380 protein-coding genes, 3 tRNA genes and 2 pseudogenes (1 of these 385 only partly in view) are annotated in these 461,373 nt (G+C 34.6%); 183 read left to right on the top strand and 202 right to left on the bottom strand.

Annotated features, from left to right (window positions below):
* Nucleotides 1-121 precede the first annotated feature (121 nt).
* The 6 genes from ACM55K_RS03060 to ACM55K_RS03035 form a co-directional block, all read right to left on the bottom strand.
* Nucleotides 122-208: transfer RNA gene (locus ACM55K_RS03060), tRNA-Ser, on the bottom strand.
* A 56-nt stretch (nt 209-264) separates the two neighbouring features.
* On the bottom strand, nt 265-1,293 hold the full coding sequence (locus ACM55K_RS03055) for an asparaginase (RefSeq protein ID WP_416848771.1): 1,029 nt from the start codon (nt 1,291-1,293) through the stop codon (nt 265-267).
* Entirely contained in the window at nt 1,283-2,419 is a 1,137-nt protein-coding gene (locus ACM55K_RS03050; protein WP_416848770.1) for a 1-acyl-sn-glycerol-3-phosphate acyltransferase, read from the bottom strand. The genes ACM55K_RS03055 and ACM55K_RS03050 overlap by 11 nt, the downstream gene beginning before the upstream one ends.
* A gap of 65 nt (nt 2,420-2,484) precedes the next feature.
* Nucleotides 2,485-3,264 carry a TatD family hydrolase gene (locus ACM55K_RS03045; protein ID WP_416848769.1) on the bottom strand — a complete coding sequence of 260 codons (780 nt, stop codon included), beginning with the start codon at nt 3,262-3,264 and terminating at the stop codon, nt 2,485-2,487.
* Between the two features lie 150 nt (nt 3,265-3,414).
* Complete coding sequence (locus ACM55K_RS03040) at nt 3,415-4,140, bottom strand: tetratricopeptide repeat protein (protein ID WP_416848768.1); 726 nt, start codon at nt 4,138-4,140, stop codon at nt 3,415-3,417.
* A 2-nt stretch (nt 4,141-4,142) separates the two neighbouring features.
* Nucleotides 4,143-4,727 carry an RNA polymerase sigma factor gene (locus ACM55K_RS03035; RefSeq protein WP_416848767.1) on the bottom strand — a complete coding sequence of 195 codons (585 nt, stop codon included), beginning with the start codon at nt 4,725-4,727 and terminating at the stop codon, nt 4,143-4,145.
* 379 nt (nt 4,728-5,106) lie between these two features.
* Between ACM55K_RS03035 and ACM55K_RS03030 the strand changes: the two genes are divergently transcribed.
* From ACM55K_RS03030 to ACM55K_RS03005, 6 genes are all read left to right on the top strand, one after another.
* The gene (locus tag ACM55K_RS03030; RefSeq protein ID WP_416848766.1) at nt 5,107-6,087 is read left to right on the top strand and encodes a hypothetical protein; all 981 of its coding nucleotides are present in this window, start codon (nt 5,107-5,109) and stop codon (nt 6,085-6,087) included.
* Between the two features lie 210 nt (nt 6,088-6,297).
* Nucleotides 6,298-8,250: a PKD domain-containing protein gene (locus ACM55K_RS03025; RefSeq protein ID WP_416848765.1), complete on the top strand. Its 1,953-nt coding sequence runs from the start codon at nt 6,298-6,300 to the stop codon at nt 8,248-8,250.
* Between the two features lie 223 nt (nt 8,251-8,473).
* Nucleotides 8,474-8,890 (top strand): GxxExxY protein, encoded by a 417-nt coding sequence (locus ACM55K_RS03020; RefSeq protein WP_416848764.1) that lies wholly within the window; start codon nt 8,474-8,476, stop codon nt 8,888-8,890.
* Nucleotides 8,891-9,033: 143 nt separating this feature from the next.
* Nucleotides 9,034-11,685 carry a CHAT domain-containing protein gene (locus ACM55K_RS03015; protein ID WP_416848763.1) on the top strand — a complete coding sequence of 884 codons (2,652 nt, stop codon included), beginning with the start codon at nt 9,034-9,036 and terminating at the stop codon, nt 11,683-11,685.
* A 78-nt stretch (nt 11,686-11,763) separates the two neighbouring features.
* A complete protein-coding gene (locus ACM55K_RS03010; protein ID WP_416848762.1) occupies nt 11,764-12,201 on the top strand; it encodes a retropepsin-like aspartic protease in 438 nt (145 codons plus the stop codon).
* A gap of 27 nt (nt 12,202-12,228) precedes the next feature.
* Nucleotides 12,229-12,996: a hypothetical protein gene (locus ACM55K_RS03005; RefSeq protein ID WP_416848761.1), complete on the top strand. Its 768-nt coding sequence runs from the start codon at nt 12,229-12,231 to the stop codon at nt 12,994-12,996.
* 70 nt (nt 12,997-13,066) lie between these two features.
* Here the strand turns inward: ACM55K_RS03005 and odhB are convergent, their stop codons facing one another.
* Both odhB and ACM55K_RS02995 read right to left on the bottom strand, forming a co-directional pair.
* Nucleotides 13,067-14,293, bottom strand: a complete 1,227-nt coding sequence (odhB, locus tag ACM55K_RS03000) for a 2-oxoglutarate dehydrogenase complex dihydrolipoyllysine-residue succinyltransferase (protein ID WP_416848760.1) — start codon at nt 14,291-14,293, stop codon at nt 13,067-13,069.
* A gap of 199 nt (nt 14,294-14,492) precedes the next feature.
* A complete protein-coding gene (locus tag ACM55K_RS02995; RefSeq protein WP_416848759.1) occupies nt 14,493-17,276 on the bottom strand; it encodes a 2-oxoglutarate dehydrogenase E1 component in 2,784 nt (927 codons plus the stop codon).
* A gap of 117 nt (nt 17,277-17,393) precedes the next feature.
* Between ACM55K_RS02995 and ACM55K_RS02990 the strand changes: the two genes are divergently transcribed.
* Together ACM55K_RS02990 and ACM55K_RS02985 are read left to right on the top strand one after the other, a co-directional pair.
* Complete coding sequence (locus tag ACM55K_RS02990; RefSeq protein WP_416848758.1) at nt 17,394-17,936, top strand: hypothetical protein; 543 nt, start codon at nt 17,394-17,396, stop codon at nt 17,934-17,936.
* Nucleotides 17,937-17,945: 9 nt separating this feature from the next.
* Complete coding sequence (locus tag ACM55K_RS02985; protein WP_416848757.1) at nt 17,946-19,277, top strand: alkaline phosphatase D family protein; 1,332 nt, start codon at nt 17,946-17,948, stop codon at nt 19,275-19,277.
* Here ACM55K_RS02985 and ACM55K_RS02980 read toward each other — a convergent pair whose 3' ends face one another.
* Nucleotides 19,278-19,628, bottom strand: a complete 351-nt coding sequence (locus ACM55K_RS02980; RefSeq protein WP_416848756.1) for a hypothetical protein — start codon at nt 19,626-19,628, stop codon at nt 19,278-19,280.
* Nucleotides 19,629-19,705: 77 nt separating this feature from the next.
* Nucleotides 19,706-20,680 carry a polyprenyl synthetase family protein gene (locus ACM55K_RS02975; protein ID WP_416848755.1) on the bottom strand — a complete coding sequence of 325 codons (975 nt, stop codon included), beginning with the start codon at nt 20,678-20,680 and terminating at the stop codon, nt 19,706-19,708.
* 207 nt (nt 20,681-20,887) lie between these two features.
* Between ACM55K_RS02975 and ACM55K_RS02970 the strand changes: the two genes are divergently transcribed.
* From ACM55K_RS02970 to ACM55K_RS02945, 6 genes are all read left to right on the top strand, one after another.
* On the top strand, nt 20,888-21,409 hold the full coding sequence (locus tag ACM55K_RS02970) for a YceI family protein (protein ID WP_416848754.1): 522 nt from the start codon (nt 20,888-20,890) through the stop codon (nt 21,407-21,409).
* 140 nt (nt 21,410-21,549) lie between these two features.
* Nucleotides 21,550-22,146: a TetR/AcrR family transcriptional regulator gene (locus tag ACM55K_RS02965; RefSeq protein WP_416848753.1), complete on the top strand. Its 597-nt coding sequence runs from the start codon at nt 21,550-21,552 to the stop codon at nt 22,144-22,146.
* The gene (locus tag ACM55K_RS02960; RefSeq protein WP_416848752.1) at nt 22,146-23,489 is read left to right on the top strand and encodes a TolC family protein; all 1,344 of its coding nucleotides are present in this window, start codon (nt 22,146-22,148) and stop codon (nt 23,487-23,489) included. The genes ACM55K_RS02965 and ACM55K_RS02960 overlap by 1 nt, the downstream gene beginning before the upstream one ends.
* A gap of 4 nt (nt 23,490-23,493) precedes the next feature.
* The gene (locus ACM55K_RS02955; protein WP_416848751.1) at nt 23,494-24,555 is read left to right on the top strand and encodes an efflux RND transporter periplasmic adaptor subunit; all 1,062 of its coding nucleotides are present in this window, start codon (nt 23,494-23,496) and stop codon (nt 24,553-24,555) included.
* Between the two features lie 79 nt (nt 24,556-24,634).
* Nucleotides 24,635-27,808, top strand: a complete 3,174-nt coding sequence (locus ACM55K_RS02950) for an efflux RND transporter permease subunit (RefSeq protein WP_416848750.1) — start codon at nt 24,635-24,637, stop codon at nt 27,806-27,808.
* Between the two features lie 307 nt (nt 27,809-28,115).
* Nucleotides 28,116-28,592, top strand: coding sequence for a regulatory protein RecX (locus ACM55K_RS02945; RefSeq protein WP_416848749.1), 477 nt, complete (start codon nt 28,116-28,118; stop codon nt 28,590-28,592).
* 25 nt (nt 28,593-28,617) lie between these two features.
* Here the strand turns inward: ACM55K_RS02945 and ACM55K_RS02940 are convergent, their stop codons facing one another.
* From ACM55K_RS02940 to ACM55K_RS02920, 5 genes are all read right to left on the bottom strand, one after another.
* A complete protein-coding gene (locus ACM55K_RS02940; protein WP_416848748.1) occupies nt 28,618-29,772 on the bottom strand; it encodes a beta-ketoacyl synthase N-terminal-like domain-containing protein in 1,155 nt (384 codons plus the stop codon).
* A gap of 100 nt (nt 29,773-29,872) precedes the next feature.
* Complete coding sequence (bioA, locus tag ACM55K_RS02935; protein ID WP_416848747.1) at nt 29,873-31,144, bottom strand: adenosylmethionine--8-amino-7-oxononanoate transaminase; 1,272 nt, start codon at nt 31,142-31,144, stop codon at nt 29,873-29,875.
* An 86-nt stretch (nt 31,145-31,230) separates the two neighbouring features.
* A complete protein-coding gene (gene bioD / locus ACM55K_RS02930) occupies nt 31,231-31,848 on the bottom strand; it encodes a dethiobiotin synthase (protein WP_416848746.1) in 618 nt (205 codons plus the stop codon).
* Between the two features lie 60 nt (nt 31,849-31,908).
* Nucleotides 31,909-32,271, bottom strand: coding sequence for a GxxExxY protein (locus ACM55K_RS02925; protein WP_416848978.1), 363 nt, complete (start codon nt 32,269-32,271; stop codon nt 31,909-31,911).
* A 59-nt stretch (nt 32,272-32,330) separates the two neighbouring features.
* Nucleotides 32,331-33,479: an aminotransferase class I/II-fold pyridoxal phosphate-dependent enzyme gene (locus tag ACM55K_RS02920; RefSeq protein WP_416848745.1), complete on the bottom strand. Its 1,149-nt coding sequence runs from the start codon at nt 33,477-33,479 to the stop codon at nt 32,331-32,333.
* A 296-nt stretch (nt 33,480-33,775) separates the two neighbouring features.
* Between ACM55K_RS02920 and ACM55K_RS02915 the strand changes: the two genes are divergently transcribed.
* The 7 genes from ACM55K_RS02915 (at nt 33,776) to ACM55K_RS02885 (ending at nt 41,110) form a co-directional block, all read left to right on the top strand.
* The gene (locus tag ACM55K_RS02915; protein WP_416848744.1) at nt 33,776-34,315 is read left to right on the top strand and encodes a hypothetical protein; all 540 of its coding nucleotides are present in this window, start codon (nt 33,776-33,778) and stop codon (nt 34,313-34,315) included.
* 475 nt (nt 34,316-34,790) lie between these two features.
* The gene (locus tag ACM55K_RS02910; RefSeq protein WP_416848743.1) at nt 34,791-35,918 is read left to right on the top strand and encodes a hypothetical protein; all 1,128 of its coding nucleotides are present in this window, start codon (nt 34,791-34,793) and stop codon (nt 35,916-35,918) included.
* Between the two features lie 138 nt (nt 35,919-36,056).
* A complete protein-coding gene (locus tag ACM55K_RS02905; protein ID WP_416848742.1) occupies nt 36,057-37,262 on the top strand; it encodes a hypothetical protein in 1,206 nt (401 codons plus the stop codon).
* Nucleotides 37,263-37,351: 89 nt separating this feature from the next.
* Nucleotides 37,352-38,275 carry a hypothetical protein gene (locus tag ACM55K_RS02900; RefSeq protein ID WP_416848741.1) on the top strand — a complete coding sequence of 308 codons (924 nt, stop codon included), beginning with the start codon at nt 37,352-37,354 and terminating at the stop codon, nt 38,273-38,275.
* Nucleotides 38,265-39,821 carry a vanadium-dependent haloperoxidase gene (locus ACM55K_RS02895; RefSeq protein ID WP_416848740.1) on the top strand — a complete coding sequence of 519 codons (1,557 nt, stop codon included), beginning with the start codon at nt 38,265-38,267 and terminating at the stop codon, nt 39,819-39,821. The genes ACM55K_RS02900 and ACM55K_RS02895 overlap by 11 nt, the downstream gene beginning before the upstream one ends.
* Before the next feature lie 179 nt (nt 39,822-40,000).
* On the top strand, nt 40,001-40,468 hold the full coding sequence (locus tag ACM55K_RS02890; protein WP_416848739.1) for a DoxX family membrane protein: 468 nt from the start codon (nt 40,001-40,003) through the stop codon (nt 40,466-40,468).
* Nucleotides 40,469-40,567: 99 nt separating this feature from the next.
* On the top strand, nt 40,568-41,110 hold the full coding sequence (locus tag ACM55K_RS02885; protein ID WP_416848738.1) for a GNAT family N-acetyltransferase: 543 nt from the start codon (nt 40,568-40,570) through the stop codon (nt 41,108-41,110).
* 52 nt (nt 41,111-41,162) lie between these two features.
* On the opposite strand, the gene ACM55K_RS02880 is transcribed toward ACM55K_RS02885, so the two are convergent.
* The 7 genes from ACM55K_RS02880 to ACM55K_RS02850 all read right to left on the bottom strand — a co-directional run bounded on the left by ACM55K_RS02880 (nt 41,163) and on the right by ACM55K_RS02850 (nt 52,358).
* Nucleotides 41,163-41,444, bottom strand: a complete 282-nt coding sequence (locus ACM55K_RS02880) for a FoF1 ATP synthase subunit delta/epsilon (RefSeq protein ID WP_416848737.1) — start codon at nt 41,442-41,444, stop codon at nt 41,163-41,165.
* Nucleotides 41,445-41,517: 73 nt separating this feature from the next.
* Nucleotides 41,518-43,029, bottom strand: a complete 1,512-nt coding sequence (atpD, locus tag ACM55K_RS02875) for a F0F1 ATP synthase subunit beta (RefSeq protein ID WP_416848736.1) — start codon at nt 43,027-43,029, stop codon at nt 41,518-41,520.
* 258 nt (nt 43,030-43,287) lie between these two features.
* The gene (locus tag ACM55K_RS02870) at nt 43,288-44,853 is read right to left on the bottom strand and encodes a G-D-S-L family lipolytic protein (RefSeq protein WP_416848735.1); all 1,566 of its coding nucleotides are present in this window, start codon (nt 44,851-44,853) and stop codon (nt 43,288-43,290) included.
* A 28-nt stretch (nt 44,854-44,881) separates the two neighbouring features.
* Entirely contained in the window at nt 44,882-47,716 is a 2,835-nt protein-coding gene (locus ACM55K_RS02865) for a TonB-dependent receptor (RefSeq protein WP_416848734.1), read from the bottom strand.
* Nucleotides 47,717-48,076: 360 nt separating this feature from the next.
* Nucleotides 48,077-49,924: a glutamine--fructose-6-phosphate transaminase (isomerizing) gene (gene glmS / locus ACM55K_RS02860; RefSeq protein ID WP_416848733.1), complete on the bottom strand. Its 1,848-nt coding sequence runs from the start codon at nt 49,922-49,924 to the stop codon at nt 48,077-48,079.
* Between the two features lie 9 nt (nt 49,925-49,933).
* Entirely contained in the window at nt 49,934-51,529 is a 1,596-nt protein-coding gene (locus tag ACM55K_RS02855; RefSeq protein ID WP_416848732.1) for a DUF4270 domain-containing protein, read from the bottom strand.
* Nucleotides 51,530-51,551: 22 nt separating this feature from the next.
* Nucleotides 51,552-52,358 (bottom strand): glycogen/starch synthase, encoded by an 807-nt coding sequence (locus ACM55K_RS02850; RefSeq protein ID WP_416848731.1) that lies wholly within the window; start codon nt 52,356-52,358, stop codon nt 51,552-51,554.
* Between the two features lie 78 nt (nt 52,359-52,436).
* On the opposite strand from ACM55K_RS02850, the gene panC reads away from it, so the two are divergent.
* The 8 genes from panC (at nt 52,437) to ACM55K_RS02810 (ending at nt 61,382) form a co-directional block, all read left to right on the top strand.
* Nucleotides 52,437-53,315, top strand: coding sequence for a pantoate--beta-alanine ligase (panC, locus tag ACM55K_RS02845; RefSeq protein WP_416848730.1), 879 nt, complete (start codon nt 52,437-52,439; stop codon nt 53,313-53,315).
* A 14-nt stretch (nt 53,316-53,329) separates the two neighbouring features.
* Entirely contained in the window at nt 53,330-53,680 is a 351-nt protein-coding gene (gene panD / locus ACM55K_RS02840) for an aspartate 1-decarboxylase (RefSeq protein ID WP_035668843.1), read from the top strand.
* Nucleotides 53,681-53,806: 126 nt separating this feature from the next.
* Nucleotides 53,807-54,955 carry an alpha/beta hydrolase gene (locus ACM55K_RS02835; protein WP_416848729.1) on the top strand — a complete coding sequence of 383 codons (1,149 nt, stop codon included), beginning with the start codon at nt 53,807-53,809 and terminating at the stop codon, nt 54,953-54,955.
* The gene (gene radA / locus ACM55K_RS02830) at nt 54,955-56,316 is read left to right on the top strand and encodes a DNA repair protein RadA (protein WP_416848728.1); all 1,362 of its coding nucleotides are present in this window, start codon (nt 54,955-54,957) and stop codon (nt 56,314-56,316) included. The genes ACM55K_RS02835 and radA overlap by 1 nt, the downstream gene beginning before the upstream one ends.
* Nucleotides 56,317-56,363: 47 nt before the next feature.
* Nucleotides 56,364-58,007, top strand: a complete 1,644-nt coding sequence (locus tag ACM55K_RS02825) for a carboxylesterase/lipase family protein (RefSeq protein WP_416848727.1) — start codon at nt 56,364-56,366, stop codon at nt 58,005-58,007.
* A 269-nt stretch (nt 58,008-58,276) separates the two neighbouring features.
* Nucleotides 58,277-58,687, top strand: coding sequence for a hypothetical protein (locus ACM55K_RS02820; protein ID WP_416848726.1), 411 nt, complete (start codon nt 58,277-58,279; stop codon nt 58,685-58,687).
* Nucleotides 58,688-58,766: 79 nt separating this feature from the next.
* Nucleotides 58,767-59,177 (top strand): hypothetical protein, encoded by a 411-nt coding sequence (locus ACM55K_RS02815; RefSeq protein WP_416848725.1) that lies wholly within the window; start codon nt 58,767-58,769, stop codon nt 59,175-59,177.
* Between the two features lie 237 nt (nt 59,178-59,414).
* Nucleotides 59,415-61,382: a transglycosylase domain-containing protein gene (locus tag ACM55K_RS02810; RefSeq protein WP_416848724.1), complete on the top strand. Its 1,968-nt coding sequence runs from the start codon at nt 59,415-59,417 to the stop codon at nt 61,380-61,382.
* Nucleotides 61,383-61,469: 87 nt separating this feature from the next.
* Here ACM55K_RS02810 and ACM55K_RS02805 read toward each other — a convergent pair whose 3' ends face one another.
* From ACM55K_RS02805 to ACM55K_RS02795, 3 genes are all read right to left on the bottom strand, one after another.
* Entirely contained in the window at nt 61,470-62,507 is a 1,038-nt protein-coding gene (locus ACM55K_RS02805) for an NADP(H)-dependent aldo-keto reductase (protein ID WP_416848723.1), read from the bottom strand.
* Nucleotides 62,508-62,670: 163 nt separating this feature from the next.
* On the bottom strand, nt 62,671-63,612 hold the full coding sequence (locus ACM55K_RS02800) for an OmpA/MotB family protein (protein WP_416848722.1): 942 nt from the start codon (nt 63,610-63,612) through the stop codon (nt 62,671-62,673).
* A gap of 156 nt (nt 63,613-63,768) precedes the next feature.
* Nucleotides 63,769-64,530 carry an exodeoxyribonuclease III gene (locus ACM55K_RS02795; RefSeq protein ID WP_416848721.1) on the bottom strand — a complete coding sequence of 254 codons (762 nt, stop codon included), beginning with the start codon at nt 64,528-64,530 and terminating at the stop codon, nt 63,769-63,771.
* Between the two features lie 148 nt (nt 64,531-64,678).
* Here ACM55K_RS02795 and ACM55K_RS02790 point away from each other — a divergent pair, with 148 nt between their 5' ends.
* The gene (locus ACM55K_RS02790) at nt 64,679-66,481 is read left to right on the top strand and encodes a GNAT family N-acyltransferase (protein ID WP_416848720.1); all 1,803 of its coding nucleotides are present in this window, start codon (nt 64,679-64,681) and stop codon (nt 66,479-66,481) included.
* A 55-nt stretch (nt 66,482-66,536) separates the two neighbouring features.
* On the opposite strand, the gene ACM55K_RS02785 is transcribed toward ACM55K_RS02790, so the two are convergent.
* From ACM55K_RS02785 to ACM55K_RS02775, 3 genes and pseudogenes are all read right to left on the bottom strand, one after another.
* Nucleotides 66,537-66,818, bottom strand: a complete 282-nt coding sequence (locus ACM55K_RS02785; RefSeq protein WP_416848719.1) for a TM2 domain-containing protein — start codon at nt 66,816-66,818, stop codon at nt 66,537-66,539.
* Between the two features lie 47 nt (nt 66,819-66,865).
* Entirely contained in the window at nt 66,866-67,231 is a 366-nt protein-coding gene (locus tag ACM55K_RS02780; protein ID WP_416848977.1) for a VOC family protein, read from the bottom strand.
* Between the two features lie 45 nt (nt 67,232-67,276).
* Nucleotides 67,277-68,215: pseudogene (locus ACM55K_RS02775) on the bottom strand (2-hydroxyacid dehydrogenase); the annotation flags it as partial.
* A 117-nt stretch (nt 68,216-68,332) separates the two neighbouring features.
* Here ACM55K_RS02775 and nhaA point away from each other — a divergent pair.
* The gene (gene nhaA / locus ACM55K_RS02770; protein ID WP_416848718.1) at nt 68,333-69,484 is read left to right on the top strand and encodes a Na+/H+ antiporter NhaA; all 1,152 of its coding nucleotides are present in this window, start codon (nt 68,333-68,335) and stop codon (nt 69,482-69,484) included.
* Between the two features lie 195 nt (nt 69,485-69,679).
* Here nhaA and ACM55K_RS02765 read toward each other — a convergent pair whose 3' ends face one another.
* The 10 genes from ACM55K_RS02765 to ACM55K_RS02720 form a co-directional block, all read right to left on the bottom strand.
* Entirely contained in the window at nt 69,680-70,276 is a 597-nt protein-coding gene (locus ACM55K_RS02765; protein WP_416848717.1) for a hypothetical protein, read from the bottom strand.
* A gap of 61 nt (nt 70,277-70,337) precedes the next feature.
* On the bottom strand, nt 70,338-70,718 hold the full coding sequence (locus tag ACM55K_RS02760; RefSeq protein ID WP_416848716.1) for a Dabb family protein: 381 nt from the start codon (nt 70,716-70,718) through the stop codon (nt 70,338-70,340).
* Nucleotides 70,719-70,929: 211 nt separating this feature from the next.
* Nucleotides 70,930-71,706, bottom strand: coding sequence for a pyrroline-5-carboxylate reductase (gene proC, locus ACM55K_RS02755; RefSeq protein ID WP_416848715.1), 777 nt, complete (start codon nt 71,704-71,706; stop codon nt 70,930-70,932).
* A 209-nt stretch (nt 71,707-71,915) separates the two neighbouring features.
* On the bottom strand, nt 71,916-73,265 hold the full coding sequence (mgtE, locus tag ACM55K_RS02750) for a magnesium transporter (RefSeq protein WP_416848714.1): 1,350 nt from the start codon (nt 73,263-73,265) through the stop codon (nt 71,916-71,918).
* Nucleotides 73,255-74,034: a 16S rRNA (adenine(1518)-N(6)/adenine(1519)-N(6))-dimethyltransferase RsmA gene (gene rsmA / locus ACM55K_RS02745; RefSeq protein WP_416848713.1), complete on the bottom strand. Its 780-nt coding sequence runs from the start codon at nt 74,032-74,034 to the stop codon at nt 73,255-73,257. Before rsmA ends, mgtE begins: the two co-directional genes overlap by 11 nt.
* Before the next feature lie 148 nt (nt 74,035-74,182).
* Nucleotides 74,183-74,494 (bottom strand): DUF4286 family protein, encoded by a 312-nt coding sequence (locus tag ACM55K_RS02740; protein WP_416834912.1) that lies wholly within the window; start codon nt 74,492-74,494, stop codon nt 74,183-74,185.
* Nucleotides 74,495-74,554: 60 nt separating this feature from the next.
* The gene (locus ACM55K_RS02735; protein ID WP_416848712.1) at nt 74,555-76,333 is read right to left on the bottom strand and encodes a tetratricopeptide repeat protein; all 1,779 of its coding nucleotides are present in this window, start codon (nt 76,331-76,333) and stop codon (nt 74,555-74,557) included.
* A gap of 75 nt (nt 76,334-76,408) precedes the next feature.
* Entirely contained in the window at nt 76,409-77,680 is a 1,272-nt protein-coding gene (gene serS, locus ACM55K_RS02730; RefSeq protein WP_416848711.1) for a serine--tRNA ligase, read from the bottom strand.
* Between the two features lie 91 nt (nt 77,681-77,771).
* Nucleotides 77,772-78,311, bottom strand: coding sequence for a DMP19 family protein (locus tag ACM55K_RS02725; protein WP_416848710.1), 540 nt, complete (start codon nt 78,309-78,311; stop codon nt 77,772-77,774).
* Between the two features lie 69 nt (nt 78,312-78,380).
* The gene (locus tag ACM55K_RS02720) at nt 78,381-78,680 is read right to left on the bottom strand and encodes a hypothetical protein (protein WP_416848709.1); all 300 of its coding nucleotides are present in this window, start codon (nt 78,678-78,680) and stop codon (nt 78,381-78,383) included.
* 330 nt (nt 78,681-79,010) lie between these two features.
* On the opposite strand from ACM55K_RS02720, the gene metG reads away from it, so the two are divergent.
* From metG to ACM55K_RS02695, 5 genes are all read left to right on the top strand, one after another.
* Nucleotides 79,011-81,071: a methionine--tRNA ligase gene (metG, locus tag ACM55K_RS02715; RefSeq protein ID WP_416848708.1), complete on the top strand. Its 2,061-nt coding sequence runs from the start codon at nt 79,011-79,013 to the stop codon at nt 81,069-81,071.
* 80 nt (nt 81,072-81,151) lie between these two features.
* Entirely contained in the window at nt 81,152-81,838 is a 687-nt protein-coding gene (locus tag ACM55K_RS02710) for an HAD family hydrolase (RefSeq protein WP_416848707.1), read from the top strand.
* Between the two features lie 333 nt (nt 81,839-82,171).
* The gene (locus ACM55K_RS02705) at nt 82,172-83,428 is read left to right on the top strand and encodes an OmpA family protein (RefSeq protein WP_416848706.1); all 1,257 of its coding nucleotides are present in this window, start codon (nt 82,172-82,174) and stop codon (nt 83,426-83,428) included.
* A 405-nt stretch (nt 83,429-83,833) separates the two neighbouring features.
* Complete coding sequence (locus ACM55K_RS02700; protein ID WP_416848705.1) at nt 83,834-84,352, top strand: ferritin; 519 nt, start codon at nt 83,834-83,836, stop codon at nt 84,350-84,352.
* Nucleotides 84,353-84,407: 55 nt separating this feature from the next.
* Nucleotides 84,408-84,581, top strand: coding sequence for a hypothetical protein (locus ACM55K_RS02695; protein WP_416848704.1), 174 nt, complete (start codon nt 84,408-84,410; stop codon nt 84,579-84,581).
* A 77-nt stretch (nt 84,582-84,658) separates the two neighbouring features.
* On the opposite strand, the gene ACM55K_RS02690 is transcribed toward ACM55K_RS02695, so the two are convergent.
* Nucleotides 84,659-84,991 (bottom strand): single-stranded DNA-binding protein, encoded by a 333-nt coding sequence (locus ACM55K_RS02690; protein ID WP_131477309.1) that lies wholly within the window; start codon nt 84,989-84,991, stop codon nt 84,659-84,661.
* A gap of 185 nt (nt 84,992-85,176) precedes the next feature.
* Here ACM55K_RS02690 and ACM55K_RS02685 point away from each other — a divergent pair, with 185 nt between their 5' ends.
* The 12 genes from ACM55K_RS02685 to ACM55K_RS02630 all read left to right on the top strand — a co-directional run bounded on the left by ACM55K_RS02685 (nt 85,177) and on the right by ACM55K_RS02630 (nt 101,543).
* Nucleotides 85,177-86,706, top strand: a complete 1,530-nt coding sequence (locus tag ACM55K_RS02685; RefSeq protein ID WP_416848703.1) for a GNAT family N-acetyltransferase — start codon at nt 85,177-85,179, stop codon at nt 86,704-86,706.
* Nucleotides 86,703-87,053: a hypothetical protein gene (locus tag ACM55K_RS02680; protein ID WP_416848702.1), complete on the top strand. Its 351-nt coding sequence runs from the start codon at nt 86,703-86,705 to the stop codon at nt 87,051-87,053. Before ACM55K_RS02685 ends, ACM55K_RS02680 begins: the two co-directional genes overlap by 4 nt.
* A 103-nt stretch (nt 87,054-87,156) precedes the next feature.
* Nucleotides 87,157-89,472, top strand: coding sequence for a M28 family peptidase (locus ACM55K_RS02675; RefSeq protein WP_416848976.1), 2,316 nt, complete (start codon nt 87,157-87,159; stop codon nt 89,470-89,472).
* Between the two features lie 72 nt (nt 89,473-89,544).
* A complete protein-coding gene (locus tag ACM55K_RS02670) occupies nt 89,545-90,348 on the top strand; it encodes a Rossmann-fold NAD(P)-binding domain-containing protein (RefSeq protein ID WP_416848701.1) in 804 nt (267 codons plus the stop codon).
* Between the two features lies 1 nt (nt 90,349).
* Nucleotides 90,350-91,273 (top strand): DMT family transporter, encoded by a 924-nt coding sequence (locus ACM55K_RS02665; protein WP_416848700.1) that lies wholly within the window; start codon nt 90,350-90,352, stop codon nt 91,271-91,273.
* A 787-nt stretch (nt 91,274-92,060) separates the two neighbouring features.
* Nucleotides 92,061-94,379: a TonB-dependent receptor gene (locus ACM55K_RS02660; RefSeq protein WP_416848699.1), complete on the top strand. Its 2,319-nt coding sequence runs from the start codon at nt 92,061-92,063 to the stop codon at nt 94,377-94,379.
* A 137-nt stretch (nt 94,380-94,516) separates the two neighbouring features.
* Nucleotides 94,517-95,182: an SCO family protein gene (locus ACM55K_RS02655; RefSeq protein WP_416848698.1), complete on the top strand. Its 666-nt coding sequence runs from the start codon at nt 94,517-94,519 to the stop codon at nt 95,180-95,182.
* Between the two features lie 168 nt (nt 95,183-95,350).
* The gene (locus ACM55K_RS02650) at nt 95,351-95,593 is read left to right on the top strand and encodes a FeoA family protein (RefSeq protein WP_039108275.1); all 243 of its coding nucleotides are present in this window, start codon (nt 95,351-95,353) and stop codon (nt 95,591-95,593) included.
* The gene (gene feoB / locus ACM55K_RS02645; RefSeq protein ID WP_416848697.1) at nt 95,587-97,689 is read left to right on the top strand and encodes a ferrous iron transport protein B; all 2,103 of its coding nucleotides are present in this window, start codon (nt 95,587-95,589) and stop codon (nt 97,687-97,689) included. Before ACM55K_RS02650 ends, feoB begins: the two co-directional genes overlap by 7 nt.
* Nucleotides 97,690-97,693: 4 nt before the next feature.
* A complete protein-coding gene (locus ACM55K_RS02640) occupies nt 97,694-97,825 on the top strand; it encodes a FeoB-associated Cys-rich membrane protein (protein WP_416842136.1) in 132 nt (43 codons plus the stop codon).
* A gap of 604 nt (nt 97,826-98,429) precedes the next feature.
* Nucleotides 98,430-98,951, top strand: a complete 522-nt coding sequence (locus ACM55K_RS02635; protein ID WP_465245425.1) for a YfiR family protein — start codon at nt 98,430-98,432, stop codon at nt 98,949-98,951.
* 138 nt (nt 98,952-99,089) lie between these two features.
* Complete coding sequence (locus ACM55K_RS02630) at nt 99,090-101,543, top strand: PAS domain S-box protein (RefSeq protein WP_416848695.1); 2,454 nt, start codon at nt 99,090-99,092, stop codon at nt 101,541-101,543.
* 31 nt (nt 101,544-101,574) lie between these two features.
* Here the strand turns inward: ACM55K_RS02630 and ACM55K_RS02625 are convergent, their stop codons facing one another.
* From ACM55K_RS02625 to ACM55K_RS02605, 5 genes are all read right to left on the bottom strand, one after another.
* Nucleotides 101,575-101,991, bottom strand: coding sequence for a hypothetical protein (locus ACM55K_RS02625; RefSeq protein ID WP_416848694.1), 417 nt, complete (start codon nt 101,989-101,991; stop codon nt 101,575-101,577).
* 105 nt (nt 101,992-102,096) lie between these two features.
* Nucleotides 102,097-104,277, bottom strand: coding sequence for a TonB-dependent receptor plug domain-containing protein (locus tag ACM55K_RS02620; RefSeq protein WP_416848693.1), 2,181 nt, complete (start codon nt 104,275-104,277; stop codon nt 102,097-102,099).
* Between the two features lie 532 nt (nt 104,278-104,809).
* Nucleotides 104,810-105,466, bottom strand: a complete 657-nt coding sequence (locus ACM55K_RS02615) for a metal-dependent transcriptional regulator (RefSeq protein WP_416848692.1) — start codon at nt 105,464-105,466, stop codon at nt 104,810-104,812.
* Between the two features lie 25 nt (nt 105,467-105,491).
* On the bottom strand, nt 105,492-106,064 hold the full coding sequence (locus ACM55K_RS02610; RefSeq protein ID WP_416848691.1) for a GDSL-type esterase/lipase family protein: 573 nt from the start codon (nt 106,062-106,064) through the stop codon (nt 105,492-105,494).
* 100 nt (nt 106,065-106,164) lie between these two features.
* On the bottom strand, nt 106,165-108,036 hold the full coding sequence (locus ACM55K_RS02605) for an Nramp family divalent metal transporter (RefSeq protein ID WP_416848690.1): 1,872 nt from the start codon (nt 108,034-108,036) through the stop codon (nt 106,165-106,167).
* Nucleotides 108,037-108,142: 106 nt separating this feature from the next.
* Between ACM55K_RS02605 and ACM55K_RS02600 the strand changes: the two genes are divergently transcribed.
* From ACM55K_RS02600 to ACM55K_RS02585, 4 genes are all read left to right on the top strand, one after another.
* Nucleotides 108,143-110,404, top strand: a complete 2,262-nt coding sequence (locus ACM55K_RS02600; RefSeq protein ID WP_416848975.1) for a TonB-dependent receptor — start codon at nt 108,143-108,145, stop codon at nt 110,402-110,404.
* The gene (locus tag ACM55K_RS02595) at nt 110,405-110,872 is read left to right on the top strand and encodes a thioredoxin family protein (protein WP_416848689.1); all 468 of its coding nucleotides are present in this window, start codon (nt 110,405-110,407) and stop codon (nt 110,870-110,872) included.
* A gap of 35 nt (nt 110,873-110,907) precedes the next feature.
* Nucleotides 110,908-112,059: a lycopene cyclase family protein gene (locus ACM55K_RS02590; protein WP_416848688.1), complete on the top strand. Its 1,152-nt coding sequence runs from the start codon at nt 110,908-110,910 to the stop codon at nt 112,057-112,059.
* Nucleotides 112,060-112,168: 109 nt separating this feature from the next.
* Nucleotides 112,169-112,579 carry a BrxA/BrxB family bacilliredoxin gene (locus ACM55K_RS02585; RefSeq protein ID WP_035668910.1) on the top strand — a complete coding sequence of 137 codons (411 nt, stop codon included), beginning with the start codon at nt 112,169-112,171 and terminating at the stop codon, nt 112,577-112,579.
* An 80-nt stretch (nt 112,580-112,659) separates the two neighbouring features.
* Here the strand turns inward: ACM55K_RS02585 and ACM55K_RS02580 are convergent, their stop codons facing one another.
* From ACM55K_RS02580 to ACM55K_RS02555, 6 genes are all read right to left on the bottom strand, one after another.
* Nucleotides 112,660-115,200, bottom strand: a complete 2,541-nt coding sequence (locus tag ACM55K_RS02580) for a PAS domain-containing protein (RefSeq protein ID WP_416848687.1) — start codon at nt 115,198-115,200, stop codon at nt 112,660-112,662.
* Between the two features lie 275 nt (nt 115,201-115,475).
* Nucleotides 115,476-116,552 carry a formylglycine-generating enzyme family protein gene (locus tag ACM55K_RS02575; protein WP_416848686.1) on the bottom strand — a complete coding sequence of 359 codons (1,077 nt, stop codon included), beginning with the start codon at nt 116,550-116,552 and terminating at the stop codon, nt 115,476-115,478.
* A 330-nt stretch (nt 116,553-116,882) separates the two neighbouring features.
* The gene (locus ACM55K_RS02570; RefSeq protein WP_416848685.1) at nt 116,883-117,950 is read right to left on the bottom strand and encodes a sterol desaturase family protein; all 1,068 of its coding nucleotides are present in this window, start codon (nt 117,948-117,950) and stop codon (nt 116,883-116,885) included.
* 188 nt (nt 117,951-118,138) lie between these two features.
* Complete coding sequence (locus tag ACM55K_RS02565; RefSeq protein ID WP_416848684.1) at nt 118,139-120,064, bottom strand: arylsulfatase; 1,926 nt, start codon at nt 120,062-120,064, stop codon at nt 118,139-118,141.
* A 28-nt stretch (nt 120,065-120,092) separates the two neighbouring features.
* Nucleotides 120,093-121,565 carry a RagB/SusD family nutrient uptake outer membrane protein gene (locus tag ACM55K_RS02560; protein WP_416848683.1) on the bottom strand — a complete coding sequence of 491 codons (1,473 nt, stop codon included), beginning with the start codon at nt 121,563-121,565 and terminating at the stop codon, nt 120,093-120,095.
* Between the two features lie 13 nt (nt 121,566-121,578).
* A complete protein-coding gene (locus ACM55K_RS02555) occupies nt 121,579-124,698 on the bottom strand; it encodes a SusC/RagA family TonB-linked outer membrane protein (RefSeq protein ID WP_416848682.1) in 3,120 nt (1,039 codons plus the stop codon).
* A 930-nt stretch (nt 124,699-125,628) separates the two neighbouring features.
* Here ACM55K_RS02555 and trhO point away from each other — a divergent pair.
* The 7 genes from trhO to ACM55K_RS02520 all read left to right on the top strand — a co-directional run bounded on the left by trhO (nt 125,629) and on the right by ACM55K_RS02520 (nt 133,312).
* Complete coding sequence (gene trhO, locus ACM55K_RS02550; protein WP_416848681.1) at nt 125,629-126,996, top strand: oxygen-dependent tRNA uridine(34) hydroxylase TrhO; 1,368 nt, start codon at nt 125,629-125,631, stop codon at nt 126,994-126,996.
* A gap of 58 nt (nt 126,997-127,054) precedes the next feature.
* Entirely contained in the window at nt 127,055-127,516 is a 462-nt protein-coding gene (locus ACM55K_RS02545; RefSeq protein ID WP_416848680.1) for a nuclear transport factor 2 family protein, read from the top strand.
* A 231-nt stretch (nt 127,517-127,747) separates the two neighbouring features.
* The gene (locus ACM55K_RS02540; RefSeq protein WP_416848679.1) at nt 127,748-129,025 is read left to right on the top strand and encodes a PSP1 domain-containing protein; all 1,278 of its coding nucleotides are present in this window, start codon (nt 127,748-127,750) and stop codon (nt 129,023-129,025) included.
* Nucleotides 129,009-129,488 carry a gliding motility lipoprotein GldH gene (locus ACM55K_RS02535; protein WP_416848678.1) on the top strand — a complete coding sequence of 160 codons (480 nt, stop codon included), beginning with the start codon at nt 129,009-129,011 and terminating at the stop codon, nt 129,486-129,488. Before ACM55K_RS02540 ends, ACM55K_RS02535 begins: the two co-directional genes overlap by 17 nt.
* Nucleotides 129,489-129,497: 9 nt before the next feature.
* The gene (locus ACM55K_RS02530; protein ID WP_416848677.1) at nt 129,498-131,810 is read left to right on the top strand and encodes a penicillin-binding protein 1A; all 2,313 of its coding nucleotides are present in this window, start codon (nt 129,498-129,500) and stop codon (nt 131,808-131,810) included.
* A gap of 138 nt (nt 131,811-131,948) precedes the next feature.
* Nucleotides 131,949-132,650: a CoA transferase subunit A gene (locus ACM55K_RS02525; protein ID WP_416848676.1), complete on the top strand. Its 702-nt coding sequence runs from the start codon at nt 131,949-131,951 to the stop codon at nt 132,648-132,650.
* Nucleotides 132,651-132,652: 2 nt separating this feature from the next.
* The gene (locus ACM55K_RS02520; RefSeq protein WP_416848675.1) at nt 132,653-133,312 is read left to right on the top strand and encodes a CoA transferase subunit B; all 660 of its coding nucleotides are present in this window, start codon (nt 132,653-132,655) and stop codon (nt 133,310-133,312) included.
* 86 nt (nt 133,313-133,398) lie between these two features.
* Here ACM55K_RS02520 and ACM55K_RS02515 read toward each other — a convergent pair whose 3' ends face one another.
* The 11 genes from ACM55K_RS02515 to hemA form a co-directional block, all read right to left on the bottom strand.
* The gene (locus ACM55K_RS02515; protein WP_416848674.1) at nt 133,399-134,838 is read right to left on the bottom strand and encodes a nucleoside recognition domain-containing protein; all 1,440 of its coding nucleotides are present in this window, start codon (nt 134,836-134,838) and stop codon (nt 133,399-133,401) included.
* Between the two features lie 78 nt (nt 134,839-134,916).
* Nucleotides 134,917-135,630: a 3'-5' exonuclease gene (locus ACM55K_RS02510; RefSeq protein ID WP_416848673.1), complete on the bottom strand. Its 714-nt coding sequence runs from the start codon at nt 135,628-135,630 to the stop codon at nt 134,917-134,919.
* Between the two features lie 82 nt (nt 135,631-135,712).
* Nucleotides 135,713-136,183, bottom strand: a complete 471-nt coding sequence (locus ACM55K_RS02505; protein ID WP_416848672.1) for a methylated-DNA--[protein]-cysteine S-methyltransferase — start codon at nt 136,181-136,183, stop codon at nt 135,713-135,715.
* A gap of 219 nt (nt 136,184-136,402) precedes the next feature.
* Entirely contained in the window at nt 136,403-136,819 is a 417-nt protein-coding gene (locus ACM55K_RS02500; protein WP_416848671.1) for a c-type cytochrome, read from the bottom strand.
* 94 nt (nt 136,820-136,913) lie between these two features.
* Nucleotides 136,914-137,906: a porphobilinogen synthase gene (hemB, locus tag ACM55K_RS02495; protein WP_416848670.1), complete on the bottom strand. Its 993-nt coding sequence runs from the start codon at nt 137,904-137,906 to the stop codon at nt 136,914-136,916.
* A 66-nt stretch (nt 137,907-137,972) separates the two neighbouring features.
* Nucleotides 137,973-138,875, bottom strand: coding sequence for an oxygen-dependent coproporphyrinogen oxidase (gene hemF, locus ACM55K_RS02490; RefSeq protein ID WP_416848669.1), 903 nt, complete (start codon nt 138,873-138,875; stop codon nt 137,973-137,975).
* A complete protein-coding gene (locus ACM55K_RS02485; protein ID WP_416848668.1) occupies nt 138,875-139,255 on the bottom strand; it encodes a hypothetical protein in 381 nt (126 codons plus the stop codon). The genes hemF and ACM55K_RS02485 overlap by 1 nt, the downstream gene beginning before the upstream one ends.
* Nucleotides 139,256-139,397: 142 nt before the next feature.
* Entirely contained in the window at nt 139,398-140,423 is a 1,026-nt protein-coding gene (gene hemE / locus ACM55K_RS02480) for a uroporphyrinogen decarboxylase (protein ID WP_416848666.1), read from the bottom strand.
* Nucleotides 140,424-140,445: 22 nt separating this feature from the next.
* Complete coding sequence (locus ACM55K_RS02475) at nt 140,446-141,129, bottom strand: uroporphyrinogen-III synthase (protein WP_416848665.1); 684 nt, start codon at nt 141,127-141,129, stop codon at nt 140,446-140,448.
* Nucleotides 141,129-142,049 (bottom strand): hydroxymethylbilane synthase, encoded by a 921-nt coding sequence (gene hemC / locus ACM55K_RS02470; protein ID WP_416848974.1) that lies wholly within the window; start codon nt 142,047-142,049, stop codon nt 141,129-141,131. Before hemC ends, ACM55K_RS02475 begins: the two co-directional genes overlap by 1 nt.
* Nucleotides 142,046-143,302, bottom strand: coding sequence for a glutamyl-tRNA reductase (gene hemA / locus ACM55K_RS02465; protein ID WP_416848664.1), 1,257 nt, complete (start codon nt 143,300-143,302; stop codon nt 142,046-142,048). The genes hemC and hemA overlap by 4 nt, the downstream gene beginning before the upstream one ends.
* A 229-nt stretch (nt 143,303-143,531) precedes the next feature.
* Between hemA and ACM55K_RS02460 the strand changes: the two genes are divergently transcribed.
* The 8 genes from ACM55K_RS02460 (at nt 143,532) to ACM55K_RS02425 (ending at nt 151,511) form a co-directional block, all read left to right on the top strand.
* The gene (locus ACM55K_RS02460) at nt 143,532-144,407 is read left to right on the top strand and encodes a helix-turn-helix domain-containing protein (protein WP_039108306.1); all 876 of its coding nucleotides are present in this window, start codon (nt 143,532-143,534) and stop codon (nt 144,405-144,407) included.
* 99 nt (nt 144,408-144,506) lie between these two features.
* Complete coding sequence (gene hemH, locus ACM55K_RS02455) at nt 144,507-145,568, top strand: ferrochelatase (protein WP_416848663.1); 1,062 nt, start codon at nt 144,507-144,509, stop codon at nt 145,566-145,568.
* A 1-nt stretch (nt 145,569) separates the two neighbouring features.
* On the top strand, nt 145,570-146,925 hold the full coding sequence (locus tag ACM55K_RS02450; protein WP_416848973.1) for an MATE family efflux transporter: 1,356 nt from the start codon (nt 145,570-145,572) through the stop codon (nt 146,923-146,925).
* On the top strand, nt 146,912-147,457 hold the full coding sequence (locus ACM55K_RS02445) for a CopD family protein (protein ID WP_416848662.1): 546 nt from the start codon (nt 146,912-146,914) through the stop codon (nt 147,455-147,457). Before ACM55K_RS02450 ends, ACM55K_RS02445 begins: the two co-directional genes overlap by 14 nt.
* A gap of 2 nt (nt 147,458-147,459) precedes the next feature.
* Nucleotides 147,460-148,932 carry a sensor histidine kinase gene (locus ACM55K_RS02440; RefSeq protein WP_416848661.1) on the top strand — a complete coding sequence of 491 codons (1,473 nt, stop codon included), beginning with the start codon at nt 147,460-147,462 and terminating at the stop codon, nt 148,930-148,932.
* 10 nt (nt 148,933-148,942) lie between these two features.
* Complete coding sequence (locus tag ACM55K_RS02435) at nt 148,943-149,725, top strand: enoyl-CoA hydratase/isomerase family protein (RefSeq protein WP_416848660.1); 783 nt, start codon at nt 148,943-148,945, stop codon at nt 149,723-149,725.
* 191 nt (nt 149,726-149,916) lie between these two features.
* A complete protein-coding gene (locus ACM55K_RS02430; protein WP_416848659.1) occupies nt 149,917-151,035 on the top strand; it encodes an ATP-binding protein in 1,119 nt (372 codons plus the stop codon).
* A gap of 71 nt (nt 151,036-151,106) precedes the next feature.
* Nucleotides 151,107-151,511: a hypothetical protein gene (locus ACM55K_RS02425; protein WP_416848658.1), complete on the top strand. Its 405-nt coding sequence runs from the start codon at nt 151,107-151,109 to the stop codon at nt 151,509-151,511.
* Nucleotides 151,512-151,605: 94 nt separating this feature from the next.
* Here the strand turns inward: ACM55K_RS02425 and ACM55K_RS02420 are convergent, their stop codons facing one another.
* The 3 genes from ACM55K_RS02420 to ACM55K_RS02410 all read right to left on the bottom strand — a co-directional run bounded on the left by ACM55K_RS02420 (nt 151,606) and on the right by ACM55K_RS02410 (nt 154,070).
* A complete protein-coding gene (locus tag ACM55K_RS02420) occupies nt 151,606-152,259 on the bottom strand; it encodes an HD domain-containing protein (RefSeq protein WP_416848657.1) in 654 nt (217 codons plus the stop codon).
* A gap of 79 nt (nt 152,260-152,338) precedes the next feature.
* A complete protein-coding gene (locus tag ACM55K_RS02415; RefSeq protein WP_416848656.1) occupies nt 152,339-153,325 on the bottom strand; it encodes an acyl-ACP desaturase in 987 nt (328 codons plus the stop codon).
* Between the two features lie 10 nt (nt 153,326-153,335).
* Nucleotides 153,336-154,070, bottom strand: coding sequence for a lysophospholipid acyltransferase family protein (locus ACM55K_RS02410; RefSeq protein ID WP_416848655.1), 735 nt, complete (start codon nt 154,068-154,070; stop codon nt 153,336-153,338).
* Nucleotides 154,071-154,195: 125 nt separating this feature from the next.
* Here ACM55K_RS02410 and rnpA point away from each other — a divergent pair, with 125 nt between their 5' ends.
* The 3 genes from rnpA (at nt 154,196) to ACM55K_RS02395 (ending at nt 157,169) form a co-directional block, all read left to right on the top strand.
* Nucleotides 154,196-154,621, top strand: coding sequence for a ribonuclease P protein component (rnpA, locus tag ACM55K_RS02405; RefSeq protein ID WP_416848654.1), 426 nt, complete (start codon nt 154,196-154,198; stop codon nt 154,619-154,621).
* A gap of 104 nt (nt 154,622-154,725) precedes the next feature.
* Nucleotides 154,726-156,363, top strand: a complete 1,638-nt coding sequence (locus ACM55K_RS02400) for a S41 family peptidase (protein ID WP_416848653.1) — start codon at nt 154,726-154,728, stop codon at nt 156,361-156,363.
* Entirely contained in the window at nt 156,363-157,169 is an 807-nt protein-coding gene (locus ACM55K_RS02395; RefSeq protein ID WP_416848652.1) for an OmpA family protein, read from the top strand. The genes ACM55K_RS02400 and ACM55K_RS02395 overlap by 1 nt, the downstream gene beginning before the upstream one ends.
* Here ACM55K_RS02395 and ACM55K_RS02390 read toward each other — a convergent pair.
* A pseudogene (locus tag ACM55K_RS02390) lies at nt 157,170-157,439 on the bottom strand (GNAT family N-acetyltransferase); the annotation flags it as partial.
* 377 nt (nt 157,440-157,816) lie between these two features.
* Here ACM55K_RS02390 and ACM55K_RS02385 point away from each other — a divergent pair.
* Entirely contained in the window at nt 157,817-158,413 is a 597-nt protein-coding gene (locus ACM55K_RS02385) for a hypothetical protein (protein ID WP_416848651.1), read from the top strand.
* 2 nt (nt 158,414-158,415) lie between these two features.
* On the opposite strand, the gene ACM55K_RS02380 is transcribed toward ACM55K_RS02385, so the two are convergent.
* From ACM55K_RS02380 to ACM55K_RS02310, 15 genes are all read right to left on the bottom strand, one after another.
* On the bottom strand, nt 158,416-158,862 hold the full coding sequence (locus tag ACM55K_RS02380; RefSeq protein ID WP_416848650.1) for a GNAT family N-acetyltransferase: 447 nt from the start codon (nt 158,860-158,862) through the stop codon (nt 158,416-158,418).
* Nucleotides 158,863-158,885: 23 nt separating this feature from the next.
* On the bottom strand, nt 158,886-159,863 hold the full coding sequence (locus ACM55K_RS02375) for a DUF4837 family protein (RefSeq protein WP_416848649.1): 978 nt from the start codon (nt 159,861-159,863) through the stop codon (nt 158,886-158,888).
* A 77-nt stretch (nt 159,864-159,940) separates the two neighbouring features.
* A complete protein-coding gene (locus ACM55K_RS02370; protein WP_416848648.1) occupies nt 159,941-160,591 on the bottom strand; it encodes a 3-keto-disaccharide hydrolase in 651 nt (216 codons plus the stop codon).
* Between the two features lie 82 nt (nt 160,592-160,673).
* Complete coding sequence (locus ACM55K_RS02365; RefSeq protein ID WP_416848647.1) at nt 160,674-162,524, bottom strand: LysM peptidoglycan-binding domain-containing protein; 1,851 nt, start codon at nt 162,522-162,524, stop codon at nt 160,674-160,676.
* Nucleotides 162,525-162,820: 296 nt separating this feature from the next.
* Entirely contained in the window at nt 162,821-164,008 is a 1,188-nt protein-coding gene (locus ACM55K_RS02360; protein ID WP_416848646.1) for a phosphoglycerate kinase, read from the bottom strand.
* 179 nt (nt 164,009-164,187) lie between these two features.
* Nucleotides 164,188-164,874, bottom strand: a complete 687-nt coding sequence (locus tag ACM55K_RS02355; protein WP_416848644.1) for a pirin family protein — start codon at nt 164,872-164,874, stop codon at nt 164,188-164,190.
* A 91-nt stretch (nt 164,875-164,965) separates the two neighbouring features.
* Complete coding sequence (locus ACM55K_RS02350) at nt 164,966-165,697, bottom strand: dioxygenase family protein (protein WP_416848643.1); 732 nt, start codon at nt 165,695-165,697, stop codon at nt 164,966-164,968.
* A 145-nt stretch (nt 165,698-165,842) separates the two neighbouring features.
* On the bottom strand, nt 165,843-166,532 hold the full coding sequence (locus ACM55K_RS02345) for a LytR/AlgR family response regulator transcription factor (protein ID WP_416848641.1): 690 nt from the start codon (nt 166,530-166,532) through the stop codon (nt 165,843-165,845).
* Entirely contained in the window at nt 166,529-167,584 is a 1,056-nt protein-coding gene (locus tag ACM55K_RS02340; protein ID WP_416848640.1) for a sensor histidine kinase, read from the bottom strand. Before ACM55K_RS02340 ends, ACM55K_RS02345 begins: the two co-directional genes overlap by 4 nt.
* Before the next feature lie 156 nt (nt 167,585-167,740).
* Nucleotides 167,741-168,712: a PorP/SprF family type IX secretion system membrane protein gene (locus ACM55K_RS02335; RefSeq protein WP_416848639.1), complete on the bottom strand. Its 972-nt coding sequence runs from the start codon at nt 168,710-168,712 to the stop codon at nt 167,741-167,743.
* 46 nt (nt 168,713-168,758) lie between these two features.
* On the bottom strand, nt 168,759-185,855 hold the full coding sequence (locus tag ACM55K_RS02330; protein WP_416848638.1) for a T9SS type B sorting domain-containing protein: 17,097 nt from the start codon (nt 185,853-185,855) through the stop codon (nt 168,759-168,761).
* A 158-nt stretch (nt 185,856-186,013) separates the two neighbouring features.
* Nucleotides 186,014-188,755: a PorP/SprF family type IX secretion system membrane protein gene (locus tag ACM55K_RS02325; protein WP_416848637.1), complete on the bottom strand. Its 2,742-nt coding sequence runs from the start codon at nt 188,753-188,755 to the stop codon at nt 186,014-186,016.
* 1 nt (nt 188,756) lies between these two features.
* The gene (locus ACM55K_RS02320; RefSeq protein WP_416848636.1) at nt 188,757-190,208 is read right to left on the bottom strand and encodes a T9SS type B sorting domain-containing protein; all 1,452 of its coding nucleotides are present in this window, start codon (nt 190,206-190,208) and stop codon (nt 188,757-188,759) included.
* A 108-nt stretch (nt 190,209-190,316) separates the two neighbouring features.
* On the bottom strand, nt 190,317-191,606 hold the full coding sequence (locus tag ACM55K_RS02315) for a hypothetical protein (RefSeq protein ID WP_416848635.1): 1,290 nt from the start codon (nt 191,604-191,606) through the stop codon (nt 190,317-190,319).
* A 187-nt stretch (nt 191,607-191,793) separates the two neighbouring features.
* On the bottom strand, nt 191,794-192,237 hold the full coding sequence (locus tag ACM55K_RS02310; RefSeq protein ID WP_416848633.1) for a hypothetical protein: 444 nt from the start codon (nt 192,235-192,237) through the stop codon (nt 191,794-191,796).
* A 466-nt stretch (nt 192,238-192,703) separates the two neighbouring features.
* Here ACM55K_RS02310 and ACM55K_RS02305 point away from each other — a divergent pair, with 466 nt between their 5' ends.
* The 7 genes from ACM55K_RS02305 to ACM55K_RS02275 all read left to right on the top strand — a co-directional run bounded on the left by ACM55K_RS02305 (nt 192,704) and on the right by ACM55K_RS02275 (nt 198,544).
* Nucleotides 192,704-193,852 (top strand): DNA polymerase III subunit, encoded by a 1,149-nt coding sequence (locus ACM55K_RS02305; RefSeq protein ID WP_416848632.1) that lies wholly within the window; start codon nt 192,704-192,706, stop codon nt 193,850-193,852.
* 4 nt (nt 193,853-193,856) lie between these two features.
* A complete protein-coding gene (locus tag ACM55K_RS02300) occupies nt 193,857-194,240 on the top strand; it encodes a DoxX family membrane protein (protein ID WP_416848631.1) in 384 nt (127 codons plus the stop codon).
* A gap of 43 nt (nt 194,241-194,283) precedes the next feature.
* Entirely contained in the window at nt 194,284-194,793 is a 510-nt protein-coding gene (locus ACM55K_RS02295) for an acyl-CoA thioesterase (protein ID WP_416842182.1), read from the top strand.
* Nucleotides 194,794-194,997: 204 nt separating this feature from the next.
* Nucleotides 194,998-196,005 (top strand): recombinase RecA, encoded by a 1,008-nt coding sequence (recA, locus tag ACM55K_RS02290; RefSeq protein WP_035674074.1) that lies wholly within the window; start codon nt 194,998-195,000, stop codon nt 196,003-196,005.
* A 132-nt stretch (nt 196,006-196,137) separates the two neighbouring features.
* Complete coding sequence (locus tag ACM55K_RS02285) at nt 196,138-196,551, top strand: hypothetical protein (RefSeq protein WP_416848630.1); 414 nt, start codon at nt 196,138-196,140, stop codon at nt 196,549-196,551.
* A 17-nt stretch (nt 196,552-196,568) separates the two neighbouring features.
* A complete protein-coding gene (locus tag ACM55K_RS02280; RefSeq protein WP_416848629.1) occupies nt 196,569-197,111 on the top strand; it encodes an RNA polymerase sigma factor in 543 nt (180 codons plus the stop codon).
* Nucleotides 197,108-198,544 (top strand): hypothetical protein, encoded by a 1,437-nt coding sequence (locus tag ACM55K_RS02275; protein WP_416848628.1) that lies wholly within the window; start codon nt 197,108-197,110, stop codon nt 198,542-198,544. The genes ACM55K_RS02280 and ACM55K_RS02275 overlap by 4 nt, the downstream gene beginning before the upstream one ends.
* Here the strand turns inward: ACM55K_RS02275 and ACM55K_RS02270 are convergent.
* Complete coding sequence (locus tag ACM55K_RS02270) at nt 198,507-199,283, bottom strand: lysophospholipid acyltransferase family protein (RefSeq protein WP_416848627.1); 777 nt, start codon at nt 199,281-199,283, stop codon at nt 198,507-198,509. The genes ACM55K_RS02275 and ACM55K_RS02270 overlap by 38 nt on opposite strands.
* Nucleotides 199,284-199,421: 138 nt before the next feature.
* On the opposite strand from ACM55K_RS02270, the gene trpS reads away from it, so the two are divergent.
* The gene (trpS, locus tag ACM55K_RS02265; RefSeq protein WP_416848626.1) at nt 199,422-200,399 is read left to right on the top strand and encodes a tryptophan--tRNA ligase; all 978 of its coding nucleotides are present in this window, start codon (nt 199,422-199,424) and stop codon (nt 200,397-200,399) included.
* Nucleotides 200,400-200,496: 97 nt separating this feature from the next.
* On the opposite strand, the gene dprA is transcribed toward trpS, so the two are convergent.
* Complete coding sequence (gene dprA, locus ACM55K_RS02260; RefSeq protein WP_416848625.1) at nt 200,497-201,597, bottom strand: DNA-processing protein DprA; 1,101 nt, start codon at nt 201,595-201,597, stop codon at nt 200,497-200,499.
* Nucleotides 201,598-201,699: 102 nt separating this feature from the next.
* Between dprA and ACM55K_RS02255 the strand changes: the two genes are divergently transcribed.
* A complete protein-coding gene (locus ACM55K_RS02255) occupies nt 201,700-202,647 on the top strand; it encodes an HU domain-containing protein (protein ID WP_416848624.1) in 948 nt (315 codons plus the stop codon).
* Nucleotides 202,648-202,779: 132 nt separating this feature from the next.
* Here the strand turns inward: ACM55K_RS02255 and ACM55K_RS02250 are convergent, their stop codons facing one another.
* From ACM55K_RS02250 to ACM55K_RS02215, 8 genes are all read right to left on the bottom strand, one after another.
* Nucleotides 202,780-203,307 carry an energy transducer TonB gene (locus ACM55K_RS02250; RefSeq protein WP_416848623.1) on the bottom strand — a complete coding sequence of 176 codons (528 nt, stop codon included), beginning with the start codon at nt 203,305-203,307 and terminating at the stop codon, nt 202,780-202,782.
* A 93-nt stretch (nt 203,308-203,400) separates the two neighbouring features.
* Nucleotides 203,401-205,671: a helix-turn-helix domain-containing protein gene (locus ACM55K_RS02245; RefSeq protein WP_416848622.1), complete on the bottom strand. Its 2,271-nt coding sequence runs from the start codon at nt 205,669-205,671 to the stop codon at nt 203,401-203,403.
* 40 nt (nt 205,672-205,711) lie between these two features.
* The gene (locus ACM55K_RS02240) at nt 205,712-206,470 is read right to left on the bottom strand and encodes a COG4705 family protein (protein WP_416848621.1); all 759 of its coding nucleotides are present in this window, start codon (nt 206,468-206,470) and stop codon (nt 205,712-205,714) included.
* 132 nt (nt 206,471-206,602) lie between these two features.
* Nucleotides 206,603-207,163: an OmpH/Skp family outer membrane protein gene (locus tag ACM55K_RS02235; protein ID WP_416848620.1), complete on the bottom strand. Its 561-nt coding sequence runs from the start codon at nt 207,161-207,163 to the stop codon at nt 206,603-206,605.
* 289 nt (nt 207,164-207,452) lie between these two features.
* Nucleotides 207,453-208,301, bottom strand: coding sequence for a class I SAM-dependent methyltransferase (locus ACM55K_RS02230; RefSeq protein WP_416848619.1), 849 nt, complete (start codon nt 208,299-208,301; stop codon nt 207,453-207,455).
* 175 nt (nt 208,302-208,476) lie between these two features.
* Nucleotides 208,477-210,348, bottom strand: coding sequence for a tRNA uridine-5-carboxymethylaminomethyl(34) synthesis enzyme MnmG (mnmG, locus tag ACM55K_RS02225; protein WP_416848618.1), 1,872 nt, complete (start codon nt 210,346-210,348; stop codon nt 208,477-208,479).
* 155 nt (nt 210,349-210,503) lie between these two features.
* Nucleotides 210,504-210,923, bottom strand: coding sequence for an rRNA maturation RNase YbeY (ybeY, locus tag ACM55K_RS02220; RefSeq protein ID WP_416848617.1), 420 nt, complete (start codon nt 210,921-210,923; stop codon nt 210,504-210,506).
* Nucleotides 210,920-214,222, bottom strand: a complete 3,303-nt coding sequence (locus ACM55K_RS02215; protein ID WP_416848616.1) for a hypothetical protein — start codon at nt 214,220-214,222, stop codon at nt 210,920-210,922. The genes ybeY and ACM55K_RS02215 overlap by 4 nt, the downstream gene beginning before the upstream one ends.
* A gap of 154 nt (nt 214,223-214,376) precedes the next feature.
* Between ACM55K_RS02215 and gltX the strand changes: the two genes are divergently transcribed.
* Nucleotides 214,377-215,888, top strand: coding sequence for a glutamate--tRNA ligase (gene gltX, locus ACM55K_RS02210; RefSeq protein WP_416848615.1), 1,512 nt, complete (start codon nt 214,377-214,379; stop codon nt 215,886-215,888).
* Between the two features lie 97 nt (nt 215,889-215,985).
* Here gltX and ACM55K_RS02205 read toward each other — a convergent pair whose 3' ends face one another.
* Nucleotides 215,986-216,627: an outer membrane beta-barrel protein gene (locus ACM55K_RS02205; RefSeq protein ID WP_416848614.1), complete on the bottom strand. Its 642-nt coding sequence runs from the start codon at nt 216,625-216,627 to the stop codon at nt 215,986-215,988.
* 78 nt (nt 216,628-216,705) lie between these two features.
* On the opposite strand from ACM55K_RS02205, the gene ACM55K_RS02200 reads away from it, so the two are divergent.
* Nucleotides 216,706-217,692, top strand: a complete 987-nt coding sequence (locus ACM55K_RS02200; RefSeq protein WP_416848613.1) for an SPFH domain-containing protein — start codon at nt 216,706-216,708, stop codon at nt 217,690-217,692.
* Between the two features lie 30 nt (nt 217,693-217,722).
* Here the strand turns inward: ACM55K_RS02200 and ACM55K_RS02195 are convergent, their stop codons facing one another.
* The 4 genes from ACM55K_RS02195 to ACM55K_RS02180 all read right to left on the bottom strand — a co-directional run bounded on the left by ACM55K_RS02195 (nt 217,723) and on the right by ACM55K_RS02180 (nt 221,157).
* The gene (locus ACM55K_RS02195) at nt 217,723-218,019 is read right to left on the bottom strand and encodes a DUF6327 family protein (protein ID WP_416848612.1); all 297 of its coding nucleotides are present in this window, start codon (nt 218,017-218,019) and stop codon (nt 217,723-217,725) included.
* A 3-nt stretch (nt 218,020-218,022) separates the two neighbouring features.
* Nucleotides 218,023-218,373: a competence protein gene (locus ACM55K_RS02190; protein ID WP_416848611.1), complete on the bottom strand. Its 351-nt coding sequence runs from the start codon at nt 218,371-218,373 to the stop codon at nt 218,023-218,025.
* Between the two features lie 41 nt (nt 218,374-218,414).
* Complete coding sequence (locus ACM55K_RS02185) at nt 218,415-218,747, bottom strand: YtxH domain-containing protein (protein WP_416848609.1); 333 nt, start codon at nt 218,745-218,747, stop codon at nt 218,415-218,417.
* Nucleotides 218,748-219,054: 307 nt separating this feature from the next.
* Nucleotides 219,055-221,157 (bottom strand): glutamine--tRNA ligase/YqeY domain fusion protein, encoded by a 2,103-nt coding sequence (locus ACM55K_RS02180; protein ID WP_416848607.1) that lies wholly within the window; start codon nt 221,155-221,157, stop codon nt 219,055-219,057.
* Between the two features lie 106 nt (nt 221,158-221,263).
* Between ACM55K_RS02180 and folB the strand changes: the two genes are divergently transcribed.
* Together folB and ACM55K_RS02170 are read left to right on the top strand one after the other, a co-directional pair.
* Nucleotides 221,264-221,623: a dihydroneopterin aldolase gene (gene folB, locus ACM55K_RS02175; RefSeq protein ID WP_416848605.1), complete on the top strand. Its 360-nt coding sequence runs from the start codon at nt 221,264-221,266 to the stop codon at nt 221,621-221,623.
* Nucleotides 221,624-221,727: 104 nt separating this feature from the next.
* Nucleotides 221,728-221,798, top strand: a tRNA-Cys gene (locus ACM55K_RS02170).
* Between the two features lie 187 nt (nt 221,799-221,985).
* On the opposite strand, the gene ACM55K_RS02165 is transcribed toward ACM55K_RS02170, so the two are convergent.
* The 3 genes from ACM55K_RS02165 to rnr are packed head-to-tail and all read right to left on the bottom strand — an operon-like array spanning nt 221,986 to nt 225,565.
* Nucleotides 221,986-222,663: a LysE family translocator gene (locus ACM55K_RS02165; protein ID WP_416848604.1), complete on the bottom strand. Its 678-nt coding sequence runs from the start codon at nt 222,661-222,663 to the stop codon at nt 221,986-221,988.
* A 38-nt stretch (nt 222,664-222,701) separates the two neighbouring features.
* Nucleotides 222,702-223,367 (bottom strand): head GIN domain-containing protein, encoded by a 666-nt coding sequence (locus ACM55K_RS02160; protein WP_416848602.1) that lies wholly within the window; start codon nt 223,365-223,367, stop codon nt 222,702-222,704.
* 5 nt (nt 223,368-223,372) lie between these two features.
* Complete coding sequence (rnr, locus tag ACM55K_RS02155) at nt 223,373-225,565, bottom strand: ribonuclease R (RefSeq protein ID WP_416848601.1); 2,193 nt, start codon at nt 225,563-225,565, stop codon at nt 223,373-223,375.
* 119 nt (nt 225,566-225,684) lie between these two features.
* On the opposite strand from rnr, the gene ACM55K_RS02150 reads away from it, so the two are divergent.
* From ACM55K_RS02150 to ACM55K_RS02140, 3 genes are all read left to right on the top strand, one after another.
* A complete protein-coding gene (locus ACM55K_RS02150) occupies nt 225,685-225,918 on the top strand; it encodes a DUF2007 domain-containing protein (RefSeq protein WP_416848600.1) in 234 nt (77 codons plus the stop codon).
* Nucleotides 225,919-226,645: 727 nt separating this feature from the next.
* Entirely contained in the window at nt 226,646-227,074 is a 429-nt protein-coding gene (gene rpiB, locus ACM55K_RS02145) for a ribose 5-phosphate isomerase B (protein WP_416848599.1), read from the top strand.
* A gap of 130 nt (nt 227,075-227,204) precedes the next feature.
* Nucleotides 227,205-228,347 carry an ATP-binding protein gene (locus ACM55K_RS02140; protein WP_416848598.1) on the top strand — a complete coding sequence of 381 codons (1,143 nt, stop codon included), beginning with the start codon at nt 227,205-227,207 and terminating at the stop codon, nt 228,345-228,347.
* Here the strand turns inward: ACM55K_RS02140 and ACM55K_RS02135 are convergent.
* Nucleotides 228,326-228,622 carry a DUF1294 domain-containing protein gene (locus ACM55K_RS02135; RefSeq protein WP_416848597.1) on the bottom strand — a complete coding sequence of 99 codons (297 nt, stop codon included), beginning with the start codon at nt 228,620-228,622 and terminating at the stop codon, nt 228,326-228,328. The two genes, ACM55K_RS02140 and ACM55K_RS02135, sit on opposite strands and share 22 nt — an antisense overlap.
* 119 nt (nt 228,623-228,741) lie before the next feature.
* Here ACM55K_RS02135 and ACM55K_RS02130 point away from each other — a divergent pair, with 119 nt between their 5' ends.
* Complete coding sequence (locus ACM55K_RS02130) at nt 228,742-230,865, top strand: Tex family protein (RefSeq protein ID WP_416848595.1); 2,124 nt, start codon at nt 228,742-228,744, stop codon at nt 230,863-230,865.
* Nucleotides 230,866-230,905: 40 nt separating this feature from the next.
* Here ACM55K_RS02130 and tatA read toward each other — a convergent pair whose 3' ends face one another.
* Nucleotides 230,906-231,082 (bottom strand): twin-arginine translocase TatA/TatE family subunit, encoded by a 177-nt coding sequence (tatA, locus tag ACM55K_RS02125; protein ID WP_416842210.1) that lies wholly within the window; start codon nt 231,080-231,082, stop codon nt 230,906-230,908.
* Nucleotides 231,083-231,413: 331 nt separating this feature from the next.
* On the opposite strand from tatA, the gene ACM55K_RS02120 reads away from it, so the two are divergent.
* The 8 genes from ACM55K_RS02120 to ACM55K_RS02085 all read left to right on the top strand — a co-directional run bounded on the left by ACM55K_RS02120 (nt 231,414) and on the right by ACM55K_RS02085 (nt 240,894).
* Complete coding sequence (locus ACM55K_RS02120) at nt 231,414-231,809, top strand: peptidase (RefSeq protein WP_416848593.1); 396 nt, start codon at nt 231,414-231,416, stop codon at nt 231,807-231,809.
* A gap of 64 nt (nt 231,810-231,873) precedes the next feature.
* On the top strand, nt 231,874-233,361 hold the full coding sequence (locus ACM55K_RS02115; protein WP_416848592.1) for a GH3 family acyl-acid amido synthetase: 1,488 nt from the start codon (nt 231,874-231,876) through the stop codon (nt 233,359-233,361).
* A gap of 34 nt (nt 233,362-233,395) precedes the next feature.
* Entirely contained in the window at nt 233,396-235,075 is a 1,680-nt protein-coding gene (locus tag ACM55K_RS02110) for a DUF6909 family protein (RefSeq protein WP_416848591.1), read from the top strand.
* A gap of 9 nt (nt 235,076-235,084) precedes the next feature.
* Nucleotides 235,085-236,077, top strand: coding sequence for a hypothetical protein (locus tag ACM55K_RS02105; protein WP_416848590.1), 993 nt, complete (start codon nt 235,085-235,087; stop codon nt 236,075-236,077).
* 173 nt (nt 236,078-236,250) lie between these two features.
* On the top strand, nt 236,251-237,483 hold the full coding sequence (locus tag ACM55K_RS02100) for an MATE family efflux transporter (RefSeq protein ID WP_416848589.1): 1,233 nt from the start codon (nt 236,251-236,253) through the stop codon (nt 237,481-237,483).
* 16 nt (nt 237,484-237,499) lie between these two features.
* Nucleotides 237,500-238,519, top strand: coding sequence for a glycosyltransferase family 2 protein (locus ACM55K_RS02095; protein WP_416848587.1), 1,020 nt, complete (start codon nt 237,500-237,502; stop codon nt 238,517-238,519).
* 34 nt (nt 238,520-238,553) lie between these two features.
* The gene (locus ACM55K_RS02090; protein ID WP_416848586.1) at nt 238,554-239,618 is read left to right on the top strand and encodes a hypothetical protein; all 1,065 of its coding nucleotides are present in this window, start codon (nt 238,554-238,556) and stop codon (nt 239,616-239,618) included.
* Nucleotides 239,590-240,894, top strand: coding sequence for an O-antigen ligase family protein (locus ACM55K_RS02085; RefSeq protein WP_416848584.1), 1,305 nt, complete (start codon nt 239,590-239,592; stop codon nt 240,892-240,894). Before ACM55K_RS02090 ends, ACM55K_RS02085 begins: the two co-directional genes overlap by 29 nt.
* On the opposite strand, the gene ACM55K_RS02080 is transcribed toward ACM55K_RS02085, so the two are convergent.
* Nucleotides 240,863-241,939: a glycosyltransferase gene (locus ACM55K_RS02080; protein ID WP_416848583.1), complete on the bottom strand. Its 1,077-nt coding sequence runs from the start codon at nt 241,937-241,939 to the stop codon at nt 240,863-240,865. The genes ACM55K_RS02085 and ACM55K_RS02080 overlap by 32 nt on opposite strands.
* A gap of 186 nt (nt 241,940-242,125) precedes the next feature.
* Between ACM55K_RS02080 and ACM55K_RS02075 the strand changes: the two genes are divergently transcribed.
* Both ACM55K_RS02075 and ACM55K_RS02070 read left to right on the top strand, forming a co-directional pair.
* Complete coding sequence (locus ACM55K_RS02075) at nt 242,126-243,109, top strand: UDP-glucuronic acid decarboxylase family protein (RefSeq protein WP_416848582.1); 984 nt, start codon at nt 242,126-242,128, stop codon at nt 243,107-243,109.
* A gap of 53 nt (nt 243,110-243,162) precedes the next feature.
* Nucleotides 243,163-244,530 (top strand): undecaprenyl-phosphate glucose phosphotransferase, encoded by a 1,368-nt coding sequence (locus tag ACM55K_RS02070; protein ID WP_416848581.1) that lies wholly within the window; start codon nt 243,163-243,165, stop codon nt 244,528-244,530.
* On the opposite strand, the gene ACM55K_RS02065 is transcribed toward ACM55K_RS02070, so the two are convergent.
* The 5 genes from ACM55K_RS02065 to ACM55K_RS02045 are packed head-to-tail and all read right to left on the bottom strand — an operon-like array spanning nt 244,527 to nt 248,801.
* A complete protein-coding gene (locus ACM55K_RS02065) occupies nt 244,527-245,711 on the bottom strand; it encodes a glycosyltransferase family 4 protein (RefSeq protein ID WP_416848580.1) in 1,185 nt (394 codons plus the stop codon). The genes ACM55K_RS02070 and ACM55K_RS02065 overlap by 4 nt on opposite strands.
* The gene (gene wecB, locus ACM55K_RS02060) at nt 245,711-246,799 is read right to left on the bottom strand and encodes a non-hydrolyzing UDP-N-acetylglucosamine 2-epimerase (protein ID WP_416848579.1); all 1,089 of its coding nucleotides are present in this window, start codon (nt 246,797-246,799) and stop codon (nt 245,711-245,713) included. Before wecB ends, ACM55K_RS02065 begins: the two co-directional genes overlap by 1 nt.
* On the bottom strand, nt 246,796-248,118 hold the full coding sequence (locus ACM55K_RS02055; RefSeq protein ID WP_416848577.1) for a phenylacetate--CoA ligase family protein: 1,323 nt from the start codon (nt 248,116-248,118) through the stop codon (nt 246,796-246,798). Before ACM55K_RS02055 ends, wecB begins: the two co-directional genes overlap by 4 nt.
* Entirely contained in the window at nt 248,119-248,421 is a 303-nt protein-coding gene (locus ACM55K_RS02050) for a HigA family addiction module antitoxin (RefSeq protein ID WP_416848576.1), read from the bottom strand.
* Between the two features lie 11 nt (nt 248,422-248,432).
* Nucleotides 248,433-248,801 (bottom strand): type II toxin-antitoxin system RelE/ParE family toxin, encoded by a 369-nt coding sequence (locus tag ACM55K_RS02045; RefSeq protein WP_416848575.1) that lies wholly within the window; start codon nt 248,799-248,801, stop codon nt 248,433-248,435.
* Between the two features lie 96 nt (nt 248,802-248,897).
* Between ACM55K_RS02045 and purD the strand changes: the two genes are divergently transcribed.
* Entirely contained in the window at nt 248,898-250,172 is a 1,275-nt protein-coding gene (purD, locus tag ACM55K_RS02040) for a phosphoribosylamine--glycine ligase (RefSeq protein WP_416848573.1), read from the top strand.
* A 30-nt stretch (nt 250,173-250,202) separates the two neighbouring features.
* Here the strand turns inward: purD and ACM55K_RS02035 are convergent, their stop codons facing one another.
* Entirely contained in the window at nt 250,203-250,433 is a 231-nt protein-coding gene (locus ACM55K_RS02035) for a DUF6341 family protein (RefSeq protein ID WP_416848572.1), read from the bottom strand.
* A 145-nt stretch (nt 250,434-250,578) separates the two neighbouring features.
* Here ACM55K_RS02035 and ACM55K_RS02030 point away from each other — a divergent pair, with 145 nt between their 5' ends.
* The gene (locus ACM55K_RS02030) at nt 250,579-251,508 is read left to right on the top strand and encodes a DUF6427 family protein (protein WP_416848570.1); all 930 of its coding nucleotides are present in this window, start codon (nt 250,579-250,581) and stop codon (nt 251,506-251,508) included.
* Here ACM55K_RS02030 and upp read toward each other — a convergent pair.
* Nucleotides 251,503-252,156, bottom strand: coding sequence for a uracil phosphoribosyltransferase (gene upp, locus ACM55K_RS02025; protein ID WP_416848569.1), 654 nt, complete (start codon nt 252,154-252,156; stop codon nt 251,503-251,505). The two genes, ACM55K_RS02030 and upp, sit on opposite strands and share 6 nt — an antisense overlap.
* A gap of 86 nt (nt 252,157-252,242) precedes the next feature.
* Here upp and ACM55K_RS02020 point away from each other — a divergent pair, with 86 nt between their 5' ends.
* Both ACM55K_RS02020 and ACM55K_RS02015 read left to right on the top strand, forming a co-directional pair.
* Nucleotides 252,243-252,848 (top strand): DUF4254 domain-containing protein, encoded by a 606-nt coding sequence (locus tag ACM55K_RS02020; protein WP_416848568.1) that lies wholly within the window; start codon nt 252,243-252,245, stop codon nt 252,846-252,848.
* 43 nt (nt 252,849-252,891) lie between these two features.
* Nucleotides 252,892-253,905: a glycosyltransferase family 9 protein gene (locus ACM55K_RS02015; protein WP_416848567.1), complete on the top strand. Its 1,014-nt coding sequence runs from the start codon at nt 252,892-252,894 to the stop codon at nt 253,903-253,905.
* A 515-nt stretch (nt 253,906-254,420) separates the two neighbouring features.
* Here the strand turns inward: ACM55K_RS02015 and ACM55K_RS02010 are convergent.
* From ACM55K_RS02010 to ACM55K_RS02000, 3 genes are all read right to left on the bottom strand, one after another.
* On the bottom strand, nt 254,421-254,879 hold the full coding sequence (locus tag ACM55K_RS02010) for a protease complex subunit PrcB family protein (RefSeq protein ID WP_416848566.1): 459 nt from the start codon (nt 254,877-254,879) through the stop codon (nt 254,421-254,423).
* A gap of 138 nt (nt 254,880-255,017) precedes the next feature.
* The gene (locus ACM55K_RS02005; RefSeq protein WP_416848565.1) at nt 255,018-255,446 is read right to left on the bottom strand and encodes a hypothetical protein; all 429 of its coding nucleotides are present in this window, start codon (nt 255,444-255,446) and stop codon (nt 255,018-255,020) included.
* A 229-nt stretch (nt 255,447-255,675) separates the two neighbouring features.
* Nucleotides 255,676-256,728, bottom strand: coding sequence for a 2Fe-2S iron-sulfur cluster-binding protein (locus ACM55K_RS02000; RefSeq protein ID WP_416848564.1), 1,053 nt, complete (start codon nt 256,726-256,728; stop codon nt 255,676-255,678).
* A gap of 123 nt (nt 256,729-256,851) precedes the next feature.
* Here ACM55K_RS02000 and ACM55K_RS01995 point away from each other — a divergent pair, with 123 nt between their 5' ends.
* The 20 genes from ACM55K_RS01995 (at nt 256,852) to ACM55K_RS01900 (ending at nt 276,036) form a co-directional block, all read left to right on the top strand.
* Nucleotides 256,852-258,321 carry a DUF5687 family protein gene (locus ACM55K_RS01995; protein ID WP_416848563.1) on the top strand — a complete coding sequence of 490 codons (1,470 nt, stop codon included), beginning with the start codon at nt 256,852-256,854 and terminating at the stop codon, nt 258,319-258,321.
* Between the two features lie 61 nt (nt 258,322-258,382).
* Nucleotides 258,383-259,078 carry an ABC transporter ATP-binding protein gene (locus ACM55K_RS01990; RefSeq protein ID WP_416848562.1) on the top strand — a complete coding sequence of 232 codons (696 nt, stop codon included), beginning with the start codon at nt 258,383-258,385 and terminating at the stop codon, nt 259,076-259,078.
* Between the two features lie 271 nt (nt 259,079-259,349).
* Nucleotides 259,350-261,977 (top strand): type IX secretion system periplasmic lipoprotein PorW/SprE, encoded by a 2,628-nt coding sequence (gene porW / locus ACM55K_RS01985; protein WP_416848561.1) that lies wholly within the window; start codon nt 259,350-259,352, stop codon nt 261,975-261,977.
* Nucleotides 261,978-261,979: 2 nt separating this feature from the next.
* The gene (locus tag ACM55K_RS01980) at nt 261,980-262,387 is read left to right on the top strand and encodes a bactofilin family protein (protein ID WP_416848560.1); all 408 of its coding nucleotides are present in this window, start codon (nt 261,980-261,982) and stop codon (nt 262,385-262,387) included.
* Complete coding sequence (locus ACM55K_RS01975; protein ID WP_416848559.1) at nt 262,356-262,583, top strand: AtpZ/AtpI family protein; 228 nt, start codon at nt 262,356-262,358, stop codon at nt 262,581-262,583. The genes ACM55K_RS01980 and ACM55K_RS01975 overlap by 32 nt, the downstream gene beginning before the upstream one ends.
* 103 nt (nt 262,584-262,686) lie before the next feature.
* Nucleotides 262,687-263,079 (top strand): hypothetical protein, encoded by a 393-nt coding sequence (locus ACM55K_RS01970; RefSeq protein ID WP_416848558.1) that lies wholly within the window; start codon nt 262,687-262,689, stop codon nt 263,077-263,079.
* Nucleotides 263,080-263,199: 120 nt separating this feature from the next.
* The gene (gene atpB / locus ACM55K_RS01965; RefSeq protein ID WP_416848557.1) at nt 263,200-264,333 is read left to right on the top strand and encodes a F0F1 ATP synthase subunit A; all 1,134 of its coding nucleotides are present in this window, start codon (nt 263,200-263,202) and stop codon (nt 264,331-264,333) included.
* Nucleotides 264,334-264,447: 114 nt separating this feature from the next.
* On the top strand, nt 264,448-264,639 hold the full coding sequence (atpE, locus tag ACM55K_RS01960) for an ATP synthase F0 subunit C (RefSeq protein WP_007136870.1): 192 nt from the start codon (nt 264,448-264,450) through the stop codon (nt 264,637-264,639).
* 84 nt (nt 264,640-264,723) lie between these two features.
* A complete protein-coding gene (locus ACM55K_RS01955) occupies nt 264,724-265,224 on the top strand; it encodes a F0F1 ATP synthase subunit B (RefSeq protein WP_416842239.1) in 501 nt (166 codons plus the stop codon).
* Between the two features lie 5 nt (nt 265,225-265,229).
* Nucleotides 265,230-265,763: an ATP synthase F1 subunit delta gene (atpH, locus tag ACM55K_RS01950; RefSeq protein ID WP_416848556.1), complete on the top strand. Its 534-nt coding sequence runs from the start codon at nt 265,230-265,232 to the stop codon at nt 265,761-265,763.
* Nucleotides 265,764-265,801: 38 nt separating this feature from the next.
* A complete protein-coding gene (atpA, locus tag ACM55K_RS01945) occupies nt 265,802-267,379 on the top strand; it encodes a F0F1 ATP synthase subunit alpha (protein WP_416848555.1) in 1,578 nt (525 codons plus the stop codon).
* A gap of 82 nt (nt 267,380-267,461) precedes the next feature.
* On the top strand, nt 267,462-268,322 hold the full coding sequence (gene atpG / locus ACM55K_RS01940; protein ID WP_416848554.1) for an ATP synthase F1 subunit gamma: 861 nt from the start codon (nt 267,462-267,464) through the stop codon (nt 268,320-268,322).
* A gap of 90 nt (nt 268,323-268,412) precedes the next feature.
* Complete coding sequence (locus ACM55K_RS01935) at nt 268,413-268,856, top strand: GNAT family N-acetyltransferase (protein WP_416848553.1); 444 nt, start codon at nt 268,413-268,415, stop codon at nt 268,854-268,856.
* A 74-nt stretch (nt 268,857-268,930) separates the two neighbouring features.
* Complete coding sequence (locus ACM55K_RS01930; protein ID WP_416848552.1) at nt 268,931-269,359, top strand: hypothetical protein; 429 nt, start codon at nt 268,931-268,933, stop codon at nt 269,357-269,359.
* A gap of 38 nt (nt 269,360-269,397) precedes the next feature.
* Entirely contained in the window at nt 269,398-270,864 is a 1,467-nt protein-coding gene (locus ACM55K_RS01925; RefSeq protein WP_416848551.1) for a lipopolysaccharide biosynthesis protein, read from the top strand.
* 165 nt (nt 270,865-271,029) lie between these two features.
* Nucleotides 271,030-271,464 carry a dUTP diphosphatase gene (dut, locus tag ACM55K_RS01920; protein WP_416848550.1) on the top strand — a complete coding sequence of 145 codons (435 nt, stop codon included), beginning with the start codon at nt 271,030-271,032 and terminating at the stop codon, nt 271,462-271,464.
* Between the two features lie 67 nt (nt 271,465-271,531).
* Nucleotides 271,532-272,542, top strand: coding sequence for a sugar phosphate nucleotidyltransferase (locus ACM55K_RS01915; protein ID WP_416848549.1), 1,011 nt, complete (start codon nt 271,532-271,534; stop codon nt 272,540-272,542).
* A 36-nt stretch (nt 272,543-272,578) separates the two neighbouring features.
* Complete coding sequence (locus tag ACM55K_RS01910) at nt 272,579-273,928, top strand: tetratricopeptide repeat protein (RefSeq protein WP_416848548.1); 1,350 nt, start codon at nt 272,579-272,581, stop codon at nt 273,926-273,928.
* On the top strand, nt 273,928-274,701 hold the full coding sequence (lolB1, locus tag ACM55K_RS01905; protein ID WP_416848547.1) for a lipoprotein insertase outer membrane protein LolB1: 774 nt from the start codon (nt 273,928-273,930) through the stop codon (nt 274,699-274,701). Before ACM55K_RS01910 ends, lolB1 begins: the two co-directional genes overlap by 1 nt.
* Nucleotides 274,702-274,725: 24 nt before the next feature.
* Nucleotides 274,726-276,036: a murein hydrolase activator EnvC family protein gene (locus ACM55K_RS01900; RefSeq protein WP_416848546.1), complete on the top strand. Its 1,311-nt coding sequence runs from the start codon at nt 274,726-274,728 to the stop codon at nt 276,034-276,036.
* A gap of 120 nt (nt 276,037-276,156) precedes the next feature.
* Here ACM55K_RS01900 and ACM55K_RS01895 read toward each other — a convergent pair whose 3' ends face one another.
* The 5 genes from ACM55K_RS01895 to ACM55K_RS01875 all read right to left on the bottom strand — a co-directional run bounded on the left by ACM55K_RS01895 (nt 276,157) and on the right by ACM55K_RS01875 (nt 281,942).
* On the bottom strand, nt 276,157-277,152 hold the full coding sequence (locus ACM55K_RS01895) for a transglutaminase family protein (protein WP_416848545.1): 996 nt from the start codon (nt 277,150-277,152) through the stop codon (nt 276,157-276,159).
* Between the two features lie 6 nt (nt 277,153-277,158).
* Nucleotides 277,159-278,112 (bottom strand): alpha-E domain-containing protein, encoded by a 954-nt coding sequence (locus tag ACM55K_RS01890; protein ID WP_416848544.1) that lies wholly within the window; start codon nt 278,110-278,112, stop codon nt 277,159-277,161.
* Between the two features lie 44 nt (nt 278,113-278,156).
* Nucleotides 278,157-279,593: a circularly permuted type 2 ATP-grasp protein gene (locus ACM55K_RS01885; RefSeq protein WP_416848543.1), complete on the bottom strand. Its 1,437-nt coding sequence runs from the start codon at nt 279,591-279,593 to the stop codon at nt 278,157-278,159.
* A gap of 465 nt (nt 279,594-280,058) precedes the next feature.
* Nucleotides 280,059-280,901, bottom strand: a complete 843-nt coding sequence (locus ACM55K_RS01880; RefSeq protein WP_416848541.1) for a polysaccharide deacetylase family protein — start codon at nt 280,899-280,901, stop codon at nt 280,059-280,061.
* 15 nt (nt 280,902-280,916) lie between these two features.
* Nucleotides 280,917-281,942, bottom strand: coding sequence for a hypothetical protein (locus ACM55K_RS01875; protein WP_416848540.1), 1,026 nt, complete (start codon nt 281,940-281,942; stop codon nt 280,917-280,919).
* A 337-nt stretch (nt 281,943-282,279) separates the two neighbouring features.
* On the opposite strand from ACM55K_RS01875, the gene ACM55K_RS01870 reads away from it, so the two are divergent.
* The gene (locus ACM55K_RS01870) at nt 282,280-284,922 is read left to right on the top strand and encodes an MGH1-like glycoside hydrolase domain-containing protein (RefSeq protein WP_416848539.1); all 2,643 of its coding nucleotides are present in this window, start codon (nt 282,280-282,282) and stop codon (nt 284,920-284,922) included.
* Between the two features lie 123 nt (nt 284,923-285,045).
* On the opposite strand, the gene ACM55K_RS01865 is transcribed toward ACM55K_RS01870, so the two are convergent.
* The 12 genes from ACM55K_RS01865 to ACM55K_RS01810 form a co-directional block, all read right to left on the bottom strand.
* The gene (locus tag ACM55K_RS01865; protein ID WP_416848538.1) at nt 285,046-285,495 is read right to left on the bottom strand and encodes a c-type cytochrome; all 450 of its coding nucleotides are present in this window, start codon (nt 285,493-285,495) and stop codon (nt 285,046-285,048) included.
* A gap of 3 nt (nt 285,496-285,498) precedes the next feature.
* Nucleotides 285,499-286,623, bottom strand: coding sequence for a PQQ-dependent sugar dehydrogenase (locus ACM55K_RS01860; protein WP_416848537.1), 1,125 nt, complete (start codon nt 286,621-286,623; stop codon nt 285,499-285,501).
* 176 nt (nt 286,624-286,799) lie between these two features.
* Entirely contained in the window at nt 286,800-287,990 is a 1,191-nt protein-coding gene (gene uxuA, locus ACM55K_RS01855) for a mannonate dehydratase (protein WP_416848536.1), read from the bottom strand.
* A gap of 32 nt (nt 287,991-288,022) precedes the next feature.
* Nucleotides 288,023-288,835: an SDR family oxidoreductase gene (locus ACM55K_RS01850; RefSeq protein ID WP_416848535.1), complete on the bottom strand. Its 813-nt coding sequence runs from the start codon at nt 288,833-288,835 to the stop codon at nt 288,023-288,025.
* Nucleotides 288,836-288,850: 15 nt separating this feature from the next.
* Nucleotides 288,851-289,687: an amidohydrolase family protein gene (locus ACM55K_RS01845; RefSeq protein ID WP_416848533.1), complete on the bottom strand. Its 837-nt coding sequence runs from the start codon at nt 289,685-289,687 to the stop codon at nt 288,851-288,853.
* 10 nt (nt 289,688-289,697) lie between these two features.
* Nucleotides 289,698-290,495, bottom strand: a complete 798-nt coding sequence (locus ACM55K_RS01840; protein ID WP_416848532.1) for an SDR family oxidoreductase — start codon at nt 290,493-290,495, stop codon at nt 289,698-289,700.
* Between the two features lie 19 nt (nt 290,496-290,514).
* Complete coding sequence (locus ACM55K_RS01835; RefSeq protein ID WP_416848531.1) at nt 290,515-291,528, bottom strand: zinc-binding alcohol dehydrogenase family protein; 1,014 nt, start codon at nt 291,526-291,528, stop codon at nt 290,515-290,517.
* 18 nt (nt 291,529-291,546) lie between these two features.
* Entirely contained in the window at nt 291,547-292,401 is an 855-nt protein-coding gene (locus tag ACM55K_RS01830) for a fumarylacetoacetate hydrolase family protein (protein ID WP_416848530.1), read from the bottom strand.
* Between the two features lie 50 nt (nt 292,402-292,451).
* Nucleotides 292,452-293,216: an SDR family NAD(P)-dependent oxidoreductase gene (locus tag ACM55K_RS01825; RefSeq protein ID WP_416848529.1), complete on the bottom strand. Its 765-nt coding sequence runs from the start codon at nt 293,214-293,216 to the stop codon at nt 292,452-292,454.
* Nucleotides 293,217-294,027: 811 nt separating this feature from the next.
* Nucleotides 294,028-294,813: a hypothetical protein gene (locus ACM55K_RS01820; protein ID WP_416848528.1), complete on the bottom strand. Its 786-nt coding sequence runs from the start codon at nt 294,811-294,813 to the stop codon at nt 294,028-294,030.
* Nucleotides 294,814-294,854: 41 nt separating this feature from the next.
* Entirely contained in the window at nt 294,855-294,974 is a 120-nt protein-coding gene (gene tnpB / locus ACM55K_RS01815) for an IS66 family insertion sequence element accessory protein TnpB (protein ID WP_416848972.1), read from the bottom strand.
* Nucleotides 294,974-297,304 (bottom strand): glycoside hydrolase family 3 protein, encoded by a 2,331-nt coding sequence (locus ACM55K_RS01810; RefSeq protein ID WP_416848527.1) that lies wholly within the window; start codon nt 297,302-297,304, stop codon nt 294,974-294,976. The genes tnpB and ACM55K_RS01810 overlap by 1 nt, the downstream gene beginning before the upstream one ends.
* A gap of 378 nt (nt 297,305-297,682) precedes the next feature.
* Here ACM55K_RS01810 and ACM55K_RS01805 point away from each other — a divergent pair, with 378 nt between their 5' ends.
* Both ACM55K_RS01805 and ACM55K_RS01800 read left to right on the top strand, forming a co-directional pair.
* Nucleotides 297,683-299,332: a DUF6377 domain-containing protein gene (locus ACM55K_RS01805; protein WP_416848526.1), complete on the top strand. Its 1,650-nt coding sequence runs from the start codon at nt 297,683-297,685 to the stop codon at nt 299,330-299,332.
* 271 nt (nt 299,333-299,603) lie between these two features.
* Complete coding sequence (locus ACM55K_RS01800; RefSeq protein WP_416848524.1) at nt 299,604-301,376, top strand: glycoside hydrolase family 13 protein; 1,773 nt, start codon at nt 299,604-299,606, stop codon at nt 301,374-301,376.
* Between the two features lie 184 nt (nt 301,377-301,560).
* Here ACM55K_RS01800 and ACM55K_RS01795 read toward each other — a convergent pair whose 3' ends face one another.
* The 5 genes from ACM55K_RS01795 to ACM55K_RS01775 form a co-directional block, all read right to left on the bottom strand.
* Complete coding sequence (locus tag ACM55K_RS01795; RefSeq protein ID WP_416848523.1) at nt 301,561-302,292, bottom strand: superoxide dismutase; 732 nt, start codon at nt 302,290-302,292, stop codon at nt 301,561-301,563.
* The gene (locus ACM55K_RS01790; RefSeq protein ID WP_416848521.1) at nt 302,289-303,503 is read right to left on the bottom strand and encodes a chromate transporter; all 1,215 of its coding nucleotides are present in this window, start codon (nt 303,501-303,503) and stop codon (nt 302,289-302,291) included. The genes ACM55K_RS01795 and ACM55K_RS01790 overlap by 4 nt, the downstream gene beginning before the upstream one ends.
* A gap of 25 nt (nt 303,504-303,528) precedes the next feature.
* Nucleotides 303,529-304,029 (bottom strand): hypothetical protein, encoded by a 501-nt coding sequence (locus ACM55K_RS01785; protein WP_416848519.1) that lies wholly within the window; start codon nt 304,027-304,029, stop codon nt 303,529-303,531.
* A gap of 55 nt (nt 304,030-304,084) precedes the next feature.
* Nucleotides 304,085-305,038 (bottom strand): chromate resistance protein ChrB domain-containing protein, encoded by a 954-nt coding sequence (locus tag ACM55K_RS01780; protein ID WP_416848517.1) that lies wholly within the window; start codon nt 305,036-305,038, stop codon nt 304,085-304,087.
* Nucleotides 305,039-305,124: 86 nt separating this feature from the next.
* Nucleotides 305,125-305,514: a Dabb family protein gene (locus tag ACM55K_RS01775; RefSeq protein ID WP_416848516.1), complete on the bottom strand. Its 390-nt coding sequence runs from the start codon at nt 305,512-305,514 to the stop codon at nt 305,125-305,127.
* Nucleotides 305,515-305,873: 359 nt separating this feature from the next.
* Here ACM55K_RS01775 and ACM55K_RS01770 point away from each other — a divergent pair, with 359 nt between their 5' ends.
* Both ACM55K_RS01770 and ACM55K_RS01765 read left to right on the top strand, forming a co-directional pair.
* Nucleotides 305,874-306,437 carry a Crp/Fnr family transcriptional regulator gene (locus ACM55K_RS01770; RefSeq protein WP_416848514.1) on the top strand — a complete coding sequence of 188 codons (564 nt, stop codon included), beginning with the start codon at nt 305,874-305,876 and terminating at the stop codon, nt 306,435-306,437.
* 95 nt (nt 306,438-306,532) lie between these two features.
* A complete protein-coding gene (locus ACM55K_RS01765) occupies nt 306,533-307,600 on the top strand; it encodes an SDR family oxidoreductase (protein ID WP_416848512.1) in 1,068 nt (355 codons plus the stop codon).
* 103 nt (nt 307,601-307,703) lie between these two features.
* Here the strand turns inward: ACM55K_RS01765 and ACM55K_RS01760 are convergent, their stop codons facing one another.
* The 6 genes from ACM55K_RS01760 to ACM55K_RS01735 all read right to left on the bottom strand — a co-directional run bounded on the left by ACM55K_RS01760 (nt 307,704) and on the right by ACM55K_RS01735 (nt 314,582).
* Nucleotides 307,704-310,190: a TonB-dependent receptor gene (locus ACM55K_RS01760; RefSeq protein ID WP_416848510.1), complete on the bottom strand. Its 2,487-nt coding sequence runs from the start codon at nt 310,188-310,190 to the stop codon at nt 307,704-307,706.
* Nucleotides 310,191-310,339: 149 nt separating this feature from the next.
* The gene (locus ACM55K_RS01755; protein WP_416848509.1) at nt 310,340-311,092 is read right to left on the bottom strand and encodes a LytR/AlgR family response regulator transcription factor; all 753 of its coding nucleotides are present in this window, start codon (nt 311,090-311,092) and stop codon (nt 310,340-310,342) included.
* Nucleotides 311,089-312,147: a sensor histidine kinase gene (locus ACM55K_RS01750; protein WP_416848508.1), complete on the bottom strand. Its 1,059-nt coding sequence runs from the start codon at nt 312,145-312,147 to the stop codon at nt 311,089-311,091. The genes ACM55K_RS01755 and ACM55K_RS01750 overlap by 4 nt, the downstream gene beginning before the upstream one ends.
* A 330-nt stretch (nt 312,148-312,477) precedes the next feature.
* Complete coding sequence (locus ACM55K_RS01745) at nt 312,478-313,173, bottom strand: hypothetical protein (protein WP_416848506.1); 696 nt, start codon at nt 313,171-313,173, stop codon at nt 312,478-312,480.
* A gap of 11 nt (nt 313,174-313,184) precedes the next feature.
* A complete protein-coding gene (locus ACM55K_RS01740) occupies nt 313,185-314,048 on the bottom strand; it encodes an alpha/beta fold hydrolase (protein WP_416848504.1) in 864 nt (287 codons plus the stop codon).
* Between the two features lie 12 nt (nt 314,049-314,060).
* On the bottom strand, nt 314,061-314,582 hold the full coding sequence (locus ACM55K_RS01735; RefSeq protein WP_416848503.1) for a DinB family protein: 522 nt from the start codon (nt 314,580-314,582) through the stop codon (nt 314,061-314,063).
* Between the two features lie 99 nt (nt 314,583-314,681).
* On the opposite strand from ACM55K_RS01735, the gene ACM55K_RS01730 reads away from it, so the two are divergent.
* Nucleotides 314,682-315,026, top strand: coding sequence for a winged helix-turn-helix transcriptional regulator (locus ACM55K_RS01730; protein WP_416848502.1), 345 nt, complete (start codon nt 314,682-314,684; stop codon nt 315,024-315,026).
* A gap of 148 nt (nt 315,027-315,174) precedes the next feature.
* Here the strand turns inward: ACM55K_RS01730 and ACM55K_RS01725 are convergent, their stop codons facing one another.
* The 4 genes from ACM55K_RS01725 to ACM55K_RS01710 all read right to left on the bottom strand — a co-directional run bounded on the left by ACM55K_RS01725 (nt 315,175) and on the right by ACM55K_RS01710 (nt 318,840).
* Complete coding sequence (locus tag ACM55K_RS01725) at nt 315,175-316,128, bottom strand: sugar phosphate isomerase/epimerase family protein (protein WP_416848501.1); 954 nt, start codon at nt 316,126-316,128, stop codon at nt 315,175-315,177.
* A 378-nt stretch (nt 316,129-316,506) separates the two neighbouring features.
* Nucleotides 316,507-317,103, bottom strand: coding sequence for a zinc-binding dehydrogenase (locus tag ACM55K_RS01720; protein ID WP_416848500.1), 597 nt, complete (start codon nt 317,101-317,103; stop codon nt 316,507-316,509).
* Nucleotides 317,104-317,121: 18 nt separating this feature from the next.
* Nucleotides 317,122-317,517, bottom strand: a complete 396-nt coding sequence (locus ACM55K_RS01715; protein ID WP_416848499.1) for an alcohol dehydrogenase catalytic domain-containing protein — start codon at nt 317,515-317,517, stop codon at nt 317,122-317,124.
* 6 nt (nt 317,518-317,523) lie between these two features.
* Complete coding sequence (locus ACM55K_RS01710) at nt 317,524-318,840, bottom strand: MFS transporter (RefSeq protein ID WP_416848498.1); 1,317 nt, start codon at nt 318,838-318,840, stop codon at nt 317,524-317,526.
* A gap of 993 nt (nt 318,841-319,833) precedes the next feature.
* Here ACM55K_RS01710 and ACM55K_RS01705 point away from each other — a divergent pair.
* A complete protein-coding gene (locus ACM55K_RS01705) occupies nt 319,834-320,214 on the top strand; it encodes a Rossmann-fold NAD(P)-binding domain-containing protein (protein ID WP_416848497.1) in 381 nt (126 codons plus the stop codon).
* 287 nt (nt 320,215-320,501) lie between these two features.
* On the opposite strand, the gene ACM55K_RS01700 is transcribed toward ACM55K_RS01705, so the two are convergent.
* The 8 genes from ACM55K_RS01700 to rseP form a co-directional block, all read right to left on the bottom strand.
* Nucleotides 320,502-320,726, bottom strand: a complete 225-nt coding sequence (locus tag ACM55K_RS01700; RefSeq protein ID WP_416848496.1) for a hypothetical protein — start codon at nt 320,724-320,726, stop codon at nt 320,502-320,504.
* Between the two features lie 125 nt (nt 320,727-320,851).
* Nucleotides 320,852-321,241 (bottom strand): hypothetical protein, encoded by a 390-nt coding sequence (locus ACM55K_RS01695; protein ID WP_416848495.1) that lies wholly within the window; start codon nt 321,239-321,241, stop codon nt 320,852-320,854.
* A 2-nt stretch (nt 321,242-321,243) separates the two neighbouring features.
* Nucleotides 321,244-322,158 (bottom strand): hypothetical protein, encoded by a 915-nt coding sequence (locus ACM55K_RS01690; protein WP_416848494.1) that lies wholly within the window; start codon nt 322,156-322,158, stop codon nt 321,244-321,246.
* Nucleotides 322,159-322,234: 76 nt separating this feature from the next.
* On the bottom strand, nt 322,235-330,832 hold the full coding sequence (locus ACM55K_RS01685) for a LamG-like jellyroll fold domain-containing protein (protein ID WP_416848493.1): 8,598 nt from the start codon (nt 330,830-330,832) through the stop codon (nt 322,235-322,237).
* Nucleotides 330,833-330,843: 11 nt separating this feature from the next.
* The gene (locus tag ACM55K_RS01680; RefSeq protein WP_416848492.1) at nt 330,844-331,695 is read right to left on the bottom strand and encodes a tail fiber protein; all 852 of its coding nucleotides are present in this window, start codon (nt 331,693-331,695) and stop codon (nt 330,844-330,846) included.
* Nucleotides 331,696-332,168: 473 nt separating this feature from the next.
* The gene (locus ACM55K_RS01675; RefSeq protein WP_416848491.1) at nt 332,169-332,366 is read right to left on the bottom strand and encodes an Arm DNA-binding domain-containing protein; all 198 of its coding nucleotides are present in this window, start codon (nt 332,364-332,366) and stop codon (nt 332,169-332,171) included.
* A gap of 231 nt (nt 332,367-332,597) precedes the next feature.
* A tRNA-Asn gene (locus tag ACM55K_RS01670) sits at nt 332,598-332,671 on the bottom strand.
* Nucleotides 332,672-332,809: 138 nt separating this feature from the next.
* A complete protein-coding gene (gene rseP, locus ACM55K_RS01665) occupies nt 332,810-334,153 on the bottom strand; it encodes an RIP metalloprotease RseP (protein ID WP_416848490.1) in 1,344 nt (447 codons plus the stop codon).
* Between the two features lie 197 nt (nt 334,154-334,350).
* On the opposite strand from rseP, the gene ACM55K_RS01660 reads away from it, so the two are divergent.
* The 6 genes from ACM55K_RS01660 to ACM55K_RS01635 all read left to right on the top strand — a co-directional run bounded on the left by ACM55K_RS01660 (nt 334,351) and on the right by ACM55K_RS01635 (nt 343,545).
* A complete protein-coding gene (locus tag ACM55K_RS01660; RefSeq protein WP_416848489.1) occupies nt 334,351-335,421 on the top strand; it encodes an NADH:flavin oxidoreductase/NADH oxidase in 1,071 nt (356 codons plus the stop codon).
* Nucleotides 335,422-335,651: 230 nt separating this feature from the next.
* Nucleotides 335,652-336,692, top strand: a complete 1,041-nt coding sequence (locus ACM55K_RS01655) for a Gfo/Idh/MocA family oxidoreductase (RefSeq protein WP_416848488.1) — start codon at nt 335,652-335,654, stop codon at nt 336,690-336,692.
* Between the two features lie 245 nt (nt 336,693-336,937).
* Nucleotides 336,938-338,152 (top strand): MFS transporter, encoded by a 1,215-nt coding sequence (locus ACM55K_RS01650; RefSeq protein ID WP_416848487.1) that lies wholly within the window; start codon nt 336,938-336,940, stop codon nt 338,150-338,152.
* A 497-nt stretch (nt 338,153-338,649) separates the two neighbouring features.
* Nucleotides 338,650-341,487, top strand: a complete 2,838-nt coding sequence (locus tag ACM55K_RS01645; protein WP_416848486.1) for a carboxypeptidase-like regulatory domain-containing protein — start codon at nt 338,650-338,652, stop codon at nt 341,485-341,487.
* Nucleotides 341,488-341,649: 162 nt separating this feature from the next.
* Nucleotides 341,650-343,002 (top strand): DUF5689 domain-containing protein, encoded by a 1,353-nt coding sequence (locus tag ACM55K_RS01640; protein WP_416848485.1) that lies wholly within the window; start codon nt 341,650-341,652, stop codon nt 343,000-343,002.
* An 81-nt stretch (nt 343,003-343,083) separates the two neighbouring features.
* Nucleotides 343,084-343,545, top strand: a complete 462-nt coding sequence (locus ACM55K_RS01635; protein ID WP_416848484.1) for an FKBP-type peptidyl-prolyl cis-trans isomerase — start codon at nt 343,084-343,086, stop codon at nt 343,543-343,545.
* Nucleotides 343,546-343,650: 105 nt separating this feature from the next.
* On the opposite strand, the gene ACM55K_RS01630 is transcribed toward ACM55K_RS01635, so the two are convergent.
* Nucleotides 343,651-345,768: a glycoside hydrolase family 97 protein gene (locus tag ACM55K_RS01630; protein ID WP_416848483.1), complete on the bottom strand. Its 2,118-nt coding sequence runs from the start codon at nt 345,766-345,768 to the stop codon at nt 343,651-343,653.
* Nucleotides 345,769-346,092: 324 nt separating this feature from the next.
* Nucleotides 346,093-347,739 carry a DUF6377 domain-containing protein gene (locus ACM55K_RS01625; protein WP_416848482.1) on the bottom strand — a complete coding sequence of 549 codons (1,647 nt, stop codon included), beginning with the start codon at nt 347,737-347,739 and terminating at the stop codon, nt 346,093-346,095.
* Between the two features lie 265 nt (nt 347,740-348,004).
* On the opposite strand from ACM55K_RS01625, the gene hflX reads away from it, so the two are divergent.
* Nucleotides 348,005-349,252, top strand: a complete 1,248-nt coding sequence (gene hflX, locus ACM55K_RS01620; protein ID WP_416848480.1) for a GTPase HflX — start codon at nt 348,005-348,007, stop codon at nt 349,250-349,252.
* Nucleotides 349,253-349,660: 408 nt separating this feature from the next.
* Nucleotides 349,661-350,257, top strand: coding sequence for a hypothetical protein (locus ACM55K_RS01615; RefSeq protein ID WP_416848479.1), 597 nt, complete (start codon nt 349,661-349,663; stop codon nt 350,255-350,257).
* Between the two features lie 262 nt (nt 350,258-350,519).
* Here ACM55K_RS01615 and ACM55K_RS01610 read toward each other — a convergent pair whose 3' ends face one another.
* From ACM55K_RS01610 to ACM55K_RS01580, 7 genes are all read right to left on the bottom strand, one after another.
* Nucleotides 350,520-351,056, bottom strand: a complete 537-nt coding sequence (locus ACM55K_RS01610; RefSeq protein WP_416848478.1) for a nuclear transport factor 2 family protein — start codon at nt 351,054-351,056, stop codon at nt 350,520-350,522.
* A gap of 171 nt (nt 351,057-351,227) precedes the next feature.
* Complete coding sequence (locus ACM55K_RS01605; protein ID WP_416848477.1) at nt 351,228-352,073, bottom strand: DUF3078 domain-containing protein; 846 nt, start codon at nt 352,071-352,073, stop codon at nt 351,228-351,230.
* 50 nt (nt 352,074-352,123) lie between these two features.
* Complete coding sequence (locus tag ACM55K_RS01600; protein ID WP_416848476.1) at nt 352,124-352,636, bottom strand: DUF2480 family protein; 513 nt, start codon at nt 352,634-352,636, stop codon at nt 352,124-352,126.
* A 67-nt stretch (nt 352,637-352,703) separates the two neighbouring features.
* The gene (locus tag ACM55K_RS01595) at nt 352,704-353,030 is read right to left on the bottom strand and encodes an SUF system Fe-S cluster assembly protein (protein ID WP_035669120.1); all 327 of its coding nucleotides are present in this window, start codon (nt 353,028-353,030) and stop codon (nt 352,704-352,706) included.
* A gap of 6 nt (nt 353,031-353,036) precedes the next feature.
* The gene (locus ACM55K_RS01590; RefSeq protein WP_416848474.1) at nt 353,037-353,456 is read right to left on the bottom strand and encodes a SufE family protein; all 420 of its coding nucleotides are present in this window, start codon (nt 353,454-353,456) and stop codon (nt 353,037-353,039) included.
* Nucleotides 353,457-353,479: 23 nt separating this feature from the next.
* Nucleotides 353,480-353,914 (bottom strand): hypothetical protein, encoded by a 435-nt coding sequence (locus ACM55K_RS01585; protein ID WP_416848473.1) that lies wholly within the window; start codon nt 353,912-353,914, stop codon nt 353,480-353,482.
* 12 nt (nt 353,915-353,926) lie between these two features.
* The gene (locus tag ACM55K_RS01580) at nt 353,927-355,141 is read right to left on the bottom strand and encodes an aminotransferase class V-fold PLP-dependent enzyme (protein WP_416848472.1); all 1,215 of its coding nucleotides are present in this window, start codon (nt 355,139-355,141) and stop codon (nt 353,927-353,929) included.
* Nucleotides 355,142-355,393: 252 nt separating this feature from the next.
* Between ACM55K_RS01580 and ACM55K_RS01575 the strand changes: the two genes are divergently transcribed.
* Complete coding sequence (locus tag ACM55K_RS01575) at nt 355,394-356,740, top strand: serine hydrolase domain-containing protein (protein WP_416848471.1); 1,347 nt, start codon at nt 355,394-355,396, stop codon at nt 356,738-356,740.
* A gap of 64 nt (nt 356,741-356,804) precedes the next feature.
* Here the strand turns inward: ACM55K_RS01575 and sufD are convergent, their stop codons facing one another.
* The 4 genes from sufD to ACM55K_RS01555 all read right to left on the bottom strand — a co-directional run bounded on the left by sufD (nt 356,805) and on the right by ACM55K_RS01555 (nt 360,775).
* On the bottom strand, nt 356,805-358,121 hold the full coding sequence (sufD, locus tag ACM55K_RS01570; protein ID WP_416848470.1) for a Fe-S cluster assembly protein SufD: 1,317 nt from the start codon (nt 358,119-358,121) through the stop codon (nt 356,805-356,807).
* Between the two features lie 72 nt (nt 358,122-358,193).
* Nucleotides 358,194-358,946, bottom strand: a complete 753-nt coding sequence (gene sufC, locus ACM55K_RS01565) for a Fe-S cluster assembly ATPase SufC (RefSeq protein WP_416848469.1) — start codon at nt 358,944-358,946, stop codon at nt 358,194-358,196.
* A 32-nt stretch (nt 358,947-358,978) separates the two neighbouring features.
* Nucleotides 358,979-360,427 carry a Fe-S cluster assembly protein SufB gene (sufB, locus tag ACM55K_RS01560; protein ID WP_416848468.1) on the bottom strand — a complete coding sequence of 483 codons (1,449 nt, stop codon included), beginning with the start codon at nt 360,425-360,427 and terminating at the stop codon, nt 358,979-358,981.
* Nucleotides 360,428-360,445: 18 nt separating this feature from the next.
* Complete coding sequence (locus ACM55K_RS01555; RefSeq protein WP_416848467.1) at nt 360,446-360,775, bottom strand: HesB/IscA family protein; 330 nt, start codon at nt 360,773-360,775, stop codon at nt 360,446-360,448.
* A 167-nt stretch (nt 360,776-360,942) separates the two neighbouring features.
* Here ACM55K_RS01555 and ACM55K_RS01550 point away from each other — a divergent pair, with 167 nt between their 5' ends.
* The 4 genes from ACM55K_RS01550 (at nt 360,943) to ACM55K_RS01535 (ending at nt 367,235) form a co-directional block, all read left to right on the top strand.
* Nucleotides 360,943-361,803, top strand: a complete 861-nt coding sequence (locus tag ACM55K_RS01550; RefSeq protein ID WP_416848466.1) for an MBL fold metallo-hydrolase — start codon at nt 360,943-360,945, stop codon at nt 361,801-361,803.
* Nucleotides 361,804-361,875: 72 nt separating this feature from the next.
* Nucleotides 361,876-363,504, top strand: coding sequence for a S8 family peptidase (locus ACM55K_RS01545; RefSeq protein ID WP_416848464.1), 1,629 nt, complete (start codon nt 361,876-361,878; stop codon nt 363,502-363,504).
* 183 nt (nt 363,505-363,687) lie between these two features.
* Entirely contained in the window at nt 363,688-365,298 is a 1,611-nt protein-coding gene (locus ACM55K_RS01540; protein ID WP_416848463.1) for a S8 family peptidase, read from the top strand.
* A 62-nt stretch (nt 365,299-365,360) separates the two neighbouring features.
* Complete coding sequence (locus ACM55K_RS01535) at nt 365,361-367,235, top strand: M1 family metallopeptidase (protein WP_416848971.1); 1,875 nt, start codon at nt 365,361-365,363, stop codon at nt 367,233-367,235.
* A 68-nt stretch (nt 367,236-367,303) separates the two neighbouring features.
* Here the strand turns inward: ACM55K_RS01535 and ACM55K_RS01530 are convergent, their stop codons facing one another.
* The gene (locus ACM55K_RS01530) at nt 367,304-368,251 is read right to left on the bottom strand and encodes an L-threonine 3-dehydrogenase (protein ID WP_416848462.1); all 948 of its coding nucleotides are present in this window, start codon (nt 368,249-368,251) and stop codon (nt 367,304-367,306) included.
* A 310-nt stretch (nt 368,252-368,561) separates the two neighbouring features.
* Here ACM55K_RS01530 and ACM55K_RS01525 point away from each other — a divergent pair, with 310 nt between their 5' ends.
* From ACM55K_RS01525 to ACM55K_RS01510, 4 genes are all read left to right on the top strand, one after another.
* The gene (locus tag ACM55K_RS01525; protein WP_416848461.1) at nt 368,562-369,164 is read left to right on the top strand and encodes a hypothetical protein; all 603 of its coding nucleotides are present in this window, start codon (nt 368,562-368,564) and stop codon (nt 369,162-369,164) included.
* Complete coding sequence (mfd, locus tag ACM55K_RS01520; protein WP_416848460.1) at nt 369,157-372,522, top strand: transcription-repair coupling factor; 3,366 nt, start codon at nt 369,157-369,159, stop codon at nt 372,520-372,522. The genes ACM55K_RS01525 and mfd overlap by 8 nt, the downstream gene beginning before the upstream one ends.
* Nucleotides 372,523-372,604: 82 nt before the next feature.
* Nucleotides 372,605-373,534 carry a helix-turn-helix domain-containing protein gene (locus tag ACM55K_RS01515; protein WP_416848459.1) on the top strand — a complete coding sequence of 310 codons (930 nt, stop codon included), beginning with the start codon at nt 372,605-372,607 and terminating at the stop codon, nt 373,532-373,534.
* 269 nt (nt 373,535-373,803) lie between these two features.
* Nucleotides 373,804-374,571 (top strand): SDR family NAD(P)-dependent oxidoreductase, encoded by a 768-nt coding sequence (locus ACM55K_RS01510; protein ID WP_416848458.1) that lies wholly within the window; start codon nt 373,804-373,806, stop codon nt 374,569-374,571.
* A gap of 280 nt (nt 374,572-374,851) precedes the next feature.
* On the opposite strand, the gene ACM55K_RS01505 is transcribed toward ACM55K_RS01510, so the two are convergent.
* From ACM55K_RS01505 to ACM55K_RS01450, 12 genes are all read right to left on the bottom strand, one after another.
* Nucleotides 374,852-375,739 carry a PorP/SprF family type IX secretion system membrane protein gene (locus tag ACM55K_RS01505; RefSeq protein ID WP_416848457.1) on the bottom strand — a complete coding sequence of 296 codons (888 nt, stop codon included), beginning with the start codon at nt 375,737-375,739 and terminating at the stop codon, nt 374,852-374,854.
* Nucleotides 375,740-375,759: 20 nt separating this feature from the next.
* A complete protein-coding gene (locus tag ACM55K_RS01500) occupies nt 375,760-378,519 on the bottom strand; it encodes a T9SS type B sorting domain-containing protein (protein ID WP_416848456.1) in 2,760 nt (919 codons plus the stop codon).
* Between the two features lie 107 nt (nt 378,520-378,626).
* Entirely contained in the window at nt 378,627-380,786 is a 2,160-nt protein-coding gene (locus ACM55K_RS01495) for a glycoside hydrolase family 97 protein (RefSeq protein ID WP_416848455.1), read from the bottom strand.
* A gap of 343 nt (nt 380,787-381,129) precedes the next feature.
* Nucleotides 381,130-382,512 carry an alpha-amylase family glycosyl hydrolase gene (locus ACM55K_RS01490; protein ID WP_416848454.1) on the bottom strand — a complete coding sequence of 461 codons (1,383 nt, stop codon included), beginning with the start codon at nt 382,510-382,512 and terminating at the stop codon, nt 381,130-381,132.
* Nucleotides 382,513-382,642: 130 nt separating this feature from the next.
* Nucleotides 382,643-383,719 (bottom strand): SusE domain-containing protein, encoded by a 1,077-nt coding sequence (locus ACM55K_RS01485; protein WP_416848453.1) that lies wholly within the window; start codon nt 383,717-383,719, stop codon nt 382,643-382,645.
* A gap of 13 nt (nt 383,720-383,732) precedes the next feature.
* Nucleotides 383,733-385,226 (bottom strand): RagB/SusD family nutrient uptake outer membrane protein, encoded by a 1,494-nt coding sequence (locus ACM55K_RS01480; protein WP_416848452.1) that lies wholly within the window; start codon nt 385,224-385,226, stop codon nt 383,733-383,735.
* A 10-nt stretch (nt 385,227-385,236) separates the two neighbouring features.
* Nucleotides 385,237-388,500 carry a TonB-dependent receptor gene (locus ACM55K_RS01475; RefSeq protein ID WP_416848451.1) on the bottom strand — a complete coding sequence of 1,088 codons (3,264 nt, stop codon included), beginning with the start codon at nt 388,498-388,500 and terminating at the stop codon, nt 385,237-385,239.
* Nucleotides 388,501-388,629: 129 nt separating this feature from the next.
* Nucleotides 388,630-389,799, bottom strand: a complete 1,170-nt coding sequence (locus ACM55K_RS01470; protein WP_416848450.1) for a FecR family protein — start codon at nt 389,797-389,799, stop codon at nt 388,630-388,632.
* Between the two features lie 238 nt (nt 389,800-390,037).
* Nucleotides 390,038-390,601 carry an RNA polymerase sigma factor gene (locus tag ACM55K_RS01465; protein WP_416848449.1) on the bottom strand — a complete coding sequence of 188 codons (564 nt, stop codon included), beginning with the start codon at nt 390,599-390,601 and terminating at the stop codon, nt 390,038-390,040.
* Nucleotides 390,602-390,879: 278 nt separating this feature from the next.
* A complete protein-coding gene (locus tag ACM55K_RS01460) occupies nt 390,880-391,536 on the bottom strand; it encodes an aspartate kinase (protein WP_035669162.1) in 657 nt (218 codons plus the stop codon).
* Nucleotides 391,537-391,643: 107 nt separating this feature from the next.
* Nucleotides 391,644-392,003 carry a YraN family protein gene (locus tag ACM55K_RS01455; RefSeq protein WP_416848448.1) on the bottom strand — a complete coding sequence of 120 codons (360 nt, stop codon included), beginning with the start codon at nt 392,001-392,003 and terminating at the stop codon, nt 391,644-391,646.
* A gap of 68 nt (nt 392,004-392,071) precedes the next feature.
* Nucleotides 392,072-392,968 carry a S66 peptidase family protein gene (locus tag ACM55K_RS01450; protein ID WP_416848447.1) on the bottom strand — a complete coding sequence of 299 codons (897 nt, stop codon included), beginning with the start codon at nt 392,966-392,968 and terminating at the stop codon, nt 392,072-392,074.
* Nucleotides 392,969-393,180: 212 nt separating this feature from the next.
* On the opposite strand from ACM55K_RS01450, the gene ACM55K_RS01445 reads away from it, so the two are divergent.
* The 3 genes from ACM55K_RS01445 (at nt 393,181) to amaB (ending at nt 396,756) form a co-directional block, all read left to right on the top strand.
* Nucleotides 393,181-394,314, top strand: coding sequence for an endonuclease/exonuclease/phosphatase family protein (locus tag ACM55K_RS01445; RefSeq protein ID WP_416848446.1), 1,134 nt, complete (start codon nt 393,181-393,183; stop codon nt 394,312-394,314).
* Between the two features lie 39 nt (nt 394,315-394,353).
* Entirely contained in the window at nt 394,354-394,893 is a 540-nt protein-coding gene (locus tag ACM55K_RS01440; RefSeq protein ID WP_416848445.1) for a 3-hydroxyanthranilate 3,4-dioxygenase, read from the top strand.
* 315 nt (nt 394,894-395,208) lie between these two features.
* Nucleotides 395,209-396,756: an L-piperidine-6-carboxylate dehydrogenase gene (gene amaB, locus ACM55K_RS01435; RefSeq protein WP_416848444.1), complete on the top strand. Its 1,548-nt coding sequence runs from the start codon at nt 395,209-395,211 to the stop codon at nt 396,754-396,756.
* Between the two features lie 129 nt (nt 396,757-396,885).
* Here amaB and ACM55K_RS01430 read toward each other — a convergent pair whose 3' ends face one another.
* The 5 genes from ACM55K_RS01430 to ACM55K_RS01410 form a co-directional block, all read right to left on the bottom strand.
* Nucleotides 396,886-397,380 carry a DUF6646 family protein gene (locus tag ACM55K_RS01430; RefSeq protein WP_416848443.1) on the bottom strand — a complete coding sequence of 165 codons (495 nt, stop codon included), beginning with the start codon at nt 397,378-397,380 and terminating at the stop codon, nt 396,886-396,888.
* 44 nt (nt 397,381-397,424) lie between these two features.
* Nucleotides 397,425-398,150 carry a metallophosphoesterase family protein gene (locus ACM55K_RS01425; protein WP_416848442.1) on the bottom strand — a complete coding sequence of 242 codons (726 nt, stop codon included), beginning with the start codon at nt 398,148-398,150 and terminating at the stop codon, nt 397,425-397,427.
* A 532-nt stretch (nt 398,151-398,682) separates the two neighbouring features.
* Nucleotides 398,683-399,822 carry an ATP-binding protein gene (locus ACM55K_RS01420; RefSeq protein WP_416848441.1) on the bottom strand — a complete coding sequence of 380 codons (1,140 nt, stop codon included), beginning with the start codon at nt 399,820-399,822 and terminating at the stop codon, nt 398,683-398,685.
* A 72-nt stretch (nt 399,823-399,894) separates the two neighbouring features.
* Complete coding sequence (locus ACM55K_RS01415; protein WP_416848970.1) at nt 399,895-400,656, bottom strand: SDR family NAD(P)-dependent oxidoreductase; 762 nt, start codon at nt 400,654-400,656, stop codon at nt 399,895-399,897.
* 57 nt (nt 400,657-400,713) lie between these two features.
* The gene (locus ACM55K_RS01410; RefSeq protein ID WP_416848440.1) at nt 400,714-401,586 is read right to left on the bottom strand and encodes an aldo/keto reductase; all 873 of its coding nucleotides are present in this window, start codon (nt 401,584-401,586) and stop codon (nt 400,714-400,716) included.
* A gap of 212 nt (nt 401,587-401,798) precedes the next feature.
* On the opposite strand from ACM55K_RS01410, the gene ACM55K_RS01405 reads away from it, so the two are divergent.
* The 8 genes from ACM55K_RS01405 to ACM55K_RS01370 all read left to right on the top strand — a co-directional run bounded on the left by ACM55K_RS01405 (nt 401,799) and on the right by ACM55K_RS01370 (nt 411,060).
* Entirely contained in the window at nt 401,799-402,803 is a 1,005-nt protein-coding gene (locus ACM55K_RS01405) for an AAA family ATPase (protein WP_416842314.1), read from the top strand.
* 81 nt (nt 402,804-402,884) lie between these two features.
* Nucleotides 402,885-403,748: a DUF58 domain-containing protein gene (locus ACM55K_RS01400; protein WP_416842315.1), complete on the top strand. Its 864-nt coding sequence runs from the start codon at nt 402,885-402,887 to the stop codon at nt 403,746-403,748.
* Nucleotides 403,749-403,863: 115 nt separating this feature from the next.
* The gene (locus tag ACM55K_RS01395; protein WP_416848439.1) at nt 403,864-405,495 is read left to right on the top strand and encodes a hypothetical protein; all 1,632 of its coding nucleotides are present in this window, start codon (nt 403,864-403,866) and stop codon (nt 405,493-405,495) included.
* Nucleotides 405,495-406,496: a vWA domain-containing protein gene (locus ACM55K_RS01390; protein WP_416848438.1), complete on the top strand. Its 1,002-nt coding sequence runs from the start codon at nt 405,495-405,497 to the stop codon at nt 406,494-406,496. The genes ACM55K_RS01395 and ACM55K_RS01390 overlap by 1 nt, the downstream gene beginning before the upstream one ends.
* A 46-nt stretch (nt 406,497-406,542) precedes the next feature.
* Nucleotides 406,543-407,574 (top strand): VWA domain-containing protein, encoded by a 1,032-nt coding sequence (locus ACM55K_RS01385; protein ID WP_416848437.1) that lies wholly within the window; start codon nt 406,543-406,545, stop codon nt 407,572-407,574.
* Between the two features lie 83 nt (nt 407,575-407,657).
* A complete protein-coding gene (locus ACM55K_RS01380; protein ID WP_416848436.1) occupies nt 407,658-408,410 on the top strand; it encodes a tetratricopeptide repeat protein in 753 nt (250 codons plus the stop codon).
* 20 nt (nt 408,411-408,430) lie between these two features.
* Nucleotides 408,431-410,188 (top strand): BatD family protein, encoded by a 1,758-nt coding sequence (locus ACM55K_RS01375; RefSeq protein ID WP_416848435.1) that lies wholly within the window; start codon nt 408,431-408,433, stop codon nt 410,186-410,188.
* 128 nt (nt 410,189-410,316) lie between these two features.
* Nucleotides 410,317-411,060 (top strand): tetratricopeptide repeat protein, encoded by a 744-nt coding sequence (locus ACM55K_RS01370; RefSeq protein WP_416848434.1) that lies wholly within the window; start codon nt 410,317-410,319, stop codon nt 411,058-411,060.
* Between the two features lie 68 nt (nt 411,061-411,128).
* Here the strand turns inward: ACM55K_RS01370 and ACM55K_RS01365 are convergent, their stop codons facing one another.
* Nucleotides 411,129-411,635, bottom strand: coding sequence for a CvpA family protein (locus tag ACM55K_RS01365; protein WP_416848433.1), 507 nt, complete (start codon nt 411,633-411,635; stop codon nt 411,129-411,131).
* A 143-nt stretch (nt 411,636-411,778) separates the two neighbouring features.
* Between ACM55K_RS01365 and ACM55K_RS01360 the strand changes: the two genes are divergently transcribed.
* The 3 genes from ACM55K_RS01360 (at nt 411,779) to ACM55K_RS01350 (ending at nt 413,833) form a co-directional block, all read left to right on the top strand.
* Nucleotides 411,779-412,135, top strand: coding sequence for a hypothetical protein (locus ACM55K_RS01360; RefSeq protein ID WP_291248106.1), 357 nt, complete (start codon nt 411,779-411,781; stop codon nt 412,133-412,135).
* Nucleotides 412,136-412,320: 185 nt separating this feature from the next.
* A complete protein-coding gene (pheS, locus tag ACM55K_RS01355; RefSeq protein WP_416846048.1) occupies nt 412,321-413,340 on the top strand; it encodes a phenylalanine--tRNA ligase subunit alpha in 1,020 nt (339 codons plus the stop codon).
* Between the two features lie 85 nt (nt 413,341-413,425).
* Nucleotides 413,426-413,833, top strand: coding sequence for a hypothetical protein (locus ACM55K_RS01350; protein ID WP_416848432.1), 408 nt, complete (start codon nt 413,426-413,428; stop codon nt 413,831-413,833).
* 4 nt (nt 413,834-413,837) lie between these two features.
* Here the strand turns inward: ACM55K_RS01350 and ACM55K_RS01345 are convergent, their stop codons facing one another.
* From ACM55K_RS01345 to ACM55K_RS01330, 4 genes are all read right to left on the bottom strand, one after another.
* The gene (locus tag ACM55K_RS01345) at nt 413,838-414,053 is read right to left on the bottom strand and encodes a hypothetical protein (protein WP_416848431.1); all 216 of its coding nucleotides are present in this window, start codon (nt 414,051-414,053) and stop codon (nt 413,838-413,840) included.
* 45 nt (nt 414,054-414,098) lie between these two features.
* Entirely contained in the window at nt 414,099-415,094 is a 996-nt protein-coding gene (locus tag ACM55K_RS01340) for an NAD(P)H-dependent glycerol-3-phosphate dehydrogenase (RefSeq protein ID WP_416848430.1), read from the bottom strand.
* Nucleotides 415,095-415,411: 317 nt separating this feature from the next.
* Nucleotides 415,412-416,575, bottom strand: a complete 1,164-nt coding sequence (locus ACM55K_RS01335; RefSeq protein ID WP_416848429.1) for an iron-containing alcohol dehydrogenase — start codon at nt 416,573-416,575, stop codon at nt 415,412-415,414.
* A gap of 2 nt (nt 416,576-416,577) precedes the next feature.
* Entirely contained in the window at nt 416,578-417,348 is a 771-nt protein-coding gene (locus ACM55K_RS01330) for a type 1 glutamine amidotransferase domain-containing protein (protein ID WP_416848428.1), read from the bottom strand.
* 86 nt (nt 417,349-417,434) lie between these two features.
* Here ACM55K_RS01330 and ACM55K_RS01325 point away from each other — a divergent pair, with 86 nt between their 5' ends.
* Nucleotides 417,435-418,331, top strand: coding sequence for a LysR family transcriptional regulator (locus ACM55K_RS01325; RefSeq protein WP_416848427.1), 897 nt, complete (start codon nt 417,435-417,437; stop codon nt 418,329-418,331).
* Between the two features lie 125 nt (nt 418,332-418,456).
* Here the strand turns inward: ACM55K_RS01325 and nadD are convergent, their stop codons facing one another.
* The 4 genes from nadD to ACM55K_RS01305 form a co-directional block, all read right to left on the bottom strand.
* On the bottom strand, nt 418,457-419,038 hold the full coding sequence (gene nadD / locus ACM55K_RS01320; protein WP_416848426.1) for a nicotinate (nicotinamide) nucleotide adenylyltransferase: 582 nt from the start codon (nt 419,036-419,038) through the stop codon (nt 418,457-418,459).
* Nucleotides 419,039-419,122: 84 nt separating this feature from the next.
* The gene (gene gmk, locus ACM55K_RS01315; RefSeq protein ID WP_416848425.1) at nt 419,123-419,698 is read right to left on the bottom strand and encodes a guanylate kinase; all 576 of its coding nucleotides are present in this window, start codon (nt 419,696-419,698) and stop codon (nt 419,123-419,125) included.
* Nucleotides 419,699-419,782: 84 nt separating this feature from the next.
* Entirely contained in the window at nt 419,783-420,643 is an 861-nt protein-coding gene (locus ACM55K_RS01310; RefSeq protein WP_416848424.1) for a YicC/YloC family endoribonuclease, read from the bottom strand.
* Nucleotides 420,644-420,741: 98 nt separating this feature from the next.
* Complete coding sequence (locus tag ACM55K_RS01305) at nt 420,742-421,092, bottom strand: arsenate reductase family protein (RefSeq protein WP_416848423.1); 351 nt, start codon at nt 421,090-421,092, stop codon at nt 420,742-420,744.
* 76 nt (nt 421,093-421,168) lie between these two features.
* Here ACM55K_RS01305 and ACM55K_RS01300 point away from each other — a divergent pair, with 76 nt between their 5' ends.
* Nucleotides 421,169-421,624, top strand: coding sequence for a DinB family protein (locus tag ACM55K_RS01300; protein WP_416848422.1), 456 nt, complete (start codon nt 421,169-421,171; stop codon nt 421,622-421,624).
* Between the two features lie 88 nt (nt 421,625-421,712).
* Here ACM55K_RS01300 and ACM55K_RS01295 read toward each other — a convergent pair whose 3' ends face one another.
* On the bottom strand, nt 421,713-422,456 hold the full coding sequence (locus ACM55K_RS01295; protein ID WP_416848421.1) for a DUF3298 and DUF4163 domain-containing protein: 744 nt from the start codon (nt 422,454-422,456) through the stop codon (nt 421,713-421,715).
* Between the two features lie 187 nt (nt 422,457-422,643).
* Here ACM55K_RS01295 and ACM55K_RS01290 point away from each other — a divergent pair, with 187 nt between their 5' ends.
* The gene (locus ACM55K_RS01290; protein ID WP_416848420.1) at nt 422,644-423,789 is read left to right on the top strand and encodes a cystathionine gamma-synthase; all 1,146 of its coding nucleotides are present in this window, start codon (nt 422,644-422,646) and stop codon (nt 423,787-423,789) included.
* A 76-nt stretch (nt 423,790-423,865) separates the two neighbouring features.
* On the opposite strand, the gene ACM55K_RS01285 is transcribed toward ACM55K_RS01290, so the two are convergent.
* Nucleotides 423,866-424,669 carry a THC0290_0291 family protein gene (locus ACM55K_RS01285; protein ID WP_416848419.1) on the bottom strand — a complete coding sequence of 268 codons (804 nt, stop codon included), beginning with the start codon at nt 424,667-424,669 and terminating at the stop codon, nt 423,866-423,868.
* A 321-nt stretch (nt 424,670-424,990) separates the two neighbouring features.
* Between ACM55K_RS01285 and gdhA the strand changes: the two genes are divergently transcribed.
* The 6 genes from gdhA (at nt 424,991) to ACM55K_RS01255 (ending at nt 434,231) form a co-directional block, all read left to right on the top strand.
* The gene (gene gdhA / locus ACM55K_RS01280) at nt 424,991-426,334 is read left to right on the top strand and encodes an NADP-specific glutamate dehydrogenase (protein WP_416848418.1); all 1,344 of its coding nucleotides are present in this window, start codon (nt 424,991-424,993) and stop codon (nt 426,332-426,334) included.
* A gap of 125 nt (nt 426,335-426,459) precedes the next feature.
* Nucleotides 426,460-428,748 carry a type IX secretion system anionic LPS delivery protein PorZ gene (gene porZ / locus ACM55K_RS01275; RefSeq protein WP_416848417.1) on the top strand — a complete coding sequence of 763 codons (2,289 nt, stop codon included), beginning with the start codon at nt 426,460-426,462 and terminating at the stop codon, nt 428,746-428,748.
* A gap of 54 nt (nt 428,749-428,802) precedes the next feature.
* A complete protein-coding gene (gene recO / locus ACM55K_RS01270; RefSeq protein WP_416848416.1) occupies nt 428,803-429,516 on the top strand; it encodes a DNA repair protein RecO in 714 nt (237 codons plus the stop codon).
* 176 nt (nt 429,517-429,692) lie between these two features.
* Nucleotides 429,693-433,151: an isoleucine--tRNA ligase gene (ileS, locus tag ACM55K_RS01265; protein WP_416848415.1), complete on the top strand. Its 3,459-nt coding sequence runs from the start codon at nt 429,693-429,695 to the stop codon at nt 433,149-433,151.
* A gap of 8 nt (nt 433,152-433,159) precedes the next feature.
* Nucleotides 433,160-433,540 (top strand): TraR/DksA family transcriptional regulator, encoded by a 381-nt coding sequence (locus ACM55K_RS01260; RefSeq protein WP_416848414.1) that lies wholly within the window; start codon nt 433,160-433,162, stop codon nt 433,538-433,540.
* A gap of 85 nt (nt 433,541-433,625) precedes the next feature.
* Entirely contained in the window at nt 433,626-434,231 is a 606-nt protein-coding gene (locus ACM55K_RS01255) for a lipoprotein signal peptidase (protein WP_416848413.1), read from the top strand.
* Between the two features lie 70 nt (nt 434,232-434,301).
* On the opposite strand, the gene ACM55K_RS01250 is transcribed toward ACM55K_RS01255, so the two are convergent.
* Genes ACM55K_RS01250 through ACM55K_RS01240 form a run of 3 tightly spaced genes read right to left on the bottom strand, consistent with a single transcriptional unit; the run spans nt 434,302 to nt 436,083 of the window.
* Nucleotides 434,302-434,502, bottom strand: coding sequence for a hypothetical protein (locus ACM55K_RS01250; protein ID WP_416848412.1), 201 nt, complete (start codon nt 434,500-434,502; stop codon nt 434,302-434,304).
* A gap of 41 nt (nt 434,503-434,543) precedes the next feature.
* On the bottom strand, nt 434,544-435,110 hold the full coding sequence (locus tag ACM55K_RS01245) for a 5-formyltetrahydrofolate cyclo-ligase (RefSeq protein ID WP_416848411.1): 567 nt from the start codon (nt 435,108-435,110) through the stop codon (nt 434,544-434,546).
* Nucleotides 435,100-436,083, bottom strand: a complete 984-nt coding sequence (locus ACM55K_RS01240; RefSeq protein WP_416848410.1) for a succinylglutamate desuccinylase/aspartoacylase family protein — start codon at nt 436,081-436,083, stop codon at nt 435,100-435,102. The genes ACM55K_RS01245 and ACM55K_RS01240 overlap by 11 nt, the downstream gene beginning before the upstream one ends.
* 127 nt (nt 436,084-436,210) lie before the next feature.
* On the opposite strand from ACM55K_RS01240, the gene uvrC reads away from it, so the two are divergent.
* From uvrC to ACM55K_RS01185, 11 genes are all read left to right on the top strand, one after another.
* Complete coding sequence (gene uvrC / locus ACM55K_RS01235) at nt 436,211-438,010, top strand: excinuclease ABC subunit UvrC (RefSeq protein WP_416848409.1); 1,800 nt, start codon at nt 436,211-436,213, stop codon at nt 438,008-438,010.
* A 37-nt stretch (nt 438,011-438,047) separates the two neighbouring features.
* A complete protein-coding gene (locus tag ACM55K_RS01230) occupies nt 438,048-440,243 on the top strand; it encodes a patatin-like phospholipase family protein (RefSeq protein ID WP_416848408.1) in 2,196 nt (731 codons plus the stop codon).
* A gap of 184 nt (nt 440,244-440,427) precedes the next feature.
* Nucleotides 440,428-441,585 carry a homogentisate 1,2-dioxygenase gene (locus tag ACM55K_RS01225; protein WP_416848407.1) on the top strand — a complete coding sequence of 386 codons (1,158 nt, stop codon included), beginning with the start codon at nt 440,428-440,430 and terminating at the stop codon, nt 441,583-441,585.
* A 215-nt stretch (nt 441,586-441,800) separates the two neighbouring features.
* Nucleotides 441,801-442,961 (top strand): 4-hydroxyphenylpyruvate dioxygenase, encoded by a 1,161-nt coding sequence (gene hppD / locus ACM55K_RS01220; RefSeq protein ID WP_416848406.1) that lies wholly within the window; start codon nt 441,801-441,803, stop codon nt 442,959-442,961.
* A gap of 291 nt (nt 442,962-443,252) precedes the next feature.
* The gene (locus tag ACM55K_RS01215; RefSeq protein WP_416848405.1) at nt 443,253-444,035 is read left to right on the top strand and encodes a DUF3108 domain-containing protein; all 783 of its coding nucleotides are present in this window, start codon (nt 443,253-443,255) and stop codon (nt 444,033-444,035) included.
* Nucleotides 444,025-444,954 carry a tryptophan 2,3-dioxygenase family protein gene (locus ACM55K_RS01210; protein WP_416848404.1) on the top strand — a complete coding sequence of 310 codons (930 nt, stop codon included), beginning with the start codon at nt 444,025-444,027 and terminating at the stop codon, nt 444,952-444,954. The genes ACM55K_RS01215 and ACM55K_RS01210 overlap by 11 nt, the downstream gene beginning before the upstream one ends.
* A gap of 27 nt (nt 444,955-444,981) precedes the next feature.
* On the top strand, nt 444,982-446,202 hold the full coding sequence (locus ACM55K_RS01205) for a M23 family metallopeptidase (protein ID WP_416848403.1): 1,221 nt from the start codon (nt 444,982-444,984) through the stop codon (nt 446,200-446,202).
* 165 nt (nt 446,203-446,367) lie between these two features.
* Nucleotides 446,368-448,011: a glucose-6-phosphate isomerase gene (gene pgi, locus ACM55K_RS01200; protein ID WP_416848402.1), complete on the top strand. Its 1,644-nt coding sequence runs from the start codon at nt 446,368-446,370 to the stop codon at nt 448,009-448,011.
* Between the two features lie 369 nt (nt 448,012-448,380).
* The gene (locus ACM55K_RS01195; RefSeq protein WP_416848401.1) at nt 448,381-451,695 is read left to right on the top strand and encodes a TonB-dependent receptor; all 3,315 of its coding nucleotides are present in this window, start codon (nt 448,381-448,383) and stop codon (nt 451,693-451,695) included.
* A 97-nt stretch (nt 451,696-451,792) separates the two neighbouring features.
* Complete coding sequence (locus ACM55K_RS01190; protein WP_416848400.1) at nt 451,793-452,215, top strand: hypothetical protein; 423 nt, start codon at nt 451,793-451,795, stop codon at nt 452,213-452,215.
* Nucleotides 452,216-452,296: 81 nt separating this feature from the next.
* Entirely contained in the window at nt 452,297-452,779 is a 483-nt protein-coding gene (locus ACM55K_RS01185; RefSeq protein WP_416848399.1) for a septal ring lytic transglycosylase RlpA family protein, read from the top strand.
* A 1-nt stretch (nt 452,780) separates the two neighbouring features.
* Here the strand turns inward: ACM55K_RS01185 and ACM55K_RS01180 are convergent, their stop codons facing one another.
* Nucleotides 452,781-453,248: a CYTH domain-containing protein gene (locus tag ACM55K_RS01180; protein ID WP_416848398.1), complete on the bottom strand. Its 468-nt coding sequence runs from the start codon at nt 453,246-453,248 to the stop codon at nt 452,781-452,783.
* Nucleotides 453,249-453,666: 418 nt separating this feature from the next.
* Here ACM55K_RS01180 and ACM55K_RS01175 point away from each other — a divergent pair, with 418 nt between their 5' ends.
* From ACM55K_RS01175 to ACM55K_RS01165, 3 genes are all read left to right on the top strand, one after another.
* Nucleotides 453,667-455,748, top strand: coding sequence for a recombinase (locus ACM55K_RS01175; protein ID WP_416848397.1), 2,082 nt, complete (start codon nt 453,667-453,669; stop codon nt 455,746-455,748).
* Between the two features lie 59 nt (nt 455,749-455,807).
* A complete protein-coding gene (gene dinB / locus ACM55K_RS01170; RefSeq protein WP_416848396.1) occupies nt 455,808-456,890 on the top strand; it encodes a DNA polymerase IV in 1,083 nt (360 codons plus the stop codon).
* 95 nt (nt 456,891-456,985) lie between these two features.
* Nucleotides 456,986-457,501: a PAS domain-containing protein gene (locus tag ACM55K_RS01165; RefSeq protein WP_416848395.1), complete on the top strand. Its 516-nt coding sequence runs from the start codon at nt 456,986-456,988 to the stop codon at nt 457,499-457,501.
* Between the two features lie 62 nt (nt 457,502-457,563).
* Here ACM55K_RS01165 and ACM55K_RS01160 read toward each other — a convergent pair whose 3' ends face one another.
* The 5 genes from ACM55K_RS01160 to fabF all read right to left on the bottom strand — a co-directional run.
* On the bottom strand, nt 457,564-458,334 hold the full coding sequence (locus tag ACM55K_RS01160; RefSeq protein WP_416848394.1) for a Bax inhibitor-1/YccA family protein: 771 nt from the start codon (nt 458,332-458,334) through the stop codon (nt 457,564-457,566).
* 180 nt (nt 458,335-458,514) lie between these two features.
* Nucleotides 458,515-459,945, bottom strand: a complete 1,431-nt coding sequence (gene pyk / locus ACM55K_RS01155; RefSeq protein ID WP_416848393.1) for a pyruvate kinase — start codon at nt 459,943-459,945, stop codon at nt 458,515-458,517.
* A gap of 5 nt (nt 459,946-459,950) precedes the next feature.
* Nucleotides 459,951-460,439: an IPExxxVDY family protein gene (locus ACM55K_RS01150; RefSeq protein ID WP_416848392.1), complete on the bottom strand. Its 489-nt coding sequence runs from the start codon at nt 460,437-460,439 to the stop codon at nt 459,951-459,953.
* A gap of 113 nt (nt 460,440-460,552) precedes the next feature.
* The gene (locus ACM55K_RS01145) at nt 460,553-461,293 is read right to left on the bottom strand and encodes a ribonuclease III family protein (RefSeq protein ID WP_416848391.1); all 741 of its coding nucleotides are present in this window, start codon (nt 461,291-461,293) and stop codon (nt 460,553-460,555) included.
* A gap of 5 nt (nt 461,294-461,298) precedes the next feature.
* On the bottom strand, nt 461,299-461,373 hold the 3' portion of the coding sequence (gene fabF, locus ACM55K_RS01140; RefSeq protein WP_416848390.1) for a beta-ketoacyl-ACP synthase II. 1,179 nt of this gene lie beyond the right edge of the window; only the last 75 of its 1,254 coding nucleotides appear in the window; the start codon falls outside the window, past its right edge; it ends in the stop codon at nt 461,299-461,301.

Raw genomic sequence — 461,373 nt, 5'->3', positions numbered from 1 at the left:
AACGAAATTGATGCTCGGCATTTCACGCCTGATCTTTTTTTGTTTTATAGCGTGAAAAACAAAAAGTTTGTCACGCTATAAAACAAAAAATGCTTCCCTTTCAGGAAGCATTAATTTTTTGCAGAGAGGATGGGATTCGAACCCACGATGCAGTTACCCACATACTAGCTTTCCAGGCTAGCTCCTTCAACCACTCGGACACCTCTCTATTTTGGTTTGCAAAGAACACAAAAAAAACTGACTTAGAAAAGTAAAATCTGAATATTATACCATTTCTCCCCGTAAAGCCGTTTCAAAGATAGTTTTGAAGTCTTTTGGAGCTATTTTTTGGCTTAATAAATACATTAATTTTGTGATTGCCGCTTCGGTAGTGATGTCTTTACCTGAAATCACTCCTATTTTTTTCATTCCTGTACTAGTTTCATAATGCCCCATGCTAACACTTCCTCCAGAACATTGCGTAACATTGATGATGTACAATCCTTTTTCAATCGATTTTCTTAAAAGTGCTATAAACCATTCTTCGGTAGTAGCATTTCCGGCTCCGTAGGTTTCTAATACAATTCCCTTAAGATTTTGAATATTAAAAATGGCCGACAGAACGGTTTCGTTTATTCCAGGAAACATTTTTATGATGACCACATTATTATCTAAAGTTTTATGAACCTTTAATTTTCTGACCCTTGGTATCGGTAAAAATAATTCGGGATTCATATTTAAATGCACCCCAGATTCTACCAAAGAAGGGTAATTTGGGGAGGTAAATGCTTTGAAATTTTCTGCATTTATTTTTGTCGTTCTGTTACCACGGTATAATTTGTATTCAAAATAAAGACAAACTTCTCTTATAACCGATTTTCCATTTTCACGTAAAGAAGCAATTTGGATAGCCGTAATCAAATTCTCTTTAGCATCCGTACGCAAATCTCCAATAGGTAATTGTGATCCGGTAAAAATGACTGGTTTTGATAAGCTTTCGAGCATAAAACTCAATGCTGATGCCGAATACGACATGGTATCCGAACCATGGAGCACCACAAATCCATCAAATTCAGCATAATTTTCTTCGATGATCGAAGCAATTTTAGCCCACTCTTGGGGATTCATATTGGAGGAATCAATGGGGTTTTCGAAAGAAATCGTTTCGATCTCACAATCCAATTGTTTCAATTCCGGGATTCTCTGTAATAATTTACTAAAATTGAAGGCCTTGAGCGCACCTGTTTCAAAATCTTTCCTCATACCAATGGTTCCACCAGTATAAATTAGAAGTATTTTGGCTTTAGATAACATTATGGTATTTTAATTTATTCACAACCGGATTGGCATACATCGCTAAAAACCCTTCCAGTGCAATAGGATTATCATGATCAATACGCATTTCTAATCTACGCTCAAAAAGTGATTTCTCGTTTTCAGTATATAAATGTGAATAGGTATTCGTTTTATTTACAATATCATAAGCAATGAAATTCGTTGGCCACAATTTGTAGTTACTCAATACCGCATCATCAATAACTTGTGCTAATGCTACTATTTGCTTATTGCAATTATCATTTTCAGCAACAATTGCGTCTGTTTCAGTGTCTAAAACTTTCCCTATGTGAATATGAATTCTTTTCTTCTGTCCCAAAGCGCCACTAAGAATTGTCATGAAATCTTCATTTTTTTCTTTAATGTAAACTTCATTATTGGCTTCGGCCATTAATTGAGGCATTTTCAACGCATCCGTTGGATCATATTCATAGGAAATGGAAACCGGTACGATTTTGATTTTTTTGAAATAATCCATCAAATTCTTTTCATCCGATGCCATTCCCAACATTTTCAAAACACCTGGATTAGTGGCATCATTGCCATCTTTTGTTCTTCCTTCTCGTTGTGCAATCCAAACTGAACGGTTTTCATGAAGTAACAAATGACCTATATATTCGGACAACAGCTTTGAACTCTGTAACATTTCCCTTGGCGTTAAGCCCCGTTGTACCAGAAAATTACGATTCAATTTTGCTAATGTCTTTAGAAAAGATTTCTTCACTAAATTATCTCCTATTGCGGATGCTGTCATCACTAATCCATGCTCAAATAAAGCCGAATTCAATAATGTGGTATCCAAAAGAATATCGCGATGATTCGAAATAAACAAATAAGAGGTATTGGGTTCTAAATTTTCGAACCCTGAGGTGGTTAGCCCTTCCGAACTTTTTTCTAATACTTTCTGAACGGAGTGGTAAATAAAATTACATTGAAAATCACGAATAGAATGCGTTTTTCTGAGCTGTTCTTTCCAAACCTCGTCAGCAACATCTGGAAAAGAAAAATTCATTAATGCCTTCATCATCGGATGATGAATCACATCTTGTAGAGCCTCGTTTATTTCGGAGTCATAAAATGGCCGAATAGCGTCAAATTTCTGCATCGTTAGTTTTCTATGTTTGTCTGGGCAAAAGAACAAAAAAAAAGTTAAAATAAAGTAAATTTGTTTTAAATCCCAAAAATTGCTTTAGAATTCGCTGTTGTAATTGTCGCAATTTCATTTGGCGTCAGACCATAAATTTCAGACAACTTATTTACAACATTTACCAGATAGCTACTTTCGTTCCTTTTTCCTCTATGAGGAATGGGAGCTAAATAAGGGGAATCCGTTTCTAAAACGATGTGTTTCAAATCTATTTGATTCAGAAATTGATCGATTTTTCCGTTTTTGAAAGTAACCACTCCGCCAATTCCAAGTTTCATATTATACGAAATCGCTTGTAATGCTTGCTCATAAGTCCCCGAAAAACAATGAAAAATCCCAAACAAATTCTCAGATTTTTCTTCCTCCAGAATTTCGAATATTTCATCAAAAGCTTCGCGACAATGAATCACGATGGGTAATTTATAGTGTTTTGCTAGTTGGATTTGTCTTTTAAAAGCAATTTGTTGCTGTGGCAAATGCGTTTTATCCCAATACAAATCAATTCCAATTTCGCCAATCGCATAGAATTTTCTTTTGGCTAATTCGTTTTCTACATGTTGTAATTCCTCCAGATAATTATCTTTTACATAAGTAGGATGCAAACCCATCATTAAGAACACATTATCAGGATAATTTCTTTCTAAATCATACATAGATTCCGTACAAGTAGAATCGATTGCAGGAATGAAAAAACGGGAAACTCCAGCATCAATGGCTCTTTGAATCATTTCGCCGCGGTCTTGATCAAATTCCTCAGAATATAAATGCGTGTGTGTATCGGTTATTATTGTTGTTGTTTCCAAGTGTAAAGTTTAAGGTTACAAAGTTCCGAAGTTTTTTAAAATTTAACCCCAAAAGTTACAAAAGAAAAAAAGATACTCCAGAAAATTCTTTTGTATCTTTTTGTTGTACTAATAAAAGGGCCTATTTTGTGACTTTTGTATTAAAAAAACCTAATCCAATTCCTTTAATAATTCCTGAACTTGGTCATAATCCTCGTAATCTAAAGGAATCGTCAACAAGATTTCCTTACATGCTTTATAGTCTTTCTGTTTTAATTTAGACAAGGCAAGACTCCAAATCGCTTTATTTTTATAGATGGAAGTTCCTGCTTTCAGTTCATTAAAAACAGCTTCGGCTTCTTGAATTTTGTTTGTTTCCAATAATGAAATTCCATAAAAATATTGAATTTCGGGAGTTTTTTTCTCTTTTAGAACCGCTTCAAAAAACGGAATAGCGGCTGCATAATTTTTGGCATTGAAAGTCGTTTCTGCTTGTTTCAAATTAACATCAATAGTGCCTCTTTCAGTGAAATAAGCATTCTCCTGTTGGTTGAAATCTTCAAAATTTGGATTTGGATTAAAAAGAAACAACCCAAACAAAATAGCAACTGATGCAGCGACTAAATATATCCAAGGTTTGAATGCAATCACTTTTGCTTTCGGCTTAGAATCTTTAAAATGCGCATTAGAAATAGATTCTAAATTTTCTTTGAAAGCATCAAACTCATCGGCGTTGCCAAATTTATTTTCCAAGTGAAGATTCAATTCCTTGAAAGTGTCAAATGCTGAAGCCAGTTCCGGATCTTCAGCCAATTCATTCTCGAACTTTACTTTATCCTCAGCAGACAATTCGTCTTGAAGATATTGGTCGAATACTATATAACGTTCCTCGTTCATGGCTAAGTGATTTTTAAAGATTTAAAGCGACTCGTTTCTTGAATCCACTGGGTCAATTGCCCCGTACACAACGATTTTTTCTTGCGGACATACCCGTAAGTCACATTGAGTTTCTCCGCCACTTCTTCCATTGATTTGATAGTAAAACTCAATTTTAATAACTCTTGGCATTTGTTGCCCAGTTTTTGAAACATAGCATCAAAAAGCTGTTGTTTTTCCTCGAATGCTTCGGTTTCTGTAACCATATCGGCTGTGGGTTCATTATTAGATGTAAAATCTTCATCAATTGTTACCCCTTTATTCGATGCTTTTTTCAATTCATTCAACCATTTCCTTTTACACAATAAAAAAAAGTAGGCATCAAACGGGCAGGTGAGTTGCAATTTATTGGCTTTAGCCTGATTAAAAAGCAAAATCATAATTTCCTGAACCACATCTTGGGCCTGATCTTCATCACCGGAATTATTCCTTATATAAGAAACTACTTTGGGAACAAACTTCTTATAAATAGATTGAATGATTGCCGAATTATTATTGGCAAGTCCGTCTATATACATTTGGTCTGCATGAATCGCATTGTTAGCCATAAAAAAACATTTTATGGCTAATGTAAAAAAGAATCTGAAATAAATTCAAATTAAAGGGGTAACAATTATAAAATCAACTTGATATAGCTATGTAAACGTTCTTTAAACAACTTGAAATTATCCAGACTCTAAAAAAATTAAAATTAAGGGGTAACAAAATAACAAGAGAGTTGATATAAAGATGTAAACGTTCTTTAAACAACTTGAAATTATCCAACCTCTGAAAAAATTTAAGGGGTAACAAAATAACAAGAGGGTTGATATAAGAATGAAGCCATCAGAATCTGAAATAAATTCAGATTAAAGGGGTAACAAATACAAAACAAAAAGTATCTATTAAAAAAGACAATTAGAAAAAACAATTTAAAAATTAGAAATCATGAAAACAAATTTTAAAAACATCGGATTATTATTCTTAGCAACAATTTCATTAGTAAGCTGTAACAATGATGGCGACGACACCACTATTTCACCGGCATCGGCAGCAGAGTTTGCAGCTGTCAAAAAAGCGGCTTTAGACGGACAAACACAAAAATTCACGATGACAGCGGCAACAGGCGTAATCACGTTAACATCAGCCAAAGGCGTTAAAATAAAAATAAACGGTGATTGTTTGACCAAAGCAGGAAATCCAGTAACAGGAGCTGTAGATATTGAGTTTGTAGAGCTTTTTGACAAAGGTAAAATGTTAGTGACTAACAAACCTACTATGGGAATAATGGGCGATGGAAATAGAAATTTATTGATTTCTGGCGGTGAATTCTTTATCAAAGCAACCCAAGGTGGAGTTGAACTGGCAACCACATGCAACATCAGCCTTATGGTTCCGGCAAGTTTAACTGACGGTATAGATACAGCAATGACATTTTGGACGGGAATTATAGATGCTAATGGAGACTTGGCCTGGAAAGATGCCAGAGATGCAGCTGGAACAAACGGAGGAAAAGGTGGCGTACAAGCAGAAGGAAACAACTATTATGTTTCTTTTGGGAACTTTGGATGGACCAATGTAGATAAATTTTACAGCGACCCAAGACCAAGAACCACAATCCTTGCCGATGCCCCTGACGGTTATGACAACACTAATAGCGCGATTTATTTATCTTACGACGGCGAAGGACAAAATGCACTTGCAAAATTAGACACCTATACTGCAGCCGGATTATTCAGCGAACATTACGGTCAAATTCCAATAGGATTAGCCTGTCACGTGATTTTCGCAACCGAAGACAACGGACAATGGAGATACGCCATCAAAGCCGTTACCGTTCAGGCAAACGACGTGTACACTTTCACTTTAGCTGAAACTACACTAGGTACTGAAGCCCAATTAGTAGCCGCAATCAATGCTATTCAGTAGCTTACAAAATAAATTTAATAAAAAAGTGGTGATTTGCTCATCACTTTTTTTTACATTTAAAAATATTTTTGAATTTATCCTGATGCTTTCCAGGAGCTAATCCTGCTGTACACTGTATCTTTCTTGTCCAGAACTTGTTTCTGGATCCTGAATTAAATTCAGGACAAAGAAAGGATGCCGTTCCCATCAGGGCTAAAAACCATCCCGATTATGAGACAACTATTATTCATCCTCTTATTTATAACCTCTTTTCCCTTTTATTCCCAAAAAAAAGTAAAAGACACCATCACCCGAAGAGCGAATATTGGCTACAATCAAAAAGGAAATCTAGTCACTTTCAAACCAGAAACACCACCACTTATCCCAATCGCAGGCGCACCAAAACCCAGTTATTCCTACTTATGGGAGCTAGGTGACGGTCATTACAGCAAACAAGTCGAACCTAAACACGTTTACAAAACCAAAGGAACCTACACCGCCCGACTTACCGTCACCAATAATTACGATAACGGAAAACCACCGGCAACAAGACCAAAAAAAGTAGCGATAAACGAAGTTTCTGACGAAGTTTACAATGACATAGCTTCCCTAGAAGACCAAAACGGATTCTCTATTCAAAAAAATTGCGATCCCATTCCGGAACAGGAAATGGTTGTTATTTTAAGTTACCAAAACATGGCAAACTATGTGAGCAGTGGCAAATTGTATCTTTTCTACAATGAAAAACAATTCAAAAACAACAACTTCGAATTGGTTGATTTTAGAACGCATGCCGGCGAACGCGAAATCAAGGAAAACACCATTGTATCGATAAATGATTTGGACGATTCCAATTCGTATTTGGTCTCCAATGAAACTTTGGCTCCAGCCAAAAAATACAAAACCACCACCACCGAAGAGGATTTGGACGCCACGCTTTTAGAAGCCCATAAAACATACAAAAACGTTTCCATTCTGGAATTTGACGACAGCAATCCAGCTGAAACCCGAAATGTTTTTTACACCTTCAAAACTACTCCAGAAATGATTAAAGATACCAGCGCAACTGTAACCATGCGCGGTATATTCGTTCCCAATCGAAGTTTCAAAAATCACAAAATAAAAAATCTGGAGATGGAAATCGTCACTTCACACGACCCTAACAAAATGGGTTCTAACGGAAGTTTCCTGAATTACAGATTGGTAAGATTCAAAAGAGTAAACTTCAAAACCCGCTTCCAGAATAATGGCGAAGGTCCGGCAAGAATGATTCGGCTGGAAACTGATATTCCGGAAATGTTCGACAAGAAAACATTTCAAATTGAAGATATGTACCCCAAATGTCCTATTTGTCCTAAAGGCGAAGTACCCACAACGAGTTGTTTAGACACAATTATCAAACAAAATCAAATATTCTTCACCTTCAAAAACATTTATTTACCCGGAAGCAACCAAAAAAATGTAAAAGAAATTGACAGTACCAAAGGCTTTGTAAAATATTCCATGAAATTCAACAAAGACTTTCACAAGATAAAAACTAAAAGCAGAACCGCGATAATTTTCGACAAAAACGAACCTATTATTACCAATTATGCCACTACCCGATTCTTACCCGGGATCTCCATTGGCGCCAAAGCCGGTTATAATTTATATCCCGATTTAGAAAATTCCAAAAGCTATTTTGTTGGCGCAACCATTTCGCCTTTCAAATCCTATCGGTATTATTGGCAGGCTGAATTCGTAAACAGTATTCATTCCTTTGACAGTTCAATTGCTGTAGAGGAAACAATCACCACAACTGCTAATGGTGTTCGACAACTGCAACGCACCACAAAAGCTACCAGCAACCAAAATGTTAATTGGGAAATCCCGGTATTGGTTCGATACAATATCAACAATTACATTGGTGTTGGAGCCGGTTTGCAAGCGAACATCAATATTTCGGAGAAACAGGAGCAAAAGAAAAAAACAGAAACTTTTGAAGGTCCTACAGATAAAATATTACTCAGCGCCAGCAAAGAATCCAATTCGGTTTCCGATTCTTTTACCAATTTAAAAACAGGTTTGCTTTTTGATTTAACGATTGGTGCAGCCCGGATTGGTCCAAGTTTAGGAGCCCGGTACGTGATGAATTTCAAGGAGAATTTCAATTATTTTCAGTTTTATGGGATATGGAAGTTTTAGTTTAAACACAAAAGTCACAAAAGAAAAAATGATGTAAATAACGAAAACATTCAGTTTTATGGGATTTAGAAGTTTTAATTTAAACACAAAAGCCATAAAAGAAAAGCAAAAGTTACAAAAGAAAAAATGATGCAAATAACGAAAACAATCAGTTTTATGGTATTTTAAATTTTAGTTTAAACACAAAAGTCATAAAAGAAAATCAAAAGTCGCAAAAGAAAAAATGATGCAAATAACGAAAACGTATTTAAAGGATTTGACATACCAGATAAATGGAGCTGCAATAGAAGTCCACAAAGAATTAGGCCCTGGATTGTTAGAAAGTGTTTATCATAAATGCATAAAAACAGAATTAACATTAAGAGGAATTTCATTCAAATCAGAATTGAAAGTGAGAATAAACTTCAAAGGAAATGAACTTGAAACTGACTACAGATGTGATTTATTAGTAGAAGATTGTATTGTAGTAGAATTAAAAGCACAAGATAATCTCCCCCCAATTCATCAAGCACAAATATTAACGTACATGAAACTCTTAAAAAAACCAAAAGGAATACTCTATAATTTTCATTGCATTAACTTATACAACGAAGGACAAAAGACATTCGTAAATGAATACTTTAGTGCTCTAGAAGATTAAAATAAATTTTCCCTTTTGTGGCAAAAAAATTTAACACAAAAGACACAAAAACTTGTATCAGTTTTATTTGCATTTTAGTAACTCACAAAACTTTTGCGCCTTTTACTTTTCTTTTATGACTTTTGTGTTTAAAACCCTTTTTGATGGCAAAACCTATTTTCTTCTTTTTAATCTTTACGACTCTGACTATATTCGGACAGAAAGCACACACCCAAGAAGATAAAATTTACCATACAATTGATGTTTTTGTAGCAAATCCATCTGCTGAAAACTTACAAAAACTCAGCAAAAACGAAAAGGAATTTTACAAAAATCCAAAACTAAAATCCAAAAATGAACTACTTGCCCTAGTTGTATTAAATTGCAATATCGCTTTCTATCAGAACCAATTTGGCAAAACCAATCAAGCGATTTCAAGCTACGAAAAAGCATGGCAACTTTATCAAAAGAACAAACTTAAGGATTATGACATTATCGAATATTGTCTGAAACCATTGGGGAATTTATACACGATTTCAGGTGATTATGACAATGCCGAAAACACCATCAAACAGTATTATTTCATTGCAGAAAAAGAAAAAAATACTCCCGAAGCTTCGGGACAAAAAATAGCCGCAATTCTCAATTTATCGAACGTGTACCAAAGTTCCGGTAAGAGTTTATTGGCCATAGAATTATTAGAAAAAACCATTAATACTGAAAAACTATCAAACGTCCAAAAAGGAATTTTACTCAATAATTTGGGAGCCAATTATATCATTAGCAATCACGCGACTGTTATAAATCCAGATGTTAATCGAAAAGCTCAAAACGCATTCGAAATGTCTAAAAAATTATTAGAAAAAGAAAAAAATCAATCTGAAACACTGTCTAATGTTTACCGAAATTTAGCGTCGATTTACAGCCAGCAACAAGACTTTGGACGTGCCAATTCCTATTTTGAAAAGGCAAGAAAGCTTTTTTTAGAAACCAGCAACAAAGAACCCAGAAAAATAGCAAAACTCGATTACGAAAATGCTTTACTGCTATTTGAACAGAAAAAATACACCAACGCAAGTGTCTTAATTTCGAATGTTTTCAAAAATTTAATTCCGAATTATTCCAATAAAAAAAATATTCTGCCCAACCAAAGCTCCCTTTATTCCGAAACCGTTTTACTGGACGCCTTAGATTTACAAGCCGCTATTTTTCAAAAACAAAATCAACCCAAAAAAGCATTGGAAGCCTATGCGCTTTCGTTCCATATCGAAGATTTATTTGCCCAACTTTTAGTTTATGAAAACTCTAAAATTATCAACCAAACCCGAGTTAGAAACCGTACCGAAAAATGCATCGCCATTTATGATTTACTTTATCAAAAGGAGAAAAAAAGCAACTATATAGAAAGCGCTTTCCAATTAGCCGAAAAAACAAAATCAGGCGTTTTAAAAAGTTATCTTGCCCAAAGCAAAACGGCCACGAAGGAAGAAAAACTGCATTTGGAACAACTTCAAAACTGGAATACTGAAATCATAAAAGAACAGCAAAAAGGATCTTTAGCCAATATTTCAAAAATAAACGAAGTCATCAAAAAGCAAAATGAAACAATGCTTTCGCTTAAAAAAATACGTTCCAAAAATCCGGAATTTATTCCTGAAAATTTAAATCTAACCACTTTATTTTCGAAGCTGGAAAAAGACAAAGCCATTATGGTTTATTATTTCTCGGGGTTTGAAAAGATGTATTATTTTACTTTGGAAAACCGACGAATCAAATTAAACTCTTTTAGTAATACTGCACATTCCATTGTTAAAATATGGCAATTCTTAGACTATTTTACTGATGCCAATACCATTACAAATGATATAAAAGGCTACAATCTTCATGGTAAAATTGTTTTTGATTTGCTGAAACTACCCAAAAACACAACCAACAAAAATCTCATTATTGTTCCTGATGGTATATTGAATTTTCTTCCGTTTGAGGCTTTGATAACTAAAGAAATTGCGACGAGTAATTTTGCCAAAATGCATTATTTACTGAATGATTTCAAGATTTCCTATAACAATTCTGCTGTTTTTTATTTGAATGAAAAACCACTTTCGGGTGAAAAAAAAGACGTTTTGGGAATTTTTCCTGTGTTTGAAAATACTGATTACGCTTTGGCTTTTTCGAAAGATGAAATGCAATCCATAAAAAAGAATTTTGAAGGGCAGTTTTTTGAAAACGCAACCGCAACATTCAATAATTTCAAAACGAATGCCCCTAATTATTCCATTTTACATTTATCCACACATTCAAGTGCAGGTGATACTGAAACGCCGGCCAGCATCAAATTTTACGATCAGGAAATTTTATATTCGGAATTGTACAACTTAAAAATTAGTCCTGATTTGGTCGTGCTGAGCGCCTGTGAAACCGGAATTGGAAAACTCTACAAATCCGAAGGGGCCATGAGTATTGCCAGAGGTTTTCAGTTTGCCGGAGCACAAAATTTGTTGTTCTCGTTATGGAAAGTAAATGATTTTACCACATCCGTTTTTATGGATTATTTTTATAAAAACATAAAAAATCACGAATCTTATTTTGAGGCTAACACCAATGCAAAACTTAGTTTTTTAAATGATGCAACTATTCCAAACGCCAAAAAATCACCTTATTACTGGAGCGCTTTTGTTTATTACGGCGGAATTGAAACTCAAAAAAACAATAGTCACTTAATCTATTTATTGGGGTTTTTGGGTTGTATCGCATTATTTTTCCTGTTTAAAAAATTATTTTCCAAAGTAAAAAAGAAGATTAGCAAAGTTCCTTAAACAACGAATCCTTCGTGTATCTTTGTAAAGACCCTTTGCCCTAACATAAAACCAGATACTGAAATAAATTCAGCATAAATGAAAAACCTCCACGATATTCTTAAGAAAGAAAACTATAAAAAAGTAAAATTTAAGATTACCAAAACACAGCATTTATTAATAAAAGCAAAGATTAACGGCGTACTTGGTAACTTTATTCTTGACACCGGCGCTTCAAATAGTTGTGTAGGATTTGAGAGTATTGATTTGTTTTTATTGGAAGCCAAAAAATCTAAAACGAAAGCGTCTGGTGCGGGAGCAAACGGAATGTTCACGCAAATTGCTTTTAAAAATCAACTGCAACTGGGCAACTGGAAAGATGTAGCGTTTGATCTCGTAATTTTCGATTTATCCCATGTGAATGAAGCGCTCCTACAACACAAATCAAAACCTGTACATGGAATCATAGGTGCCGATGTTTTAATGAAAGGAAAAGCGATCGTGGACTATTTTAATTATTGCTTATATTTACAATAATAACCGTCATTTAAACCTCAAAGAAACATGAAAAATATTTTCAAAAAACTATTGATATTTATGGCACTACTTTTATTTTCTTGTTCTCCCGATAACTTAACAAACGAAAATGAAACAATAACCAATTCAGATTCCAACAATCCCGGTATTTTGAAAACCAGCACTTCAAAAATTTCAAATACTGGCACTTCAAAAATTTGGAACTTCGATAATTTAACGGAATGGGAAGATGCTACCCAAGTTGGCAATCCAAATTACTGGATTGAAAATGGAAATTTGCGCATTTTTGCAAATCCCAATACTTGGGAAAGATCAAAAGTAAAAACGATTTCAAGTTTTGCTGCAGGAACATACCGTTGGACTGTTTTTGTACCCGAAATGGGTGTTGGCGACATGGCAAGCATTGGAGCTTTTTTATACAATAACGACACACACGAACTTGATTTTGAGATTGGCTACGGAAAGCAAGCTATCCGAGATCAATTAGCAGCAGAACCGGACGATCTTATCGTATATATGACCTCACAGGGCTATCCATTCCAATCTGTTCAAAAGAAGATCAAAAGAGGGCAATGGTATAATCTTACGTTACAATTAACACTAACCTCAAACGGGCGTTATACTGTAAGTTGGAAAATCAATGATGCAATTATGGCAACTGTTCAACTTAGTTATGGCAAAACCACCAAATTTAAGATCTATTGCAGTGTCGAGAACTTACAATTTATAGGCGACCAGATTCCACAGAGCCAAAACTATGCTCTTTTTGATGCGGTGGAATTTAAAGGAATTTAAAAAAAAATCCCGTTTAGCAAAACTAAACGGGATAGATATTCTTCATCGTCAGAACGACAAAGTATAGGTATTACAATTCTAATGCTTTTTTAGGATTGTTATCCAACAATAATTCTAATGGATTTTCTAAAGCTTCTTTTACTGCTACCAAGAACCCAACAGACTCACGTCCATCAATAATTCTGTGGTCATAAGATAAAGCTACGTACATCATTGGGTGAATTTCCACTTTTCCGTTTACGGCAATAGGACGCTCTATAATGTTGTGCATTCCAAGGATTCCAGATTGTGGAGGATTGATAATTGGCGTACTCAACATACTTCCAAAAACACCACCGTTAGTAATCGTGAACGTTCCACCAGTCATATCATCAACTGTGATTTGCCCGTCACGCGCTTTTAATGCTAATCTTTTAATATCAGCTTCAACTCCACGAAAAGTTAAGTTTTCAGCATTACGAACTACAGGAACCATTAATCCTTTTGGTCCTGAAACCGCAATTGAAATGTCGCAAAAATCGAAAGCAATCTTATGATCACCATCCATCATTGAATTTACATCTGGGAATAATTTTAATGCTCTAGTTACTGCTTTTGTAAAGAAAGACATATATCCTAAACCAATTCCACCATGTTTTGCTTTGAAGGCATCTTTGTATTCATTACGAATCAAGTTGATAGGCGTCATGTTTACTTCATTGAAAGTAGTCAACATTGCTGTTTCGTTTTTAGCAGCAACTAATCTCTCCGCTACTTTTCTACGTAACATAGATAATTTAGTACGCTCTGTTCCACGAGATCCACCTGTAGGTGTTCCCATAGATGGCACTGCATTTACTGCATCATCTTTAGTGATTCTTCCGGCTTTTCCAGTTCCTGTTACTGAAGCTGGTGCTATGTTTTTTTCGTCTAATATTTTTCTTGCTGCTGGAGATGGAGTTCCTGAAGCGTAAGTTGCTGCTGGAGCTGCCGCTACCGGAGCCGCTTTTGGTGCTTCTGCTTTAACTTCAGCTTTTGGAGCTTCTACTGCAACTGCTGGCGCATCACCTGCTGGTTTTGCAGCGCTAGTGTCAATTAAACAAACTACTGCTCCTACTGCTACAGCATCGCCTTCTTCTGCTTTTAATGTAATGATTCCGCTTGCTTCTGCAGGCAATTCTAATGTTGCTTTATCAGAATCAACCTCAGCAATTGCTTGGTCTTTCTCTACATAGTCTCCGTCTTTTACCAACCAAGTTGCAATTTCAACTTCTTTTATAGATTCCCCTGGTGATGGGACTTTCATTTCTAAAATCATGTTCTATTATTTTAAATTATGAATTTTAAATTTTAAATTGTTCTAAAAACAACCTATGCTTATTATATGTACCATTTTAGCCCTGATGGAAGCGGCATCCTTTTTCTTTTTTCTTTAAAAAGAAAAAGATATAGCGCACAGCAGGTTCTTGGCTCCTAAAAATACTTATTTAGTGAGATTGCTTCGTTCCTCGCAATGACTATCTAAATAAATTTTTATCGAATACCATTCGTATTGCATCGGCCTGACGACGTTTTGCTCTTGTGTAACTTCCTGCTGCCGGTGCTGCATAAGCTTTTAACGAAGCCAATCTCCATTTTACTAAATCGAAATTCATCAACATATAGCTGTAAGCTCCCATGTTTTTAGGCTCTTCTTGTGCCCAAACATAATCATCAGCGTTTGGATATTTAGCGATAATGGCTTTTAATTGTTCTACCGGTAATGGGAATAATTGTTCGATTCTAACTACAGCAACATCGTTACGACCGTTATTTTCTCTTTCGGCAGTAATGTCATAATAGAATTTACCCGTACAGAAAACTAATGTTTTCACATCCGCTTTATTTACTGTTACATCATCAAAGGTCTCTTGGAAACTACCATTTGCAAATTCTTCAACAGAAGAAACTACTCTTGGGTCACGCAATAAACTTTTTGGAGTAAATACAATAAGTGGTTTACGGAAAGTCGTTTTCATTTGTCTTCTCAACAAGTGAAAAAAGTTGGCTGGCGTTGTACAATCAGCAACATACATGTTTTGTCTGGCACACAATTGTAAATAACGTTCCATTCTTGCAGATGAATGCTCTGCTCCTTGTCCTTCATATCCGTGAGGCAATAATAAAACAATACCGTTCTGATTGTTCCATTTATCCTCTCCACAAGATATGTATTGGTCAATCATAATTTGGGCTCCATTACTGAAATCTCCAAACTGTGCTTCCCATATTGTAAGTGTATTTGGGTTTGCTAAAGCATAGCCATAATCAAAACCTAAAACACCATATTCAGATAAAAGGGAATTGAAAATATTGAACTTTCCTTTTTTACCTTCTAAATTATCTATCAAAAGCACTTCTTCTTCTGAATCTTCGACTTTTACAACGGCATGACGATGGGAGAAAGTACCTCTTTCAACATCCTGTCCAGAAATACGAACGTCGTATCCTTCTTGTAATAATGTTCCATAAGCTAAATGTTCGGCCATAGCCCAATCCAACTTATTGGTATCGAAAAACATTGTTTTTCTATCGTTAATAAGTTTTTGGATTTTGCTGATAAACTTTTTATCCGAAGGCAAATTACAAATAGCATTTGCAACTTGTGTAAGTCCTTCTTTAGAATAAGAAGTATCTACATTTTCGAGCATTTGTGTATCTGTTACTTGTTCAAATCCTTTCCATTCATTTTTCATAAATGGAGTAATGATTGTCAAATCTTTTTTACGGGATGCCTCAAGATTTACTTCAAGATTAGATTTGTATTCTTTTTCTAATCCGTTCACATAAGTAGCATCAATAATTCCTTCTGACAATAGCTTTTCAGCATAAATATCTCTAGGATTTTGATGTTTTGCAATGATTTTATACAAAACTGGCTGAGTGAAACGAGGTTCGTCACCTTCATTATGTCCGTATTTTCTATATCCTAATAAATCGATGAATACATCACGACCAAATTGCATTCTGAAATCCAAAGCAAATGACATCGCATGTACTACCGCTTCAGCATCATCTGCATTTACGTGTAATACCGGTGAAAGGGTTACTTTGGCAACATCTGTACAATAGGTTGATGAACGAGCATCCAGATAATTAGTTGTAAAACCTACCTGATTGTTGATTACAATGTGAATTGTACCACCCGTTTTATATCCGTCTAATTGTGCCATTTGCACTATTTCATAAAGAATTCCCTGACCAGCAATTGCGGCATCCCCGTGAACGGCGATTGGCAATACTTTAGAGAAATCATTAGGAAAATATTTATCTTGTTTTGCTCTTGTAATTCCTTCAATTACTGCACCTACTGTTTCAAGGTGAGAAGGATTTGGAGCTAAATTAATATTTATCTTTTTTCCTGTACGGGTAACTTTGTCAGCTGTAAGACCTAAATGGTATTTTACATCTCCATCAAAATATTCCTGATCGTAATCTTTACCATCAAATTCACCAAAAATGTCTTGGGTAGATTTGCCAAAAATATTAGCCAATACATTCAAACGACCTCTATGAGCCATTCCCATTACAAATTGTTCCACTCCTTTTTCGGCTGCTTTTTCAATCAAAGCATCCAAAGCTGGAATTACTGATTCCCCTCCTTCAAGTGAAAATCGTTTTTGACCAACATATTTTGTATGTAAGAAATTCTCAAAAGAAACTGCTTCATTTAATTTATCAAGAATGGATTTCTTTTCATCAGCAGAAAAATTAGGCTGATTGTCATTTATCCCAAGTTTATTCTGAATCCAGTCCACCACTTCTGGTTTACGAATATACATATACTCGACCCCAATGTGCTGACAATAAATTGCCTCAAGGTGCATTATAATTTCTTGAAGCGTACAAGGCTGAATACCGATAACCTTTGCCGCATCAAAAACAGTATTTAAATCTGCTGCCGAAAGCGAAAAGTTTACGATGTCCAGTGTAGGCAAAGTAGCTCTTCTTTCTCTTACGGGATTTGTTTTTGTAAACAAATGTCCACGAGAACGATATCCGTCAATCAATTTTAGTACGTTAAATTCTTTTTGAAGTTTTTCCGATACATTTGAACTCTCAATATTCCCAGCAGCAACATTTGCTATATAGGTTACTGGAGTTTCTGGATTCTCATCATTATAAGTAGTCATCCCAAAGTCGAAACCTTGAAAAAAACTTCTCCAGCTTGGCTCTACGCTATCTGGATTTACTAAGTATTGATCGTATAATTGTGCGAAAAATTCGGTGTGTGCTGCGTTTAAAAATGAAAACCTATCCATAATGCTAGTGAATATACTTTTTGTTAAATAGTTTGACAAAAGTACGATAATCAATTCTATCTAAATCGATTTTTTACGTACTTTTACGTAAAAATTTGTTAAAAAAACCCTTAAAACATGAAAAAAACTCATCAATTAGCCATTTTAAGAACTTTTTTGATTTCGATAACCTTATTCTCTTCCCATTTTTTATTAGCACAACAACAAACGATTGATCCCCAATCGCAAAGTGATTTTTGGAAGAAAGTTCAATTTGGAGGAGGTATCGGATTGGGTTTTGGCTCTGAATATACTAATATTTCACTGGCTCCTAGTGCTATTTACAACTTCAATGAATATGTAGCTTTGGGTCTTGGCGCCCAATATACTTATGCAAAACAAAAAAATTATTACGCCTCCCATTTATATGGCGGGAGTATTGTAGCACTCTTTAATCCTATTAACGAGATTCAACTTTCGGCAGAATTAGAACAATTAAGAGTCAATGTAGATTTAGATGGTTCCAATAGCAATTCACAAGATTACTGGAACACCGGTTTGTTTCTTGGTGCTGGATATAGAACTGGGAATGTAACTATTGGTGCTCGCTACAATGTATTAAATGACAATAAGAATGTTTATGGTAACGCCTTCATGCCTTTTGTAAGGGTTTATTTTTAATTTAACATCATGAAAAAGACACTACAATTATTCTGCATTCTATTTATAAGTACTTGTTTTGCGCAAAATAATATTTTACAATCTGGCCCTATGGTAGGTTATTGTGAAATGAAAGAAGCCGTTATTTGGTTACAAACCAATAAAGACGCTACGGTCAAAGTAGCGTATTTCTCAACTGATAATCCGTCTAAAATATTGTATTCAGAGAATTATACTTCTTCAAAAGATGCTGGGTATACCTACCATATTATTTTAGACCAATTACAACCTGACAAAAAATACACGTACAACATTTTTATAAACAATAAAAAAATTGAATTGCCATATGAAACTTCGTTTTCGTCAAAAAAATTATGGCAATGGCGAGAAGATGCACCTGATTTCAAAGTAGCATTTGGCAGCTGTATGTATATCAATGAAACTGAATTTGACAGACCCGGAAAACCGTATGGAAGCGGATATTCTATTTTTGAAAGTATTGCTAAAAAAAATCCGGACATTATGATTTGGGGCGGAGACAACTCCTATTTAAGAGAAGCAGATTGGGATAGCAAAACCGGAATTTACCATAGAAACACACACTCAAGATCTATCAAGGAGATTCAGCCCTTGTTGGCAAAAACTCAAAATTTTGCAATTTGGGATGATCATGATTTTGGTCCGGATGACAGCGACCGTAGTTTTTATAACAAACACATCACTCAAAAAGCATTTAAAGATTTTTGGGGTAATAAAAGCTATGGAATAAGTCCAAATCAAAATGAAGGTATTTTTTCTACTTTTAATTGGGGTGATGCGCAGTTTTTCCTAATTGACGACCGCTTTTTCAGATCTCCGGACAATAGAATTACTGGCGATAAAACTATGATAGGAACTACACAATTTGAATGGCTTATTGATGCTTTAAGTTCATCAGATGCCAGTTTTAAAATAATAGTAATTGGCGGACAGGTAATTAACGCTGTTCCTGACACAGAGAATTATGGCCGCTTTCCTGAAGAAAAAGAAAAACTACTAAAGGAGATTACAGACAATAAAATAAAAGGAGTCTTCTTTCTAACTGGCGACAGGCATTTTGCCGAAATGTCAATGCTTCCTCGTGAAAATACTTATCCCATTTATGACTGGACCGTTTCGCCATTGACAGCTGGGATTGTTTCTAAAAAAGTGTTAGATGAAAATAATAAATATAAAGTTAGTGGGAGTGCATTTGTACAGAATAATTTTGGGACAATCTCTTTTTTGGGTTCGAAAGAAAACCGACAAATGAAACTTACTTTATTTGATGCAAACGGAAATGAGTTATGGAATAAAATAATCTTAAAAAAAGAATTACAGTAACTAATACTTATTCCTAAACCATACTTTTTGCCATTCTCTTTTTAGAATTAGAAAAGCAACTTCTTCGGCAAGAATTACTAAATCTGAACCATCTAGCTTTTTTATTTGCTCTTCAGAAACATCAATTATATAAAGTAGATTAAGATATTCAGCAAATTTATATTGAATTAGTCTGTAGATTTTTTCATGTAATTGTATCTTCAATTCATTGGGAGAAATACTCAACGGAAAATCAATTCCTTCGTTTGCAAGATTGAAATCCTTATTTATCTGTTCAATTAATTTCAAATATAAATTTTCTCCTTCCGCTTCGGTAAGTAGTAAATCAGTATTTTTTGGAGCTATAAACATTTGATTTCAGATTATTGATTAACGATTTTAGATTACAGTTATAAAGGAACAAATTCAATTGTAACAACAACTAAAGACTACACTGCTCTTCCCATTAAATTTTCACCAAAAGTTCTTAGCATTGCTTTTTTATCAGCACTGATATTCATTTTATCCAATGTTTGAAAAGCTTTAAATGTAAAATCCTGAATGGCATCTTGCGTTGCTTTTGAAGCACCAGAACTATTAAAAATTTCTTTTACTGCTTTAATTTTATCTGAATTATCTTCTGGTTGAACAGAAAACAAATCCATCAATTGTTGTTGCTGTTCTTTTTCTGAAAAAGCAACGGCTTTTAGATATAAATACGTTTTTTTATTTTCAATAATATCACCGCCCACTTGTTTTCCAAAGGTTTCCGGATCTCCAAAAGCATCCAGATAGTCATCCTGCAATTGAAAAGCCAACCCTAAATTCAGTCCGAAATCATATATTAGATTTGCGTTTTCCTTTGAGGCTTTAGCAATAATAGCACCCATTTTCATTGCTGCAGCAACTAAAACGGCTGTTTTATATTCAATCATTTTAAGATATTCCGGAATGGTGACATCATCTCTAACTTCAAAATCTACATCCCATTGTTGTCCTTCGCAAACTTCAAGAGCAGTTTTACTGAACAATTTAGCCAGTTTACGAAATATTTTAGGTGGGTATTTCTCAAAATATTGATACGCCAAGATCAACATCGCATCACCAGATAAAATTCCGGTATTTATATTCCATTTCTCATGTACCGTTTGCTTCCCTCTTCGCAAAGGAGCATCATCCATAATATCATCGTGAACCAACGAAAAATTATGAAAAACCTCAACAGCCAAAGCAGCTGGCAACGCTTTTTTATAATCTGCATCAAAAACTTCAGCGCTCATAAGTGTAAGTACCGGACGCATTCTTTTTCCTCCAAGATCTAAAATATAATGTATGGGTTCATACAAATTTTTGGGTTCCTTGGCTTCATATTGCGACTGCAAATATTCCGAAATAAACTCCTGATACTGATAAATGGTATGCATAAATTAATTTTTGGCTAATTTACAGTATTCACACTTTATTCCAAACTACGTTTCTTAATGAAATGTTAAATAATCGAAAATACATTGGAAACTATTTTGGTATTCAAAGTTTCCTATCTACATTTGCATCGAAATTTAACATTTCAAATAAAGTCATTTCAAACCATTATGAAATGAAAATAAAACCTAAATAAAACCCAACCCATTATGACAACAACCTGGACAATTGATTCAACTCAATCGGATGTTCTAATTAAAATAAGACATTCCATAATCGCCTATTTAGCCGGAACCATAAACAAATTCAAAGGACATATAGACATTCAGGATGATGAAATTGAAGACGCTTCAGTTGAATTTTCCTTAGTTGTAAACAACACTGATACTAAACTGGAACAAATTGATTCTCACCTAAAATTAAATGATTTTTTTGATATAAATGAGTATCCAATTATAAGCTTTAAGTCTACTTCTTTTCAAAAAGTGAACAAGAATATTAATTTTTTGAAAGGAAATTTAACAATCAAAAATATCACAAAAGTTGTTGAGCTAGACGCAGAATTTATTGGAATCAATGCTTATAATGGCGATCAAAAAGCGGCATTTGAGATAACGGGAGCTATTAATCGTAAAGATTTTGGATTAACATCAAATGCATTTACTCAAACTGGCGGAATAACAACTGGGCAAGACATCAAACTTATTGCAAATTTAGAATTCACAGTTTAAGTCGTTTTATGTAAAAGTAAAATAATTACAAAATAATTGGAAACTATTTTGGTGTTTTAAGTTTCCTTATTACATTTGCATTCGAAATTTAACATATTTCTACAAATTAAATAAACCGTAACAGGCTAAGAATAAACAAAATGAAAGAGAAAATTATATCAAAAGCAAGCGACATGTTTTTAAAACTAGGTTTTAAAAGCATTACCATGGATGATATTGCAGGGGAAATGTGTATTTCTAAAAAGACAATCTATAAATATTTTTGTAACAAAGAAATACTTATTGAAGAAAGCACCGCTACAATCCACAAAGAAGTACATCAGATTATTGACCGCATCATAAGCAAAAATTACAATGCAATTGAGGAAAATTTCGAGATACGAAAAATGTTCAAGGAAATGTTTAAATCATCTGCTACCTCTCCCATATACCAACTAAAAAAGCACTACCCAGAGATCTATGATAGGGTAATGTCACGAGAAATTAACGAATGTAATGCCGCTTTCGAACAAAATATTAGAAAAGGAATCCAACAAGGTTTGTATCGGGAAAACATAAATGTGGAAAGTTACATCCAATTTTATTACTTGTTAGTATTCAACATAAAAGCAAACACAAGCTCCGAAAATGAAGGTCAAAAAATAGAACTTGAAATTTTAGAATACCATACCCGAGCGATGGCAACGCAAAAAGGGATCATTGAACTTGAAAAACATTTACTAAACTATACCATATAATGAAGAAAATAATTTTAATAACATTCTTAATTTTTGCTATATCGGCAAAATCACAAGACGTCAAATCGTTAACCTTAAAGGATGCGATTACCTATGCTTTAGAAAATAAAGCAGATGCTAAAAAAGCCAAACTGAAAGTAGAAAATAGCGAATATCAAATTCAAGAAGTTCGTTCCAGAGCTTTACCTGAAATTTCTGCAAACGGAGGATTGACTTATAACCCTATTTTGCAAACTACTTTCCTTGACGGAGGATCTTTTGGTGGTGAACCAGGATCTACGGTTAAACTTAATTTTGGACAAAAATGGAATTCAACAGCGGGTCTTTCTTTGACACAAACTCTTTTTGACCAATCTGTTTTTACAGGTTTGAAAGCCGCAAGATCAACCAGAGAATTCTATCAGATAAATGATCAATTAACAGAAGAACAAGTAATTGAGAGAGTGGCGAATAATTATTACCAAGTATACGTTCAACGTCAAAGATTAAATGTTCTGGACAGCAATTATGTTAACACCAATAAAGTGAAAACCATAATTAAGGGACAATTTGACAATGGTTTGGCCAAAAAAATTGACTTAGATAGAATTTTGGTAAAAATTTCAAACATCAATACACAACGTCAACAAATTTTAAATGCAGTTCAATTGCAGGAAAACGCTTTGAAGTTTTATATTGGGATGCCAATTGAAACTAAAATCAGTATTCCACAGTCTGAATTTCAAGTTACACCTCAAGCGTTATCTGAAGTTCCAAATACAGAAAATAGAACGGAATATTTGCTTTTGAAGAAACAAGAACAATTATTAATGTTCCAAAAGAAAGCGGATGAAGCGGCATACTACCCTACACTTTCCCTTTCGGCAGGCTATAATTATATTGGTCAAGGTCCACAAATGCCTTGGGGAGCAAAACCAGCTGACGGTGTTTACTGGTCTGATTACTCTTCTATTGGTTTGAACTTAAAAGTTCCTATTTTTAAAGGCTTTTCAACTAGAGCAAAAGTAAGACAAGCAGATGTTAATTTAAGATCCTTGAAGGAAGACATAAAAGACACCAAATTAAGTCTTGATTTAGCGTATGAAAACGCAAACATTCAAATTAACAACAGCATCATTACTATAAGCAACCAAAAGGAAAATGCACAATTAGCACAAGACGTTCTAAACAACACCAGAAATAATTACATACAAGGATTGGCTTCTTTAACTGATTTATTGGATGCAGAAAATTCATTGACAGAGGCACAAAACAATTACACTTCTGCAATATTAGATTACAAACTAGCAGAAATTCAATTAATCAAATCAAAAGGAGAATTAAAAACATTACTAAACAACTAAGAACATGAAAAAAAATATAATAACCGGAATAATCATTTTAGGCGCAATAGCAATCATAGCAGTAGTTTTAACAAACAACAAAAAAGAAAACGAAGCAAAAACAGCTCTTGTAGCTGAAAAAAACGCAAGTGTTTCCGTTAAAGTTGGAACGGTAAAAACAGAAGAAGTTTCACTTGATTTTTCGGCCAATGGAAATTTTGAGCCACTTCAAGAATTGAGTTTTTCAGCAGAGAAACCAGGAAGAGTGGTACGTGTTTTAGTAGATGAAGGATCAACAGTACATATCGGTCAAACCCTGGCAATTGTAAGAAGCGAACAAATTTCTTCGGACTTAGAAACAGCTCAGGCTTCTTATCAAAATGCATTAAGTGATTACAATCGCTTTGAAAATGCATTCAAAACAGGCGGAGTTACAAAACAACAGTTAGATCAGGCAAAATTAGGGTTAGTAACTGCAAAATCAAGATTACAGCAAGCTAAAGTTAATATTGGCGACACTAATATCAAATCTACCATTAACGGTATTGTAAATAAAAAATACATTGAGCCAGGATCCGTTCTTGGTGCTGCAACGCAAATGTTTGACATTGTAAATGTTACCAGATTAAAATTAAAAGTTACGGTTAATGAAAATCAAGTAGCCGGTTTAAAATTAGGAAACAATGTGAATGTCAAAGCAAGTGTTTACCCTGATGCTACTTTTTCAGGTAAAATTACTTTTATCGCCCCAAAAGCAGATTCCCGTTTAAACTTTCCTATAGAAATAGAAATTGCTAATAATTCCTCTAATGATTTGAAAGCAGGGATGTATGGAACTGCTGAATTTGCTTCAAGCCAACAAAAACAATCGTTGATGATTGTTCCTAGAAATGCATTTGTAGGAAGTGTAAGCAGCAACCAAGTATTTGTAGCAGAAAACGGAGTTGCTAAACTAAAAACGGTAACTGCCGGAAGAATTTTTGGCGACAAAGTAGAAATTTTAAACGGCCTTTCTGATGGTGAAACTGTAATTGTTACAGGTCAAATCAACCTTCAAGACGGATATAAAGTGGATATTATTAAATAATTTGTTAATGGTAATGGCCAATTATAACTGATTGACCTTAAAAACTAGATGAACCATTAATAATCAACAATAAAAATATATGAAATTAGCAGAAATATCCATAAAGCGTCCCTCATTAGTAATTGTATTGTTTACAATTCTAATTCTAGGAGGATTATTCAGTTACACTCAATTGGGCTACGAATTAATTCCTAAATTCGAAACCAATGTAATTACCATTGCGACTGTGTATCCTGGAGCTTCACCAAGTGAAGTCGAAAACACAGTGACTAAAAAAATTGAAGATGCCGTTGCTTCTTTAGAAAATATCAAAAAATTAGACTCTAAATCATACGAAAGTTTATCAACAGTTTCTATCACTTTAACCTCTGATGCTGATGTTGATATTTCCATGAATGATGCGCAACGCAAAATAAATGCTATTATCAGTGATTTACCGGATGATGCCAAAACACCGTCTTTGAGTAAATTCTCCTTAAGTGATTTACCAATTATGACCATTGGTGCCAATGGAAAAATGGATGAAGCCGCTTTCTATGATTTAATTGATAAAAAAATAGCACCTGTTTTATCTCGTGTAGCCGGTGTAGCTCAAGTAAGTATTATCGGGGGACAAGAACGTGAAATTCAAGTCAATCTTGATGCCGTAAAAATGCAGGGATATGGACTTTCTGTTCCACAAGTGCAACAAAACATTTTGAGTTCTAATCTTGATTTCCCTACAGGAAATATTCAAACTCGTGAACAAAAAATCTTAATTCGTTTAGCCGGAAAATACAAAAACGTTGAAGAATTAAAAAACCTAATCGTTTCATCAAACAATGGAATTCAAGTTCGCTTGGGTGATATTGCCGATGTTCAAGATACACAAAAAATTGCTGAAAAAGTCGCTCGTATTGATCAAAAAAGCGCCATTATTTTACAAATCGTAAAACAATCTGATGCCAATGCTGTTGCAGTAAGTGAAGAATTATTGAAAACAGTTAGCAAACTGGAAAGTGACTACAAAGTCAATCAACTGAAACTAGAAGTAGCAAAAGACAGTACCGTTTTCACATTAGAAGCTGCTGATTCTGTAGTACACGATTTATTGATTGCCGTATTTTTGGTAGCTTTCGTAATGTTGTTTTTCTTGCATAGTATTAGAAACTCCTTGATTGTAATGGTTTCTATACCTGCTTCATTGATTTCAACATTTATTGGAATTTACTTGCTAGGGTACACACTAAATTTAATGAGTTTATTAGGATTATCACTTGTTGTTGGTATTTTGGTGGATGATGCCATTGTGGTATTGGAGAATATTTACCGACACATGGAAATGGGTAAAAACCGAGTACGTGCGTCCTACGATGGAACTGCCGAAATTGGAGGAACCGTAACTTCAATTACCCTGGTAATTGTTGTCGTATTTTTACCAATTGCAATGAGTTCTGGTATGGTTTCAAACATTATTACACAATTTTGTGTCACTGTAATTATCTCAACCTTACTCTCACTTTTAGCTTCGTTTACCATTATCCCTTGGTTGTCTTCCCGTTATGGAAAATTAGAACACATTGAAGGTAAAAATCTTTTTGGCAGAATTATTCTTGGGTTCGAAAGCTATTTAACTCGTTTTATCAACTGGATTTCTGGCTTGTTAACGTGGTCTTTAGACCATTACAAGACTACTTTAGCGATTGTATTATTGTTGTTTTTTAGTTCCATAGCACTTATTCCTGCAGGATTTATTGGTGGAGAGTTTTTTGCAGCATCAGATAGTGGTGAATTTTTAGTTCAAATAGAAATGCCAAAAGATGCGTCATTAGAACAAACCAACTTTATGACTCAAAAAGCAGAAGCCTTTTTGAAAACGCAAGAATATGTAAAAAGTCAAATCACAACCGTTGGGCAAACCAGTGAAGGTTTAGGAGCATCACAAGCCACCGCTTACAAATCAGAGATTGACGTGAAAATGGTTGATAAAAAAGACCGTTCTGATGAAGCCTCTGTATATTCTGCCAAAATAAAACGGAAGTTAGAAAAAGTATTGGTTGGAGCAAAAGTAAAAACTGCTCCGGTTGGTATTTTAGGAACTGCCGAAGATGCTACATTAGGATTAATTGTAACAGGTTCTTCACTAGAAAGCGCTATGGCTTTTGCAAAACAGGCAGAAGCTGAATTGTATAAAATCCCAGGAGCAACAGAAATTAAATTATCTGTAGAAGATGGAAATCCAGAAATTAATGTCAAAGTAGACAGAGATAAAATGGCAGCACTTGGATTGAGTCTTCAAACTGTTGGTATGACTATGCAAACGGCCTACAGCGGAAATACAGATGGAAAATTTAGAGCTGGAGAATATGAATATGATATCAATATCAAATACAACAGTTTTGACAGAAAAAGCATTAGTGATGTGAGCAACTTGATTTTTATAAATGAAAGAGGCGAACAAATTAAATTATCACAATTTGCGACTGTAAAAGAAGGTTCTGGACCAAGTCAATTGGAACGTAGAGATAAGACAGCATCGGTTACTGTAAAAGGACAAAACATTGGTGTACCAGCCGGAACTATTGTTAATCAATGGCAAGAAAAATTAGACAAACTGAAAAAACCAACCGGTGTAAATTACATTTGGGGTGGAGATCAGGAAAATCAATCCGAAGGTTTTGGAACATTAGGAATTGCATTATTAGCGGCTATTATATTAGTTTACCTTGTAATGGTTGGATTATATGATAGTTTTGCACATCCATTTGTAGTATTGTTTGCTATTCCGCTTTCGTTTATTGGAGCCTTATTAGCTTTGGCATTGACGAACAAAACATTGAATATATTTACCATTCTTGGTATGATTATGCTAATTGGTTTGGTTTGTAAAAATGCGATTATGCTAGTCGATTATACCAATCAAAGAAGGGCTGCGGGAGAATCGATAAGAAATGCATTAATTCAAGCGAATCATGCGAGACTTCGTCCAATTTTGATGACGACTATTGCTATGGTATTTGGTATGTTCCCAATTGCATTAGCATCTGGAGCTGGAGCTGAATGGAAAAATGGTTTGGCTTGGGTAATTATCGGAGGATTAATTTCCTCGTTATTCTTAACCTTGATTGTCGTTCCTGTAATTTATGAAATTATGGAGAAATTAATTTCCAAATTTAGTAAAGGAGAAAAAACAGATTATGAAGCTGAAATGGTTGCCGATTATGTCCATACTGAATTAAGTGAAGATGGATTTAATCCAAAACATACCTTGTAATACTAAATCAAAAATGTCCTCGCCCTAAAAAGCGATACCCATTTATCAGATAAAATTAATTAAACCGTTGCAGGAATGTTCTTGCAACGGTTTTTTGTTTCAATACCGTTTTGGAATTTTATCCTTTAGATCTAATCCTTTTAGAAGCAACTAATAAAAAGTATCATTTAGGAATTATGAGAAAATTAAATGTTTTTTCATGTTTCGGATTGTCTATAATTAAAGTCTTATTTTTGTACGAATTAATAGCGCTGTTTTTTATTTAACAGCAATCTTTATTTCACAGAGTCAATAAATAAGAGAACCAATGAATGACGTTTTTTCCATAAAAGAAGCCATACATAAGATAGAACATTTTTGCGCCTATCAAGAACGTTGTCATCAAGAAGTGGTGCAAAAATTGAGAAGCATGAAGATGGATTCCGAAGAAATCGATACCATTATGGTTCATCTCATCAGTGATAATTTTCTCAACGAAGAACGTTTTGCCTGTAGTTTTGCCAGAGGAAAACACCGCATTAAACATTGGGGAAAAATTAGAATTGTAAACGAATTAAAGTCAAAAAAAATAACACAAACGCTTATCAATAGTGCATTAAAGGAAATCTCTCCTGAGGAATATGCAACAACTTTTCACACGTTAGCAGAAAGACATTGGGAATCCATACGAGAAACTAATTTGATAAAAAAACGTAAAAAATTCTGTGATTATATGTTACGCAGAGGATTTGAAAGCAATTTAGTCTTTGAAAAAGTCAAAGAGCTGGAGAATTTAAAAGAGTAATAAAAAATACCGATGCAATCCTAAATTAGAAACTCAAAAGTACGCTTACCGCATTTCCACCAAAACCAACTGCATTAATTAATACTTTTCTAATCGGTTTTGTCTGTAATTGTGCTTCCGCAAAAGGGACTCCGATGAACCTATTATGTTGCATCATCATAATGGCCAATTCCATGCTGAGTATTCCTGAAGCGCCAAAAGTGTGTCCAATTTTCCATTTATTAGTAGTCAATAAAGGAAGTGTTTCACCAAAGACTTTCTCAATGGCTTTATATTCCGTCAAATCACCTTTTATCGTTCCTGGTGCGTGCATCACAATCACATCAACTTCCGATAAATTCGTGTTTTGCAAAGCCATTTTCATTGATTTCTGGAAACAAGTCGCTTCAGCTGAAATGGAAATATTATGTTCCAAAATTTCTGTTGCATAGCCAATACCTTCGATATAAGCCAATGCATTTTCTTTCTTACCAATTTCGAGACAACAAACTCCGGCACCTTCGCCAAGAATCATCGTGCTTTGTTTTTTTTCTAAATCAAGAGCACGATTGGGATACGTCTCTTTACTATTCGAATAAATTTTCAGCGCCCGCATTTGGGCAATCGTAAAATCTGTTAAAGGCGCTTCGCTTCCTCCAACCAAAAATTTATCAGCCATTCCGGATCGCAGCCAAGCCACACCATTAAGTAAAGCATGTAAAGCCGTAGAACACGTAATGGAATGTGAAATTTCCGGACCTGAACTTTGCAAATCATGGCTCACCCACGAGGAAATATTCCCCAAAGTTGTAGTAGGAGAAGCAAGTGTATGGGCTTTTCCTGTTTCTAAATATTCTTGATAGTGTTTTTCGAATAAATCTGTTGCACCGCGCGAAGAACCAATGTTGATTCCGAAAATATCATTTTGAGTCCAACCCGCATTTAGCATCGCTTTTCTGGAAGCCGCCATCGCATACAAAACCGATTTATCTAACGATTTGTATTTAGTATCTGATTCTCGTAATTCGGAAATAACTTGTTCTGAATCAACATCTAAAGCTGCTACGTAAGTTTTTTTATTGTCTAAATCATGTTCCGTAAAACAATGATTTTCATTCAGATAATTTTCCCAAATCACTTCTGGTGTATTTCCTAAAGGTGAAATGGAAGCAATGGCAGTTATAGAGATTGTTTGAGACAAAATAGTGTTGTTATTTAAGTGCAAAGGTCGCAAAGTTTTTGCAAAGTTCACGAGGGTTTGAAAATTTATACATTCAAAATACCGCTTTATTGTTATAAATTCAAGCTATTTCTAAAGCCTTTTCTACCACTTGATATACTTTTTCCAATTGCTCATCGGTGATAATATAAGGTGGCAAAATATAAACTATGTTGCCTACAGGACGCAGGATTATTCCATTTTCGATAAAGAAATCATAGAGTTTGTTGCGCAAGGTTCCATAATAACTGGCAGCACTTTCGGTTTTTATTTCTAAAGCAAAAATGACTCCGAGCACACGAGTTGTGGTTACTTTAGGATGGTTTTTTATATGTTCCTGAAAGTCTAAATGTCTTTGATTTACTCGAATAATATTAGCTTGCATTTCATTGGTTTGTAACAATTCAAAACTTGCCAAAGCCGCCGCACAGCCCGTAGGATTTGCCGTGAAAGTATGGCCGTGAAACAACGCTTTATTAATATCATCATCATAAAAAGCCTCGAAAATAGCTGTAGTAAAAGTAGTAATCGCCATAGGAATAGTACCGCCGGTCAACGCTTTTGACAAACACATCATGTCTGGTTTTTCTACCTGATAATCCGTTGCAAAAGTTTTTCCTGTTTTTCCAAAACCCGTCATCACTTCATCGGCAATGGTGAGCACTCTATTTTCCTGACAAATACGCATTAATTGATCTAATGACTCCGGCTCATACATCACCATTCCTGCCGCTCCTTGAACGAGTGGTTCATAAATAAAACCAGCGCACTTATTATCTTTTATCACTTCATTCAGCATATCGTAACTTTGCTGTTCTTGTCCTTTCACAGGAACTGGAATCCGAACTACGTCAATGAACATCCCTTGAAAGGCCTGCGTATAAAATGAAATTCCGCTTGCCGCCATTGCCGCAAAGGTGTCGCCATGAAAAGCGTTTTCGAAAGCAATTATTGTAGTTCTCTTTTCCTCTTTGTTGAAAAAATATTGCAAAGCTACCTTAATCGCAACTTCAACCGCCGTAGAACCATTATCGGAAAAGAATATTTTTTGCTGGTTTTTGGGTAAAATTTCCATCAACTTCTCAGCAACCAAAATAGCTGGCTCATGGGTAAATCCACCAAAAAGTACGTGTTCTAATGTCGTAAGTTGTTTGTAAATCGCATCGGCAATGAATTTATTCGAATGTCCATAAGGATTCACCCACCAGGAAGCGATTGCGTCAATATATTCTTTTTCATTTTCGTCCCAAAGCAAAGCGCCTTCGCCTTTTTTAATGGCAATGGGCAACGCTGCGGTTTTGTGTTGTGTATAAGGATGCCAAAGATATTGGCGGTCTCTTTCTGTTAAATTCATTTTATTTTAGATAAAAGAAGTAAGAGACAAGATAAAAAGATTTCATATAATAGAATATTCTTTCTTCTCATTTCTTTATTCTTAATTTATAATTCCAATAACTTTTCTCTAAATAAATCAGCATATTCTTTTATTACATTTTGGTCAAAATAAGGTTCTTGCTCAATTCTTCCAATGCATTTTAGACCAGTTTTATTCAAAACTATTGTTTCCGTAGCTTTGTTTTCTTCACCATTAAAAATAATTCCGGCAATATAGATTTTTCGGCTTTGCAACGCTTCAATCGTGAGCAAGGTATGATTGATACTTCCCAAATAATGTCTGGAAACAACAATCACTTTATAATCGGGTTGAATCAAATCGATAACAGAATCGGTCTCATTTAATGGAACAAAAATACCTCCAGCTCCTTCAATTACTAAATGATTAACTGTCTTAGGCTCGGTGATATTTTCCAAATCAATAATAATTCCGTCTAATTCTGCTGCGAGATGCGGACTTGCCGGCGTGTTCAAAGCATAACTATTAGGATGAACTACGGTCTTTTTATTGGACAAAAATGATTTTATTTTATGACTGTCCGAATTTTCTAAATCGCCAGCTTGGATAGGTTTCCAATAATCGGCTTCTAGTGATTCCGTTATAATGGCTGATGCAATGGTCTTACCGACATCGGTAGATATTCCTGTGATGAATAGTTTCATATAAATAGCACACGGATGACACAGATTTAACTGATTGTCACGGATTTTTAAAAATTTATTTTAGTTTTTTCTGTCGTTGGTGTAAATAGACCTTTTGAATTCTGGAGTTGTTCCAAAGTTCAATAATAATCCAATTTCTACCTCAGTTGCCTTTAGATAATTTAAAAGTTGGGCTTTATGCTCATCCATCAAACATTCACAGGCTTTAAGCTCAAGAATGATAGAATCTTCAATCAATAAGTCCGCAAAATAGTCGCCCACTAATTGACTTTTATAATATACTTTAATTTGTTTCTGCGCTTCTACTTTATAACCTTGGGATTTCAACTCAAAATACATAGCATTTTGATATACTTTTTCAAGAAATCCATATCCAAGTTCATTATAAACTTCAAAATAGTATCGCTCAAATTTCCATGCAATAAATTACCCATCGTATATATTTTAATTAAAATCAGTGATAATCCGCTAAATCCGCGTCATCAGTGTCCCATAAAAACAAAAGTACTCAACAATCGCATTACTTCGGAGATTTCTTCTTTTGAATTAAAGCTGTGCAAACAAAATCGCAATCGTTCCTGCCCTTCGGGAACCGTTGGCGAAAGTATCGCTTTGACATCAAACCCTTTTTCTTGTAGCTTTAGGGCTATGGATTTAACATTTTCATTTCCCGAAATAATCGCTGATTGTATGGCTGATTTGCTTCGAACAAACAATTGTTTTAAGCCTAATAAATTTTTCTCTTGATTGAAATGAATAATGTTTGCTCTAAGCAGTTCTATATTTTGTTTTTCTTTGTCTAAATAGTGGTAGCCCATTAAAATCGTGGCAACCGAATGGGGTGAAAGTCCCGTAGTGTAAATAAAACTTCGGGAAAAATTTACTAAATAATCCCTCAATTCTGGAGCACCTAAAATCGCGGCACCATGACATCCCAATCCTTTTCCGAAAGTTATAATCCGGGCGAAGACCTGATCTTGTAAGTTTAAATCTTGAACCAATCCTTCTCCCTTCTCCCCAAAAACGCCCAAAGCATGCGCTTCATCAACAACTAAATAACAATTGTGTTTTTCGGACACTTGTACTAATTCTTCAAGGTTTGGCGTATCACCATCCATTGAAAAAACAGATTCGGTAACAATATAAATTACCGAGTTTTGATTTCGAAGAATTAATCGTTCCAAATCCTCAAAATCATTATGATTAAATTTATACCCTTTGGCATTCGATAATTGAATTCCATCCCGAATGGAAGCGTGACACAATTCGTCGTATAAAATCAAGTCGCCTTTTTGCGGAAGCGAACTAAAAAATCCAACATTAGCATCATAACCTGAATTAAAAATTAACGCCGATTCCGATTTATGAAACTGCGCAATATATGTTTCGGTTTCCGGATATAGTTTATGATTTCCGGATAATAATCTGGAACCAGTAGCTCCATTTTTAATCTCATTAGTTTCAATTAAATACTGGTGCGTTTCCTGAAAAATAGTTTCTGATTTGGACAATCCAAGATAATCATTGGAAGCAAAATCAATTCCTTTAATGGGTAAAGGCAATTGTCGCAAAGCATTGTTTTGCTTTCGGCTTTCCAATTTAGCGGATAGATTTTGTGGAAATTTTCTCATACGCTACAAAAATAAGCATCTTTTTTGGTTTATATATTTTGTATCATTTTAGTTTAATACCTTTTTAAAATTAAGTTGTTTTTAAGATAATGGTTCGGCTTTCAAATTGCATTACATTATTCATAAAAACTAAATTCTTTAAAAATTAACAACTGAAAAATAATAGTCGAAATAAAATTGATAAAAATTTACGAAAACGGTTTCGATTCAATACTTTGTTAAAATTATGTTAATATTGTCTTAAAATTCACTTCAAAGATATTTCATTATAAAATAGTTTTCTACTTTCGGCCATTATGAAACGAATTGCATCACTTTTCTTATTAGTAACATTGTTTTACAATGTTCTGGGATACTATCTGATGTTTGCTTATCAACAAGAGCAAGCATGGGTGACTAGTATGGAAAAAGCACCTAGTTCAGAGATGCATGTAATACAATTGAATGCTACTTTATATTCTTTCATTGAAGACACTGATTTTGAATATGTAAATGAAGATGTTGTTATTAACAATAAAAGTTACCACATTTTCAAGAAAAGAATTCAAAACAACATCCTAAGCCTTTATTATCTTCGTAATTCACACCAAGATGCAATAGGCAAAGACTTAAAAGACATTGTTGACAATCAATTATTTAACGGATCTTCTTCCAAAGATACTCCTGTAAAAAAACTGATGAAATCTTTTCTACAAGATTATATCCCAAACAATACTGTTGCAGTTGATTTTTTTACAAAAACAGCTACAGCTTCGATTAAACCTATCATTACGCCAAGCATGGCATTAGATTCTGGATACATTTCCTTATCGTATTCCCCACCAGACATCGCATAATTCTTTCTACTATTTTAGTGAAATCATTCACTATCATCTGGCATTTGTTAAGTCAAGATAATTCATGATTACTTTAGCCAAGACTGTACAATTATTACAATTTTATTTAAAATTAAGCCCATTACAAATACAAAATAGTCTTTTGTGTTATCTGAAGTCACTTTTTTAAAAGGATTCAAAGGCGTATTTTACATTTAAATTCTGTTTTATTTTGTACAACTAGCGTTCAGAATCATGACTTAAATTCATTTACAATTCAAAAATGGATTTCTAAAGGAGTTATTTATTTAAAATAAACACTTACTCCATTTTGCTTTGTAAATCAAATGAAATTTTTTGGACGAAAGCCAAAAGTGAATCTTTTTTACAACAAGAATACTATCAACTAACTTATTTTTTTAACACTAAACCTCTTTACAGAAAGAGGCTGTTACTAGCTTATTTTATATCATTAACTATTCAAAAAAACCAAACCTTGAAAAATTTATCCATTTTACAATCTGCTTTTATTTTTATCTTATTCCTTACAATTGCTTTTAATACCCAAAAAATTGCTGCACAAGGCTGTGTGGCTATTAAAGGTAATGCTACTACATGCATGGCTATTCATCCAGATAGCACCAATGTTTCCGGATGGCAATTTGCCGCCAGTGGTCGCTATTTTAGATCATTTAGACACTTTTCCGGAACGGAAGAAAACAAACAAAGGTTAATACAAAAAACAGAAGTCATAAATTACACCTCAATTTTTGATCTTTCACTGACTAGAATACTAAACAATCGCTGGTCAGTTATGGTTGACCTTCCCGTTTCGAATAATGTTCGTTCTTCATTGTATGAACATGGATTAGTAAACGGTACTTACGTTAAAAAGGAAAGACATTCAACACGTTCTTTTGGCTTAGGAGACATTAGGTTTGCTGCTTATAGATGGATGTTAGATCCAGTAAAAAGCACAAAAGGAAATATTCAACTAGGATTGGGACTTAAATTACCAACTGGTGATTATGACTACAAAGATTATTGGTATAATGTAGGTCCAGGTGGAACAAAAGAATTGCGTACTGTAGATCAATCCATACAATTAGGGGATGGAGGTACAGGAATTACTTTTGAATTAAACACATTTTATAATTTCTTAAAGAACTTTGGGGCTTATGGTAATTTTTATTATCTAAGTAATCCTAGAGAACAAAATGGTGTAAGAACATATAGAGAAACAATATCCCCAAATTTAGCAAATGAAGCTATTATGAGTGTTCCCGATCAATACATGTTTAGAGCCGGGTTTAATTATTCTTTCAATTATATAAAAGGCTTATCATTAGCAGCAGGTGCACGATTAGAAGGCATCCCTGTTTATGACCTTATTGGTGGTAGTGGTGATTTCCGTCGTCCTGGGTATATCTGGTCTGTAGAACCATCTGTAAACTACGATTATAAAAAAATCACCCTGTTTGCATCAGTACCCTTTGCTTTTGCTCGCAACCGTACACAAAGTGTTACCGATAAAGAAAATTCAGTTACCAGAGGAGTTCACGTTCAAGGTGACGCTGCATTTGCTGACTACACAATAAACATCGGTATATCAACTAGATTTTAAGTAATCAATTATTTGAGAAGTTAGTTGTATTCCACAACAATATTAATAACACAGTACGTTTTTGAATTATATCAAAAAGAACTAAATCATTTTAAATATTAAAATACCAAACTATTAACCATTCAAACAAACCAAACCTTGAAAAATTTATCTTTTTTACATTCCGCTTTTATTTTTATTTTATTCCTTACAATTGCTTTTAATACTCAAAACATGACTGCTCAAGGGTGTGTGGCTGTTCGCCAAATGGGAGGGCAAAATTTAAATTCTTCAAATTCTTACAATCTAGATAGTGGTGAATTTCAAGTAGGAGTAAATTATCGCTATTTTCACTCTTGGAGACACTTTGTTGGTAAAGAGGAACAACTACAACGTCAATTAACAGGTGGTGGATTTGATGCAAATGGAAAAGAACGTGGTAATGCAGTAAACATCTATTCTCATGCAGTCGATTTAAATATTTCTTATGGATTAACCGACCGTTTTCAGTTGAACGCAACATTACCTTATGTAAACAATGAGCGTTCTCAAATATTGAGACAAACAACTCCTGTAAAAAACACATACCGTTACAGTGTTTATGCTGATGGAATTGCTGATGCTCGTTTGAGTGTTAACTATTGGGTTGTTGATCCAAAAAAAGCAGAAAAAGGAAATATTATGGTAGGATTAGGTGTGAAATTAAACACCGGTAGTCATGACCGTAGAGACGATGCCCCACAAACTGACGGAACTACTAAAAGTGTTGTAATGGATCAAGCTATTCAACCGGGAGACGGAGGCGTAGGTTATTCAGTGGAACTTCAAGCATTTCGACAATTAACAGGACGTCTTTATGGTTTTGCAAATGGGTATTATTTGTTTAATCCAAGAGAATCAAATGGTACATTTAAATCAGCCCCAAAAGCAGGACTGGAAGGATATGAAATATACGCTAGTCCAGACCAATATTTTGGACGTGCAGGATTTATGGCTGCTGTTGACAAAAAAGAAAATCTCACCGTATCATTGGCCGGAAGATTTGAAGGAATTCCAGCTTACGATGCTTTTGGCGGTCAAGTAGCGTATCGTCGCCCAGGATATGTTATCGCAGTTGAATATGGCTTTTCCTATCGAATAGGGAAACATGGTTTCAGTCTTTACATCCCTTATAATGTCGTAAAAAATCGTATTCAAAGCGCTGCCGATATTGCTGATCAAAATTTGAAGAATTCAGTAATAACTGATCCAAGTAAATATGTACATGTTCAAGGAGATGCCGCATTTGCAGATTATTCTATTAACGTTGGTTATTCGTATCGTTTCAATTTAAATAAAAAAATGACAATGTCAATGAAGCATTAATTTTAGATTAATAACTGAAGCTAAAATGCTTTAGTTATTCTTTAGAAAAAGATTATATATGCTATTCATAAATTAAACTATTTTATTAAATGAAAAAATTTTACTTAAGTTGCTTATTACTAACACCTATCTTAATGAATGCCCAAACAGATATTGACGGCATCATGATGAGCAAAAATAATTTTTGTGTCGGAGCAATATATCAATACAGTAGCTGGGATCAATACTGGGAGGGATCTCTTAAAAGAGAGAATCTAAATCTTGGTACCGTATCGACAAAATCCATTGGACTTATGGGAAATTATGGTATCTCTGATAAATTGAATGCAATTTTTAGTGTGCCGTATATAGAAACCAATGCTTCTGCTGGAACTATGAAAGGTCAAAAGGGAATACAAGATCTTTCGCTTACGCTAAAATACATGCCTCTGGAAAAAACAGTTGGCCAATCAACCTATTCCATTTATGCTTTGGGAAGTTTTTCAACACCACTATCCGATTATCCTGCTGATTATTTGCCTTTAAGCCTTGGTTTAAAAAGCAAAACAGCTTCATTGCGATTAATGGGTGATTATCAGAGAGGAAACTTCTTTGCTACAATATCTGGTGCTTATGTAAAAAGAGCGAATATAACAATTGATAGAAATGCTTATCTCACTGACGAAATCCATTATACAAACGAAGTCGATATGCCGGATGCCATTTCAGTAAATTTTAGAGCAGGTTATCGTTCTAATAGATTGATTGCCGAATTTGTTATAGACAATTGGGTAACCCAATCAGGAGGATTTGATATTACAAAAAATAATATGCCTTTTCCAAGCAACACCATGAATGCGTTAAAATATGGTGTTAATTCTAAATATACGTTTAAAAAAATACCCGAATTATCTCTTGTAGGTGGTTATAACTATGTAGTAGAAGGAAGAAACGTTGGGAAATCTGACACCTTCTATGGAGGTCTATTTTATGTGATTAATTTTAAAAAAGAAAGCAAACAAGATGAAAAATAATATACAAAAAACAGCCTATACTACTCTTCTAGCTTTATTTCTTGCCTGTACCTATTCGTGTAGTGATGATATTACTGAAAAAAATGAACAATTTCATGCCTTAAACCCTACAAATACAGACAATTTAGCTGGAACTTGGAAAACTTTTTTATTGACGACTCCAAACGAATTCCCACTTGATGTACCTGTTGCCACAAATACGCCAGCATTCACAAGAGAAATCAATGAAATAAAAAGCTATCAAGTCAACATATCAGAAGATCAAAAAAGAATAATAAAATACTGGAGTGCTGGTGGCGTTTTACGCTGGAATGAAATCATGCGAACTTTAGTGGCAAGACATAACCGTCCCCCTTATCAAAATGAAGACGGAACCTATCCTGCACCTTCGGCTGCGAATCCATTTGCAAATCCGCAATTTCCATTTTCAAATCCACCTTATGCAGCTAGAGCTTATGCCTATGTAAGTGCAGCACAATATGATGCAATGGTCGCCACTTGGTATTATAAAAAATTATACAACAGGGCAGCTCCATTCACTGTCGATGCAACTTTACAAGTTTTAATTCCAAAAAGTGCTATGCCTTCCTATCCTTCAGAAGATGGTGTTTTATCAGGTGTCACAGTTGAATTATTAAAATTATTGTTCCCAACTGAAATCGCATACATTGACGGAAAAGCGGAAGAACAAAAACTATATCGTATTATTAGCGGTGCCAATGTTAGAAGTGACGTAGAAGCTGGTGTGATTTTAGGAAGAAAGATTGCAGCCAAATTTATTACAAAAGCTGGTGCTGATGGAGCTGGTGCTGCTATAGGAAACCAAGCGCTTTGGACTCAATTGGAGACACAAACAGCAGCTACTGGAGAAACGCCTTGGTTGTCGTTAGATTTACCTGCAAGACCTCCAATGTTACCCTTATTTGGCAAAGTAAAATCGTTCCTGATGACTCCTGAAATGGTTGTTGCCAACAGACCTGTACCTCCACCATCTACAAAATCAGAACAATTTGCAAAAGAATTAGCTGAAATAAAAAATTATGGTACTAATCCGTCTAGAAAAAACATGCAAATTGTTACTTTTTGGGCTGATGGTGTAGGAACTTATACACCACCTGGTCACTGGAATGCTATTGCATCAGAGTCATTTGTAGAACAAAATTATAGTGAAGTACGATGGGCAAGAAATATGGCATTATTAAATATTGCAATGATGGATGCCGCTATCAGTTGTTGGGATGCAAAGTATACTTATTTTAATCCAAGACCATCACAAGTAGATCCTTCCATAAAAACAATGACCGGAACTCCTAATTTCCCTTCCTACGTATCGGGCCATTCTACTTTTAGTGGTGCTGCGTGTGTAGTTTTATCTCATTTCATTCCCGCAAAAGCTCAAAGTTTCATAAATATGGCAAAAGAAGCATCTGATTCAAGAATGTTTGGTTGTATTCATTACAGAAGTGATTGCGAAAAAGGACTTGAATTAGGCGAAAAAGTAGGTGGATTTGCCGTTGCAAGAGCAATTATAGACGGTGGTGAATAATTTAAATAAATAAGTTGATACTTTGTTTTAATGGTTTGTTTTAATATTTCATTTTATCAACTACCGCCTAACAGACGTTGGAAATCTGTTAGGCTTTTTATTTTTCAACGTGGAACTTTAAAACACAACAATCTTTTCTGATCGAAAAACAAGAAATGCATGCAACTAAAAATTTCATTATGAAACCAACATTCAACCTCCTTTATTTTAGATTTAGTAAAAAAATGGAAAAACACAGTGTCAATATGATGCGAATTTCTCTGGCAATTGTTTATATCTGGTTTGGTGCTTTGAAAATTTTCGGTATGAGCCCTGCAGGGGACTTAGTAGAACAAACTGTTTATTGGTTTAAACCAGAAATATTTATTCCAATTCTTGGCATTTGCGAAGTAATTATAGGTCTAGGTTTGCTCATAAAACGATTCATTCCTTATACAATTGTATTGTTATTGATGCATATGGCAGTTACATTTTTCCCGATTTTTATACTAAAAACAGCCTGTTTTGACTCTTTCCCTTACTGTCCTACTCTAGTTGGCCAATACATAATTAAAAATCTTATCTTAATTTCTGGGGCCCTTGTAATTGCAGCAAAATACAATGAAAAGTATTATGCCGAAATGGATTTGAAACTAATTATAAAATAAAAATTAAAATCCGTTTTTACATAATCAAAAGATTATCTATTTTTATAATTACAGCTAAAACAAATCGTAATTAATAAACTTGCTAATCAAGAGAATTGGATGAAACCTATAATTTACAAAAGAGCGTCAACACTAGACGAACTAGAACAAATTAGAACACTACAATTACAAAACAGTTCTCAAAACATAAGTTCTGAAGAAAAACTTCAAGAAGGATTTGTTACCTTACAACATACCGTTGCTTTACTAGAACAAATGAATTCAGCCTGTGCACATATTATTGCAAAAGACAATGATATCGTAGTAGGTTTTGCATTGGTAATGCTTTCCCGTTTTAGAAACGAAATTAAGGTTCTTATCCCCCTATTTGAAAGAATTGACAGATTAGTTCCCAAGGATAAAACATTCGTTGTAATGGGTCAAATTTGCGTCGATAAAAGCTATAGAAAACAAGGAATATTTCGAGGGCTTTATCATTTTTACAGAGAGGAACTGCAACATGAATTTGATTACTTAATTACAGAAGTTGCCGCTATAAACCTTCGTTCCATGCAAACTCACGAAGCAGTTGGTTTTAAATCAATCGATAATTATGAAGAAGATGGTACAGTTTGGAATATCATGCTTTGGGATTGGACATAAAAAAAGCCTAACGGTTGCGTTAGGCTTTTACTTTTTTATAATCGAAATTACTTTAGTCCGCTAAAATAATAACTTTATTATCTTTCATTTCAATTGTTCCTGAAGTGATTGCTAGCGTATAATTTTGATCATCTAGCTTTATGAATTTACTTGCTAATTCTTTTGCGAAAGCAAAACTAGAAGCTGTAATTTTCACAACACCTTTTCCTAAAATAGAAACGATTGGCGCGTGATTATTCAAAATTTGAAAGCTTCCATCAACTCCTGGCAATGTAACCGAAGTCACTTCTGCTGAAAATAATTTTGCTTCTGGTGATACTATTTCTAATAACATAATTATGAGTTTTGAATTATGAGTTATGAGTTTTCAAAATTTGAAAGAACTCATAACTCATAACTTATAATTTTTAAGCTTCCGCCAACATTTTTTCTCCAGCTTCGATAGCTTCTTCAATAGTACCTTTAAGGTTAAAAGCTGATTCTGGCAAGTGATCTAATTCACCGTCAATAATCATATTAAATCCTTTAATAGTATCTTTAATATCAACTAAAACTCCTTTTAATCCTGTAAATTGCTCAGCAACGTGGAAAGGTTGAGATAAGAAACGTTGAACACGACGTGCTCTTGAAACGGCTAATTTATCCTCTTCTGATAATTCTTCCATACCAAGGATCGCGATGATATCTTGTAATTGTTTGTATTTTTGTAAAATTTCTTTTACCCTCTGAGCACAGTCATAATGCTCATCACCTAAAATTTGTGGTGTAAGGATTCTTGAAGTTGAATCCAATGGATCCACTGCAGGATAAATACCTAACTCCGCAATTTTACGAGATAGTACTGTTGTTGCATCTAAGTGAGCAAAAGTTGTAGCCGGAGCCGGGTCAGTTAAATCATCCGCAGGAACGTAAACCGCTTGTACAGATGTAATAGAACCTTTGTTTGTTGATGTAATACGCTCTTGCATCGCACCCATTTCAGTAGCCAATGTTGGTTGGTACCCTACCGCAGATGGCATACGACCTAAAAGTGCCGAAACCTCAGAACCTGCTTGTGTAAAACGGAAAATATTATCCACGAAGAACAATACATCTTTTCCTTGATCAGTTCCTGCCCCATCACGAAAATATTCCGCAATAGATAATCCAGAAAGTGCTACACGAGCACGAGCTCCTGGAGGCTCATTCATTTGACCGAAAACGAAAGTAGCTTTAGACTCTCTCATTCCTGGCATATCCACTTTAGATAAATCCCATCCTCCATTTTCCATAGAGTGCATGAATTCATCCCCGTATTTTATAATTCCTGACTCTAACATCTCACGAAGTAAGTCATTTCCTTCACGTGTTCTTTCCCCTACTCCTGCGAATACTGAAAGTCCACCGTGACCTTTTGCGATATTGTTAATCAACTCCTGAATCAATACTGTTTTACCAACACCTGCACCACCAAACAATCCAATTTTACCCCCTTTTGAGTAAGGCTCAATTAAATCGATTACTTTAATACCTGTGAATAAAACTTCAGAAGAAGTAGATAAATCTTCGAATCTTGGTGCTTGTCTGTGAATAGACATACCGTTTTCTCCAGTTTTTGGTAAATTACCTAAACCATCAATTGCATCTCCAATTACGTTGAATAAACGACCGTAAACATCGGCACCAATTGGCATTTGGATAGGATTCCCTGTTCCAACTACTTCATAACCTCTACTCAAACCATCTGTTGAGTCCATCGAAATGGTACGTACTGTGTTTTCACCAATGTGAGATTGTACTTCAAGTACTAATAAAGTACCATCTTTTTTTGTGATTTCTAACGAATCATAAATTTTTGGAAGTTCAACATCCTTACCGTTGAAAACTACATCAACTACTGGTCCAATGATCTGGGCAACTTTTCCTATTACTTTTGACATTACTTATGTATTTATTAAATAGCTATTTAGGTTTATGAAATAATCCCAATCGAAACTTATCGATTAGACACTTTTTTCAGTGCGCAAAGATAATTTTTTAAAATATAAAATCAATATTTTTTTTTATAAAAATCAGCATAATTTTACTGCTTTGTTTTTAATCGTGTTTTAAAACAAGTAAAAACCTATTATTTGGATAAAAACAAAAAACCACCGCGTCATAAAACGGGTGGTTTTTAAGGTTTGGTTAAAATATGATTATTTAATTATGGCTGGGTATACTATTGGATAAAGACTTAGATCAACTTGTTTTAATGTTGAAGAATATTTAGCGTTAATTGCAGCCGTAAATGCATTCGCAATTAAAGCATAACCTCTAGGACTTGGATGAACACCATCCAGTGAGAATGCTCCACCTGTTACATAAGCAGAAGTTAATGTAAAACTATTACTTACAATTCCTCCACTTGACAATTGAGTCATAATCACTTTTGTATCAACAAAAGCCAATCCTTTAGCATCAGCAATTGTTTTTATAGAGACATTATAAGCATCGGTAGCAACCTTTACTTCCGCAACTTCAGTTGGTACTAAAACATGTTTATCTTGTAATGGATAGGTAATTCCGAATTTATTTAAAGGAGATGGAGGCGCCATTCCAATACCAGAATCACTGGCAGTAGGAGCTACACCAATTGCAGATTGCGTTGGCAAAACAACTAAATCCGCAGCAGTAGCTTGTCGGGCTTGTCCAAAAACGCTTCCGTAAAAAGTTGCAGTAGCCTGACCCAAGCTTGGAGTAAAAGCTGCTTGTAATTGAGCAGACAAATTTACCAAAGACTCATCTTTAATCAACATTGGATTAGCAACCGTTGTAGAAAGAAGGTTAATTCTATCTCCCGCTCCAAACGCATTTAATGCTTGTTTTAACGGGCCATATAACTGAGCATTCAAAGCAGCAATCGTAGCTTGACCTACGGCTTCACTACCACCACCAAGAACTTTAGCAGTTAATGGATTGTAAGGAACGGTCGTAAAATAAGGAAGTGTATTTACATAAGGAAGATTTGCAACTACTCCTTTTGCGCCATTAGCAGTTAAATTAGTAACTAAGCTTGAATAAACACTTGCAAAAACAGTAGGATCTGTTATATCATTACCGCCATAAGTAGCCGGATTTAAATTCCCTGTTTGATTTACACCGACACCACCAGATGTTGCATAACTCAAAACATCATTACCACCAATCCATAAAGAAAAGAAAGTAGGCGCTTGAACTAAAGCATCCGCTAAAACCGTTGTTCCAGGTGCAGTGGCAAATCGCGCGAAATAAGGATTTGCAGCACCAGAAGCAACACCCGCAACATTTCCATATCCTGGCGCTACAAGATGATAACTTTTTGCCCCAGGAACCCCTAAATTATTAAAAGGTCCTGTAATTTTAGTAGTCACTTCGGTCGTAGGAGTCCCACTAACCGTCACAGGTGCTGTACCGTTAAAATATAAACGAACACCTGCTATTATATTTCCTCCTAACAACAATCCTCCAACATTATCAGATGTAAAAGGAGTTTTAAACTCACCCCCACCAGCTGTAGCAAATTGTTGCGATATTATAGTAACATAAGAACCTTCTTGCCCTTTTTTGAAAAGTGCGCCATCACTATATCCCGCAGCAAAAGAATCTCCTAATGCCACATATTTAGTAAAGTTAGCTGTCCCTGAAGTCACTGGCTCTTCAACAACAGTTGCAATGTCATCATCGTTATTACATGCTACAAAGCTTAAAGAAACCAATAGTAGCCATTTGAAATTTTTTATCATGGTTATGTTTTTTAAATTATTGACTCAATTACGGGTTGATTGTCCAAGAAGCAAAAAACTGCTGCCCAATTAATCCCGCACCTAATACTTGAGTATATTCTTTTCCACCAATGTTTGAAGCTCCTAATTTAAGAGTTGACTTGAGCTTTGGCATATTGTAATTAATTTGAGCATCAATAACAGTAGCGGCATCGATCATACCATCTACCATTGTAGATTGCCATAAATACTCACTATTCCATCTTCCGCTTATGTTAAATCCAAAATTATCAAATAACTTTTCGTTACCAAATGATGCTTTTACTCTATGTTTTGGTGTATTAAAACCTGCTTCAAAACTTGGATCTTTTTCTTGATCGAATTTAAATTCTGCATAATTATAATTCACACCAACTTCAAAATTTCTGTATACTTTTTTAGAAAGTCCAAGACCAAAACCAAGTGATTTGATTTCTATATCGGTATTCGTATACAATTGATACGCTCTGTAATTTCCATTTTGAAGCGCGTGCAAAGATTGAGCACCCGGATCTGTAGGCCCAGCTAAAGGATTTGGAGAATCTGCTGCTGCACCATAAAAGGGAGCTACAACATTTAAATTACCAATGAAATCATTATAGATATTATAATACCCATTAATATCTATAGATACATCTTTTATAAAAGAACGATATCCTATTTCAAATGCCTTAACCTGTTCCGGTTTTACATAATTTACATTTGTTTTTCTTAACAAAGCTGATCCAGCAATAGGATTACTACCCGCTAAAGCACTAAATGCATTTACAGACGAAGCTGTATATGAATTGTTATACGCATTCAAACCCGTCATAACAACTGAGGTTCCGCCAGCAAAAACTTGCCCAACTGCAGTAGAAACCGGCAAAGTTTCGCTGTATCTTGTTAAATTGTCTGGAGCTGAGCCAAGTAATATGGCACTTCCTACATTAAACCCAATATATTGATCTTGTGTTGATGGATTTCTGAACCCTGTTTGAAAAGAAGTTCTAAAATTATGTTTTTTACTTTCGCCACCAGAATATACTAGAGATACTCTAGGAGAAACACTGCCATCGAAATTTTTTGATTTATCATAACGAACAGACCCTGTAAATTTCAATCTATCATCTATAAATCTTTTTGTTAATTGCGTATAAGCACCGTATTCATTATAATTAATAGGACCATTTGCGTCCGTATAAATTCTACCATGAGAATTTAATTCGTAAAGTCTAAAAGATCCTCCAACTTGGATCTCAGCAAATTTTATAATGTCTTTAAAATTATAATTAGCATCCGAATGGTATATTTTGGAATTATCAACCAATTTTGAACCCGTAAGTACACTTGGCTCACTAATTACAGTATTAAAAGCAGCTTTAAATTCAGGAGTGCCCGGAATTAATCTTCCTGTATCAGCCGTATTTCTTGCTATTATATGTGCATTTTCAGACGTCATCCCTGCTAATGTAGATTGGATATAAGCTCCTGCATATTGCCCAAACCATGTTTTATCATCTTTCCATTTTCTATTGATATTGATTCCTGTAAAAAGCATATCATACGATTTCCCTCCATCTTCATTAGTAGTATAACCTCTTACGAAGAAGTTTTTTCCTTTTATTTCTAATTTATGCTGTTGCATAAAAAAATCATTCAGATAATATCTGTTAGCGCCCTGATAAACTGCGTTTCCAAAACCAAATTTACTTTGCCAAATAACTTCTAAATTTTCATTCCCTAATGGTCTATAGTGAAGTGAAAAATCAATTTTAGTATTACTTGCTTTGTTATCTGTTAAATCCACTTCATTGTATCCTGTTCTACTCACATTATAATTTGGAAGTAAATTCACAGCTGCTGCGGATATTAAACCTAAAGAGGCTAATGATTGCCCAACTCCTTTTATATTAGTAGTAACTTCATCACCATAAACATTAATACCATCATAATTGACATTGCTTCTATCTCTTCCCACAACAGTCTTATCATCATAATTTGTAGCATGCCAATCAGTACCGTGCATATAAGTGAAGTTCACTTTTCCAGCTAATTTTGAACTAAACGCATGCGCCATTCTTACTCCATAATCAACGAAATCATTTGACCCAGCAGCATCTTGCACTGTCTTTCCATACTTTGCATAGGCTGTGATTCCTTGACTTGTAAATGGACTTTTACTATTCATAAATAAAATACCATTGAAGGCGTTAGCTCCATACAAAGCAGATGATGCTCCCGGTAACAACTCTACGCTTTGAACATCAATTTCAGAAACACCAATCATATTTCCCAACACGAAATTTAATAATGGAGAAGAGTTATCCATTCCGTCAACCAATTGCATAAAACGGGTATTGGCAACAGTAGCAAAACCACGGGTATTTATTGATTTAAAAGACAAACTACTTGTATTCATTTGCACTTCTTTCAAGTTTTCTAAACCATCATAAAAAGTTGCAGATGCAGTCTTTTTAATATCCGCAACGCTCATTCTTTCAATTGTAACCGGAGATTCTAATACTCTTTCTGGGGTTCTTGAAGCTGAAACTACAATCTCATTCAATTTTGTTTCCTCATCAGCTAGTTTAACCGTTACTTTTTGACTATTGGAAGAAACCGTTACTTTTTGAGAACCATAACCTACACTTGTAACAGTAAGCACATAGGGTAGTTTTGCTGATGATTTTAAAGTAAATGTTCCATCGAAGTCGGTAATGCTACCAGCGGTTTCTCCAACAATTTTGACGTTGGCTCCAGGAATAGGTTGATTGTTACTGTCTGTAACAATGCCTGAAATTGAATTTTGAGCAAAAGTTAGGCTACAAAAAAACAATGACAAAAAAAGTAAATACACTCTCATTGGGTTATAATTTGTTGGTTTATAACGCCAAAGTACAAATATTTTTGATATTAATAAAAAACAGCCTTTAAAATTTAATAATTATCAATTATTTTGACTCATTTAAACTTATTCTACATTTTACGGATTCTGTATTTTGTAAAAAATTAAGTAAAAAAATCAAAATAACATTATGCATGCATATAATAAATACATTAATCTTAATAATTTTATTAATTATTAGCTATTTAATAAAAATGAATAGACCGAAAAAAAAAATTAATTTTTCAAGATATTTTTCAAATTAGTCAATACAAAACATAAAAAAACCTCGAAAGAAAAATTTTCCAAGGTTTTATATATAAAGTAAATAATATCTTACTATTCTACTGTAACTGATTTAGCTAAATTACGAGGTTGATCTACATTACATCCTCTCATCACGGCAATATGATAGGATAAAAGTTGTAAAGGAATCGTAGTGATTAGCGGAGACAATGCATCTGATGTTTCTGGAATTTCAATTACATAATCTGCCAATTCACGAACCTGAGTATCGCCTTTGGTTACTACTGCAATAATCTTTCCGCTTCTGGATTTAATTTCCTGAATATTACTTACAATTTTATCATAATGACCTTGCTTTGGCGCAATAACTACAACAGGCATATGTTCATCAATTAATGCAATCGGACCATGTTTCATTTCAGCTGCAGGATAACCCTCTGCGTGAATATAAGATATTTCCTTAAGCTTCAATGCCCCTTCAAGAGCTACCGGAAAGTTATAACCTCTTCCTAAATACAAACAGTTAGGAGCATCTTTAAACACAGCAGCAATTTCTTTTGCCCTGTCATTTGTTTCTAAAGCCTCCTTAACTTTTTCAGGAATGATTTCTAATTCTTGCAAATACCGGTGAAAATCTGTGTTCGACATTGTCCCTTTAGCTTTCGCCAAACGCAACGCAATCATTGTCAACACAGTGATTTGTGTAGTAAATGCTTTTGTGGAAGCAACTCCTATTTCAGGTCCCGCATGAGTATAAGCTCCTGCATTAGTTTCTCTAGAAATAGAAGAACCTACAACATTACAAACCCCAAACACAAAAGCACCCTGCTCTTTGGCTAATTTAATGGCAGCCATTGTATCAGCCGTTTCTCCTGATTGCGAAATTGCAATAACTATATCTTTACTATTTATTATAGGATTTCTATATCTAAATTCAGAAGCATATTCAACTTCTACCGGAATTCGAGCAAACTCTTCAAATATATATTCTGCCACTAAACCTGCGTGCCATGAGGTACCACAAGCTACTATTATTATTCTGTCAGCATTTAAAAATTTTTCTAAATTATCCTCAACACCTGACATTTGGATAATTCCTTCATTTGCATGAAGTCTTCCGCGATACGTATCCTTTATAACATCTGGCTGTTCGTAAATCTCTTTCAACATAAAGTGATCGTAACCTCCTTTTTCAATTTGCTCCAAGTTCATTTGAAGTTCTTGAATATAAGGATCGACTAAAGAATCATCTTTAATTTTTCTTACTTTCATTGGTTTATGCAACCTGATATTTGCCATCTCACCATCTTCTAAATAAATAGCATTAGATGTATATTCAATAAATGGAGAAGCATCAGAAGCGATAAAATATTCCCCTTCGCCTACACCAATTGCTAGCGGACTTCCTAAACGTGCCGCAACAATTTCATCAGGATTCTTTTTATCAAAAACAGCAATTGCATAAGCACCAACCACTTGATTCAAAGCAACCTGAACTGCTTTACCAATTTTAAAATTTTCTTTTTTCTGAACTTCTTCTATTAGATTTACAAGAACTTCAGTATCAGTGTCAGAATGAAAGACATAACCTCTTTTCATTAACTCCTTTTTCAATGGAGCATAATTTTCAATAATTCCATTGTGAATTATAGCCAAATCACCTGAATTAGATAGATGTGGATGAGAATTAACATCGTTTGGAACTCCATGTGTCGCCCAACGCGTATGCCCCATTCCTATAGTTCCATTTATTGAGATTTCTTTAGTAGCTCTCTCTTCTAAATCTACAACTTTACCTTTAGTTTTAGAAATTTTCAAGTTCTCGCCGTCATATAACATGACACCCGCACTATCATAACCTCTATATTCTAATCTTTTTAACCCTTTTATAACAATTGGGTAAGCTTCTCTATATCCAATATATCCAACAATTCCACACATAATTTTTACTTAATTAGGTTTTGTATAAAAAATTTCAAGTTTTAATCTTTTGTCCTCAGGAACTGTTGATTTTCCACCATAAAGGACTGTCCCTAATGGATTCATTACACTAGCTTTTGGAGCTTGAGAGATAAATGCATTTGGTGTTTTAATTTTATAAGAAGCAATAGTACTAATATCTTCTGTAACAACAATGCCTAACTTAACATTTGTTGAATCAGCATTTTTAATAAGATTACGGATTTGATTTGTAATTCTGATCTTATATGTTAATCCTCTTTTGGATGTTGCATCTGTATTTATATTACCATCAAAAACTAATTTTGATTTTTTAGCATCCGTACTTGTACTCCCATCATTATAATAATCTACAACAGGCCTATGATTTGTAAAATCATACAAATAAATCCTTCTTGGCTCATAGCTATTTGCCATTGTGCTTGCATCAATGTGAAAAACAAGATTCGCTTCATTAACCAACCAACCTTTACTTCTTATATTTTCAAGCTCACCGGCAGTACTAAAAAGATCTAGAATAGCAAGAGAACCTTCTCCGCCTTTTAGATATAATTTTTCATCCCCTGCCGAAGTATTTCCCGTATTTGGTAACGCATTATAAGCAAGCCCACTATTTGTAAAATTATTATTCAACAAACTCACGGAATTCCCGGTCATGTTAAGAACTATACTTTTTTTAACTCTTGTAGGCTCGCCACCAGCAGTTGCTGAAGCCAAATCTTCATTATAATTAATAGTAATTTTTCCAGCTTTAAAATTTAACATCGCTAAATTTCCGGCGCTACTTCCTGATTTTTCCATTTTAAAGTAAAGTCCTCTAAAATACTCTTTAAAAACATCATTTGTAGCTAATTTACCAGCTGCGACAGCGTCAATAATTCTAGTTTTAAAATAGCTTTTATTCAAATCCAATTGCATTCCTGGAGGTGTTCTTGTAGTTGTAACAACTTTTGTAATAGAGTCTGTTGTGGTTACAACATGTTCTATTGGGTCAAAGAAGAAATTATCATTCTGAGCGAGATTCGAATCCGTATTTAAACGACTTCCAACTTTTACATTTTCAAAATCAGCATTTTGATTTGTAAAATACTTTTGAGTTTGTTGAAATCCACCTACAGGATCTGTATCTCTCATATAATATCCAGACTCATACACACTTAGTTTCATTGGTGCCTTATCTGCTCCATAAATGGAATCTAAAGTGTAAACATGGCTACCGTCTGCGTTAGTAACTGTTTTATTGGCGTCATAGTAATAAGGAATGGTCAAAACCACACTTACTACATAAGGTCTGGTACTGACGGCAGTTAGAGGAGTTGACAAAACCAATTGTGTATTAAAATTAGCAGTAGTTTCACCAAAATTAGGGTTGTTGTAAATCCCTAATGGATTCACAGGAAGATCATTAGACTGAATAGGTCCAATTTTTTGATTGTGAGCTACTACACTTGATGTGTAGGTGCTTAGATCAAAGTGGTTGTCACCAATCAAATCTCCACCAATCCCATTATAATCTTTATCACATGAATACAAAAGAATAATGCTAGCCAAAACCAGCATTTTCTTGAAAAAAGAATTATTGTACATATTTAATAATAAAAGTTTAATTTTAAAGAACTTCGTTTTTATAGAAATTAGTATACGCTTCCGCGAATTTGTCTTTCGGGACGAAAGGTAAAAAAGGTTTACCCGAAGATTCTATAAATTTTGTTAAACTTGAAGATAGGTTTTCTGAAGCAATAATTACAGCATCCGAATGGATAACAGTTGCTTTTATAATATTTTCATAATCCGGAATTTCTAAATCCGCAATTGCCTCAGTAGGAATACCGTCAAATTTCACCTTATTAATCATTTCTACGTCTAAAGTCCCTTCAAAAGACTGACTATAAACTGAAGTAACAATCTTTGTTTCTGAGAATAAAGCTTCATTTTTATAAAAATGTTTCAGATAAATAGGCAACATCGCCGCCATCCATCCGTGAACATGAATAATGTCCGGAACCCAATTCAATTTTTTCACGGTTTCTACAACTCCTTTTGCAAAGAAAATAGCCCGCTCATCATTATCCGGATACATAACACCTTCTTCATCGGCAAATGTGGCTTTGCGTTTGAAATACTCGTCATTGTCAATAAAATAAACCTGAATTCTTTCTTTAGGAATTGAAGCCACTTTAATAATCAATGGCATATCTAAGTCATTTACTACCAAATTCATCCCTGAAAGTCTAATTACTTCGTGTAATTGATGTCTTCTTTCATTTATATTTCCATATCTTGGCATAAAAATTCTTATCTGTCCTCCCTGATCATTAATCATTTTCGGAACGTCATAAGACATTAAAGAAACCTCATTTTCAGCGAGATAAGGCACCACTTCAGATGATACATATAATATCCTCTTATCTTTCATATTGTAATTTACTTAATTTATTGGTAATAAAAACCACGCAAAATTACAAAATTTTATGCAGTTATTAACTAAAATATTATGTTTGCATTTAATTTTAATAATACCATCATGCATATTTTCTATGGAAAAGCAGCTTTGAGAGACTATTTGAAATCTATCAAAACTTCAGATTCCACCATTGGATTTGTCCCAACTATGGGCGCTTTACATGAAGGTCATTTGGCTTTAATGCAAAAATCGCTATTGGAAAATGAAAATACCGTAGTGAGTATTTTTGTAAATCCTACCCAATTTAACAATCCGGAAGATTTAGCAAAATACCCAAGGACTTTAGAAGAAGATGTGAAAAAACTTACTGCATTGAGTCCAAAAATCATCTTGTATGCGCCAACTGTCGAAGATATTTATGACGGACAACCCCTGTCTCAATCTTTTGATTTTGACGGATTAGAAAACCAAATGGAAGGAGAATTCAGACCCGGACATTTTAATGGTGTCGGGACTATTGTAAAACGTCTTTTTGAAATTGTGGAACCTACAAACGCCTATTTTGGCGAGAAAGATTTTCAACAATTGCAAATCGTCAAAAAAATGGTCGCTAAAGCCAACTTGAAAGTAAATGTAATTGGTTGTCCAATTTACAGGGAATCCAACCATCTTGCTATGAGTTCCCGAAACGAACGTTTATCAGCACATGAAAGAGAAGAAGCCGCAATAATCTATAAAACATTAACTATTGCGAAAGAAAAATTCAAAACAGAAAGTCCTGAATCGGTAACGGAATGGGTTAAAAAAGCTTTCGAGAACAACACTCTTTTCACATTAGAATATTTTGTAATTGCTGATGAAGAAACACTATTGCCCAGCGTAATAAAAGAACCAAATAAGAAATACCGCGCTTTTATAGCCGTTTTTGTCAACAATATTCGTTTGATTGACACCATTTCATTAAATTAATTTACTTTTGTAGCATGCAAATTCAAGTCGTAAAATCAAAAATACACCGAGTAAAAGTAACTGGAGCCGATTTAAATTATATCGGAAGCATTACTATTGACGAAGCTTTACTAGATGCTTCTAACATCATTGAAGGTGAAAAAGTCTCCATCGTAAACATCAACAATGGGGAACGCTTTGATACTTATGCTATCAAAGGCGAAAAAAATTCAGGCATCATTACATTAAATGGTCCAGCCGCCAGAAAAGTACAAAAAGATGATATAATCATCATTATATCCTATGCTACTTTAGAATTCGAAGAGGCTAAAACCTTCAAGCCTTGGATTATTTTTCCAAATGAGAATGACAATTCATTGACATAGATTTTTAGAATAAGATCAAATTATTTGCTTTTTTGAAGTGTCGTGTTTTTTACTATTTCTATTTTAATAAAAGTAGTATATTGCTACTCCATTTAGAATAAATTTAATTTCTAAAACACCCAAATCATGAAACAAGTAGTACTCTTTTTACTCTTTTCTATTTCATTATTTTCTCAAAAAGCAACCCAACAGTTCGATTCAAGGAAGCTAGGTGAAAGTCGGGAAATCACAATTGGATTGCCGCCCTCCTATGAAAAAAATCCAAATAAAAAATATCCAATCCTGATTTTATTGGATGGAGATTACCTCTTTGATCCATTTTACGGCGCTTTGAATTATGGCGCTTATTGGGATGATTTACCCGAAACTATAATCGTAGGCATCACTCAAAATAAAAAAGACGAGCGTACAGAAGACAGTAGTTATGACGCTACAAATGGCGTACCATCAGGAAAAGGGGCACAATTTTTTGAATTTATTGGCGGCGAATTACTTCCTTATCTCGAAAAAAAATACCGTACCGCACCCTTCCGAATTATTGCGGGACATGATACCACAGCAGGTTTTTTAAACTTTTTTCTGTACAAAGACGCACCATTATTTAACGCCTATATTTCTTTAAGTCCAGAACTTGCCCCTGGCATGGAAAACCATATTCCAGAAAAACTTTCAAACATAAAACAATCCATTTTTTATTATCAATCCACCGGAGATGGCGATGTAAAACAACTTCAGGAACCTATAAAAAAATTAGACGAGAACATGAAGTTGGTTACAAACCCTTTAGTCAATTATAAATTTGATAATTTCAAAGGAGCCTCACATTATTCACTCGTACTTTATTCGATTCCAAATGCTCTCTATCAATTTTTCGAATCCTACAAACCAATTTCATCAACTGAATATGCGGATAAAATCGCTATCCTTCCTACTGGCTATGTAGATTATTTGACAAATAAATACGATGTTATGTCAAAAAATTTAGGTTTAAAAATTCCTATTCGAATCAATGATTTCAAAGCGATTGAAGCGGCAATTCTAAAAAATAAAGCCTATCCCGAATTGGACAAACTCTCTGATATTGCCAATAAAAATTACCCGAAATCCATGCTTGCCAATTATGAATTGGGGCTTATGTATGAAAAAACAGGTGACACAAAAAAAGCCGCAAAATCATATCAAACAGCATCCCAATTAGAAGAAATTGGCAATTTAACCAAAGACATGATGTATCAAAAATATGATGACATGAAAAGTCTAACACCAAAAAAATAATGTCAAAAGTAAAAACTACTTTTTTTTGTCAGAACTGTGGAGCCCAATACGCCAAATGGCAGGGACAATGCAATTCCTGCAAAGAATGGAATACAATAGCGGAAGAAATCATTCAGAAACAAGAAAAAGTAGCTTGGAAAAGCGAACCAACTTCCAGCAATAAAGCACCAAAACCATTACGAATAAACGAAATTGATTCCACCCAGGAAATCCGCATGGATACTACTGACGGCGAACTCAATCGGGTACTTGGCGGTGGAATCGTTCCCGGTTCCCTAATCCTTTTAGGTGGTGAACCCGGCATAGGAAAAAGCACACTTTTACTTCAAATATCCTTAAAATTACCTTATAAAACCTTGTATGTTTCGGGCGAAGAAAGTCAGAAGCAAATAAAAATGCGTGCCGAAAGAATCACGCCAAGCGGCGACAATTGTTATATTCTTACCGAAACCAAAACCCAAAATATCTTCAAGCAAATTGAAGCCATACAACCTGAAATCGTGATTATCGATTCCATTCAAACGCTTCACACGGATTATATAGAATCGACACCAGGAAGTATTTCTCAAATACGGGAAACCACTGCCGAATTGATAAAATTTGCCAAAGAAACTAATATTCCCGTGATTCTTATTGGTCACATCACTAAAGACGGAAACATTGCCGGACCCAAAATTCTGGAACACATGGTGGACACTGTTTTGCAATTTGAAGGCGACAGAAATCACGTGTACCGCATTTTGCGTTCGCTAAAAAACCGTTTTGGCTCCACTGCCGAAATTGGTATTTATGAAATGTTGGGTAATGGTTTACGAGAAGTTTCAAATCCTTCGGAGATATTAATTTCACACAAAGACGAGGAATTATCCGGAACCGCAATTGCCTCGACATTGGAAGGAATGCGTCCTTTAATGATCGAAATTCAATCGTTAGTGAGCACCGCAGTTTACGGAACCCCACAACGTAGCACAACGGGGTATAATGCCAAAAGACTAAATATGATTCTTGCAGTTTTAGAAAAAAGAGCTGGTTTTAGGCTTGGCGCCAAAGATGTTTTCCTCAACGTAACCGGAGGAATTTCTGTAGATGACCCTGCGATAGACTTAGCCGTTGTTGCTGCCATTTTATCGTCGAATGAAGACATTCCTGTAAATAAAGATTTTTGTTTTGCCGGCGAAGTTGGACTTTCAGGAGAAATTCGTCCTGTAAACCGCGTAGACCAACGTATTCAGGAAGCCGAAAAATTAGGATTTTCGACCATTTTTGTTTCGAAATACAATAAAATTACCTTGAAAAATACTGGAATTAAAATTCGATTGGTAGCAAAGATTGAAGACATCGCAAGCGAATTGTTTGGGTAGAATTTTTATCTCTATAAAAAAATATTACACTATAAAACACATAAATTATGAATCTAAAAATAAAATGTATTGGATTGATGCTACTGGCAATTCCCTTCTTTTCCAAAGCGCAACACGCCGAAAACCAAAATGCTTTCCCTGTTCAGATAACTACTGCAAACGGAATTATAGAAGGTGAATTTGATGTAAAAACAAACATTCAAAGCTTCAAAGGAATTCCCTTTGCACAGCCACCAGTGGGTAATTTACGCTGGAAAGCCCCTCAAGCTCTAACGAATTGGCCAGGAGTAAAGCAAACCAAAAAATTTGGACCAAGAGCAATCCAGTCCTATATATTTGGCGATATGGGTTTTAGAAGCGACGGCACGAGCGAAGATTGCTTATATCTTAACGTTTGGTCTCCTGCTAAGTCTGCCAATGAAAAACTTCCTGTTTTAGTCTATTTCTACGGGGGTGGTTTTGCCGCTGGCGATGGCTCCGAAAATCGTTATGATGGCGAAAACATGGCCAAAAAAGGAATAGTAACCTTAACCGTAAACTATAGATTAGGGATTTGGGGATTTTTCTCCCACCCGGAACTAACCAAAGAATCTCCAAATCATGCATCAGGAAACTACGGATTATTAGATCAAAATGCCGCCTTGAAATGGGTGCAGGCCAATATTTCAAAATTTGGAGGTGATCCAAAACGAGTAACTATCGCAGGAGAATCAGCAGGTTCAATTGCCGTGAGCGCTCAAATGGCTTCTCCATTATCAAAAGGACTTATCGCAGGAGCTATAGGCGAAAGCGGTGGTTCCATTTTCCCTACATTATCTCCAGTTCCCTTGGCAGAAGGTGAGAAAACAGGTCTCGAATTTACCAAAAAAATTGGCGCTTCGTCCTTAAAAGACCTTCGCGCAATGTCCACTTTGGAGTTGTATCAAAAATCAGTCGGAACAAGTTTGGGTGTTTTTAAAACAACGATTGACGGTTATTTTTTACCAAAATCGTTACCGGAAATTTTTGAAGCCAAACAACAAGCTATGATTCCTTTACTATTAGGATGGAATTCGGAGGAAATGACTTATCGCGCTTTAACAATGGGAAAAGACTTAGACAATGAAAGTTATATCCAAAAAATAAAAGAATTATACGGCAACAAAGCGGATGAAGTATTGAAATTATATCCAGCAGGAACTCCTGAAGTAACGGAGCAATCTGCCACCGATTTGGCTGGAGACCGTTTTATTGCCTACAGTACTTGGAAATGGTTTGATTTGCATCGAAAAAACAGCACACAGCCTGTATATCGTTATTATTATGCTCATCCAAGACCCGAAATGCGTGACAATGAACTTGAAGCAGCTCTTGCAGGCGGTGTCATTAAAAAAGACAAAAACACTCCAAAAGCACCGAAACCAAAAGGGGCAGTTCACTCTGCAGAAATAGAATATGCGATGGGAAATTTAGCAACCAATACAAATTATGCTTGGACTGACGATGATTATAAAGTTTCGGATACAATGATGAACTTTTTTGCCAACTTCATTAAAACAGGAAATCCAAACGGTGATAAACTTCCTGTTTGGCCTATCGCAAAAAACGAAGAAAATCCAGAGATTATGGTTATTGATGTAAATTCAAAATCAAAAAAGGCAGAAAATGATGCCCGTTATCTGTTTTTAGAAAAAGAATATTCGAAAAAATAGGAATTTGTTATTTCCATAAAAGAGAGTGTACCATTATATGGCGCCCTCTTTTTTTTACACTCATAATCACAATTAGTAAGATTTGTATTAGCAAGAAAAAGCCATAATTATGTCTAGTTACTTCAAATAATTATTTTTATTTTATCTGAAAATCAAACGATTATATTCTATTAAATCAAAATAACACTCAATAAAAAAATTAAAATCTAGAATAAGAATCATTATTTTGTTGTAAATTTATGTGTTGTTTTTTATCTAAAGATTGAAAAATGAAACCATCGCACCAAACCATGATGCATCTCTATGAACACTTAGGAAAAGTGTTTTATTGTATTGCGGCCATAGATAAAACCATTCGTAAAGAAGAAATCGAACAACTCAAAGAAATTGTAAAGACAGAATGGCTTCCGTTTGAAAATTCTTTTAATGAGTTTGGGGACGACACAGCCTATGAAATCGAAATTGTTTTTGATTGGTTTATAGAAAGTAAATGGGGGTTTGAACAGGTTCTTCCTGACTTCAAAACTTTCAGAAAAGAACACAAAAATCTGTTCACACCGCAGGTTAATGCTCTGATACTAAATACTGCAAAAAGCATTGCGACTTCTTTTTCGGGGAAAAATAAATCGGAGCGCGTTTTTCTAAGTCAATTAAACACTATTCTGTCACAACAAGATTAAATCAATATTGAAACCGTATTATTCAATCAAATTTAAAGCTGTTTGAAAACAGGCGTTTTAACATAAAAAAAATAAAGACATGAAAAAGCAAACCGGCATCTGGATTGATACCTCAAAAGCAATTATTGTTACTCTTGATGGTGGAAAAGAAAAAATAATGGAAATTGAATCCGACATTGAAAATCGTATTCATCATAATGACGAAGGCAACAAAGGAACCTTCTCAGGAAGTCATCATGGAAGTAATGAAACTAAATTAGAGGAACGAAAAAAAAATCAAATGAATCATTTTTTAAAAGATGTTTTATCGCATGTCCACGGATCGGATGAACTTTTTGTTTTTGGTCCTGCTGAAACCAAAATAGAACTAGAAAAAAAAATAAAAGAGGATAAATCTATCAACAACAAACTAAAATCAGTAGAAACAACTGATAGCTTGACATCAAATCAAATTGTGGCTAAGGTGAAAGATTTCTATAATCACGCCTAAAATCCAATAGTGAGATTTTGTCAGCTTGGATATAAATCCTGATCAACAAATTAATTAAAAAACTACGATATCAAAAGTATTGTAGTTTTTTTATACCCTAAAAAAGACGAAATTTAATCGAAATTATAAAGAAAAACATAAAATTACTTCTGTTAGGAATATTTTTCCTTTTCTTTATAGATAAAGATCGCAAACCAATTTATCTTAGGTCTGCTTTCCCAATTTATCAAACTGTTTATGAGAACCGGAAAACAAAAAATAATTCTAGCCGCAAAAATACTTTGTGTATTATTTGTGGCTCTAATTGTCGCTTTTTATATATTTCGTGATGCGGTTTTACAGCAGACCATTGCGAAGGTTTCTAATGAAATGGAAATTGATTACAACAGCACTTTTTCAGTAAAAAAGGCTTCTTTTGAAGGAATCTCAGGTGTAAATCTTTCCGATGTAGTATTAGCGCCGAAAAATGCCGACACCCTTTTTAAAATACAAAAACTAAAAACAAGTGTCAATTTATGGCAATTAGTAGTAGGTGATCTTCAGCTTGGAACTTTAGAAATCAAGAATGGCTTTGTACAATTAGTGAAGAAGGGAAAAGTGAGGAATTTTGATGCTTTTCTAAAAAAAGACAAACAAACAGAAATAAGCAACGAAAAAAGAGATTATGCCCAATTTGCTTATAGAATCATCTCGAAAGCGCTGAATTTAGTTCCAACAGATATGGTTTTGGACAATCTTTCGTTTCGGCTGGATGACAACGGAAAAAAAGCGATGATTAATTTTCAAAAATTACGATTGGTCAATAAGCAGCTTGAAACTTCGATAAAAGTTCAAACCAATACCTTTACACAACGCTGGAAAATCAAAGGTTTTGCCGATCCAAGAAATAAAAAAGCCGATATTCGATTTGTAAATATTGACACTGGCGCCATTAAAGTTCCTTATTTTGACGAACGTTTCAATTTGAAATCGAGCTTTCAATCCATCCGACTGAATATTGAAAACATCGATAAAGATGGTGACGAACTTCGCATTGATGGTTTTATGGCTATTGCCAATTTAAAAGTAAATCATCCAAAAATTGCCAATAAAGATGTTGTCATCAAGAATGCTAAATTTGATTACCGATTCTTATTGGGTTCTGATTTCATTTCAATAGACAGTACTTCAACGGTTCAATTCAACAAAGTAAAATTTCATCCATACATAGCTTACGAAACCGAGGAAGATACCATTTACAAACTCAAAGTAGCGATCCCAAAAATGAAAGCGCAGGACTTTATCTCTTCGCTTCCTGATGGTTTATTCACCCATTTTCAAGGAATGGAAGCCGAAGGTAATTTTGACTACAACTTGAATTTCATCTTCAATAAAAACAAACCCAATCAACTGGTTTTTGACAGTAAATTGAATAAAGAAAATCTAAAAATTACAAAATATGGCGAAGCGAACCTTAATAAACTCAATGGAGAATTTACTTATCGGGCACTTATAAAAAATATATTGCAACGTCCTGTTTTAGTTGGCTCAGCGAATCCAAATTACACCCCTTTAGACCAAATATCCCCTTATTTAAGAAAATGCGTCTTAACAACCGAAGATCCTTCTTTCTTTTCGCATCATGGTTTTATCAGCGAAGCGTTCAAACAATCCATCGTAAAAAATATAAAAACCAAAAAATTTTCCCGTGGTGCCAGTACCATCAGCATGCAGTTGATAAAAAATGTATTTCTTACCCGAGAAAAAACAGTATCGCGCAAACTGGAAGAAATTTTACTGGTTTACATTCTGGAAAACAACAGAATCGTAAGCAAGGAACGCATGCTGGAAGTCTATTTTAATATCATCGAATGGGGGCCAAACGTATATGGAATTGGCGAAGCGAGTCGGTTTTATTTCCAGAAGAGTCCTTCAGAATTGAACTTAAATGAATGCCTTTATCTTGCCCGAATTATTCCAAGTCCAAGAAAATTCATGTACCAGTTTAATGACCAAGGGATGCTAAAAGATTTTGCCGTGAAACAAGAATCTTTTTTAACCAATATCATGTTTAGAAGAGGGCTTTTGAGTCCTGACGATACCATTTACAAAACACAGCCTATCTTAATTTCAGGGCCTGCAAAATCTTTTCTAAGAATAAAAGCTCAAGATACCACGCAAATAAAAATCGATTCTTTGGCAGTTGGCGAAGAATTTGATCTTTAATTCTAAAATTAAAAAAACAACCCTGTCAGAGTTTTGAACTCTGACAGGGTTTCTTGAAATATTTAAATTCACGTTTTTTTTAACGAATTACGGTGCCGGATCCGGAATTACCGCATGAATTTCATCAATGGCTTTTAAGATTTCATCAGAAAGTGAAATGTGAATTGTATCAATGTTTTCCTTTAATTGTTCCATTGTGGTGGCACCAATAATCGTGCTGGTTACAAACGGCTGTTGCTCTATGAATGCCAAAGACAATTGAGTCAAAGTCAGTCCATTTTTCTTAGCGATTTCTTGATACAATCGAGTAGCTTCATAACATTGCTCGCTGCTGTATCTTGAAAATTGTGGGAACAAATTGATTCTAGCGTTTGGAAGACTTTCCCCAGTTAGGAATTTACCGGACAAAACGCCAAAAGCCATTGGTGAATACGCCAATAATCCCACATTTTCTCGCATACAAATCTCAGCGGAACCCGCTTCAAAAAGTCTGTTGAGTAACGAATATGGATTTTGAATCGTTTTTATTTTTGGCAAATTATTGTATTTACTTTCTTCCAGAAAACGCATAATTCCCCATGGCGTTTCATTAGAAAGTCCAATGTGCTTGATTTTTCCTTCTTTGACAAAACCGTCTAAGGCTTCGAGAACATTGTGAATGTTGTCTTCCCAACCATCTTCTTGGACTTTGAAACCGCGTTGTCCAAAAAAATTGGTTTTGCGTTCTGGCCAATGCAATTGATACACATCAAGATAATCGGTTTGTAATCGCTGTAAACTTTGGTCTAATGCAAACTTGATACTTGCTGGCGAAAAATCATTTTTCTCGCGCATGTATGTGAAATTAGGATTTGGTCCCGCAATTTTTGAAGCCAAAACTACTTCTTCTCTTTTGCCTGACTTTTTGAACCAGGTTCCAAGGATTTTTTCTGTACTTCCATACGTTTCCTGACGCGCTGGAACAGAATACATCTCGGCGGTATCAAAAAAATTGATTCCTCTTTCAAGAGCGTAATCCATTTGCGCATGACCGTCAGCTTCTGTATTTTGTTGTCCAAAAGTCATGGTTCCAAGGCAAATTTTGCTGACTTTTATATCGGTATCCGGTAAAGTAGTGTATTTCATAATTAAGAAAATTGTATTTTAATTTTTCAAAACAAAGATAAAATTAGTTTATTGTTTTGGTTTTCAGTTAACAGAAATTTTGGAAACGTTTATACGTTTTGACACTAAAAAAGGTCCAAAGTAAAAACTATGAACCTTTGTATCTTTGAACCTTTGCTTCTATTTAATTGATATCATTCAACATTTTAGAAATCTCATCTAATCTTGGTGTCAAAATAATTTCGATTCTGCGGTTTTTTGCTTTTCCTTCAGCGGTTGAATTGCTTCCCAAAGGAGAAAATTCCCCTCTACCTGCAGCGGTTAAGTTTTCCTTATTGATTTTCTTGTTTTCACTCAAAATAGCAACTATGGCGGTAGCTCTTTTAGTCGATAAATCCCAGTTGTCTGCAATTGGTCCTGAAGCTGTGAAAGCATCGTCATCTGTATGTCCTTCAATAAGAACCGAAATTTCAGGGTTATCACCCAAAACTTTTCCTAACTCTACAACTGCCTTTTTACCTTCGGAACCTACGGCCCAGCTTCCAGAATTAAAAAGTAGTTTGTTTTCCATGGAAACATATACTTTCCCATTTTTTTGTTGAACGGTCAACCCTTTTCCTTCAAAGCTATTCAAGGCTTTAGACAATGTTTCTTTTAGTTTTTTCATGCTGGCTTCTTTGGCAGCAATCAAAGATTCCAACTCATCTAAACGCTGTGCGCTTTTGTTTAAACGATCTTGTTCTAATGCTAACGCTTTCCCTTTCTCATCTAATTGATCCAGCAAATCACGGTTTTTCTTCATGTTGTTTTGCAAAGCGTCACTGCTATTTTTTTCTAAAGCTGCATAGGAATCCTGCAACACTTTAAATTTATTTTGGGCAGCTGCATAATCGGCTTTTAATTTTTCCAGTTCCGATTTTGATTTGCTCAAATCAGATGTTAAACCAGTACGATCTAGTTCTAATTGATTTTTGGTCTTTAAAAGATCCTCATTCTCATCGGTTAATCTTCTATTTTCTTTTTTGGAATCGGTGTACTTGCTTTCTAAATCATTGTATATTTTCTTGGACACACATGAAGTTGAAAGTGCCAGAACTAATAATCCGATGGAAACTCTTTTAATCATTTTGTTTGTATTTATGTTGTTTCTATTGTTGTTTTGAAAGCAAAAACTCAAATTATATTCGAATGCCCTAGCCCCGATAAAAGTGAAAATCCTTGTTGTTTTTTCTTTAGAAACAACAAGATTGCAACGGATAGCGGGAAATAGCTCCTAAAAACGTTACTCAATTTCTACTAAAATTGGGCAATGATCGGAATGTACTGCATCCGGAAGGATAACGGCTCTTTTTAGTTTATGTTTCAGGGAATCGCTAACTAAATTGTAATCGATGCGCCAACCCTTGTTGTTTCCTCTTGCTCCGGCGCGGTAACTCCACCACGTATATTGATGCGGTTCGCTGTTGAAATGACGGAAACTATCCACAAATCCAGACTTCATGAATCCGTCGAGCCAGGTTCTTTCTTGTGGCAAAAATCCCGAAACGGTTTTGTTTCTGATGGGATCATGAATGTCGATTGCTTCGTGACAAATGTTGTAATCGCCACAGATAATCAGATTTGGCGTTTCTTTTTTGAGTTCGTCAATGTAAGTCTGAAAATCATCCATGAACATAAATTTATGGTCCAATCGCTCGATATTTGTTCCTGATGGCAAGTACAAACTCATTACGGAGAAACCATCAAAGTCGGCCCGAAGGTTTCTTCCTTCAAAATCCATGTGATGAATTCCGGTTCCATGAACCACATTATTAGGCTTGATTTTGGAAAGAATGGCCACTCCGCTGTAGCCTTTTTTAGTTGCTGAATAATAATATTGATAGGGATATCCTGCTTTTGTGATATCATCTACCGGAATTTGCTCTTCGGTTGCTTTAATTTCCTGAAGGCAAATAATATCAGGATTTGCGTGTTGCAGCCAGTCAATAAAACCTTTTGAAATAGCGGCTCTGATTCCGTTGACGTTGTATGAAATAATTCTCATTAAAGTATTTTTTGAATTTCTTTCGAAAAAATTATATTGTTTGTATGTAGTTTTCAAATGTAATAAAAAAGTATAAGTTTGATTCAGAAAAAGAGAGAAAATGGAGTTTTTTGCTATCTTTGTTTCTTGCTCAAAAAAACAAAAATACATGGGTTTAGTAACCGCCAAAGAAGTTGCCAAAGCGATAAATGTAGATAAGTACGGGGTTTTAGGTACTTTTTCCGGATGGATGCTTATGAAGGTGCTAAAAATCTCTACCTTAAACAAAGTATACGACAGAAATAAACATTTGAAAGATGTTGATTTCCTCAATGGAATATTGGATGATTTACAAATAAAATTCAAAATCCCGGAAGAGGATTTAAAACGTTTACCAAAAGAGGGTGCTTATATCACGATTTCAAATCATCCGTTGGGAGGAATTGACGGTGTTTTATTATTGAAATTAATGCTTGACAAGGAACCTAATTTCAAAATTATCGCCAATTTTCTTTTACATCGAATTGAGCCTCTCAAAAAATACATTATGCCAGTGAATCCTTTTGAAAATCATAAGGATACTAAATCAAGTGTAGTAGGAATAAAGGAAACGCTGCGTCATTTAAGTGATGGAAAACCCTTGGGAATGTTTCCTGCAGGGGAAGTTTCTACGTATAAAGACGGCAAATTAATGGTGGATAAACCTTGGGAAGAAGGGGCTATTAAAGTAATTAGAAAAGCACAAGTTCCTGTTGTACCTATTTATTTTCATGCTAAAAACAGTCGATTATTCTATCTTCTTTCTAAAATAAGCGGAACTTTTAGAACTGCAAAATTGCCTTCTGAAGTTTTTAGCCAAAAACACCGAGTGATAAAAGTGCGTATTGGCAAACCTATTTCTGTAAGTGAACAAAATGAACATACAACACTGGAGGAATATTCAGAGTTTTTGAGAAAGAAAACATACATGCTTGCAAATCCTTTCGAAAAAGAAAGTACTTTTTTGCCAACACCAACTTTAAAGATTCCTAAAAGTCCGAAGAAAATTGTTACTGCCGCCAGTCAGGACAAAATGATTAAGGAAGTGGATGCCTTGCGAAGTACTGATTGCCGACTTTTACAAAGTAAAAATTATGAAGTTTTCTTTGCTAAAGCATCTAAAATTCCAAATATTTTACATGAAATTGGGCGACTTCGAGAAATTACCTTTCGAGAAGTAGGTGAAGGAACAAATGAATCGATTGATTTAGACAAGCACGACCAATATTACCATCATCTATTTTTGTGGGATGCTGATGCCAATAAAATTGCAGGTGCTTACCGAATGGGATTGGGTTCAGAAATTTATCCCAAATACGGAATAAATGGTTTCTACCTAAACGACCTTTTTCGATTTGAACCTGAATTGCATGATATGATGCACAAATCCATAGAAATGGGTCGCGCTTTCATCATCAAAGAATACCAACAGAAACCAATGCCACTTTTCTTGCTATGGAAAGGAATTATGCACACCACGTTGCGTTATCCAGAGCATAAATTTTTACTGGGAGGCGTGAGTATCAGCAATCAATTTTCAGATTTTTCAAAATCACTGATGATCGAATTCATGAAGTCGAATTATTATGATCCCTATATTGCGCAATACATTCATCCCAAGAAAGCCTATAAAGTAAAACTAAAAGATGCCGACAAAGATTTCATTTTTAACGAAACCGAATCGGATTTGAATAAGTTTGATAAAATTATCGATGAACTGGAACCAGGAAGTTTGCGTTTACCCGTTTTGATTAAAAAATACATCAAACAAAATGCAAAAGTGGTTGCTTTTAATGTGGATCCGCTGTTTAACAATGCCGTTGACGGATTGATGTACATTCGAATTGCGGATATTCCAGAAAGCACCATGAAACCTGTAATGGAAGAATTTCAGGCTGAACTGGAAAGAAAACTGAGCGAAAAGGAAGATTGACTGCAGAATGCCGAATTATAAAAAAATCCCGAATTGATTCGGGATTTTTTATGCCTTAAAACCAGCCTTTCTTTCCTACTTGATAGGTCTGGTAAAACTCTTCATCTGATTTTGTTAAATATAAAATTCCTTCAATTATTCCCAATATACCCGTTACTGTTCCACAAGTACAAAGACTAATCACCAACCATATAATTCCTTCAGTAGTATACCCTAAAAGGAATTTATGAATCCCCAAAGGTCCTAAAAGAATAGCAAGAAGCCCTGCTGCAAGTTTTTTATTATCTTGTTGATTAGGTTGTGGATTATTCCATGCCTCTGGTTTTGAATTTTCCATAATTAATTGTTATAAGGTTGTTTTTCAGTGATTAAAAATATAAAAAATTATTGGAATACTTTATCCATTGGTTCCCAGAGTTCTATCTTATTTCCTTCGACGTCTAAAATCCAACCAAATTTTCCATACTCATAAGACTCCATATCACCCACAATTGTTACACCTTCCTCCGATAATTTTTTTAATAATTTTTCTAAATCATTCACTCTGAAGTTTTGCATGAATTGTTTTTCGCTTGGCGCAAAATAAGTAGTATCATCCGCAAATGGCGACCATTGGGTAGAACAATCATTCCCATCTTTATCTTTCCACCAAAAGGTAGAACCATAATCATCGGTTTTTAAACCTAAATATTTTCCGTACCAATCTACCAGTTCTTTTGGATTTTTTGATTTAAAGAAAAAACCGCCAATTCCCGTAACTCGTTTCTCTAGCTCCGCATCTTTGGCCTGACCAAAATACTTAGCTTTAATCTTATCTACAATCACTTGGGCTAACCTTTCATGGCTTTCGAATGTCCAACCGGCAATATGTGGACTAAGAATTACATTCTTCGCTTGTAACAAATATTGAAAAGCCTCTGGTGTATTTTTATCTTGAAAAAGGGTTTCGAATGACAATTTTTCATATTCCAAAACATCCAAACCAGCTCCGAGTATTTTCCCGGATTCCATCGCCGAAACTAAATCTGAAGTGATAATATTCTTGCCTCGAGAGGTATTTATAATCCAAAACGATTTCGCAAACCCATTGATAAAATCAGCATCAACCATTTTATCGGTTTCAGGTGTCCACGGAATATGCAAGCTTACCACATCCACTTTTTGTTGGAATTCTTCCAATGAAACTTGCTTGGCATTACTGTCCCCAACATTTTCCTGAATGTCATAGCACAGGACTTCCACATCAAAACCACGAAGTTTTTTGGCGAATGATTTTCCCATATTTCCGTAACCAATAATCCCCACCGTTTTTCCATCGAGTTCATGACCGCGATTACTTTCCCTGTTCCAATGACCGGATCGTATCTCTCTATCTGCCTCATTCAATTTATTAAAAAGAGACAAAATCATGCCCAATGTATGTTCGGCAACAGCATTTCTATTCCCTTCTGGAGCTGCGATAAGCGTAATGTTTTTTGACAGAGCGTATTCACAATCGATACTTTCTAATCCTGCTCCAACACGCGCTATAAATTGCAAACCGGTTGCCTTGTCTAGAAATGTTTTGTCAATCTTAAATCGACTTCGGATAACAATTCCCTGATAATCTTGAATTTTAGCTTCAATATCTTCTTTGGATGATGTGAAGTCACTGTGATTAATAAATCCGAAATTTTGCAATTGATCACAAAGCAAAGGATTATTACTATCGATATGAAGGATTTTAATGTCCATAAAAAAGGTTTCTAAGTTTAGTATCCCAAATTAACAAAAAAATAGTTCCCAAATGTGTAAATTAGCGTGCTTTCTATTTTAGGATAAATTAAAGCTATTTATAACAAAAAGTCAAAAATGAAATTAACAAAAACATTCAAGGCATTCTTTAAAAGTGAAAAAGCCGGAGGATTACTTTTGCTTTTCGTAACCATTTTTTCTCTTTGTCTTGCTAATTCCCCTTTTCAAACGGAATATATTGCTTTTTGGGAAACACAATTGGGTCACCATTCCATTACCCATTGGATTAATGATGGATTAATGACTATCTTTTTTCTATTAATAGGTTTAGAACTGGAACGCGAAATTTATCAGGGTGAATTGTCCAGTATCAGGAATGCCGCTATGCCTATTTTTGGTGCTTTAGGCGGAATGGTTGTTCCTGCCGGAATATTTTTAGCATTAAATTTTGGAACTATAACACAAAACGGAGCTGGAATTCCTATGGCTACTGACATTGCTTTTGCTATTGGTATTTTATCCTTATTAGGAAATCGTGTTCCTACATCGCTTAAGGTATTTCTAACTGCACTTGCGGTAATTGACGATTTAGGTGCTATAATTGTCATTGCCCTATTTTATACCGCAACAATTGCTTTTGTAAATTTATTTATAGCCTTAGGTATTTTAGGCAGTTTGTTTATCCTGAATCGAATGAAAGTTCATAGTTTATTTCCGTACTTAATTGGCGGTGTTGCCATGTGGTATTTCATGCTTAATTCGGGAGTACATGCTACTATAACTGGCGTTTTATTGGCTTTTGTAATTCCGTTTGGTGATGGAGGCAAAAAAACATCATCTTATAAAATTCAGCATTTTTTACACAAACCAGTAGCCTTTTTTATCTTGCCATTATTTGCCATTGCCAATACGTGTATCGCTATAGATTCCAATTGGCACGAAGGACTGAACCATCCTAACACGATAGGAATCATATTAGGACTTGTGATTGGAAAACCACTTGGGATTTGGCTTTTCTCTTTTTTAGGCGTAAGTCTGGGAATTTGTGTTTTACCCAAAGATTTACAATGGAAAACTATTATTGGCGCAGGAATACTGGGAGGAATTGGTTTCACCATGTCTATTTTTATAACATTGCTAGCCTTTAAAAATGATGGCGAGGAAGTAATTACTTATTCTAAAATTGCTATTCTGATTGCTTCATTTATTGCTGGAACGGTTGGATTCTTTTGGTTAAAACACACCTTGAAAACCCCGATTAAAAAATGAAGACAAACTAGTCATTTAATTGATTTATCCCATAAAAAAGGTGTTTAGCTTTAAAAACTAAACACCTTTTTATAGAAAATTTATGGTTATAATTAAGCTATTTTATAAGCTAAATCATTTAGCAGGCTGTATAAAAACAATTTTTATTTTTATACCAACAACTAAAAATATATATTTAATTGGTTTACTTTTTTACTAAAAAATGTAGCCAATTCCCACATGTAGATAAGGAATGTATTGATTTCTATTATAGGCTCCATCTACATTTTGAACATTCCCATTAACCGAATTCTCTTTCAAATACACCACACGATACCCAAATCCTACAGCGGTTTCATAGGTAAAATGATTCCCTATTTGACGTTTTAAACCCCAGGTAGGAACAATTGCTAAATCGGCTGTTTTAGTTACATTATTCGCTAAGTTTATTACAAACCAATCGGGATGATAACTTGTTTTAATGGAGAAATAATTGCCGCTATTATTGGCTATATTTTTACCTTTTGAATTCCTTTTTTCCAAATTGTAATAATATTTGGGTTCTAATGTTAGTACCGGTTGCAAAATAAAACCGGCTCCATCATAATGATCTCCAACCGTAAAATCTTTTTCAAGACCAATTTCGCTTCTTAATGCGATAGTATTTGATAATTTACTCTCATTATTGAACCAAATTCCTATATGTACTCCAAATCCGGCTTGTACTCCAAAAATTGATTTTTCAACGCTAAACCCTTGAGCATTAATGTTTAGATTGAATGCCAGAATTAGGAATGTTATTATTTTTTTCATTTAATAGATGCCATTGATTATTTAGTAGTTATTTATTTTGCGTTTTTAAAATAGATTTCCCTTACTTAGTCGCCCAATAATCAAACACCGTGACTTTCTCAGGAGCAGGATTTAACAATGCTACAAAAGCTTTGTGATCCGGATGAATGAGATAAGCATCTCTGTCACTTTCACTACCGAATGTAAGTATAAAACAATGTGTCAAACCATTGTTCAAGTTTTCAGGGCTGTTATTGGTTCCCCATTCAGATGATTTAATGGTTGGGATTTTATGCTTCAAATCATTCAAAGCTGTTACCACTTTAGTGATATAGGCGGCATCCGTTCCTTCTTTCCATCCAAACATCACTACATGACGAAGCACTTTTTTTTGTTTGCCTTGTTGGGCGTTTACGGTATAGGTTGAAAGTAAAATAAGGGTTATTAGCAATAGTTTTTTCATGGTAGTTTTTTTTGAAATATACGAATTATTTGAGTTGGATTTGCAGGGGAGGTTAACGCTGGCGTAAAATGTGCTATGAAAGAAGGATAGTAGTAAGCTAGCATGTAGCGCGGATCTCCCGACGGTTCGGGACGACGCCAATAAAAAAAAGGTCTTCTCAACAGTTACGCTGAGAAGACCTTTTTTTATTGGGGGCACGCCCAAATGCCGTTTATCCCTTGATTTGTTTCAAAGAAGTTTTGATTCCTCGTATCAATGACGAACTGAATCCGTGCATTTCCATTTCGTTCAATCCCGCAATCGTACAGCCTTGTGGCGTGGTTACACGGTCAATTAATTGTTCTGGATGTACTTGCTCTTCCATAATCATTTCGGCAGCTCCTTTTACGGTTTGGGCCGAAATAGCTAGTGCGGTTTGCCAGTCAAATCCTATTTCGATTCCGGCTTGCATCGATGCACGAATATAGCGCAACGCAAATGCTGTTCCGCTGGCCGCAAGAACGGTTGCTGCATCCATTAATTTTTCATCTATAATAGGAGCTGTTCCTAAATCTTGGAAAAGAGCCACCGTATTTTGCGCTTTCTCTTTGTTTTTTTCGTGAAACGCAATACAGGTTGCCGAAGCGCCAAATTGTGATGCGATATTTGGCATGATTCGTACGGCACTATTCCCATCGCCTATCTTATTTTGTAAATTTTCTATTGACAATCCACTCACTGCCGAAGCGATTACTTTATTTGAAATTACAGGAAGAATTTCGGCCAAAACGGTATCTACCTGATACGGTTTTATAGTAAGAATGATAATATCTGCATCTTGAATTTGATGTTTGTTATCTGTAGAAACGGTTACGCCCAGTTCCTCTAAATAAAGAATGCTCGCTGTATTTCTTCTGGTTACGGTGATTTGATTTCCTTCCGAAAATTTTGATAATCCTTTTGCGATGGCTACGCCTAAGTTTCCTCCGCCAATTATGTGTACTTTCATGCTGATTGTGGTTTTCCTCTCCCCGACCCTCTCCGAAGGAGAGGGAGCCGATATGGAAAGTATTAGATATAATTTTTTTGTCTTTTGTTTATATTCTTAATAACAAATTACTTTTATGAATTAAAATCCATGTTAATCTGTTTAATCTGTGTCATCCGTGTACCGTTTTCAATGGTTCATTTTACGTGACTTTCTTATGCCTATTTTAATTAAAATCCTAAAATGAGATTGGCAATTCCGAAGTAAATCATAATTCCAAAAACATCATTTGTAGTTGTAATAAAAGGCCCTGTTGCAATGGCTGGATCGATATTGTTTTTATGCAAGAAAAGTGGCACCAATGTTCCTAAAGTGGCAGCAAATAATATGACAACAACAATAGATATGGAAATCGCCATTCCCACCTGAAATTGTCCATACATAAACGTATGATACCCCAATACCAACAGTGCAATTATAGTCCCGGAAATCATGGCTACTGCAATTTCTTTACTGAAATAACTTCGGCTAAATTCTTTCAAAGTACCATTTGCCAAACCTTGTACAATAATTGCCGAAGCTTGGACCCCAATATTTCCTGCTGTTGCCGATAGCAAAGGCATAAAAATAATTAGTGTGTAAAATTTCTGGGAAGTAGCTTCATTGCCTTTAATGACATAAGACGCTATAAGTTCAATTAACATTCCCATCAATAACCAAGGCAAACGCGCTTTGGTATGCTCGTAAATGCTGTCATTCGTTTCAACGTCTTGGGTAATACCCGCAGCCAACTGGTAATCTTTGTCGGCTTCGTCCTTGATTACATCAATAATATCATCAATGGTGATTCGGCCTACAAGTCGCCCCAATTCATCAATAACAGGAATGGCTTCTAAATCGTATTTCTGCATGATTCTGGCCACCTCAACATCTTCGGTATCTACATTCACCGAATTCAATTTCCGAATATACACATCACTTATCGCCGTTCTGGTTGAAGTTGTCAATAAATCCTTAAGCGACAATCGTCCTTTTAATCGGTCCTCGTCATCCACCACATAAATAGAATGCACCCGAGAGATATCTTTAGCCTGAATTCGCATTTCTTTTACACAAGTCAGTACGTTCCAATTTTCATTGACCTTAACCAACTCTTTGTGCATAATTCCACCCGCTGTATCCTCATCATATCGCAATAAGTCAACAATATCCTTGGCATGCTCAACATCTATTAATTCCGAGATTACTTCTGCTTTTATGTCTTGCGAAAGTTCAGCAATAATATCGGCAGCATCATTCGTCTCTAATTCATCTAATTCTTCGGCAATCTCTTTTGGCGAAAGCCTGCTTAATATATTCTCCCGCAAATCATCTTCTAATTCAAGAAGAATCTCTGCCGTTTTTTCACTGTCTAATACTTTAAAAATGTAGGTTGCTTCGTCAAAATCAAGCTCGTCAAGAATCTCGGCAATATCAGCATGGTGCATGTCATTGAGTAAGGATTCTAATTCCTTATCATTTTTATTAACAATGTGTTGCTCTAATTCCTGGATTAGTGCTTTGCTGATTTTAAACTCCATCGGCTTCTATTTTTTGAGTGAGTTCTATGAACTGTTCTACATTTAATTGCTCTGGTCGAAGATCAAAAACTTTATCTTCTCTTAAACTATCGGACAAATTTAAGGTTTTTAAACTGTTTCGCAAGGTCTTTCTGCGTTGTTGAAAAGCCGTTTTAACAACAGTAAAAAATAATTTTTCGCCGCAAGGCAAGCTGTAATCTTTCTTTCTGCGCAAACGCAACACACCCGATTTTACTTTTGGTGGCGGAATAAAAACGTTTTCATCGACTGTAAATAGATATTCGGCATCATAAAAAGCCTGAACCAAAACCGACAGAATTCCATACGCTTTTGTTCCCTTTTTTTCGCAAATGCGTTGCGCCACTTCTTTTTGGAACATACCCGCAAATTCAGGAATCTGATTGCGGTATTCTAATGCGCGAAAGACAATTTGAGTCGAAATATTATACGGGAAATTCCCGATTATAGCGAATTGCTTTCCTTCGAAAATTTCGTTGATATTGTATTTCAGAAAATCTTTAGAAATAATCTTATCCTTCAATTTCGGATAATTTTCGTCTAAATACGTCACTGATTCGGTATCGATTTCTATCACATACGTATTGATTGGTTTGTCCAACAAATACTTTGTCAAAACTCCCATTCCCGGGCCTATTTCTAATACATCATCATATCCTTCTAAGTTCAACGTGTCAGCAATGTCTTTTGCAATACTTTCGTCTTTCAAGAAATGTTGTCCGAGGTGTTTTTTGGCTTTTACTTTTTCCATTTTGTTTGTTTTTTTGCCACGAAGGCACAAAGGCGCAAAGTGTTTTTATATATTTTTTAAAATTGGAGGTCGCAAATTGCGACCTCCAATTTTATTCTTCATTTCTCAACTGATCACTAAAAACCAATCACTGAATACTTTCTTTGTTCTAATGATCCGAAATCAACTCCAATTCCGTTCTAAAAGCAAGCATTTTGTCTCCAAACAATTTCACTCCTTCTTCGCGAAAGGCTGGTGCATCTTCCTGATAATATTTCTCCAAAGTTTCTTTGCTATCCGTGGTATATTGAACAGAATAAGTCACTCCACCCATTTCTTCTTCAATTAAAACCCGCACCATTCTTGCCGAGGAAAATTTCCCAGTAGCCAAAATTTCGGGAATGTGTTTGTGTTGCATCCAAATCATCCATTGATCATGAACGCTTTCATGTATATTTGTGGTAACGTTGTATATTATCATTTCTTACTGTTTAATCGTTGGTTTTTTAATCGGTTAACAATTAACCAATTAATCATTAAATTACATATTCGTATCCCCTCGCAATTGCCTGAATTTCTTTCTAGCTTCCACAAAATAGATACTGTCTTCGTGACTGAAAATTATCTTTTCGTATAATGGTTTTGCCTTTTCGGGCTGTTGTAACTTTTTGTTATAAATTTCTGCCGAAAAATATAAGGCTTCATCAATATAAATTCCGTCGCTGTGCTTGTCTATTATGTTTTGATATTGGCTTAAAGCCAAAGTAAAATCACCCAGTTTTTCGTGAATTTTACCCAAACGCAACAACGTCACCGCCTCTATTTCTTGCCCTTTATAATTTTTTAGAATCATTTGAAACTGCGTTACCGCTTCCTGATTTCTGTTTTGATATAGAAGGTAATCTCCTTTGGCAAACTGTTTCAAAGCTGTTTGTGTCGAATCGGCAACGGTATTGTCATTTATTAAAAGAAAATATTCCAAAGCATCATTGGCAATCAATTGTGTATTCGCCGATTTCAATTCCTTGAATTGCTTCAAAGCCCAAATAAAATCCGTTTTAAAATAACTCGTTTTAGCGGCTTTCAAACTCGCTTCATGCGCCACAATATCATTTTTTAAATCCAATTCAATTTGCGAATAATAGATTAAAGCCTGATTGAATTTCTCTTCATAAAGCAAAATATCCGCCAATTCCATTTTGGCCTGAGCCACTTCATAATCGTTCAACTGTAATTCGAGTGCTTTCTTGACTATTGCTTTTCCTTCCTCCGGTTTTTTCAAATTAAAAGCTACAAAATGCGCCTGAATCAGCTGCAAAGATAAGGTAAAAGGACTTATTTCAAATTGTTTCAACAAACCCTCTAATTCCGTATTTATGGCAGCATACTCTTTTTCTTGCGCTTTTTCTATTTTCATTTTAATCAAATAGGAATTCGCCTGAATCAACAGTTCTAAATCTTTTGTATTTTCCAAAACAAAACCCAGGATTTCTTTGGCCGCTTCCTGATTGTCTTCTTCAATAGCCAATTGTCCTAAATTCACAATATTAGAAAGGGATTCCGGATCGCGTTTGTAAATGGCTTTTTCCTGAATAAATGCTTTTTCGAACTCTTTTTGTTGGGTATAAAACCAACTCAAATAATGGTTCCAAAAAAGATCTTGGTTTTTTTGAGCTCTTATAATTAATGCTTTCCGAAGTATTTCGCTAAAATTGGCATCGCCTTCATCAACCATAAAACGAGACAGTTGATTTTGAATCTGTATCGAATTTTGGGGATTCGCATAGGCTTCATTCAGAAAGGTATTAATCATCATTTCCTGATTGCCTAATTGTCCATAAAGCAATCCTATTTGATAATTGAAATTAAAATTAGCCTCAGATTCTGTTGCAGTCTGATAGGATTTCAAGGCATATTCCAACAACACTTTTCTCTCAAAAGAATTGGAAATACCGTACACTTCATTTGGATTTTTTTTGATTCTGTCTAATGCCTGCTCGTAGTAAATTTTGGCTTTGGCATCATTTTTTTGCAACTGGTAATTGTATCCCAATTCGACCAGAAGATTCCCTTGTTTGTATTTGTCTAATCGGTCCAGTATCGCTTTTTCGGCAACAGAAAATTGCTGTAATTGTTGGTAACAGTCAATGGTTCTTAAAAAATACTGTGTATTTTGTGGTAGGTTTTCCAGTAACTCTTCATAACTGATTTTGGCTTTTTCAAAATCGCCTTTGTCATAATAGTACTGCGCCAATTGTTCGTTTTGGGCGAAAGCAAATAGCGAGAATGACAAAGTGATATAAAGAAAGAGCTTTTTCATTTCCAATATTTGGTTTTAGTCGCAGTCACAGTTTTCAGTCACAGCGTTGTACTGTGACTGATAACCGCAAACTAATTAATCTATAATATCAAACCCGCAATACGGACGTAAAACTTCTGGAATTACGATTCCTTCGGGAGTTTGGTAGTTTTCTAAAATCCCTGCCAGAACTCTTGGCAAAGCCAATGAACTTCCGTTTAAAGTGTGTGCCAATTGATTTTTTCCGTCTTTGTCTTTGAAGCGCAATTTCAAACGATTCGCTTGAAAAGTCTCAAAATTAGAAACTGAAGAGATTTCTAACCAACGATCTTGCGCCGTAGAAAACACTTCGAAATCATACGTCAAAGCTGAAGTGAAACCCATATCGCCGCCACAAAGACGCAATATTCTATAGGGTAATTTTAATTCCTGTAATATGTTTTTAACGTGTTCGACCATTCCGTCCAAAGCTTCGTATGATTTGTCTGGATGTTCCACACGTACAATTTCGACTTTGTCAAATTGATGCAAACGGTTTAATCCACGTACATGCGCACCATAAGAACCTGCTTCACGACGAAAACAAGGCGTGTAAGCCGTAGTTAATACAGGCAATTCATTTTCGTTTAAGATTACATCACGGAACAAATTTGTCACAGGAACCTCCGCTGTTGGAATTAAGTATAAATCATCGGTTTTATCATGGTACATTTGCCCTTCTTTATCCGGCAATTGTCCCGTTCCATAAGCAGATGCTTCATTTACCATATGTGGAACCTGAACTTCATTATAACCCGCTGCCGTATTTTTATCCAAGAAATAATTGATCAAAGCGCGTTGTAACTTCGCCCCTTTTCCTTTATAAACCGGAAATCCTGCTCCAGTGATTTTTACTCCAAGTTCAAAATCGATGATGTCGTATTTTTTTACCAATTCCCAATGCGGTTGAGCGCCTTCATGCAAAACTGGAATTTCGCCTTCTTCAAAAACGTTTAAGTTTTCTTCTGGTGTTTTACCAACAGGAACAATATCAGCAGGAAGATTGGGTAACGTATATAATTTCTCTAAAAGTTCTGCGGCAAGTGCATCAGCCGTTTCCGCTAAAGCTTTGCTTTTCTCCTTGTTTAAAACTGTTTTTTCTTTTAGAATTGCGGCTTTCGCTTTCTCTCCGCCTTTCATCAATTCGCCAATGTCTTTGGATAATTTATTAGATTCGGATAAAATTCCGTCTAACTCCACTTGCGTAGCGCGACGTTTTTCGTCCAGTTGTACCACTTCTTCAACAACACTTGTAGCATCGATGTTTCTCTTTGCCAAAGCCTTGATTACTTTTTCTTGATTCTCTCTAATAAATGCGATTTGTAACATAGTTGATTTTTTTAACGCTAACTTATATAATAATGGAAGCAAATTTAAGGAAATGTTTGATAGAAACAGGACAAAGTTTTGATGAAATTAGCTAAGCTCTTTTAATCTCGTGCCCTACAAATTCTTCTAAGGTTGCAAACATGTCGTCTACAGAAAGGACTTCGAAATCGGGGTGTGTTTTTAAAAAATCAGCATTCAACGTAATCAGGTTTTCTTCAATTTCGAAAAAAGTGTCGTTGTTAAGCAAATCTCGGATAGGATTTACACCTTCCAATTTCCCTTTTAGGAATTTATTCAACTTTACACTGCTCATTAATTTTACTTTTTTGGATTGTTGTTGGAACAATTCCAAATGCTTTTCGGCCCCAATTAATGCCAAACCTTCTTCAATCAATTCGTTTAGCTCTTTATCCCAACCCGAATTATATACAAATTGAGCAAAATTTCCTTCGGTATATTGCGAGGTATAATAATCTAAATAATAGCTCATTAAAGCATCTTCGTGAATTAAATCATCGTTTACGCCTTCCTCACGCATTAAGTTGATTACCGAAATATTAGAGTGAATTACATCTTGAAGGTTCTCACTATTAAAGGCTGTTTCTGAAATAATTATTCTACCGAATTCCATACTTTTTATGTTTAAATACTAAAGTGCAAATTTCAGTTAAATTATTACAAGAAAGAAATGCAATGTGATTTATATGCTATCCGATTCGTCATTACTCTTTTTCTGATTCATTTTTGTAACTAAAGCTTTCAAACGCAAAGCTTTTTCTTTTTTTTCTTCTTGAAGTTTAGCCTTTTTTCGATTTAACAATTTAGTGTGTAAAGCCTTATTTTTAGTATTTTTTTCAGGGCCTTTTGTCATAATATAGAAGCTTTTGTTAATTACGGTTACAAATATAAAAAAACTGATAGTAAAACGTGGAAAAAGGAATAACACAGTAAGAACTTGCATTTCGCTCAGACCTTCACGTTGTTCTTCATCATTTCCCAACACATTTGATTGTAAATATTGTCCGTACCTACGGCACTTTATTTACATCGTCAAATGCGGACGGATTAAAATCCATCCTTACAATATTTGCCGAGCCTACGGCTCTTATAGGTGCATAAAAGTTCCGTAGGAACGACACATATTAAATTATTGGCAAAAATTCATCGAAATCCCAAATGCCCTAGCCCCGATAGCAGTGAAAATCCTTTTTCTAAACGCTGTCAGGGTTCAAAACCCTGACAGCGTTTAGAAAAAGATTGCAACGGATAGCGGGAAATAGCTTCAAATAAAAATTCTATTGCTTATTTTTGCACTCAATAAAATTGAATCATGATACAGAATCCAAAAAGATATACCATTACAGCAGCATTGCCTTATACGAACGGGCCGATTCACATTGGCCATTTGGCGGGTGTTTACGTGCCTTCGGATATATATTCCAGATATTTAAGATTGCAAGGAAGAGACGTTTTGTTTGTTTGCGGAAGTGACGAGCACGGCGTGGCGATTTCGATGAAAGCAAAAAAAGAAGGCATTACGCCACAGGAAGTAATCGACAAATATGATGGAATCATCCGTAAATCGTTCTCTGATTTTGGAATTTCGTTTGATAATTATTCCAGAACTTCGGCTAAAATTCATCATGATACGGCTTCGGAATTTTTCAGAAAACTGTATGACAAAGGTGATTTTATCGAAGAAGTGACAGAACAATTGTATGATGCAAAAGCAGACCAATTCTTGGCAGACCGTTTTGTGGTGGGAACTTGTCCAAAATGTGGCAACGAAGAAGCCTATGGCGACCAATGTGAAAAATGCGGTTCGACGCTGAATGCTACGGATTTGATTAATCCAAAATCGACAATTACGGGAGAAACTCCAATTATGAAATCGACGAAACACTGGTTTTTGCCTTTGGATCGTTATGAAGATTTCTTGAAAGAATGGATTCTCGTGGGACATAAAAATGACTGGAAACCGAATGTTTACGGGCAAGTAAAATCATGGATTGATGGTGGATTAGAACCTCGCGCAGTAACTCGTGACTTGGATTGGGGAATTGACGTTCCGGTTGAAGGTGCCGAAGGAAAAAAATTATACGTGTGGTTTGATGCGCCGATTGGCTATATTTCATCTACGAAAGAATGGGCTTTACGCGAAGGAAAAGATTGGGAACCATACTGGAAAGATCAAGATACGAAGCTGGTACACTTTATTGGGAAAGACAATATTGTTTTCCACTGCATCATTTTTCCTGCGATGTTGAAAGCCGAAGGAAGTTATATTTTGCCGGACAATGTGCCTGCAAATGAGTTTTTGAATTTGGAAGGAAATAAACTTTCGACTTCTAAAAACTGGGCGGTTTGGTTGCACGAATATTTGGAAGAATTTCCGAATCAGCAAGATGTTTTGCGTTATGCCTTAACATCGAATGCACCGGAAACTAAAGATAATGATTTTACCTGGAAAGATTTTCAAGCGAGAAATAACAATGAATTAGTAGCGATTTACGGGAATTTCATTAATCGTGTCGTGGTTTTAACCAATAAATATTACAACGGAATTGTTCCGCAACCGAATGAACTTTCAGAAGTGGATGAAGCTACTTTAACCGAATTGAAAGCATATCCAGCGGTAATTTCAAGTTCTTTAGAGCGTTACAGATTTCGTGAAGCGTTGAGCGAATTGATGAATGTAGCTCGTTTAGGAAATAAATATTTGGCGGATGAAGAGCCTTGGAAAGTTATCAAAGACAATCCAGAACGCGTACAAACGCAAATGTATGTGGCGTTGCAAATTGCAGCTGCGTTGAGTTCACTTTGCGAACCTTTCCTACCATTTACAGCTAAAAAATTATCAGGAATTCTAAAAATAGAAAGTCCGTTGAACTGGAATACTATTGCTCAAAATTCTGATTTGATTCCGGCTGGACACCAAATTGGCGAAGCGGAATTACTTTTCGCCAAAATTGAAGACGAGGAAATCCAAAAACAAATCGACAAATTGGAAGCGACTAAAACCGCCAACAAAGCGGAAAATAAAGTTGCAGAACCTCAGAAAGAAGCCATTCAATTTGAGGATTTTTCCAAAATGGATATCCGTGTAGGAACGATTCTGGAAGCGGAGAAAATGCCGAAAGCCAACAAGCTTTTGATTTTGAAAGTAGATACTGGAATTGATGTTCGTACCATCGTTTCAGGAATTGCCGAGAGTTTCAAACCAGAAGATATTATTGGTAAAAAAGTAACTGTTTTAGTGAATTTGGCCCCAAGAAACCTTCGTGGCGTGGAAAGTCAAGGAATGATTTTGATGACAACAAATGCTGAAGGAAAATTGGTTTTTGTAAATCCAGACACGGATGGAGTTGCTAATGGAGAAACGATAAATTAAGAAAAATTAACCGGTAATTCGCTAATTAATATGTACTTATAATATATTAATTAGCGAATTTGTGGTAAAATCAAACAAATATGAGCTTAAAAGTAATTGCTTTCGACGCCGACGATACCTTATGGATCAACGAAACGTATTTTGATGAAACCGAGAAGAAATTCTGTGGTTTAATGGAAGATTATCTTTCACATCAAGGAATTTCACAAGAACTTTTCAAAGTGGAAATCGATAACCTTAAATTATACGGCTATGGAATAAAAGGCTATATTCTTTCGATGATTGAAGCGGCAATGTCTATATCAAACAGCACTATTCCTATAGAAATTATTGAAAAAATTATTCAATACGGAAAAGAATTACTTGAAAAACCAATTGTTTTATTGGATGGTGTGGAAGAAACTTTGGAAACTTTGCACGGTAAGTACAAATTGGTTGTTGCAACCAAAGGTGATTTATTAGACCAACGCCGAAAATTGCATAATTCCGGTTTAGGACATTATTTTCACCATATAGAGGTGATGTCAGACAAGCAAGAAATAGATTATTCTGATTTAATCAAACGATTGGAAATACAACCTTCCGAATTTTTTATGATTGGTAATTCTTTAAAATCGGATGTTTTGCCGGTTTTAGCTATTGGTGGGCATGCAGTACATATCCCGTTTCACACGACTTGGGCACACGAGAAAATTGACCATACAATAGAACATGAAAACTTCAGTGCTTTTGAAAAAATAACTGATGTTTTAAAGAGGTTAGAATAGTTAAATGTTTTTGAGAACAAATCACTAAACTAGGCTCGAATTAGGAAATTAGAGCGCGTGATAATAGGACATTAATAGTTTATTTTAAATCCTAAACTACGTACAAAATTGCCAAAATTAATTCAAAAATCAAGTGTTTTTCAAATTAACGGTTAATTTTTTTCAAAAACGAACGTTTTTTTGTTTCTTACAAAACACTGAAAACCAGAATCTTAACCAAGAACAAACTACTTATTTTTGTAAAATTAATATTAATTCTTACATAATTAACTGTTTAAATTTTTTAATTAAACTTTGTGATGTAATTTTGCATTAAATTAAAATTGAAACAATATGAAAAAAATCATACTTACTTTAGTATTTGCTTCTGCAATGACCACTATGAGTGCTCAAACAGAAACTGTAAAAAGCACAGAAGATGGCTTTAACAAATGGTCAGTTGAATTAGCTGGCGGTTTTAACAAACCACAAAGACCAATGACTCCTGGTTATTCAACTACATTAGTGAGCCCTTATGTTATTGATTTAGGTGTTCGTTACATGTTTAACAACAAATTCGGTTTAAAAGCTGATCTTGGTTTCAACAGTTTTGAAGGAAAAGACAATTCTAAGGACTTTAACATGAAGTACTACAGAGTAAACTTACAGGGTGTTGCTAACTTAGGAAGAATCATGAGTTTTGAAACTTGGACTAATACAATTGGTTTATTAGGTCATGCTGGTTTTGGTTTATCTCAAATGGAAAGTCAAAAGTCTTCTTTAAAAGACAGAATGGGTAATTTCATGGCAGGTGTAACTGGTCAAATCAAATTAACGGACAGAATTGCATTAACAGGAGATTTCACAACAATTCTTAATGCAAAACAAAATGTTGCTTTTGATGGCGCTAGTTCTTCAAGCACTAGAGGTTTTGGTGGAATTCTTTTTAACGGTACTGCAGGTATAACAGTTTACTTAGGTAAAAATGTGAAACATGCTGACTGGGTTCTTGATAACGAAGACAGATTCGTTGCTATCGAAAATAGACTTTCAACTATCGAAACAAAGATGACTGATGCTGACAATGATGGTGTAGCTGATTATTTAGACCAAGAGGCTAATACTCCTGCAGGTGCAATGGTTGACACTAAAGGTAGATCTATTGACAAGAACAACAATAACGTTCCTGATGAAACAGAAGCTTATATCTTGAAAAATTACGCTAGCAAAACTGGTGATTCTACAACTGTATATGATAACGAATTAATCAAAAGCTTAATCAACGGTGGTTATGTTGCTGTTTATTTTGATTTCGATAAATCTAAACCAACTAATGTTTCTACTGAAGGTATTGATTTTATCTTAACTTACTTGAGAAACAACCCTTCTGCTTCAGTTGACATTACTGGTCATGCTGACGAATTAGGAAGATCTGCATACAATGATAAATTATCTAATGCAAGAGCTGCTAATGTAAAAAACACTTTAGTGAAAGCTAAAGTTGATGCATCAAGATTGAATGTAATTGCCGCTGGTGAAGATACTTCAGTTGATAAAGCTTCAGAAAACGCAAGAAAATTAGTTAGAAGAGTTACTTTCATAGTAAAATAATCTACTTCTTTTTATATCAAAAAGCCCTAAAGGAAATCTTTAGGGCTTTTTTTATGTCTAAAATTTCGCTTTTAAAAATTTTAGAAAATGGGCAAAGGGCAGCATATTTATCTATTACTCTATACAAAAAACATTGGTGTAGTCAATACAATCTTCGCTATAGGATTTCTGATGACAAAATATATGTTTGTGATCCAATTAATGTTCCGAAATTATTGGTTTTGAAGATAGTCGCTTTGGATTTTATTTACAAAAATGATTATTTCAGAGACTGAAATCGATGTCCGTTTATGCACATCATGAACTAATGTAAGGTTTATATGTGGAGCAATTTGCAGATTATTTCAGGAAATTAGGAATCAATAAATTAAGTATTTTTTGTAACTTTACTAAAAACTCACTACCATGCTATCAAAAAACATAGAACTTGCGCTTAATCATCAGATCCGTATTGAAGCGGAATCATCTCAAACTTATCTTTCTATGGCTTCTTGGTCAGAAACCCATGGTTTGGAAGGAATTTCAAAATTTATGTATGCACAATCTGACGAAGAACGGGCGCACATGCTTAAATTGGTCCGGTATATAAATGAACGAGGTGGCCATGCAAGAGTAAGCGAATTAAAAGCTCCAAAAATTAGTTATGAAACATTCAAGGAAATGTTTGAAGAACTTTACAAACACGAAATTTTTGTTTCTGAATCCATTAACGAACTGGTGCACATTTCGTTTTCAGAAAAGGATTATGCCACACACAATTTTTTGCAATGGTATGTAGCCGAACAAATTGAAGAAGAAGCCCAGGCTAAGCTTATTTTAGACAAAATAAACCTAATTGGGGATGACAAAGGTGGTTTGTATTTGTTTGACAGAGATATTCAACAAATGGCTTTAAATAGTTCTACAACTAAAGCCTCTAAATAGCCAAACAATTTTTGGAATTTATAAATAATATAACTTGATTTTAATTCTTTGAAAATTGGGTAAAAAGAAAAAAAATAAAGAAAAGAAAAAGGATAAAAAAGAGTCCCATAAAAAAGATGTTCCTAAGGGTAAACTCAAGTCAAAATGTTGTGAAAATTATAAAAAAGGGGAAGACAAGCGTTGCAAACGTTGCCCTAGATTTGATTTAGGCAAAAAAAAAGAAGATTGATTTTACAAAACAAAAGACCATCGATGTTTATCGATGGTCTTTTGTTTTGTTTCCGTATTTTAAATGCTATTTAAACCCTATTTCCCTAAAAGAAGCACATCATTGACAACTACTTCCGTAATATAGCGTTTCTCACCATTTTTATCATCGTAACTTCTGTGGGTCAATTTACCTTCTATGGCAATTTCTTTTCCTTTGGTTACATATTTCTCAATGATTTCAGCGGTTTTTCCCCAAGCTACAAGTTTGTGCCATTGGGTTTCTTCTACTTTTTCTCCTTTGTCGTTTTTGTAGCTTTCGTTTGTAGCTATTGTAAAATTGGCTAGTTTTTTTCCTCCGTCAAATGTTTTGATTTCCGGATCATTCCCTACGTGTCCAATTAACTGTACTTTGTTTCTTAATGCATTCATGGCGTGTAAATTTAAATGTTAGTGTATATACGTTATTTGTTGAATCATTGTTTCAAATCAACATTGCAAAGATGCTGCGGGCTTCAAAAATTATTCGGTTACTAACTGTTTACTTTCGGTTGTAACTATTTGTAAACGTTTGTAAGTGGGAATATTTGATTATATTTGATAGAAATCAACTTCTTATGCAAGCGAAAATAAAAAAAGTAGAATTACGAAATCTAGAACTTGACGACTATAAGCAGTTAAAAAAATCTATGGTGGTATCTTATCCGGAGTTGGTGGATTCGTATTGGAAAGAACAAGATATTGAGAAATTACTGGATCTATTTTCTGAAGGACAATTAGTAATTTTAGCCGACGGAAAAGTGGTTGGCGCTGCACTATCATTAATTGTGGACGAGGTTTTAGTTGACAAAAATCCTAATTATGCTAAAATAACCGGAAATTTTACTTTCTCGACACACAACCCAAAAGGAGAAATATTGTATGGAATTGATGTATTCATTCATCCTGATTATAGAGGTTTGCGACTTGGCAGACGATTGTATGATGCCCGAAAAGAATTGTGTGAAAAATTAAACCTAAAGGCTATCGTTTTTGCCGGAAGGATTCCAAATTATAAAAAATACGCTGAAAAGCTGACTCCAAAAAAATATATCGAAAAAGTAAAACTAAAAGAATTGCATGATCCCGTGCTTTCCTTTCAGTTGAGTAATGATTTCCACGTAATGAGAATTATGAAAAACTATTTGGCGGGAGACACCGATTCCAAAGAATTTGCTGTGCTATTAGAATGGAACAATATTTATTACGATGAAAGCCCTCAATTAATAAACACCCAAAAAAGTATCATTAGACTTGGCTTAATTCAATGGCAAATGCGTCCGTTAATAAACATAGACGCCTTATTTGAACAGGCTGAATTTTTCATTGATGCCGTATCCGGTTATAAAAGTGATTTCGCCCTTTTTCCGGAGTTGTTTATTGCCCCTCTTATGGCAGATTACAATCATTTATCGGAACCTGATGCCATTAGAGAGCTTGCGAAATATGCAGACCCCATTCGCAAAAAATTTCAGGAATTTGCTATTTCTTATAATATTAATATCATTTCAGGAAGCATGCCTTATTTAGAAAATGGCACTTTGTACAATGTTGGGTTTCTTTGCAAAAGAGACGGAACTTCTGAAATGTATTATAAGATTCACATCACTCCAAATGAAGTGCTGCATTGGGGAATGAAAGGCGGCTCACAAATTAAAACTTTTGACACCGATTGCGGAAAAATAGGAATCATGATTTGTTATGATGTTGAGTTTCCAGAACTTTCCAGATTATTGGCCGATGAAGAAATGAATATTTTATTTGTACCATTTTTAACCGATACACAAAGTGGCTATATACGAGTAAAACACTGTGCGCAAGCCCGAGCAATAGAAAACGAATGTTATGTTGCCATTGCGGGATGTGTGGGGAATCTTCCAAAAGTGAACAATATGGATATTCAATATGCACAAACGGCGGTATTTACGCCTTCGGATTTTGCATTTCCCAGCACCGGAATAAAAGCGGAAACGACGCCTAATACCGAAATGACTTTGATTGTAGATGTCGATTTAAATTTACTTAAAGAGCTTCACGAACATGGAAGCGCCAGAATCTTAAAAGACCGTAGAACTGATTTATACGAAATAAAAAGAATCAATCCATGAATAAAACCTGTTTAGAATGTGGAGAAAAGATTGTAGGCCGGGAAGACAAAAAATTTTGCAGCGACGGTTGTCGTAACGCTTATAATAACAAGATAAATAAGGACAGCACAAATTTCATGCGCAATATCAACAATAAGTTGCGCAAGAATTACCGCATTCTATCCGAACTTAATGTTGAAGGAAAATCAAAAACCACTAGAGCGAAACTCCTAAGCAAAGGTTTTGATTTTGAATTTTTTACCAATATTTTACAAACCAAAACAGGAAATACCTACTATTTTCTGTACGACCAAGGCTACCTACCCTTGGACAATGATTTTTATATGTTAGTCAAAAAAGATATTTAATACCACAACCCCCAAATCTATCTAACCAATAATGAAAAAAGATTATTCCTCCATTTTTGCCAGTTTACTCATCCTAGTCATTCTAGGATTGATTTATTTTACGATGATGCCCCATTGGACTTCGGATGATGAAGGTCCACTTTCTGAATTTTCAACCAAAAGAGCTTTGGTTCAAGTGAAAGCCATTTCAAAACAACCCCATTACGTAGGCTCCCAAAATCATGAAGTCGTAGCCAAATATCTCCAAAAAGAACTCAACAAACTTGGATTAGAAACGGCTGTTCAAGAAGGTTATACGTTGAGTGATTGGGGAAATCTGGTAAAATCTAAAAATATATTGACCCGAATAAAAGGAACCAATAGTTCTAAAGCTTTACTGTTGCTTACACATTACGACAGTGCCCCGCATTCCTATTCTAAAGGGGCAAGTGATGCAGGTTCCGGTGTCGCGACAATATTGGAGAGTGTCCGTGCTTTTTTGTACAATAAAACACCACATAAAAATGACATTATCATTCTGTTTTCGGATGCGGAGGAATTGGGATTGAATGGCGCAGCACTTTTTGTAACCCAACATCAATGGGCAAAAGAAGTAGGTTTGGTACTGAATTTTGAAGCACGCGGTTCTTCAGGACCGAGTTATATGTTGATGGAAACCAACAAGGGAAATGCAGGATTGGTGAAAGAATTTGCTGCTGCAAAAGCGACTTTTCCGGTATCAAATTCCTTGATGTATAGCATTTATAAAATGCTGCCCAATGATACTGATTTGACCGTTTTCAGAGAACAAGGTAATATTCAAGGCTATAATTTCGCCTTTATTGATGACCATTTTAATTACCACACCGCTCAGGATGACGTCAATCATTTGAACAAAAACACCTTAGAACATCAAGGCACATACTTAATGCCTTTACTAAATTACTTTTCGAATGCTGATTTGATTAACACACAGGCCACTGATGACAATGTTTATTTTACTATTCCATATACTTTTATAAGTTATCCTTTCAGTTGGGTTTTACCAATGGTTGTAATCGCATTGGCGCTGTTTGTTTTACTGTTATTTTTAGGAAGAGCCAAACGCATTTTATCCCTCAGGGAAATAGGCAGAGGATTTATTCCGTTTTTAGCCTCCCTAATCGTTACCGGATTAATTACTTTTTTTGGATGGAAAGCATTGCTGAAAGTGTACCCGCAATACAACGATTTACTCAACGGATTTACCTACAATGGACATGCTTATATTGCTGCCTTTGTACTTTTGGCTCTTGCTATAAGTTTGGCATTCTACAGCCGCTTTTCGGCTAAAAAGGTAACGATGAATCATTATGTAGCACCATTATTTTTATGGATTATTATCAATGGAGGTCTCGCTTTTGCTTTACAAGGCGCAGGCTTTTTGATTATTCCGGTTTACTTTGGGCTATTTATATTTAGTGTTTTTATTGTTACCCAAAGATCTAATAAAACACTAAATCTTGTTTGCAGCATTCCTGCTTTGATTATCATAGTGCCATTTATCCAAATGTTCCCTATCGGTTTGGGATTAAAAGTGCTGTTTGGAAGCGCCATTCTTACCGTTTTAACTTTCGGTTTATTGTTGCCAGTTTTTGGGGCTTTCGCCAAAAAGGGAATCTGGTCATTTGTGTTTTTTATACTCTCTATCGGCTTTTTTGCGAAAGCGCATTCGGAATCGGGATACGAATTTGGAAAAGCCAAATCAAATAGTTTGTTGTACATCTATAATGCCGATACGAACCAAGCCAATTGGATAACGTATGACACCAATCTTGATTCCTGGACCAAAAGTTATTTAGGCGAAAACCCGAAAGAAGCAACAGCAATGGAAGACACACCATTGTTCAGCAAATACAATTCCGGATTTACTTATCAAGCAGATGCACCTATAAAAGCATTGAAAAAACCAACTATCGAATTTCTTGAAGATAAAATTGTAGGCAATCAAAGATATTTAAAAATACGAATCTCCCCAAATCGAAACGTAAACCGTTATGATATTTTTGCCAATGAAAAAATGGCTTTTCATAATTTCAAAGCAAATGGTGTAACCTCTTTAGGTCAGAAAAATTCATTATACCAACGAAAAGGAAAGAAATTATTGAGTTACTATGTAGTTGACAATGCCCCTTTGGAAATGCAATTCAGCATTAATGCTTCTGCTGTTTTAGACATGGAATTAATGGAAAGTTCTTTTGATTTAATGACCAATCCTTTATTTGGAATAGTAAAAAGAGAAAACTGGATGATGCCAACGCCTTTCGTTTTGAATGATGCACTAGTGATTAAAGAAAAAATAAAACCGAGTCCAGTAGAGGTTATAAATTCTTTGGATAGTGATATTGCAAATCCCGTTGTGAAAGATAGCTCGACGATTGTGAGAGACAGTTTGAAATAATAAATAATTATGGTATTTGGTCACAAATTGTAACTGCATATCAATTTTAAAAGAAGATTACAAAAAATAAAAATGACAAAAATTAGCATTCTGGGTTGTGGTTGGTTGGGTTTACCTTTGGCGAAAGCCTTATTGGGAAAAGGATTTTCAGTAAATGGATCGACGACTTCAGTGGAGAAATTATCAGTGTTGGAAAACTCAGGAATCAATCCGTTTCTAATTGCGCTTTCAGAACGTAAAGTTGATGGAAATATAGCCGCTTTTCTGGAAGAATCAGAAATTTTGATAGCTGATGTTCCGCCTAAACTTCGTGGTTCTGAAAAAGAAAACTTCGTTTCAAAAATCAGAAATGTCATTCCATTTGTAGAAAAATCTTCGATCAACAAAGTGCTTTTCATCAGTTCCACATCGGTTTATGGTGATACACATACTGTCGTTACTGAAGAAACAGCACCTCAACCGGATACCGAAAGCGGAAAACAATTACTGGAAACAGAGCAGCTTTTGCAGAGCAATGAAAACTTTAAAACTACTGTACTGCGTTTTGGTGGTTTAATTGGCGAAGACCGACATCCTATAAAATTTTTGGCTGGTCGTGAAAACCTCGATAATCCGGACGCGCCTATAAATCTAATCCATCAGGAAGATTGCATAGGAATTATTCTAAAAATCATTGAGAATTACTCTTGGGATGAAACCTTCAATGCGGTAACATCATCTCATCCTTCACGAGAAAGGTATTATACCCAAAAAGCTATAAATTTGAATTTGCCGTTACCAAAATTTAATCATTCGGCGCCATCAATAGGGAAAACCATTTTGAGTAATAAAATAGAAACTGTTTTAAATTATACTTTTACCAAACCAAATTTATAAAGTGAGAACTAAAATTAAAAACGCTTTTTCATCTAAAGTCAACGCGATTGGATTACCCATATTAGCATTGTGTTGGGTCAGTTTTTTTTGGGGCACCACATGGATTGCTTCAAAAGAAGGGGTAAAACATATGCCAGCGATACAACTTGCCGCCATCAGACAATTTATAGCTGGGTTACTTTATATTTCCTTTTTTATGTTTAAAAAAACCCCTTGGCCAAAAGGAAAACAGTGGAAAACAATTATTATTCTCAGCATCCTAAATTTCGTATTAAGCAACGGGTTAAGCACTTGGGGCGTAAAATACATCAGTAGTGGCCTAGGTGCCATTATAGGTGCTCTTGTTCCTTTATGGGTTGTCATCATCAGCTTTTTTAGAGGTGAACGACTGGCACGATTAGCAATTATTGGCTTGATAGTCAGTTTTGGTGGTGTGTGCGTAATTTTCTATGATCATCTAAGCGATTTCCTACTCCCTGATTTTAGGTTTGGGATTTTTATTTCGATAATTGCTACTTTAACTTGGGCATTTGGATCTTTATATACCAAGAAGAAAGCAGCTAGTTTTAATCCTTATTTTAGTTTAGGATTGCAAATGTTCCTGTCCAGTATTTTACTTTTTGCCTTTACAGGCGCAACTGGTACATCCGTCAGTTTAAGTTCTATTCCCATGATCTCCTGGTTATCAATTGCTTATTTGATTATCATTGGTTCTATTCTTACTTTCATTGCCTTTATCTATGCGCTTCAAAACTTACCTGCAGAAATAAATAGCATTTATGCTTATATTAACCCAATTGTGGCCGTAATTCTAGGCACAATTATTTTTGGAGAACAGCTTACTATTGCAATAGGCATAGGAGGTGGGGTAACATTATTCGGATTGTATATGGTGAATTATTCCTTGAGAAAAGGGCGCAGATAAAATATATATTATTGGTCATTGTCTCATGCTGAAATAAGTTGGCGCAAAATCGACTTATTACTTTCATCAATTGTATTTTAAATTTCACAACTATTAGATTACGATTTTAATTGAGAAGCGGGTTTTTGGTTGTTTTTTATCCATTTTTATCAGAAAAGCAACGATCTTAAACAAAAAATTCACTAACTTTAATACGCCAAAACCAAAAAAAGGATCAACAGCGAAACCCATAAAAAAACTGAAGTGAAAATCGGTTCGTCGCTTATTTAAAAGAAGGCCCAAGATGGAGTCCGACTTTGGACGCTGGTGCTTGCCCAATACATCAGATAATAAAATTATTTTTAAGATATAGAAGAAGAAAATCCTAAACTTCGAGCTATAAAAGGTAAGGACGTAAATAGAAAAATTAAACACTCGTTACTATCCAAACGCTATACTTAGAGCACGATAAACACTTATACTGAGGCATTAAAATCGTTTTTGGTTTTCTACTATAAAAACAGTTACCGAAATCACCTAAGATGTGATACTTTACAATACTAGTTTTATCCTTAAAAATAATTTATCAGCATGTTTTCAAAACCAAATTGTAAATGCGATAAAACTATTTTTCAAGACCGTTGTATTAAAAAAAAATGAAAATTGAGCAAAGCCATCGACCAAAACATACTAGAGCCAGTGGTCCTTTAAAAGGTAACAGGAGGAAATATTTTATAGCGTTGATTGAGATTATTTATTCATAACTCAAAAGACAGTTTTTTATCAATTATTAATAAAAAAAGAAATCATGAAAAAGTCTTTATTTATTATATTGGTTCTCACAGTAAATATAATTTTTGCACAACGAATAGTAACTGGGGTAATAACCGACAAAACAAACAGACCTCTTGAAAGTGTAGAAGTTAGTGTAAAAAATACTGACCTAAAAACTTTTACAGATGCCGCTGGAAAGTATTCCATTGAAGTGCCGATAACTTCTGGAATACTTGAATTTGCAAAAGAAAATTTCAAAGTTCAGGTGGTTGAAATCACCAGTGATATGGTAAATTTAAACATGACATTGATCGCTGGAGTTGACTTATTTGAACTCAGTTTAGAAGAACTGATGAATATTGAAGTTATAACTGCTTCGAAAAAATCAGAAAATCAGAAAATTGCACCTGCAACAATTTATGTAGTCACTGAAAAAGATATTATTGAAAACGGCTACACTGATTTAACAAATTTATTAGAAAACGTTCCGGGTGTGGTAGCTATAAGAACCGACCATTTTACTTTTGGCGGACAACGTGGTTTTTTAAGTAATTTTTCGCAAACGATACTGTTGGTAAACGGACGAGAAATGCAAAATTTATTTGCTTCCGAAACATTTATTTCAACACAATTTGCAACGCATAACATAAAACAGGTTGAAATTCTGCAAGGTCCGGCTTCTGCTCTTTATGGTGCAAATGCTTTGGTTGGTGTTATAAATATCATCACAAAAAATGATTCCTCTGATTTTAATCAAACAGAGTATCATGCTGGAGTTGGAACACAAGGAACTCAATCTCAAAGCTTCGTTTTTGGAAAAAATTTAAAAGATTTTCGTATTAGTGGGAGTTTTCGATATTTCCGCAGCAATCTTTGGGATTATAAAGATTTTATAAAAGACACCATAAATTTCAGACAAGGAGTTCCTTCTAACGCATTTCCCGTAAACCAAGAATTTAAACAGACTAGCTGGTCGCTTCCATATGCTGCAAAAATTTCTTACAAAGGCTTTTATGTGGGAATAGAGGGTTATGAGCTTAAAGGCAGTAAAGGACTTGAAAATATTTCGTTAGATTACACTAATCAAAGTGATTACCGTCAATTAGCCTTGTATTATGTCGGTATGGAAAAAGAAATTAATGCCAAACTTAAAATTAATACAGAACTTCAATTTTATAAAGAAAGATTCTGGGGGGTAAACTACACTTTTGACAACGCTATCTATGACACTCTTGTGAAAAATGGGCATAATCCGGACTTACCTCTTACAGATCATGAAATTAAAGACAATTTTATGATGGCATATTCACAACAATCGAGTTCAGGTTCAAAACGATATAAAGGAAATATACAATTAAATTATGTTCCAAGTCAAACGGTATCTATTATTGGTGGTTATACTTTTGATATGTTTGATTTGTTAGGTTTAGCTCGTTCTACAGATAGATTAAATTTTAGTTTTGATGAAACACGCTCCATCGAAAATAGAATGCGCAAACCATTTTTTCGTCAGTATAAAAATTCACTGTTTTTACAATTACAAAAAACACTTTTTGATAAATTATATATCACCTTGGGCGGACGATTTGATCACCACAATATTTATAAATCAATTTTCACCTTTCGCAGTGGTTTGGTTTACACACCATTTCAAAAAACTTCAATAAAATTTCTTTTTGGCCAAGCTTTCCGTGAACCTAATATTTTTGAACTTGGTGCCTCATCGGTAAATAATGTGGTTAATGAACTTGATCCGGCACGTATGAATACTTTTGAAGTTGGAATTAACCAATCGTTTACAAGTAATTTATTAGCAAATATTGTTGCCTACAAAAATATAGCAACAAATTTTATTGAACCTACCGAAACGGGAGGGTTCATAAATTCAAGTAATGTGATAAATGTCTTTGGTGTTGAAAGCCAATTATTTTATAAAACAGGAAAGATTAAAACTGAAATTGGTTATTCTTATGTTAAAAAAGATGCTGACGATTATGCTGGGGTGAGCACCGTAAATCTTGGTGTTTATACGCACAGAATAACCGGAGGCTTGACTTTTAATGCAACTGATAACTTTACAATCAATTCAAGAATCAATTATTATTCTCAAATTCAAGCAAAACATGGTAATAAGGACATTACACAAATAATTACCATCCCATCTTTTGCTAAGGTCGATCTGACATTTTCTTATGTAAAAATAAAAGTGTACGATGCCGAAATTACTACACAATTACTAGTTACGAATGTGTTTGATTCCCAATTTTATCAACCCAATATAAGAATAGGTGGTCCAAAACAATTTTTACAGCATGGAAGACAACTGTTTTGTAATTTAATAGTTAAATTTTAAAAATGATAAAGGAATGCAATAGTATTTGTACTAAAAATACAGTTGTTTTTTAATTTTTTTGACATTGAAATTTGATAAAATTAAAAGAGATTCTTTTTTAAAATTACCTTTTTGTATTTTTGTCTCAAATTACTTTTATGAAATCTATTTTTTATAAATACCGAAAGTTCTTTGGTGTTTTATTAGTCTTTTCTATCCTAACAATTTACTTGTTTTATGTGGCTCTAAAACCAAGTAAAACACTACCTATTTTTAATCCCTCAGATGTAAACCCAGAATTAGTAGACAGTACCGTTCAATACATCAGTAAATACCATACCATTGCTGATTTTTCATTTGTAAACCAAAACGGAAAAACCATCACTCAAAAGGATTACGAAGGAAAAGTATATGTTGCTGATTTTTTCTTTACTACTTGTGGTTCTATTTGTCCAAAAATGACAACTAATTTAGCCGAAGTTCAAAAAGCAATTATTAATAATCCAAAAGTAATGTTGCTATCCCATACCGTTTTTCCAGAAACTGACAGCGTTCCCGTTTTAAAAGCGTATGCGATAAAAAATGGAGTTGTTGACAGCAAATGGAACTTGGTAACCGGCGATAAAAAAACTATTTACACCATGGCACGAAAATCCTATTTGGCGGTCAAATTAGGAAGACCGGAACAATTGTACGATATGGTTCACACCGAGAATTTTGTTTTGGTTGACACTAAAAGACGCGTTCGTGGTTTTTATGACGGCACTAAAAAAGAAGACATGAAACGTTTAATAGAAGATGTTAATTTTTTGTGTACCGAATAAAAAAGATTAAAAATTTGTATTCCAGCCGTTTCCTTTCTATATCAGTCCAATATACAGCAGCAATTTACCCTTTTTAATTTATTCAAATAAGTTACAAAAATGATAATTATCATTTGTTTTGGTATTATAATATGTACTTTTGCAATCTTAATTCAATCTAAATAAGTCTTGCGAACAACGATACAATCCCTCAAAAAAGGCGAAAAAGCCATTATCAAAGATTTTGATATTGATATCGTTCCTTTGAAACTATTAGAAATGGGTTGTTTACCCGGAAACATGGTAGAATTACTTCAAATTGCTCCTTTTGGAGATCCTTTATATTTAAATATTAATGGTTCACATGTTGCTATTCGTATAGAAACGGCGAAAGAAATCGAAGTTGAAATCATGAAAACCAACTTATGGTAAGCAATCGAAACATTAATGTCGCTCTTATAGGAAATCCTAATGTGGGTAAAACTTCCGTTTTTAATCAATTGACAGGTTTAAACCAACAAGTGGGTAATTATCCCGGAATTACGGTTGAGAAAAAAATTGGATTTTGCAAATTACCCAATAATGTAAAAGCCAATATTCTAGATTTACCAGGAACTTATAGCTTGAATGCCAGTTCCATTGACGAGAATGTCGTTATTGAATTGTTACTGAATAAAAATGACAAATTATACCCAGACGTAGCTCTTGTAGTAACCGATGTAGAAAATTTGAAACGTAATTTACTTCTTTTTACACAAATAAAAGATTTAGAAATCCCCACTATTCTAGTCATAAACATGGCTGATAGAATGACATATAAAGGAATAACACTAGATATTCCTTATCTTGAAGAGCATCTCAAAACCAAGATTGCATTAATCAGTTCCCGAAAAGGTTTTGGAATCGATGAATTAAAGAAATTGATTGTCACTTACAAAACAATTTCAAGCGAACCTTGTTTGAATGCATCCAGTATTGATCCTGAATATTTCAATACACTTCGAAAAACATTCCCAAATCAATTGTTGTATAAATTATGGTTAGTCATTACACAAGATGTAAATTTCCTGAATTTAGATCGTAATGAAATCCGAAGTTCGTTGACCAAATCGCATTCGGATTTGAAACGTTTACAGCAAAAAGAAACCATAAAACGCTATCAGTTTATCAACGATGTGCTGAAAGTAGGATTAAAAGTAGATGAAACTATCGCTAAAGATTTCCGAAGTAAACTCGATCGTGTGCTCATGCATAAAGTTTGGGGTTATGTAATTTTCTTTTTGATTTTATTCGTGATTTTTCAATCTATTTTCGAATGGTCCAAAATTCCTATGGATTTCATCGATAGCACTTTTGCATCGTTGAGCTCTCTCACTGCTGAAAAATTACCCGCAGGAGTTTTAACCAATTTAATTTCACAGGGAATTATCCCCGGAATTGGCGGAATTTTGATATTTATACCACAAATTGCCTTCTTGTTTATGTTCATTTCCATTCTCGAAGAAAGTGGCTATATGAGCAGAGTAGTTTTCCTAATGGACAAAATCATGCGAAAATTTGGTTTATCCGGTAAAAGCGTTGTACCGCTTATTTCAGGAACAGCCTGTGCAATTCCAGCGATTATGGCAACTAGAAATATAGAGAATTGGAAAGAAAGATTAATCACCATACTTGTAACTCCTTTTACAACATGTTCTGCCAGGTTGCCTGTTTACGCCATCATTATTGCACTTGTAATTCCTGATACTCGCGTTTTTGGAATTTTGAATATGCAAGGAATGACCTTAATGTTATTGTATCTTTTGGGTTTTGGAATGGCGATTTTTTCGGCTTACATTTTAAATAAGATTCTAAAAATAAAAGGGAAAACCTACTTTGTTGTTGAAATGCCCAATTATAAATTACCGCTTTTCAAAAACGTGGGAATTAATGTAATCGAAAAAACAAAGGCCTTTATTTTTGGTGCAGGAAAAATCATATTAGCAATTTCCATCGTTTTATGGTTTTTGGCTTCATACGGACCTGGAGAGAAATTCAATAATGCCGAAACTATTGTTGTTGAAAAAACCAAAGAGAAACCGTTGTCAAAAACAGAATTTGATAATGCAGTTGCCTCACAAAAATTAGAAAATTCTTATATTGGTTTAATGGGAAAAACTATTGAGCCTGCGATTTCTCCTTTGGGGTATGACTGGAAAATAGGTATTGCCATTATCAGTTCGTTTGCGGCCAGAGAAGTATTTGTGGGAACATTAGCAACGATTTATAGTGTTGGTGGCAGTGATAATGAGGTCACCATAAAGAATAAAATGGCTGCTGAGATCAATCCTGAAACAGGAAAGAAAATATTCAATTTTGCTTCAGGGATATCGTTATTGTTATTTTATGCTTTTGCATTGCAATGTGCAAGCACACTTGCCATTACCAAAAAAGAAACTAACAGTTGGAAATGGCCATTAGGACAACTTATATTCATGAGTGGCTTTGCCTATGTTGTAGCATTTATTGCCTATCAAATTCTAAAATAAATTTATGGATATTCAGGAAATTATAGCTTTTGTAGCGCTCGCGATTGCACTTGCTTTTTTAATCCGAAAATTCTTTTTCAAAAAGAAGAAATCAGATAAAAATTGCGGTAATGATGATGATTGTGGCTGTCATTAAAATTGTTTTCTAAATTCATTTCATTTTTAAACTTTAAGAATGAAGAGACAATTAAACTGGACTAATTTAAAAGAATAAAATCCACCCATTAATTTAAACTATTTGATTTAAATTAACTAAATTTACATAATATAAAAGCGCGTTTTAGACTCAAAATCAGTCACTTCCATTTTTATTTAAAAAAAATGTTTTGTGATTTGTGTTTGAATCAAGATGCTTTTGAACATAATTTCAGGACTTTTAGCTTTACTCCTACCCAGCAATTGGAATTATAGAACCACTATGAATTGGTAATCGGTATCTTTTAATAATTTAAAGGAGAAAACTACAAGAAACCTCGATATAGCACCTATTCGTTATGAAAAAAGCAACTTATCTTTTTTCATAATTATTCATTTAATTGGCTACTTTTTCACAAAAAAAATGTGTTAAGAGTGTAAATGAAAGCTTTTTACAGTTATTATGTTGCTATCGATTTCACTTTAGCCAATTGAAAACCTTGTTCAGCTTGTCATTAAGCTATAAATTCTAAAATCAGAATTTTAAAAACACATAGAATTAATTTTTTCAAATCACGTCGGAACTTCGTTAAAAATAAAATGTCATGACACTTAAAAATCACATCTTTTTTTGGGGAGTAATCATCATACTGATGGGAGGAAATCCAATAGTAGCCCAAGAGAATGCCGGGGGAAAGGAATATGCTTTAAAAGCTGCTTTTCTTTATCGCTTTATAGATTATGTTAATTGGAAAGATTATTCTAAAAATCAAGCTTTTAAGATTGCTGTTTTGGAACAAAGTCCAATTACCGCTTCATTGCTTGAGATGCCTAAAAATAAAAAAATTGATATAAAAGAATATAAAAATTTGGACGAAATTAGTTTTTGTAATATTCTATTTGTCCCTTATAATAGTACCATACCAATTGAAACCATTCTTTCTAAATTTTCTGGTAAGCCAGTATTGATTGTAACAGAACGAAATGGTTATGGAAAAAAAGGGGCACAGATGAATTTTGTTATAGTCGAAAATAAATTAAAATTTGAAGTAAATCTAAAAGCAATAAATAAATCCGGAATTGGGATTAGTTCATTCTTGCTGCAACATGCAATAATCGTACAATAATCGTTTCAAATTACACATTAGTATCGTTCCATCTTTGCGTGAATTTGAGCGAAAAAAGAAGACATTAAAGAAAGTGACCTTACAGAGCACTTATAGTGTGCCAAGTACTCTATTTTAATATTGGAAAACAACAAACAAATGATGAATCTACGCAACATCTCCATTAAAAATAAGCTGGTACTCATGCAGGTTTTCACCTCCGCATTTGTATTAGTGCTTTGTATTACAGCTTTTGTTCTAATAGATATAAAAGGGTTCAAAGACCGGAAAATGGTAAGTTCAATAGCCATTGCGCAAGTGGTAGGTTTTAATAGTGTTTCCGCTCTTGAATTTTTGGATAATGCTGCCGCAAAGAAAATTCTATCCGAATTAACAGTACAAAACGACATTTTAAATGCAAGTATCCTGGACAAAAAGGGCCATGTTTTTGCATCCTACACTAAACCGGGAGCCGATCCTAAATTTCGGTTTGTTGTACCCGCAATGGATCAAAAAAGTTTTCTGTTTACCAATAAAAATCTTTTTGTTTACAGCAAAATCAAAAAAGACAATAAAACAATAGGATTGGTTTGTATCAACTTTGAACTATCAGAATTGAATAAAATAAAAATGGATGTTTTGCGTCTGGGAATCGTATTATTAATTGTCGGAATAGGACTTGCCTTTTTAATTGCCATGATCATTAAAAAATACATTTCAAAACCTTTGCTAAACTTAGTAACAGTCATACAACAGATAAAGGATACCGGTGATTATAAAACCCGCATGGTCGTTGAAGGAAAAGATGAAATCAGCATTCTTTCCGTGGGACTTAATAATATGTTGGAAAATATAGAAAAAAGAGACAATGAAGTGGCGCAATCCAAAGAACAACTGAATAAACAAAATACCCTTTTACAATCGGTTATACAAAATATGGGTGATGGCTTAATAGTTGCTGATGAAAACAAAAAATTCATCCTCTGGAATGCTGCCAGTGAAAAAATAATTGGAATTGGCCCCATGGATATTCCTATAGAGAGATGGGCTGAAACCTATGGCTTCTTTATGCCCGATTCCAAAACAGTTTTTAATACTAATGAACTTCCTTTGGTAAAAGCATTAAATGGTGAAGAAGTGGATAATATGGAAATATTTATCCAAAATTACAAAAAAACTGAGGGTCTTTCTGTAATTGTAACTGCCAGACCTTTAAAAAATCCTGCTGGTGGAATAACAGGTGGAGTTCTGGTTATTCATGATATCACAGAACGAAAAACTTCAGAAACCGAAATTAAAAACCTAAATGAAGAACTGGAACGAAAAGTAACAGAACGTACTGCACAATTAGCAGAAGCCATAGAAACCCTTCGCAAAAGCGAAGAAAAATATCGTGAAATCGTGGAAAACATCAGTGATGTAGTCCATACTTCTGATTACAAAGGTTATTTTACCTATATCAATCCTGCCTGTAAAAAACTAACGGGTTACACTCAAAATGAAATTATAGGAAAACATTTTTCAGAAATCGTTGCTCCGGAGTGGAAAGACCGTGTGGCGGAGTTCTATTTTAACCAATTTAAAAATAAAACAGATGAAACATTATTCTCATTTCCCATCCTTACCAAATCCAGAGAAGAAAAATGGGTAGAACAAACGGTGATGCAGTTAAGAGAAGGAAATAAAATAACCGGACATAAATCTATTATGAGAGATATTACGGAACGCAAAGCAGCCGAACAAAAATTAAAAGAAAGCGAAGGTCAATTGCAAACCATATTTAATGAGGCACCAGATGCTTTAATTGTAATAAATGATGAGGGAAACATTATTAGATGGAATCCACAAGCCGAAAAAATATTTGGATGGTCATTAATGGAGGTCATGGGGAAACCTATGCATACGTTAATTATTCCTCCACAGTATAGAGAAAATCATACTAAAGGGTTTCAAAATTTTCTTATAACAGGTGAGGGACCTATTATTAATAAAACAATAGAAATCACAGCCCTTAACAAAGAAAATGTCGAATTTGATGTTGAATTAACTGTATCGCCAGCTACAATTTTAGGCAAATATATTTTCATTGCTTTTATCAAAGATATCTCACTAAGAAAAAAAATGGAAAATGAAAAAAAAGAAGCTGATAAGTTAGTGCATCTTAATGAGCTTAAACTAAAATTAATTCTGGAAAATATTGGCGAGGGAATTATTGTAACTGATAACCAAAAAAGAATTGTTTTATCCAATCACATGGCGGAAGAAATTATAGGAATAAAACAAGATCCTACAGCCCCAACAACTCTAGATTGGTCAACTAAATATGAATTATATTACCCTGACGAAAAAACAATTTTTCCTGCCCAGAATCTTCCACTGGAAAAAGCATTAAAAGGAGAATCAACGGATGATGTTGAGATAATAATTGAAGATTCTGAAACTAAAGCAAAAAAACGGGTTATCATTAGTGGCAGACCAATAATCGACGAAAACAACTTTGTTATAGCCGCAGTTGCTAATATAAAAGACATTACTTATTACAAAGAACTTGAGGTCGCCTTAGAAGAAAGCGAGCAAAAATACCGAAAATTAATTGGTTTTAAAAAGGGATAAAAATAGAACTATAATTACTGTATCCTTAGACTTATTTTAAATATCCAATTTTTATATAATAGTCTTTTTTAACAACGGTTACACCATGTCTAGGATAAGGAAAAATACTGCCGTTTTTTATTTTTCTTTGTTTTTCCGGCAAATGTTTAGCAAACCATTGCTTGTTTTCTTCTTCATTTTTCGGAGAAAAAACGATAGTTTTGTCCTCAATTAATTTTGAATCTTTGTAAACGGAAATAACTGCTGAAGCTTCTCCAGCCCAAACGCAAGTAACTCCTTCAGGACAACGGGAATCAGAAATGACTGCTGCCAAAACCAATTGATATCCTTTTTTTTTATGGCATATTTTTTGGGTGATCTTTACGTATTTTATGTTTTCCTTTTTGGGATTTTGAGCAAAAACGGAAACACAAAAAATCAGTAAAAAGGCTGAGAGACTATTTTTCATTTGATTTTTATTTCAATCATATCAAATATAGTGCCTTTGATTAAGCGGTTTTACAAAAGATTGTTTGCAATTTTATTCGAAATGGTTAAATCTTGTGATCCACTTTTATTCTTTATACGTAAATCTCATTCCGGCTAATAGATGGATCGTTTCCTGCGGAGTAGGACCAATTACACCCTTCAGAGCATATTTATGATTTGTAATATTTGTGCCATTAATAAATATATTGAGCCATTTTGTAGGTTTATAGTTCATGTTGATATTCAACTGGTATGGATTTTTTATCTCCTCATCTAATCCAAATGTAGTTATAATATTATCCGGTGTGCTGCGAAAAATAATACTTGGAGTGATCGATACCATTTTAACAGGAAACCATGTTAGTCCAAAACGAATATTAACCGGAGATATACCGCTTAATCCTGATTTAATATTATTTTGATCGACGGTATAATTTACATACGAAAAGGAAGCCCAGTAGGAAAAATGTTCCGTTTTATAAGTACCAAACAAATCCGTTCCATAGATAATTGTATTACCTGAGTTTGCTGTTTGTGAAAGCACGCGTTCTCCTGTTCCATCGGCATTTACCCAAACAGCATCCTTAACAAGGTTTGCAGGATTCACGCGACCATCATCCAGCTCGATAAGGTTTTGCTGGGTATTATAATAAAATGCCGAACTCAAAGAAAGTTTTTTGAATCGGCAATTGAAATTGATTTCATTGGATATAACCCGCTCTGCCTGAAGGTTTGCATTAAAGGTATTTATATTTTCCCCGTTATCAAATATATTGTAACTAAAATAAGGCGCTGGGGCAAGATATCCTTTATTAAAAATATATTTTATATTAAAATGTTCACTCGGGTTATAAATTAAAGCCAGTCGCGGGCTAAACGGAGATTCTGTAAATCGTGTATCAACATCCATCCTGAAACCTGTAATGGCTTTTAAGTTTTTTAAGAGTTGAAATCTTCCCTCTATATAAGCTCCGTAATTTCTGTAATTTACATTTGTTGCGTTTTGCAATTCAACTTTGGAAAAAGGGTCCCCTTTTATTGTGTAATAATTATAAATTCCAGCCTGGGAAATAATGTCTTTATTAGGATCGGCACCACCAAATACTGTCGCTTTAGGAATAATATCATAAAGGCCGACAAGTAATCCAGCAGTCAGCGATATTTTATTTGAAATTTCATAATCAAGTTGTTCTTCTATTCTAACTCCTGTACCTATTCCATATTTATAGGCATTAAGAACAACGGTAGAATCATTTATTGGAAAAACATAGCGGCTTTCCGGTGCAATTTCATACCTGCTATAGGTTATTGATGCGTTTAATTTTACTTTATCAGAAATATTAAATTTATTAGTTCCCGAAACTACAGTTGTCCTGTCGTGCCATATTGCTTCATTTACAAATTGAAGAACAGGAGTATATCCTCCTTCGGCAGAACTCCGCGATGATTCTCTGTGCCATAATTGTATGGATGAATTCTCACTTTCCAATCTCAGGAAACCATTGAAACCTTTATCAAAACGATAAGGAGTATTTCTTATTTTAGTTTTTGCAATTACTTTGTTATAAGTACTGTCCCACCATTTGGGATATTCTTTATCAATCTTGCTAAGGTCGGAATTGATATAGCTGAAGGATGAAGAAAGTCCGATATAGGGATGAGCATCATCTGTTAACCTGCTTGAAATGGATATTGCCAACTCTTTATCATTATTCATTCCGCCACGGCTAAATACATCTACTTTTATTTTTTCCTGTGGTTGTTCAGTAATAACATTGATTACAGCGCTTATAGCATCCTGTCCGTAAAGGACGGAGCCGGGTCCATATATTATTTCAATTTGTTTGGCTCGTAAAATATTAAAATCGCTGCGAAACATCATTTCTTCGCCTCCGGGCGGATTTACTCTACTACCATTTACCAATACAATTATTTTATTGTTTCCCACCACACCCCTCACAGGAACCAGTGTTCCCTGCTCTGAAAAATAATTTTCAATAGTTTCCATTCCTGGCAAATCGCGCAACACATCCTTCAAATACAAATAACCACGATTCATTATATCTTCCTGAGTAATTACAAAAACCGTTGCAGGAGCTGCACTTACCTTTTCAGTTTTTTTTGATACCGTTGTAATTTCTATATTCATTAATTGTTCAAGAGAGAGCTCAAACAATTTGGAAGCCGTTAAAACTGTATCTTCCTGAGCATTTGACAAAGAATATGTAATTGCAAACAGAAGCGTAAAAAAAGTTTTAGTTTTCATATTTTTAAGTTTTAATCAAAAAAATGATACTGGTTTAAAAGTTCGGAGCTCTGTGGAGAATCTTTTGAACATGGTACTTGGTCATGAAAATTTTAACTTCATCCGTAACAATTCCAGTTGCGCTCTGCGATGTGTTCTTTTTGTCGGTTGTTTCCAAAATGATTGTGGCAATTGGAAAACCTGCTTTAGTATTTTTTTTAGTTTTAAATACATTTTGCAAAATTTTAAATTACATTTTCTATCTTTTCCTCTAACAAATAAAGCAAGGTGCATTTATTGATATGTATTGAGTACAAAAAAATTGATCGAGGGGCTATTTGTATGTATTTTCTTTTTTAGAAGCTGGATTATTTAAAATCCAAAAGTTGCAACTAAATTGTATAGTAAATTTACAATAAATTTTAAACAAAGCAGGGGTCTTTCAAGAAATTCCTGCTTTTGTCGCTCTGGGAATTGCCGTATTTTTTTTGTTAAAAAATTATTTTTTCAAAAAGAAAAAATCCGATAAAAACTGCGGTGACGATTGTAATTGTCAATAACCCACTTTCACAAATAGATTTCCTGCAATTTTGTTCGAAATCGTCATTTCTTTTGAATCAACTTTTATTTTTAGGGACAAATCGAAACTTTCTTTTCCAATAATCTCGATTTTTGAACCCAATGCGATTTCTTGTTTGTCTAAATATTTCAAGAAATCTGCCGAAGAATCTTTAACACCAACACAAATTCCTGTTTGGTTCACTGTCAATTCAGAAAGCAACTGTTTTTCCGTTTTTATAATCTGTCCTTTCGCATTTGGAATCGGATCACCGTGTGGGTCTTCGGTCGGATTTCCCAGAAAATCATCGAGTTTGTTGATGAGTTTTTCTGATTTTATATGTTCCAGTTGTTCCGCAATATCATGTACTTCGTCCCAGGAAAAATCTAATTTATCGACTAAGAAAACTTCCCAAAGACGGTGTTTTCTCACAATCATTTTTGCAGACAATGTCCCTTTATCGGTGAGAGAAACGCCTTGGTATTTTACGTAATTAACTAAATTTTTTTCCGCCAATTTCTTGAGCATGTCAGTTACAGAAGAAGCTTTTGTTTCCATTTTTTCAGCAATGGCATTAGTGCTTATTTCTGAATCGGAAAGAATCGTTAGATGAAATATGGTTTTGAGATAATTTTCTTCTGAAAAAGTCATTTTGTTGTAAGTTTTAAGAATAAAATTATTTTAATAATACGGGCTCTATAATTTTTTGCCAGATCGAATATCCTTGTGCATTCATATGTAAATTGTCTTTTAAAAAAATTGTCGGTATCGGTTTTTTATTGGCATCAAGCATTTTTTCCCAAACAGAAAGAAAAACTGTATTATCTTGCCTTTTGATAAATTTTCTTATCCGTTCATTTCCATCAATTAGTCTTTTGTTCATTTTCCACCTACTTGGACTTGGCTTCATTGAGATATAAACAATTGCTGTTTTGGGAAATTCTTTTCGAATGTCCTGATATAATATTTTAAATCTTTCAAAAACAATTTTCCCAGTAATTGAATCGGATGAAGCGATATCATTTTCTCCACAATAAATTACAATTTGTTTGGGCTTATAAGGAAAAATAATTTCGTTTTCATATTGGATAACATCCAATAAAGTTGACCCTCCGAAACCTCTATTAATAATCGTATAATTTGGAAAATAAGAGGAGACATCTTTCCATTTTGTAAATGATGAACTTCCTATAAGCAGAATTGCATTACCAGGTGGAAACACAATCGAATCCTGTTTTTTAAATGCCAAAATATCGGCTTTAAATCCTTGGGAATGTACTGTATTTAGAAAAAATATAACAAGTAAAAAAACGATCCATTTCCTTTTTAAGTTCATAATTTTTTGAAATTTAATTTTTCACGATCAGCAAAGGTATCGAAATTTTATGGCGTAGTTTATCAACTGTCGTACCAAATACTAAATCTTTGAAACCGGTATGTCCATGCGTTCCCATGACCAAGATATCAAAATTTCCTTCATTGATAATGTTAGGAATCACTTTATTAGGTTTCCCAAATCCCAATTTTGTTTCCACTTTAAATCCTTTTTCCGACAACATTTCTTTGTATTCGTTTAATAGTTTTTCGTCTATTAAAGTTTCATGATCATCAATATTTTCGCCATAAACAAGCGCTCCAACGGTTTCTACCACGTGAATTAAGGTGTATTTCGCATCAATTCCGCCTAATTGAAAAGCGTTGTTCAATGCTACTTCATCAGCGCTGGAAAAATCTACCGAAACAGCAATGTTTTTTTTGCTATAGATTGCAGTTTTAGAGAATTGCAACTTTAAATTGTGTGGAGAATGGTTTAGAATCCTAGTTTTTGTTTTAGAAATGAAAGGTTTCACTATGATATAAAGCAACAAAATCAAGAAACCTATAGCTAAAGGAACTACGGTTAACCATAACACTATTGGATTTTGGGAAGTTTCGAGCCAACCATTAATTTCATCAAAAACCAATTTTGCATTCAGTGAAACAATAATGGTTGCAATAATCCATGAAGCAATTTGGGTAACCTTACCAATATGAAATCCCTTCATTTTTGATTTGTCGCTTACAAAATGAATCAGCGGAATAATCGCAAAACCCAGCTGTAAACTCAGGATAACCTGGCTCAAAATCAGTAATTTCCCAGTGACACTTTCCCCATAAATCGTAATTACAATAACCGCAGGAACAATGGCAATCAGTCGGGTGATGATTCTTCGAACCCAAGGCTGAATACGTAAATTAAGATACCCTTCCATCACAATTTGACCGGCAAGTGTCCCTGTAATTGTGGAACTTTGCCCGGCAGCAATCAAGGCTACTGCAAATAAAATAGGGGCAAATTTACTTCCTAAAAGAGGTTCTAAGAAGCGATGGGCATCTTGAATTTCTGCCACTTCAAACATTCCGTTTTTGTAAAATGTGGCTGCAGCCAATATCAAAATGGCGGCATTCACTAAAAAGGCTAAGTTTAATGCAATTGCAGAATCGATGAAATTGTATTTTAAAGCCTGCTTAATTCCCCCATTGCTTCTATCGAAATTTCTGGTTTGCACCAATGAGGAATGCAGGTACAAATTGTGCGGCATAACGGTTGCCCCAATAATTCCAATAGCGATATATAATGCCGCTTGATTGGGCATCGAAGGAATTAACCCAAACAACACTTTATCCATCTCAGGCTGGGCAAAAATCATCTCAAAAATAAAAGAGAACCCAATGATTGCTACCAATACAATAATGAAAGCTTCCATTTTACGGATACCTTTATTGATCAAGAATAATAACAAAAAAGTATCTAATACTGTAATTAACACTCCTTCGATCAACGGAATATCAAACAATAAGTTGATCCCGATTGCCATTCCTAAAACCTCGGCTAGATCACAGGCTGCAATAGCAATTTCAGCAAGGAAATACAATATATAATTGATAAATGGCGAATACGTTTCTCGTGAGGCTTGTGCCAAATCGCGTTGAGTAACAATTCCCAATCGAGCACTCAAACTTTGCAACAACAAAGCCATAATGTTACTCATCAATAAAACCCAAAGTAAGGCATAACCAAACTGGCTTCCGCCAGCAATATCAGTAGCCCAATTTCCCGGGTCCATATAACCAACACTGATTAAATAGGCTGGTCCGAAAAAGGCTAATATTTTTCTGAAAACTGATTTTTTATTTTGTGTGACTACCGATCCGTGAACTTCTTCTAAAGATTTTCCCATGGTTGAAATTAAATTATTGATACAAAAGTAATTAAAAAATTTGTTTTACGAAATATAATTTTTAGCTTTGCCTAAATTTAATTTAAGCATTGTGAAAAAAATATTTATGTTATTTGTTTTTCTTGTTGTAAACTTCAGTTATGCACAAGAAAAAACTTTTGTTTCAGGATTCGTTTCATCAGAGAAAAAAGCGATTCCTAGTGCAAGTATTGTTGTAATGGGAACTAATTATAAAACTAAAACCGATAGTTTAGGAAACTATAGATTAGAGAATATCCCAGAAGGAACTTATAAAATTCAGGTTGCAGCTAACAGTTTTCAAACATCCAGAAAAAATATTAGTGTCAAAAAAGACGAAAATACTATAGTGGATTTTGAACTTTCCAATACTGAAAACCAACTGAACGAAGTAGTTGTTTCAGGAACTTTGAAAGCGGTAAAAAGACTAGAAAGTGCCGTCCCGGTTGAAGTCTATTCCCCAATATTTTTCAAAAAAAATCCTACCGCAAGTATTTATGAAGCGCTTCAAAACGTAAACGGAGTCCGACCGCAACTTAATTGTGGCGTTTGTAATACCGGTGACATTCACATTAACGGACTGGAAGGTCCCTATACTTTGGTTTTAATAGACGGGATGCCCATTGTAAGCAGTTTATCAACAGTATACGGATTATCAGGAATCCCAAATTCCTTGGTAGAAAGAATTGAAATTGTAAAAGGTCCTGCATCCTCATTATACGGCAGTGAAGCTGTGGGTGGTCTAATTAATATCATCACTAAAAACCCCATAAATGCACCATTATTCTCCGCGGATGTTTTTAGCACTTCTTGGCTGGAAACCAATGTCGACTTAGGTGTAAAATTGAATGTTGGTAAGAAAGCAACGGCGTTATTAGGTCTAAATTATTTCAAGTACAACAATAGAATTGACAATGATAAAGATGGATTTACCGATGTTTCGCTCTCAGACCGAATTTCACTTTTTCAAAAATGGACTTTTAACAGAAACGAAAACCGATTATTCACTATTGCAGCACGTGCTGTCTATGAAGATCGTTTTGGCGGAGATATGCGCTGGGAGAAAAAATACCGTGGTGGAGACGAAATTTACGGCGAAAGCATCTACACAAAACGAGCGGAACTTATAGGAAGTTATCAATTACCATTTCAAGAGAAATTGATGCTTTCATTTTCTGGAAACGTGCATTATCAAGACAGTCGTTATGGCATAACAAACTATATTGCCAACCAAAAAATTGGGTTCATGCAATTAACCTGGGATAAGAAATTAGGAAAAAATGACCTGCTCACAGGAATAGCAGCACGTTACAATTATTATGATGATAATACTCCTGCGACAGCAGCTCTTGGAAATAACAATCCGGAAAAAACTTGGCTACCCGGGATTTTTGTTCAAGACGAAATCACGTTCACTGAAAAACACAAACTATTATTAGGAATGCGTTACGATTACAACTCATTTCATGGGAGTATTTTAACACCACGATTAGCCTATAAATGGAAATTGAACGACAATAATATCCTTCGTTTGAACGCCGGAACGGGTTTTAGAGTTGTGAATTTATTTACCGAAGACCATGCTGCTTTAACGGGTGCTCGTGAAATTATAGTGGCCAATAACTTGAAACCAGAACAATCTGTAAACGCAAATTTGAATTACATCAAGAAAATAAATTTCGGAAATGGAACATTTATAGGAATTGAAACAGCCCTTTTCCATACCCGATTCAGCAACAAAATTGTTTCCGATTATAAGACTGACCCCAATAAAATAATTTATGATAACATCAATGGATACGCCATAAGCCAAGGAATTAGCACGAATATAGACGTCAATTTTCCTAACGGATTAAAAATTATAACAGGCGCTTCCTTACTTAATAATAAAAATGTTGAAAACGGCGTAAAAAAAACACCCTTTCTAACCGAAAATTTTACTGCAACATGGAGTGTATCCTATAAAATAAAAACTATCGATTTGAACATTGACTATACCGGAAATTTGTATGGACCAATGAAATTACCATTATTAAGTACTTTAGATCCACGAAGTGCTAATTCGCCGTGGTACAGTTTACAAAACATTCAATTCACGTATTCTGGCTTAAAAAACTTTGAATTCTATGCCGGAATTAAAAACCTATTGAACTTTTTACCCAAACAAAACAATCCGTTTTTAATTGCAAGAACAAATGATCCTTTTGACAAAAATGTAGAATATGACACTAACGGACAAGTACTGGCTACACCACAAAACCCCTACGGATTAACATTTGACACGACTTATGTGTATGGCCCAAACCAAGGTATTCGCAGCTTTTTTGGACTGCGCTATAATTTAAAGTAAATGAGAAAAAAACTTCTTTTATTGTTTCTTTTATTTTCCGTGATTCCATCTGGTTTTGCGCAGCTAAACGTGGTCTCCTTTGAACAAATAGATAGTCTGCAAAATATTGAAAAAAGAAAAGTTATCGTTTTTATTCATACTGATTGGTGCCAATTCTGCCATGTTATGAAAAACACTACTTTCAAAAACGAAAGCATCATAAAGGAACTAAACAGTACTTTTTATTTTATTGATTTTAATGCCGAAGAAAAACGGACAATAACTTTTAACAAAGCTTCTTTTAAGTTCAAATCCACGGGAAATACTTCCGGAATTCATGAACTCGCCATGCAACTGGGAACCATCAATAAACAGCTGAATTATCCCGCTTTATGTGTATTAAACAGTGAAAACGAAATCATTTTTCAAGACAACAACTACATAAAACCGAAAGAGTTTCAACTCATTTTAGAGAAACTAAAAGAATAAAATGTCTATTTTTGATGTAATTGTCAAATTTTCCAATGAAACACTTCGATTACATCTTTACCGGAACTGGATTATCTGCTTTGATGACCGTTTATAAAATGGTACTTTCGGGAAAATTTAACGATAAAAGCATTTTGCTTATTGATGAAAATACTAAAAAAACGAACGACCGAACTTGGTGTTTTTGGGAGAAAAACGATACTCTCTGGGAAGATTCAATTTCACAGCAATGGGATTCTGCTTTGTTTGCCAATGAAGACTTTCGTCGGGATTTAGATTTAAAACCGTATCAATACAACATGGTAAGTGGCTTGGATTTTTACAACCAAGTATTTGATTTGATTTCGAAACAAGAAAACATCACTTTCGTCAATCAAAAAATAATCGAAATTGAAGAATCCGAAAATATAATTCTGATACAAACTGATGCTGAAAGTTTCTCGTGTTCAAAACTATTCAATAGCATTTATAACAGACAAAAAGTTGAAAATCAGTCCAAATACCCTGTTTTACAGCAGCATTTCATTGGTTGGTTTATAAAAAGCGAACAGCCTGTTTTTAATCCTAGCCAGGCCACATTCATGGATTTTTCGGTAGAACAAAGAGGAAATACGCGCTTTATGTATGTATTGCCTGCTTCCAGAACCGAAGCTTTACTGGAATACACTTTGTTTTCTCACAATCATCTTGAAAAAGTGGAATATGAAACCGAAATCAAAAAATACATTCAAAATCTTGGTATTAGTGATTACGAAATCATAGAAAAAGAACAAGGAAGTATCCCTATGACCTGTTATCCTTTTTGGAAATTAAACACCAAAAATGTCATTAATATAGGTACTTCTGGCGGTTGGACCAAAGCCAGCACAGGCTACACTTTTAAAAATTCTGATAAAAAATCCACTGAATTGGTTTCGTTTCTGCAAACGGAGACTGATTTTACCAAGTTCCATAAAAGGAATAAATTCTGGTTTTATGATTTGTTGCTTTTGGATATTTTAGACTGCAAAAACGAATTGGGAAGCACTATTTTTTCTTCCATGTTCGAAAAAGAAAATCCAACATTAATTTTTAAATTCTTGGACGAAGAAACGACTCTTTTAGAAGACATTCAAGTGATATTAAAATGTCCTAAAATACTATTTATCAAAGCGGTATTTCATGTTATTTTTAAAACAATAAAATAACAATCAAACTATAACAAAACTTTATCGCACAAATAAACGTGTTGGTTTTAAACTTTGTAACTTTGCATGATTAAACAACTAAAATTTTAAACTTTTTAAAATAAAAAATATGTATCCAGAAGAAATGGTAAAACCGATGCAAGCTGAATTAACAGCTGCAGGTTTTCAAGATTTACATAGTGCTGAAGCAGTTGAAAACGCAATGAAAGCTGAAGGTACAACACTAGTGATTGTAAACTCAGTTTGTGGTTGTGCTGCAAGAAACGCACGTCCGGGAGCAAAAATGAGCTTAGATGGGGCAAAAAAACCAGATCATTTAATTACTGTTTTTGCAGGTGTTGATAAAGAAGCTGTTGATGCTGCAAGACAACACATGTTCCCTTTTCCTCCGTCATCGCCAAGTATGGCTTTATTCAAAAATGGAGAATTAGTTCACATGTTAGAACGTCACCACATTGAAGGTCGCCCAGCAGAATTAATTGCTGAAAACCTAAAAGACGCTTTCAACGAGTATTGTTAATTCAATAAAAAGAAATAAAAAACCACGATTCAGCGAAAGCAAATCGTGGTTTTTTTATAACTGTTTCTCATAAGAAAACATCAAGTAACAGTGTCGCCCCCTTTTCTAAAACCTATTAACTGTCTGTACTTTAATTCTGTTTCTTTTAGTTCTTCTTCCATCTGTTTGTATTTACTGATATCTTTTATAGTAACAACAGCTGCAACTACCTTATTATCCTGATCGACTAATGGCCTGCCGCTAATAAGAACCCTTCTCTTTTGTTGCGCAACGGGATTCCAAAGAACGACTTCAACATCATTTGTTTCCTCTCCATCCAACGCTCGCTCCATTGGTAAGTTTTGGGAAGGAAAAATAGTTTTTTCATCTGGAAAATACAACTCAAAATGATCGGTTAAATTAGACGATATTTTGTCATCCTCTTCAATTCCAAAAATTTCATTTGCCATATAATTAGCCATTACTACTTTCCTGTCTGCATTGGCAACTATAACACCCTCACTAATATTCTCTAAAATCAATCGTAGCTTTTCTTCATTCTCATACAATTCATCAACAGCTTTTTTACTTTCAGTAATATCTCTCACAAAACCAATAAAAAAATATTTTTTACCCATTTTGATCGGTGAAACACTAATAGACACCGGAAATTCAGTTCCTTCTTTATTGACCGCTTCTATATCATACGTTTTATTTAAAATAGCTCCTATTCCAGTTGATAAAAAATGTTCCATCCCTATCTTATGCTCTTCTCTGTAGCGTTCAGGAATAATGAAATCATAAAGATGTTTCCCCATAACTTCGGTAATTTTCCATCCAAAAACAGATTCTGCCTTTGGATTCCATCTTAAAACATTGCTTTCACTATCAATTACGATAACCGGATCAGGAGCACCATCAAAGATGGTTTGTATCTGTTGTTCGTTATCTTTTAATTTCTGAGTGTAATTATTTAACATTTCTTCATCATGTCTTTTTTGGGTGATATCACGTAAAACTGCATAGATCATTCCTTCTTTAATATCCGTTGCTATCACTGATTCAGTCCATTTATACGAACCATCTTTGCATAATAAAGGGAACATAACATCTGACTCTACCGGCTCACCTTTTAAACGTTTTTCCCTTCTTTCACTTACAATTTTTAAATAATCTGGATGCAGTAGATCTAAAAGTGATATTTTCTCTAAGTCATTTTGATTATACCCCAAAATTTTAGTGAAAGCAGGATTAATTTTTATGATTTTATTTCCTTTTTCAACAAAAAAAGCATCAAATGACATCTCGAAAAAACTGCTGACTATTTTTAAGGATTGTTCATTTTTAACTTTTTCGGTAATATCACGTGCAACAGAATACACTACACCTTGCTGTATATCAATAGTGCTATGCCAGTCCAGCCATTTGTAGGTTCCATCTTTACAACGAACTCGATCTTCAAAATTTACAATTGCATCCCCTCTTTGAAGTTTAGCCAATACCTCATCAGCTATGTTCTTGTCATCAGGATGCGTTAATTCCATGAATTTTATGGTATTCATATCTTCTTGGGTATATCCAAGTGTTTTGGTAAACGCTGGATTTATTTTTATAAAATACTCCCCTTTTGCAACGACAAGCAGGTTATTAGACATATTGAAAAATTTATTGGCAACGACCAAAGATTCTTCAATTTCTTTTTTAGCGGTAATATCGCTTGCAACACCATACAACAATCCGGTTGATGGATCCGTAAAGGTTGACCAGGAAAGCCATTTTATTGACCCGTCTTTACAAACATATCTATTTTCGAAATTTAGTGTCGAATTACCCGCCTGAATTTTACTAACTTCCTTTTGTGTAACTTCAACATCTTCATTATATATGAATTCAAGAAAGGGCTTACTCAATAACTCTTCGGCTGAATAGCCTAAAATTTTACTGGCTGCCGGGTTGACTTTTAAAAATTTACTCTTTGTGGCTATAACCATTATTTCTAATGACATATTAAAGAATTTATCTATATCTTTAAAAGATTCTTCTAGTGTTTTTCTATCTGAGATATCCGTCGAAATTCCGCCAATAGCATAAATCCTCCCTGTTGAATCATACAAAGGGAATTTTACCGCAATATAAGTATGAGGACCATCCGGTTGTTGGATAGTTTCTTCTATTTTTAGTTCTTTCAATGCTTTTGCCACTTCAAGATCAGAATTTCGATAAACATCAGCCACTTCCTTGGGCAAAAGATCATGATCTGTTTTCCCTATTATTTCTTCATTTGGGATTTGAAATAAGGATCCAAACTGTTTATTAACTAATAAGTATTCTCCATTTATTTTTTTTATAAAGATGGGATTCGAAGTGTTATCAATGATAGATTGAAGCAGTTGTTTGTTTTCTAACAGTAAGTTTTGGGAGATATTTTTAGCATATAATTGGGCCTTAATTATAAAATAGACGATGGTAAGTAAAACAATTGAAAGGACAAACAGGGAAAGTTCTATCCAATTTAACATGGAATCATTTGTTTGATCTCTTTGCTTGTCAAGCCGAGCAATAAAAACCCATCCTGACGCAATGACCACTAATAAATTGATAATAAACCCTAGTAATATTTTTTTTTCAAAGGAAATTTTCATGGTAAAAAGATGTTAAATTTAACATTCATTAACCTCAACAAACTGAATAATCATCTACTTATACACATGAAAGTTAGTGAATTATATTCAATTAGCAAAAACGATTTTAACATCTCCTCTTTGAGCAACCCCTTACATTGGAAAAGAAACATTTACATCCTAAACCGAACAAATACAACAAGGCATTAGAGCAATTTTTAGGAAAAAAAAGAGAAGAAACCCTAAAGTAACTTCTCTTTGCTATTTTGAACAAATTTGTGACAACCACTTTTGTTTTAGTTATCTTTTACACATCTAAATCCCAAGTGATTGCATGCGCTTGTCGTTTCTCCTTTACCACGGCTTCCTGCAACATATCGAATACAATATTGGTCACTACACAAGAAAGACCCTCCGCGCTGTACATGTTTTTCGACCCCAGGTTCTTCAGGATCATTGCTGGTTGAAGGCCCTTTTGGACTATCACTGGAACTCGTTTTATAGTAATCATCGCGATATAAATCACTGCACCATTCCCATACATTTCCTTCCAAATCATAGATTCCTAGTGGGTTTTTCGGAAAAGATTTTACTGGAGCTGCGGCTGAAAAACCGTCTTCGGCTGTATTATTGTTAGGAAAAGTTCCCTGAAAAATATTGGCCACCCATTTGCCGTTTGGTTTAAGTTCTGCTCCCCAATAATATTTGGTATGCGGTCTTTCTGCTCTGGCTGCAAACTCCCACTCAGCCTCGGTAGGAAGTCGTTTACCTGCCCACAGTGCATAAGCCTGAGCATCTAAATAACTAATTTGAACCACCGGATTATTTTCAAGTCCAATGATACTGCTTTCCGGCCCTGAAGGATGTTTCCAGTCTGCTCCCGGCACGTATTTCCACCATTGTTGGATATTATCCAAAGAGACTTTATCTGTTGGTGCTGAAAAAACCGCCGAACCCGGCACTAAATTCTCAAGCGGAACACCTGGGTAATCAGCTGGATTCAGCGGTCTTTCGGCTATTGTTATATATTTAGTTGCTTCTACAAAAGCCACAAACTGAGCATTCGTTACTTCATGTTCATCCATCCAATATCCTTTGACACTAACTTTATGAATAGGCTTTGCATCAGGATAATCATTAGTTCCCATATTAAAATTACCTCCTCCTACCCAAACCATTCCATTAGTTGAAGCAGTAGCAGTAATCTCTTTGGAACTATTTCCAATTGATTGTAACAACAATGCTTTTTTGGAAGTATTTGCTTTGCACATAGCCTGACAGCTATTTGCAGCAACTGCTACAGTTTTACTTTCTTGTGCAAAAGATGATAAACCCGACAAAATAATTCCAGCAATAAAACGATATATTTTCATGTTTTTATTATTCATTATCCGTGTTCCAATAGCTATCGCGAACAACTTAGGACTGTTTTTTTTGTAATTATTATTGTTTAGCCAAAGATGATACGTTGCTTTCGAAATTGGAATAAAAAAGGCTTTCTACCCTATTCCAATTGGCTATCCCAACTTCTCAATCGTACACTTCCGAAAAGCCATTTTTAATATTTTTTTTACTAAAGTACCACTTCTTCCCATGTTAATCAAATTGACAAACACTGGTTTTGATTTTGAGCAAAACTAACAATTGCAAAAAGCAAAACTACCTTGTGACAATAGTTTTAAAATTTTATTTTTCATGTTTTTTTAGGATTGAACCTGCTCATAAGAACGTGGACTCGTTGCAACCTCATCTCTTTTTTGAGCAATTGGAACAGCTAGAACGCCTTTAGCCAAGGCACTTCCTTCTTTTTTAGATTTGAATATCGGCCAAAAAAACTGTGCATACCATTCTTCCTGTTTGTATGATTTCATTCCGTATGATTTTGGGAATTTTCGGGTAATCAATCCCGTTCCGAAAATTACATCCCAAAGAAAAAACATATTCCCAAAGTTGCCTTTAAAATGACCAATCCCATCTCCGCTAGTATCAGCATGATGTGCGTGATGCGTGGCCGGAGTCGAAATAAAACGTTCTAAAACCCATGCAATTGGATGCAATACTTTGTATTTGTAAAACGGTTTATCCCAAGCAATACTGGAATGTGCGCCCAAAGTGATAAAACTTTTTATAACCAGGACAAATAAAGCAGGTAATCCTAAACCTAAAAACGTTAAAGTAGCGGTCAAGTAAATTTGAGAGAAAAACACCGTGTAAATGAAGTTTTGTCGCGAAAGCATGGCCATTCCCATATAAGGAGCCGAGTGGTGCGTTCTATGAAAACGCCATAAAAACGGCACTTGATGGTGCAAACGATGGTACCAATATTGCGTTAAATCATCCGCTACGGCAATCAAGAAAAAGGCTCCCCAAAAAGGCACCCAAGTAAGTGTATTTTGAAGATTTGGAATTAAATACGGTAAAACTGTTAAGCTAAAAAAAGCAACTACAGGAGGTAAAAGCAATTTTGGCGCAAGAAAACAGATAATATCTATTTTGCGTTCTTCGCCTGTCCATTCGTCATCATATAAACCTGCCACAAATTCGATAACTCCTAAACTGAGCATAAAAACGATTAATCCCCAAGTGCGAATGTTTTCGAATGCAGGTTTTGCAAATTCTAAAAACGATGGTAATGTAAGGTGTGATTCGCTAACGATACCATTATTTAGTTTGAAATAAAGGTAAATGGCCAACACTGGCAGCGTGTAAATTAAAAGACTTATACTTAAATCTCTTGTTAATTTTCTTTTTAATATTTGATCTATTGCCATGATTTTTTATTTTAAAAAATGATTTATTAATGCTAAACCTCCAGCCAAAATGATTAGCGGAACTAAAAATACAATTGCCCCAACGACAATTTTTTTCCCTATTATTTGAAAATCTATTAGTTTCATATGTGTAAGTTTTAAAAAAATCAGGTCTTTTTAAGTTCTAATAAAAGACCTGAATTCTTGGTTTATTTATTAACGGCTTCTCCAGGTTTTGATGCTTGTTGAATCAAATCTTGAAGGTTTTTGCCTTTATCTGCTCCAGTGTTGTGTATTCTTCTAGCATACACGTCTTGCCAATCAATTAACGGATAAAGATTATTTTCTTTAGCTTGCTCTTCAAACAATTTTTTAAGTTCCTCTAATTTTTCAGGATACTTTTTTGCTAAGTTATTACGCTCGTTAAAATCTTCATTTAAATTGTATAATTCCCATACATCATTATCAAAATTACTTGCCGCTGGCACTTCTTTTTTAGCGATTGTCTTTTTCACGGCAAAAGAATCCGGAAGATGTGCCGCAGCTGCTTTCCAGCCATCTTTGTAAATGGATCTGTTTCCAAAAATATAATAGTATTGTACTTTGTGTAATGATTCGGCTTTGGAGTCATTCAAAGAAGCATATAAAGACGAACCTTGTATAATGTCTTGCTTAATTTCTTTAATTTTTTCAGGTGCTTTAATTCCCGCAATTTCTAACGTAGTAGGAAGAATATCCGTTACATGGCTGTATTGATTTCTAATCCCTCCTTTTTCTTTAATTCCTTTTGGATAATGAATAATCAATGGATTGCGAGTTCCCCCTTCTGATTGTGCATCTTGTTTCCAATTTTTGAAAGGCGCATTCGTGGCTTGTGCCCACCCTAATGGATAATTAGTATTCAAACCTTTTGCAGTCCCAATTTCTCCAATGTTATCTAAATTTGACTGAAGATTTTTTTCATCAGAAGCTCCTTGAGCAAAAAGACTTTGGCTAATGGTACCTTGTAAAGTTCCTTCTTTGCTCGCACCGTTGTCTCCAATGGCAACAAAAATTAAGGTGTTATCCAATTGATTGCTTTCTTTTAAATAATTTACCACTCTTCCAATTTCGTGATCCGTATAGGTTAGGTATCCGGCATAGACTTCCATGAATCTTGCATACACTTTCTTTTGGTCTGGGGTTAATTTTTTCCAATCTCCAATAAGCGGATTACGTTCCGGCAAAACCGCATTCGCAGGAATTACCCCCAATTTCTTTTGGTTAGCCAATACTTTTTCACGGTATACATCCCAGCCTTCATCAAATTTTCCTTTGTACTGGTCGCTCCAGGAAGCTTCTACTTGGTGCGGTGCGTGAACAGCTCCCGGGGCATAGTATAAAAAGAACGGTTTTCCCGGTGCTGCCTTTTGTTGTTTGGTAATATAGCTAATGGCTTTATCGGTAATTTGATCTGTTAAATGTCTTCCGTCAGGTTTTACATGTGCCTGATCTTCTACTAAATCAGGGTTGTATTGATCGGTTTGAGATCCTAAGAAACCAAAGAAATGATCGAATCCTTTACCTGTTGGCCATCTATCAAAAGGACCTGCATCGGTAGCGTCTTCATCTGGTGTTACTCCATATTTACCCACCGCAAAAGTGTTGTACCCATTTTCTCTTAAAATCTCAGCAATCGTTCCTTTGTCCGCTGGGATTTTTCCGTCCCAACCAGGAAAACCTGCCGATAATACCGTGTGTGAAAAACCACTAACGTGAACTCTTCCTGAATTTCTACCAGTCAATAATGCTGCACGGGTTGGCGCACAAATTGCCGTCGTATGAAAATTAGTATATCGCAATCCATTATTTGCCAAAGCCTCAAAAGTTGGCGTTTGGATTAAACCACCAAAAGCACTAGAGGCACCGAATCCCACATCATCAAGCAAAATCCAAACTACATTAGGAGCGCCTGCAGGAGCTTTTACGGGTTCTGGCCAATATTCTTTGGATTCGGCCAAGGTTTTACCAATAACTCCTTTGTAATTGGCATCTGTTTTACTTTGGGCAAAGCCAAATTGAGCAACAAGCAAAGCAGTAAGTAAAAGCACTTTTTGTGGGCTTTTTAATTTCGAATTAATTTTAAAATTTTTCATTGTTATATTTTTTTATTGTTTTAATAGACTAATAACCCTCATTTTGTGGTAATCCTACTGGATCAATATTTCGCTCACTTTGAGGAATTGGATACAAATTGTTTCGTTCTGAAACCGTATTTTTTGCAGTTACTTTTTTCACTTCGGTAACCAAAGTTCCCCAACGAACCAAGTCATACCAACGTTGTCCTTCTTGGACGAATTCTTTTTTACGCTCTTCTCGAATAGCTTCTCTTAATTGAACAGTTGTAAGTCCTATTAAATCTACTGTTAGGTCTGGTGTGTTGATTGGCTTGGCAAAAGCTCTTCTTCTTACTTGATTCACATATTCCAAAGCCTCTAGGGTTGCCCCATCTTTCTCGTTAATGGCTTCTGCCAAAGACAATAAAATATCCGCATAACGAATAATCGGGAAATTAATAGCCACATTTCCTGGTGCTGCCAAATTAGTCACATCTAGATATTTACTAAAAATCGGCTTCGGAAAAGTATAAAGCGTTCCCGTGGCAGGATTCAATAATTGTTTGGTATAACTCACGTCTCTTCTGGTATCTCCTGTCGCATAAATGTCATAAAACAAGGCAACATCCGAAATAATGTCTGCCGGTTCCGTGGCGGTAAATCCAGTAAAAGAGGTCGCCTGATAAGTACTTCCGCTAGAACCATTTCCAGCTTGATTCGGCTCGAACTGAACCGAAAAAATATGTTCCTTTCCGTTCTTCTTTGTTTTATTGAACACGTCGGCAAAATTTTCGAAAAGTGCATATCCATAACCGCCATTAATCACTTCCTTGGCTTTGAGAATGGCATTTGGCCAATCTTTTCTGGTCAAATATACTTTGGCCAAAATGGCTTTTGCTGCTCCAGAAGTGGCGCGACCCACATTCGTTCCCGTATAGGTCGATGGCAAAGCTTCGGCATCCTTCAAGTCCAAGATAATTTGGGCATAAACCTCCTCGACAGTCGCTCTTTTTGATTTTAGACTTTCCACATTAATGGAAGTTGGTTCGTGTAAAACGATTGGAACTCCACCCCAAAGACGAACCGCCTGAAAGTACAACAAGGCTCTAATGAATTTGGCTTCATTAATCAATCTGGTTTTGACAGCATCGGTACCTTGCACATTCGGGATATTGTCAATTGCCACATTGGCTCTGTTGATTCCGTTATAAATTTGGCGCCAAGCCAGTTGCACACGATCTGAAGTGGCATCGTGGGTCAAACTGCTCAAAGCCCTAACTTGTGGATTCGTGGCGGAAACTCCAGCGGCTGCATAATCAGAAGCCATATCGGTAAGAAAATATAAATTTCTGCCAAATAGACTTTGTTCGCCCGGTTCGATAGCCAAAGAGGCATACACTGCCGTAACGCTGGCAACGGCATCGTCCTGCGTTTTGAAGAAATTTTCTTTGGTAATAAAAGAGGTAGGCGTTACCTCTAAATCCGTGCACGATACCAAAAGGCCGGCGCTTAATAGGAATGTTATTATTGTCTTTTTCATTGTTATATTTTTTTTAGAAAGTTACGTTCAAGCCGGTGATGAATGTTTTGGAATTTGGATAAGCACCAAAGTCAATTCCCGGATATAAATTGTTTTGTTCATAAGAACTTACCTCTGGATCGTAACCCGTATATTTAGTCCATGTGATCAAGTTTTCGGCAGAAACGTATACTTTAATGCTTTTGGTTCCTATTTTTGAAGTAAGACTTTTAGGAAGTGTATAGCCTAAAGTGATTGTTTTTAATCTCAAAAAGGAAGCGTCTTCCACATAGCGTTCCGAAACTATTCCCAATGGAGAACTGGATGCTCTTGGGATTTCATTGCTTGGATTGGTAGCAGTCCAACGGTCTAATAAAGTTGCTGCAGCATTCGTTCCAAGTGTAGAAATTTCTAATTGTTGGTTCAAGGCGTTAAATATTTTACCACCATAAGATCCTTGGAAAGAAACATTCAAATCGAAGTTGTTATACGAAAACGTGTTGCTGAAACTTCCAACAAATTTAGGTTGCGAACTTCCTAGACTGCCTTTGTCGGCCGCCGAGATTATCCCGTCCCCATTGGTGTCCACGTATTTTCTGTCTCCCACTTTTGTATTGGCAAGACTGTTTATTTTAGGTTGAGTATTGATTTCTTCTTGGGTTTGAAAAATACCATTGGTTTTGTACCCCCAGAAAGTTCCCAATGGCTCTCCCACTTTTACCGTTACTGGTTGTTGTTGCAACAAAGAACCGTTTGGAACTACCGGGAAAAATTGTTTCACCCCATTTCCTATTTCAACCACTTTGTTCTTGTTAGCTGAAAACACAAAGTTCGAATTCCAAGAGAAATTTTCTGTTTTTAAATTTTCTGTTATCAAGCCAATTTCAATTCCTTTATTCTCAACACCACCAATATTTTGAAGAACAGAAGCAAAACCCGAAGTTAGTGGAACAGGAACATTGATAAGCAAATCATTTGTTTTTTTATAGTACGCATCAAAAACGAAATTTACTTTTCTGTCCAATAATGACAAATCTAAACCAACATTGTATTGAGTAGTTTTTTCCCATCTTAAATCTGGATTTGCTAAACGAGTCGGTGTCAATCCTGTTTGTGTCACACCACCAAAACTATAATTAACAGAACCTATTGAGGCCAAGGAAAGGTAATTTCCAATTTCTTGATTTCCTGTTGTTCCTGCGCTTAATCTAAGTTTAGCTTCTGTTACTCCTTTTATATTTTTAGCAAAATCTTCTTCGGTAATGTTCCAAGAAAAACCCGCTGAAGGGAAATACCCCCAAAGTGATTTCGAACCAAATCTAGAAGAACCATCGGCACGTGCTGACACGGTAAGATTATAGCGTCCTTTATAAGAATAATTTACTCTGGTCAACCACGATTTCAACACGCTTTCGAAGGCATCACTGTAAGGTTTCACAGCCACACCATCTTGCAAAGCGTTGTAGGTATTGGCATCATTCACAAACGTATTGGCTCCAGCATTAACAATTTCACCTTGTGTATATTGAAGTGTATATCCTGCCAAAGCTGAAAACTTGTGGTCTTCCCCAAAATGAGTATTATAATTCAAGGTGTTTTCATTCAATACTGAACTTACTAATCTGTTACCAACAGAAGCCAATCCTTTGGTTGAAGCCCCAGTTGTAGTATTTGCCGGTACATAATAATTTTGTTTGGTGTTAATCAAATCACCGCTAACGGAGACCTTAGCCGTAATTTCTTTGTTGATTTTATACTCCCCAAACAAACTGGTCAAGATTCTGTTAATTTTGGTTTCATTGGTCGTGTTTTCCAAATCGTTGATTGGATTGGGTACATAACCATTCACTGAAGTCGCATAAGGATTATTGGTTACATTATAACTTCCGTCAGCATTTTTAATGGGAACTACTGGAGCCGTCAACAAGATACTAACTAATGCATTAGGATTCCTACCACCACTTGTCGACCCAATACCATTCGATAGGGAATTGCTATAATTAGTATTTACACCAAATTTAAAAGCTTGTGAATAGTTTCTCTCATAATTAGCGCGAAGTGAAATTCGTCTGAAATCAGATCCAATCACGATTCCTTCCTGATCAAAATAACCAGCCGAAACGGAATATCTAGAACGATCATCCCCACCTGAGAATGTCAATTGTTGATTTTGAATTGGAGCATTTCTGAAAGCTGCCGATTGCCAGTCATACCCTCCCGAAGTTTTGAGAGCTTCTATTTGAGCTGGCGAAAAAGAAGGCGCTTGTCCTATACTTGCCTGAACATCGTTACGCAAACTTGCCCATTGGGAAGCATCAAGAAGGTCTATTTTTTTAGAGATTCTTTGTGTGCCATAATAGGATTGAAACGAAATGATATCTTGTCCTTTAGTTCCTTTTTTAGTAGTAATAAGTACCACACCATTGGCACCACGCGAACCATAAATTGCCGTAGCAGAAGCATCTTTCAACACTTCAATAGACTCAATATCACTAGGATTAATGGTTGACAAAACATTGACTCCTGCCCCAGCAAAAGACACTCCGGCTGTACCATTACTATTGTCATTGTAAATCAAAACTCCATCAACAACATAAAGCGGTTCGTTACCTGCCGTAATGGAATTTCCTCCTCTAATACGAACACTGGAACTAGCACCCGGTTGCCCTGAACTTTGTGTAACAACAACCCCTGATATGGCTCCTCTCAACAAGTTGTCGGCTGAAGAAGTAACTTGATTTAGATTTGCTTTTGGAACTGAGGAGACTGCACCAGTAATATCCTTTCTTTTTTGAGTGCCATAACCTACAACTACTAACTCATTTAATTCTTGGAGATCTTGCTTCAAACTAATGATAGTCGGACTTCCGTCTACAATTACTTCTGTTTTTTTATAACCAATATAACTCACTATCAATGTATAAGGAAATTTTTGCCCGGTTTGGAAATAAAATTTTCCTTCTGCATCCGTTGTAACAGAATGCGTCGTTCCTTTAATGGTTACTGAAGCCCCACTAATAGGTTCATTTGTTATTTGATCAATTACTTTTCCATCGAGTTTAGACTGGATAAGTGGTTTGGTTTCTTGAGCATTAATTCCTACTGAAATTAGTAAAATGCATAACCACGTATATATGTTTAATTTTTTTTTCATTACTTTGTTATGGTTTAATAAATAAGGCGAGCCGAAAAATTGATTTTTTCAACTTTCGCTTTCCTTTTAGAGATGAACAATTTTTTTTTTTAAGCCTGCCATTTCTGTTCCCGCAGAAATGGCTTTTTTTATTTACAGCACATTCGTTTTTTCATTTTTTATTTTATTTTTAATTAGTACTTATATGAATTTTGATAAAATTTTTGGGGATTTTTTATTCCAAAAACATCAAAAAAACTTACGTAGTAAATTACTTTGAATTTGATATTTAGAAAATATAAAATGATTTAGATTGAAGTATTTTAACAGCAGCAACACATTCGGCATGGAGCGCCAAATGCTAAAGAGATTTGCATGATCAAAAAAGAGATGTATTTGATAGTCTTCAAAATTTATGCTTTTGTTGTGATAAATGTAGTTTTTTAAACTCTACTATTTCTATAGACAAATGTAAGTTATAAATTTAAACCACCAAAAAAAAATTTAATTTTTTTAAAAAAAAGTTAATTTTATCAAATAAAAATGCAGTTTACTTTAATAAAGTCAATTTTAAAAATATTTTAAAATACTAAAAATAAGCATCTTAATTATTAAAATGAAATGAATTTTAGACTTTTAGAAAAAATTTATACCCGGTCAACTTCATCAAACTTTTAGGGAAATGTATATTAAAAATAGCTTTTATAAACCCCTCAAAGGATCTTTAAAGAAAGAGAATCTGACTCTTCTTGGCATAAAAAGTTGTCGCATTCTAATTTTACTCTCCTTTTTAATTCAAATTAACACCCATTTCTAAAAGAAGTCAGGAAGTTAATTTTTTGATGAATCATAAAGCAATTATTCTACAATTTGTTACTTTTGCACCGTTCAAGAAAATTGCCTTGAATATTTTATCGAAAATAAATTTCTCAACTTAAAACTGTTTATAGCATGCAACTGTATAACACCTTAAGCGCAGAAGAAAGAGCCATCATGATTGATGATGCCGGAAAACAACGTCTTACGCTGTCTTTCTATGCTTATGCGCAAATCTCAGATCCAACACAATTTCGTAACGAATTATTCCTGGCTTGGAACGCTCTTGAAGTCCTGGGTCGAATCTATGTAGCCAGCGAGGGAATCAACGCCCAATTATCACTTCCTGCCGATAATTTCTATGCCTTCAAAGATTCCATCGAAGTCTATGATTTCATGAAAGGTATCCGTTTGAATATCGCCGTAGAACAAGATGATCACTCGTTCTTGAAACTGACTGTAAAAGTCCGTGACAAGATTGTGGCTGATGGTTTAGTGGACGAAACTTTTGATGTAACCAATATAGGAATTCACCTAAAAGCCAAGGAATTCAATGAACTTCTCGAAGACCCAAACACCATTGTGGTCGACATGCGAAATCATTACGAAAGTGAAATTGGTCATTTTACCAAAGCCATAAAACCAGATGTTGATACTTTTCGAGAATCATTACCGATTATTGAAGAGCAATTAGCCGAACACAAACAAGACAAAAAACTATTGATGTATTGCACCGGAGGAATTCGTTGCGAGAAAGCCAGTGCTTATTTCAAACACAAAGGTTTTGAAAATGTATACCAACTTGAAGGTGGAATTATTGAATATACGCGCCAAGTAAAAGCCGAAGGTTTAGAAAGCAAATTCATTGGAAAAAACTTCGTATTTGATCATCGCTTGGGCGAAAGAATTACGGATGATATTGTTTCCCAATGCCATCAATGTGGGAAACCTTGTGATGTTCATACGAATTGCGTGAATGAAGGCTGTCATTTACTTTTCATCCAATGTGAGGAATGTGCTACGGCAATGGAAGGTTGTTGTTCAGCTGAATGTGTGAGTGTGATTCATTTGCCGGAAGAGGAACAAAAAGCCATTCGCAGAGGAATAAAAAACGGAAATAAAATCTTCAAAAAAGGAAAATCAGACGTTTTGACTTTCAAAAACAACGAAGAAACGCATGGTATTTTTGTTGCTGACAAACCATCCCGAAGCGTCGGGACTACAATCAAAAAAGAAGCAAAAATTAAGAAAATCTATATTGGAAAAGGAACCCATTTCTTTCCAAAACCAAGTATTGGTCAATTTCTAATTGAAGAAAACGAAATCAAAATTGGGGATACGATTCTAATTAAAGGGACTACAACCGGCGAACAAAAATTAGTAATCGAAGAAATGCTGGTTAACGATTTGGCTCAAGAAAAAGCAGTTTCTGGAGACACTTGTACTTTTAAACTGCCATTCCGAATCCGATTATCTGATAAATTGTATAAGATTTTAGACTAATTTAAATACCTTTAACTCCCTATACTACAATCAGATTAAAAAACTCAAAATTAAAAAAATGAATGACTTATTTTCAAAATCAGCGGTTTTAATTTTACTTTTATCAATGTCGATTGGAATAAATGCCCAATCAAAAAGAAATATAAAACAGGAGGAAACCAATAAAAAAATTGTCTCTACTCTTTATCAATCTTTGTTTGGCGACAAAGATACTTCAGCAATTGACAAATATATTGTAGAAGATTACATTCAGCATAATCCTATGGTGGCGGATGGAAGAAAAGCACTAAAAGAAGGAGTTGAAAAATGGTTTGTGGGTGCGCCAAAGGAAAAAATTGACATTCAACATATAGCCGCTGATGGTGATTTAGTTTTTATCCACTTAAAAGCTAAAGGTGCTGATGGAAAACTTACTTCAGTTGTTGATATTTTTAAACTTAAAAATAACAAAATTGTGGAACATTGGGATGTAATGCAGGCTGTTCCGGAAAAATCAGCAAATATTCATCCTATGTTTTAATTTGTTAAACGATTAAATCCATCGGTTTTAATTCCTATTTCTTATCAAAGCTCCTTGAAACTATCTGATTTCAAGGAGCTTTTTTGTTAAAAGCGCCTTTTTTTAGTATCTGAAAATTTATGATTTTAGTAGTATTTTGACTTTGAAACATTCAATCAAAAAATACTATCTTTACACATTAAACGTTTTAAGAACTTAAGTTGTGCCAGTCACAACACTACATATAAGATTATGGCATGTACAAGTTGTTCAACTTCTGATGGTGGCTCACCTAAGGGTTGTAAAAATAATGGGACTTGCGGCACCGATAGCTGCAATAAATTAACGGTTTTCGATTGGCTTTCTAATATGAGTTTGCCTAATGGCGATGCTCCTTTTGACTGTGTTGAAGTACGTTTCAAAAACGGAAGAAAAGAATTTTATCGCAATACGGAGAAATTAACCTTAAGCATGGGCGACATTGTTGCCACCGTTGCTTCACCAGGACACGACATAGGAATTGTAACTTTGACAGGCGAATTAGTAAAAATTCAAATGAAGAAAAAAGGAGTCAATCATCTAAGCAATGATGTTCCTAAAATCTATAGAAAAGCATCCCAAAAAGATATCGATATTTGGTCCACCGCAAGAGACAAGGAAGAGCCTATGAAGGTTCGCGCCCGTGAATTAGCGATTGCTCAGAAACTGGAAATGAAAATTTCTGATATCGAATTTCAAGGGGACGGATCTAAAGCTACTTTTTACTACACTGCAAATGATCGTATCGATTTTCGTGCATTGATTAAAGATTTTGCTAAAGAATTCAGCACCCGAATCGAAATGAAACAAGTAGGTTTCCGTCAGGAAGCAGCTCGTTTAGGCGGAATTGGTTCTTGCGGAAGAGAATTATGTTGTTCTACTTGGTTAACCGATTTTAGAAGTGTAAATACTTCGGCAGCGCGTTACCAGCAACTGTCTTTGAATCCACAAAAACTGGCAGGACAATGCGGAAAATTAAAATGCTGCTTGAACTATGAGCTAGACACTTACATGGACGCCTTGAAAGATTTCCCAGATTTCGAAACAAAATTAGTAACTGAAAAAGGAGATGCCATTTGTCAAAAACAAGACATTTTCAAAGGACTGATGTGGTTTGCTTACACCAATAATTTTGCCAATTGGCATGTCTTGAAAATAGACCAAGTCAAAGAAATTGTTGCCGAAAACAAACTAAAAAACAAGGTCTCTTCTCTTGAAGATTACGCCATAGAAATCGTGGTAGAACCAGAGAAAAATTTCAATAATGCGATGGGTCAGGAAAGTTTAACTCGTTTTGACCAACCAAAACCAAAGAAAAAACAGAATAAAAAACGTAAACCGGCCGGTGAAAATGCAATTGTAGCAAACAACAATAAACCTGCAAACAACAATAATAATCGTCAGGCTCCAAATGAAAAAAAACCAGTAGCTGCAAAACCTACTGAACCAAGAAAACCTATAATTATTACTAAAAATGAGGCTAAAAAATAGCGTTTTACTTCTTTTGGTGGCAATCCTTTTTTTCTCCTGTGATAAAAAAAGAGTGTTTGATGAATATAAATCTGTTGGAAGCGCATGGCATAAAGACAGTATTGTAACGTTCGATTTACCGGAACTGGACTCTACAAAACAATATAATTTGTTTATCAATTTAAGAGATAATAACAATTATCAATTCAACAACCTGTTTTTGATTGTGGCGCTGGAAAAACCAAATGGGTACACAAAAGTTGACACACTTGAATACCAAATGACAGATCCTGACGGCACCCTGCTAGGCAATGGATTTACGGATATAAAAGAAAGTAAATTGTACTTTAAAGAAAATGCAACGTTCAAAGGAAAATATAAAGTCCATATAAAACAAGCGGTCAGAGAGACTGGTAAAGTTCCTGGCGTGACAGCTTTGGAAGGTATTACTGAAGTAGGTTTTAGAATAGAAAAAAAAGATTAAGAAAGTATTATGGCTATCAAAAAAAATAACAATCAGACAAAAAACATTGATAAAGATATAACCTATTACAAAAAGAAATTTTGGAAAATTTTCTTTTATGGAATGGGTGCCATCGGTTTGTTTTTCTTATTTGCTTCATGGGGACTTTTTGGTTCAATGCCTTCCTTTGAAGATTTAGAAAATCCCGATTCAAACTTAGCCACAGAAATTATTTCAGCAGATGGAGTAGTTTTGGGTAAATATTTTCAAAAAAATAGATCGCAATTAAAGTATTCTGACTTACCAAAAAACCTAGTTCAGGCACTGGTAGCTACTGAAGATGCTCGTTTTTATGAACATTCCGGTATTGATGGCAGAGGAACTTTGAGAGCCATTGCAAGTTTAGGAACAAGTGGTGGAGCGAGTACATTGACACAGCAATTAGCCAAACAATTATTCCACGGAGAAGGTTCTAAATTTTTACCTTTTAGAATTGTACAAAAAATAAAAGAATGGATTATCGCTATTCGTCTAGAAAGACAATACACTAAAAATGAAATCATTGCCATGTATTGTAACGTATATGATTTTGGTAATAACTCCGTTGGAGTAAGTTCTGCGGCAAAAACTTATTTTTCAAAAGAACCAAAAAATTTGACCATTGACGAATCGGCAATATTAGTTGGAATGTTTAAAAATTCGGGTTTATACAATCCGGTAAGAAATCCGGAAGGTGTAAAAAATCGCAGAAATGTCGTGCTTTTGCAAATGGAAAAAGGAAATATAATTACCGACGAACAAAAAGTAAAATTACAAAGTTTACCTATCAAATTAAATTTCAAATTAGAAACACATAAAGACGGTACCGCTACTTATTTCAGGGAATATTTACGTGATTACATGAAAAAATGGGCCGAAGAAAATAAAAAACCGGATGGTTCTGATTATGACATTTACAAAGATGGTTTAAAAATCTATACCACTATAGACTCAAGAATGCAATTGCATGCTGAAGAAGCCGTTTCGGCACATATGGCAAACCTTCAGGAAGAATTTTTTATTCAATCCAAAGGCAATAAAAATGCTCCTTTTGTCAATATCTCTTCTGTAGAAACACAACGAATTCTGAATCAGGCTATGAAATCTTCGCACCGTTGGGAGGTTATGAAGGCAAATGATAAAAGTGATGAAGAAATTATAAAATCATTCAGCGAAAAAGCAAAAATGACTGTCTTTTCTTGGAAAGGGGAAAGAGATACTATCATGACTCCACTAGATTCCATCCGTTATTACAAACACTTTTTACAATCCGGATTGATGGCCATGGAGCCACAAACAGGTAATGTAAAAGCTTGGGTAGGAGGAATTAACTACAAATATTTTCAATACGATCACGTAGGACAAGGAGCAAGACAAGTAGGATCAACGTTTAAACCTTTTGTTTACGCAACAGCTATTGAGCAACTGAACATGTCTCCCTGCGATTCTATTCTAGATGGTCCTTTTATGATTCGAAAAGGGCGCCATCATGTTACCGAAGACTGGGAACCAAAAAACTCTGACAATCGATACCGTGGAATGGTTACCTTAAAACGAGGTTTGGCGAACTCTATAAACACCGTATCAGCAAAGTTAATTGACAAAACTGGTCCGGAAGCAGTTGTAGAATTAACCCATAAATTAGGGGTAAAATCCGAAATACCGGTACAACCTTCCATTGCTTTAGGAGCTGTAGAAATAACCGTTGAAGACATGGTAGCTGCTTACAGCACCTTTGCCAATCAAGGAGTTTATATGAAACCACAATTTATAACAAGAATTGAAGACAAAAGTGGTGTTGTAATCTACGAACCAATCCCGGAATCACATGATGTCTTAAATAAAGACATCGCTTTTGCAGTCATCAAATTATTAGAAGGTGTAACCGAAGGCGGTTCAGGTGATCGTTTGCGCACAACAGGTGGCGGAAGCGGTGACAATCGTTGGACCGGTTATCCTTATTCATTCAGAAACCCTATTGCAGGTAAAACGGGTACCACTCAAAACCAGTCTGATGGTTGGTTTATGGGAATGGTTCCCAATCTTGTAACTGGAGTTTGGGTAGGCTGCGAGGATCGTTCGGCTCGTTTCAAAAGCATTACTTATGGTCAAGGAGCAACTGCAGCTCTTCCTGTTTGGGGTTATTTCATGAAACTTTGTTATGCTGATCCAGGTCTTCACGTATCCAAAAGCGATTTTGACAGACCCGCAAATCTTTCCATAAAAGTAGATTGTTATACACCTCGAGCTGTCGTAAAAGACACTACCGATGTCCAACAGGACACTGAAGAATTTGAATTGTAAAATTTTTATTAGGAGCTATTTCCAGCTGTACACTGTATCTTTCTGGTGCTGAATTTGTTTCAGAATACTGAAACAAATTCAGCACCAGAAAGGATGCCGTTCCCTCCCGAAGTTTCGGGATGGGCTAAAAAACATACTATGATCAATAAAAAAGTAAACACCGTTCAAGACGCACTTCAAGGAATTGAAAACGGAATGACCATAATGCTGGGCGGTTTTGGACTATGTGGAATCCCAGAAAACTCCATCGCCGAATTAGTAAAAAAAGAAAACAAGGATTTAACCTGTATTTCTAACAATGCCGGTGTAGATGATTTTGGTCTTGGATTGCTTTTGCAAAAACGTCAAATCAAGAAAATGATTTCTTCCTATGTAGGAGAAAATGCTGAATTTGAACGTCAAATGCTTTCCGGTGAACTCGAAGTGGACCTTATTCCTCAAGGAACACTTGCAGAACGTTGTCGTGCGGCACAAGCAGGAATTCCAGCTTTTTTCACTCCCGCAGGTTATGGAACCGAAGTAGCTGAAGGTAAAGAAGTACGTGAATTCAATGGAAAAATGCACGTTATGGAACATGCTTTCAAAGCTGATTTTGCCATTGTAAAAGCTTGGAAAGGTGACGAAGCCGGAAACTTAATATTCAAAGGAACTGCAAGAAATTTCAATCCTTGTATGGCTGGAGCAGCAAAAATCACCATTGCCGAAGTAGAAGAATTATTGCCCGCAGGAAGTTTAGATCCAAATGAAATTCATACTCCAGGAATACTTGTAAATAGAATTTTTCAAGGTGTGAATTATGAAAAAAGAATTGAACAAAGAACCGTGAGAAAAATTTTCTAATTATGGCTTTAGATAAAAATCAAATTGCAAAACGCATTGCCAAAGAATTAAAACACAACTATTACGTGAATCTCGGAATCGGAATTCCAACATTAGTGGCTAATTATATTCCAGAAGGAATTGACGTTGAATTTCAAAGTGAAAACGGAATTCTCGGTATGGGTCCATTCCCTTTTGAAGGCGATGAAGATGCTGATTTAATCAATGCAGGAAAACAAACCATAACTACTTTGCCCGGAGCAAGTTTCTTCGACTCAGCATTCAGTTTTGGAATGATTCGTGGACAACATGTTGACTTAACAATCCTTGGTGCAATGGAAGTTGCCGAAAACGGTGATATTGCCAACTGGAAAATCCCCGGTAAAATGGTCAAAGGAATGGGTGGCGCAATGGATTTAGTGGCTTCAGCCGAAAATATTATTGTAGCCATGATGCACGTTAACAAAGCCGGTGAATCTAAAATACTTAAAAAATGTACGTTGCCATTAACAGGTGTAGGTTGCGTTAAAAAAGTAGTTACTGAATTAGCCGTTTTAGAAATAACACCGCAAGGTTTCAAACTCTTGGAACGCGCACCAGGTGTAACCGTAGCACACATCATCGCTTCTACTGAAGCAAATTTAATTATTGAAGGTGACGTTCCGGAGATGGTTATTGATTAAAATCAACACTTTTATAAAACATAAAACCACGAATTTCAAGATTGAAATTCGTGGTTTTATGTTTTATAATTCCTCCCCTTTTTAGTTTAAAAAAACCAAGTCGCTACAAAAATAGCAGTAATCACACAAATTAAATCGACTATAAGCATCGTTCCTAAGGCATAACGAGTATTTTTAATATTTACTGACCCAAAATAAACGGCTATCACATAAAAAGTACTTTCGGCACTACATTGAAAAATACTACTCAATCTTGCCGTTAAGGAATCGGCTCCAAAAGTATTCATCGAGTCAATCAAAAAACCTCTTGATCCGGCCGAACTAAAGGGACGAAGTAAAGCGACCGGTAAAGCGTCCGTAATTTCCTTACTTACACCCATATTAGAAAAAATGAAAGCGATCCAATTGCTTATAATTTCAAATAAACCACTGTTTCTGAATAAAGAAATGGCTACTAACATGCCCAAAACGTATGGAAAAATAGTCACGCCAGTTTTCACACCATTATTGGCTCCCACTACAAAACTTTCAAAAACTGTAGTAGATGCCTCAGTAAATTTTTTCTCATGAATAAACGAAAAAATCAAGGTAAAGGCAATAATTCCAATTAATATTAAAGCAGAAAGATTAGACGTGAAATAGTTTTTTCCAATTAAATCCAAATGATTTACATACATCAACAAACCAACAATTGCTGCTATTAATGTTATCAATACGATAACCAAAGAAGCACTTTTGAAATTGATTTTTTGTTTGATTCCAACTATCAGAAAAGCCGCAATTGTTCCTATAAAAGAAGTAATAATACAAGGCAACATTACATCCGCGGGATTACTTGCATTTGCAGCAGCCCGGTATCCTATAATAGAAGTAGCGATTAAAGTAAGACCTGAAGCATGCAAACACATGAACATAATTTGTGCATCACTCGCCTTGTCTTTATCTGGATTTATTTCTTGTAAACTCTCCATGGCTTTTAGACCAAAAGGAGTTGCGGCAGAATCTAATCCTAAGAAATTGGCAGCAAAATTTAAGGTCATATAAGAAATGGAAGGATGGTTTTTGGGAATACTGGGAAACACTTTTACAAAAACGGGACTCAATGCTTTAGCCAACTTTCCTGAGGCTCCTGAAATGATTAAAAGTTCCATCAATCCACAGAAAAAAGCCAAATAAGCCATCAGCGGAAGGATTAATTCTAGCAAAGTACTTTTACAAGTTGGCAATAAACCATCTGATTTTTGAACACCACTATATATTTTTACGGTTTTGTTCTTATAAACATAAGTTGTGTCAGGATTTAGCGTATCCCGATTGATAATCATGGTTTGTTCTGGAGCTTTTTTGATGCTGTCTTTAATAAAGGCAGGAAGCTGTTCTGCGAATTTCTCTGAAATCAGAATTGGATCATCTTTCTTTCCATTCAAAACGTGGTCAATGGTATAACTGTCTCCAGAAAACAAACTAAACACTACAAATACAATTGCTGAAATAAAAATAACCAACCAGAATCTACTCAGTACCATAATTTATAATTTTTGTAAATGTAATTATTTATTAATAAACCCAATCAGGGTTTTGAACCCTGATTGGGTTGCGACAATTTAAACATGAATAATTTCGTCCTCAATCAACAATTCTTCTCTACGTAATCTTAAGAAAATTTGCGCCACGGCAATGGTGTCTTTCTCGCAGTAGGTTACAATGCGGTCAATATCTTTATCTACATAAAAAACATGTCCTACTTGACTGCCATCGATATCGCCTTTTGGAGAAGGAATTCCGAGTACTTTACACATTAATTTTAAAGAAGTATAATGTTTATAATCTCCGAATTTCCATAATTCCAACGTATCCAAATGTGGGATTTCCCAAGGTTTTTTTCCAAATAAATTCAGTTTGTTGGGAATGGCAATTTGGTTGATAATCATGCGTCGGGCAATGAAGGGGATATCAAATTCCTTGGCATTATGACCACACAAAACGTGTTGCGGCTGATTGAAATGATTGTTTAGCAGATTGATAAAATCATGTAGAATTTTCTTTTCTTCTCCAAAAAAGGAAGTTACCCTAAAATTCCGAATATCGCCTTTAATCGTAAAATACCCCACGGAAATACAAACGATTTTACCAAACTCGGCCCAAATTCCCGCACGTTCATAAAAATCCTCCGGACTGTATTCATCTTTGCGCTGGTATTGGGTTTTGTGCTCCCAAAGGTCTTTCATTTCCGCATCCAGAGCATTGAAATCCTCCGCTTCCGGAACGGTTTCTATGTCGAGAAACAGGATGTTATTGAGGTTTATTTTTTCTATCATTTTTATGGCACGCAGATGACGCGGTTTTTACAGATTTACACGGATTTCCTTAACCGAATATAAGGAATTTATTGACAAAAAACTAAAACAAACTTTGTTGTGTCGTTGGGTTTTCATGTTCTAATAGCCATTTTTTACGCCACAAACCGCCTGCATATCCTGTAAGTGAACCATCTGTTCCAATGACTCGGTGGCAGGGAACGACAATCCAAAGTGGGTTTTTTCCATTGGCAGAAGCCACTGCTCGAATCGCTTTGACATCGCCTAATTTTTTGGATAAATCCATATAACTACATGTTTTCCCAAATGGAATTTCGAGTAATCCTTTCCATACTTTTTGTTGGAATTCAGTTCCTTTTGGATTCAGGGCAAAATCAAAATCGGTTCTTTTTCCCTCGAAATAATCGTTGAGTTGCGAGATCGCTTCTTGTAAAACAGTTGGGATTATTGTTGAAACGGTTCCTTCATCACTAACTGAAATTACCGAAATACCATTTTCATCGCCAATGATTGTTGCCATTCCTAAAGGTGTTTTGATATAAGCCGTTTCCATATTTTAAAGATAAAAAAATTAACCACAATGTTCCTGTAGAAGACACAAAGATTGTAAAGAAATAAAAAATTGAATCGTGTTAGAAATAAAAAAACCATTCGATTACACGAATGGTTCTTGTTTTATAGCCCCGACAGAAGGGAAAATCCTTTTATTTTTTTCTTTAAAAAATAAAAGATTGGAATGATCGCGGGATTAGTTCCATATTTTAGACTAAATCTATTTCAGATTTGAATAAACATATGCTTCTAGCGCCTGTAATTCTTCGTCAGTAAACGTTTTTGTAAGGACAAGATTAGGTTTCATTAATGCATATTGAGAAGCATCAACAATAGGTTCACTCTTCTCTTTTAGGAAAGTGACTATATTTCCGTTTTTCTCTTTATATATTTTGGCTATATCTTGTAAACTTGGCCCTATTAGCTTCACATCTGTTTTATGACAAGAGATACAAGTTCCTTTTCCTTCAAAGATTTGTTTCCCTAATTGTTCTGGTGTTTGAACTTCTTCTGCCATTCCTTCAGAAGATGCTGCCTCTGATGCTGCAGGCTCTGCTTGTTTTTCAGTTGGTTCAGCTTCTTGCTTTTTACAAGAAAAAGCTAAAAATGCGATTGCAATTATTAATACTCTTTTCATTTTGGTTTTTTTTAGTTTTCTCAAAAATAATTTATTTTTTGAAATTAAAATCAAAAAAATGAAATAAAATTATTAGAATCAAAAAAATCTGAATTTATTTGTTCAAAAGTACGGCTGCTTCTTTAGCAAAATAGGTCGAAATCAAACTTGCTCCTGCTCTTTTGATGCACATTAATTGTTCCATCATAATTTTATCATGATCGAGCCAACCTCTTTCGGCAGCAGCTTTAATCATGGCGTATTCCCCTGAAACATGATAGACCGTTACGGGAACATTCACCGCATTTTTAACCTCACGAACGATGTCTAAATAGGCAATTCCTGGTTTTACCATCACCATATCGGCACCTTCTTCTACATCCCATAACGCTTCTTTAATGGCTTCAATGCGATTGGCATAATCCATTTGGTATGTTTTTTTATCTTTTGGAATTTCAGTGGCATCAACAGGAGCACTGTCTAATGCATCGCGGAACGGTCCGTAAAAAGCAGACGCATATTTTGCCGAATAACTCATTATGCCTACGTTATGAAAACCGGCAGCGTCTAAACCTTCGCGCAAACGCAGCACGCGTCCGTCCATCATATCCGATGGCGCTACAAAATCGGCACCAGCTTGCGCATGAGAAACGGCCATTTTAACTAAAGCATCAACAGTCGAATCATTTTCTATATCGCCGTTTGCAATAATTCCGTCATGACCATAAATAGAATAAGGGTCTAAAGCCACATCAGGCATTACAATCATTTCCGGACAAGCCGTTTTAATGGCACGAATGGCGTTTTGCATTAATCCGTTTGGGTTCCAAGCTTCGAGTCCTGTATTGTCTTTTAAATTTTCACTGACTTTTACATAAATATTGACCGCACGAATGCCTAAATCGAATAATTCACGGATTTCTATTACTGTTAAATCGATAGAACGACGAAATATACCTGGCATAGAAGCAATTTCCACTTGTACACTTTCACCTTCAGCAACAAACATGGGAAACATAAAGTCAGCTGGACTTAAACTGGTTTCACGAACTAAACTTCTAATGGATTCATTAGTTCTTAATCTTCTGCCTCTGTGTAATGGGAACATATATTTTTGTTTAAAGTTTCAGGTTTAAAAGTTAAACCCATTTAAAATTTAAAATTCAAAATAAATCTAAAGCCAGTCTCTTGGATTTTCTAAAACTTGTACTAACTTTTCTTCTTCGCTTCCGGCTTCTGCATGATGGTCGTATACCCATTGTACATGTGGTGGTAAACTCATCAGGATACTTTCGATTCTTCCGTTAGTTTTTAGTCCAAATAAAGTGCCTTTATCGTGAACCAAATTGAACTCTACATAACGACCACGGCGGATTTCCTGCCACGTTCTTTGCTCGGGAGTGTAGGGTAAATTTTTTCTTTTTTCTACAATTGGAACATACGCTTCGAGAAAACTATTGCCAACTTCTGAAACAAAGTTGAACCAGTTATCCATAGACATAATCTCCGTTGCTTTGCAATAATCGAAAAACAATCCGCCGATTCCACGGGCTTCATAACGATGAGCGTTCCAAAAATAGGCATCACATTGTTTCTTGTATTTTGGATAAAACTCCGGATTGTGTTTGTCGCAAGCAGCTTTACAGGTTTGATGAAAATGAATGGCATCTTCTTCAAACAGATAATAGGGTGTTAAATCCTGTCCGCCACCAAACCATTGCTGAATTACATTTCCGTTGTCATCGTACATTTCGAAATAACGCCAATTGGCATGAACCGTAGGAACCATTGGGTTTTTTGGGTGCAAAACCAAACTCAATCCGCAGGCAAAAAAATCAGCTTCACCTACATTGAACATCTTCTGCATCGCTTCCGGTAATTTCCCGTGAACTGCCGAAATATTGACACCGCCTTTTTCGAAAACTGATCCTTTCTCAATCACTCGAGTTCTTCCACCGCCACCCTCCGGACGTTCCCAAAGGTCTTCTCTAAATTTAGCTTGACCTTCTACCGCTTCTAATCCTTTACAGATTTGGTCTTGAAGGTTTTGTATGTATTGATAAAATTGTTCTTTCATTATAAATTTGCTTTTGCTGCAGCTATTTTACTATTAATTCCAAACGAAAATATTTTGCTTTCCTTTTGAATGTAGTTGTAAATGGCAATCGCTTTTTCAGAAAAATCAAACGGATTGTCTTTCGAACCAATCACTAAAAAATCAGCAAGTTGTTCTAACTGATTCCAATCCAAATGACACCGTAATAAATGTGTGATTAAGTCCTTTTCACTACAATCGATCAGACTTTGAATGTTTAATCCAAAGTCTTTCAATTGATCTTCTATCTCGATTTTATCTTCTAAATTCCAAAACTTAGGCACAAAAACGATGGAAAGCAATGTCTTTAGTACATTGTCTATTCGCGTACTTTCCTGGTCTCGTAATCCTTTGTTTAGCATTTTTTAATTATTTATTATTCAACGGATTAAAATCCGTTGCTACACGACACGACGTTCATATGGAACTTTTACGCACTTCTAAGAGCCATAGGCTGTACATTTTCTAAGGCTGGATTTAGTCCAGTTTTCTGAAAAATGTTTACTACTGATTGTATTCCTTCACCGCATCAATAAACGCTTTCGCATGATCCACAGGAATATTTGGTAAAATTCCGTGACCTAAATTCACGATGTATTTGTCTTTTCCGAATTCATCGATCATTTCATGTACCATTTTCTTGATAACCGGAATTGGAGACAACAATCTTGACGGATCAAAATTTCCTTGTAATGTGATGTTTCCACCTGATAAGTATCTTGCATTTCTTGGAGAACAAGTCCAGTCAACACCTAATGCTGATGCTCTACTTTTTCCCATTTCGCCTAATGCAAACCAACATCCTTTTCCAAAAACAATTACTGGGGCATCATCAGCTAAAGCTTCAATGATTTGGTTGATGTATTTCCAAGAGAATTCCTGATAATCCACTGGAGATAACATTCCGCCCCAAGAGTCAAAAATTTGCACAGCGTTTACTCCTGCTTTTACTTTTTCTTTTAAATATAAAATAGTGGTATCGGTAATTTTTTGTAATAAAACATGTGCTGCTTCTGGATGTTGGAAACAAAATCCTTTGGCCATATCAAAACTTTTAGAACCTTTCCCTTCCACTGCATAACACATAATTGTCCAAGGAGAACCTGCAAAACCAATTAATGGCACCTCATCATTCAACATTTCTTTGGTCAATTTGATAGCGTCAAAAACGTATTCTAATGTTTCATTAACATCTGGAACGATTACTTTTTCTACATCTTGAATCGTACGAATAGGATTTGGCAAAAACGGACCAAAATTTTCTTTCATCAACACCTCAATTCCCATGGCCTGCGGAATTACCAAAATATCCGAAAATAAAATCGCAGCATCCGGAGCAATTCTTCGTATTGGTTGTACGGTGATTTCTGCAGCTAATTCTGGAGTTTGACAACGGGTAAAGAAATCATATTTATCACGCAAAGCAATGAATTCCGGCAAATATCTTCCCGCTTGACGCATCATCCAAACTGGTGGACGTTGTACTGTTTCTCCTTTTAGTGCTCTTAAAAATAGGTCGTTCTTAATCATGTATTTAAATTTTAGCAGATTGCTAGATGCTTTCCGTTTTATAATATTCAATAACTTCCAAAATCACCTCTTCAATAGTTGGTGTTTCGGCAATTACTATGTTTTTAATTTTCTTTGTTTCTAATGCTGATGCTGTAGTAGTGCCTACGCAAAAGCAAACTTCATTCTTGATTTTATTATTTGTCAAATAACTTTCAACGGCAGATGGACTAAAAAATAGAATCCCGTCAAAATTTTCTTGATCTGATATTTTAAAAGGCGCAAGTGTTGTTTGATAAACTTCGATTTCATTAAAAGTTATTCCTGCGCTTTTTAATGCTTCAGGCAACGTTTCTTTACGCAAATTTCCGCTCAAAAAAGTATAGCTTTCCTTATTATAAATTAAAGTGATTATTTCGGCTAATTCAGATGCGTAATCCAAATAAACATCAACTGTGAAGCCATGTAATTCAAGTAATTCCTTGGTTTTAATACCTACACAAAAAACAGGTTTAGTCTTTAAAACTTCCCAACCATTTTGTTCCATCAAACTTAAAACAGCATTTTGGCTGCTAAAAATTAAGTTGTTGTTGATGGTCTTCAGTTCAAAAAGGTTGTTTTTAATTTCGATGAAATCTTGTTCTAAAAGATCAAAATTAGCGTCAAGAAATACTTGCCTCTGTTCTGCCGACAATGTTTTGGTGGATAAAATGCTTGTTTGGCTCATTATTTCTTCAAATTAATTTTAATTTCTGTCATCAATTCTATCCCGCCATTTTCTAAAATTTCTTTGGCACAATAAAAGCCTAATTTCTTCCATTCTTGCATCGGAACGGTTTTTTCGATTTCGATTTTTTGCTTTCCATCGATAGAAAACAAAACACCTTTAAACAAAATATCATCTTCTACAAAAACTGCCAAAGCACCTATTGGTGCGGTACAACCGCCTTCGAGTGTTTTTAAAAACTGTCTTTCAATATGGGTACATACTTCGGTATCAATATCATTCAATTCAGAAACGGCTTCTCTGCAAAAATCATCATTTGCCATTGCAACAATTACCATTGCGCCTTGAGCCGGCGCCGGAATCATCCAATCCAAATCAATATAATTTGAAGGTTTCAAGTTAATTCTTTCCAATCCTGCAGCCGCAAAAACAGCTCCGTTCCAATCGCTGTCCTGTAATTTCTGCATTCTGGTGTTTACGTTTCCACGTAAATCAACTACATTGTGATTGGGATATTTATTCAGCCATTGTGCCTGACGACGCAAACTGCCTGTGGCAATTGTTCCTTCTCCGTTAAGAAAATCAAGGTTTCCTTTGTGTACCAAAATATCCAACGTATTCGCTCTTTCAAGAACAGCCGCTTGCACAATTCCTATTGGCAAAGCCGTAGGAACATCTTTCATGGAATGCACCGCAATATCAACCTGACCATTGATCATGGCGATATCCAGCGTTTTAGTAAAAATTCCTGTGATTCCTAATTCGTAGAGTGGTTTGTCGAGAAGAATATCTCCTTGTGATTTTACTGCAATAATTTCGGTTTTATATCCTAAATCGTTTAGTCTTTTTTCGACAGTATGGGCTTGCCAAAGCGCGAGTTCACTATCGCGTGTTCCTATTCGTATGGTTTTATTCATTATTTTGTAGTCGCTCCTATTTTGAAAACTTTCTCAATCCATTCGATACTTTCATCAACCATAGTATCATCATCTTTCAAATGGTTTGCAAAATGTGTCGTTATTTTTTGGATAATTCTGTTGCTGATAATCTCCGCTTGTTCTTCATTGAAATTTGAAATTTTCTTGCTTTGAAAATCCAATTCGGATGTTTTTATAGCATTCAATTTTGCTTTTAAAGCATGGATTGTGGGAGCAAATTTTCTGCCTTTGGTCCAAGTAATAAATTCTTCTTTTATTTCTTCAATAATTGCTTCTGCTGCAGGAATGTGTTTTTTTCTGTTTTCTAAAGTTTCGTCGGTTAATTGTGACAAATAATCCATGTGAATTAATGTAACGCCTTCAATTTCTTCCACATCTTCATTGACATTTTTCGGAATGGATAAATCCAGAATCAACAACGGTTTCTTTAAATTCAGAATTGCTTTATCGACCGTAGGATTTTGAGCACCCGTAGCCACAACAACAACATCTGCTTTTTGCAGCTCCAGATGCAATTCTGAATAATCTTTTACGATTAAATTCAATTTCCCGGCTAGCGCCTCTGCTTTGGCTTTCGTTCTATTAATTAAAGTAATATGCTCGTTTTTAGTATGTTTTACTAAATTTTCACAGGTATTTCTACCAATTTTCCCAGTACCGAATAATAGGATATTTTTATTTCCAATGTCATCTACATTCTTGAAAATATATTGAACTGCCGCAAAAGAAACCGAAGTAGCACCTGAGCTAATCTCCGTATCGGTTTTTATCTTTTTACTGGCTTGTATAACGGCATTCACCAATCTTTCCATAAAAGTATTGGCTAAACCAAAAGATTTTGATTGTGCAAAACTGGATTTTATTTGAGCAATAATTTCGAAATCACCCAAGATCTGACTATCCAAGCCGGTTCCTACTCGAAACAAATGACTTATCGCTTCTTGGTTTTTATAAACAAAACCAACTTTTTGAAATGCTTCAACAGAACCCTGACTGTTTTCGCAAATTAATTTGATCAATTGAAAAGGATGCTCCGCGAAACCATAAATTTCAGTTCGGTTGCAGGTTGAAGTAACTATTAAACTCTCTATTCCTTCCGTTTTGGCTTGTTCCAATAAACGCGTTTTTGCAGCAGCATCTAAACTAAATTTTCCTCTAATCTCAGCATCTGCTTTTTTATAACTCAATCCAACGGAGTAAAAATAATGATGCTTTGATGTGTTATTGTTTTCCATATTTTGCACTTTACCAGAAAGTGACACAAAATTATGACTATAGTATTTATAAAAGTAACGCTAGAAGTTCTTTTTGTATCGTTAAATGATTTTTTAATTCTATTTGCCAATTTTATTATAAAAAACTCTATTTTTGTAGTGAAATCAAGTAATTATAAATCACTTATTTAGAGTAGTTCTAAACAAGTTCTACTGATAATTATCATATTTTTAATTTAAAAATGTCGCTATGGGTTCTCAAGAAATTATTAAAATTGAAGATGATTTCACGCTCATTCGTTTTCAAAATGACAGCGCCGAGGCCTTTAATGCCCAACGCGAAGTCAGTAGCGGGCTGATTCAATTTCATTTCGGATTAAAAGGAAGTGCCAAATTCATCTTCAATCAAGGGAATTATGCTTTGGAATTAAAAGAAGAAAAATCGTTGCTCTTATACAATCCTCAGAAAGAATTGCCTTTGAATCTGGAGTTAGCGCCAAATTCCTGGGTGATTTCTGTGATTATTTCCATCAAAAAGTTCCACGCTTTGTTTTCGACAGAAGCTGATTATATCACCTTTTTAAGTGCCGACAATAAGGACAAAAAATATTATAACGAAGGAAATATCAGTCCGTCGATGGCAATTGTTTTATCTCAATTGTTTCATTACAGTTTGCATCCGTCCATAAAAAACCTCTATTATAAAGGAAAAGGGTATGAATTATTGAGTTTGTATTTCAACAGAACTGAAGATCCAAATGCGGAACAATGTCCTTTTTTAATAGATGAGGATAATGTAATGAAAATTAAAAAAGCCAAAGAAATCATCATAGCCAATATGGCCGAACCGCCAGGATTACAGGAATTGGCAGATGAAATAGGTCTGAATCTAAAGAAACTAAAAATGGGTTTCAAACAAATTTATGGTGATACGGTTTACGGGTTTCTATTTGACTACAAAATGGATTTTGCTCGAAAATTACTGGATAGTGGTTCCTATAATGTAAACGAAGTAGGATTGAAAATTGGCTACAGTACCGGAAGTCATTTTATAGCGGCATTCAAAAAGAAATTTGCAACCACGCCCAAAAAATATTTGATGTCAATCAACCCAAATATGCAGTAAAGAATTGATTTCTTATATTAAACAATAAATAAAAAATAGTTAATCGCAATTTATAAAAAAGTAAGTTTATTTACTTTTGTACCAACAAAAAAAGATAACATGAAAGGTGTATTATTAGTAAATCTTGGTTCTCCTGAAAGTCCAACTCCAAAAGATGTTAAACCGTATTTAGATGAATTTTTAATGGACAAATACGTAATTGACGTTCCGTTTTTATTGCGAGCATTATTAGTTCGTGGAATAATTTTACAAACAAGACCTAAAAAATCTGCCGCCGCTTACGCAAAAATATGGTGGGACGAAGGTTCTCCGCTTGTAGTTATTTCCAAAAGAATGCACGAAAAAGTAAAACAATTAGTTGACATTCCTGTTTCCTTAGCGATGCGTTATGGAAATCCATCTTTACTATCTGGTTTACAAGAATTGCATGATAAGGGCGTCAATGAAGTATTACTTTTCCCATTGTATCCACAACATGCGATGGCTTCTACAACTACTATTCTGGAACTGGCCGAAGACTTGCGTAAAAAGCACTTTCCGGAAATGAAATTTACCATCGTTCCTGCATTTTATAACAAACCGGATTATTTAAAAAATCTTGCCGATTCTATTAAAGGTCATTTAAAAGGTTTTGATTACGATCATCTATTATTCTCGTACCACGGAATTCCGGAGCGTCACATTCGCAAGACGGACATTACCAAATCACATTGCAAAATTGACGATTCCTGTTGCAACACGCCTTCACCGGCACATGAATTTTGTTACCGTCACCAATGTTATGAAACCACAAAACAAGTCGTAAAATTACTGGGAATACCAGACGGAAAATACAGCCAAACCTTTCAATCCAGATTGGCGGGAGACAAATGGTTGACGCCTTACACTGACGTTGAAGTGAACAAAATGCCCGAAAAAGGAATTAAAAAACTTGCCGTTGTAACGCCAGCTTTTGTTTCAGATTGTTTGGAGACTTTGGAAGAAATTGCCATGGAAGCCAACCATCAGTTTAAAGAACACGGAGGTGAAGAATTTCTAGCAATTCCTTGTTTGAACGACAGCGACGATTGGTGTAAAACCGTGAGTAGTTGGATTACGAACTGGTCCAACGCATCTTCTTCTAATAAAAAAGAAGTTGATTCTGAAAAAGCAAACGCTTAAAATGACCGTTACCGCTGATGAATTAGGAACACAGGACATCAAAAAACTGTTGATAAAACAAGCAGTTCCGTCATCCATTGGAATTTTATTCATGTCGGTTAATATTTTAGTCGATACCATATTTGTAGGACAATGGATCGGCTCTTTAGCCATTGCAGCGGTAACCGTAGTATTGCCAATCACCTTTTTGATTTCTTCATTGGGAATGGCAATTGGCGTGGGGGGAGGTTCCGTTCTTTCAAGAGCTTTGGGATCCAATCACAAGGAAAAAGCGTTATATACTTTTGGCAATCAAATCATGATGACATTTTTATTGTCATGCGTTTTTGTGATTTTTGGTTTGTTTTTTAGTGATGAAATGCTGTTGCTTTTTGGCGCCAAAGGAGAAATAATGAAACCCGCGAAGGAATTTTTCTTTCCCATAATTATCAGCGTTCCATTTCTTGCACTTTGCATGATGGGAAATAATATTATCCGTGCAGAAGGCAAAGCCAAATTTGCTATGATTGCCATGATTATTCCAGCTTTTGTAAATATTGTACTTGATATTCTTTTTATAAAAGTGATGAATTTAGGAATGTTTGGGTCCGCATTGGCTTCAGCAATATCCTATTTCATGTGTTTTGTATTTGTGTCATGGTTTTTTGTTTTTAAAAGCGAATTAAAATTAAAAGCGAGACATTTTAAATTTAAAATTCCCATTGTAAAAGAAATCACCGAACTCAGTTTTGTGACTTTTTCAAGACAGGGCGTAGTGAGTATTTTAGCTATCATCATAAACCATACTTTATATTCCTACGGAGGTGAACATTCTGTGGTGATTTATGGGATTATCAGCCGAATGTTGATGTTCGCATTGTTTCCGATTCTGGGAATTACACAAGGCTTTCTGCCAATTGCAGGCTTCAATTACGGTGCTATGAATTACGAAAGAGTCAAGGAAAGTGTCCTGCTTTCGATAAAATATGCTGCTTTTTTGGCCACGCTTATTTTTGTTGTTATTTTGATTTTTGCCAAACCAATCGTGGCCATCTTTACCACAGATTCATTGGTGATGGCTCAAACTCCTGAAGCGTTGCGCTGGGTTTTTGCGGCTTCGCCAATCATATCTATCCAGTTAATTGGGGCGGCCTATTTTCAGGCTGCGGGAAAAGCAAAAAAAGCATTGCTTTTGACGTTAAGCAAACAAGGATTTTTCCTAATCCCGTTAGTGCTGATTCTACCAAATTTTTTAGGTATTTTTGGAGTATGGATTGCATTCCCAATTGCTGATGTTTTATCCACAATACTTACTGGCTATTTTCTAAAAAAAGAAATGAACACAAAATTGATTCAAACTACTGATGGAATATTATAATTACCTAAAATCTTTACACTTAATCTTTGTAATCACATGGTTTGCAGGATTATTTTATATTGTTCGCTTGTTTGTTTACCAAATTGAAGCGGCACAAAAACCATCACCGGAAAAAGAAATTCTCCAAAAACAATACAAAATAATGACCTATCGCTTATGGTACATTATTACCTGGCCTTCGGCAGTTTTAGCTAGTCTATTTGCTTTTTCATTACTTTATCTGAATCCAAGTTTAATTCAGTTAGATTACATGCAAGTAAAGTTTGGCTTTGTTTTTGTACTTTATTTATATCATTTAAAATGCCAACAAATTTACAATCATTTGCAAAATGATGAAATAAAATACACGTCAAATTTTATGCGCTTGTGGAATGAAGGCGCAACCATAATTTTATTTGCGGTCGTTTTTTTAATCATTGCTAAAAATGCGGTCAACTGGATTTATGGCGTAATTGGAATCTTTATCTTTTCCGTTTTAATTATGCTGGGTTTTAAATTTTATAAAAGAATTCGAGAAAGAAATCAATCTTAATTATGTTTAATAACTTCAAGACAACAATGCTTTCATTGCGGGTTAGGATTTTCCTTTCCATGATTGTATTGATAGTTATGGCTTCCATTTTATTAGCTTCCATTTCAATTATTCAATTTAAAAATGAAGCCAAAGAATACCATCAAGAACGTTTAGAACGGAATGAAAATGCAGTAAAGCAACATATAAATTATGTACTTTCCACAACAACTTATCCGTTAACAACTGCGAATTTAGGCCTGATTTTTAAAGATAAAATACATGAATTAGCCCAAATTCACAATATTGAGATCAACATTTACAGCTTAGAAGGAAAACTGCTCAAATCATCCAAAGAATCATTTTCAGTTGATAAAGTATCACCTTCTATCCCAAAATATATCCTGAAATTAGTTCGTTCTTCTATTGAAAAAAGATACGTTGATATCAAAACCATTAACGGCGTTAAAAATCGTTCTTCATACAGCCAGATAAAAGACGACAAATTTAAACCACTTGGTATTTTAAATTTGCCTTACGTTGAAGATGACGGGTTTTATGAAAATGAATTGAATAGTTTCCTCATTCGCTTAGGACAAGTATATTCCTTCATGTTGATTGTTGCTTTTGCGGTGGCTTATTTTCTTTCTTCCTACATCACAAAATCTTTAAAAACCATTTCAGACAAATTAAGTGAGACTAGCCTATATCAAAAAAACGAGAAAATTGTATTAGAGGCCAATAGCAAAGAAATTAATTTATTGATAAAAGCATACAACGGAATGGTTGATGAATTGGAAAAAAGCGCCATAAAACTAGCACAGAGTGAACGAGAAGAAGCCTGGCGCGAAATGGCAAAACAGGTGGCCCATGAAATCAAGAATCCGCTTACGCCAATGCGACTGACGGTACAGAGTTTTCAAAGAAAATTTGATCCGAATGATGCTGATATAAAGCAAAAGATGAAGGATTACTCCGAAACTTTGATACAACAAATTGATACGATGAATGCCGTTGCATCGGCTTTCTCAAATTTTGCATCGATGCCGGCGCAACAAAATGAAACCTTGAACGTAGTGCAAGTAGTAGAACTGGCCATGGATATTTTCAATGAAGAATATATTGTATTTCAAAGTGATTCTCCCGAAATTATTTCGAAAATAGACCGAACCCAACTCATCCGTATTATTACAAATTTAGTTAAAAATGCAATTCAATCCATTCCTGAAAACCAAGAAGAAAAATCAATTATTGTAACGATAAAAAAAGATTTAAACAACGTTCTGATTACTGTTATGGACAACGGAATCGGGATTCAGCCGAAAGACATCAGCCGTATATTCGAACCAAAATTTACCACTAAAAGTAGCGGAATGGGGCTTGGTCTTGGTATTATTAAAAACATTATCGAAAATTATAAAGGAACGATTACCTTTGATACTGAATTTGGAAAAGGAACCACTTTCACGGTTTCACTTCCAATAATTAACTCCTAAAATTACCATCATGAATTACGAAAATCTTTTAATTACAACAGAGAATACTATCGCAACGATAACCGTTAATCGCCCTACAAAACTAAATGCTTTGAACAAAGCTACTATTACTGATTTGTATAAAGCATTCAAAACATTGGGGAAAAACAATGAAATTCGGTCTATTATTCTAACTGGAAGTGGTGAAAAAGCTTTTGTTGCAGGAGCTGATATTGCTGAGTTTGCTAATTTTTCTATCGAAGAAGGAATGCAATTAGCAGCTGAAGGACAGGAAAAATTATTTAATTTTATCGAAAATCTTAAAACTCCTGTTATCGCAGCTATTAATGGTTTTGCATTGGGTGGTGGATTAGAATTGGCGATGGCGTGTCATTTCAGAGTGGCTTCCGAAAATGCAAAAATGGGTTTGCCTGAAGTTTCACTTGGATTGATTCCTGGTTATGGCGGAACGCAACGTTTACCACAATTGATAGGAAAAGGACGCGCCATGGAAATGATCCTGACCGCCGGAATGGTAACCGCACAAGATGCCTATAGAACCGGACTGGTAAATCATGTGGTGCCTGATGCCGAACTTTTGGATTATTGTACTAGTGTCGCACAAAGAATAATGAAAAACTCCCCTTACGCAATTGGTAAAGCCATAAAAGCCATCAATGCCAATTTCAAAGAAGGCAAAAATGGGTATGAAACCGAAATAAAAGCTTTTGGAAAATGTTTCGGGACTGAAGATTTTAAAGAAGGGACAACGGCGTTTTTAGAGAAAAGAAAAGCGGTGTTTACTGGGAAATAGATTGTAGTATTCAGTCGCAGTGATCCGTTTTAAAAGGAACAATTCTCTTTTAAAACATCTAAAAAGTATAATAATATGATATTACACTATCCTATTATTATACTTTTTTGATACTATAATATCATATTATTATACTTTTTAGATATTGTAATGTCATTTTATTATATATTTGTCGTCTAAATATCCCCAAAATGATTAATCGTACCCAACAAAACTTAACTAACAGCTACCTTTTCAAAGGAAAAGCAATTTTGATATTTGGCGCAAGGCAAGTAGGAAAAACATCTTTGATCAGAAACACCATCAAAAATAATACTGCTTTGTGGCTGAATGGAGACGAACCCGACACCCAGCTTTTGCTCGAAAACATCACAACAGACAGACTGAAAGCTTTGGTTGGAACGAATCAGATATTGGTAATCGACGAGGCACAAATGATTCATAATATAGGATTGCTAATCAAGCGGATGGTCGATAATTCTCCGGATATTCAAGTTATTGCATCTGGAAGCAGTGCTTTTGAATTGGCTGACAAAACCAAAGAATCCATGATGGGAAGAAAAGAAGAATTACAGCTTTTTCCATTAACTTATAGCGAAATGGTTAATCACACCAACTTCGTTGAAGAAACCCGGTTGATTCCTCATCGATTGGTTTATGGTTATTATCCTGAAGTGGTGAATAATCCCGGAAAAGAAGAAAAAATACTCAATGATTTGGTGGATGGTTTTTTATATAAAGACATTTTGAATCTTGATGGTATAAAAAAATCGGCCTCTTTGCAACGTTTGGTTCAAATACTGGCATACCGAATTGGATCTGAAATAAATTACAGTTCGCTATCAAACGACATAGGAATTAACAGATTGACAGTTGAAAAATACATTGATATATTGGAGAAAAATTTTATCATTTTTAGTTTGCCCGCTTTTAGCAAAAACCAAGATAACGAATTAAAAAAAGGCAGAAAAGTATATTTTTGGGACAATGGTTTGCGGAATAGAATTATCAAGAATTTTAATCCAATAGAACTTCGTGATGATATTGGCGCGCTGTGGGAAAACTTCATTATCAGCGAACGCAAGAAGAAACTGGTCTATGACGAAAAGTTCAAAGATACCTATTTTTGGAGAAATACCCAGCAAGCTGAAATTGATTATTTGGAGATAAAAAACACCGAAATCGAAGCTTTTGAAATCAAATACAGTCCGAATCAGAAAGTGCGGTTTACAAAATCATTTACAGAGAAATACCATCCAAAAACTACAGAAGTCATTCACAAAGAGAATTTTTGGAATTATTTGTTATAAAAAAAATGAAATTGATTTGCTATATCTTAATTTTGCACTTTCAACAAGATTAATTTATTAAAATAAAACCTATGTCCTTCCAACCCGTATTTGCCCAATTTTGGGAAAAAGTAAAAGAAAGCATCGAAAATAAAACCTACGCCAAATTAACTTTGGCAAAAACCATTGGCGACACCGAATTGAAAAATATTTATGTGCGTCCCGTTTTATTGGAAAATGACGTGTTTAGCCTTTCGATTACGGCGCGTTATAAAACGGAAGAAGTAGAAAGTTTCCATTCGTTGGAAGAGGCCTTTTTTGTTTTGGCTCCATATATGAATAATCCGTTTTTAACCGCATTGTTGTTTACAACAGAAAACGACATTACCTTTAAACTCAACAAAAAAAGAGTGGGAAGCATTATTGAACAAGCACCCACTTTCAAGAATGCTTCGGATGTAATTATAGAAATGAAAGCGAAAAATATTTCGATTTAAGATATTTGATTAACGATTGCTGATTTTTGATTTAAAAACCAGCAATCGAAAAAAAAATCTGAAATTTAAAATCGTTAAACCGCAATCAAAAATCCTATTTCTCCCCCTCCCATTCCGCATAAAATTGCGAAATAAAACCTTCCATATAGCGGTGTCTTTCCTTTGCAATTTGTTTTCCGGTTTGTGTATTCATTTTATCTTTTAGGAGAAATAACTTTTCATAAAAATGATTGATCGTTGGAGAATCGCTGCTCTTGTATTCTTCTTTCGTCATCCTTGTGTTTGGAGCTATTTTAGGGTCATAGAGCGTTCTATTTTTAAATCCACCATAATTGAATGCTCTTGCAATTCCAATGGCACCAATAGCGTCTAATCGATCCGCATCTTGAACAACATCCAGTTCAATTGAAGAGAATTTCTTTTCGAAATTACCGCCTTTATAAGAAATGTTATCAACGATATTAACTACATGAGCGATGATTCCTTCGTCAACATTTTCTGATTCCAGGAATTCTCGTGCTATTTTAGGGCCAATGGTTTCATCTCCGTTATGGAATTTACTATCTGCAATATCATGAAGCAAAGCACCAAGCTGAACAATCGTTGTCTCACAAGCTTCGTTTTTAGAGATCAAAATAGCATTTCGATATACTCTTTCGATATGAAACCAATCGTGTCCACCTTCGGCATTTTCTAGTTTTGTTTTTACAAAAAGAATTGTTTTACTAATTAAATCGGGATTGTTCATTGTTATATTTTATAAAAAAAATGTTGATTTCCGAAGACAAACTTCAAAAATCAACATTCATTATTCTTAAATCAAAAATTTAAAGTCTGGCTGGCTCTACCCATTTGAAAATATGTGATTCTTGTGGAATAACTAATCTTTCGGATATTTTTGCCATTCTGCCCGGTAATTTCATCAAATAATCACGCGCTTTCTCTGCTTCATCAGTCAAACCGGTAATCTTGTCAATTTCCCATTTGTCAATTAATTTTTGCATGATATCTACATAATCCGCTGCTGTATAAACGCCAATTCTTTGTGCCGAATCAGAAAATTGTTCGAAAGCAGTGCTTATTTTTTCACCTGATTCTCTCAAGAAATGCGCTGGCATAACGATTTTTGCTTTCATCATGTATTGAAATGCAAGCATCATTTCACTAGGATCTACCTGAAAAATTCGATTTACAAATTCGCTATAGGCATGATGATGACGCATCTCGTCACCAGCAATCATTTTGCACATTTTAGACAATTTGTTATCTCCATATTTCTTAGCCATTTGTGCTACTCTGTTGTGAGAAACGTAAGTTGCCAGCTCTTGAAAACTAGTGTAAACAAAGTTTTTGTAGGGATCTCTTCCGGTTCCAATATCAAAACCATCGTTAATAAGGTGTTGCGTTGTCATTTCTACTTCGCGCATGTTTACACGACCTGAGAGATACAAATATTTGCTCAGTAAATCGCCGTGACGATTTTCCTCTCCAGTCCACTGTCTGATCCATTTAGACCATCCGTTTCGCTCTACATTATCAATCCCTTCTACGTCCATTAACCAAGATTCGTATGTTGGTAATGCTTCCTCAGTAATGGTATCCCCCACTAAAGTCACCCAGAAATCATATGGTAATTCTTTTGCAATTTCACGTAATTCTTTGACCTCATCAAAAAAAGTATCGCTTTGAGAATTAGGCAAAAAATCTGTTGGTTGCCATATTTTTTCTACTGGAATTAGATACTGATCGACAAAGCTATCTACGTTTTTTTCTAAAAACTGCATTACTTCTAATCGAATGTTTTTTATAGACATTATATATAAATTAAATTTTTATTCCTTGAACAACTGCTGTTTCTGTTTTTTCCATTAATTCCGCAAAATTATAATCTTTAACCGCTAATGGTTTGTGTACTACAAAGGTAAGATGATTTCCTAAACCTAAAGGAAAAAATCCGTATTTAACCATTTTCCAAGAATTATTTATGCTTATTGGAACAACATATGCCGATGGAGCGTATTTACACAAAATTTTCAACCCGCTTTGAGCAAACTCTTTTGGTTTCCCTGTTTTACTTCGCGTTCCTTCCGGAAAAATAACTGCCGTACGTTTGTATTTTTCAATATATTCCGACAATCCTTTGATAGCTGGAATGGCTTGTTTAGGGTCTTTTCTATCAATAAGAACGGAACCGCCATGACGTAAATTAAAAGACACGCTTGGAATGCCGCTTCCTAATTCTTTCTTACTGACAAATTTACAATGAAATCGGCGGAAAAACCAAATCATAGCAATAATATCGTACATACTTTGATGATTGGACACAAAAATCAAAGGGACATTTTTAGGAAGGCTTTCAATATTTTCAAATTTATAGGTTGTTCCTAAAAGATTCGTACATTTTAATAAGAAAAAATTCAGATAATCAACACTTTTTTTGTGGGCTTGATAGCCAAAAACACGAAAGCAAACCCACTGAATTGGGTGAAAAATAACCAAGGTAAGACCAAAACATAAATAATAAATTATGGATATGGGATACGAAATTAGTTTTTGCATGCTTTAAAAATTTGCCACAAAAGTAAGAAATATATTTTTAGCCCGATTTAAATCGGAAACAATATACAGGCTCAACGTTTAATCGTAACTTTGCCAGTCAAAATCCATGTCTTTTTTCTATTAAAATGAACTTCACTTACCCAAAAAACGAAAAGCTAAAAAGTAAAATCACCATTGGATTATTGTTTTCTGAAGGGAAATCAGTTTCTAAATATCCGTTGCGATTGGTTTATTATTCGGGTGCTTTGGGTAATCCTGAAAAATCAGATGAAAAAATTAAAATGGGCGTTTCCGTTTCGAAAAAACACTTTAAGAAAGCCGTGGACCGCAATTATTTCAAACGTGTGTTGCGAGAAACCTACCGTCTCAACAAACATTTATTGATTGATAATCTGGATCAGCCTCATGCTTTTATGTTTTTTTACCAAAGCAAGGACCGCTTGAGTTATGAAGAAATCAATACCAAAACCATCCAACTATTTGAGAAGTTTATTGCTCAAAACAGTAAAAAACCTTTTCCAGAAAGTGACTCCAGTTTAGAAAATAAATAAGTCCAATTTTACTAAATACCGTAGAATTGCGTTTACACTTTATCCTGCATAATTATTGGTGATTTATTCTTAATTTAGTACTCTCAAATTTAGTCCAAAAAGCCATGAATTCTTTTTTCCAAAAAAAAATCATAATCCCTATTGTCGCTTCGGCATTCCTATATGTTGGTGTGAGTTTCAAAGACGATTTTTTTGAAATCGCCAAACAAATAGAGATTTTCACCACCCTTTTCAAGGAATTGAACAAGAACTATGTCGATGAAACCAATCCTGGCGACTTAATGGACAAAGCCATTAAAGGCATGTTAGCCAGTTTAGATCCGTATACCGTTTATTTTAATGAGCAAGATGTGGTCAGTTTTAAAATAAACAATACCGGAGAATATACTGGAATAGGCGCTTTACTTACCCGAAAAGACGGCAAACTCATCGTAAAAGAGCAATACAAAAACTTTCCGGCTGATAAAGCAGGGCTCAGAGCCGGTGATGAAATTACCCAAGTAGGTGATATTCTTTTATCTGATTTTAAAGACGATGCCTCCGAATTATTTAAAGGTGCAAAAAACACTAAAATCGACATCAAATACATCCGTCAGGGAAAGCCCTACACTACCCAAATTGTTCGTGATGAAGTGGAAATAAAATCGGTTCCTTTCTTTGGTAAAATAGATGCTGAAACCGGGTATATCGTTTTATCCCATTTCAACAACAAAGCTTCTGTAGAAACCAAAATGGCATTGGAACAGCTAAAAAACGAAGGTGCTAAGAGAATTGTTTTGGATTTAAGAGGCAATCCCGGAGGTCTTTTAAATGAAGCTGTAAATATTTGTAATCTCTTTGTTCCGAAAAATGAAATTATAGTAACTACAAAATCCAAGATCGAAAAATACAACAATATTTATAAAACTACTAGAGAACCTGTTGACACTGAAATTCCTTTGATCATTATTGTAAATGGAAAAAGTGCCTCGGCTTCAGAAATTGTTTCTGGTGCTTTACAGGATTTAGATCGTGCCGTGGTATTAGGAAGCAGAAGTTTTGGAAAAGGATTGGTACAAGTACCCATTAATTTAACTTATGGAACGCAACTAAAGGTGACCATTTCGCGCTATTATACGCCTTCCGGCAGATGTATTCAAGCGCTGGATTACGCCCATAAAGACAAAAATGGATTGGCCGTAAAAACCGAAGAGAAGAATTATAATGCTTTCAAAACCCGAAAGGGAAGAACGGTTTATGACGGTGGAGGCATTCAGCCCGATGTGGAACTTGATGAAACAAAATTAAGCCCGATAACAAATGCATTGGTCAAAAACGATGGCGTTTTTAATTATGTGACGAGTTATTATTACAAAAATCCAACTTTAGGCAATACTATACCAACGATTTCTGATGCGGATTTCTTAGACTTTAAACAGTTTTTAAAAGCCCAGAAATTCTCTTTTGACACGGAGACAGAGTTAGCATTGAAAAGCACTTTGGCGGTAGCCAAAAAAGAAAAAATAGACGGATCCATAACTGCCGACTACCAACAATTGCTGTCTACTTTGCAAAAAAGCGAAGATGCTTTATTGGATAAAAATCAAAAAGAAATCAAGAATCTGATTTTAGAGGAAATCATTAAACGCTACCAATATCAGGAAGGTTTATATCAATATTACATAAAAAATAATTCTGAAATCAAGAAAGCCGTTAGCATTTTAAGCAACACTTCAGAATACAAATCCATTTTGAAATTGTAATGCATAAATACTTTAAAATAATCCTTTTTTTGTTTTTTGGACATCTTTCAGCCCAACAGAAACCAGTACAAACAGTCTATTTTGATTTTGATAAATATGATCTTAATGATCACCAAATTAAGACCATAATCGATTTTGCAAAAAAATCAGACACTACAAAAATTGAATCTATCCAAATTTATGGCTATTGTGACGACAGAGGTGACAATGATTATAATTTTGAATTATCGACAAACCGTGTAAAAACAGTTCAGGACATACTCACTTCCAATGGTTTCAACAAAAATAAAATTGTTGTTATTGAAGGTAAGGGACGCGTGATCTTGAACAAAGACTCCGAAGGAAACATCAATGAAACCAGATCTGAAAACAGACGCGTCGATTTGTTTATGGTTAAAAAAAATAGTTTCGGAAAAGGCATTTACAATTCTTTTCAAGAAAAGCATAAAGTTGGTGATCGTGTTTATTTAGAAAACATACTATTTGCGCTTGGAAGTAGCGCCTTGCCATTAGAATCGAAAAAAGAACTAGACAAAATCGCAGCAATATTGCAAAAAAATCAAAAACTAGAATTTGAAATTAGAGGACATGTATGCTGCACCCCTAGTTATTATACAGATGCAATAGATGAATTTACTCATGAAAGAAAACTTTCATTTAATCGTGCCCGAAATGTCTATCTTTATCTAATCTCCAAAAAAATTAGTCCACAACGAATGACTTACAAAGGTTGTGGAAATAAATTCCCTTTGAGTAAAGGAGCAGCTCTTGACCGAAGAGTCGAATTTGTTATTTTAAAAATATAATTATACTTTCTGCATCTCAATATGCGGAATATCATCTTCTAAATACATTTCGCTGGTTTGCACAAAACCTTGACTTTCGTAGAATTTTTTCAGGTACAATTGGGCGCCAATGGTAGTTTTGCTTTCGCCAAAATGAGACAAAATCCCTGTAATAGCTTCACGCATCAAGTCATGCCCCCATTTCCTGTCGCGGTAATTTGCAGCAACGGTTACTCTTCTGATAGAAGCATTATCAAAACTGATTCCTGCTTTGAAAAGTCGGGCATGAGTGGTTGCAACAAAAAAATATCATTTTAAAACAAAAAATTAAGACTTAAAATCAAATTCCATTTGGTAATTGATTTTAATGGCACTATTATTGATTTTTAGGACTAAGACTACAAAATTATTGTGAAAAATCAATTATGAAAAAACTATACTTGTCACTAACCCTTATTTTTTGTTTGTAAATAACCTATTGTCAAGATACTATTAATAATTTAAAGGAAGTTGTTGTAGTTCGTAAAGAATCCAACAGGAAGGAAATAATAGCGATACTTAAAAAAATAAAATATAATTTAAGAGAAAATTATGAACAAGGTGATACTAACTATTTGACAAATCATTTTGTCTTAAAAGACAATAAAGACACATTAGTAAATAGAAAAATGTTAAACACTTTGAATATTAAAGTATTGAGTAAAAATAATATCCAATGGATGTTAAATAATGATTCTAACAACTCTTTCAATGCAGATATTTCTGCTTATTCAAGATTTGAACCAGAAATAACTGAAGATCATTGGTTTGCTTTTCTTACTTATTACAACAGTTTAAACGTCGTCGATTTTGATTTTTTCAATATTAGTAATGATTATAAATATCAGATTTCAAAAGATACAGATATTACCACAGTTAAATTTACAGCTTCTAGATTTCATAGTGGTTATTTTACCTTTAACAACAAAAATTATAATTTAATTCGAATTGCATTTATGAATACAAAACCTTATGATTTTTATGTTTACGGTTGGCAAGGCAATGAGCAACATTTAGAATTTACTACAAAATGGAAGTATTACAAAGAAATTATCAAATTAGATTTCATAGAAACAAAAAGAGGTAAATTATTATTAGTAAACTTAGATGCTATGCAAGAATTAATAAATTTTGAATTTAAAAGATATAATGAATCTAAAAGAATAATCGATAATGGCATCAATATGAAATTTTATACCACTTTGCAAATGAAAATTATTCAGTAGAATTAAGCTCTTTTCATCTCAATATGCGGAATATCATCTTCCAAATACATTTCGCTGGTTTGCACAAATCCGTGGTTTTCGTAGAATTTTTTTAGATACAATTGTGCTCCAATAGTGATTTTGCTTTCGCCAAAATGATGCGCGATTCCGGCAATTGATTCTCGCATTAAGTCATGACCCCATTTTCTGTCACGATAATTAGCATCAACAGTTACTCTTCCGATTGAAGCGTTATCAAAACTGATTCCTGCTTTGAAAAGCCGGGCATGAGCTACAATTTCACCGTCAAATTCTCCAAAGAGATGTAACGCCAGCTTGTCTTTACCGTCAAGGTCTAGATAAACACAGTTTTGTTCCACTACAAAGATCTCACTTCTTAGTTTTAGTATATCATATAGTTCATGAACAGTAAGCGCCTCAAAAGGCTTAATTTTCCATTCTAATGCCATTTAATATTCCTTTTTAATTTAAATTACTTTTTCTCAATTTCAACCGATTTTATAATGGATTCCAACTCATGCATCAAGTCCCGTTTTTCCTTTGACGGCGCATAACATAAACCTTCCAAAACCAGAATTCTATTAGATTCCTTGTCTATAATGGCATAATTTATAAAAGGACCCGCCATAAAATCATTTTTTAATTCCCAAGTTCCTTTGGTCTCATAAGCTTCTTTCCCGTCAAGAGTAATCTTTGAAAGATATGGCGCATAAGCTTCTTCGGTAATCATATTCGTATTGGGTTCTGTTCCGCTGATATATAAATTACCTATCGAATCCCGCATTTTTATGATATTTGAAATCAAATTTGGGTTCTTTTTAATGGAGTTTAAAGGAACCTGATAAATTAGCAAACTTGTATTTCCACCAATGATTTCCTTTTTTAACCACATGAAATTGCTTTTGTGAAGTACATACATATAACCGGAAGGAATCTTTATGGAGATCTGGAATTTATTACTGATCAATTGTGGATTAAGTAGCAACTGACTATTGATTTTCTGGCTTTCGGCTATTTCTCCTTGCTTAATCAACTGAATCATTTGGGAAGCATTTTTTTCTAAGCATGCTATGATATCAGCCCCGGTTTTTCCTGAAATATGAAACACATTTTGAGGTGATGCGTATTGATTTTTCTTTATTTCAAATTTATTTTGCTGTTCTTTCTTTACCACGATAATCGCTCTGGTATCCGTCATGAATCCCTCCAGAAGTTTAACCGGATATTGATTTATGGTAAAAAGTGGTTCCTCCTGTGGCAATCCAATTACTGGTGATGCAAACTTATTTCGAATGCTGTCCCCTATTTCACCATTCCATAGCTGATCATCAATAATTACTGAAATTGTATTGATTTTTCCCGCCGTTTTACGATGTAAATTATCGTTCTTCTTTGTACAAGAAAAAAACAAGAATGGAATAAACAGACATAAAAAATGGATTTTATTCATTGATTCGGTAGGCTATAAAAATGTTAATTACCAAATAAAGAGAAAAAAGATCAGCTTTTGTAGAAAAAAGCAAAAAACTATTTGTGGATTTTTTTTAATTGAATGTTCCTAAAATCAATTGGAGAACCTTCATAGTTTAAAGAAATTTTTCCTTCTTTGGAAGATACCTCAACACATTCATTTACTAATTTTCCGTTCAAATATTGGGTACATTTTCCGTTGAATGATTGAATGAGAATTGTATTCCATTCTCCATACGGGTTCTCATTACTGCTAAATTTTGGAGAAACTACACTTGCACCAGCCTCAATCAATTTTCCGTTTACTTTCGCTGTTACATTATCCAAAAAAATAAAATCGCCAGTAGTATTTTCTTTTATTTGAAATTGAATTCCTTTAGGCCAAATGTGATCGGGTGAATTTGAAGGTATGTTGTACATCACACCACTATTTTTTTTCACATCACCTCTATAAAATTCCTTTTCTAAATTCCACCTGAACTCTAAACTTAATTCAAAATTTTTATACGAACTATTCGTCATTAAATAGCCATTATTCTCTCCGTGCATTCTAATCATGCCATCCTTAAAATCATAAGCTTGTGATGGTGCTACTCTATCGTTGCTGTTTTTAGTATACCCATACCAATCCTCCATTGACAAACTTTTTTGCTTAACAGCACAGGAACTTAACATTATAAGACAACCAAAAATTATTTTTTTCAACATTATAATACTTTATTTAAAACGGAGAACTTACGTATTTTATTAGCGGTTGAAATTAAGAAAATGAAACTTAAACTATTCTAGTTTATCCGTTTATTTTTAACTTCATTCCGGGTTTTATATTCCCCCCGCGAATATCGTTCCATTTTTTAATATCTGAAATGGTTACTCCAGGATATTTTTGTGCAATGCTAAATAAAGAATCTCCTTTTTTTACATAATACTCCGATGCCTCTTTTTTAGAAACCGAAGCTATATTTTTTTTCTTGAAAGAACTGGAAGAAGCTTTATCAGTAGCAATCACAATTTCATTTTTGGCAACAATCAAAGTAGCACCCAAAGCAATATCGTGATCTGACAAACTATTCCACTGCTGCAGATCAGTTAAAGTAGAACCAAATTTCTTAGCGATATTCCCTAAATTGTCTCCTTTTTGAACCACATATTCGATGTCTTTTCGTTCTGGATTTGAATCCAATTCTTCTTTATTGACTTTAACTTCAGAAGTTGCTACTCTTCGACTTTCAGAAATTGTTTCTGTAGGAACTGTTTCCACTTTTGGTTCTTTCCTAACTGTTCTTAAGACACTTTGTTCCGAAATGATTTTTAAACTTTTCCCATAAGGAACAGCATTGCTCCTCAATTTATTCCATTTTTTAATATCAGAAATGGCAACGTCATATTTATCGGCTATTTCACTCAGATTATCTCCGCGTTTTACTTTGTAATATTTTGTTTTAGGAAGCGTAATCCGTTCCGTGGTATAATTCATCGTATCACGCACAACAATTGCTTTTGTAACCTGAAATGGTTTTTCACGAAGTGTTAATTCATGTTCGGCGTACGCATAAATTCGGTCTTCATTTGAAACAAAAACAGCTATTTTATCTTGTGGCAATCTTAAAAAATGATTTTCATCGTGATAAAAAGGAATCACATTTAACTTGTACGATGGATTCAACAACTGCAATTGTGCAACGGGAACGTCCAACAAATCTGAAATTTGTTTGAACGACATTTGCTTTTTAATCCGGATGGTATCCGTAGCAAAATGCTTAATTATTGCTCTGTCCGGTTTTATACCGTGTGCCGTATGGTATTCATAAATGTACATTGTTGCTAAAAAAGCAGGCACATATCCCTGCGTTTCTTTTGGAAGATTTTTTCTGATGTTCCAATAATTTTGTTGCCCGCCAGAACGTCTGATTGCCTTGGAAACATTTCCCGGTCCAGAATTATAAGAGGCTAAAACGAGATCCCAATCGCCAAATATCTTGTACATATTAGACATGTATTGTGCCGCAGATTCAGAAGCTTTCAGAGCATCGCTTCGTTCATCAATATAGGAATCAATTTTCAAACCATATTGCTTTCCGGTTTGATACATAAACTGCCAAAGTCCTGTGGCGCCAACTCTTGAAACTGCTTTTGGGTTTAAAGCGGATTCTACAACTGCTAAATATTTTATTTCTAAAGGAACATTTTGTTTGGCAAGCGCTTCTTCAAAAAGCGGGAAGTAATACTCCGAAATCGCCATCAATCGTTCAAAAGATTTCTTTCTGTATTTTAGAAATGATTTGATGATGTTTTCCAAACCTTGGTTGTATTCAATATTGAAAGGTGATTTTGCATCCATCGCCGCCAGTCTTTCTTTCAAAAGTTCCGTAGGCAATTCATAATCCACTTTTTCGTCAATATTGATGTTTTTTATATCATCCGTTATATTGTTGAATAAATCTAAGTTGGTTAATTCCTTCATCCACAAGCTATCAACACAAGATGCCATTTCATCTTTTACGAAAGTTTTCTTGATAGAATCTAAATAGGATAATTTTGGTTCTATTTTTATAATATCTTTATTTTCAATGACTTCTTGCGAAAACAAATGCACGGATAACAATAGAAATAACGATAGGGTGGTATTTTTTATATTCATATTTTAATGATCAAAGGCCTATATTTCAAACGATTACATTGGTATTTTTTACAAACATAATAGGTTAAAACTGAAAATTTCTTTAAATATTGTTAAAAATGCAACTTTCAGTTCAATTATGAAGAATTTTCCGTGATTTCATTGTAAAAATTCCTTTTAAAATACAATTCATCAAATTTTTTAGAACTAAAAAAACCTTAGCGACAAATAGTTCATCGCTAAGGTTTCTTAGTATTATAGATACGGTATTTTTAAATCTGGATTAGCTTAAAAGAAACCCTTTTTAAATCAATGTATTAGTCCAATATTGCAGCAATTCCTGGCAATACTTTTCCTTCAAGCATTTCTAGCATAGCTCCTCCACCAGTTGAAACATAACTCATTTTGTCTTCCAGACCAAATTGTTTTACAGCTGCTACTGAATCTCCTCCACCTACAAGTGAGAATGCTCCGTTTTCAGTTGATTCAGCGATAAAGTTTCCAAGTGCAATTGTTCCATTAGCAAAACTTTCCATTTCAAAAACGCCTAATGGACCATTCCAAAGAATAGTTTTAGAATCCATAATTACCTTTTTGAAATTTTCCAAAGATTTAGGTCCAGCATCAAGTCCTTGCCATCCGTCAGGAATTGCTTCTACATCAACAATTTGAGTATCGGCAGTATTTGAAAAAGCATTTGCAGCTACAACATCAACCGGAATGTGGATTTGAACTCCTTTTTCTTTAGCCAATCTCAATATTTCCAATGCTAAATCTTGTTTGTCATCTTCACAAATAGAATCTCCAATTTTACCTCCTAATGCTTTTACAAAAGTAAATGTCATTCCACCACCAATAATCATGTGGTCTACTTTATCCAAAATATTCTCGATAACCGTAATTTTAGAAGAAACTTTAGATCCACCAAGAACTGCTGTTACTGGTTTTTCACTATTTTTCAAAACTTTGTTCAAGCTTTCGATTTCTTTAGCCAATAATAATCCGAAACATTTCTCTGTTGGGAAGAACTGAGCGATAATTGTAGTCGAAGCGTGTGCTCTGTGCGCCGTTCCAAAAGCGTCATTTACATAAATATCACCAAGTGACGCTAATTCTTTTGCAAAAGCAACATCTCCAGCTTCTTCTTCACTATGAAAACGTAAATTTTCCAATAATAAAACTTCTCCAGCTTGTAATTTTTCAGCAGCAGTTGCAGCTTCCACGCCAACACAGTTTGAAGCAAACTGAACTGGTACTCCTAGCACTTCTGAAGTTGTTTTTAGGATGTGTTTCAATGAAAATTTTTCTTCAACACCTGATGGTCTGCCTAAATGTGACATCAAAATTACGCTTCCGCCTTGAGCAAGAATAGCATCAATTGTAGGTTTTGCCGCTTCGATACGAGTGGCATCTGTTACGTTGAAATTTTCGTCCAAAGGCACATTAAAATCAACACGTATTATTGCTTTCTTATTTTTAAAATTAAAATCGTTTAAAGTTTTCATTAAGTATATTTTTAGTTTGTTTTTTTTGAAAGAATAACAAATATAGAACTTTTCAGGAACTAAAAAATAAGAATAGTTTGAAAATTAGGGAAATCCACTAACGAAAACGTTGTAATTGTCTCAAATTATCTGTTTTTTAGAATTAATTTCAAAAAACATTCGCCGCTGAAATCGTTACTTTATGCAATTTCTAAAACGATAAGAAGCGCATTTTCGGATAACGCTTCCCATTCTAACGAGTCAATTCCGGACAAACTTAATCCGTCTTTTGATTCTAACAACCGATTTTCGACTTCAAAAGCACCATTAATTACAAAAATAAAAATGCCGTTCGAATTGTTCTTTAGCGAATAAAATCCCTCTTTTCTTGCGTCATACATTCCTATAAAACCCAATGTGTTTGAAATTTCAAATAATGGAATCAATTGGTTTTTATTGGTTAAACCAAAATGAAACTGTTGCAAATTGTTTTCTGAATCCTGAATTTCAGCATTGAATCCTATTTGTAAATAACTGACATTTTCTTGCTCATAAGAATTAATAAGTTCGAAAGACATTCCTTTTTCGGCAGAAACAATTCGGATTTGTTCCACTGGTATAAAACTTTCATTTCCCAAACTGTCTTTGTAATCTACTCCGCCAAACAGCGGTAAAATAAGCACTGCAGTATTGGCTTCCAAAACCGTTTTCATCGAATGTTGGGGCGCAACTATTATTTCATTTAAAAAATGTAAAATCCCGAATGGTTTTCTACTTTCTTCGAAATAACTTCCAAAATTAAAAGTAGAAAAACAGCCATGACCATTTGACACCAACTGGCCTCTCGATTCAGATTTGAATATTTGTGCAGGATTTTGTTTTATCATAAAAATAGTCTTTACAATTAAACTATAAACCTGCAAAATTTTAAAATCTTACAGGTTTTGGTATTGTTTTTTATTTACTAATTCAAAAAACTTAACCCGTAACATTTATGGTGTGTTCCAAGACAAATCCTTCGGCAATACTTCCGGTAATTGTTGACAATTCATTGGCCACACCATCTGAAAACACATTATCAGAAGCATTATACGTGTAACCCGACATTCCTTTAGAATATCCATTGGCTGTAGAAGCATTTACTAACACAACAGCGCTAACTGCACCTTCAGGAAATGCAATTTGAGTAACCAATAACGAGGTTCCCGAAGCATTATAAACATGAACATGAATGTGTGTTGCTCTACCACTGTACCATCCCGGAAAAATAGATTTGAAACTAACTATCCCATTTGCATTTGTAGTTTGTCTCCCTCTTAAAAAATGAACTGCCGTAAAATCTGCTGATTGCATTCCTGTTCCGCCATATTCTGAATAATAACCGTCCTTATCGCAATGCCAAATATCTACAATGGCGCCCGCTAACGCTGCACAATTGGCATTGGTGTTTTTTATGGCAACATTAATCGTAAATCCTACTCCAGTTCTATCATTCACAATGTTAGTTGTTACTAGTGACGAAGGTGTTTTGGTGGGAAACGGTCCGGCAGTTTCTGAGGAAGTCACAGTACAATTTCCTGATGTAGAAGTAGAACCTGTAGTTCCTGTTGAAGAATTCGCATCATCACTGTTACAGGCCTTAATTATAGGAATGACTAAAGATCCTAATCCTAATAATCCCAATCCTTTTAAAAATTCTTTTCTTTCCATAGCAAATCCACTTTTAATGTTACAGTTATAAAAGTATTTAAATGTAAATAAGTGCTGAAATTTATGAGGTAACCGAAAGATTTTATGCGGTAAACAAATAAAAATCAGGCTAAATTTGTAATTTTTTAACAATAAAACAACACGCTTATTCTTTATTTATTAGGGCAAAAAAAGCACTTTCATAACTCGCACCCACCGGAATTTCTTCCTGATTGATATAAATTATTTTGTTCCGCACCTTTTCAATTTTAGAAATGGGAACAATAAAAGAACGATGCACTCTTATGAATTCCGGAACAGGTAATTTTTGAAGAATTGCTTTCAAAGTCATTCTGGCGACAATAGTTTTTTGATTTTGTATGTGAATTTTAAGGTAATCGTCTAACCCTTCAATATATAAAATATCCGAAAACAGAATCTTTATCAAACTATAATCAGCACGAATAAAGAGATAGCGTTGTTCTGGATCTTGATTTTGTAATTTCCATTGCGAAAAGGCTTTTTCCACCGCTTGTTGAAACCGTGAAAAAGAAAAGGGTTTCAAAATATAATCGGTGGCACTTAACGTAAATCCTTCGACTGCATATTCAGAGTATGCAGTAGTAAAAATCACCATCGTTTTATGTGGCAAATTTTTAAAGAAATCAATCCCGGAAATGGACGGCATATTAATATCCAAAAACAATAAATCAACAGGATATTTCTTCAAATATTTGAATGCTTCCTCCGATTTAGTAAATGTTTTTTGCAAATCAACGTATTCTATTTTATCACAAAAACTTTGTAAAATATCTAATGCTGGCGGCTCATCATCGAGTGCAATCGCTTTTATCATCCTACTTTTATCGTTAAGATTACAGTATAATTCTCCTGATTATCATCAATTTTCAACACATGGTTGTTGGGATACAAAAGAGACAATCTCTCGATTGTATTTTGCAGTCCAATCCCGCTATCCGATTGAATGGATTGTACTTTATAATTAGAAACAAATAAAGTTAAATAATCTCCAACAATTGTAATCCGAATAACGATATCAGAATTCTGATTTGGGTTCACTCCGTGCTTGAATGCATTTTCGATAAATGAAATTAAAATAAGAGGTGTGATACATTTCCCAAAAGCATTCCCTTCTACAACATAATCAACTTTTACGGTATTCCCCAAACGGGTTTTTTGAAGCTGAACAAAATTGTTGATATAATTAATTTCTTTATCCAAAGCAATCACATCATCATTAGCATTCGTTATGATATACCGCATCAATTCAGATAATTGTACCACAGCATCAGCCGTTTTATCATCTTTTTTTATGGCTAAAGAATAAATGCTATTCAATGTATTGAACAAAAAATGAGGATTAATTTGTGCTTTCAAAAAAGATAATTCCGATTTCATTTTATCTTTTTCCACTTTTTGCAACCGAATATTAATGGCAAATAACAAACTGGAAACAACTCCAATTAAATAAACTAATGCTGTGTGCCCATATTGCGTTGGTGGCCCTCCTATTGACCTTAAATCCATAGGTTTGGGTCGAGGCATTCCTCCTTTCGGCGGGTTTCCATGTCCAAAATCCAAAAAATTACGCTCCGGATGATCTAAAAAAGTTGAAATCCATAGAAAAAACAATAAAAACAGTACAATGATGGTAAAGTATAGCAGCAGTTTTTTTGAAAAATAAACTTTCGGGATTAGATAATAATAATTGAAGTAAAAGAAAAGCAGCAACAGAAAATAGATCAGAAAATAGATCCTGTCATGACCATTACTTGCTAAATTCGGCAAACTAAAAATACTTCCAGATGAAGTAAACGCATACGGCAACAACATAAATGCCAGACACAAGCACAAATGCAACAGATAAAAGGAACTATTTTTTTTCATGAATACCACTTAACCAATCAAATTTATGATTCTTATTGGAAGCATTCAAATTATTGCGGTAAAAACATCGATTGTTGCGATTTCTATCCCATTTAAATGAATAGAACCTATTTAAATATGATAAATTATAGCCTTAAAATTAATCCATTTGAAATATTAATCGTGAACCGGACTTTGCGTACAAGGACAGTTGCTGATACCTGCCAGAAAATCAAGTCCAATTGTAACGACATGTGTTCCTGTATTAAAGACTGCCAATTGATTGAGGGTAATCTGGTAGGAATACCCAAAATAAAAATTAGACTTTTTAAAACCAAGCATTGGTCCCACATTTAATGGTTTTAACAGTTGATCGTTAAGAAAGCGATAGGATATTCCAGCCCAGTAATAATCATCATATTTATTAAAATGTCTGTATTTTATATTCACGTCGGTACTGGAACGTTTATCGCTCGCAAATAATTGATAGTAAACAGAAGGTTCGTATTCTACCCTACTATTAGTAGGACTTTTAAAAACATATCCGGAATAAATTTGATAATTCAAAAGTAAACTTGGCTCTACACCCATGTACTTATCAATATTCTTTGTTAAAATGTTACTTGCATTAAAACTGAAATAAAATGCTTTGTTTCTATATAAAGCTCCTACATCAAAGTTATTATTTGAATTAGATCTATTGTCAGTAATACTAGGGTCTATAACAGGAATTTCATAAGTAGTGTTAAAATTATTAATGTCTATTCTAAAATTATTAATGTTGTAGGAGATTCCAAAAGACAAGTATTGTTTAGAATAATAATCCAGTATTAAATGATGTGCAAAAGAGAATTTTGCACCCGTTTGTCTAGTATTTCCATTACTGTCATTGTAAAAAGACACTCCTACCCCTGAGCGATCCGCAATTCTAAAATCGGCGTAAACGGATTGATTTTCTGGGGCATCTTTTATACCAACCCATTGGGTCAACCCATTAGCCCTAATTTTAAGATTATCTCCAATCCCTGCGAATGTAGGTGAGATTACGAAATGATTATCTGCTAAATATTGCGTAAAAACCGGCAAATTTAACTCTTGGCTATAACCCGAGGTTACAGTCAAGAGAAGAAGTGCTATTATTTTTTTCATTTGAATCATTTTAATTTGGGAAAAATTGGTCATTAGTGTTTATCTATTATCTGTAAAGGGTAAAATGACCAACAAACTCTCGAGCGTCTTTCAAATCATTCAATTTTAAAACATACCAGTAATCTCCGGAAGGAAGTTCGTTACCATTGTATTTACCATCCCAATATTGGCCAAGACGATAGGTTGCTATTTTTCGACCGTATCTGTCAAAAACATCGAATGTCAAGTCTTTATAATTGATAGTACATCCAGGAGCCCATCCATCCATTACTCCGTCACCGTTTGGTGTAAAGTAATTTGGAATACAGACATCAATAAACTCAAAATACCTACTGGCAGTAGCAACGCAACCATTAGCATCTGTAACAGTCACCGTGTAATCTCCGGATTCTCTTATAATAAATGAATTAGAACTTCCATTAGATTCACCATTGAAAGTATATTGATATCCTCCTGCTCCTCCAGTAGCTACCGCTACAATTTCATTTAATCCTCCATCATTCAGCACTAATGCCAGCGGATTAACCTGCAAAATATCGAAAGTCGCAGTTCTTTGGATACATCCATTGGTATGTCTGACATCGATAAAATGGTTTGCACCCGGCACCACATTGGTAAATACATTAGTAGGTTGATAAGGTGCACCATCTAGTGAATAATCCAGATCGGTAAGATCAGTTATGCTGGCATCTACTTTTACAGTAACTGAATTACTTGCCGAATTGTTTACACAACCGTAATCCACAATGGCTAACGGATTTATTTTTACCGATTCCGGCATAACAACATCAAATTCAACGGCACAACCATTGGCATCCCTAATATAAACCGTATGGGTTCCTCCTGCTAATCCTGTGAAATCAAATTGTGTCTGAATCAAAGTACCTGTTGTATAAACTCCGTTTGTATTATCTAAACTGACACTATACGGCATGGTTCCTCCAACAATATCAATATTAAATGCTCCGTCTTTATCTCCAAAACATATTTCCGGAAGCATTGATCCTGCAGTAAGCGAAGGAACTATTGGATTGGGTTCACTAATGACAATACCTGTGATGTACTGATAACATCCATTTTCGTCCTGAGCGATAATGTCATAAAGACCCGGTTGAAGATTTACGAAAATTCCTAAATTAAAAAATTGATCCAATCTAGGAGAAATAGCATATTTAATAATACCAGTACCTCCAGAGGCAGCAACTGTTATTTGTCCGTTTCCTTGTCCGAAACAAGTAACATTAATTTCAGTATGTACTACACTAATTGAAGTCAAAGGCTCTTTGATAACTATTGGAGTACCTGTGATTATATTACAATCTCCACTGTCCACACGGACTTTATAATTGCCTGCCGCCAATTGGGTAAAATTGCCTGGTGTAATTTGTGTTGGTGCCGGAACAATAGGTATTCCTGCCCCATCCAGTAAGGTATAAGCATAATTCCCTAAACCTCCCTGAGCACTGGAAACAATTACTCCTGAAAGATCTCCTTTACAATTGATTATAGCATTGATAGTATTCACATTCAAAATAAGTGTTTCCAATGTTACGATCTCAATATCATTTGAAACAACACCAACGCAACCATTAGCATCCATAACATAGTAATGATATGTTCCAACTGGTACCGAGAAAGTTACTGATGATGCAAATGAACCTAAAATAGTAGTAAAAGCTGCATTGGCACTATAGGAATAAATTCCTGTTCCACCCGTTGCACTCAATGTAAGCATCGTTTGCGTCAAACAGGTTTGCGTAGAAGCTACCACTAAACTAGATTTTATCTTTGTTGGTTCAGTAATAACAATAGGACTTGAAGTAGCCGCGCAACTGTAGCCATCGGTCACGGTAATCGTGTATGTTCCTGCGCCTAAACCATTAAATACAGGAGAAGCTTGCGGACCACTGGCAGTAGCGGGAACTAAAGAAGTGGTATTTAACGTGTACATATAATTCGATCCCTGACCACCTGAAGGTAAATTGACTGTAATCGTAGCGGTCTTATCTCCAAAACAACTTAGCATCGCTATATTTGAGCTTGCCGTGACGATGATTGGCGTTGGGATTGCCAAAGTTACGCTTGTTGTAGCCACACACCCTTTTCTATCTCGTACATTTATTGTATAAGTTCCTGCTATCAAATCTGTGAAATTACGCTGAGTAGAATATCCTAATGTCGTTGGCCCTGTTAATTCAAACTCATAGCCTCCTGGCCATCCACCAACAGCTGATACCGCAATACTTCCATCGTTATTACCTGTAACACACGTTACCGCAGTATGGGTTTCGGCTATAGCCAAAGCTGCTATAGGTTGGGTAATGGTAAAATTTTTGCTCATTGAGCAAAACGGACTATTCGTCAATGTAGCAGTAATAGTGAACGTACCGGATACCAAAGTATTAATAGTGATTGGTCCTGCAGTTGCAGCTGTCCCAGCAGTAACCGGATTACCAAGCGCATCAACTATAGTATAATTGAAAGGTCCGGATTGATTCGGATTAGTTGCCGTTACTACTCTGTCGATAAAAGTGACATTAACACTACCGTTATTTCCATTAAAACAAGTTACATCAACAATTGTGTCTATTGTAAGGTCGAAAGTATTTGGATTATTTACATAATGCACGTTTTGTATACTACATCCAGTATCTAAATTTTCGACTGTAATCAGGTAATTACCACTATTTAATCCTGTGAAAATTCCAATCGTATTGGTAAAATTATAATTAGCTCCAACAACTCCTGTAGTCGTATTAGAATCAGCTACAGTATATTGCAGATTCGTAGGTGTTCCTCCGATACTGCTTACCGAAACCGTAATATCTTCCAGATTCATACAGGTAATGGCATTATTCACGGCAATATTTATTTTGTCTAAAACAATAAATGGGTTTAGAGTAATTGCTGATGAAGCAGCACCCATACAACCTTTATTGTCATAAACGTTTACCGTATAGGTTCCGCCCAATAAATTAGCCTCAGTATATCTATTGCTGGCGCCAAACTGAACTCGAGTTCCACCTTTTATGAATTCATAATTGGTATAGACTCCAGAACCTCCCGTTACTCCTGTTACGGTAATCGTGGCAAAGTTCATTGCGTTTGAACCTGAATTACAGCCAAATTGCACCACGGTAGGAGCAGGAACCGTAATAAGATTAGGTTCATTAACCGTTATGGTTTGAGTTGCCACACAACCTCTTCCTGAAGTTACGCCAATAATGTATGTTCCTGCAATCAATCCACTAAAAATAGTTGAAGTTTGTGTGGTAGCACCGCCATCAATACTATAAGTGTATATTGGATTATCATTCACACCCACAGCAGGAGTGTTCATAGTCGCGGCAATGGTACCATCGTTTCCTCCATTACAAGTAACATCCGTTTTTGACAGAGCAAAACCAGTGATTAGAGTTGCTGCTCCAAAAGTTACCGGAATAGACTTGGTACAATTTGTTGTAACATCTCTAACAGTAACTGTGTGTATTCCTACAAAAATGTTAGTAAAATTTACGGAAGCTTGATACATTCCTGAGTCTATACTATATTCATAATTGCCCGAACCTCCAGTAGCTAAAAGCGTTAATGTTCCATCCCCATCCGCACAACTTGGTAAAGCGGTAATATTAGCCTGTAATTGTAAAGCAGGCAAAATAACAACTAAAGCGGTTGCTGTTGTCGAACAACCATTTTTGTCTTTTACAATTACATCATAAGTTCCGTGAGCATTGATGGTAAAAGTTGGACTCGTTTGGAATCCGCTTCCTATGCTGAATTCATAAGGCCCCACGCCTGTTGCCAAATTTACGGTAAAAGTATAATCGCCTGTTGCGCTTGGACATTGACTTAAACCGCTAACCGTGATTCCTGATGGAAGCGGATCTGTCGCAATGGCAATTGTTAACGGTGTTGTTATCACACAATTATTTGTGTCTTTCACATACACATCCCAAGAGGTGGCAATAGCTTGATCTAAAACTGCCGAAGCGGATGTAGAATAAGTTCCTGCTGGTGCACCGCTTATCACATACGAATAACCGTAAGGAGCAACGCCACCAGAAGCAGTTACGCTTACTTGGGCACCAAAATTACAGTTGGCATTAATAAATGTATTTGCCACTAAGGCTAACGGGGCAGGTTGCGCAACAGCAATGAATGTTGTGGCTGTACATCCTGTAACCACATCAGTTACAACTATAGTTTGCGTACTTGCGGTACTTAATCCTGAAACTGTTATCGTTGGATTTGATTGTGGTAAACTTACAGCTCCTCCGTTGATTGAATAAGTATATGTGCCTGAAAAGTTCGCTACAGTAAACAATACCTGTCCATTGGTTCCTGGATTACAAGTCACATCACTAATCAACTGACCTGAAACAGTAATATTCGTTACCGGATTAACAGTATATGATTCTTGGTAAGTACAGAAATTGGCATCCGTTACCTGAAATAAATAGGTATCGGGCAATAATCCTGCGAAGATTGCACTTGAAACGCCCGTAACATTAGATGTTGCACTTGCAGGAGACAATATCTCGTAACTTAATGTACTAACTCCGTTTGTTGCTGTCAAGCGAACATCGCTTGTCATAGCCAAACAAGTTACTGCCGTTGAAACAAAATCTAAATTTGTTGGTGGGTTCAATGCAGGAACATTTACTATTGCCGGAACAGTACTTATACAACCATTAGCATCTTTAATGTAAGACGTTACCATTCCTGCACTGTTTGTAGAATAGGTATTTGATGCCGTATAATTCACGCCTCCATCAAAACTATACTCATAAGAACCTGTTCCTCCGCTTCCTGTTACGGTAACAAGAGCAGCTTGAGTCGCATTGCCTGCACCGCAAGTTAATCCTTGGGTTAAAAATGCAGTTCCGCTAACAATGGTTGGTTCTGTTATTGTTAATGAACTTGTTGCCGAAGCACAACTTTTGCTGTCTTTTACAACAACTGTATAGGTTCCTGCTGCATTCAATCCTGTAAATACATTTGAAAGCTGGTAAGTTGCGCCATTGTCAATACTGTATTGGTATGGTGCAATTCCGTTTGCCGCCGTAATCACGATACTGCCGTCGGAACCGCCATTACAACTTACATTGGTTTGAGTAAAAGTAAATGTTGGAGTAGTTTGTGGAGTTATCGTTACTTCCGAAGAAACGGCTTGACAACCTTGACTATCTGTTACTCTAAAAATATAGCTTCCTGCGGTTGATGTCGTTAGTACATTACTGCCCATCGCCGTATAACTCGCTCCAGCATTTGTAGAATATTCATATAAAGTATAAGATGTCGTGCCTCCACCAGCAGTTAATGTTACAACAGCATCCGGACTAGTTGTGCAATCCAACTCTTTTGTCAAGGCAGCATTTAATAATAATTGTGGCTGTACGATATAATCTACCACATTCGAGCTACAACCATTGGCATCTACAATACTCAATTGATAAGTACCCGGAGCATTAATGATATAAGTTGGGCTCGTTTGATTTGAACCGTTAATGGCATAAGTCGCAGGACCTACTGCTACTGTTTCACCAATCGAAAGATCAATCGTTAACGGAACTCCTACAAAACATTGTGAAGCTGGCATAACGATAATTGGCAGAGCATCTTTTGTAATAGTTATTGCTAATGGTGTCGTTATAACGCAATTATTGGCATCTTTTACATACACATCCCATGATGTTGCCACAGCTGGATCTAAAACTGCCGAAGCGGAAGTAGAATAAGTTCCTGCCGGCATACCGCTTATCACATACGAATAACTGTAAGGAGCAACGCCTCCAGAAGCGGTCACGCTTACTTGGGCACCAAAATTACAATTGGCATTAATAAATGGGTTTGCCACTAAAGACAATGGTGCAGATTGCGCAACATTAATAGATGTTGTAGCAGTACATCCTGTAACCACATCAGCTACGACTATAGTTTGTGTGCTTGCGGCACTTAATCCTGAAACTGTTATCGTCGGATTTGATTGTGGTGCACTTACAGCTCCTCCGTTGATTGAATAAGTATACGTCCCCGCAAAGTTTCCTAACGTAAACAATACTTGCCCATTGGTTCCCGGATTACAAGTCACGTCACTAACCAACTGACCTGAAACAGTGATATTTATTACCGGATTAACAGTATATGATTCTTGATAGGTACAGAAATTGGCATCTGTTACTTGGAATAAATAGGTTCCCGGTGTTAAATTAGCGAAAGTAGTTGTCGTTTGTTGCGGTACTATTATTGGCGAAGGTGCAATGGTTTCATATTGCAATATTCCAACTCCTCCCGTATGACCCGTAATTTCAACTGTTCCAGGTGCTAAACAAGTAACTGCTGATGTTGTGCTGAACGTCAAATCCGTTGGTGGAATTAAGGTTGGTACATTTACAGAAAGCGGCGTAGCAATTACACAACCATTGCCATCTTTGATTAAAGCGTTTACATTTACGGCAACATTTGTAGTAAAGACGTTGTTAGAACTATAACTAGCACCACCATTAAAACTGTAATAATAAGGAGCTGTTCCCGTTCCTAGTGTAGTTGTAACAGTTACGGTTGCAGATTGTGTCGCATTTCCTGCACCACAAGTTAGTCCTTGGCTTAGGTCAATCGTTCCCGCAACAGGAGTTGGTTCAAATACTGTTGCTGTTCCATTAAATATACAATCATAACTGTCTTTAACCTGATAATTATATACTGTCCCGGCAACTGATCCTGCCAAACCTCCGTAAGTTACATTTGATGTAAATCCATTTCCATTAAAATTAAACGTATAAGGAGGAACTCCCAGACTTGGAATAATGGTTATGCTTCCGTTAGGTGTATAGTCACAAGTAGCATTTGCTATGATGGTTGTTGCAGTAGGATTCTCTATAGGTTCTATCGTAATCACATTCGTTTCTACGGTACACCCATTGGCATCGGTGATTTCAAATTGATAGTTTGTTGTTGCGGGCATTGGTGCAGGACTGAAAGTAAAGTTATTTCCCACTATGTTTGTAGAAGAACCATATCCTCCACCGTTGATGCTTACTTTATAACTGAAAACACCCTGTCCATCGAAGATATTGGTTGTAATTAGGGCATTAACATCGCCTGTAGTACACGTCCACACTTTATTTAGAACCGAATTAGCCGAAACTTTTTTATAAAGTGTGATACTTTCAGTGTCAACACAACCGTTTACATCCTGAACACTTATGTTGTAAGTTCCTGAATTGAGATTGGAAATTGTATAAGAATTAGGTGTTCCGGGTACAAATGAAAAATTCTGATAAGCACTTCCATTCACGCTAATACTATAAGGCGCAACTCCGGCTGTAGCTTCGTTAACTACAATTTCGAAAGCTCCTTCTACGGCGCATTTGTCCGTAGCTGCTAATGTAATAACCGGTGACGGATCTAAACTTAGGGTAATCGGGAATGACTTGATACATTTATTGGCATCCATAGCATACACGATATAATTGCCTGAATCTTTTTCGAAAAAATTGTCTGTTGCCCAATTCGAATCAGAAAAAGTAGGTGGTGTATCATCGGATGCATCACCAATCGTTCCATTATCAGGTAAAATCTGGTATTGGTAAGGAACAGGAACTGACACTTGCGGAGGCACAGCTAGTGGATCTTCTCTGGAAACTGTAGTTCCTCCTTGGGCAATGGCCACTATTTGCCCCGCTTCTGAACTACAATTATCATTTTTGACTACCGTTGCATTAACTTCTAAATCAGTTACCGATTCGTAGATATCAAAAGGAAGTGTAGCACTACTACAACCGTCATTAGTTCCTCCATGTTCAGTAATTACAACATAGTAAGATCCCGGAGAAAGCCCTCCAATCAATGGCATTGTATAAGGATAAGCTCCTACGGCAAGTCCTGAATCCTGATTTGCTGGATCTATTGGAAAATTCGTCAGCGAATTATAAACTACATAATCTATCGTTGTTGGCGGACTATATCCTATAGGCGCGGTTGGCTCTTTGTCCAGTGTAATAGAAACCGTACCATCTGCAGCACCTTTACAGGTAACATCTGTTACGACTCTTAAAGTAGCTAAACTGGTCGCTTTTATTGTTGCAACACTTGCTTGTTTAATATAAGAACAGCCTGTTGCTGAATCATACACAATAAATGAATAAATTACTCCTTGAGTCAGTCCGGTAAAAGTAGCTGTTGGTGTCCCTGGTGTATCTTCAGTAATATAGGGTGCATCTGGTACGCCTGCGATAACATTAGGCACACCCGGATACAAACCGGATACAGCATCCCTTTGATATATGGCAAAGTAAAATGGACCAGCACCCAACAATCCCGAGGTAGCGGTAACTTTAACCGTACCACCGGCAGAACAACTTGCAGTCGATTGAATATCAATTGTTAAATCATTAGGCGGAGATGTAACTGTTATGTTTTGTTTTAATGTACAACCATTCGCATCAACTATACTCACAGCATAAGTACCATAATTCAATCCCGTAAACGTAAAGTTTGTACCAGGATTGTTGCTTTCTGTTTGTGTTGGGTCACCAACATTATTGGTCAGAATATAAGTATAGGGCGCCTTTCCACCTAATCCTGAACCTACATCAACTGTAATAGACCCTAAATTTATAGCAGGTGGAGGACCAGTACATGCGATATCTGTTTTTGACAGAGTAAAATCTAATGCATCCGGCTGACCAATGATAATTGTTTCTGAATTCGTACAGCCTTTACTGTCTTTTACAGTTACTGTATAAGTACCTGCAACTAATCCTGAAAACACATTAGAGACTTGAAAATTTGTACCATCTATATTATAAGTAAATGGCCCAATTCCTTTATTAGTATCAATAGTTGCTTTTATGGATGCAGTAGCTTCACCATTACAATAGATATCCTGGATTTGGTCAAGCAATGTAATCTCTGGATCCACTTTTGGATTTATCGTAATTGGATTACTTATTTTTTTACAGCCATTAGCATCAGTCACTTCAAACAAGAAGGTTCCGGCAGAGTTTGTCGTGAACACATTTCCAGAAATGCCTGTCGAACCATAGGCGGCTCCATTAACCGAAACCAAATAGCTGTATGGTACTTTTCCTCCACCGGCATCGATTCTTATCGTTGCATCTGTTGGAGCAATACAATCTAAATCGGCAGTCAAAACAGCTGTTGCAGTCAATACCGGATAAACCATTATGGTTGTCGTGTTTGTACAACCATTTCCGTCTTTTACGGTTATTGTATAAAGACCTGTGGCTGTTAAGGTAAAAATAGGGCTTGCTTGAAAGCTTCCGCCAATACTGTAAGTCAACGGAGCCACTCCTGTTCCAGTGGCGGTAAAACTATACGAGCTGCCATTAGAAGTACATTGATCAGTAGTCAATGGAGTTGTTGTTACCGTTGGCATTGGATCCAACGTTACTGTTGTCGGTAAAGGAATATTATTGGTAACACAACCATTGGCATCTTTTACATACACATCCCATGATAGGTTTGCTCCTGAATTAGTGTCAACAATTATTATATTACTGTTACCATAAGTTGTTGGAGCGGCAGCACCTGAAATTACAGCAGCATAGGTATAATTTGGCGTTCCGCCTGATGGAGTTACCGTAATTTGTGAATTATCATTGTTACAATTCACATTTGAGGCTGCGGTAGTAAACATTAAGGCATCTGTTGGTTCGGTGATTGTTATTGAGTTATTTGCAGTACAACCAGTAGCTTCGTCTGTAACTGTAATTAGATAAGTTCCAATTGGAAGTCCGTTTTTGATAATCGAGGTACTAGTTTGTCCTGTTAATGCTGCTTGACCATTAAAAACATAACTGTAGGTACTAGAAAATCCAGAAACAGTATATTGAATACTACCTGAATTATCACCTTTACACAATACATCATTTAATTTATTTCCCGTAAGAGCAATTGGCGTAACCGGATTTACAATGTGTGATTCCGTATAATAACAACCGTTGGCATCCGTAACTTTAAAGATGTAAGTTCCCGGAGATAATCCCGCAAAAACACCTGTTGTATTTGATGTCGCAGCAGCAACTGGAAACACAATTTCGTAAGTCAAAGTCCCGACTCCTGTTCCTGCTGCAGGTGTTACCGTAACCGTACTCGTTGTTGTATTACAAGTAACGGCAGAGTTGGTTATAGTACCAGCAGTAGGCGGGTTTAATTTTGATAGGATAATGGAGTTTCCTGCTGTACAACCGTTCGCATCCCTAACAGAATAAGGAATCGTTTGATCTGTTCCGTTATCATTAACGGTTAAGGTATTGATATTGGTATAGCCGCCACCATTAAAACTATATTGATAAGGCGCTGTTCCTGTTGTAGGAAGGGGAATTATTATTGTCGCTGATTGTTTGGTATTGGTAGCGCTACAGCTAAAAGCTGTGGCTGTGGCTGAAGCAACTAAAGTAGTAGGCTGAGATAAAGTAACTGTCTTAGTAATAAAACATTCTTTGCTATCCTTAATATAAAAAGTATAAGTTCCATCTCCAAGACCTATGAATAACGAACCCGAAACATAAGTAGTTCCATCACTGCTGTAAGTATAAGGTCCTACTCCACCTGATGGAATTATTTGTACTGAACCGTCCAAAGCGCCATTACAAGATGGATCAACTTTGGCAGGGGTTGCCGTTATCGGAACCAAAGGATTTACCGTTGCCGTGGCGGTACTGATACAGTTGTTGGCATCGGTAACTCTAAATTGGAAAGTTCCAGCTACTAAAGTCGAGTAGACATTGGTTCCCATTGCGGCATACATGCTTCCTCCATCTGTGGAAACTGCGTATGAATATGGATTTTTTCCTCCTGCAGCTGTTACTGTAATAGTAGCAGCTGGTGATGCTGTACAATCTAATTCTTTTGTAATCGCTGGTAAAACTGTCAACTGGGGATAAACGATGTAAGTTGTTGTCGCTATACATCCGCTGGCATCTTTAAGACTTAAAGTATAAGTTCCCGAAGCATTGATTGTAAAATTTGGACTGGATTGATATCCGCTACCGATGCTGTAAGTAGGTACTCCCACTGATGTTCCGATAATGCTAATGTTTATTGGTGATCCAACATAACATTGGATGGCAGGCGTATCAATTGTAGGTAAAGCATCGCTAATCACGGTTACTGTGGTGGTTGCGATACAGCCTTTGGCATCTCTTACATACACATCCCAAATTAAATTGGTTGCCGAGTTGGTGTCAACTGTTATAATGGTACTATTGCTATAAGTCGTCGGAGCGGTAGCACCCGAAATTACTGCTGCATAAGTATAATTTGCTGTTCCTCCTGAAGCAGTTATGGTAATTTGTGATTCATCATTGTTGCAGTTAACATGGGTTGCGGTTGCAGAAGATGCTACTAAAACAGAGGGTTGCGTTATTGTTATTGAAGCATTCGCAGTACAACCGGTCACCTCATCAGTAATCAAAATGGCAAACGTCCCGGCAGATTGATTGGTCAGGTTAATAGTTGTTGCTGTTTGTCCCGTAATAGTTGAGCCTCCATTAACACTATAACTATACGTTCCTGAAAATCCAGAAACAGTATATCGAACCGCTCCTGTATTTCCTCCATTACACAATATATCGCTCAATTTGTTTCCGATAACCGCAATTGGCGTAACTGGATTTACAACATACGATTCTGAATAATAACATCCATTGGCATCGGTAACTTTAAAGATATAAGTTCCCGGAGATAATCCCGCAAAAACTCCTGTCGTATTCGAAGTCGCAGCAGCCATAGGAAAAGTAATGGCATAGGTCAATGGTCCCACTCCATTAGTTGCCGTCGCCGTAACGGTTGTTGTTGTAGCCGAACACGTTATTGGTGCGGCCGTAAAACTCAAATCCGTTGGTGGATTTAATTTTAATAATGTAACGGTATTGGTATAAATACAGCCTTTGGCATCTTTTACGGAATACGAAATGATTTGATCTGACCCGTTATCATTTAGTGTCAAAGTATTGGTATTGGTATAACCGCCTCCATTAAAACTATATTGGTATGGCGCTGTTCCTTTTGTTGGAACTTCTATTGTTATTGTTGCTGATTGTTTGGTGTTGGTTGTGCTGCAACTAAACGCGGTTGCCATTGCCAAAGTCACTAAAGCAGTAGGCTGTGTTAGAGTAACCGTTTTAGTAATAAAACATGCATTGCTGTCTTTGATATAAAAAGTATAAGTTCCATCTCCTAAACCTGAAAATAACGAACCCGAAACATAAGTAATTCCATCGCTGCTGTAAGTATAAGGCCCTACTCCGCCTGATGGAATTATTTGTACCGACCCATCCAAAGCGCCATTACAAGAAGGGTTAACATCGATAGTGGTTGCCGTTATCGGAACCAAAGCATTTACCGATGCCGTAGCGGTAGTGATACAGCCGTTGGCATCTTTTATTTGAAATTTATATATACTGGCAACAGCTGTTGTATAAGTAAAAGTAGTTGCCGTTGGTTGCGCTATTGTTCCCGGACCTGTTCCAGAAAGTACAGTTACTGTAAAAGGAGCCGTTCCACCAGAAATGGTTGCTGTAATTACTGCATTAGGACTGGTAGTACAATCCAATGTCTTGGTGGTATTGGCCACGGCAATTAATTGAGGAGCAATGACAATATTATTGATTGTAGCTGTACAATTGTAACTGTCTGTAACCACTATGTTATGGGTTCCTGTTCCCACACTGGTGAAAGTATTACTGTTTTGAGCCGCAGCACCATTTAAACTATAGGTAAACGGTGGCGTTCCTCCTGAAGCATTTACTATTAACGAGGCTTGATTCAAGCTGTCAAAACATATATCTGAACCAGTATCCAACGTAACAGTTAAAGTTGGTGGAGCTACAATATTTATCGCAGCACCAACAGCACTAATACATTCATTGGCATCTTTTACAAAAACAGTATAATTTCCTGTAGGCACATTGGTAAACTGTGCGTTTAATTGGTATGGTCGAATTACTGCAACTCCGGCAGCATCTCTTATTTCGTATTGGTATGCCAAAGTTCCTCCTGCCCCAACTGGAGTAACGGTGGCCCCTGTAGCACAAGTAGCTGCCGTAGTTACCGAAGCCGTAACCGTAAGAGGTGTTGGAGCCGTGATAATTTGAGAAAATGTTTTAACACAAGTTCCAGTTGAAGTGGCATCGTAGCGTATTTGAACAGCATAAGTGCCATTGGCCAATCCTGTAATCGTGTAAGGAGATGTCATTTGGGTGAACCAAGTCACTCCATTATCATTAGAATATTGAAAGCCTTTTGTAGTATCAAAATTTTGAGCCGCGATAGTAATTGTCCCGTCAAAAACTCCTGAACAACTTATAGCTTTAAAACTTGTAATAGCAGCGGTAAATGCGTTTCCTGATGCTACCACGAAATAAAAATCACTTTGTGGAATACAGGATAAAGCAGTACTTGACGAATTATATTTAACCGAAATCGTATGATTACCCGAAGTTACTCCAACAAAAATATTTGAAGGGATATTTGTATTTGATACTCCATCTAAAAGATATTGATAACTATAATTTGCATTTGGAATAGTTGTAACTGTTACCGTACTCGTTGCAGTACCGTCACAATTAAAAACAGGATCTGTAGCCGCAATAGTCGGTTGTACCGGTCTTGGTTCAATAATTATATTTGGCATTGTGTAAATACAGCCATTAATATCTCTAATGTATAATGTATAATTCCCTGGCGCCTTATAAGCATTGCTAACCGTAGCCCATGTCGCTTGATTGTCAAAACTATATTCATATGGAGCAGTTCCTCCTTGGGGATTGGTAATGCTTATTTTTCCTTCTCCCGATGGGCCACAACCCGCTAATTCAGAAACTCCTGCAGAGGCCGTTAAAGCAGCCGTTGGTTGTGTTATGCTGACTACTTCCATAGTCCCATAACAAACAGAAGTACCCAAAGTATAACGTACAATTGTGTTGTACGTTCCTGCCACTAGATTGGAAAAAGCCGAATTTGCTGCATACGTAACCCCATTATCTATACTATAAGCCAGAGTATAACCATTAGTATTAGTTACATTAAAATTAATTGCACCGGTACTGTCATTGTAACACTTAATATCTGTTTTACTAACCGTATAAACTGGCGGGGGTGTTGCAGCGACCGTTATTGTAGTAGTTGCTCTACAATTATTACTATCTTCAACAATTACAGTATATATTCCACCAGTAGGAAGTGGATTTGTAACTACAATTTGTGGAATAAATTGGAAATTGTCAGTCCCGTTAATATAATAGGTATACGGTGGTGTCCCACCTATAGGATATACCGTTATTTCCCCATCCAAACATGTAAATGGTTTAGTAAGTGCTGAAGTTGCTGTTAATAAAGCAGGTTCTTTTATTTCAACATCAGTCAAATAATCACAACCATCATCAGTCCAAACCCTTACTTTATAAACACCTGGATTTAAACCCGAAAATGTATATTCACTAGCCATTATTGGCCCCACACTATTAACCAGTGTTGTCCCTTGATAAACACTATAATAATATTGTGGAAGAGCGTCATAAGCCCGTAAAATAATACTTCCACTATCTCCATTACATAAAGGTTGTATTGCTTCTGCCTCCCCTTTAAAATTACGCTGTCTGATAAGTATATTAGGCACAGGAAATTTACACGGATTGGTAGCCACTCCTATCTGTTTTATATAAACCGTATGATATCCTGCGGCAACAACAGGGAAATCGGCATTAGGGAATATATTACTGGACTGGTATATTCCATTACCTCCTCCGTCTAAACTATATTCGTATCCAGCGGGAACATTTTCAACGATTATCTGCCCAACGGTAGTACAAATAATATCTTTAGTCCTAAAAGTAGGATTTAAAAGATTTTGATACACATTGAAATAAAACCGACTAAAACATCCTCCGGTATAATTTATCGTGATCCTGAATTGTCCCGAAGTATTTGCATTATAATTAGCCCCTGTTCCTACCTGACTCCAAGTACATGCATTATCTTCATTGGCACAATTTGGTATGGCTACAGCACAACTTCCCTCGTTCAATTTTTCCCAAACAATTGATAAGGCATCGGTAATCCCTGTATTGATTGAACGGATATCCCCCAAGCCACAAAGAAAGATATTAGGTAATAATTTTCCATTGTTTGGACAGGTTACTACCTGATCCGCAAAAGGGATAACGGGGTTTGTAACCGTGTTACCAAAAGGGATTACAGTGATCTCTTCAGTAATAGGCAAACATGTTGATGTGGATGTGGAACGAACGTAATAGATTCCTGTTTGTGTCGCCGTAAACGTTTTATTGGTGCCAATAATTGGTGACCCTGTAGAACTGGTTGACCAAGAATAATTATTATATCCGTCTGAGGCTGATAATACCACACTGGCTCCACATAGAACTACTTTTTGAGTAAATTTACAATTAGTAATGTCCACCAAAAAATTTGTAGATTGAGGGGAACCCAATTTACAGGCGGTCGAGTCAAAACTACCTTCTTCTTGAACTATTTTTGGATTAATAATACCGCTATAAGTTGCGAAGGCCTGATTCATAATTATGTTAGAACAAGCATCACTTAACAAATTACAATCTGGAACGATTTGGACATTTAATCGTATTGTATAAGTAGATCCATTGACTAATACCGAACTATTCGGGATCTTAAAAATAATTGTCCTTGTAGTCGCATCATAGGATTGTAATGTAGCGCCTCCTGCGTTAGTATAATCTATGCCGTTTGCCGAATCAAAAATAATATTAGTTGGAAGTACATCTTTTATGGTAAAATTATTCACATTGTCATTACCAACACTTTGATAACTAATCTCATAGGTTAAATATTGCCCTAAAACAACATTAGCTCCACCTACATTAACCCCTGAAGTGTTCTTTACCAGTTTGGTTAAGTCTATTTTTGGTGAAATAATGTCTACGGCATAAGCATTAAAAAAAACAAAAACGGGATCTGCTTGTCCTTTAGCCACTTGCAATGTAAAATCGGTAGAAGTTTGATTGTTATTAACATACTCAGGCTGTGCTGACTTCACTTCCAATACACCAGTATCATACCCCAAAGTGTTAGTCCCCGAAGGATTCCTTGGAGTTGAAACCCCATTGGTATTTTCAATCGTAGAATTAAAAAATCTATTAGCAGATCGTAATGGAGTTGTAACTTCTTTTGTTCCAAATTCCAGTTTAGTTCCCCCTTGAGGTTTATCTCCATCTAAAGCTGCATAGGCAAATTGTAAATCTATATTACCCGATGGTGGGGTTATAAATCCCGTAACAGGAATTTTTTCAAAATGAGAAGAATACACATGACTAAATCCATCGAAGATATTAAATGATTTCATGTGAAGACTAGGGTCTTCGTAAACCACAAAAAGAGTCCAACCAGCGGACAATCCCGTCGTGCCATTAGAACCCAAACCCGCAGTAACATTAGCCACAGTATAAGTGCCTGCCAAACTTGATAAACCGCTTAACAAACCAGTCACATTAGCGTAACAGGCATAAGGCTTATTCGCATCAGGAATTATGGGATTGACAGCCGCATCATAAATTACCTCGCCGGTTATTTCATTGTATGTTGAAGCTCCTGGCAATTTCAATTTCACCTTATTGATATCTGTCCTGCTACCGCTTTGAAGCATTGCTCCCCAATACAAAGCGGCGTAGGCAATTCTATAACAAGAACTGGGACTGCCATCTTTTTGTTTTGGTACTAAAAGATCAGCACTACTGGAACTAAAAGTAGTGACATCACTATCAATATCGATATACTTCATCGCTATGTCCTGATTGGATTTCGTATTATCGTTAAAAGGAAGATTGTCTTTCCCCAGAATATTATTTCCTGCAACAACCATACTACCTCTAATATCAATCTTTTCCCTTATAGAAAAAGCCTTATAGGTTTGAGAGTAGGATGTTAAACTCAACAATACCATTAAGAGCGCTAAAACCGTTTTAAAAAAAATAGTTTTTTTGGTCACTTTTAATAGCGCATCCCTTTTTATTTTAACAACATCGCCTAAAAGTCTGGTCGGAAAAGAAAAGGCAGGTTGCCCAAAGACGGTATAATTATTTGCTGAAAAAAAAGCAGCAATTAGTAGGTAGTTTTTTAATTTCATTGGGGCAAAATTATTGTTCCAAGCAATAATGCCTGAAGGTTTTTTATTAATTTAAACTGACTCTCAGGGGCATGAGGGCTAATTTAAAATTGCATAAAACTGGACTTATTTTAAAAAAAATTAATTATTACTGTCTTTTCATAACGGATTTTTATTTATTAATTTTCAATTTTAGCTATAGACATCTTACCATTATAAGGCTTATTCCCTTTTGATTGTAATGCTTTTTTTGCTTGTTCTATAGTATCAAATTTGTCGTAGTAAATAAAATATTTACTTGTATTGATATCATAAAAGAAATCTATATTTGATTGGCCCGCTGCTACTGATTTTGTTAAAAACTCATCTCTTTTAGCAACATCATTATGGACCGCAACTACTAAATAATAACCACTTTCGACATTTTTAATGTTTTTTAAAATTTGCATATTTGACTGCTCATCACCATAATCAAAATCTTCAGTATTTAAAGGAACTGCGCTAAAAGGGGTCTTCTCTTTTATTCGGCTTAATGTCGCTTTATCTTTCAAATACCTACTTTGATCATTCTCAAAACCTGCACGTTTAATTCTTCTTTTTTTCTCAATTTCTGTCTCAGCTTTAATTTTTTCTAATGAAGAAATTAAATTCACATTTGCCTGTATTACTTTTAATTGTTCTGCTTTTAGTGTTTCTATTGTTTTTAAATAATATTGATTTGTTGCATCATTTTTATTAGGCACTTTTTGGATTCTTTCTTTGTATAAGTTATCTAACGCAATAATTTTTTCATTTTGAGTTTTGTTTACCCCAGCTATTTCTAGTTTTAAAGCTTCTAATGCACTGTTTTCAGCAGACACACTTTTGAAAGGTTTTGGCTCACTTAAAATACCTTTATCACTTAAATCATTTTCCTCTTTTAAATCTTTAAGGTCTTTTTCTTTATTAGCGACTGTCGAGTTGAGTCGAGTCAATAATTGCTGTTGTGTATTCTTAGAATCTTCAACTAATTTGGTCAAATTATCCATAGATCTAACGTTCGCATCCTTAGGTGTAGTATCTAATTTCGCTTGTATGTCAGCATCTTCTTTAGCTTTGGCATCTGCAGCTAATTTGGCTTGGGCAAGTGCAGCTAATTTTTCCTGAGCTAACGCATCGGCTTTGGCTTTAGCATCTACGGCTAATTTTGCTTGCATGTCAGCATCTGCTTTGGCTTTGACTTTAGCATCCGCAGCTAATTTTGCTTGAGCGAGAGCATCTGCTTTGGATTTAGCATCTGCAGCTAATTTTGCTTGGGTAAGGGCATCGGCTTTGGCTTTAGCATCCGAAACTAATTTTACTTGCATGTCAGCATCTGTTTTGGCTTTGGCATCCGCAGCTAATTTTACTTGAGCGAGAGCATCTGCTTTGGATTTAGCATCTGCAGCTAATTTTGCTTGTGCAAGTGCATAGGCTTTGGCTTTAGCATCAAAAACTAATTTTGCTTGCATGTCAGCATCTGTTTTTGCCTTAGCATCCGCGACTAATTTGGCTTTAGTATCTGCGGCTAATTTTGCCTGAACAAGAGCTTTGGCTTTGGTTTCCAAAATTAATTTTGCCTGGGCAAGCGCATCGACTTTGGGTTTAGAAGCAGGATCCAACTTGGGTTTAGCATCTGTTACCGGTTTGGTTATCACCTGAACATTAGTTGTAAGTTTGGCTTTGACGGCAGCATCGGCAATCAATTTGGCTTTAATAGCAGCATCAGCCACAAGTTTGGCAGAGGCGGCAGCATCCAACTTGGCTTTGTTATCAGCAGCTAGTTTAGCTCTGGCTTCGGCAATTTCTTTCAGTTTAAACAGTCGGATTTCTTCTTTCTCAGCAATCATAGCAAGTTTAAGTTCCTTCAGTCTTTGAGCATCAATTGGTGATAAAATTGCTGATTCCTTAGGTGTTGTTGGAACTGATTTTCTTGCATCCACAGGAAGAATAATAGAACCTTCTTCCTCATCATCACCATAATAATAGGAATTACTTTTAAATTTATAAGCCAAAACTATTTCATGAGAAGAACCAAAATTTGATAGATTGCCAGTTGCTTTTTCGAAATTATACTCAATAGAAATTTTTGGAGTGATATTCATGCCTATTCCTCCAGACATTCCATATACAGTATTATAACCTGCTTGCGCCCATACTCCTTTTGGAATGGCAAACATCATTAAACCTGAAATGATAGTTTTGTCTTTTTTTAACTCTGTCTTAAGTAAGGCAGAAAATTTACTTTTATCAAAAAAACCATACGTGTCTAAATATCCCGTATGCATAATGTGTGCTTCGATGCTTTTTTCGGGATCGTCTTCTATGATCTTAGAAGTTTTAAGATTATATAAGATCAAATTATTGACCGATAGACCAAAATCAAGAAAAGCGGTTCCATAGTTTACACCTGGATTAACCGTAATTAAAGAATTTGAAGGTATATTTTCTAATGATGGATCTGGATAATTTGTAATAACCTTGGATTTATTTAAGCCACTTTTATAAAATCCTATATTCATTCCAAAAGTTAAATTACTATCTTCTTGCAGTATAACATTATGAGCGAAATTTGCAACAGCACCAAAAGTGGTTAAAACGCCATAATTTTGCTGGAATAATCCAATGGCGATTCCTTCATTCTCGCTAAATCTTCCGGAATAGCTCGCTAAATAGGTCTGCGGAGCATCATCAAACTGAACCCATTGTCTTTTATTATAAAAACTGATATTTGTACTTTGTTCTCTTACAAAACTAAAGGTTGGATTGATAAGGAATTTATTAAACTTCAAAGAATTTCTGATAGGTAATGAAAACGAAACAACTCCGTCCTCATGATCTTGAGAATAGAGTATTTGAAGTGTACCGTAAAAAAAAACTATGAATAGTAACGCTTTCCTCATATTATTTTAATACCGTTATTGAACCCTTTTTTACTTTTTTGTCTTGAGTGGTTATTATGTAATAATACACTTGATTGACATTTTTAAAATCCAATTTGTTTTCAGGCCAATTATTTTGATAATCATTTGTTTTAAGCACTATTTCTCCCTGAGAACTCAATAATAACACTTCAGTATTTGTTCCGCTTATATATTCTTGAGGAATAATCCAAGTGTCATTTATGCCATCGTCGTTAGGACTTATTAAATTTGGTATGTTTACAACATCTGGAAATGAATTGGGATTAACTGTCGTGTTTACCGTAAAAGGAAATTCACTTGAAGTACCGCATCCTGTAGTTTGAGTAATTACTACCTTATAGCTTCCTTTACTTTTCACATCATAAGTATTTCCTGTGGCATCTGGAATAACAGCTTCATTGAGATACCATTTATAATCAGGATTCGAAGCTGATGTGGTTACGATTACTGCTAGAGTTTCTTCCGGCGAAATAGTATTTGTATCGGGAACATTGATACTGCTGGTGAATTGATAATTTTGTAAATTGATAGCAGCATTAGCCACACAACTACCAAAATTGACAGCTACAGAATAGGCCCCTATCTGATTGGTTGCATACGTTTGGCTTGTTGCTCCTGATATAGCCACATTATTTTTATACCATTGATAACTATTTCCTGCTGACGTTGTCAATGTCGTAGCACCTGAACTTGAACAAAAAGGATTCCCAAGACTGGAAGTTATTGTGGTTGGAGCCGAAGAAGTAGCCTCATTTACGGTTACCCTGTTGGAATAGGAATCTGAAGTACAAGAACCATAATTGGTCTCAACATAATATTTTCCGGGTTGGTTCACGCTTAAACTTTGCCCTGTAGCTATAGGAGTTAAACTTGGTTCCTTAAACCAATTATAGGTTAACGAAGGGTATTTTAATGGGGAATCGTTTAATCCTGTGCCGGGATTATCTATCGTTAAAACATAACTCCCACCTGAGCAATAAGTAGCGGTCGAAACAAAATTATTAATGGAAAACGGAGTATCCTGAGCTTTGTAATAGGCCGAAAAAGCAGAAGAATTAGGACTCGTGGCCGCTGGACTTGTACTTTTAATTCTCAGTCTATATTTTTCCCCGGCAGTTGTATTTGGTACCGGAAAAGTTAAAGTTGCAGGAGAAACGGTAACAGTACCCGCGCCAGAGGTAAAAACAACAGTGGAACTGGTAAAGCTTCCGTTTGGATCGGATAGTTCTACTATAAATTGATTTGCAGAATTCAAACCCGAAACTGGTGAAAAAGAAAAAGTTACGTTAAAAGTATTAAACGAGGAATTAGCACAAATTTGACTAAACGATAAAGCAGGAGTTCCTATAACTATCTGAGCATTAACATTATTAGTTAAAGGCAAAACCAAAAACCAAAAATAAAAAAAATATTTATTTACAATAGTAGTCATTCCGCATGTATTCTTTATTTAATAGCATTCATATACATATCTAATCGCCGCTTTTCATTATTTAAACTTTTGTGTTTGAGATAAAATCACTCGAAAACGGTAGTTGTTTTAATGATTGCTTAGTGCGGTTATTTTAGCAATTCGCAATCTAAAGTCAGGCTTTTTTTCATTTATGAGGTCAATAAATGTTTCCTTATTATCACTTTGAGAATACACATTAGAAAACGCACTATTGCCGTACCAATTCTCTAAATCTTCGTTATTAGAATTATATTCTGTAAAAATATTTCCTTTGCAAAAATTAAAATACATCGCTTCAAATTTTATTTTTTTTAAATTCTCTCCGTTAATTTCAATTTTATTATTCAATAACACTGCGGGGTTAAAACCAGAAATAACACTTCTTCTAAATTCGATATTAGCATTTTCTGCAATATATACGGCTTCCTTAACTAAGCCCGATTGAATATCGGCACTTATATTTTCGCTATTATTAATCAATGTTAAATTGGTTGCGGTAACCAATGTTTGTTTTTTAGTAAAATCCACTTCTTCTTTTTTATCATAAGAAGCAACATCTATACATCGAGAGCCTGTATTGCTTGTTAAATAAGAAGAACGAATTGCTAACGAATTATCAATTCGGCATTGTGTTCCAAAATTAAATTTATAATCATCACTACTTGATTTAAAAGAAACCATCTTATTCAAATAAAGTTCTCCGCCAAATATTTCAAAGGAATCACCCGCTGAATAACTTATCATTATGTTTTCTAATATTGTTTTGTTACCTACACCCGCTAATAATAACGCATTAAAATTACCTAAACCTTTAATTTTTTTTCCAGCAAATTCTATTCTTACAAATTTTAAAACACCCGAATTACTACTTGCATTAGTACCTCCATAAAAAGTTAAAGAATTATCTAAATCAAAATTTATGGCTGAAACATTTCCAAATTTATTTGTCGGTGCATCTCCCAGTATAACTATTCCTCCCCAATCTCCTGCTTTTTTTACACTTCTGTTAGAAGTAAAAACGATTGGATCCGTCTCTAAACCTTCGGCAATAAGAGTAGCTCCTTTAGTGATAATAAGAGTAGCACTAGATTCAAAATCCCCAATTATTACAGTACCTGGTTCTATGGTAAGAGTCGCGTTATTTGTCACGTAAACATTTCCCTGTAATATGTAAATGTTTTTCTTGTATAGTTTTGTGTTTACAGTAATATTACCCGCCAATATTTGATTTGCTTCACCATAATCAGTTTTGTTAGGTTTAAATTCTGTCCAATTATTTAACCAGTTACTAGAACCTGTTATTCCTTTTTCTTGCTGTGCATTCATTCCACAAACCACTAAAAAGAACATCCATATGCTTTGAGTAAAGTTTTTCATGATTAAAAGATTTAAATATTGATCTTAGAAACTATTTGAATTAATAAAATTAAAAAAACACGTTATGAGTTATTCGAACCACCTCAGAATACATCGATAACTAGTCTAAAAAAAATTAATATTCAATTATCGCTGCAATATTCTAAATCACTTGTAAATGAACATTAATAAGGAATTAAAGTAATCCTTACATATCATTGAATTCATGTAATGATTTCAAAGTATTTTCATAAAATAGAATTGCTGCCACTAAATTATCTGTATCTGAATAAGGCACCATTCTCCTTTGAAACGCAACGGTTACATCAAGAAAACTTGTAGTACTTTCCATTTGATCAGCTAATATTTTTCTATTATCTGCATCATTTGGAATTCCCAGATCAGTCATAGTAACTCCTGGTTTTGTAGCCAAAGCAATGTAGGGTAATGTTTTTACCAGAACTTTTATACGTTCAATATAAAGTTCTAATAATTCTCCTTTTTTCATCCCTTGCAACTCTTTCTGGTCATGGTATTTTTTTATTAAAGCATTTGTGCTAATAATACTTTTAGGAGCGTTTTTATCTTGTGCTGAAACCACACCTGTCGCTAACAAAAAAAACACACTAAAAAAAATAATTTTCCCTTTCATAATTTGAATATACCAGTTAATTTATTAAACAAAAATATACAATAAAACTCAAAATGCAACTTTGCCAATATTTTTTTTGATTACAAAAGATTACAAAATATAAAAAAAAACGTATTATAACGAATAAATTTGCGTTTTATCGGATGCTGTGATTTTTCATTACACAAGTGATATTATTGGGATTAACACATTCTCACTGTATTATAAAAGCTTGTAAAAAGAAAATTTAATTTTCTCAAACTAATTTTTCATTTATTAATATTTAACCTACATGTCAACAAATTGAAACTGTTAAATTTTCACAAATAATTACCTTTTTTATCTATTTTAAGCTCTTTTAACCCTAAAAAAAGTTAAATTTTCACCCTAAAAAAGGCACTTCCACAACGTCATTTATAACGTTACTTTTACTGAAACTTTGCATCCTAAAATTTTAGACTAAACCATTTTCTACTATCTTTGCTTCATGCAATTTTCAGAAATTTTAGGACAAGAACACATTAAAAGTCATTTGACAAAAAGTGCTGATTTGGGCAGAATTCCCCATGCCCAATTGTTTGTCGGTCCTGAAGGAAGTGGCACTTTACCTATGGCAATTGCTTATGCGCAATACATTATTTGCAGCAATCAAAACTCAGAAAACTCGGGTTCAAACGAAGCTTGTAACATTAAATTCCAGAAAACATCCCATCCGGATTTGCATTTTATTTACCCAACCGTAAGTACCGAAGATGTAAAAACGAAACCCAAAAGCATCGATTTTATCACGGAATGGCGGGAGTTTTTAAACCAAAATCCGTACGGAAGTTTGTTCGACTGGTACCAAATGTTAGGCGTTAAAAATAAACAAGGAGAAATAAGGGTTGACGATGCTCAGGAAATCCTAAAGTCGTTAGCTTTAAAATCCTACGAAGGCGGATACAAAGTAATGATTATCTGGATGGCCGATAAATTGAATATTGCCGCTTCCAATAAATTATTGAAACTACTTGAAGAACCTACGGACAAAACGGTTTTCATCTTGATTTCAGAAAACGAAGAAGATATAATTCAAACCATTCGTTCCCGATGCCAAGTGTTGCATTTTAATGGCTTAAGCGAAAAAGTTATCTCAGAAGCCTTAGTTTCAAGAGAAAATATAGAAACTAAAAGGGCTATAAAAATAGCACATCAAGCGCAAGGAAATTATAACAAAGCACTGCAATTATTACAACCGGACAGCGAATCTGTTTTTTTTGAAAAATGGTTTATTGACTGGGTTCGGGCCGCTTTTAGAGCTAAAGGAAATGCAGCAGCCATTCAGGATTTGATTCAATGGAGCGAACAAATTGCCAGTTTAGGAAGAGAGACCCAAAAGAAATTTTTACACTTTTGTATCGATATGTTCCGTCAGGCCTTGTTGTTGAATTATCAAACAGCAAGTTTGGTTTACATGGAACCACAAGTAGAGAAATTCAAACTGGAGAATTTTGCGCCTTTTGTAAATGGCAACAATATAAATGATATTTTTAAAGAACTTTCAGATGCCATGTATCATATTGAACGCAACGGAAATGCAAAAATTATTTTAACCGATTTATCTATAAAACTAACCCGTTTAATTCACAAAAAATAAAAACATGAACAACATTACTTCTATTTTAATTTTGATTTTTCTTGCGATTACTTTTCTGCAATCCGGTTATGACAAACTGTTTTATTGGAAAGATAATGTGGACTGGTTAAAAGGACATTTTGCTAAAACCCCATTAAAAAATCAAGTGCCGCTGGCATTACTGAATATTTTAATTTTAGAATTAATTTCCGGTATTTTATGTATTGTTGGCTGCATCGAATTATTGGTAAACAATGGAAGAATATTTGGGTTTTACGGAGCGGTTTTCTCCTGTATTACTTTATTGATGTTGCTTTTCGGACAACGTTTGGCCAAAGATTATGATGGTGCCAGAACGATTGTTATCTATTTCATACCCGCTATATTGGCCGTTTATTGGTTAAACTAGAACTGTATTATATTTAAAAATAACATTTACTTTTTATACAAAAATGACTCCAAAACATCCTTCAGAATCCCTGACGATATTAACCGATTTGGTTTTACCGAGCGAAACCAATCCTTTGAATAATCTTTTTGGTGGCGAATTATTAGCCCGTATGGATCGTGCAGCGAGTATTGCAGCCGGAAGACATTCCCGAAGAATAACCGTAACCGCATCCGTAAATCACGTGGCGTTTAACAGAGCTATTCCACTGGGAAGTGTGGTAAATGTGGAGGCCAAAGTCTCCAGAGCTTTCAAAAGTTCAATGGAAATATTTATTGATGTTTGGGTAGAAGACAGACAATCAGGAAACCGCACCAAAGCCAATGAGGCGATTTATACTTTTGTAGCCGTTGATGATACCGGAAGACCTGTTGAAGTACCTCAAATAGTCCCAGTAACAGAACTGGAAAAACAACGTTTTGATGCAGCCCTAAGACGAAAACAGCTGAGTTTAGTTTTAGCAGGAAAAATGAACCCTCATGATGCAACAGAATTGAAGGCATTGTTCACATAACAATCTTATATTAGCTTGTTATTTTTTATTAAAATTTAGATTTGAAAATATTCTTGAAAGAGAAAATTTACATTAAAAAAAGAAGTATTTTTACGAAAATAAATGTTTTTACATAAACGAAATTTTCAGGATAATTAGTCATTCTGTCAGTTTCTTACAGTTATAAAATAATACAAATAGATGAAAGAAAAGGTAAAAGAGAAGATGAGTACAGAGAAAGAATCCAAATTAAAAGCGCTACAACTTACGCTTGACAAACTAGACAAAACATACGGAAAAGGAACCGTAATGAAAATGGGGGATAAAGCCATTGAGGAAGTAGAAACTATTTCTTCCGGGTCTTTAGGAATCGATTTAGCATTAGGGGTTGGAGGCTATCCAAGAGGAAGAATAATTGAAATATACGGTCCAGAATCTTCTGGAAAAACAACTTTGACGCTTCATGCCATTGCTGAGGCTCAAAAAGCAGGTGGAATTGCTGCTTTTATTGATGCGGAACACGCTTTCGATAGAAATTATGCAGAGAAATTAGGCGTAGATATCGAAAACCTAATCATTTCTCAACCTGATAATGGCGAACAAGCTTTAGAAATTGCTGAAAACTTGATTCGTTCAGGAGCAATTGACATTGTTGTAATTGACTCGGTTGCTGCTTTGACTCCAAAAAGTGAAATCGAAGGCGAAATGGGAGATTCTAAAATGGGTCTTCATGCACGTTTGATGTCTCAAGCATTGCGTAAATTAACAGGAACCATCAGCAAAACGCATTGTACCGTTTTCTTTATTAACCAATTGAGAGAGAAAATTGGAGTAATGTTTGGTAATCCGGAAACTACAACGGGAGGAAATGCATTGAAGTTTTACGCTTCAGTTCGTTTAGACATCCGTCGTTCTACTCAAATAAAAGATGGTGATAATGTACTTGGAAACAGAACCAAAGTAAAAGTGGTGAAAAACAAAGTCGCTCCGCCATTTAAAATCGCTGAATTTGACATCATGTATGGTGAAGGGATTTCAAAAACAGGAGAAATTTTGGATCTTGCAGTAGAATTTGAAATCATCAAAAAAGCGGGATCTTGGTTCAGTTATGGTGAAACTAAATTAGGGCAAGGCCGTGATGCTGTGAAGTCTTTGATAAAAGACAATCCGGAATTAGCGGATGAATTAGAAGAAAAAATTAAAGCCAGAATAAAAGAATTAGCAGAAGCATAAAAACTAAAACCCGAATAATTTCGGGTTTTTTTATTTTTACACGCAACCTTTTTCAAAAATTTATATCTATTAAAAAACAACCTCAACCTCATTTAATGAAGCTGAATAGTATAAATTTATAAAATGAAAAAAATGAAAAAATTTGCCCTGTTTATTCTGTTAATTACAACTCTGACAGGATGCACACTTGATGATGAAAATCAAGATTCCTACACTTATGAAGTCCTTCCTGTTGATAGTTATACCTTACCCGATAAATTTACATTGGGAAATACGTATGAGATAAAATTAAAATATACAAAACCTTCTTCCTGTCATTTTTTTCAAGGTATTTATTACAGTAAGAACCTAAATACACGAACCGTAGCCATTCAAACTAGTGTAAATAATAACCAAGTTTGTACGCAATCAATCCCGGAGCCATCAGAAGTTTCTTTTAATTTTTATGTAACAAACACCGGTTCCTATATTTTCAAATTTTACAAAGGAAAAGATGCCGCTGGTACAGACCTTTTTGAAGAAGTAGAAGTTCCTGTAGTCAACTAACAAATAGAATAAATTCTGTGGGATTAGATCAAATAATTAATGACTGTAAAAAAAGTTGCTCCAAAGCTCAAGAACAATTGTATCAATTGTTTTCTAAAAAGTTTTTTGGGGTATGCTTGAAGTATTCCAGTAATTATGCTGATGCCCAAGACAATTTACAAGATGGTTTTTTAATTATTTTCAGAAAAATAGAACAGTTTAGCGGCAAAGGGTCTTTTGAAGGCTGGGCAAAAAGAATAATGATAAACAATGCGCTGCAAAAATACAAAGGTGTCCGGTATATGGAGGTTATCAATGAAAATATCCCTGATACAGCTATTGAAATTGATGACGAGAATATTCCAATTGAATATCTAATGCGAATCATCCAAGAATTACCTAATCAATATAGGTTAGTATTCAGCCTCTATGTTCTCGATGGGTATTCTCATAAAGAGGTCGCAGAAATGCTTAAAATAACTACAGGGACCACAAAATCCAATCTTGCCAGGGCACGGTTGATTTTAAAAGAGAAAATAGACGCATATACAAGAATTGAAATAAAGTCATTGGCAAAATGAACGATAAAAAAAACATAGACCGACTGTTTCAAGAAAGATTCAAGGATTTTGAAGCAGAACCAAATAATGAGGTTTGGATCAACATACAAGCAGCTTTGAAGGAAAAGGAAAAAGAACGAAAAATAATTCCGTTTTGGATGCGATTTTCAGGAATTGCCGCTGCTTTTATTTTGGGTTTATTTGCTTTAAACATGATTTTCAAAACGAATACTGAAACTAAAAACAGTATTGTTTTAGACACGAAAACTTTAGATAAAAAACCCAATCAAAACAAGTTAATTCCAAATAAAATTGAAAAAGAGAGAAAACCATTCGAGATAAAAAATAGCCAACAAATAGTAATAACTAACCCCAAAATCGTTATAAACCATGAAAAAGAAACTACAACTTTTATTCCATCAAAATCCATTACTGACAAAAAGAAAAATCAAAATAATACTAACCTTTATTTCTCAAAAAATCATCCACCGCTAAAACAAAAAGCAGAGAAAGATGCAATCAATTACAGCTCATTAATTGCGGATAAAAAAAATGCAATAAACCCCAACACCGTTGAGAACATTCAAAATCAGGTTTTAGAAAAAAAAGTGCCACAAGCGAATGAGGAGACTAAAATTGTGGTAACCGAATCTAAAAAACAGCCTTCAATTATTCCGGAATCGCCAAACGAATTAGAGGAAATTTTAAAAAATAAAGCTACCGAAAAACAAACGGCAGCTCTTAATAACAAAAACAAATGGCAAATTGTTCCTAATGTTGCCGCAGTGTATCTGAACTCAAATTCAGTTGGATCAGCTATTGACCCTCAATTCTCAAAAAATCAAAAAAAGGCCGATAACAGTCTAAGTTTTGGTATTGGGGTAAATTATGCTGTTTCGAAAAAAATTGCGTTACGAACAGGAATTAACAAGCTTACGTTAGGATACAACACCAATAACGTGGTCTATTCTGCTGGTTTGTCTAACAAGAATTTGGCGAATATTAATTATAGTTCAAACCAATTAATTGAAATTAAAAATGAAGCTGCTCTTAATACGCTAAACACTTTTGAAAAAGGATTGCAAAAGACAAATACTGGCTCCTTAAATCAGAAAATGGGTTATTATGAAGTACCGTTGGAGCTTTCGTATTCGGTTTTAAACAAGAAGTTTGGCATTACCGTTATTGCAGGAATAAGCACCTTATTTCTAAATCAGAATAAAATATCATTAGTTTCCTCTAATACTAATTTGAAATTGGGAGAGGCAACAAATTTGAACGAAATCCATTTCAGCACCAATGTTGGGTTGGGATTTAAGTACCAATTGGTAAAATCATTTCAAATTAATTTAGAACCTATGGTTAAGTATCAATTGAATACCTATTCGAAAAACTCCGGAGATTATAAACCTGTTTTTATTGGCTTATACTCTGGTATAAGTTATACTTTTTAGTTTTATCAAATACTATTAATTGACTATAAATTGTCTCCCGAACTTCTTCCCGAATTTCTTTCCGGTCTACATATTTTTTGCCCAAAGTTTCCACGTGAGCATGTATTTTAACCCGCATAAGACCCGGACTTCCGCTAAAAAATTTATAAGAAAATCTTTTTTTATTGTCTGCAAAAGTAATAGGGACAATTGGTATTTCATGTTCTATTGCCAATCGGAAAGCACCATCTTTAAAAGTATCCAAGATAACGGATTCATCATCCGGAATGCCACCTTCAGGGAAAATACAAATACTCAGTCCTTGATTTATTCTTTTTTGTGCCCGATTAAAAACTCCCATTTTACTTTTAGAACAATTTCTATCCACAAGAATACAGGTTCTTTTATAGAAAAATCCGAACAAAGGAATTTTTGAAAGTTCTTTTTTACCTACAAAAACAAAAGGGTTTTTAATTGTAGCGAGCATTAGCATAATATCAGTCATAGAAGTATGATTAGCCACAATCATATAACTTTTATGAGATTCCAATTCTTGATTTTTTTCTATCTTATAATAAAAACCCATTCCGAAAAGAATGAATTTTGCCCAAATACGAGCCATCTTAAAAAAATAAGGATAGCCCCTTTCCGTCAGGATTGACAAAACCAGAAAAGGAAACATCACCAGTATAGGAATGGCCATCAAGACATAGAACCATACTCGCCATAATGTCCAAAAAATAATTTTTATTCCTCTCATAAGGTCAAAAATAAGGAATCATATGATACTATTATTAAAAAAATTAAATTTGAAAACGATTTAATACTATAAAAACTTAGAAAACCTTGCAAAATTTGCGAAAATCTTTGCGAACTTTGCGGTCAAGAAAAAAATATAATGGCAAAAATACTTACAGGAGTTCAAAGTACAGGAACTCCACATTTAGGAAACTTACTAGGCGCAATCATTCCTGCAATCGCATTATCGAATAATCCAGAAAACCAATCGTTTCTTTTCATTGCCGATTTACATTCGATAACACAAATAAAAAACGGGGAAACTTTAAGAACAAATACCTACAGTACAGCTGCCGCTTGGCTGGCCTGTGGTTTGAATGTGGATAAAGTAGTTTTCTATAGACAATCAGATGTGCCACAAACAGCGGAATTATCTTGGTATTTGAGTTGTTTTTTTCCTTTTCAACGCTTGACATTAGCACATTCTTTCAAAGATAAAGCAGACAGACTGGAAGATGTCAATGCTGGTTTATTCTCCTATCCAATGCTGATGGCTGCCGATATTTTATTATACGATGCCGAGTTTGTTCCCGTAGGAAAAGACCAATTACAACACCTTGAAATTACACGCGATGTAGCGTCTCGTTTCAACCACCAAATGGGAGAAACTTTTGTACTTCCTGAAGCCAAAATTCAAGAAGACAGCATGCTTATTCCTGGAACCAATGGTGGGAAAATGAGTAAATCTGCCAATAACATTATCAATATTTTCTTGGACGACAAAGCGTTACGTAAACAAGTCATGAGTATTGAAACAGATAGCACGCCACTTGAAGAACCTAAGAATCCAGATACGTGTAATGCTTTTGCTATTTATTCTTTATTAGCAAATGAAGAACAACTAGCCATTATGAGAACCAATTATTTAGGCGGAAATTATGGTTATGGTCACGCCAAACAAGCCTTATTTGAATTGATAACAGAAACATTCAAAACCGAAAGAGAAAAATACAATTACTACATGGACAATCTTCCTGAAGTAGACGATTTGTTAAAAATTGGTGCCCAAAAAGCGACAGTTGTTGCCAATGGTGTTTTGAGCAGAGTGAGAGAAAAATTGGGATTTGAGGTTAATTAAGACTTTAGTTTTAATTCTTAAACTTATAAAATAATAACCGCAGATACATAGATTTTAATTAATCCATGTATCTGCGGTTATTATTTCAGATTAATTACTAAATCGCCTCAAACAATTTCCCCGGTAAAGGCCGAATCACCCCTTTGAGTTCCATATTCAAAAGCATTCCTGAGATTTTGTATATAGGAAAATCACAACGCAAAGCGATAATATCCATTAACTCTTTTCCGGTTTTTAAAAGGTAATCATACACTTTTTGTTCGTCTTCTTCTAAAGTCACAAACAATTGTTTTTGTACCGGTTTTGACTCTTTTTGAATATCCCAATTCAAGATATAAATTAAATCGGCGGCGCTGGTGAGCAAATTTGCTTTTTGGGTTTTAATCAGGTTGTTGCAACCTTGGCTGTATTTATCGGTAACACGTCCCGGAACGGCAAAAACATCACGGTTGTAATCATTGGCCATATTTGCCGTAATTAACGAACCTCCTCTATCCGCTGATTCTATTACGATAGTCGCTTCGGTCATGCCTGCAACGATTCTGTTTCTTCGTACAAAATTTTCTTTGTCCGGATTCGAGGAACTCCAAAACTCGGTCATAAAACCACCGTTTTGTTCCACTTTGGCGACATACTTTTTATGGGTTTTGGGATAAATTTGGTTCAAACCATGCGCAACAATTCCTATCGTTTGTAAATTGTTTTCCATCGCCAGTTGATGCGCCACGATATCAACCCCGTAAGCAAAACCGCTTACGATTACGGGATCGAGTGGTGCTAAATCTTCAATCAGTTTTCTACAGAATTCTATTCCATAAGAGGTGATTTGACGTGTCCCAACAATACTGATTATTTTTTTGTTTTTTAAGTTGATATTCCCCGAGGTAAATAACAAAAGTGGTCCATCAATACAATGTTTCAAACGTTCGGGATATTCTTCGTCTTGAAAATAAACGGCGTTAATAGCATTGGATTTTATAAATTCAAGCTCCTGATTGGCTTTTTCGAAAATCCATTTATCATTTAACTTTTTCAGTAACATCGAGCCCACACCATCAATGGCGGCGAGTTGCCCTATTTTAGTATTGAAGACCTCTTCGGCGCTTCCGCAATGCGTTATCAGTTTTTTGGCCATAATATCACCAACTCCTTCTACTCTTTGCAACGCCAATAAATAAAATAAATCTTGTTCTTTCATGCTAATCGTTTGTGAGTGAAATGTATAAAATATAAAGCGGATTGTTAATAAAAATTGTGAATAAAATTTTGATAACTATTTTGGTTGTATAACTTTGTAAGTATGAAAATCGAACTATACATCGCGCAGCTTTTATACCGTTATCAATGTGTAACCGTTCCGGGTTTCGGAGCTTTTTTGACCGAAATTCAATCGGCTCAACTGAATGAAAGCACGAATTCATTTTCTCCACCAAAAAAAATGATTTCTTTTAATGCTAATCTAAAAAATAATGATGGCTTATTAGCGAATCATATTGCTCAAGCTGAAAAAACATCTTATGAATATGCCGTAAGTGCTATTCAATATGAAGTTTTTACTTGGAAAAAAACATTAGAAGAAAACAACATTTTTTCTTTAAAAAACATAGGTGATCTTTGCTTGAATGCCGATAATAATTTGGTTTTTACGCCTTACGATCAAACCAACTATTTGGCAAGTTCTTTTGGTTTAGCTCCTTTCGTTTCTCCTCTTGTAAAAAGAGAAATTTTCGAAAAAGAATTGGAAGCAATCGAAGAAAAAGCACCAATTTTATTGGTTCCTGAAACAAGAACAGCGAGTCCATATTTAAAATATGCTGCAATTTTTGTATTGGGATTAGGTCTTACAGGAAGTGTTGGTTATTCCATTTACCAAAACCAAATTGCCACAGAAACAATGCTTGTTGAAACTGCTGTTCAAAAACAAGTACAAAATAAAATTCAAGAAGCTACTTTCTTTATCAAAAGTCCAGTTCCGGCTGTAACGCTATCAGTTAAATCAGCCGTTAAGGAAGAAAAAATGTCGTATCACATTATGGCTGGTGTTTATAGAGAGGAAAAAAATGCAAATAAGACATTTAATCAATTAACTCATTTAGGCTACAAAGCCCGTCGCATTGCTCCTAACAAACATGGATTGTTTCCTGTACTCTATGGAAGCTATTCTACTTTTGCAGAAGCGCAAAAAGCACAATCTGAAATTCAGAAAAAACACAATCCAGAAGCCTGGATCTTAATTCAATCCTTATAAAATGTAAAAAACCTATTCGATTTGAATAGGTTTTTTTTTAGGTATTGAAAGCCTATTTGTCTACTAATAATAGCCTAAAAAAAAATCTACACTGAAAACAAACGCAATGACTGGCAAATTTTGTTATGTTTTTTACTTAACATAAATTACTTCTTGAGGATTAGGAAGTGTAATCGGCAAACTATAGGAACATCTTACTTTTTTTCCATTTAGTTCAGCTGGTTTCCATTTTGAAGAAAGTTTTAAAACTCTTATAGCTTCTTTACCTGTTCCATAGCCAATATCCTTAAGAATTTTAATATCAGTTAATGAACCATCTTTTTCAACTACAAAAATAACAAACACTGTACCATTGAGTCCTTCTTCATCAGGAATTTTATAGTTCTTAGCCACGAAAGCATAAAAATTTTCTATTCCTCTAGGAAATTCTGGATGTACTTCCACTCGTCCTTTAGTGTAAATAACATTGTCATCATTTACTACAGCTTGTGCTGCATTTACCGGGTCTATTGTTATTTTAGCGTCATAATTTGGATTCCCTTTGACAATGCGGATTTTATCTTCAACTACCGAAGGATTAGAAACAATTTCTTTCTTTTTAGTTTGCCCAAAAGAAAATGAAATAAAAAGCACGAAGAATAAAAGGAATAGTTTTTTCATAGATTTAAGATTTATATACCCAACTGTTTAGTAATATTTATTTTACAAATGTATAGAATAATTCGATTACTAAAGAACAACCGTCTTCACTCTTTAATTCAAACTCGCTTTAAACATTTTCAGTTCGTCCCAAGTAAACTTTTCGCCTACTTGTTCTTTCAAATTGTTCAAAGATTCTTCTTTATAGCCTCTAAAAGCTTCCGCTAGTTCCCGTAGCTTATCTTCTGGCAAAACATCCGTAATAGCAATCGTTCCTGCTTGAATAAGCCGCACTAAATGCCCATCGATCGTTTGTATGGTCAGTTTTCTGATTGCAGCGATTTCGGCAATAGAATTCTTCTCCAGCCACAATTCATAGGTTTCCTGCACGGTAGATTTCTTAGGCTCTTTTTTATCTGATTTCTTTTTTGAAGTGTAACGCTCCACATCGTTATCATCATCAATCAACGTGATATTTAATTTCTTGAATTGATTTTGAATCGCCTCCGTTTTTCGGCTGATGTAGTTTTTAATTTCTGACGAAGTCAATTTCTCTTTCGAAATAGTTTCACCAGCAACAACGGTTTCAATTAATAATTTGGCTTTCATTAATCGCAAAACGGCTTTAGTCTGCAATTCTTCCAAAACGATTAATTCATCATAAAAAGCTTTTACTTTCTTGATGCGTTTTACTTCTTCCAGTTTCCAAAGGATTTCAAAAACCAAATCATCCATTGGCTCCAGAAAATAACCGAATGCCGCTTGTATCCTTTCCGAAATATGGTTTAAATCCGCGGTTTCCTGGCTGAAAAGCTTATTCAATTGGGATATGAATTTTTTGGATGGATCCAAAAGTTGTTCGATGACTTCCGTTTGCTTTTTGGCCCAAACCGCATGTTTGGATTTCTCTGAATTTTCTGATTTTTCCGAATAGCTGAATCTATGATTGCGCCATTCCTGAGCCAAATCACCCCAATCGAAGCTGTTAATCAAATAATTGTGGATGAAATTCTTAGTTTCAAAATGCAGTGCATTTTCTAAAAACGAATCCGATGCTTTATTGAGTGAATAATCCATCACGTCCTGATCATTAGAAATCCCATTCATTCGCAAAGGAGAAAGCAAAATAAGCCCTTCTAACGAGCGCAAACGAGACAATGCCACATACGCTTGTCCAGGCAGAAAAACTTGCGAAACATCGAGCGCAGCTTTGTCAAATGTTAATCCTTGGCTTTTGTGAACCGTAATTGCCCAAGCTAATTTTATTGGATAATGAACAAAAGTTCCTAAAACCTCTTCTTCAATTTCTTTGGTCATTTCGTCTACTTTATAGCGAATGTTTTGCCATTCGTACTTTTCGACTTCTATCGTTTTGTTTTCTTCTGGAAAATGAACCAAAATTTCATGACTCGAAAGCGATTTGATAACGCCCATTTTTCCGTTGAAATAGTTTTTATCAAAGGATAAATCGTTTTTGACAAACATGATTTGTGCGCCCACTTTCAACTGCAACTGTTCTTCCACCGGAAAAATTTTCTCTGGAAAATCACCCACAATTTCCGGTTTATAAATCACCAACTTTCCCTCTAGATCTTCCAAAGCCTGCGCATTCATTGAATCCGCTTTGTTATTATGTGTGGTTAAAGTGATGTATCCTTTATTGGCTTTTAAATCAAAATCCGGTTTTACGTATTGATTTAAAGTCTGAATATCTTCTTGAGAAATCTGGTTGTTTCGCAGGTTGTTTAAAACTGCAATAAAAGTATCATCGGTCTGACGAAAAATCTTGGATAGTTCGATGTATAAAGGTGGATTTTGCTGTACGACATGGGAATGGAAAAAGAATTTTCCTTTGTAATATGTTTTTAACGTTCTCCATTCTTCATCCCGAATTACTGGCGGCAATTGCAATAAATCACCAATAAACAATACTTGAACGCCACCAAAAGGGGTACTTTTTTTACGGACGGTTTGCATCATATAATCCATGGCGTCCAATAAATCCGCACGAAGCATACTGACTTCATCAATTACCAACAATTCCATATTGCGAATCACGGATTTCTTCAAACCGCTCATTTTAAAATGCCTGCGCAAAGTAGCTTTGGTTTCAAATTTAGTGCTTTCAGAAAACTGAGGTGATGAATTGTCCGGAATAAATCCTCCAAACGGCAACTGAAACATGGAATGTATCGTTACACCGCCCGCATTTAACGCGGCAATTCCAGTAGGGGCAACAACAACGGTATTCTTGTGCGTAGTTTGGATAATTTCGCGTAAAAGGGTGGTCTTTCCAGTTCCTGCTTTTCCGGTAAGGAAAACGGATCGATGGGTTTGATTGATGAATCGTAAGGTGTAGGCAGCGGCTTCTGAAATTGTTTGCATTAGGCGTATATATATAAAGCTAAAGTATCGAAAATTTAGATTAGGTCGAACTTTTTTCTTGATTACTTCTCTTCTTTGCTCTGATTTCAAAGTATGAAATAGTGATTAAGACCATCAGAATTACAAAAAGAATTATAGAAGATCCTACAGTTCCAAAATTGAGGCCGCCTTTTTCATGCGATTTTGTAAGTAAATCTCCAAAAGTCGCGCCAAAAGGTCTAGTCAAAATAAAAGCGATCCAAAACAATAATATGCTATTTATTTTAGTAAAATAGTAAGCCATAGTAATAACTAAAAGCAAACTACCAATCAGCAAAGCACCTCCTAAAAATCCTAATCCGGAGTCATCAGCTAAAAAATCACCCAAAGCAGTTCCTAAAGTATTTGAAAATAAAATAGCTATCCAATAAAAAACTTCTACTCGAGTAGATTTAATATTAGTTACTGCTAAAGATTTTTCTTTTAGAAACCAAAATATTAAAGTTAAAGCCAAAAGAAAGAAAAGAATCAATGAACCCGTAGCATATCCCAAACCTAAAGTACGATCCATAAAATCAGAAATAGTTGTTCCCGCAGTACTTGTAGCGAGAATAACCAACCAATATTTTATTGGATTAAATTCCTTAGACAGCAGTTGAATGCTTAGAGTCACAAAAAAGAAGCATAAAAGCACCACTGAACTCATCGCATATCCAATATCTAGTGTCATAGACAGTAAATCACCCGCCGTTTCACCCAAGGTAGTGGCACAAATTTTCATTATCCAAAAAGAAAGTGTAATCTGACTTAATTTACTCATCGTAAAATATTTATAACAATTGCTATTTAACAGAAATATATTGTTGGAATTTTATAGAAGTATGAAAATATAAAAAAAATGCCTCCAATCTAAATTTTAGACGAAGGCATTCATTTGAATTAATATAAAAAATTATTTTTTAGCTTCTTCTTTTGGAGTTGCAGATTTGTATTTGTCGTTCAATTCTTTAATGATTTCTTTTGTGATATCATATTTGTCTTCAGCATATAAAATTGAAGCTGCGTCGCCCGTTCCGTAGATATAAGAGTATCCTTTTTCTTTACCGTAGCTTTTGATGAATTTTTTAACACCGCTTACCAACGAATCCATTTCTTTTCCGCTTTCTTGTTGCAACTCTTGTGCTAATTGTTGTTGTGCAGCACCTAATTGTTGCTCTCTTTTTTGCAATTCAGCTCCTTTTTGTTGTGCCCAAGCTTGACCGTTAGCCTGCGCTTGTGCTTGAAAACCTGCTGCTTCTTGTTTGAAACGATTAATTTCAGCTTCTAGCTGTCTTCCTTTCTCTTCTGATTTAGCTTTATATTTTGCTTCTAGATCTTTTGCTTCTGTATATTCTTTCATCAACACTGAAGTATCTACGTAAGCTGTTTTTACTTCCTTAACTTCCGCTGCTGGTTTGTTACAAGATACAATTGAAATTGAAAGTGCGATAATTACTAATGCTATTTTACTCATATTTTTAAAATTTCTTTTTTGGTATTCGTGAATCTTCGATTTCATTTTGGTGAATTTCTTGTTTTAAGTATTGGTGACAAAAATATAAAAAAATAGATAGCATTGACATAAAGTTTGAAAAATGCAAAATATTTATGATATAAGATTTTATTATTATAATTGATAAATGTATAATTTGTGACTATTAAAAACGAACTTCATATCTTTTAATTAAACGAATTAGTTTAAAAATCCAACAAACACTTCAATTCGCCCAATAAACGTCGTTTAAATGGGCTTAAAATAGATTTTAGCTGTTTTTCAGGATGTAAATGTGCGAGGAATACTCAAAATCACTCGTTGCTTCCCAATTGGATTGTAATCCGATGAAAAAGGCCTTGATGAAATTCATTTTACCTGTTTTGTATTTTTCGGAAAGTAAGCTCACATAAAAAGAATCAAATTTCATAGGAAGTACTTTTACCAATTGCATTTGCTCTTTTTCGAAAAGCATTTTTATTGCCTTTTTCGAAAAATGCCAAAAATGAATCGGCATATCATAAGCTGCCCAAAACTTCCCGTAATATTTTGCGTCGAAAGATTTGAAGTTTGGAACCGCAATTATTAAAGTTCCGTTTGGTTTTAATAATCGTTTTAATTCTTTTAGTTGCTCGTCTAAATCAGGAACGTGTTCCAGAACATGCCACATCGAAATGACGTCAAAAGAATTGCTTTCTAATTCGCTCGTTTCACCAACAAATGAAACACCTTTCTTTTTTGCAATCGCTTTTGCTTTATCACTTGGCTCCACCCCTATCGTATGCCAACCGTTTTCTTTGGCCACCGATAAAAAATCACCTGTTCCTGCGCCAATATCTAAAATACTTCCTTTACTAGGTTGTAGCGAATTAATTAAATTTAGCTTGTTTTTTAGCGCTATGCTTTTTACAAAATGATATGCTTTTTCAAACAAAGATCGTTTACTGTCTGTATGGGAAATGTAATCCACACTTTCGTAATACTTTCCTAAATTTTCTAAACTGGGTTGTGGATACGTGATTAACATATCCAACGCTTCGTCGTGATATAATTCAAATATTTCTTGAGAAACGGAATAATCTTTAACGGTTAAAAAATGCTTTTTGTTTGAAATATCCATATTGTTAGTTTTCAGTTTTCAGTCGCAGTTTGCAGCTGAATCCCTTTATATATAATGCAAATTTGATTTTGTTTCACGTGGAACGTATTGATATAAGAATAAAGATTAACGATTTCTGATTTCAGATCTTTTGCAAATCTGCAATCAGAAATCGTTAATCAAAAATCTACAATCCCTATCGTCCCATATAAATCAACAACACCGAAACATCACTTGGCGAAACACCGCTAATCCTTGATGCTTGAGATATCGTAACTGGGCGAATCTTGCTTAATTTTTGCTTTGCTTCAATTGACATTGATTTAATCTTATTATAATCAAAATTCTCAGGGATTTTCACATCTTCCAAGCGTGTCAGTTTATCTGCGTTGTTTCTTTCTTTTTCAATATAACCCGAATATTTCACTTGAATTTCGGCTTGTTCTAAAATCTCCTGATCCAAATCATTCTCCGCAACATAAGCTGCCACTTTTTCAAACTTCATGATGTCTTCCAAATCAATTTGCGGACGAGAGAAAACTTTGAACATCTTATCTCCCTGAGTAATCAGAGCGGTACCTTTTGATTCCAAAATAGGATTTGCTTCAGCAACTGAAACACTCGTTTCTTTGAAGAAAGCCACCATTTTTTCGGATTTATTCAGTTTGTGTTCCATTCTGCGCAAACGTGCTTCAGAAGCCAAACCAATTTCATGTGACATAGGCGTTAACCTAAAATCGGCATTATCCTGACGAAGTAACGTTCTGTATTCCGCACGAGAAGTAAACATTCGATACGGCTCTTCCGTTCCTTTAGTAATTAAGTCATCAATTAAAACTCCGATATACGCCTCGTCTCTTTTTAAAATCAATGGCGCTTTTTCATGCACTTTTAAATGCGCATTGATTCCAGCCATCAATCCTTGAGAAGCTGCTTCTTCATATCCGGTTGTTCCGTTTATTTGCCCGGCGAAATATAATCCTTCAACCAACTTTGTTTCCAAAGTATGTTTCAATTGTGTCGGCGGGAAATAATCATATTCGATTGCATAACCCGGACGAAAGAATTTCACTTTTTCAAATCCCACAACAGAACGCAACGCTTTAAACTGAATATCCTCAGGAAGCGAAGTTGAAAAACCATTTACATAAACCTCACAGGTATTCCATCCTTCAGGCTCCACAAATAATTGGTGTCTTTCTTTATCAGCAAAACGATTAATTTTATCTTCAATTGATGGGCAATATCTTGGCCCAAGACTTTTTATTCTTCCGTTAAACATTGGCGAACGATCAAAACCTTCTCTCAAAATATCGTGTACCTCAAGGGACGTATACGTCATGTGACATGATTTCTGATGAACCAATGGTGACGTTACATCCGAATAAGAAAACTTATCTGGCTTAGCATCTCCTTTTTCTTCATTCATTTTAGAATAATCCAAAGAACGTCCATCCACTCTTGGAGGCGTTCCTGTTTTCATTCTTCCTGCTTGAAAACCCGCACTGACTAAATCTTCGGTAATTCCATAAGCGGCACTCTCGCCTGCTCTTCCTCCACCAAATTGTTTTTCGCCAATATGAATCAAACCGTTCAGGAAAGTTCCATTGGTCAACACAACCGATTTAGATCGAATCTCCACTCCTAACGAAGTACGAATCCCTTTTATTTTTCCGTTTTCAATAATCAAACCTTTCACCATCTCCTGATAAAAATCAAGATTTGGAGTTCCTTCCAGCATCATTCTCCATTCCTCAGCAAAACGCATACGGTCACTTTGAACACGCGGTGACCACATCGCAGGTCCTTTAGACTTGTTCAGCATCTTGAACTGGATTGCAGTTCTGTCCGAAACAATTCCAGAGTATCCACCCAATGCATCAATCTCGCGCACAATTTGTCCTTTGGCAATTCCGCCCATCGCAGGGTTGCATGACATCTGGGCAATATTCTGCAAACTCATTGTAACCAATAAAGTTTTCGAACCCAAATTTGCTGCAGCCGCTGCAGCCTCAGAACCGGCATGTCCCGCGCCAACAACTATCACATCATATTCATCTAGAAACATCTTCTTGTATAATTTAACCCTTCAATTGTATTCCGGATTGTAATTTTGAAATCTATTTTTTGTTTTGTTCCACGTGAAACATTCTATTATCAATTCTGCCGACTTATAAAAATGTTCCACGTGAAACACTTCGACTTTAGATATTAAAAACAGGCTTACTGTTCCACGTGGAACAGCGTTAATTTTTCATCTTCTTTCCTGCGCATTAAAAGTTCGTCAGCTTCGCCTTTGTCTTTATATCCGCAATAGTGTAAAACTCCGTGAACCAGAACACGCTTCAATTCATCTTCAAAAGGAACGTTAAAATCAACAGCGTTGTCTTTTACTCTTTCGATAGAAACAAAAATATCACCACTCAACTCATTCCCCATCGTGTAGTCAAAACTAATGATGTCCGTTAATGTGTCGTGATTAAGATATTCCAGATTGATTTTATGCAAATACTCGTCGTCGCAAAAGATGTAGTTTATCTCTCCCTCTTTCTTGTTTTCGGAGGTAATAACATTAGACAACCACAAAGCAACAGCTTCTTCGTTGTCTAAATTAAAGTCGGTTTCGTAATTAAAATTGATCATTTTTTATTAAAATATTCTTGAACCTTTTGATTAAAATTCGAGCGCAAAGGTAAGGATTGTCTATTTAATATTTCTATGCTATTCAAATAATCTAATAAAGCAGCTGGCAGCACATTAGATTGATTATTAAACTCCTTTTTATTGGTTTCGGATTGGCGTTTATTTTCTTCTCCTTGCTGCTGTAAAGCAGTATTCAATTTTAACAATTCCTGCTTCACATTTAGAATTTTTTGGAGCGTTTCGTTTTTAAATCCCTTGTTTAATAATTGCTTTTCGATTTGCTTCATTTGTTCCAAAGCACTTTGTCCATTACCGCCCAACCCATGTTTATTAAGTTCATTTTGCAAAGACTCTCGCAACTGTTTTTGCTCTTTGTAAATTTCCATTATGGATTGAGCATCCCCTTCTCCGTCGCCATCCTGACTTTCACCTTTACCAGACTTTCCATCTTTACCGCTTTCCCCTTTTGGGCCATCACCGGGTTTTGGACCTTTCTTAATTCCTTCTTTCATCTTCTCTCCCAATCCTTCCTGTTTTTTTATAATATCTGGCAATTGCATTCCTTGTCCTTGACCCGGTTTTGGCTTTCCAGAACCCATTCCAGACAAAGACATTTGCATTGTGTTAAGCCTATCGCTAAGCATGTCAGCCAATTTATTTGCGGCAGCTATCGAATATTGCTGGTGAGATAATCCTTTAGGAACTAAAGCATCGGATAAACTCTCTAGCGATTTATCAATGTTGTAATGTACGTTGCCTATTTCTTTAGTCACCTCTTCGGCAATTTTAGGGTTTCTTAAAGACATCGCAAACAAACTATCGTCAACATGTTTGAACTGCTGTTTTAAATCCTGTTGGATTTTAATGTTTTTATTATAGCCTGGAGAACCTGCTTTATGCCCTTTAAACTGATTCATTAAATCTTCCTGTGACAAAGAAAATGCCAATAAATTATCCAGAATCTGTCGCAACATAGCAACATCCTCTTGCAGTTCTTCTTTCTCATTTCCTTCCAAAGTTTGTGCCATCTTTGCTGCCATCTCTTTCATCTTTTTCGAGGCGCTTTTTTGATTTGGTTTAGCCTTCGCTTTATCGTCTTTCTTTAATTCTTCAGAAGCTTTCTTTAAATCTTGATCGATACTTTTTTCTTTAGCATCATCATTAGGCAGATCCATCGGTGATTTCAATTCCTTATTTTCCTTTTCTAAATCTTTTAAATCTTCTTGAATTTTGTCAAAATCAGCATTGATATTTTCTTGTTTATCCAATTTATTTTCCTTTTCATCCTCTGCTAATTTATCTTGCTTTTCGGAAAGCTTATCCAGTTTATCCCCTAATTGTTCCGCTTTCTTCTCGACATAATACTTCTTGGTTAGCTCTACTAATTGCTCTAAATTTTTAATTTGGTTTTTACTGTTTTGTTTAAATTTATCTAACTTAGAAAGTAGTTCTTCATTTTTAATTTTATCATTCAGCTCTTTTAATTCATCCAATAACTTTTGGTTTTTATCCAAATCTTTATCGGCTTTATCTATTCGCTTTTGCAACTCTTCTTTTAGCTTGTCCTTTTCATCAGTTTTGAATTTATCTAAATTATCCTTCATTTTCTCCGCAAACTGTTTCATCATTTCATCTTGTTGCTTTTGGCGTTTGATGAAATCATTTACTTTCTGTTGATCTTTAAATTCAAGATTATCTTTTTCTTTTCCTGTTTTTTGCAGTTTTTCAATTTCGGCTATTTGCTTGTCTTGATTTTTTAAGGACTTCTCTAAACCGTTGATGTTATCATTTTGCTGTTGCAAAATTTCATCTTCTTTCTCTTCATCAGTCGAAACACGATTTGAGAAAACGGAAGATTTTGTACTTTTAAAATGATGAATAGCATCGTTGTCATACACTTCAAAATAATAGTCATACGAAACTCCTTGCTCAACTGGTAGATTACTCGGAAACGAAAATACAAATTGATCAACAGCTGCTTTTTTAACGACAATTGTTCCACGTCTGGCAAACTGTGGTTTGTTTCTTTCGTAATAGACAATCTGAAGTTTAGACAATCCATAATCATCGGAAATTTGTCCTAAAACATAGTTCCTCCCTACCTTCAAACTGTCTGGTGCATTGTTTACGGTAATTGCTGGAAACTGATCTTTGACAATTGTAAGCTGATAATTCAGTTTTTCGTAGTTTTTTACCTTATCATTTGAAGTAAGAATTTGATAATCTGTGTTTTGAAGTATATTTTTAGATAAAGTAAAGCTATTTTCAGTTTTCGAAAAGGGAATATTAGACTTTCCGTCAATCCAATCTACTTTTTGTGTCGCTTGTGTATCCATTTTCCAAGTTACACGAGTTCCTTCGGGAATAATGGCGTTACCGGTTCCTTTGATGTTCTCAGGTTTTTTATTCAAATAAGAAGGAAAGTTCAATTGCATTTCGAAATTAGCAATCGACGGAACCGTAATCACTTTCAATTCGTAATCCGATGAAGAAACAGCATTTCCCTCCACGTGGAACAAGATATCTTCAGAAGGCTTTAGAATTTTAAATTCAAACTCCCCTGGTTTCGTGTTTTCCATAAAATAACTTTCGTCACCAATAAAAATCATCGCATTTTCAGGAACAACTTTACCTACTGTTTTAACTCGAAGTATAAAATCTTTCCCTTGTTCGGTTTGTAGATTCGCATTTAAAACCACAAACTTAAAAGGAGCAGGCGGTAAAAAAGCCGAATTGAAATGCACTATTCTATTCAAACTTTGCGAAATCACATTGCTGTTACCGGAGAAATAAAAGAAGGCAAAAAACAAAATAGGAATAAATGCTAACGGTAAATATCTCTGATTGGTATTGAAATTTATGGCATTGCCAAAAGGAATTGGTTGCAACGCATTGGCTTTTTGTTCAATCGATGCGAGTAATAATTCAGATTTATTCTGATGATTATCCGAATTTGATAATTGCAGAAAATTCGTCAGCTTGTCATTCACTTCCGTGAAATGATTTCCAATTATAGCAGACGCCTGATTGTAATCAATTCCTTTCTGGAGTTTGAATAATTTAAACAGTGGAAATAAAATAAAACGGGACAACAGGTACACTTCTACTCCCACAAAAACCCAAAACAAAATCCTTCTTCCCATTGGCTTAAGCCAAAGAAAATATTCGACAAAAAGCGTAAATAGAAAATACAACAATCCCAAGCCAATAAAGAAAATGATTCCTCGTATCAATTCATTGGTGTAAAACTTTCGGATAAAAGCTTCTAGTTTCTGATAAATAAAATTTTGATTTTCCAAAACGTAAACTTTGTTTTTTGTAACCAATAAAAGTAATAATTTATATGAATAAAGAAATGTTAAAAAACATCAAACTGATTAATCTTACATTAACTCATTTTCAAATAATCCAAGTGAGTAATCGAATTTGTATCTTTGCAAAAAAATTACAGCAATGTCTAAACAAGTTCGTGTGCGTTTTGCACCAAGTCCAACTGGACCTTTACATATTGGCGGAGTACGTACCGCATTATTCAATTATTTGTTTGCCAAAAAAAACAATGGTGTTTTCTTCTTACGAATTGAAGACACTGACCAAAACCGTTATGTTCCCGGAGCCGAAGAATATATCATGGAAGCCTTGGAATGGCTAGGAATTTCTCCAGATGAAACTATTGGAAAAAATGAAAAATTTGGTCCATACCGTCAAAGCGAAAGAAAAGATTTGTACCAACAATATGCTGATGAATTAATCAACTCCGGTAATGCCTATTATGCTTTTGATACCGCAGAAGCGTTGGACGCAGCAAGAAAACTGGAAGAAGAACAAGGAAAAACCTTTATATACAATCACCACAATAGAGAAAAACTAGACACTTCTTTGGTTATTTCTGCTGAAGAAACTGCCAAAAGAATTGCTGATGGAGAACATTATGTAATTCGTTTTAAAACTCCGGTAAACGAAACTTTGCATTTGCATGACATCATTCGTGGAGACGTAAAGTTTGAAACGAGTCTTTTAGATGATAAAGTATTGTTTAAAAGCGATGGAATGCCAACCTATCATTTGGCTAATATTGTAGATGATCATTTAATGGAAACATCACACGTAATTCGTGGTGAAGAATGGTTGCCTTCGATGCCTTTACACGTTTTATTGTACAGAGCATTTGGTTGGGAAGCACCCCAATTTGCACATTTACCATTGATTATGAAACCTGTTGGAAACGGAAAATTATCAAAAAGGGATGGTGACAAGATGGGATTTCCTGTATTTCCATTGGATTGGAAAACCGCCGAAGGTATTTCGTCAGGGTACAGAGAAAAAGGTTTTTTCCCGGAAGCAGTTGTTAACTTCTTAGCTTTATTAGGTTGGAATGATGGAACCGAAAAAGAATTATTCACACTGGAAGAATTAGTTGAAGCATTTGATTTAAGCAGAGTTCACAAAGCTGGGGCTAAATTTGATCCAGAAAAAAACAAATGGTTCAATCACCAATATTTGGTAAAACAAAAAGATATCAATTTAGCGAAATCCTTTGCTCCTATTGTAGAATCTAAGAATGTTAACCGATATTATTCTTTAGTTGAACTGACAAATATTGTTTCTTTAATCAAAGAACGCGCCCATTTTGTCTCTGAATTTTGGGAATTAAGTGATTTCTTTTTTATGGCTCCAACATTGTATGATGAAAAAGCAAGGAAAAACTGGAAGGAAGAAACGCCAACATTGATGCAAGAATTAATTTCTGTTATAGAAGAAATCACTGATTTTACTTCGATGAACATAGAAACCATTGTAAAAGATTGGATGACGAAAAACGAAATTGGAATGGGCAAAGTAATGCAACCGTTTCGCTTGAGTTTGGTTGGCGCACTGAAAGGTCCTCACCTATTTGATATCGTTGAAGTAATTGGAAAAGATGAAACGATTAACCGAATTCAAAAAGCTATAGCTACATTATAAAAAAGAACCATCTCAGTCCCGAAGCTTCAGGATGAAACTCTGAAAGGGTTTGATGATAAAAAGCTTCTAATCCTGAATCTGGATTAGAAGCTTTTTTTTATAAATAAATAATCAAATCTCCATTGATAATTCCTGGATTTCCTTTGAAATTTACGCCTAAATTCTTCGTGTTCAAGTTACCCAGCATATTGTTTATCCCATATTGATAAGAAACATTCACCCGTAAATGACGCACTCCGGCAGTTATGCCTACCGTTGGATAGAAATTAAACTTGGAAATATCTATAATATCTTTGGCTAATAATGTCGTCCCGGAAATGTTATTGTTTTCATTTTCGTTATCAATTTTAAATTTTCCGTTTACTTGAACCAAAGGTCCAAACTCAACACTTAAATGATTTTCGATCAATTTATAACTCAATTGCAACGATATTTGAGCAGAAGCCAATTTATAATTTACATCCTCATTTGCTGAAAAAAAGTTTTTTGTGGCTACTGAAAAATTATTTTCGCTGAACTGCATTGCGTAAACCATATCCCAATCATTGTAAAAATTTCCTCGCATAGAAAGTCCTGCGTTCCATCCTGTTCCAGGTTTGGTCTGGAAATTATTAGTGTTCAACGTAAATTGATTGACACCAAAACTAATCCCGATTCTGTTAGAATCTCTATAATCATATTGGGCAAAAGCCGCTATGGAAATCAAAATAAAAACTGTCGTAAGAAATTTCTTTTTCATAAAATAATATTAAACAAAGGCAAACCTAAAGATTTTTTGTAATTTAACCCTAATTTTTTTAACTAATTTATTCATACTATGGACATTCCGTTGATTATTTTTCTTGTATTTGCGTTATTTATTTTACTTTCCTCCTTTTTTACTGTCAAGCAGCAAACCTCTGTTGTTATTGAACGATTCGGTAAATTTTTAAGCATTCGACAATCAGGCCTGCAACTTAAAATTCCTTTAATTGATAGAATTGCCGGACGTGTCAATCTAAAAATCCAACAGTTAGATGTTATCATCGAAACCAAAACCAAAGACAACGTTTTTGTAAAACTAAAAGTTTCAGTTCAATTTATGGTTGTAAAAGAAACCGTTTACGATGCTTTTTACAAATTGGAATATCCACACGATCAAATTACTTCTTATGTATTTGATGTCGTACGTGCCGAAGTTCCAAAACTAAAATTAGATGATGTTTTCGAAAGAAAAGATGATATTGCCGTTGCTGTAAAAAGAGAATTAAACGAAGCGATGACTACTTATGGTTACACGATTATCAATACATTAGTAACCGATATTGATCCTGATATTCAGGTGAAAAACGCGATGAACAGGATCAATGCTGCCGACAGAGAAAAAACTGTCGCGGAATTTGAAGCAGAAGCATCAAGAATTAGAATTGTTGCCAAAGCAAAAGCAGAAGCAGAAAGCAAACGTTTACAAGGACAAGGTATTGCTGACCAAAGACGTGAAATTGCAAGAGGTTTAGTAGAAAGTGTAGATGTACTAAATAAAGTGGGTATAAACTCTCAGGAAGCTTCGGCTTTGATTGTGGTTACGCAACATTATGATACCTTGCAAGCCATTGGCGCAGACACTAACTCAAATTTGATTTTATTACCCAATTCTCCTCAAGCCGGAAGTGATATGCTGAATAATATGGTAGCTTCATTTTCTGCATCGAATCAAGTGGGCGAAATGATGAAGAAAACCAACAGAAAGCCAAAACCAAAAACAGAGGAACATACTAGTTATCAAGCTCCGCAACCTCCAGAAAATCCTGAAATAGAAATATAATATTTGAATTGTTTTAAATAAAAAAGAGGCTTAATTGCCTCTTTTTCTATTCGATAACCAATTTTTAACAAATGGAACCGCTTTAGCAACAAATGGAATAGCTTTCGTGACGTATGGAATTGCCAGATTAATTAGCGTTCCATAATTTCCAGAAAAAGCATTTAAAGAGGAACCTATAACTCCACTTACAATATTTTGCGGAGTAAAACTCTCTTTGGTTTTTTTAATTCCGAAAACGAGTTTTTGATAACTGATTTCTTTTTCAATTTTCAAAATTTCTAGTTCCCTATCAATTTGAGCGTAGGAAGAATATTTTTTGGTTTCCATAATTTAGTCGTTAAAAAATATTTCAGAAAATTTTTCCAGTACCGATCCTTCAAAAAATTTATCCCTAATTGTGAATAAAAGACCTGTTAACAAAAGGTATATACCTCCAATAGTTAAAAATCCTAAACAATAAGAATCTAGATAGTTTCCTATTGCTAAAGCCCCCGCTACAGAACAAAATAATAAAACCATACTAAAACACAAAAAAATCAATGTAAACTTAAGAATCATGGTAGTAGATTTCATTGCTACTTTAAAACCCCATAATTTGTAATAAGAAACATTGCTTTCGATGAAGGCTTGAACTTGTTCCTGTATATTTTCTGTATTTTCTTTTAATTCTTCAAAAGCCATAATTTTATTTTTTTAATACTAATTAGGAGAAGAAACCAATATTATTTTTGAAGTTTGGCATTTTGTTCTTTCAACTCAGCCAATTTTGATTCTAGAAAAGAAATTACATCTTCAGCTTTATGACTCACATTCGAAATCAAATCATCGTATGTTTCTTGTAAATCATAATTTTTAGTAAAAGCAAGTTTGCTTTTTAATTCATCTGATGCATTCTCGAATTTATGTTTTAAATCTTTTTTGGCGTCATCGTAACCATCTCTAAATTTTTCTCTTGTTCTTGAACCTTTATCAGGAGCAAACAAAATTCCTATCCCAGCTCCAATGGCTGCACCCGTTAATAGAGCAATTAATGTATTTCCTGCGTTATTCGACATGATATTGATTTTTGATTGTTAATAATCTAAAATTACAAATTTTATTTAACATATCGATGTTAACAAGCCGTTAATTTATTTTAAACAACTCTAAAAAACGAAATAAAACCCGCTATTGAAACGAATCTTTAATAGGTATATTAGAACTCATAAAACTTAAAAAAAGGTTTTAAATCTGATTTATTCAAGCCATTTTTAATTGGTAATTGTTATGATAAGTTTGATTGTAATAATAAATTACAATCATAAAAAAAGCGCCTTATAAAAGACACTTTTAATCAATAAAATCTATACTATAGATTTAATTCTAAAATTTTAGTTCGTTTAATAATTCCAAAACTTTTTCGGTTTTTTCATTCTTTTTTAATTCTGAAAGCTGAGTTTCGAAAAGATTCAAATTATTCAAATCATTTTGTAAATTTTGAATAGCTAAAATTCTAACAGCAGCCATTTGACTTTTTAATGACATCGTGTATAATTTTGTTAAAGATTCTTCTTCAATATCTTTTACTTTTACTTTATCTGAATGATGCAAAATCAAATTAGAAAACAACAATGAGTTATTATCATTCTTAATATTTTTGACAATAGTCTGAATAATTAAACTGTAGTTATCAATACTTTTTATGTTATCAATAATAGTATTCAATATCAAATTGGCATTGTTTTCGTCTTTTTCTTTCACATATTTATTGATTTCTTTTTGGGTATTCATCAATAAATTTTCTTCTTTTTTGCCTTTTTCTTCCCAAGCATCTTTCAATCCAACGGTTTTATTAAAGACAATTTTACCTTCGGTTGTGTCTTTATCAACATTGAAATAACCCAAACGTTGAAACTGAAATTTCTCATCAGATTGTACCGTTGCCAAACTTGGTTCAACAAATCCTTTTACAATTTGTAACGAACTAGGATTCATAAATTCCAAGAAATTTTTCTCTTTATGACTGTCCGGTGCTTCATCAATAAACAAACGATCATACAAACGAACTTCCGCTTCCAAAGCATGATGTATAGAAACCCAATGCAAGGTTCCGGCCACTTTTCTTTGACTGGCCTCACTCCCACTTCCACTTCGACTGTCTTCATCATAAGTTACGTGAATCTCCATAATAGTTCCTGCAGCATCTTTTACAACACTTTCTCCTTTAATGATATAGGCATTTTTTAGACGCACTTCTCTGCCTAAACTCAAACGGAAGAATTTGGCTGGAGCTTCTTCTAAAAAGTCATCTCTTTCAATGTATAATTCTCTTGAAAAAGGAACTTTTCTAAATCCTGCACTTTCATCTTCCTGATTGTTTTCGGCTTCCAGCCATTCTTCTTTATCTTCCGGATAATTAGTAATTACTAATTTTATCGGATCTAAAACCGCCATAACTCTTGGAGCCGTTTTGTTTAAATCTTCGCGTAAACAAAATTCCAAAAGTGAAAAATCAATAATGTTTTCTCTTTTGGCAACACCAATTATATCACAAAATTTACGAATAGAATTGGCCGTATATCCTCTTCTTCTCAATCCCGAAATAGTTGGCATTCTTGGATCATCCCAACCATTTACAATGTTTTCCTGAACCAATTGCAATAGTTTTCGCTTGCTCATTACGGTGTAATTCAAGTTCAAACGAGCGAATTCGTATTGATGTGGTCTTACTTTTGATTCATCATAAATCTGGTCTAAAAACCAATCGTATAATTCACGGTGCATCACAAATTCAAGTGTGCAAATAGAATGCGAAATTTGTTCTACATAATCACTTTCTCCGTGTGCATAATCATACATTGGATAAATATTCCAATCATTTCCGGTTCTGTGATGATGACGGTGTAAAATACGGTACATCAACGGATCTCGCATCAACATATTAGTCGATTTCATATCAATTTTGGCACGTAAAACATGACTTCCTTCCGGGAAATCACCGTTTTTCATTCCTTCGAATAAACTAAGATTTTCTTCAATTGAACGGTTTCTGTAAGGTCCATCAACTCCAGGTTGTGTTGGCGTTCCTTTTTGAATCGCCATGTCTTCAGAAGATTGACTGTCAATATATGCTTTACCATTTTTAATCATGGCAACCGCCCAGTCATATAACTGCTGAAAATAATCAGAAGAATACAATTCCTCGGTCCAATCAAAACCCAACCATTTCAAATCTTCTTTGATAGCATCTACATATTCCTGCTCTTCTTTGGCTGGATTGGTATCATCAAAACGCAAGTTAACTGGCGCATTGTACTTTAATCCTAAACCAAAATTTAAGCAAATAGATTTGGCGTGACCAATGTGTAAATACCCATTAGGCTCCGGCGGAAAACGAAAACGTAATTTATCTTGTGGAAAACCATTGGATAAACTGTCTTCAATGATTTGTTCTATAAAATGGAGTGATTTTTCTTCGGTTGACATTTTTTTGTTTAATTTTAGCAAAGATAAATAAATGGTTTAAAGTTTACTGTTTAAAGTTACCAGAGATGGCTTTAAACCTAAAAAAATTTGAACAAAAAATTAAAAAATGGGATTTATAAAATTAAAAAATATCAGAACTTACTCCTATCATGGTTGTTTGATTGAAGAAGGAAAAATTGGTTCTGATTATTCAGTTGATTTAAAAGTTAAAACAGATTTGCGACAATCATCTATTACAGATAACTTGGTTGATACGGTTGATTATGTGTTGTTAAACCAAATTGTGGTGGAAGAAATGGCTATCAGAGCCAACTTATTAGAACATGTTGCACAACGTATCATTTCCAGAATTATGAAAGAAGTTCCAACCATTTCAAGAGTTATTCTGGGTGTTTCAAAATTAAATCCTCCTATTGGTGGTGATGTTGAAGCGGTTACAATAGAAATGGAAGAATATAGAAGTTAAATTAAAAATATTTAAAAGGGCATAATAAATATTTTTTGAAATTTTTAAACTTTAAACTTTTAAACTTTAAACTTTTTAGTTACTTTTGCCATCCGTTCAACTACGGCGTCGTGGCCGAGCGGCTAGGCTGGGCTCTGCAAAAGCTCCTACTCCGGTTCGAATCCGGACGATGCCTCTAAAACCTTCAAGGAAACTTGGAGGTTTTTTTATGTCTAAATTTTTAGGAAAAATATAGAATTTAATACTATGCTTTTTAAACCTTAAATGCTGTAATAATTCAATTTGTTACAATAAAAAAGTCCAAATCTGAATATTTGTATCAGATTTAGACTTTTTTTATTTTTGAAGAAAAACGTATTTACTTATTTTTCAATCTTCTCAAATGCATTTTTCATCATTTCTTTTTCTTTTGGAAACCATCCTTGTGTGATTAAAACTATTCCGAAAATCATCATCACGATGCTGATTCCTTTCTTAATTTTAAGAATATTGTTAGGTGTTAATTTAGTTTTTAATTGTTTGGCCAGTAGTATTTTAATACAATCAATTATTAAGTAAGATACAATTACAGTAACAAAAAAAGTTATCATTCTGGACGTTTGCATTTCTAGTTTTGGTCCTACAGAAATAATAATAGCCAACCAAAAGCCAAGAACTCCAATATTTATAATATTTAATAAAAAACCTTTTAAAAAAAGACCTGCATAATTCTTTCTTATAATCTCATTGTCTATTTCTTCTGTATTTACTTTTTCTTCTTTTTTTAATAGGACAAAAGAAATGATCCCATAAACTAACATCAAGATTCCACCAAAAATAAAAAGGGCAGGTTTATCTTTTAAACTTTGGATTAATCTGTAACTGCCTAAATAAGCGATCGCAATAAAAACAATATCCCCTAAAACAACTCCTAAATCAAAAACTAAAGCAGCTCTAAATCCTTTTATAATACTGGTTTCAAGTAATATAAAAAATACGGGACCAACCATAAAACTTAAAAAAATTCCCCAGGGAATACCGGATAAAATATCGTTTATCATTAAAAATTAAAATTTATCAGAATAGAAATGCAAAACTATTATTTTTCTAGGATTGTTCCACTAATAAAAACTTCTTTATTAATTTGTTTTGGTTTTCCATAAATGTAAATAGAGCCTCCGGCCTTCACTTTTGCATCAACCAATGTAGTTGCATAGATTTCAGATTTTCCTCCCGCAGCAACGCTTATTGTTGTTTGAGTCGTATGTAAATTGGTTGCTTTTAGAATTCCACCTGATGTAATAACTACATCTTGATTTGTTGCTTTACCTGATACATTAATAATACCTCCTGCGCTTGCCTTTACATTCACTTTGTCAACATCTATTTTAATCTTTATCTCTGCTCCTGATTTTGCATTTAAATCCAACATCGTTTGCTTGAAATCAGTTTCACTTGAAACAGAACTTCCTTCGCTTGCACTGATACTTTCAATACTATTATAATACAATTTTACAACAATGTTATTACCTGATAATAATTGTGGAAAAGGCATTCTTATTTTTAATTCTCCATTTTTATTAACCGTTTCAACTTCATCTGCTCTGTCTCCGGTTATAACAACTTTATTCTCTGAGGATGAAATTAATTTTACATTGATTTTATCAAATACTTTTACTTCATCAAAATCTCCTAAATTTCTGCTTACCTGTGCATTTGTTATTTGGCTTAAAAATACAAAGGCAATAATCACTAATTTTTTCATTTTTTTTATTTAATTGGTTCTTCAATTCTTCTTAAAAAATTAAAATCCAGTTGTTTTTTAACTAAATCGGCATTTTTTACTTTAACGTAAATTTCATCTCCTAATTGTAATAATTTACCAGAAGTTGCGCCAGTTAGTGCATATTGTTTTTCATCAAAGGTGTAATAATCGTCTTTTATATCGCGTATTCTACACATTCCTTCACATTTATTCTCTATAATTTCTACATAAATTCCCCATTCAGTAACACCGGAAATCACGCCTAAAAATTCCTGATCCTGATGATCTTGCATGTATTTTACCTGCATGTATTTGATAGAATCACGTTCCGCATTGGTTGCCAAGCCTTCCATTGTTGAAGAATGAACACATTTCGTTTCATACGTTTCTTCATCTACTGATTTTCCTCCGTCAAGATAATGTTGCAATAATCGATGCACCATTACATCCGGATAACGGCGAATTGGAGATGTAAAATGCGAATAATAATCAAAAGCTAAACCGTAATGTCCAATGTTATCTGTAGAATATTTGGCTTTACTCATACTTCTAATCGCAAGAGTATCTATTAAATTTTGTTCTTTTTTACCATTTACTTCTTCCATCAAAGCATTCAATGATTTAGAAATATCGCCTTTATTACGGAAATCTATTTTGTAACCAAACTTGGCAATTACCGTTTGCATGGCAATTAATTTATCTTCATTTGGCTCATCATGAATCCTGTAAATGAAAGTTTTCTTTTGTTTTCCAATATATTCTGCTACTTTTTTATTGGCCAAAAGCATGAATTCCTCAATCAGATGATTGGCATCTTTAGAAACTTTAAAATAAACACCTTGAGGTTCTCCGGCTTCATCTAAATTGAATTTCACTTCCACTTTATCAAAAGAAATGGCTCCATCGGCCATTCTTCTTTTTCTGAAAATTTTAGCTAATTCATCCATTTTTAGCGTCGCTGAGACAATTGCTGATGAAACTTGATACGAAGTTCCAGTTATAGAAATTTCTTCCGGAATCACATCGTCTTTCGTTTCTATGATATACTGCGCTTCTTCGTATGAGAATCGTTGATCAGAATAAATTACAGTTCTTCCAAACCATTGATTGACTACTTGAGATTTTTCAGTGATTTCAAAAATGGCCGAAAACGTATATTTTTCTTCATTTGGACGCAATGAACAAGCAAAATTTGATAATACTTCTGGTAACATTGGCACTACTCTATCCACTAAATAAACGGATGTAGCTCTTTGATAGGCTTCATCATCCAGAATTGTTCCTTCTTCAAGATAATACGATACATCAGCAATGTGAATACCAATTTCGTAATTACCATTCTCTAATTTTTTAAATGATAAGGCATCATCAAAATCTTTGGCATCTTTTGGATCAATCGTAAAAGTCAACGTATCGCGCATGTCACGACGTTTGGCAATTTCACCTGCTTCTATCGATGTATCAATTTTCTGGGCATAAGTTTCTACTTCTATAGGAAATTCAGCCGGCAATCCATATTCAGCAAGAATAGCGTGAATCTCCGTATCATGTTCTCCTGGTTTACCTAATACTTTTATTACTTTTCCAAAAGGACTATCCGCTCTATCCGGCCAATCTTCGATATGAACTAAAACCACATCACCTTGCTCCGCCTCACCTATTTTATCTTTTGGAATAAAAATATCCGTATACATTTTTGGATTGGCAGTAGAAACAAAAGAGAAGTTTTTTTGGATATCAATAACACCAACAAAATCAGTTTTATTTCTTTCAATTACTTCAATCACTTCACCTTCAGGTCTTTTCCCTTTTCTTCTATTGTAAACATAAACTTTTACAATATCTTTATCTAAAGCGTGATTTAAATTATTGGTAGGAATGAAGACATCTTCTTCTAACTCTGAACAAACAAAATAGGCTGTTTTACGACCAGTCATATCAATCTTGCCTTCGTAATAGTCTTTGCTTATCGCTTTTACTAAATACTTTCCAGGTTCTGATTCTATAATTTTATCTTGTGAAGCAAGAATCTTCAAATCTTTTATAATTTGATTTCTGCTTTGGGTATCATCAAGTTCCAGTTTTGCTCCTATTTGTTTATAATTGAATGCTTTATTAGCACTTTGCGACAATATTTTTAATATTTTATCAGAGAAATCTTTCTCTTTTTTGATCGGCTTTCTTAATCTTTTACTCATACTTCTTTTCTTATTGCGCATAAAATTACGAAATAGTTAATCGTTATCAATAACCAGCTAACAGTTTTAAAGAAAATATAACTTTACAGAATAGTTGTATCTTTATAAAAACAATCAAAATGGAAGATTTTCAAACAATTGCAATTTTTAATTATTCGCATGAAATTGTTGTCCTAAAGCATATTTTAGATCAAGAAGGAATTTCTTATTTTTTTGAAAATGAAATGACTTTATCTGTTGCTCCATTTTATTCAAATGCTTTAGGCGGAATTAAGTTAAAAGTACATTTGAACGATTTTGAAAAGGTTCAGGAAATTTTAGATCGTTTGAATAACAATCTAACCATCGTTTAATTCAATTTGAAAGTTTTATTTTTTTAAAGTTGTCAACATATATTAATATAAACAAAAAGAAAAATTAAATTTAAATTATTTTTTGGTTGTTATTATAGCTTGTTAATAGCTACAATAAATTTATTTTAAAAGGTATTGGAATGAAGTTTAAAGTTGTTATACCGACTTATCAACAATGCTATTTTAAGGTAAAGGATTAGTTTTAAAGTGTTTTTAGATTTTAATTAACAATGGTTAATAATTCAAATAGAATTGATTTTGTAAATAAGTACTTTTTAGATTTTTGTTAACAAACTGTTTTTTTATAATGATAACTATTCTAAAAATTCAACAAACAAAATTAGGATTTCTAATGTGGGTTTTGGATTACTTATTTTTAAGTTAGAACCAAAAAAAACTTCTAATATTCTATCCAAAGTTATGAACATGTTTTGTTAATTTAAAGTTAACTGAATATCAAGCAATTGCGTTTTGCTATTAACAATGTAAAAAATTAACATTTTAAATATAAAATATATATTGATTCACAGCTATTTATAGATTTATTAAAATTGTTAATAACCTCTTAATCAAATAGAAATCTGATAGTTAAAGCATTTACAATTTGCTTTCATTTTTAAAGACTTATTTGAATTGAGTTATTCTATTAAAGAAAGCGAGATTTAAATTCAACAAAACTAAATTTCTTTATTTAAATTTGCACCACACAACTTATTATATAGTAAAAATGAAAATATCCATAGGAAACGATCACGCTGGTCCAGAATACAAAAAAGCAATCGTTGAAATGCTTAAAGCAAAAGGACATGAAGTAACTAATTACGGAACTGATTCTGCAGATAGTGTAGATTATCCTGATTTTGGACGTCCGGTTGCCATAGATGTTTCTGAAGGAAAAGCTGATTTTGGAATTGTTATTTGCGGAAGCGGTAACGGAATTTCAATGACAGTAAATAAACAGTCTAAAGTACGTGCCGCTTTATGCTGGATAAAAGAAATTGCAGTTTTAGCCCGTCAACATAATGATGCTAATATTATCAGTATTCCTGCGCGTTATACTTCAATCCCACAAGCGGTAGAAATGGTGGAAACGTTTTTGGATACAGAATTTGAAGGTGGAAGACATCAAACAAGAGTGGATAAAATTTCTTGTTAGAATCTTTTTATTGACTGAATTTACATTAATTCAGTCATCGTGTTGACTAAATTTACATTAATTCAGTCAGTACGTTGACTGAATTACTATTTTTTAATTATATTTGGTTTAGATTTCTAAATCAAATAGAATGGAAAATTATTTAAAAAGAGCACTATTTCAAGATTTTGGTAAAAAAGTACTTCCTAACAAAGTATTGATTTTACTGGGTGCTCGTCGTGTTGGGAAAACCGAATTAATAAAAAATTACCTTCAAACCATTCCTGACGGAAGTTATTTGCAACTGAACGGAGAAGATATCAATGACGCTAATTTATTTAAAGAACGTTCCGTAGCGAATTATAAGCGATTATTACATAATATAGATTTATTGGTTATAGATGAAGCCCAAACTATTCCTGATATTGGACTTATTCTAAAACTTATTGTGGATTCTATCGAAGGAATCAAAATTATTGCAACAGGTTCCTCTATATTTGATCTAAACAATAATCTTGGTGAACCATTAGTGGGACGAAAAAATACCTTATATCTTTTTCCATTAGCACAAATGGAATATTCCCAATACGAAAATTACAAACAAACTACCGAAAAATTAGAGGAAAGATTACTTTTTGGAAGTTATCCGGAACTGATTCAATATTCAGATTGGGAGGATAAAAAAGAGTATTTGTATGAAATTATTAATTCCTATTTACTGAAAGATATTTTAGTATTTGAAGGAATAAAACATGCCGATAAAATATATGATTTGCTGCGTTTGATAGCGTATCAATTAGGAAAAGAAGTTTCGTTGCAGGAATTAGCAAATCAATTGCAAATGTCTAAAAATACAGTTACTAATTATTTAGATTTACTTTCAAAAGTGTTTATTATATTTAAAGTAGAAGGGTTTAGTCGCAATCTTCGTAAAGAAATTGTGAAATCCAATCGTTGGTATTTTTATGATAATGGCATTAGAAATGGCATTATAAATAATTTTAATAGATTGGATTCGAGAAATGATATAGGAGATTTATGGGAAAATTATCTTGCTTCAGAAAGAGTAAAAAAGCAAAATTATCAAAAAATAAAAACAAATAATTACTTCTGGCGCACTTATGATCAACAAGAATTAGATTGGTTAGAGGAAAAAGCGTCTACTTTAGCCGGTTTTGAGTTTAAATGGAATGAAAATAAAAAGACAAAAATTCCAACAGCTTTCGCAAAAGCCTATCCGGAAGCTACTTTTGAAGTAATCAATAAGAGTAATTATTTAGATTTTATAATGTAATCTTCATTAAAAACGTCAAAATAAAATAAAACGCCAATAATTAAAATTTGGATAAATACAATTCTGAAAAATTTAAAAAGATAGTATTTTTTTGAAGTTTTATGATTGAAAATATACATGGCTAATGCCGAACCAATTGTGCCGCCAACAGCAGTAAATGTTAAAAGGGTTTCTTCTGAAATCCTTTTTTTATGGGTAATGGCTAATCGTTTATCATAAGCAGTAATCATAAAAGCTAAAATATTCAACGTTAAAAAACTATATAATAAAGTCATAAATGATATAAATTTCAAGTTTAAAGCTATTATTTTAGCTGAAAAATTAATTAGACACTTTCCTTTTTTCTAATTAAACGTTTTTAAAGTTAAAACATTTAAAATTATCTAATTACAGGATGACTAATATACAATTTATAGCTAAAACTGTTGCAACAGCAGCAATTAATATCCAGAAAACCGTTCAATTATTACAAGAGGATTGTACGATTCCTTTTATTTCAAGGTATCGAAAAGATACAACAGGAAATCTGGATGAAGTACAAATAGAACAAATTGCAAAACTTCAAAAAGAATATGAAGTGATTGTAAAACGCAAAGAAGCGATTTTAAAATCCATTGCCGAACAAAATGTACTTTTGCCAGAATTAGAGAAAAAAATCCAGCAAAGTTTTGATTTACAGGAACTCGAAGATTTTTACCTGCCTTTCAAAAAGAAGAAAAAAACCAAAGCCGATGTTGCTCGTGAAAACGGATTAGAACCTTTAGCAAAAATTATCATGGCACAAAATAATGATGCTATTGATTTTATTTCTTCCAAATATTTGAATGAGAATGTCATCAATGAAGATGCCGCTTTACAAGGCGCCAGAGATATTATTGCCGAATGGATTAATGAAAATATTTATGTTCGAAAACAACTCCGAAGATTGTACGAACGTAAAGCAATCATTACCACCAAAGTAGTAAAAACTAAAAAAGATGAAGAAGCAGCACAGAAATTCAATCAATATTTTGAATGGTCAGAACCATTGACTAAAGCGCCATCCCACCGATTATTAGCGATGCTTCGTGCCGAAAACGAAGGGTTTATCAAGTTTAAAGTAGAAGTTGATATTGATGAAGCGTATGATATTATTGATACATTAATCCTAAAAAGCCAAAATAGTTCAACACCTCACGTACAATTAGCCATCGAAGACAGTTATAAACGATTATTGAATCCGGCAATTTCAAATGAAGCTTTGCAAGAAGCCAAAGCTAAGGCTGACGCCAATTCTATTCAGGTTTTTGCGAATAATCTTGGACAGTTATTATTGGCACCGCCTTTGGGTGAAAAACGAATTCTGGCGATTGATCCAGGATTTAGAAGTGGCTGTAAAATTGTTTGTCTGGATGAAAAAGGGGATTTGTTATACAATGAAACCATTTATCCGCATGCGCCTCAAAAAGAGGAAGCGATGGCGATGAAAAAAATCCGTTCGATGGTCAATTCGTATAAAATTGATGCGATTTCCATAGGAAACGGAACCGCTTCTCGAGAAACGGAATTCTTTATCAAGAAAATAGCTTTCGATAAACCGGTGCAGGTTTTCATCGTTTCTGAGGCAGGAGCATCCGTTTATTCCGCATCAAAAATTGCGAGAGAGGAATTTCCTGATTACGATGTTACGGTTCGTGGTTCGGTTTCTATCGGGCGACGATTGAGTGATCCATTAGCCGAATTGGTTAAAATTGACCCTAAAGCCATTGGCGTAGGCCAGTACCAACACGATGTGGATCAAAATAAGTTAAAAGAAGAATTAGATAATACCGTGATTCGCTGCGTGAATTCTGTCGGGATAAATATCAACACGGCAAGTAAACATTTATTGAGTTATGTGAGTGGAATAGGAGAGAAGCTAGCCGAAAATATTGTGCAATATCGCTCGGAAAACGGTCCTTTTCAAGATAGAAAACAACTGAAAAAAGTACCTCGATTGGGTGAAAAAGCGTATCAACAAGGAGTTGCTTTTATTCGAATTTCGAATGCTAAAAATCCTTTGGACAATTCAGCGGTGCATCCCGAAGCTTACGGAATTGTGGAAAAAATGGCAAAAGATTTGAAATTGACGGTACATGATTTGATTGCCAACAAAGAAAAAACGGGGTTAATAAAACCAGAAAATTACATTACTGCGGAAATAGGTTTGTTAGGTTTAAAAGACATTATTAAAGAACTCGAAAAACCCGGATTAGATCCAAGAAAATCAGCAAAAGTATTCGAATTTGATCCCAATGTCAAAACGATAAAAGACGTAAAATCAGGAATGATTTTACCAGGAATTGTGAATAACATTACCAATTTTGGTTGTTTTGTTGATATTGGAGTAAAAGAAAGTGGTTTGGTTCACATCTCGCAGTTAAAAGTTGGTTTTGTAAGCGATGTAAATGAAGTAGTGAAATTACACCAACATGTACAGGTAAAAGTAACGGAAGTGGATGAAGAAAGAAAACGTATTCAGTTAACAATGATTATTTAAAATAAAAAAAAGGCTTTTCAAATTATGAAAAGCCTTTTTTTTATTTTATTTCTTCTTCTTCTTTTTTATCAGCTGGCTGATTATCTTTGGCGGCGTTTTTGAATTCTTTAATTCCGCTTCCTAGACCTTTCATTAGTTCTGGAATTTTTTTACCTCCAAAAAGTAATAAAACGATCGCCAATATAACAAGGATTTCTGTAACACCTATTCTTCCCATGATTGAATAATTTATTGCCGAAGCAAATTTGTAATAAAACTGTTTACAAAGGTAATTAGAATAACTTGATATGAATTCATTTTAAGGCAATTATTTGGTTTCAATAACGTTAAAAATTTATTAAATCAAATTTACACTTTCATAAAACAGGATCAAAGGGCACAAATAGAATCCATACTATAAATTGATTATATTTGTTCAATAATCAAATTGTATGTCCGGGAAAAGACAGAAACGAAAAAAACTTAAGGAAAATTTATTCAATAAAAGACGTTTAATAATTTTAAACGAAGATACTTTTGAGGAAACTTTTTCTTTAAAACTTAATTTAATGAATGTTTTTGTTGTTGCCACTTTGGGAGCAATATTTATAATAACAATTACCACTTTTATCATTGCTTTTACACCTTTACGTGAATTTATTCCAGGATATTCTTCAACTAAACTTAAAAAAGATGCCACGCAATTGGCTTTAAAAGCAGATTCTTTGTCTTTTGCTTTAAAGAAAAATGAAGCCTACATCAAATCCATTCAAAAAGTATTAACTGGAGAATTGGAATACGCAAAATTCAACAAAGATTCTATCCTTGCAGCAACTGAAGAAGTCCAATCCCCAGTAAATTTATCTGCTTCAAAAAAGGAAATTGAATTAAGAGAACAAGTGGCGAAAGAAGAAAAGAATACCCTCCCAGCCTCCCCGAAGGGAAGGAGCCAAAAATCAAAATAGTTTTCATTTAAAATGAAAAAGGGCGTCTTATTAGAACTAAAAAAATCAAAATATCAATTAAGAAATGTCAATAAAATCAGTTGCAGCAAAACTATTTGCACTTAAAATTTATAAAAAAACTCAGGCTTGGGCCAATAATCCTGTTGCAACCCAAAACAAAGTTTTACTACACTTAATTAAAGAAGCTAAGGGAACTCAATTTGGAATCGATCATCATTTTGATACTATAAAATCAAGTGTGGATTTCGCTAATCAGGTTCCGGTTCGGGATTATGAAGCGTTAAAACCCTATGTTGATAAGGTGGTAAAAGGCGCCGAAAATGTTCTTTGGAAAGGGAAACCATTGTATTTTGCAAAAACATCGGGAACAACATCCGGAGCTAAATACATTCCGTTGACCAAGGAATCCATGCCTTTTCATATTGAAGCGGCTCGAAATGCGATTTTGCATTATATCCATGAAACGGGAAAAGCGGATTTTATTGATGGAAAAATGATTTTCCTTCAGGGAAGCCCAATTCTTGAAGAAAAGTACGGGATTAAGTTGGGTCGATTATCTGGAATTGTAGCTCATTTTGTTCCAAAATATCTGCAAAAAAACCGCATGCCATCTTGGGAAACGAATTGTATTGAAGACTGGGAAACCAAAGTAAATGCGGTTGTCGAAGAAACGTTTAACGAAAATATGACGGTGATTTCAGGAATTCCATCTTGGGTGCAAATGTATTTTGAAAAATTGCAGCAAAAAGGAGGGAAGCCAGTGGGAGAAATCTTCAAAAACTTCAATTTGTTTATTTACGGAGGGGTTAATTATGAACCGTACCGCGCTAAATTTGAAAATTTAATTGGTCGAAAAGTAGACAGCATTGAATTATTTCCAGCTTCGGAAGGTTTTTTTGCGTATCAGGATTCTCAAAAGGAGCGCGGCATGTTACTGCTTTTGAACTCTGGAATTTTTTATGAATTTATAAAGTCAGACGAATTTTACACGGAAAAACCAAGACGTTATACAATTGGCGAGGTAGAATTAAACGTGAATTATGTACTGATTATTTCTACTAATGCGGGACTTTGGGGTTATAATATTGGTGATACTGTTCAATTTACTTCATTAAAACCCTTTCGCGTGATAGTGTCTGGAAGAATCAAGCATTATATTTCGGCATTTGGAGAACATGTCATTGGAAAAGAAGTAGAAAGTGCATTGCAGGAAGCGATAATTGGAACCAATATACGGGTAAATGAATTTACCGTTGCACCACAAATCACACCAACCGAAGGATTGCCTTATCACGAATGGTTCATTGAATTTGAGAATGAACCGGAAGACCCCGTTACTTTTGCGGAAGCGGTAGACAATGCCATGAGAAAGCAAAACGTATATTACGACGATTTGATTGTGGGACACGTTTTGCGAAAAGTTGTGATTACAAAAGTCGCTAAAAACGGTTTTCAGGAGTATATGAAGTCAATAGGCAAGCTGGGCGGACAAAATAAAATCCCCAGACTTTCTAATGACAGAGCCATTGTGGATTTATTAAACAAAAAATAAAAGGGTTACATTTGAGTTTTAGAAAATAGAATAAATGAAAGATAGTAAACATATATCACGCTCAAGAGCACAAGAATCATCAGCAGCCATTGAAAAAATGTACATCACGATGCGTCATTTGTTTAATAGAGGATTTTATAAACCAATGGGAGTTTCAGGAGATACTTTGCGGGAAGCTTTATTGGCTTTGCGACCAGAAATTTACGGTAATATTGGTGAAGAAAAAGTGGAATTGAACGGTCTTTTATACGTTATTGAGCGTTTGCCAGTAGGAATTGAAGAATGTAGATTCATCAATTTAACTTCGGATGAAGGGTATTCTAAATCCCATTTTCAAGCGATTGTACCACCAAAAAGACGCCGTAATTGTTATCGAATTGACGAGGAACAAATGAATGTGGAGATTACGCGTGGACGTTCGGATATTTATGATATTTTGACGCATTTAACGTTCATTTTTATCGAATCCCATAAAATAAGAAATAGAGTTTTGCTGGATGATGCAGGCGAAGTTTCGCGTGATTGGTTCAAACTGGAACAAGCAGTTTCCCAGAATAAAAAACTGACTCTGGTTGAAAAAGAGAAAGCAATTTCACATGCTTCAAATATTCTGGGAAGAACATTTGAGGAAGTCTTAGAAATATATGATGCCTTTGGGTCCGTAACATCGCCAGATCGTTTCTTGCATGTAATCTTTTGGTTGGGGAAATTAGCGATTGAGGAAGTGGTTGACAATAATAAAAGAACCATAACATTCAGTCCGATTTTGAGAGAACGATTGGGGCATCATATTCATGGTGAAATTTGGGCAACGAACATCAAGGAAGTTTTAAAAGAAAATCAGCTTTTAGACCGTCCAATCCATGTGATTAGTGCCAATATGCACAGTGTAATGAACTCTATTTTTGCAACACCGGCTTTGAAAACGAAATTTAAAGACAAATCAGATTTCTTTATTTATGAAGAATTGAGCAAATCTGGTTCTTATGACGTTCGCAATCAGGTGGAAGACATTGCATTGAAATACGGAATGATTTCGTTACCGGATACTTCAGGAACCAATATTGACGTGCAAATTTTTGATACTGCCAAAATAGACTGGACTAAAACCTCATTTCCAAAAGCAACTATTGGAGATAAAAAACCGGTTATAATCGTGATGGATTATGCTTTTGGCGAACAAGCGTATGAAACGATTGATGAATTATTGAAACCGTATAAAAAAGAGACATTATTGAATGTCGAATCGGTTTCCATCATGGGAAAAGCAGGAATTTTAGAAGGTGGAAAAGGAGATATCATGATTCCGAATGCACACATTAATGAGGGAACGGCAGACAATTATTTTTTCCATAATGAATTGTCGGCGAAGATGTTTGAAGGAAATGATATCGCAGTTTTTGCTGGACCAATGGTTACAGTATTGGGAACATCATTGCAAAACAGGGATTTATTAAAATTCTTTCATGAATCGACTTGGGGTATTATTGGATTGGAAATGGAAGGTTCTTATTATCAAAAAGCCATTCAATCTGCATCCAAAATCAGAAAAAGCGTTCCTTTGGATATCAAAGTGAGATATGCATATTACGCTTCGGATAATCCCTTGGAAACGGGAAGCACATTAGCTTCTGGCGGACTGGGAACAACGGGTGTAAAACCAACGTATTTGATTACCATTAAGATATTGGAACAAATTTTCAACGTAAAATAAAAGAATAGAATGAATAAAAACGGACCCAATGACCAAGACGATCAGGAGATTGATTTAACACAAATTTCTAAGAAAATTAGAAGTCTTTTTCAAAGATTTAATACTTTTTTATTCAGATGTATTCAGTTTTTTGTGAAAAATGTGATTGCAGTTTCGATTTTGTTGTTGGTTGGAGTAGGTTTAGGAATGTTTTTAGATCAAACACAAAAAAACTATGATAATCATATTATAGTTGCGCCAAATTTTAAATCAACAGATTATTTATATTCAAAGATTGATTTATTGGCAGCTAAAATTGCAGAAAAAGATACTGTTTTTTTTAAATCAATAGGTATTCAAAATTCTAAAGAAATCAATAAAATTACAATTGAACCTATTGTAGATGTATATAAGTTTATCAACAATAATGGGTTAAATTTAGAATTATTGCAATTAATGGCACAAAATGGAGATTTGAAATCAGTAGTTAAAGAAACCACTACAAGTAAAAACTATACTTTTCATACTATTATTGTTTCGACAAAAGCGATAACAGATCCAAAAAACACGATTCAGCCCATATTAAATTATTTGAATACGAGCCCTTATTTTGGAGAAGTTCAAAAAATTTCTATTAGTAATATTCAACAAAAAATAAAAGCGAAGGAAGGGATTATAGGTCAAATTGATGGAATATTGAATGAGTATTCAAGTGCTAATGACAATCGTCAAAAAAGTGATAAACTCATTTATTACAATGAAAATTTACAATTAAATGACATTATAAAAACCAAGGATTCCCTAATTAAGGATATTGGAACATTAAAAATACAATTATTTAATTCTGATAAAATAATAAAAGATTCCATGGTTATAATGAATATCAAAAACACTGAATCCATAAATGGTAAACTTAAGTTTGTATTGCCGGCGGCTTTAATTCTTGGGTTTATTTTTATAAATTTTTTCATTTCTTTTTATAGAAAACAATCGTTAAAAGCACAACAAAACAGTACAATTTAGGTGTGGAATAGTTGCAATTACCACTGATTTTAGCAAGATAGCAAATCAATCGTTATTTTATTTAACGAAAATTGAACAGATTATTAGAAATTAATATGTTGAAAATATTCACGAACTATCTTCAAAGAATTAAAAATAACCCATTTATTCTACAAAGTTTAAACACGTTAATTTTGAGAGTTTTGGGAGTGCTAATTTTGTTTGGATTTACTTTATTTCTAACAAAGAATTTTAGCCCAAAGATTGTTGGACAATATGATTTTGTCCGATCTTTTCTATTGGTAATAGGCAGTATATGTTTATTGGGTTGTGACCAATCTATTTTATATTTTAGAGGAAGATTAAAAGGCGTAAATGGTTTATATTCCTTAAAAGAAATTTATATAAAAATGGTTGGAATACTATTTTCAATGGCGATAATTTTATTTTTAATCGTTTTATGTACTAATAAAGATTTTATAAATGCTTTTTTTTCTGATCAAGGAGTTCATTTAATTCTTTTAAAATCATCGGGAATCTTATTTTTTTCGGCTTTAACTACTTTAAATACGGAAGTTTTTCGAGCAATGGATCGTTTGTATGTTGCGGAACTATTTAGAAATGCCATAAAATATATTCCTTTAATTCTGGGCGCAATTTTATTGTTTTACATCAAAAAAGAAATTTATTTAGTTGATGTTTTTCTTATTGGTTTTGTGATTCTAGCCGTGATTACCACAATTTTGGTTTTTAATTATTTTAGCAAAGTAAAAACCCATACTATAAACGAGCCTATTACGTATAAAGAAATAATTGTTAAATCCTCTCCAATTGCAATAAGCGGAATGGCTTTGTTTTTATTGATGAGTTTTGATATTATGTTTTTAAAAAAATACAGAGACGATCCAACCGTTGCTTTTTATGCTTTGGCAATGAAATTAATGACAATTTTATCAATGGTAATCGTTACGGTTAATATCACTGTTTCTACAAAAATTGCCGAATACTTTTCGACCAAAAACAATTTCGAATTAAATAAAATATTGAGAAATAGTTCTCGCTTAATTTTTATTTTGACACTACCGACCGCTTTATTGATATGTATTTTCTCAGAATATATTTTGCAGTTTTTTGGCAAAGAGTATATTGTTGCGAGGAATGCATTACTTATTCTAATGATTGGCCAAGGAATTTGTTCCGCTTTTGGATCGGCTCCTATTTATTTGAATATGACTGGAAGACAAAATGTTTTCCAAATTATACTTGTGATGGCGGTTATTATTAATTTTATTTTAAACAGATTTTTAATCCCGGTATATGGAATGGGAGGAGCTGCATTTGCCTTTGTTGCAAGTTCATTTTTTTGGAACTTTATTTCCGCAGTGGTTATTTATAAAAAAGACAAAGTAAAAGTATACTTGAATTAATTAAAAAAAGACAACGGTGAATAATCCAAATAAAAATGTTTTTTTTAGTGTCATAGTTCCCGTTTACAATGTAGAGAATTATCTGGAGCAATGTATTAACAGTATTTTATGTCAAACCTATACTAATTTTGAAATTATTTTGGTGAATGACGGATCTACAGATTCTTCTTTAAAAATCTGTTCTTTATATGAAAAAAAAGACCCCAGAAATATAATTATTAACAAAGAAAACGGGGGTTTATCTGATGCCAGAAATGTGGGCTTATTAAGAGCAAAAGGGGATTATGTTATTTTTACTGACAGTGATGATTATTGGAAAGGAAATCGCGTTTTAGAAGAATTAAACCGCTTAATAAAAGAATCTTATCCGGATTTAATACTTCATGAGGAAAGCCGTTTTTTTTCAAAAAATCATGTAAAATGTAAGTATAACCAACAAAATATTAATAATAAAGAAGGAGACTTTAAGAAAGAAGCAGAGCAATTAGTTTATTATGATTTATTTGCCGCTTGTGCATGGGACAAAATCGTAAGGAGAACGGTATTAATCGAAAATGAACTGTTCTTTCCATTGGGAAGAAAATCTGAAGATATGGAATGGTGCAGTAGATTAATTAACCATATAAACACCTTTGCTATCTATCCAAAATCGTTTTATATATACAGACAGGGAAGACTTGGATCAATTACTCTTCAGGTTAGTGAGAACCATGTTATGGATGTATATGAAATGGTGAAACACGGCTTAAATAACATCAAACATGATGAAAGCAGCTTAAATAAGGCCTTAAGAAACTATTGGGCGTCGATTTATGTAATACTGTTAAAAGACTTCTATATCTTGTCTTCAAGTAACAGAAAAGCCATTAGGAACGATTTAGTTTCCTGGAAACACTTGCTTAAAAAAGGACGAAATATTAAATTAGACAAAGTCATGAAGTTTTATAATTTCGTACCTTTTATGTTGCTACCGGCTTTTCTATATATTTATAGGATATTTAATGTTTTACAAAAAAGATATAAAACTTTAAACTAGCGGAACCATGAAACAATTCCTTTAAATTTTTATCATGCAAATTAAAATTAAGAAGAGTACGGCAACTTTTATGGTGCTATTTATTGCCAATTTATTTGTTGCAGTAACAGCATTTTATATTTTGCCCAAACGCTTTTTTTACGATTCAGCCATTATTGCATTCGACAAAGGCAAAGAAATAGGTTTTTTAGGAAGTTACCCGCTTACGATATTATTTTATAAAGTAACCGGATTGCGTTATTTACCCTTTCCTCTAATTGCTTTGATACAATTCCCAATTCTTGCTTATGTATTGTACAAAATTGGAGTTCCCAATAATTTTTATAAACTAAATGTAAAGAACATCCTTGTTTATTTAGGATTCTTTATGATGGCTATTTTCATGTCCATGCCTTCCAAAGAATTTATTACTTATTTATACGTTGCAATTATTGTATTTCTCTACAGGAATGGTAGTATTTCTTACGGTAAGTCAATTGCTTTATCGATGTTTCTTTTAGTTCTTTTTGGGATTTTTTATCGACCTTACTTTCTTCTAATGCCCATTATTGCTTTTGTAATGTATGCGGTTAGTTTCATTAATTTTAAAAACAAAACGATTGTAACCCTTTTCTACGGACTATTAATTGTGATTTTCTTGTCATTAAGCTACGGGATGTTGAAGGGACATTACTTTTCGGAGAGTAGTAGAGAAATTGTAAATACGACAAGGGTAAATGCTTCAGATGCCAATTCCATGATTGTTTCTCCTGTTAAACCAGATACTTGGTATGGCGAAACAGTAGCCATTGTCTATGGTTTTTTTACGGTTAATATCCCGTTAAACGGAATAAAATATATTTTTTCCCCTCAAATTATTGCTTTTATAATTTGGCAACTTTTTTTATTTTATATACTTCTTGTGCGTTTCTCAAAATGTTTAAAGAATAAAGAAAAGTATAAATATGAGCTTTGGATATTGCTTATTTTGTTTGCTTATTTTATTGTCCAAGGAGTGTTTGAACCCGATTTAGGAACTGCAATTCGTCATAAAATAGGAGTTTTTCCTCTAATTTATTATGCTTTATATTATGAACATTTCAGAAAAGAACATCAATAGAATTTTCAATTTATTTTTATTTTTGATTGCCAGTATGATGATTTTTAGAAAACCATGTACAGGCCTGATTATACTGTTTGCGACGCTTAATTTATTATTTATAAAAAAATTAAAATTCACTAAAAAGGCTATCTCGATAGGATTTATCATTGCTTCACCGTTATTAATAGAGATTTTATTTTTTTGGAATAATGATTCTTATTTTATGGGAATAAAATCCATCGAAAAAAGTATTTCCTTACTTATTTTCCCCATGTTTATTCTAGGTAATTATCAACGGGTACAATTTTATAAATTGCTTCAGTTTTATAGTATCACAACGACCGGTATTGTATTATTTTTCTTGATTCGCTTTATTGTTTTTTATCCAAATATGATTGATAAATACTTCGTAGGAATTGATTTATGGGAAATGGGGTACGCGTTTTCTAATAGCATCGGGATACATGCGCCGGCGCTAAACATGCATTTGTCCTTTGTTGCTATTGTTAATCTTTATTTTGTTTTTAATGTCTTTCGCCAAAGAAAAAGGGCTATAATTAAAAGCACCAATTTCATCATTTTTTCACTCTCATTCTTCTTTGTTCTTTTTGTGAATACTAGAATGGCCTTGTTTAATATGCTATTTGGTTTTGTTTTAGTTTTTTTCTACGAAGTAATCCGAAAATATAATTTTAAAAAGGTTGTTGGAATATTAGCTGTCGGATTGGTTTTATTAGGTAGTATCTTTTTACTGTTTCTACAAAAAAACCCGTATATGAAAGAGAAATATTCCTCAGTAACATTTGCTTATATGGATAAAGTAGGCAAACTTGATGCCATTAAAAATCCAGAAATAAAAGTATTTAATTCATTTGTTACGCGTGTTTCTATTTGGAAATCAGCATGGGAACTTTCGTTAAAAAACATGCCTTTTGGTGTTGGAGCTTCAGATGGGAAATCAGAATTATTCAAATATTATGAACAAACCAATCAACATTTTCTGGCAAAGTATGAATTCCCCACTCACAATCAGTTTTTGGATTTTTTATTAAAATACGGATTTTTAGGCCCATTGGTAGTTTTTTTATACGTTTTTACTATTGGATATTTAGGATTTGACTTAAAGAATGCAATTATTATGGCATTCTTTTTTATCTTTTTCACCTCTAATCTCACGGATGATTTTCTATTGCGTTTTGACGGAATTGCATTCAGCGGGTTCTGGTTTTCTGTATTCGGAAGTTACTGGTTACAAGAGAAAACTATTGTTTATAAAGAGAAACTAATTCTGTAAAATTTTTAGCGCTGTCGAATAAATTTTGACATCTTTCTAATCCTTTTTTTCCAAAATTGTCTCTGATTTTTTCGTCTTTCAGAATTTCTATATATTTTTCTAATTCATTGACATCATCAAAAAGAAATCCTGTTTCGTTATGCACTACTACATCTTTGTTTCCGATAATATTCGTGGCCAAAACGGGTTTTTGCATTGCCATTGCTTCTAATACTGCAATTGGTAATCCTTCCCAAAGGGAAGTTTGAATATAGATATCAATCGTATTAAGCTCTTTTAAAGCATGCTTTCTTTTCAAGAACCATCCTGTAATTCTTATATTTGGAGCAGTTATTTGTTGTTTTAATTCACCATCTCCAATCCAAACAAAATTATGATTGGGATGTTTTAAAGCTATTTCATTAAATAATTTAGGGTTTCTGGCAGCAGTAATTCTTCCAACAATACCGATTGTCAAAATTTTATTTTTATTTCCCGAAACATTTTCATTAATATCTTTAATATCAATACCATTTCTTATAAGATAGGATTTCCCTATTTTTTTGGCTATTTCGTATTCGGTATCTCCGCAAGCAATGGTTAAACCGCCAAATATTATCTGAAAACCGTTCTCGATTAATGTGTATATTTTTTTATTAAAATATGAAATATCTGTTCGAAGGAAAGAATAACCATGTGGAGTATAAAATAATTTTATTTTTTTAAACAATAGAAAGCAAGCAATTCTTCCCAAAACACCAGCTTTTGAAGAATGAAGATGGATAACATCCGGATTTAATTTTTCAAGCTCCCTGGTTAATCTTACAAGAGATTTTAAATCTTTTAAAGGAGAAAAAGACCTAACCATATTTAGTTCTATAAGAGAAACTCCTTTTGAAAAATCTTTTTTTATTCTTTTCGAATTAATTTCTTTCCGATTTCCACTATAAATGATGGTGGTGTTTATATTCTCATTTATTTCATGATTTCCAAAAAAAAAGGATAAATCTTTGAAATACGTGTGAACTCCTCCGGCCATTGCTTCAACAACATGAACAACTTTCAAATTAGATGATTTATATTTATGTAAAAATATATAAAATTGATTAGTAATGGCTTCAATTGGAGCCGTAATATTAGCTTAATTTTAATTTTAATTCTAAATATTAATGTATTTATATCTTGGGAATCCCTTACGTTACTTGACAATTTGTGAAATGTTTTTTTTACCTTGCAACTGTAAAATTGACTTATGAAAAGAATACTTATTACTGGAGCTGCTGGATTTTTAGGATCACATCTTTGTGACCGTTTTATTAAAGAAGGCTATTTTGTCATTGGAATGGATAATCTCATAACAGGAGATTTGAAAAATATTGAACATTTGTTCAAACTTGAAAATTTCGAATTTTATCATCATGATATTACCAAATTTGTTCATGTTCCGGGTCAATTAGATTATATCTTACATTTTGCTTCGCCCGCAAGTCCAATAGATTATTTGAAAATTCCTATACAAACATTAAAAGTAGGTTCTCTCGGGACGCATAATCTTTTAGGTTTGGCACGAGTAAAAAATGCCAGAATTCTTATAGCATCCACTTCTGAAGTGTATGGAGATCCATTGGTTCACCCACAAACCGAAGAATACTACGGGAATGTAAATACTATAGGACCAAGAGGTGTTTATGATGAAGCCAAACGTTTTCAGGAATCCATAACCATGGCGTATCATACTTTTCATGGTGTAGAAACTAGAATTGTTCGAATTTTCAATACCTATGGTCCAAGAATGAGGCTCAATGATGGTAGAGTTATTCCCGCATTTATAGGTCAGGCGCTTCGTGGTGAAGACTTAACTATTTTTGGAGATGGAATGCAAACCCGTTCTTTTTGCTATGTAGATGATCAAGTGGAAGGAATTTTCAGATTATTGCACTCAGATTATGTTTTACCGGTAAATATTGGCAATCCAGATGAAATCACCATTAAAGATTTTGCAGAAGAAATTATAAAATTAACAGGAACCAATCAGAAAGTGGTTTATTTTCCTTTACCAATAAATGATCCTTTGCAACGACAACCAGATATAACAAAGGCTAAAAAAATATTAGGTTGGGAAGCCAAAGTGGATCGTGCCGAAGGAATGAAAATTACCTATGACTATTTTAAATCATTGCCTAAAGAAGAACTTTCGAAAGAAGAGCATAAAGATTTTTCAGGTTATATTAAATAACGGAAGGAAGTATTTTTGAATTTATCTTTAAGTTAATAGTACATTCACTAATTATGGCGGCATCACAAATAGGAAGATATTCAAAATACATTCGGCCTATTAGTGTTTCAATTGATCTAATAGTTATTTCGGTGCTAAGCTTGTTCATTTTCAAAGAACTAGATTTAGACATTGAATATTATCTCATTTACCAAGCAATTGGATGGATTACTGCTGCTTTTTTCATACGATTTTACGAAATATATCGCTTCACAACTCCCATTGAAATTATTTCGAAAATAATCAAGCAAGGAGTTTTATTTCTTTTGATAATCATTGCTTTTTTCCCATTTTCAAATCGGGTTGTTTTTAGTGGAGAAGTGATTGTGATGTTTATATCTTCAGTTATGGTGCTGATTATGATCTCAAAATTTTCATTATTTTATTATTTAAAAGAATACAGAATAATAACAGGGAGTAACTACAGAAGTGCTGTAATTATTGGTTATACGCCAGAAGCAATTCAATTGAAAGATCTTTTTGAAACAAGAAATGATTATGGATATCGTTTTTTAGGTTATTTTTCGGATAAGAAATCAAATCAGAATATTAAAGGAAAATTAGCGGATTTGAAACCTTTTATAATCGAAAATTGTGTTGATGAAATTTACTGCTCATTAAATGAAATTTCTAATGAGTATTTGAAAGATTTGATTGATTTTGCTGATGAAAACAATAAAACAATAAAATTTATACCAGACACAAAAGAGATTTTTTCTAAGAATTTAAAAATAGATTATTACGATTTTTTCCCTGTGCTTTCGTTGAATAAAACAATGTTGCATGAGCCAAGTACAAAGGTGTTTAAAAGAATTTTCGATATTGTTTTCTCCATCACAATTATTGTTTTTCTCTTATCTTGGCTAATTCCATTATTAGCGATTTTAATAAAATTAGAATCCAGAGGTCCTGTTTTTTTCAAACAAGGGAGACCTGGAATTGATGAAAACGAGTTTTTTTGTTATAAACTTCGTTCCATGAAAATCAATAAGAAAACCGAAACGGAAGCCTCAAAAAATGACCCCCGGGTTACTAGAATAGGGAAGTTTATGAGAAAGACAAGTATGGACGAAATGCCTCAATTTCTAAATGTTTTACTTGGTGATATGTCAGTTGTAGGTCCGCGGCCCCATCTTTGGGCGCAAAATAAAGTTTATGGGAATAAAGTTAAAAAATATATGGTACGTCATTATGTGAAGCCGGGAATTACCGGATTAGCTCAGGTTAAAGGTTTTCGTGGAGAAATTGAAACGGAAGGCGATATGATTAACAGAATAAAATTTGATGTTTTTTACATCGAAAATTGGTCTCTTATCCTAGATTTAAAAATAATTTTCCAAACGGTAGTTAATATTTTCAAGGGCGAAGAAAAAGCATATTAAAAAATTTCTTTTTCAATTAATTCTTTTATTTGAAAATCAAGATTAAAGTTGTTTTTAGCATTTTTAAAAATCTGTTGCTTCATTATCTGAATTTGTTCTTTATCTATTTTTGAAATTTCGATTACAGTAGTATTTAGGTGCTGGAAATTTGTTACTTCTGCGACCCATCCTAAATTATTGTTAGATACAATAGTTTCACCTTCACCACCTCCAAAATAAAGAATAGGTATTCCTAAAGCGCTATATTCGAATATTTTAGATGGGACTGAGCCATAAATTCTGGTTTTCAATGGAACCAAAGCAATGTCGAAAGTTGCTAATTTCGAAATCAATTCATTGCGTTCCAACATTCCATGAAAAATAATATTTTTTTTAGGATTATCCTTTATATAGCTTTCAATTTGAAGTTTTTCAGCGCCATCACCAAAAATATGAAATTCTAAATTTAGACTTTCCAGATCCATTTTTTCGCAAACTTCCAAAACACCTTGCGCCACACCGAGTAATCCTGCGTAAAATAATTTAATAGGTTGATTATCAATTAAATTTAATTCGAAACTTTCAATTTTATGGTCTGGAAAATTACGATACAAATAGCATTTTTTTTCTGGATATAAAGAGTGAATATGAGCAATAATTTCATTGGACTGGCCTAAAATCAGAGTTGAATTTTTATAAATAAACCGTTCTAAAAATAATGAAACTTTATGTGAAAATGAATCTGCCGAAAGGGCGTTCAATTTAATAGCCGCCAAAGGCCATAAATCGGAAACATTCAAAATAATTTTTTTCTGCTTTAGCGAAAGCACTAAAACGCTAATGAAAGATAATAGTAATGGCGGAGATTGAACTATTACTTTTTTAGGTGTTTTTTTGAACAATAAATAAATAAATAATCCAATAGAAAAAGACACTATTGAAACAATACGGACAAAGATGTTTTTGCTATTACTTGGATAAATCCAAAGTCGCTTTATGGTTATATTTTGCATCATTTCTTTAGCAAAAAACTTTCCTTTGTATTCAGGGAATAATACTCCTTTAGGATAATTAGCCAAAGGACAAATTACGGTTACTTTATAATTGTTTTTATGTAGTTTCAAAGCCAACTGCTCAATTCTATTGGCAGCAGCACCCTTTTCTGGTGGATAATAATTAGAAATAATTACAATTTCCTCCATTAGTTTTGGGTTAGTAAAATGTCAATAATTCGTTCGGAAGTTTTGCCATCCCAAAGTTCAGGAATACCACTTTTTCTCTTTCCATTTTTAAGAAAAGAGCTGTAAATTTCGGTCAATTTTTCGATACCGATTCCTACCAAAGTGTTGGTGCCAATTGATTGTGTTTCGGGTCTTTCGGTATTTTCACGCATTGTAAAACAGGAAATTCCTAAAACGGTAGTTTCTTCCGAAATCCCTCCAGAATCGGTAATTACTGCGAAACTGTTTTTGATAAGGTACATAAATGCTAAATATCCTTGTGGTTCAACACAAACGATGTTTTTAAAATTTAATTCTTTATCGGCTAAAATGGCTTTGGTTCTCGGATGAACTGGAAAGATTACTTTTTTATCATTAGCTAAAGCATCAATACCCAGTAATAATTGCTGCAACGACTGTTCTTCATCTACATTCGATGGACGATGAAGGGTGAGAATGAAGTAATTTTCGAGTTCTAATTGGTATTCATCCCAAAAAACAGGTTTTTTAATTCTATTTAAATTTTGATATAAAGTATCAATCATTACGTTTCCTACAAAATGGATTTTTTCTTTAGAAATCCCATATTTCAAAAGATTTTCATTTGCCCAAAGTGACGTGGTGAAAAAATAATCCGAAATACTGTCCGTAACAATGCGGTTGATTTCCTCCGGCATTGTCATGTCACCAGAGCGTATACCGGCCTCAACATGCGCCACTTTGATATTCAGTTTTTTTGCCACAATTGCGCAAGCCATTGTTGAATTGACGTCACCGACAACCAAAACTAAATCACACGAATTTTGTAATAATTCCTGCTCAAAAGCTACCATAATCGCCGCTGTTTGCACAGACTGAGAACCGCTTTTTACTTCGAGATTGCTATTTGGTTGCGGAATATTAAGTTCTTCAAAAAACGTATCGCTCAGGCTTTTGTCATAATGCTGGCCTGTATGCACTAGACGATAGGAAATTGGTACACCTTCGTTTTGCTTTTTCTCTATCGCTTTGATAATCGGGGCGATTTTAATAAAATTAGGTCTGGCGCCAGCAACTATGGTGATTTTCATTCTTTGATTTCTTTAATTAGAGAAATAAACTGTTTCAATTTTCCGTTTTCATTGCGCTCCAGTTTTTCTTTTCTACTGAATGAAAACTTCAAACCACTTTCTAAATAGATAGTAATTGCTTTTTCGATTTTTTGAATTTGTGTTACCGTTAATTCATTTTCACTCACATATTCAATTTCAAAAGTATCAATTTTTGTTTGCTTAATTATGAATTCTTTTACATTACCATCGTCTTCAATGATACTTTTTGTTACATAGTAAAACGTTAATCCAGGTGATTTTTTCCCGCTTGGCAAAAGAGCAATATCATTTGTCCTTCCAATTAATTTCTTGAGAATAGGTTTTTTAAAGGTGCTTTTTTCGTCGAGAATTCCAATGTCGCCAATATCATAGCGAATAAACGGATGCGCTTTATTGAACAAGGAAGTAATTACAATTCGGCCTGAAGTACCGTTTGGAACCGCTTGATTATTGTCGTCCAAAATCTCGACAAATAATGTTTCCGAATTGACTTGCCATTCTCCATTTGGATTCTGAAAAGCAATTAAATCCAATTCAGAAGCACCATATTCATTGACAATTGGAATCCCAAATTGTTGTTCCAAAAGTATTTTATCTTCTTCAAAAAGCATTTCGGAAGTCACTATGCACACTTTTAAAGTGGGACAAATGTCTTTTAATATGATATTTTTATTTTGTAAAAATTTAGCAAATAAAACAATTGAACTCGTGTACCCGTTTATATAATCGAATTTTTTTTTCTGAAATTTTTTTAAAATTTTTTCTGAAAGTATATCCGATAAATCAAAAATAGAAAACCGAAACCGATGACTTAAAAAATCTTTAAAGCGCTCTTTCTTGTTTCTAATAAAATCGATTGGAATCCCATAAAATCGGGCTTGATAGGAACTATTAAAATCAATTTCGTACCAACCAAAACGAGAGATATTAGAAGCCCAAGTCAACGCATGGCTGTATTTGTCTTTGGCAAAAATAAATGGATCACCGCTGGAACCGGATGTTTTATTAACGTAACTGTTTTTTGGAGAATATCCGTTGGTAAGCCTTTTAAGCAATGGTTTTTGTAAGTTTCTTTTATTTAAAATGGGTAAATCGTCCCAGTTGGTAGCATTTGAACCAACCAATTCTTGATAAAACAGATTGTTTTGTAAATGAAAATTTACAATTTCTAACTTTTTATTTTCAATGAAAGTTTCGTGTTCTTTTTCTGATAAAGCGACAATTTTTCGCAATTCGGCTTTGGCTTCCTTCATCGGGAAACCATTTAGTTGCAGTGATAAATCGAAAAGTCGAAACATTTAGGCTATTTTTTGAGTGTCAAAACGTTTTATGGATTGCAGTTCTTTTGCTTTGTGTTCTTGTTCTTCCTCAATGTCAAAATCATCCTGAAGACCAAGCCAAAATTTAGCGGAATTACCAAAATATTGACTCAAACGCAAAGCCGTATCAGCCGTAATTCTTCGGTTTCCTTTCGTAATTTCAGAAATTCTGGTTTGAGGAATTTTCAAATCCTTAGATAAACGGTATGCTGTTATTTCCAAAGGAATAAGAAATTCTTCTAATAAGATTTCACCGGGATGTATATTTTTTAATTTTTCCATTTTCAACTATTTTAATGATAATCTACAATTTCAACAAGGGAAGCATTTCCATTTTTCCAAATAAAAATAATCCGCCATTGATTGTTAATTCGAATGCTATAATAGTCTTTTAAATTTCCATTTAATTTTTCTAAATGGTTGGAGGGCGGAATTCTCAAATCGATCAAATCTAGAGAATTGTTTAACATTCTTAGTTTTCTTCTGGCTATTTGTTGAATTTCTTCCGGAAAAGCAGTTATTTGCCTAGGGTCGTCAGGAGCCCACTTTTTCATCTCATCGGAAGAAAAATATTTTTTCTTGTGGGTTTCGATTGAAGGTTTATTTACAACAATTCCATTCCATATTTTTTCAGTTTCTTTAGACCCAAATGAAATTATCATACCTTTAGCGTTACTAACGTTAAAAGTAAGTAAAAAAAATTATTATTTCATCTTAAAACAAACTATTTTTGCACCACAACTAAATAAAACAACATCATGACTATTTTACTATTGGGTTCAGGCGGAAGAGAGCATGCATTTGCATGGAAAATGATTCAAAGTCCGCTTTGCGACACGCTTTTTGTAGCACCAGGAAATGCTGGAACAGCAGCAATAGCTAACAATATTGATATAAGTCCAACTGATTTTGACGCTATCAAAGCTTTTGTTCTTCAGGAAAAAGTAGAAATGGTTGTTGTAGGACCAGAAGATCCATTAGTAAAAGGTATCTACGATTTCTTTTTAAATGATGGGGAGTTAAAACACATTCCGGTTATTGGGCCATCAAAAATTGGTGCTCAGTTAGAAGGAAGTAAAGAATTCGCCAAAGAATTTTTGATAAAACATAATATCCCAACTGCTGCTTACGATAGTTTTACTGCCGAAACAGTGGAGAAAGGATGTGAATTTTTGGAGACGTTGCAACCGCCTTATGTTTTAAAAGCAGACGGATTAGCAGCAGGAAAAGGTGTTTTGATTATTCAAGATTTGGCGGAAGCCAAAGAAGAATTAAGAAACATGTTAGTGCATCAGAAATTTGGTGATGCCAGTTCTAAAGTAGTGATTGAAGAATTCCTTGACGGAATCGAATTAAGCTGTTTTGTTCTTACTGACGGAAAAAATTATAAAATCCTGCCAACTGCTAAAGATTACAAACGTATTGGTGAAGGTGACACCGGATTAAATACAGGCGGAATGGGAGCAGTTTCTCCAGTTCCTTATGTTGACGCTATTTTGATGGAGAAAATCGAAACCCGCATCGTAAAACCAACCATTGATGGTTTCCAAAAAGACGGAATTCCGTACAAAGGATTTGTTTTTATTGGATTGATTAATGTGAATAACGAACCAATCGTAATTGAATATAATGTGAGAATGGGTGATCCGGAAACGGAAGTGGTTGTTCCAAGATTGAAAACAGATTTAGTCGAATTGTTTTTGGCTGTAGCCAATGAAAAGCTAGATGAAATCACACTGGAAGTTGACGAAAGAAGTGCTACAACAATTATGGTAGTTTCTGGCGGATACCCTGAAGATTTCGAAAAAGGAAAAGTGATTTCAGGGTTAGAAAACATTCAAGATTCTATTGTTTTTCACGCAGGTACTAAACTTGATAATGGAAATATTGTTTCTAATGGAGGAAGAGTTTTAACCGTAACTTCTTATGGAAATGATTTCGAAGAGGCCATAAAAAAATCTTACCAAAACATAGATAAACTAAATTTTGATAAGATGTATTTTAGAAAAGATATTGGAAACGATTTAAAATAGTTTCCAATTATCGTTCACTTTTTTTAAATATTATTTTAGGAAAGAGTGAGCGGTAGTATCTTGATTTTCTGTTCCTGCGTCTTCAAAAATTTTCAATTGTAAGATCCAATATACCATTGCAGCTGCACAGATAATCATGAAAATCCAGTTGACAGTATTAGCAACAAACCAAGATTTAAGCTCTAATGCGCGTAAAAAATCTAGAGGAGCAAATAAAATATTTACAAATAAGTATTGTATTCCTTCGAAAAATGCTTTCATAATGTATAAAATTAATTTTATTAGTTGTTTTTAAAGAACTCTGGATAGTAGAAAGGTCTTATTTAGTAAGAATCTTTTTGAACTTGCAGGGTTTCCTTTTTAAACAAGTATTATATTTACAATCACAAAAGTATAAAATATCCTTATGATAACAAGTGTTTTTAAAAAATCTACACCATTAAATTTTTCATTGGTTGTAATTTTAATGCTGGTTTTCTTTTTAATATATCAATTTCAGGATTTGTCTTGGGCTAATTCGTTGTTTTTAATTTTAAAAAAATTCACACTCTTCTGCATTTTATTAGCTTCCGTTTTTACAACAAATTTCATTGTCAAGAAGAACGGACTGAGCAAAGACAGTTCGTACACCGTTTTTTTTTACTTTTTATTACTGATTTTTTTTCCTTCCGTATTAGACAACACGAACCTGATTGTTTCAAATTTCTTTATACTATTAGCTCTTCGCCGATTGATTTCATTGCAATCTCTCAAAGCTTCCAAAGAAAAAATATTTGATGCATCATTGTGGATTTTTTTAGCCACATTGTTTCATTTTTGGAGTATTATATTTATTGTATTGGTTTTCATATCAATAATTTTTCATGTTTCCAGAGATTATAGAAACTGGTTCTTGCCGTTTATTGCTTTTTTCACTGCTGCAATTATTTTCTTGTTGTATGCGGCAGTATTCAATGTGAACGTAATCGAATATATAACTAGGAGTGTAACGATGGATTTTAGAATTGATTATTTTACTAATAATTACCAAAATGCTGCTTTTTCAATTTATGCTACTATTGCATTATTTTTTGTTATTTCTATGTTTGCAACATTGTCTCACAGACCACAGATTTTACATGTTTCTTTCAAAAAAATAGTAGCTTCATTCTTTATTGGAATAGTAATTTTCTTGATTTCCTCTAATAAAAGTAACGATTTGTTGATGTTTACCTTTGCGCCATTAGCAATCATGGCAACAAGTCATATTGAAATTGTGCAGCTGAAATTGAAGCAGGAAATCGTATTGTTTGTTTTTATTCTATGCAGTCTTTTTGCCTTTTTCTCTCAATTATAGTTTCTCCCCAAAAGCTAAATCTCCGGCATCGCCAAGTCCTGGAACGATGTAACTGTGTTCATTGAGTTTTTCGTCTAATGTAGCGATCCATAGATGACACGTGTCGGGTAAATGTTGTTTAAGGTGTTCAATTCCTTCTGGCGCAGCAATTACAACTGCAATGTGAATTTCTTTTGGAGTTCCTCTTTCCATTAATTTATTAAAAACAGCAACTATAGATTGTCCGGTGGCAAGCATGGGATCAATCAATAGTACATTCTTGCCGTTTATATTAGCAATCGCTTGGTATTGAACTACAATGTCAAAATAATCATCATTATTAGGATGGTGTCTAAAGGCTGAAATAAAACCGTTTTCGGCATTGTCAAAATAATTCAAAAAGCCCAAATGCAATGGTAATCCTGCACGCAAAATGGAGCACAGAACCAATTGGTCTTCAATTTCGGTAGTTTTCTTGATGCCAAGAGGCGTTTGAATTTCTATGTTTTTGTAATGCAATTCCTTACTCAATTCATAAGCCATTATTTCGCCAATACGCTCAATATTTCTTCTAAAACGCATGCTGTCATTATGAACATTCACATTTCGAATTTGTCCTAAAAAATGGTTCAGGACACTATTGTTTTCGGATAAAATATGGATTTGCATCGTTTTAATTTTGGAATTAAACTTCTAAAGTTTTTTTAATCTATAAAAGTATAAAAAAGTATCTTTGCCTTTTAATATATAAAGATATGTTTTCAAAATTAGCTTATTCAGTTTTCGAACAAAGTATTAAAGATTATCATCAATTTGATAATGTAGATCAGCCCATAAATAATCCTTTTCCGAAGGATAAATTCGAACATTTATTGTATCATAAAAACTGGATTGACACCGTTCAATGGCATTTTGAAGATATCATTCGGGATCCAAATATTGATCCGGTTGCCGCTTTGACTTTGAAAAGAAGAATCGACGCTTCTAATCAAGAGCGTACGGATATGGTGGAATATATTGACGGTTATTTTCTTCAAAAATACAGCCATGTAGTAGTAAAAGAAAGTGCTAAAATCAACTCAGAAAGTCCTGCTTGGGCTTTTGACAGATTGTCAATATTAGCTTTAAAAATTTATCACATGAATGAAGAAGCGACTCGTGCAGCAGCTTCCCAAGATCACAGAGATAAATGTCAGGCAAAATTGAATATTCTTTTAGAGCAAAGAACTGATTTGTCTACCGCAATTGATGACTTAATAAAAGACATTGAAAATGGAGATAAATTCATGAAAGTGTACAAGCAGATGAAAATGTACAATGATGATGATTTGAATCCTGTTTTGTACCAAAACAAGAAGTAATTCTCGTTTTAAATTGTCCCAAAAAATCAAACATATAGCCGTCATGAGACTTTCCGCAATGGGAGATGTCGCCATGACGGTTCCTGTTTTACGTGCTTTTGTAAATCAGCATCCAGAAGTTAAAATTACGGTCGTTTCCAGACCATTTTTTAAACCTTTTTTTGATTCCATTCCCAACGTTTCTTTTTTTGCTTTCGATGAAAAAGAGCGACACAAGGGATTTTTGGGATTGTTGCGTTTGTTCCAAGATTTAAAAGAACTAAATGTTGATGCTTTCACCGATTTGCATAATGTTTTACGTTCTAAAATCGTCAGAAGCCTTTTTGCTTTAAACGGAAAAAAAGTGTCTTCAGTTGATAAAGGAAGAGCGGAGAAAAAAGCATTAACCCAACCCGAAAATAAAGTTTTCAAGCAACTGCCAACAATGTTTGAAAGACATGTAGAAGTGTTCAGGCAACTGGGTTTTACAGTTGATTTATCTTCTCCAATATTACCTGAAAAACAAACTTTAGATACTGAAATCATCAGTTTAACTGGAGAAAAAGTCCAGAAATGGATAGGAATTGCTCCTTTTGCACAATATGATTCTAAAGTGTATCCTTTGGATTTGATGCGGGAAGTCATCAACCAATTAGCCAAAAATGCGGATTACAAAATATTGCTTTTTGGTGGCGGAAAAAAGGAAATTGAACTCTTAAATACGCTTTCTTCCAACAAAGAAAATGTCATCGTTGTTGCCGGGAAAATCAAATTTCAGCAGGAATTAGCGCTTATTAGTACTCTTGATGTGATGCTTTCCATGGATTCCGGGAATGCGCATATTGCGGCGATGTTTGGCGTGAAAGTGATTACGCTTTGGGGCGCAACTCATCCTTATGCGGGATTTTCGCCTTTCAATCAACCTTTAGAAAATGCGTTGGTTTCCGATAGAAATCACTTTCCAAAATTACCTACATCCGTTTATGGAAATAAAATAGTAGAAGGCTATGAAGATGCCATGCGAACGATTACTGTGGAGAAAGTTGTTTCTAGTGTTCAATCGGGGTTTGGGGTTTAGTTTACAAGTAATGGGGGAAGCCAAAGTACTTTAAATAATTATTCGCGCCATGTTGAGGCTACTTTATTTTGGCAAAATCCCCACCGAACTTGATCCAGAGCAAGTAAGGACTACTTTTCTACCAAAAAAAGTCTAAAACGCCCTCGCAAATGCATTCCAAACACTGCGTTTATGGCCTTCGGTTTCTGCTAAAGTCTGAAGGATTGTTTTATGAATTTCTGTGTTTGCACAGCTAGCGCGAGCGTCCCCCTCGTGCCTACAGACAATATTAATTTTGGTCTATTTCCAAAATTGTTTTCCTGCAAACTTATTTTTTATACTCTTTCTTTATAAGCAAAATTGGATTTAGGTTGTCTTGTCCGAAAATAGGTTTACACTTTTGTGTAAACCTATTTTCGGACAAGACAGGGACATTGGACGAGCACCAGAGAACGTGGACAAACGAGCGCCAGTTGGGGAATGTTTGTAATAAATCTAATTTGAACAAAAATTATATAAAGTGTTAGCACGTTATTTTATTCAAATAGTATCAATTTATTAGTTTTCCGGATTTTAACAATATGATATGGCTGTGTCATTACAGCGGTTGCATCTCCTTTTAAAACATTGTCAATTGTTGCGATAATTTTATTCTCGGTTTCTGTAATTTTGATGATATCTATTGAATGTCCACCATTTCCATGTACTTTATCAAAAACCGCAATGACCATAAAATTCGCAAAATCAATATTCGTTTCTGTAAATCCGTTACTGTTATTATTCACGGAATTCATTTTAGTCAATAATTCATTCCAAGAGTTCGAGTCAGAAATTGTAAATTTCTGCTGAACAATATTCTCTCGTCCATTTCCAAAAAGATTGTTCTGTCCAATTGCCGTTAAATTAAGCGGATTTAAATCTTCATCCGTTTTGCTGCAACTTGTCATTAATCCGATAAATATTGTAATAAATAAGATTGAAATTTTTGGTTTCATAATGTAGATGTTTTTATTATTAACGTGTTTTTTGTATAATGTGCTACAACTTGCGTATGTATGATAAAATCATACAAAACCATTTCTCTATTAAGCCAATTACCCAAATCAATTGTAGTAGCTGTTTTGTGTAGTTCTTTATTCAGTTTTTACGAATCCGCTTCCAATTCCATCATAATTATTATCTGAAATATCCAATTTATTTGTTTCGTAAACTTTAGTTATTCCGTTTATTACAACGCTTTGAAGTTGCTGATTTTTAGCATAACAAATTATGAATCTTTCCATTTCTCCAGAATAAATAGATCTTTTCATTACTAATTCATATGTTCCACTTTCGACTTCATTTCCATTTTGGGCTATTGAGTATACATAATTTTTCATTAAACTTAATTGAAAAGTATTTCCAGTAGTTGGCTTTTCGTGAATATTAAATGCAAACCCTCCATCTGTACTTATCCAATTCCATTTTCCTATTATATCCGAATTCTCAATTTTAGTTTCGTCGTTAGAGCTACAAGAAATAAAGCCAATTGCAAAAATGAAGATTAGAATAAATTTTTTCATAACTTTTTGTTTTTAATTAGATGCTCAAATCTCAATTGGGTTGCGTAAAATTTTGACTAATATTTTTTATTTTTTTGTTAGCCAATGGAGTCAATTTGGACACGAATATGGTAAATGGCGTAAATAATTTTTGTAATATTATTCTGCTAATGTAGTAAAAATCAAAACCTCCTTAAAATAAAAAAACTTCCCTTTTCAGAGAAGTTTTCGTTATCATTTAAACCATTTCCTAAACATCATCATAATCTACATAAATGCTTTCTGACGTCGGGTGCGCTTGACAGGTTAAGATTAAACCTTCGGCGATTTCACCATCAGTAAGAATAGAATTTTTAGTCATTTCGGCAGTTCCAGATGTAACACGAGCCAGACAACTGCTGCATATTCCACCTTGGCAAGAATACGGAGCATCAAGACCTTGTTTTAAAGCTGCTTCAAGGATGGTTTGTTTTTGTGACATTTCAAAAGTCGTTTCTTCATCATCCACCATAACAGTGATTTTCGAATGTCCTTCTAATGATTTTTCGATTTTATGTTCTTTGGAAGAAGTTGTAAACAATTCGAATTTGATAGCCGATTCTTTGATGTTTTTTGCTGCCAAAACACCAGAAACGGCATTAATCATTTCTTCCGGTCCGCATAAATAGAACTTATCAAATTCCAATTCCTTGTGTTTGTTATTCAAAACAAAATTCACCGTCGATTTATCTATTCGACCAAATAATGCATGTTCTGCTTTGGCTTGACTGTAAACATAATGTACAAAAAGACGGCTTACATATTGTAATTGCAAATCGTGCAATTCTTGATGAAAGATAGTTTCCTCGGGAGATCGGTTTCCATAAACAAGAACAAAAGAACTTTTAGGCTCACTTTTCAATACTGATTTCAGGATAGAAAGTACGGGTGTGATTCCACTTCCGGCTACAAAAGCCACATAATTTTTTTGTCGGTCAGCTTGTGGTTCAAATGTAAATTTTCCTTCTGGTTTTCCTACTTCAAGAGCATCACCTGCTTTCAATTTTGTATTGGCAAACTGAGAAAAAGCACCATTTGTTACTGCTTTTACAGCAATTCGCAATTCACCACTTTCTGGAGCGGAACAAAGAGAATACGCACGACGAATTTCCTGATTGTCTAAGGTAAGTCTAAGATTGATGTATTGACCCGCAATGAAAGTATAGTTTGGTTTTAATTCCTCGGGAACATTAAAAAGTATGGAAACCGCATCTTTGGTTTCACGTTTTACTTCTTTTATAATAAGTTTTAAAAAGGATGGCATGTGATTAATTTTTTACAAAAGTAGGAAACGACAAATAAATGGAGATTATAATTGCCGATTTTTTTATATTAGATGTAACATTTCAATTATTTAACTACCAATTACGAAACCAAACTATAAACCATGTTCCAAAAATTTATCTATCTCGAATGGAAAGCTTTTACAAGATCAGCTTCCTTCGCAACAAATTTAGGCTTAAAAATCTTGATGCTTTTTCTGGCTATTTATTTTGCTTTAGTTTTTTTGGCTTTGGGAATTGGAGCCTTTTATATTATTAAGAAAATGAATCTGGAGCCATTGGTTACCGTAAATAAATTCCTGATTTACTACTTTTTGTTTGATTTAATTATTCGTTTGCTGGTGCAAAAAATTCCGGTAATGAACATTCGTCCCTTATTGGTTTTACCGTTTAAGAAACCAACAATTGTCCATTTTTCTTTGGGTAAAACCATACTGTCGTTTTTTAATTGGGCACATGCTTTTTTCTTTTTGCCATTTTCAGTAGTATTAATTATTGAAGGATATGATGTGGTGAGCGTATTGCTTTGGCATTTAGCGATGATTTCACTGATTTACATCAACAATTTTCTAAATATTGTATTGAATAATAAAGACAATTTGTTTGCCATTTTTGTCGGAATTGTGATTGTTTTGGGAGGCTGTCAATATTATCATGTTTTTGATATTACTCATTATACGGCTATTTTCTTTGAAGGTCTATTCCAGACAAAATGGCTATTTTCACTTCCAATCTTGGCTTTAATTGGACTGTATTATATTACGTTCAACTATTTCAAAAACAACATGTATCTTGATTCAGGGCTTTCTAATAAACATCAAATCGCCAAAACAGAGGATTTAACATGGCTCAATCAGTTTGGAACATTGGGAACATTTTTGAAAAATGACATTAAACTCATCAAAAGAAACAAACGATCTAAAACTACGGTGATCATGAGCGTTGTGTTTTTATTTTATGGTTTCCTATTCTTTACCAATGGAATAGAAGCCTACAATAATCCCATAATGCACATTTTTGCAGGCATTTTTGTTTCGGGTGGTTTTCTCTTCACTTTCGGACAATTTGTACCTAGTTGGGACAGCTCTTATTATCAATTAATGATGACACAAAACATTCCATACCGCGGATATTTGAGTTCAAAATGGTGGCTGATTGTTATTGCAACAGTTATTTCGACGATTTTGTCTTCCTTCTATTTGTATTTTGGATGGCACGTGTATCTGACAATTGTTGTGGGCGCTGTTTATAATATTGGAGTGAATTCGCATTTGGTACTTCTTGCGGGTGCTTACACAAAAACGCCAATAGATTTAGATTCGAGCAAAGGCGCTTTTGGAGATAAAAAAGCCTTTAATGTAAAAACCATGTTGATTTCGTTGCCAAAATTGCTATTGCCGGTCGGACTTTATTGGATTGGTTCCACTTTAATGAGTCCTAATCTAGGATTAGCAATGGTGGCAATTGCCGGAATAATAGGTTTTGCTTTGAGAGATAAGGTCTTTTCATTGATCGAAAAAATTTATAAAACAGAGAAATACAAAACGATAGCGGCATACAAACAAAAGAGTTAATAGTCAATTTTCATAAAGCGATTAACCAAATCAACAAATAACCGATTAAACTTTTTTAAAAATGATACAAGTAAACAATCTTTCAAAAATATATAACGGCACAACAGTTCTTAAAATCGAAAATCTGGAAATCCCAAAAGGGCAAAGTTTTGGATTGGTTGGGAATAATGGTGCTGGAAAAACCACATTTTTCAGTTTGCTATTGGATTTAATCCAGCCTTCAACGGGACACATTATCAACAATGCCATTCAAGTGAATGCAAGCGAAAACTGGAAACCTTTTACCGCTTCTTTTCTGGACGAAAGTTTTTTAATTGGCTACTTAACACCCGAAGAATATTTTTATTTCATAGGAGATTTACGCGGACAGAACAAAGCGGATATCGATGCTTTGCTGGTCAAACACGAGGAGTTTTTTAATGGCGAAATCTTAAAAAACAAAAAATATTTACGTGATTTATCCAAAGGAAACCAGAAGAAAGTGGGAATTATCGCGACACTCATAGGAAACCCTGAAGTGGTAATTCTGGACGAACCCTTTGCCAATTTAGACCCAACAACGGTAAATAGATTGAAAAAAATCATCAAAGAATTAGCCGAAAATCCTGATGTAACAGTACTGGTTTCCAGTCATGATTTACTGCATACAGTGGAAGTTTGTAACAGAATTGTGGCATTAAACAAAGGCGAAATCGTGAAAGATATTCAAACATCTGCTGAAACGTTGCAAGAACTGGAACTGTTTTTTGCAGTTTAAAATTTAATTTGGGCGTGACCCGGAAAGAAAAATTCCGGGTCGGGCTTTTCGTTTCAAATAAAATATAATGAGGAATCTTCACCTAAAATAGTAATAATAATACCTAACAGCCACTGGCTGTTCTCCTCTTAATCTCAAATCTCACGCAAAAGCAAAACCGGCAATCAAAAAGAAACCCAATAATTTCCACGATAGCAAAAAGAAACGTATTTTTACAAGTCATTATACTAAATAGTATTTTTAGAAGTTAATTGATAAAAAACGTTTACCATTGAAAATCAAGACATTCAAACATATATTTTCGCTAGGATTTTTATTGTTTTTGGTAGCGTGTTCTACTAAAAAGGACACTTTTTTGGCGAGAAAATCACATGCTTTGAGTACGAAATATAATATTTTATACAACGGGCAAATAGGCTTGGACAAAGGAGTTAATGGTATAAAAGCGAACAGTAAAGATGATTTTTGGAAGCGTTTGCCTATCGAAAGAATGCAAATGGAGGAAGATATTTCACCTGATGGAAAACCTAAAAATGCTGATTTTGAACTGGCTGAAACCAAAGCCACAAAGGCAATTCAAAAACACTCAATGAACATTGGCGGAAGAGAAAAAAACAGCCAAATTGATGAAGCATATTTACTACTTGGGAAATCTCGTTATTACGATCAAAGATTTGTTCCGGCCCTAGACGCATTCAATTATATTTTATACAAATATCCCAACAGCAGTAGAATTTATGAAGCCAAAATTTGGCGTGAAAAAACCAATATGCGACTGGGTAATGATGCTTTGGTAGTGAAAAACATGACCAAATTATTGAAGGAGAAAGAATTGAAAAAACAAGTTTTTGCTAATGCAAATGCACTTCTATCAGAAGCTTTTTTAAACTTGGAAGAAAAAGACAGTGCTTTGGCAAAATTAAAAATAGCCGAAAAGTATACTAAAGTAAAAGCCGAAAGAGCGAGATACCGTTTTATTCTTGGGCAATTGTACGAGGAATTAGGTAAAAAAGACAGTGCCATTTTGAGCTATGAATCCGTGATAGCTATGAATAGAAAATCCGAAAGGAAATATGTTATTCAGGCTTACGCCAAAAAAGCACAATTATTCGATTATAAAACGGGAGATACCACTGCATTTTTAAAAACATACAACAAACTAATTGCCGACAGAGAAAACAGACCGTTTCTAGATGTAATTTATAGAGAAAAGGCGGTGTTTTATGATAAAAACAACAAACAAAAAACAGCTTTAAATTTTTACAATGCTTCGCTGAAAAAAGCAACCACAGACCAATACTTGATTGCTTCAAACTACAGGGATTTAGGAAATATGTATTTCAAAAATGCCGATTATCCGGTTGCAGCTAAGTATTATGACAGTACTTTAGTCAAGCTTGATGTTAAAACCAGAGAATTTATTCGCATCCAAAAAACCAGAAAAGATTTAGACGAAGTAATTCAACTCGAAGCTATTGCCAAAACAAACGACAGTATTTTGAATGTGGTTGCTTTGTCAGAAACGGACAGGGTTTTGTATTTTGAGAATTATATCGACAAGTTAAAAAAGACGGATGAAACTAAAAGAATTTTAGAAGAAAAACTAAAAGCCAAACAAGAAAATATAGAAAGAAATACTAATACAGCTTCCATTGATCCGGCTTCCCCTAATCAAGAGCCAGGAAAACCAGCGAAGAAATCATTAGCGCCACCCACTATGGCAAGTATTTCTGGACTACAGTCTGCCAGTGTTTTCTATTTTTATAATCCTACGACCATTGCTTTTGGAAAACTGGAATTTAAAAAAACATGGGGAGACCGATCTTCAAAAGGAAATTGGAGAGTGTCAGCCAATAAAACGGACTTTGTTGTGAGAGACTCCATAAACGGAGATAAAGCGATATCAGAAGATAAATTAGCAGCAGACAAACCAGTTGAAACATACACGACCGACTATTATCTAAAACAACTTCCAACTAATCAAACCACGATTGACAGTATTGCCAAAGAACGTAATTTTGCCTATTATCAACTTGGAGTTATTTATAAAGAAAAATTCAAAGAATATGAATTGGCCAGCGCTAAACTGGAACAATTATTGAAAAATAATCCAGAAGAAAAACTGGTTCTTCCTGCACTTTATAATTTATATAAAATTTACCAAATTACGAATGTCACCAAAGCGGAGACGATTAAAGATAAAATTTCTAGTCAATTTCCAAATTCTCGTTATGCACAAATAATAAACAATACCAATTCGAATGTAGCTTCAGATAATGAATCACCGGACAAAGTCTATAATAAGTGGTATAAATTGTATCAAGAAGAGCAATATGATGTAGTGTTAGCAAAAATTGACGATTTGATTAATCAGTTTTCGGGTGATGAAATTGCTCCTAAATTTGAACTCTTAAAAGCAACCACTCTTGGAAAACTTAGAGGATTATCAGCCTATAAAAAAGCATTGCAGGAATTAGCGGATAATTACCCTAACAGCGAAGAAGGTAAAAAAGCGGTAGAGATCCTGACAACGCAAATTCCGTTTTTAGAAGAAAAGGACTTTAGTATTGTTGATACCAAAAATTGGAAAATTCTTTATAAAGTTGGGGCAAGAGCCGATAAAAACACAAAGGCAATTGAAGATAAATTAAAGTTGTTTATTGCCAATGAGGACTTTCAGGCGATTTCCTATTCGTATGATGTTTATACTGAAAAAGAAAATTTCATCACCATTCATGGAATTAATTCAGAACCTTATGCAAAAAATATCATTCAGGTTTTAAAAGAAAATAAAAAATATAAAATTGACGAACCAGCAATAGTTGTTTCCGCTGAAAACTATAAAGTAATTCAAATCAAGAAAAACTTGGAAGCCTATTTAGCGCCAAAAACTCCATAATCATGTTTGATAAAAAGCCAAAATCATATACGGATCTTTTGGGCAAAACCAATAGAATAGTAGAGGGAACCACCATAAAAGGGGATATTATTTCTCAGGCCGATTTTAGATTAGATGGGGAATTAATAGGTAATTTTCAATCCAGTGGAAAAATAGTTATTGGACCTGCAGGAAGTGTTATCGGTGATATAGTTTGCAAAAATGCAGATATAGAAGGGAAGTTCAATGGTAAAATTCATGTTACTGAAATTCTGAACGTAAAGTCAAAAGCAAGTATTCATGGCGAAGTTTCGGTAGGGAAATTATCGGTAGAACCTGGCGCTGATTTTAGTGCTTCTTGTACAATGAAGGCCAATGTAAAAAATCTAATGCCACACAATGGAGAACAAACCCAACAAAAAACAAGCTAGTAAATGGCTTGCGCTGATTAATATTCCAATTCAAATGGGAGCAATCATCTTTCTATTTTCCTATTTGGGAGACTGGTTAGATGAAAATCATCCGAGTCCAAAAGTATATTACACTAAAATTTTAGTGATGGTTGGCGTTGCATTAGCGTTGTATAATGTGATCAGACAAGTTAATGAAATCAATAAATCACAATAATTTTTTTAATAAAAGATCAGTACGAATCAATAGTAGGCCTTCTGGGTTTGTGACAAATTAAATTTAAAATAACTTTGTGCCTGCACGGCAAATAACAAACCCAATGAATTTACAAAATTACAAACCGCTTCTAAACTTAGTGTTACTTGCAGTATTAGCCTACATTCTTCATAAAATTGTTTTTTATGTTTTAAATATAAATGATAGTGCTTTTCACTATACGTTGGAAACCCTCTATGTACTATTTTTAGGTTTATCAACAATTGTCTTTATTGTTTTGTTGAAAGTCAGAGAGCGCAGTTTTGACAACGTGGGAATGTCATTTCTATTGGGTACAAGCGTTAAGATGATTTTTTGCTATTTGATTTTAAGACCTTTATTGCAGGTTTCAGCTCAAAATAATACCATAGAAAGAAAGAATTTTTTTATGATGTTTATTCTCTTTTTAGCAATTGAAACGATTTTAACGATACGGATATTAAACGAAAAGCAATAAATTTATTGTTTACATGACAAATACTCCAAAAATAAATTTTTATATGCTTTTGGATATTAATAAAAAATGTACATTTGCACCAAATTTCAGAAACGTAATAAATTAAGATAATTAACTGTTATGGTGATTTCAAACAAACCACTTAGATTCATATTAGCGACTTTAGTAGCATGTCTTCCTTTAATCAGTTTTGCAAATCCTGAAGTGGATACTGTGAAAGTAAAAACGGAAGTTGCTCATGAAGTAACAGAAGAAGCTCATGCAGAGCCAACAGATGTAAAGTCTAAAATCAAGGAATTTATCAATCATCACCTTTTGGATGCTCATGATTTTACATTATCTGTAAATGAAGAAACGGGTGAGCACTATGGTTTCTCTTTACCAATTATTCTTTGGGATAATGGTTTGCAGGTTTTTTCTTCTTCAAAATTTCATCATGGTGAAGAAACTGCAGAACACAATGGTAATTATTATGTATTACACCACGAAAAAATATACAAAACGGAGGCGGATGGAACTTTAACAGAAGGCGAACATGGTCATCCTATTAATGCAACTCCACTTGATTTATCGATTACTAAAAGTGTTGTAGGGATTTTAGGAATAGCAATCTTGATGTTTGTATTGTTTACAGGATTAGCAAAATCTTACGGTAAAAATAACGGAATAGCTTCTGGAGCTGGACGCTTTTTTGAGCCTCTTGTACTTTACATCAGAGACGAAATCGCAATTCCAAACATTGGTGAAAAAGGATATAGAAAATACATGAGTTATTTGTTGACTATATTTTTCTTTATTTTCTTCCTTAATATCTTAGGATTAACTCCGCTAGGGTTTAACATTACAGGGAATATTGCTATCACAGCATCTTTGGCTTTATTGACCTATTTAATCACAACTTTCACTGCAAATAAAAATTATTGGGGACACATTTTCTGGATGCCAGGTGTGCCAACTCCAATGAAATTTATTTTGGCTCCGATAGAATTATTAGGAACAATCATCAAACCATTTTCATTAATGATACGTTTGTATGCTAATATTTTGGCAGGACACGTTGTTTTGATGAGTATTATTGGTTTAATGTTTATCTTTAAAAGCTGGATTGGAAGTACATTATCTTTTGGATTGGCATTTGCACTTTCGATCCTTGAAATATTGGTAGCTTTTTTACAAGCGTATATTTTCACAATGTTATCTGCACTTTATTTTGGAGCAGGAAACGAAGAGCATCATCACGAAGAGGCTCACTAGATTGCAGATTTTGAATTAAGATTTTTGAATGCAGATTTGCGCTATTCTGAAATCTAAATTTGTTAATCTAAAATCTTCAATCAAATTGAATGTTTAATTTTTAATATATATATTATGCAAATTCCAACTATTGTAGGAGCAGGGTTAATTGTAATCGGAGCAGGTTTAGGTATTGGTAGAATTGGTGGTTCAGCAATGGATGCTATTGCTCGTCAACCAGAAGCTTCAGGAAAAATCCAAACAGCTATGCTTATTGCAGCTGCACTTATTGAAGGTATTGGTTTCGCTGCGTTATTCGCATCTTAATTAAAACACAAAAACAATAGTTGCAACGGTTGGTTGTGACTATTGTTTTAAAATTAAAACATTAAAAATTTATAATTATATACAATGGATAAGTTAATAAATGATTTTTCGTTTGGTTTGTTTATTTGGCAAGTTTTAATATTTGTTGGATTAATAATCTTATTAAAAAAATTCGCTTGGAAACCAATTCTTGATGCAGTAAATGATAGAGAAGAAGGAATTAAAAACGCATTACTTTCAGCTGAAAACGCTAGAAAAGAAATGCAAAATCTTCAAGCAGATAACCAACGTATTTTACAAGAAGCAAGATTAGAGCGTGATAACATGCTTAAAGATGCTCGTGAAATGAAAGAGAAAATGGTTGCTGATGCTAAAAACGAAGCTCAGGCTCAAGGCCTTAAGATGATTGAGCAAGCGAAAGCAGCAATTGAAAGTGAAAAAAATGCAGCAATGGCTGAATTGAAACTACAAGTTTCAACTTTATCATTGAGTATCGCAGAAAAAATATTGAAAGACGAATTATCTAACAAAGAAGCTCAAACTAAATTAGTTGAGAAAATGTTAGGTGACGTAAAGCTAAACTAACAATTATGGCAAGTACAAGAGCAGCGATCCGTTACGCAAAAGCAATTCTGGATATGTCAGATGCTATTGGTGTAGCTAATGAGGTAAGTAACGACATGACTTTAATTGCTTCGACAATCAACGGAAATCAGGAATTGAATACTTTTATTGAAAATCCTACCATTAAAGTTGAAGTTAAAGAAAATGCACTATTGGAAGTTTTTGCAGATGTGAATGGGGTAACAAAAGGACTTTTTCATTTGTTGTTCGAAAACAAAAGATTTGAAATTCTTGAAGCGATCGCTTTGGAATTCAACAAATTGTTTGACGAAATGAACGGTATTGAAGTTGCAAAAGTAACAACCGCTTTTCCATTGGACGTTGATTTGAAAGCTAAAGTTTTAGCTAAAATTGCAACACTTTCGGATAAAAAAATTACAATAGAAAATATAGTGGATGCTTCAATTATTGGAGGATTTATTCTTAGAATAGGTGACAAGCAGTACAACGCTTCAGTAGCCAACAGATTACAAGTATTAAAAAGAGAGTTAAGTAATTAGTTTTATTACACATTTAAGTGTCTAAATTATAAATTAAGATGGCGGAAATCAAACCTGCTGAAATTTCAGCAATATTAAGAAAGCAAGTAGAAGGTTTTGAATCTGGTGCTACACTAGAAGAAGTAGGAACTGTGCTTCAAGTTGGAGATGGTATTGCTCGTGTTTACGGGCTTTCTAATGTTCAATATGGAGAGTTAGTTGAATTTGACAATGGATTAGAAGCTATTGTTTTGAATCTTGAAGAAGACAATGTGGGTGTGGTACTTTTAGGACCATCTACAGGAATCAAAGAAGGTTCAATTGCAAAAAGAACACAACGTATCGCTTCTCTTAAAGTAGGAGAACAAATGGTAGGTCGTGTAGTAAACACACTTGGTTTTCCAATTGATGGAAAAGGACCAATTGGTGGAGATTTATACGAGATGCCTTTGGAAAGAAAAGCTCCTGGAGTTATCTTCCGTCAACCAGTTACCGAGCCATTACAAACAGGTATTAAAGCAGTAGATGCTATGATCCCAGTTGGTCGTGGACAACGTGAGCTAGTTATTGGTGACCGTCAAACAGGTAAATCAACTGTTTGTATCGATACTATCTTAAATCAAAAAGAATTTTATGATGCTGGGAAACCAGTATTCTGTATATATGTTGCAATTGGACAAAAAGCGTCAACTGTAGCAGGAATTGCTAAAATGTTAGAAGAAAAAGGCGCAATGGCTTATACCATTATTGTTGCTGCTAATGCTTCTGATCCAGCTCCAATGCAAGTGTATGCTCCTTTCGCAGGTGCTGCAATTGGAGAATATTTTAGAGATTCAGGTCGTCCCGCTTTAATTGTTTATGATGATTTATCTAAACAAGCTGTTGCGTATCGTGAGGTTTCTCTTTTATTAAGAAGACCACCGGGACGTGAAGCATATCCTGGAGACGTTTTCTACCTTCACAGTAGATTATTAGAACGTGCTTGTAAAGTAATTGCAGATGATGGAATTGCTAAAGACATGAACGATTTGCCAGATTCATTGAAATCAATTGTAAAAGGTGGTGGTTCATTGACTGCTTTACCAATTATTGAAACTCAAGCTGGTGACGTTTCTGCCTATATCCCAACAAACGTAATTTCGATTACAGATGGTCAAATTTTCTTGGATGGAGATTTGTTCAACTCTGGAGTTCGTCCAGCAATTAACGTAGGTATTTCAGTATCTCGTGTTGGAGGAAATGCACAAATTAAATCAATGAAAAAAGTAGCAGGTACTTTGAAACTGGATCAAGCACAATTCCGTGAATTGGAAGCGTTTGCTAAATTTGGTTCTGATCTTGATGCCGTTACTTTAAACGTAATTGAAAAAGGAAAAAGAAACGTTGAGATCTTGAAACAAGGTTTGAACGATCCTTATACTGTTGAAGATCAAGTTGCGATTATCTATGCTGGTTCTAAAAACTTGTTGAGAAATGTTCCTGTGAACAAAGTAAGAGAATTTGAGAAAGATTTCTTGGAATTCTTAAACAACAAACACAGAGCAACTCTCGATGCTTTGAAAGCAGGAAAATTAACAGACGAAATTACAGATGTAATCGAAACTGTAGCAAAAGAATTATCAGCAAAATATAACTAAAAAGTACTAAGTAAGGAGTATTAAGTATCAGGATTTTCTGGATACTTAATACTTATACTTAAATCTTCATACTTACAAAACAATGGCAAATTTAAAGGAAATCCGTAATAGAATTACTTCCGTTTCATCTACGATGCAAATTACATCGGCAATGAAAATGGTTTCTGCAGCAAAGCTAAAGAAAGCACAAGATGCAATCACAGCAATGCGCCCTTATGCCGAAAAATTAACGGAATTATTGCAAAATCTTTCTGCTACACTTGAAGGTGATGCAGGTGGAGAGTTTACAACACAACGTGAGATCAAAAAAGTGTTACTAGTTGTAGTAACTTCTAATAGAGGTTTGGCAGGTGCTTTTAATACGAATGCAATTAAAGAAGCTAAAAACCGTGCTGAATTTTACGCAGGCAAGCAAGTTGATATTTTTGCTATTGGTAAAAAAGGAAATGATGTTTTGAGTAAAACACTTTCGGTTGTTGAAAACCAAAGTGCTATTTTTGATACATTGACTTTTGATAATGTTGCTAAGATTTCAGATATGTTGACTGAGAAATTCGTTTCTGGAGAATATGATAAAATTGAGTTGATTTACAACCAATTTAAAAATGCTGCAACACAAATCGTTCAAACAGAACAATTTTTGCCATTAGCACCTATAAAATCTGATCTTACAGTTTCAACTGGCGATTATATTTTTGAACCTTCAAAAGAAGAAATCGTGTTAACTTTGATTCCAAAATCATTGAAAACACAATTGTATAAAGGAATTCGTGATTCATTTGCTTCAGAGCACGGAGCGCGTATGACTGCGATGCACAAAGCAACTGATAACGCAACTGAGTTGAGAAATCAATTGAAATTGACTTACAATAAAGCACGTCAAGCTTCCATTACTAATGAGATCTTAGAGATTGTTGGTGGTGCTGAAGCATTGAATGGATAATAAAGTATTGATTCAAAATATATTCTAAGAGCCAACCATGTGTTGGCTCTTTTTTTGTTTAATTTTATAGTTTAAAACACAATAGGAAGAATGCAATTAGAAATTAAGGAATTGACCACGTTAGATGAAATGCTTAGCAATATTGAAGTAATGCGTTTTTTATATCCCACATTTACTTTAGAAAAATATGGGTCCTATCTGGTTGAGATGATTCCGCATAATTATAAGCAAGTAGCTGTATTCGAAAATGGAATTTGTGTGGCTGTTTCAGGATTTTGGTCGGGAACAAAACTTTGGTCTGGAAAATACATCGAAATCGACAATTTTATCGTTCATCCCGAACATCGCTCTAAAGGTTTGGGGAAAATGATGACAGATTATATAGATGCAAAAGCCAAAGAAACGGGTTGTACCATGATTGTTTTAGATGCTTTTACGGGAAATTTTACGGCACACCGCTTTTATTACAACCAAGGATATGTCCCAAAAGGATTTCATTTTCTGAAAATTTTAAACGAAGAAGGATTAAGTTAAATTCCCAAACGATGAAACGATGTAAAAGGATTTTGCTTTTTTTTATACTTACAATCAGCTTAACTTTTTGTGCTATGAAACCAGAACTTCAAACAGAATTCCCACAAGATATAAAATCAGTTTATTTCCAGAAGTGGACTGGTGGACAGGAGGGAAGCGGTATTGATTTTTATATTGAATTTGCAAAACCGCTTTCTAAGGAAATTGAACTGGATAAAATCTATTTTAAAAATCAGGAATCCAATTTTGAACAAGTTTCCAAAAATACTTTTGTAGCTCATTTTTACCAAAAGAATATGAATCAGGATTTAATCTTGGACAGTGATTCTAAAAAAGAATATGGTAATAAAGCGCCAATCATAATAAAACCTAAATTCGATTTAAAACCAAATGAAGCTTTATTGGAATATACGGAAAATAACAAAACCTTATTTTTCAAAATAATGAATCCCAAAGAAAACCCAACTATTGCCCATCCATCGATGAATAAACCAAAGAATTAGTTATTTTTGTTTTTATAAATATAAACAGATAAATCATTTTGGGATTATATAAAAGCCTTTTCAAACAAACAGCAATTTATGGACTAGCTACGGTTATACCTAGAATGTTCAGTTTTTTACTAGTTCCACTTTACACTGATTTATTGCCAAAAGCCGAGTATGGAAAAGTCTCCATAATTTTCGCTTGGATGATCTTTTTCAACGTCATTCTTGCCTACGGAATGGAAACCGCTTTTTTTAGATTTTATAATAATGAAACTAACAAGAAGTCCGTTGTGGAAACTACTATGGTTTCAATTTTTTGGACCTCAATTTGTTTTCTGTTTGTTGCACTTTTATTCCGAAACACATTAGCACAATGGTCAGGAATAGACACGCAATATATTACGTACACGATTTGGATTTTAGTATTGGACGCATTAGTAATTATTCCGTTTTCAAAATTGAGAGCGTATCAAAAACCAATGGTTTATGCCGCAATCAAAATTGGAAATGTTGTAATTAATCTTTCTTTAAGTGTTTTCTTTTTACTCTTTTTACCCAAAATTGCGGAATCTCATCCTAATGGTTTTTTAGGTTCTTTATACATTGAAAACTTCCAGATTGGATATATCTTTTTAGCTAATATCATTTCCAGTTTATTGACATTTGTAGTACTGTCGCCAGATTATGTTTTGTTAAAATGGAAATTTGATACAGCTCTTTGGAAGCGAATGATGCGATATGGATTGCCTATAATGTTCGCTGGAATCGCATTTGCCATCAACGAGCAGTTCGATAAAATTTTGTTGGGGAGATTATTGCCGGCAAATATTGCTGAAGCCGAAGTTGGGGTTTATTCTGCTTGTTATAAACTGGGATTATTCATGGTTTTGTATCGAACCGCCTATACTTTAGGAATAGAGCCTTTCTTTTTTAGTCATGCTTCTAATACTAATGCACCGCAAACGTATGCCACAGTGACTAAATATTTTGTCATTTTTGGCTCTTTTATTTTATTGGGAGTAATTGTGTTTGCCGATATTTTAAAACAGCTTATGATTCGGGATACTTCCTATTGGGAAGCCATGAAAGTGGTTCCGCTTATTATTCTGGCTAATTTTTTCCTCGGAATTTACACGAATCTTTCCGTTTGGTACAAACTGATCGACAAAACCTATATTGGGGCCTATATCTCCATTGTTGGCGCTATAATAACATTGGTGTTAAACTATATGCTCATCCCTACAATGAGTTATTATGGGTCAGCAATCGCTACAATAGCTGCCTATGGTAGTATGATGTCTATTTCCTATTATTTAGGAAATAAATATTATCCAATACCTTATGATATAATGAAAATAGGAGGATATCTTGGTCTTTCAATAGGATTTTCGGCTATTTCATTCTATGGTTTCAGAGAAAATTATTTTGTTGGAATTCCATTACTACTCGCATTCATGTATTTTATATATTACAACGAAAAAGAAATGTTAACCAGAATTTTGAACCGAAAAAACAACTAGAATTTAACTTAATCAATTTTAGGAGCCATTTCCTGCTTTTTGCTATATCTTTTCTTTTTAAATAAAAAAAGAAAAGGATGCCGCTTCAATCAGGGCTATGACCAAAAGAATCCAAAAACAATATGTACGGACAAGTCGTGAGTTGTCCCTTCAAAACAAGAAACAATGACAATAAAAATTATCAATAAATCAGAACATGTTTTGCCAAACTATGAAACCATAGCTTCGGCAGGAATGGATTTAAGAGCAAACTTAACGGAATCAATAACCCTAAAACCATTGGAAAGAGCCATTGTAAAAACAGGTCTTTTCATAGAATTACCTATAGGTTACGAAGCGCAAGTTCGTCCAAGAAGTGGTTTGGCTGCCAAAAAAGGAGTCACGGTTCTCAACTCTCCCGGAACAGTTGACGCTGATTATAGGGGTGAAATAGGTGTAATTTTAGTAAATTTATCCAACGAAGCTTTTGTAGTCGAAAACGGAGAACGCATCGCGCAACTTATCATCGCAAAACACGAACGTGCGGAGTGGATAGAAGTTCAGGAATTAACCGAAACTTCAAGAGGTGAAGGCGGTTTTGGAAGTACAGGAGTGAAATAAATTAATTTAATAATTCAAAGATTTAATAATTCAAAGATTTTTCAATCTTTTAATATAAAAATAACAAATGAAAATAATTGTACCAATGGCTGGGCGAGGTTCCAGATTAAGACCACATACATTAACCATTCCTAAGCCATTAATTCCTGTAGCCGGGAAACCAATCGTTCACCGTTTAGTAGAAGATATTGCGGGTGTTTTAAATCAAGATATTGAAGAAATTGCCTTTATTATCCACGAAAGTTTTGGTAAAAAAGTAGAAGAGGAATTAATAGCTATAGCACAAAAATTAGGCGCCAAAGGAACGATTTATTATCAAAACGAGGCACTTGGAACAGGCCATGCCATTATGTGCGCCAAAGATTCTTTGAGCGGACCGGCTGTTATTGCTTACGCCGATACTTTAATTCGTGCTGATTTCGATTTAGATCAAAATGCGGACAGTGTTATTTGGGTAAAACAAGTAGATCATCCGGAAGCTTTTGGTGTGATAAACTTAAACGAAGCGAATGAAATAGTCGAACTGGTGGAGAAACCTGCGGCATTTGTTTCGGATCTTGCCGTTATCGGAATTTACTATTTTAAAGATGTCGCCGTTTTAAAAAACGAACTTCAATTGGTATTGGATAATAATATTATTCACGGCGGAGAATATCAAATTAACGATGGAATAAAGCAAATGATGGCAAAGGGCATGAAATTTGTACCGGGTAAAGTAGACGAGTGGATGGATTGTGGAAATAAGAATGTAACCGTGGAAACGAATTCCAGAATGTTAGGGTTCTTACACAATGACGGCATACATTTGGTTGACTTTAATGTTAAATTAGAAAATTCAACCATTATTCCGCCATGTTATATTGGGGAAGATGTCATATTGATAAATGCAACTGTTGGACCTAATGTGTCATTAGGAAAAGGATGTCATGTATCAAACAGTACAATAAAAAATAGCTTGGTGCAAACCCATTCTCATATTAAGAATGCGAATTTGGATAATGCGATGATAGGGAATCACGCCAGTTTTGACGGTAATTTTACAAATATAAGTATCGGAGATTATTCGGTGTTGGAATAATTGTATCCAAAGTGACGAAATGGCAAGAAACATTCAATGAAAAAAGGAGCTTTCATAATTCTGTTTTTGGTTTTGCAATGCAATTCAACTTTGCTATTGGCGCAAACCGAACCGGAAGAAATTAAGCAGGAGAAAGATCAGTTTCAGGAATTTTTTTATGAAGCGTTGCTTCAAAAGGGGATTGAAAATTATGACAAAGCAATTAAAGCTTTGGAACAATGTGTAAAACTCCAACCCAATAATGCTACAGTCTATTTCGAATTAGGAAAAAATTATTTGGCATCAAAAGATTATGGAAATGCATACAATTCATTTGAACATGCCACACAAATTGATCCAAAAAACAGATGGTTTTGGGTGGGAATGTATGATGTGAGTTATGAAACCAGCAATTATAATCAAGCGCTGATAGCCATCAATAAATTAATACCATTTGACGAAAAGTACAAAGAGGATTTAACATCGCTTTATATGGGGACCAAGCAATTTGACAAAGCGCTTGATCTCATCAATGAATTGAATGCCACTTTTGGAAAATCGGAAAGAAGGGAATTATATAAAATGCAAATTTTATCGGAAGGGAAATTTCAAAATGTTGAAGAGTCCAATTTAATAGCACAAATCGATAAAAATCCAAAAGAAGAATCTAACTATATTGAGTTGATTAATTTGTATTCTAGGAATAATGAAACGGAGAAAGCATTTGAAATAACCAAAAAGTTAGCGGTGGCAATTCCAAATTCTGAATGGGCGCAAGTGAGTTTGTTCAAAGTTTATTTGGATAATAATGAAGCTCCAAAAGCTATAAATGCGATGAATATTTCTTTGGCCAGTGCCAAAATAGATTCAAAGATAAAACACAGAATGTTGAATGAATTTTTGATTTTTGTGGATAAAAATCCTCAATATTCCTCTGATTTAGAGAAAGCCATTTCCTATTTCGATATTGATGCTACAGTTGATGTTGCCAAAGAAATTGGAAAATATTATCATAGTAAAAAGCAATGGGACAAAGCCATTACGTTTTATGAACGTTCTTTAAAGAATGGTTCGACAGAAGATATCGAAACGAATTTGCTTTTGCTTCAAGCGTACACTGAAGTAAAACAGTTTGATTTGGTTGCCAAAAAAGCCATGACAATGATTGAAACATTTCCTACGCAACCGCAGTTTTATTATTATTCGGGTTTAGCGAACAATCAATTGAAGCAATTTAAAAAGGCCAAAGAGATACTCGAAATGGGATTGGATTATTTGGTAGACGACATAACATTAGAAACAAATTTCAATATCCAGCTTGGAGAGGCATATAACGGTTTGGGCGATTTCAAGAAAAAAGAAATGTATTTCTCCAAAGCCAACGAATTATTAAAACAAAAAAAATAATGAAAAAAATTTCAATACTACTAGTACTTGCAGTCTTTATGGCTTCGTGTAAATCGAAAGCTATTGTGGCAGAGGCTAGTGTAAAATCAAACTATTTGACTGCTGATAAAATAATAGAAAATCATTACAACAATAAAAACAATTTTTCTACATTATATATTAAGTCCAATGCAAGATATGCAGATGAGAAACAAACTCAAAATGTTACTGCCGAAATAAAAATAAAGAAAGACCAACAAATCTTGATTAGTATTCGGTTTTTGGGAATTACAATGGCAAAAGCATTGATTACGCCAACTGCAGTTAACTATTATGAAAAAATAAATGGCAGTTATTTTGAAGGAGATTTCAAAGGATTGAGTCAATGGTTGGGAACTGATTTAGATTTTAATAAAATCCAAAATATGTTGCTTGGCGATGCAATTGATGATTTGAATAAAGGAAAATACACAGAATCATTAGTGGAACAGACCTATAGATTGGATGATGTTTCTAATGACAATACGAAAAAATCGTTCTTTTTTGATACGGAGAAATTTTTGGTCAAAAGACAGGAAATAAAACAATCTGCTGAAGACAGAATGATTCAGGTAGCTTATTCCGATAATAAAGTGTACAATGAAGCAACATTGCCTTCAAATGTGCTAATAAATACAGTTCAAAAGAAAGGTAAAACGGAAATTAATTTAGATTACAACAGTGTAACGTTCAATGAAGAACTTTCTTTTCCTTATAGTGTTCCAAATGGGTACAAAAGAATTATAATTAAGTAAATTTGCAAAAAATATTTTTTTAATATGCCAAAATTTCTCCTAAGCCTAATTTTTATAAGCTTGACTTCACTAATGTGGGGTCAAACAACACAGCAAGAAAAATTAGAAGAACGAAAAGCTCAGATTCAAAAAGAAATTCGCGAAAATGAAAAACTATTACAAACCGTAAAGAAAAAAGAAAAAACGGCTGTAAATGTAATTGTTATTCAAAGCAATAAGATAAAGCTTAAAGAAAAACTGATCAACACTACTGAAAAGCAAAAAAAGCTTTTGGGGAATGATATGTATATTAATCAGGTGAAAATTAATAAACTAAAAAAAGAACTGGAAATCCTTAAGGCTGATTATGCTGAAATGATTGTAAAGTCTTATAAAAGCCGTTCTGAGGAAAGTAGAGCGATGTTTTTATTGTCTTCCGAGAATTTTTTGCAGGCCTATAAAAGGGCTCAGTACATGAAGCAGTACACGAATTATAGGAAAATGCAAGGCGAAGAAATAAAGACGAAAACGGGAGAACTTGTCGTGTATAATGGAAAACTGAATGTGCAAAAAACGGCGAAACAAAAACTTATTGCCGAAAATGAAAAAGAGCGTTTGTCATTAGAAAAAGAGCGACAAGAGCAAGAGAAATTAGTCAAATCCATTAAGAAAGACAAAAGCAAGATTCTTGCCGAAATAAAGAAAAAACAACAGGAATCCAGATCGATTGATAGACAAATTGACCGATTAATTCGTCAAGCAATTGCTGAAGCTAATAGAAAAGCTGCAATGGAAAGAGCTATGGAAAAAGCAAAAGCCGAATCGCTGGCCGGATCAAAAACAGAAAGTAAATCGGAAATAAAAACAAGAGCTAAAGAAATTGTTTCTTCATCTTCGGTATCTTCCTCAAAAATAGAACTGACTGCAGAGACAAAATTAATTGCTGATAATTTTAGAGCCAATAGAGGGAAGTTACCATGGCCGGTAGAAAAAGGATTTGTGTCATTGGGATATGGAGATCAGGCGCATCCTGTTTATAAAACCTTAGTTATCCACAATAGTGGGGTGGAAATCACTACTGACCAAGGATCGAGTGCTAGAGCTGTTTTTGGAGGAGAAGTGACCAGTGTAATTGTTTTATCTCCAATAAATAAAGCGGTAATGATACAACACGGGGATTTTTTTACGGTTTATCAGAATTTAAGTTCTGTGTTTGTCAACAAAGGGGATAAAGTAAGCACCAAACAAAGCCTTGGAAAAGTAAGGACTAATAGCGAAGGAAGAACCATAATTAAATTTTTAATTCTTCAAAATACTACCTATAACAATCCTCAAAGTTGGTTGTATAATATGTAATAACGGAATGGAGTCGAAGTAGATTCGGATCTTATATTTAGCTAAAAAAGCGAATCAAAAAGTAATAATTTGATTCGCTTTTTTTTGTGCCAAATAACTTGATTATTGTTGCTGTTACTGTTACTGTTGCTGTTGTTGTTGCTGTTGTTGTTGTTGTTGTTGTTGTTGTTGTTGTTGTTGCTGCTGCAGTAACTCTATGTAATCCAATTGTTCCTGGAGTTCTATGGAAACTTCTTCGAGTTGTACATCGTTTATATCTTCAAATTGTCTTCCGTCTTCGTAGCCTATCGAAACGCATACAGAAAGTGTTTGTCTGGAAAGTCCCTTGAAGGTTCCTTTTACTGGAGTACAATCATAGAAATTGCGACCTACAGAAAGTTTTACGTGATTGTCCATGGTCCAGATATTGTTAGTAGGATCTAAACCAAGCCAGCCCTGTTTTGGAGTGTAAATTTCTACCCAGGCATGTGTGGCGCCTTCGCCTCTGAGTCCGCTTTCGTTAGGGCAAATATAACCGCTCACATATCGAGATGGAATTCCTGCCGTACGCAAGAGTTGTAATAGAGCATGCGCGAAGTCTTGGCAAACCCCTTTTCTAATTTCTAAAATCTCGTCGACCGTGGTTTCGATATTAGTAATTCCTTTGGTATATTTAAAATTTGTAAAAATATATTGATTGCATTGTTGCGCAATTTCTATAATGGGTTTGTCAATACAGTTTATTTCGTCCAAAATTGCATTGATTTCGTTTTGCTTTTTAATAGTTTCGGGATAGCAAAGTCGTAGTAAAGAAATATTTTTTTCTTTTTCTTTTGCCAAATCCTTTACCGTAGTATGATCTATTTCCGGTATTTTAAGCGAATGATTGACACGAACTAACATTCGTGATTCGATAGTCATTTCAGTATGAGCTTCCAATGTATTAAAGTTGCCCACTCGATTACCGAAATAATCCTGAGAAATTTCTACTTCAGGATTATTCGTTATTAAAAGCTGGTATTGAAGTACATCTTGGTTATCAAAATGGTGTGGGAATAAACGAATCTCATTTATACTTTCTTTTATGGGCCAGTTGTATTGGTATTTTGTGATGTGAACTATTTTAAAAATTGCCATTTTATATTACGTATAAGAGAAAAATAATTTAGAAAAATCTGTCGAAAACTGTATCAATTGTGTTCTGGTATTGTTGAGTACGTCTTCTAATTCTTTGTTGGTAAGATGATGATAATCCGTAAATTCGACAGAGCTTTTGAGTCTTCCAAATTGATTGTGCAATGTTCTTGCTTCGCTCAGATTATTGTCTTTAAACAAGTTGTTCAAATAGGTGTCTATTAATTCCAAAGTGTAAATCACAGAATGTGCAAAATCTCTATTGAAAATAACCTGTTGCACCACTTTGCGATTGTGCGGAATATTACTGTAACTTTTTAAGTATAATTCGTAGCCTGAAAGGGAAAGTAATAATCTTCTCCAATACAATAAATCTTCATTTCCATCAAGATTATACTGAATAGGAGCGTAGTACGCTTGGGTTAGAGAAATGGTTTGCAGACATCTTTCTATATGTTTACCAATACTTGAAAAACACCAACCCAATCCTCTGGGCATTGTAACCTGAAGAATGCCATTGTACAACAAAAAATCTTTATTGAGTTTGCTGATAATATTACTCGCATCAGACGTTTCTAATTTTTTTGGTAAGTCGGGTGAATTCATGAAGTGATACAAAGAATTGATGTGTTCCCAAAGTTCTTTTGTAATTTTATCTTGGGAACCTCTCGCATTTTCTCGTGCTTTGATAACGAGATTCTTTACTGAATTATGGTTTGGACTTTCGCAGATGATATACTTTAGAACGAAGTTTGTGTCATATTGTACTTGATTTATTTGTTCCATTGACAAATCAGTGTAGTATTCCAATAATGGTTTGTACCCTTGAGAATCATTCGTTTCTTTGTCAAAAGACAAGATATAAAAGGTGTTTAGGGTAAGTAACATTCCATCTGTTCTTTCCATATATCGGTTGAGCCAAAACATTCCGTCTGCAACTCGGCTGAGCATATTTACTTTCATTTTGTTTACTTTTTAAAAAGGTACAGCATTATTAGACCTTTAATTTATTTTACTATCCAAGTATCTTTACTTCCTCCACCCTGTGAAGAATTAACTACTAATGAGCCTTCGGTAAGCGCGACTCGGGTTAGTCCACCAGGAACTATTTTCACGCCATTTGGGCCACACAAAGCATACGGTCTTAAATCGACATGACGCAGTTTTAGTTCTCCATCGATAAGACAAGGAACAGTGCTGAGTTGAATGATGGGTTGTGCAATGAAATTACGTGGATTACCCACAATGGCAATTTTTGCATTATCTAATTCCTCTTGGGTAGCCTTATTTCCCATAATCATTCCATAGCCACCACTCTGATTGGTTTCCTTGATCACCATGTTTTCCATATTGGCAAAAACCATTTCTCTTTCGTCCAGATTTTCCATTCTGTAGGTTGGGACATTTTTTAGGATTGGCTCTTCGTTCATGTAATATTTTATCATGTCCGGTACATAAGCGTATACTGCTTTATCATCGGCGACACCGTTTCCTACTGCATTAACTAAAGCTACATTTCCTTGTTTGTAAGCACTTATAAGTCCTGGAACGCCCAGCGTACTATCTGGTTTGAAAACCAAAGGATCAAGATATTCGTCATCTAAGCGTCTGTAAATAACATCTACTTGTTGAAGTCCTGAGGTGGTTTTCATATAAACTTTATTGTTGTTTACCACTAAATCTCTTCCTTCTACCAAAGGAATTCCCATTTGTCTAGCTAAAAAAGTATGTTCATAATACGCCGAGTTATAAACTCCCGGAGTTAATAATACGACATTGGGGTTAGCGATATTTCTTGGAGATAGCGAAACCAGAATGTTATGAAAAATCATCGGGTAATTACTGACCATACTCACATGATTGGAGGTGAGCATTTCCGGAAAAATACGTTTAGTTATTTCTCTGTTTTCAAGCATGTAACTCACGCCACTTGGGCAACGTAAATTGTCTTCCAGTACATAAAACTCTCCTTTTGCTCCCCGGATTAAATCTATTCCTGCAATGTGAACATGAATGTTGTGTGGTACTTTAATCCCATGAACTTCTTGGATATAGTGCGGACAAGAGGCGATTAATGAAGCTGGAATGATACCTTCTTTTATAATAAGCTGTTCGTTATATATGTCTTCCAAGAATAAATTGAGTGCTTTTAGCCTCTGTTTTATTCCGGATTCTACTTCGTTCCAGTCTTGTTGGGTAATGATTCTTGGAATGATATCAAAAGGAAAAATTCTTTCAATGCCTTGATTATCGTCACTATAAACGGTAAAAGTGATTCCTTGATTCATGAAAAAATCAGAAGCCTGCCTATGTTTATCGTTTAGTTTTTCGTGATTTAAGCTTTGCAATGTTTGCAATACTTGACGGTAAGATTCCCGAACTCCTTCATTGGAAAACATTTCGTCCCAACCATTTGGGTTTAAATTAGGCATCAATTTCATCATAACACATATTGTTAAAAAATTAAATTTTTATACATTTTATTATAAAAAATGCATCTTTAAAGCTAAAATAGCAATTTAATTTTTATATAAATAAGGATTAAGTGACTAATTAATAATTTTTATAGCATTCTTTTTTTGGCAATTGTTTTTTGACAATTATTTTGTTTTGCAATGTTGTTTTTTTTGATTTCGCAGTCTAAAAAGCATTTTTTGATTGGTCAACCCCATGAAATGTAGCACATGAGGGTTTGTTACTTGAAAAAATGAATAAATATTTTGTAAAAAGGAGGGTGTTTAAAATAAAAACAAAAAAAGGGTGATTGCTATTTGTAAAAAAGTTGGGTCAATTTTATGCTGCAAATTGAACGACAGTTTTTAATTCGAATCAAAAGAAAAATCCCAGTTATTAATTAGATTTAATAACTGGGATTAGAATTTATTTTTATGTAAATAACCGTATTTTAATTATTTATTAAAAGAAGATTTTATAGCTTTCATTACACTTGGAGTTGACCATTGACCAGCCACGATAATACGTCTGATGGTGTATAGCGGATCAATTGAATCTCTTTTGGTAGACAAGATAAATGCCATTTGGTATCCGCTCTTTTTTATTTCGGGAATAGCCGCTTTGTTCCATAAACCAAAAGGATAAGCAAAATAAGTCACTGGTTTACCAATGATGTCTTCGAGTTTATTTTTGGGTTTTACCAATTGATTGTCCCAGTCTTCTCCTGCATATTTAGTTACCATGTGATGATCCCAAGTATGCGCTGCAACAGTATTTCCGCTGTCAGATAAACTTTTAATTTGCTCTTTTGTCAAATAGTTAGGGCGGTCGATAGAAACGGTCATTACAAAGAATACTCCTTTGAAGCCGTATTTTTTCATTTCGGTAGCGCCTATACTGTATTGTTCTCCACGCGTATCGTCAAATGTAATCATTACTGGATTTGCAGGCAACGGAGCATCATGAACTAAATATTCATATAATTGATCGGGTAAAATGCTATGATATCCTTCGTCTGACAACGCTTTCATTTGTTGTGCAAAATTAGCTGGAGTTACGGTATAGGTTTTTGTCATTTCACCGGCATTGGCACTAAGCTCCTTGATATTATGATAACATAATATAGGTACTTCTTTTTTGGAAAGAATTGTTGCTAAGTCAGCCATTTCTTTTTTAGGAGCAATTTTTTCAACAGGCGCATTAACTTCAGTTGTCTCCTTTTCTATTTTACTTGGTTTAGAGTTACAACCAACCAATAAAAATAGACCTATAAAAACTAAAAATGAAATATTTTTCATAATTCAAAAAGTGTATTATTGGTATTGAATATAGATTGGTTTAGGGGTGAATTTTATCAACTCTGCCGGAGTGTACATTACCCAATTTTTTCTAATATCATTTTTATAAAACAATTTGAAACCGGTAAACTGAACGGGTTCTCTATAAATATAACTCATGTAGCTATCTTTTTTCAAGACTTTATCGCCAAAACCATCCATATCCATTACAATTTGAACTTCGGGTACTTTCTTGATTTCTTTATAATTTTTTACCATTCCTTGCGTAAAACGGTGTACAACCAATACTTTGGGAGTCAGTTTGTTTTTACGCACGATGTTTGCCAAAATGTCAATGGCGTCATTAATATCAGCAGCAGTAAAATTTCCGATTTTAGAACCAGGACGTTCACCGTTTTTCATTGAAAATTCGGGATCAATTCCCAAATGTACATTTGGTAATGCAAGATATTGCTCCAGTTCGGCTACTTCGGCTTTAACGGTGCTGTGTCCCACTTGAATATCTAAAAACACTAAGGCGTTAATTGGCTTAGCCCAACTCAAGATAGTGTCTATTTGTTTAAAAGGCATTCGCATTCTGTGTTTGTTGTCTTTGCCAGGCGCGCCTTGAGCAGTGACTGCGATATAATGCAATGCAGGAATTGTTTTTACTGATGGATCTGCTGCCTGCCATTTGGCTATTTCGCCCTGTAATTTTTTAATCATTTCATTTCTGGGAAGTTCACCTAAGATCCCCATTCTTGTGGAATATAAATTTCCATAATAAGCAATAATACGATTGTATGGCAAAAGTGCTCCTGGCAAAGGATAAGGTGTTTTTACGGGCCATTTTCCTGTTGTATCATTATTGCTTAACGCCAACATTCTTTTGTTATAGTCAGTGGTATCAATGGTAAGAACTTCTTTTTTTGCTAAGGTATCAGGCTGTTTTTCTATTTTTTTTTCTTCTCCGTTTATTGAATCAGCGGCTTTACCACGATTACAACTAGATACAAAAAATAAAAAGGGAAGTATAAGTAATGCGATAACTGGCTTTTTCATAAATAAACGTTTTTAGTTTTCAATGCAAATATAAAGTATTTTGTGTGCGGCTTGTCAATTATAATGATATCTAAAGGCTATTTTTTTATATAATTCACGGATTCAGTTTGCGAATTTAGGGTTGTCAGAATTTTAATAGGAATTGGATTGTAAAGAAAATTTATTTAGGTTAAAACGTGTAAAATTCTTTTTTATGCGAGTCTTCAATCTTGAATTGAAATTTTAAAACGATTAAAAATAGTTTATTAATATTTACAGCACAGGATTTTTACAGATTAATTAGTTGTTTTTAAAACGTATTTATATAAATTGCGAATTACAAATTAATTAAAGTGGTATGTCAGAAATAGATGCAGAACGGGCGCGGTTAAAATTAAGGAAGGATAATAAAGGCTGGAAAAAGTGGGGGCCTTATTTAACAGAAAGACAATGGGGAACGGTTAGGGAAGATTATTCACAAAATGGTGATGCCTGGAATAATATTACCCACGACATGGCACGTTCCAAAGCGTATCGATGGGGTGAAGAAGGCATAGGAGGAATTTCGGATAATAAACAGCACATTTGTTTTGCTTTCGCTTTTTGGAACCATAACGACCATATTTTAAAAGAACGGTTTTTTGGTTTGACAGGAAACGAATCAAACCATGGAGAAGATGTTAAAGAATTATATTTCTATCAAGATTCTACGCCTACCCATTCGTACCAAAAGATGCTCTACAAGTATCCTCAGGCTACTTTTCCCTATGAAAAACTGGTTCACGAAAGTAAAAAACGAACGCGTCTTGAACCGGAATATGAATTATTAGACACAGGAGTTTTCGATAAAGATGCCTATTTTGATATTTCTATTGAATATGCAAAAGCGGATGAACAAGACATATTAATTAAAGTTACGGTAGAAAACAGATCCAATAAAGCAGCTGCTTTGACGGTTTTGCCAACTCTTTGGTTTAGAAATACCTGGTGTTGGGGGTATGAAAAATATAGTCATAAACCAATATTAACGGGTATTGGAAACTCCATAATTGAAGTAAATCATCGTTTAGTAGGACATTTTAAATTATACGCTGAAAATGCAAAAGAAATTTTATTCTGTGAGAATGAAACAAATTTTGAAAGGCTATATAACTCGCCTAATCCTACACATTATACTAAAGATGGTATAAATGACTATATAATAAATAATGATAAAGAAGCCGTAAATCCAAATCACATTGGTACAAAAGCTTCGGTAAAATATGACGATGTAATTCCTGCTAACGGGAAAAAGGTCTATCGTATGCGATTTACGAATCAAACCCCAAGTGATGCTTTTGTGGATTTTGATTCTATTTTTGAAAAACGACTTTTTGAGGCCGATGAATTTTATGCCAGTCTTCAAAAAGGAATTGAAGAGGAAAAGTTGAGATCTGTACAACGTCAAGCGTATGCTGGAATGCTTTGGACAAAGCAATGGTATTATTATAATGTGCTTGAATGGATAAAAGGCGATCCATCCATGCCAAAACCTGATTTGAATAGAAAGAATGGACGAAATAGTTCTTGGAAACACATGTATACTTCCAATATTCTGTCGATGCCCGATAAATGGGAATATCCTTGGTTTGCGGCATGGGATTTAGCATTTCATACGTTACCTCTAGCTCGTCTTGATCCTGATTTTGCAAAAAGACAATTGTCTGTTATCTTGAGGGAATATTACATGCATCCTAATGGTCAAATACCAGCCTACGAATGGTCATTTTCAGATGTAAATCCTCCAGTCCATGCTTGGGCAACTTGGAAGGTTTATGAAATTGACAAGGAAATGAATGGCGGAAAAGGAGACATTGTTTTCTTGGAACGCATTTTCCATAAATTATTATTAAATTTCACATGGTGGGTGAATCTGAAGGATGAAGGAGGGAATAACATTTTTGGTGGTGGATTCCTTGGAATGGATAATATTGGAGTTTTTGACCGTTCAGCAGCCTTGCCAACTGGCGGACATTTAGAGCAAGCTGATGGAACTGGTTGGATGGCGATGTACAGCTTAAATATGTTGCGAATTGCTTGTGAAATCTCTCTTGAAAATCCTGTTTATCAAGATATGGCTTCTAAATTCTTCGAACACTTTTTGCATATTGCTGGGGCCATGCAGACCATCGGTGGTGATCAATTAAATCTTTGGGATGAAGATGACCAGTTCTACTATGACATGCTTCACAAAGAAAATGGTGAGGCCGAACTTTTAAAAGTGCGTTCCATGGTAGGGTTAATCCCTTTATTTGCGGTCGAAGTTTTAAACGCTGAATTGTTAGAAAAATTACCAGATTTTAAACGTCGTGTCGAATGGGTATTGAATAACCGTCCTGATTTAGCAAGTTTAATCTCCAGTTGGTATCATCCCGGAAAAGGCGAAACCCGTTTGCTTTCCATTCTTCGTGGTCATCGAATGAAAATGATCATGAAGCGAATGTTTGATGAAACAGAGTTTTTATCCGATTTTGGAATTCGTTCGTTATCCAAATATCATAAAGAACATCCTTATAAATTTACCTATGAAGGAGGAACGGTTCAAGTCGATTATACCCCCGCCGAGGCTACAGGAGATATGTTTGGCGGAAATTCAAATTGGAGAGGCCCTATTTGGTTTCCAATGAATTATTTGATTTTAGACTCTTTAGAAAAATTCTCGAGTTATTATGGAAACGACTATGAAGTTGAATTCCCTACAAACTCAGGACAAATGATGAGTATAAAACAAGCTGCTGAAGGAGTCTCCAAGCGATTATTATCTCTTTTTATTCCGGATAGCAACAAGAAAATTCCAATGTATGGTGAATACGAGAAGTTTCAAAATGACCCAGTTTTTAACAAAAATCACTTGTTTTTTGAATACTTTGACGGGGATACCGGGAAAGGTTTAGGCGCCAATCACCAAACAGGTTGGACTGGACTGATTTCAGAAATTATCCGACAGTTATATGTGAAATAAGAACGAAAATCTAAAATAAAAAAGACGATTAGCAATGATCGTCTTTTTAAAATATTTTTTTATAAGTCTTGAAATTTTGAATCAAAACCTATTTTTTTAGGCTAAGCCAAATGCTGATCTGATTTACTCCTTAATTGCTGCCACTTCTTTTTCGGTAACTATTTTACTTTGTTTGTTGCTCCAGGATTTCATTATATAATTCATTACATCAGCCACTTCTTGATTAGAAAGTCCCATGGCTGGCATGCTGCTATTGAACTTCTTTTTATTAACAACAATTTCACCACTTTGTCCAAATTTAACAGCATGGATACTTTGAACTCTTTTTTTTGTGAGCCAGTCAGAACCGTCTAGAGGAGGGGAATTTTTAGTATCCCCTTTGCCATTCGCACCATGACACTGGATACAAAAATCAGTATAGATTTCTTTTCCAGGCATTTGGTTTTGTACAACCACTTTATCTTTATTTGTATCAGTGGCAACAATATAGTGGTTTTTGGGAATGGGATTTTCAAAGTAAAAGCATCCCAATAAAAGCAGGCTAAATCCAATAAATAGTTTACTTGTCAACATAGATTAATTAGGTATAATTCTGAGTATTCCTTTTCCTTCAACCGCGATGTAAATATAACCGTCCGGACCTTGTGCCACATTGCGCAAACGCCCAATGTCTGTGGCAATTTTTTGTCGCCCGATCACTTCGTCACCTTTCAGTTTTACCAATTCAAGATATTGAAATTTTAAGGATCCAACAAGTAAATGCCCTTTCCAATTAGGATAACGGTCGCTGGTTACAAATGCCATTCCGCTTGGTGCAATGGAAGGCAACCAATAGTAAATGGGTTTTTCTATTCCTGGTTTTTCCTTTTCTGTGCTAATAGTAGTTCCGTCATAATCGATGCCATAAGTAACTACTGGCCAACCGTAATTGGCTCCTTTTTTTATGATGTTGATTTCATCTCCGCCTTGAGGCCCGTGTTCGTGTGCCCAAATGGCTCCTGTTATCGGGTTTTTTGCCATTCCTTGCGGATTTCTGTGGCCATAGGAATAGATGGCTTCCTTCGCTTCTGCCTGTCCTACAAAAGGATTGTCTTTTGGGATGGTTCCATCATCATTTAATCGGTATATTTTTCCGCCATCGCGTTTGATATCTTGTGGATTTACGAAGTGGTTACCGCGCTCTCCTGCTGAGAAGTACAAATAACCGTCGTTATCAAATGCAATTCTGGAACCAAAATGTTGGCCTTTTGTGGTGTTGGGAGTAGCTTTATAAAGCGATTCTATTTGGGTTAGACTTCCGTCCACTAATTTTGCTCGAATGAGTTTAGTATTGCCGCCTTCACCCTCACCTTCACTGGAGGCATAGGTCACATACAACCAACCATTTTTAGCATAGTTGGGATGTAAAACGATGTCTAATAAACCACCTTGTCCACGAGAATATACTTTGGGAACATTTTTTATTTCGGTTTTTATGCCGTTTTTGATTTGGTAAAGAACACCGCTTTTTTCTGTAACCAGCATCGTTCCATCAGGCAACCAAGTCATTCCCCATGGTATTGCAATATCAGAAGCGACTGTTTCAAGAGTATAATTTTTTACTTCTTCCTGAATGGAAATATCGTTTGGTTTTACTTGAGCTTCGCAACTGAAAAAAATGGAAGAAAGAATTGAAAGTGTAACCAGTGTGATTTTTTTCATGAGTTTAATTTTAGTCCTGTTTGAATAGAAATCTTTTTTAAAGATAGTAAAAACAGAATCTAAAAAAGCAATCATTTTTTAAACTTTGATAAAAAATGATTGCATAGGTAGAGGTAAGTGTTTTTATTTCAGTTTGTTAGATAGGATTATCACACAAAGCATCAGATAAAACAATTTTAATTAAATAAACTTTTTTTGATTCCCATTTCTAATCCTCGTAATTCAGCAAGACCGCGTAAACGACCGATTGCAGAATAGCCGGGATTTGTTTTTTTATTTAAATCATCCAACATTTGATGTCCGTGATCAGGACGCATTGGTATTATATTTTTTGTTTCTTTTTCTTTGTTCAGTATTGCTTTTACAACAGCAAACATATCCACATTACCTTCTAAATGATTGGCTTCATAAAAACTTCCGTCACTTTCTCTTTGGGTACTTCTCAAATGAATAAAATTCATTTTATTACCATGACGATCAATCATACCGGCAAGATCATTATCTGGTCTTACTCCATAAGAGCCGGTACACATCGTAAAACCATTTGAAGGAGAATCGACAACGGCTAACATTGCTGTCAAATCGGCTTCGGTACTTACTACTCTCGGTAAACCAAGGATTGGAAATGGAGGATCATCCGGATGAATTGCCATTTTTACCTGAACACTTTCAGCAACTGGGATGATTTCTTTCAAGAAATAATAAAGATTTGCTTTTAGTGTAGCAGCGTCAATGTTTTTATAAGCGTCTAAAACCTTCAGAAATTCTTGAACACTATATGCTTCTTCGGCACCAGGTAAACCTGCAAGAATATTTTGCTGTAGTTTCGCTTTGTCACCTTCGCTCAATGCTTTAAAACAAGCAGTTGCAGCAGCAATTCTTTCCGCTGAATAATCTTTCTCTGCTTCGGGTCTTTTAAGAATGAATAAATCAAAAGCCGTAAATTGATTGATGTCAAATCGCAATGCTTTTGACCCATCAGGCATTTCATACGCTAAATCAGTTCTGGACCAATCCAGAACGGGCATGAAATTATAACATACAGTATATATTCCGCAAGCAGCAAGGTTTTTGATGCTTTGCTTGTAGTTTTCAATATATTGAAGGTAATTCCCTGTTTGTTTTTTAATGTCTTCGTGTACCGGAATACTTTCCACAACAGACCATTGAAGGCCAGTTAATGTAGAGTCAACATCGGAATTTTTAAAAGTAATTGTATCTTTTCTTTTTAAAATTTCGGCTATTTCCCATACTTCTCCATTAGGAATATGATGTAATGCAGTCACTATACCAGTAGCTCCAGCTTGTGCTATATCAGATAATTTTACTGAATCATTAGGTCCGAACCATCTCCATGTTTGTTCCATTTGCTTGTGTTTATTTATATTTTTTACTTTTTTTATATACTTGAAACTCCAAATCCACCGTCAACATTTACAATAATTCCGGTAATGAATTTTGAAGCATCGCTACATAACCAAATTAGAGTTCCACCCAAATCTTCTGGATTACCAAATCTTCGCATTGGCGTTTGCTCGATGATTTTTTTTCCTCTGGCTGTTAAACCTCCGTCAGGTTCCAACAATAAAGCTCTATTTTGCTCTCCAATAAAAAATCCTGGCGCTATCGCATTTACTCGTATTCCTTCACCAAATTTAGTAGCCATTTCAACAGCCATCCATTTGGTAAAATTATCGATTGCTGCTTTTGCCGCGGAATAACCCACTACGCGTGTCAATGGACGTTGCGCTGTTGCAGAAGAAATATTAATTATTACCCCTTGTTTCTGGTTAGCAAAAATTTCTGAAAAAACTTGTGTTGGCAATATAGTACCAATAATATTTAAGTCTAATACTTTTTCTAAATCTACAGTCGGCATATTAAAAATAGTATTGTCCGGAGCAATAGTTGCTCCTGGGACATTTCCTCCTGCAGCATTGATTAAAATATCAAGGCGCCCGTATTTTTCTAGTATTAAATCTTTTACTTTTTCAAGTGATGTTTTGTCCAGTACATTGGCAGCTACAGCAAAAGCTTCTCCACCATTTGCCTTTATTTTATTAACTACGATATCGGCTTTGGTTAAAGTTGATCCCATTATCACTGCTATCGCTCCGGCTTTCGCCAAAACTTCCCCCATTTGACCTCCTAAAACCCCAGATCCTCCAGTAATTAAAGCTACTTTTCCTTTTAAATTGAATAAATTATCCATGTTATATTATTATTTTTATTGATCGAGTTTATAAAAAGCATTGGCATTGCCATACCAAATCAGTTCTTGCTCCTGAGTTGGTAATTGCGAAATATATTCCTCCAGCGTTTTTACAACCTGATTATAATTTGCGGCAAGATTGCAAACGGGCCAATCAGAACCAAACATTAGGTTTTCTTTCGAAAAATTTTCAAAAATCACATCGAGATACGGTTTTAGATCGTCCGCTGTCCAGGAATACCAGTTAGCCTCAGTCACCATTCCTGAAATTTTACACATCACATTTTCTGCTTTTGCTAATTCCTGAATGTTCTCTTTCCATAATTGAATTGCTCCCGATTTTATGTCAGGCTTTGCAATATGGTCCAATACAAAAGCTTGCTCCGGAAAACGATTGACCAAATTTATTGCTGCAGGTAACTGGCGATGAAAAACGAGAATATCATAGGTGTAATCAAACTCTTTCAATCCACTTATGCCGTTACGAAAATCATTTCTTAGCATAAAATCATCAGATTCTCCCTGTACTACGTGCCTAAAACCTTTCAGCTTTTTTTGAGTTGAAAAAGTAGCTAGTCGATCTGCGATATTCTCATCTAATAAATCTACCCATCCTACAACACCTTTGATGAAATCATTTTTTGCCGCTAAGTCAAGCAGAAAATTAGTTTCTTCTTCCGATTGGCTTGCCTGAACGGCAACACAGCCAGAAAATTTATTTTCGTTCAGTAAAGGCAGCAGATCTTCCGGCAAAAAATCTTTTTGAATTTTTTGCATAGATGCATCAATCCAACTATCCCGTACAGGATCAAACTTCCAAAAATGCTGATGGGCATCGATACGTTTATGCATAAAGCTTTTTCTAATTTACATCATTAATTAATGATCTGTCCAAATGTACATATCCTCCGTCTACAAAAACGAATTGTCCGGTAGTGTGCGAAGAACGATCAGAGACAATAAACAACGCAGTATCGGCTATTTCTTCAGGGCTTGTCATCCTTGCCTCAAACGGTATGCTTTTATTTATTTTTGCCAATACCATTTCGCCGTCCGGTAGTGTTTTTAACCAATCATCATAAGCAGGAGTAAAACTTTCTGCAATGATAATAGCATTAGAGCGGATATCATATTGAATTAAATCAACTGCCCATTCTCTGGTTAGACCCAATACACCACCTTTTGCGGCAGCATATCCTGAAGTTCCTCCCTGTCCTGTTAAGGCAACTTTAGAACCAATATTAAGTATATTACCTTTTGATTCTTTTAGATACGGAAGCGCATATTTGGTTAGTAAAAAGTAGCTTACCAGATTCAGTTTTAAAGAGTCCATAAACTCCTCATAGCTGGCATCTAATCCTGCTCCATCATTTACTCCGACGTTATTGATAACGGCATCTATTCGTCCGTATTTTGCAACAATTTTTTGTACAGCAGCTTCCATTTGCTCCGGATTGGTTACATCCGTTTGCACAAATAAGGAATCCAAACCTTTTTTTTGAAGTTCTTCGGCATAACCGAAACCTCTGTCGTTACGGTCTACAAGTACAGGAATTGCACCTTCATCAGCCAGTCTTTTTATGATGGTCTCACCAATGCTTCCTTCTTTTCCTGCTGATCCTGAAACGACTATAATTTTACCTTTTAATCTTAAATCCATACTATTTTAGTTTTTAAGTTTAATCCAGTTCTATTAACGCTTTGATGACGTTATTTTTTGGATCAATCCACTTTTCAAATTCAGTTATCATTTCTGTGAAAGGAGCCCTGTGGGTAATGTATTTTTTTGGGTCGATTTTACCGTTTTTAAGGCATTCGATCACGTATTGAAAATCATCTTTTGTTGCATTTCTACTGCTCATTAAAGTTGATTCGCGTTTGTGAAAATCTGGGTGGCTAAAACTAAGTTCCCCTTTTTGCAGCCCCACCAAAACAAATCGTCCACCATGGGCGATGTAATTAAAAGCGCTGTTCATAACATTACGGTTACCGGTTGCATCTATAACAACTGTAGGCATATCACCGTTTGTGATTTCCATAAGTCTTGCAGTGACATCTTCATTTGCAGGATTTATGGTGGCATCAGCATGGAGTTCTTCTTTACAAAAACGCAGCCTGTATTCATTAATATCCAACGCGATTACTTTTGCGCCAGCTATTTTGGCAAACTGTATCAGACCAATTCCTATAGGACCGGCTCCCATAACAAGTACCGTATCCTTTGCATTTACGGCAGCTCTTCTTACTCCATGAGCAGCTATCGCTAGTGGTTCAACAAGTGCCAGTTGATCGTAATCCAGTCCTTCACCATGCAATAAATACTGTTCAGGAACGGTAATGTATTCTGCCATTCCCCCATCGATATGAACTCCAAAAACCTTAATTTTTGCACAGCAGTTCGTAAGTCCGTTTCTGCAAGCCACACATTCACCACAATGAAAGTAAGGTATGAAAGTTACCTTATCACCCGGTTTGTAACCTTCAGCTTCACCTTCAATGTATTCGGCAGCGAGCTCATGTCCTAAAATACGTGGATATTCAAAATAAGGTTGTGTTCCACCAAAAGCATGGATATCTGTACCACAAATACCTATTTTTTTAATCTTTAATAATACTTCACCATCCTTGCGTACCGGCATGGGTTTTTCTTTTAATTCAAACTGATGGGGTTGCTCACATACAATGTATTTCATCTCTTAATTTTTTTATAATTATTTGCTGTACGCTACCGCCACTTGTTTGCTTGTACCTAAACCTTCCATCCCTAATTCAACCACATCTCCTGCTTTAAGATAAATAGGTTGTGGTTTGATTCCCAAACCAACACCAGGAGGCGTTCCTGTACTGATAACATCACCCGGAAGCAATGTCATGAACTGGCTCAGGTAATGAACCAAGAAAGGGATTTTGAAAACTAAATTCGACGTATTACTATTTTGGAATGTTTTTCCGTTTACTGTCAACCACATTGACAAATTATTTACATCTGCAATTTCATCTTTTGTTGCCATGATGGGTCCAAGTGGAGCAAATGTATCACATCCTTTTCCTTTGGCCCATTGACCGCCACGTTCCAATTGAAAGGCTCTTTCGCTGTAATCGTTATGCAAACAATACCCTGCTACATAATCCATGGCATCTGCTTCTTCAACATAACTGGCTTTTTTGCCTACAATAAACACCAATTCAATTTCCCAATCGGTTTTATCACTGTTCTTTGGAATTATTAAATCGTCATTTGGTCCACACAAAGCAGTAGTCGATTTAAAAAAGATAATAGGTTCTTCGGGTATTGGCGCACCAGTTTCTTTACAATGATCCACATAGTTTAATCCAATGCATATTATTTTAGATGGTCTTGCCACCGGTGAACCCAAACGTACCGAAGCATCCACTTCAGGCAAAACGGGATTGTTTTTTAAAGCTGCTTCTAATTTTTCTAGTCCATTATCTTCAAAAAAGGCTTCATTATAATCCGCAACAATTGACGAGACATCAAATCTTTTTTCTCCAATTAAAACACCTGGTTTTTCTTTACCGGCTTCTCCAAAACGTATTAGTTTCATTTTATCTATTTTTTTAGTATGATTGTTTTTATAATATGAATAAGGTGACCTTAGTTATTTAATTTAATAAATCCTCCATCAATAGGATAGTCACAACCGGTAATAAAACCAGCTTCATCACTGCACAAGAATAAAGCCAAAGCCGCTACTTCGTCTGGTTTTCCCATGCGACCAATAGGTTGTGATTTAGATAATTTATCAAACATTTCGGCTTCCTTTCCTGGATAATTTTTAGAAATGAATCCATCTACAAACGGGGTATGTACCCTGGCAGGAGAAATGGAATTACAACGGATGTTTTCAGCCATATAATCTTTGGCAACGGATAAAGTCATAGCCATTACAGCTCCTTTGGCCGTCGAATAAGCAAATCGATCTGGAATTCCCACCCAAGCCGCAATGGAAGCCATGTTCACAATAACGCCGCCATCAGAATGGCGCAGCTGCGGGATTGCTGCATGCAAACAATTGTAAACGCCCTTTACATTCACATTCATAATTCGATCAAAGTCGGCTTCTGGTGTCGTTTCCACGTTGCCCACATGTGCTATTCCTGCATTGTTGACAAGGATATTAATGTTGCCAATTTTTTCAAATGTTGCCAAGACTTCTTGCTGATTGGCCACGTTACAAGCATGAGAAAACACTTTTCCACCTGCTGCACGTATTTCGGCAACGGCTGCTTGGGCGCTTTCATCAGTCAATTCAATGATGTGTACTTCAGCTCCTTGCTTTGCAAATAAGGCTGAAATTGCCTTTCCTATTCCGCTTCCTCCACCTGTAACCACTGCTTTTTTATTTTGTAATGAAAACATACTTTTTTTCTTAGATTTAAAATTTTAAACTTCTTATAGCGATATTCCACATTACTATGGAACAAAATCGTCTTGATTTAACTGCGCTGCTTTTGGAACATTTCCGGAACTTTCCTGTAAACCACAGAAAAAGAATATACAGGTAATTAAAATAAAGAGCAGCGAGTAATTTTATATTTGTCAAAAACACTTTTATTTGCGTAATCGATTGCATGATTAGCGATAAAAATAGTTTAATAAAATTAATTAATAATTTAGAAGGCGAAAGATATAAAGATATAGTGATTAAATTATCCTTTTTAGTTCAAAATTATTATTGTTTAATTGTTAATTATCTTTGTTTTTTAACAAAAATGAAAAAATAAAAGATCATCTTGTCAAAACGGTTGTTTTTTTCGCTTATTTCTGGTTAAAATTAATATGCTGAACTATAATTAGCTTTTAAAAAAAACTTTTTGAAAAAGAATAACCAGCTAAAAATTTGTGGACTAGGTATAAAAACCACCTACAGAGTTATAGGTGGTTCAAATATAATCTATTAGATCTTATTATTTCTTAACGCTATATTTTTCGGTTCTCGCATCTTTGATTACCCCTTTCCAGTTTAATCCGAAACCAAAATCATACATTGTGTTTTATCATTTTTCCTGTTGTTTGGGAATAGATTGTTTTTCATTCCTCGAAAAGATAGAAGGGCCTAAAGCCAGTTTTTTTCATTTCCATTTTTTTTATATTTCAACAAAAGTTCTGCAACATGTTATTTTGATTATTTAGATCTAACTATTATATTCTTCATTTGAAAAGCCACTGCCTATTTAACTGGCAAATAATTCTTATTAAAAGAATATATTAAACTCACATTCATGACGAAATCCTTGCTGATTATATCCGTTTTAATTGTTCTATTGATGAAGGATTGTAGTGAAATGGGATATTTTTTATTTGCCAAGGTAAAACCTGAAGAAAAGTATACTCCATCCTTACCGTCAATATTTAAATAATAAACTTGTGGATTAAACTTTAAAAAATAATCTTCTATAAGTTTAATATTTGAAAAATTACTGTTCAAAGTTATGAAATGGGTATTATTGCTGAAGCTTTCCTTCATCCCTTTAGAATACAAATAATAAACTCCTACACTTACGTTTTTTCTGAGGATATAATTGGGAGAAATTTCAGTAGCAAAATATCGCTGACTAGTAATTATCTCCTTGTCAACTCCATTGACTGTATTGGTAATTGTCTTGAATATAAGAGCAGGATGCGCTCCTATATTTAAATTAAATCGATCAGTCTTTAGCAACTTGTACCTCCCCCAAAGAACGATAGACCATGGTTTTCCTTCCAAAGAAAATCGAAACTGTGGTTCAAATGTAAATTTTTTACCCATTGCTAATTCAATTACCCCTGCAGGTTTCCCCAAGGAAAATGTAGGTATTATCGAAATACCATTATTTGTTATTGTGGCTGATGCGCTAAATTGACTAGGGGATTTTGTAGTATCGGCATTTTGAGCAAAGTTGTAATGGCTACTTAGGACGCATAAGGTAACCGTAATCCATAAACACAAGCATCTTCTTTTATTCAATACAATCATATTTTTTATTTTCTTATTAAAGAACAAGGTTAGATTGATTGTTATGCTTGATGTAAAATAAAATCTAACCTTCCTTGTTCGAGTCGCTTATAAAAAATCGAAAATCCCTCACCATCCCAATAAAGCAGTTTGATATGGGTTTTGGATTTATTATATCTTATTATTTCTTAACGCTATATTTTTCGGTTCTCGCATCTTTGATTACCCCTTTCCAGTTTAATCCGAAACCAAAATCATATACATTTCCGTTAGCATCTACATAAGGAGTCATGTCGTGAGGAACGTCTTCCATTTGTTTTTCAACGGTAGACATGTTCAATGGCATTTGTAAAGGCAACAATCCAGAAGGCTCCGTTTTTCCAGAAACAATATCCATTAAAGCTTCTACTTGTACACCAAATTCACCCACTATTGCATCAACTTCTTTTTCAAATTCGCCAAAAACCATTGGGTTAGAAATATTTACAGATACCAGTACCGGTTTCCCATTCATCGCTTTTTTAGTTTCCAGAATCGTATTTAAATCCGGATACGAATTTGATTTAGACGTTTTATTCAAATACGAGCGGTTTGTAATCGCTGAATCAATCACAGGATCTCCGGCAGCAATACTTTGCGCTCTGGCATCTACTGCCGTATAGTCTTTTAATTGCAAACTGATAGGAACATATCCATTTCCACCGGCTTCTCTATCGGCTCTGCTGTATCCGCCGCTTATTGGACTTTTGATAAATACGATGGCAAAATCAGCTTTAGCAGGATCATCCGTTACGGTATAATATTTTTTAATCAATTCTAAATTAATAGGATATTCAATTTTTTCAGGAGACGGTTGACCAAAAAAGTTGATTCCTGCAGGAGTAACTCTTTTTGGGATATATACGGTTTTTCCTTTTGCGATTGGCAAGATCTTATTTTGATTTTTAATCATCACAATAGATTTCAATTGTGTGTCATAACCGGCTTTCATAAATTCAGGTTGACCTACAATTGCTTTGGTCTCATTAGCATCTAAATAAGAATTTTCGAATAATCCCACTCTAAAAATATTCAAAAGTAAACGAACCGCTGATTGCTCAAAACGTTTGCGCATAAACGTTTCTCCGTGTTCTTTAATACCCATTTGGTATGCTTCAAGCACGGGCTTGATGTCATTATTTCCGCCAAATTGATCTACCCCGGCCATCATAACTTTATAATGTCTTTCGGCAATAGTTAATTTTTCAACACCCCAAGATTTACCGGCAAAAACATCAGGTGTAGGTCCTTCATTGGCAGTAATCAACCAATCTGTACATACCACTCCGTCATAACCGTACTTATTTCTTAATAAATCAGTAATAATGTATTTACTAAATCCGTTTCCAACATTCTCACCGTATTTTTTATCCTGACCATACGAAATCGTATAATACGGCATCACTGCCGATGCTTTTTTAGTTTTTCCTTTCAATTTAAAAGCGCCTTCTAAAAAGGTTTTTAAATGGGTTTCAAAGTTATTTCCTGGATACACGGCAAATTTTCCATAAGCAAAATGTCCATCACGACCTCCTTCTTCCGGACCTCCACTTGGCCAATGTTTTACCATTGCGTTGACACTTTGATTTCCCCATCCATCATAAACAGTAATTGGTTTAGGTGAGGTTTGAAAGCCATCTACATAGGCTCTTGCCATGTCTGTGGCTAATTTTGGGTCTTCACCAAAAGTGCCCACAAAACGATTCCATCTTGGTTCTGTAGCTAAATCAATTTGAGGAGATAAGGCTGTAGTAATTCCAAGGGCTCTGTATTCCTTGGCAGCAATAGATCCAAATTTCTCTGTAATAGCGGGGTCAAAAGTAGCGGCTAATCCTAATTCCTCAGGCCATTGTGATATGGAACCGCCTGATCCTGCATTGTATTCAGAATCTTTATTGGCTCCATTTCTTGGGTCAGAACTGTTATTGGATGGAATTCCCATTCCAATCCCTTCCACTAATGCTTGTATGTTGTTATTCCATTGTGCCGCAATTATCGGGCTTTGAACCGAAGTCATTAGCACATGACGTAAATTGTCATTGGTTAAAAATGCAATTTGTTGATCGGATAAATCCGAAGGTTTTGCGCCACTTTTAGAAAATGGTTTTTCATTATACGTTCCGGTAAACATACCTGCTTCCTGTGCCGGAACAGATTGATGTCTGCTGTATAACATTAAACCCGCCATTTGCTCCACCGTCATTTTGGTAGCAAGATCTTTAGCACGTTCCGCTACCGGTTTTCTCCAATCTTCATAAATATCTAATTTGCCATTTTTATTCAAGTCTTTAAAAGCTAAACCATCTGCTTGTATAATTTTAACTCCTGATTTGGGTGAATATCCTAATGTTTGGCCTCCTTTATTTTGAACAATAGTGTAAGAGTCTTTAGGGGTTTCCGTCCATTTTTTTTGGGCATAAGTTTGGGTTCCAACAAGTAAAATTAACGCAGGTATTACTATTCTTTTTTTCATGTTTTGGTTGTTATATTTGGTATGTAAATAGCTTAATTATATTGGTTTAATAACATGTTCTCCTCTTTTTTACGGAAAAAATCGGTGTCAATTGCCCGTCTTATTTCTATTCGATTTACGAAAACGATTTCAAATATAATAAATAATGTGTCACATCAACACAATGAAATAAAAATATTTTTTTTTAAATACTTTCAGAACTAACTAAAAATAAACATTTTAAGAATACTTTGTGTAAAATAAAAGTACTGTTTTAGAGCATGCTACAAACAAAAAATCTAGTATTACAAAAAGTGCTTACAAAAAGGAGTATTTGAAAACTGGTATTCCGTTAAACTGGTTTTTTAGTTATTTTTACATCATTCTAATCAACCAAAAATGAATAAATTTTCATCTTTACTGATCGCATTGATATTGCCCATTTTTCTTTTTGGTCAAGTTAAAAACGATTCGTTATTAAAAGAACTAGATAATTCCGTCAATGAATACGAGTTGTATTTAAATCGAAAAGGGGCCGATATAAATAAACTTAAAGGGCTTTTACACTATACTGCTACAGACCTGAAAAAATTCGATATTTATGGGAAATTGTATGTTCAATACAAAGCATACCAGTCGGATTCAGCATTAATTTACGCTAGAAAGAGCTTACTGATTTCCCAAAAATTAAAAAATCCGGACAAAGTAAACGAAGCAAAATTAAACGTTGCTTCCATAATGGGAACTTTAGGAATGTATAAGGAATCCCTTGATATATTAGAAACAATAAACATCGATTTAACGCCAAATCTAAAGGGAACGTATTATTGGACGAATCGGATTATCTATGGTTATTTGAATGATTATGCCACTTCCAGTCAAGAAAAAAAGAAATATGGTGTGTTGACAAAAAAATACAGAGATTCGGCAATGCTTTATTTTTCGCCAAAATCCATAGAATTTGGTATTGCCAAATCAGACCAATTATTGGAACATGGGCATGCGGATCAAGCGATAGCATTGCTGCAGGGATTCTTTTCAAAAACAGCAAAACAAGATCCGGACAGAGCTGTTATCGCTTATATTATTTCGGAAGGGTATCGATTGAAAAAAGATAAAGAACAGGAAGAAAAGTGGTTGATTGTCTCTGCAATATCGGATTTACAATTGGTAAAAAAAGAAAATATCTCATTGCGTAAATTAGCTTTCATTTTATATGAACAAGGCGATATAGACCGGGCCTATAAATACACCAAAAGATCATTAGAAGATGCTCTTTTTTGTAATGCAAAATTGAGAACCTACGAAATATCAAAAATGTTGCCCATTATAAATGAGGCATATGAAAATAAAAATGAAACCAACAGAACGCAGCTAATCATTTTTTTAATTTGTGCCAGTATCTTATCCTTGTTCTTATTAGTCGTTTTGATTCTGCTTTTTAAACAAATGAAAAAATTGGCGAATGCCCAAAAAGAAATAAGTCTAGCCAATACAAAACTGTCGGTATTGAACAAAGAGTTAAATGAAATCAATGAAAGGTTGAATCAAACGAATGCAACACTTGCTGAAGCGAGTTTGTTGAAAGAAATTTATATTGGCCGCTACATGGACCAATGCTCCGATTACATTGCAAAACAGGAGGAGTACAGACGAAAATTGAATGTAATGGCTACCGCAGGAAAAATGAATGAACTCGTAAAAGCAGTGAAGTCAAATACTCCTATTGAGAAGGAATTAAAAGAATTTTATACCAATTTTGACCAAACTTTTTTACAATTATTCCCGAGTTTTATTGCTGAGTTTTCGAAATTGTTAGCAGACAAAGAGCTGCTTCATTTGAAACAAGGGGAGCTTTTAAACACAGAGTTAAGAATCTTTGCATTAATTCGGTTGGGAATTAAAGACAGTACAAAAATTGCAGAATTTTTAAGGTATTCGGTATCGACGATTTACAATTATCGGTCACAAATAAAAAACAAATCGGTAGGACCGAGGGAAGAATTTGAATCCAAAGTCCTTTTAATTGGGTCATCCGGTAAAAACTAAAACCGTTTACCTCGCTATTACTTGTTGAAAAGCAGTTTTTGTTGCATTTTTATTTTATAAATCTACCACTTTTTTCGAAGATAAATTAATTTTAAAATATTGATTTACAATTAATTATAAAAAATATAATTTACTTTTTTTCTACTTGTAAAATTTTAAGCAGGGAAAGAATCTACTTTTACTATATCGAAATTTTTGAAATATAAGACAATGTTCCAACGTGTTTAATAAATCGATTTCGTCCAAAAAACCACTAACTAAAAAAATTAAAATGAAAGTAGTATTATCAAAGGGAATGGCCATTGCAGTGTTTTGCTTTGGATTAGTAACAAACCCATCTGCAGCGCAGGAAAAAAAACCGACAATTGAGCGAAAATGGTGGAAGGAAGCCGTTGTATATCAAATTTATCCAAGAAGTTTCAAAGACACTAATGGAGATGGAGTAGGAGATTTGAAAGGGATTATTCAAAAATTAGATTATATCAAAAGTTTAGGAATAGATGTGGTTTGGTTGAATCCAATTTACGGTTCACCAAATGCGGATAACGGATACGATATTTCGGATTATCAATCTATTATGAAAGAATTTGGAACCATGGAAGATTTTGATGCATTGTTGAAAGGAATGCATGAAAGAGGTTTGAAATTAGTAATGGATTTAGTTGTCAATCACAGTTCTGATGAGCATAAATGGTTTCAGGAAAGTAGAAAATCCCGAGACAATCCATATAGAGATTATTACCATTGGTGGCCAGCCGAAAAAGGAAAACCCGCTTTTCGCCCAGGTGCTTTTGAAGCAGATGGAAGTGGTTGGAGGTATGATAAACAAACGGATTCTTATTATTTACATTACTTCAGCTATAAACAACCGGATTTGAATTGGGAAAACCCAAAATTACGTCAGGAAATTTACAGCATGATGAATTGGTGGTTCCAAAAAGGGATTGATGGATTCCGTATGGACGTGATTCCATTTATCGCAAAAGACACCACTTTTCCGGTGATTACTCAAGCCGATTTAGATAAAAACTACCAAGGACGTTGGGATGTTTTTATGGCCAGCGGACCTCATTTGCACGATTATTTGAAAGAAATGAATAAAGAAGTTTTGAGTAAATATGATGTAATGGCATTGGCGGAAGGTGCCGGAATGACGCTGAAATCAGCTCACGATTTTGTGGATGCCGATAGAAAAGAATTGGATATGGGGTATCATTTTGAAGGGACCAATTTAGGATACATTCCGGGTTATTTCAAAAAAATGAATCCAAATTGGAGTTTAGTTGATTTCAAAAAAATCTATTCTGACTGGGATGCAGTTTATGATCAAAAAGGATGGGGAACCATTTATTTAGGAAACCACGATCAACCTAGAATGACTTCTCGTTGGGGAAATGATGCACCAGAATTCAGAGCCGTTTCATCAAAAATGTTAACCACGTTTTTACTTTCGATGAAAGGAACGCCCTATTATTATAATGGAGATGAAATAGGAATGGTGAATGCCAAATTCAATAAAATTGAAGATTATAGAGATATCGAAACGATTGCAGAATATGAAAAAGTAAAAATTGCCGGCGGTGATTTAAAACAATTCATCGAAGATCAAAAAAGAGGCGGAGCAAGAGACAATGGAAGAACTCCTTTTCAATGGAATAGTTCTAAAAACGGAGGTTTTTCAACAGCGGAACCTTGGTTAAAAGTAAATGATAATCACACTACTTTGAACGCAGCGGCCCAAGAAAAAGATCCAAATTCAGTCTTGAATTACTTTAGAAAAATGACCAAACTTCGCAAATCGAACCCCGTTTTAGTTTATGGAAAATACACTCTTTTAGACAAAGACAATCCTAATGTATATGCGTACACCAGAGAATTAGAAGGTAAAAAAGTGTTGGTGTTATTAAATTTTTCTGCAAAAAATGCTATTGCAAATACTGGAATTAACTTAAAAAACGCAAAAGTGTTGATTAATAATTATGCAACGGTATCAAAAAAAGCAACACTAAGACCTTATGAGGCTCTTGTTTTAGAGTTGAAATAAGCGACATAATTTTAATTGATAATTTACTATATCGTCTAAGTTTTAAAAAAGGACGATATAGTAATTTTTTTTTAAGGAGATATTTTGCCTTTCTGCTTTTGTAGGTATTGAATTATCTTCGTTCAATTTTCATACTCAATTCTATTTATAATAAGGTTAGCAAGACTAATAACTAACTTTTATCTTAGTACCGCATTAGTTTCAAGGCATCATTCAATCTTAATGATACATTGTCCCAATTGATTATATTGAACAGCGCCTCTACAAAATCAGTTCGTTTATTTTTGTATTTTAAATAATAAGCGTGTTCCCAAACATCAATAACCAATAAGGGAATAGCTCCCCATTGCGTTAGTTTTTCGTGGTTTTCACATTGCAAAATCACTAAACTATCACTGTAAGGTTGGTATGCCAAAATTCCCCAACCATTACCATCTACATTTTTAGAAGTGGCAGCAATTAAAATTTTTAATTTATCAAAACTTCCAAAATTTTTCTCAATTCGCTTTAGTAAATCCCCCTGCGGTGATGTACTTTTATTAGTAAGGTTTGTCCAAAATATCGAATGTAAAATATGTGATGAAAAATGATAGGATAGTTTTTTTGTCCAAAAATCAATGGTTTCCAAATTATTTTCGTCCAATGCTTTTTTTATCATTTGCAGATCTTTATTGGCTCCTTTTACTGCCCCACCATGATGAAAAGTATAATGCAAATGCAAAGTTTCGGCATCCATATAAGGTTCCAGAAAACTTTCGCTATAGGGCAATGTTTGTTGAATGTAATTACCGTTTGCATCTACTAATTTATCAATGGAATTGTCCGCTAAATTCTTAGCGAACGCATTGGTAGTAGGAAGCACTAATGCTGCTGCACCAAACAATGTACCCGATTTTAAAAAATCTTTTCTGTTCATAGCATTAATTTTATAATAATCCCTAAAACTGCTGCAACAGCAATAATATAAGGTTCTTGAATTTTCTTAATATAAAGTAACGCAAAAATTGTTGCAATAGCTATTAGCGTTGTTGGAATATCTAGAATACTTCTGGATGCAATTACACCAACAGCACCAACCAGTGCACCAACAACAGCCGCTGTAATACCATCTACAAAAGCTTTGATTGATTTATTTTGTGCGATTTTTTTAAAGGATGGAGCCAAACTGATTGTAAATAAATAACACGGTAAAAATGTTGCTAAAGCAGCAACCAACGCTCCTGGAAAACCTGCAACTAAATAGCCAATAAAACCAACTGTGATAACAACTGGCCCGGGAGTAATCATGGCAACCGCCACTGCATCCACAAATTGTTGTTCCGTCAACCATTGATTTTCTATTACAACTCCTGCGTGTAAAAAGGGCACAATTGCTAATCCACTTCCAAATACAAAGGCTCCCGCTTTCGCAAAAAAGATGGCAATTTTCATTAGAGTAGTATTTTCATAGTTCCAAAAGCCGATTTGTAATAGAACAATAGAATTGACAGTTTTACTATTAAACCATTTTGGAGGCGCTTTTACAAACATATATATAAGCCCGGCAAATACAAATAACAAGACTTGTTCTTGTTGTGTTACTAATGTTATAATTATGGCAACAATAAAAAACAACCACAATAACCAATTCGTTTTGAAAGACACTAAATTGAATTTACCGATAGACTTCAGCGTCAGTTTATAAGAACTCATTACAATAATCCCTATAACTGCGGCACCAACACCATAAAAAACGGCTTGTATCCAAGACAATCCTCCATATAACTGATATACTATTCCTAATAACACGACCATAATAAAAGAAGGCAAAACAAAGGCAAAACCTATCAAAGTTGCGCCTAAAAAGCTATAATGTACAAATCCCAGGTAAATGCCTAATTGTGCCGCTAATGGACCAGGGGCTAATTGTGCTAAAGCTAGACCTTCTCTGTATTCTTCTTCTGAAATCCATTTTCTATCTTCGACTAAATCGCGGTGCATATAACCAACCAATGCTACTGGACCACCAAAACCTATCGTTCCTAGCTTCAGGAAATAAAACGCTAATTCCTTTAAAGTATATATTGGGTTCTCTTTCATATGAATATAATATTTGTTTTTTAATGGAATAGGTGATTTTGTAATCATGGCAATTTCATAATTTAAAATGTTTTTAAAAAGCGATGCCAAATTGGAAACCTATAGCAAATGTCGCTGGATGCTCATTGCCAAACCGCACTGGCAATGGAATGGCAACATAATAACTGCTGTTGGCATTTTTAATCACAGTTTTGTTGAATACCGGAGTTATGCCATACCTGCCATTAGTTTCAAATGCGGCTCTCCCTGCAAAAGTGTATCCGTTTCCTAGTGCGACTAATATGCCAGGATGGAATAACAAACTATTCATTTTACTAGTCCCGTCTTCTGCTTTTATAGTAGGAACTATTTCAAAAGAGAATCCAATTTTTGAGCTTTTCCAAATATTAATTCCTGCTGGAAATCCAATGGCATAATAATCTCTAAAGTTTAAAGTAGTTTCATCCTCACTGAAAGTTGCTATAGGATGAACCACGCCAAAATACCCCGTTATTTTTGGATAAGTCGTCTGGGAAAAAACAGTGGTATTTAATGCCAACAAAGCAAAAAGAATTGCATATCTAACTTGTATCATATCGTTTTTATTTATGAAACAAAACTAATGATGCCGTAGCTGTATAAATAGTATGCTATTTACCTTTTGTATCTGGATTACTTTTTTGAGAATTTTTTCGGTAGGAAGAAGGATTTTTCCCTGTACTCTGTTTGAATATTCTCGTAAAATGACTTTGATCTGAAAAGCCAGTCATATAAGCTATTTCGGTAAGGGTATAGGTTGAATTTTGAATAAGGGTAATTGCTTTTTCAATTCGTAATTTTCTAACGTAATCTCCAAAGTTGAGGTCTTCAAAATATTTGGAAAACTCTCTTGATAAATAAGAAGAGTTAAGTTCTAAGTCATTAGAAATTTTTTTTAAGTCAAAAGTAAATTGGCTGTCTATTTGATCCTGAATAATTGCTTTTAAATCTTTGACCCAAGCAGGTGTTTTCTTATTGCTTGTTTTTTTCTCTTTTAAAAATTTATTATACACTTCATGTAACATATTTTCAAAAGGACTATTCTGCAAATGATTTTGTTTATGTAAATGAGTTGCCCAGCTGTATAGCGCATCATAAATAACCATACCTGTTTCTAATAACGTATAGTCATCCGTAATGTTATAGGAAAGCCCAGCTGAGATTGCCCAAAGTCCTGCTGACTCTTTTGCAATATCATGTCTGTCTGTGTCTGCACCACGTACAATATCAGCCATAATTAAAATAGCAGGGTCTTTAATTTTATATTTTTTTACAATGTAGTCAAAGGTGCTTTGCTCTTTGTAATGTGTAAATTCTACATTAGGAATATCAAATGGAATGGCATCTAGTACTTTTGCTTTATCCAAAACCTCGCTGAACGGAACATAGATAAATTCAGCCTCTTTGTCTACAAAAGTTTTTATTAACCAAGGACTGGCTATTCGATCAATTTTTGGACGTTCTCTGGTGATCCATTTCATCTGTGATTGTTTACAAGGGTTTTGTTTAATGCCGTCTTTTGAGGCACTAAATTTTTGTCTTTCGGGTTTATCTAATTTCTGCATAAAAAAGGTTTCAAGAAATAAATCTTAAAACCCCTATTTTAGTAGTGTTATCACTTGTATTGGCACAGCCCAACCCTCTTTAACTTTTATACATCTATCGCATCATAAACAACTACTTTTTCCCATAAATGAGAACAGTTCTTTATAAAATCCTGATGAAGCGGGTGGTCCTGATATATTTTTTGCCCGGCTTCATCATCAAAAAACATGAGTTCTGAAACACTCCAAGAGGTGTCCACTACTTCACGCTTTTCCGTCGAAGCTAAAACGCCCACATGAATTTGGCGAATAGTTGGAATTGCCGCTAAGGTTTTCAAACCGGAAATCAATTGCTGTTTATCAGCTTCTGATTGGGGGTTTTTTAACCAAAAAAACACATGGTGCAACAAGGGTTTTTTCTTTGGACGCATTGCAAAGCCCATAATACCTGCAACTCCAAATAAAGCTGCAGAGCCAATAAATCTTCTACGTATCATCAATTTATTTATTTTAAAAGGTAAATATCGAAATTTAAAAAATAAAAAAAGACAAAATGACTCCTTTATTTCTTGGAACAGCTTCGCACAGAACGATTAATTCCCCAATTCTTTTCTGTCTTGCCAGTCAAATATTGATTTGCGTTTAGCAATCAACCCAAGATTGCTTTCGCCTGTTCCGCTTTGTGTGAGTTAGGATTTAAATAACCACACCATTTTACACGTCTTTTCAAATAAAAAAGAGGCTATATGCTAAATGAATATGCAATAATGAATTAAATTAATAAGACCTTCTGGCGAATAGTTGTAGTCAGCCTTCTTTTTTTTAATTATTTTTATACGGTTTTAACAAAGAAGTAATGGAAGCAATTTTAAGAAGACAAATTGAGAAAATAGTACAATTAACAGATGATGAATTTCGATTGGTACTCTCATATTTTTCGATGGGTGAATATAAAAAACATCAGTACATTGTTCAGCAGGGAAATTCCGTTCCGTATGTTCATTTCGTAGTAAAAGGGCTGTTGAAATCTTTTTATGTAGACAAATCAGGGAAGAATCATATTTTGCAATTTGCCATGGAAGATTGGTGGATAACTGATAATCAAGGTTTTTATAATAAACAGAATGCCACGCTCAATATTGACTGCTTAGAAGATGCGCAAACCTATTATATCACTCTTGAAAACAGAGAAAAACTGTGTGCCGAGTTACAGAAAATGGAATTTTTCTTTTTGCAAAAAATGACTGCCGGTAATATTGCGCTTCAAAACCGTATTCTATCGCTAATGAGCAAGAATTCAGAAGAACGATACACGCAATTTATCCAATTATATCCGGATTTGATTCACCGCATTCCTAAAACGTTGATAGCATCCTATCTGGGTATTTCAAGAGAAACATTGAGTCGTTTGTTGCATTGACGTGATATAGGTCACAAATTATATGTGAGGTATGTCCTTTATAATCCATGGAATGTTTTCGAATTTTGTAATTCATAAAATTTTAAAATAGAATTATGGAAAATATAGCGTTAGTAGTTGGAGCAACCGGAATAACGGGCAGTAATCTTGCAGAAAGACTTATTGCTAAAGGTTGGACAACTTTCGGTTTAGCCAGAAACCCACGAAAAGATATAGAAAACCTTCAGCCTGTTGCTGCAGATCTTTTGGATTTGGAGAATTTAAAAACAGCTTTAAAAGATATTTCTCCCACGCACATTTACATTACAAGTTGGATGCGCCAGGATTCTGAAGCCGAAAACATACGAGTAAACAGCTTGATGGTCAGCAATCTTCTGGAGGCCTTATCTTCTAAAAAATCAGTGCGACACGTAGCGCTTGTTACGGGACTGAAACATTATCTTGGTCCGTTTGAGGCTTACGCCAAAGAAGGATTTTTACCCGAAACGCCACTTAGGGAAGAGCAACCCCGTCTGGAGATAGAGAATTTTTACTATGCCCAAGAAGATGAAGTTTATGCCGCTGCAGCGCGAGATGGTTTTACATGGAGCATTCACCGCCCGCATACGGTTATAGGGAAAGCGGTAGGCAACTTAATGAATCTTGGCACCACGCTCGCGGTATATGCCAGCATTTGCAAAGAAACAGGAAAGCCGTTTCAATGGCCGGGTTCAGCAGCACAATGGAATGGACTTTCAGACGTAACGGATGCCAGAGTATTGGCAGAACATTTAATATGGGCTTCCACTACAGAAGGGGCTCGTAACGAAGCATTCAACGTGGTGAATGGAGATTTTTTTCGCTGGAAATGGCTTTGGAAAAAAGTAGCGCAATCGTTCGAAATTGAGGCAATAGGCTTTGATGGTACAATACATCCTCTTGAGGAACAAATGCTAAATGAAGCTCCAGTTTGGAAAAATATTGCCGTTCAACATGCTCTTGCAGAGTCTGATTTAAGCAGACTGGCATCTCCTTGGCATACTGATCTTGACTTGGGACGCCCAATAGAAGTAATGACTGATATGTCTAAAAGTCGTGCACTTGGCTTCACTGTTTTTCAAAGAACTGAAGACTCATTTTATTATTTGTTTGAACAGCTTCGGGTAGAACGATTAATTCCGTAATGAAAGTTTTCCTTTAAATATTTAATAAAATCTTACCTATAAAAAAAGGTTTCAAGATAGCATCTTGAAACCTTTTCAGATTGTTAATCCACTTATTATTGTCTTATTTCATTGCAGGCATGCCTCCCTGATTATTTTGATCTCCTTCTTTAAGGTCATCATTACTAACCCCTTTCTTTTTGGCTCCGGTGAACTTCATTGAACCAAAATTATAGCTGAATGTAACTCCAAAGGAGCGGATTGGAAATTTAAAGGTACTGGTTTGGCTGAATCCCTGTCCACTTGAATTCTGTTTAAATTCCAAATCCTTTTTAAATGGTGACACCATGTTAACTCCAAATGATGCCGTTTTTTTCCATAATTGCTTTTTGACTCCAAACACCATTAAATTAAAAGCAGGACTGGTGCCTTGCAGCGTTTTCTTAGAGGAATTTTGGATTACAAAAGCTTCAGCTGAAATGTCGTTCTTTAATTGAAGTGTACCACTCACGAATGCAGAATATTGTATCGATGTGCCATTAGTGGATTGTTCCAGGTTGTATGCCCCGGTTGGGTCTGGTTTGTACGTAAAGGCATTAAAGTTTCCACGTAAGGTCAATATCTTAAACGGATTTACAGAACCGAAAAAACTCATTCCAAAAGATTTATTGCTCCCAATGTTTTGATAATTAGTAATTGTTCCTGTCTCATCTGATAAAGGTGTTGCAATACCTTCAATTAAGTCTGATGTATATTTATAATACGCCGAAATATTCAGAGTACGCTTTTGCGAAAATGTGGAGTACCCAAATTCTACTGTTTGTGATACTTCAGGATCAAGGGTTGGATTTCCTTGTGTTTGTGCTTGAATGTTTGATTTATTGATAAATGGGTTGAGGTACGTAAAGCTTGGTCTTGAAATACGTTTGCTGTACGTCAATTTTAAAGAAGAAGATTGTGACAATGCTTTCTGTAATGTAAAGCTTGGAATAAAGGTCCCGTAGTCAATTTTGAATGGACTTAAATCGGTTTGCAGCGCATTCGTAGGATCACCTTTGATGGCTGTGTTTTCAAAACGAGCACCTGCCATTACAGTAAAACCTTTTGGCAAAGTTACCGTTCCTACTGTATAAAGGGACGCAACATCCTGATCGTAATTGTATAAATTAGAACTGATAGGGTCAAAAACAAATGCATTTTGTGCATCAGGAACGTAATTTTGAAAATCACTTGAAATCTTTCTGATGATTGTTTTACCTCCAGCTTCCAGTTTAAATTTTTCGGTTACCGGTAGGGTATAATCCAATTGGAGTGTGTATTCATTATTTGTTCCGTCATTATTTGCTTTTTGGTTGGTATAAAAACTGGAATACATATTTTGATAATCTGTATTGACTAAACTATGGCTCCATTGCGATGAAAAGGTAAGTTCATGTCCCTCTTTTGCAAATTTATGGCTATAGTTAAGATTCCAGTCAAATCCTCCAAAAGAGTTTTTTGCACTGCTTTGTCCGGTATAAATACTACTGTTTGAGGGATTCAGATAATCAGTAAACGTATTTTCACTCGTGCCAGTTCGTTTAAATCCTCCGTCATTATATCGGAAAGTGGTGCTTAAACTGTTGAAAGTATTAAAGTCATATCCAGCAGTTACAGATGCCACTACGCCACTACGTTGCACTTCATTAGTGCCTTTGGTCGTTTGCAAACTATTGGCGGTACTGTTGTTCAAAATTTGATTGGACTCGGAAGCGGACTCTTGTGGCCAGCCATTGTTGAATCCAACATTTGCCGAAAGGCTGAAACGATTTTTATTATAATTAATGTTGGCATTAAAGTTATTTTGTCTCGTGCCAATACCGCCACTTACGGAGCCACTTACTCCGGAAACACTTTTCTGCTTGGTGATAATGTTTATGATTCCGGCGGATCCTTCGGCATCGTATTTTGCGGACGGTGAAGTAACCACTTCGATGTTTTTGATTTGGTCAGCAGGAATTGTTTTCAAAACATCCGAAAGGTTCGCAGAAGTTGCCCCCGATGGTTTTCCATTGATAAGTACTCGCACATTTCCGTCTCCACGAATGGATACTTTCCCGTCAATATCTACATTTACCATAGGAACTTTCTGCAATACGTCCGTGGCATTGCCACCGCTTGCTGTCAAGTCTTTTTCTACGTTGTAAACAATTTTGTCAATCTTATTGGTCACTTGTTGCGTTTTCCCTATGATTACAACTTCTGCCAACGCATTTGTTTCAGGACTTAGAATTACTTTCCCAACCTCAAGATCCAACTTTGCATCCGTTGTGATTACTGATTTAATAGTTTTGTCATTGTAGCCAATAAACGAAATAGTAACGGTATAGGTCCCGGCTTCAACTTCACTCAATTTAAAATTTCCTGCAGCATCAGTTAAAACACCTGTCACAGGTTTAGTTGAGTTAATTTTGTAAAGGCTTACCGAAGCATAATCCACCGGTGCCTTAGTTATCGAATCGATTACGGTACCAGAAATTTTTCCCTTTAAGCTATTCGTTCCGGTAAAAGTTTGCGATTTTACAGAAAAAACAGCAAAAAGTAATACTGTAAGGAGGATGATTTTTTTCATTTTTAAGATATTTTAAGTTCTGAATCCATTGGAATTTTTAAACAAATTCGTTTGGATTACGGTACAAAGCAACATCTTAACAGGAACAAATACCAGCACATTCGACAGAGAGGCGGAGAACGTCGACGGAATTTTAGGAATTCAAAATTTTAAGCCCAGTCTTGGAAAAATTTCATAAAATTATCTTTGTATTGATCGGTGACAGCAATGGTGATTTTGTCAATTTGGACGGAGTTTTTTGTAGCGGACTTTATTTTATCCAATGACACAATATAAGACCTGTGAATTCGCATAAATTTATTTTCAGGAAGCTTTTCTTCAAGCGATTTCATGCTCGTTAATGACAATAAAGGCTTGTCTTCGCTGAGGCGGAATACTTTTACATAATCTTTCATGCTTTCTACATAAATGATATCATCGACTGCGATTCTAACGAGTTGGTATTCAAATTTCAGATAAATATAAGCTATTTCTGTTTCGGGAATTGGAGGATTAAATTTTTGTACTTCCTGTTCCGGATTTCGGATGAGCTCGAAATAACCCAGCGCCTTTGCAACCGATTTACTGAAATCGACAAAACTAAAAGGTTTAAGCAGGTAATCGAGCGCATCTACCTTGTAACCATCAAGCGCATACTGGTCAAAAGCCGTTGTAAATATGATTCTTAAATTCCCTTTTACACGGTATTGTTCGACAATTTTTGCCAGTTCAATTCCATTTATGTCAGGCATTCGAATATCAAGAAAAATTAGGTCAATATCCTGTTCATGGATTGCTTTTAATGCTTCGATGGCATTCGAAAACTTTCCCACTAATGATAAGGATGGCGTTTGTTCTATATAAGAAACTATAATTTGCAGCGCCAGCGGTTCATCATCAACCGCGATACATTTTAATATCATGAGATTTGTAATTTTAAGATTACAGAGTATTCCATCTGAAGGGTATCTTCATTAGTGACTAATTCGTACTTGCTGGGATAAATCAAATCGAGTCTTCGGCGGGTATTGATTAAACCGATTCCGTTGCTTTCTTCTTTACTTAGGGTTTGATTTTCAAAGATAGAATTCCGGACTTCAATTTGTAGTAATTTTTCGGATTGCTCAATTCCGATATAAATATAACTTGGATAAATACCGCTAATTCCATGTTTATAGGCATTTTCGATAAAAGGTAAAAATAACATTGGTGCTATGGCTACATCCTTGATATTTGTAGGCTTTTCAAATATTACCTGCACCTTATCCGTTATTCTGAGTTCCATAAGTTTAAGATAATCTTCTACAAAACCTATTTCTTTACTTAGCGTTGTCAGGTTGTTTTTGGTATCATAAAGTACATAGCGCATCATGTGTGACAGCGTATATATGGCTTCCCGTGCCGGTTGGTTTTCAGTACCCGCCAAAGCATAAATACTATTCAGGATATTGAAAAAAAAGTGAGGGTTGATTTGGGATTTCAGGAAGGATAATTCCGAAGTCACTTTTTCCTTTTCAAGGTTTTGTCGCACTTGGGTTTCTGCTTGCAGTTTTTTGGCAACGCTTATGACAGTGCTGGCGCCCACCATTAACAAGGTTATTATGATTTCGCTTAAATTTGAAATTAAAGCACCATGCATGTTGTCTTTTTTCGAAATTTTAAAATGCTGATTTAAAATAGTATCAAGGTTTATGAGTGAGTTGAAAGAATCACTAATGTACAGAACCGATAGTGTCAAAATGCATATCGCAACAAGGAAAAAACCGTTCTTCCCTTGAAATAAAAGGGTAGGAATAATTATTTTATAGGTAAGATAAAACACTATAATCCATATAACATACATAAAGATTTGTTTTATCCAAAATTCTATTGGAAAGCTAATATTCATATATAGTGGCATACTTTGGACTATAAGCAGTCCAAAAAAGAGTATAGCTTTTGAAAAAATCGAAATATCTTTAACTGAAAATGGTTTCATCAGGTACAATTTAAAAATAAATGTACGGAATATATTAAGTCCTGAAATCGAAATCGGCAGTTTCCCATAGAATGTCGACAGATAGCCCTAGTTCATCTTAGAAAAATTAAATGGATCTTACTAATTCACGGATTGAGATGAATATGTGAAGATTTCAAAAAACCATTTATAAATTGTGACAGGGAATTTTATTCGTTTTTAATAGAGTCAACGAATTGGTGGAAAATATAAAAAGCAAAGTGCAAATTTTTAGACATAAAAAAGCCTAACATTGTTGTCAGGCTTTTTTATTCTAGAATTTTTAGAAAAATCATCGGATTTAAGAATCAATCATTTCTTCGTTACTTTCAAATCTTTAAAATATCCTATTGTTCCTATTTCAACCCAAAGTGCAATACTGCCTTTATTAGAAGTCCCAAGCATTTTTGTAACGATAAACGAAGGCGATTTTTGGTTATTGATATATAAAAAAGCCTTTTCATTCTGAAATTCAATACGCACATCAATCCATTCGTTTAATCCGATGTCAGCATAGGTTTCATACAAGCCATTTGCTTCTTTTCTTAATCGGCTAAACGTATTTCCCGGATAGGAAAAATATTGAACGGTATGGTTACGCCTCAATTGATCATCGGCTCTCCCATTACTTGGACGAAGATAGATGGCATCAAAATTTTTATTCTCTTGATCTACTCGATACGCTACTCCTATAAATCCCCGTGCAGCATGAAAGGGAGAATTTTCCATAATTCGGCTTAACATTTTAACTTCAATCGTCCCGTTCTCTATAGCAACATCTGTTAATTTAACGTATGTAGGACCATCAGTTGAGACCTCAATATTTTTCTCGTCAAAAGGGAAAGCAACTAAGTCACGCTCCACTTTTAAGACTTGAACACCATCCATGTTCACGATTGCTACTTTGGTATTTACAGCTTCAAATTCCTTATTCTCCCAAGTAAATTTTTGAGCAAATACTCCCGTGATTTGTAAAATAAGAATACTCAATAAAAGTGCTTTTTTCATGTTCAACGGATTTAGTTTTCTTTTATGAACGGAGCTATACTTGCCCAAGTGGCGTTAAAATTTACAATAAAAGCAGGATGTCCTGCATTAGGGATGATCGCTAACTGATGATTGGGAATTAACAATGCGGCATTTAAAACATTTTGTACGGAGTTCCCCTCATCTCGGTCACCTGCCATCACTAAAACCGGACATTGGATAGAACCTAATAATGCTGCCCCTACGGTAAGTTGATTGTAGCAATTGGAAACCTGTTTAAACACTTCTTCTAATCGATTCGGTTCTGGCATTAAGGCGCATTGTTGTGCCCAAAACTCCGTATCCATTTCCATCGCTTGATTGAAGTTAAAATTAAAATCTCTTAATCCGGGATATATAACGCCTGCGCCGATCACAATCATTTTCTTTACTTTATCAGGATACATCGAGCCGAATTTATAAGCGGTAAATCCTCCATCACTAAATCCAAGAATCATTACTTTTTCTGTAGTTACTTCGCGTATTACTGCCAGTACATCATTCGCTCTTTGTTCTAATGTCAGCGTTTCGACTCCGATTTCAGATTTCCCATGTCCGCGGGTAGAAACTGCAATCACCTGAAAACGTATTGAAAGGCTATCTATAATTCTTGCCATTTCTACGGTTGAACCAAACAATCCACCATGTAATAAAACGATAGGTTGTCCTTTTCCATATACTTCATAATAAATTTTGGCATCTTTTGATTGTACATAATGCCCGGCCTGTGGATTATTTCCATAGGGAATGGTATTAATTACATTTGGAGATTGCATAAAATGGCGCAACGATTTTTGACCAAACGTATTGCAACAAAAAACTAGACATACTAAAAATGTTATTATTAATTTTTTCATTTTATAAATAAATTAAAATAATTTTTCTGCTGGAGGAGTAGCGCCTACTAATCGTAGATAAACGGTTGTTTGCGCTCTATGATGAGTTTGATGTTCAAAACATTTGTTTAACACTTGTTCTCTATTCATATCAAATTTACCAAAAAGTTTAATCTGTTCCCCTAATTTATTATTAGGATATTTTTTAATGGCATTGATGGCAAAATCATAGGCAGCCATTACTTTGCTGGTAACACTTGCTTTGTTCTCATCGCCTGATTTTTCTAAATCCCCAAAACCTACTGGCGGCTTCTCATCAGTAGCAGCACCTACGAAACCATATATAGCATCGCTCAAGTGTAAAACTTGACCTGAGAAAGAACGCATTTCTTTTGTTGGTTTAAATGAATACCCACTTTCAGGCATTGCATCTAAATACTCTTTAGTATACGCTTTTGCTCTTTCCCAATCTTTAACGATATCATCTGTTGCTGTTTGTGCATTCAAATTACCCACAGATAAAATGAATGTTAGAAGTAATACAATCTTTTTCATGTTTCTTGTTTTTATAGTTTTTTACAAATTTACAACCATTAGTGTATATTTGTAACCAATAAATTAAATACCGGTAACCCGTAGGTTACTACAAATTGTATGAGATATATAGAAAACCCTTATGATTGTCCAGTAACAAGAGCCATGTCAATTTTTGGTGGAAAATGGAAACCTATAATATTAAATTGTATTGGCGAAAGTTCATTGCGGTTCGGGAAACTAAACCAATTAATGCCTGCCATTTCAAACAAGGTGCTTTCTAATGAATTGAAAGAATTAGAAACTTTAGGTTTAATTGAAAGAAAAGAGTTTAAAGAAAGCCCGCAAAGAGTAGAATATACATTATCCGATTCGGGGAAAAGTTTGATGCCTGTTTTACATGAAATTGCAAGTTGGGGTAATTCAAATCAGGCAAAAAAGATTGTTATCGAAATGGTAAAGTAGAAAATCCCATCTATAATTGCGTTAAAACAAATTCTTTAAAATTTCAATCCCTGAAATATCAGGAATCATTCACTGTTTTTTAACATAAGAAAGCCTGACATTATAGTCAGGCTTTAAGCTCCTTCTCTAGGAAAAGAACCTATGTAAATTAAAGGGTCTTTAAATAATCGATACTTTTTTTCAATGCTATTTCAGGTGATTGTACCATATCTTGTTCCACGAAGAAATGCTCAACACCATTTTGTTTTGCGGCAGTAAGTATTGTAGGCAAATCTAGTACACCTTCACCACATGAAGTCATGTATGGAAAAAGGCTAATCCATTGTGATGGATCGCCACCATCTCCTGCGAATCTTTTTGCTTCTTTCATGTCTTTTATATGCACCATTTTATACCTGTCTTTGTGCTTTTTGAATAATTCAACAGGATCTGCTCCACCGGCTATTGTCCAATAAAGATCCATTTCAAAATAAACCAAGCTCGGGTCAGTTTGGTCAAAAATAATATTTAATGGCATAACGCCATTCACATTGTTTAAACCATAACCATGATTGTGATATGCAAAACGAATTCCTTCTTTCTTAGCTTGAGCACCAATCGAGTTGAATTTTTCTGCTATTCGTTTATAATCATCCAAGTTTTTTCTTTCAGCATCCGGAATGGAAGGTAGTACTACATATTTTGCACCGATTAAATGAGCGGCTTCCGCCAATGGACCCATCTTATTTGATAGTGTATCTAAGTCAGTATGCATGGAAGGAATACTAATGCCGTTTGATTTTGCTGCTTTAAAAAAATCAGCAGCAGTTTTGTTAAAGAAGCCGCTGCCTTTGAATCCTAGTTGGGGTGTAACAGCATTCCATGAAGCTTTTGCTTTTTCAGTACTGAACTCATAAGGACCAAAACATTCCACTTCTTTGTACCCCATTTTAGCTAACATAGCAAAAGCACCGTCAAAGTCATTCTCTAACATTTTTGGTATAGAGAATAAACCCAAGCCTACTTTATTGATTAATGGAGTTTTGGCAAATAGTTCATTTGCGTTTACTAAAGATGCTACAGAAAATAGGGCAGTGCTTTGAAGAAATTGACGACGTTTCATAGTAAATAATTTAGAACCTCTAATTTATTCAATTATTTGGTTATAAAAATTATTTTTTATAAAAGTGATGCCTTTTTTTGAAATTTAAAAATCAGGAAGCTCTAATTTTTGGACATAAAAAAAGCATGATATTACTTTCAGGCTTTTAAAGCTCCCTCTCTTGGGTTTAAGTCCTAAAATCGAAATCGGCAGTTTCCTGTAGAATATCGACAGATAGCCCTACTTCATCTGAGAAAATTAAAAATATAGCGTTCCATGTATGAATTGAGCCAGACATATAAATAAAAAAGTTTCAAGATTAATATCCTGAAACCATTTTTGGAGTTGTCTTCTTGAAGAAGCTGTAAATTTAATTACTCAAATGTAGTGTACGATATTTTATAAACATAAGACAATTTTACTTTCATCACCTTTTGCGGCTAACTGCAAAGCATCTTGCAAGTTGTCTATTTCGGTATTATTGGAAATAATAAAACTAGGCTGTATTACTTTGGTTTTTATTAATTGGATTGTACGTCGGTAATCAAAAGGATGATCATAAATTAATGAAGGTACAATAGTAATTCCTTCTCGGGCAATTTTTAGCGGTTGAAAATTAGCTTCTTTTTCTGAAAGTCCCACTAATACAATTTCAGATCCTCTGGATGCGGATGCTGTTACTAAAGAAGCAGTTTTTGCAGTACCTGCACACTCATAAATAGCAACTACATTATGTTTTTCATAAGCCTGACCAAGCATTTTACACTGCGTATTAAAATCTCCATTTATTAGCAAAGGAATAGCGCCTAAATCAGTTGCCATTTTCAGTTTTGATGCATTAATTTCAGTAACCAATACCTGGTAGCCTAATACTAAAGCCAAATGAGTAATCAATAATCCAATCGCTCCTAATCCCACAATTGCAATCGTGTCACCGGGCTTTGCTTTGGAAGAAAAAAGGGCATGAACTGCAACGGCCATAGGTTCTATTACCACAGCATCAGCATCAGAAATTTAATCTGGAATATGCCAGCAAAATTCTTGTGGTACACAAATATATTCTGCAAAACAACCAGGTTCCGTAAGTCCTATTACCCTCTTATTAGAGCAAATACGGCCATTTCCTCTTAAACAATGATCGCACTGTTTACAAGGTATGTTAGGTTCTATTGCTACTCTTTCTCCAATTGTACGATGTACTCCCTCTCCTATTTTATCAATGATTCCAAACCCTTCATGTCCAATGATCGTAGGTTTTTCTAATAAACGATGCCCTAAAAAAAGATGAATATCTGATCCGCAGATTCCTACTTTCTTCAATTGTATTCTCACTTCTCCAGCCTTTGGTTCAGGAATGGGAATTTCAATAATTTGTATCTGATTGGGTTGAACCAAAAAAGCAGCCTTCATATCTAGCTATTTTAAATGAATGGATTTTAATTTAAATACTACAATTCCTGTAACTAAGAGTGGGATTGAAAAAAGAGTAAACAACATCGATATACTCATGCCGTCATCTGATAAGAAACCAAAGAAAGTAGGTCCTAAAATAGCTCCCAAACGACCAATTCCAACAGCATATCCAACTCCAGTTGCACGTATTTCTGTAGGGTACACCCTTGAAAGAATGGCATACAATCCATTGAATCCTCCTTGAACAAAGACACCAATTAAAAAAATAAATATAAAAATCAGTACTGTAGACAAAGAAATATTTCCATAAATAAGCATTACTATAAAGGCGAATATCAAAAATGAAAATACCGTTCGTTTCAAGCTGAATTTTCTCGCTAACCAACCTAAACAAATGGTTCCTAGCATAGCTCCTACATTTAACAAAACTCCTGCATAAGTAGCCAAAGAAAATTCTAATCCTGAATCTTTAGCAATTGTAGGCACCCAGCTCATTAAGGTATAAAGTGTAAAAAAACCAAAAAACATAGCGGCCCAAAGCTTTAAAGTTGAATTTCTGAAATCAACATGAAATAATCTTTTCAAGGAAGCAGACTTTGGCTGAAACGTTACATGAGGCAAGGTCATAATTTCCTCTTGCTTCATTTTTTTTAGAATAATATTTATTTTTTGTAAAGTACTTTGGGTTTGTTTTTTAAATAAAAAATCCAAGGAATCGTGCATATAAATCAATACCACAATTAACATTATTAATGAAAAACAACCTGCAATAAAAAAAGGGAAACGCCAACCAAAATTTGGAATAGCATACGCACAGAAAAAACCGGTGAAAATAGCACCAAGTGGCCATCCGGCTTGTACTAAACCAACATTAAAATCCCGATTTTTATTATTCGAAAATTCAGATGCGGTTGCGGTTAAGGTAGGCAAAACTCCTCCAATTCCTAATCCGGTTATTAATCGAAAAGCTAATAATTGTTCGTATGATGCACACACGGACACTAGAAACATACCCAATGAAATCATGAATAAACAGACTATAAATATCAGTTTCCGGCCTACTTTATCTCCCAAAGGCGCTATCAAAAGACTACCTATCATCATCCCAAACAAACCCATGCTAAAAACATAGCCCATATCGAATTTTGATAAACCCCATTCTTTTATGATGTCTCCGGTAGAAAAGGAAACAATTAAAACATCAATTCCATCGTTCATGTTCAAAATGACACATATTGCCACAATAATAACCTGAAACGGACTCATTTTTCCTTGATCAAGGATTCCTTTATAGTGATTTTGTAATTGGTCTTTTGTCATATTATTTTTATAAAGAAGTATCCTAAAATTCAAGCAAGATAGTCACTTTATTGGAAAAACGTTCAAATTGACCAGCTCCTTAAGCTCTAGATATTCAGGATAGGATGTTTTTGCAAAGTCTAGAACTCTTTCGTATTCTGTTTTTAATTATTGGATAGTAGTTACTTTCTGTTGAGTTTGCTATTTTGTTGCCAAATACTTCAAGCTTTTCTAATATTGACAAAATATAATTCTCAAAGTCTTCTGCTTTGTCAGAAGCTTTGTCAGAAATCAATCTAATGAGTTTGTTGCTTACATTAAAAAGAATGTATTTTCGTCTACGATGTCTACTGTAGACTTATGTTGGGCTAATGTAATTTCAATCCCATCTTCAAATAATACAGAATGAAAAAATTCTAAAGGATTGTTGGGACTCAGGGAAATAAAATCTTTCATTTAAACAGACAAAGAGTTAACATAGGTAAAGAAAAGAAAAAGAAATTGTTTGACCCATAAAAACAAAAAAGACCTTACATCACTGTAAAGTCTTTTTAAAAAGCTCCCTCTCTTGGGCTCGAACCCACGAAAAGATATAGAAAATCTTCAGCCTGTTGCTGCAGATCTTTTGGATTTGAGAATTTAAAAACAGCTTTAAAAGATATTTCTCCCACACACATTTACATTACAAGTTTGATGCGCCAGAATTCTGAAGTTGAAAACATACGAGTAAACAGCTTGATGGTCAGAAATCTTCGGGAGGCATTATCTTCTAAAAAATCAGTGCAACACGTAGCGCTTGTTACGGGACTGAAACATTATCTTGGGCCGTTTGAGGCTTACGCCAAAGAAGGGTTTTTGCCCGAAATGCCACTTAGGGAAGAGCAACTCCGTCTGGGGATAGAGAATTTTTATTATGCCTAAGAAGATGAAGTTTATGCCGCTGCCGCGCGAGATGGTTTTACATAGAGTATTCATCTCCCGCATACGGTTATAGGGAAAGCGGTAGGCAATTTAATGACTCTTGGTACAACGCTCGCGGTATATGCCAGCATTTGTAAAGAAACAGGAAAGCCGTTTCATTGGCCGGGTTCAGCAGCACAATGGAATGGACTTTCAGACGTAACGGATGCCAGAGTATTGGCTGAACATTTAATATGGGCTTCCACTACAGAAGCGGCTCGTAACGAAGCATTCAACGTGGTAAATGGAGATTTTTTTCGCTGGAAATGGCTTTGGAAAAAATTAGCGGCATCTTTCGGGATTGAAGCAATAGGCTATGACGGCACGATTCATCCACTTGAGGAGCAAATGAAACAGGAAGCTCCGGTTTGGAAAAATATTGCCATTCATCATAATCTTAAAGAGACTGTTGTGAATAAGCTGGCATCTCCCTAGCATACTGATCTTGACTTAGGACGCCCAATATAAGTCATGACTGATATGTCTAAAAGCCGTACACTTGGATTCCCTGTTTTTCAAAGAACTGAAGATTCATTTTACGATTTGTTTGAGCAGCTTCGGGTAGAACGATTAATCCCCTAAAGGAAGTTTTCTTTTAGGTATTTATAAAATCTTACAAAAAAAGGTTCCAAGAATATGAACTGCCCCCAAAAAGTTAGACACTATTTGGGGGCAGTTCATATTCTTGGAACCTTTTTGAATATTATTATATTTCTACAGTCTTATTTCATAGTAGGTATGCCACCTTGGTTGTTTTGATCTCCTTCTTTAAGGTCATCATTATTAACCCCTTTCTTTTTAGCGCCAATGAAATTAATTGAACCAAAATTATAACTGAATGTAACTCCAAAAGAACGGATTGGAAATTTAAAACTACTGATTTGGCTGAAACCCTGTCCACTTGAATTCTGTTTGAATTCCAAATCCTTTTTGAACGGCGATACCATGTTAACTCCAAATGATGCCGTTTTTTGTGTATCGCTATTTCAGGACGAGACAGTCCCGTCAGGATTAAATTTGTTTGTAGAGAAACGACCTTAGACATAAAATTCTAGAGAGTTTTTACTTAAAATCATTCCACTAACTCAAAATTATCATGTGATCCAAAATAGAGGTATGCTTTGTAATAACTCCCAACAATTTCTGCTTGATTGATCCCGTCAACAAGTTTTATTTTATTTGATTGCTTACCGTCACTAGAAAAAGACATGATATAAGGGACTCCATTTAAAGTATATTCAACTTTTGTTGTTTTAAAAATACCCGTACCTTCCGACTTAGTTGTAATTAATACAGCATAATTTATGTTTGGCTTAATACACTCATTCAGTAATATAGCTGAGCCATCTTCATGGACAAAAGTAATGTTAGTGGGAGATATCGTTTTAAATTCGTCCTCTTTTGAACAACTTGAGAAAAGAATTATAATTGTAATTAAAAAACTAAATGATTTAGATTGCATAATTATTTTTTTAGATTAATTTTAATTTCCTTGCTATTTCCACCAACTCTAATTTTATAAGTACCCTCATTTAAATTATCAAAAATCACTTGTCCATTATTAATAATTTGAGAGGATAAAGTAACTCCTAGTATACTTAAAATGACTTCTTGTTTTTCTAAGAGAGCCAATACTTTAATACTTCCTCCCTCATAACAAACAGCATCTTTTTTATAATATGTTGCATTTTCTGATTCTGTTTTAACAACGATGGTCCATTGCTTAATTATTGCTTGATTTTCTGATAGGACTTTAAAATTGATAGGATTTGTAAAATCTAATGAATTGACACCCGAAGTTTGTTTAACCGTTCCGATATAAACACTAGCGCCTGGACTTAAATCAAAAAGAGTATTCAAAGCAGTTATATTTTGTCCTTTATTAAGATATATTGTTATTTGAGAACCTGAAATAACAATGTCATTACGAACAATATTTTTAAAACCAAGATCTAAAATTTCCACTTCTGACCTTAATGCCGGACTTGCAAAACTATAAGCCTGAAACAGGTTCCCATAGTGTTCATTTATTGAAAAATTTATGGTTTTTTCTACACTTTTGACTACATTCTTTACTGAATCATAAATTTTGAAACTTACATTTTCATTGTTCACATTCGAAAAGACAGTCAAATAGGCATAGTAACGATTTTCACTCGCTACGTATATTAAATTTGCAACTCCGCGACACTGCCCGTTTACAAAGGCTGCAACTTTGTCATTTGTATTAAATAACGCATTTCCATCACTATTTAAAAACCCAACAAAGGACATTGTATACTGAAAATTATTCTCGCTGACTGTCCAATTTGGTGCCTGTCCAAAAACGGCACTATTTACTAAAAATAGTATCAGAATACTATATATATAATTTTTCATCTCTTTCAATTTAATTCATTTATAACTCCTAAAGTTGCTTTTTTTGAAGCGCTTTAGGAGCTAAATTATTTGAATATTAATTTTTAATTACTTTATTTATTATCGTTTCCCCATTTATTTCAGTCTGTAGTAAGTAGGGTCCGGATGCAACTATTGGTATAATTTTTAATACATTCTCCCCACTTGTAACATTTAGTTTTTTAGTAAACAAAAGTTGACTGGTTAAGGAATAAAGTTGGATTGTCACTATTTGATCCTGAATAGCATTAACTTTTATAGTTATTTCATTATCGAAAGGATTAGGATAGATAGTTACCTTATCTACAATATCCTCTATGATTATTGGTTTTGCAATAGTACCCAGAACATCGTTGCTTTTAAAACTAAAATTTTTACTGGTTTTTTTCTTGTTAATTCCATCTCCGATGTAAAAGACCAATGTTTCAGGAGTTTCACCATAGACAGTTATAAAACTAAGTTCTTGATTATTTACAAATTGATTCACAGTAACTCCTTTTAAAATTCCGTTGGAATTATAAACAAATAACTCACTGTATCCTTTTGGTAACAAAACTATAGCATTCATATTGTCAGAATACTGCTTAAATTCGGGTCTAATTGTTTCTTGACTAACGTCAGCTAAACTTTTATAATCTTTGTCGTTTTTGGTTTTGCCTGTTTTCGACAAATAGCTAGGGTACTTGAAAGTTTGTGCTTTACTAGATTTAATCATATATCCTTTGCCAGATTCTAAATAATTTAAAGTTCCATTCCAACCGACAATAGGGTCATAAACAGCAAATAAATTTTGAGATTTAATGACGTCCCCATCAGTTGCGTCAAAATATGCTAAAGCTTCGTTCGTCAGTTGGTTTCCTGCTAGAGAATAAGGTAGCCAGTTCCAATTAGTTTTAATTGGAAAACTCCAATTAGACATATTTACAGGAATCCCTTTTATAATTAGAGGTTGTTCATATGTCATGAATACTTTAAGCATTTTAGAATCAGTTAAGCCTCCATTAGTACTAATTGTCCCTGACCAACCACTTTTGGATGGTGTAGACTCATCTTTAAAGTAGGTTTCCAAATGGGAGGGAGAATTACTCAACATACGATCCGATGTTTCTAAACTTAAGTTTTTCGTTAATTTATTGATGTCTGAAAAATTTACATCATTCACATTCATTGACACCCAAGTCCAACCTTTGTTAAAGACTATTTTTTGCTCCACTAGGCTTGAGTTTTCAAAAATTATAGGTAGACTAAGTTTTCCTAGTATTCCATTTTCTTCAAAAGCAATAGATGGTTTAGCATTTATAGTTGCTTCCATAATTTTGTCTTGTGAGGAATCCCAAATTTTAAATTCTATAGTATCTTCCAGATTTGAATTGCTATAAACAGTCAAGAAAGCATAATATTCGTGATAGGAGGTGTTGTAAACTAATTTTGCAATTCCTCTTAGTTCACCTTTCGAAAACGCGGCTATTCTATCATACGCATCTTCAGAAAATTTTCCATCAATTTTTAGTCTACCAACTATGTTCATACTGTACTTATAATCCGTTGGATTTATTGTCCAATCAGGTTCTTGAGCTAACCCTCTTACTTTAAGTAGCATTTTCTCATCATAGCCAAAATCAGTTTGTAAATATAAATTCTCCAGATATTCTCCCGGAGTCAACTCTTTGTCAATTGTAGCCGTAATTATTATTTTACTGTCTGGCGCTATTGTTCCTGTTGTTTTACTTAAATGCAGCCACTTGGGTAGATTTGTAATTGTAAATGGCTGGCCTTTTCCTCCTTTATTTAATAAAGTAATTTCAAAGGATTTATCCTCGCCACTTTTTTTAACAATATCAACAATTTCATTATAGCCTTCTGCAAACCAGCTCACTTCATTTCGTTTTACATATGCTGTCCAAGTAATGGGTGATTGTTGCATGTTATTGGCGCTATCAAACATTCTATGCACGGTAACATCTACTATTTGACCCTCTAGAGATGCCCAATCCGTAATTACGGGCTCTAGGATCATTGCATCTTGATTGATAATATGATTGACTAAAAATTTGATTAAGGACCTTTCCGGCTTAATAGCAGGAACATCTTTAGAATAATTTACAAGTCCCTTACTAACTATAGCATTGTTTGAAATCACAGATTGATTCGTATCGGCATGATAATATCTGGGACCATTTGCGGTTATAGGATCTGGCTCATTCATTCTTGTGTAAAGCAATAAACCAATACTTTCAACATTTACCTCATTAAAACGATCTCGACTTATTTGCTCTACATTTCTTAAGGTATTCCATAATTGAAATTCGTCTATTTTACCTGTAAACGATCGATCAACGGTCTCAACTCCTGCTAAATCTTTAGTACCTCTAGCTCCTAACCATATTTTGTTTCCTGAAAAACCACGAATGCTTGCCATCAGATTAGATGATACCGGTGCTGCATCTACATAGGTTTTTAAGGATCCTAGTCGATTAAACAACAAGGTCACGTGATGCCAAGTATTATCTGCCATATTTTGACTTGTTAATACATATGAATTCCCTTCGCTTGCTAGGGTTAAGTTTCCACTACTATTCATATTGATGGCCCATTTATTGGCAAAACCATTGGTTTGTATGATATCAGAGCCATCTCCTTTTCCATTTGAAAACAGCGTCGCTTCTTGTGAGACACCAGTTTTCATCCAGAAAGAAATAGTAGCGTCCATTTCTTTGGTCAATTGAACATACCCAACGTTATCTAACGCTAAATTTTGCCCGTTACTAAATTCGTACGAGGTTCCTTTTGGTTTAATATCCCAAGCAGCATTTACTACTGCATGTTTATACCTTGCTTTATCGTTGGCTAGAGTTCCTCGACCTTCATCCATTGGCCAATAACCAATAAGATTCGCTTCATTACCCAGTAGTTTAGCGTACATTTTTGCATAAGCATCATCTAAACTAATGGTTTTATTCCACAATCGAAGGTCATGCATGTTTCCAACAAAGGAATTACCTCCAATTACCAACGCGTTATTATTCGAAAATTGAACATTGGTATTTCCTGTACTTGCTCCAATTTCTTTATCATCTTGGTAAATACGAACTTCACCGCTGCTGTTTTTATGGAAAAAAGTATAATGGTGAAACAAATTATCCTTTGCTATTGCTCCGTTAGCTGTTAAACCTCCAATATTGAAGTATATATTCCCATTTTCCAATCGAATATTTAATCCTTCTTCTTGAGCAAGAATAACGGCAGTACTGGCTGTAGTGCTATTGTTCATCCAAAACTCAAAGGTTAAATCTCCGGATGTAATTTTAGGATTATTGATAACTGCTGTGTTCGCTGCACCTTCAAAATGTAAGGACACTTTGTGATCTATAGGCAACTGATTTGTTTGTCCTTTTATTTCAATGGTACTTACGGCAGAATTATAAAAAACAGGCTCATTGAAGCTCACTTTTAAATCTTCTCCAGCGCCTAAGATACCGTCTATAGGCAAGGGTGTTCCAAAACGTTGTGGCGAATTCAAATCTACTCTGCCCGTAATAACATCTGATATATACTCAGTATCATTAGTACAGGTACTTCTGGCCCTAATTTGATAATTTCCATCTAACAGTTTTAAAGCAGCAATATCTATAGGATAGGATAGAGTGGTTTTTGAGCCTATAAATGATATTTGAGATTCGTTATTTAATACAGCGGCATCATAGAACGCTTGTGTGCCATAATACGTTTGTAAACGAGTCCAGTTAGGAGTTGTAGCCAATCGGTATTCCAAATCAATTTTTTTGAAACTCTTGAATTTGGTACTATAGCCGATCATATTGATTAATAATGGATTTGTTGAACCGTTTGTGTTATAAGCGGTTTCCATATTGTACACCCAGTTGTTTAAAGGTGCGCTAACAATTACCTGAGAACAGGACGGAACAAAATGTGCCGAAACTAATACTGAAGAACTCACATCCTCACCATCGCATAATGATTCTAGTCGAACTTTAATGTCTTTATATTCATATACATCTGAGATGGATTTCCCCAAAGTCATTTTGTAAAGAACCGTTTGTCCGTAAGGCACATGAACAACCGTTCCGTTTGGCTCAATATTGATTAAGGCATTGTCTGGATTCGTAGTATTATCGATCACTAATTTAAAATCAGCGTCAACACCGGCAGCACTATTGTTCTCTAACTTCAATTCAAATTCAGCATTTTTACTTTCGGTAATATTACTCATATTTGCATCAGTAACTCGCAATACTGGAACTTCAACTTTTTGAGTTGCAAAACTCAATTCTTCCCGCTTGTCATCTGCTAGCTCATTTATTGAAGTAGCCGTTGCACTATAATCGACATGGTTGTAAAAATGAGATTTCTCTGCTTCTTCGTGAGGACACGAAGTTCTCCCACCTTGAGTGATAAAAATTGGGCCATTCCCATCAAAAGCATTAACTACATCCACACTTAAAAAGTTGGCTGGGTCATTGTCTTTTAGAGTGTAACTTACAGTTGTAGTATTGGTTGACTCTTCTGAAAGCGAAGAATTTAGATCTTGTTGAAAGACCCCTCTAGTAGAATTTAAAACCCCCATTTCATTTAGTTTAAAACCTACATCAAAACCAAAATTCTCGTCTACAGTTACATTATAAGCTAAAGAAGATGCCGCAACAACACTGGTTTCCACACTTTGTGAGTACTCCCCAAGTCCCGAATCAAATGAAATGTTTTTTTGAAAATATTTATCCAACAAATCACTTGTTTTTTTGGACTCCGCAAGCTTGCTTTTTAGGTTTGTAAGCGCTACAGGACCTGTATCTCCTGTAGTTATAGCTTTATTAATTGCATTATTGAATTCAGCAAGCACATGCGTTACTATAGCCTTATATTCTATACGATTATTTTTGGCAAAATATTTGTTTTTTTCATTGACCAAAATCAATTTTCGCCACAAGCGTATTCTTTCTTGATATTGTACTTTGGTTAAAGCCCCTCCTTTTCCAGGAATCAAGGAGCCATTATCAATATTCGTAATAAATATTTCATATTCCGGAATTAAAGTCTCCAAAATATGCTTTTGTGAATAGATGAAAAATGTGGATGAAGGTTCATCTACAAAATAGACCGATTTTTGTTTGCTAATATATAGTGGTGTAGTTGGACTACCTAAATTAATATATTCAGAAGAATCCAAGACGACCTGTATTCCAGCTATGGTTTTTTTGGGAATACTAGTGGATGCTTTAACATCGTCAAAAGAACCATAAAATTGATTTTTTGAATTCCCAATATATAAATCGGCATTTGAGCCAACATAAGCTGGGTCATCGCTGGTTGAAATCGTCTGATTGAACGTATAGGTTTTTGTTAGACTCTTTCCATCAGTTGAAGTGCTCTTGACTCCAATACCCAGATGAAGACTGTTTGTAGCTTGCGATTCTATAACAGGGCCTGCTAATCCACCCCCCGCAGCAAATTTAACCCCTCCCAAAAGAGTAAAATCTGTTGTTAATCCTTCAGAATGAGCTAAAGAACTTTCGGTTGTAAAAGAAATACTTTCTCCTTTTTCAATAGAAGCAGAACTATTAGAACCTGGTGGATCTCTTAAAATAATGTCTGGCATATCAGGTGCTGCCGTTACAAAAGTGCGGCTACCATCTGATTTGCCTCCTAAGACAATCCCCGTTGCATTATACCCTTCTACATCGTAATCAACTTCGTTAATTCGGTATTTTAAACTACTTGTGATTGTAAAAGGAGGGGAAACGGAAGGCAATCCTCCTTTGAAATTATAGGTTAATCGACTTTCATCATTCGGATCAACAACCACCGATTCAGAATTTAGTAAAGCCAAATTATTATTTTTAATCAATTCCCCATCATTTACAGGAACCTTTACCTCAACTGCAGTTCCCGTATCCATATTGGTGTACCGTTCAAATCGATTTAAGACAATCTTATAAGGATTAAATTGTGTATATACTGGATGTGCGAAATCTGTAGTAGTAATAGCAACTCCTTTTATAGAAATAGTCTTATCACAAGATTGTTCAACTACCTGTAAAACGGGATTAGATCTATAAGTAAAACTCTTTTCATAATGATACGGTAGACCTATTTCTTTCTTATCGAGTGTTCCATCTGTATAACTAAATTCAGGTGTTGTTTGAGCTACTACTTTAGAAAAATCAAGTGTTTCAGTACTTCCTGCTTTTAATAGTGAAATAGTTGATGCTGTACCAATTGTTAAATTTTCAGCTTTCAGTTCATATTGTAAAGGCAATAGAGAGACCCTGTATTCGCCTGAATTAGGATTTGTACTAAAGCTAGATTTAGTGTAGGGTGTCACAGTAGCCCCAACAGGAGCATACCCTAAAGTAAAATTGGCTTTACCAATATTATTTTTAGCGCTGATTTCAAGAGTTACTGTATTTCCGTTTGCGTCTTTAACCGTTTTAGTTAACAAGCCATTTTCTCCAAACCCAATTTTTTTAGCTGATTCTACAGCACCTCCCACTACTTTACCCACTACGGTAACTTTGGTTTTGTCAATAAATACAACAGGCTCATTTGAATCTTCAAAAAACTCTTTAAATGAATTTTCTGGAAATCGTCCGTTATAGGTAAAGATATGACCGTCTTTTTTTACCGAAACATAATGATTTCCAATAGGAACACTGATGTCAAAAAAACCGAGGTCATCAGTAACCACAGGTAAATTATTTACGTCCAATACCATATTCCCGTCAATATAAACATTGGCACCTTGGGTAAAAATGGAAGCATATATATCTAAATAATCATCTGATTTATCAGAAGGAGTTCTCATATCATTGAGCCAATATTTCCCTTTTGAAAATTTCTCGCCACTTTTTTCATAATAATTATAGCCTTCGTCCAAGATACCGGGTCCTTTAATCCATGAAGTACCTTCATTACCTGGCAATTTCGTGTCCACTTTAACATAAGAAGGAAAAACGTCTCGAGAATCAAATTGCACTTTTCCTTTAAAACTAAAGGCCGATTTGTCTATAAAATCAATTTTATTAACCACTTCAGACCCTTGTCCAAGAAATACTAATTGCTGGTTGGGTTCAAACTTATGCTGTCCATACATTGGGGTTATTGTAAAAGATTCCCCTGTACCTGAGTATGGAATCGAAGTAATTTCGTAGTTTCCATTTACATCGGTAACCCCTAAAATGCCTAATTGATCGCCTGTTGGAAAATTTCCTGATCCACTGGCCCATGTAACAGTATCTTTTGAACTTTCAAAAATTCCGTGGTTTTTATTGTAATTAAATCCATTTCGGGATAAATCATAGGCATACAAACCTACTTTTTCATTGGCTCTAATATACGAGACTAATCTGGAGTCGTTACCACTGATGTAACGAGTGTAATCCGTTCTAATTGTTTTAGGCTCAAGGCCTGCTTTCCAAATCCGTATTTCATCGATAAAAGAATCGTTTCCTCCACCTACAGCAAGGGTTGTCCACTGCGTATTATTTCCACCAATGTTAAGTGTATTGGGTTGCGTTGGAATTATAACATCAAAATAGGGACTGGTATAATTGCTGTCTAAACCAATTAGTTTTTTATTTACACTTTCTTTATAGGCTGCAGTAATCGGTCTTCCGTTAATGAATAATACTGGAACCATCGCATCATTTATCACTACTGAAAAATGCACGAAATTAGTATTAAAATCAGTTACTGGAACCAGGATGTCATCCCCTCTGGAATTCAATTTTCCTGAAGGGAAATAATTTTTCAATTTGAAGATACTATTGCCAATGTTTATTGCCAATGTTTTTGATGAAACCAATAAATTAACTGAAACATTAATTATATCTTTAATTGTATCTTTACCTATACTTAAGCGTAGTAGCTTTATAGCATTTTCATTATCAGTAGTATACGCATTTTTAGGTTTTACCCAAGCTTGATAGGTTAATGCGGTAGTAATTGGAATGTTTTGATTTCCAATTATGAGACTACTTAATGCCGGAATACTCAAGGAACTTCCTGGATTACTGCTATTGCCAGCAGTACTCGCCATCACTATCACATCTTGAACAGGATTACCCCCTTTGTAATTTATATTACCCGTAACAACGGCGGTTGGATTTCTATAGCCAAAACCAGTAATATAAGTAGTATACAAACTTTCTATTTTACTTACGCCTTCGGCAACTACCTTGTATTGAAATAATACACCGCCCTCTGCATACTTATCTTCATATTGTGTAACGCTAGGAGAAACACTGCCTACAAATTGATATGGTTTACCTCCCGCTGCATCATAGACTCTTTTGTAAATTTTAATACTGCTAATTAGCTCAAAATTACTTCTCAAATCCCAACTAATTAATATTTTATCTCCAAAATACCCTTTTGAAACATCAAAAGATTCTTCGGCAAAAGTGTTAAAGAGATACAATATTCCCCATGGAAACCGAATATCCGCAGGGTGGGTAGTTCGAAGTGTATCTTTTACGTTTGAAATTAAGTGCTGTCCTAAATAGGGGATTCCCACTTGTATGGTAAAACCATTTTTTTGAATGGCTTGTGAAACGGGTACCACTTTTGCCCCATCATCATTTTGTGCCCATAGGCCTGCTGCCATTAGCCCGAAGACCATGGTTATGATTAATTTTTTCATAATTAAGATGGTTACAGTTTGATGATATAGTTTACACCATAATTCACTGGACGGGTTTCTTCCCCGCCATTAGCATTAATAGTTATGCCAGTTGGTGAATTATTAGTTGTTCTGTCAATTCCCCAACCACTATTGTCATAATCTGTGTCTCCGCTTCCACGCCAAGCATCTTTAGCACCAATTGTAATTTCACCACCATTTTCAGAATGATATATATCATTATAAACATGAGTATGCCCAGGATCAGTAACATTATGATTATGAGACTTAAATTGCTGGTCTTGATACGTTTTTAAATCAACTGTATCTGTATTTGGTTGCGCATCATCACCTGCACCTCTTAAAAACCGCCCTCTTAAATTGGGTGCTTTTGAACCAATCATCCCAATTAATGCTGTTGCAGTGGATGGCAAAGGATCTCCGTTACACAAAGCCCAACCTTCAGGAACAGAAGTGCCAATAAATGGCATAATAGATCCTGTAGGAACGCCATTGCTAGCAGCAATAGCATAAGGCACCTGTTTTAAACTTTCGTCTGAAATGATTGTCGTTCCTTCTGAAATTTTAAGAAAAGCTTGATTATTGGCAATCAAAATATTGTTTGCTGCTCCGGGTTCTAAAACCACCGAAAAGACACCAAAGGCGTCTGAAGTAACTGTTTTGGTAACCTCATAAATCGCAATATTTGCCCCATAATAAATACGAAAGGTTAAATTAAGTGTTGCACTAACTCTAGCTGTATTATTATTGTCACGCGCAATGCCTTGAATGGCAATTCCTGCTACAGAAGCTGAAGTTTGGGCATAATTTGTTGTAACAGTAAGCAACATTAATAAGGATAGTAAAAGTAATTTTGTTTTCATAGTTGGGTAGTTTAAGGTAATTTTATTTATGTTTATTTATTTCATAGGAATCACAGCATTAAAACATCTTATGTTTTTGCATAAGTGTTTTAACAATTTTTGATGTGCTTTTTAGTAGGTATCCTAGCGGCATCATTACAGTATTAATACCAAGGAGGGGCTTTATGGCATAAATGGACTGTTTCTTTTTTATAAAAGCTATTGCTGGTTTAGCGCAATTTTTTTAACACTTACTTTTTTAAGTATTCCAATAATAAAGGTGTGTTTTGTTTTTATGTAATTTAAATTTCATTTCTTTTAAAACAAATTAAACCCATAAGTTTTTTCTTAATTTTTTTTTTGGCAAAGAAACACTTTTATTCTTATAAAATTCATTTCCAGCAATATATTAATCTTTGGATGTCTTTAATTTCACATTCTGTATCATTTGGTTCATTTTTTTTGAGCTACTTTGACATAGCTCTCTTGCGGTATCAGCTTGTTGAATGGCCTAATTGAGTATTGACTTTTTGAAGTTTATTTTCCCAGTAGTTTGGGTTTACAAAAAGTCCTGTGGTAAATTGTTTGCGTTCTTTGTTGAGAGTGATACTACAATTAAGCGGACATAATCCCTTTTGATTAGTTTTGTTTGCGCTAATTACAAACAGAATTGTGATTTTTTCTTTGTGCATGTTTCCAATTGATTTTGAGTTAAACAATTGGCATAACAATTCGGAATTTTAAAATGGGTACCTCGAGATTTTAGATGGGTACCTCAATGGATACCTTTTTTTATCAAAAAACCCGTCAAAGTTGTCAAATGACAAAATCTCCATTTTTTAATAAAACATCTTGAAGTCCTGCTTTCACTACCGCTTTAAAACAAAAAAGACCTTACATCACTGTAAAGTCTTTTTAAAAAGCTCCCTCTCTTGGGCTCGAACCAAGGACCCTCTGATTAACAGTCAGATGCTCTAACCAACTGAGCTAAGAAGGAAACTGTATATTTTTATTCTGGTAAGGAATGAACGTTTTTGTGTGCTTATTAGTGAAGTGTGTTTCACTTGTAAAGCGGTGCAAAGATAGGGCTTAATTTGATTTCTGCAAGCAAAAATAAAACTTTTTTTAATTTTTTTTACTTCCCAAGAATTGCCTTGTAAATGTCGTTTCCATTAGCAAATAGTAACAGTGTTATAAGTAATACGAAACCAACCATTTGTGCATTCTCTAAGAATTTATCACTTGGTTTTTTACCACTAACAATTTCATATAATAAAAACATTACATGGCCACCATCAAGTGCCGGAATAGGCAATAAGTTCATTACACCAAGCATAATTGATAACAAAGCGGTAATCGTCCAGAAAACTTCCCAACTCCAAGTATTAGGGAAAATGTCAAATATGGCTTTAAAACCACCTACTTGTTTGTAAGCACCGGTACTTGGACTGAAAATCATTTTCAGCTGTTTTCCGTACCCTACTAATTGGTCTTTTCCTTTTGTTAATCCTACAGGAATAGATTCTAATAGACCAAATTCCTGCTTGCTAATTTTGTAATAGCCGAGTTTTTCTAAAGATTCCATTCCTAAACCGCCAATTTGTACCCCTAGTTTTCCATCTTTAGAAACCATAACAGGAACTTGTACTTCGTTTTGATTTCTTAAAACAGTGGCGTTAATGGTTTTGTTTTTATTGTTTTCTAAAACTGTTTTGGCTTCATCAAAGTATTTTGTTTTTTGACCATTAAGAGCAATAACAATATCTTTTGGTTGTAAAGCAGTATTTTTAGAATCTGCAGCAACAGCCCCAATTACAAATGGCATTCTAATAGATACTAATGGTGCTTTTTCGTGTTTTGATAATTGATCCACAAAATCATTTGGTATTGTGATAGACTGCTCAATTCCATTTCTTTCAATAAGGATATGTTTCCCCATTACTACTTTAGCATTGATGCCATTATCAAAACGTTCTACTTTTTCACCATCGATAGAAATGATTCTGTCACCCGTTTTGAAACCTGCATTTTGCATGGCTTTATTTTCGATCAAAAGACCGTCTTTCAAATCTGAGTTAGCAATATAGGTTTCGCCATAAGCAAATGCCATTCCGATATAAATAATGAAAGCCAAAATGAAATTCACGGTAACACCACCAAGCATAATAATTAAACGTTGCCAAGCTGGTTTAGAACGAAATTCCCATGGCTGAGGTGGCAAAGCCATTTGCTCTTTGTCCATGCTTTCGTCAATCATTCCGGAAATTTTCACATAACCACCCAAAGGCAACCAACCGATACCGTATTCAGTTTCGCCAATTTTCTTTTTTAGAAGGGAATATTTAACGTCAAAAAATAAGTAAAATTTTTCGACTCTGGTTTTAAACAATTTTGCAGGAATAAAATGTCCTAATTCGTGAAGTATAATAAGTAATGATAAGCTCAATAAAAATTGAGAAAGCTTGATAACTATGTCCATTTTTTAATTTTAGTTCTTTTACAACTTACAAAAGTAAGGTTTTCTATTTGTTTAATTTACAAATATTGTTCCATACCGTTTTAAATGTTTGTTAATTAATTAAATTTCAATTTTTCCTTTCGGTTATGTCCCGTAACTTTACTTTTCTGAAACGGTTTTTCCGTTGACTTCATTTAAAATTTATTAAAATATATCGTATGTCTTCAAAATTATTTTCTTCACTTCTAATAAAAAACACCACGTTTAAAAATAGAATTATTATTTCCCCAATGTGCCAATATTCAGCAACAGATGGGTTTGCTAATGATTGGCATCTCGTGCATCTGGGCAGTCGTGCCAGTGGCGGAGCAGGATTAATTATTCAGGAAGCGACTGCAGTTTCTCCCGAAGGTAGAATTTCCCCAGGGGATTTGGGACTTTGGAAAGACGAACAAATCGAAAAAATGCAAGTAATTAATCGTTTTATTGTGAGTCAAAATTCAATTCCAGGAATCCAATTGGCGCATGCCGGAAGAAAAGCCAGTGCGGCTGCGCCTTGGGAAGGAGGCAGAAAAGTAGACCAAACCCAAGGCGGTTGGGATACTTTAGCGCCAAGCGCTGTCGCCTATCATGATAATGAAAAAACGCCTATCCCATTAGACAAAACGGGAATCGAAAAAGTAATTTCCGACTTTAAAGCGAGTGCCAAAAGAGCCGTTCAAGCAGGTTTTCAAGTACTGGAAATTCATGGGGCTCATGGGTATTTATTGCATCAGTTTCTTTCGCCTTTGTCTAATTTACGTACCGATGAATATGGAGGAAGCTTCGAGAACCGAATCCGTTTTACGCTGGATATTGTGGAAGCGGTACAATCGGAATGGCCGCAAAACTTGCCTTTATTCTTTAGAATTTCTGCGACTGATTGGGCGGAAGGAGGTTGGAACATCGAAGAATCAGTACAGCTTTCGAAAATATTAAAAGAAAAAGGAGTGGATTTAATCGATGTTTCTTCGGGAGGATTAGTTTCACACCAACGAATTACTTTGGGACCCAATTACCAAGTTCCTTTTGCAGAAAGAATAAAAAAAGAAACTGGAATACTGACAGGAGCCGTAGGATTAATTACAACATCCGGTCAAGCAGAAGAAATTATTGCATCCGGAAAAGCGGATTTAGTATTGTTCGCAAGAGAATCCCTTAGAAACCCCAATTTAGGATTGACTTTCGCCCAGGAACTTCAGGCGGATGTTCAATGGCCAAAACAATACGAAAGAGCAAAAATTAAATAATCACACATTTTATCTTTAAAAACACGAAGTTTTTTATGTCAAACCGAGCGCAGTCGAGATTCTTTTTAATATTTAAATCGAACAAAAAGGTTCGAATGGGTATCAAGAACCAATCTTCAATGAACTTACATTTCTTATATGTTTTAAAATTTAACGGCATAAGGACATAAGTTCCCATGATTTTTAAGGTTAAAAGTTATAAATTCGTGTTCGACTAAAAAAAACAGCACATGCAAAAAATAAGAACAGCTTTACTTTCCTACGGAATGTCAGGAAAAGTATTCCACGCTCCATTTATATCATTTCATAAAGGATTTGAACTGATTGGTTCATGGGAAAGAAGTAAAAAATTGATACGCGAGGATTACCCATCGGTTAAAAGTTATGCCACCATGGAGGCTTTACTAGAAGATGATGTCGATTTGGTGATTGTAAATACGCCGGTGGATACCCATTATGAATATGCCAAAAAAGTATTGCTTGCGGGAAAACATGCCATTGTTGAAAAAGCATTTACCACAACCGTTGCCCAAGCGCAGGAATTAGCTGCTTTGGCAAAAGAAAGAGGAGTAAAGCTGGCCGTTTTCCAAAACAGAAGATGGGACAGCGATTTCAAAACGGTGCAGAAAATTATTTTGGAGAAAAAATTGGGAGAAATAGTGGAAGCCGAATTCCATTTTGATCGTTACAATCCGCTTTTGAGTCCAAAATCACACAAAGAAACTGTTAATTCCGGCGCAGGAATTCTAAAGGATTTAGGTCCGCATTTAATTGATCAGGCCTTGTGTTTATTTGGTTTGCCTGAATCTGTTTTTGCTGATATCAGAATTACGAGAGAACATTCTTTGGTAGATGATTATATAGATATTTTGTTGTACTATCCTGATTTCCGTGTGCGCTTAAAAGCGGGATTTTTTGTTCGAGAAGCCGTTCCTGCATTTATTATTCACGGAAAAAAAGGTTCTTTCCTGAAACCGCGTGGCGATGTACAGGAAGATGATTTGAAACTTGGAAAAAAACCAAATTTAGACACTTGGGGAAAAGAACCTAAGAGTAAAGAAGGTTTGCTTCATACCGAGATTCATACTGATGTATTAATGGAAAATATACCAACACTTCAAGGTAATTATTACGATTATTTTGATGGTGTTTACAATTCCATTTCAAATGATACACCTGAGCCGGTAACCGCTCAGGATGGCGTTCATGTCATGCAAATTATTGAAGCCGCAATACAAAGTAACGCCCAAAAGCGAGTAATTGATTTGTAATTTAGAATGATTGTTCATTGAAAATTTTGCCACGAATTATACGAAAAAACACGAATTTCTTTTGTTTCCAAATATAAATTCATGAAAAATCAGAAAAATTTGTGGCGAATAACTTCTAAATACGAATGCTTTTTTAGTTTAATTTATAAACAATAACGATATATTCCTTGGTTAATGTGTTGTTTCGACATAATGAATGATTGCTTTTCGTACTTTTGACCTAAGAAATTCTAAAACTCATTCTTTTGATAGATTTAAACTTTTTAGGCAGATTCAAAGCGAAGGGAAAATACAAAAAAACGTATAAAGACGCTAAGGTTTCTTATTTGAACAGAATTCGTTGGGCAGTGTCCATGTTTTATTTTGGCTTGGGTTTGTGTTTTGCCACTTGGGCAAGCCGAATCCCGGATATCAAAACGGCATTACACCTTAGTGAAGGTGATCTAGGAACCATTTTATTTGCCGTTCCGGTAGGACAGTTAGCCATGATGCCCTTTTCAGGAAAATTGGTTACTCGTTTTGGCAGCCATCGCATTCTCCCTTATTCTATTATAATGTATGCCTTTAGTTTGACCACTTTAGGACTAGCCCAAAACGCTTGGCAACTCGGTCTTGGATTATTGTTCTTTGGAATTTTCGCAAACTTAACGAACATATCCGTAAATACGCAGGGAGTATACACTGAAGGACTTTTTAAAAGAACCATCATGTCCTCTTTTCATGGGATGTGGAGCTTAGCTGGATTTACAGGGGCTTTAGTCGGCTTGGGAATGTTGTCACTGGAACTCAATACCTATACACATTTTCTGATCGTTGCTGGAATCGCAGTCTTGTTAATGGCTTTTAATTTCAAATTCTTAATTAAAGCCAAAGAAACCATCCAAACCGAAAAGAAAAAAGGATTCAGAAAACCGGATAGTTCCCTAATTATGCTAGGAGTCATTGGGTTTTGTTGTATGGCCAGCGAAGGTGTTATGTTTGATTGGAGCGGTGTTTATTTCAAAGATATTGTCAAAGCGCCTGGACCGTTAGTAATTTTAGGCTATACTTCTTTTATGATTATGATGGCAAGTGGCCGTTTTTTCGGAGATGGTTTAACTCAAAAATTTGGACGAAAAACAGTAATGCAAATTAGTGGTTGTATGATTTCTATTGGCTTATTTACTGCCGTATTCTTCCCATTCATCATTCCGTCAACAATCGCTTTTATGTTTGTAGGATTGGGAGTTTCCACTATTATACCAACCCTTTATAGCATTGCTGGCAAGCATCCAACGATCCCAACAGGCGAAGCCTTAACAGCTGTTTCCAGCGTAAGTTTCCTTGGGTTTTTAATGGGGCCACCCATAATTGGTTACATAGCCGAGGCATTTGGATTGCGATTTTCATTCGCTTTCATTGGTATTTTCGGATTTTTCATTGCACTAATGGTTTCCAGAATCAAGGCAATTCAAGACTAGTTTTTTTAGGAGCACAACATCCCGTTTTTATAAGAATACACGCACCCGCTGTACGCAGTATCTTTTTCTCGTAAAAAACGAGAGAAAGGATACTTGCTGCCATCAGGGCTATTCATTGCGTTTTTAATTTCGTACAATACTTTCAGATTACAGTAGTTTGAAAAAAAAATATAAGATTTTTTCTATAAAAAATAACAACTTAATAGTTTTTTTCTTATTTTTAACATTATAAATTTAAATAGCTTGTTATTTAAATTTCTAATACCACACTTTTCAGCAGAATTTTATAGGGTCTCAAAATACCACTTTCCAAAAACAATTTTTTTCATTTTCTGATTCTTTATTCTATTTAAGGACAATCATACAGTGTTCAGAAAAATCATCTTTATCCGTAATGTTGATTTTCAAAGAACTGTATTTTATTAAGTCGAAATAGAATAATGAATTTTTATTCATTGGCCTATTCTAATTCGCTTATAAAAGACCTCAATACGCTTATGAAAAAAATTACCCTTATTGTCTTGTTTTTTGTTTCAATACCTTTTGTTTTTGCACAACAAGAAACAGGGATTTCTGGAAAAGTTATGGATTCCAAAACGCAGCAACCATTGCCTTATGTTGTGGTTACCATTCAGAATACGAATTTAATGCAGCTGACAACAGTTGATGGAAAATTTAGATTTGATACTGTTTCAGCAGGCGAACAACTGGTTTTATTTCATAGTCAGGGCTACAAAGACGCCTTATTTCCAGTTGAAATCATAGCGGGGCAAATACTCGATTTAGACACAATAGTATTAGAAGAAGACCAAACGTCAGAACAGCAAACCGGTTTAATAGCACTTTCAGAAAGTGATTTGAGCGATGATAACAGCGGCTCCGAAAGCACTTCCGGGCTTTTGCAATCCTCCAAAGATGCTTTTCAGCAAGCGGCCGCCTTCAATTGGGGACAAGCTCGTTTTAGGATTCGGGGATTGGATAGCGAACATTCCACGATGATGATTAATAGTGTTTCCATGAATAAATTGTACGATGGCAGACCGCAATGGGGCGATTGGGGCGGACTGAACGATGCGCTTCGAAATCAGGAGTTTTCCATAGGAACTGCTCCTTCCGATTATACTTTTGGCGGAATATTAGGCACTCAGGAAATCAATACGCGCGCTTCCATTTACAGACCCGGCACCCGCATTTCATTTTCTGGAACCAATACTAATTACAGTTGGCGCATGATGGGAACGTATGCTTCCGGAATGAATGCACAAGGTTGGGCATTTGTGGTTTCGGCAGGAAAGCGATGGGCACAGGAAGGCTATTTTGAAGGGACAAATTACGACGCCAATTCCGCGTTTATAAGTGTGGAGAAAAAACTGAACGACAATCATTCCTTAAACGTTACGGCTTTTTATACGCCAAATTCCCGAGGAAAAAATTCACCAAATACCACCGAAGTTACCCAATTGACAAACGGAAAATACAATTCCTATTGGGGTTTTCAAGATGGGAATAAGAGAAATGCAAGAATGAAAACCATCGAAGAACCGATTGTGATGCTGAACCATTTTTTTAAGATAAACGATCATACAAATTTGAATTCTAGCTTGATGTATCAGTTTGGAAAAATTGGAAACAGCAACATCGATTATCAAAATGCGAATAGTCCGGATCCGACCTATTATAGAAAACTGCCCAGTTATTACAGTTCGCATTACGATTCAGATAATGGGGAATTTTCAGGTGAATTTACGCCGGATTTATTGAATGCGGAGAAAAGCAAAGACCAGTTTTTAGCCAATCAGCAAATCGATTGGAACGGGATGTACCAAGCCAATCAAAACCCAATTATTAACGCAAACGGAATAATTGCGGGTTATGAGCCAACCAAAAGCAAGTATGTTTTATATGAAGACCGCACCGATGATAAGACAATCGTGGCGACTTCTACATTCAATACACAGCTCACGGAAAATGTTATTTTGAATGCAGGTGGATCTTTCAAAAACTTGAAATCACACAATTATCAGAAACTTTTGGATTTATTGGGCGGTACTTATTTTGAAGACATTGACGGGTTTTATAACGGAAACCAATCGCAATCAGACTTAAATAATCCAAACCGGCAAGTGGTTGTTGGCGATGCATACGGATACAATTATAATTATGTTGCCAATACGCTCGATGCCTTTACACAATTCAAATTCTCGTACAATAAAGTGGATTTTTATCTGGCTCAAAGTTTCTCAAGTACCAATTATCAAAGAGAAGGTTTGTATAAAAACGGAATTTACGAAACCAATTCCTTTGGAAAAAGTGAGAAAGCAACATTCGAAAATTTTGGTTTTAAAGGCGGACTAACGTACAAAATATCTGGTAGACAATTGTTGATTTTTAACGGAGCGCATTTGACAAAAGCCCCAACAATCAGGAATACATTTCCCAATTCTCGATTAAATAATAGGATTGTTGATAATTTGGAAAGTGAAAACATCAGCAGTTTGGACGCGAGTTACAGCTATCGTTCTCCAAGATTCAAAGCGAGACTTACCGCTTTTTATACGTTGATAAAAGACGCCACACAAACGTCATTCTTTTACGCTGAAGGAATTTTTGACGATGGTGCGGGATATAGCAACACCAGCGCATTTGTGAGTCAGACGCTAACCCATTTGAACAAGAAAAATATGGGCACCGAATTAAGTCTGGAATACCAAATAAACTCAACGTTGAAAACTACTTTTTCGGCTGCTTTTGGAGAATATAACTATGACAGTAATCCAAATGTAATGGTGACAAACGATGCCGAGGCTTCAATAGAAAATACGAATCCTGTTTTTGATTTTGGAACCGCAGCATTGAAAAACTACAAACAACCCGGTTCACCGCAACAAGCTTATTCATTGGGAATTGAATATCGGGATCCTAAGTTTTGGTGGGTTGGGGTAAATCTAAATTATTTAACAAATAGTTATATCGATGTTTCTCCCATTGCCAGAACAGATCACTTTTTTATTAATCCCGCCAGTGGATTTCCCTTTCCGGAAGCCACAGAAGAAAGAGGCAAGGAATTATTGCAACAGGAAAAATTTGATCCAACAACATTGTTAAACATAGTTGGCGGAAAATCATGGCGTATTTATGGTAAGTATGTAGGTCTTTTTGCCAGCATCAATAACGTGTTCGATGTTACTTATAAAACGGGCGGTTATGAACAAGCCAGAAATGCCAATTTCAGGCAACGCAATCAGGATATTTCCAGTGGAACACCATCATTTGGCAACAAATATTTTTACGGTTATGGAAGAACCTATTTCGTAAATCTTTCCATTAATCTATAGATAAAAACATATTACGCAATGAACGGAACAATTAATATATTCCAAAATTTATACTTCTTATACGGTTCAAAAAACGACTAAAATAGTTCCGCCATATGAGAAATATAAGGACATGTAAGCAGATATTTTAGACAAATCATTTTTAACAATAAATAGTCATTTATGAAACCAATTTTCAATTTCCTGTTTTTTTCTATAGCAATCGCCGTTCTTTTTACAAGTTGTGTAAATGATACCGTTGCAATTCCTAAATTAAGTTGTACCCAACCGGATTTAACCGTAAACCGAACTGTTGTTGAAGTTCGGGAAAATGCCAATGCAATCGTGACACAATATTCTTATGACGACATCATAGAGGCTTATGTAGTTTCCAGTGATGAATCGGGTAATTTTTTCAAGTCTATTTCCTTTCAAACTTTGGCGACAGCCACAACACCGGCGATAGGATTTAGTGTTCCTGTGGATGCAACAAACTTGTATATTGATTACAGATTAGGCAATAAAGTATATTTAAAACTAAAAGACCAATACACTGATATTTTATTTGGTGGCATGAGAATAGGAAGCATTTTTGTGAATTCTTATAATGAAGGCGGAGTGGGGCGGCTTTCCCAAAATGACTATAAAAAGGTACTGAATGCTTCTTGTACAACCGTGAAGGAGGAAGTTCTTGTAAAAACAATTTCAATGGAAGATTTATTAAATGATTCTAATTTGAATACTTTGGTTGAATTATCCGATGTTCAGTTTACGGCTGCTGCCATTGGTCGCCATTATTTTGAAGAAACCAATAATGTGGGTGGTGCAACCAATTGGGGTTTAATGGATAAATTAGGAAATCAAGTGTATTTTAGAACCAGTAGTTTTGCTGATTTTTCCAGTAATTTGGTTCCGAACGGGAGCGGAAAAGTAAGAGGGATTTTAACAAAATATGGAACGGATTACCAACTGTTACCGCGCTCCGAGAAAGATGTTGTGATGACAGGAAACAGAGCAGCTCCTTTTTTCTCTCAAGATTTTGAAGCGGTTATTGATAAATCAAATTTAAGCCTTCCGGGATGGGCAAATATTGTTCAAAAGGGAGCGCTTTCCTGGAAAGGGACGGTATATTCCGGGAATGGTTATGCCGAATTTAATATTTCAGGCGCAAAGGTAGTTTCGAATGTGGCTTGGTTGATTTCTCCAAAAATTGACATGGACAAGCACGCCAATGAGGTCTTGACTTTTAGAGCTGCCCAACATCATTTAGACGTTGATTCCCAATTGAATTCTTTGGAAGTTTATGTTTCCACTAATTTTGACGGATTGAATGTGGCTACCGCGACTTGGATTCCGGTTTTGGCGAAATTACCAAAACAAGCCACCCCTTGGTATCAATTTATAGGGAGCGGTGCAATAGATTTATCTTCTTACAAAGGCAAAATAAATATAGCTTTCAAATATACGGGTTCCGGTAGAAATTTGTCCTTGGACGGTGCTTTTCAAGTGGATGATGTACAGGTTTATGGAAATTAATATTGATCACATCGTAGTGAAAAACTTAATTTATATAGCTTGTATTTTATATATTTGCAACCTTACAAATTAAATTAAATTATGAAATCTATTTTATTAGCATTAGTTTCTATACTATTTGTTTCTTGCTTGTCAGATGCTGGAACATCTAAACCTGTTGATTATACAGTTCAAAATGAAAAACAAATTGTTGATTATATAGCCAAAAATCATTTAACTGCTACAAGAACCGATTCAGGGTTGTATTATGTGATTAATGAGCCTGGTACTGGAGGGCAGCCCACTGCTGCCTCTAATGTAAAGGTAGCTTATAAAGGCTATTTTACCAATGGATCTGTATTTGATCAAAGTAGTGCCGAAGGTATTTCGTTTGGATTACAACAAGTCATAAAAGGTTGGACCGAAGGCATCCCTTATTTTAAAGAAGGAGGTAACGGTATACTTTTGGTACCTGCTCACTTAGGCTATGGAAGTAATGATTACAGTACTATTCCTGGAGGTTCCGTACTTATTTTTGAAGTTAAACTTATTGCAATAAATTAGAATTTATTGCTGAGGTTTTTTACCAAAGAATGCACGATCTGTTTTTTCTTTAACAATAAAACCAAAATAAAAAGGCTGTCTTTTTGGACAGCCTTTTGTATTCAATTATTTTTTGGTTTCAACTATACTGATGGCATAACCTCCGCCTGGAGCACTGAACTGTGCCAGTTTTGATTTGTTGGTTACATTCATTTTACGAATTGTATAGGCTTGTGGATTTGTTTTATAATGTGCGTCCTTGGCATCTGCATAAATTGTGGCTACATACGTTTTTCCTTTTTCCAAGAAATCAAATTTGATAGCTGAAGTACGAGGAGTTTCTCCGTTTACATTACCAATGAACCAATTATTAGTCACTTTTGCTTTACGCGCAACAGTAACATATTGACCTGGTTCCGCTTCAAGGTATTTACTGTCTGTCCAATCTACCGCTACATCTTTGATAAACTGAAAGGCATCAGCAAATCGATCATAATTTTCAGGAAAATCGGCTGCCATTTGCAACGGACTGTACATCGTTACGTATAAAGCCAGCTGATTCGCAATTGTACTGTTCACATGTGATTTATTATCAGGATTGATTTTGCTTAAATCCATTTCAAAAATACCCGGAGTATAATCCATAGGTCCTCCCACTAAACGGGTAAAAGGTAATACTGTTACGTGGTTTGGTTTAGATCCTCCAAAAGCTTGATATTCGGTTCCTCTTGCGGCTTCGTTACCAATTAAATTTGGATACGTTCTACAAATACCTGTTGGACGAATAGCTTCGTGCGCATTGAGCATGATTTTATACTCGGCTGCTTTTTCGACAGCATATTGATAATGATTGACAATCCATTGGCTGTAATGATTTTCACCTCTTGGCAAAATATCACCTACATAACCACTTTTCACGGCATCATACCCATTGTCTTTCATAAACTGATAGGCTTTGTCCATATGACGCTCGTAGTTGCGAACAGATCCAGAAGTTTCATGGTGCATAATCATCTTAATTCCTTTTGATTTTGCATATTCATGCAAGCCTTTAACATCAAAATCCGGATAAGGAGTTAAAAAATCAAAAACATAATCTTTTGAATGTCCAAACCAGTCTTCCCAACCTTCATTCCAACCTTCGACCAATACTGCATCAAAACCGTTTTTGGCTGCAAAATCGATATATTTTTTCACATTGGTGTTATTTGCACCGTGTTTGCCATTTGGTTTTGCTTTTGCAAAATCAGTAACACCAAGTTGTACCGTTGGAAATTCATCGGTGTAAGCCCATGAGCTTTTTCCAGTAATCATTTCCCACCAAACACCCACATATTTAACTGGTTTTATCCATGAAGTATCTTCGATTTTACAAGGGTCATTCAGGTTTAATGTCATTTTTGAAGCCAGAATTTCTCTTGCGTCATCACTAACGATTATGGTACGCCAAGGCGAATTGCTTGGAGCTTGCATATATCCTTTATCTCCTTTTGCATCTGGTGTCAACCAGGATTCGAAGACCATGTTTTTATCATCCAGATTCAAATGCATACAAGAATAATTGATTAAGGCTGCTTCATGTAAATTGATATACAATCCATCGCCTGTTTTTAGCATTAGCGAAGTCTGAACTCCTGTGGTAGAAAAAGACTTTTGAGAAACATTTGCAGTAGTTGCTTTTTCAGTAAGTCCTCTAATTTCAGACAATTTTGAGGTAGTATAATCATATTCTTGGGTATCATAATCACCAGGGATCCAAAAAGCGGTATGATCTCCTGTCATTGCAAATTGGGTTCTTTCTTCTTTGATTACAAAATAAGTAAGGTTTTTTTGCGAAGGAAACTCATAACGGAATCCAAGACCATCGTCAAACAAACGAAAACGAATAACAATTTGTCTGTCGGTTTCTTTTTGATTTAAGGTTACTGCCAATTCGTTATAATGATTGCGAATTGAGGCAACTTCTCCCCAAACTGGTTTCCAGTTTTCATCAAAAGTGGATGTCTTAGTATCAATAACAGTAAAATCATTTAACAATGACTTTTTATCATTTTTTAGCTCAAGACCTAATTTACTTGGTTTTACAACTGCTTTGCCTTTGTAATTTAAACTGTAACTTGGAGTTCCGTCATTTTGTAAGGAGAACTCCATTACAAATTTTCCATTTGGTGATTTTAACTGCTGTGCATTTACAGTGTTAAAAAAAGCGAGCCAAAGTAAGGCTGTAAAAAGAAAATGTTTCATTTTTTAAAATAGATTTAATAATTAATTTTTTCAGGTTTGGTAATAGAAGGTAATCAACATGAATTTCACGAAATCGATTTATTGAAAAAGACAAAGTTTTAATCCCAATTCCGAAATTCGAGAAAGTAAAAGTAAACGCTTTATGCGCTACATATTTTTATCATTCTAAAAAAGTAGATTAAACTTTCATTTTAAACATCTAATATACTGTTTAAAAGTTTGTTATGTAAATTTATTGTTAAAAAAAAGTGGTAGATTTATAATAAAAAAAAGGCCTTCAAGATTGTTTCAACCCTGAAGACCTCCTTTAAAAATAGAATTTTTCTACTTTAAATTAGTTCCTATTCGCATTACTTTTGCTTCAAATTCCTCACGTGGACCCGCTGCTTTGTTTTTGAGTTGTGAACGGTAATTGTAAATCGTGGATACCGAATACCGAAGGAATATTGAAATTTTTGCGCTGTCCTTTATGCCCAAACGGATGAGTGCAAAGATTCTTAATTCGGTATTCAGGAGTTCGCCTTCCTTCAATTGTGTTGCTTCGTCATCAACTAGCAACGCTTTAAACTCTTCGATAAAATTAGGAAAGAGTTGCAAGAACGTTTTGTCGAAAGTAGTATAAAACGCTGCGAGCTCCTTTTCGACAAACTGCTTTGATTTTACGGCACTTATCAGGTCATTCATTTTCCCTGTAGTGACCATTACATTCAATTTTCGGCGGTATTCGTCTAACTTGCCAATGTAGTCTGAACACTGGTCCATGTAACGCCCAATGTATATTTCCTTCAAAAGATTGGCTTCGGTCAGCGTATAATTCGTCTCATTCAATTTCTCATTGAAAGTATTTAATTCGGTATTCAGTTCAGAAAGCTTGGTGTTGGCCAAACTTAAATCCTGTTTTGCTTTGGACAATTTTTTCATTTGCTTAAAAAGTAAAAAAAGCACCGCCAACAAGAACACCGATAGTATACTGGCACTTATCAAAAACAGAATTAATTGGAGCCGGTTGGTTTCATTTTGTTTTTGATACGCCTCGTTTATGATGGGCAGCATCTTAGAGATTTCATACGTTCGTAAGCGCGCATTGCAAAAAAGGGCATCTTCAAGGGAACGTTTTATATACTTATAAGCGCGGTCAATATCTCCGTTTTCATACATTAGAAAAGCCAAAGAACGCAACGAAATATATTCCTTTTTGGCCAACTGCAAATCAGAAATAGCAGAAATTGTCAACCATTTTTGCTCCTGTAAATGGTCTTTTTTTGCGCGATACGCCTGCGAAATAATATAGGCAATAACAGCTTTGTCAGGACTATTAGGAGCAATATTCGGAAAATAATTTTGCAATAAATGCAGCGTTTCATTGCGTTTTCTAGCTTCAAGAAGCGTGCTGGACTTCGCCATAATATAAGCACTTGATTGCGTTGGATAAAAATTTAAGGAGGAATCACGGTATTTTTTTGTCAGTAAAACATACTTTTCTTTTTCCTGAGGTGAAGCCGCATAATCAGACATATATCCATAAACTACGCTATTCACGGTAAAATAATATCCTTTTAGGTCGGGAGTTGTATTGATGTTGATTGTATTAAGGATGTCGGTCGCTTCCTTGTACATTCCTAATGTTCCCATGATGGAAGCCAGATTTAATTGGGCATCATTTAGTTTTCGGGCATCCTTTAATTTTTCGGCTATTTGAAAACTCTTTCGGGCATAAATCAATGCCGAGTCCGACTGATACAATTTATATTCAGCATACAATTTTCCGTAAATGGCATATTTTTGAAGATCAGCCGAAGTGTATTGCAACAGTCCTTTGAGTTTGTTTATCTCATTTTCTTTTTTATTCGAATACAATTGGTAATCAGCTACTGTTTGATCCAATTCATCCAATAGCGAATCAAAATTATTTTGCCCAAAAAGAAGAACGGGAAATAGCGATGCAATAATTAATATGAGAAATCGATTCATTCAAATGGGATTAAATTCCTGTAAAAATAATTAAAAATCAAAGTAACTCCTAAAGTAAGCTGGGCAAAGACAGGAGAGTTGTTTTTTAGCCGCGAATTTTCACGAATTTTTTAAAAATTAAAAACTATTTCGTGGTAAAAATTTTCTTTAGTCTAATTTCCGGCTTGACCAAAAAACTATCATTATTCACGCCTTCTAGTTTTTTATAAACACAGAACTCCATAAGTCCCTGACAAATCATTAAATTTGTAGCTTATTCAAAGACATGTTAGAAAAAGAAGTAATAAATTTCGAAAAAACGGCTATAGTTGGTGTTATAACTCAAAATCAAAGTGAAGAGAAACTAAACGAATATCTTGACGAATTAGAGTTTTTGACCTTTACCGCTGGGGGCCAAGTGGTGAAACGTTTTTCGCAAAAAATGGAACGCCCAAATCCTAAGACTTTTGTAGGAACAGGAAAAATAGAGGAAATCAATCTTTTTGTAAAAGAAAATGACATTTCGACTTTGGTATTTGATGATGAATTATCCCCTTCACAGCAAAAAAATATATCTAAAATTATCGATTGTAAAATTCTGGATAGAACGCATCTTATCCTTGATATTTTTGCGCAACGCGCCGAAACTTCGTATGCCAGAACGCAAGTAGAATTGGCGCAATGCCAATATTTATTACCAAGACTTTCCGGAATGTGGACGCACCTTGAACGTCAAAAAGGGGGAATTGGAATGCGTGGACCTGGGGAAACGGAGATTGAAACCGACAGACGTATTGTTCGTGACCGAATTGCGTTATTGAAAGAGAAAATAAAAACCATCGACAAGCAAATGGGCGTACAACGCGGTAATCGTGGTGCTATGGTTCGTGTGGCTTTAGTAGGTTATACTAATGTTGGGAAATCAACCTTGATGAATGCTGTTGGAAAAAGTGATGTTTTTGTAGAAAATAAACTTTTTGCGACTTTGGATACCACCGTTCGAAAAGTAGTGATCAAAAACTTGCCTTTCTTGCTTTCTGATACCGTAGGATTTATTCGGAAATTACCGACACAACTGGTAGATTCTTTCAAAAGCACACTGGATGAGGTTCGTGAAGCTGATTTGTTATTGCATGTAGTTGATATTTCGCATCCTGAATTTGAAGATCATATCGCATCGGTAAATCAAACTTTATTGGACATCAAAGCCAATGATAAACCGGTAATTATGGTTTTTAATAAAATTGATGCCTACAAACCGCTGACTATAGATGAAGATGATTTGATGACCGAAAAAACACCAAGACATTTCACTTTGGAAGAATGGAAATCGACTTGGATGAGTCGAGTAGGCGAGCAAAATGCCTTGTTTATTTCGGCAACAAACAAAGAAAATTTCGAGGAATTCAGAGAACGCGTTTACGAAGCCGTAAGACAAATTCACATCACCCGTTTTCCGTACAATAAGTTTTTATATCCCGATTATAAAGACGCTGTGGAGAAAGAAGAAAAAGAAGAAGAGGAAATCGAATAATTTTCTCTAAAACAGATATAAACCAATCCCTTTTGACATTTCAATTGGGATTTTTTTTTGGGCATGTCCCAGCTTCCACGATGTTACAGCTGCGTCAGGCTATACGTTACAATCTCCCGAAGAAAAATCGGGAGGATTTTCACTGCTATCCTTCATGCGGGCTCTTGTGGATATAATTGCTGTTCCGGGTTTTTAGACTATTTGCAAGAAAAAATTAATATATTTGAAAATAAATAAAGTCTGACCTTTATCATACATATCTACCTAAAATTGGGTGGCTTTGTATGATTTTGTCATACATATATACAAGTTAGCTGACATATTATGAAAATAGCTCTAACAATCATATTATCAATAATTTCACAACTTTGCTTGGGACAAAATTGTAGTTGTAAAACTCGACCAGAATTGAATGAAATTATTTCTTGCGAAAAAACTATTTTCAAAAATGGTGCTAAAATATATAGAGAATTTACTTGTGATTCTTCTTGGGTTGTATTTGAAAGTAAAAGCAAGAAAAAGAAAATACTTTTTTCAATAGATGATAAAGAATTAATTGAATACACTGGAAAATTAGGGTTTGCTGAATGGGTAGAATACAAGAATTCATTTCTCGTAGAATATCACACAATTTCGGGATGTTGTGATCCTTATGAATATATATTATTTGACAAAAATAGCGGAAAAAAAATTGCCAATATTGGAAGACAAATATTCGTTAGCGAAAATAACAAATATCCTTATTTCGTAACTATAGATAAAGACAAATCAAACTTCTTGAATTTTCTAAATTTAGAAACCAATAAAATTTTTAAAATCGATTTACCGAAAGGGAGAATTGAAAAGACTTTGAAAATTACAAATGGTCATTTTTCAGAAACTTTATTTGAGGATGGGGAAATTAAAAATGGTTTTTTTGAAATTAAATATAAATACAAGAAAACTGAAAAAGATAAATGGTTATTTGGAAAAGTGACAGTTGATTTAAAAAAATACACCAGCTAACAACTACTCCTATGTAAAGCATCGTAAAGTTATTCACAACTTTTGAGAGGGTTATATGTTGGTTATTTTTCGAGTATAAAAATTCCGTTCCAACGGCTTGTTAAAAAACCTACTTAAATTAAGAGACAAATTATAGCGTTTGCAACGCGGATGGCTTATACAGGTTAAACGCATTAAATGTATCCCATAAAAAACGGCACCCTAAAAGAGTGCCGTTTTTTATGGGATACATTCTGAATTCTGCAAACGGGGACTTAAAAAACTATTTCTTCGGTGGCATTGCTTCCATGATAGGCACTCGGTCGAGATATTGGTCGACCATATCAATTTTATCCTCTGAATTAAAATGATACGTAGAATGAATCCATTGTGTCATACTCTTGCCACCTTTGTATTTTGCGGTGGTTTTGTACCAGCCAAGAAGCCAGATGCCATCCATCGGAATGTTACCTTTCTCATTTACTTTGACCGGCAACCAAATTTCTTTTTCAAAAGTGATGGTTTCAATAACGTTACCTCTTCGGTCTCTCCAGTATTTTTCGATGGCTGGTTTTCCTACTAGACTGTCTCCGCTATTCCAGTAATACTTGGCATCTTCGGCGAAGCTGTCTGTCCAGGAATCCATGTCATTTTTGGATAAATCCGCTAACATTTTTTTTCCGATTTCGGAATATTTGCTGTCGGCAAATTCTGTTGGAGGTGGGGGTGTTTCAGAAGTTGACAATGCTTTCGGTGTAACTTCTTTTTTGCATGCTACAAAAAGGGTCGCACACAGGACGATTAAAATTAATTTTTTCATAAGGTGAAGTTTTAAAATAATAGTGTTAGTTTAAAATGCTTACCATTATGTCTTAGTAGGTTAAATAGGAGAATAAATATACTAAAAAAGAGAGTACGTTTGCGATTTTTGTTAATAAATATTTAATTTAAGTTACTGATTATCAATAAATAGCGGCTAAAAAGGGGGTTTTTAAAAACCGTAATTAACTCCTAATCCAAATACTTCTCTTACTTGTACCGCTTTGATTGTATTGTCATCATATATTCCTTGTAAAGCTAAATTTGCCGTTATGTATTTGTTAATTCTCATAAGAATATTGATTTGGTAATCAATATCAATATTTTGTGGTTTGTCTAAATAATTAGAATATAAATTTAGTCTGTTTTCAATAGAAATGTTTGTCATTATATTAAATTTATAATAACCTGAAATACTGGCGCCAAATTCAAAACGGGAACTGTCTCCTTGCAATACACCAAAAGAAGGGCCGAAATCAGTAAAATGTTTGTGTACTAAAATTAATTTTGCGGTCGCAGGAGAAAAATTAACGCTTAAATTATTACTTTTTTTCCACCAAATTCCAGGTCCAAATTGAATATAAGCGGGCGAAAAGAAATGAGAAATATTATTGCGGTCTTTATCATAACCAACATCCATTTGTGTTTTGAAATTGAAAAACAAAGAGTAATACCAATCTCCTTTGGCTTTCTTACCCCAAAGCGAATTCAATTCTAACCGGTCATCTGTTTTTGATATTTTTGAACCGGTTACTTTGGTTAATCCATAAGCGGCTATGAATTTATTATCCCAAATTACGTCCCCTTTTTTATAATTGAAATCATAATTCAGACCAAAATTCCCCGCAAGGTTTGAAGTTCCACCGCCCAACCATTTACTGTTGAAAGCAGTTTGATTAAAAAGCAAAGAAATATTCCCTTTTTTTGTCCAAAGTTTTATAGTGTCATTTGAAGTTTCCTGAGCATTAATGAAATTCACAACTAGGAGCAACACTAAAGAAAACACTATCTTTTTCATGGCTTTAGATTTAAATTCTACTTTAAAAGTACAAAATAAACATAAATAAACTACTCTTTTTTATGTGCTTTATATAATGGAACGGCTGAACATGCTTCGCCATACATAATACTTCGTGCAAAAGGCTGTAAATAATGGGCTGCCAATACATAAGCTCGCATCGGAACCGGTTTCCGGGAACACCCTTTTATAATAACGGGCTTATTTTCATAAACTGAATAATCAATTTTAGTCAATAATTCTTCATAAAGCGAAGCGTCTAAATCCTCTAAATTTCCATTGATGATTTTCTTTGCAAATGGTGCTAATTGAATGGCAACCAAAATAGAAGCCCAAGCAGGAACAATAGCATCGGTACTACAATTAATGGCTACGTACTGATCTTGATATTGTGACCAATCGTGATTTTTTAGCTGCTCTCTAAAGTCTTTTTCTTTCAATAAAAAACCTTCCAAAAGCCATTGCGAAATATCTATTTGCGCACGAATTCCTTTTGGATAATAATCTTCGAGATCGAAAACTTCCAAAACACTATTCGCAACTTTATTTATTATTTCTTCCATTTTTGAAAAGTTTAAAGGTTTAAAGTTTAAAGTTGCTCAACCTTAAACTTTAAACCTTGAACAAATTTTACAACATTCCTAATTCTAATTTTGCTTCTTCGCTCATTAAATCTTTGCTCCACGGCGGATCAAAAGTAATTTCTACTTCAGCATCTTTTACATTAGTAATTGATTTTACTTTTTCTTCTACTTCTCTTGGTAAGCTTTCTGCAACAGGGCAGTTTGGAGAAGTAAGCGTCATCAGGATTTTTACTTCATAATCCGTATTGACCATTACATCATAAATCAATCCTAATTCGTAAATATCTACAGGAATCTCAGGATCGTAAATAGTCTTTAATATTTTTACGATTGATTCTCCTAATTCGGCAGTGTCTATAATTGTTTCTTCCATTTTTATTTAGTTTTGCGTGTTGAATGCCAAAGCATACATTTTTATATTTTTTATCATGGATACCAATCCATTGGCGCGTGTAGGCGATAAATGTTCTTTCAAACCTATTTCATCAATAAAACTCATGTCGGCTTCCAGAATATCGGAGGCTTTTTGATTCGAAAAAGTGCGAATTAATATGGCGATAATTCCTTTTGTCAAAATGGCATCACTATCGGCAGTGAAAACAATTTTATCGTCTTTTTTTTCTCCCTGCAACCACACTTTCGACTGGCAACCTTTAATCAAATTGTTTTCTGTTTTGAATTCTTCTTTGATTAAAGGAAGATTTTTTCCTAATTCGATGATGTATTCATAACGTTCCATCCAGTCGTCAAACATTGAGAATTCATCAACTATTTCTTCTTGTATGTCTTTAATGTTCATAGTATGCTGAATTTATTTCAGTATTATTTTGTTTTAGCAAATGAAGTTATTTTGTTTACTAACTTCTTAATTTCTTTTGGTGGAAAACCATGATCAAAACCAGTCGTTTCATAGGTTTTGTCTTTGTAGGTGATTTTCAAATTGGCAATAGCCGCACCGTCATAAAACCGTTTTTCAGTTGGTGCTTTTAATTTTGCTAAATTATCCAATTTCACGCTTTTAAAAAATTCCACTAATTCTTTCCAGTCAGCATCAGTTATTTTTGTTGGTACTGGTTTGTCGTTTCCACTTCTATCTTTTGAGACCGTTACCATCTGATTCTTCACTGTTATTTTTTGATAAGAACCTCTGGTATTGGCAACATATTCAACTACAGCAGTTTCAATATCCTGTTTTTTTTGGGCTTCACACCCTTTTCCAAGAAAAATAGTGAGGAACAAAATAGATAGTATTTTCATGTTTTTAAATTTTTAAGACAACATGAGTTGCGCTTTTTTTATAGCTTCAACCATAATGTCAATTTCTTCTTTGGTATTATAAAAAGCGAATGAAGCTCGTATCGTTCCTGGTATACAAAAGAAATTCATTATCGGTTGTGCACAATGATGACCGGTTCGTACGGCTATTCCTAATTTGTCAATTATCGTACCAATATCATACGGATGAATTCCTGCAATATTAAATGAAATTACGGAAGTTTTTTCGGCTGATGTGCCAAAAATTTTCAATCCTTCAATTTCCAATAAGCGCTGTGTCCCATAGGCCAACAGCTCTTTTTCCTGTTTTTGAATGTTTTCGAAACCAACCTCATTCAAATAATCAATGGCAGTTCCCAGAACAATACCGCCTGCAATATCAGGTGTTCCGGCTTCAAATTTATGTGGCAAATCAGCATATGTCGTTTTCTCGAAAGTCACTTCCTTAATCATTTCGCCCCCACCTTGATATGGCGGTAGTTTATTCAGCCAAGCTTCTTTTCCGTATAAAATTCCAGTTCCTGTTGGACCACACATTTTATGTCCCGAAAAAGCATAAAAATCACAATCCAGTTCCTGAACATCGGGTTTTAAATGAGGAACGGCTTGCGCGCCGTCAATTAAAATCGCTGCTCCAACTTCATGTGCTTTGTCAATCATGTATTTAATTGGATTGACTGTTCCCAATGCATTCGAAATATGATTTACGGTAACTATTTTAGTTTTATTCGAAAGTAATTTGTCATATTCGGACATGATCAATTCACCACCCTCATTCATAGGAATTACTCGCAAAGTCGCTCCAGTTTTCTCGCATAACATTTGCCAAGGCACAATATTACTGTGGTGTTCCAATGCCGAAACTACAACTTCATCGCCCGGTTTTAAAATCGAAGCAAATCCATTGGAAACCAAATTAATTCCATGTGTTGTTCCTGAAGTAAAAAGCACTTCATGAGCGAATTTTGCGTTGATGTGATTTTGAATTTTGCCACGGGAAGCTTCGTAGGCATCGGTTGCTAATTGACTCAAAGTGTGAACACCACGATGAATATTGGCATTAATTTCCTGATAATATTTTGAAATCGCATCAATGACAACTTGTGGTTTTTGCGAAGTAGCTCCGTTATCGAAATAAACTAACGGCTTTCCGTTTACTTTCTGGGTGAGGATTGGGAAGTCGGCTCTGATTTTATTTATATCTAACATTTTATCTGCTTGTTTTTTATTGTTTTTTATTGGTCAGATAGAACGCCAATATTTAACATTTTTTAGATAACCCAATTTGCTATTGGTGTTTTATTATTTAGAATTTTTCTAAATACAAAAGTAATAAAAACTAAATTGTTTTAGCCATGAATTCACCAATTTACTTCTGTTAATTTCAGTGTTTTATTAAAATTAAAATCTTGAATTCTTGGCTAAAAATAATTATATTGCATTGTTTTACAATTAGCTACCATGAAAAAATTCTTCAAGATTGTTGGTTTTACCTCTTTTGTAGGAATCTTTTATTTTGGGTTCACTACCTATCCAAAACTGGATTTGATTTCTGGCTTTTCAGCCAAAAGCATCGCTTCGGGACATTTTATTGATAATCGTTCCCAGGAAATGATTGAGAAAGGTGACAATGATATCGATTTGATTGATTTGGCCAAGAACAAAATTGAGGATATCGGACAATATGCTGCCGCTTCAGTTTATGGTTTGAAAGAGCGAAAAGCGATTTACCGGGAAGGTTTGGGAGTGACTTTAATCAATGAAGATTTTGATGTTACGAAACCGTATTTGGTTCCCAAAAGAACAAAAATTAACAACAATTTGACTTTTCCTTATGGCAATAACGAACCAAAAGACACAATTTTTAGTAATGTTGATTACGCCAAATTAAATTTGGCTGTCGCCAATGCTTTCGATAAAAAAGGTGAAATTAAGAAAAGGACACGTTCCGTTTTAGTGATTTATAAAGATAAAATCATTGCCGAAAAATATGATACAGGTTTCGATAAAAACAGTAAATTGTTAGGATGGTCGATGACTAAAAGTATCACAAGCGCGTTATTTGGAATTCTTCAAAAACAAGGAAAATACAATATTTACAAACCGGCTCCCATTAAGGAATGGCAAAATGATGAACGAAAAACCATTACTACCAGTGATTTGCTCCACATGAATTCCGGTTTGGAATGGGAAGAGAAATATGATAAAATTAGTGATGTCACAAAAATGCTTTTTGAGGCCGAAGATATGTCACGCATTCAACTGGAGAAACCTGCTGTATTCAAACCGAATACACATTGGAATTATTCTTCTGGAACGACGAATTTGCTTTCCGGGATTTTGAGACAACAGTTCAAAACGCATCAGGAATATTTAGATTTCTGGTATTCCGCATTGATTGATAAAATAGGGATGAACTCGATGGTTGTAGAAACGGATATGGTAGGAAATTATGTGGGTTCGTCTTATGGTTGGGCAACTACAAGGGATTGGTCAAAATTTGGGTTGTTGTATTTGCACCAAGGCAATTGGAATGGCGAACAAATTTTAGACAGAAGTTGGGTGAAATATACAGCGACTCCTACGAATACTTCAAACGGAAGATATGGCGGACACTTTTGGCTCAATGCCGGAGGAAGATTTCCCGATGCTCCAAGAGATATGTATTATTGCAGCGGTTTTCAAGGTCAGATGGTGGCGATTATTCCATCACTTGATTTAGTGATTGTACGTATGGGTTTGAAAAGAGACCCTGAATTTGATTTTAATGAAATGTTGAGTGGGATTGTGGGGAGTTTGCAAAAATAAAAAAACCCTTTCAGAGTTTTAAACTCTGAAAGGGTCACTATATAACTTTTTTCTTAGTATGACTTTACAAATTGAATCCCAATTTCACCCCTAATTTATTGGCGATAATTGTAGTAATTCTTTTTTTAAGTTCCGGTATTTTGATGTTTTCAATAACTGCATTCGAGAAGGCATACATCAATAATGCCTTGGCTTCTTTTTTAGGAATTCCACGTGCTTGCATATAGAACATAGCCGTTTCGTCTAATTGTCCAACCGTACAACCGTGAGAACATTTTACATCATCAGCAAAGATTTCCAATTGTGGTTTTGCATTTATTGTTGCTTTGTCGCTCAATAAAATGTTGTTGCTTTTTTGGAATGCATTCGTTTTTTGAGCGTCTTTCTCCACGTACACTTTTCCGTTGAAAACGCCTGTAGAACGATCGGAATAAATTCCTTTATAATCTTGGAAACTTTCGCAATTTGGAGCCGAGTGTTTCACTAAGGTATAATGATCTACGTGTTGCTTTCCACCTATAATTGTAATCCCGTTTAAGGTACTTGTCAATCGTTCCCCAAAGTGATAAAAATTCAAGTTGTTTCTCGTTAAGTTTCCTCCAAAAGAGAAGGTGTGTACAGAAACATGACTTTCTTGTTTCTGGGAAACAAACGTATTATCGATTAAATTTGCTTCAAGCGCATCGTTTTGAATTTTGTAATAATCTACGATAGCACGTTTTTGAGCAAAAATTTCGGTAACGGAATTCGTTAACACGGGATTTTCGGTTAAACTTTGGTGACGTTCAATAATTTGAACATGTGAATTTTCCCCCACAATCACTAAGTTTCTTGGTTGAACCAAAAGCGCCGCTTCGTTTCCTGTTGAGAAATACATAATCTCAATAGGCTTGTCTGCCACTTTACTTTTAGGAATGTGGATATAAGCTCCTTCATTGGCAAAAGCCGTATTCAAAGAAGTCAAACTTTCATCTTTACTCGCTATTTTATTAAAATAGGTGTCAATGATCATTTTGTATTTTGGTTTTGTCAATGCCGATGACATCAAACAAACGTCAATACCGTCGTGTGTTGTTGACGATAAATGTGAACTGAAAACGCCGTCAATAAACACTACTTTATAAGTGTCTATTTCGTGTAAAAAGTATTTTTTTACTTGGTTAAATTCAATTGCACTTTCTTGCTTTGGAAAAACGGTAAAGTCATTTTTTAAGATGGCACTTAGCGAAGTATATTTCCAAGCTTCGTCTTTTTTGGTTGGGAAACCTTTATTTTCAAAGTTTTTTATGGCTGAAGTTCTCACATCATGAAGTTCGGAGTGAACATCGACACGCTCTTCGAAAGCCATAAAAGACGATAGTAATTTTTCTTTTAATTCCATTTTTGGGAGTTATAAGTTGGTAGTTGTAAGTTGGAGTTTTGCAAACTGCAAACTGTAAACTGCAAACTAATTTTACGCTTCTTGTTCTTGTTTAATCCAGTCGTATCCTTTTTCTTCCAGTTCATGCGCTAATTCTTTTCCACCTGATTTTACAATTTTTCCATTGTACAATACGTGAACAAAATCAGGAACGATATAGTCTAATAATCTTTGGTAGTGCGTGATAACTACGATTGCATTTTTGTCGCTTTTTAGTTTGTTAACGCCATTTGCAACAATACGTAAGGCATCAATGTCAAGTCCAGAATCGGTTTCATCAAGAATAGCCAATTTTGGTTCCAACATTGCCATTTGGAAAATTTCGTTACGTTTTTTCTCCCCACCAGAAAATCCTTCGTTTAAAGAACGAGACAAAAATTTTCTGTCAATTTCTAATAATTCTGATTTCTCACGAATCACTTTTAGCATTTCGTTAGAAGGCATTTCTTCCAAACCTTTTGCTTTACGCGTTTCGTTGATTGCTGTTCTGATGAAGTTCGTTACCGAAACTCCTGGAATTTCTACTGGATATTGAAACGATAAGAACACTCCTTTGTGCGCTCTTTCTTCTGGCGCCAATTCAGAAAGGTCTTCACCATCCAAAGAGATTTCGCCTTCGGTTACTTCGTAGTTTTCGTTTCCTGCAATGATGGAAGCAAGTGTGCTTTTCCCAGCACCGTTTGGCCCCATTATCGCGTGAATTTCTCCTGCTTTTACTTCAAGGTTGATTCCTTTTAATATTTCTTTGTCTCCAATGGAGGCGTGTAAATTTTTTATTGATAACATAAACGTGTTGTTTTTATAAAGTCTTAAAAAGGTTATCCTACAGATCCCTCAAGAGAAATTTCTAATAATTTTTGTGCTTCTACAGCGAATTCCATAGGTAACTTATTCAATACATCTTTACTGAAACCGTTTACGATTAAGGCAATAGCTTTTTCGGTTGGAATTCCACGTTGGTTGCAATAGAAAACTTGGTCTTCGCCAATTTTACTTGTTGTAGCTTCATGTTCAATTTTTGCCGATGGATTTTTACTTTCGATGTAAGGGAAAGTATGTGCTCCACAATTGTTCCCCATTAATAAGGAATCACATTGTGAAAAGTTTCGGGCATTATCCGCTCTAGCGCTAATTTGCACTAAACCACGGTAACTGTTTTGTGATCTTCCGGCAGAAATTCCTTTAGAAATAATGGTCGATTTAGTGTTTTTACCTAAATGGATCATTTTGGTTCCTGTATCGGCTTGTTGGAAATTATTGGTTACAGCAATCGAATAAAATTCGCCTGTCGAATTATCTCCTTTTAAAATAACAGAAGGATATTTCCAAGTTATAGCTGAACCTGTTTCTACTTGAGTCCAAGAAATTTTTGCGTTTTTCTCGCAGATTCCTCTTTTGGTTACAAAATTGAAAACACCACCTTTACCTTCTTTGTTTCCAGGGTACCAGTTTTGAACGGTTGAATATTTTATTTCGGCATCGTCTAATGCAATTAATTCTACTACTGCAGCGTGCAATTGATTTTCATCACGACTTGGAGCGGTACAACCTTCTAAGTAAGAAACATAACTACCTTCGTCAGCAACTAATAATGTTCTTTCGAATTGACCTGTTCCAGCCTGATTGATTCTAAAATAAGTCGAAAGTTCCATTGGACAACGAACGCCTTTTGGAATATAACAAAAAGAACCATCAGAGAAAACTGCTGAATTTAGCGCCGCATAAAAGTTATCTTTTTGTGGCACTACCGTTCCTAAATATTTACGAACTAATTCTGGATGCTCTTTGATAGCTTCAGAAATACTCATAAAGATAATTCCTTTTTCTCCTAATGTTTTCTTGAAAGTAGTCGCTACTGAAACCGAATCGACTACAATATCCATGGCTACATTATTCATCATCTTTTGCTCATCGACAGAGATACCTAACTTTTTATACATTTCTAAAAGTTCTGGATCTACATCGTCCAATGTTTTATTAGGATCTACCGCTTTTGGAGCAGAATAATAGGAAATGGCCTGAAAATCAGGTTTAGTATAATGCACATTTGCCCATTCCGGCTCTGTCATTAGTTCCCAAGCACGAAAAGCCTCAAGACGCCAATCGGTCATCCATTGTGGTTCTCCTTTTTTGTGAGAAATGGCACGAACGATATCTTCATTTAAACCAATAGGAAACGTTTCTGATTCTAATTCGGTATAAAATCCGTATTCGTATTCTTTAGTTTCGAGTTCGATTTTTAAGTCGTCTTCGGTATATTTTGACATAATTTTTTGTTTAATGTTTTACAGAGAAAATGATTCTCCGCAACCACAGGTTCTATTGGCATTTGGGTTATTAAAAATAAATCCTTTACCATTTATTCCTCCTGAGAATTCTAATATTGTTCCGGCTAAGTATAAAAAAGATTTTTTTTCTACAGCAATGGTTATATCGTTGTCAACAAAAATCTTATCGTCTTCGTTTTTCGTTTTATCAAATTTTAAATCATAAGACAATCCAGAACATCCGCCGCTTTTTACACCAACTCTTACGTAGTCAGTTGCAGCATCAAAACCATCATCTTTCATTAAATCGATGATTTTTTTTCTTGCAGTGTCAGAAACTTTTATCATAGCTTATATTGATTTTGTCTAAATTAAGGACAAAGATAGTGCATAAAAATCTTTTTCCATAATTGATGACATTTATATAGCTAATGCCAAAATAGAAAAAACCTATTCGAAACCGATAAAAGCATTTGAATTCCTTAACTTTGATTCCTCTCGATAAAAGAAAAAACATGAAATTATATCCTATAGAAACTGGAAATTTTAAATTAGATGGTGGCGCGATGTTTGGAGTTGTTCCAAAAACCATTTGGAATAAAACCAATCCGGCCGATGAAAATAACCTGATTGATATTGCTGCACGGTGCCTATTAATTGAAGATGGTAATAAATTGATTTTGATTGATACCGGAATGGGAAACAAACAATCAGAGAAATTTTTTGGATATTATTCGCTTTGGGGAACGCATTCCATGGATAAATCTTTGGCCAAGTTTGGTTTTCATCGGGATGATATTACCGATGTTTTTATGACGCATTTGCATTTTGACCATTGCGGTGGAAGTGTACAGTGGAACGCAGACAAAACTGGTTACGAACCCGCTTTTAAAAATGCTAAGTTTTGGAGTAACGATAAGCATTGGGAATGGGCAACAAGACCTAATTTAAGAGAAAAAGCATCTTTCCTATCCGAAAATATTTTGCCTATGCAGGAAAGCGGTCAGCTGCATTTTATCCAAAGACCAGAGGGAGATTTTCTTAAAATATCGGAACTGGGTTTTGGTATTTTCTTTGCCGACGGCCATACCGAAAAGCAAATGATTCCACACATTCAATATAGGGATAAGACCATCGTTTTTTGTGCTGATTTATTGGCAACAGCCGGACACATTCCAATTCCTTATGTGATGGGCTATGATACCAGACCACTTTTGACATTAGACGAAAAATCAAAATTCATGAATGCTGCGGCTGATAACAATTATTATTTGTTCTTGGAACACGATGCGCATAATGAAATTATAACAGTACAAAAAACCGAGAAAGGAGTTCGGTTGAAGGAAGTTTTTAAATGTGATGAAATCTTAACATAGTGTTAATCCTAAATATTTTTGTAACAAAATAATTTATTTTAGACTAATTTTGTAACTTTTAAAAACCTACACATGAATAGCATTAAACCCATCTACATTTCTGCACTTGCAATATTAGCTCTTTCAGGATGCGGCGCTTCAAAACAAGTTTCTAATTTTACAACAACAGGTACTGCGATAAGTGCTCCACTAAATATTAAAAAAGTGGCGCCTATTAGCGAAATCGAATTAAAACGTTGGAGTCATCTAGATATCGTAAAAGATACGATTCCAGGAATGAGTGTTGATAGAGCTTATGCCGAATTATTGAAAGATAAAAAGGGTGTAAAAGTTATCGTGGGGATTGTAGATTCTGGAGTTGATATCGAGCATCAAGATTTAAAATCGGTGGTTTGGACCAATACAAAAGAGATAGCCGGAAATGGAATTGATGACGATAAGAACGGATATGTCGATGATATTCACGGTTGGAATTTTCTAGGCGACATTACTAAGGAACATTATGAATATGAGCGAATTATCAAAAACAAGAATCTTGTTGACGAAGTAACCTATCAGGCAGCAAAAACTTTTAGTGATACTAAAATGGGAGATGCAGCTAAAGGGAAAACGCGTTCGGAACTAATGTTAGTAACCTTAAAAGAAGGAGATGCAAGATTGATCAAGCATTTTGGAAAATCGGTTTATACAATTGAAGAGGTAAAAGCAATTGTTTCACAGGAACCGGAAATGCAAAAAAGTAAGGCCGCTATGGAACAAATGTTTTCTTATGGAATGCCTATAGCGGAGCTGAAAGCTGCTGTTCAAAAACAATTAGACGGTTTCAATGTGCTTTTACAAGGAGAAAATTTAAAGACAGATTACAGAAAAGTTGTTGGAGATAACCCAGAAGACATTACAGATACTAAATACGGAAACAACAATGTTATGGGTCCGGACAAGAATGGAATTCTTCATGGAACTCACGTTGCCGGAATTGTTGCTCAAACTAGAAACAACACATTAGGAGGTGATGGAGTAGCAAATAATGTTGAAATTCTAACCGTTCGTGCGGTGCCAGATGGTGATGAATATGACAAAGATATTGCTCTTGGGATTCGTTATGCGGTTGATAATGGTGCTAAAGTAATTAATGGAAGTTTTGGAAAAAGCTTTTCACCACACAAACAGTGGGTTTATGATGCGATCAAATATGCCGAGAAAAAAGATGTGTTAATTGTTCATGCAGCCGGAAATGATGCAAAAAATATCGATACCGAAAATAATTTTCCTAACGATTCTGATGATAAAGTAACCGAGTTTGCTGATAATGTAATCACAATTGGAGCATTAAATTTTGAATACGGAAACAAAGTAGTGGCACGATTTTCTAATTTTGGAAAAACTAATGTTGACGTTTTTGCACCGGGTGTAAAAATTTATGCGACCACACCAAATGATTCTTATAAATACCTGCAAGGAACATCAATGGCTTCGCCAAATGTTGCAGGAGTTGCCGCAATAATCCGTTCGTATTACCCAAAATTATCGGCACAACAAGTGAAACATATTTTAATGGATTCAGGGGTAGCGATTACAACAGATGTTATTGTTGGTGGAAAACCAAATGACATGCGATCTTTTACTACTTTATCTAAATCAGGAAAAATAGTAAATGCTTACAATGCATTATTGATGGCAGAAAAAATGGCTAAAAAATAATAAATCAGTTTATTTATAAATGGAAGGGCAATTTGTCCTTCCATTTTACATTTAATCCATATAAAAATTCCTCTGATATCCATTTCTTTACTTTCGAACAAATCTTAATGGAGTGTTAATCCATTTAAATTCTGTGACAAAAAAACATAATTTAGACCCAGATTTAATTTTAAAAATTTATAAATGAACCATATTAAACCGATATACTATTCTGCAGTTGCTTTTTTTGCATTAGTGGCATGTAATGCTCAAAAACAAGTTTCCAAAATTACTACACCTATAACTGTAAGTTCGCCGTTAATTATTAAGAAAGTTGCTCCTATAAGTGAAACTGATTTAAAGCGTTGGAGTCATTTAGATTTAGTGAAAGATACGATTCCCGGAATGAGTGTTGACAAAGCGTATTCCGAATTATTGAAAAATAAAAAAGGAGTAAAAGTCATCGTCGGGATTGTTGATTCAGGAGTTGATATTGATCATGAAGATTTAAAATCAGTGATTTGGACCAATGCCAAAGAAATTGCCGGAAATGGAATTGACGATGATAAAAATGGGTTCGTAGATGATATTCATGGCTGGAATTTCCTTGGAGATTCAGGATTTGAAAATTTAGAGATGACTCGTATTCTGAAAAAAGCAGATGATGGAACAGTGACCTATAAAAATGCTAAAGCAGATTATGAAAAGAAATATAACGAAGCTTTAGAGGGGAAACAGCAAGTAGATTTTCTTTTGAATACCAATAAAGTGATTCAAACCTATTTAAAGAAAGACGATTACACACTGGAAGAATTGAATGCAATTGTGAGTACTGATGAAGCTTTGAATAAAAGCAAAATGATTATGACGCGCATTATTGGGCAGTCAGGGCCAAAATTCACCGACGATATCGAAGAATATAGAAAGTATATTTACGACCAATTGAATTATAATTTAAACAAAGAATTTAATGGCAGAAAAGTGGTTGGCGATAATCCGGATGATATAAAGGATACCAAATACGGGAACAACATTGTTTATGGACCCGATAAAGAAGAAGCGTTGCACGGAACTCACGTTGCCGGAATTATTGCCCAGGTGAGAAACAACAATATTGGAGGTGACGGAGTTGCAAACAATGTTGAAATTATGGCCGTGAGAGCCGTTCCTAATGGCGATGAATATGATAAAGATATTGCTTTAGCGATTCGTTATGCGGTTGATAATGGTGCTAAAGTAATCAACGGAAGTTTTGGAAAAAGCTATTCTCCACACAAGCAATGGGTTTTCGATGCTATAAAATATGCGGAAAAGAAAGATGTTTTGTTCGTACACGCGTCAGGAAATGACGGGAATGATATTGATTTAGAAAAAAACATCAATTTTCCAAATGATTCTGAAGACAATAAAATAGAGTTTGCCAATAATGTTCTAACTGTTGGAGCCTTGAATAATGCCTATGGGGAAACGGTGGTTGCGCCATTTTCAAATTACGGACCAATCAATGTAGATGTGTATGCTCCAGGAATGGAAATTTATGCTACGGTTCCAAATAATAAATTCAAATACGAACAAGGAACCTCTATGGCTTCGCCAAATGCAGCTGGAGTGGCCGCATTAGTTCGTTCGTATTATCCTAAACTATCAGCCAAGCAAGTAAAACAAATTCTAATGGATTCTGGAACACCACTGCCGGCATCAGTAGAATTAGGGGAGAATAATGAAAAAAAATCGGCAACTGATACTTCAAAATCAGGGAAAATGATCAATGCTTACAATGCTTTGATCTTAGCTGAAAGATTATCTAAAAATTAAATCCAAATAGTTATTAATCTAATGGGAGGGCTTTAGCTCTTCCATTTTTTATTATAAAAATGATGCGAAAACTCCTTTTACTCTCTTTTATCACACTTAATTGTAGCGCTCTATTTGCACAAAGTTCCACGTATTGGCAACAACACGTTGATTATAAGATGGACGTTACCATGGACGTGAAGAATTATCAATACAGGGGGAAACAGGAATTAGTATATACCAATAATTCTCCTGACACTTTAAGAAAAGTGTATTACCATTTATTCAATAATGCTTTCCAACCCGGAAGTGAAATGGATGCCAGAATTCAAAGCATCAAAGATCCGGATGCCAGAATGGTCAGCAAAATAAAGGTTGATGGTAAAGAGGTTAAAGAAAGCCGAATTAAAACGTTGAAACCTAACGAAATTGGGTATTTGAAAATTACTAATTTCAAGCAAGATGGAATTGTCGCTTCCGCAAAAACGGTAGGGACGATTCTCGAAGTGACTTTGGCAAAGCCAATTCTACCCAATTCAAAAACTACTTTTACGTTGGATTTTGACGGTCAGGTTCCAGTTCAAATTCGTCGTTCCGGAAGAAATAATGTGGAAGGAATAGAGTTGTCAATGGCGCAATGGTATCCAAAAATAGCCGAATTCGATTTTGAAGGCTGGCATGCAGATCCTTATATTGCCAGAGAATTCCAAGGTGTTTGGGGAAATTTTGATGTAAATATTACGATTGACAATGATTACATTTTGGGTGGTTCCGGTTATTTGCAAAATCAAAACCAAATTGGACATGGATACCAAGATACAGGAGTTACAGTAGTCTATCCAAAGAAAACAAAAACATTGACATGGCATTTTATAGCGCCAATGGTTCATGATTTTACTTGGGCTGCCGATAAAAATTATATCCATGATGTAGTCAAAGGACCTAATAATGTTGACTTGCATTTCTTGTATAAAAATAATCCAAAGACAATGGAAAATTGGAAACAATTAGAGCCATTAATGGTCAATGTGATGGATTTCTATAACAAGAAAATTGGAAATTATCCATACAAACAATACTCTTTTATTCAAGGCGGAGATGGCGGAATGGAGTATGCCATGTGTACGTTGATGTTAGGTGACGGGACTTTAAAAGGAATTTTAGGAACTGCAACGCATGAGTTGGGGCATTCTTGGTTTCAACATGTCTTGGCTTCTAATGAATCGAAACATCCTTGGATGGATGAAGGATTCACCACTTACGTTGAGGATTTGGCATTAAATGAAATGGCGGTAAAAAAAGAAGAAAATCCATTCAAAGGAAATTATAAGGCGTATTATTCCTTAGTGGATTCCGGGAAAGAGCAACCGCAAACAACTCATGGCGATCGTTATGATGAAAATAGACCTTACAGCATTTCGTCTTATGTAAAAGGCAGTATTTTCTTGTCGCAATTAGGGTACGTGATTGGACAGGATAATTTATACAAAACAATAAAAAAATACTATCAAGATTTCAAGTTTAAACATCCTACGCCAAATGATATCAAGAGAACTGCTGAACGTGTTTCAGGAGCAAACTTAGATTGGTATTTGGTGGATTGGACCGAAACGACTAATACTATTGATTACGGAATTGCAGCTATAAAAGAGAATGCCGATAAAACTGTTGTAACATTAGAAAGAATAGGCAGAATGCCGATGCCAATCGATTTGATGGTGGAGTATACGGATGGAACAACAGAAAGTTTTTACATTCCTCTACGCATGATGAGTTTCGAAAAAGAAAATCCGAATCCAGCGGTAAAAAGAACGGTTTTGAATGATTGGGCTTGGGCGTATCCTACTTATGAATTTACAATTGGGAAACCGAAAACAACTATCAAGAAAATCACCATTGACCCAAGTGTTTTAATGGCCGATGTGAAACAAGCGAATAATACGTATGAAATAAAGTAAATTTTTTCCTTAAAACCAAAAAGAGTCTAGTTTTACGCTAGACTCTTTTTGGTTTTAAGGAAAAAATTTTATTTTTCGGCATTCAAATTTTTCAGCATATCCACGGTCATGGATTCCAAATCAAATTTGTGTTTCCAGTTCCAATCTTTTCTAGCTTCAGCATCATCAATACTTGCAGGCCAGCTATCGGCTATTTTTTGACGAAAGTCAGGTTTGTAAGTTACAGTGAAATCCGGAATGTGTTTTTTGATTTCGGCGGCAATTTCTGTTGGCGTAAAGCTCATCGCCGCTAGATTATAGGAAGAATGGATTTTTATTTGTTCAACTGGCGCCTGCATAATTTGTATCGTTGCAGCAATGGCGTCATCCATATACATCATCGGCATTTTGGTTTCCGAGGATAAAAAACATTCGTATGTTTTGTCCGAAAGTGCTTTATGGAAAATATCCACCGCATAATCCGTAGTTCCGCCACCAGGAGGCGTAGACCAGCTAATTAAACCGGGATAACGAATGCTTCGCACATCAATACCAAAAATATTATGATAGTATTCACACCATCTTTCACCCGCTTGTTTGCTGATTCCATAAACCGTTGAAGGTTCCATAATGGTGTATTGGGGCGTGTTTTCTTTGGGCGTTGTTGGACCAAAAACAGCAATGCTGGAAGGCCAGAATATTTTTTTTATTTTTTTGGCTTTCGCCAAATTCAAAACGTGAAACAACGAATTCATATTTAAGTCCCAGGCAAAAGCAGGGTTTTTTTCCGCTGTAGCCGATAATAATGCCGCCATAAGATAGATTTCATCGATTTCGTGTATCTCTACAAGATGCTCAATTTGATTGAAATCCAGCGCATTTATCACTTCGAAAGGACCTGAATTGACTACGTCATTATTCAGTTTTCGAATATCAGAAGCAATTACGTTTTCGATCCCATATATTTTTCGCAATTGATGGGTAAGTTCCGTTCCAATTTGTCCGCAAGCGCCGATAATCAATATTTTAGTACTCATTTTGTCTGTTTTGAAATACAAAGATAACGTTTTCGTAAATAACACAAATTTGCTGTTAAAAGTTATAAATTTACTAAAATGGTATTTAAAATGGGTGTAAAATTCTTAATTTTTGTTTTTTTAAATACAAAAAGAGCTTCAGTAATATTAGATTGTTATTCCTATGCCGTAATTCGTAATTGTAAATTTACTTCGTAACTTTGTACTTTAATGAAAATTCAAATGAAAGGAGCATAATGGGAATTTTATGCGAACAATATGGAAGATGTACGCGATTACATGCAACCACAAAAACAATAAATAGTTACACATGAAATACAATATAACGATCTTCTTTTTTCTAATTTTCATTTTGTTCTCGTGCAAAAATGACAATCAGAAACGCATTGCCGAGAATAAGAAAGAGATCAAAAAAAGAGAAATCATATTTAAAAACATAGAGAAAGGTTGGGTTTTTTATGATACGCCTATAACCGAGGCTTCAGAAAAAAGCATCGCTACTTGGAATGAATTGCGGATGTTTTTGGCTGAATTGGCTCAAAAGCCGAAAAAAACCATTGGAGCTTTTCAACAAAAATCAAAAGCACTTTCTAAAAAAGCATTGGTTTTAAATGATAATATTCCTTTAGAGTTTAGTAAGCCCCAGATAAAAAGTAGAATTTCGACTTTAATCACTAAAGTGCGATTATTGGATTTATTCATTAATTTGGATAATATTCCAGATAAAAAAGTGACGCAGTTGGTTGCGGAAATTAATTTGGAATTGGTTTCACTCCAAAGACAAATGGATAAAATTGTTGAAAAAAGCAAAATCCCTGTTGAAGAAGGAGAATCTGATTTATTGAAAATGATGGATACCACGAGAGCAATTCCTAATACCCCAATCGACCCAAATCTACCCCGCGTTGAGTAAAAAAGCCTTATATACTATTTACGATAATTCGCCAAAAACCCAGCAAATTGTCACTCGTTTATTGGAAAATAATCAAGTAAAAATGCACCTTTCCGGATTACTCGGATCGGCACTTTCCTTTGTAATTCGATCGATTTTTAAGAAATCGGAACTTCCTTTTTTGCTTGTTTTGAACAATAAAGAAGAAGCCGCTTATTATTTGAACGACCTCGAACAGCTGGTTGGCGACCAAGATGTCTTGTTTTATCCCGGTTCGTATCGTCGTCCGTACCAAATTGAAGAAACGGATAATGCCAATGTTTTGCTTCGCGCCGAAGTCCTGAACAGAATCAATTCCCGTAAAAAACCGGCAGTTATTGTCACGTATCCAGAAGCATTATTCGAGAAAGTGGTGACCCGAAAAGAATTAGACAAAAACACGTTGAAAGTATCCGTTGGAGAAAAAATTTCTATCGATTTTATCAATGAAGTATTGTTCGAATATGAATTCAAAAGAGTGGATTTCATTACTGAACCCGGAGAATTTTCGGTTCGTGGAGGAATTGTAGATGTGTTTTCGTTTTCGAATGATAATCCGTACCGAATTGAGTTTTTTGGGGACGAAGTGGAAAGCATTCGTAGTTTTGATGTTGCGACCCAATTGTCGATTTTACAACAAAAGAAAATTACGATAATCCCTAATGTAGAAAACAAAGTTTTTCAGGAAAATCGAGAAAGTTTCTTGGATTATATCTCAGAGAAAACGGTAATTTTTATCCAGAATACCGAAGATTTTTTATCGCAATTAGACAAACAATTTGGCAAAGCCGAAGAAGCTTTCGCAAAATTAACGCAAGAAATAAAACGAGCTGCACCGGAACAATTGTTCTTGAATCAGACGGAGTTTATAAAAAGAGCGTTGGATTTTTCCATTGTGGAATTGAGTCCGAAAGCTATTTTTAGAACCACCAAAAAATTCGAATACCACATTCAGCCGCAACCGTCATTCAACAAACAATTTGATTTATTGTTGAATAACCTGAATGAAAATCATTTTAACGGCTACACAAATTATTTGTTTTGTTCCAATGATGCCCAAGCCAAACGTTTTCATGATATTTTCGAAACCTTGGACGAGGCCAATTCTGAAAACATCAGAAAACAATATCATACCGTTGTTTTGCCATTGTACCAAGGATTTATTGACGAGGAAAACCAAATTACCTGCTACACCGACCATCAAATTTTTGAGCGTTATCATAAATTTAGCATCAAAAACGGCTATTCTAAAAAACAGAATATCACTTTAAAAGAACTCACTACATTATCCGTAGGCGATTATGTGACGCATATCGATCACGGAATCGGTCGATTTGGAGGGTTGCAAAAAATACAGGTTGAAGGCAAAACACAGGAAGCCATCAAACTCGTGTATGCCGATAACGATATTGTGTATGTGAGCATTCATTCGCTGCACAAAATTTCAAAATACAACGGAAAAGACGGAACGCCACCCAAAATATACAAATTGGGTTCGAATGCCTGGAAGATTTTAAAACAAAAAACCAAGGCGCGCGTCAAACATATTGCATTCAATTTGATTCAATTGTATGCCAAAAGGCGATTAGAAAAAGGATTCCAGTTTGCGCCTGACAGTTATTTACAAAATGAATTAGAAAGTTCGTTCATTTATGAAGATACGCCGGACCAAACCAAATCTACGGCGGAAGTAAAAGCCGATATGGAAAGTGATCGTCCAATGGATCGCTTGGTTTGTGGAGATGTAGGTTTCGGTAAAACCGAAGTCGCTATTCGTGCCGCTTTCAAAGCAGTCGATAACAGTAAACAAGTTGCGATTTTGGTTCCTACGACGATTCTGGCTTACCAACATTATAGAACTTTTACGGAACGATTGAAAGATATGCCGGTTTCTGTTGGGTATTTGAATCGTTTTAGAACGGCCAAACAAAAAGCGGAAACCTTAAAATTATTAGCCGAAGGAAAACTCGATATTGTTATTGGAACACACCAATTGGTCAATAAAAATGTAGTTTTCAAAGATTTAGGATTGTTGATTGTGGATGAGGAGCAAAAATTTGGTGTCAACGTAAAAGACAAGCTCAAAACGATTGCTGCCAATGTCGATACACTGACTTTGACGGCAACGCCAATTCCGAGAACATTACAGTTTTCATTAATGGCAGCGCGTGATTTATCCGTTATTACAACGCCACCGCCTAATCGTTATCCTATTGAAACGAATGTAGTCGGCTTTAGTGAAGAATTGATTCGGGATGCGATTTCGTATGAAATTCAGCGAAACGGACAGGTTTTCTTTATCAATAATAGAATAGAAAATATCAAGGAAGTCGCCGGAATGATTCAGCGTTTGGTGCCCAATGCCAAAGTAGGAATTGGTCACGGCCAAATGGAGGGAAGAAAACTGGAAGAATTGATGTTGGCTTTCATGAATGGAGAATTTGACGTTTTGGTGGCAACAACAATCATCGAAAGTGGATTAGACGTTCCCAATGCGAACACGATTTTTATCAATAATGCCAATAATTTTGGATTGTCTGATTTGCATCAAATGCGGGGTCGGGTAGGGCGTAGCAACAAAAAAGCCTTTTGCTATTTTATTTGTCCGCCCTATTCAGCGATGACAGATGATGCCAGAAAACGAATTCAGGCTTTGGAACAATTCAGTGAACTAGGAAGCGGATTCAATATTGCGATGAAAGATTTAGAGATTCGTGGTGCCGGTGATTTATTGGGAGGCGAACAAAGCGGTTTTATCAACGAAATTGGTTTTGATACCTATCAAAAAATCATGAACGAGGCTATCGATGAATTGAAAGAAAATGAATTTAAGGATTTGTATCCTGAGGAAAACAATTTGGAAACCAAAGAATACGTCAAAGACCTGCAAATCGATACGGATTTTGAGTTGTTGTTTTCAGATGAATACATCAACAATGTCACGGAACGATTGAGTTTATATAATGAATTGGGCGGTGTGAAAAACGAAGAAGAACTCATCATTTTCCAAAATAAATTAATTGATCGTTTTGGTCCGATGCCACCACGAGCCAACGCATTAATGAATAGCATTCGCATCAAATGGATTGCTACCCGCATTGGAATCGAGAAATTGGTGATGAAACAAGGCAAGATGATTGGTTATTTTGTATCCGATCAACAGTCGGATTATTACCAATCGAATCGTTTTCAGGATGTTTTGCAGTTTGTGCAAACGCACAGTTCTATTTGTAAAATGAAAGAAAAACAAACGCCGGCTGGTTTAAGGCTTTTGTTGACTTTTGACAATGTGAAGAATACTAGAACAGCATTAGAATTGATGGAGTTGTTGGGGAAGTAATTTTTGAAATAAAAGCATCCAGTATCGAAATTTAGAATGTTTCATAAAATTTGTATATTTGATTTTTACAAATTCATTCTCAATGAAATTAAAATCAATAGACGAGTTTTATCAAGAAATCTCTGGAGACTCCGGTACGGAACCAAGCACATTATTGCCCAATGGAATCCAAAAAGAAATTGGCCATTTCAATGTTTTCAATATCAAAGAACTTTATGAAAGACTAAAGGATAAGTCTTTTATGCCTTATGACAGAAGAGCGTATTACAAAATAAGTTTGATACGAGGTAAAAATAGAGTGGAATATGCAGACAAAGTAATTGATATTGAAAAGAGTGCTCTTTTATTTGCCACACCCAAAATCCCGTATCATTATGTTCCGCAAGACCCGCAACAGTCGGGACATTTTTGTGTCTTTACCAGTGCGTTTTTAACCAAGGATAAAAGTGGAATAGAACTAGACAAACTGCCTATTTTTCAAACGGATGGGTATCCTGTTTTTCAACTTACGGATGAAGAAACAATAGAGATTGATTTATTATTCAAAAAGATACACAAAGAAATCAATTCGGATTATGTGTATAAATACGATTTGATTCGGAATTATGTTGCGGAGTTAATTCACTTTGGACAAAAGCTACAGCCCGTAACGGCTTTATATTCAAAACACAATTCGGCTGCCAGAGTTTCTTCCTTATTTATGGAATTACTCGAAAGACAATTCCCAATTGAATCACCTCGCCAAAGGTTAGAATTGAAATCGGCCAAAGATTTTGCTGCCCGTTTGGCTATTCATGTCAATCATCTCAATAAGGTTTTAAAAGAGAATTCCGGTAAAACGACCACCGAGTTAATCAGTGATCGATTGATTCATGAAGCGAAGATTTTATTAAAAGAAACCGATTGGAACATTTCGGAAATTGCCTATTCACTCGGTTTTGAAGAGTTGGCACATTTCTCTAATTTTTTCAAAAAGCAAACGGCATTATCACCGTTGTTCTTTAGGGTTTAAATAAATTGAATCCTTTTAATCTGCAAAATCTGCGTACCAATTTATTGTTTTTTCGCAGATTCAGTAGATCTATTTTGCCTTTTTAAGAATTGCTTATTAAATATCAACACATTTAAGCACGTCAAAAAGTCAATCTTAAATGAACTTACATTCCTTATATGGTTAAAAAATCATGATTTGAATTTCGCAAACTCTGGATTGATATTTACAATTCGCTAGCGTTACTACTATACTAATTTTGCTGTATTAATTTAAAACAACTATTTAAGATGGAATCAAAGAGAAACAAAATAGCATTAGTAACCGGTGGAAGCCGTGGATTAGGGAAAGACATGGCTTTGAGCCTTGCTAAAAAAGGACTTGACGTAGTGTTAACCTACAACAGTAAAAAAGAAGAGGCGGAAGCTGTTGTAAAAGAAATTGAAAATTTGGGACAGAAAGCTGGAGCCATTCAACTGAATGTTGCCGAAGTGAGTAGTTTTGAGGTGTTTTTTCAAAATGTAGCAATTGCATTAAAAAACACTTTCGATACAGAAAAATTTGATTTTTTAATTAACAATGCGGGCGTAGGTGTTCACGAAAGTTTATTGAAAACAACTACAGCTCAATTTGATGATTTGGTTAATATTCAATTTAAAGGGCCGTTTTTCCTAACTCAAAAAGCTTTAGAAATAATGAACGATGGCGGTGGAATTGTGAATATTTCATCTGGATTGACTCGTTTTTCATTTCCGGGATATGGTGCTTATGCGAGTATGAAAGGTGCGATGGAAACATTGACCAAATACCAAGCTAAAGAATTGGGTGAAAGAAAAATCAGGGTGAATATAGTGGCACCAGGTGCTATAGCAACCGATTTTGGTGGTGGAGTAGTTCGCGATAACGAGCAATTAAATCAATTTATTGCTTCGGTAACGGCATTAGGAAGAGTGGGCTTGCCGGAAGATATTGGAAGTGTAGTGGCCTTTTTATGTACAGACGATGCTAAATGGGTTAATGCGCAACGTATAGAAGTTTCGGGCGGAATGAATTTGTAATACCTAAATTGTAAGTTTAAACGTTCAGGTGATTTTTTAAACATGTAAGTTCATTTAAGTTGGACCATTTTGAATTTATAAATGGTATAATTGTGTCTTTACTTTTTAATTGATAATAAAAAAGGGTGTATGAAAATCAATTCATATACCCTTTTGTGTTTTTAAAGTAATTGTTTTTATATCCTTATTTTATAATCACTTTTTTAGTAACGTCAAGATGATTCGTATTAATATAAAAAAACACCTCTAGCGAGGTGTTTAAAAAAAATCTAAATTATATTTAAAACTTATATTGTAATAAAATCTCATTTGTATTTTTAGCACTGGCCATCGTTGAAATAGTGCTCATTTCATATGCATATCCAATGATGAATTTCTTGTTAAGAATAAAATTAGCCATTGCTGCATACGCTTTATCAGTTCGATACAATGCACCAACTTCAAAATTATTCTGTATTTGCAGCATGGTACTGAAATCAACAGATAATGGAGCAGCAGTAACATACCTGGCCAACACAGATGGTTTTAATACTAATGTACCTGCTGGATTAAGATTAAAATCATAACCACCGCTTAGATAAACTCTAGGTTTGTTGGTTTCTACTGTTGCATATCCATTATCATTTTTTGCGTTTTGGATATTCAATAATTTTGGAACCGAAAGCGATACATAGAATTTTTCGCTTTTTAATAAGGCACCCGCACCAAAGTTGGGATTAAAGGTGTGGATGGAACCAAAAGCAGGATCTGCTTCAACAGAATACAGTTGTAATCCAGCTGTATTTAGATTGAAATTAGTACCTCCTGCGTTGATACCCAAATACAAATCGGTGCTTTGAGTCATTTTTACTTTATAAGATAAATTAATATCTACAGCCGTTTGTTTTTCTATAAAAGTAGAAGAATTGACTACTGAGATACCGAACCCAAGATTATTTGCTATTGGCATTCCAAAAGAAACTGCCTGAGTTTTTGGTGCATTTGCAATTCCGCTCCACTGATTTCTAAGGGAACTTGTAATTACAGTTTGCTCATCAACACCTGCATATGCGGGATTGATAACATTCATGTGGTATTTGTAAAAAGCGAAAGAGCCTTCTTGTTGGGCAAAAACCGAACTACCAATTAAGAGTAGTGCGGCTGCCAATATATAATGTATTTTTTTCATGTTACTTTTTTATTTATAAATTATTTAGCAATGTAAATCCAGCCTTGTTTGTCAATAGAACCATCATTACCTAAATCAATTTGATAGAAATAAGAACCTACAGCTACAATTGAACCGGTGTTTTTGTATTCTCCATTCCAATCATTTTGGTAATCTTTAGAAAAATAGACTTCTGCTCCTGTGCTGTTTAATACGCGAACGGAGGAATTAGGATGATTTATTAAATTATTTATAAACCAAGTGTCATTTTTACTATCTCCATTTGGAGAAAAACCTTCGGCTACATTTATTTCAACTAAATCACATGCATCGCCAATTCCATCATGGTCAATATCTGCCTGATCTTGATTATAGGTTGTAGGACAGTTATCATTTACATCCAAAATACCATCAAAATCATGATCTTCATTATACACTTCGATTGTGAAATTTTTAGTTGTGGCACCAATTGAATTCGTAGCAGTAACAGTATAGCTGATTGCAGTTGTCTCTACAGTTGGTCTACCGCTGATTGCTCCAGTGCTGGTATTAAAAATCATTCCGGCAGATAAAGAAGGATTGATGCTAAAAGTTGATACCGGATTTGAAGTTACAGTTGGTACTACCGCTTGCATTACTATGTTTATTGGTAACCTAAGGTTTCCAGCATATGCTAAAGCTGTTGGTATTCCTTGTATTTCAATACTAATTGTTTTTGAAGAAAAACCATAGCTATTGGTTGCAGATACTGTGTATACTGTTGCAGATTGAATGCTTGTTGGCGTTCCACTAATAATACCAGTTGCCGAGTCCAGTCGAAGTCCCGCAGGTAATGCTGGATTTACGGTATAAACAAGATTGCCAAGACCTATATTTACAGTAGGCACTAAATTTGTAATTCCTGTACCAGTAACAAAAATATTAGGTGTTGTATATGTTAATCCGCTTGGTGCTGAGGGTATAAGGATGCTATAGGCAGCATTAGTTTTATTAAAAATAATGTTATAAACACCAGCTGTTGGCACAGTTATAGGATTAGCATCAACAACTGCCGTTCCTGATGGAAAGTCTGTTCCTCCCCAATTGTATGGCAAGGTCCAAGCGTGATCCCCTCTAAATTTTAATGCGCCTGGTATTAAAGAAACTCCGTCAAGTGTATAAACAATACCATTTGAAGTCGTCATATCCGTATCAGTTACCCAAGCTCCTGGAGTTGCATCACCAAATATGCTTATGGTTTGAAATGTAAAAATATAAACCCCAGTCGTTTTGTTAAAAGTGATATTGTAAATGCCTGCAGTTGGTATCGTTATGCCGTTAGTGTCAACCACAGCTGTTCCAGATGGAAAGCTAGTTCCTCCCCAGTTGTAAGGTAATGTCCAAGTATGATTCCCTCTAAATTTTAATGCACCTTGTACCAGAGAAACTCCGTTAATTGTGTAGTGAATGCCATCTATAGTTGCCATGTCAGTATCAGTATTCCATCCGCCAGGAGTCGCATCACCAATTAAACCTACTATAGGATGTACTATTTGTGGGGTGGCAAATGAATAAGCTCCAGTCGTTTTATTAAAAGTAATATTATAAATACCTGCAGTTGGTATAGCTATGGGGTTAGCATCAACTACTGCTGTTCCTGAAGGAAAGCTTGTTCCTCCCCAATTGTAAGGTAATGTCCAAGCGTGATCCCCTCTGAATTTTAATGCTCCTTGTACTAAGGAAACTCCATTAAGCGTGTAAATGGTACCGTTAGTAGTTGTCATGTCAGTATCGGTTACCCAAGCTCCCGGAGTAGCATCTCCAAATATACTTATCACTTGATAGTTTACTGGTGGAATCGTAATTGAATAGGCTCCAGTCGTTTTATTAAAAGTAATATTATAAATACCAGCAGTTGGTACAGGTATAGGACTAGCATCAACTACTGCTGTTCCTGCTGGAAAATCTGTTCCTCCCCAATTGTAAGGTAATGTCCAAGCATGATCCCCTCTAAATTTTAATGCCCCCGGTATTAAAGAAACGCCATTAAGAGTATAAATATTCCCTTCTGTAGTTGTCATGTCAGTATCGGTTACCCAAGCTCCCGGAGTTGCGTCTCCGAATATGCTTATGGTTTGAAATGAAAAACTATAAACACCAGTCGTTTTATTAAAAGTAATGTCATATTTACCTGCAGTTGTTACAGTTATAGGACTCGCATCAACTATTGCTGTTCCTGATGGAAAGCTTGTTCCTCCCCAATTGTAAGGTAATGTCCAAGCGTGATCCCCTCTAAATTTCAATGCGCCTGAAACCAAGTTAACTCCTTTCAGCGTGTAAGTTGTTCCATTGGTAGTTGTCATATCCGTATCGGTTACCCAAGCTCCCGGAGTTGCGTCACCAAAAATGCTTATTACTTGAAAGCTTACTGGCGAAACGATAAACGAATAAACACCTGTCGTTTTATTAAAAGTAATATCATAGTTACCTGCAGTTGGTATAGTTATAGGATTAGCATCAACTACTGCTGTACCTGAAGGAAAGCTTGTTCCTCCCCAATTGTAAGGTAATGTCCAAGCGTGATCTCCTCTGAATTTTAAAGCACCAGGAATCAGAGAAACTCCATTAAGGTTATAAATATTCCCGTCTGTAGTTGTCATATCCGTATCGGTTACCCAAGCTCCCGGAGTTGCGTCTCCGAATATGCTTATGACTTGAAATGCCAAATTGTGTTTTTCAATTGAAGTAAGCGGTGGTTTTTTTGCATTTGCAAAAGAAATTGTCAAAAGACAAATAATAAAAAAGAGTAATTTCTTTTTCATAGTTTTTGGTTTTTAAGTTAGTATTAGTGTTTTTTTTGGGTTCTGTTTAATAAACCATATTACAAAACAGGTGTATTTGCAATATGGTTTGTGTTTTATTCTTCAAATTAGATTTTTTTCAAATCCTTCATTTCTGAAGCATTCCCTTCTTTGATGCTGATGGCAGTACCTCCACCGGGAGCGATGTATTGTTTCAAAACACTTTTTGAAGTGACTATGATTTTTTGAACCGTATAATTTTGTGGTTTTTCGTTCCAACTGGCATCTTTAGCATCCGAGTAAACTGTTGCGGTGTATTTTTTACCTTTTGGAAGATAATCAAAAGCAATAGTTGCCGTTCTTGCGTTTTCATCAGTGATGCCACCCACGAACCATTCATTTTTACCTTTTGCTTTACGGGCAATAGTGATGTAATCTCCTGGCTCAGCTTCTAGGATATAACTATTGTCCCAATCTACTGCAACATCTTTTATAAACTGAAAAGCATCTGGAAAACGATTGTAATTGTCCGGAATGTCAGCTGCCATTTGTAACGGACTGTACATCGTCACATAATAGGCTAGTTGTTTTACCAAAGTAGTATTGACACGTTGGTTTCCACCAGTTTTGTAATAGGTAAGATCAGTTTGAAAAATACCGGGTGTATAATCCATTGGTCCGCCCATCAAGCGGGTAAATGGTAAAATAGTGGTGTGTTCCGGAGCTAATCCTCCCATGGCTTCAAACTCTGTTCCTCGGGCTGATTCTTGTGCAACCCAGTTTGGATAGGTACGGTTTAATCCCGTAGGACGTACCGCTTCGTGGCTGTCTATCATGATTTTATAATCAGCAGCGCGCTCTGCTACGTGGATGTAATGATTGACCATCCATTGTCCGTCATGATGTTCACCACGCGGAATAATTTTACCCACATAACCTGTTTTTACAGCATCATATCCATTGGCATTCATAAACTCAAAAGCACGGTCCAAACGACGTTCGTAGTTTGTTGCAGCTCCAGAAGTTTCGTGGTGCATGATAATCTTTACGCCTTTTGCGGCAGCGTATTCATGTACTGCTTTTACATCAAAATCAGGATAAGCAGTTGTGAAATCAAATACTTCTTCTTTCCAGTTGTTAATCCAATCTTCCCAACCTACATTCCAACCTTCGATAAGGATGGCATCAAAACCATTTTTTGCTGCAAAATCAATGTACTCTTTGGCATGTTCCGTTGTCGCTCCGTGTTTTCCATTTGGCGTAAGCTTAGTAAAATCCTGATTTAATTTTACATTATTCTCTTTTCCGTATGCCCAAGTACTTTTTCCAGCCACGAAATATTCCCACCAAATTCCAATGTATTTCACTGGTTTTATCCAAGAAACATCTTTGTAACTTGTAGGTTCGTTAAGGTTTAAGATTAGTTTTGAAGCCAAAATATCAGTGGCCTTATCACTTACCACAATCGTTCTCCAAGGCGTTTGAGCATCCGTTTGCATGTATCCTTTATTCCCGACAGCGTCCGGCGTAAGATGGCTGCTCATTTTGAAAGTCGTGGCATCCACGTTTAAAGACATGGCGGGGTAATTAATCAATGCCGCTTCGTGAATATTGATGTATAAGCCATCTGAAGATTTCATCATGGAAGGCGTTTGTACCGCCAAGTTTTTGATAGGAAATTGGGAATTAATTTCAACGGTAGCTTTTTTCATCAACGAAGGAATCTCCGAAATCTTTGATGTAGTGTAAGCATATTCATTTGTGTCATAATCTCCCGGAATCCAGAAAATTTTATGATCTCCTGCCAATTGAAATTCGGTACGCTCTTCTTTGATTACAAAATAATTCAAATCATTTTGTTTTGGAAATTCATATCTAAAGCCCAATCCATCGTTGAATAAACGAAACCGAATTCGGATGTAGCGGTTGTTGTTTTTGGCTTGCGCCAAAGTAACTAGCAGTTCGTTGTAATTATTACGAATCGTTTTTTGTTCGCCCATAACAGGATCCCAATTAACATCAACAGCCGTTTGGGTTGTTTTTGTAATAGAAAAGCCATCAATGAATGATGCTACATCTTTTGTTTCTATTCCTAAAGTACTGGGTTTGATAACCGGTTTTCCCTTGTACGTTAATTGGTATGAAGGTACTCCATTTTCTCTCAATTCAAATTTTAGAACAAGGTTCTTGTTAGGCGAATTGATTTCTTGCGCGAGCATCCATAATGGGCTTGCACAAACGAATAGAAATAACGCATGAAGACGTATTTTTTTAAGTCTAAAGTTCATATTTTTTTATTTTTTTTATTAATAAAGAGATGCTATTCTGGTTTTAATAGTGGTGCTTTAATTTAGATTTTAACTGTTTTTTGAATGCGCTGAATAGGTATGAATCGTTCTTGCGGAACTTTCACAGCGTTGCAGGAATGAACGTTAGTCCATCCTTAATAAATTGACGCAAAAGCACAAAGACACATAGGTTCGAAGTATTTTAAAAATTTAAATAAACTATCAAATTGCTTAAAAGCAAGAAAGTGATATGAATTAAATCTTTTGTGCCTTTGTGTTTTACGACAATAAAAATAGAATAGTGTTTTGGCTAACGAATGTTACCTAAAACTAATTTTCAGCATTAGTTTTTCAATACTTTATATTGAAACGGCAATAAGCTTATTTGAGTAGTTGCTGTTATTGCAGCACCGGTAAATCCATCTTTCCAAGTCATTTTAGATAATGAAACAGGAATAGTATAATTGACTGTTGAGGAAGTTAAGTTAGATAGCACAAAGACTTTTTCAGTAGCGGTTTCCATAGTGAATGCACTTACAGCATCACTACTATATCCTTTATAAGTTCCTTTTTTTAGCACATCGCTAGAATTTCTGAAAGCAATGATCTTCTTATATTCGGCTAGCATATCTAAATCGGCAGTACTCCAGTCAATAGGGGTACGGGTAAAATATTGGATTCTTTTATTGTATCCTACTTCTTGTCCGTTATAGATCATAGGTACTGAATTCATGTATGCTGCAACTACAAATGCTGCAATAGAACCTTTTTTTCCACCAAATAACTCTAACGGTGTGCCATCAGAAAGGTTGACATCGTGATTGGTTGTATACCTAACAATTCTATTTTCAGGATTATAATTGTTAGCATATTCGGTAGCATTCGAATCCTGTAAAGTAGTAGCAGATTTATTTTCTTTAAAAACTTTTTCCAAAGCACTGAAGAAGTTAAAGCCAAAAGTATAATCAAAACCTGCGGCAAATTGAGTCACTTTTGTTCCTTCTGCAAGCATTAATAGGTTTTGATTTTTCTTGATTTTTCTTAAAGCGGTAATGGCTTCTGTCCAAAAATTCTGAGGTACAAAATCAGCATAATCACATCTGAAACCATCTATGTTTGCGCTGTAAACCCAATAAGACATCGCATCAATCATCGCACTTCGCATTTCAGTATTAGTAAAATCTAACTGAGCGACATCATTATAATTTGTTCCTGGAGGAATAATAATATTTCCATTAGCATCTTTTTGATACCAATCTGGGTGAGCGGTAATCCAGGCATTATCCCATGAAGTATGGTTCGCAACCCAGTCCAATATAACTGCCATGTTTTTTTTGTGGGCTTCTTCGACCAAAACGCGTAGATCTTCCAAAGTTCCAAAATCTGTATTTACAGCTTTATAATCTTTAACAGCATAAGGAGATCCTAATCCACCTGCTGATCGAACTACTCCAACAGGATAAATAGGCATTAAATAAATAACATTAACCCCAAGCTCTTGAATAGCAGTTAGTTTTTCCTGAACTCCTTTTAGAGTTCCTGCCTGACTAAAAGCACGAATGTTTACTTGATAAATGACGGCATCTTCTTTTTTAGGCATTTTTTCAAACCGTGTTCCAAATTGTGGATAAGCCGGAGCTGGAGTTGACTCATTATCCGAAGAACTGCATGAAGCCAGTACCGAAGAAAAGATAAGTATAAAAACGATGTTGATATATAATTTCATTTTTTTGATTTTTAATAATAACCGTTATGAACTTAGAAATGGCTGCATCCCTCTTCTTTTTTCAAAAAAGAAGGCTGCTTTTTAAAATAACTAACTAAACCATTTTTATGCTAAACGAGTATTCTGTTTATTAGATTTTTGTGACTTTATAAGTAGCAGTAGCAGGATAAAGACCGGTTGTTGCATCTTTTTCTTGTATAGAAAACGTTACTTCATACGTACCGGCTTCACTTATATAATGAGCACCAGGATCGTCCAGATATACTTTACCCTCATTATTGTTTTTTGGACCATAATTTATTATCCAGGTGTTATTAAGCCTGAATTTTAAATTTCCAACTTTTAAAGCGCCTTTAAATTTCCATATTTTTAGTTGGTGGTCATAAGACATATTGGTAGAATTATCCCAACCTCCTTCAGTTGCATCCCCCACAACACCCCAAGAAAAAGGAGTAGCTGTCCATTTTGCAGTGTTTAGGTTTACAGTCATTTGATAGGAACCCGCTTTTACAATTTGAAAATCAGTATCACTACCATTAACGATATTTCCATTGACGTCAGCTCCGTAAAATTGACTCCAGCTTCTTTCATTGGTGAATTTAAATCCTAAACCTTGTGTTTCTGGAAAAGTCACATATCCTTGAAAAATACCGCTATCAATTGCTTTTAGTTCTGCAGCAGTATCTATATCCCATCCTTGGTAACTTCCCGGCATATAGATTGATCCAAACACCACTTTTTTAGCAAAAGGGGTTACCCTTAATTCTATAGGATTTGAATATATTTTTCTGTCCAAAGTTGATTCTACACGAACTACTATTTTTCCTGCAACATCAACTGGAAGGCCTAATTTAATAGCCATTTTATTAAGGTCACTTCCTGAAAAAGCTTTGCTTAATACATCTACTCCAACTTCAATACGAACTGCTTTAGACCAAGCTGTAGCTCCAATGGCATCTGCTGGAAGATCAAATTCCAACGCATACGTTACCGGTGCATTTACAGGAAATGTTACCGCAGGCCATGATAGGGTTAGCACAGATAGATTTTCATTTTCTGTAGAAATTACGATAGCGTTTGAAGAAGCCTCAATTGGACCTGAAAAATTCACTTCTTTTAAAGAGGTAAGTATGGCATCATTTTCACAGGATACACCAAGGAAAAGTAACGCGCAAATTACGAATAACTTGTTTATATATTTTTTCATAATAGTTCTATGTTTAGTAACCTGGATTTTGTTTTATTCCTTTGTTTGCATCCAATGCCGCTGTTGGTATTGGGAACAATTTTCTGTAATTAGCAGAAACACCTCTGAAATCATTTGCTAATAAGAATTTATCAAAACGAATCATATCTTGTCTTCTGTGTCCTTCCCAATTCAACTCAAATCCTCGCTCATTATAAACATCGTTTAATGTAGGATTTGCAGCTAATATCCCAAGTCCGGCACGTTGTCTGACAGGATCTATGAATGGTTTTGCAGCAGCGGCATTACCTAGTCTAACATTACATTCTGCTTTCATTAATAATACATCTGCATAACGATAGATAGGAAAATCATTTGATGCTCCACCACCATCCATAGGCGTAACAGGATAAAATTTAGTATTACGAACACCAGCTTGAGGTGCGGCACCGGGATTGTCTAATGACGCTACATCAATAGAATAATTTACACCCCCACCTTGGTCTCCATAACGGAATTGTTTTTTACGAATGTCTTTGTCATCGTATTTTATAAAGAAATCTTTAGGGACAATGGTACCATTCCATCCACTATAGCCAAATAAGTTATTGGCGTCCGGTCCGTTTAGGCTTCGAACCGTAAAAATATTACGGGATACTACATTTGCAGTAACAAACATGGCTAATATGGTCTCATCATCCGGAAGTACATCACCAAATAATTCATAGTATTTGTTTCCCATTGGACTGGAAGCATTAGCTGCACCGGAATGAAGTGAGAATCCACCACCACTTACTTTATCACAAGCCGCCAAACATTTTTCCCATTCTGGAGTACCACTATATACTCCGGCATTCAAATATACTTTGGCCAATAAAGTGTATCCGGCCCATTTATTAAATCTTCCGTAATAGTTTCCCCCTTTGGTAGCCGAAAGAGTTTCTACATTTTCGGTTAACTCTTTTACGATGAAATTATAAACCTCTTTACGGCTTGATTGTGGAATTTGGTCTACAGTTATATTATTATCCGTGTAGAAAGGAACATCTCCAAAATCATCTATCAATAAATAGTAGAAAAAGGCTCTCAATACTTTAGCTTCGGCAATTTTTGAAGGCTCAGCATTTGATTTTTCTAATTGGTTAACGGCTAAATTGGCATTGAAAATAGATTTGTACAACCATCTCCAAGTGTTGTTTATAAAAGAATCCGTTGGCAACCAATCGTGTTTGTATAAACGAGCAAAATCTAATTCCCAGTCACCGGTTGTTCTATGAGGAATAACTTGTTCATCCGAACTAAAGCAGTTTAAGTCATACCAACCTCTGTCTGCTCCAGCATATCCTACACCATCCCAATTCCCGCCAACTTGGGCGTAAACACTTGCCAATGCAACATCAGCTCCTTGCGCAGATCCGTAAAAGTCGTCTGCTGTATATTTATCATATACTTTTTCATCAACATTGGTACAACCAACAAGTAATAAGAAACTTAAGCTTCCTATTAACAATATATTTTTGATTTTCATTTTTCTTTTACTATTTAAATTTTACATTCAAACCAAAGGCAAAACTTCGGGTACGGGGATAAATACCATTATCGCCTCCAAAGCCATTACTACCACTCATATTTAATTCGGGATCAATTCCTGAATAGGGTGTAATCAACAGTAAATTATTTCCGGTAAGAGAAAGGCGAACAGATTCAATGTATTTGATCTTTTCAAAATGAAAATTGTAGCCAACAGTTACATTTTCTAATCGTAGAAAAGAACCATCTTCAAGCCATAAATCAGAACCATATTTAGAAGTGAATAATCCTAATGGAATGGCACTGTCTAGAATATTTGCTTTACCGATATTTTCTAAATAACTTAAGCTTGATCGCAAGCCGTTGTATATTTTGTTTCCTCCTGATCCTCTCCATAGCATAGAGGCATCTAAGTTTTTATATTGGAAAGTGGGGTTAAATGCATACGTATAAGTTGGTAAAGCAGAACCTTTTATCAAACGATCTGGACTTGTATTTCCTTGATCGATGATTCCATTTCCGTCAACATCAAGTACAGTTTCAGAATTTGCATTGTCTTTTCCGGTATGATGTAAGATGTTGAAAGTCCCAATAGGCTGTCCAGCTATCAAAAATGAACTTGGTCCCCAAGACACATTATCAGTATTTAACGGAACTCCGTTTATGCTACCGCTTAAGTTTAATACTTTGTTTCTCAATAAAGATACATTCCCGGCAAGTGTAAGTGTTGTGTTTTCTGTTTTTATCAAATCATATCCTAAGGCAACTTCCAGTCCTTTATTTAATAGACTTCCTACGTTAGCTTTTATTGTATTGAAAGGAAATGGAGGTTGTGGAACAGTATAATCAAATAAAAGATTATCAGTAGTTGCTGTAAAAACATCAACAGTTCCTCTGATTCTGTTATTTAAAAGAGCAAAATCTACTCCGATGTTGGTTTGTTTTTTTGTTTCCCAACGTAAATCTGCATTAGCATTTTGAGTCACATTGAAATTGGTAATTTGTTGACCTCCAAAATAAGTTACTCCAGATCCACCTACTAACGAAATAGAATTTTGTGGAAATAACCCTTGCTGGTTACCCGTAACACCATATCCTCCACGTAATTTTAACTCGCTGAAAATAGTTTGATTAGCCATAAAAGGCTCTTTGTCTATTTGCCAAGCTACCGAAGCTGATGGAAAATCTCCCCATTTATTATTTAAACCAAATACTGAAGAACCATCTCTTCTGATACTGGCCGTAAATAAATATCGGTTTAAAAAGGAGTAATTTATACGTCCTAAAAACGAAACTAAGGTTCTGTCGTTTTTATAAGAACTAATATCTCCTGGTTGTACTTTGGACAAATCACCCAATTGTAACGCATTATAAGTGGCAATATCATTTATAAAACCTTTGGCTTGTGCAAAATTACCTTGATAGGTTTGGTTTTGCCATTCGTATAATGCCAAAGCGTTTATGCTGTGGTCCCCAAATACTTTTTTATACGAAAGACTAATATTCATTAATCTTTCATTTTGTTTGTTGTTACTAATGTTAGCATATCCTTTTTGGTCCTTTGCATAGGCATTAGTCGATTCGGCAGGAAGATAATATCCATTTGTACTATTCGTTTTTCTCCAGCTTCCAAACCAACCTGCTGTTAAGCCTTTGTATAAATCTAAATCAGCTTTAAAACTTCCAAATAAATTATCATATTGTCCTTGATTAGTAACAGTTTGTGCTGCGGCATAAGGATTTAGGTATTGAAAAATATTTGGATCTGTAAAATAACTTCCATCAGTATTGTAAACAGGATCTGTAGGACGCATCACATAAGCATTTGTAATTAAATTAGATGTAAATGCTGCTCTTCCGATGCTTCCAATACTATTAGTTGCATTGGTAACTCCACTGTTAAGATTGAAAGTCAATTTTAATTTATCATCCATCGCCGATTGGGTGGCTTGAATTCTACCGATATATTTTTGATTACTGGTATTGATAACAACTCCATCTTGTAAAATAGCACTTATCGAAGCTCTGTAACTAAATTTATCTGTTCCGCCACCAAAAGATAACGTATGTGTTTGCGTAGCGCCACTTTTTGTAAGAATACCATACCAATCCGTATCTGAGCCATGATTAGCCGAAGCAGGAACTCCAACTAATTGCGCTTGTTGCCACCATTGATCAGCATTCAGCATGTCTAGTTTTCTAGGTATATAATCGACAGCCATTGAGCTAGAATATTCCACAGATGTTTTTCCTGCTTTATTTTTCTTAGTACTAACAATAATTACACCTGCAGCACCTCTTGAACCATAAACGGCAGTGGCAGAAGCATCTTTTAATATGTCCATCGAGGCAATTTCACTTGGGGGAATTTGGTTTAATAAATCCATATTTCCTTGAACACCATCCACAACAACTAAAGGATCATTCCCACCAATTAAAGAAGATATTCCACGAATTCTTACACTTGGTGCCGTACCTGGCTCACTACCCGTTTGGGTAATATTTACCCCGGCCATTTTCCCGGAAATTAATTGTAGTGGGTTGACAACCGCACCTTGATTCATGTCTTTGGCAGCAATCGAAGAAACTGCACCTGTAACATCTTTTCTGGTAGAAGATCCATAACCTATCAATACAACTTCTTGTAAAGTAGTTGTTTCTGGGAAAAGTTGAATAATGCTATTGTCTTGATTTGCAGAAACTCTTCTTTGTTTATATCCTATATATGATATCAGAAGCATAGCATCACTGTCTTCAACGGTTATTTCAAAATTTCCGTTAGCATCAGTAATAACTCCTTTTTTTGTTTTTTCTTCAATGATGGATGCGCCGGGAAGGGGCATCCCATTTTCATCAGATACTTTACCTTTGATGGTCTTTTTTAGATAAAACTTCTCATCTGTTTTTTCAATAAGAGGTTTTTTTAAAATAATTTGAGTATCCCGAACTTTAAAATCCGTACCAGTTCCTTTGAATAGTTTCTCTAAAACTACATCAATTGTTTGGTCCTTTACACGGATAGAAATGATACGATTTAAATCAATATCATTCATTTTATAAATAAATCGAAAATCTGTTTTTTGCTCAATGGTTTCGATAACCGTTTCCACGGTTGTGTTGTTTAATTCTAAACTTACTTTTGTTTTTTGGGCATAAGTATTGGCTCGGATATTAAACATGGCCACCAAAAGAAGGAGAGTAGTTAGTTTCAATTTTAGGTTATTTTGGAACAATGGGAATTGTATCCCACTATTCTTTGGTTTTTTTTTCATAATTTTGTAAATAGATTGTATTTAATCAGTTAGGTTCAATCACTTATTCAATCGGAAATTGTTCGCAGCTCTTTCCGATTTTTTTATGCTTCAATAGTTAACTCGTCATTTTTCATTGATTTTTAAGGGTTATTTAATAAGTATCTCATTGTTTTTTATGGTGTAATTAATACCGTGAACATCATTAAAGTAACTCAGTACTTTTTCTATTGGTTCATCACCAAAACTGGCATAAAATTTCTCATTAGCCAATTTCTTGTTTTGGTTAACAATTGTAACATTGTAGCGTCTTTCCAGTTTTTTGGTTATATCGTTAAAAGTCATGTTCTTAAATGTCAATCGCCCTTCCATCCATGAAGTATAAACATAGGTAATAACAGGTTTTGTTTCAATATGATTGTCTTTCTTGTTAAAACTACCTTTGTATCCGGGTTTAAGAACGGTGTTTTTATTGGCATCAAATTTTTCATTTGCAGTATACAACCCTACTGAACCTTCTACTAAAACTACATCGGTTAAATTATCTTCAGGATAGCTGGAAACATTAAAATGAGTTCCCAAAACACGAATGTTCAAATTATCTGCATTGACTATAAAAGGGTGTTTTTTATCTTTTGTCACATCAAAAAAAGCTTCTCCATCCAGAAAAACTTGTCTGTTTTCACCGGCAATAAATCGTACCGGATATTTAAGTGTGGTTCCTGAGTTCAGATGTACAATTGTTCCGTCAGATAATTCCAATTCAAATCGTTTTCCGTATGGAATCTTGATGGTATTGTAAACTAGTTTTTCTAAAGGGGTTTCAGTATCGTAGGCAATTTTATTTCCATTATGATTAGCTACAATATTTCCTTCCGAGTCGGTTACTTGGGATTTATTACCGGCTGAAATAATTTGAACATCACCGTTTGCTAATTGCAAAGTGATATCATTGCTATTTATAATTAGATCATTTTTTTGTTTGAAAAAACCGTGTTGATAAGACCAACCAATGGATAACAAAACAATAATCGATGCTGCAACAGAAATGTATTTGAACATTGGAAACTTTTTGGTTTCAATCGCTGTTGATTCCGTTTCTTTCGCGCTAATTAATATTTTAGAAAATATTTTATCTGCAGTCGCTTCATCCATTTCTGGAATTTCATCTACTAGTATTTTTATGTCTTCAACTGTTGGAAAATCAGTAGTAAGTTTGTTTTTTCTGTAATAGTCAACAACTTCATTACTTTCTTCCAAATTGCATTGGTTTAAAATAAATTTATGAAGTAATTTTTGTGTTTCTGAATTTTCATTCATTTCGAATTGGGTTTTTTGATCCTGTACTATATAATACAGTTGAAGTGGATTTGACTACTACTCAAACGTTATAATTTTTTTAATTTTAACATAAAATAATTTCAAACAAATAGCTGTAATACTTGTCATCCCTTGTTATTACTGATATTGTTTGATTTTTATGAAATAATTTTTTTTTAAAAAAACCAAAAAAAATCACCCATAAAGAGTGATTGAGGTCTTAATTTTTTAATTTGATTTATAAGATGCCATCATGGTCCTTAAAAAAAATCCGCATTGATTCCAGTGCTTTACTCATTTGGCTTTTTACTGTATTTACAGAAATGCCTAATTCATGGCTGATTTCTTCGTAGGTTTTACCTTGTTTACGTGACATTTTAAAAATAAGCTTGCGTTTGGGAGGCAGTTGCTTGATGGCTTGTTTTTTTAGTCTTTTGCAATCGGCTTCTCGAATGGAATAATCACCCTGATCATGAGATTTTTGAATTTTGTAGAAAATCTCTTCTTTTAGAAGTACATCATTGGCGGCTTTATTCAAAAAATTAAAGGCTTGATTTCTGGCAATGGTGAACAAATAGGATTTAAAGGATTGCTCTAAATTCAAGTTTTCTCGATGCAACCAAACTTTCAAAAATACTTCCTGAACATTTTCTTCAGCTAATTCTTTTGACTTCAGAATACTTATGCTATAGCCATAAATATCTTGGTAATAGAAATCAAAAAGGGAACGAAATGCTTTTTCGTTGTGATTTTTGAGTTCACTAATCAATAATTGTTCGCTAAAGTTTTTTGTTTCTGACATTAATTTGGATACCCTTTATTTTTTTGGGATTATAATAAGACACTCTCAATTCTAGCCTCTTAATTGCCTGATGAATTAGCAAATATATAAAAATATTATTCGCATCGATTCCTTTGAGTAAAAAACGGGTTTTAATTTGCTTGCAAAACTTTATAGATAAGTAGAGTGTGGTTTGAATAAAAAACAGAATTCCGTTTAATTCAAAAATAAAATTTATAATAAAAAAACTTCCAGTCTTCAAAAAAGGCTGGAAGCTTTAAAATATAGAATAAGAAATATTAATTCTTTAAATCTTTAATTACTTTAAAAGCGACATCTACTTCATTTTCGCTTACTAAAATTGTAAACTCATTTGAAGTCGAAATTACTTCATTGATGATAATTCCTTCCCAAGCCAAACGTTGGAAGATAAAATAGTAAATACCAGGAACAACGATGTTTTCTTTAGGTAATTTTACGGTTATCGAAGCCAGATTATCCAGTTTTTGAATCAATTTTTCGTTGGCAAAATGTTTGTCAACCAAATGGTTTATCGTATTACTTACCACGATATTAGTTTCATTTACGCCTCTTGATGAGGTATAAAAAATATCTGGGAAAGCATTCAAATCGGTGATTAGTTCCGCTTGTTTGTTTAAAACGGTATCTGATGCTGCAAAAGTATAATCGGTTAGTTCAGAGCGAACTGTGATCTCTCCGATGTTCTTTATTACTTTATTTATTTTATGATTTAATCTAAAATCCAACTCTTCTGTAAGTCTTTTTAGAGACATAACTACCGCACCTTGTTTTACTTCTTTACCAAATTCAGATTCTAATTCAGTCATTATATTCCGTGATAAGGAAGTCAAATTAATGATTCCAAGAGATAAAGCATTCAATAGAAAAGGCTTTGTTTTGATGTAATTTTCTACAATGGATGAAACAGTTTTCATAATTGGTTAGGTGTTTTTACGTAGTTTTTACTTAGTTAGAGTGTCAAAAATCTCTGCAAAGATAGATAAAAAACAATTTGTTACAAATATAACATTGATTTTTTTTGTTAAAAATGATAAAAAGCATCTATAAGGTGTTCAATTACAAAAGATTTGCCTTCTTTATGGATGGCAATAATGTCAAAACGGACTTCAATGTCCAGATCTTTTTTACTTAAGTAAGCATCTACAGCCTTTACCAAAAGCTGTATTTTTTTTTGTTTTACAAAATCTTGTGGTAAACCAAACTCGAGAGATGAACGGGTTTTTACTTCAACAACAGCAAGTGTATTTTCTTTTTGGGCAAGAATGTCAACTTCAGCTTTTTGAAAAGTCCAATTGGTTTCCAGAATGATATAGCCTTCTTTTTGAAGGTATTCTACAGCCATTTCTTCTCCAATTTTCCCCAGTTCGTTATGTTCAGCCATGAAAATAGTAGTCAGTGTTCAGTCGCAGTATTCAGTTCGTAAACATCTGCAATTAAAAATCAATTTTTTTACTCAAAAACTACGTTACTGGAATTTTTATCCAAATGCAGCGTCACTTTACTCCCTAAAATCAATGCTCTGTTATCATGAATATGTCCCGCCGGGAAATTATAAATAACAGGAATATTATATTTTTTAGTGACATCCTCTATTATTTCAAGGGCGTTTTTCCCCCAAGGAATATCATTATCTTTCATTTTTGACATCGAACCAACAATAATTCCCTTTATACTTTCTAAACAGCCGTTACGTTTTAGATTGATCATCATACGATCGATATGATATAAATATTCATCTAAATCTTCGATAAACAGTATTTTATCGGTGCAATCTATCGCTGATTTTGAGCCAAATAAACTATATAAAATAGATAAATTCCCACCAACCAATTCACCGGAAGCATCACCCAATCGGTTCATCATATTTGGTTCAATTGTATATTTTAATGATTCCCCAAACATCGCAATTCGTAAAGTTTCAATAGCTTCAGGAGTTGCTTTTGGAATACTGATGGGCATAATGCCATGAATAGATTTGAAACCCATTGTATTCAAATGATTGTGTAAAACGGTGACATCGCTAAAACCAATAATCCATTTTGGGTGCTGTTTAAATTTGGTGAAATCCAATAAATCGATCATTCTTACCGTACCATAACCACCGCGAACGCACCAAATTGCTTTGATGTTTGGATTGTCTAGCTGTTCTTGGAAATCAGCGGCACGTTGTTCATCCGTACCCGCCAATTGATTATCATCTAAACCAATACTTTTTCCAATAACCACTTCCAGTCCCCAACTGTGCAATAAATCTATTGCAGGTTTCAAGTTGTCGTCTATGTTTTTTCTGGCTGTTGCCAATATGGCTATCGTGTCTCCTTTTTGTAAAATTGGTGGTGTAATCATTAGTGTGTTAGCTTGAGAATTGAAAGATTGGAAAACAAAAATAAGAATTAGGAATTTATATAAAATAAAATCTCTGTTTATAAAATAAAATCGGGTAGCATGCATATCTGTTGCTTTTTTCTAAAACAAATATAGACAATTACAAAATAGTTTTAAGTTGCATCTTCAAATGACTATTTTTACAATAAACGTTTCAATAAGAATCCATATTTATGATTGAAAATAAATTTATACGTATTAGAATTCCCCGCCTGATTCCGTTATTGTTTTTATTTCTTCCGCTAACAAAATCGGTTGCTCAGCAAAAGAATTATGTGATTCATACTGTTGCATTCTATAATTTCGAAAATCTTTTTGATACGATAAATGATCTTAAAACGAATGATGATGAATGGACGCCAGCAGGAGCGGAACGATGGACGTCAAAAAAGTACCATCATAAACTGGAAAACATGGCAAGGGTTCTATCCGAAATTGGTTCTGCCGAAAATTCAGATTCGCCTACCTTTATTGCTGGCTCCGAAATTGAAAACAGGGATGTTCTGGAAGATTTAATTAAGCAGCCCAAATTGATCGGTAAAGATTACGGAATAGTACATTTTGACTCACCAGATAAAAGAGGAATAGACGTGGCTTTATTATATCAAAAAAAACAGTTTCAGCCTACAACCTATAGCAACATTCCTTTGTATGTTTACAAAAATAACCTAAAAACGGCAGCGATTTTAAAAACAGAATCCGATGAAAAAACCGATGATATTTTACAAATAAGCACACAAAATAATCGGTTATATACCAGAGACCAACTCTTGGTAACCGGCTTTCTGGATGGTGAAGAGATTAATATAATTGTCAATCACTGGCCATCGCGTTCTGGCGGAGAGAAAAAATCAAGTCCGTTTAGGGAAGCTGCGGGCGCATTAAACAGAAAGATTATTGATTCCCTGCAAAGAATAAACCCAAATGCTAAAGTGATTACATTGGGGGATCTAAATGATGGACCTTATAATAAAAGCGTGAAAGTGGCGCTTGGCGCAAAAGCTAAAAAGACCGAAGTTTCACCACTTGGAATTTACAATCCATTCGAAGAAATGGCCAAAAACGGGATGGGAACTCTCGCTCATCGCGACGCTTGGGATATTTTTGACCAAATCATGGTTTCACAATCCCTGTTAAAACCGGATTATTCCTCTTTTCGCTATTGGAAAGCAGGAATTTACAACAAATCATTTCTCATACAAACCAGCGGTCAATACAAAGGATATCCGCTACGGCATTCTGCAACCGAAATAGGATTTAGCGATCATTTTCCAGTCTATATTTATTTAATCAAAGAAAAACATTAGCGTTTTTTATTTCATAACTTTACATTTAAATTAAAAAAAATGGCAATAGCAAAACCTTTCAACCTCAATAAATGGATAGACGAAAACCGTCATCTGCTGAAACCACCAGTTGGCAATAGAAATTTGTATAGAGAATCCGGTGATTATATCGTGATGATTGTTGCGGGGCCAAACGCCCGAAAAGACTATCATTATAACGAAACCGAAGAATTATTTTACCAACTAGAAGGATCCATCAAAGTAATTATTCAGGATGATGGCGAGCGCAAAGAAATGGAACTTCATGCCGGCGATATGTATCTTCATCCTGCGAAGGTTCCGCATTCTCCAGTTCGTTCGGAGGGTTCAATAGGTTTAGTGATCGAAAGAAAAAGAGTTGGAAAAGGTTTTACGGATGGATTGATTTGGTTTTGCGATACTTGCAATCATAAATTGCATGAAGTCTATTTTGAACTGCATAATATCGAAAAAGATTTTCTACCACATTTCGAACATTTCTATAATTCAGAAAAGTTGAGAACCTGCGAAAAATGTGGAACTGTAATGGAAACCGACCCTAGATTTGTTGCCCAAAAATAATTTTCAGGAGCTATTTCCCGCTGTACGTTATATCTTTCTAGTCCTGAACTTGTTTCAGGATCCCGAAACAAGTTCAGGACTAGAAAGGATGCCACTTTCATCGGGGCTAAAACCGGATGCCAGATAATTTTGTCCAGCAAACGAAGGAAAAAATTCTCTTGCGATTACTGTTTTATGAGTGTTTTTAAAAGGACATATTTTACAAAAAATAATTTAGCTGTAAAATAATATATTAAAGAACCAATCTTTAATATTTCAGCTTAAAATAATATATTTGTAAAAAAAAATATAACAATTTTTAATAAAAAAGTTACAATGATAACAATAGCAAATCGATTCGGAATAAAAGAAGCCCTTGAACAATTAGGAATTGTAGCCATAAATGAAGGAACATCAACCGGAGCAGACAATTTTGCAAACGGAAAAATAATCGAAAGCTACTCTCCGGCAGACGGAACTCTAATAGGAAAAGTGAGAACTTCATCTAAAGAAGATTATGAAAAAGCGATGCAAAAAGCTTCGGCAGCTTTTCTGGAATGGCGCATGGTTCCGGCTCCTAAAAGAGGTGATATCGTTCGTCAGATGGGAGATGAATTAAGAAAATTTAAAGAACCTCTGGGGAAACTTGTTTCTTATGAAATGGGAAAAAGCCTTCAGGAAGGATATGGTGAGGTTCAGGAAATGATTGATATCTGTGATTTTGCAGTGGGTTTATCCCGCCAGTTGTATGGATTGACAATGCATTCTGAACGTCCAATGCACCGAATGTACGAGCAATATCATCCAATAGGAACTGTTGGAATTATTTCGGCGTTTAACTTTCCGGTAGCTGTTTGGAGCTGGAACGCAATGATAGCTTGGGTTTGTGGTGATGTTGCGATTTGGAAACCAAGTTCAAAAACCCCTTTATGCGGTGTTGCATGTCAGAATATTATAAAAAGTGTTTTAGAAAGAAATAATGTTCCCGAAGGAGTGAGTTGCTTAGTAACAGGAAATGAATCTGGGGATTTAATTAATAATGATAAAAGAATTACGTTAGTATCTTTTACAGGATCAACAAGAATTGGGCGTCACGTATCAAAAACAGTTGCAGAACGTTTTGGAAATACAATCCTGGAACTGGGAGGAAACAATGCGATTATCGTTTCGGAGCATGCGGATATCAGTATGGTATTAGTTGGAGCGGTTTTTGGAGCAGTAGGAACAGCGGGACAACGTTGTACATCAACCAGACGCTTAATTATTCACGAAAGTGTATATGACAAAACCATAAGCGTATTGAAAAGTGCATACGGTCAATTGCAAATTGGAAATCCATTAGATGAAAATAATCATGTTGGGCCACTTATTGACAAAGGAGCCGTTCAGGATTATTTGGATGCGATTGAAAAAGCAAAACTAGAAGGTGGAAAAATCATTGTGGAAGGCGGATTAGTGGAAGGCGAAGGATACGAAAGTGGTTGCTACGTAAAACCATGTATTATTGAAGCCGAAAATCATTTTGATATCGTTCAAACGGAGACTTTCGCTCCCATTTTATACGTAATGAAATACAGTACAATTGAAGAAGCGATTGCATTACAAAACGGAGTTCCGCAAGGACTTTCTTCTTCTATTTTCACGAATAGCATGAGAGAAATGGAATTGTTTCTTTCTCAATCTGGTTCTGATTGCGGAATTGCTAATGTAAATATTGGTACTTCAGGAGCAGAAATTGGCGGTGCTTTTGGTGGTGAAAAAGAAACTGGTGGCGGACGTGAGTCGGGATCTGATGCTTGGAAAGCCTACATGCGAAGACAAACTAACACAATCAACTACGGTGCAAAACTGCCATTGGCACAAGGAATAAGATTTGATTTGTAGCATAGCATAACAAAACTAGCTTAAACTAAAAAAGACAATTTGAAAGTTAAATTTCAAATTGTCTTTTTTTATTAAGAATTGCTAAGCGAACTCAACTAAAAATCTTTTATTTTTTCGGTTAAAACCGTTCTACATGTTAAACGAAGCACCAATATTAAAAGTAAATTGGTTGTTTAAATGATTAAAAGTTTCAGAATTACTATTGTATTTTGCTATAGGAAAACCAGCTTCAGAATAAATACCAAAACCTTCCGAAAAGAAATAGCGCATGCCAACATGTCCACCAAAGTTTCTAAGTCCCAAATTCAAACCTGGATAAACATCTAATTTCTCATCTATTTTTAGCACGTTTCCTAGATTGGCATTAATTCTAAATTTAGCATCAAAACGATCTTTGAATTCTGGTTTTTCACCTAGAACTTCATTAACGCCCAGTAAATAAGACCCAACAAATCCATAAGATAAGTTTTCGCCAATTCCAAAATCACTAGATATTTGAATTCCAGTTCCGCCATCTTGAATATTAGCGCCTACATTAAATTTTGCATCACCCTTTCCTGTAAAAGCCTGTGCGTTTATCAAACTAAATGACAGCAATAATGCCAATGTAATAATCTTTTTCATACTCTTGAAATTTAATAATTTCTTGCAAAAATAGTTTTTTTAAACTAATTCCTACCTTTTTCATTTGGATATAAAGTCATCAAAGGTTCACTTTGCCAGTATTCTTTTGTGTCAACATCCATAATAGTTAAAGGACCTTTGAAAGCAGCACCAGTATCTAAATTCCAAACGCAGGCCATCTGAACCGGAATTGTTTTACCAATTCGAGAAACGGGTGTGTGGCCAATATAAATTTCATTGTATAATGTAAATCGTTTTGGATAAAATAAATCATTAGATTTTATGGTTTTATCCAATGCCAAAGCAGTTTCCCATAAGGTTCTGTCCCAATAAAAAAGTCCAGGAAAATATTCAAAATTAACACCATTCATATTCGTAAAGCCAGCGTGAACAAACAAACGGTTTTGTTCATCAAGATGAAAATTTTCCAATGACTGAAGGAATTCAATATGATTTTGCTTGGTTTCTGCATCGACTGTTTCATAGGCAATAACCGTTGCTTCGCCTCCGTGCTTGTACCACATGAGATTGTCGGTACTTTTATTAAGCCATTCCAGCAATAAATCATCATGATTCCCGCGAATACAAATACAGGTTTGTTTCTTTTGTAATTCAATTAAATAATCAATTACCTGTGGGGACTGGCTCCAGCCATCAACATAATCTCCCAGAAAGATTAAAGTGTCTTTTATAGTTACATTGGCTCTTTCCATAATTTGGTGCAGCGCATGTAAACCACCATGTATATCGCCTATCACGAGTGTTCTCATTTCTTGTAGTCTCAATTAATTTGTATCCAAAAATAGCAGAAAAGCATTTTTGAACTCATAAAAATAGGTAAAAGAGTTAGGAAGAAAGAATTTTTAGACAATTTTTTTGATTTCAATCATGAATACTATTTTGAAAGGCAATTTTTAAGTTATTTATGGCTTTTTCAAAAGTTGTGTTGTACGTAAAGCTGTTCGAATGGTTCTATATAGCGACTGCCCTCTGCGATTGTATCCGGCTCAGGACAGCTAGGATTCATACTTATTATTTCGAAGTTAATTTGGAAGAAAAAACTTTAAACGCTTATACAAATCACTATTTCAGTACAACAAAAAAATCACTGTTTTTGGTGATAGCTTGATAAAATATTTTAGGTTATTTTTACAAAAACTTTAAAACGTATAAGATGAATGCAGTTTTCGCTTTGTTGCTTCTATTGACCGGTTTTGTATGTCAAGTAATAAATGAATTCCTAGTTTGGTTAACGGCTTTGTGGTCTTAAAACTATCTAGAGGAATAATTTATTTCTGCTTTTCACTGCACATCATATTTCATCTTTCTCAAAATGCGTAACGCTTCTTTAAAGGACAAATACACTTGTGTGAAAGGCTTCAAAAGTAGTTTCGCATCAATCAGTTTTTGTTTGGCTTCTTCAAAACCGTTGAGGTAACAAATCATGAAGGTCGAGGGTAAGTTCTCTAAATCTTTTTGTTCTCTTTCGGATAATGAGAGTCCTTTTTGGAGTTTTTTTAGTAAAGAAATATTGGTGTTATAAATATGAAATAACATTTTTTTATTGAATTCCGGTGGCTGAAAAAGCATTTCTCTTTCAATTTTGTAATAGCCATTATCATGAAAATGGATGGTTTGTTTTTCTAAAGGATAATAACTCGTTTTATCATTCAAACCCAAGGGGACATACTCGATAATCGTAAAAGTATCTTCGTCAAAAGTGATCTCCACAACATCCTGAGCCGAGTAAAACAGCTTGATTTGTTCGTTTATAAGTTCAATATCTACCCGAGATAAATACGTTTTATCACGCGATTTTTTGGCAATTCCGGCCCAGCAAATCACAAATAGTTCCTTGAAAACTTTATATTTTGGCGACATGTCTTTGTGCCTGAAATTCATAAAATCAATCACGCCATCAAGTGTGTATTCGATGCTGTTCCTTGAATTATTTTCAATGCCAATAACGGTTTCTGTGTTTTGGTAATTTTTTTCGATTTCGCCTTCGATTGGCATCGTATTACTGCCGCGTCGTATAAAAACTGAATTGGCAGGAATGGTATGAATTCCTTTTTTGAAATGGGATGTTTTGCTTTTTGGTTTGATGGTTACTAAGCCTATCACTTTATCTTTTGGTAAATTAGGAAACGGCACATTTTCGTACTGAATTTTCGGTGGATTTTCCAGATATGCATTCACTAAATTCTGAATTCGGCTATCGTCAAAGAAATCATCGCCAACAATAGTATTGTCTTGGTCTTCAACGCCTACAACAATATAGGAATTGTTAGTAGGATTTGAATTGGATAAAGCACAAATGTGTTTCAAAAACTTGGCTTTTCCCTCTCGGGTATGCAAATTCAACTGCCGTTTTTTGTCATAAAAACTGCTCTCATCATTGTGAGCGAGAAGGTTTTTAATAAGAATGCGTTTGTTGATCATTTGCAATTATTTATTTTTTACTTTTTATTGTTAGACTATTCAATTTCAAAAGCTTTTCCAAAATCGAACAGTCTAATTGTCTAAAGATCTATTTAAAATAGTCGGAGAAGCTTGTGCGGTTGGGAATACAATCAGATCGGCAATATTTACATGATAAGGTCGGGAAACTACAAAATGAATGATGTCAGCAATATCCTCAGGTTGTAAGGCTTTAAAACCTTTATAAACATTAGCGGCTTTGGCTGCATCACCTTTAAAACGCACTTCACTAAATTCCGTTTCTACTGCTCCGGGATGAATGGCGCCTACACGGATTCCATAAGGATTCAAGTCCATGCGCATAGCTTGGTTCAGGGCGTCAACAGCGTGTTTTGAAGCGCAATATACATTTCCGTTTAGATACACTTCTTTTCCTGCTATAGAACCAATGTTGATAATATGACCTGATTTTTGTTCAATCATTCGCGGAATTATAGCTTTCGAAACATACAACAGCCCTTTTACGTTGATGTCAATCATTGCATCCCAATCGTCTAAATTTCCATTTTGGATAGCATCCAAACCGTGCGCATTTCCCGCATTATTAATTAAAACATCAATTTTAGAAAATGCTTCCGGCAAAGAATTGATATTTTCAAAAACGGCCTTTTTATCCCGAACATCAAATGATAAAGTATGGATTTCAGTAAATTCCGAAAGTTCTTTTGCAAGTGCTGTCGATCGGGCTTCACGGCGTCCACAAAGAATGATTTTATAATTGTTTTTGGCTAATATTTGTGCTGTTGCTTTACCAATTCCGCTGGTTGCACCAGTTACTAAAGCTATTTTACTCATGGGGTTTTTATGTTTTTTCAATCATCTGTTTTTTATTCACCGCAATCTGAAACCTGATTAAGGTACGTTTTTTCCCATGCTTTCTGACCAAATGGCAAACCAATCTTCTTTTTCCAATTCTAATTCTACCGCTTTCATCAACGCTTGAATTCTTGCGACATTAACCGTTCCGGCAATAGGAATTACTTTGGCAGGATGTTTTAAAATCCAGGAAAGTAAAATCGTATCAGAACCCAAATGGTATTTTGAAACCAATGTTGCCAATAATTTTTTTAGTCTATGGGTTTGTGGAATATCTTCTCTAAATACACATCCCAACGGATTCCATGACATAGGACGAATGTTGTTCGTTTGCATATAATCAAAGCTTCCGTCAAGCATTGGTTCGAAGTTGGTAGCCGAAAATTGCACTTGATTATAACTGATTTCCGTTTTCTGACGAATCAATTCAGTCTGAGAACTGGTAAAATTAGAGAGACCAAAATCGATAACTTTCCCATCCGATTTTAGTTTCAAAACCGCTTCGGCAATTTCATCGGCTTGCATCAAAGGACTTGGTCTGTGCAATAAAAACACATCCAGATAATCCGTGTGTAAATTTTTTAAGGAATTTTCAACGGACCAAATAATATGGTTTTTCGAATAATCATAATGTTTTATGGTGTTTTTACGGTTTTCCGTCACCATTTGGATACCACATTTGGATATCAGTTGTATTTTTTCTCGGGCTATTTTACTGGAAGCAAACGCTTTTCCAAAATCAGATTCGGTGGTGTAATCGCCATATATATCGGCATGATCAAAAGAGGTTATTTTGTTTTCTAAACAGATATTAATCATGTTTTCCATTTCTTTGGTATTGAGATTTTTATCCCAAATTCCCCAATTCATGACACCAGCAACAATAGGTGATAATTTTGTTTTACTCATGGTTTTTATTTTTTATTGAAATTCGTAAATCCTCGAATTCAAAGCATATTTTTCAAAGTTCTTAAAAATAGGTAAATTGTATCATAATTCGTCCTTAAAATTAAGGGTTTGGTCGAAGTTTTAACCATTTTTTAACATCTTACGTCTAAAAAAAAATTCAATTTGCACCATCAAAACGAAGGCATTAAATTCAAGGTTTTAAAAATAATAAAATGGAAGAAAATACAGCGACTTTAGACATTAGAGCAATCAATGAAAAAATTGAAAGAGAGAGTGCTTTTATAGACCTTCTCACAATGGAAATGAACAAGGTTATTGTGGGTCAGAAGCACATGGTGGAGCGTTTATTAATTGGACTTTTGGGTCAGGGACACATTTTGTTAGAAGGAGTTCCCGGATTAGCAAAAACATTAGCGATAAATACTCTTTCACAAGCTGTTCAAGGATCTTTCAGTAGAATACAATTTACTCCTGATTTATTGCCTGCCGATGTTGTTGGGACAATGATTTACAACATCAAACAAAATGAATTTTCGATAAAAAAAGGTCCTATTTTCGCTAATTTCGTCCTTGCCGATGAGATTAATCGTGCGCCAGCCAAAGTACAATCAGCATTGTTAGAAGCCATGCAGGAAAAGCAAGTGACTATTGGCGATACTACTTTCAAACTGGACAGACCGTTTCTAGTTTTAGCTACTCAAAATCCAATTGAGCAAGAAGGAACGTACCAACTGCCAGAGGCGCAGGTCGATCGTTTCATGTTGAAAACGGTTATTGATTATCCAAAAATGGAAGACGAGCGTTTGGTAATTCGCCAAAACCTAAAAGGAAGTTACGAAAAAGTAAATGCTGTAGTTTCAGTGGAACAAATTTTACGCGCTCAAGAAGCGGTTCGTGAAGTTTACATGGATGAAAAAATAGAGAAGTACATCCTTGATATCATTTTTGCCACACGTTACCCGGAGAAATATAAATTAGCTGATTTGAAACCATTAATCAGTTTTGGAGCGTCGCCACGTGGAAGTATCAATTTGGCGAATGCCGCAAAATGTTACGCCTTTATTAAACGTCGCGGATATGTAATTCCAGAAGATGTTCGTGCTGTAGTTCATGATGTATTGCGTCACAGAATAGGAATTACCTATGAAGCCGAAGCCGAAAATATTACTTCGGTTGATATCATTAACAAAATAATAAACGAAGTAGAAGTACCTTAAAGTTTGTTTAATGTTTAAAGTTTCAAGTTGTTGGATTACGAACTTGGAACGTTAAACGTTTAAACTTTAAACAAATTAAAAATGGATACAAAAGAGCTTTTAAAAAAAGTACGAAAAATAGAAATTAAAACCCGAAGATTGAGCGATCACATCTTTTCGGGAGAATATCACACCTCTTTCAAAGGACGTGGAATGACGTTCAGCGAAGTGCGCCAATACCAATACGGTGATGATATACGCGCTATTGATTGGAATGTAACCGCACGTTATAACGAAGCACACGTAAAGGTTTTTGAGGAAGAGCGCGAATTGACCATGATGTTAATGGTTGATATTTCGGGTTCGGAAAGTTTTGGTTCGAAAAACCAATTCAAAAAGGATATTGTGACGGAGATTGCTGCGACAATGGCTTTTTCAGCAACTCAAAACAATGATAAAATAGGTTTGATTTTGTTTTCAGATGAAATCGAATTGTATATTCCACCTAAAAAAGGAAGATCACACGTGCTGCGTATTATCAGAGAATTGATAGAATTTCAACCTAAAAGTCGTAAAACAGATATTGCCCAAGCCTTGAAATTTTTATCGGGAACCCAGAAAAAGAAAGCAATCGTGTTTGTGATTTCCGATTTCATGTCGGAAGATTACGAACAAACATTGAAAATAGCTTCCAAGAAACACGATATAACGGGCATTCGCGTGTACGATATTCGAGAAGAAAAAATGCCGAATTTAGGTATGGTTTCCATGCTTGATGCTGAAACAGGAGCAATCGAACTAATAAATACGGGTTCAAAATCGGTGCGAATGAATTATGAGAAACAGTATCACGATAAAGTGAACTATTTTAAAGAGACATTCAGCAAATCAGGTTCAGGTGTCGTAAATACAAGAGTTGACGAAAGTTATGTCACTAAATTATTAGGCTATTTTAAATCGAGATAAATCCCCTCCCAGCCTCCTCAAAGGGGAGGGAGATGATAAAGGATTAAAATTTTCAAGACTCGGCTCCCTCTCCTTTGGAGAGGGCTGGGGTGAGGAAAAAATATTTAATATAAAAATGAAAATTAGACTTTACCTATTTTTTTTACTGGTTACAACGTTTGTTTTTGCACAACAAAAACAAGTAGTCACAAGTATTGACACGATTAAAAATAAAATTGGGGCAGAATTTAAATTGTCGATAAAAACTACTGTTGACACAGCGTCTAAGGTGATTTTTCCAAAACTAAAAAACGTTGGTGCTTTGGAGGTCATTCAGTCCTATCCTATCGACACTATCAAAACGGATGGCCGTTATGAATTAATCAAAAAATACGGTTTAACCCAATTTGATTCCGGGAGATATGCTATTCCGAGTATAAAGATTTTTATCGACAGTAAACCGTTTATGACGGATTCTCTTTTAGTAGAAGTTGCCAATGTTAAAGTGGATACTTTAAAACAAAAAATGTTCGATATCAAGGGTATCGCTGCAGCCGATAATTCAATAGGAGATTGGTGGAAATATCTTTTGATAATCGCCTTGATTGTTGGAATAGGAGTTTTGATTTATTGGTATATTAAAAAACGCCAAGAGAAAAAATTACATGAAGAAATCTATAAAACGCCAATAGAAAAAGCGACCGGTTTGCTGGATACTTTAGAGAAAAAAGAGCTTTGGCAAAAAGGAGAAGTTAAAGCCTATTACAGTGAATTGACGGATATAGCCAGAAATTATATTGAGGAAGCAATCGAAATTCCAGCAATGGAAAGCACAACGTCAGAATTGATTCTAGGACTTAAAGCGGCTTCTGTCAAAAAGAAAATGACGCTTTCTCAGGAAATCATCGAAAATCTCGAACGTGTTTTGAAACAAGCCGATTTAGTGAAATTTGCCAAATCAAAACCATTGGATTTTGAAATTACCGAAGACCGAAATAAGATTCAAAAAGCAATTCTGACCTTAGATAATTCTATTCCGGTAGAGGTTCCTGCAGAAGAAGATGTTTTATTGAATGAGGCACAAAGACAAAAACAGATACAAATCCAATTATTAAAAAAGAGAAAGAAACGTATCGTCACTACAGTTGTTTCAGTTGCTTTTTTATTGGTAGCAACCACTACTTTTTTCATTGTTCTAAAAGGATTTGATTATGTAAAAGATAATATTCTAGGTAATCCTACTAAAGAATTATTAGAGGGCGAATGGGTGAAAAGTGATTACGGAAATCCGGGTGTTATTATAGAAACGCCAAAAGTGTTAAAGAGAGTTGATTTGACTAAAACGCTGCCTAAAGACGGAATGGCATTGATTAAAGAAATGCAATCTTTTGCTCATGGAAGTGTTTCGGATCGTTTTTATCTGATGGTTTCTACTTTAAAATATAAGAAAGAAACCGAAATAGATTTGGCAAAATCAATGGATGGTGCATTGCAATCTTTAGAGGCTCAAGGTGCACAAAACATGATTGTAAAACAAGAAGATTTTGAAACTAAAGAGGGAATTAAAGGTCTTAAAGCCTACGGAACATTTCAGAAAATAGATGGAGATAAACAAAGCAGCGTGAAAATATATTATGAAGCATTATTGTTTAGTCAAGAAGGTGGATTACAACAAATTTTACTCTTCCATGAAGAAGGAGACACGTATGCAAATAATATATCGGAACGCGTTTTGAGTTCTGTCGAATTAAAACAAGCAAGTAAATAATGGCTAAAATAACTTTTTTAAACCCAGAATTTTTTTGGTTGTTTCTTCTTATTCCAGTTGCTATTGTCTGGCTATTTTGGAAAAAGAACCAACAATCAGCAACGTTAAAAATAAGTTCATTACAAGGATTTAAAGGCTCTAATTCATATTTAACAAAGTTGAAGCCAATATTGAACGTGTTTCGAGTATTGGCATTAAGTTCTCTGATAGTTGCAATGGCAAGACCAAGAACAGTTGATATAAGCAATAAAACAAAAACTACCAAAGGAATCGATATTGTTATGGCAGTGGACGTTTCAGGGAGTATGCTGGCCAAAGATTTGAAACCCGATAGGATGCAGGCTCTGAAAAGATTAGCGTCCGATTTTGTTGAAGAACGACCAAACGATAGAATTGGATTGGTGGTTTATGCTTCTGAAGCGTATACAAAAACGCCTGTAACAAGCGATAAAGCAGTTATTTTGGATGCTATCCAAAGTATAAAATACGATAACGTTCTAAAAGACGGAACAGGAATAGGAATGGGATTGGCTACTGCTGTAAATAGATTGAAGGACAGTAAAGCAAAAAGCAAAGTGATTATTCTGATGACTGACGGGGTCAACAACGCTGGATTTATTGAGCCAGACACAGCTTCGGATATCGCCAAACAATACGGAATAAAAGTATATACCATAGGAATAGGAACAAACGGAATGGCACTATTTCCGTACGCAGTTGCGCCAAATGGAAAATTTCTTTTTCAAATGATGAAAGTGGAGATTGATGAGCAAATGATGAAAAAAATTGCAAACAATACGGGTGGAAAATATTTTAGGGCTACCAGTAATAGCAAGTTAGCCGAAATTTATGCAACAATAAACAAGTTGGAGACCACAGAAATTGAAGAATTGAAATTCTATGATTATGATGAAAAATTCAGGTCATTTGTTTGGTTTACAGGGTTTTTGCTATTACTAGAGATAGGATTGCGAAATACAGTTTTTAAAAGCTTTATATAATGTCAGTCGTAGTTTTCAGGTGTAAACTGCAACTAAAAGAAAAAAAATGGAATTAGACGAAAAAAAATATTTATATCTTCTTTTTATACTACCCGTTGTGGTGCTGGTTTTTCTAGCTAATTTATATTGGAAAAGAAAAAAACAACGCGAATTTGGAGATTTAGAGATGGTAAAAAAACTAAGCCCGGAAAGCTCTGTTTTTAAACCAGTTTTGAAGTTAGTATTGTTATTATTAGCATTACTTGGGCTAATTCTTGGATTGGTAAATCCAAAGATAGGTACCAAAATGGAAACCGTAAAACGAGAAGGAATTGACATTGTTTTTGCAATGGATGTCTCCAAAAGCATGCTGGCCGAGGATGTAGCGCCCAATCGTTTGGATAAAAGCAAGCAAATCGTTTCGCAAATTATCAATCAGTTAGGAAGTGACAGAATAGGAATTGTGGCTTACGCCGGAAGTTCCTTTCCAGTGTTGCCCATTACTACTGATTATAGTGTGGCAAAAATGTATTTGCAAAGCATGAATACTGACATGGTTTCATCTGTAGGGACATCGTTCAACGAAGCAATAAAACTGTCTACGACTTATTTTGATGATAAAAAGACGAGTAAGTTATTGATTATGATTTCCGATGGTGAAGATCATGCCGAAGGAGCGGAAGAAGCCGCGGAAGAAGCTAATAAATTAGGTGTAAAAATCATCACAATAGGAATAGGAACTGAAAAAGGAGGTACAATTCCTTTGAAAAGAAACGGCATTGTAGAAAGTTTTAAAAGAGACAATAATAATGAAGTGGTTATTACCAAATTAAATCAAGAAAGTCTAAAAGCAATTGCAAAAGCAACAAAAGGCGGTTATGTGAACGGAACGAATACTAAAGAAGTGCTGGAGTATGTGAAAAACGCATTAAATAATATTCAAAAAACAGAATTTGAAGCCACACAAATGGCTGATTTTCAATCGCAATTTCAATGGTTTTTAGGTTTTGCTTTTGTTTTCTTATTTCTGGATATTTTTCTTCTGGAACGAAAAACAAGTTGGGTAAACAAATTGAATTTATTTAACGAGAATAAATAAAATATAAAGGGTAAGGTATCTGGAACGCTTCATTATTGGAACAAAAACAAAAAATACTTTGACGCTTACATTTAAAAAATAAAATGAAGAACTTAATTTTACATCTTTTATTACTCTTTTCTTTTGTTGTAAACGCACAACAGAAAGACAGAATATTGCCTAAAGCAAATGAGGAATACGCTGAAAATAAATTTGTGGATGCCGAAGCTAATTATAGAATTTCGGATTCAAAATTCCCGAATAAAACTATTGCTCCATACAATTTAGGAAATGCTATTTATAAGCAAAACCAAGTTGCGGAGGCCAAATTTGCTTACGCAAAAGCATTAAAAAACGCCAAATCAAGACCGGATAAACACCAAGCTTTTCATAATTTGGGAAATGTTTTCATGAAAGAAAAGGATTATACGCAAGCGGTAGAAGCCTATAAAAATGCATTGCGAAATGATCCTACAGATGAAGAAACCCGTTATAATTATGCTTTAGCAAAGAAAAAGCTAAAAGAAAATCCGCCAAAGGATGACAATAAGAAAAACGACAAGAAAAGCGATAAAGACAAAGACAAGAAAAAGGACGACAAGAAAAAAGACGGCGACAAAGATAAAAAGGATAACAAAGACAAAGACAAAAAAGATGATAAAGGCGACAAGGATAAAGACAATAAAGGTCCTAAACCAGACGATAAAGGAGAGCCAAAACCAGCGCCTGGCGGAATTTCTAAAGAACGTTTAGAGAATCTTTTGGACGCGGTAAATAAGGAAGAAAAGAAAGTCCAGGATAAAGTGAATGCCCAAAAAGTAAAAGGAAAACCAGTCAAAACAGAGAAAGATTGGTAATTCAATTAGATAATTTGAAAATGAAAAAATTTATAGCAGTACTAGTTTTAATAGTGTGTAACTCGCTTAGTGCTCAAGTACAATTTGAGGCTAGGGTGAGTAAAACCATACTAGGCTTAAACGAAAGACTTCGTATCGATTTTATAATGAATGTAGACGGGGACAACTTTAACCAACCCTCTTTTGACGGATTTAGGGTTATAGCTGGACCAAGTCAGCAAGTGAGTCAGTCGTGGGTAAATGGGAAGAGTTCTTTTGAAAAAGTATATTCTTATTTTCTTTTGCCAAATCAAAAAGGATCATTAGTTATCAAGCAAGCAGCCATAGAATACAACGGGCAAATTTATAAAACATCGCCCATAAGAATTAATGTTACTGCGGCAACGGAACAGCCTAGAGATCCAAACGACACGAGTATATCAGCAGATGATAATATTTATCTTGTAGCGGATATTTCTAAAACAAATCCTTATATAAACGAACCGATTACGGTGGTTTATAAACTGTATTTCAGTTATAATATTGGAATCACTAATTGGCGAGAACTCAACAAACCGAAGTACAATGATTTCTGGAGTCAGAACATCGATATCAAACAGCTTGTTGCAGAAGAAGGGATGTTTAAAGGACAGAAATACCGTTATGTGGTATTGAGAAAAACGGTGCTATATCCTCAAAAATCAGGAAAGTTAGCAATAGAACCTTTGTCATTAGACATTGATGTGCAATTGCCTACAAACCGCCACGATATGTTTGGACGTGTAATTGTTACTGACGGCAGTAAAAGGGTTTCTGCGGGGACAAAAACGATTGCTGTCAAAGCTCTTCCTGAAGCAGGAAAACCGGAAGATTTCTCTGGTGCTGTTGGTAATTTTAGTTTTAAAGTAACGCCAACAAAAACCGATTTAAAAAACGGAGAAAGCCTTGATTTGGTTGTAAGCGTAACCGGAAAAGGGAACATGAAATTGTTCAGCTTGCCAAAACCAGTTGTGCCAAATGCACTGGAAATGTATGACGCTGTTCATAATGAGCAGGTAAATACACCACTTTCAGGAATGTCAGGAAAAATTTCAGACAGTTATACCATTATTCCTCAATACAAAGGGAATTACCCCATAAAACCATTACAATTCTCTTATTTTGATTTGGGTTCAGGAACGTACAAGACTATAAGTTCTAAAGAAATAATGATTAATGTATTGGATGGTCCTACAGCTTCGGATGCTATTGCAGCTTCTAATTCAGGTGAAAACAAAAATAAAATAGGGATTGTAGAACAATTTAAATTCATCAAATTAAAAAGCAATCTTTTGACAATGAATAAGAAAGATTTCTTTGGGTCTAATTTGTTTTACGGATTGGTATTTTTCCCGTTTCTATTATTGCCTTTGATTGTATTATTCAAAAAGAAAAAAGAAGCTATTGACGGCGATATTACCGGAAATAGAATCCGAATGAATAATAGATTGGCAAAGAAATATTTATCGGAAGCCAAAAAACAAATCAACAACAAAGAACTGTTTTATATTGCACTTGAAAAAGCGATGCATAATTTCCTGAAAGCTAAATTACATATTGAAACTTCAGAAATGAGCAAGGATAATATTCAGGACCTTTTGTTGTCAAGGAATGCAAATCCGGAGGCAGTAAATGATTTTATTGGACTTACGGAGAACTGTGAAGTAGCCCGTTATGCGCCATCGTCAAGTGTTACGATCCAACAGGATTTTGATAAAGCGGTAACGATAATATCTGATTTAGAAAAACAGATTGCTTAAATAGCTATTCAAAACAGGGAAATTAGGACACAACGCAGATTGAACTAATTATTGAGTTAATAACTTTGCGTCTTTGTGCCTTCTGGCAAAAAAAATAAAACAGTGCCTTCGTGGTAATAAAAATAGAAATGAAAAATATATTATACATACTCTTACTTTCAACTCAAGTTTTCTTTGCCCAAAACGGCTTCGAAAAAGGGAATGCCTACTATGAAAAAGGGAAATATGAGGAAGCTGCTACAGCTTACGAAAGCGTTTTGAAAGACAATAAACATTCGTCAGAATTGTATTTTAATTTAGGGAATGCCTATTATAAATTGAATAAAGTAGCGCCTTCTATTTACAATTATGAAAAAGCATTAGTGCTTAATCCAAATGATAATGAAACTATAAACAACTTAAAATTTGCTCAAAAAAGAACCATTGATGAGATTAAAGTAATCCCAAAAGTCGGTTTCGGAAAACTAGTCCGTGATTTCACGGGAATTTATCATTACAATACTTGGGCGTGGATTTCAGTAGGACTTGCAACATCATTTTTGTTGTTCTTTCTGGGATATTATTTTTCACAAACAACAGTATCCAAAAGAATATTCTTTTTTGGAATGTTTGTGCTTATTTTTCTAATTCTTATTAGTGTTTCGTCGACAATTTTCGAAAAAAGTCATTTTGATACTGAAAAACCGGCTATTGTTTTTGCAGAAATTGCAGATGTAAAAAGCGAACCTAGAAATGGAGGTCCAGCAATTTTCGTACTACACGAAGGGACCAAGGTGTATGTGGAGGAAATTATTGGAAAATGGAAAAAAGTGCAATTAACGGACGGAACCGAAGGCTGGATTGATAGTAACGCGATAAAGGAAGTGAAGTAATTTAGATTTCAGAGTCGTTGTCTTTTCCTTTAAATAGACATTCTTTCAGACTGCCATCTGAGAACTGCCTACTGCTTTTTCTTCAAACCATCGTACCATTTCTCTATTGAAGGATATATAAATCGAGCTGTTTTTTGGATGGGATTGTAAAATAGAGATTTATCCAATGTCTCTTTTTTGGCTATAAAATTGTGATAATTTATTTTTTCGAAAACAGCGAATACAATACCTAATATCAAAACAGTTTTCAATACCCTAAAAAAACCACCACCCAATTTATTAATCCAGCCTAAAAAGGCTAAATCTGCTATTCCAGTAAGGAATTTTCCCAATAATGATATTCCAATCACAACAATGATAAAAGTGAGCATAAAAGCAATCACTTGAATGGTATATGGATTCCAATGAACAAAACCTGCCAACATTCCTTTTATAAGCGAGGAAAATTTTATTGCAAAATAAATCCCGACTATAAGCGAAACTAAAGAAGCTAATTCTACAAAAAGTCCATTTATGATGCCTTTATACAACGCAAAGGCAAGCAATACACCCAAAACAATATCTAAAAAACTCATAATTATAGGTTATAAAATAAAAAGTGCAAATATAAAAGAATTGTTCGGTATCAATTGCCAATTAACAAGTTCTTATCTTTGCCCAAATCATTTTGTGATAGATGAACTAATAATTCAGCACTCATAACTCATAATTAATATAAATGTCAAGAGACACGCAACTTAAAGAACGCTGGGAACAGCTTGTAAATATACTTTCTAATCAGTTTTCTCAAGGAGAAGATTTAGATCTCGATGCTATTATTTATCTAATCGGAGTACAAGAACTCGGAAAAGTGCATAGCGAATACAAGAAAGACGAAAAACTAAACCTGATGCACATCGCGATTTGCAGATTATTAGAACCTTACGGATTTTATGAATTTGAGTTTTTTGATGAAGAAGGATGGCCGCATTACAAAGTAAAAGAAGAATTACCACCATTAAAAGCAGGGGAACAGTCGGTTTTGATGAAAGAAGCCATTGTGAATTATTTTATTGAAAGAGAACTAATAGATTAGCGTTCAGTTCACCGTTTTTAGTATTATGATGCCTAGCTTAAGTGAACTTATATCTCTTATATGGTTTAGAAAGAAGTAGAACACGGGTAAAAAGCAATCTAACAATTTAGAATGGAAACTTTAAACTTTAAACGGGAAACCTAAAACAAATTTTGTAATTTTGCACTCTCAATTATTGGATGAAAATGATAGACAAGATAAAAGAATATATTGGTGAAGCACAAGCTTTCTCAACGCAAAATACAGCAGATTTAGAAGCATTCCGAATTAAATTTCTTGGAAGTAAAGGGCTTTTGAAAGATCTTTTTGCGGAATTCAAAAATGTTCCTAACGAACAAAAGAAAGAATTTGGACAAGTAATCAATTTGCTTAAAACGTCTGCCGAAGAAAAAGTAAAAACCATACAGGAAGCTTTAGAAAGTAAAGAAGAAATCAAAGGCTTTTACGGGGATTTGACACGTTCGGCTGAACCGATTACTATTGGCTCTCGTCACCCTATTTCATTGGTAAAAAACCAAATTATTGACATCTTTTCAAACATTGGTTTCAATGTTTCCGAAGGTCCGGAAATTGAAGATGACTGGCATAATTTTACCGCATTGAACTTACCGGAATACCATCCGGCACGTGACATGCAAGACACGTTTTTCATACAAACGAATCCTGATATTTTGTTGCGCACGCACACATCATCCGTACAAGTACGTTACATGGAAGAGAATAAACCGCCAATTCGTACTATTTCTCCGGGAAGAGTTTTTCGTAATGAGGCCGTTTCATCCCGTTCGCATTGTATTTTTCACCAAGTGGAAGGTTTGTATATAGACAAAGACGTTTCTTTTGCCGACTTGAAACAAACGCTTTTATATTTCACCAAAGAGATGTTCGGAAAATCAAAAATCCGTTTGCGTCCTTCTTATTTCCCTTTTACGGAGCCAAGCGCTGAGGTTGATATTTATTGGGGTCTAAAAACCGAAACCGATTATAGAATCACCAAAGGGACTGGTTGGTTAGAAATCATGGGTTGCGGAATGGTAGATCCTAATGTTTTGAAAAACTGTGGCATCAATCCCGACGAATACAACGGTTTTGCATTTGGAATGGGAATCGAAAGAATTGCCATGTTGTTGTATCAAATCGGCGATATCCGTATGTTTTATGAAAACGACGTTCGTTTTTTAGAGCAATTCAAATCAAGCATTTAAATATTTAAGTATGTTGATTAACGATTTCTGAAGGATTTAAAATGTGAATTCAGAATTCGTTAATCTTATATCTAAAATCAAAAATATGAAATCCGATATTATCATCCCCGAAGTAGAAAACGTCTTCCTTGCTGCAGTTCAGGAATGGAGTGACGATTTCATGGAAAAAGTTTGGTACGCCTATTTAATAAACGATAGTGATTACCTGATCGAAAGTGTCATGGTCGTTTCCAAAGCTTTTGGAACCATTGACGGTGAGATGAAAAAAACCTCTCTATTGCGTCACGCTTTTGTAGAAGTTCTGCCAGTTTCAGTGATTAAAATAGAAATGATAGAAAAAAGTGTTTTGGCGCTTAACAATGAATTTATGTTGACTTATTTCATCGGAAATAAATTACACGATAAAAAGTTCATTTTCAAAGCACATTCCATCCATGAGGATTTTGTCGAAGAAGTGCCTATTTTATTCGTTGACGGAGTTATTGTGAGATGAACTATTAATTATTGAGCCTTTTATTTTTGGCTTTCCAATTGACATAGCCCAAAACAAATATTCCAACTGCAATGTAAGCCACAGCGCGAATATAAAAACTTGGTTTGGAAACTTGTTCTAGAAAAGGAACTTCTTTTATTTCAAATAAAATCATGAAGACGGTCATAAAAAGACCCCAAATTCCGCCAGTTTTAATCTGATATTTCCATCTTTCGCTCATGATATGTGTCTTTTGATTATTGAAATCTGGTATCTGTAATCTGAATTAATCCAACTTGTCAGTCAGGGCCTTAAAAATAGTTTTAGCGTCCTTCCCTTCGTATAAAATTTCGTAAACGGCATCTATAATAGGAGTTTTGGCTCCGTAAGCCTGATTTAGTTTATAGGCGCTTTTGGCCGCATAATAACCTTCGGCAACCATGCTCATTTCCATCATTGCTGATTTTACCGTGTAGCCTTTACCAATCATATTCCCGAACATTCTGTTTCTGGAGAATACAGAATAACCGGTAACCAATAAATCGCCTAAGTAAGCCGAATCATTGATGTTACGTTTCATTTTATGCACCTTCTTGATGAATTTTTTCATCTCCCGAATACCATTACTCATCAACACCGACTGGAAATTGTCACCATAACCTAATCCGTGTGCCATTCCCGCTGCAATAGCATAAATATTTTTTAGCATGGCGGCATATTCGGTACCTATAATATCATCTGTAATCTTAGTTTTAATATAATTTCCAGATAGATTTTTAGCCACAATTTTGGCTTTTTCATCATCGCCACAAGCAATAGTCAGATACGACAATCGTTCCATAGCCACTTCTTCTGCGTGACAAGGTCCGGTAATTACACCTATATTATAATAAGGAATGTCATATTTTACATGAAAATGTTCGCCTACAATCAAACTCGTTTCGGGAACGATACCTTTTATCGCCGAAAAAATGATCTTATCTTTCAACGAAACGGTTAATTTTTCTAATTCAGTATCTAAAAAAGCAGATGGAATTGCAAAAATGATATAATCCGCATAAGCTACAGCCTCATTGATATCACTGGTAAGTTTCAGTTTTTTGATATCAAATTCAACAGAACTTAGATAATTTGGATTGTGTTTGTAAGTTTTAATGTGTTCTATAGCAGCTTCATTACGCATATACCACGAAATCTCCGAAAGATTTACACATAGCATCTTTGCAATCGCTGTTGCCCAACTTCCTCCGCCAATCACTGCAAATTTTATGTTTTCGGTCATTTTTTTATTAAATTTAATCAAAAGTACTTAAAAAAGTAGTGATTATACAAATAAAATTAGAACAAGAAATAGGCATTCTGAGAGTTTTCAAAAGGGGATAATTCTAAGCGTTAAAAAATAATTTGACTTTTTTTATTTTTTAACACAATATATATATCCAATTTGCGTTCTATATGATTATAAATTAATCATTTAACAATTATAATGCATATTGAATTAGTTAGTTTTGTTTTAGTATTTTAAAAGGCGTTCCCATTATATATAGGAGAACGCCTTTTTATTTGTGCTAATGTCAGTCAGCATCAGTATTATTTGAATTAATAACTCATTTCTACAATGGATTGTATTTTCTCTAAAGTAATGTTTTGTTTTTCACCCAAAGCTTTCCAACCTCTCTGTTCAAAACGGGTTACAATAAAATCAGCCGTTTTTTCAAAGTCTTTTGTATAATCAGATAATTTCGTTTGCATTCCCATCGTGTGAAAGAATTCAACCGTTTTGTTGATGGCTTCATTAGCAATTTCATCATCACTTCCTGTCAAATTAAAAATACGTTTTCCGTATTGTGCCAATTTTCCTTTTTTGGTTTCAAACATTACTCGGTATAAATTTGGACCAACAACCGCCAAAGTTCTGGCGTGATCGATTCCGTACAAAGCAGTCAATTCATGTCCAATCATGTGCGTCGCCCAATCCGAAGGAACTCCTTTTTGGATTAATCCGTTTAGAGCCATCGTGCAACTCCACATAAAATTAGAAGCCAACGCATAATCTGTAGGATTTTCAACTACTGCCGGACCTACTTGAATCAAAGTTTGTAAAATACTTTCTGCTATTCGGTCTTGAAGATAACCTTCGTGCGGATAGGTTAAATATTGTTCCAAAACGTGCGTGTAAGCATCAACAACGCCGTTTTGCAATTGTCTTTTTGGCAAAGAAGCAATTACAGTTGGGTCGCAAATAGAGAATTTTGGAAACAAAGCAGAACCGCCAAAATCCAGTTTTTCCTGCGTTGTTTCAATCGTAATCACAGAACCAGAATTCATCTCGCTTCCCGTTGCCGGTAAAGTCAAAACTGTCCCAAAAGGAACGACTTTAGATACATCTCTAAAAAGGATTCTTTTCTTAAGGATATCGATTGGATTTCCTTCAAAATTTGCTGCTGCCGAAAGAAATTTTACACCATCGATCACACTTCCTCCACCAACGGCAAGAATGAAATCTATTTTTTGCTCCCGAATGATTGCAACCGCTTTCATCAAAGTTTCAAAATGTGGATTGGCTTCGATACCTCCAAATTCAATTACATCAAATCCTTCTAAGCTTTTACGAACTTGCTCGTGGATCCCATTTTTAAAGATACTTCCACCACCATAAGCCAATAATATTTTAGCATCTTTTGGAACTAGTGTTGCTAGTTTTTCTATTTGTCCTTTGCCAAAAATTAAGTTGGTAGGATTGTATAATTCAAAATTTAACATGTTTATTTTTTTGCGTTTAATTGATCTAATATTTTTTCGGCAACAAGTTTAGAGGAAGCGGGGTTTTGTCCTGTAATTAATAACCCATCTTCAACAGCATACGGATGCCAGTCAGCAACTTTGCTATATGTAGCCCCGTTATTTTGTAAAACATCTTCTAATAAAAAAGGAACCACTTTAATCAAACCCACTGCTTCCTCTTCGGTATTAGAGAATCCGGTCAGTTTTTTACCTTTCACTAGAAACTCTCCATTTACTTTTACATTTTTCAAAGCTCCAGGAGCATGACAAACAAAACCAACTGGTTTATGGTGTGTGTAAAAAGATTCAATCAATGCGATTGAAGTTTTGTCTTCGGCTAAATCCCAAAGTGGACCGTGACCTCCTGGATAAAAAACCGCATCATAATCTGCTTGATTTACATCCGATAATTTTTTTGTGTTTTTCAGTTTCGCAAGAAGTACAGTGTCGCTGTCAAATCTTTTGGTGTCTTCTGTCGCAGCTGATGGATCTTCACTTTTTGGGTCAATAGGCGGTTCCCCTCCTAGTGGTGTTGCAATATCAATTTGGACTCCTTTATCAGCCAAAGCGTAATAGGGTGCTGCTAATTCTTCGGTCCAAAATCCTGTTTTTTCTCCTGTGTTACCTAATTTATCGTGACTAGTAACCACAAATAATACTTTTTTCATACCTTTTTTATTTATTTTTTGTGCGGTTGCGGTTACGCAACTTACGGTTAATACTATAATGGCAAATAATGCGATTTTCTTCATGACTGATTTTGTTTCTACAAATTTAGGTCGAATATGCTATTAGTAAAAATAATTTAAATTATGTTTGTGATAAATATATTTATATCATGGTCAATCTCGAATGGTACAGAACCTTTAAATCGGTTTACAAAAACGGGAATTTTTCTTTGGCTGCCAAAGAATTGTTTATCAGTCAACCTGCTGTTAGTCAGCAAATATCAATGTTGGAAGCGCATGTAGGGTATAAACTTTTCAATAGAAAGTCAAAAGGTGTGGAACCAACGGAATACGCCAAGTTACTCAATAATCTGATTATAGAGGCTTTAGACCGATTGGAAAATGTGGAGAATGGTTTTCGTGCCAAAGCGTTTGATGCAAATAGATTAATTTCAATTGGAATTTCGAAACACTTGATGCGCAGTTTGGGAAGTTGCTTAATTTCAAAATTTGATTTTATCGATTTTAGCTTTCATGAAAATGACACGCTTTTTGAATTGGTAGATTCTAAAAAACTTGATTTTGCAGTTGTCACCAAAAAATACGATACGTTTGACACGATTCAGAAAAAGGTGGGTGAAATCAAACAAGTCATTGTGGGTTCAAACACTGTTGATGCCTCCGAATTAAAATCGAATATTAAAATCAAAGATTTCACGGCAATTGAACATTGGTTAAACGATCAAAAATGGTTCAGTCACAATGCACAAATTCCACACATAAAATTATTTTGGTTGTATGTTTTCAACAAAAAAAGGCCTTCGATGGTTCCCAATTATATCATTCCATCCGAATATGAAATGCTCGAAATACTTTCCAGAAATACTGGAATTGGAGTAGTTTGGGATATAAATGCAAAGAATTTTATTGCTGAAAAAAAAGCACAATTACTATGGAACAGCAAGCAAATGCCAAGTACGGAAGTGTTTTTATTATCGGGTAAAAATGAGAATTTGAGTGCTATTTTCGAAAATATTGAACTAGAATTGAAAAGTGTGTTGAAGTAATTTTATAATAAAGTACTATAGCTTTTATGTCAAATCGAGCGCAGTCGAGATTCTTTTTTGACAGTTGAATTAAAAAAAGGTTTCGACTGCGCTCAACCTGACAAGAATAGAGTAAAACAATATTATTACTTCCTGTAAAAATTATTGTGATCAATATATTCCCAAACTTTTGGTGGTAACAAAGGCTGTACATTTTTCCCTTTTTTGATATTATCCCGAATAAATGTTGACGATATTTCTACAACCGGAGCATCAATCATGTGGATTTTTGGATGCTCCTTAAACATTAGGTTCTCTGCTTCGGTTGAAATTCTGGGATAGACATAAATTTCATGATGTGCCAGAATCGCTTCGTAGTTTTTCCATTTGTGCAACGACTTAAGATTGTCTTCGCCCATGATTAAGGAGAACTCGTAATTCGGAAATTTTTCCTGTAAGTGAACTAACGTGTTCACGGTGTAATTAGGCTGTGATAATTTAAATTCAATATCCGAAGGTTTGATTTTTGGGAAATCCTCGGTGGCAAGATGTACCATTTGCAAACGATGGTAATCATCCAGCAAAGTGCTTTTTTTCTTCAAAGGATTGTGTGGTGTAACCACCATCCATACTTGGTCTAAATCGGCATGTTCCGCCATGTGATTGGCAATAATGAGATGCCCAACATGAATGGGATTAAACGTTCCAAAATAAAGACCTATTTTCATTAATTTAATTTAAAGATTTAAAAATTAAATGATTTAAAGATTAGAAATAACTTTGAATTTTTCAATTCTTTAATTTTCAATCTTTTAATCCTTAACATAATTCTTTACCAATTGATATGCTTCTTCAAGAGCGATATCCAAATCGTAGTTTTTTATAATAACATCAAACTGTGGTGCTGTTGCTAATTCTACAGAAGCTTTGGCGATACGCATATTGATTTTGTCTTCACTTTCAGTAGAGCGCTCCTTTAATCTTCTTTTTAGTTCATCCACGCTTGGTGGTTTCACGAAAACGGCTAAAGTTTCTTCTGGAAATTTATGTTTGATACGCAATCCGCCAGATACATCAATATCAAAAATCACATTTTTTCCTTTGGCCCAAATGCGTTCTACTTCACTTTTTAAAGTTCCGTAGAAATTATCGCGATAGACTTCTTCCCATTCCAGAAAGTCTTCGTTTTTGATGTGCTTTTTAAACTCTTCGGTCGACATGAAATAATAATCTTTTCCATTTACTTCTTCGCCTCTTGATGCGCGGGAAGCTGCCGAAATAGAAAATTCAAGATTCAAATCTTCTTTGCTTAATAAATGCCTAACTATGGTAGTTTTTCCAGATCCTGATGGTGCCGAAAAAACGATTAATTTTCCTCCTGTACTCATGTTGTTGTTTAATTCTAGTCGCAATGAATGCTTCTATATTTTATGCAAAAGACGCGATGAATCACGTCTCTACTAGATATGTTTTTACAATACGTTCAATACCTGTTCTTTGATTTTTTCTAATTCGTCTTTCATCTGAACGACTAATTTTTGCATTTGTGCGTGATTGGATTTAGAACCCATCGTATTGATTTCACGTCCCATTTCCTGGGTAATGAAACCTAGTTTTCTACCATTGGCTTCGGTACCGTTGATGGTTTCAAGGAAATAATCAAGGTGATTGGTCAAACGTACTTTTTCTTCGGTAATGTCTAATTTCTCTAAGTAATAAATCAGTTCCTGCTCAAAACGATTTTCGTCAACATTGACTTTTAGTTCTGAAATTGCAGTTTGCAAACGGTCTTTTATTGCCTGAACACGTTCGGGATCCAGTGCTAAAGCTTCGGTCATGTATTGACGGATATTGCCAATGCGCAACTGAAATTCTTTTTCAAGTGACATTCCTTCATCTCTTCTAAAGGTCAAGATGTTTTGTAACGCTTCCTCGATAACGGTTTGGATTTGTACCCAGTCGTTTTCATCGATTTCATCACGCTCTATTTTCATGGTATCCGGCATGCGAATGGCCATTTTCATTAGTTCCGTTTCATCAGCATCGGCATAGACTTCTCTCAACTGGTTGATGTATGCTTTTACAATAGGCACATTGACTTTCGTCGAAGTTTGTTCCGCTGTACTTTCGATAAAAATAGAAAAATCTACTTTTCCTCTTTCCAGTTTTAGAGCAATTTGGTTGCGTAAACCCAATTCCATTTCGCGGTATAGCGAAGGCATTCTCACATTCAAATCCAAACCTTTACTGTTTAAGGATTTTACTTCTACCGTGATTTTTTTGGTTGGTAATTGCAAAGTCGCTTTACCAAAACCCGTCATTGATTGTATCATATAATTTTCTAAAAGAGGTCAAAGATAAGGAAAAGCCACCGAAACACCCAAAGAGGTGAATTACCGGTGGTTTTGTTCTAATTTTGATGATTTTTGGTCTATGCCAAAGCTTTCATTACTTGCAACATGTTTTGCTGTGTATTGCCAATATATATCTTGTCGCTGATAATAAAAACAGGGCGACTCAAAAAGGTGTAATGTTCCAAAATGTATTTTTTGTAATCATCTTCGGTTAAAGATTTATTCTTCAAATCCATCGATTTGTACAACTGTGCTTTTTTGCTAAAAAGTGCTTCATAGCTTCCGGAAAGTTCGCGCATGTGTTCCAATTCCTCCGCTGTAATCGGGTCTTGTTTGATGTCGTGAAACTTAAAATCATGGTCTTTCGGTAATGATTTTATGATTTTTCTGCAGGTATCGCAAGAAGCGAGATAATATATTTTGTCCATGTAAATAACGATTTCTTTGTGCAAAGAAAAATCATTTGATACGGAAAATGATTATTTTTATCAAAAAATTCGAAAAATGCACCAAACGTTTAGTATTACCGAAAACAGTAGAAATACCTTGTCAAAGTTTTTACAAGGATATACATTAGAGCAGCTCAACGCAATTCCAGTGGGCTATAACAATAATTTGATTTGGAATATTGGGCATATTGTTGTGGTTCAGCAGATGTTGGTTTACAAATTGTCGGGTTTGCCTATGATGATTTCGGATGAAATGGTCGAAAAATTTAAAAGAGGAACCAAGCCGGAACAAGATGCAACACAAGCTGATGTAGAGGAGATTCAATCGTTTCTTTTTGAAACCATCAATCAAACAAAAGCTGATTTAGAGAACAAAGTATTCCAACATTTTCAGGAATTCACTACCATGAACGGTTTTACGATAAAAACTGCCGAAGATGCTATTTCTTTCAACGTCTATCATGAGGCTGTTCACACCGGAATGATGATGAGTATCCGAAAATTTGTTTAAGTCGCGCCATCCGTTATAATCTTTTATTGTTATTAGGGCTGACATATTACAATTTCTGGCGACTATAATTCTTTCAGGAAAGTCTTGGTTATTTTGCAACCAAATAATCGTTTACTTCCTTGTAAGACAATAGCAATTCTTTTGGCCCATCAGCATAGGATGCAGCTTCATAGGAATTGTAATAAAGAAGCAATCCTTTATCGGTATAGAAAATATTTTGTGGTAGATAAAATTTCTCGTCCTCAAACATTAACCCAGTTGCGTTTATAGATTTGTTTTCCGGGATTTTATATTTGGCTCTGAATTTTTTTTCGGCGAAAGCCATAAAAGTATTCTTGTTTTTAAACAATTGATTGTTCGGGATGTATTTTCCTGTTTCTGGATTAAAAATCAGCGAACGCAATCCTTCATAGCCATGAGCGCCACCGGTAAAGGTGTAATGCTTGATTTCGATGTTCAAAATACTATCCGATTGGTATTTAATATTTCCTTCAATTTTGCCTTCCCAACCAAAAGTGTCTTTCGGAAATTCTTTTTGGAGTTTTTCATAGGAATCAATGAACGAGGTTAATAATCCGTTATAATTAGTTGAAGTATATGGCTTTTCGCCAAAATAAATAATCTCCTTCAATACTGAAAACACTTTTTTATTGATGCTGTCCGCAACAACGGGAATATCCTTTGCAACCGGGATTTTTACAGTTATCTGAGGGCAATTTTCCTTGCAGGGCAAAGTCGTTTTTTTCTGAAAAGATTGCTCTTCAAAAACCAATTCATTAGAACAACGCGCCACAGAAAAAAGTAATACCGAAAAAAGGATAAAGTGTTTCATTTCAAAATTGTTAATTATATACAAAGGTATCAACTTGCGGCTTGGTTAGAATAAATTAAAAGGTAAATTTGTAAAACAATTCAGCATTTGAAAATTAAACGATATGAAATCGCCATGATTCAAAATCACATATAATATTGTAGAAAGGCGATACCATATTCCATTAAAAAACAAATATTATCTACATATGAAATTTAATACTAAAGTTATTCACGGTGGTCAACACCATGATCCAAGTACGGGAGCAGTTATGCCTCCGGTGTATCAAACGTCAACATTTGTGCAAACAAGTCCCGGACACCCGATAAATCCGGATTATGAATACAGTAGAGCTGCAAATCCTACCAGATCAGCGCTCGAAAATGCATTGGCGAGTATTGAAAACGGAACACGAGGATTGGCTTTTTCGTCAGGATTAGCGGCCACGGATTGTATTTTACGTTCTTTCAAAGCAGGTGACGAAATCATTGCGATGGACGATTTATATGGAGGTACGTATCGAATGTTTACCCGTATTTATAAAGATTCAGGCATAAAATTCCATTTTGTGGATATGAATGACATGGAGAAATTCAAGTCATTAATCAATGAAAATACGAAATTGGTTTGGGTAGAAACGCCTACCAATCCATTGATGAAATTAGCAGATATTCAGGAAATTGCTAAAATCACAAAAGAGAAGAAAATCCTTTTTGCAGTAGATAATACTTTTGCAACACCCTATTTGCAAAAACCATTAGACTTAGGCGCTGATATTGTCATGCATTCTGCAACTAAATATCTTGGCGGGCATTCTGATGTTATTGCTGGAGCATTAATCGTAAAAGATGAAGCGCTGGGAGAACAATTGCATTTTCAACAATTTGCGACTGGAGCCACACTCGGGCCAATGGACAGTTTTTTGGTTTTGAGAGGAATAAAAACCTTGCATTTGCGTGTGGAAAGACATTGTGAAAACGGAGGAAAAGTAGTGGATTTTTTAAGCAACCATCCAAAAATTAAAAGGGTTTATTATCCAGGATTACCAAGCCATCCGTATCATGAAATTGCTAAAAAGCAAATGAGTGGTTTTGGAGGTATGGTTTCCTTTACCTTTGTTTCGGGTAAAAAAGAGGATGCGATTGACTTTCTTGAAAAGCTAAAAGTTTTCACTTTGGCCGAATCCTTAGGCGGAGTAGAATCATTGGCAAATCACCCGGCTTTGATGACACATGCATCGATTCCGGAAGACAAACGTGCAGCAATTGGAATTACGGATGATTTGGTTCGACTGAGCGTTGGTATTGAAGATGCCGAAGATTTAATCGAAGATTTGAAACAAGCATTAGCGTAAACAATATTTATAAAAAACAAAACCCCAATTCTAAATTCAGAATTGGGGTTTTGTTTTTTATAAAGGATTGTAATTGCTATTGCAAGTAATAGATGTAACCAACATTCAACCAAACCAACCAGTCGTTTGCTTTGTTTTCTTTGTAAAGTTCCGGATTTGGATTTAATCCGTCCACCCAATTGGAAAAAAAATATTGGAATCTTAAATCAATCATTAAATCTCGTAAAGGAGTCAGTTTATAACGGGTTCCCACACTTGACACAACTGACCAAACCGATCCACCTTCTGTAGAAAAACCATAATTGCGGCCATCTGAAGGAGTTAAATATTTAGGAAAAGTTGTCAAGGGCGTTCCTAAAGGCCCCATTGTTGAATAGGCTTCGGCATTATAATAACTAAATTGTCCTCCAAGACTTATAAATGGCCCTAAACTACCAATTCTGGAGGTAAAATCACGAATGCTAAGAGGGAAATATTCCAGTTGCATTCCTATGTTAGTAACTGCAGTAGTTCCTCTCATGGCGCGTAATTGATCTGCTCTAAGAGAAGTTTTATTTGGTTCTACCCATTCTCCAAAATGTTTTAATTCGGTTTTATTATAAGAAAGTTCTGATCTTAACTTAAAATGGTCGTTAAAATAAGTTTCAGGAGTATAACAGTTACATTCAGCTTTGTAAGAGAAATTTAAATAATGAATAATCCCAATTCCGACACCAGTATTTCCAGAGTTCGTATTCAAATCGTGGCGTTCTCCATAATCAGATTGAAAAGCTACAGGCCCGGCTATAATTCCTACTTCATGCGAAAAACCAAATTGCGCATTTATATTATTTGAAAAACCAAATAATAGGAGTAAAGTAAGAATTGTTTGTTTGATCATTAGATGATAAATTTTCAAATCCAGACAAATATATAAAAACATCAATCATTAAAATTAAAATCATTAAAATTAAAAAATAAGTAAACAAATTCTTATTTGCTTACGAAAACTACAACGATTTCGTTACAAACGGTGTTTTAAAAGTATATTTCTTTATAATTGCTTAATAAAAAGATAATTCTATCTATAAAACAAAAAAATAGACTTCAATATTTTTATAAGATGTATCTTTGTATTCACTAACGAAAACGTTTTCTTAAAAGCGATTATTGTATTTAAGGAACTATTAATATTAATTTTGTTTGAATAATTTATTTCAAGATGGAAAATAAAATAAATCAATTTATGGCTCAAGTTGAGTCAAAAAATCCAAATGAGCCTGAATTTATTCAAGCTGTTAGAGAATTTGCTGAAACTGTTATCCCATTTATTGCGGAGCAAAAAAAATATGATGGAAAAAATTTGCTTCTCAGAATAGCTGAGCCAGAGCGTTCTATTATATTTCGCGTTCCTTGGGTAGATGATAAAGGCGAAATTCAGGTAAATAGAGGTTTTAGAATCCAAATGAATTCTGCAATTGGACCTTATAAAGGAGGAATACGTTTCCATCATACCGTAAATTTATCGGTACTTAAATTTTTAGCATTCGAACAAGTATTCAAAAATAGTTTGACCACTTTGCCAATGGGTGGTGGTAAAGGAGGATCTGACTTTGATCCACAAGGAAAATCTGATGGGGAAGTAATGCGCTTCTGTCAGTCTTTCATGACGGAACTGTGCAGGCATATTGGACCACAATTAGACGTTCCTGCCGGAGATATTGGTGTTGGAGCCAGAGAGATTGGTTATTTATTTGGCCAATATAAGAGAATAAGAAATGAGTTTACCGGAGTTTTAACGGGTAAAGGATTGGCTTATGGAGGTTCTTTGATTAGACCGGAAGCGACGGGTTACGGAGTAGTTTATTTTGCGGAACAAATGCTTAAAACTATTGGGCAAAATATTAATGGTAAAACAGTTTCTATTTCAGGATTTGGAAATGTTGCTTGGGGAGTAGCTTTAAAAATAAACGACCTTGGAGGAAAAGTAGTCACTATTTCTGGTCCTGATGGATATATTTATGACGAGGAAGGAATCTCTGGGGATAAAATTGACTTTATGCTTGAATTAAGAGCAAGAGGAGATAATAGGGCCGAAGCTTATTTAGAAAAATATCCAAAAGCTAAATTCCACAAAGGGAAAAGCGTATGGGAAGTAAAAGTTGATATTGCGATACCTTGTGCAACTCAAAACGAATTGAATGAGGAAGATGCAAAAAATTTAATTGCAAATGGTGTTATTTGTGTAACTGAGGCGGCAAATATGCCTTGTACGCTAGAGGCAATCAAATTGTTCTTGAAAGCTAAGGTGCTTTTTGCTCCGGGTAAAGCAGCAAATGCAGGTGGTGTAGCAGCTTCAGGATTAGAGATGACACAAAACTCAATTCGTCTAAACTGGACGAGTGAGGAAGTGGACTCTAGATTGAAAGAGATTATGGTAGGAATACACAATCAATGCAAAAAATATGGTACTGACGAAGAAGGTTATGTAAACTATGTAAAAGGTGCAAACATTGCTGGATTTGTAAAAGTAGCTGATGCAATGCTAGCTCAAGGAGTAGTATAAATCAGGTTTAATTATAATTTAAAATGCCTTCTGCCGATGTTACGGATGGAAGGCATTTTTTTTGTGTAACAAAATTCTAATACTTTCGTTTGTTCTATATTTGTAAACCAATATTCATGCAAATAATGAAAAAGAACGGTTTATGTTTTTTGCTTTTACTTTTTATCCAAATGGGTTTTGCCCAAAGTAATCTGTCGTGGCAAGGATATTTCTCTTATAATGAAATTAAAGATATTTCAGAATCTACAACCGCAGTTTTTGCCGCTTCAGAAAACGCCTTGTTTTCTAAAAATGTAATAACAAGCCAAATTAAAACTACCAATACTATTGATGGACTTTCTGGAGAAACCATTTCGGCATTATACCACAGTGCAACATTCAATAAAACAATTGTAGGGTACGAAAACGGATTGATAATAGTCATCAATGAAACCGATGGAACCATACTCAAAGTGGTAGATATTATTAATAAACAACTTCCTTCAAACATAAAAAAAATCAATCACTTCATGGAATTTGAAGGCATTGCTTATGTTTCCTGTGATTTTGGAATAGTTCAATTCAATTTATCAACCATGCAATTTGGGGACACCTATTTTATTGGTACAAATGGAGCCGAAATAATGGTGAACCAAACAGCATTGTTTAATGGATTTATTTATGCAGCTACAAATAACGGTATAAAAAGAGCCAATATTTCAAATAAAAACTTAGTAGATTTTAGCCAATGGGAAACAATTGCTGCTGGAAACTGGTCTGGTGTAACAGTATTAGGAACAGATTTGTTTGCTGTTAATGCTTCAGGATACATTTATAAATACAATGTGAACACCAATTCATTTACAGGATATTTAGCGCTTTCATCACCAGCTTTGGATATGAGAACAACTGCGGGTTATTTGATAGTGACGACTCTAAACAGTATTTATATTTACAACAGTCAGATGGCTTTGGTACGCCAAATAAACACAAACCAAATTACGGAAAGCACTCCCAGTTTTAATTGTGCGGCAATAATAGGCGACACCATTTTCATTGGAACAAAAGAAAATGGATTGATTACTACTTCTCTTTCTTCAGTTACGGCTTTCGAAAATACGACTCCAATTGGACCTTCTCGGAATAATATATTTGCGCTTCAAGCCACATCAAATTCGCTTTGGACGGTTTATGGCGATTATTCAGTAGATTATAATCCGTATGATTTAGATAGTTATGGCGTGAGTAAATTCAGCGCAACAGGGTGGTTGAATATTCCGTATGAGAAAGTTTTGGGAGCTAAATCCATGACCCGAATTACGGTTAATCCCAGTAAGGAAAATGAAGTGTATGCAAGTTCTTTTTTTTCAGGATTGTTAAAAATTGAAAATGATGCTCCGAAAATTTTGTACAATCAAACCAATAGCGGATTAGAATCATTAACCTTTGCGGGTCCAAATTATATTGATATTCGGATAAACGGAGCAGCATTTGATAAATCTGGGAATTTTTGGGTAACCAATAGCAGAATAAAAAACGGATTGAAAGTTTTGAAAACTAATGGACAATGGCAAAGTTATGCGATGGAGACTATTCTGGATTCTCCAATTGATACTAATTTTGGAACAATTGCCATTGATAAAAACGGTACGAAATGGCTTTCTACAAGTAGCGATGGGGTTATTGGTTTTAACGAAAGCACTAATAAATTCAAGAAAATAACCACAGGTCCTGATACAGGAAATTTGCCTATTGCTGATGTTAGAGTAGTTGCCGTTGATACCCGAAACCAACTTTGGATAGGCACTACAAAAGGATTACGAATTTTGGCTAATGTAAGCAGTTTTCAATCTGAGAATCAATTAACTGCCAATCCCATTATTATATTAGAAGATAATTTGGCTCAAGAATTATTGTACGAACAATTTATCACTGATATTGTTGTTGATGGGGCAAATGACAAATGGATTGGTACCGCGGATTCAGGTGTTTTTTTAGTGTCGCCAAACGGTCAGGAAACCAAATATCATTTTACCACCAGCAATTCGCCCTTGCCCAGTAATGTTATAAATGACATTGATATCAACAGCGTAACGGGCGAAGTTTTTATCGCTACCGCCAAAGGTTTGGTTTCTTTCAAAGGAGTCTCGACTAAGGCAAATGATGATTTAAATAATGCGTATGTGTATCCAAATCCTGTGCGGCCAGAATATCAAGGAACCGTTAAAATTGCCGGATTGCTCGATAAAGCGAATATTAAAATCACCGATATTGAAGGAAATTTGGTTTATGAAACTACTTCCGAAGGTGGAACTATAGAATGGGACACCACGGCTTTTGGAAAATACAAAGTGGCTTCAGGCGTGTATATGATTTTTATTTCGGCACAAGACGGAGTGGAAACTAAAGTTAAAAAAGTAATGATAATAAGGTAATTTAGAGGAATGATTTTTTCAATCTTTACATTTTCCAATCTTTAAATTAAAATTGTGCTCGTAAAAACCAAAGCCATCGTCATTTCGGCATTAAAATTCCAAGAAAAAAGCTTGATTGTGAAATGCTTTACGTTGTCGCATGGTTTGAAATCGTATTTTGTTCGGGATGCTTTTTCTTCGAGAAAGTCCAATCAGAAAATTGCTTATTTTCAACCGTTGACCATTCTCGAAATTGAAGCGGTTCATAAGAACAAAGGCACTTTAGAAAATTTCAAGGAAATAAAAATCGCTTCTCCTTTTCATTCCATTCATTCGGATATTTATAAAAGCACGATTGTGATGTTCATTTCGGAAATGCTGCACCATTCGATTCACGAAGAAGAAAAAAACGAGCACCTGTTTACTTTTTTGGAAACGGCCTTGCATTGGTTGGACAATCACGATGAAATTGCCAATTTTCATTTGATTTTATTATTGGAAACTACAAAATATTTGGGCTTTTACCCCGATATTTCTGATATGGATATGCCTTTTTTCGAAATGAACGAAGGTGTTTTCACGCCCTTTCATGCCATTAGTTCGCTCACCGAACATGAAAGTAATTTATTCAAAAAACTGATTGATTTAAAATTCGATACCAATCAAAAAATATTCCATGTCATTGAAAGACAAATAGTTTTAAGAATTCTAATTGATTATTACAGTTTTCACTTAGATGGCTTTAAAAAACCAAAATCTTTAGACGTTTTAAAGGAGGTTTTCTCTTAAAAATTTGGGCGTGACCCTACGTAAAAACTTCGGGTCGGGCTGTTCGTTTCAATCTTTTATTACGTAAACTCCATAAAAGGATTTCCTCTTCCATCCCTCACGCAAAAACTCATAACTCATAACTCATAATTCATAACTATTTCTTACTTTCGCACCTCGATTTAGAAAAGGATAAAATGAGCACAAAATTTACTGAATACAAAGGACTTGACTTACCAACTGTGGCGTCAGAAGTACTTGATTTTTGGAAGAAAGAAAACATATTTGAGAAAAGCGTAACCACTCGTGAAGGAAACCCACCATTCGTATTTTTTGAAGGTCCGCCTTCGGCAAATGGATTGCCTGGAATTCACCACGTAATGGCACGTGCAATTAAAGATATTTTTTGCAGATATAAAACTCAAAAAGGTTTCCAAGTAAAGCGTAAAGCGGGTTGGGATACGCATGGTTTACCTGTGGAATTGGGTACCGAAAAAGAATTAGGAATCACCAAAGAAGATATTGGAAAGACCATTTCCATCGAAGAATACAACGAAGCGTGTAAAAAAACCGTGATGCGTTATACGGACGTATGGAATGATTTGACCGAAAAAATGGGATATTGGGTTGATATGGAAGATCCATATGTGACGTACAAATCCAAATATATGGAAACGGTTTGGTGGATTTTGAAACAAATCTACAACAAGGATTTGATGTACAAAGGCTACACAATTCAACCGTATTCTCCAAAAGCAGGAACAGGTTTGAGTTCGCATGAAGTAAATCAACCGGGAAGTTATAGAGATGTAACGGATACGACTGTTGTAGCGCAATTTAAAGTGGTCGAAGCGCACAAAGAATTGTTGTTCTCTAAGTTTTACGATTATATCACTTCAAAAAACTTACAGCATTACAAATTAGAAGCTTTGGATTTAGAGGAAATCTATTTCTTGGCATGGACAACAACGCCTTGGACTTTACCCAGTAATACGGCTTTGACTGTAGGCCCAAGAATCGAGTATGCTTTAGTAAAAACATTTAATCAATATACTTTTCGTCCGGCAACATTGATTTTAGCTAAGAATTTAGTTGGAAAACAATTCGGGAAAGGGTTCTTCGAAAGTTCAGAACCAGCTGATTTTGAAAATTTCAAGGAAGGCGACAAGAAAATTCCTTACCAAGTTCTGGCTGAATGTAAAGGAGCTGATTTGGTTGGAATAAAATACGAACAATTACTGCCGTTCGCGTTGCCATATCTAAATCCAGAAAATGCTTTTAGAGTAATTTCAGGAGATTTCGTTACTACGGAAGATGGAACAGGAATTGTACACACGGCACCAACATTTGGTGCTGATGATGCCAAAGTAGCTAAAGAAGCTTCGCCGGAAGTCCCGCCAATGTTAGTTCTTGATGAAAATGGAACTCCAGTTCCGTTAGTAGATTTACAAGGGAAATTCACTTCACATATGGGTGAATATGCAGGTAAATATGTTAAAAATGAATATTATAATGATGGTGAAGCGCCAGAACGTTCGATAGATGTTGAAATCGCCATTCGATTAAAAGAAGAAAATAGAGCGTTTAAAGTTGAGAAATACGTGCACAGTTATCCGCATTGTTGGAGAACGGACAAGCCTATTTTATATTACCCTTTAGATTCTTGGTTTATAAAAATATCAGAAGTTAAAGACAGAATGTTCGACCTGAACGAAACCATCAACTGGAAGCCGAAAGCGACTGGAGAAGGACGTTTTGGGAATTGGTTGAAAAATGCCAATGACTGGAATTTATCGCGTTCAAGGTTTTGGGGAATTCCGTTACCAATTTGGAGAACCGAAGAAGGAACAGAAGAAATCTTAATCGGTTCTGTTGAAGAATTATACAACGAAATTGAAAAATCAATCGCTGCAGGTTTCCAAAAAGAAAATCCTTTCAAAGGTTTTGAAATTGGAAATATGGCGGAAACAAATTACGATTTAGTTGATTTGCATAAAAATGTAGTCGATGAAATCACCTTGGTTTCTGCTTCTGGAAAACCGATGACGCGTGAAGCGGACTTGATTGACGTTTGGTTTGATTCAGGTTCCATGCCGTATGCGCAATGGCATTATCCTTTTGAAAACAAAGATAAAATTGACCAAAATAAAGATTTCCCTGCTGATTTCATCGCAGAAGGAGTGGATCAAACGCGTGGTTGGTTTTATACGTTGCACGCTATTGGAACTTTGGTTTTTGATAAAGTAGCCTATAAAAATGTAGTTTCTAACGGATTAGTTTTAGACAAAAACGGACAGAAAATGTCCAAACGTTTAGGGAATGCTGCAGATCCATTCGAAACATTAAAAGAATATGGTCCAGATGCAACGCGTTGGTATATGATTTCGAATGCGAATCCTTGGGACAATTTGAAATTTGACTTAGAAGGAATCGCTGAGGTTCGTAGAAAATTCTTTGGAACATTATACAATACGTATTCATTCTTTAGTTTGTATGCCAATATTGATGGTTTCAAATTTGAAGAAGCAGAGATTCCATTAAACGAAAGACCGGAAATTGACCAATGGATCATGTCGGAATTGAACACTTTGATAAAAGAAGTGGATGGTTTTTATGCGGATTATGAACCAACGAAAGCAGCTCGTGCAATTTCTGAATTTGTACAGGAAAACTTGAGTAACTGGTACGTTCGTTTGTGCAGAAGACGCTTCTGGAAAGGGGAATATGCACAGGACAAAATCGCGGCTTATCAAACCTTATATACCTGTTTGTTAACCATAAGTAAACTGGGTGCGCCTATCGCTCCATTCTTTATGGACAAACTTTACAGAGATTTAACTTTAGCAACACAGTCGGAAAAATATGACAGTGTACATTTGGCGGAGTTTCCGGTTTCGGTTGAAAACTATGTTAATAAAATGTTAGAGAGCAAAATGCAGAAGGCACAGACCATTTCATCACTGGTTTTATCACTCCGAAAGAAGGAAATGATTAAGGTGCGTCAACCGTTGCAAAAGGTAATGATACCAGTACTTGACGAGAATCAGAGAGCTGAAATTGAGGCCGTTTCCGACCTTATAAAAGCGGAGGTAAATGTAAAAGAAATCGTACTTTTGGATGATGCTTCAGGTGTTTTGGTAAAACAAATTAAACCTAATTTTAAAGCACTAGGACCGCGCTTTGGAAAAGATATGGGATTGATTTCTAAGGGCATACAAGGGTTTTCTGCAGCGCAAATCAGCCAATTAGATAAGGAAGGAAGTCTGGATATTGTTATTGCAGGAAATAACGTAACTTTAACATTAGAAGATGTAGAAATAACATCACAAGATATTGAAGGCTGGCTGGTAGCCAATTCAAACGGAATAACAGTTGCGCTTGACATTACAATTTCTGAAGAATTAAAACAAGAGGGAATTGCTAGAGAATTAGTAAATAGAATTCAGAATATCCGTAAAGATTCAGGATTTGAAGTAACTGATAAAATTAAAGTTCAACTGAAAAGAAATGGACTTTTAGAAGAGGCAATTCTTAAAAATGAAGCATATATAAAATCAGAAACATTAACCAGCGATTTGGTTTTTGTAGATGAAATAGAAAACGGTACGGAAATTGAATTTGACCAAATAAAAACAAAAATAATAATTACTAAATAATTTAGAATATGGTAGATGAAGCAACAAGATACTCTGACGCTGATTTGGCAGAGTTCAAAGATATAATCCTTAACAAAATTCAAAAAGCACAAGCAGATTTAGATTTGATAAAAAGTGCTTATATGAATGATTTGAATAATGGGACTGATGACACTTCGCCTACATTTAAAGCCTTTGAAGAGGGGAGTGAAACGATGTCAAAAGAAGCAAACTCTCAACTGGCGATACGTCAGGAAAAGTTTATTCGTGATTTGAAAAATGCACTTTTCCGTGTAGAAAACAGAACCTACGGAATTTGCAAAGTAACAGGCAAATTAATTGGGAAAGAAAGATTGAAAATCGTTCCTCACGCAACAATGAGTATCGAAGCAAAAAACTTGCAACGATAAACCTCTTGCTGAACAATATTTAACGCTCCATTGGGAGCGTTTTTTTTGATTAAATTGTTACTTTTGCGCCATTAAAATTTATAAAATGTCATTACGAAAAGCATATCTCCTTATTTTTATCATATTGCTTGTTGATCAAGTTTCAAAAATATACATTAAAACTAATTTTATTTTAGGCGAAGAAGTTGAAGTGTTTAAATGGTTCAAAATTCTTTTTATTGAAAATGAGGGAATGGCATGGGGAACTAAAATCCCGGGAGCATACGGAAAATTATTCCTGACACTTTTTAGATTAGTTGCCGTTGGCGGAATTGGGTATTGGTTGTGGGATTCTGTTGAAAGAAAACACAGTTCTAATTACTTAATTGTAGCCATTGCATTAATTCTTGCAGGCGCTTTTGGAAACATAATAGATTCTGTTTTTTATGGAGTGATTTTTGACGACAGTCACCAGCAGTTAGCTACTTTATTCACCGACAAGCCTTACGGAACCTGGTTTCATGGTCAAGTTGTAGATATGTTTTATTTTCCTTTTTGGCATGGATATTTGCCGGGTTGGGTACCAATTTGGGGCGGAAAAGAATTTACATTTTTCAATGCTATTTTCAATGTTGCCGATATGGCTATATCAACAGGAGTTGGGATTTTGATTTTTTTCAACAAAAAGGCATTTCATCATAAAACAGCCTAAATTTTCAACAAAGAATTTACAAAATAAAAAGACCTATTTCATAACTTGAATAGGTCTTTTTTTATTGGATTTATTTGTTATGCCCTGGAGCGTAACGTTTAGCGCTTTGGTCTCCATTCATTTTTTTGGCTTGTCCCGGTGGTATTCTTTTAGTCTTATAAGAGGCTCTGTTCGAGTTTGTCCCTACTCTAACCGCGCAGTTAGATAGTGAAATGGCAAATAGAGCAATTAAAATAATTGTTGCAAATCTTGAGTATTGAATTTTTTTCATGGCTTTAATTTGGGTTTATATGCGAAAGTACGCATTCAGAATTAAAAAGAGTGAATTAAATTTGGTGTCACACAATAATCCAGTTTAACATCGCCTTCAAAAATATCTGTAATCAATTCTTCAGGATCAAAGAAAGAAAGGCCAATTTTGATTGTATCCGGTTTACATTCTGATAAGAATTTGTCATAAAATCCTTTACCGTAACCCACTCGATTCCCTTTTTTGTCGAATGCTAAAAGGGGTACAAAAACGACATCAATTTTATGTGCAGGAACTTCAATCCCATCGACAGGTTCGGGAATATTGTATTCGTTTTTCTTGATTTTGGTGTTGTCAGTCAAAAGAAAATGAACCAAATTACACGTTTTAAAATCGCATTTGGAAAGAACAATTTCCTTGTCTTTTCCTGATAACAAGTGCAGAATAAATTCGGTGTTAACTTCCTTGTGTTCCGTAATGGGAAGGAAAATATGGAAATAGGTTTTGTCCCAAATAGGAAGTTCCAGTACTTTATTGGCGATAGCCAAACTCATTTCTTCCAATTCATTTTGCGAAAGTGAATTTCGCAAGGCTTTGTGCTTTAATCTTAATTCTTTTTTATTCTTCATCTTCTTCGTTAGTATTCGACATGTGATAAATAGCATCGCCTTCATAAACAATAGGCGAATGATTGGCATTGATTACGTAACCGTCATTTGGCGCTTTTACTTTTCGTTCAAATTTCCCAAAAGGATCTGTTATGGTCGCAAGAATAGTTCCTTTTTTTACAAATTTACCTATTGTATCATAATCGTGCAACAATCCGGAACATTTGGCTCTTATCCACCCAGATTTTTCAATATAAATAGTTGGTGTTTTTTGTCTAATAACAAAATGTTTTGGATCCAGCATGTCAAGGTGAGATAACAGGCGCTTTACTCCATTTACACCTTCATCGGAAATAGTGTTGTTGATATCTAGTGATTTTCCACCTTCAAAAAGGAGCATTTTTACATTCAATTTTTCACTGGAACTCCTGAAAGATCCTGAAATGTTTTTAGAATATAAAGTAAACGGTGCATTAAAGACATCGGCTAATATTTTTAACGCTGCATTGTTTTGAGTAAGACGAATTTGCGGGGCATTGAAACGGCTGGCTCCACCAGCATGAAAATCGACTGCGTATTCTACAATTGGCATAATTTCCGTTAAAATATGAAAAGCGAATCTACTGGCTAGCGAACCAGTTTTACTTCCTGGAAAAACTCGATTTAAATCCCTGCCATCAGGAAATTCTCTTGATTTATTGACAAATCCATATACGTTTATTATAGGAATACAGATGATTGTGCCTCTTTTCGGTTTGTTTATTTTTTTATGGATAAGCTGCCTGACGATTTCTACACCATTGATTTCGTCGCCATGTAATCCTGCGGAGAAAAGAACCACTGGACCATCGATTTTAGAGCGTCGGACAATAATAGGGATGTTCAGTTTTGTTGTGGTATGTAATCTGGCAATTTCCACGTTGATGGTTTTACTTTCGCCAGGAATGATGCTTTCGCCAAAAAGAACTATGGGTGTCGTATTGATTTTTATCATAAGATATTGAAAAGATAAAAATAAGGATAATAACGAATTAGAAAGTAAAATTCTGATAAAACTTTCGTCAGAAAGATTTCGAGGACATTGATTTGTATTTCGTGATTTTTGAGATTAACTTTGTTACATGAATCTAACATCTTTAGCCTTACAAATACAGACCTTGCCTGATAATCCCGGCGTATATCAATATTACGACAAGGAAGGGAAAATTTTGTATGTAGGCAAAGCCAAAAATTTGAAAAAGAGGGTTTCTTCCTATTTTAATAAAATTCATGACACAGCCAAAACCAATGTGCTGGTTAAGAAAATTGTGACCATAAAACATATAGTAGTTCCTACGGAAACCGATGCGCTTTTATTGGAAAACAACCTTATAAAAACCTTGCAGCCTCGTTACAATGTGTTATTGCGGGATGACAAAAGTTATCCGTGGTTGTGTATCAAAAAAGAACCTTTTTCGCGCATATTTGCCACTCGAAGAATGGTTAAAGATGGGTCGGAATATTTTGGGCCGTATACCAGTTTCAAAACGGTGCATACTATTTTAGAGCTGATTAAAGAATTATATCCACTTAGAACTTGTAATTATGATTTGAGCAAAAGCAATATTGATAGCGGGAAATTCAAGGTTTGTCTCGAATATCATATTGGAAATTGTATGGGACCTTGTGAAGGTTTTGAAACTTTGGAAAATTATCAGAAGCAGGTTGATGCTATTCGCGAAATCTTAAAAGGAAATTTTAAGGAAAGTATGAAAGATTTCAAGCGGGTCATGACGAATCTGGCTGCTGATATGCATTTTGAAGAAGCGCAAAAAATCAAAGAAAAAATAGAAGTGCTGGAAAATTATCAATCGCGTTCCACGATTGTAAATCCAAAAATTACCAACATCGATGTCTTTTCGATAGTTTCGGATGAAAGTGCGGCCTATGTGAATTTCTTGCAAATTTCTCACGGCTCGATTATTCGTTCGCATACAATGGAAATCAAAAAGAAACTCGACGAAACCGATGAAGAATTATTAGAATTAGCGATTATCGAATTGAGAGAGCGTTTTCAATTGTTGTCTCGGGAAGTTATAGTTCCGTTTCACGTTGATTTGGGTGAAAACATAAAAATCACCGTTCCGCAATTGGGAGACAAAAAACAAATTTTGGATTTATCCATTCGGAACGCTAAGTTTTATAGAATCGAACAATTAAAACAATTGCAAATTGTAGATCCTGATCGGCATACGAAAAGGATTATGGCGCAAATGCAAAAAGATTTGCGATTGCCTGTTGAACCGCGTCACATCGAATGTTTTGATAACTCGAATATTCAAGGAACAAATCCAGTAGCGGCTTGTGTTGTTTTTAAAGATGGAAAACCCAGTAAAAAGGATTACCGTCATTTCAATATAAAAACAGTCGAAGGACCGGATGATTTTGCATCTATGACCGAAGTAGTTTACAGAAGATACAAGCGATTATTAGACGAAGAGCAACCTTTGCCACAATTAATCATTATTGATGGAGGAAAAGGACAATTATCATCGGCACTGAAAAGTATTGATGAATTGGGTTTGCGAGGAAAAATAGCTATAATTGGAATTGCAAAAAGACTGGAAGAGTTGTTTTATCCGGGGGATTCTATTCCTTTATATTTAGATAAAAAATCAGAAACCTTGAAAGTAATCCAGCAATTGCGGAACGAAGCGCACCGTTTTGGAATTACGCATCACAGAGATAAAAGAAGTAAAGCGGCACTAAATTCTTCGATAGAAAGCATTCCTGGCATTGGAGAAAAAACGATGCTGACTTTGATTCAGCACTTTAAAAGTGTTAAAAGATTGAAGTTAGCGACAGAAAAAGAAATTTCTGACGTTATAGGTGTATCAAAAGCCAAAAAAATTACCGAATTTTACAAGGCAACTAACGAATAATTAATACACCTTTCGATTACCTACCAAATTGCTACTTATGAAGAAAATTGCGCTTTTATTCATTGTTTTTTGTATGAGTTTAACTTTGTTTTCTCAAGAGCAACACCGACCAAAAATAGGTTTGGTTTTAAGTGGTGGTGGAGCTAAAGGATTTGCGCATATTGGTGTTTTAAAAGTGCTTGAAGAAGCAGGAATCAAGATTGATTACATTGGTGGTACCAGTATGGGAGCGGTTGTTGGCGGGCTTTATGCTTCGGGATATAATGCAAGTCAGATTGATTCCATTTTTCAATCAACAAATTTTGATGAACTATTAAACGACTTCATTCCCAGATCTTCTAAAAATTTTTATGAAAGACGAAACGACGAATTATATGCGTTGGTTCTGCCATTTAATAAACTAAAAATTGGAATTCCTGAAGCATTGTCAAAGGGGATGTACAATTATAATTTATTGAGTAGGATTACCAGAAACGTTAGGCATATAAAGGATTTTAATAAGCTTCCCATTCCTTTTTTATGTATTGGGACCAATATAGAAACAGGAGAAGAAGTTTTATTGAATAAAGGGAATTTGGCTCAGGCTATGATTGCCAGTTCGGCATTTCCATCTTTGTTTTCTCCTGTGGAAATTGATGGGAAACTACTTGTAGATGGCGGTGTTGCTAATAATTATCCCATTGAAGAGGTTAGAAAACTTGGAGCTGATATTATTATAGGCGTTGATGTTCAGAATGATTTATTGGATAGAACCCAACTTAAAGACGCCACAAAAATTTTGGTACAAATTACAAATCTTCAATCAAGAGAAAGAATGAAGAGAAACGTAAAAGACACTGATATTTATATAAAACCAGATATCAAAAACTATGGTGTTATATCATTTGATAAAGGCAAAGAAATTATTAGAAAGGGAGAAGAAGCAACATTTTCTGTTTTTGAAAAATTAAAACTGTTAGTTGATGAATCAAAACCATATAAGAAACCGGAACTAAAAATAATCACCGACAGTTTACAAATTGAAAATATAAATTGTAATGAATTGGACAATTATACTCATGATTATGTTGTTGGTAAACTAAGGTTTAAACCAGGAGTTAAAACTACGTACAATGATTTGTTGAAAGGGATTAACAATATTAATGCCACTCAAAACTTCAGTGCCATATCTTATTCGTTGGATGCTAATGAAAATAATGACGACTTAAATCTCAGTTTGAAAGAAAATTCCACAAAGACTTATTTAAAATTTGGATTGCATTATGATAATTTGTTTAAAAGTGCTGTTCTGGTTAATTTGACCCGTAAAAAAACGCTTTTTAAAAATGATATAGCGTCATTTGATATTGTTTTAGGAGATAATATCAGATACAATTTAGATTACTATGTGGAGAATGGATTTAATATGAGCTTTGGTTTTAAATCGCAGTTCAATCAGTTTAATAGAAATGTGGCTAAAGGGATAAGTAATTTGAATTTAAGTGAAGTAAATTCAATCAATGTTGATTTTACCGACTTAACAAATCAAGCTTATTTTCAATCTTTATTCGTACAAAAATTTCTAATAGGAGGTGGAGTAGAGCTTAAATTCTTAAAAATAAAATCGGAAACATTGGCTAATGTGGATCCCATAATTGATAAAAGTAATTATCTAAGTGTTTTTGGGTACATGAAATTTGATTCCTTTGATAATAAATATTTCCCTAAAAAAGGATGGTATTTTTCAGGGGATATTCAATCCTATTTACTTTCTTCAAATTACACGGGAGACTTCAAATCGTTCTCTATTGCAAAAGGCGATTTTGGAATAGCGGCAACACTTTTTAAAAATGCAACAATAAAATTTCAAACTGACGCGGGATTTTCTTTTGGCAATGAAAGTGTAGCTTTTTTTAATTTTATTTTGGGGGGGTATGGTTATAATCCCATAAATAATTTTAAGTATTTATACGGTTATGATTACTTAAGTGTGGCTGCCAATAGTTATATAAAATCAACTGGAACAATTGATTATGAGTTTTATAAAAATAATCATCTCAACTTTTCGGCAAATTTCGCCAATATTGGGGATAGAATTTTTGAATCAGTAGATTGGATTTCGATTCCAAAATATTCAGGATATGCGGTAGGATATGGTCTTGAAACGGTAATTGGACCAGTAGAAATAAAACACTCCTGGTCGCCGGAAACTGGAAAAGGATACACTTGGTTTAGTATTGGATTTTTATTTTAATTGTAATTTATTTCAATAATAATTCCGATATTTGTTATAATGAAAACAAAATGGCTAGGTTTATTAGATTATCTTCAATTCCTTATCAAGAGAAATCCTGAGTGAGTACCCTTTTTTTGATTTATCATAGCGCATTATAAAGTAATCTCAACTTTAAATTGTTACACTTTTAAACAAAAAAATCATGCCTTTATATCATAAATTAGGAAGTTTTCCTCAAAAGAGACACACACAATTCGAAAAACCAAACGGTGGTTTATATTACGAACAACTTTTTGGGACAGAGGGTTTTCATGGCAATTCATCACTGTTATATCATGTTCACAGACCAACACAAATAAAAGAAATTCTTAATTCCTACTCCGTTGAACCAAAAATTGCCATTGGAAAAAACATAAAATCGTTATTGTTAAAAGGGTTTGAGTTAAAACCTGAAGATGATTTTCTGGACAGTCGCAAACCCATGCTGGTCAATAGAGATTGCACCATTGGATTAGCTGCACCAAAACAATCTTTGCGTACCTATTTCTATAAAAATGCCGATGCCGATGAAATGATTTTCATTCACAAAGGGAAAGGGAAATTGCGCACTATGATGGGAAATATTTCCTTTAAATATGGAGATTATCTGATCATTCCACGTGGAATAATTTATCAAATCGATTTTGACACTTTAGAAAACCGATTGTTTTACGTCGAATCTTTTGCGCCATTTTATACTCCAAAACGCTATAAAAACCGATCCGGTCAGCATCTAGAGCATTCTCCGTTTTGTGAACGTGATTTTATTTTGCCAAACGAGTTAGAAACGCATGATGAAAAAGGGGACTTCCTTATCAAAATCAAAAAAGAAGGCATGATCCACGAAATTGTATATGCCACACATCCTTTTGACGTAGTAGGTTGGGACGGTTATAATTTTCCTTATGGATTCAGTATTCACAATTTCGAACCTATAACGGGTCGCGTACATCAACCGCCACCGGTTCATCAAACTTTTGAAACAGCGACTTTTGTAGTTTGCTCTTTCGTTCCAAGATTGTATGATTACCACCCAAAAGCAATTCCGGCACCTTATAATCACAGCAACATCGACAGCGATGAGGTTTTGTATTATGTAGACGGAGATTTTATGAGCCGCAATAATATCGAACAAGGTCACATTACGTTACATCCAAAAGGAATTCCGCACGGACCCGCGCCAGGAGCAATGGAGCGCAGCATTGGTCAAACCATAACACATGAATTAGCAGTTATGGTCGATACATTCCGCCCGTTAATGGTAACCGAAGAGGCCATGGGATTGGATGATGGTCAATATTATAAATCTTGGGTAGAGTAATAAGGAGCTATTTCCTGCTATCCGTTGCAATCTTTTATTACCCTATCAGGGTTCAAAACCCTGACAGGGTAATAAAAGGATTTTCACTGCTATCAGGGCTAGGGCCTTAGTGTAAAATAACAACTCTTTTTAAATTAATAAAATCTGAGTAAATCAATTGCATCAGCGTCATCAGCTTTTCAAAATTAGATTTATCGAATCAAAAAATAAATACCATGTCAAAAGAAGTAAAATCAGTAGAATACGGACTAGAAAAAATATTTGAAGGAGCACAAGATTTCCTTCCTTTATTAGGAACCGATTATGTAGAATTCTACGTAGGAAATGCAAAACAATCCGCACATTATTATAAAACAGCTTTTGGTTACCAATCATTGGCTTATGCAGGCTTAGAAACTGGAGTAAGAGACAGAACGTCTTATGTGCTAAAACAAGATAAAATCCGAATCGTATTGACTACACCGTTGACTCAAGATTCTCCCATACACGAACATTTAAGAAAACATGGAGACGGGGTAAAAGTTGCTGCACTTTGGGTAGAAGATGCCACTAGTGCTTACGAGGAAACAATGAAGCGTGGTGCGCGTTCTTTTATGGAGCCAACAGTTGAGAAAGATGAGTTTGGAGAAGTAGTGCGTTCCGGAATTTATACCTACGGAGAAACCGTGCATATTTTTGTAGAACGCAAAAATTACAATGGTGTTTTCTTGCCTGGATATAAGGAATGGAAATCTGATTACAATCCAGAACCAACAGGATTAAAATACATTGACCACATGGTAGGTAATGTAGGTTGGAATGAAATGAATACCTGGGTTAAGTTCTATGAAGAGGTGATGGGATTTGTGAATTTCCTTTCTTTTGATGACAAACAAATTAATACCGAATATTCGGCCTTGATGAGTAAAGTAATGTCCAATGGAAATGGAAGAATTAAATTTCCAATCAACGAACCTGCCGAAGGAAAGAAAAAATCACAAATCGAGGAATATCTGGACTTTTATGGCGGACCCGGAATTCAGCATATCGCAATTGCAACAGATGATATTATCAAAACAGTATCTCAGTTGAAAGCAAGAGGAATAGAATTCTTGTCAGCTCCTCCGCATACCTATTATGAGGCAATTCCGGAGCGATTGGGAGCGCATATGAAAATGATGAAGGAAGATTTAAATGAGATAGAGAAACTTGCTATTATGGTCGATGCGGATGAGGAAGGGTATTTATTACAAATTTTCACAAAGCCAGTTCAGGACCGACCAACGTTGTTTTTTGAAATCATACAAAGAATGGGAGCCAAAGGTTTTGGAGCGGGTAATTTTAAAGCACTTTTTGAATCAATTGAGCGAGAACAACAATTGCGAGGAACGCTATAAAAGTGTGTTATTTTTATGTTGTATTAAAAAATAATCAGTGAATGGCCTGTTTTTATGCAAATGTTGTGTTAAACTTTATTTAGAAGCTTTAAAAACTAGTTTTATTAATTAACTTTGCAATCTCAAAACTGGAAGGGGTGGTTTCCTTCCTATATTGATATAAATTTCATAATTTATAGTTTTTTGGTTAGTTAATAGCATAAAAACTCAGTCATTATTTGACTGAGTTTTTTTGTTTTAATATATTTGGAACAAAATTTGCTATTACAGTCAATAAATTGACAAAAAGTAATGAAAAAAATAATACTATTAATACTATTTGTAACAACCGTAAGTTTCGATTCTCAAAAAGAAGATGCTTATGATGTGGGCGAGTACTTTAAATTTAGAATTCATTACGGTATAGTGAATGCAGGATATGCGACGCTTGAAGTCAAAGATGCCATTTTAAATAATAAAAAAACTTTTCATGTTGTTGGTAAAGGATACACTACCGGAATGTCACGTTTTTTCTTTAAAGTTGATGATCTATATGAAAGTTATATTGATAAGGAAACTGGAAATCCATATCGATTTGTAAGAAAAATCAATGAAGGAGGCTACACTAAAAATCAAGAAGGTTTTTTCAATCAAACTACAAATAGAATTCTTGTAAAAGATTATAAACATAAAAACGAAAAGACAATCGTTATTCCAAAAAATGCGCAAGACATTTTGTCAACTTTCTACTATTTAAGAAATTTTCCAAGTATTGATAAAATCAAGCCTGGAGAATCAGTAGCTATTGATATGTTTTTTGATGATGGTGCTACAAAATTTAAGATGAAATTTATAGGTCGTGAAGATATTACAACTAAATTTGGGGTTGTTTCAGCTATGGTTTTTAGACCCTTGGTGCAATCAGGTCGCGTTTTTAAAGAACAGGAAAGTTTAACCGTTTGGATTTCGGACGATGATAATAAAATACCCTTGCGAATTAGAGCAAGTCTGGCTGTAGGTTCAATCAAAGCAGATTTAGATGAATTTAGGGGATTGAAGAATCAGTTTAAAATAAAAAATAATAATGGACAATAATGATAATTCTGAAGGAATTTTAAAAGAAATTGAGCTTAAATTCGAAGCAATAAACCAGAAAACCGAGACGCATTTAGAAGGACTACTTTGGTCTAAGCCGATTACTTATTGGGATTATATTCATACCGATGCGTTGTTAAACCTTCAGATTCAAAGAACCACTCTTCCCGACGAAATGGTTTTTATCATGTATCATCAGGTTAATGAATTAATATTTAAGATGATACTTTGGGAAATGAATCAAATTTCATATTGTCAGGACATAAAAATTGATTTTTTCACGGAAAGGTTAATGAGAATCAGCCGTTATTTTGATATGTTGACAACTTCTTTCGGTATTATGGAAGATGGAATGGATGTAGATCAATACATGAAATTTAGAAATACCCTAACTCCGGCAAGTGGTTTTCAAAGTGCGCAATACAGATTAATAGAATTTTGTTCCACGGATTTAATAAATCTTATCGATTACCGTTATAGAGATACAATTGACAGGAATACTTCTTTGGAATTTGCTTTTGAGCATTTATATTGGCAAGCAGCCGGAAAAGATTATCACACCGGTAAAAAATCATTTTTACTCGAGGAATTTGAAAGAAAATACAAAGGAATGTTTTTGAAACATATGGAGGAATATAACACCATAAATATTTGGAAAAAATTTAAGCAACTTCCAAATTTAGATCAAAAAAATCCAGATTTAATAAAAGCGATGCGCCATTATGACCATACAGTAAATATTACTTGGGTGATGCAACATTTGAATGTAGCCATAAAATATATAGATCAAAGCGGAAAAGGAAATGGTGAAGCTACAGGCGGAAGTGACTGGAAAAAATACATGCATCCAAAATATCAACGCAGGATATTTTTTCCTGAATTATGGTCGGCTGATGAGTTGGCACATTGGGGGCAATAAAATTAATTAGAATAAAAATAATATAGTTTGAAACAAGTATTAATAGCAATTATAGTGTTGTTTTCTTTAGTTTCTTGTAATAAATCTAATGATGTATTAGAAACAGAAATTATAAAACCAGCAGCTAAGAAAATGGAGTTTGGGTTTAGATATTCTGATTTTAATGTGGTTCAGGATACGGTAAAAAAAGGAGATACTTTTGGTACAATTATCGAAAATCAAAATATTGGTAATAGGAAAGTATATGATATTATTAAAAAGGTAAAGGATACATTTGATGTTAGAACAATCAGGATAAACAAACCGTATACGCTACTAAGATCAAAAAACAAAACAAATAATTTACAGGTTTTTATTTATCAGCCGGATGCATTGACTTATTATGTTGTCGATTTGCGTGACACGGCAGTGGTTGTATATAAAAAAACGAAACCTATTACTATTAAGACCCGTACAATAGGGGGATTATTAAAGGGTTCTTTGTCTGAAACTTTGGAAGATGCAAATGTAGAAGGTGCTTTGGCAAGTAAAATATCTAAAATTTATGCTTGGTCTATCGATTTTTTTAAACTTAAAAAAGGAGATCGGTTTGCTATTACTTTTACGGAAAGATTTATAAATGACTCCGTTTATGATGGAGTAGATAGTCTTAAAGCTGCTTTTTTTGAATACAAAGGAAAAATAATTTACGCATTTCCTTATGCTCAAAATCCTTCTTCCAATAAAATAGAATATTACGACGAGGAAGGGAAAACATTGAAAAATTTCTTTCTTAAAACACCAATTAAATTTAGCAGAATTTCGTCTCGTTTTTCAACTAATCGATTCCATCCAGTACAACAAAGATGGAAAGCGCATAAAGGAACCGATTATGCTGCGCCATACGGAACCCCAATTACAACTACTGCTGCAGGAAATGTAGAGCAGACAGGTTTTACCGCAGGAAATGGGAATTTTGTAAAAGTAAAGCACAACGGAACCTATTCCACTCAATATTTACACATGTCAAGGATTTTGGTACGAAGGGGTCAGCATGTCAATCAAGGTCAGGTAATAGGTCGAGTAGGAAGCACTGGTTTAGCAACAGGTCCTCATGTTTGTTATCGATTTTGGAAAAACGGGGTTCAGGTAGATGCGTTACGGCTTAAATTGCCTACTGGTGAACCAATGAGCGGTAGAAATAAAGAGCAGTTTTTAAAGGTTATTACTCCTTTAAAATGGCAATTAGATAGCGTTGCTAATTTGTAACAAATTGATTTATTAAAATTATAATGGTTCTTTTCTATTCCGTTTAAAGCATCACTATTAGGGCAATTTTTTCTTAAATTGTTATATAATTGTAAAGGTATTTATCGTTAAAACTAATTTCAGTATTTTTGTCAAAAATTAAACTAAACGATAATCCAAATATAAATGGCTTTAAATACAATAAACCCAACAGAAACAGTAGCTTGGAAGAAACTTCAGCAGCATTACAGTGAAATGCAAAAAGCTTCCATGAAAGAGCTGTTTCAAGCAGATGATTTAAGAACAGAGAAATTCAACTTGAAATGGAATGATTTTTTAATCGATTTCTCAAAAAATATAATCAACCAAGAAACACTTGAATTATTACTTGAGTTGGCAGAAGAAGCAGGACTTAAAAATGCTATTACGGACTATTTTGACGGTGGAATCATCAATCAAACGGAAAACAGAGCCGTGCTTCATACAGCTTTAAGAGCTAAAGAATCAGCTGTCATAAATGTAGAAGGACAAAATGTAGTTCCTGAAATTTATGAAGTAAAAAATAAAATAAAGGCATTTACTAACGAAGTAACTTCAGGACAAAGAACTGGTTTTACGGGAAAACCGTTTACGGATATTGTCAACATCGGTATTGGTGGTTCAGATTTAGGACCTGCAATGGCAGTTGAAGCATTACAATTTTACAAAAATCATTTAAACGTTCATTTTGTTTCAAATGTGGACGGCGACCATGTAAATGAAATTATAAAAAAACTAAATCCAGAAACTACGCTTTTTGTTATTGTTTCTAAAACATTTACAACACAGGAAACATTAACTAATTCTGAAACAATCCGAAAATGGTTTTTACAATCAGCAAAACAAGAAGATGTTGCTAAACATTTTGTTGCAGTTTCTACTAATATTGCAAAAGTAACAGAATTTGGTATTAATCCTGATAATGTATTCCCTATGTGGGACTGGGTTGGAGGTCGTTTTTCATTATGGAGTGCAGTGGGGCTTTCAATAAGTCTTGCAGTTGGTTTTGAAAATTTTGACGAATTATTAAGCGGTGCCAATGAAATGGACGAGCATTTCAAAACTGCTGATTTTGATAAAAATGTACCGGTTGTTCTAGCTTTATTAAGTGTTTGGTATAATAATTTCTTTGGAGCCGAAAGCGAAGCTTTAATTCCTTACACGCAATATTTGCAAAAATTAGCACCTTATTTACAACAAGGTACTATGGAAAGTAATGGAAAAAGTGTTGGTCGTGATGGAAAACCGGTAAATTATCAAACCGGAACTATTATTTGGGGTGAGCCAGGAACTAATTCACAACATGCTTTTTTTCAATTAATTCACCAAGGTACTAAATTGATTCCTACTGATTTTATTGGATTTATAAAACCACTTTACGGAGATGAAGATCATCATGATAAATTGATGTCTAACTTTTTTGCACAAACCGAAGCATTGTTACACGGGAAAACGGAAGAACAAGTTCAAGCTGAATTCGATAAACAAGGTCTTGCTGTTGATAAAGCTGCATTTCTTTTGCCGTTTAAAGTTTTTGCAGGGAACAAACCTACAAATACTATTTTAATACAAAAATTGACTCCAAGAACGTTAGGCTCTTTGATTGCATTATATGAGCACAAGATTTTTGTTCAAGGAATTATCTGGAATATATTTAGTTATGACCAATGGGGCGTTGAACTAGGAAAACAATTAGCCAACTCAATTTTAGAAGAGATTAACACTAAAAAAGTAAAAAATCACGATTCTTCAACTGCATTTTTATTGAATCATTTTCTTTCGAATAAATAAAACAGTTTTTAAATTTGATCTAATTAGGAAGATTCAAAATGACTCTGGTTAGTTTTTAAATTTTTAAATACTAAAAAGCCCCGATTTTATAAAAAATCGGGGCTTTTTTATGTAAGTAATTCAGTGATAGTGAGTTTTTGATAATGTTTTCTATTTTTTAACAAATTGGTTTTTATAGTATTTTTATCAGATGAATATATATAATTGTTAAAAAACAATAATTAAATTATTTTTTAACAATTATGTTGCAATAATCACTTTAAAGCAAAAAATTGTGATTTAGATGGATTTTCTTAACGTTTTCATAACAGTATGCGGTTTAAATGTTATAATTTTGCTAAAAATTAATAAATTAAACAAAAAACAAAAATGAAGAAAATTATTTTTATTTTGATTATTTTTTTATCAGCTGTTGGTCATTCGCAGGTTACTAGTTCTGCAATGTCTGGTACTGTTAAATCAGGCACTGGCGAAACGCTACCAGGCGCTTCAGTTGAGGTTGTTCATAAACCTACTGGGACAAAATATTTTTCAACAACTGGTTCTAATGGCGGATATGCTGTTCAAGGAATTAGACCAGGAGGTCCATACACTGTAAAAGTTACTTATGTTGGTTACAAAACAACTGAAATTACTGAGATTAATGCACCTTTAGGTAATAATATAACAATAAATATTGTTGTTGATGAAGAGTCAAATGTTTTAAGCGAAGTTGTAGTAGTTTCTACAAAATCAAAAGGAACTTTCAATAAAGGAAGAACTGGAGCTTCTCAACAATTTTCTAATAGAGAGTTAGTGGCTGTTCCTGTTACAGGAGCACGTTCAATAAACGCAATTACAAAATATAATGCTAACGCTGGAAGTAATGGTACTTTTGGAGGTCAGGATTCACGATTGAATAATTTTACTATTGATGGATCTGTATTTAATAATGGATTTGGTCTTGGAAGTGATTCACAAGCAGGAGGTAGAACGGGTTCAACAGCGATATCTTTAGACGCAATTGAACAATTACAGGTTAATATTGCACCTTATGATGTACGTCAATCTGGGTTTTTAGGTTCTGGAATCAATGCAGTAACTAAAAGTGGAACAAATGAAATTGAAGGTTCTGTTTATAATTCCTTTAGAAGCAACAAGAAAGATTTCATAGGAACTAAAGCTGGAAATGCAGTAATTGTACCAGGAAAATTTAATGAAAAAATTTGGGGAGCAAGAATTGGCGCACCAATTATTAAAGATAAATTGTTCTTTTTTGGAAATTTTGAAACAATAGAAAATACAAGCCCAGCCACAACTTGGACTTCTACGGGTTCACCACAGCCAAGCGCTCAGGTTTCATTACCTACATTTGCTGAAATGCAAACGCTTTCAACTTTTTTGAAAGACAAATTTAATTATACAACAGGACCTTGGGAGAATTATGATGCTGCAAAAGTTTCTAAAAAATTTCTTGCCAGAATCGACTGGAATATAAATGACAATCATAAACTTACTGCTCGTTATGTTTTTCACAACTCAAATTCTGACGAGTTGACTTCTAACTCAAATTCGTTAGGATTTGGTAACAGAAGAACTAGTGCACTTGCTATGTCGTTCCAAAACAGTGGTTATGTAATATTGGATAACACAAGATCTGTTGTAGTAGAACTGAACAGTAAATTAAGTAATTCATGGTACAATAACTTCATCGGAGGTTATGATAAACAAATTGAAGATAGAAGTTTACAAGGTGGTGGTTTATTTCCTACTATTGATATAAAAAATGGAGCAGCTACTTTTATTTCTGCAGGTTTGGACCCATTTACACAAGGAAATAAACTTAGTTATTCTACATTACACTTTACTGATAATTTGACGAAAACAATAGGAAATCATTCTTTGTTGTTTGGGGCTAATTTTGAGTATTTTAAATCAAGTAACTTATTTTTCTCGGGTTCAAATGGAGTATATGTCTTTAACTCATTAAGTGATTTTTATGCTGCGGCTAATCAATCTGCTAATACTGGTGGTGCTCCATCGACTACAGCATTACCGGCTCGTTTACAATTTAGATATTCTGCTTTAGCAGGTGCAGTAGAACCTTTACAGATTTTGAAATCAAATAAATTAGACTTGTACACTCAAGACGAAATTAAAGTAAGTGATAAATTAAGAGTTACATTAGGTCTTCGTGCTTCAGCAGTTTGGTTTGCTGATACTGCACTTGAAAACACAAAAGTTACTGCAATGACTTTTGCAAATGGTGAAAAGTTCAATACTGGAGAAATGCCAAATACACAATATTTATTTGAACCTAGAGTAGGTTTTAATTTAGATGTAAATGGAGATGCTACAACACAATTACGTGGAGGTAGTGGTGTGTTCACAGGAAGAGCGCCATCAGTATTTTTATCTAATGCTATCGGTAACAACGGAGTTCTTACAGGTTTTGTGGATGTTAGTGGTGCAGCAGTTGGAACAGGTGGATATGGTTTTACTCCAAATCCTAACGATTATTTTATTCCTGCAACGCCAACACTTCCTGCTACATTTGAATTAGCGTTTACAGCTAAAAAATTTAAATTTCCACAAGTTTGGAAGACAAATTTAGCAGTTGATCAAAAACTTCCTTTTGGTTTCGTTGGAACTATCGAAGGTATCTTCCAACAAAATATTAACGCTATTCATTATTACAATGCTAATTTTGATGTTCCAGTTGGAAATTTCATCGGGCCGGATACAAGACCTAGATTTGCCCGTACTGATAATGGAGTTCGTGTGAATGACAATGTTTCTAGTGCTGTTGTATTAACGAATACTGATAAAGGATATTTTTACTCAACAACATTTAAATTAGAGTATCCTTACAAAAAAGGACTTTGGGGTTCGGTAGCTTATACGCATTCAAGTGCTAATGATTTATTATCTGCAGGTTCTATTGCTGCAGGTTCTTGGACTGGAGCGAGATCAATCAATGGTAATAACGATTTACCTTTGGCACTATCAACTAACAATACACCACATAGAATTGTTGGTATATTAGGTTATAAAATCGAATATGGTAATAATATAGGTGCTGCAACTTCAGTTAATCTTGGGTATATTGGGGAACAAGCTGGACCATTTTCTTATGCTTACGGAGGTGATATGAATGGAGATCAAGTTAATGGAAATGACCTAATGTATGTTCCAAATAACGCAAATGAAATCCGTTTTCAAACTTTAGCTGTTACAAATGTTGTAAATGGAGCAAATGTTGTAACAAATTATAATGAAGCACAACAACAACAAGCGTATGAAGCTTACATCAAACAAGATTCTTATCTTTCTTCAAGAAGAGGTCAATACACAGTAAGAAATGGTGGTGTTTTGCCAATGTTACATAGATTAGATTTATCTGTAACTCAAGATTTTTTCATTAAAATTGCAGGTAAAAAGAATAGCTTTCAATTTAGAGCTGATGTATTAAACTTTACTAACTTATTAAACAGAGATTGGGGAGTGACTCAAAGAATTACAGCAACAAACGGGAATGTTTTAAGTTATAGAACGACTACTGCTAATGTGCCTTTTTTCCAATTAGCTACACAAACAGATGCTGCAGGAACGAAAACTTTAATTAAAGATACTTTCCAGAAAAACGCTTCAACTTTTGATGTTTGGCAAGCACAATTTACACTTAGATATATTTTTGGTAAATAATACCTGAAAAAAATATCAAAAAATCAAAACCACGTATTAAAGCGTGGTTTTTTTATGCCTTTTTTTATTATATTTGTTAAAAACAAAAACACAATTTATGTACGAATTTATTCAAAAATTTCATTCTGGTTGGGCTTATTTAGCGCTTTTATTATTAGTGGTTGCAGTTGTTAATTCTTTTATAGGAATGTCTTCTAAAAAAGAATTTACTTCAAAAGATAGAAAAATAGCATTATTTGGTCTTATAGGAACTCACACACAATTATTGATTGGTTTAATTTTATATTTTGTTTCACCATTAGGGTTTGCTTCGTTAGGACAAATGTCAGATAAAGCGTTGCGTTTAACGTCATTGGAACATCCGTTAATAAATATTATTGCAATTACTTTGATTACAATAGGATGGTCAAAACATAAAAAATTAACTACTAGCGAGTCAAAATTCAAAACCTTTTCTATTTTTTATAGTCTAGGATTATTGCTTATTCTAAGTAGAATTCCATGGAAAATGTGGTTTTAAAAATCAATTAAAGCTCTAGAAATAGAGCTTTTTTTATCTGGGTATGGTTTTTGTAAAATAGATTTAACTAAAAAGGTATAAATGAAAAAATCAATAACATTATTTTTTTTGCTGGCAATCATTGGCTTAGTTAGCAGTCAAAGTTCAATCTCAGATAAACAAAAAGCTACAATTCAAAGAGACTCTCTCAAAAAGGCTAAAATAGCAGTTGAACAGCAAGATGATAAATTAGATTCTTTAATCACTTCGTTAGGGAAGTTTAAAATTTATAAAAAAGAAGCGCATGCATCCTATTATGCGGATAAATTTAATGGAAGAAGAACTACAAGTGGTAGAAAATTTGATAATAATAAATATACTGCAGCACACAAAAAATTACCTTTTGGGACAAAAGTAAAAGTAACAAATGAAGCTAATGGTAAATCAGTAATTGTGGAAATTACTGATAGAGGCCCATTTGTCAGGTCAAGAGAAATTGACTTGTCAAAACGAGCTTTTAAGGATATTGCGTCACGTAAAGATGATGGAGGCATGAAGGTGACAATAGCCGTATTGAATAATTAAATCACCAATTTTTGTATGGATTATTGCTTAAATAGGAATTGTAATACCGTTTGTCATTGGTCACTTCCTCACCTAACCAGCTAGGTTTTTCAAAAGTCTCCGTTTCAGAGCCTAGTTCAATCTCAGCAATAATCAATCCTTCATTGTCACCGTAAAACACATCAATTTCATAAACGTGATTGCCCGATCTGACTTCAAATCGGGTTTTATCTATAACGCCTTTTTCACATAAAAGGAGTAATGCTTTAGCTTCTTCAACAGGAATTTCCTTTTCCCACTCAAAACGGGATAATCCTGATTCATTTGAAATCCCTTTTATAGTCAAAAATCCTTTCTCTCCTTTTATGCGAACACGAACGGTACGTTCCGGAACCGAACTTAAATAGCCTTGTGCAATATGATTTTCAGCGAAAGCGGTTGCCTTGAACGAATTGCCTTGAACCAAAAATTTTCTTTCTATTTCAATCATTTTCTCGTTGAGTTTATTTAAGTATTTGTAGCAATTTCCAGCTATCCGTTTCAATTTCTCAATCATAAAACTTTTTTTCTATTTTAAAAAAAGGAGCTTCTGGGCCACTCTTTTTTAAAAGAAAAAATAGTTTTTTCAATCGAAGATTTCCACTTTTATCTGGGCTAATCTCATACCTCAAAGATATCAAATATTTTCACTACAGTTAATTTATATCTTTTAGGAAGGTTTCGCAATTGCTTATGCCAATTTGTTTTTTTTTAACAATCAACGATGTTTAAGGACGTAGCTTTAGATTTCAACCGAATTTTACGTTCAATATTAAGTTTTTGAAAGTACTTCTATAATCATTTATTTATGATTAACTTAATGAAAGTTGGTGGGTCAATTTGTATTTTTACCAAAATTGAACCAAATAATGAAATTATTTTTCAAAGTAAAACCCAAATCAACTCCAGCTGGATTATTAACTAATTTTTTTGATGAAAGTCAGTCTTGGCATGAGAAGGAAGATAATTTAGAACCTTTAGTGGAGTTAATTCGGTTAATTCGACCTTTGAAAACTAAAAACTTAGAAAGTATTGATCTGCAAGAAATCATTTCTTTTTTAAAGGATAATTATGCTATTCGAAAACAGTTCTCCATTTACATCAAAGAGATTTTAAAAGATAAAAAATTCAATAAGATTCTTTCGGATGCGGCTATTTTACAAGATGTAGATTTTATTTTTGAAGTCAAAAAAAGAATTTTCTCTAAATTTTTGCCTTATCAGCCACAAAAGGATACATTAGAATATATTCTCAATCAGGTTTTTTATCGGGACGATGACACGATTTGGATAAATAAAATACCATCACAACAATTAGAAGAATTGTATGGTCTTTTAAAATTCAAATCTATTTATGAAAGCACGGAACTCAATTCGGTTTTGTCAGAATTGTTATTTGGAATGCACTTAATTACACAGAGAATTAGTGGTCGTGCCATGGAAACGGATGTTATCAAAATGGTGCCGGAATTTGATGATTATGAAAGTCCTTTTTCGGCTTTTGAAAAGGAATTATTTCAAATTGAAGACAAAATTAAAAGTTCTGAAAAGCATTTTATCAAGTCGAATGATTTATCGTATGCGCAACTATTGGTTCTGCATAAGCAATGTGAAGAATTTGTTGATAAAGCATTTCATAACACTTCAAAATATGGAATTTCACTTCGGGTGAACCAGAATTTATTAAAAATTAGGCAGCAATTAGAACGGTTGAAATTTTTAATTCCGTTATTGATTGTAGATAAAGAGAACGATAAAAAGAGTAACGGAATAGCATTGGCGTTGCACTTAATTAAATACAATTGTTACAAAAATAATGTTCGAAAATTTATTAGTGAAAGTACCCAACTGATTTCTTATGAAATAACGCAACATACGGCTAAAACAGGAGAACATTATATTACGGAAAGCCGAAAGGAGTATTTTAAAATGTTCCGGACAGCACTTGGTGGAGGATTCATTGTTGGAATAATGTGTGTAATTAAAGTCTTGCTTTCTAAAGCTGATACGAGTTTTTTTGGACATGCTTTTCTTTATAGCATGAACTATGCTTTTGGATTTATTGCGATTTATTTGTTGGGTTTTACATTGGCTACAAAACAACCCGCCATGACTGCTTCGGCTTTGATAAAAGCGTTGGAGGAAGGAGTAATAAAACAAGGTAAAGATGCCGAAAAATATAGAGCTTTTGCTATTCTTTTTGCACGCGTTTTTCGCTCTCAGTTTATAGCATTTGTAGGAAATGTGATTATGGCATTTCCGGTTTCGTTACTTGGTGTTTGGCTGATTGATTATATGTTGCATTATAATATCACTGCGACTAAATGGGAATCATTACTCATTGATTTGAGTCCTATTCATTCGTTAGCGATTCTTCATGCTGCTATTGCTGGTGTGTTTTTATTTTTGTCTGGAATCATTTCAGGAAGTATAGCCAATAGAGACAAACACAATCAGGTTTTTTTCAGGATAACGGAACATCCTTTGCTGAAAAGAAGTTTAGGAAAAGACAGGACGTTGAAATTAGCGAAATTATACGAAAAAAGATGGGCAGGAATTGTTTCCAATTTTTGGTTTGGTATATTCATGGGAAGTACTGCGTCAATTGGTTTGTTTTTAGGGTTAAATCTGGATATACGACATATTACTTTTGGTAGCGGAAATCTGGCTTTAGCATTATACGGAGCAAATTATGTTGTGAGTGACTCAATGTTATTTTGGGGTATTTTTGGAATTGGTATTATGGGTTTAGTTAACTTTATGGTAAGTTTCAGTCTTTCATTAGGTCTGGCATTTCGTTCGAGAGCCATTTCATTATTTGAGTTGCGATTTGTCACGATTTCCATTTGGAATCATTTCAAATCACGTCCATTCAGTTTTTTCTTTCCTACCGAAAAGAAAAACAAATCGATAGTAGTAGAAAATTATTTAAGTACTGAAGAACAAAAATAATTTTGGGATGTAGTAAACCATTCGGGAAATAGGGTTGGGTAGACAATTAGTTGAATATTATGCAGGAATTAATTCCAAATAGAAAAATCATACATGTTGACATGGATGCCTTTTATGCTTCGGTGGAGCAGATGGACAATCCATTGTTACGAGGAAAGCCTATTGCTGTAGGCGGTTCTGAAAATCGTGGTGTAGTAGCAGCGGCGAGTTATGAGGCTAGAAAATTTGGTGTTCGTAGTGCAATAAGTGGAATCATGGCCAAGAAAAACTGCCCCGAACTCATTTTTGTAAGGCCACGATTTGATAGATACAAAGAGATTTCAACTAAGATTCACAAAATTTTTCATGACTATACGGATTTGGTGGAGCCATTGTCACTTGATGAGGCCTATCTAGATGTAACCAACAACAAAAAAGGGAATCCTAGTGCTACTTTATTGGCACAGGAAATAAGACAGCGTATTTTCAATGAAGTAGGTTTAACGGCTTCTGCTGGAATATCAGTCAATAAGTTTGTGGCTAAAATTGCCAGCGATTATAATAAACCCAACGGACAAAAAACGGTCAATCCTGATGAAGTTATTTTATTTCTGGAAGAATTACCCATTCGGAAATTTCATGGGGTTGGAAAAGTCACCACCGAAAAAATGTACCAACTGGGAATTTTTACCGGAGTAGAATTAAAAAGTAAGTCATTAGAGTTTTTGGAGAAACATTTCGGAAAATCGGGAAGTTTCTATTATCATGTCGTGAGAGGGATTCATAATAGTGAAGTAAAATCAAATCGAATTACAAAATCAGTTGCAGCAGAACATACTTTTGATGTTAATCTCTCTTCTGAAATTTACATGTTAGAACAGCTTGAAACTATTGCCAGTGCATTAGAAAGAAGGTTGAAAAAATACAATATTGCAGGAAAAACAGTCACTTTAAAAATAAAGTACAGTGATTTTACACAACAAACCCGAAGCAAAACATTGCCTTATTTTATTTCTGATAAAGCATTGATCGTAGAAGTCGTAAAAGAACTATTGTATCAAGAACGGATGAAAGATTCCGTACGATTACTTGGAATTTCTTTAAGTAATTTAAATACCGAAGAGAAGAGATTTGTTGTAGTGCAGTTAAAATTTGATTTTTAATTAATAATGGACACGTTCAACAATGGTTAAAGTCTAAAATTTATAGTTTTGTTTTTCTAAATAAAATTACATTTGGTTTTTTAATACAAAATATCATGAGTAATTTTCAAGAATATGATGGAGCTATTGCGAAGTATCACAGTGGCTTGAACGTAAAAAAAACCCCCGTTTTTTCTTGGGATTTCCATCATGAATTTTTACAGGAACTAAAGAATTCCTTTCGGGATTTAGATAAACTCAACTCATTTGCTGTTCAAAATAAATGGGATTGTGACAAATTGGATTTAAAAACAAGACTCAAAGAGGAAGTAATAATTGTAACGGATGTTAAACTGACTATTGTTTTTGCTTCGCATAATATAGTAAAAATGAGTGGCTATGAGCCAGCAGAAGTTTTGGGTAAAAGTCCTAAGATGTTTCAAGGTAAGGAGACTAGCTTGGTTACTTCGAATGAAATCCGGAAAGCAATAGAGCTTCACGAACCTTTTGAAAAAACGGTATTGAATTATAAAAAGAATGGAGAGAGGTATACTTGTTTGATAAAAGGATTTCCTATTTTTAACTTGAAAGGACAGTTAAGCCACTACATAGCTTTTGAGAAAGCAGCATAAAACGAAAAAACCTCTCTAAAATTAGAAAGGTTTTCTCATTATTGAAATATCTTACAATAGGCTTAGTTTTTACTGTTCAATTTAGATAACAATCTTAAAAATTCTATATACAACCAAACCAGTGTAATCATTAATCCCATGGCGCCATACCATTCCATGAATTTTGGCATTTTTTGTTCCACTCCTTTTTCTATTCGGTCAAAATCCAAAAATAGATTTAAAGCAGCAATAACTATCACAAAAACACTGATTCCAATGCTCATCATCGAGTTGCCATAATGAACAGGTACAAAGCTGGTAAACATAGAAAATAACCAAGATATCAGATAATAGGTCGCAATGGCAAGTGTAGCTGCCACAACAACGGATTTGAACTGTTCTGTTACTTTTACGATTTTATATTTATACAATCCTAAGCAAACCATGAACGTTACAAAAGTTGCCCCAACGGCCTGAATTACAATCCCGGGATACATGGCTTCAAATATTGCCGAAATTCCACCAATGAATAATCCTTCGAATAAGGCATATCCAGGAGCTAAATACGGAGAATATTGTGGTTTGAAAGCTGAAATCACGACAAGAATAAGTCCTACAATAGCACCGCCAATTGCCGGAACCATTGGATTCATACCATTAAAAGCTAACCACCAAATTATCATGGCTGAAGCCGTAAGAAGTAAAAATAGAATTAGACTCTTGTTGATTGTCCCTGACAAAGTCATTTCTTGATTGTAATCAATTAGAGTTGCTCGGTGTACTTCGTCTTTTCTGGATACCGCTGACGAAAAAGATTTATTATTTAAAAATGGATTTTTCGAATTGAAACTCATAGTGATTGCGATTTTTTATTTCCTCAAATATAAATTTTATTTTGCAGAAGAATGTTTAATTGTTCTTAATTTTTTTCGAATGAAAAATAGATATGTTTTGTTTATTTTTCAAAAATTAAACAAAAAAAATCCGTCCAGTTTGTTAACCGGACGGATTTAATATATTCGAAGAACTTAAAACTATTCTATTTCAGAAACTCTCAAGGTATTTACCATTCCTTTCTCTTTTATCGGCATTGCTGCTAAATTGATAAGGAAATCTCCTTTTTGTACAAAACCTTTTTGTTTTACGATTTCGTTAATGTCAGTTACTGTATCATCAGTACTTACTGTTTTTTCATAGAAAAAAGATTTCACACCCCATAATAAATTCAGTTGTGTAAGGATTCTTTTATTAGACGTAAAAACTAAAATATGTGAATTTGGTCTCCAAGCCGAAATTTGGAAAGCAGTATAACCACTATTAGTCAAGGTACAGATAGCTTTTGCTTTGATAACATTAGCCATAGTTGCAGCGTGATGACAAATCGTTTTTGTAATAAAACGTTTTGTTTTTATCTGTGGTGTGTTTTGTGGTACCTGAATAAGCGGAGAATCCTCAACTGCCTCAATGATTTGAGTCATTTTTTGGATTACTTGAACTGGATAATTTCCAGTAGCAGTTTCTCCAGAAAGCATTACAGCATCTGCACCATCCATAACTGAGTTTGCAACGTCATTCACCTCTGCACGTGTTGGCGTAAGGCTAGTGATCATTGTTTCCATCATTTGTGTAGCAACAATAACTGGGATACGAGCTGTTTTAGCTCTGCGAATTAATTCTTTTTGAACTAAAGGCACCTCATGTGCAGGAAGTTCAACTCCTAAATCTCCACGAGCAACCATCAAGGCATCGCAATAGGCAACAATTTTGTCAATATTTTCTAATGCTTCTGGCATTTCTATTTTGGCAATAATTGGAATTTTATAATCTGAATGTTCAGCAATTAATTCTTGTAAGTCTTGTAAATCTCTTGGTGTTTTTACAAATGATAATGCGATCCAATCCACATTTTGCCCAATAGCAAAAATAGCATCAGCAATATCTTTCTCTGTCATTGCAGGAAGAGATATTTTTGTGTTTGGTAGATTTACTCCTTTTTTAGATTTCAATTCACCACCTTGAATTACTCTTGCTATAACTTCTGATTTCTTATCAGTTTCAACGATTTCGAAAATAAGTTTTCCATCATCTAGCAAAATTCTTTCCCCTGGATTTACATCATTAGGAAAATTTTGGTATTTCATGAATACTTTTTTTGCAGTTCCAAGGATATCTTCGGCTGTAGTAAATGTAATTAAGTCTCCATCATGTACAATAACCCCTTCTTCCATAACTCCTACACGAAGTTTAGGTCCTTGTAAATCTCCAAGGATTGCAGTTGTGTAGCCAAACTCTTCATTTAGGCCTCGTATCAGATTTATTTTTTCTTTTACATCTTCGTAGTCAGCATGTGAAAAATTCACTCTAAAAACATTTACACCTGCGTCAATCATGTCTTTTATGATTTCTCTTGTACTACATGCAGGCCCAAGTGTGGCTACAATTTTAGTTTTTTTGTTTGTAAGCATTGGTATTAAAAAATTAAATTGTTTTTTGATTTGATTTGATTTATATCTACGGTATAAAGTGTAGATATGTTATCGATTTTGTTTAATATAGTCTGTATTGTTGATACGCTCGTTGTATCTTCAATATTCTCTATTTTTAAGAAATAATCTACTTTTTTAAACTCAGGAAGTAAAAAGACTTTTGTTGCCACTTCCATTGTAACATTTGAAAATAAATTTTGGTTAATTCCTTTTTTATATTGAAGAACCTCATTTTTATTTTGAATCAAATTCCAAGTGATTGCTTTTTCATTATCATAATAATAGAATCTTGAAAAATTTGTTTCCCCCTCTTCTATATTAATCTGAATTTCATTCTTGCTTTTGCTTAGATTTATTGGCAATAATTGATTAATAAAAAAAGCCAATCTATAGTCTTCTAATGAAGTGTGAATAGCAATTAGATAGTAATCTATTTCGTCAAATTCTCCAAGATCCAGTTTATGAATAGCCATTTCATGAAAAAATAAGTTGTAAATATAGTATTTCTATCGAAGTTCTAACCTATCTAAATAGGATGTTTTTGTTAAATTATCAACGAAAACGTTATAGGTTTAGGAAAATGATGTTATTTTCTCTCCATTTTTTCTTGAAATGCAAAATAAGCGCGTTGGGATGCTTTTTCTTCTGCCTTCTTTTTAGATGTTGCTCTTGCTTTTGCAATTACTTTATCATCGATGCTGAGTTTAACCCCAAACAAGCGCTGTCCATCTATTGCATTGTCCTCAAAAATATCATAATGAAATATTTTTTTCTCTTTTTGACACCATTCTATAATTAAGCTTTTGTAGCTGATTACTTTTCCTTCCAGTCTGGCAATATCTACATAGGGAACGATAACTCTTTTCTGAATGAATTTTTCGCAGTAGACATATCCTCTGTCCAAATAGATTGCTCCAACTAGCGATTCGAAGATATTACCGTGTATGTTTTCGCCAAAATGTTGTAATGGCACTTTGCTTTCTATATATTGAACCAGATTTAAATCCTTTCCTAATTCGTTCAAGTGTTCTCTGCTTACAATTTTTGAACGCATTTTAGTCAGATAACCTTCGTCTCCAGCTGGCGCTTTGCTGAATAAATGAGCTGCAATCACAGAGCTTAGCATAGCATCACCTAAGAATTCTAATCGTTCGTAGTTGATAGGATTTCCTAAAACGTCAAGTCGATTTGAGGAACGGTGCGTAAAGGCTTTTTTATAAAAATCTAAATTGATTGGAGCGAAGCCTAAAATTTTCTGGATAGAATCAAAAAAAATCCCGTCTTCTGGAGAACGGGATTTCGAAAATATTTTTCTAATTATACGCATATAATTTAGATGGCTAATTTTTTTACTAATACACAAGCATTGTGTCCTCCAAAACCAAAAGTATTACTCATAACAACATT

The organism is Flavobacterium arabinosi (assembly GCF_048158725.1).
Classification (GTDB): Bacteria; Bacteroidota; Bacteroidia; order Flavobacteriales; family Flavobacteriaceae; genus Flavobacterium; species Flavobacterium arabinosi.
Note: the sequence above shows the minus strand (reverse complement) of the source record. Positions and strands in the feature narration are given on the sequence as shown.

What these genes read in the sequence shown, in the direction of transcription:
- ACM55K_RS03055 (WP_416848771.1), bottom strand. Translation starts at nt 1,293, where the DNA reads ATGTTATCTAAAGCCAAAATACTTCTAATTTATACTGGTGGAACCATT.
- ACM55K_RS03050 (WP_416848770.1), bottom strand. Translation starts at nt 2,419, where the DNA reads ATGCAGAAATTTGACGCTATTCGGCCATTTTATGACTCCGAAATAAAC.
- ACM55K_RS03040 (WP_416848768.1), bottom strand. Translation starts at nt 4,140, where the DNA reads ATGAACGAGGAACGTTATATAGTATTCGACCAATATCTTCAAGACGAA.
- ACM55K_RS03035 (WP_416848767.1), bottom strand. Translation starts at nt 4,727, where the DNA reads ATGGCTAACAATGCGATTCATGCAGACCAAATGTATATAGACGGACTT.
- ACM55K_RS03030 (WP_416848766.1), top strand. Translation starts at nt 5,107, where the DNA reads ATGAAAACAAATTTTAAAAACATCGGATTATTATTCTTAGCAACAATT.
- ACM55K_RS03025 (WP_416848765.1), top strand. Translation starts at nt 6,298, where the DNA reads ATGAGACAACTATTATTCATCCTCTTATTTATAACCTCTTTTCCCTTT.
- ACM55K_RS03020 (WP_416848764.1), top strand. Translation starts at nt 8,474, where the DNA reads ATGATGCAAATAACGAAAACGTATTTAAAGGATTTGACATACCAGATA.
- ACM55K_RS03015 (WP_416848763.1), top strand. Translation starts at nt 9,034, where the DNA reads ATGGCAAAACCTATTTTCTTCTTTTTAATCTTTACGACTCTGACTATA.
- ACM55K_RS03010 (WP_416848762.1), top strand. Translation starts at nt 11,764, where the DNA reads ATGAAAAACCTCCACGATATTCTTAAGAAAGAAAACTATAAAAAAGTA.
- ACM55K_RS03005 (WP_416848761.1), top strand. Translation starts at nt 12,229, where the DNA reads ATGAAAAATATTTTCAAAAAACTATTGATATTTATGGCACTACTTTTA.
- odhB (WP_416848760.1), bottom strand. Translation starts at nt 14,293, where the DNA reads ATGATTTTAGAAATGAAAGTCCCATCACCAGGGGAATCTATAAAAGAA.
- ACM55K_RS02995 (WP_416848759.1), bottom strand. Translation starts at nt 17,276, where the DNA reads ATGGATAGGTTTTCATTTTTAAACGCAGCACACACCGAATTTTTCGCA.
- ACM55K_RS02990 (WP_416848758.1), top strand. Translation starts at nt 17,394, where the DNA reads ATGAAAAAAACTCATCAATTAGCCATTTTAAGAACTTTTTTGATTTCG.
- ACM55K_RS02985 (WP_416848757.1), top strand. Translation starts at nt 17,946, where the DNA reads ATGAAAAAGACACTACAATTATTCTGCATTCTATTTATAAGTACTTGT.
- ACM55K_RS02980 (WP_416848756.1), bottom strand. Translation starts at nt 19,628, where the DNA reads ATGTTTATAGCTCCAAAAAATACTGATTTACTACTTACCGAAGCGGAA.
- ACM55K_RS02975 (WP_416848755.1), bottom strand. Translation starts at nt 20,680, where the DNA reads ATGCATACCATTTATCAGTATCAGGAGTTTATTTCGGAATATTTGCAG.
- ACM55K_RS02970 (WP_416848754.1), top strand. Translation starts at nt 20,888, where the DNA reads ATGACAACAACCTGGACAATTGATTCAACTCAATCGGATGTTCTAATT.
- ACM55K_RS02965 (WP_416848753.1), top strand. Translation starts at nt 21,550, where the DNA reads ATGAAAGAGAAAATTATATCAAAAGCAAGCGACATGTTTTTAAAACTA.
- ACM55K_RS02960 (WP_416848752.1), top strand. Translation starts at nt 22,146, where the DNA reads ATGAAGAAAATAATTTTAATAACATTCTTAATTTTTGCTATATCGGCA.
- ACM55K_RS02955 (WP_416848751.1), top strand. Translation starts at nt 23,494, where the DNA reads ATGAAAAAAAATATAATAACCGGAATAATCATTTTAGGCGCAATAGCA.
- ACM55K_RS02950 (WP_416848750.1), top strand. Translation starts at nt 24,635, where the DNA reads ATGAAATTAGCAGAAATATCCATAAAGCGTCCCTCATTAGTAATTGTA.
- ACM55K_RS02945 (WP_416848749.1), top strand. Translation starts at nt 28,116, where the DNA reads ATGAATGACGTTTTTTCCATAAAAGAAGCCATACATAAGATAGAACAT.
- bioA (WP_416848747.1), bottom strand. Translation starts at nt 31,144, where the DNA reads ATGAATTTAACAGAAAGAGACCGCCAATATCTTTGGCATCCTTATACA.
- bioD (WP_416848746.1), bottom strand. Translation starts at nt 31,848, where the DNA reads ATGAAACTATTCATCACAGGAATATCTACCGATGTCGGTAAGACCATT.
- ACM55K_RS02920 (WP_416848745.1), bottom strand. Translation starts at nt 33,479, where the DNA reads ATGAGAAAATTTCCACAAAATCTATCCGCTAAATTGGAAAGCCGAAAG.
- ACM55K_RS02915 (WP_416848744.1), top strand. Translation starts at nt 33,776, where the DNA reads ATGAAACGAATTGCATCACTTTTCTTATTAGTAACATTGTTTTACAAT.
- ACM55K_RS02900 (WP_416848741.1), top strand. Translation starts at nt 37,352, where the DNA reads ATGAAAAAATTTTACTTAAGTTGCTTATTACTAACACCTATCTTAATG.
- ACM55K_RS02895 (WP_416848740.1), top strand. Translation starts at nt 38,265, where the DNA reads ATGAAAAATAATATACAAAAAACAGCCTATACTACTCTTCTAGCTTTA.
- ACM55K_RS02890 (WP_416848739.1), top strand. Translation starts at nt 40,001, where the DNA reads ATGAAACCAACATTCAACCTCCTTTATTTTAGATTTAGTAAAAAAATG.
- ACM55K_RS02885 (WP_416848738.1), top strand. Translation starts at nt 40,568, where the DNA reads ATGAAACCTATAATTTACAAAAGAGCGTCAACACTAGACGAACTAGAA.
- ACM55K_RS02880 (WP_416848737.1), bottom strand. Translation starts at nt 41,444, where the DNA reads ATGTTATTAGAAATAGTATCACCAGAAGCAAAATTATTTTCAGCAGAA.
- atpD (WP_416848736.1), bottom strand. Translation starts at nt 43,029, where the DNA reads ATGTCAAAAGTAATAGGAAAAGTTGCCCAGATCATTGGACCAGTAGTT.
- ACM55K_RS02870 (WP_416848735.1), bottom strand. Translation starts at nt 44,853, where the DNA reads ATGATAAAAAATTTCAAATGGCTACTATTGGTTTCTTTAAGCTTTGTA.
- ACM55K_RS02865 (WP_416848734.1), bottom strand. Translation starts at nt 47,716, where the DNA reads ATGAGAGTGTATTTACTTTTTTTGTCATTGTTTTTTTGTAGCCTAACT.
- glmS (WP_416848733.1), bottom strand. Translation starts at nt 49,924, where the DNA reads ATGTGTGGAATTGTTGGATATATTGGATATAGAGAAGCTTACCCAATT.
- ACM55K_RS02855 (WP_416848732.1), bottom strand. Translation starts at nt 51,529, where the DNA reads ATGTACAATAATTCTTTTTTCAAGAAAATGCTGGTTTTGGCTAGCATT.
- ACM55K_RS02850 (WP_416848731.1), bottom strand. Translation starts at nt 52,358, where the DNA reads ATGAAAGATAAGAGGATATTATATGTATCATCTGAAGTGGTGCCTTAT.
- panC (WP_416848730.1), top strand. Translation starts at nt 52,437, where the DNA reads ATGTTTGCATTTAATTTTAATAATACCATCATGCATATTTTCTATGGA.
- panD (WP_035668843.1), top strand. Translation starts at nt 53,330, where the DNA reads ATGCAAATTCAAGTCGTAAAATCAAAAATACACCGAGTAAAAGTAACT.
- ACM55K_RS02835 (WP_416848729.1), top strand. Translation starts at nt 53,807, where the DNA reads ATGAAACAAGTAGTACTCTTTTTACTCTTTTCTATTTCATTATTTTCT.
- radA (WP_416848728.1), top strand. Translation starts at nt 54,955, where the DNA reads ATGTCAAAAGTAAAAACTACTTTTTTTTGTCAGAACTGTGGAGCCCAA.
- ACM55K_RS02825 (WP_416848727.1), top strand. Translation starts at nt 56,364, where the DNA reads ATGAATCTAAAAATAAAATGTATTGGATTGATGCTACTGGCAATTCCC.
- ACM55K_RS02820 (WP_416848726.1), top strand. Translation starts at nt 58,277, where the DNA reads ATGAAACCATCGCACCAAACCATGATGCATCTCTATGAACACTTAGGA.
- ACM55K_RS02815 (WP_416848725.1), top strand. Translation starts at nt 58,767, where the DNA reads ATGAAAAAGCAAACCGGCATCTGGATTGATACCTCAAAAGCAATTATT.
- ACM55K_RS02810 (WP_416848724.1), top strand. Translation starts at nt 59,415, where the DNA reads ATGAGAACCGGAAAACAAAAAATAATTCTAGCCGCAAAAATACTTTGT.
- ACM55K_RS02805 (WP_416848723.1), bottom strand. Translation starts at nt 62,507, where the DNA reads ATGAAATACACTACTTTACCGGATACCGATATAAAAGTCAGCAAAATT.
- ACM55K_RS02800 (WP_416848722.1), bottom strand. Translation starts at nt 63,612, where the DNA reads ATGATTAAAAGAGTTTCCATCGGATTATTAGTTCTGGCACTTTCAACT.
- ACM55K_RS02795 (WP_416848721.1), bottom strand. Translation starts at nt 64,530, where the DNA reads ATGAGAATTATTTCATACAACGTCAACGGAATCAGAGCCGCTATTTCA.
- ACM55K_RS02790 (WP_416848720.1), top strand. Translation starts at nt 64,679, where the DNA reads ATGGGTTTAGTAACCGCCAAAGAAGTTGCCAAAGCGATAAATGTAGAT.
- ACM55K_RS02785 (WP_416848719.1), bottom strand. Translation starts at nt 66,818, where the DNA reads ATGGAAAATTCAAAACCAGAGGCATGGAATAATCCACAACCTAATCAA.
- nhaA (WP_416848718.1), top strand. Translation starts at nt 68,333, where the DNA reads ATGAAATTAACAAAAACATTCAAGGCATTCTTTAAAAGTGAAAAAGCC.
- ACM55K_RS02765 (WP_416848717.1), bottom strand. Translation starts at nt 70,276, where the DNA reads ATGAAAAAAATAATAACATTCCTAATTCTGGCATTCAATCTAAACATT.
- ACM55K_RS02760 (WP_416848716.1), bottom strand. Translation starts at nt 70,718, where the DNA reads ATGAAAAAACTATTGCTAATAACCCTTATTTTACTTTCAACCTATACC.
- proC (WP_416848715.1), bottom strand. Translation starts at nt 71,706, where the DNA reads ATGAAAGTACACATAATTGGCGGAGGAAACTTAGGCGTAGCCATCGCA.
- mgtE (WP_416848714.1), bottom strand. Translation starts at nt 73,265, where the DNA reads ATGGAGTTTAAAATCAGCAAAGCACTAATCCAGGAATTAGAGCAACAC.
- rsmA (WP_416848713.1), bottom strand. Translation starts at nt 74,034, where the DNA reads ATGGAAAAAGTAAAAGCCAAAAAACACCTCGGACAACATTTCTTGAAA.
- ACM55K_RS02740 (WP_416834912.1), bottom strand. Translation starts at nt 74,494, where the DNA reads ATGATAATATACAACGTTACCACAAATATACATGAAAGCGTTCATGAT.
- ACM55K_RS02735 (WP_416848712.1), bottom strand. Translation starts at nt 76,333, where the DNA reads ATGAAAAAGCTCTTTCTTTATATCACTTTGTCATTCTCGCTATTTGCT.
- serS (WP_416848711.1), bottom strand. Translation starts at nt 77,680, where the DNA reads ATGTTACAAATCGCATTTATTAGAGAGAATCAAGAAAAAGTAATCAAG.
- ACM55K_RS02725 (WP_416848710.1), bottom strand. Translation starts at nt 78,311, where the DNA reads ATGGAATTCGGTAGAATAATTATTTCAGAAACAGCCTTTAATAGTGAG.
- metG (WP_416848708.1), top strand. Translation starts at nt 79,011, where the DNA reads ATGATACAGAATCCAAAAAGATATACCATTACAGCAGCATTGCCTTAT.
- ACM55K_RS02710 (WP_416848707.1), top strand. Translation starts at nt 81,152, where the DNA reads ATGAGCTTAAAAGTAATTGCTTTCGACGCCGACGATACCTTATGGATC.
- ACM55K_RS02705 (WP_416848706.1), top strand. Translation starts at nt 82,172, where the DNA reads ATGAAAAAAATCATACTTACTTTAGTATTTGCTTCTGCAATGACCACT.
- ACM55K_RS02700 (WP_416848705.1), top strand. Translation starts at nt 83,834, where the DNA reads ATGCTATCAAAAAACATAGAACTTGCGCTTAATCATCAGATCCGTATT.
- ACM55K_RS02690 (WP_131477309.1), bottom strand. Translation starts at nt 84,991, where the DNA reads ATGAATGCATTAAGAAACAAAGTACAGTTAATTGGACACGTAGGGAAT.
- ACM55K_RS02685 (WP_416848703.1), top strand. Translation starts at nt 85,177, where the DNA reads ATGCAAGCGAAAATAAAAAAAGTAGAATTACGAAATCTAGAACTTGAC.
- ACM55K_RS02680 (WP_416848702.1), top strand. Translation starts at nt 86,703, where the DNA reads ATGAATAAAACCTGTTTAGAATGTGGAGAAAAGATTGTAGGCCGGGAA.
- ACM55K_RS02675 (WP_416848976.1), top strand. Translation starts at nt 87,157, where the DNA reads ATGATGCCCCATTGGACTTCGGATGATGAAGGTCCACTTTCTGAATTT.
- ACM55K_RS02670 (WP_416848701.1), top strand. Translation starts at nt 89,545, where the DNA reads ATGACAAAAATTAGCATTCTGGGTTGTGGTTGGTTGGGTTTACCTTTG.
- ACM55K_RS02660 (WP_416848699.1), top strand. Translation starts at nt 92,061, where the DNA reads ATGAAAAAGTCTTTATTTATTATATTGGTTCTCACAGTAAATATAATT.
- ACM55K_RS02655 (WP_416848698.1), top strand. Translation starts at nt 94,517, where the DNA reads ATGAAATCTATTTTTTATAAATACCGAAAGTTCTTTGGTGTTTTATTA.
- feoB (WP_416848697.1), top strand. Translation starts at nt 95,587, where the DNA reads ATGGTAAGCAATCGAAACATTAATGTCGCTCTTATAGGAAATCCTAAT.
- ACM55K_RS02640 (WP_416842136.1), top strand. Translation starts at nt 97,694, where the DNA reads ATGGATATTCAGGAAATTATAGCTTTTGTAGCGCTCGCGATTGCACTT.
- ACM55K_RS02635 (WP_465245425.1), top strand. Translation starts at nt 98,430, where the DNA reads ATGACACTTAAAAATCACATCTTTTTTTGGGGAGTAATCATCATACTG.
- ACM55K_RS02630 (WP_416848695.1), top strand. Translation starts at nt 99,090, where the DNA reads ATGATGAATCTACGCAACATCTCCATTAAAAATAAGCTGGTACTCATG.
- ACM55K_RS02625 (WP_416848694.1), bottom strand. Translation starts at nt 101,991, where the DNA reads ATGAAAAATAGTCTCTCAGCCTTTTTACTGATTTTTTGTGTTTCCGTT.
- ACM55K_RS02620 (WP_416848693.1), bottom strand. Translation starts at nt 104,277, where the DNA reads ATGAAAACTAAAACTTTTTTTACGCTTCTGTTTGCAATTACATATTCT.
- ACM55K_RS02615 (WP_416848692.1), bottom strand. Translation starts at nt 105,466, where the DNA reads ATGACTTTTTCAGAAGAAAATTATCTCAAAACCATATTTCATCTAACG.
- ACM55K_RS02605 (WP_416848690.1), bottom strand. Translation starts at nt 108,036, where the DNA reads ATGGGAAAATCTTTAGAAGAAGTTCACGGATCGGTAGTCACACAAAAT.
- ACM55K_RS02600 (WP_416848975.1), top strand. Translation starts at nt 108,143, where the DNA reads ATGTTATTTGTTTTTCTTGTTGTAAACTTCAGTTATGCACAAGAAAAA.
- ACM55K_RS02595 (WP_416848689.1), top strand. Translation starts at nt 110,405, where the DNA reads ATGAGAAAAAAACTTCTTTTATTGTTTCTTTTATTTTCCGTGATTCCA.
- ACM55K_RS02590 (WP_416848688.1), top strand. Translation starts at nt 110,908, where the DNA reads ATGAAACACTTCGATTACATCTTTACCGGAACTGGATTATCTGCTTTG.
- ACM55K_RS02585 (WP_035668910.1), top strand. Translation starts at nt 112,169, where the DNA reads ATGTATCCAGAAGAAATGGTAAAACCGATGCAAGCTGAATTAACAGCT.
- ACM55K_RS02580 (WP_416848687.1), bottom strand. Translation starts at nt 115,200, where the DNA reads ATGAAAATTTCCTTTGAAAAAAAAATATTACTAGGGTTTATTATCAAT.
- ACM55K_RS02575 (WP_416848686.1), bottom strand. Translation starts at nt 116,552, where the DNA reads ATGAAAATATATCGTTTTATTGCTGGAATTATTTTGTCGGGTTTATCA.
- ACM55K_RS02570 (WP_416848685.1), bottom strand. Translation starts at nt 117,950, where the DNA reads ATGGCAATAGATCAAATATTAAAAAGAAAATTAACAAGAGATTTAAGT.
- ACM55K_RS02565 (WP_416848684.1), bottom strand. Translation starts at nt 120,064, where the DNA reads ATGAAAAATTTTAAAATTAATTCGAAATTAAAAAGCCCACAAAAAGTG.
- ACM55K_RS02560 (WP_416848683.1), bottom strand. Translation starts at nt 121,565, where the DNA reads ATGAAAAAGACAATAATAACATTCCTATTAAGCGCCGGCCTTTTGGTA.
- ACM55K_RS02555 (WP_416848682.1), bottom strand. Translation starts at nt 124,698, where the DNA reads ATGAAAAAAAAATTAAACATATATACGTGGTTATGCATTTTACTAATT.
- trhO (WP_416848681.1), top strand. Translation starts at nt 125,629, where the DNA reads ATGCAACTGTATAACACCTTAAGCGCAGAAGAAAGAGCCATCATGATT.
- ACM55K_RS02545 (WP_416848680.1), top strand. Translation starts at nt 127,055, where the DNA reads ATGAATGACTTATTTTCAAAATCAGCGGTTTTAATTTTACTTTTATCA.
- ACM55K_RS02540 (WP_416848679.1), top strand. Translation starts at nt 127,748, where the DNA reads ATGGCATGTACAAGTTGTTCAACTTCTGATGGTGGCTCACCTAAGGGT.
- ACM55K_RS02535 (WP_416848678.1), top strand. Translation starts at nt 129,009, where the DNA reads ATGAGGCTAAAAAATAGCGTTTTACTTCTTTTGGTGGCAATCCTTTTT.
- ACM55K_RS02530 (WP_416848677.1), top strand. Translation starts at nt 129,498, where the DNA reads ATGGCTATCAAAAAAAATAACAATCAGACAAAAAACATTGATAAAGAT.
- ACM55K_RS02525 (WP_416848676.1), top strand. Translation starts at nt 131,949, where the DNA reads ATGATCAATAAAAAAGTAAACACCGTTCAAGACGCACTTCAAGGAATT.
- ACM55K_RS02520 (WP_416848675.1), top strand. Translation starts at nt 132,653, where the DNA reads ATGGCTTTAGATAAAAATCAAATTGCAAAACGCATTGCCAAAGAATTA.
- ACM55K_RS02515 (WP_416848674.1), bottom strand. Translation starts at nt 134,838, where the DNA reads ATGGTACTGAGTAGATTCTGGTTGGTTATTTTTATTTCAGCAATTGTA.
- ACM55K_RS02510 (WP_416848673.1), bottom strand. Translation starts at nt 135,630, where the DNA reads ATGATAGAAAAAATAAACCTCAATAACATCCTGTTTCTCGACATAGAA.
- ACM55K_RS02505 (WP_416848672.1), bottom strand. Translation starts at nt 136,183, where the DNA reads ATGGAAACGGCTTATATCAAAACACCTTTAGGAATGGCAACAATCATT.
- ACM55K_RS02500 (WP_416848671.1), bottom strand. Translation starts at nt 136,819, where the DNA reads ATGAAAAGAGTATTAATAATTGCAATCGCATTTTTAGCTTTTTCTTGT.
- hemB (WP_416848670.1), bottom strand. Translation starts at nt 137,906, where the DNA reads ATGTTCCCATTACACAGAGGCAGAAGATTAAGAACTAATGAATCCATT.
- hemF (WP_416848669.1), bottom strand. Translation starts at nt 138,875, where the DNA reads ATGAAAGAACAATTTTATCAATACATACAAAACCTTCAAGACCAAATC.
- ACM55K_RS02485 (WP_416848668.1), bottom strand. Translation starts at nt 139,255, where the DNA reads ATGCTAAACAAAGGATTACGAGACCAGGAAAGTACGCGAATAGACAAT.
- hemE (WP_416848666.1), bottom strand. Translation starts at nt 140,423, where the DNA reads ATGATTAAGAACGACCTATTTTTAAGAGCACTAAAAGGAGAAACAGTA.
- ACM55K_RS02475 (WP_416848665.1), bottom strand. Translation starts at nt 141,129, where the DNA reads ATGAGCCAAACAAGCATTTTATCCACCAAAACATTGTCGGCAGAACAG.
- hemA (WP_416848664.1), bottom strand. Translation starts at nt 143,302, where the DNA reads ATGGAAAACAATAACACATCAAAGCATCATTATTTTTACTCCGTTGGA.
- ACM55K_RS02460 (WP_039108306.1), top strand. Translation starts at nt 143,532, where the DNA reads ATGGGTTCTCAAGAAATTATTAAAATTGAAGATGATTTCACGCTCATT.
- hemH (WP_416848663.1), top strand. Translation starts at nt 144,507, where the DNA reads ATGAAAGGTGTATTATTAGTAAATCTTGGTTCTCCTGAAAGTCCAACT.
- ACM55K_RS02450 (WP_416848973.1), top strand. Translation starts at nt 145,570, where the DNA reads ATGACCGTTACCGCTGATGAATTAGGAACACAGGACATCAAAAAACTG.
- ACM55K_RS02445 (WP_416848662.1), top strand. Translation starts at nt 146,912, where the DNA reads ATGGAATATTATAATTACCTAAAATCTTTACACTTAATCTTTGTAATC.
- ACM55K_RS02440 (WP_416848661.1), top strand. Translation starts at nt 147,460, where the DNA reads ATGTTTAATAACTTCAAGACAACAATGCTTTCATTGCGGGTTAGGATT.
- ACM55K_RS02435 (WP_416848660.1), top strand. Translation starts at nt 148,943, where the DNA reads ATGAATTACGAAAATCTTTTAATTACAACAGAGAATACTATCGCAACG.
- ACM55K_RS02430 (WP_416848659.1), top strand. Translation starts at nt 149,917, where the DNA reads ATGATTAATCGTACCCAACAAAACTTAACTAACAGCTACCTTTTCAAA.
- ACM55K_RS02425 (WP_416848658.1), top strand. Translation starts at nt 151,107, where the DNA reads ATGTCCTTCCAACCCGTATTTGCCCAATTTTGGGAAAAAGTAAAAGAA.
- ACM55K_RS02420 (WP_416848657.1), bottom strand. Translation starts at nt 152,259, where the DNA reads ATGAACAATCCCGATTTAATTAGTAAAACAATTCTTTTTGTAAAAACA.
- ACM55K_RS02415 (WP_416848656.1), bottom strand. Translation starts at nt 153,325, where the DNA reads ATGTCTATAAAAAACATTCGATTAGAAGTAATGCAGTTTTTAGAAAAA.
- ACM55K_RS02410 (WP_416848655.1), bottom strand. Translation starts at nt 154,070, where the DNA reads ATGCAAAAACTAATTTCGTATCCCATATCCATAATTTATTATTTATGT.
- rnpA (WP_416848654.1), top strand. Translation starts at nt 154,196, where the DNA reads ATGAACTTCACTTACCCAAAAAACGAAAAGCTAAAAAGTAAAATCACC.
- ACM55K_RS02400 (WP_416848653.1), top strand. Translation starts at nt 154,726, where the DNA reads ATGAATTCTTTTTTCCAAAAAAAAATCATAATCCCTATTGTCGCTTCG.
- ACM55K_RS02395 (WP_416848652.1), top strand. Translation starts at nt 156,363, where the DNA reads ATGCATAAATACTTTAAAATAATCCTTTTTTTGTTTTTTGGACATCTT.
- ACM55K_RS02385 (WP_416848651.1), top strand. Translation starts at nt 157,817, where the DNA reads ATGTTAAACACTTTGAATATTAAAGTATTGAGTAAAAATAATATCCAA.
- ACM55K_RS02380 (WP_416848650.1), bottom strand. Translation starts at nt 158,862, where the DNA reads ATGGCATTAGAATGGAAAATTAAGCCTTTTGAGGCGCTTACTGTTCAT.
- ACM55K_RS02375 (WP_416848649.1), bottom strand. Translation starts at nt 159,863, where the DNA reads ATGAATAAAATCCATTTTTTATGTCTGTTTATTCCATTCTTGTTTTTT.
- ACM55K_RS02370 (WP_416848648.1), bottom strand. Translation starts at nt 160,591, where the DNA reads ATGTTGAAAAAAATAATTTTTGGTTGTCTTATAATGTTAAGTTCCTGT.
- ACM55K_RS02365 (WP_416848647.1), bottom strand. Translation starts at nt 162,524, where the DNA reads ATGAATATAAAAAATACCACCCTATCGTTATTTCTATTGTTATCCGTG.
- ACM55K_RS02360 (WP_416848646.1), bottom strand. Translation starts at nt 164,008, where the DNA reads ATGAAAACTTTAAACGATTTTAATTTTAAAAATAAGAAAGCAATAATA.
- ACM55K_RS02355 (WP_416848644.1), bottom strand. Translation starts at nt 164,874, where the DNA reads ATGATAAAACAAAATCCTGCACAAATATTCAAATCTGAATCGAGAGGC.
- ACM55K_RS02350 (WP_416848643.1), bottom strand. Translation starts at nt 165,697, where the DNA reads ATGGAAAGAAAAGAATTTTTAAAAGGATTGGGATTATTAGGATTAGGA.
- ACM55K_RS02345 (WP_416848641.1), bottom strand. Translation starts at nt 166,532, where the DNA reads ATGATAAAAGCGATTGCACTCGATGATGAGCCGCCAGCATTAGATATT.
- ACM55K_RS02340 (WP_416848640.1), bottom strand. Translation starts at nt 167,584, where the DNA reads ATGAAAAAAAATAGTTCCTTTTATCTGTTGCATTTGTGCTTGTGTCTG.
- ACM55K_RS02335 (WP_416848639.1), bottom strand. Translation starts at nt 168,712, where the DNA reads ATGAAAAAAATAATAGCACTTCTTCTCTTGACTGTAACCTCGGGTTAT.
- ACM55K_RS02330 (WP_416848638.1), bottom strand. Translation starts at nt 185,855, where the DNA reads ATGAAATTAAAAAACTACCTACTAATTGCTGCTTTTTTTTCAGCAAAT.
- ACM55K_RS02325 (WP_416848637.1), bottom strand. Translation starts at nt 188,755, where the DNA reads ATGAGGAAAGCGTTACTATTCATAGTTTTTTTTTACGGTACACTTCAA.
- ACM55K_RS02320 (WP_416848636.1), bottom strand. Translation starts at nt 190,208, where the DNA reads ATGACTACTATTGTAAATAAATATTTTTTTTATTTTTGGTTTTTGGTT.
- ACM55K_RS02315 (WP_416848635.1), bottom strand. Translation starts at nt 191,606, where the DNA reads ATGAAAAACTTTACTCAAAGCATATGGATGTTCTTTTTAGTGGTTTGT.
- ACM55K_RS02310 (WP_416848633.1), bottom strand. Translation starts at nt 192,237, where the DNA reads ATGAAAGGGAAAATTATTTTTTTTAGTGTGTTTTTTTTGTTAGCGACA.
- ACM55K_RS02305 (WP_416848632.1), top strand. Translation starts at nt 192,704, where the DNA reads ATGCAATTTTCAGAAATTTTAGGACAAGAACACATTAAAAGTCATTTG.
- ACM55K_RS02300 (WP_416848631.1), top strand. Translation starts at nt 193,857, where the DNA reads ATGAACAACATTACTTCTATTTTAATTTTGATTTTTCTTGCGATTACT.
- ACM55K_RS02295 (WP_416842182.1), top strand. Translation starts at nt 194,284, where the DNA reads ATGACTCCAAAACATCCTTCAGAATCCCTGACGATATTAACCGATTTG.
- recA (WP_035674074.1), top strand. Translation starts at nt 194,998, where the DNA reads ATGAGTACAGAGAAAGAATCCAAATTAAAAGCGCTACAACTTACGCTT.
- ACM55K_RS02285 (WP_416848630.1), top strand. Translation starts at nt 196,138, where the DNA reads ATGAAAAAATTTGCCCTGTTTATTCTGTTAATTACAACTCTGACAGGA.
- ACM55K_RS02275 (WP_416848628.1), top strand. Translation starts at nt 197,108, where the DNA reads ATGAACGATAAAAAAAACATAGACCGACTGTTTCAAGAAAGATTCAAG.
- ACM55K_RS02270 (WP_416848627.1), bottom strand. Translation starts at nt 199,283, where the DNA reads ATGAGAGGAATAAAAATTATTTTTTGGACATTATGGCGAGTATGGTTC.
- trpS (WP_416848626.1), top strand. Translation starts at nt 199,422, where the DNA reads ATGGCAAAAATACTTACAGGAGTTCAAAGTACAGGAACTCCACATTTA.
- dprA (WP_416848625.1), bottom strand. Translation starts at nt 201,597, where the DNA reads ATGAAAGAACAAGATTTATTTTATTTATTGGCGTTGCAAAGAGTAGAA.
- ACM55K_RS02255 (WP_416848624.1), top strand. Translation starts at nt 201,700, where the DNA reads ATGAAAATCGAACTATACATCGCGCAGCTTTTATACCGTTATCAATGT.
- ACM55K_RS02250 (WP_416848623.1), bottom strand. Translation starts at nt 203,307, where the DNA reads ATGAAAAAACTATTCCTTTTATTCTTCGTGCTTTTTATTTCATTTTCT.
- ACM55K_RS02245 (WP_416848622.1), bottom strand. Translation starts at nt 205,671, where the DNA reads ATGCAAACAATTTCAGAAGCCGCTGCCTACACCTTACGATTCATCAAT.
- ACM55K_RS02240 (WP_416848621.1), bottom strand. Translation starts at nt 206,470, where the DNA reads ATGAGTAAATTAAGTCAGATTACACTTTCTTTTTGGATAATGAAAATT.
- ACM55K_RS02235 (WP_416848620.1), bottom strand. Translation starts at nt 207,163, where the DNA reads ATGAGTAAAATAGCATTAGTAATTATCGCACTTTCAATTTCAATTGTA.
- ACM55K_RS02230 (WP_416848619.1), bottom strand. Translation starts at nt 208,301, where the DNA reads ATGGATATTTCAAACAAAAAGCATTTTTTAACCGTTAAAGATTATTCC.
- mnmG (WP_416848618.1), bottom strand. Translation starts at nt 210,348, where the DNA reads ATGTTTCTAGATGAATATGATGTGATAGTTGTTGGCGCGGGACATGCC.
- ybeY (WP_416848617.1), bottom strand. Translation starts at nt 210,923, where the DNA reads ATGATCAATTTTAATTACGAAACCGACTTTAATTTAGACAACGAAGAA.
- gltX (WP_416848615.1), top strand. Translation starts at nt 214,377, where the DNA reads ATGTCTAAACAAGTTCGTGTGCGTTTTGCACCAAGTCCAACTGGACCT.
- ACM55K_RS02205 (WP_416848614.1), bottom strand. Translation starts at nt 216,627, where the DNA reads ATGAAAAAGAAATTTCTTACGACAGTTTTTATTTTGATTTCCATAGCG.
- ACM55K_RS02200 (WP_416848613.1), top strand. Translation starts at nt 216,706, where the DNA reads ATGGACATTCCGTTGATTATTTTTCTTGTATTTGCGTTATTTATTTTA.
- ACM55K_RS02195 (WP_416848612.1), bottom strand. Translation starts at nt 218,019, where the DNA reads ATGGAAACCAAAAAATATTCTTCCTACGCTCAAATTGATAGGGAACTA.
- ACM55K_RS02190 (WP_416848611.1), bottom strand. Translation starts at nt 218,373, where the DNA reads ATGGCTTTTGAAGAATTAAAAGAAAATACAGAAAATATACAGGAACAA.
- ACM55K_RS02185 (WP_416848609.1), bottom strand. Translation starts at nt 218,747, where the DNA reads ATGTCGAATAACGCAGGAAATACATTAATTGCTCTATTAACGGGTGCA.
- ACM55K_RS02180 (WP_416848607.1), bottom strand. Translation starts at nt 221,157, where the DNA reads ATGTCAACCGAAGAAAAATCACTCCATTTTATAGAACAAATCATTGAA.
- folB (WP_416848605.1), top strand. Translation starts at nt 221,264, where the DNA reads ATGGGATTTATAAAATTAAAAAATATCAGAACTTACTCCTATCATGGT.
- ACM55K_RS02165 (WP_416848604.1), bottom strand. Translation starts at nt 222,663, where the DNA reads ATGATAAACGATATTTTATCCGGTATTCCCTGGGGAATTTTTTTAAGT.
- ACM55K_RS02160 (WP_416848602.1), bottom strand. Translation starts at nt 223,367, where the DNA reads ATGAAAAAATTAGTGATTATTGCCTTTGTATTTTTAAGCCAAATAACA.
- rnr (WP_416848601.1), bottom strand. Translation starts at nt 225,565, where the DNA reads ATGAGTAAAAGATTAAGAAAGCCGATCAAAAAAGAGAAAGATTTCTCT.
- ACM55K_RS02150 (WP_416848600.1), top strand. Translation starts at nt 225,685, where the DNA reads ATGGAAGATTTTCAAACAATTGCAATTTTTAATTATTCGCATGAAATT.
- rpiB (WP_416848599.1), top strand. Translation starts at nt 226,646, where the DNA reads ATGAAAATATCCATAGGAAACGATCACGCTGGTCCAGAATACAAAAAA.
- ACM55K_RS02140 (WP_416848598.1), top strand. Translation starts at nt 227,205, where the DNA reads ATGGAAAATTATTTAAAAAGAGCACTATTTCAAGATTTTGGTAAAAAA.
- ACM55K_RS02135 (WP_416848597.1), bottom strand. Translation starts at nt 228,622, where the DNA reads ATGACTTTATTATATAGTTTTTTAACGTTGAATATTTTAGCTTTTATG.
- ACM55K_RS02130 (WP_416848595.1), top strand. Translation starts at nt 228,742, where the DNA reads ATGACTAATATACAATTTATAGCTAAAACTGTTGCAACAGCAGCAATT.
- tatA (WP_416842210.1), bottom strand. Translation starts at nt 231,082, where the DNA reads ATGGGAAGAATAGGTGTTACAGAAATCCTTGTTATATTGGCGATCGTT.
- ACM55K_RS02120 (WP_416848593.1), top strand. Translation starts at nt 231,414, where the DNA reads ATGAATGTTTTTGTTGTTGCCACTTTGGGAGCAATATTTATAATAACA.
- ACM55K_RS02115 (WP_416848592.1), top strand. Translation starts at nt 231,874, where the DNA reads ATGTCAATAAAATCAGTTGCAGCAAAACTATTTGCACTTAAAATTTAT.
- ACM55K_RS02110 (WP_416848591.1), top strand. Translation starts at nt 233,396, where the DNA reads ATGAAAGATAGTAAACATATATCACGCTCAAGAGCACAAGAATCATCA.
- ACM55K_RS02105 (WP_416848590.1), top strand. Translation starts at nt 235,085, where the DNA reads ATGAATAAAAACGGACCCAATGACCAAGACGATCAGGAGATTGATTTA.
- ACM55K_RS02090 (WP_416848586.1), top strand. Translation starts at nt 238,554, where the DNA reads ATGCAAATTAAAATTAAGAAGAGTACGGCAACTTTTATGGTGCTATTT.
- ACM55K_RS02085 (WP_416848584.1), top strand. Translation starts at nt 239,590, where the DNA reads ATGAACATTTCAGAAAAGAACATCAATAGAATTTTCAATTTATTTTTA.
- ACM55K_RS02075 (WP_416848582.1), top strand. Translation starts at nt 242,126, where the DNA reads ATGAAAAGAATACTTATTACTGGAGCTGCTGGATTTTTAGGATCACAT.
- ACM55K_RS02070 (WP_416848581.1), top strand. Translation starts at nt 243,163, where the DNA reads ATGGCGGCATCACAAATAGGAAGATATTCAAAATACATTCGGCCTATT.
- ACM55K_RS02065 (WP_416848580.1), bottom strand. Translation starts at nt 245,711, where the DNA reads ATGGAGGAAATTGTAATTATTTCTAATTATTATCCACCAGAAAAGGGT.
- wecB (WP_416848579.1), bottom strand. Translation starts at nt 246,799, where the DNA reads ATGAAAATCACCATAGTTGCTGGCGCCAGACCTAATTTTATTAAAATC.
- ACM55K_RS02055 (WP_416848577.1), bottom strand. Translation starts at nt 248,118, where the DNA reads ATGTTTCGACTTTTCGATTTATCACTGCAACTAAATGGTTTCCCGATG.
- ACM55K_RS02050 (WP_416848576.1), bottom strand. Translation starts at nt 248,421, where the DNA reads ATGGAAAAATTAAAAAATATACATCCCGGTGAAATCTTATTAGAAGAA.
- ACM55K_RS02045 (WP_416848575.1), bottom strand. Translation starts at nt 248,801, where the DNA reads ATGATAATTTCATTTGGGTCTAAAGAAACTGAAAAAATATGGAATGGA.
- purD (WP_416848573.1), top strand. Translation starts at nt 248,898, where the DNA reads ATGACTATTTTACTATTGGGTTCAGGCGGAAGAGAGCATGCATTTGCA.
- ACM55K_RS02035 (WP_416848572.1), bottom strand. Translation starts at nt 250,433, where the DNA reads ATGAAAGCATTTTTCGAAGGAATACAATACTTATTTGTAAATATTTTA.
- ACM55K_RS02030 (WP_416848570.1), top strand. Translation starts at nt 250,579, where the DNA reads ATGATAACAAGTGTTTTTAAAAAATCTACACCATTAAATTTTTCATTG.
- upp (WP_416848569.1), bottom strand. Translation starts at nt 252,156, where the DNA reads ATGCAAATCCATATTTTATCCGAAAACAATAGTGTCCTGAACCATTTT.
- ACM55K_RS02020 (WP_416848568.1), top strand. Translation starts at nt 252,243, where the DNA reads ATGTTTTCAAAATTAGCTTATTCAGTTTTCGAACAAAGTATTAAAGAT.
- ACM55K_RS02015 (WP_416848567.1), top strand. Translation starts at nt 252,892, where the DNA reads ATGAGACTTTCCGCAATGGGAGATGTCGCCATGACGGTTCCTGTTTTA.
- ACM55K_RS02010 (WP_416848566.1), bottom strand. Translation starts at nt 254,879, where the DNA reads ATGAAACCAAAAATTTCAATCTTATTTATTACAATATTTATCGGATTA.
- ACM55K_RS02005 (WP_416848565.1), bottom strand. Translation starts at nt 255,446, where the DNA reads ATGAAAAAATTTATTCTAATCTTCATTTTTGCAATTGGCTTTATTTCT.
- ACM55K_RS02000 (WP_416848564.1), bottom strand. Translation starts at nt 256,728, where the DNA reads ATGCCATCCTTTTTAAAACTTATTATAAAAGAAGTAAAACGTGAAACC.
- ACM55K_RS01995 (WP_416848563.1), top strand. Translation starts at nt 256,852, where the DNA reads ATGTTCCAAAAATTTATCTATCTCGAATGGAAAGCTTTTACAAGATCA.
- ACM55K_RS01990 (WP_416848562.1), top strand. Translation starts at nt 258,383, where the DNA reads ATGATACAAGTAAACAATCTTTCAAAAATATATAACGGCACAACAGTT.
- ACM55K_RS01980 (WP_416848560.1), top strand. Translation starts at nt 261,980, where the DNA reads ATGTTTGATAAAAAGCCAAAATCATATACGGATCTTTTGGGCAAAACC.
- ACM55K_RS01975 (WP_416848559.1), top strand. Translation starts at nt 262,356, where the DNA reads ATGGAGAACAAACCCAACAAAAAACAAGCTAGTAAATGGCTTGCGCTG.
- ACM55K_RS01970 (WP_416848558.1), top strand. Translation starts at nt 262,687, where the DNA reads ATGAATTTACAAAATTACAAACCGCTTCTAAACTTAGTGTTACTTGCA.
- atpB (WP_416848557.1), top strand. Translation starts at nt 263,200, where the DNA reads ATGGTGATTTCAAACAAACCACTTAGATTCATATTAGCGACTTTAGTA.
- atpE (WP_007136870.1), top strand. Translation starts at nt 264,448, where the DNA reads ATGCAAATTCCAACTATTGTAGGAGCAGGGTTAATTGTAATCGGAGCA.
- ACM55K_RS01955 (WP_416842239.1), top strand. Translation starts at nt 264,724, where the DNA reads ATGGATAAGTTAATAAATGATTTTTCGTTTGGTTTGTTTATTTGGCAA.
- atpH (WP_416848556.1), top strand. Translation starts at nt 265,230, where the DNA reads ATGGCAAGTACAAGAGCAGCGATCCGTTACGCAAAAGCAATTCTGGAT.
- atpA (WP_416848555.1), top strand. Translation starts at nt 265,802, where the DNA reads ATGGCGGAAATCAAACCTGCTGAAATTTCAGCAATATTAAGAAAGCAA.
- atpG (WP_416848554.1), top strand. Translation starts at nt 267,462, where the DNA reads ATGGCAAATTTAAAGGAAATCCGTAATAGAATTACTTCCGTTTCATCT.
- ACM55K_RS01935 (WP_416848553.1), top strand. Translation starts at nt 268,413, where the DNA reads ATGCAATTAGAAATTAAGGAATTGACCACGTTAGATGAAATGCTTAGC.
- ACM55K_RS01930 (WP_416848552.1), top strand. Translation starts at nt 268,931, where the DNA reads ATGAAACCAGAACTTCAAACAGAATTCCCACAAGATATAAAATCAGTT.
- dut (WP_416848550.1), top strand. Translation starts at nt 271,030, where the DNA reads ATGACAATAAAAATTATCAATAAATCAGAACATGTTTTGCCAAACTAT.
- ACM55K_RS01915 (WP_416848549.1), top strand. Translation starts at nt 271,532, where the DNA reads ATGAAAATAATTGTACCAATGGCTGGGCGAGGTTCCAGATTAAGACCA.
- ACM55K_RS01910 (WP_416848548.1), top strand. Translation starts at nt 272,579, where the DNA reads ATGAAAAAAGGAGCTTTCATAATTCTGTTTTTGGTTTTGCAATGCAAT.
- lolB1 (WP_416848547.1), top strand. Translation starts at nt 273,928, where the DNA reads ATGAAAAAAATTTCAATACTACTAGTACTTGCAGTCTTTATGGCTTCG.
- ACM55K_RS01900 (WP_416848546.1), top strand. Translation starts at nt 274,726, where the DNA reads ATGCCAAAATTTCTCCTAAGCCTAATTTTTATAAGCTTGACTTCACTA.
- ACM55K_RS01895 (WP_416848545.1), bottom strand. Translation starts at nt 277,152, where the DNA reads ATGGCAATTTTTAAAATAGTTCACATCACAAAATACCAATACAACTGG.
- ACM55K_RS01890 (WP_416848544.1), bottom strand. Translation starts at nt 278,112, where the DNA reads ATGAAAGTAAATATGCTCAGCCGAGTTGCAGACGGAATGTTTTGGCTC.
- ACM55K_RS01885 (WP_416848543.1), bottom strand. Translation starts at nt 279,593, where the DNA reads ATGATGAAATTGATGCCTAATTTAAACCCAAATGGTTGGGACGAAATG.
- ACM55K_RS01880 (WP_416848541.1), bottom strand. Translation starts at nt 280,901, where the DNA reads ATGAAAAATATTTCATTTTTAGTTTTTATAGGTCTATTTTTATTGGTT.
- ACM55K_RS01875 (WP_416848540.1), bottom strand. Translation starts at nt 281,942, where the DNA reads ATGAAAAAGCCAGTTATCGCATTACTTATACTTCCCTTTTTATTTTTT.
- ACM55K_RS01870 (WP_416848539.1), top strand. Translation starts at nt 282,280, where the DNA reads ATGTCAGAAATAGATGCAGAACGGGCGCGGTTAAAATTAAGGAAGGAT.
- ACM55K_RS01865 (WP_416848538.1), bottom strand. Translation starts at nt 285,495, where the DNA reads ATGTTGACAAGTAAACTATTTATTGGATTTAGCCTGCTTTTATTGGGA.
- ACM55K_RS01860 (WP_416848537.1), bottom strand. Translation starts at nt 286,623, where the DNA reads ATGAAAAAAATCACACTGGTTACACTTTCAATTCTTTCTTCCATTTTT.
- uxuA (WP_416848536.1), bottom strand. Translation starts at nt 287,990, where the DNA reads ATGGAACAAACATGGAGATGGTTCGGACCTAATGATTCAGTAAAATTA.
- ACM55K_RS01850 (WP_416848535.1), bottom strand. Translation starts at nt 288,835, where the DNA reads ATGGATAATTTATTCAATTTAAAAGGAAAAGTAGCTTTAATTACTGGA.
- ACM55K_RS01845 (WP_416848533.1), bottom strand. Translation starts at nt 289,687, where the DNA reads ATGCATAAACGTATCGATGCCCATCAGCATTTTTGGAAGTTTGATCCT.
- ACM55K_RS01840 (WP_416848532.1), bottom strand. Translation starts at nt 290,495, where the DNA reads ATGGATTTAAGATTAAAAGGTAAAATTATAGTCGTTTCAGGATCAGCA.
- ACM55K_RS01835 (WP_416848531.1), bottom strand. Translation starts at nt 291,528, where the DNA reads ATGAAATACATTGTATGTGAGCAACCCCATCAGTTTGAATTAAAAGAA.
- ACM55K_RS01830 (WP_416848530.1), bottom strand. Translation starts at nt 292,401, where the DNA reads ATGAAACTAATACGTTTTGGAGAAGCCGGTAAAGAAAAACCAGGTGTT.
- ACM55K_RS01825 (WP_416848529.1), bottom strand. Translation starts at nt 293,216, where the DNA reads ATGTTTTCATTACAAAATAAAAAAGCAGTGGTTACAGGTGGAGGAAGC.
- ACM55K_RS01820 (WP_416848528.1), bottom strand. Translation starts at nt 294,813, where the DNA reads ATGATTGTATTGAATAAAAGAAGATGCTTGTGTTTATGGATTACGGTT.
- ACM55K_RS01810 (WP_416848527.1), bottom strand. Translation starts at nt 297,304, where the DNA reads ATGAAAAAAAGAATAGTAATACCTGCGTTAATTTTACTTGTTGGAACC.
- ACM55K_RS01805 (WP_416848526.1), top strand. Translation starts at nt 297,683, where the DNA reads ATGAATAAATTTTCATCTTTACTGATCGCATTGATATTGCCCATTTTT.
- ACM55K_RS01800 (WP_416848524.1), top strand. Translation starts at nt 299,604, where the DNA reads ATGAAAGTAGTATTATCAAAGGGAATGGCCATTGCAGTGTTTTGCTTT.
- ACM55K_RS01795 (WP_416848523.1), bottom strand. Translation starts at nt 302,292, where the DNA reads ATGAACAGAAAAGATTTTTTAAAATCGGGTACATTGTTTGGTGCAGCA.
- ACM55K_RS01790 (WP_416848521.1), bottom strand. Translation starts at nt 303,503, where the DNA reads ATGATTACAAAATCACCTATTCCATTAAAAAACAAATATTATATTCAT.
- ACM55K_RS01785 (WP_416848519.1), bottom strand. Translation starts at nt 304,029, where the DNA reads ATGATACAAGTTAGATATGCAATTCTTTTTGCTTTGTTGGCATTAAAT.
- ACM55K_RS01780 (WP_416848517.1), bottom strand. Translation starts at nt 305,038, where the DNA reads ATGCAGAAATTAGATAAACCCGAAAGACAAAAATTTAGTGCCTCAAAA.
- ACM55K_RS01775 (WP_416848516.1), bottom strand. Translation starts at nt 305,514, where the DNA reads ATGATACGTAGAAGATTTATTGGCTCTGCAGCTTTATTTGGAGTTGCA.
- ACM55K_RS01770 (WP_416848514.1), top strand. Translation starts at nt 305,874, where the DNA reads ATGGAAGCAATTTTAAGAAGACAAATTGAGAAAATAGTACAATTAACA.
- ACM55K_RS01765 (WP_416848512.1), top strand. Translation starts at nt 306,533, where the DNA reads ATGGAAAATATAGCGTTAGTAGTTGGAGCAACCGGAATAACGGGCAGT.
- ACM55K_RS01760 (WP_416848510.1), bottom strand. Translation starts at nt 310,190, where the DNA reads ATGAAAAAAATCATCCTCCTTACAGTATTACTTTTTGCTGTTTTTTCT.
- ACM55K_RS01755 (WP_416848509.1), bottom strand. Translation starts at nt 311,092, where the DNA reads ATGATATTAAAATGTATCGCGGTTGATGATGAACCGCTGGCGCTGCAA.
- ACM55K_RS01750 (WP_416848508.1), bottom strand. Translation starts at nt 312,147, where the DNA reads ATGAAACCATTTTCAGTTAAAGATATTTCGATTTTTTCAAAAGCTATA.
- ACM55K_RS01745 (WP_416848506.1), bottom strand. Translation starts at nt 313,173, where the DNA reads ATGAAAAAAGCACTTTTATTGAGTATTCTTATTTTACAAATCACGGGA.
- ACM55K_RS01740 (WP_416848504.1), bottom strand. Translation starts at nt 314,048, where the DNA reads ATGAAAAAATTAATAATAACATTTTTAGTATGTCTAGTTTTTTGTTGC.
- ACM55K_RS01735 (WP_416848503.1), bottom strand. Translation starts at nt 314,582, where the DNA reads ATGAAAAAGATTGTATTACTTCTAACATTCATTTTATCTGTGGGTAAT.
- ACM55K_RS01730 (WP_416848502.1), top strand. Translation starts at nt 314,682, where the DNA reads ATGAGATATATAGAAAACCCTTATGATTGTCCAGTAACAAGAGCCATG.
- ACM55K_RS01725 (WP_416848501.1), bottom strand. Translation starts at nt 316,128, where the DNA reads ATGAAACGTCGTCAATTTCTTCAAAGCACTGCCCTATTTTCTGTAGCA.
- ACM55K_RS01715 (WP_416848499.1), bottom strand. Translation starts at nt 317,517, where the DNA reads ATGAAGGCTGCTTTTTTGGTTCAACCCAATCAGATACAAATTATTGAA.
- ACM55K_RS01710 (WP_416848498.1), bottom strand. Translation starts at nt 318,840, where the DNA reads ATGACAAAAGACCAATTACAAAATCACTATAAAGGAATCCTTGATCAA.
- ACM55K_RS01705 (WP_416848497.1), top strand. Translation starts at nt 319,834, where the DNA reads ATGACTCTTGGTACAACGCTCGCGGTATATGCCAGCATTTGTAAAGAA.
- ACM55K_RS01700 (WP_416848496.1), bottom strand. Translation starts at nt 320,726, where the DNA reads ATGGTATCGCCGTTCAAAAAGGATTTGGAATTCAAACAGAATTCAAGT.
- ACM55K_RS01695 (WP_416848495.1), bottom strand. Translation starts at nt 321,241, where the DNA reads ATGCAATCTAAATCATTTAGTTTTTTAATTACAATTATAATTCTTTTC.
- ACM55K_RS01690 (WP_416848494.1), bottom strand. Translation starts at nt 322,158, where the DNA reads ATGAAAAATTATATATATAGTATTCTGATACTATTTTTAGTAAATAGT.
- ACM55K_RS01685 (WP_416848493.1), bottom strand. Translation starts at nt 330,832, where the DNA reads ATGAAAAAATTAATCATAACCATGGTCTTCGGGCTAATGGCAGCAGGC.
- ACM55K_RS01680 (WP_416848492.1), bottom strand. Translation starts at nt 331,695, where the DNA reads ATGAAAACAAAATTACTTTTACTATCCTTATTAATGTTGCTTACTGTT.
- ACM55K_RS01675 (WP_416848491.1), bottom strand. Translation starts at nt 332,366, where the DNA reads ATGCACAAAGAAAAAATCACAATTCTGTTTGTAATTAGCGCAAACAAA.
- rseP (WP_416848490.1), bottom strand. Translation starts at nt 334,153, where the DNA reads ATGGACATAGTTATCAAGCTTTCTCAATTTTTATTGAGCTTATCATTA.
- ACM55K_RS01660 (WP_416848489.1), top strand. Translation starts at nt 334,351, where the DNA reads ATGTCTTCAAAATTATTTTCTTCACTTCTAATAAAAAACACCACGTTT.
- ACM55K_RS01655 (WP_416848488.1), top strand. Translation starts at nt 335,652, where the DNA reads ATGCAAAAAATAAGAACAGCTTTACTTTCCTACGGAATGTCAGGAAAA.
- ACM55K_RS01645 (WP_416848486.1), top strand. Translation starts at nt 338,650, where the DNA reads ATGAAAAAAATTACCCTTATTGTCTTGTTTTTTGTTTCAATACCTTTT.
- ACM55K_RS01640 (WP_416848485.1), top strand. Translation starts at nt 341,650, where the DNA reads ATGAAACCAATTTTCAATTTCCTGTTTTTTTCTATAGCAATCGCCGTT.
- ACM55K_RS01635 (WP_416848484.1), top strand. Translation starts at nt 343,084, where the DNA reads ATGAAATCTATTTTATTAGCATTAGTTTCTATACTATTTGTTTCTTGC.
- ACM55K_RS01630 (WP_416848483.1), bottom strand. Translation starts at nt 345,768, where the DNA reads ATGAAACATTTTCTTTTTACAGCCTTACTTTGGCTCGCTTTTTTTAAC.
- ACM55K_RS01625 (WP_416848482.1), bottom strand. Translation starts at nt 347,739, where the DNA reads ATGAATCGATTTCTCATATTAATTATTGCATCGCTATTTCCCGTTCTT.
- hflX (WP_416848480.1), top strand. Translation starts at nt 348,005, where the DNA reads ATGTTAGAAAAAGAAGTAATAAATTTCGAAAAAACGGCTATAGTTGGT.
- ACM55K_RS01610 (WP_416848478.1), bottom strand. Translation starts at nt 351,056, where the DNA reads ATGAAAAAATTAATTTTAATCGTCCTGTGTGCGACCCTTTTTGTAGCA.
- ACM55K_RS01605 (WP_416848477.1), bottom strand. Translation starts at nt 352,073, where the DNA reads ATGAAAAAGATAGTGTTTTCTTTAGTGTTGCTCCTAGTTGTGAATTTC.
- ACM55K_RS01600 (WP_416848476.1), bottom strand. Translation starts at nt 352,636, where the DNA reads ATGGAAGAAATAATAAATAAAGTTGCGAATAGTGTTTTGGAAGTTTTC.
- ACM55K_RS01595 (WP_035669120.1), bottom strand. Translation starts at nt 353,030, where the DNA reads ATGGAAGAAACAATTATAGACACTGCCGAATTAGGAGAATCAATCGTA.
- ACM55K_RS01590 (WP_416848474.1), bottom strand. Translation starts at nt 353,456, where the DNA reads ATGAACATTAAAGACATACAAGAAGAAATAGTTGATGAATTCTCAATG.
- ACM55K_RS01585 (WP_416848473.1), bottom strand. Translation starts at nt 353,914, where the DNA reads ATGAAAATACTATCTATTTTGTTCCTCACTATTTTTCTTGGAAAAGGG.
- ACM55K_RS01580 (WP_416848472.1), bottom strand. Translation starts at nt 355,141, where the DNA reads ATGTTAGATATAAATAAAATCAGAGCCGACTTCCCAATCCTCACCCAG.
- ACM55K_RS01575 (WP_416848471.1), top strand. Translation starts at nt 355,394, where the DNA reads ATGAAAAAATTCTTCAAGATTGTTGGTTTTACCTCTTTTGTAGGAATC.
- sufD (WP_416848470.1), bottom strand. Translation starts at nt 358,121, where the DNA reads ATGGAATTAAAAGAAAAATTACTATCGTCTTTTATGGCTTTCGAAGAG.
- sufC (WP_416848469.1), bottom strand. Translation starts at nt 358,946, where the DNA reads ATGTTATCAATAAAAAATTTACACGCCTCCATTGGAGACAAAGAAATA.
- sufB (WP_416848468.1), bottom strand. Translation starts at nt 360,427, where the DNA reads ATGTCAAAATATACCGAAGACGACTTAAAAATCGAACTCGAAACTAAA.
- ACM55K_RS01555 (WP_416848467.1), bottom strand. Translation starts at nt 360,775, where the DNA reads ATGATAAAAGTTTCTGACACTGCAAGAAAAAAAATCATCGATTTAATG.
- ACM55K_RS01550 (WP_416848466.1), top strand. Translation starts at nt 360,943, where the DNA reads ATGAAATTATATCCTATAGAAACTGGAAATTTTAAATTAGATGGTGGC.
- ACM55K_RS01545 (WP_416848464.1), top strand. Translation starts at nt 361,876, where the DNA reads ATGAATAGCATTAAACCCATCTACATTTCTGCACTTGCAATATTAGCT.
- ACM55K_RS01540 (WP_416848463.1), top strand. Translation starts at nt 363,688, where the DNA reads ATGAACCATATTAAACCGATATACTATTCTGCAGTTGCTTTTTTTGCA.
- ACM55K_RS01535 (WP_416848971.1), top strand. Translation starts at nt 365,361, where the DNA reads ATGCGAAAACTCCTTTTACTCTCTTTTATCACACTTAATTGTAGCGCT.
- ACM55K_RS01530 (WP_416848462.1), bottom strand. Translation starts at nt 368,251, where the DNA reads ATGAGTACTAAAATATTGATTATCGGCGCTTGCGGACAAATTGGAACG.
- ACM55K_RS01525 (WP_416848461.1), top strand. Translation starts at nt 368,562, where the DNA reads ATGAAATACAATATAACGATCTTCTTTTTTCTAATTTTCATTTTGTTC.
- ACM55K_RS01515 (WP_416848459.1), top strand. Translation starts at nt 372,605, where the DNA reads ATGAAATTAAAATCAATAGACGAGTTTTATCAAGAAATCTCTGGAGAC.
- ACM55K_RS01510 (WP_416848458.1), top strand. Translation starts at nt 373,804, where the DNA reads ATGGAATCAAAGAGAAACAAAATAGCATTAGTAACCGGTGGAAGCCGT.
- ACM55K_RS01505 (WP_416848457.1), bottom strand. Translation starts at nt 375,739, where the DNA reads ATGAAAAAAATACATTATATATTGGCAGCCGCACTACTCTTAATTGGT.
- ACM55K_RS01500 (WP_416848456.1), bottom strand. Translation starts at nt 378,519, where the DNA reads ATGAAAAAGAAATTACTCTTTTTTATTATTTGTCTTTTGACAATTTCT.
- ACM55K_RS01495 (WP_416848455.1), bottom strand. Translation starts at nt 380,786, where the DNA reads ATGAACTTTAGACTTAAAAAAATACGTCTTCATGCGTTATTTCTATTC.
- ACM55K_RS01490 (WP_416848454.1), bottom strand. Translation starts at nt 382,512, where the DNA reads ATGAAATTATATATCAACATCGTTTTTATACTTATCTTTTCTTCGGTA.
- ACM55K_RS01485 (WP_416848453.1), bottom strand. Translation starts at nt 383,719, where the DNA reads ATGAAAAAATATATAAACAAGTTATTCGTAATTTGCGCGTTACTTTTC.
- ACM55K_RS01480 (WP_416848452.1), bottom strand. Translation starts at nt 385,226, where the DNA reads ATGAAAATCAAAAATATATTGTTAATAGGAAGCTTAAGTTTCTTATTA.
- ACM55K_RS01475 (WP_416848451.1), bottom strand. Translation starts at nt 388,500, where the DNA reads ATGAAAAAAAAACCAAAGAATAGTGGGATACAATTCCCATTGTTCCAA.
- ACM55K_RS01470 (WP_416848450.1), bottom strand. Translation starts at nt 389,799, where the DNA reads ATGAATGAAAATTCAGAAACACAAAAATTACTTCATAAATTTATTTTA.
- ACM55K_RS01465 (WP_416848449.1), bottom strand. Translation starts at nt 390,601, where the DNA reads ATGTCAGAAACAAAAAACTTTAGCGAACAATTATTGATTAGTGAACTC.
- ACM55K_RS01460 (WP_035669162.1), bottom strand. Translation starts at nt 391,536, where the DNA reads ATGAAAACTGTTTCATCCATTGTAGAAAATTACATCAAAACAAAGCCT.
- ACM55K_RS01455 (WP_416848448.1), bottom strand. Translation starts at nt 392,003, where the DNA reads ATGGCTGAACATAACGAACTGGGGAAAATTGGAGAAGAAATGGCTGTA.
- ACM55K_RS01450 (WP_416848447.1), bottom strand. Translation starts at nt 392,968, where the DNA reads ATGATTACACCACCAATTTTACAAAAAGGAGACACGATAGCCATATTG.
- ACM55K_RS01445 (WP_416848446.1), top strand. Translation starts at nt 393,181, where the DNA reads ATGATTGAAAATAAATTTATACGTATTAGAATTCCCCGCCTGATTCCG.
- ACM55K_RS01440 (WP_416848445.1), top strand. Translation starts at nt 394,354, where the DNA reads ATGGCAATAGCAAAACCTTTCAACCTCAATAAATGGATAGACGAAAAC.
- amaB (WP_416848444.1), top strand. Translation starts at nt 395,209, where the DNA reads ATGATAACAATAGCAAATCGATTCGGAATAAAAGAAGCCCTTGAACAA.
- ACM55K_RS01430 (WP_416848443.1), bottom strand. Translation starts at nt 397,380, where the DNA reads ATGAAAAAGATTATTACATTGGCATTATTGCTGTCATTTAGTTTGATA.
- ACM55K_RS01425 (WP_416848442.1), bottom strand. Translation starts at nt 398,150, where the DNA reads ATGAGAACACTCGTGATAGGCGATATACATGGTGGTTTACATGCGCTG.
- ACM55K_RS01420 (WP_416848441.1), bottom strand. Translation starts at nt 399,822, where the DNA reads ATGATCAACAAACGCATTCTTATTAAAAACCTTCTCGCTCACAATGAT.
- ACM55K_RS01415 (WP_416848970.1), bottom strand. Translation starts at nt 400,656, where the DNA reads ATGAGTAAAATAGCTTTAGTAACTGGTGCAACCAGCGGAATTGGTAAA.
- ACM55K_RS01410 (WP_416848440.1), bottom strand. Translation starts at nt 401,586, where the DNA reads ATGAGTAAAACAAAATTATCACCTATTGTTGCTGGTGTCATGAATTGG.
- ACM55K_RS01405 (WP_416842314.1), top strand. Translation starts at nt 401,799, where the DNA reads ATGGAAGAAAATACAGCGACTTTAGACATTAGAGCAATCAATGAAAAA.
- ACM55K_RS01400 (WP_416842315.1), top strand. Translation starts at nt 402,885, where the DNA reads ATGGATACAAAAGAGCTTTTAAAAAAAGTACGAAAAATAGAAATTAAA.
- ACM55K_RS01395 (WP_416848439.1), top strand. Translation starts at nt 403,864, where the DNA reads ATGAAAATTAGACTTTACCTATTTTTTTTACTGGTTACAACGTTTGTT.
- ACM55K_RS01390 (WP_416848438.1), top strand. Translation starts at nt 405,495, where the DNA reads ATGGCTAAAATAACTTTTTTAAACCCAGAATTTTTTTGGTTGTTTCTT.
- ACM55K_RS01385 (WP_416848437.1), top strand. Translation starts at nt 406,543, where the DNA reads ATGGAATTAGACGAAAAAAAATATTTATATCTTCTTTTTATACTACCC.
- ACM55K_RS01380 (WP_416848436.1), top strand. Translation starts at nt 407,658, where the DNA reads ATGAAGAACTTAATTTTACATCTTTTATTACTCTTTTCTTTTGTTGTA.
- ACM55K_RS01375 (WP_416848435.1), top strand. Translation starts at nt 408,431, where the DNA reads ATGAAAAAATTTATAGCAGTACTAGTTTTAATAGTGTGTAACTCGCTT.
- ACM55K_RS01370 (WP_416848434.1), top strand. Translation starts at nt 410,317, where the DNA reads ATGAAAAATATATTATACATACTCTTACTTTCAACTCAAGTTTTCTTT.
- ACM55K_RS01365 (WP_416848433.1), bottom strand. Translation starts at nt 411,635, where the DNA reads ATGAGTTTTTTAGATATTGTTTTGGGTGTATTGCTTGCCTTTGCGTTG.
- ACM55K_RS01360 (WP_291248106.1), top strand. Translation starts at nt 411,779, where the DNA reads ATGTCAAGAGACACGCAACTTAAAGAACGCTGGGAACAGCTTGTAAAT.
- pheS (WP_416846048.1), top strand. Translation starts at nt 412,321, where the DNA reads ATGATAGACAAGATAAAAGAATATATTGGTGAAGCACAAGCTTTCTCA.
- ACM55K_RS01350 (WP_416848432.1), top strand. Translation starts at nt 413,426, where the DNA reads ATGAAATCCGATATTATCATCCCCGAAGTAGAAAACGTCTTCCTTGCT.
- ACM55K_RS01345 (WP_416848431.1), bottom strand. Translation starts at nt 414,053, where the DNA reads ATGAGCGAAAGATGGAAATATCAGATTAAAACTGGCGGAATTTGGGGT.
- ACM55K_RS01340 (WP_416848430.1), bottom strand. Translation starts at nt 415,094, where the DNA reads ATGACCGAAAACATAAAATTTGCAGTGATTGGCGGAGGAAGTTGGGCA.
- ACM55K_RS01335 (WP_416848429.1), bottom strand. Translation starts at nt 416,575, where the DNA reads ATGTTAAATTTTGAATTATACAATCCTACCAACTTAATTTTTGGCAAA.
- ACM55K_RS01330 (WP_416848428.1), bottom strand. Translation starts at nt 417,348, where the DNA reads ATGAAGAAAATCGCATTATTTGCCATTATAGTATTAACCGTAAGTTGC.
- ACM55K_RS01325 (WP_416848427.1), top strand. Translation starts at nt 417,435, where the DNA reads ATGGTCAATCTCGAATGGTACAGAACCTTTAAATCGGTTTACAAAAAC.
- nadD (WP_416848426.1), bottom strand. Translation starts at nt 419,038, where the DNA reads ATGAAAATAGGTCTTTATTTTGGAACGTTTAATCCCATTCATGTTGGG.
- gmk (WP_416848425.1), bottom strand. Translation starts at nt 419,698, where the DNA reads ATGAGTACAGGAGGAAAATTAATCGTTTTTTCGGCACCATCAGGATCT.
- ACM55K_RS01310 (WP_416848424.1), bottom strand. Translation starts at nt 420,643, where the DNA reads ATGATACAATCAATGACGGGTTTTGGTAAAGCGACTTTGCAATTACCA.
- ACM55K_RS01305 (WP_416848423.1), bottom strand. Translation starts at nt 421,092, where the DNA reads ATGGACAAAATATATTATCTCGCTTCTTGCGATACCTGCAGAAAAATC.
- ACM55K_RS01300 (WP_416848422.1), top strand. Translation starts at nt 421,169, where the DNA reads ATGCACCAAACGTTTAGTATTACCGAAAACAGTAGAAATACCTTGTCA.
- ACM55K_RS01295 (WP_416848421.1), bottom strand. Translation starts at nt 422,456, where the DNA reads ATGAAACACTTTATCCTTTTTTCGGTATTACTTTTTTCTGTGGCGCGT.
- ACM55K_RS01290 (WP_416848420.1), top strand. Translation starts at nt 422,644, where the DNA reads ATGAAATTTAATACTAAAGTTATTCACGGTGGTCAACACCATGATCCA.
- ACM55K_RS01285 (WP_416848419.1), bottom strand. Translation starts at nt 424,669, where the DNA reads ATGATCAAACAAACAATTCTTACTTTACTCCTATTATTTGGTTTTTCA.
- gdhA (WP_416848418.1), top strand. Translation starts at nt 424,991, where the DNA reads ATGGAAAATAAAATAAATCAATTTATGGCTCAAGTTGAGTCAAAAAAT.
- porZ (WP_416848417.1), top strand. Translation starts at nt 426,460, where the DNA reads ATGAAAAAGAACGGTTTATGTTTTTTGCTTTTACTTTTTATCCAAATG.
- ileS (WP_416848415.1), top strand. Translation starts at nt 429,693, where the DNA reads ATGAGCACAAAATTTACTGAATACAAAGGACTTGACTTACCAACTGTG.
- ACM55K_RS01260 (WP_416848414.1), top strand. Translation starts at nt 433,160, where the DNA reads ATGGTAGATGAAGCAACAAGATACTCTGACGCTGATTTGGCAGAGTTC.
- ACM55K_RS01255 (WP_416848413.1), top strand. Translation starts at nt 433,626, where the DNA reads ATGTCATTACGAAAAGCATATCTCCTTATTTTTATCATATTGCTTGTT.
- ACM55K_RS01250 (WP_416848412.1), bottom strand. Translation starts at nt 434,502, where the DNA reads ATGAAAAAAATTCAATACTCAAGATTTGCAACAATTATTTTAATTGCT.
- ACM55K_RS01245 (WP_416848411.1), bottom strand. Translation starts at nt 435,110, where the DNA reads ATGAAGAATAAAAAAGAATTAAGATTAAAGCACAAAGCCTTGCGAAAT.
- ACM55K_RS01240 (WP_416848410.1), bottom strand. Translation starts at nt 436,083, where the DNA reads ATGATAAAAATCAATACGACACCCATAGTTCTTTTTGGCGAAAGCATC.
- uvrC (WP_416848409.1), top strand. Translation starts at nt 436,211, where the DNA reads ATGAATCTAACATCTTTAGCCTTACAAATACAGACCTTGCCTGATAAT.
- ACM55K_RS01230 (WP_416848408.1), top strand. Translation starts at nt 438,048, where the DNA reads ATGAAGAAAATTGCGCTTTTATTCATTGTTTTTTGTATGAGTTTAACT.
- ACM55K_RS01225 (WP_416848407.1), top strand. Translation starts at nt 440,428, where the DNA reads ATGCCTTTATATCATAAATTAGGAAGTTTTCCTCAAAAGAGACACACA.
- hppD (WP_416848406.1), top strand. Translation starts at nt 441,801, where the DNA reads ATGTCAAAAGAAGTAAAATCAGTAGAATACGGACTAGAAAAAATATTT.
- ACM55K_RS01215 (WP_416848405.1), top strand. Translation starts at nt 443,253, where the DNA reads ATGAAAAAAATAATACTATTAATACTATTTGTAACAACCGTAAGTTTC.
- ACM55K_RS01210 (WP_416848404.1), top strand. Translation starts at nt 444,025, where the DNA reads ATGGACAATAATGATAATTCTGAAGGAATTTTAAAAGAAATTGAGCTT.
- pgi (WP_416848402.1), top strand. Translation starts at nt 446,368, where the DNA reads ATGGCTTTAAATACAATAAACCCAACAGAAACAGTAGCTTGGAAGAAA.
- ACM55K_RS01195 (WP_416848401.1), top strand. Translation starts at nt 448,381, where the DNA reads ATGAAGAAAATTATTTTTATTTTGATTATTTTTTTATCAGCTGTTGGT.
- ACM55K_RS01190 (WP_416848400.1), top strand. Translation starts at nt 451,793, where the DNA reads ATGTACGAATTTATTCAAAAATTTCATTCTGGTTGGGCTTATTTAGCG.
- ACM55K_RS01185 (WP_416848399.1), top strand. Translation starts at nt 452,297, where the DNA reads ATGAAAAAATCAATAACATTATTTTTTTTGCTGGCAATCATTGGCTTA.
- ACM55K_RS01180 (WP_416848398.1), bottom strand. Translation starts at nt 453,248, where the DNA reads ATGATTGAAATAGAAAGAAAATTTTTGGTTCAAGGCAATTCGTTCAAG.
- ACM55K_RS01175 (WP_416848397.1), top strand. Translation starts at nt 453,667, where the DNA reads ATGAAATTATTTTTCAAAGTAAAACCCAAATCAACTCCAGCTGGATTA.
- dinB (WP_416848396.1), top strand. Translation starts at nt 455,808, where the DNA reads ATGCAGGAATTAATTCCAAATAGAAAAATCATACATGTTGACATGGAT.
- ACM55K_RS01165 (WP_416848395.1), top strand. Translation starts at nt 456,986, where the DNA reads ATGAGTAATTTTCAAGAATATGATGGAGCTATTGCGAAGTATCACAGT.
- ACM55K_RS01160 (WP_416848394.1), bottom strand. Translation starts at nt 458,334, where the DNA reads ATGAGTTTCAATTCGAAAAATCCATTTTTAAATAATAAATCTTTTTCG.
- pyk (WP_416848393.1), bottom strand. Translation starts at nt 459,945, where the DNA reads ATGCTTACAAACAAAAAAACTAAAATTGTAGCCACACTTGGGCCTGCA.
- ACM55K_RS01150 (WP_416848392.1), bottom strand. Translation starts at nt 460,439, where the DNA reads ATGGCTATTCATAAACTGGATCTTGGAGAATTTGACGAAATAGATTAC.
- ACM55K_RS01145 (WP_416848391.1), bottom strand. Translation starts at nt 461,293, where the DNA reads ATGCGTATAATTAGAAAAATATTTTCGAAATCCCGTTCTCCAGAAGAC.